Here is a 455,599-nt window from a genome sequence, read left to right on the forward strand (position 1 = left end):
AGCTCGTCGCCCTCGCGGACGGTGGCGTGCAGCAGCGCGGAGACCTCGCCGCCGGCCACCCGCTTGACCGTGAGGCGCCGCAGGCCGCCCTCCTCGTCCGACACGCTGTACTGGCGGAGCTGGTGCACGCCGTCGGGCATGCGGACGCGGACGCTGACGTACTGGCCGGGCAGCGCGGGCGGGACGGGCTCGCCGCCGAGCGGGCGCAGCAGCAGCAGCGACACGGTGTCCGCGGTCTCCTCGCGGCGCTCGGCCACCTGCCAGGTGCGCCAGGTCCGGCCCTGACCGGCGCCCGCGGCGGCGTACAGCGGGGCCTCGATCGCGATGAGCGCGCCGGCCATCAGCCAGTAGACCTCGTCCCAGGCGGCGGCCACCTCGGGGGTGACGGCGTCGCCGAGCACCTCGGCGATCGCGCCGAACAGGTACTTGTGGACGACGACGTACTGGTCCTCGGTGACGCCGACGGCGGCGTGCTTGTGCGCGATGCGCGACAGCAGCGCGACGGGACGCTCGTCCGGGCGCTCCAGGAGCAGGGTCGCGAAGGCGGCGATGGAGCCGGCCAGGGCGCGCCGCTGCTCGCCGTTCCGCTGATTGCCGCGGTTGAACAGGCCGTCGAGCAGCTCGGGGCGGTCGGCGAACATCGCGTCGTAGAACCGCGCGGTGATGGTGTCGAGCTGGGCCCGCCGCAGCGCGCCGCGTAGCCGGCAGGCGGCCCGCAGCGGGCAGGGCACGGCGTCCTCGCAGCCCGCCACGTCCGCCGTGCCCTCCAGCTCGCGGACGATGCTCCCGACGCTCGCGCCGCGCCCGCGCGCCGAGAGCTGCGTCCCGCCGCCCCGCCCCCGCCGCGCCTCCACCAGCCCCAGCTCGCTGAGCCTGGCCACGGCCTTGGCCGCGTGCGTGTACGGGACGGCGAGCGCGTCGGCCACCGCCCGCGTGGTCAGCAGCTCGTCGCCGCCCGCCACGGCCAGCCGCATGACTCCACGGTATGCCGCCCGCCCGCCTCCCCACGCCCGCCCGGCGCCGCCCCAGGGCGCCGGTCGGACGGGGCCGGTCAGAGAGGGCCGGTCACCGGTCAGACGTGGCCGAGCACGGCCATGGCGGGCAGGGCGCGGTCGGCGTAGTCGAACAACGCCTGGTTCTCCCAGGCGTTGCCGGAGGACGGGTCGGCCGGGTCCCAGCCGTTGCCCTTGACCCCGGTCCAGGTGGCCTCCCAGGTGAACAGGCCGAGGCCGAGCCCGCCCGGCACCTGGCGGACGACGCTCGCCACCTTCGCCAGCATCGCGGCCTGGCCCTGCGGGGTGGCCGGGTAGCCGGCGTACGGCTCGGGCGAGGTGATCAGGTTCTCCCAGCCGTCGTCGTCGGCGGTGGTGAAGGGGTAGGCGGTCTCGGCCACGACGATCGGCTTGCCGTAGCGGGCGGCGACGTCGTTGAGGTTGGCCTGGAAGGACTCCAGCGAGCCGTGCCAGTACGGGTAGTACGACACGCCGATGACGTCATGGCGGATGCCGTTCGCGGCGGCGTTGTCGAACCACCACCGGTACAGGCCGTTGTCGCCGCCGTTGGCCAGGTGCAGCACGACCCTGGTCGCGGAGGAGACCTCCTTGACCGCGTCGTAGCCGGAGTTGAGCAGCGCGGCGGTGTTCGCCCAGTTCGCGTTGGAGCCGTCCGGCCACAGCAGGCCGCCGTTGATCTCGTTGCCGACCTGCACCAGGTCGGCCGTGGTGCCCTGGCGGCGCAGCGCATCGAGCACGTCGTAGGTGTGGTCGTGGACGGCCCGGCGGAGCTGGTCGAAGCTCAGCGCCTCCCAGGCGGCCGGCTTGTACTGCTTGCCGGGGTCGGCCCAGGTGTCGGAGTAGTGGAAGTCGACCAGCAGCTTCAGCCCGTACGCCTTGGCGCGCCTGGCGACGGCGAGCACCTGGGTCTTGGTGTTGTAGCCGTCGGCCGGGTTCACCCAGACCTTCAGCCGGATGTGGGTCAGCCCGGCCTGGGCGAGGATGCGCAGGGGGTCGCCGCGGCGGCCGAGCGCGTCGCGGTAGACGCCGCCCAGGGCCTCGGACTTGGCGAGGCTGGAGACGTCGGCGCCGCGGATCGGCAGCCGCGCCTGGGCCTGCGCGGGGGCGGCGGCCAGGGCGGCGGCGAGTAACAGCAGGGACAGGGTGGCCAGGAGGCGTCTCATGCGGGTTCTCCTAGGGTTGGGGGGTTTCCTCGACGACTGTGACGGCGCCGGCCGCGACGGTGACCCGGCCCTCGCAGCGCGCGCCGTCGAGGACGCTGACGCCGCGCACCCCTTCGACCGTCACCGGCTGGTCGCCGTGGTTGATGAGGAACAGGTGGCGGCCCCGGCGGATCAGTTCGAGGGTGTCGGGCAGGCCCCGGGGACGGGTGACGCCGGCGTGGTCGAGCACCTGCGCGAGCAGCCCCCGCAGCCCGGCACCGCTCCCAGGGACGGGCATGGTGGCGGGGGCGGGGGCGTCGGCAGGGGCGGGGGCGTCGGTCGGGGCGGGGGCGTCGGCAGGGGCGTCGGTCGGGGCGGTGGCGAGGTACCAGGCGGTGCCCGCGCCGAGGTCGTGGCGGGTGAAGGCGGGGTGACCGGCGTCCGGGCCCGTGGCGAAGGCCCGCACCGTCACCGCGCCCGCCGGCCGCACCCGCTCCGACCACACCCGCGCCGGCAGCAGAGCGCCCGGAGAGACGGCACCCGCCGCCGAGCCCGCAGCGCCGCCCGACGGCGCCGAGGGGCCGCCCGACAGGGCCGAGGGGCCGCCCGACAGGGCCGAAGGGCCGCCCGACAGGGCCGAAGGGTCGGCCGGTGCGGGCGTGGTGTCGTCTGTCGGGGGCGTGGTGACCGGGGCGGTCAGGTGGACCAGTTCGCCGGCGCGCAGCGGGTGGAACTCCTCGATCGACAGGCCGAGCAGCTCGCGCAGCGCGCCCGGGTGGGCGCCGGGGTGGATGGTGTCGTGCTCGTCCACGATGCCGGAGAAGTACGACACGAGCAGGTGCCCGCCGGCTTCGACGTAGCGGTGCAGGTTCTTGGCGCCGGCTTCGGTGAGCAGGTACGAGGACGGCGCCACCACCACCCGATATCCCGAAATATCGGCGGAAGGGTGGACGAAGTCGACGGTGACGTGCTCCCGCCACAACGCCTCGTAGAAGGCGTCCATCCGCTCGCGGAAGGCCAGGTCCACCGACGGCCGCCAGTCCAGCTCCAGCGCCCAGTACGACTCCCAGTCCCAGACCAGCGCCACCTCGGCCCGCACCCGGCTGCCCCGCACCCCGGCCAGCCGCCGCAGGTCGGCCCCCAGCCGCACCACCTCGCGCCACTGCGCGGAGCCGGTCCCGGCGTGCGGCACCAGCCCGGAGTGGAACTTCTCGGCCCCGAACCGGGAGGCCCGCCACTGGAAGAACAGCACGCTGTCGGAGCCGCGCGCCACGTGGGCGAGGCTGTTGCGGCGCATCTCGCCGGGACGTTTGGCGAGGTTGCGCGGCTGCCAGTTGACCGCGCCCGCCGAGTGCTCCATGAGCATCCAGGGCGCGCCCCCGGCGACGGAGCGCGCGAGGTCGGCGGACATGGCGAGGTCGATGTGGTTGTCGGGCTGCTCGGCGCGCAGGTAGTGGTCGTTGGCGACGACGTCCAGCTCGCGGGCCCACCGCCACAGGTCGGTGGACTTGCAGTTGACGGTGCCGGCGAAGTTGGTGGTGACGGGCAGGTGCGGGGTGAGCTCGCGCAGGATGTCGCGCTGGAGCGCGTAGTGCTCGCGGTGCTGGCCGTCACTGAAGCGGGCGTAGTCGAGGCGCTGGGCGGGGTTGACGACGGTGTGGTTGAAGCGGGGGGCGTCGATCTGGTCCCAGGCGGTGTAGGTCTGGCCCCAGAAGGTGGCGCCCCAGGCGTCGTTGAGCGCGGACAGGTCGCGGTAGGTGGCGCGGAGCCAGGCCCGCCAGGCGGTGACGCTGTGCTCGCAGTAGCACTCGCCGAGCGGCGCGCCGTACTCGTTGTGCACGTGCCACATGACCACGGCGGGGTGGTCGCGGTAGTGCGCGCCGAGCGCGCGCACCACCCGCGCGGTCGCCTCGCGGAAGGCGGGCGCGCTGGAGCAGGCGCTCTGCCGCCCGCCGAACCCGATGCGCACGCCCTCCCTGGTCACCGGCAGCACGTCGGGGTGCGCGGCGACGAACCAGGCGGGCGGCGCGGCCGTGGGCGTGGCCAGGTCGACCGAGATCCCGCCGGCGTGCAGCCGGTCGAGGATCTCATCCAGCCAGCCGAACGTGTAGCGCCCCTCCTCCGGCTCCATCAGCGCCCACGAGAACATCCCGAGGCTGACCAGGTTGACCCCGGCCTCGCGCATGAGGGCCACGTCCTCGTCGAGGACCTCGCGCGGCCACTGCTCCGGGTTGTAGTCCCCGCCGAAGGCGAGGCCGGCCGGACGCTCCGGATACATCCATCCCCCTTGGAAAGCTTCTGTGAACGTGCACAGTAATCCCATTCCGGCCGCCAAGGGAACAGCCCCCGTCGATCAGCGGATTAACGAGAACGTAACGCCTCTTGACGGACATTTCTGCGCTGTTCCACTCTGTGCACGTTCACAGAACCTTACGGAGGTACGCATGCGCGCCCACCGCCTTGGAGCAGCACTGGCCGTCGCACTCACGGCCGCCCTCGCCGCCTGCGGGTCCGGCGAGCCCGCCCCCCGGAGCACCGAGGCGGCGCAGAGCCCGGCCTCCGCCGCCGCCCAGGGACCGGTCAAGCTCACGTACTGGACCTGGGCCCCCAACATGGACAAGATCGTCGCGGTCTGGAACCAGGCGCACCCCGACATCCAGGTCACCGTCAGCAAGCAGGCGGGCGGCGACGACGCGGCGGCCAAGTACCTCACCGCCGCCAAGGCCGGCAACCCGCCCGACCTGGTGCAGGCCGAGTACCAGCACCTTCCGTCGTTCATCGCCGCCGACGCCGTCGCCGACCTCAAGGCGGAGACCGCCGCGATCCAGGGCGAGTTCTCCGAGGGCCTGTGGCGGCTGGTCACGCTCGGCACCGAGGGCGTCTACGGCGTCCCGCAGGACAGCGGCCCCATGATGCTCTTCTACCGCAAGGACCTGTTCGACAAGTACGGCATCGAGGTGCCGAAGACCTGGCAGGAGTACGCCGACGCGGCCCGCGCGGTGCGCAGGAAGGACCCCGGCGTCCACCTCGGCACGTTCTCCAGCAAGGACCCGGGAGCGTTCACAGGGCTCGCCCAGCAGGCCGGCGCCCAGTGGTGGTCGATCAGCGGCGAGTCCTGGAAGGTGAACATCGCCGACGAGGCCACCAGGAAGGTCGCCGACTACTGGGGCGGCCTGGTGAAGGAGGGCGCGATCGACGACATGCCGTACTTCACCCCTGAGTGGAACAAGGCGCTCAACGACGGCAAGCTGCTCACCTGGCCGTCGGCGGTGTGGGCGCCGGGCGTGCTGTCGACCAACGCCCCCAAGGCCAAGGGCAAGTGGGCCGCCGCCCCGCTCCCCCAGTGGAACGCCGGCGAGAGCTTCAGCGGCTTCTGGGGCGGCTCGTCCACCGCCGTGTCGGCCAAGACGCCCAGCAAGGCGGCCGCGGCCCGGTTCGCCACCTGGCTCAACACCGACCCGGCCGCGCTGGAGCTGCTGGTCAAGGAGGCCGCGATCTACCCGGCGGCCACCAAGGCGCAGTCGGCGCTCGGCGAGGCCCCCGAGTACTTCGCCGACCAGCCCGACTTCTGGCAGCAGGCCGCCGCCGTCTCGGCCGGGGCGCGCGGCTTCACCTTCGGCCCGAACGTCGGCGTCACCTACAACGCCTTCAAGGACGCCTTCGACAAGGCCGTGCAGAACAAGTCGTCCTTCTCCGCCGCCGTGCAGGCCATGCAGGACGCCACGGTCGCCGACATGCGCAAGTCCGGCTTCCAGATCGCGCAATGAGCCACTCCAGAAGGAACGCCTGGCCGTACCTCTTCCTGACCCCGGCGATGGTGCTGTTCACGCTGTTCCTCGCCGTGCCCATCGGCTACACGGTGTACCTGGCCATGCGCAGGACCCGGGTGTCGGGGCTCGGGCTCGGGAAGGGGGCGCGGCGGGAGGTGTTCGTCGGTCTCGACAACTTCGCCGCCGCGCTCGGCGACGCCGAGCTGTGGCACGGCTGGCTGCGGGTGCTGGGGTACGGCGCGCTGGTGCTGACCGTCATGCTGGGCCTGGCGCTGCTGTTCGCGCTGCTGCTGGACTCCGCGCGGGTGCGGCTGGCCCGCTTCTCCCGCATCGCGATCTTCCTGCCGTACGCCGTGCCCGGGGTGGCCGCCACCCTGCTGTGGGGCTTCCTGTACCTGCCCTCGCTCAGCCCGCTCCGCGACGTGCTCGACGTGGACCTGCTCGGCGCGTCCACCGTCACCTACTCCATGGCGAACGTGGCGGTGTGGGGCGGCACCGGCTTCAACATGCTCGCCCTCTACACCACGCTCCGCGCCATCCCCCGCGACCTGTACGAGGCCGCGCGGCTGGACGGCGCCTCCGAGCTGCAGATCGCGCTCCGCGTCAAGATCCCGATCCTGACCCCGGCGATCATCCTCACCACCGTGTTCTCGATCATCGCGACCATCCAGGTGTTCACCGAGCCCACCACGCTGCGCCCGCTCACCAACACCATCAGCTCCACCTGGAGCCCGCTCATGAAGGTCTACCGCGACGCGTTCGTCACCGGCGACCTTTACTCGGCCGCCGCCACCTCGATCGTCATCGCGGCGATCTCGCTCGTCCTGTCGCTCGGGTTCCTGCGCGTCGTCCGCGACCGCGCCTTCGAGGAGGGCTGATGGCCGGGCTCACCACCGCGCCCGCAGCGGCGCGCCGGCGCCGCGGCGGGCGCCGGGCGAGGGGCGCGGCCGGCCACCGGCCGTGGGGCGTCGCGCCGACCGCGCTGCTGCTGCTCGGGGCCGTCTACTGCCTGTTCCCGGTGTGCTGGGTGCTGCTCGCGGCCACCAAGTCGCCGAGCGAGCTGTTCAGCACGCCGACGCTGTCGTTCGGGACCGGCTTCCTGAGCAACGTCGAGCAGCTCTTCGCCTACCGGGACGGCGTGTTCTGGCTGTGGGCGGGCAACACGCTGCTGTACGCGGGCGGGGGCGCGCTGCTGTCCACGGCGGTGTCGGCGGTCTCCGGCTACGCGCTGGCCAAGTACCGCTTCCCCGGCAGGGACGCCATCTTCACCGTGCTCATCGGCGGCATCCTGGTGCCCGCCGTGGTGCTGGCGATCCCGCAGTACCTGCTGTTCAGCAAGTTCGGGCTGGCCGACACCTACTGGGCGGTGCTGCTGCCGCAGATCCTGCATCCGTACAGCATCTACCTGGCCCGCGTCTACGCCGCCGCGGCCGTCCCCGACTCGCTGCTGGAGGCGGCCAGGATCGACGGCGCGGGCGAGGGGCGGCTGATGGCGCGGGTGGCGCTGCCGCTCATGACGCCCGGCATGGTGACGATCTTCCTGTTCCAGTTCGTGGCGATCTGGAACAACTTCCTGCTGCCGTTCATCATGCTCGGCGACGACGGCAAGTTCCCGCTCACGGTCGGCCTCTACACGCTGCTCGCGGCCGGGGCCAACCAGCCGGCGCTCTACAACCTCATCCTGACGGGGGCGTTCCTGTCGATCGTCCCCTTGATCGCGCTGTTCCTCACGATGCAGCGATACTGGAGGACCGACCTGTCCTCCGGAGCCGTGAAATGAAACGCCCTACGATCCACGATGTGGCCGCGGCCGCGGGCGTGTCCCGCGGCACGGTCTCCCGCCTGCTCAACGGGGACAAGTACGTCAGCCCCGCCGCGCGGGTGGCGATCGAGCGGGCCATCTCCGAGACGGGCTACGTCGTCAACCGCGCCGCGCGCAGCCTGGTCACCCAGCGCACCGGGTCGGTGGTGATGGTGCTGTCGGAGCCGCACGAGAAGCTGTTCGAGGACCCCAACTACAGCACGATGATCCGGGTCGCGATCAGGGCGCTCGCCGAGCGGGACATGTCGCTGGTGATGATGCTGGCCGGCGACGAGGGCGACCGCGAGCGGGTGGCCCGCTACGTGCGCGGCGGCCACGCCGACGGGGTGCTGCTGGTCTCCACGCACGCCGGCGACCCCCTGGTCGAGATGCTCGGCCGGGGCGGGCCGCCCGCGGTGTCGTGCGGCGCGGTGATCGGGCACGAGAGCGTCATCCCGTACGCCGCCGCCGACGAGCGGCTGGGCGCCCGGCAGATGACCGAGTACTTCGTGCGCCAGGGCCGCCGCCGCATCGCGATGATCACCGGTCCGATGGACACGCCGGGCGGCATCCAGCGTCTGGAGGGCTTCGCCGAGGTGCTGGGCCGCAAGGCCACCCAGCGGCTCATCGCGCACGGCGACTGGACGCAGGCCAGCGGCGAGCGCGCGATGGGCGAGCTGCTGGAGCGTTCCCCCGACATCGACGCCGTGTTCGTGGCCTCCGACCTGATGGCCGCCGGGGCCCTCGCGGCGCTGCGCGCGGCCGGCCGGCGGGTGCCGGACGACGTGGCGGTGGGCGGGTTCGACGACTCGGCGGTGGCGGTCTCCACGCATCCGCCGCTCACCACGATCCGGCAGCCGCTAGCCGAGATGGCGCAGGAGACGATGCGGCTGCTGTTCGCGTTGCTGGACGGCGCGGAGCCGGTCGGCCCGGTGGTGCTGCCGACCGAGCTGGTGGTACGGGAGTCCGCCTGATCGGGGCAAATGCCGGAAACAGGAGAACTCCTCAGGTCCGGCGTCGTACGATCATGCGCAACGCCCGCACGGGCCTGGCAGCAAGAGGGAGCCGACGGTGGCCGACAGCGAGCAGGAGCGCGCGCCGCGCGGGATCGACACGTCGAGGCCCAGCGTCTCGCGGGTCTACGACTTCATCCTCGGCGGCAAGGACAACTACGCCTCCGACCGGGAGGCGGCGCGGCGGGCGATGGAGGTCGCGCCGGACGCGCCCCAGGCGGCCCGCGCCAACCGCGAGTTCCTCGGCCGGGTGGTGCGCTTCCTGGCGGGCGAGGCCGGCATCCGGCAGTTCCTCGACCTCGGCTCCGGCCTGCCGACGCAGGGCAACGTGCACGAGATCGCCCAGTCCGTCGCGCCCGGCGCGCACGTCGTCTACGTCGACCACGACCCGATCGTGCTGGTGCACGGGCGGGCGCTGCTGGCCGTGGACGACACCACCACCGTGGTCGAGGCCGACGTCCTCGACCCGCAGGGCATCCTGCACAACCCCGAGGTGCGGCGGCTCATCGACTTCGACCGGCCGGTGGCGCTGCTGATGTTCGGCATCCTGCACCACCTGTCCGACGAGCAGGACCCGCGCGGCATCACCCGGCGGCTCATGGACCGGCTGGCCCCCGGCAGCTACCTCGCCGTCTCCCACTTCCACAACCCCGGGCCCGAGCTGCCCGAGGTGTCGCGGCAGGCGTACGCGGCGGAGAAGGTGTTCAACGAGACGATGGGCACCGGGCGGTGGCGCACCCGGGAGGAGATCCTGGCCTACTTCGACGGGCTGGAGATGCTGGAGCCTGGCCTGGTGCCGCTGCCGGAGTGGCGGCCGGACGACAGCGACCAGGCCACGCCGGGCATCACGTACCACACCTTCGTCGGGGCGGTGGCGCGCAAGCCCGAGTGAGCCCCGAGTGAGCCCGGCCCGCAGCACGCCTCACAGCGCGCCGGCGTACACCCAGCGGCCGTCCACCCGGACGAAACGGCTGTGCTCCTCCATCTCGCCCGGCCGCCCGCGCTCCAGGTAGTGGGCGCGGAAGCGGACCGTGCCCTCGGTGTGCACGACGCTGCCGCCGCTGGTCTCCAGGACCTCCAGCCTGGTCCAGCGCACCCGCCGGTCGAGGTCGAGCCGGGCCGGGCGGGCGCCGGGGTGCCAGGTGCGCAGCAGGTACGCCGTGTCGCCCACGCCGAACGCGCTGAAACGCGAGCGCATGAGCTGCTCGGCGGTGGCGGCCGCCGCCTCGCCGCGGTGCAGCCGGCCGCAGCAGTCGTCGTAGGCGGCGGGCAGGCCGCAGGGGCACGGTCGAGCGGGCATGCGCCCTATTGTGCACCGAGCCGGCGGGCCAGGCCGCTCAGGGTGACGCCGAGCGGGGCGTCCACCAGGAGCCGCGCGTGGGCGTCGCCGCCGGTGGGGCCCTGGTTGACGATCGCGACGGGCACGCCGAGCGCGGCGGCCCGCCGCACGAAGCGCAGCCCGGACGGGATGGCCAGCGAGGAGCCGAGCACGAGCAGCGCCCGCGCCCGCTCGACGACGGCGAAGCACTGCTCGACGCGCGGGCGGGGCACGTTCTCGCCGAAGAACACCACGTCCGGCTTGAGCAGGCCGCCGCAGGCCGCGCAGTCGACCACGCGGAACCCGGCGACCTGGGCGTCGCTGAGCACGGCGTCGCCGTCGGGGTTGACGACGTCGCTGGTGGCGGCCCAGCCGGGGTTGGCCGCGCGCAGGCGGCGGTCGAGCTCGGCGCGCGGGCTGCGCTCGCGGCAGCTCAGGCAGACGACCCGGTCGAGGCCGCCGTGCAGCTCGATGACCTCGCGGGCGCCGGCCGCCTGGTGCAGGCCGTCGACGTTCTGGGTGACGATGCCGGTGACCAGGCCGTGCCGTTGCAGCGCGGCGACGGCGAGGTGGCCGGTGTTGGGGCGGGCCAGGCCGATCTGCCGCCAGCCGACGTGGCTGCGCGCCCAGTAGCGCTGCCGGGCCTCGGCGCTGCCCAGGAACCGCTGGTAGGTCATCGGCTCGGCGCGCCGGGAGCGGCCGGTGGGGCCTCGGTAGTCGGGGATGCCCGACTCGGTGGACAGGCCGGCCCCGCTCAGCACCGCCACGCCGCCCCCGGCGACCAGCTCGTTCAGGCTGCTGAGGGACGCCTCCGTGGTGCCTTGTGTCACGTCTTCCATGGTGCCCGACGCGCCTGGGTGCCCTGTCCACCGGCTACCGCAGAACTCCGGCCGCCGCCAGCTCGGCCGTGAGGCGGCGGCGGGCGGGCTCGGCCAGGCCGTCGAGGGCGTGCGGGTCGGCGGCCAGGCGGCTGACCGGGACGACCAGGAGGTGGTGCAGCCGGATCGAGCGGCCCGAGCGCAGGTTGACGGCGAACGTCCCCGGCCCCCGCCCGTCGGGGCCGGCCCCGGCGACGACCTCCGTGCAGGGGTCCCACGCCGCGCCCGGCGGCCCCGGGACGGCCGGCCCGGCGACGGTGCAGGCCGCCAGGCGGCCGGGCGGCAGGCCGGGCAGGCGCTCCTGCCAGCGCCGGACGAGGATCGCGACCTGCTGCGGCGGGATCGTGCCCGGCGCCTCGAACTCCGCCCACCGGGCCAGGTCGTGCCCGGGCGCGGGCGGCAGCCGGACGAGGGCGCCCGCCGTCCAGGGCGTCCGCACGCCCAGCCGGTAGGCCCGCACCCCGCCGAGCCGCACCCCGGCGGCCCCCTCCGCCAGCAGCTCCGCCGACTCCCCCGCGGCCTCGGCGGTGACGCCGGGCGCGCCGACCGCCAGCTCGGCGGTGACCGGCACGCCCGGCGGCAGCGCGGCCGGCAGCCGGCGCAGGTCGACGGTGGCGCCGGTCAGGCCGGTGGCCGCGCCCAGGAAGTCGGCCCGGGTGACCATCACGGTCAGGCCCCGGCAGCGGGCCAGCGCCTCCGGCGGGAGGGCCGCGGCGCGGGCGGCGTCCAGCCGGCCCGCCCACGCCGCCCCGTCGCCCGGCAGCGGCCGGTCGTCGTCGATCCAGCGCACCGGCTCGACGCCCCCGCGTCCCGAGCCGGCCGCCGGACCGTCCTCGCCGGTCCCTCCGGGTCTTCGCCGCGCCGGGCCCGGCGAGCCGCCGTACCAGCGCGGCCTGATCACCCGTTCGGGCGACCAGCTTCCCCACCGCACTGCCGACAGCTCGGGGACCCGGCGCAGCGCGCCGCGGTGCTCGGCCACATACCGGCCGCACAACGTGACCCTCTCCCCCAGCGCCGCGACCAGCGCGAACGCCGCGGGGAGCTGGTCGGCGCAGTCCACCGCCACGTGCGCGCGCCGCCCGGCCACCACCCGCCGGGCCAGCTCGATCTCGGGTGCGAACAGCTCGCACCGCAGGGCGGCGCCGAGCACGTCGCGGCTGCTCTCCTGGCTGCCCTCGGTGAGCTCCAGCCCGTCCACGGCGAGCCGGACGGCGGGGTCGGCGGCGAGCCCGAGCGCGGTGCCGACGGCCCGCAGGCAGGCGTCGTCGTACGCCCGCCGCTCCAGGATCGCGGCCGCGGCCCGGCCGAACAGCGCGGTCAGCGGCCCCCCGGCGTGCCGGTCGGCGGCGGCCCGCAGCCGGGCGGGGTCGGCGAGCCGCCTGACCAGGTGCTCGCCGAGGTCGAGCAGCGCCATGCCGGCGGGCGGCACGACCTCGGTGGTGAGGTCGGCGAGCGGGGGGACGACGAGGACGTCCATCAACCGCGTTCCTCCGTCCAGGGGTAGGGGCACGGGCCGGTGTCGGGCCGCCCGGCGGGCCGCAGGTAGACGCAGCGGAGCTGGGCGGCGAAGCGGAGGCCGCCCTCGCGCAGCCAGCAGTCGCCGGGGCCGGGCAGCGTCTCGGTGAGCGTGAGCCCGTCGGCGGCGGCCGACAGCGCGGCCAGCTCGCTGACGAGGGCGGGGGCGCGGGTGTCGACGTAGAGCGAGCGCCGCTCACCGGCCCCGGCCGCCGGGGCGGCGGCCGCGAAGAAGGTGCGGGGCAGGCCGTGCGCCTCGCGCAGCCGGGCCATGGCCAGCAGCAGGTCGCGGTCGCCGCCGGCGTGCCGCAACGCCTCGGACGCGCCTCTGGCCAGCCGCCAGCGCCGCCGCGCGAGGACGACGTTGCCCCAGGTGAGCCGGGGCAGGTGGGGCAGGTCGGGCAGCGCGGGCGGGCGGATCCTGGGCAGCGCGAGCGCGGTGTGCAGGGCGCTGCCGAGCTCGCCGTTGTGCAGCAGCAGCGGCTCCCCGCTCTCCTTGGCGCGCAGCACGGCGCGGCGGCCGTCGCTGTGCACGTAGAGGTCGCCGAGGCCGAGCCGGTGCCGCCGGGGGTCGGCGGCCGCGCCGCCGTGCTCCAGGACGGGGCCGGGCAGTTCCAGCGCGGGCAGGCCGTCGGCGCGCGCGAGACGACGTTGAGCACGGTGCGGCCGTCGAGCACGCGGGCGACGGCGGCGTCCCGCTCGGCGACGAGCGCGGCGCCGTCGCGGCCGGGCGGCGGCCCCATGCGGCGAGGCGGGGCGTGTCGTGCAGGGCGGTGAGGACCAGCGGCGTGCGGCCCCTCGTACGCCTCCAGCGACGGCGCGGCGACCATGACGTCGGCCGCGCAGAGCACCGGGCAGGGCGGGCGGGACGGGCTCGCCGAACACGCCGGCCAGGTCGAGGACGTCGGCGCCGGGCGGCGCGGCGCGGACCAGCTCGGCGATGCGGTCGCCGGGCCGCACCTCCAGGTCGCCGGCCGCGCGCAGCGCCTCGGCCAGCTCGAAGCAGCCGGCGCCGAGCCGCGCGGCGAGCAGCCGGTTGGTGCGCACCGGGTCAGCTCGGCCTCCTCGGCGAGCGGGGCGAGCGCGGCGGGCACGCGTTCGCGCAGGCGGCGGCGAGGGCCGCCGGGGTGTAGGTGCGCAGGGTGCCGGCCGCGGCCTCGCGCACGATGACCCGCGCGCCGCTCCGCTCGTCGCGCCCGGCGCGCTGGGCGCCGCCGGTCAGCGCCTCGATGCGGCTCTGCACGGCCAGCTTCACCTCGGGGGAGGCGGCGGGGTAGCGCTCCAGCAGCGCGGCGATCTCGCGGACGCGCCGCCCGGCGGGCAGGTCGGTGCCGGTCGTGGCGCGGGCGCCGGCGAGCGCGCGCCGCCGCTGGGCGGGCACGCCCCTGGCGGGCACCAGGCCCCGGTCGGGGACGGCGGGCTCGTCGTCGCCGGGCAGCCGCTCGCCGAGCCAGGCGACCGGGTCGGCGACGGTGGCGGGCGGCCACAGGTCGTGGGTGAGCAGTCCGCGGCGCACCGCGACGGCGAGGGCGGCCGAGGCCCGCTCCAGACTGATGCCGCAGTCGGCGGCGATCTCGGCGACGGTGCGGCGGCCGTCGCAGCGGGCGGCGAAGGCGGCGCCGTCGGCCGGGGGCGCGGTGCCGGCGCGTCTGCGGGGCACGAGCCCGGCGACCAGCGCGAGGTCGGCGAGGACGCGCTGGTGCAGCGCCTCGCCGACGCGGGCGGCCGGGTAGGCGACGCGGCGGGTCAGCTCGCGGTGCCCGGCCCAGGTGTAGCCGCTGGCGAGGGCGGGCTCGACGCGGCCGGCGCCCTCGGGGGCGTGGAAGCCGGTGGGGGCGGCGCGGGTGGCCAGCCACTGCACGTGGGGGGCGAGCCGGGCCGGGTCGGCGGGGCCGCGGCGCAGGTCGCGGTAGGCGGCGGGGGCGGAGCAGACGAGGGCTTCGAGGAAGCGCTCGTCGGTGGCGAGGCCGGTGGCGGCGGCCCGGGCGAGGGCGGCGTCGGCGGCGACCTCCTCGGCGAGCGCGAGCCTGGCCTCCTCCAGCAGGCCGGTGACGTGGTTCCAGTCGGCCAGCCAGTCCTCGGGGCCGGGGGTGCCGGGCGGCAGGGGACGCAGGCGGCGCAGCCGGCCGCGCAGCCCACGCGGCAGCCTGAGGGTGCCCGCCCGGGCGGCGTGCGGTCCGGCCGGGCGGGCTTCGCGGCGCGCCGGCGCGGCGGCGAGCAGGCCGAGGGCCCGGCTCTCCAGCAGCGCGACGGCCGCCGCGGTCTCGGCGGCCCTGGGGTAGGCCAGGGATTGGACGAGCTCCCAGGGGAACCCGGCGCTCCGGACGACCACGGCCGGCACCAGGGTCCACTCGCGGTCTTGCAACGTGCCGGGCTCGCCCATGTACACGTTCCCCTTTCTCGTGACGACCAAAATTCGGAATGCGGGTAACACAGATATTTACAAGATCGTTTACTTCTGTCAATGCGTTCCCCGATGAGAAATAGTCACACTCAGCTATCCCAAGCGCCGGAAATATCCCCACCAAAAACGGCAAATCCCTCGATGCGAGTCACGGCCGTTTACTTTCTGTAGTCGCGGGCATATCATGGCTGCACAGCCCGGCCGCGGCGGCGGCATTTCCCGCCTGATTAATGGCGGCCATTTCGCCCCGGCGGGCTTTCCGACCGCGGCCTCCGCGTTGTTTTCCGCACCCGCCCGGCGGGGCACGATCACCCGGACGGCGGAACGACGGCACGGAATGAGGGACGGCCGTGGCGAATGGCATGGAACGGCGGCGCGTGGGCCCCCGCCTGCCCGCGCCGGTGTTCTTCGTGGCGCTCCTCGGCGTCACCGCGGCGCTCATCGCGCTCGACGCCTACACCGGCACGGCGGTGCGCCTGCTCCCGCTGCTGATCTTCCTGCCGTCGATCGTGTCGGGCCTCGGCACCGTTCGGCAGACCGCGTTCGCCTCGGTGTGGGTGGTGCTGGTGATCGTCGGCACCCTGGCCTACCTGCACGCCGAACCCGACGACAACCTGCTGCTCGCCGCGTTCGCGGCGTTGTTCGGCGTGGTGGCGGTGCTCGGCTGCCGCTACCGGGTGCGCCGCGAGGAGGAGGTGCACCGGCTGCGCTCGGCCGCGGCGGCGCTGCAGCGGCAGATCGTCCGCCCGCTGCCGCTGCGCACCGGCGACGTCGTCGTGGACGGCCTCTACCAGCCGGTGGAGGAGGACGCGATGGTGGGCGGCGACATGTACGAGGTGGCCGCCTCCCCCTACGGCACCCGCCTGCTCATCGCCGACGTCCAGGGCAAGGGCCTGCCCGCCATCGGCACCGCCCTGGCCGCGCTCGGGGCCTTCAGGGAGGCCGCCTACCGCGAGGCCACCCTGCTCGGGGTGGTGGAGGCGATGGAGTCGGCGGTGGCCCGCCACAACATGGGCGCCGGCCGGAGCGGCGAGCCCGAGCGCCTGGTGACGGCCCTGGTGCTGGACATCGGCCGCGGCCCGGTGGTGGAGGCGGTCAACTGCGGGCACATCGCCCCGTACGTCGTCCACAACGGGCGCGCCTACCAGGCCTCGCTCGGCGAGCCCTCCGTGCCGCTCGGCCTGGACGGGCTGGCCCCGGGGCCGCCCCGGGCCACCTGGTTCGCCTTCCCCACGGGGGCGACGATGCTGCTGTGCACCGACGGCGTCACCGAGGCCCGCGACCGCGACGGCGCGTTCTACCCCCTGCTGTCGCGCCTGCGCGCCTGGGCCCGCCGCCCGCCCGCGCGGCTGGCCGAGAGCGTGGGCGCGGACGTGCGCCGCTTCACCGGCGCCCCGCCGCGCGACGACATCGCGATCCTGACGGTGAGCAGGACCCGCCAGATCTCATGAACCACTTCCCGGATTCGCGCGTATCTCCACACATCGGACACGTGTTCCATGGAGGTGTCGTGGAGCTCAGCCTTCTGCGTACACAGGCGCACAGCCCGTCGTACTTCACCCTGCTGCGTGGCTCGTCCGGAGAGCGCGCACCGGTGGATTTCTGCATACCGTGCAACCCGTACTTCCCGACGCCCGAGATCTTCGAGCACCTCGGGAGGAATCTGGAGACGATACTGAAGTTCTACCCGAGCGACGCCGGCACGATCACCGCCGAGCTGTGCTCCACGCTCGGCCTGCACCCCCAGACGGTCGCCATGGGCAACGGCTCCACCGAGCTGATCACCTGGATCGACCACCTGCTGGTGCGCGAGAGCCTGGCGGTGCCCATCCCGACCTTCGGCCGGTGGACCGACCAGCCGCTGGAGACCGGCAAACGGGTCGACATGTACCCGCTGCTGGAGAGCCGCAACTTCGCCCTCGACGTCAACGACTTCGTCTCCTTCGTCCGCGCCCGGGGCTCGCGGGTGGCGGTCATCTGCAACCCCAACAACCCCGACGGCGGCTACCTGCCCAAGCACGAGGTCGTGCGGCTCATGGACGAGCTGATCGACCTCGACCTCGTCGTCATCGACGAGTCGTTCGGCGAGTTCGTGGACGCCGAGCCGTACCTGGGCGTGGCGGCCGAGGCCGCGGTCCGGCCGAACGTGATCGTGCTGCGCAGCCTGGGCAAGAACTTCGGCCTGCACGGCATCCGCTTCGGCTATCTGGTGGCCAACCCGGCCCTGGCCGGGCGGGTGCGCGCCGCGCTGCCCAAGTGGAACCTCAACTCCTTCGCCGAGGTCATGGTGTTCCTCATGAAGCAGTTCGGCGCCGAGTACCAGGAGAGCCTGCGGCGGTTGTCCAACGACAGGCGAGCGATGTTCCAGCAGCTCAGCACCATGCCGGGGCTCTCGGTGTTCGCCTCGCAGGGCAACTTCCTGCTGGTCAAGCTGCCGCCGGGGCACGACGGGGTGCCGCTGCGCGACCACCTGCTGACCGAGCACGGCGTGTACGTCCGCGAGTGCGGCAACAAGCTCGGCACCACCAGCCAGTTCCTGCGCCTGGTGGTGCGCCCGCAGGAGGACGTGCGGCGGCTGCTCATCGGCATGACCCAGTTCCTGTACTCGGGCAGCCTGCACGAGATCCCGGTGATCGGCCTGCACCACCGCCACGCCAACCCGCTGCCGGCGTGACGGGCGCGCTCAGCGCAGGCCGCACATCTCCTCCATGCCCTCCTTGGTCACGCACGGCTTGAAGCCCGCCGCCGTCAGCCGCACCTGGGCCAGCGGATGCGCCCGGGCGAACGCCAGGAACCCCGCCGCCGCGGACCCGGCGCGGGGGCGTTCGCGCGCGTAGACGTACTCGACCGTCCAGAACGGGTAGCCGGACTCGACGGCGGTGGAGGCGTCGAACGCGGTGCCGTCCAGGGTCAGGGCGGTGACCGTGCCGGCGCGGCGGGCCTCGGTGAGCGAGGGCGCGTCGGCGTAGCCGAGTGCGCCGGGGATCGTGCTGATCAGGCGCACGACCTCGGCGTTGCCGTCGCGCTCGCAGCGGATGACGGGGGCGGCCGCGTTGCGGTCCTTGGTCAGGCAGTCGTCGGAGGACAGCACGTTCTCGCCGGTGCCCAGCACCTCGTCCTCGTAGAGCTGGCGGGTGCCGGAGTCGTGGTCGCGGCCGATGATGCGGATGGGCAGGCTGGTCCCGGCGCCGAGCTGCTTCCAGTCGGTGTAGGCGCCGCTGTTGATCTTGCGCAGGTCGGCGAGGGTGATCGTGGTCAGGCCCACCCCGGCGTTGACGGCGACGTGGTAGGGCACGATGGCCAGCTTCTCGGCGTGCAGCCGGTCGTGGTGGCGGCTGCGGCCGTCGGACAGGGCGAGGACGTCGCCGCCCGGCGCGCCCTCCACCAGCCGGCGCACGCCCTCGATCGAGCCGCTCGCCTCGGTGCTGACCCGGGTGTCGCCTCCGCACGCCCTGGCGTACTCCTCGGCCACCGCCCTGATCGCCGGCATGACCACCGTGGAGCCGACCACGCGCAGCTCGCCCGGCGCGCAGGCGATGGTCGCGTCCACCGGCCCGGACAGGCGGCTGAGCACGAGCACGCCGCTCAGCAGGACGACCAGGACGGCGCTGACCCGGGGCAGCGTGACCAGGCGGCGCTCGCGCTCGTCGCGGACGATGCCGGCGTCCTTGAGCTTGCCGCCCTGCTCGACCTCCTTGGTCAGCTCCCCGTCCCCCTGGCCCGGCTCGCGCAGGACGACGACCAGCTTGGCCTTCTCGCCGCGCCTGAGCCGCAGCCCGTCCAGGCGCACGCCGTGCCACTCGGGCTCCGGCGGCTCCTCCTGCCCCTGCCCCTGCCCCTGCGCCTGCCCGAGCAGGCGGGCCATCCGGTCGGAGAAGCGCCGCCTGACCGTCGTCAGGTCCTCCCTGGCGGGCTTGTCCTCGTCGCGGACGTCGCGGAAGAAGCGCAGGCTCCTGCGCAGCCGCTGCCGCAGCTCGGGGGTGCTGGCGTCGGAGACGCGGGCGTTCCAGACCAGCCGGCCGCCGAAGGTGAACGACAGCGGCCGGTCGAAGTCGTCGGGGCCGATGTCGTAGCTGCCGCTGTTGCGGACCCGGATGACCACGATGCTCATCCGGTCGAGCGTCCTGGCGAGGGCGCGGAGCTGCGGCGGCCCGGACTCGTTGGGGTCGGGGCCGCCGTCCAGCTCGCCGCTCAGCCCGATCTTGGAGTTGTACAGGACGCGGAAGCCGATCCGCTTGCGGCGGACCAGCAGCCGGTCCACGTACGGCGCCACCAGCAGGAGCACGATCCCGAACAGGACCGGCCCGACCCCGCCGAGGAACTCCACCAGCCGCCCCAGCGCCTCCAGCACGGCCACCTCGCCCCCTCAACCCCCTTTGACGCTTCAATTCTCACTTTTTCGTGATCAGGAGGGCCGGCGGCACCGAGGGTTCACGCACTGTTCCAGGACGCGAAACGTACGAAGTACGGTAGTCTGTCCCGGCTAACTCCTTACGCCATAAATAAACGCCTCGACGACAAGGGGTCCCGTGGTTCCCACGCACCGCCACGACCACACCGCCGCCGACAGCCACGACCTCATCCAGGTCCGCGGCGCCCGCGAGAACAACCTCAAGGACGTCTCCCTCGACCTCCCCAAGCGCCGCCTCACCGTCTTCACCGGGGTGTCCGGCTCCGGCAAGTCCTCGCTCGTCTTCGACACCGTCGCCGCCGAGTCGCGCCGGCTCATCGACGAGACCTACAGCGCGTTCGTGCAGGGCTTCATGCCGAGCCTGGCCCGCCCGGACGTGGACGCCCTGCACAACCTCAGCGCCGCGATCATCGTCGACCAGGAGCGCATGGGCGCCAACGCCCGCTCCACCGTCGGCACCGCCACCGACGCGCACACCATGCTGCGCATCGTCTTCAGCCGCGTCGGCGTCCCCCGCCTCGGCTCCGCCTCCGCCTTCAGCTTCAACCTGCCCGAGGGCATGTGCCCGGCCTGCGAAGGGCTCGGCAAGGCGTCGGAGATCGACGTGGACGCGCTGGTCGACCGGGAGCTGTCGCTGAACGAGGGGGCCGTCAAGGTCCCCGGCCACGCCGTGGGCAGCTGGCTCTGGCAGGTCCTGGCCGCCTCCGGCCTGTACGACCCCGCCGTCAAGCTGAAGGACTTCACCCCGCGGCAGTGGGAGGACCTGCTCCACAAACCCGCCACCAAGATCAAGTACGGCTCGAACACCTTCACCTACGAAGGGCTCGCCGTCCGGGTGCGCCGGTCGTACCTGGGCAAGGACCTCGACTCGCTGCAGCCGGCGGCGCGGGCCTTCGCCGACCGGGCGCTCAGGCTGACCGTCTGCCCCGACTGCGGCGGCTCCCGGCTCAACGAGAGCGCCCGCTCGGTGCGCGTCGGCGGGCGCACCATCGCCGAGTGCTCGGCCATGCAGATCGACGACCTGGCGGAGTTCGTCCGCGGCCTCCGCGACGAGGCCGTCGGGCCGGTGCTGGACGGCCTGCTCGCCACGCTGGACTCGCTGGTCGGCATCGGCCTCGGCTACCTCAGCCTGGACCGCGAGTCGGGCACGCTGTCCGGCGGCGAGGCGCAGCGCGTCAAGATGGTGCGCCACCTCAACTCCAGCCTCACCGACGTCACCTACGTCTTCGACGAGCCCACCGCCGGCCTGCACCCCCACGACATCCAGCGCATGAACGACCTGCTGCTGCGGCTGCGCGACAAGGGCAACACGGTGCTGGTCGTCGAGCACAAGCCGGAGACCATCGCCATCGCCGACCACGTGGTGGACCTCGGGCCCGGCGCGGGCGCGGCCGGCGGGCAGGTCTGCTACGCGGGCGACCTCGACGGGCTGCGCGCCTCCGGCACGCTGACCGGCCGCTACCTCGGCCACCGCGCCCGGCTGCGCGAGCAGGTCCGCGAGCCGGCCGGCCGGCTGCGCGTCGAGCACGCCACGCTGCACAACCTCAAGGACGTCTCCGTGGACGTGCCGCTCGGCGTGCTGACCGTGGTCACCGGCGTCGCCGGGTCCGGCAAGAGCTCGCTCGTCCACGGCTACGTCGCCGGCCGCGAGGGCGTGGTGGTGGCCGACCAGTCGCCGATCCGCGGCTCGCGCCGCAGCAACCCGGCCACCTACACCGGCCTGCTCGACCCGGTCCGGGCCGCCTTCGCCAAGGCCAACGGCGTCAAGCCCGGCCTGTTCAGCGCCAACTCCGAGGGCGCCTGCCCCGCCTGCAAGGGCATCGGCCTCATCTACACCGACCTGCAGATGATGGCCGAGGTGGCCTCGGTGTGCGAGAAGTGCGAGGGCCGGCGGTTCACGCCGGAGGTGCTGACGTACACGCTGCGCGGCAAGAACATCAGCGAGGTGCTGGCCATGTCGGTGACCGAGGCCGCCGCCTTCTTCACCACCGGCCAGGCCAGGGGCATCCTGGAGCGGATGTCCGCCGTGGGCCTCGGCTACCTGGGGCTGGGGCAGCCGCTGACCACGCTGTCGGGCGGCGAGCGGCAGCGGCTGAAGCTCGCCATCCACATGGCGCGGGGCGGGACGACGTACGTGCTGGACGAGCCCACCACCGGCCTGCACCTGGCCGACGTGGACCAGCTCCTGGGCCTGCTCGACCGGCTGGTGGACGACGGCAACACGGTGATCGTCATCGAGCACCACCAGGCGGTGATGGCGCACGCCGACTGGATCATCGACCTCGGCCCCGGCGCGGGCCACGACGGCGGCCGGGTGGTCTTCACCGGCACCCCCGCCGAGCTGGTCGCGACCGGCGGCACGCTGACGGCCGCGCACCTGCGGGACTACGTCACGGGCTGAGCCTCAGACCGCCAGGCGGGCCAGCACCTGGGCGAACTCCGGCGGCGGGGCCACCACCAGGCGCGTCTGGCCGTCCCTGGCCACGATGTCGGCCCTGATCAGGGTCAGCCGCCCGCCGTGCCACCAGTACACCTGGGGGCTCAGCCCGCCGGTGCGGGCGGCGTGCAACCGCAGCCGCTCGATGGCCCGCACCACGCCGATGCCGTCCACGGGGTGCAGCAGCAGCGTGTACGGGTCCGGCAGCGCCACCAGCACCCCGTCGGGCGGCACCGGCAGGTAGTCGGCCAGCCAGCGCAGGTGCGCGGCGGCCGACGGCGCCGTCCCGGTGAGGCGGGTCACCGGGGTGCCCGCCAGCTCGATCTGCTCCACCTGCAGCCGCTCCTCGCGGCGCACGTTCTCCACGGCCAGGTCCAGCGCCCGGGCCGTGGGGACGGGCCAGCAGCCGGCCTCCTCGGGGCGCACCGGCCGGCCCGCGGCGGTCAGCAGCTCCACCAGGTCGGCGTTGAGGTGGCGGCCCACGACGCGGGTCAGGTCGGCGATCTCGTCCACCGCCTCCACGCGGGTGCGGAGCAGCGGCCCGGCCTGCTCCAGGTCGCTGACGTCCAGCTCGCCCGCGGTGGCGACGGCGTGCGCCAGGTGCTCGCTGACCAGCACCGGCCAGTCCTCCCTGGCCCGGCGCCCGGCCTCGCGGCGCAGCCCGGTGAGCCGGACCGTCAGCGTCGTCTCCCCCCGCAGCGTGACCGAGCCGCCGTCGCGGGCGAAGGCGCAGGTGAAGCCGCGGGACTCGGCCACGAGCGCGAGCAGCGAGTCGAGGTCCTCCTCGGCGGCGGACCTGCGGGCGGGCTCCCGCTCGCGCCTGAAGAAGCTCACGCGCCGTGTCCCTTTCTGCCGTATTCGTCCCTCCTAGGGTGCCTGCTCCCCATCGCGGATCGGACCAGTCAGCGAGCACGATTCGGTATCGATAACCCCAAGTCTGCCCAGCCAGAGGCTCATTTGCGGGGAGCCGTGACCGGCCGCGACGCCGCCCAGCACGGGCACCCCGAGCGGCGCCAGCCGGTCCCGCAGCACCGGGTACGGGTCGCCGCAGCCGACCCACGAGCCGAGCACGATCCCCCGCACCCCGTCGAAGGCCCCCGCCTGGAGCAACTGGGTGAGCATCCGGTCGATCCGGTACGGCTCCTCCCCCACGTCCTCCAGGAACGCGATCCGCCCGGCGAAGGACGGCTGCCACCGCGTCCCGCACAGGGCGGCCAGCAGCGACAGGTTGCCCCCGGACAGCTCGCCCGCGGCCCGCCCGGGCACGAGCGCCAGCTCGCCCGGCACGCTCGCCTGCGTGCCCGACAGGGCCGTCTGGAGGCTGTCCCAGGTGCGCGGCTCGGGGCCGTCCTCGCCCGCCAGCAGGTCGCAGGCCGGCATCGGGCCGTGCAGGGTCGGCACGCCCAGCTCGATCGCGAACGCGGTGTGCAGCGCCGTGATGTCGCTCGACCCGAGCAGGACCTTGGGGCCGGCCGCCCGCAGCGCGTCCCAGTCGAGCAGGCCGAGCAGCCGCCCGGCGCCGTAGCCGCCGCGGCAGCAGAACACCGCCGAGACCGCCGGGTCGCACCAGGCGGACTGCAGGTCGGCGGCGCGGGCGGCGTCCTCGCCTGCGAGGTAGTCGAGCTCCTGGCGGTCGAGCACGTGCGCGCCGACCACCACCTTCAGCCCGAGCCCTTCGAGGCGCTGGACGCCCCGCTTCAGCAGGGCCGCGGCGGGCGGTCCCGAGGGCGCGACGATGGCGACGGTGTCACCCGGCCGCAGGTCAGCTGGCTGCATCGATCAACTCCTGGACGAGGGCCGGCAGCGCCCGGCCGATCGGCTCCCGGATCACCCGGTCGGCGAAGGGATCATAGGGGGTCGGCTCGGCGTTGACGACGACCAGGCGGGCCCCGGCGTCGAGCGCCTCCCCGCACAGCCCGGCCGCCGGGTGCACGGTCAGCGACGTGCCGACCGCCACGAACAGCCCGCAGGAGCGGGCGGCGGCGCGGGCCGCCGCCAGCACCTCCGGCCTGAGCGACTGGTCGAAGGAGATCGTGTTGGCCTTCTGCAGGCCGCCGCAGCGCGGGCACGGCGGGTCGTCCTCGCCCGCGGCCACCCGCTTCAGCACCTCCTCCATCGGCGTGACGAGCCCGCACGACAGGCACTCGGCGCGGCGCTCCAGGCCGCGTGGCCGAGCCTGGCGCGCCAGGTGCGCCGCCTGACCTCGGGGTCGGCGAGGTAGCGGTCGATCGTGGCGTCGGCCTCGGCCTGCGGGTTCTTCGTCCAGACGCCCCGCGGCCCGCGGAAGTCGGGGATGCCGGAGTCGGTCGAGATGCCCGCCCCGGTCAGGACCGACACCGGCATTGGCTCGTTCACCTGGCAAACGGTGTCACACTTGGGTGGCGTATGCGACTTCCGCCCCACATCCTCGTGGTCAACGGCATCAAGGTCCGCCGCCCGGTGTTCCTGCTGGGCGCCCCGCACTCCGGCGCGGACCTCCTGGCCCGCGCGCTCAAACGCTCCCCGGGCTTCCACGTCACGATCGGCCGGGCCGGCGTGGCGCACGTGGTGTACGCCTTCGCCCGCCGGCCGTCCATCGCCGGCACCTCGGGCGCGGTGCGGGTGCTGCGCGACGCACTCGCCGAGTCCTGGCAGGTGCTGCCCGGCTCGTGCGGGCAGTGCCCGGCGCCGTGCCGGGAGGCGGGCGGCGTCACCGGCGCCGGCCCGTGCGTGGCCACCGGCGAGATCGTGCGCTTCGGCGACGGCAGCCCCGACCTCATCTACAGCGCGCCGGTGCTGCTGCGGGCCTTCCCCGACGCCCGGTTCGTGCAGCTCGTCCGCGACGGCAGGGACGTGGCCGCCGCCATGCTCGCCGACCCGGCCTGCCTGGCCTGGTTCCGGCCGGCGATGCTGAGCGGCCGGACCGAGTTCCCCAACGCCTTCCTCGGCGTCAACAAGGACGAGCACCTCGACCGCTGGAAGGGCATGCCGGCGGCGGGCAAGTGCGCGCTGCGCTGGCGCAGCGCGGTGCGGCTGAGCGCCGAGCTGCGCCGCGCGCTGCCCGCCGGCCAGCTCCTGACCCTGCGTTACGAGGAGTTGGTGGGCCGGCCCGCGCAGGCGGCGGCCGCGCTCGCCGAGTACCTGGAGACCCGGGTGTCGAAGGTCGCGCTCTACGGCAGGGACGCCGAGGTCGGCGCCTGGCGCTCCCGGCTGCGCCCGGCGGACCGGCAGCTGGTGGAGAAGGTGGCGCGTGAGGAGCTCACGCGGCTGGGCTACCTGACGAGCTGAACTGGGTGCGGTAGAGCTCGGCGTACAGGCCGCCGCGGGCCAGCAGCTCCTCGTGCCCGCCGCGCTCGGCCACCCGGCCCTCGTGCACGACGAGGATCTCGTCGGCCTCCCTGATCGTCGAGAGCCGGTGCGCGATCACCAGCGAGGTACGGCCCTCCAGCGCGGTCTTCAGCGCCACCTGCACGGCCGCCTCGGACTCGGAGTCGAGGTGCGCGGTCGCCTCGTCCAGCACCACCACGCGGGGGGCCTTGAGCAGCAGCCGGGCCAGCGCGAGGCGCTGCTTCTCGCCGCCCGACAGCCGGTAGCCGCGATCGCCCACCACGGTCTCCAGCCGGTCCGGCAGGGACTCGACGAGGTCGCCGATCTGCGCGGCCCGCAGCGCCGCCCAGATCTCCTCCTCCGTGGCCTCCGGGCGGGCGTAGCGGAGGTTGGCGCCGATCGTGTCGTGGTAGAGGTGGGCGTCCTGCATGACCACGCCCACGGTGTCGCGCAGCGAGGCGAGCGTGGCCTCGCGCACGTCGAGCCCGTTGATCCGGACGGCGCCCTCGTTGACGTCGTACAGGCGCGAGACCAGCGAGGTGATCGTGGTCTTGCCCGCGCCCGAGTGGCCGACCAGCGCGATGAGCTGCCCGGGACGGGCGGTGAACGACACGCCCTTCAGCACGGGCTGCGACGGGCCGGTGTCCTGGCGGGCCACGGACTCCAGGCTGGCGAGGGAGACCTCCTCGGCCGCCGGGTAGCGGAAGTGCACGTCGTCGAACTCGATCGTCACCGGGCCCTCGGGGACGGGGCGGGCGTCCGGCCGCTCGGCGACCATCGGCCTGAGGTCGAGGATCTCGAAGACGCGGTCGAAGCTGACCAGCGCCGTCATCACGTCGACGTGCACGTTGGACAGCGAGGTGAGCGGGCCGTAGAGGCGCATCAGCAGCGCGGCCAGCGCCACCAGCGTGCCCAGCTCGAAGAAGCCGTCGACCGCGAGCACGCCGCCGATGCCGTAGACCAGGGCCGTGGCGAGCGCCGCGACCAGGCCGAGGGCGACGCGGAAGACGGTGCCGTACATGCCGACCCGGACGCCGACGTCGCGCACCCGGGCGGCCCGGCCGCCGAACACCGCGGCGTCGTCCTCCGGACGGCCGTACAGCTTGGCGACCATGGCGCCGGCGACGTTGAAGCGCTCGGTGGTGACCGAGCTCATCTCGGCGTCGAGCTGCATCTGCTCGCGGGTCAGGGCGGACATGCGGCGGCCGACGTACTTGGCGGGCACCACGAAGATCGGCAGCAGCACCAGCGCGACCAGCGTCACCTGCCACGACAGCGCCAGCATGGCGCCCATCACCAGGACCAGGCTGACCACGTTCGACACGACCGACGACAGGGTGCTGGTGAGCGCGCGCTGCGCGCCGATCACGTCGGTGTTGAGCCTGCTGACCAGGGCGCCGGTCTGGGCGCGCATGAAGAACGCGACCGGCATGCGCTGCACGTGGTCGAACACCTCGGTGCGCAGGTCGTAGATCAGGCCCTCGCCGATGCGCGCGGAGTACCAGCGCTGCACCAGCGTCAGCCCGGCGTCCACCAGGGCCAGCGCGCCGATCGCGACGGCCAGCCAGACGACGACGCCGGCCCGCCTGGGCAGGATGCCGTCGTCGATGATCGCCTTCATCAGCAGCGGGTTGGCGATCACGATCACCGCGCCCGCCACCACGAGCAGCAGGAACGCGGCGATCTGCGCGGTGTACGGGCGCGCGTAGCCGGCGATGCGCCGCACCGTGCCCGGCCGCAGCCGCTGCCTGGTCACCGACTCGTCGCGGCGCAGCGACATCATCACGTGGGGGCCGAAGCCCCCTCCCATCATCGCCATCCGGGGTCCCTTCTCGTCCCCCGGACACAGCGCCGGGTGCGGCGGGCCGATTCCCGGCTCAGCTCAGCGCGAAATACCGCGGCGGCCGGCTCGGCCCGCGGGTTCGGTCAGCCGCCGAACAGGGCCTTGATGCGGGCGGCCTGCTCCAGCCCTTCGGCCACCCCCTGCTCCTCCAGGGTGCGCCCCCGCGCGCCCTGCAGGAGCCGTTTGGTCGCGACGGCCGCGTCCCGGTTGGTGGACAGCAGCTGCGCCGCCTTGTCGCGGACCGCCCGGTCGAGGTCGTCGCGGGCGACCACCTGCTCCGCGAGGCCGATGCGCATGGCCTCCTCGGCGTGCACGGTCCTGGCGGTCAGGCAGATGTCGATCGCCTTGGCCAGGCCCACCAGCTCGACCAGGGGTTTGGTTCCCGTGAGATCCGGCACCAGCCCGAGGGCCGGCTCCTTCATGCAGAATTTGACGTCGTCGGCCACGATCCGCAGGTCGCAGGCCAGCGCGAGCTGGAATCCCGCGCCGATCGCGTGTCCCTGCACCGCGGCGATGGAGACGATCTCCGGCCGGCGCAGCCACAGGAACCCCGCCTGGGCCTTTCTGATGCTGTGCTCGAAGTCCGCGTCCCCGCCTCTGGCCGCCGAGCTGAACGAGCCCTGTCCGGGCACCCCTTCCGGGGTGAACATCCGCAGGTCGATGCCTGCCGAGAAGGACGGTCCCTCACCTTTCACGACGACGACGCGCACCTGCTCGGGCAGGCTCTCGCCGATGCCGGCCAGCGCCGTCCAGGTCGCGAACGTCTGTGCGTTGCGCTTGTCCGGCCGGTCCAGCGTGATCGTCGCTATCTCACCGTCCACCTCGAAGCGGATTCCGATCTCCGCCAGCCGTTCGGCCGAGATGTCCTCCGCGTTCCCCCCGCGCTGCCGCGCCTGCGCTTCCGTCATCGCCCGCTCCCGGTCTCCGAAGTGCTGTCCGTCGCGCCCGAGCCTACAGAATATGGTTCTGGCTCGGGCGCGACGGCTGGCTGACTAGGGACGGGCGGCTGCGGTCGCACGTTCCGAGGCGGCCGTCAGCGCTTGGACTTGCCTCGGGTCGCCCCGCCGCGCCCGCGCAGAGTCACGCCGGACTCGCTCAGGATGCGGTGGATGAACCCGTAGGACCGACCGGTCGAAGCGGCGAGAGCGCGAATGCTCTCGCCCGCGGCGTAGCGCTTCTTGAGATCGCCGGCCAGTTTCTCCCGGTCGGCCCCGGTGACCCGGGTGCCCTTCTTCAGTGTCTCGGCCACGAGTACCTCCTGTAGTGCCGGACTTCCGCAGCGTTACTCCGCCATGATCAGTCATTTCAGCGGGATCGGCTACCTACTCCACGGGAAAAGATCCGTACCCACTCAAATTAAGATCAGGCAAGTGCCACAAGATCGGAAAATTCGTCGCTCCACGCGTCTTCAGTTCCGTCCGGTAGCAAGATCACCCTATCCGGTGACAGGGCGTCAACGGCACCCTCGTCATGGGTCACCAGGACGATTGCTCCTGAATACGACCTCAGAGCATTGAGCACCTGCTCGCGGGAGACGGGATCGAGGTTGTTCGTGGGCTCGTCGAGCAGCAGGACGTTGGCACTGGAGAGCACCAGCATGGCCAGGGCGAGCCGGGTCTTCTCGCCGCCGGACAGCACGCCGGCGGGCTTGTCGACGTCGTCGCCGGTGAACAGGAACGAGCCGAGCACCTTGCGCAGCTCGGTGTCGGTGAACTCGCCCCCGGCCGAGCGCATGTTCTCCAGCAGCGTGCGGCCGGCGTCGAGGGTCTCGTGCTCCTGGGCGTAGTAGCCGATCTTCAGGCCGTGGCCGGGCCGCAGCTCGCCGGTGTCGGGCGTCTCCAGGCCGCCGAGCAGGCGCAGCAGCGTGGTCTTGCCCGCGCCGTTGAGGCCGAGGATGACGACCCGGTGACCTCGGTCGATGGCCACGTCGACGTCGGTGAAGACCTCCAGCGAGCCGTACGACTTGGACAGGCCCTGGGCCGTCAGCGGGGTGCGCCCGCACGGCTGCGGGTCGGGGAAGCGCAGCCGCGCCACCTTGTCGGAGACGCGCTCCTCCTCGGTGGAGGCGAGCAGGCGGTGCGCGCGGCGCATCATGTCCTGGGCGGCCTTGGCCTTGGTGGCCTTGGCGCGCATCTTGTCGGCCTGCGCCAGCAGCGCGCCCGCCTGCTTCTCGGCGTTGGCGCGCTCGCGCTTCCTGCGCTTCTCGTCGGTCTCGCGCTGGGCGAGGTACGCCTTCCAGCCGACGTTGTAGTGATCGATCACCGAGCGGTTGGCGTCCAGGTGCAGGACCTTGTTGACCGTGGCTTCAAGAAGGCCGACGTCGTGACTGATGATCACCAAGCCACCTTGATGGCTGCGCAAAAAATCACGAAGCCAGCCGATTGAGTCAGCATCTAGATGGTTTGTCGGCTCGTCGAGAAGGAGAGTTTCCGCTCCGCTGAAAAGAATTCGGGCCAATTCCACGCGCCTGCGCTGACCGCCGGAAAGCGTTTGCAGCGGTTGTGTCAGCACCCGGTCGGGCAGCCCGAGACTGGAGGCGATCGAGGCGGCCTCCGACTCGGCGGCGTAACCGCCGAGCACGTGCATCTGGTCCTCCAGGCGGCCGTAGCGGCGCACGGCCCGCTCGCGGGTGCGCTCGTCGGCGGAGGACATGCCGAGCTCGGCCTCGCGCAGCTCGCGCAGCACCTCGTCGAGGCCCCGGGCGGACAGGATGCGGTCGCGGGCCAGCACCTGCAGGTCGCCGGTGCGCGGGTCCTGGGGCAGGTAGCCGATCGAGCCGCTGGTCGTGACGGTGCCCGCGGCAGGCAGCGCCTCGCCCGCGAGCACCTTGGTCAGCGTGGTCTTGCCGGCGCCGTTGCGGCCGACGAGCCCGATCTTGTCACCCGGGTTGACCCGGAAGGAGGCGTTCTCGATGAGCAGGCGCGCGCCGGCGCGCAGCTCGATATCATTGGCGATGATCATGGTGGCGGAAACACTCCCGAGGTAGGAAACAAGGGTTTTGGGCGTGCTACGCCTGATCAATCGGGAGTAGGCATACGATCAGTGTAGAGCGCCGTCCGGGAGCCCCACCTCTGCTTAACGCGCCGTCCCCGCCTCCTCTTCCTTCAGGTGCCCGCCGATCAGGGCGAGGTTGTGGATGGCCGCCAGCCCGTACTGCGCGGCGCCGTTGGTGCTGACGAACGGGGCCTCCAGCACCGGCATGAGCACCCCGGGGCCGTCCACGGCGGTCAGCTCCCACTTCTCCTGCCGCTGCAGCGGGTTGCTGTTGAGCTGGTCGCCCTCGTCGCGGGCGAACTTGCGCCACGCCCACGCGGCGAGGTCGGCGTCGCCGGTGCGGGCCGCCGCGTACGCCGTCAGCCGGCTGTGCGCCTGGATCAGCGAGATGCCGCCGAGGCGCTGCCCGGTCTCCGCCTCCTGCTGCTCCGGCGGGGCCAGGTAGAGGCGGCAGTACTCCAGCCAGGCCGCCTCGAAGCCGGGCACGTCCACCAGGTCGATCAGCTCGGCGCAGATCTCCGGCAGGCCGAACAGCGACGACAGGTGGGAGATCGCGATCTTGTCGGCCGAGGTGTCGAAGCGGCCGGTGGCGAGGTCCATGCGGGCCTCGCCGGTCAGGAAGCGGCGCGGCAGCGCGGCGATGTCGGCCATCGTGCCGAGCAGCCGGTCCCTGGCCCGCTCGTCGCCGTGCCGCTCCCAGCGGGTCAGCCAGGCGGCGGCCAGCGCGCCCCAGTCGGTGCCGAGCCCGACCGACAGCGCCGACGGGTCCGGCGTGTAGACGTCCTCGCGGACCTTGCGCTGCGGGTCGACGACCGTGAACGTCTCCTCCGGCGCGCTCAGCTCGTCCATCAGGTCGCCGGCGCGCTCGTCGGCCGTCAGGTAGTGGAAGAAGCGGCGGTAGGCGGCGTTGGAGATGCGCACCTGCTTGCAGCTGCAGCCCCAGTGCTGGACGTTGTGCCGGCTGCCGAGGCCCTTCCAGCGGCCCAGGTGGTAGACGTCCACCTCGCCGGTGTGGCGGGTCATGGCCTCGGCGAAGCGGAAGACGTCGGCGCGGCCGGTGCGCAGGTACTGCAGCCACAGCCACAGGTCGGGCGACAGCTCGGAGTTGTCCCAGGCGTAGCCGCCCACGTCGTAGCGCCAGGTGTGGCGGTCGGGGTCGTAGGTGTGCATGACGTCGCCGTAGTCCCAGAACCCGTACCAGCGGCGCTGCTCGCGCTCGCGGACGTACAGGTCGAACAGGAAGTCCAGGCGGTCCTCGATCGCGGCGCGGGCGGGCGTGGAGCGGTCGGGTAGGTCCCAGACGCCGAACACGCCGGCCTCGCGCAGCCGCCCGGGCGCCGCGGTCAGCAGGGCGGGCTCGTTCATGGCGGCGGCGAAGCCGGCCAGCTCGGCGGCCGAGGGGGTGGCGTCGAGGGCGCGCAGGCGCAGCTCGTGGGTGCGCGCGATGCCGCGCGGGTCGCCGAAGCCGGGCTCGTAGTCCTCGTAGGTGATCTCCAGCCCGTCGAGCTGCTCGGCGTAGGTGTCCTGGCCCATGCCGTCGTGGTAGAAGCGCAGGTCCATGGCGGGCGCGGACGGCGACCACAGCCAGACGGTCACGGTGGCGAGGTCGGTGGCCGCGTTCCTGACGTCGAGGCGGGTGGGGTGCAGCCGCCAGAAGTCGCGCAGCCCGAAGCCGAGCCCGCCGCTCACGCCGCCGAGGTAGCCGTAGCCGGCCGAGCGGGTGCCGGACGGGACCGTCACCCAGGCGTGGCCCTCGCCGGTGCGCTTGCGCAGGGTGAAGCCGTCAGCGGAGGACTGGTCGAGGGTGTGGTCGTTCCAGGCGGGGATCAGGTGCAGGCGGCTCGCGACCTCGGGGGCGAGCTCGCCGCACGGCAGGCCGGCCACCTGGTTGCGGCGGGCCCGCTCGCCGGGGTCGAGGCGCAGCCCGGTCAGGCCGCGCACGGCCTCGGTGAGGAAGCCGTCGGGCCCGGCCAGCCGCACGTGGCGGTCGTGCGGCTCGTCGCGCATGACGACGTCGGCGCGCAGGCCGAGCCCGGCCAGGAAGTCCCGCTCGGCGTCGCCGTCCCAGACGAAGGTGTGCAGGACGCGGACGTCCTCGGCGCCGGCGTGGAAGTACAGGCGGACGCTGAACGGCAGCCAGGAGCCGTGCCGGCCCTCCAGCCGGATCACCGCGCGCACCGGGCCGGCCTGCTCGACCGTCACCCGCTCGACCAGGCCGGTGGCCTGCTCGCGGGGCGGCGCGGCGCCCTCGTCGGGGGTGGGGCCGTCCTGGCGGAGGCTGACCAGGCGGACGTCCCTGGCGATCTCCCGGCCGCCGCGCGCGACGGAGCGGGCCAGGGTGGGGCCGGTCTCCTCGATCGTCCAGGTGACGACACCGGTCGAGACCGTCAGCGTGCCGCCGTCGCGGGTGACGGTGACGGGCGTGTCCGGGGCGGCGGGCTCGCGGCCGGGCTCCAGCCGGTACGCGTCCGCGGCCGGCCCGGCCCCGGCGGCGTGCGCGGACCACTTGACCGAGCCGTCAGGCCAGGTGGCGGTCGCCCAGCTCTGCACGGGCACCGCGCGGCCGGCGTCGTCGCTCAGCGCGAACGGCGTCCCCGGCGCGACCGCTCCTCGCGGCCACGGGACTCCCCAGGTCACTCCCTGCTCGCCCGGTCGGTCCAGCCAGCGGAGCACGGTCATGCGATCTCCTTCAGTCGCGCGGCGACGATGGCGGCCACCTCGTCGGCGCCGCGAAAGCAGAAGTGGGTGTCGTCGGCCACGCCGCCGGGATGGAGCGGGTGGGCGCCGGGCGGGAAGTGCGTGAACAGCGCCTTCGACCCCTCGGGGCCGAGGCGCTCGTACAGGGCGGTGGTGGCGGCGGTCAGGTCGACGAGCGGCACGTCCTCGGCGGCGGCCAGGTCGCGGACCAGGCCGGGGTAGCGGCCGTGCGTGGGCACCAGCCGGCCGCCCGCCCAGCGGCGGCGCTGCACGGGCGTGCACAGCACCGGCCGCGCCCCGGCGGCGCGCGCCTCCCCCAAGAAGGCGCGCAGGTTCTCCTGGTACGGCAGCTCCGGCTCCTTCTGGTCGTTGTGCCCGAACTGCAGGACGACCAGGTCGCCGGGGACGGCCTCGCGCAGCAGCGCCGCCCACAGGCCCTCGGCCCGGTGGCTGGCCGTGGTGGCGCCGCCCTTGGCGAAGTTGCGCACCGGGCCGCCGGCGTACGCCCCGAGCTGCGCCCCCCAGCCGGACATCGGCGCCTCCGAGGCCGGGCAGGAGGCCACCGTCGAGTCCCCCGCCAGCAGGACGGTCCGGGTCACTCCTTGACGCCCCCGATCAGCACGCCCTTGGCGAAGTGCTTCTGCAGGAACGGGTAGAAGAACAGGATCGGCAGCGTGGCGATCACGATGATCGCGAACTTGACGCCCTGCTCCGGCGGCACCCAGGTGCGGTCCATCTGCGACAGCGCGGCCGCGGGGTCGGTGGCGATGAGCTGGCGGACGAGGATCTGCAACGTCCACTTGTCCGGGTCGGAGATGTAGAGCAGCGGCGACATGTAGTCGTTCCAGATCGCGACCGCGTAGAACAGCGAGAACGTGGCGATGATCGGCTTCGACAGCGGCAGGACGATCTTGAGGAAGACGCCCATCTCGTTGCAGCCGTCGATGCGCGCGGCCTCCTCCAGCGCCTGCGGCAACTCCTGGAAGAAGCTCTTGACGATGATCAGGTAGAACGGGTTGATCGCCAGCGGCAGGATCAGCGCCCAGTAGCTGTCGAGCAGCCCGAGGTCGCGCACCACCAGGTAGGTGGGGATCATGCCGCCGGAGAAGACCATCGTGAAGATGACCAGGTTCAGCACCAGGGTCCGGCCCGGCAGGTACCGCTTGGCCAGCGGGTAGGCCATGGTGAAGGTCAGCATGACCTGCACCACCATGCCGACCGCCGTCACGACGACGGTCGTCAGCAGGGACCGGATGAAGGTGGGGGTGGCGAAGATGTACTCGTACGCCTCGGTGACGACCTTCTCCGGCCACAGGAAGAACGGCCTGGCGGCGATCTCGGGCTCGCTGGCGAGCGACGCGGCCAGCACGTAGATCAGCGGCAGCACCGTGATCAGCGCCAGGCCGACGAGCGCGACGACGTTGAGGACGTCGAAGACGCGGCTGCCGGCGGAGCCGTGGTGCTCGACCGCGAGCTTCTTGGGCTTGGTCTCAGTCATAGTGGTCATGCCGGGGCCCCTCAGAACAGTCCCCGCTGGCCCATGCGCTTGGCCAGCCAGTTGGAGCCGAAGATCAGGATGACGCCGGCCACGCCCTTGAACAGGCCGACGGCGGTGGAGTAGCTGAAGTTCCCGTTCTGGACGCCGGCGTAGTAGACGTAGGTGTCGAACACCTCGGCGACCTCGCGGTTCAGCGAGGTGGTCATCAGCCAGATCTGCTCGAAGCCGGAGTCCAGCAGGTTCCCCGAGGCGAGGATGGCCATGACGACGACCGTCGGCCGGATCGCGGGCAGCGTGACGTGCCAGAGCTGCCGGAAGCGGCCGGCGCCGTCCATGCGGGCGGCCTCGTACAGGTTGGGGTCCACGCCGGCCAGCGCGGCCAGGTAGATGATGGTGCCCCAGCCGGTCATCTTCCACAGCTGCTGCATGATGACGATCTCGCGGAACCACTGCTCCTGCGCCATGTAGTCGATCTTGGTGGTGTCGCCCAGGAGGTCGCGCATCCAGCCGGCGATGACGCCGAAGTCGGCCGCGAACAGCACGTACGTCAGCGCCGCGACGATGGTCCACGACAGGAAGTGCGGGATGTAGATGAGCGACTGGATCGAGCGCTTGAGGATGTTGACCCGCAGCTCGTTCAGCATCAGCGCGACGATGACCGGCGCGGTGAAGACGAACAGGATGTGCAGCGCCGCCAGGATCAGCGTGTTGGCCAGCAGCCGGGCGAAGTCGGGCCCGGAGAAGAGCTGCTCGAAGTGCTTGAGGCCGACCCACGGGCTGCCCGAGTAGCCGAGGAAGGGCAGGTAGTCCTGGAACGCGATCGTCACGCCGTACATCGGCAGGTACTTGAAGATCGCGAAGTAGGCGACGCCCGGGACGAGCATCAGGTAGAGCCAGCGGTAACGCAGCACCGCCATGCCGAGCGGGACCTTGTCGGCCCGCTTCGGCCTCGTCGACTTGCGCGCCGCCGTCGGAGGCGTCGCCAGGTCGGTGGCCACAGCGGCCTCCTTTCGGATGCGAGGGGCCCGGACGGCGCCGGGCCCCTCGCACGGGGGGTCGTCCTACTTGGGGAGCTTGGCGAGCAGGTCGTTGACCTCGGTGATGATCTGGGTGCCGCCGCCGTCGTGCCACTTCTGGATCTCGGCCTTCAGGCCGGCCTCGTCGATCGCGCCCGAGAGGAACTTGACCCGCGCGTCACCGATGATCTTGTCGATCTGCGGGCCCTTCTCGACCTGCGTGGGGGCCACGACGGGCAGCGCGACGTTGTGCACCGCCGTCTTGAGGTCCTCCTCCACCAGCTTCTTCTGCTTGTCGATGATGTCCCGGTAGGGCTGGAACGGCGGGATGCGCTGGTAGGCGATGCCGCCGATGTCCATCGTGCCCTTGGTGCTGAGCTGGGTGAACGCGTCGTCCACGTTGTCCTGGACGGTCCGCACGGCCGGGTCGTCCACGTTGATCAGCGTGGCGGTGTCGCCGTTGTCGACCTTGAAGTTGCGGCCCTCGATGCCGTTCTGCAGCAGGACCTGGCCCTCCTTGGTCGCCAGCTTGTCCAGCGTCTTCAGGACGTTGTCCAGCTCGGCCTCGGTGCGCACGCTCTGCTTGGAGATCGCCAGCGAGTCGGCGTAGCCGGTGAAGGGGTAGGAGAACTTCTTGCCGTCGGAGCGCGCCAGGTTCCCGACCATGGTGACCTTGTCGCCGTAGTCCTTGTCGCCGTTCTCCCTGAACAGGTCGAGGACCTGGCGGGAGCGGATGTTGACGTCGATGATCATGCCGCCGCGGCCGTGGAAGAACGGCTCGTTCCACTTGGCGGTGTCGAGCGTGGCGAAGTCGGGGTTGATCAGGCCCTCGTCGACCATCTTCTTGAGGAACTTGTTGGCCTCGATGAACTCCGGCGTGTCGAACCCGGGCACGACCTTGCCGTCACGCTCGCCCCAGCCGTTGGGGGCGCCGAACCAGGTCTCGACCACGTCGTACGGGCTGGCGCTCGCGTAGGAGCTGGACGGCCACTTCGGGATGATGAGGCCGTAGGTGTCCTTCTTGCCGTTGCCGTCCGGGTCCTTCTCGGTGAAGGCCTTGGCCACCTCGTAGAACTCGTCGACGGTCGTCGGCTCCTTGAGCCCGACCTTCTCCAGCCAGTCCTTGCGGATGATGATCGCCGAGCGCAGCAGGGGGCGCATCCGGTAGAGGCCGTAGGTCTTGCCGTTGACGGAGGCGTTGAGCGCCGTCTGCGCGTCCGTCGGCTTGAGGTTCGGGTACTTGTCCAGCTTGTCGGTCAGGTCCCAGAACGCCCCGGCCTGCGCGGCCTTCACGAACGCCGGCATCTTCGGGTCGACGACCACGACCTGCGGGATGCTGTCCGAGGCCAGCGTGACGTTCATCTTCTCGGTGTACTCGGCGTTCGGGACCCAGGTGACCTTGATCTTCTTGCCGAGGAACTTCTCGATCGCCTGCTGGAGCTCGCCGGTCGGCTCGGGCGCCGTGCCGAACAGCTTCGCCATGAAGGTGATCGTGTTCGGGTCGGACTGGGCCGCTTCGCCGCCACCGGAGCAGGCCGAGGCGGTGAGAGCAGCCGTCAGCGTTAACACCCCGGCGAGGAGCCGGCGGCGGCGGGATGCGCTCATGAGTTCCCTTTCGAAAGCAGGCGCGCCTCGTTCTCCTGGAAGAAGCGCTGGCAGAGCCACGTGTTGAGATGGATCCACGCGCCGAAGCTGATCAGCGGCGCCAGGACGGGCGCCACGGAGGTCGCGTAGGCGATGGCCGCGAGCGCTAGCAGCAGGATCACGGACGACGCCGGACGCAGCAGCGCAAGCTGCGCCGCCTTGGGCCAGTAGGCCCGCAGCGGCAGGTCGTAGTGCGCGTAGAGCGGCCCTACGTGAGCCCCCACGCCCGCCAGCAGGATCAGGGCCACGAGGCTCGCGATCCGCGGCGCTCCCATGTCCGGCCCCAGGGCGGAGAAGTAGAGGTAGTCGCCGACCAGCACGACGGCGGCCAGCGCCGCCGGCAGGACCAGCAACGAGGCCCGGACGAACTCCCGTCGGTAGACGGCCCAGAATTCGGTCCAGACCTGAAACGTTTCATTACGGGCATGCCTTCGCGCCAGGGTGTAGGCGGCGACGGTGGCCGGCCCGAGCCCGAGGATCACGCCTCCTGCGAGGGTGAAGACGAGCCAGACCAGATTCAGGCGAGCCGCCCAGATGACCTCTGAGCAGGCAGCTTGAATTCTGAGGGACATGGCGGGGTGGTTCATCCGGCACCACCTTTCGTGGCATGTGCACGGATACGGGGGTGGGTTGTTGCACCGCGGTTCCTGCCCCGTTACGGAGGAGTGAACGGCGGTTGGTGCGAAATTAGTGTTGAATCGACTCAAAGTCAATGACGAGAAACCCGCAGATTTCCGTACTCGCCGATGAGCGGCGCCATCTGACGGAAGCCGATCTTGCCTCCTGCCAGGGCCGGACCCCCGATCGAGCCGTCGTCCCGCCAGCGGAACGAGACCAAATCGTTGATTGCGAAGGTGACCTCGCCGTCCCTGACGTCGAGGCGGAGCGCGTACGGGCCGCGGGCGTCCAGCACGCCCGGCAGCGGGTCCGGGCCCTGGGCGACCAGGTGGAAGCCGTGGCTCTTGCGCAGGTTGCAGGTGTGGAGGGCGCGCTCCTGCTCCCACCGGCGGCGGAAGTAGGAGACGTGGTAGGCGTCGAGGTCGCCGTGGTGGTACTGGTCGTAAGGGCCGGTGCGGGGGGCCAGGGCGGGGTCGAACAGGTCCTCGCCGCGGCGGCCGCGGGCGTGGAAGAACAGGATGGCCAGGCCCGGCTCGCGCAACGGCCAGAAGTCCCACTCGATCCGGACGCCGGCGGGGAACTCCTCGGGGCACCACAGCACCACGTTGGCCGCCTGGCCGTCGGCGGGCGGGCGGCGGCTCTCCAGGCGCAGCCTGCCCTGCGGGAAGGACGTCACGCCGTCGCCCTCCATGCGGAAACCGGTCAGGTCGGCGGGGGTGGAGAGGGGGTTGCGGTAGATCTCGGTCGCCATGAGGCCGTCCTCCGGGGGTTGACGAGGGCATGGTGGCGGGCGGCCGCGCACGAGCACCCGGCCGGCGGCTCGGCGACGCTCGCGGGCCGGCGGACAGCGCGCCCAGGCCCGGCAGGCGAGGCTTGGCCGACGGGAGGCGAGGCCGGGGCGCGGGAGGGGGCGGGTCAGCGGGGGGCGGGTCAGCGCGGGGCGGGTCAGCGCGGGGCGGGTCAGCGGGAGGGGGCGGGTCAGCGGGTGCGGTCGAGGGAGCTGGATTCGCGGATCACCAGGTCGGGCTGGAAGATGACCTGCCGGTGCCGGTGCTGCTCGGGCTCGGCGACCTCCTCCAGCAGCAGGTCGATGGCGGTCCGGCCGAGCAGTTCGCGCGGCTGCCGCACCGACGACAGCGGCACCGCGGCCGCCGCCGCGAAGTCGATGTCGTCGTAGCCGATGATGGCCAGGTCCTCGGGCACGCGCAGCCCGTGCGCGGCCATCGCCTGTAAGAAGCCCAGCGCCATCATGTCGTTGGCGCAGAACGCCGCCGTGGGCCGTTCGCCGGGCGGCAGCGCCGCGATCCGTTCGCCGATGGCCCGCCCCCCTGCGACGGTGAGCGCGGGCGCGGCGCAGGTGACCAGCTCGACGGCCCCGCCGGTGGCGGCGACGGCCGCCGCGAGGCCCGCGTGCCGGTCGGCGACCTGTTTGACGGCGGGCGGCCCGCCGGCGAACAGCACGCGCCGGTGCCCGCGTTCGACGAGGTGGGCCCCGGCGAGCTGGCCGCCGAGCCGGTCGTCGACCGCCACCGAGCACTGCAGGCCGGTGGCCGGGCTGTCGACCAGCACCACCGGCGTGCCGCGCGCGACCAGCTCCTCCAGCCAGGGGGTCTCCATCTCGACCGGGGTGATCAGTATGCCCATGACGCGCTGCTGTTCGAGCTGGTCGAGGTGGCGGCGCTCGCGGCCGGGGTCGCCGGCGCTGTTGCACAGCACCACCATCGTGTCGTGCTCCTCGGCGACCGACTCGGCGCCCTGGGCCACGTCCACGAAGAAGGGGTTGGCCACGTCGAGCACGACGAGCCCGACCGTCCTGCTGCGGCCCACCCGCAGGTGGCGGGCCACCTCGTTGCGGACGAACCCGAGTTTCTTGATCGCTTCGAAGACGCGTTCGCGGGTGGCCGGCGACACGATCTCCGGGCGGTTGAGCACGTTGCTCACGGTGCCCACGGAGACGCGCGCCAGCTGCGCGACCTCCTTGATGTTCCTGGTCGCCATCGATCCTCACGAGGCCGTGCTGCTGCAGGTGCATGGTTGGCTGCTTCCACGTGGTCCGCGTACAGGGCCCCACGGTGAACTCGGCTCATCATAGCGGGCAGCAAGATTTTTTTGAATCGTCTCAAAACCTCAAAACGGTCACAAGGGCATCGTTGCCCCGGTGGCTTTCATGCCGTCGAGCATGAGGCGCAGGTAGCGGCGCGGGTCGGCGGCGACCGGCGCGGGCAGCCGGTCGGGGTGGCAGGTGAAGACGTTCAGCAGGTGGACGAGGTCGGCGACGCCGACGTCCGGCCGCATCGCGCCCTCCTTCTGGGCCCGGCCGACGAGCGCGCCGAGGCGCTCGGCCCAGGCGGCCCGCGCGCCGGCGAACCCGGGCCGCTCCGTGTACGCCTCCTCGGGCAGCTCGGCCAGCGCGCTCGCCAGCGTGGCGCGCCCCGGCTCGGCGGCCCAGGCGACGAAGGCGGCGATCGTGTCCCAGGCCGTGGCCGTCTCGCCCGCGATCCGGTCGAGGGCGGCCGTCATCGCGTGGACGTAGTGGTCGCCGACGGCGGCGAGGAGGGCGTGCCGGTCGGGGAAGCGGCGGTAGAGGGTGCCGACGCCCACCCCGGCGCGCCGGGCGATCGCCTCCATGGGCGCGCCGGGGCCGCGCTCGGCCATGACCTCGGCCGCCGCCTCGACGATCCTGGCGAGGTTCCGCCTCGCGTCCGCGCGCACCGGCGCTCCCTCCTTGACGACTCAAGTGGACGATCGGATTCCGCTTAGTGTAGCGTGCGCAAGCGGAATCCGATCGTCCACTTAGGAGGCAGGCAGATGATCGTGGTCACCGGAGCCACCGGCTCCATCGGGCGGGCGCTGGTGGCGGGGCTGCGCGGACACGACGTGCTGGCCGTCGTCCGGCGGCCCGCCCCGGACCTCGGGTGCGCGTACGAGCCGGGCGATCTGGAGCGGCCGGAGAGCGTCGGGCGGCTGCTGTCGCGCGGCGACCGGCTGTTCCTCAACAGCTCGCTGTGGCCCGGCTTCGCCGCCGCGCACCGGGCCGTCATCGACCTCGCGGCGCGGGCGGGCGTCGCCCAGGTGGTGACCGTGTCGGTGCGCGGCGCCCGCCCCGGGGCGCTGCTCGGCGGCGGGATGCACGGCGAGGTGGACGCCCACCTGCGCGCGTCGGGGGTGCCGTACGCCGTGCTGCAGCCGACCGGGTTCATGCAGAACCTGCCGGGCGAGGTGAGGGACGGGGTCATGCACGGCTCGTACGGCCCCGGCGCGGTCAACTACATCGACGCCAGGGACGTCGCCGCCGTGGCCGCCGCCCTGCTGACCCGTCCGGCGGGGCCGGGCGCGGACCACGTGCTGACCGGCCCCGAGTCGCTGTCGCACGCGCGGATCGCCGAGCGCGTCACCGCCGTCACCGGTTGCCCCGTCCGCTACGTGGACCTGCCGGTGGCGCGGATGGCGGCCCACCTGGAGCGGCAGGGCCTGCCGGCGCCGGCCGCGGCGGACCTGGCCGCGCTGATCGCCGAGACGGGCGACGGCCGCTGGGCGACGCGCACGCCGGCCGTCGAGCAGATCACCGGACGGCCGCCGCGCACCCTGGACGCCTTCCTCGCCGAGCACCGGGCCGCCTTCACCGGGTGACGGGCTCCGGCGGGTCGATCACGCGGACCCGTACCGCACGGAAGGTCGCCGGGGTGTCGCGGAGCACGGCCAGCCTCGGGTCGGGCACGACGAGGAACGGCTCCGCCTCCAGCGCCAGCAGCGGCGCGAGCCGCCGGTCCCCGCGCAGCGCGTCCACCGCCCGCCGGTCGCCGCCGAGCACGACGGCCGCCAGCTCGGCCAGGTGCGGTGACAGCACCCGCACGGCCGTTTCCACGGCGTCGTCGTACGCCTGGGCCGCCTGGTTGCGCCGCCGCCGCGCGAAGCGCTGCTGCGACCAGCCGCCCGCCGCCGTGCGCCCCTGCACCAGCCGCGAGCCGACCTTCGAGGCCACCAGCGCCTCGCCGTGGAAGACGCCCGCCGCGTACCCGCCGAGCCGGACCAGGAACACCCCGACCCGCCGCTCGGCCCTGGCGTGCGCGACGAGCCGGCTGACGTACGGCGGCCCGCCCGCCATGGGCGGGAACGGCGCGTGCAGCTCGGCCAGCGCGCCGTCCCTGGCCCGCAGCCGCACGACCCGCTCGTCGCCGTCCGCCTCGAAGGGCCCGTGCCGCCCGGCGAACCCGTCGATCCACGGGTGCACGCGCTCCGGCGGCACCACCACCCACCGGCCACCGCCCTTGGCCGGACGCCCGCTCATGCGAGGAAGGCTAGCCGACCCCGCGCGCCCGCCGCCCCACACGGGACATGACCGCAGGTCAGCGGGGCGGTCCGGGCCAGGGACGCGCCGCTCCGACCGGGCGGGCAACTGCAAGGGAAATGTCGGTTAAATCTGTTTCGTGGGCCTTATGTGGCCGCCGAGCCGCGCCGGATCCTGGGTACGTGCCGACCTCCCTGCTCACCAGCCCCTTGGTGGACCTCGACACCGGGGCGGTCATCGCGCACCCCGCGGCCGTGGACCCGGCGGGCGGGCTCCGGGCGAGCCCGCTGCCGATGATGCTGGAGCTGCCCGTCCACGTGCTGCTGGCCGGGGCGGGCGCGCTCGCGCCGCTGCACGAGGCGCTGCGCAGGGCGGGCCGGCACCCGCGCGAGGCGATCCTGCTGATCACCGGGACGTGCCAGGAGCAGGACCGGCCGCTGCTGCGGGTGGGGCTCGGCGGCCTGCGCACCATCGGCTACCTGCTCGGCTTCGCCGGCGTGGGCTCCGAGGGGGCCTCGCTGGAGCTGGTCGCCGAGGCCGCGCCGTACCTGCTGGCGCTGGACCCCGAGCTGGTGGCGCGCATCCCGGCCGACCACCGGGCGATCGCCGTCGCCCGGTCGGTGGTGACGCTGGCGCGCGGCGTCGGCGCGCACGTGATGGCGCCGGGCGTGGAGCGCGAGAGCCAGGCGGCGGTGGTCCGCGGCCTCGGCGTACGCCTCGCGCACGGCCCCCTGCTCGCCCCCGGCCCCGACGGCAGGGTGCGGGTGCCGCTCCCCGTCGCCGACCTCGCCCCGGAGACCGCGATGCTCGGCCCCCGCGTGCAGGAGCTGCTGATCCCCGCCGTGACGCTGCCCGCCGAGGCCAAGGCGGAGGAGGCGGTGCGCGCGTTCGGCTCGGAGCCCACCGTCACCAGCGTGATCCTGGTGGACGAGTACCAGCGTCCCAAGGGCAGCCTGGACCGCAGCCGCTTCCTGCTGTCGTTCGCCGCCCGCTTCGGCCACGCCCTGCACGGCCAGAAGCCCGCCCAGCGCCTGGCCGACCCGCCGCGCACGGTCCCCCGCACCACGCCGGCGGTCGCCGCCATGCACGCGGCGGGCCGCGACGCCGGCCGCGTCTACGACGACCTGGTGGTCACCGACGAGATGAACCGCTGCCTCGGCATCGTCCGCGTCTCGGACCTCATCAGGGAGGTCACCGCGGCCACCCGCCGGTAGCCGGCCGCTCCTACAGCCAGCCCTGGGTGCGGGCGCGCTGCACGGCCTCGATGCGGTTGCGGGCGTGGGTCTTCTGGATGGCCGAGGACAGGTAGTTGCGCACGGTGCCCTCCGACAGGTGCAGCCGGGCCGCGATGTCGCCGATGGTCGAGCCGTCGGCCGCCGCGGCCAGCACGTCGCGCTCGCGCGCCGACAGCGGGTTCGGCCCGGCGCTCAGCGCCGCCGCGGCCAGGGCGGGGTCGATCACCCGCTCCCCCGCGTGCACCCGGCGGATCGCCGCCGCCAGCTCCCTGGCCGGGCTGTCCTTGACGAGGAAGGCCACCGCCCCCGCCTCCATGGCCGTGCGCAGGTAGCCGGGACGCCCGAACGTGGTCAGGATCATCACCCGGCAGCCCGGCACCTCCCGGGTGATCGCCGCCGAGGCGGCCAGGCCGTCGGTGCCGGGCATCTCGATGTCGAGCAGCGCGATGTCCGGCCGGGTGCGGGCGGCGACCTCGACGGCCTGCGCGCCGTCCGCGGCCTCGCCCACCACCTCGATGTCAGGCTCCAGCCCCAGCAGGGACGCCAGCGCGCCGCGGACCATGCCCTGGTCCTCGGCGAGGACGACGCGGATCACGCGGGCACCTCCACGCGCAGCCGGAACCCGCGCCGGCCGGGCCCGGCGGCCATCTCGCCGCCCGCGCCCGCGACTCGCTCGCGGAGCCCCGACAGCCCGCTGCCCGTCCGGAACGGCCGCCCGTCCTGCCCGTCCTGCCCGCGGTGCCCGCCCTGCCCGTCGTCCATGATCTCCAGGATGGCCCGTCCGTCCTCGTACGTCACCTTGATCTCGCACCGGACCGCCCGCGCGTGCCGCACGACGTTCGTGGTGCCCTCGCGCACCGCCCAGGCCAGCAGGTCGTCGGCCGGCTCCGGCAGGGGTGTGCCCGACACCTGCACCCGCGCCCGCACCCCGGCCGCGGCCAGCACCGCTCTGGCCCCGTCCAGCTCCTCGACCAGGCCGCGCCGCCGGTAGCCGGTGACGGCCTCGCGCACCTCCGACAGGGCCTGCCTGGCCACGCTCTCGATGTCCCTGACCTCGCGCTGCACCTCGGGCGAGCCCTCCGCGAGCCGCCCGGCCAGCTCGCTCTTCAGCGCGATCAGCGACAGGCTGTGGCCGAGCAGGTCGTGCAGGTCGCGGGCGATGCGCAGGCGTTCCTCGGCGGCCGCCAGCCGGGCCACCTCGTCCTGCGCCCGGTGCAGCTTCACCGTGAGCACCCGGGTGTTGCGGACGCTGATGAACAGGATGCCGAGCGTCACCACCTGCAGCCCGAGGACGATGATGGAGTCGGCGCTGCTGTGGTTGAGCAGGCCGCCGCCGACGACCACGACCAGGTTCGCGAACATGGCCAGCAGCGCCATCGCGGGCGGCAGCGCGAAGCCGTACAGCACGACGGTGTAGACCGGCAGGCTCAGCCAGGAGCCGCCGAAGGCCAGCGCGCCGGCGACCCCGAGCGCGGTGGTGCCGGCGAGCAGCGGGTACGTCCACGGCGAGCGCCGCAGGAAGCTCTTGGCGCTGGCCACGGTGGCGAGGTACAGCCCGATGAACGCCGCCAGCAGCGCGGCCGCCCACACCGCCCGGGCGCCGGTGATCGCGCCGGTCACGATCTCGGCGACGGGGAAGACCAGGTAGACCAGCCCCACGGAGATGCCGAGCAGCCGCCGCCAGAGCGAGGGCTGCTCGTTCTCCCCGCCGAAGCTGATCCGTTCGGCGAAGTTCATGCCCGCACGGTAGCCCGCCGGTAGAGGTAGGCGGCGGCGAGGCCGAGCACCGCTCCCCATCCGGCGACGACCAGCACGTCGGCGAGTCCGAGCCCGTGCCCGCCGGCGACGCTCCAGCCGAGCGCCGCGTAGTGGTAGGACGGGGTGATGTCCGCGATGGTCTTCATGGTGCTGCCGAAGATCTCCGGCGGGAACCACAGGCCGCCCGCGATGGCGAGGGCGAACATGCACAACATGGCGGCCGGCTGGGCGGCGTCGGCCGACAGCGTCGAGCCGATGGCCAGGCCGAGCGCGATGAACGGGATCGTGCCGAGCCACATGGCCAGCAGCAGCCCCGCCCAGCGCGCGGGCGGCATCGACACGCCCTGCTGCACGATCGCGACGACGCTGACCAGCAGCAGCGACGGCAGCACCAGCAGCAGCGCGGTGCACAGCTTGGTCGCGACGATCGCCCAGCCGGGCAGCGGGGTGATCTGGAGCTGGCGCAGCCAGCCCGACTGGCGCTCGGTGGCCCACGGCACGGCCGAGCTCATCATGGACGAGGCCAGCGCCCCGTAGGCGGCCATCGACACCATGAGGATCAGCGCGTACGGGACGCCCTGGTCGTCGGTCTGCTTGCCGTAGATGTTGGCGTTGATCAGGTAGAGCACGACCGGGAAGATCACCACGAAGATGAGGTAGCGCCGGTTGCGCAGCATGCGCAGCGCCTCGGTCTTGGCGTAGAAGAGCATCAGGACTCCCTGGTGAGGGCGAGGAAGGCGGCTTCGAGGTCGGCGCCGGAGAGCTGGACGTGCCGCACGTCGAGCGTGGTGCCGCGGTAGAGCCCGGACAGGGTGGCGTCGGGGTCGGCGGTGTGCAGCGTGACGACGCCGTCGACGACCTCGACGGCGGTGACGCCGGGCAGCCGGTCGAGCCCGGCGGCGGGCTGCTCGCCGAGGGTGAAGCGGACGGTCTGGCCGCCCACGCCGGCCTTGATCTCGGCGGCCGTGCCGTCGGCGGCCAGCTGCCCGCGGGCGATGACGAGCACCCGGTCGGCGTGCGCGTCGGCCTCCTCCAGGTAGTGGGTGGCGAACAGCACGGTCCGCCCGCCGGCGGCGTAGTCGTGCATGCCGGCCCAGAAGCGCAGCCGGGACTCCACGTCCATGGCCGCGGTCGGCTCGTCGAGCAGCAGGATCCTGGGCGCCCCGGCGATGGCCAGGGCGAAGCGCACGCGCTGGGTCTGGCCGCCGGACAGCTTGTTGGCCCGCCGCCCGGCCAGGTCGCCGAGGTCGGCCAGGCGCAGGATGTCGTCCAGGGGCAGCGGCCGCGGGTAGAGGCGGCGGACCAGGTCCACCAGCTCCTTGACGGTGAGCTCGGGGATGAGCTCGCCGCTCTGCAGCATGCCGCCCATCTCGCCGTCGCGGACCGCGGCGCCGGGGTCGCGGCCGTGCACGAGGACCTGGCCGGAGCTCGGGCGCAGCAGGCCGAGCAGCAGGTTGATCGAGGTGGACTTGCCGGCCCCGTTGGGGCCGAGCAGCGCCACCGTCGAGCCGGGCTCGATGGCGAGGGAGAGATCGGCGACGGCGAGCACGTCCCCGTAGTGCTTGCTGACGTGATCGAACGTGATGGCGTCCATGAGAGGAACGCTAGAAGCACGGCCGAAGCCCGGTCAGTGCGATCCTTCCGGGTTCGGCCGTGACATTTGTCAGACGGGCCGGGCGCTCAGAGGCGGCAGGCGTAGATGTCGGTGACCAGGATGGCGCGGGCGCCGATGTCCCAGAGCTGGTCCATCACCTGCTGGTGGCCCTTGCGGCGGACCATCGCGCGCACCGCCACCCAGCCCTCGCGGTGCAGCGGCGAGACCGTGGGGCCCTCCATGCCGGGCGTGAGCGCGATGGCCTCCTCGATGCGCTCGGCACGGATGTCGTAGTCCATCATCACGAAGTCGCGGGCGTGCACGACGCCCTGGAAGCGGCGCACGAGCTGGCCCTCGCCGGCCGTCTCCGGCGCGCCCTGCCGCTTGATCAGCACGGCCTCGGAGCGCATGATCGGGTCGCCGAAGACCTCCAGGCCGACGTTGCGCAGCGTGGTGCCGGTCTCCACGACGTCGGCGACGGCGTCGGCCACGCCGAGCCGGATCGCGGTCTCGACCGCGCCGTCCAGCTTGATCACGCGGGCGTCGACGCCCTGGTCGGACAGGTACTTCTCCAGCAGGCCCGGGTAGGAGGTGGCGATGCGCCGGCCGTCGAGGTCCTTGACGGAGGTCATCGCGCCGGCGGTGGCGGCCAGCCGGAAGGTGGAGCCGCCGAAGCCGAGCGGCATGATCTCCTCGACCGGCGCGCCGGAGTCGACGAGCATGTCGCGGCCGGTGATGCCGGCGTCGAGGGTGCCCTCGCCGACGTAGACGGCGATGTCGCGGGGGCGCAGGAAGAACAGCTCGCAGCCGTTGTCCTCGTCGACCACGACCAGCTCCTTGCTGTCGCGGCGGGGCCGGTAGCCGGCCTCCTTGAGGATGGCCTGGGCGGCCTCGCTGAGCGCGCCCTTGTTGGGTACTGCCAGACGCAGCATGTCAGGTCCTCGTTCGGTGTCTCGTGGGTTCTCCAGGTCGGGGTGCGAGGGCGGGCGCGGGCGCGCCCTAGAGATGCTTGTAGACCTGGTCGAGCCCGATGCCCTTGGCGATCATGAGCACCTGCACGTGGTAGAGGAGCTGCGAGATCTCCTCGGCGGCCCTGTCGTCTGACTCGTGCTCGGCCGCCATCCAGCTCTCGGCGGCCTCCTCGACGACCTTCTTGCCGATGGCATGGACGCCGGCGTCGAGCGCGGCCACGGTGCCCGAGCCCGCGGGCCGGGTGCGGGCCTTCTCGGACAGCTCGGCGAACAGCTCTTCGAAGGTCTTCATGGTCTCTCTCGTCGGTAGGCTGACGTGCTTGACAAGCCTAGTCTGCGGGAGAGGGTGGCGCCGCCCCGCGTCCGCCACGCGAGACACCCGCTCGTGAATCACCCGAACGCCTTCCGCACCCGGGCGATCCGCTCCATGGCGTGCGCCGACTCGCCGCCCTCGTGCCCGTTGTACGGGTACACCCTGATGTCCTTCTCCCCCGCGTAGTGGTTGTAGGCGGCGAACACCGTGGACGGCGGGGTGATGCCGTCCTGGAGCGCGACCGAGAACAGCGCGGGCGTGGCGGCGCGGGCGGCGAAGTTGACCCCGTCGAAGTAGGCGAGGGTGGCGAAGACGTCCTCCACCCGTTCGCGGAAGGCCCGGCAGTAGGCGGCGAGCTCGGCGTACGGGTGCTCGCCGGTGATCTCCGTGGCGTGCCTGACGTGGCACAGGAACGGCACGTCGACCAGCGCGCAGGCGAGGTCGGCGGCGAGCGCCGAGACGGCCAGCGCGATGGCGCCGCCCTGGCTGGCGCCGCCCACCGCGACCGGCCCGACGGCGGGTGCGCCCGCGCGGCCTCGACCGCGCGCACGGCGTCGGTGTAGAGCCGCCGGTAGTAGTAGGCGCCGGGGTCGTGCACGCCGCTGGTCATGACGCCCGGCGTCTGCGGCCCGGTGCCGGGGAACGGGTCGGGCGTGTCGCCGCGCCGCCAGCCGCCGGCGCCCTGGCCGCGGCTGTCCATGGCGAGCACCGCGTAGCCGACGCTCGGCCACAGCAGCCAGTCGATGGGCAGCCCGCGCCCGCCGCCGTAGCCCTGGTACTCCACCACGCACGGCACGGGCCCCGCGGTGTGGCGGGGCAGGAGCAGCCAGCCCTTGATCGGATGGCCGCCGAAGCCGGCGAAGGTGACGTCGTACACGTCGGCGACGGTCAGCTCCGAGCCCACGGGCGTGAACACGGGGGCCAGGTCGTGCTCGCGGGCCTCGGCCAGCGTGCGCTCCCAGAAGGCGTCGAAGTCGGCCGGCTCGGCGCGGGCGGGCAGGTACTCGCGGAGCTGCGCGAGAGGCATGTCGACGAACATCGGGGCTCCTGGGGGGACGTCGGGCGGGTGCCTCTCACCGTACGCCCGCCGGCAGGTCCGACGACTGCGCCCGCGAACCCCGGGAGCCCGGAGGACTGTACACGGACCCGTCTCCGGTTTATGAACCGGAAAAGCATTGTGCCCGGAACCGGCCGGTCATTGTCAATGTCGCTGATACGGTTCAGCGGATTATCGCGCGCGGCTGGGCGCGGAGGGGAGCAGGCGTGAAGAGGCCGACGATCGCCGACATCGCACGGCGAGCCGGCGTGTCGAAGGGGGCCGTGTCGTACGCGCTGAACGGCCGCCCCGGCGTGTCCGCCGAGACCAGGGCCCGCATCAGGGCCATCGCGCAGGAGGTCGGCTGGCGGCCCAACCTGGCCGCGCGCTCGCTGAGCGGCGCCCGCGCCGGCGCGATCGGGCTCGTGCTGTGCCGGCCGGCGCGCATCCTCGGCGTGGAGCCGTTCTTCATGGAGCTGATCAGCGGCGTCGAGGACGAGCTGGCGGCCGGCTCCTCCGCGCTGATGCTGCAGGTGGTGCCCGACCACCGGGCCGAGATCGCGGTCTACCGGCGCTGGTGGGGCGAGGGCCGGGTGGACGGCGCGATCCTGGTGGACCTGCGCGCCGCCGACCCCCGGGTGCCGGAGGTGGAGCGGCTGGGCCTGCCCGCCGTGGTGGCCGGGCACCCGTCGGGCGCGGGCTCGCTGCCCGCCGTCTGGTCCGACGAGGCCGTGGTGCTGCGGGAGGTGGTGGGTTACCTGGCGGCGCTCGGCCACCGGCGGGTGGCCAGGGTGGCGGGGCTGCCCGAGCTGCTGCACACCAGGATCAGGGACGAGGCGTTCGCGCGGAGCTGCGCGGCGGCGGGCCTGGAGTGGCACGCGGCCGAGCACACCGACTACACCGGCGAGGAGGGCGCACGGGCGACGAGGCTGCTGCTCAGCGCGCGGCCGCGGCCCACGGCGATCGTCTACGACAACGACATCATGGCCGTCGCGGGCCTGTCGGTCGCCCGCGAGATGGGCCTGGACGTGCCCGCCGGGCTGTCCGTCGTGGCCTGGGACGACTCCCCGCTCTCCCAGGTGGTCCGGCCGCCGCTGACCGCCGTGACCCGCGACGTCGCGGCCTACGGCGCGCACGCCGCCCGCGTCCTGCTGCGGCTGGTGGCCGGAGAGGAGCCGGACGGCGCCGAGGACCCGCCCGCGCGGCTGCTGCCGAGGGGGAGCACCGCTCCGTTTTCATCGTGACGGAAATTCCCGGAGCACGCCGAAACCGGAGGTCAGCGCGGACGCGGGCGACCGAGAACGCGCTCTCCCGAGAAATTGCCCATTGTGGCTTACCCGTTTAAGTGATGCAATCCGCTCCGCATCGACCATTGGGCGCCGGTCATGGGACCCGCAGGCACATCCGCACGTCCGCCGGCGCAAGTCCGGCGCCCATCCGACGGAGAGATCGGATGGCCCCCATGCGACGAACCCCGGCAGCCTGCTGCACCATCCTCGTGGCGGCGCTGAGCGCCGCCTGCGCCACCAGCGGGCAGAAGCAGACCCAGCAGGCCGACCAGAACGCCCCCATGACCCTGTCCTTCTGGTCCACCGGCGGCGACGACGAGACGGCCACCTTCCAGAAGGCCGCCGACCTGTACCACCAGAAGCACCCCAACGTGACGGTCAAGGTGCAGACCCTGTCGTGGGACGACGCCTACGCCAAGCTCCTGGCCGCGGCCACCAGCCGCACCGGCCCCGACATCCTGTCCGGCGGCATGACCTGGACCATCCAGTTCGGCGCCCGCGGCGCGATGGTGGACCTGCGCGAGCACGGCATCGACGCGCTCAAGGGGCAGGCCCAGCCCGCCCAGTGGGAGTCGGCGGTCTCCCCCGACGGCTCGGTGTACGGGGTGCCGCTCGACATGTCCACCATGACCCTCTACTACCGCACCGACCTGCTGAAGGAGGCCGGGCTCGACGGCCCGCCCACCACGTGGCAGGAGCTGGTCGACGACATCGGCAAGCTCAAGGCGGCCGGGGTGAAGAAGCCCTACAGCCAGGACTGGGGCAACCTCGACTGGATCGGCTACTTCAACTACCTCTACCAGGCCGGCGGCGCGTTCTACACCCCCGACTGCAAGCCGTCGCTGAACACCCCGCAGGCCGAGCGGGCGCTGACGTACTGGGTGGACCTCTACCGCAAGCACGGCGCGCCCACCGCCACCGTCGAGGGCTCCGACGCGCTCGACACCGGCACCGCGATGGTGGTGGCCGGCAACTGGATCGCCAAGGGCATCGACGCCAACAAGCCGAAGCTGAAGGGCAAGTGGGCGATGGCGGCGCTGCCCGCCGGGCCGGCCGGGCCGACCACGTTCATCGGCGGCCGGGCGATCGGCGTGACCTCCTACAGCAAGTACGCCCGGACCGGCGCGGACTTCGTCAGGTTCATGTACAGCGACGAGGCCATCGCCGCCGTCGCCGACGAGGCCAGGAAGCGCAACATCTCCTACATCCCGCCGCGCCCGGACAAGATCGTGGGCGGCTCGACGTTCACGCCGGAGCAGGCGCAGGTGTTCGCGCAGGCGATCAGCACCGGCAAGGCCGCCCCGGGCTGCCCCGGCTGGGACGAGAGCGCCTCCGACGTCGCCAAGCAGCTCCAGTCGGCCATCCTCGGCAAGTCGGACGTCAGGACCGCGCTCACGGAGGCGGCCAAGGTCATGCAGCGCAACGCCGGATAGGAGCTCCACCATGGCGGGTCCCCTCCCCCTCGGCAGCCGGCTGCGCCGTTACGGCACCTCGTACGCGATGCTGCTGCCCTTCCTCGCGCTGTTCGCGGCGTTCCTGCTGTGGCCGCTGGCCAACTCCCTCTACCTGAGCTTCACCCGCTTCGACGGGGTCAACCCGGCCGTCTTCACCGGCCTGGAGAACTTCGCCGAGCTCGCGGGCGACGCCCGCTTCCGGCACGCGCTCGGCAACACCGCCCTGTACGTGGTCGCGTCCGTCGTGCTGAGCACGCTGCTGTCGCTGGGGCTGGCGCTGGCCTTCAACAGCGCGAGCTGGCCGCACCGGATCATGCGCACGCTGTTCTTCCTGCCCTCGGTCACCTCCTCCATCGCGCTCATGCTCATGTGGAAGTGGGTGCTGTTCCCGAGCGAGGTGGGCCTGGCCAACACGGTGGTGCACTGGCTCGGCGGGGCCGGCGTGCCGTGGCTGGCCACGCCGGGGCTGACCGTCCCGATCCTGGTGCTGATGTCGGTGTGGGGCGGCATGGGGTACGGCATGGTGCTGTACGTCGCCGGGCTCGGCTCGATCCCCGAGGAGTACTACGAGGCGGCCAGGATCGACGGCGCCTCGACCTGGCAGCAGTTCCGCCACATCACCCTGCCGCTGCTGCGGCCGGTCACCACCTACGTGGTGGTGACCGGGCTGATCGGGGCGTTCCAGGTGTTCGAGGCGGTCTACATCGTCTTCCGCGGCACCAACAACATCGGCGGCGTCCTCGACTCGGCGCTGATGATCGTGCCCTACCTCTACGACCAAGGGTTCACCCACTTCAAGCTGGGCTACGCCTCGGCCATCGCGTGGGTGCTGTTCCTGATCATCTTCGTGCTGAGCCTCGTCAACCTGCGCGTCGGGCGCGCGATGAAGGAGCTGTGATGGCCGTCGCCCCGATGGACACGGCCGCCGCCCCGGCGCGGCGGGCCCGGCACGAGCAGCCCCCGGCGGGCGGCGGGCGGGCGCGGGTCAACCGGCACCTGCTGCGGCTGCCGTTCTACCTGCTGTCGCTCACCATGGTGGTGCCGTTCTACTGGCTGGTCATCACGGTGCTGAAGCCGCCGGCGGAGCTGTCCAGGATCCCGCCGTCGTTCGTGCCGCGGTCGCCGTCGTACGTGAACTTCTACGACCCCGGCTGGTCGGCGCGGCAGGTCAACCCCGGGCACCTGGCGGGCGTCCTCCAGCGTTTCCAGGTGGACTTCGGGTTCTGGCGGTTCCTGTTCAACAGCGTCGTCATCACCACGTCGATCACCGTCGGGTCGCTGCTGATCTGCTCGCTGGCGGCGTACGTGATCACCAAGCACCAGATCAAGGGGCGGCGGGTCATCTTCCTGATGGTCATCGCGTCGATGATGGTGCCCTGGCAGACGACGCTGATCCCGAACTACGTCATCATGCGCAACCTGGGCTGGCTGGACACCTACACCGCCTACATCGTGCCGGCCCTGGCCAAGGCGTTCGTGCTGTTCTTCCTCGTGCAGTTCCTGCAGTCGGTGCCGGACGAGCTGATCCAGGCGGCCCGGGTGGACGGCGCCGGGGAGTGGCGCATCTGGTGGAAGATCGTGCTGCCGCTGCTGCGGCCGGCGCTGGCGGCGATGTCGATCTTCATCGTGCTGGCGGAGTGGAACAACTTCCTGTGGCCGCTGGTCATCGTGCAGAGCGACGAGATGGCGAACCTGCCGGTGGCGCTGGCCCGGCTCAACTCCTACTTCGGGGCGCCGGACCAGCAGGGGGCGATCATGGCGGGCGGGCTGATCGCGTCCGTCCCGACGATCGTGTTCTTCCTGGTGTTCCAGAAGTACTTCACGCGGGGGATCGCGCTCAGCGGCCTCAAGGGGTGAGGCGCCCGCGCCCGGCATGCGACCGCCCGCCGCCCCCTGAGCGGGGACGGCGGGCGGTCGGCGCCGAAGGTCCTGAGCCCGGGCGGGCTACAGGTCAGCGGGTGTGGCGGCGGTCGGACGAGAACGGGCGCGGGCGCTTGCCGCGGTCGTCGGAGCCACGCCAGTCGCCCCGCGAGCCACGGTCCTGCCCGCCCCGGCCGCCGCGGTCGTCGCCGCGGTAGCCGCCACGGTCGGCCGAGTAGCCACGGTCACCCGAGAAACCACGGTCACCCGAGAAACCACGGTCACCCGAGTAGCCGCGGTCACCGGAGAAACCGCGGTCGCCCGAGGGGGCGCGGTCGCCGGAGAAGCCACGGTCGCCCGAGGGAGCGCGGTTGCCGGAGAAGCCGCGGTCGTCGCGGTAGCCGCGCTCGCCACGGTAGCCGCCGCGCCGGTCGTCGCCGCCGTTGACGGGGCGCTCGCCGGAGAAGCCACGGTCACCCGAGAAGCCACGGTCGCCGGAGAAACCACGGTCGGTCGAGTAGCCACGGTCACCCGAGAAGCCACGCTCGCCCGAAGGGCCGCGGTCGCCCTGGTAGCCGCGCCTCGGCCGGTAGCCGCGGTCGCGGTCGCCGCCGACGGTGCGCGGCTCGTCGGCGTGCCGGCGCGGACGCCGGTCCTCGCCGCCGCCCGAGAACGGGCGCTCGCCGCCGCCGGAGAACGGGCGCTCGCCGTCCTCGTGGCGGCGCGGGCGGCGCTCGCCGTCGAAGTCGCGGCGCGGCCGGCGGCCCCGCCGCTCGGAGCCGCCGTGGCCGCCGCCCTCACGCCGCGGGCGCAGGGGCTTGCGGACGTCCGGCTCCCACACGGGGATGGACTCGCCGCTCGGGATGCGGGCGCCGGTCACCTCGGCGACCCGCGGGTGGCCCGGGGTGGCCTTGAGGCGGAACGGGTGGATGCCCGCCCGGCGGGTCAGCGCGTCGGTGGAGCGCCGCTCGCTGGGCAGCACCAGCGTGACGACGGTGCCCTTCTCGCCGGCCCGCGCGGTGCGCCCGCCGCGGTGCAGGTAGCTCTTGTGGTCCTGGGGCGGGTCCACGTGCAGCACCAGCGAGATGTTGTCCACGTGGATGCCGCGCGCCGCGACGTCGGTGCAGACCAGCACGTTGATGGAGCCCTCGCGGAACTCCGCCAGGATGCGGGTGCGCTGGTTCTGGCGCTTGCCGCCGTGCAGGCCGCCAGCCTTGACGCCGACGCGGGCCAGCTGCTTGCACAGCCGGTCGACGCCGTGCTGGGTGCGCACGAAGATGATCGTGCGGCCCTCGCGGTTGGCGATCTCGGCGATCACGTCGAACTTGTCGTCGCGGGTCACCTGCATCACGTGGTGCTCCATGGTGTCGACCGGCGAGGTCGCCGGCGCCACGGAGTGCGTGATGGGGTTCTTCAGGAAGCGCTGCACCAGCTTGTCGACGTCGCCGTCGAGCGTGGCCGAGAACAGCAGCCGCTGGCCGTCGGCCGGGGTCTGCGCGAGCAGGTCGGTGACGACGGGGAAGAAGCCGAGGTCGCACATGTGGTCGGCCTCGTCCAGGACGCTGACCTCGACGTCGGCGAGCGAGCACTCGCCCTGCCTGATGAGGTCGCCGAGCCGCCCGGGGGTGGCGATGACGAGGTCGACGCCGCGCCGCAGCGCCTCGATCTGCTTGCCCATGGACATGCCGCCGACGACGACCTTCATGCGCAGCCCGAGGCCGCGGCCGAGAGGTTCGAGGGCGTCGTGGACCTGGAGCGCGAGCTCGCGGGTCGGCACGAGGATCATGGCGCGGGGCCGCCCGGGGGCGGGCCGCACGCCGGCGATGCGGGCCATGGTGGGCAGGCCGAAGGCCAGGGTCTTGCCGGAGCCGGTCTGGCCGCGGCCGAGCACGTCGTTGCCGGCGAGCACGTCGGGGATCGTCGCGCTCTGGATGGGGAAGGGGCTGTCGAAGCCCAGCCTGGCCAGCCCGGCGACGAGCGGCTTGGGCAGGCCCAGCAGCTCGAACTCGGACGGGCCCTGCTCGGCGGTGGCGCCGGAGGGCGCGGTGACGCCCTCGTCGTCGAGCGCGGGCAGGACAGCGTCAAGCATGGTCACGAAAGTCGTGCCTTTCCGTCGAAGTGGCACGTCACTTCTGCGAAAGGACGAGCCAAGATGTACGGCACTCGCCGTACAGATCAGAAAAAGGGGGGATGCACCGGGCGCACCGGCCGCAGGCGGTGCTCGAACGCGCGATGAGGCGTCAGGTACATCTGTTGCCAACGCCGGGATGTTATCGGAAAATTCCCGGCCGGGTTCGGACCTTCCGAAAACCCTTATGACACGCTGAAACGGCTGACGTCGGACGCCAGCCGCGACAGCGTAAGAGGTCAGACGTTGAAGCCTAGCATACGGAGCTGCTCACGCCCCTCGTCGGTGATCTTGTCCGGCCCCCATGGCGGCAGCCAGACCCAGTTGATCTTCACGTCGGACACCATGCCGTCGAGCGCCGAGTGGGCCTGGTCCTCGATGACGTCGGTCAGCGGGCAGGCCGCGCTGGTCAGCGTCATGTCGATGGTGGCCACGGGCTTGCCGTCGCCGGCCGGGTCGAGGTTGAGCCCGTAGACCAGGCCGAGGTCGACGACGTTGATGCCGAGCTCGGGGTCGACGACGTCCTTCAGCGCCTCCATGACCTCCTCGACGTTGACGTCACCGTCGAAGTCGGTCGTCGGCGTCTCTGTGGGCTTGCTCACTGCGCTGCACTCCTCACCACTGCGTCCTTGTAGGCCATCCAGGACAGCAACGCGCACTTGACGCGCGCCGGGAACTTGGCCACGCCCGCGAACGCCACCGCGTCGCCGAGCACCTCCTCGTCGGCCGCCACCTGTCCCCTGCCCTGCATGAGGCGGGTGAACTCGTCGACGACCGACAGCGACTCCTCGACCGACGAGCCGGTGGCCAGCTCGTGCAGCACCGAGGCGGCCGCCTGGCTGATCGAGCAGCCCTGACCGTCGTAGGAGACGTCCAGGACCTGGTCGCCGTCGACCTTGACCCGGAGCGTGATCTCGTCGCCGCACGTCGGGTTCACGTGGTGGACCTCGGCGTCGTACGGCTCGCGCAGCCCGCGTCCCTGCGGGTGCTTGTAGTGCTCCAGGATCAGCTCCTGGTACATCGACTCGCCGATCATGGCTATGCGAACACCTTCTGAACGTGATGGAGGCCGCGCACCAGGGCGTCGATCTCGCCCGTGGTGTTGTACAGGTAGAACGACGCCCGCGTGGTCGCGGGTATTCCGAAGCGCAGGTGCAGCGGGCGGGCGCAGTGGTGCCCGACGCGCACCGCGACGCCGAACTGGTCGTCGAGGATCTGCCCGACGTCGTGCGGGTGGATGCCCTCCAGCGCGAACGACACCGTGCCGCCCCGCGCCTCCAGCGTCTCCGGGCCGATGACCCGCAGGCCGGGCACGTCGCGCAGCGCCTCCAGCGCGTAGCCGGTCAGCTCGCGCTCGTGCGCCTCGATCGCGTCCAGGCCGATGCCGGTGAGGTAGTCGGCGGCCGCGCCGAGGCCGATGGCCTCCACGATCGGCGGCGTGCCGGCCTCGAACTTGTGCGGGGCCGGCGCGTAGGTCGAGTGGTCCATCCAGACCGCCTCGATCATCTCGCCGCCGCCGAGGAACGGCGGCATGGCGTCGAGCAGCTCGGCCCGCCCCCACAGCACGCCGATGCCGGACGGGCCGACCATCTTGTGGCCGGTGAAGGCCACGAAGTCGGCGCCGAGCGCGGCGACGTCCACCGGGTGGTGCGGCACGGACTGCGAGGCGTCGAGCATGATGAGCGCCCCGGCCTCGTGGGCCCGCCGGGCCAGCTCGGCGACCGGGTTGACGGTGCCGAGCACGTTGGACTGGTGGGCCACCGAGACGATCTTCGTCCGCTCGGTGATGACGCCGTCGGCCAGGTCGAGCCGGCCCTCGTCGGTGACGCCGAACCACTTCAGCGTGGCGCCGGTGCGCTGCGCGAGCAGCTGCCACGGCACGATGTTGGAGTGGTGCTCCATCTCGGAGATGACGATCTCGTCACCAGGGCCGAGGGTGAAGCGCGGGTCGGTGTTGGCGGGGTTGCCGAAGGAGTAGGCGACCAGGTTGAGCGCTTCGGAGGCGTTCTTGGTGAAGACCACCTCGTCGCGCGACGGCGCGCCGACGAACGCCGCGATCTTGTCGCGGGCGCCCTCGTACGCCTCCGTGGACTCCGCCCCGAGCACGTGCATGGCCCGGCCCACGTTGCTGTAGTGCAGGGCCAGGTGCTCGCGCATCGTCTCGATGACCTGGTTGGGCTTCTGCGAGGAGTTGCCCGAGTCGAGGTAGACGAGCGGTCGCCCGTCGGGCAGCTCGCGGGAGAAGACCGGGAAGTCCTTCCTGATCCGCTCCACGTCCAAGCTGGTGGAAGTCATGCAGATGCCTTCGTGTACTGCTCGTAGCCCTCGGCCTCGAGCTTGTCGGCCAGCTCCGGCCCGCCCTCCTCGACGATGCGCCCGCCCGCGAAGACGTGCACGAAGTCGGGCTTCACGTACCGCAGGATGCGGGTGTAGTGCGTGATGAGCAGGACGCCGGTGTCGCCGGCGGCGCGGAAGCGGTTGATGCCCTCCGACACCACGCGCAGCGCGTCCACGTCGAGGCCGGAGTCGGTCTCGTCGAGGACCGCGAACTTCGGCTTGAGCAGCTCCATCTGGAGGATCTCGTGGCGCTTCTTCTCGCCGCCGGAGAAGCCCTCGTTGAGGTTGCGCTGCGCGAAGGCCGGGTCGATGGACAGCGCGTCCATGCCGCCCTTGAGGTCCTTGGCGAACTCGCGCAGCTTGGGCGCCTCGCCGCGGACGGCGGTGACGGCCGAGCGCAGGAAGTTCGACACCGAGACGCCGGGCACCTCGACCGGGTACTGCATGGCGAGGAACAGGCCGGCGCGGGCCCGCTCGTCGACCGACAGCTCCAGCAGGTCGACGCCGTCGAGCAGGACCTGCCCGCCGGTGACGGTGTACTTGGGGTGACCGGCGATCGCGTAGGCGAGGGTGGACTTGCCCGAGCCGTTGGGGCCCATGATGGCGTGGGTCTGCCCCGCGCCGACGGTCAGGTTGACGCCGCGCAGGATTTCCTTGTCCTCGACGGCGACGTGCAGGTCGCGGATCTCAAGGGTGGACATGATCGCTTATGACTCCTTCGAGAGCGAGACGAGGACGTCATCGCCGTCGATCTTGACTGTGTAGACGTTCACGGGCTTGGTGGCGGGCGGGCCGGTCGGCTTGCCGGTGCGCACGTCGAAGCACGAGCCGTGCAGCCAGCACTCCAGCGTGCCGTCGTAGACCTCGCCCTCGCTGAGCTTGACCTCGGCGTGCGAGCAGACGTCGTGCAGCGCGAAGACGTCGCCGCCCTTGCGCACCAGCGCGACGGGGGTCTCCCCCACCTCGACGCCGAGGACGCCGCCGTCGGGGATGTCGGCGAGCGCGCAGACCTTCTCGAACGCGCTCACCGGGCGAGCTCCGCCTCCACGGCGCTCATGACGCGCTCGCGGATCTCCTCGATCTGGATCTTCTCGATGAGCTGGCCGAGGAAACCCCGCACGACCAGGCGGCGCGCCTCGTCGTAGGGGATGCCGCGGGCCTGGAGGTAGAAGATGTGCTCGTCGTCGAGGCGGCCGGAGGCGGAGGCGTGCCCCGCGCCGGCGACCTCGCCGGTGAGGATCTCCAGGTTGGGCACCGAGTCGGCGCGGGCGCCGTCGGTGAGGATGAGGTTGCGGTTGAGCTCGTAGGTGTCGGTGCCCTCGGCCTCGACCCTGATGATGACGTCGCCGATCCAGACGGCGTGCGCCTGCTCGCCCTGGAGCGCGCCGCGGTAGTCGACGTTGCTCTTGCAGTTGGGCTGCGAGTGGTCGACCAGCAGGCGGTGCTCCAGGTGCTGACCGGCGTCGACGAAGTAGACGCCCGACAGGTCGGCGTCGCCGCCCGGCGCGGTGTAGGCCACGCTGGGCGACAGGCGCACCAGGTCGCCGCCGAGCGTCACGACGAAGCCGCGGAAGGTCGCGTCCTTGGCGAGCTGGGCGTGGTGGTGGGAGACGTGCACGGCGTCGTCGTCCCAGTCCTGGAGGCTGACGACCTTGAGGTTGGCGCCCTCGCCGACGATGAACTCGATGTTGTCGGCGTAGACGGCGCTGCCCTTGTGGTCGAGCACGAGCACGGCCTCGGCCAGCGGCTCCACCTTGACCACGAGGTGGCCGTAGGCGGCGCCGTCGCCCTCGCCGGTGAGGGTGAGGACGGTCGGCTTGCTGGCGACGGCCTCGCGCGGCACCGTGACGACGGTGGCCTTCTCGAAGCTGTTCCACGCCTGGGCGCTGACCCGGTCGGTGGGCGTGAACGCCTTGCCGACGCGGGCGTCGTCGCGGCCGACCGTCTCGACGGTGACCTCGGGAGCGGCGTCGACGTCGAGACGGACGTGACCGGCCGCCTCGGCCTTGCCGTTGTGCAGGCCCTTCAGCCGCGACAGCGGCGTGAAGCGCCACGCCTCCTCGCGGCCGGTCGGGACCTCGAAGTCGCCCAGGTCGTAGGACGCCTTCTCGTGCAGGGTCGACAGGGGCTTCTCGTTCAGGCCCATCAGCCGACGGCTCCTTCCATCTGCAGCTCGATCAGCCGGTTGAGCTCGAGCGCGTACTCCATGGGCAGCTCACGGGCGATCGGCTCGACGAAGCCGCGCACGATCATCGCCATCGCCTCGTCCTCGTCGAGCCCGCGGCTCATGAGGTAGAAGAGCTGGTCCTCGCTGACCTTGGAGACCGTGGCCTCGTGACCCATCGAGACGTCGTCCTCGCGGACGTCGACGTAGGGGTAGGTGTCGGAGCGGCTGATCTGGTCGACCAGCAGCGCGTCGCACTTGACGGTGCTGGCGCTGCCGTGGGCGCCCTCCTCGATCTGCACGAGACCGCGGTAGGAGGTGCGGCCGCCGCCGCGCGCCACCGACTTGGAGATGACGCTGGAGCTGGTGTTGGGCGCCAGGTGCACCATCTTGGAGCCGGCGTCCTGGTGCTGGCCCTCGCCGGCGAAGGCGACGCTCAGCGTCTCGCCCTTGGCGTGCTCGCCCATGAGGTAGACGGCCGGGTACTTCATCGTGACCTTGGAGCCGATGTTGCCGTCGATCCACTCCATGGTGGCGCCCTCGTAGGCGACGGCGCGCTTGGTGACCAGGTTGTAGACGTTGTTCGACCAGTTCTGGATGGTCGTGTAACGGCAGCGGGCGTTCTTCTTCACGATGATCTCGACGACCGCGCTGTGCAGCGAGTCGCTGGAGTAGATCGGCGCGGTGCAGCCCTCGACGTAGTGGACGTAGCTGTTCTCGTCGACGATGATCAGGGTGCGCTCGAACTGGCCCATGTTCTCGGTGTTGATCCGGAAGTAGGCCTGCAGCGGGATCTCGACCTCGACGTTCGGCGGCACGTAGATGAACGAGCCGCCCGACCACACGGCGGTGTTGAGCGCGGCGAACTTGTTGTCGCCGACCGGGATCACCGAGCCGAAGTACTCCTTGAAGAGCTCCTCGTGCTCCTTCAGGCCCGTGTCGGTGTCGACGAAGATGACGCCCTTCTCCTCGAGGTCCTCGCGGATCTTGTGGTAGACGACCTCGGACTCGTACTGGGCGGCGACGCCGGCGATGAGGCGCTGCTTCTCCGCCTCGGGGATGCCGAGCTTGTCGTAGGTGTTCTTGATGTCGGCGGGCAGCTCGTCCCAGGAGGCGGCCTGCTTCTCCGTCGAGCGCACGAAGTACTTGATGTTGTCGAAGTCGATGCCGGTGAGGTCGGAGCCCCAGGTCGGCAGCGGCTTCTTGTCGAACAGGCGGAGGCCCTTCAGGCGAAGGTCGAGCATCCACTCCGGCTCGTTCTTGAGCGCGGAGATGTTGCGGACGACCTCCTCGGACAGGCCACGCTTGGCCGCCGCGCCCGCGGCATCCGGGTCGGCCCAGCCGAACTTGTAATTCCCGAGGCCTTCCAGCTCCGGGCGGTCGGTGACAGTCACCTTCCGGTCTCCTTGCTCTTGTCTCTATGTGCGGAATCAGCCAGCGACTGTGGGCTCACGTGCGTCGTGCAGACCCCGTCGCCGTGGGCGATCGTGGCCAGCCGCTGCACCGGCGTGCCGAGGAGCTGGGCGAACGCCTCCGTCTCGGCCTCGCAGAGCTGCGGGAACTCGGCGGCCGCGTGGGCCACCGGGCAGTGGTGCTGGCAGAGCTGGTCGCCGCCGGACTTGGCCTTGCTGGCCGAGGCGGCGTACCCCTCAGCCGACAGCGCCTGCGCCAGCACCTGGACCCGCTGGTCGGCCGGCACCGCGCGCATGACCGGCTCCAGCCGCTTGACCAGGCCGGAGACCTGCGAGCGGGCGAAGTCGGCCACCGCGTCCTCGCCGATGCGCTCGGCCAGGTAGCGCAGGGCGCTGCCGGCGAGGTCGTCATAGGCGTGCTCGAAGGCGCTGCGCCCCGCGTCGGTGATGGCGAACAGCTTGGCCGGGCGCCCGCGCCCGCGCTGCCCGCGCGGGCGCACCGTGCGGGGCTCGATCATCCCGTCGGCCAGCAGGGCGTCGAGGTGACGCCGGACGGCGGCGGGCGTGAGCCCGAGCCGCTCGCCCAGGGCGGCGGCCGCGACGGGACCATGCTCCAGGATCAGCCGGGCGACGCGGGCACGCGTGCCGCGCTCGCTACCGGGCTCGATCGTCGTGGGCATGTTTTTCACAACATCAGTGTGCCGTAAATCCTTCCCGGCCGACAAACGGATCGGAGCAGCTCGGCAATGTAATTTGTCACGCAGGGTAGCCTTACCTAACCCTGCTTCTCCCCGGAACGGCTTCTCCCCAGGACGCCGAACGCCAGGGCCGCGCAGACGAGCAGCCCGAGCATGACGGCGGCCATCGGCACGGCGGTGCCCGACCCGGCCAGGCCGACCAGCGGCGCCGACAGCGCGCCGAGCGCGAACTGCAGCACGCCCATCAGCGCCGAGGCGCTGCCGGCCACCTGCGCGGGCTGGGAGCCGAGCGCCAGCGCGCCGGTGCCGGGCAGCGTCAGGCCCTGGCCGAGCATGATGACGAACAACCCCGCCACGATCCCCCACAGGCCGAGCCCGGCGAGCGCGGCGGTCATCAGCAGGACCGCGCCCAGCAGGCCGGTGGCCAGGCCCGCCACCACCAGCGCGACCGGCGGCACCCGGCCCGACAGCCGGCCGCCGAGCTGGGCCATGCCGGTCAGGGCGAGGGCGTTGAGCCCGAAGATGAGGGAGTACTGCTGCGGGGTGGCGCCGTAGACCTCCTGCAGCACGAACGGCGAGCCGGAGATGTAGCCGAACATGGCGGCGAAGGCCAGGCCGCCGGTGAGCGCGAAGCCCATGAACGAGCGGTCGCGCAGCAGCTGCCAGAAGGTGCGCGCGGTGTGGCGCAGGCCGCCGCTCTCGCGGGCCGCGGCCGGCAGCGTCTCGCGCACCCCGGCCAGCACGGCCGCCAGCAGCACGACGCCGGCCAGGCTGAGCGCCACGAACACGCCCCGCCAGGAGGTGAACGCCAGCAGCTGCGCGCCCGCGATCGGGGCGAGGATCGGCGCCAGGCCGCTGACCAGCATGAGCGTGGCGAAGATGCGGGCGATGGCGGCGCCGTCGTACAGGTCGCGCACGACCGCGCGGACGATGACCAGGGCCGCGCCGCCCAGCATGCCCTGGAGCAGCCGGAAGGCGATGAGCATGGGCACCGACGGGGCGAACGCGCACAGCAGCGAGGCGAGCATGAAGCCGGCCACGCCGACGACGAGCGGCACCCGCCGCCCGCGCACGTCGCTGACCGGCCCCGCGATGACCTGCCCGACCGACACGCCGATGAGGCAGGCGGTGAGCGTGAGCTGGACCTGGGCGGGCGCGCTCAGCATCTCGGAGCTGATGGCCGGCAGCGCGGGCAGGTACATGTCGATGGACAGGGGGCCGATGGCCGACAGCGCCCCGAGGATCACCAGGAGGAGCGCCCTGCGGCTCTTCCTCCCGGGCAGGACGACGGTGGGCGTGGCTTCGGCCACGGACATGCGTGAACCCCTCTCCTCGCAAGACCTGACGGCCCCCGAGGGCCGAGGTAGGGAAACCGCTGTCCGGTCCTCCTAATTCCCAGTTATCAGATATTTCCGGAACTTTCCATGAGGTGTCCGGCCTCCGGACTCCCCTCCACGGCCGGACCGCACCCCGCAGTCCCTAGACTCGTCGTCATGGAATCCCCAGCCGTCGAGATCATCGACCTGGTCAAACGTTACGGCGGCACCACCGCGCTCGACGGGCTCGCGCTGCGCGCCGAGCGCGGCGCGGTCACCGCCGTCCTCGGCCCCAACGGCGCCGGCAAGACGTCCACGGTCGAGATCTGCGAGGGGTTCCGCACCGCCGACGCGGGCACGGTCCGGGTGCTGGGGCAGCCGCCCGAGCGGCCCGACCTGCGGGCCAGGGTCGGGGTGATGCTGCAGGCCGGCGGGGTGCCGCCGGCGATGCGCTGCGGCGAGTGGCTGCGCCTGGTCGCCCGGTTCCACGCCCGCCCGCTGGACCCCGGGGCGCTGCTGGCGCGGCTGGGGCTGGCCGCGCACGCCCGCACCCCCTACCGGCGCATGTCGGGCGGGCAGCAGCAGCGGCTGTCGCTGGCCGCCGCCGTCATCGGGCGGCCGGAGCTGGTCTTCCTCGACGAGCCGACCGCCGGGCTCGACCCGCAGGCCCGCCACGCCTGCTGGGAGCTGGTGGGCGAGCTGCGCGCGGCCGGGGTGTCGGTGGTGCTCACCACCCACCACATGGACGAGGCCGAGCGGCTGGCCGACCAGGTGGTCATCATCGACCGGGGCCGGGTGGTGGCCGAGGGCACGCCCGCCGAGCTGACCGGGGCCGAGCGGCAGCTCAGGTTCCGGGCGCGGCCGGGGCTGACGCTGGAGGAGCTGCTCAACGCGCTCCCGGCGGGCAGCGCGGCCAAGGAGTCGCCGGCCGGCCACTACATCATCGAGGGCCAGGTCGGGCCCGAGCTGCTGGCCACGGTGACCGCGTGGTGCGCCGCCGAGGGCGTCACGGCCGACGACCTGCGCATCGAGCGGCGCACCCTCGAGGACGTCTTCCTGGAGCTGACCGGCAGGGAGCTGCGATGAGCGCGTACGAGCGGGCCGCGGGCGGGGCGCCCGCGCTCGACCTGTCCCCCGCGCCGGGGGCGGCGCCCTTCCCGCGCATGGTGCTGGCGCAGGCCGGCGCGGAGCTGCGGGCCACCCTGCGCAACGGCGAGCAGCTGCTGCTGACGCTGGTGATCCCGGTGCTGCTGCTGGTGGGCTTCTCGCTGGCGCCGATCGTCGACATGGGCGGCGGGCGGCGGGTCGACTTCCTCGTGCCGGGCGTGCTGGCGCTCGCGGTGATGTCCACGGCCTTCACCGGGCAGGCCATCGCGACCGGCTTCGAGCGCCGCTACGGCGTGCTGAAGCGGCTCGGCGCGACGCCGCTGTCGCGGAGCGGGCTCATGCTGGCCAAGACCGCCGCGGTGGTGGCGGTGGAGGGCATCCAGGCCGTGGTGATCGTGTGCGTGGGGCTGGCGCTGGGGTGGCGGCCGCACGGCTCGTTCCTGGGCGCGGCGCTGCTGATCGTGGCGGGCACGGCGGCCTTCAGCGGGCTCGGCCTGCTCATGGCCGGCACGCTGCGGGCCGAGGCCACGCTGGCCGCGGCCAACCTCGTCTACCTGGTGCTGCTCGGGGCGGGCGGGGTGGTCTTCCCGCTGTCGAAGTTCCCCGACGGGGTGCGGCGGGTGCTGGAGGTGCTGCCGATCTCGGCGCTGACGGGCGGGCTGCGCGCGGTGCTCGGTCAGGGGGCGGCGCTGCCGCTGGCCCCGCTGGGCGTGCTGGCGGCCTGGGCGGTGCTGTCGCTGACGCTCGTGTCGCGCACGTTCCGCTGGGAGTGAGCCCCGTCCAGGGTGGGTGCGGCGGGCTCAGGTTCGGGCGGGTCCCTCAGGCGGCGGGCGCGGTGTAGCGGCGGCGGGTGAGGGCGGCGACGGCGGTCAGCGGCACCGCCGCGGCGGCGGCCAGCCCGAACAGCAGCGGGTAGCGGCCGTCCTCGGCCAGCGGCCCGGCGCCCCACGAGGAGACGGCGCTGCCGACGAACAGCGCCGCGGCGAAGAACGCGACCGTGGTGCCCCTGGCCTCCGGCACCACGGAGGTCGCCCAGGTCTGCAGCGAGGAGTGCAGGAACGACCAGCCGCCGCCGAGCAGCAGCGCCGTGACCGCCACGGTGGCCAGGCTGACGTGCACGGCGGCCAGCGCGAAGCCGGCCGCGAGCTGCGCCCCGCCCACCGTCATCAGCAGCGGCGCGGGCCAGCGGGCCGACAGGCGCTTGACCAGCTTGGCCTGCGCCCACAGCCCGAGCCCGTAGGCGGTGATGCCGAGCCCGGCGACGGCGGCGGCGACGCCGGAGTGCTCCAGGGCGGGCGCCAGGAACGGCAGCGCGCCCAGCATGATCGCGCCCTCGGTGAAGGCCAGCGCGAAGACCAGCAGCGCCCACCGCTGCCCCAGCACCAGACCGAGGAAGCGCGCCGGGCTCGCGGGCGCGCCGGCGCCCGGCAGGTCGCGGGCCGGCTCGGGCAGCGAGCGCAGGGCCAGCGCGCACACCAGGCCGCAGGCGGCGGGCACGGTGAACGCCACCCGCCAGCTCACCAGCCCGGCGAGCGCGCCGCCGAGCGCGGTGGCGAGCGCCGTGCCGAGCGCCGCCGCGCCCATGAGGTCGGTCAGCGCGCGCTGGCGGAGCGCGGGCCGTACGGTGTCGCCCACGTACGTCAGCCCCGTCGGGATGACCGCGCCGAAGCAGGCCCCGGTCACCACCCGGGCCGCGACGAGCGCCCAGAGCGCCGGCATGAGGGCCGAGACCAGGCCGGCGAGCGCCGCGCCGAGCAGCGCGCCGCGCATCACCCGCACCCGCCCGTACCGGTCGGACAGCAGCCCCCACAGCGGCTGGGTGAGGCCGTAGGCGAGGTAGTAGCCGCTGGCCGCGGCGACCGAGGCCGACAGCGGCACGCCGAGGTCGGCGGCGATCACGACGAGCATCGGGCTGACGGCGAAGCGGTCGAAGCTGCTGACGAACGAGGCCGCGGACACCCCCAGCGGAGGGCGGGCGAGGCCGGTGGCGAGGGCGGGGGCGTCCATGAGGCACCACTCTAAATGCGGAAATGTCGCCTACCGCGAGTAGGCTCTACCGGTCACCGTCATTCGTCCTACGTCTGCTTCGAGGAGCACCGTGACCGCCTTCGCCCTGGACGACCCGCTGGAGCGCGGCCCCGGCCTGCCCCGGCCGGGCAACGTGCTGCGCACGGCGGCCGGCTCGGTCCCGCCGTCCTCGCTGGTGCTGCTCGGCATCTTCTCGGTGCAGTTCGGCGCGGCGTTCGCCAAGGAGCTGTTCACGGCGCTGCCGCCGAGCGCGGTGGTGTTCCTGCGGATCGCGGCCGGGGCGCTCATCATGGGCGCGGTCGCCCGGCCCAGGCTGCGCGGGCTGGGGCGGCGCGACTGGGCGGTCGGCCTCGGGTTCGGCCTGACGCTGGCGCTGATGAACCTGTCGTTCTACGAGGCGCTGTCGCGGCTGCCGATGGGCATCGCGGTGGCGATCGAGTTCCTGGGGCCGCTGGGGGTGGCCGTGGCGGCCTCGCGGCGGCGGATCGACCTGCTGTGGGTGGGCCTGGCGGGCGCCGGCGTGGCGCTGCTCGCGCCGTGGGGCGAGTCGGCCTCGGTGAGCTGGCTCGGCATCGGCTTCGCGATGGTGGCGGGCGCGTGCTGGGCGGGCTACATCCTGCTGTCGGCGGCGGCCGGGCGGCGGTTCCCGGGCACGAGCGGGCTGGCGTTCGCGATGATCGTCTCGGCCGTGGCGGTCGCCCCGGTCGGGGTCACGACCGGCGGGGCCGGGCTGCTGGAGCCGCATCTGCTGCTCATCGGGCTGGGCGTGGGCCTGCTGTCGTCGGTGATCCCGTACTCGCTGGAACTGCAGGCGCTGCGGCGGATGCCGCCGCACACGTTCGGCATCCTCATGAGCCTGGAGCCCGCCGTGGCGGCGCTCGCCGGGGTGCTGCTGCTGGGCGAGATCCTGCACGTGCAGCAGTGGGCCGCGATCGTCTGCGTGGTGGCCGCCAGCCTGGGCTCGACCAGGCGCGGGAAGCGGGAGTGAGGGGGTCCGCCGCGCGCCCCGGGACGGGAACTCGCGGGCGCGCGGCGGAGGGCTCGGCTCTGGTGGGCGGGATGTGCCGAGCCCGGGGAAGGCCAGCGGAGTGCGGGGTTCCGCGTGACCGGGTCTGTCGGGTGCCGCCCTGCTCGCCGCGACGCGCGTGGAGGCGCTGTGCGGAGGGCGCGGCCGGTCGGGCCGCCGGGGCGGTGTGGCGGGCGGCCCTGCGGCGTGTCGCCCGGCCTGCCCGCAATGAGGTTACCTCCATCGGGGAGTGCTCGATCCCCGATTGCCGGAAGTCGCGGCTCAGGGGCTCGCGGGCGCGGCCCAGATGCCGCGGACGTGGCCGATGTGCTCGTCCATGAGCCTGGCGACGGCGTCGGAGTCGCCGCTCTTCAGCGCCTCCAGCAGGGCCAGGTGCTCGCGGGCGGAGTCGCCGAGCGCGTCGTGCCGGGACAGCTGCGACAGGCCGTAGAGCCGGGCCCGGTTGCGCAGGTCGCGCACCACGGACACCAGGTGGGCGTTGCCGGACAGGGCCAGCAGCGCGACGTGGAAGCGCAGGTCGGCGTCGACGTAGGCGAGCAGGTCGCCGGCCTCGCCGGCGGCGACGATCTCCTCGGCGACAGGACGCAGCCGGTCGAACTCCCCGGCCCGCGCGGGATCGGCCAGCCGGGCCACGGTGGGCACCTCGATGAGCCGGCGCAGCTCGGTCAGCTCGTCGAGGTCGCGGTCGGACAGCTCGGTCACCCGGAAGCCCTTGTTGCGCACCGCCTCGACCAGGCCCTCCTTGGCGAGGTCGAGCATGGCCTCGCGGACGGGAGTGGCCGAGACGCCGAACTGGGCGGCCAGCACCGGGGCGGAGTAGACCACGCCGGGCCGCATCTCGCCGGCGATCAGCGCGGCGCGCAGCGCCTGGGCGACCTGCTCGCGCAGGCTCTGGCGCTCGCCCACCGCCGGCAGGTCGAGCCGGTCCTCGGCGGCCATCCGCGCTCCTTCCCCGTGCTGCCCGCCTCGTCTGGTCGGACTCTGGTCGGGCTAGGTCCTGTCGTGCTGCCACGCCTCGTACGCGGCCGCGGCCACCACGAGATCCTCCCAGGCCATGCCGGTGCTCTTGAACACGCGCGGCCCCGGGCCCGGCGGCACCTCGCCCGCGATCAGCTCGGCGAGGTTGCCCGCGAGATGACCAGAGGTGATCGTACCGTGGCGGATCGGGATGATGACGTCGCCGGCCTCCTGGAGCGCCGCCGAGCGGGCCTCGACGACCACGGTGGCGCGGGCGACGAGGTCGTCGTCGAGCTCGCGCGCGCCGGGCTCGTGGGAGCCGACGGCGACGACGGTGACGCCGTCGCGGGCGAGCCTGCCGGGGAACAGCGGCCGCCTGGCGGTGGTGCAGCAGGCGATCAGGGCGGCCCCGGCGACGGCGGCGGCCACGGCGTCGCCGTCGCTCTCCTGGGTGAGGGCGGTGGCGGGCAGGCCGGCGGCGCGGCAGCGGGCGGCCAGGGCCTCCGCGCGGCCGGGGTCGCGACCGGCGACGGTGACCTCGGTGACCGGCCGGACCCCGCGCAGGGCGAGGACGTGCCCCCAGGCCTGCGGGCCGCTGCCGAAGACGACGAGCCGGCCGCCCTCCGGCCCGGCCAGGTGGCGGACGGCCAGCGCCGAGACGGCGGGGGTGCGCAGCGAGGTGAGCGCGATCCCGTCGAGCGCGGCCAGCGGGGCCAGGGTGGCGCCGTCCAGCAGCAGGTACGTGCCCTGGATGCGAGGCAGCCCCCGCTCCGGGTTGCCGGGCGCGACGGTGACGGCCTTGACGCCGGCGTAGCGGGCGGTGGCGGCGGGCATGAGCAGGAGCTGCCCGGCCGGCACGTCGACGACCGGCCGCTGCGGGGTGGCCTCGGGGTCGAGCCCGGCGCGCAGCGCCTCCTCCAGGACCCGCACGGCGCGTCCCATCGGCACCAGCCGCTCGACGGTCGCGGCGTCGAGGTAGGGCAGCCCGCTCATCGCAGCACGAACCCCGTCCCGATCGGGTCCTCGGGGTCGAGCTCGAAGACGTGCCGCCCGGTCCGGTACGCCATCCCCTCGATCTCGGGCACCACGCCCGCCGCGGTGACCTTCGCCACGCGGGCGGCGAAGGAGCTGCCGACGACGCTCTCGTGCACCAGCGGGCGGCGCAGCCCGGCGTCGTGCAGCAGCGCCAGCCGGGCGGCGGTGCCGGAGCCGCAGGGCGAGCGGTCCACCTCGCCGTCGGCGAAGACGGTGACGTTGCGCTGGCGGGCGGCGCCGGCCGCGTCCGGCAGCTCGTCGTGGAAGATCACGCCGTAGACGCCGGACAGCCGGTCGTCGGTGGGGTGCCGGGTGGCCGGGTGGCCCGCCAGGTCCGCCTTGACGCGCCGGGCGCGGGCGATGAGCGCGTCCAGGTGGCGGGGCTCCGCCGACAGGCCCACGGCCGCGGCCGGGAGCGAGGCGTAGATCGCGCCGCCGTAGGCGAGGTCCACCAGGACGCCGCCCGCGGGCACGTCCCTGGCCAGCACGTACGACGGCACGCTGACGAAGGTGACGCCGCGCACCCGCCCGCCGGCCGTGCGCACCCGGGCGGTGACCCGACCGGACGGCACGTCCACCACCACGTCGGTGACGCCGTCCGGCGGGGCCGCCACCAGGCCCTCGTGCACCGCGTACGCGCCGAGCGCGATCGTGCCGTGCCCGCACGCGGTGGAGAAGCCGTCCTTGTGCCAGAACAGCGCCCCGAGGTGCGCGCCGGGGTCGTCGGGCGGGACCAGGAAGCAGCCGTACATGTCGGCGTGGCCGCGCGGCTCGTGGCACAGCAGCCGGCGCAGGTCGTCGGCCCGTTCCATGGCGGTGATCCGGCGGGCGGCGACGTCCGCGCCGGGCAGGTCGGGGGCGCCGCCGGTGACGATGCGGAACGGCTCGCCGCCGGTGTGGTAGTCGACGGTCGTGATCCCGGTGGTGGTCACAGCTCGAAGCCCTCGGGGAAGGGGTCGCGCGGGTCCAGGAAGTACTGGGCGGTGCCGGTGATCCAGGCCCGGCCGGTGATCGACGGCAGGACGGCGGGGGCGCCGCCCACGGTGGTCTCCTCCAGCAGCCGGCCGACGAACCGGGTGCCGATGAACGACTCGTTGACGAAGTCCCGCTCCAGCGGCAGCTCGCCGCGGGCGTGGAGCTGGGCCATGCGGGCGCTGGTGCCGGTGCCGCACGGGGAGCGGTCGAACCAGCCGGGGTGGATGGCCATGGCGTGCCGGGAGTGGCGGGCGTCGGAGCCGGGGGCGGCGAAGTAGACGTGGTGGCAGCCCTGGATGCGCTCGTCCTCGCGGTGCACGGGGCGGTCGGCGGCGTTGATGGCCTCCATGGTGGCGAGGCCGGCGGCGAGGATCTCGTTCTTGGCCTTGCGGTCGAAGGGCAGGCCGTAGGCGTCGAGGTCGACGATGGCGTAGAAGTTGCCGCCGTAGGCGAGGTCGTAGGCGATCTCGCCGTAGCCGGGCACGGTGACGGCGGCGCCGAGGCGGTCGCAGTAGGAGGGGACGTTGCGCAGGGTCACGGCGGTGGCCGTGCCGTCCTCGACGGCGACGTCCACCTCGACCAGCCCGGCGGGGACCTCCAGGCGGACGGTGGTGACGGGCTCGGTGACCTCGACCATGCCGGTCTCGACGAGCACGGTGGCGACGCCGATGGTGCCGTGGCCGCACATCGGCAGCAGCCCGGACACCTCGATGAACAGCACGCCGTAGTCGGCGTCGGGCCGGGTGGGCGGCTGAAGGATCGCGCCGCTCATCGCGGAGTGGCCGCGGGGCTCGTTCATGAGCAGCTTGCGGACGTGGTCGAGGTGGTCGCGGAAGTGCACGCGCCGCTCGGCCATGGTGGCGCCGGGGACGACGCCGACGCCGCCGGTGATGACGCGGGTGGGCATGCCCTCCGTGTGCGAGTCGACGGCGTGGAAGACGCGCTTCGTCCTCATTTGAGCCCTTCCGCGAGTGCCTTCTCGGTGGCGGCCCGGACGGCGGCGGCCTGCTCGGCGGTGAGCGGCAGCCTGGGGTGGCGGCAGGGGCCGCCGTACCGGCCGGCCAGGTCCATGGACAGCTTGATGGCCTGCACGAACTCCGTCCTGGAGTCCCAGCGCAGGAGCGGGTGCATCGTACGGTACAGGGGCAGCGCGGCGGCCAGGTCGCCGGCGACCGCCGCCCGGTAGAGCGCGACGCTGGAGGCGGGCAGCGCGTTGGGGTAGCCGGCCACCCAGCCCACCGCGCCGGCCACGGCCAGCTCCAGCAGCACGTCGTCGGAGCCGACCAGCAGGTCCAGCCCGGGGGCCAGCTCGGCCAGCTCGTACGCCCGCCGCACGTCCCCGCTGAACTCCTTGACCGCCACGATCAGGCCCTCCTCGTGCAGCCGGGCCAGCAGCGCGGGGGTGAGGTCGACCTTGGTGTCGTAGGGGTTGTTGTAGGCCACGACCGGCAGCCCGGCCGCGGCCACCTCGCGGTAGTGGTCCAGCACGGCGCGCTCGTCGGCGCGGTAGGCGTTCGGGGGCAGCAGGAGCACCGAGCCGCAGCCCGCCTCGCGCGCCTGCTCGGCCCAGCGGCGGGACTCGGCGGCCCCGTACGCGCCGGCGCCGGCCATCACGCGCTCGCCGCCGACCGCCGCGACGGCGGTCTCGATCACCTTCGCGCGCTCGCCGGGGGTGAGCGTCTGGTACTCCCCGAGCGAGCCGTTGGCGACCACGCCGTCGCAGCCGTTGTCCACCAGCCAGCGGCAGTGGGCGGCGTAGCCGTCGTGGTCGACGGCATGGCCGCCGGGCCCGTCGCCCGGGCGCAGGGGCAGCGCGGTGGCGACCATGACGCCGTGCCAGGGCTTGCGTTCCATCAGGGGCTCCTCCAGATCGATGCGCTCGCGAGTAATATGTCACATACCGTGGGGGTTGAGAAGCCCCGTTGCCGGTGGCGGGACCGGCGGGTGCGGCCCGTACCATCGATGACGTGAATCCATCCACTGACCGTCGTCCCGGCCCCGTCGCCCGCGGCCTGCTCTCCTTCTGGGCGCCGAGCACGCGCTCGATGCGGGGCTGGGCACTCGCCTCGGTGGTGGCCAACGCGGGCATCACGGTGACCGGCGCGGGCGTGCGCGTGACGGCCTCGGGGCTCGGCTGCCCCACCTGGCCGAAGTGCACCCCCGACAGCTTCGTACCGGTCGCGCACCCCGAGGTGTCGATGCTCAACATGCTGGTCGAGTTCGGCAACCGGCTGCTGACGTTCCTGGTGCTGGCGGTCGGCGCGGCCTGCGTGATCGCGGTCTGGCGGATGGCGCCGCGCCGCCCGGCGCTGGTGCGGCTGGCCCTGCTGCAGCCGGTCGGCGTGCTGGCCCAGGCGCTGTGGGGCGGGCTCGTGGTGCGCAGCGCGCTCAACCCGTTCACGGTCGGCACGCACTACCTGCTGTCCACCGGCCTCATCGCCGCCTGCTGGCTGCTCTACGCCCGCGCGGGCGAGGGCGACGGGCCGGCCAGGCCCGCGGTGCACCGCGACGTGCGCAGGCTCGGGCACGTCCTGCTGGCCGCGGTGTTCGCGCTGCTGGTGGTCGGGGTCGTGGTGAGCGGCACCGGCCCGCACTCCGGCGACGAGATCGCCTCGCGCTTCGACCTCGACATCGAGGCCGTGGCCCGGCTGCACGCCGACGTGGCCTACGTCGTGGTGGGGCTGACGTTCGCGCTGCTGTTCGCGCTGCGCGTGTCCGGCGCGGCCCGGCCGGCCCGGCGGGCGGCGCTCGGGCTGTTCGCGGTGGAGCTGGCGCAGGGCGTGCTCGGCTACACCCAGTACTTCCTGGCCGTGCCGGCCGCGCTGGTGATGCTGCACGTGCTCGGCTCGACGCTGGTCTGGATCGCCGCGCTGCGGGTGGTCACCTCGCTGCGGGTACGCGACCCGCTGCCTGCCGCGCCCGCCCCCTCCCCCGCGGAAGCACCCGCCGCTGTGTGACCTTTGTGCCAGGGTGTGGGGTGAGATGTCCGCCACTCCCCCGGCTGGGAAGAGGTGCGATTTGCGGGGAAAAGTGCGCCTTTCGCGGAAGACGCAGCGGCGCGCGTACCAGGGGCTGGTGCTGGCGAGCGTGCTCGCGCTCGCGCCGATGACGTGGGCCTGGCTGAGCAGCGACGGCCACCGCGCGACGGCCGAGGGCGCGGGCTGGACCGCCCGGGTGCCCCCCGCGCAGGCGGCGCTCGTGCTCGGCGCGGGCCTGTACGCCGGCCGCCCCTCCCCCATGCTGGCCCGCCGCCTCGACATCGCCGCCGAGCTCTACCACGCCGGCAAGGTTCGGGCGCTGCTGCTGTCGGGCGACAACAGCCGCAAGGAGTACGACGAGCCGTCCGCGATGCGCGACTACCTGCGCGCGAAGGGCGTGCCGGACGCGGTGATGGTGCTGGACTACGCCGGGTTCGACACCTGGGACTCGTGCGTGCGGGCGCGCGGGGTCTTCGGGGCGCGCAGCGTCACCGTCGTCACGCAGGAGTTCCACGTGCCGCGCGCGGTGGCGCTGTGCCGCACGGCCGGGCTGGAGACGTTCGGGGCGGGCGACGACTCGGTGCGGCGCTGGGCCGGCACCACCTACGTCTACGCCGCCCGCGAGCTGTTCGCCACCGCCAAGGCGTTCGCCGACGCCAAGCTACTCGACTCCGACCCGGTCTTCCCCGGCCCCCGCGAGACCTCGCTCACCCGGGCGCTCGCGCACGACGGCTGACCGGCCCGGCGCCCCGCGCGGACCGGCCGGGCGGCCCGGTCGGCCGGAGCGGGTCGGGCGGACCGGGTCGGGCGGACCGGGTCGGGCGGAGCGGGTCGGGCGGAGCGGCCGGTCAGCCGGGGGCGCCGGGCGCGTAGCCGGGCGGCGGGGTGCCCTCGGCGACCGAGCGGGCGTGCGCCGCCGGCACCGGGAACTGCCCGCGCGCGGTGCTCATGCACTCCAGCAGGGCCCGCTGCTCCTCGTGGAAGGTCTGCTCGTCGACCATGTGGCGGGCCGCCCGCTCGTGCAGCAGCCCCAGCTCGGTGGCGGCGAGCTGGTAGTCGGCCATGGCGCGCAGGCCGCGCTTGCCGCCGTACGCCTTGGCCCACTGCCGGGCCTGCCGGCGGCGGGAGAAGGCCGACAGCATGTAGATGTCGGCCTCGTTGACGAGCTTGGTCGGCTCGTACGCCGGCAGGTAGCGCTGGATGAGCGCGACGATGCGCCGCCGGTCGCGGAACACCACGCCGATGAGCACGATCAGCACCACCAGCAGCGTGAGATAGGCCACGACGAGCCCGGGGAAGCCGCCGTAGGAGGCCAGGCCGTTCCACAGGCCGTGCAGCGTCATCGCGCCCGCCCAGCCGGCCAGGATGAGGAACACCCGCTCCGAGCCGCGCTGCGCCGCGTAGGCGACCGCGATGCCGATCATCGAGCTGAACAGCGGGTGCGCCAGCGGCGACAGGATGCCGCGCAGCACCACGGTGACCGCCAGGCCCTTGACGCCGGAGGTGGACAGGGCCGCCAGGTAGTAGCTGACGTTCTCGCTCATGGCGAAGCCGAGGCCGACCATGCTGGCGTAGATGACGCCGTCGGTCGGCCCGTCGAGCTCGGCCCGGCGGAAGCGGAGCAGGCCCAGCAGCACCAGGCCCTTCATCGTCTCCTCGACGACGGGCGCGCCGAAGGTGGCCGCGACGTTGCGCGCGCTGTCCTGCGACAGCTTCACCGTGTCCATGAAGTAGTGCAGGTTGAGCGAGTTGATGACGCCGGCGACCAGCACGGCGATGCCCGCGCCCCAGGCGAAGGCGAAGACGAGGTTGCTGCGCGGCTCGGGCTCCATGCGGTCGAGCGCGAGCACGGCGGCCAGCAGCAGCGGCACCGGCGCCAGGGCGAGGGTGAGCGCGATGAAGAACTGCACCGGCTCGCCGTTGAAGACGTCGAAGGAGAACGAGATCAGCGCGCAGATGCCGGTGACGACCAGCCCGATGATCAACGTGGTGGACGGGCGGTCCTTCAACACCCAGCGTGGATCACGGCTCGCCATAGGGTGACTTTAACGGATCAGGGCCACGGGTTCCGTGCCGGTGGGCACTGCCGGATGACCACGCCGGACAGCCACTCCTCACCGTACGGACACGCGGGGCCCGCGCCCCGGGCCCGGCGGTCAGCTCAGCAGGGGGTCGATGGCGACGGCGAGGAACAGCAGCGCCAGGTAGGCGTTGGACCAGTGGAAGAAGCGCATGGGCCGCAGGTCGACGCCCGTCTTGCCGGCGTTGAGCCGGGCCAGCAGGCGGTGCACCTCCCACAGGCACATCACGCCGAGCGCGGCGGCCACGACGGGGTAGAACAGCGTGGTGCCCGCCACCGGCCACAGCGCGAGCGAGCACAGCACGGTGGCCCACGTGTACGCGATCGACTCCAGCACGACCCGCCGCTCGGTGGCCACCACGGGCAGCATCGGCACCTTGGCCGCCGCGTAGTCCTCCTTGTAACGCATGGCGAGGGTCCAGGTGTGCGGCGGCGTCCAGAAGAACACCACGCCGAACAGCACCAGGGGCGCCCAGTCGAGCCGGTCGGTGATGCCGGCCCAGCCGATCATCACCGGCATGCAGCCGGCGATGCCGCCCCACACGATGTTCTGGGCGGTGCGCCGCTTGAGGATCATCGAGTAGACCAGGACGTAGAACAGGATCGCGCCGAGCGAGAGCAGCGCCGCCAGCCCGTTGGTGGTGACCCACAGGCCAACGGTGGACAAAATTCCGAGCACGATCCCGAAAATCAGCGCGCCGCGCGGCGAGACCTGGTGCCGGGCCAGCGGCCGGCGCCGGGTGCGGCGCATCTTCTGGTCGATGTCGCGGTCGACGTAGCAGTTGAGCGCGTTGGCGCTGCCCGCCGACAGGGTGCCGAACACCATGACCGCGACGGACGTCCACAGGGGCGGCAGGCCGCCGGCCGCGAGGAACATCACCGGCAGCGTGGTGATCAGCAGCAGCTCGATGATCCGCGGTTTGGTGAGCGCGATGTAGGCCTTGACGATCATGCCGATCGAGCGCGGCGCCTCCACCTGCGGAGATCGGGCCGTCGCCTGCCTGTTGGTCAGCACCGTCAAGGCGCTTCCAGCCTGTGCGGGGTCAACGCGTAACCTCTGATTAGAGCGGATCCATGGTGGGCGCCGGTGACGCCCCTGCGAACAAACAAACTGTAGTCGCAGGGACGGCCGGTCCGGCCAATGGGGGGCTTGCGCCGTACATGGACACGCACACGTGGAATGGAATTGATCGCCAGCTCCACTCGGTTAGGGTCCCTGTGGGCGGGATAGCCAACCGGCACAACCGATGACATCTAGAATCCGGAGATCGAGCACTTGAGCACCGAACTCGTGCCAGCCCTTGAATGGACCGACCTGGACAAGCAGGCGGTCGACGTCGTTCGAGCCCTGGCGATGGACGCAGTGGAGAAGGCGGGCTCGGGTCACCCCGGCACCGCCATGAGCCTGGCCCCCGCCGCATACCTGCTGTTCCAGCGTGTGATGCGTCACGACCCGACGGATCCCAACTGGCTCGGGCGCGACCGGTTCGTGCTGTCGTGCGGCCACAGCAGCCTGACGCTCTACATCCAGCTCTACCTTTCCGGCTACGGCCTGACGCTGGACGACCTGAAGCGGCTGCGCCAGTGGGACAGCCTCACGCCCGGCCACCCCGAGCACGGGCACACCGCGGGCGTCGAGACCACCACGGGCCCGCTGGGCCAGGGCCTCGGCAACGCGGTCGGCATGGCGATGGCCGCCCGCCGCGAGCGCGGCCTGTTCGACCCCGACGCCGACCAGGGCGCCTCGCCGTTCGACCACCACATCTGGTGCCTGGTCAGCGACGGCGACATCGAGGAGGGCATCAGCCACGAGGCCAGCGCCATCGCCGGCCACCAGAAGCTGGGCAACCTCATCGTGGTGTGGGACGACAACAACATCTCGATCGAGGACGACACGCTCATCGCCAAGTCCGAGGACGTGGTGGCGCGCTACGCGGCCTACGGCTGGCACACCGAGAGCGTCGACTGGACCTCGGGCGACGACTACCACGAGGACGTGCAGGCCCTCTACGACGCGCTGGAGGCGGCCAAGGCCGAGACCGGCCGCCCGTCGTTCATCCGGCTGCGCACCATCATCGGCTGGCCCGCGCCCAACAAGCGCAACACCGGCAAGATCCACGGCTCGGCGCTCGGCGCGGCCGAGGTGGCCGCCACCAAGGAAGTGCTGGGCATGGACCCGGCCAAGAGCTTCGACGTGCCGGACGCGGTGCTCGCGCACGTGCGCGAGGTGGCCCAGCGCGGCCACGCCGCGCGCGCCGAGTGGGACAAGGCCTACGCCGAATGGCGCCTGGCCAACGAGGAGCGCGCCGCCGAGCTCGACCGCATCTCGCACCGCGAGCTGCCGGCCGGCTGGACGGAGGCGCTGCCGTCGTTCGAGGTGGGCGCCTCGGTGGCCACCCGCAAGGCGTCCGGCGAGGTGCTGAACGCGCTGGCGCCGGTGCTGCCCGAGCTGTGGGGCGGCTCGGCCGACCTCGCCGAGTCGAACAACACCACGATGAAGGGCGAGCCGTCCTTCATCCCCGAGGAGTACCAGACCAAGGAGTTCCCGGGTAACCGCTACGGCCGCACGCTGCACTTCGGCATCCGCGAGCACGCGATGGGCGCGATCCTGAACGGCATCGCGCTGCACGGCGGCACCCGCCCGTACGGCGGCACGTTCCTGGTCTTCTCCGACTACATGCGCCCGTCGGTGCGCCTGGCCGCGCTGATGAAGCTGCCGGTCACCTACGTGTGGACGCACGACTCCATCGGCCTCGGCGAGGACGGCCCGACCCACCAGCCGATCGAGCACCTGTGGGCGCTGCGCGCGATCCCCGGCCTCGACGTGGTGCGCCCGGCCGACGCCAACGAGACGGCCTACGCGTGGCGGGCCGTGCTGGAGCACAAGGACCGCCCCGCCGCGCTGGCCCTGACCCGGCAGAACCTGCCGGTCTACGAGGGCACCAGCGCCGACGGCGTGGCCCGCGGCGGCTACGTGCTGCGCGAGGCCTCCGACGGCCAGCCCCGGGTGATCCTCATCGCCACCGGCAGCGAGGTCGAGCTGGCCGTGCAGGGCCGCGACCTGCTGGAGTCACAGGGCATTCCCACGCGAGTGGTGTCCATGCCGTGTGTCGAGTGGTTCAACGGGCAGGATTCGGCGTACAGGCAGACCGTCCTGCCGCCGGCCATCAAGGCTCGGGTCGCCGTCGAGGCCGGCATCGCCCTCGGCTGGCACGAGTACGTCGGCGAGAGCGGCGAGGTGGTCAGCCTCGAGCACTTCGGCGCGTCCGCCCCGTACAGGACGCTGTACGAGCAGTTCGGGCTGACTCCGGAGCGCGTGGCGGCGGCGGCCAAGGCGAGCCTGGCCAAGCTGGGTCAGGACAAGGGCGAGACGACGGGAAACTGAGAAAACAAGATGAGCGAGATCCTCAACAAGCTGTCCGGCCAGGGCGTGGCCATCTGGCTCGACGACATCAGCCGCGAGCGCCTGCGCACCGGCAACCTGGAGCAGCTGATCCGTGAGAAGAACGTCGTCGGGGTGACCTCCAACCCGACGATCTTCGCCAGCGCGCTCAGCAAGGGCGACGCCTACGACGTGCAGCTGCACGACCTGGCCGTGCGCGGCGTCACCGTCGAGGAGGCGGTGCGCGCGATCACGACCTACGACATCCGCTGGGCCGCCGACGTGCTGCGCCCGGTCTTCGACGCCACCGGCGGCGTCGACGGCCGCGTGTCGCTGGAGGTCGACCCGCGCCTGGCGCACGAGAGCGACAAGACCGTGGCCGAGGCCCGCGCCCTGTGGTGGATGGTCGACCGGCCCAACCTCATGATCAAGATCCCGGCGACCGTGGAGGGCCTGCCGGCGATCACGCAGGCGATCTCCGAGGGCATCAGCGTCAACGTCACGCTGATCTTCTCGCTGGAGCGCTACCGCGCGGTCATGGACGCCTGGCTGGCGGGCCTGGAGGCCGCGCAGGCCAAGGGCCTCGACCTGGCCTCCATCGAGTCGGTGGCCTCGTTCTTCGTCAGCCGGGTCGACACCGAGATCGACAAGCGCCTCGACCAGCTCGGCAAGCCGGAGCTGAAGGGCAAGGCGGGCATCGCCAACGCGCGCCTGGCCTACGCGGCGTACGAGGAGGTCATGAACTCCGAGCGCTGGCAGCGGCTGCGCTCGGCGGGGGCCCGGCCGCAGCGCCCGCTGTGGGCCTCGACGGGCGTGAAGAACCCCGAGTACTCCGACACGATGTACGTCGACCAGCTCGTCGCGCCCGGCACCGTCAACACGATGCCGGAGAAGACGCTCGACGCCACCGCCGACCACGCCGACGTCTCCGGCGACACCGTCCGCCCGTTCTACGAGCAGGCCTGGAACACCATGGCCGCGCTCAAGGACGCCGGCGTCGACTACGACGACGTCGTGCGGCTGCTGGAGGAGGAGGGCGTGCAGAAGTTCGAGGCGTCCTGGAACGAGCTGCTGGAGAGCGTCACCAAGAACCTGGTTCCGTGATGGAGGTGCACTACCGCGAGGAGGGGGTGGCCGCGGCCGCCTCCTCCGTCGCGGGGCGCCTCGTCGCCGACGGCGTGCCGGCCCGGCTCGCCGCCGGCGACCCCACGCTGTGGGACGAGGACGCCGAGGGGGACGCCGATCCGGACACTGATCCGGACACTGATCCGGACACTGAGCCGGCCCCCGGGTCCAGCATGGGGGGCGGGCAGCCCTTTCGCGTCCCCCGCGAGCTGATCGGCGAGCTCGACCGGGTCGCGACGCCGCTGCGCGCCGCGCTCCCCGCGCTCCCCGCGGACGGCGGGGACGGCGGGGACGGCGGGGACGGCGCTCCCGGCCCCGGGCCGAACGTGGTGCTGATCGCGGCCGGCGGGCCCGCGCTGGCCGCCGAGGCGATCTGCGACACCGCCGACGTGCCGCTCACCGTCCTCGACACCGGCGACCCCGCCCAGGTCCGCCGGGCGCTGGCCGACCGGCCGGAGGCCACGCTGGTGGTGGCCGCGGCCGGCACCGCGGAGGCCGACGCGTGCCTGCGCGTCTACGAGGAGCTGTTCGAGCGGGCGGGTCTCGCGCCCGCCGGGCGGATCGCGGTGGTGGCCGCGCCGGGCACGCCGCTGGAGCGGCACGCCCGCGAGCGCGGCTACCCCGTCCTGCCCGCCGGGACGGGCGCGCTGTCGGCCGGGCCGCTGGCGACGGGGCGCCGTCCACGGCGCGCTGTCGGCGGGGGCGCTGTCGGCGGCGGCGCTGCTGCCCGCCGCGCTGGCCGGCGCGGACGTGTCCCGGCTCCTGGACGACGCCGCCAAGGTGCTGCCCCTGCTGTCGCGCGACGACGGCAACCCGGGCCTCGCCCTCGGGGCGGCGCTCGGCGGCGCGGCGCTGGCCGGGCGCGACAAACTGCTGCTGGAGGACCGCCTCTCGCCCATCGCGGGGCTGCCCGACTGGATCGAGGCGCTGGTCGCCGCGTCCACCGGCAAGCAGGGCCGGGGCATCCTGCCGGTCGTCGGCGCCGACCCCCAGGGCGCCGCGGACGAGCTGGTCGTCGGCATCGACTCCGACGACGGCGACGTGCGCGTGGACGGCCGCCTCGGCGCGCAGTTCATGATCTGGGAGTACGCCGCCGCCGTGGCCGCGCTGCTGCTGGGCGTCGACCCCGACGACCGGCCCGACGCGGCCGAGCCGGAGCGCGCCACCGCCGCCCTGCTGGCCCTGCCCGACCTGCCCGCCGGCGCGCCCACGCTGGTCGACGGCCCGGTCGAGGTGTACGGCGCGGCCGGGGCCAAGGACCTTCCCGGTGTGTTCACCGAGCTGCTGCGCGCCGTCCCCGCCGACGGCTACCTCGCGGTGACCGCCTATCTCGACCGGCTGGCGGCCTTCGACGCGCCGGTCCCCGAGGGGGCCGACTTCGAGCAGATGACCGACGCGTGGATGATGGCCGACCCGGCCACGCTGCGGGCGCTGCTGGCGCTGCGCACGGACCGGCCGGTGACGTTCGGGTGGGGGCCGCGGTTCCGGCACGCCACCGGGCAGTATCACCAGGGCGGGCCGCAGAACGGGGTGTTCCTGCAGATCACCGGGGCGGTGGCGGAGGACGTGGCGGTCCCCGGCCGGCCGTACACGCTGGGCCGGCTCCAGCTCGCCCAGGCCCTCGGCGACCTGGAGGCGCTAGAGGCGCGCGGGCGGCCCGCCGTACGCCTGCATTTGACCGACCGCGCGGCGGGAGTCGCGCACCTGCTCGCAGCCGCACAGGAGGTTTGAGATGACAGACCCGGCAGCACCCATGGAGGAGGCCGTCACCGTGGCGGCCGCCGTCGCGGGTACCGCCACCACGCTCGAGGTGGCCGCCGCGAACCCGTTGCGCGACCCCAGCGACAAGCGGCTGCCGCGGGTGGCGGGGCCGTGCGTGATGGTGTTGTTCGGCGTGACCGGTGACCTGGCCAAGCGCAAGCTGCTGCCGGCGATCTACGACCTGGGCAACCGGGGGCTGCTGCCGCCCGGCTTCTCGCTGGTCGGCTTCGCCCGGCGCGATTGGAAGGACCAGGACTTCGCCCAGCTGACGCACGACGCCGTCAAGGCGCACGCCCGGACGCCGTTCCGGGAGGAGGTCTGGAAGCAGCTCCTCGAGGGCATCCACTTCGTCCCGGGCGAGTTCTCCGACGACGGCGCCTTCGACGCCCTCGCCATGGCCCTGAACGAGATCGACCAGACCCGCGGCACCGGCGGGAACTACGCGTTCTACCTGTCGGTGCCGCCGAAGTTCTTCCCCGTGGTGGTCGAGCAGCTCAAGCGGACCGGCCTCGCCGAGGCGCCCGACGGCTCGTGGCGGCGCGTGGTGATCGAGAAGCCGTTCGGGCACGACCTGCAGTCGGCGCACGAGCTGAACGAGATCACCACCTCCGCCTTCCCGGAGAGCTCGATCTTCCGGATCGACCACTACCTCGGCAAGGAGACCGTCCAGAACATCATGGCGCTGAGGTTCGCCAACAACCTCTACGAGCCGATCTGGAACCGCAGCTACGTCGACCACGTGCAGATCACGATGGCCGAGGACATCGGCATCGGCGGCCGGGCCGGCTACTACGACGGCATCGGCGCGGCCCGCGACGTGATCCAGAACCACCTGCTGCAGCTCCTCGCGCTGGTGGCGATGGAGGACCCGACGTCGTTCGACGCCTCCGCGCTGCGCCGCGAGAAGGAGAAGGTGCTGCGGGCGGTGCGGCTGCCGGCCGACCTGAAGGCGAACACGGCGCGCGGCCAGTACTCCGCCGGCTGGCAGGGCGGCGAGAAGGTCGTCGGCTACCTCCAGGAGGAGGGCATCTCGAGCGACTCCAAGACCGAGACCTACGCCGCCGTCAAGCTGGAGATCGCCAACCGGCGCTGGGCCGGGGTGCCGTTCTACCTGCGCACCGGCAAGCGGCTGGGGCGGCGGGTGACCGAGGTCGCGGTGGTGTTCCAGCGGGCGCCGCACCTGCCGTTCAGCAAGACCGACACCGAGATCCTGGGCCAGAACGCGCTGGTCGTGCGGGTCCAGCCGGACGAGGGCATCACGGTGCGCTTCGGCTCCAAGGTGCCGGGCACCGCCATGGAGGTGCGCGACGTGTCCATGGACTTCGCCTACGGCGAGTCGTTCCTGGAGTCGTCGCCGGAGGCGTACGAGCGGCTGCTGCTCGACGTCATGATCGGCGATCCGCCGCTGTTCCCGCACCAGCGGGAGGTGGAGCTGTCGTGGACGATCCTCGACCCGATCGAGGAGTTCTGGGCCACGCAGGGGCAGCCCGAGCCCTACGAGTCGGGTTCCTGGGGGCCGCCGTCGGCCGACGCGATGATGGCCCGCGACGGCCGCGTGTGGAGGAGGCTCTAGATGACCACGTTCATGCTGTCGGACACGACGGCGGGCAAGATCTCGGCGCAGTTCACGCACCTGCGCCACCAGATGGGCGCGCCCGCCATCGGCATGGTGCTGACGCTCGTGGTGGTCTGCGAGGAGCGCCACCAGTACGACGCGCTGCGCGCCGCGACCGAGGCGGCCCGCGAGCACCCCTCGCGCATCATCGTGCTGATCACCCGCGAGCCTGAGGAGGCCATCCGGCTGGACGCCGAGCTGCGCATCGGCGAGAACACCCCGGGCGAGGTCGTGGTGCTGCGCCTGTACGGCGAGCTGACCCAGCACGCCGACTCGGTGGTCAGCCCGCTGCTGCTGCCCGACACGCCGGTGGTGGCGTGGTGGCCGGGCGCGGCGCCGGAAGTGCCGTCCAAGGACCCGATCGGCGCGCTGGCGCAGCGCCGCATCACCGACGCCAAGGGCTTCGACGACGGCGGCATCCAGTCGCTGGTCACCCGGGCCAAGGGGTACGCCCGCGGCGACACCGACCTGTCGTGGGCGCGGCTGACGCCGTGGCGGAGCCTGCTGGCGGCCGCGTTCGACCAGCCGGTGGGCCGGGTGCGCAAGGGCGTCGTGGAGGCCGCGCCCGGGCACCCGAGCGCGCCGCTGCTGGCCGCGTGGCTGTCGGAGCGGCTGGGCGCGACGATCAAGGTGGCCGACTCCAGCGGGCCCGGCCTGACCGCGGTGCGGCTGCAGACCGGCGACGGCGAGCTGGCCGTGGTGCGCACCGACGCGCGCCTGGCTACGCTGTCCCGTCCCGGCCAGCCCGACCGCAACGTGGCCCTGGCCCGGCGCACCACCTCCGAGCTGATGGCGGAGGAGCTGCGCAGGCTGGACAGCGACGAGATCTACGAGGCCGCGGTGAAGCGGTTCGCCCGGACGTACAAGGGATGACGCGAGAGACCGTGACTGCGAAACTGACGTCCGTGAGCGCTCCCGGCATCATCGTCCACCGCAATGCCGACGTCCTGGCCAAGGCCGTCGCCGCGCGGATCATCACCCGCCTGGTCGACGCCCAGTCCGCCAAGGGCTCGGCGTCGCTGGTGCTGACCGGCGGCACGGTCGGCATCGCCACGCTGGCCGCCATCGCCGCCACCCCCGCCCGCGACGCCGTCGACTGGCGGCGGCTGGACGTGTGGTGGGGCGACGAGCGTTTCCTGCCCGGGGGCGACAAGGAGCGCAACGAGACCGGCGCCCGCGAGGCGCTGCTCGACCACGTGGACGTCGACCCCGAGCGGGTGCACGTGATGCGCGGCCCCGACTCGGGCCTGACGGCGGAGGAGTCGGCCGAGTCCTACGCCGCCGAGCTGCGCGCCGCGGCCCGGCCGGAGGACCACGGGCCGGTGCCCGGGTTCGACGTGCTGCTGCTCGGCATGGGGCCCGACTCCCACGTGGCCTCGCTGTTCCCCGGCATGCCCGCCCTGTACGACACGCGGCCCGTCGTGGCCGTGCACGGCTCCCCCAAGCCGCCGCCCACCCGCATCTCCCTCACGCTGCCGGCCATCCAGGCGGCGCGCGAGGTGTGGGTGGTGGCGGCCGGCGAGGAGAAGGCCGGCGCGGTGCGGCTGGCCCTGTCGGAGTCCGGTCCCGTGCAGGTGCCGGCGGCCGGGGCGCGGGGGCGGCTGCGGACGTTGTTCCTGCTCGACCGGGCGGCGGCCGGGAAGATCCCGCCGGAGCTGGGGCGGCTCGCCTCGCCCTGACGCGTCCTTCCGGCGGGCGGCGCTCCTTCGCGGGGGTGCCGCCCGCCGTCGTTCTCAGAGCAGGGCGTCGATCTCGGCCAGCAGCTCCGCCTTGCGGGCCGCCGGCAGGTACGACGCCCGCACCCCGTTCGCGGCCAGCCCCGCCAGCTCGTTCCGGCCGAGGCCGAAGACGCCGGCGGCGACCCGGTACTCCTCGGCCAGGGTGGTGGCGAACATCGGCGGGTCGTCGCTGTTCAGCGTCACGTACAGGCCCTCCTCCAGCAGCCGGGGCAGCGGGTGGTCCTCGATGCGGGCGATCTGGCCGGTGCGGAGGTTGGAGGTGGGGCAGACGTCCAGCGGGAGCCGGGTGTCGCGGAGGTGGGCGACCAGGCGCGGGTCGGCGAGGCAGTTGATGCCATGGCCGATGCGCTCGGCGCCGTAGCCCTCGATGACCTCCCAGATCGTCTCGGGCCCGCTCATCTCGCCGCCGTGCGGGACGCTGTGCAGCCCGGCGGCGCGGGCGGCGGTGAACGCGGCGCGGAAGGCGTCGCGGTACTTGACGCGTTCCTGCTCGATCCCGCCGATGCCGAAACCTACCAGCGCGGCGGGAGGTTCCTGGAGGGCGTGGTCGAGGGTGATCTTGGCGGCCTCCTCGCCGTACTCGCCGGGGATGTCGAAGATGTAGGCGATCTCCACGCCGTGCTCGGCGGCCGAGCGGCGGGCGGCGACGTCGAGGGCCTCGGTCACCTCGCGCATCGGCATGCCGACGATGTGGTGGGCGTACGGCGTGACCTGCAGCTCCACGTACCTGGCACCCTGGGGGGCGAGGTCGCGGGCCAGGCCGAGGACGAGCGTGGCGACGTCCTCCGGCTCGCGCACCAGGCGGTTGACGGCGGAGTAGACGCGGGCGAAGTGCGGGAAGTCGCGGAAGGTGTAGAAGCGGCGCAGCTCCTCCTCCGTGCGCGGGACCTCCGTGGCGTCCGGGTGGCGGCGGGCCAGCTCCAGGACGGTGGGCACGGAGGCGGAGCCGACCAGGTGCACGTGCAGCTCGACCTTGGGGAGGGCGGCGATGAAGGCGTCGAGGGCCGGGTCGTCGGGGGTGGTGGTCATGGCGACGACCCTAGGAGCGGCGGTCCGGGTCCCGGTAGGGTTTCCGCGTCAATCTGACGGAAGAATGTCAGCTTCGTCCGCTACGCTGGAGACGTGGTGGACGCCGAAGCCTACGACCGCGGGTTCGCCCGGCTGAGCCGCTGCACCGTCGCCGCCCTGCTGGCCAGGGTCCCGCGCGGCGCGGGGCGGCTGCTCGACGTAGGCTGCGGCAGCGGGGTGGTCACCGGGGCGGCGCTCGCCCTCGGGGCCGAGGTGACGGCCGTGGACGCCGACCCGGCCATGGCCGCGCTGACCGCGCGGCGCTTCCCCGGCGCCCTGGTGCTGGAGGCGGCGCTGCCGGACCTGCCGTTCGAGGACGCGGCGTTCGACGCCGTCGCGGGCAACTTCGTCATCAACCACGTGCCCGACACCGGCGCCGCGCTGCGGGAGCTGCGGCGCGTGCTGCGGCCCGGCGGCGTCCTCGCGCTGAGCTGGTGGAAGGCCGACGAGATGACCGCCACCGGCGTCCTCCTCGACGCCATGGAGGCGGCCGGGCTGACCGGCCTCGCCCCGCCGCGGCCCTTCGCCGCCGACGCCGCGCCGGAACGGTTCGCCGGGCTGCTGGCGGCGGCCGGGTTCGCGGGCGCGGAGGTGGAGGACGTGCGCTGGCGGCACCGGGTGGACCCGGGCGCCTGGTGGACGGACGTGGTGGGGGCGGGCGGGCCCCGGTTCGGGGTGATCGGGCGGCAGCCGGCGGCGGTCGCGGCGCGGGTCAGGGCCTGCTACGAGCGGCTGGCGGCGCCGTACGCGCGCGACGGCTTCCCCGTCTGCGCCCACCTCGCTCACGCCACCCGCCCCTGACGCCCGTCTACAGGCGGTCCAGGCGCTGGCGGGCGTGTCGCTCCTCCCGCCTGGCGACCTCCAGCCGGTGCCCGCTGTCGGCCAGCTTCCCGCGCGCCTTGGCGAGCTTGCGCTCCAGCCGCTCCACCTTGGCCGCGCGCTCGTCGTGGTCGCGCTGGGCGGCCTCCAGCGCCTCCCGCCACTCCCGGTGCGCCGCCTCCGCCTCGGCCCGCTCCCTGGCCTTCCTGGCCTCGGCCTCCTCGCGGGCGCGGCGGGCGGCGGCCTCGTCCTCCGGGGCGGGCTTCTTCCCCGGCGCCCCGCCGGTCCGGCCGCGCGGCGCCGGGGCGGGCGCGAAGCCGCTGTAGGCGAGGGGCTTGGCCAGCCGCCCGAGGCGCACCTGCGCGGCGGCGCCGGCGTCCACGACGGCGGCGTCCAGGGTCTGGTCCACCTCGGCGGCCGCGGCGGCCGACAGCTCGCCGTCCTGCCTGATGAGCCGGCCGAGCCGGCCGGTGACCTCGCCCCGGCGGCGGGTCAGCTCGGCCAGGGCGGCGGCGTCCTGCTCCTGCCAGGCGGCGCGCAGCCGCTCCCCCACCTCCAGGAGGCCGGCCACCTCGTCCGGGTGCTCGCGGGCGGCCCGGTTGACCGCCCAGGCCGACACGGTGGGCTTGCGCAGCCCGGCTATCTCGCGCGCGAGCCGCGCGTCGCCGGCGGCCTTGGCGGCGCGGGCCTCGGCCGCGCGCGCGGCCGTGAACTCCGGCGGCGGGAGCGCGTAGAGGCGGTCGGCCACCTCGTCAAGATCCACACAGGACAAATACCCCACATGGCCGGTTTTCTAGCGCATAGTGGAGGCAGCCCCACCAGATGGGAGGCCCCCCGGTGTTCGAACGCTTCACCGACCGAGCGCGCAGGGTCGTCGTCCTCGCCCAGGAGGAGGCGCGGATGATGAACCACGGCTACATCGGCACGGAGCACATATTGCTCGGCCTCATCGCGGAGGGCGAGGGCCTGGCCGCCCTGGTCCTGGACGGCTGCGGCGTCGAGCTGGACCACGTGCGCGCCTTCGTCGAGCGCGAGACGGGGCACGACGGCAAGCCGCCGAGCGGGCACATCCCGTTCACGCCGCGCGCGAAGAAGGTGCTGGAGCTGTCGCTGCGCGAGGCGCTGCAGCTCCGCCACAACTACATCGGCACCGAGCACATCCTGCTCGGGCTGATCAGGGAGGGCGAGGGGCTGGCCGCCCAGGCGCTCGTGGACGCCGGCGCGGACCTGCCGGATGTGCGCCAGCGGCTGCTCGAACGCGTCGGCCGGGGCTCCAGGGAGCGTCCGCCCGAGATGTTGTTCGCCGGGACCTCCGGCATCACCGAACGGCTCGCCCAGATCCAGGAGAGCCTGGAGCGCATCGAACGCCACCTGGGCATCCGGCCGCCCGTCACGCCCGGGAACGACACGGGCCCCGCCGAGGCGGCCGGCGAGAGCCGCGAGGAGGGCGAGGGCGAGAAGGGCGTCGGCTGACCCGCCACGCCCTTCGCACCGCCCGCCGGGCCACCGGACCGCCGCCCGCCGGACCGCCGCCCGCCGGACCGCCGCCCGCCGGACCGCCGCCCGTCAGACCGCCGCCAGGGCGCCCACCGGCAGCCGGGACTCCACCACGCCCGGGTCCTCGGTGTAGCCGAGCGTCGCGCCCAGCGAGACCAGCAGCCTGCGCATCCGCACGTTGTCCGACAACATGGTCGCCCGCACCTCGGCGTACCCGAGGTCGCGCGCGGCCCGCACCAGCATCTTCGCCATGGCCGTGCCCAGACCGCGCCCCTGCCAGCGGTCCTCGACGAGGAAGGCCATCTCGGCGATGCCCGGGTCGGGGGTGAACATGAGGTTCGCCATCCCCACGACCTGCCCGTCGTGCCCGGCGACCAGGGAGTATCCCCTGCTCCGGTCGCACAGCCGGTCGAACATGCGGGCCGGGAGCGCCGGCATCGAGGTGAAGTAGCGGAACCTGCGCGACTCCGGCGAGCACCGGTCGTGCAGGTCGCGGACGGCCTCGCGGTAGATCGAGGTGAGCGGGCGGACGGTCACCTCGGCGCCGTCGGCCAGCTTGAGCCCGCGCTCGGCGCTCGCCTGGTCCTCCGCGGGCTGGGCGAGCCGGGCGAAGGCGGCGGCCCTGGCCGCCTCGGTCAGCGTGAACGGCAGCTCGGCGCGGCGCAGCCGGACCGCGCGCTTGGCGGCGACGGGCACCACGAGCTGGGTCGGGTCGGGAAGATCACTCACCGCTTCACCATAGATCCACCGGGCGTCGTCGGCGCGCAGCAGCTCGGCCAGCAGCTCCGGCAGCCGCCACGGCATCGTGCGCAGCCGGGAGGCCAGCAGGAGCGCGCGGGTGGGCTCGTCGGTCAGCTCGTGGGCGGTGGCGGGCACCACCTGGACCCGGCGGCCGCCGGCCGCCTCCAGGGCCTCGCGCACGGTCTCGGGGTGGGCGGGGATGTCGGCGACGAACTCGTCAACGGTGCCGTCGGTGTCGGACTGGACGCTGAGGCCCAGGATGTTGCCGCCCCTGTCGGCCAGGGCCGAGGCGAGGGAGGCCAGCCGCCCGGGCCGCTCGTCCACTGTGGTGCGGATGCGCAAGAATCCCATGCGTCCAGCATGCCGGGGAGCTGTTACACGGCCGCTAACGTCGTGTTTCATCGCGAATGAACCCATATATCCGGATACGTGCCGCCGCCCCGCGAGCCCGCCGCCCGCCCGGCACGACTCGTTGAGGATCGATCACGAATTTCGTTGCGAGATGCGGCGCAGTGTCCGGATATAGCAGGATACGGGGGCATGAGCGTGCGTGTTCCCTTGTCGTCCGAGTACGTGAACGGCGACGTGTCCTTCTGGTACCGGTCCCTGGGCATCCCCGCCCCGGGCCCCCGGCTCGACGGCGACCTGGAGGCCGACGTCGCGATCGTCGGCGCCGGCTACACGGGCCTGTGGACCGCGTACTACCTCAAGCGCGCCCGCCCGTCCCTCCGCGTCGTCCTGCTGGAGCAGGAGTTCGCCGGCTTCGGCGCCTCCGGCCGCAACGGCGGCTGGCTCACCGGCGACCTGGCCGGCTCGCACGAGCGCTACGGCGAGGGCGCCCGCCGCCTGCAGCGCGAGATGTACGACTCGATCGACGAGGTCATCGCCGTCTGCGACAAGGAGGGCATCGACTGCGACCTGGTCAAGGGCGGCGTGCTGAACGTGGCCCGCACCCCCGCCCAGGCCGCCCGCCTGCGCGAGTCGGTCGAGGCCGCCCGCCCCTGGGGCATCGGCGAGGACGACCTGCGCCTGGTTGACCCCGGCGACCACCTCAAGGTCGCCGGCGCGCTCGCGGGCACCTGGAGCCCGCACTGCGCCCGCATCCAGCCCGCCAAGCTGGCGCAGGGCCTGGCCAGGGTCGTCCGGGAGCTCGGCGTGCCGATCTACGAGCGCACGCCGGTCACGGAGATCGTCCCGCACCGCGCCGTCACCCCGTACGGCACCGTGACCGCCGGCCACGTCATCCGCGCCACCGAGGGCTTCACCGCCCGCCTGCGCGGCCTGCGCCGCCAGTGGCTGCCGATGAACAGCTCCATGATCGTCACCGAGCCGCTGCCGCGGTCGTTCTGGGACGAGGTCGGCTGGAGCGGCGCCGAGCTGCTCGGCGACCTGGCCCACTACTACATGTACGCCCAGCGCACCGCCGACGACCGGATCGCCTTCGGCGGCCGGGGCCGCCCCTACCTGTACGGCTCCCGCATCGACGCCCGCGGCCGCACCCACGAGTGGACGGTCGAGGCGCTGTGGGGCCTGCTGACCGAGTTCTTCCCCGCCGCCCGTTCCTCGGCGGTCGCGCACGCCTGGTCGGGCGTGCTCGGCGTGCCGCGCGACTGGTGCTCGACCGTGCACGTGGACCCGGCGACGGGCCTCGGCTGGGCGGGCGGCTACACCGGCCACGGCGTCACCACCACCAACCTGGCCGGCCGCACGCTGCGCGACCTGATCCTCGGCGAGGAGACGGACCTGACGTCCCTGCCGTGGGTGGGCCGCGAGGTGCGCCCGTGGGAGCCGGAGCCGCTGCGCTGGATCGGCGTGCACGCGATGTACCGCCTCTACCGGGTGGCCGACCACCGCGAGCGCACGATGCCGCGCACCTCGGTCCTGGCCCGCTTCGCCGACCTCATCACCGGGCACTGACCCACCGCGCCCTCACCGCGCCCCCACCACCGTTCCTCCCACCGACAAGGAGAACCGATGACCATCCTCTTCCGCGGCGGCCGCGTCTTCACCCCGGACGGCGTACGGGAGGCGGCCGTGCTGGTGAGCGACGGCGTGATCGCCGCCGTGGGCCCGGAGGGGGAGCTGGCCCGGCGGGCGCCGTCGCACGAGACGGTCGACCTGGACGGCGGCCTGCTGACGCCGGGCTTCACCGACGCCCACATCCACCCCGTCCAGGCGGGCCTGGAGCGCGCCAAGTGCGACCTGTCGGAGGTCTTCGGCCTGGACGCCTACCTCGCCGCGATCGACGCCTACGCCGCGCGCAACCCGGGCAGGGAGTGGATCGACGGCGGCGGCTGGGACATGTCCGCCTTCCCCGGCGGCCTGCCTCACCGCGCGCAGCTCGACCACCTCGACCGCCCGGTCTACCTGATCCAGCGCGACCACCACGCCGCCTGGGTCAACTCCCGCGCCCTGGAGCGCGCCGGCATCACCCGCGACACCCCCGACCCGGCCGACGGCCGCATCGAGCGCGACCCCGACGGCGGCCCGTCCGGCGTCCTGCACGAGGGCGCGATGGACCTCGTCGGCCTGCTCACCCCCCGCCCCACGGCCGAGGACCTGGACGCGGCGCTGCAGGACGCGCAGCGGCACCTGTTCTCGCTGGGCATCACAGGCTGGCAGGACGCCATCGTGGGCTCGTACGCGGGCTCGGACGACCAACTGCCCACCTACCTGTCCGCGGCCCGCCAGGGGCGTCTCAGGGCCCGCGTGACGGGCGCCCTGTGGTGGGACAGGACGCGCGGCGCGGAGCAGATCGAGGAGCTGGTGGCGCGGCGGGCCCTGGCGGAGGGCCTGGACCGGTTCCGGGCCGGCTCCGTCAAGATCATGCAGGACGGCATCACGGAGAACTTCACCGCCGCCACGCTGGAGCCGTACTGCCTGTGCGGCGGCACCGGCCTGTCGTACGTGGACCCCGTCAAGCTCAGGGAGTACGTCGCCGAGCTCGACCGCCACGGCTTCCAGGTGCACTTCCACGCCATCGGCGAGCGCGCCGTCCGCGAGGCCCTGGACAGCTTCGAGGGCACGGACCCGGCCAACCGGCACCACATCGCGCACCTGCAGATCATCGAGCCGTCCGACGTGCCGCGCTTCGCCGCGCTCGGCGTCACGGCCAACCTGCAGCCGCTGTGGGCCACCCACCACGCCCAGATGGACGAGCTGACGCTGCCGTACCTGGGCGAGCCGCGCTCGTCGTGGCAGTACCCCTTCAGGGACCTGCTGGAGCACGGCACCCGCCTCTGCGCGGGCAGCGACTGGCCGGTCTCCAACGCCGACCCGGTGCAGGGCATGCACGTGGCGGTCAACCGGACCGAGCCGGGCGGCTCGGTCCACGCGGGCTACCCGACCGCGCAGACGCCGTTCCTGCCGGGGCAGCGCATCGACCTGGCGACCGCGATGGCCGCGTACACCTCGGGCTCGGCCTGGATCAACCGCTCACCCGCGGGCGTCATCGAGCCGGGCCGCCCGGCCGACCTGGTGGTGCTGGACCGCGACCCGTTCGCGCTGCCGCCGGAGGAGATCTGGACGGCGCGCGCGCGGATGACGTTCGTGGACGGCGAGCCGGTCCACCAGTAGGGCCCGGCAGGGCCCCGGGACACGCGGAAGCCCCCGCCGCTGCCGGCGGGGGCTCGTCGTGCGCGCCGGGACGCCTACCAGGGCGACTTGTTGGCGCGCAGGCGCTCCAGCGCCTCCTCCAGGATCGCCTTGCCGTCCTTGTCGCTCCTGCGCTCCTTCACGTACGCGAGGTGCGTCTTGTACGGCTCGTTCCGCGGCGGGGCAGGGGGGTTCGACTCGTCCTGTCCGGCAGGGAGGCCGCAACGAGGACAGTCCCACAGCTCGGGGACCGCCGCGTCGCTGGCGAAACTGGGGCGCGTCTCGTGCATGTTGGCGCACCAGAACGAGACCCGCACTCTCGGAGCCGCCTCGCCACGCTCGGCCTCCCCCATAGGGCCGGCGCCGACTCGGCTGCCACGGATCGCGTTGCCACTACCCACGGATGAACTCCTCGCTCGATCGCCCCGCGCGCGAACACGGGGGGAGAATCACTGTCACGCGTTACTTGTTGCTCAGGGCCGCATGAGCAGGCCGAGAGCGATGATGCAGACGAACCAGATGGTGCCCGTGATGACGGTCAGCCGGTCGAGGTTGCGCTCCACCACCGAGGAACCACCGAAGTTCGACGAGAAGCCGCCGCCGAACATGTCAGACAGGCCACCACCCTTGCCCTTGTGAAGCAGGACGAGCAGGATCATGAGAAGGCTCGCCAGGATGAGGGCGATGGAGATTCCGATTTCCACGGTATGCCTGTTCCTTCAATGCTCTGTGACGCGTGACGATTCAAACTTGCCTTTCGAGGGTACGACCTGCTGTCAAGTCGCATCTCCCGAACGGCTCAGTTAGCCAGGCAATTCGGAGAATCGGCAGATCTTGGCGAACTCCCCGGCGTCGATGCTGGCACCGCCCACGAGCGCGCCATCGACATCCGGTTGTGCCATGATCCCGGCGATATTGCCTGACTTGACCGAGCCACCGTAAAGGATACGGACCGCCGAGGCCACTTCGGCGTCGTAGAGCTCAGCGAGTCTGATTCGCAACGCTCCGCAGACCTCCTGGGCGTCCTCGGGGGTGGCCACCTCGCCGGTGCCGATCGCCCACACCGGCTCGTAGGCCACCACTATCGATTTTGCCTGCTCGGCCGAGATCTTGCGCAGCGCGCCGTCGAGTTGGCCGAGACTGTGCGCGATGTGGCCGCCCTCTTGGCGCACCGCCAGGCCCTCGCCCACGCACAGGATCGGCGTGAGCGAGTGCCGGTAGGCGGCCTGCACCTTGGCGTTGACGACGTCGTCGTCCTCGCCGTGGTACTGGCGCCGCTCGGAGTGGCCGATGACCACGTACGTGCAGCTCAGCTTGGCGAGCATCGGGCCGGAGATCTCACCGGTGTAGGCGCCGCCGTCGTGCGGCGAGACGTCCTGGGCCCCGTAGACGATCCTGAGCTTGTCGCCGTCGACCAGGGTCTGGACGCTGCGCAGGTCGGTGAACGGCGGCAGGACGGCGACCTCGACCTTGTCGAAGTCCTTGTCGTTGAGGGCGAAGGCCAGCTTCTGGACGAGCGCGATGGCCTCAAGGTGGTTGAGGTTCATCTTCCAGTTGCCGGCGATGAGGGGCTTGCGCTGCTGCGACACCTACTCCTCCAGTGCGGCGAGTCCGGGCAGGGTCTTGCCCTCAAGATATTCGAGGCTGGCCCCGCCGCCGGTGGAGATGTGCGAGAAACCGTCCTCGGGCAGGCCCAGCTTGCGCACCGCGGCCGCGGAGTCGCCGCCGCCCACCACGGTGAAGGCCCCGGAGGAGATCAGCGCCTCCGCGACGGCCTTGGTGCCGCCGGAGAACGCGTCGAACTCGAACACGCCCATCGGGCCGTTCCAGAAGACGGTCTTGGCGTCGGCCAGCTTGGCGGCGAACAGCTCGCGGGTCTTCGGCCCGATGTCGAGCCCCTCCCGGTCGGCCGGGATCGCGGTGGCCTCGACGGCCTCGTGCGCGGCGTCGGGGGCGTACTCGGTGGCGGCCAGCACGTCGACCGGCAGGACGAGCTCCACGCCGCGCTCGGCGGCCTCGGACAGGAAGCCGCGCACCTGGTCGAGCTGGTCCTCCTGGAGCAGCGACCGGCCCACCTCGTGGCCCTGGGCCTTGAGGAAGGTGTAGGCCATGCCGCCGCCGATCAGCAGCCGGTCGACCTTGGTCAGCAGGTTGGCGATGACGCCGAGCTTGTCGCTGACCTTCGCGCCGCCCAGCACCACCACGTACGGGCGCTCGGGCTGCTCGGTCAGCTTCTTCAGCACCTCGACCTCGGCCACGATCAGCCCGCCCGCCGCGTGCGGCAGGATCCTGGGCACGTCGTAGACGCTGGCGTGCTTGCGGTGCACCGCGCCGAAGCCGTCGCCCACGTACAGCTCGGCGAGGCCGGCCAGCTTCTCGGCGAACGCGCCGCGCGCGGCGTCGTCCTTGGAGTCCTCGCCCGGCTCGAAGCGCAGGTTCTCCAGCAGCGCCACCTGGCCGTCCTGGAGCGCCTCCACGGTGGCGCGGGCGCTGTCGCCGACCACGTCGGCGGCGAAGGCGACGTCCTGGCCCAGCAGCTCGCCCAGGCGGACGGCCACCGGCCGCAGCGAGTACTTCGGGTTGACCTGGCCCTTCGGCCTGCCCAGGTGGGCGCAGACGACGACCTTCGCGCCCCGGCCGGTCAGCGCCTTGATCGTCGGCACCGACGCGCGGATGCGGCCGTCGTCGGTGATCGTCTCCCCGTCGAGGGGGACGTTGAGGTCGGCGCGCACCAGCACACGCCGCCCCTTCACGTCGAGATCGTCGAGCGTGCGCATGCTCATGCTCCTGTTCCAGCGGGGCGCGCGTGGCGCGCGCCCCGGCACGTGTGTCATGGCCTCAGCCCATGAGGCGGCCCCGGCCGCTGCCGGCCGGCGCCCTTCCCCGTAGCTTCCATTGGACGCCGCCGGCCCGGAAAAGGGCGGTGCCGCCGCGCGGGGACGTCGCCCCCGGGATCGTCAGAGGCCGCGGCCCACCAGCTCGATGAGGTCGGCGAGGCGGTTGGAGTAGCCCCACTCGTTGTCGTACCAGCCGACGACCTTGACCTGGTTGCCGATCACCTTGGTGAGGCCGGCGTCGAAGATGCAGGAGGCCGGGTCGGTGACGATGTCGGAGGAGACGATCTGGTCCTCGGTGTAGCTGAGGATGCCCTTCAGCGGGCCCTCGGCGGCGGCCTTGACGGCGGCGTTGACCTCGTCGACCGTGACGTCGCGGCTGACGTCGACGGTGAGGTCGGTGGCCGAGCCGGTGGGGATCGGCACGCGCATCGCGAAGCCGTCGAGCTTGCCCTTCAGCTCCGGCAGGACCAGGCCGATGGCCTTGGCGGCGCCGGTGGAGGTGGGCACCACGTTGAGGGCGGCGGCGCGGGCGCGGCGCAGGTCCTTGTGCGGGCCGTCCTGCAGGTTCTGGTCCTGCGTGTAGGCGTGGATCGTGGTCATCAGGCCCTTCTCGATGGTGAAGGAGTCGTGGATGACCTTGGCCATGGGCGCGAGGCAGTTGGTGGTGCAGGAGGCGTTGGAGATGATCGTGTGCTGAGCCGGGTCGTAGGAGGAGTCGTTCACGCCCATGACGATCGTGACGTCCTCGTTCTTCGCCGGAGCGGAGATGATGACCTTCTTCGCGCCGTTCTCGGCGTGCACCTTGGCCTTGGCGGCGTCGGTGAACAGGCCGGTGGACTCGACGACGACGTCGACGCCGAGGTCGCCCCAGGGCAGCTTGGCCGGGTCGCGCTCCTCGAAGACCTTGATCGCCTTGCCGTCGACCGTGATCTCGTCGCTGGTGGCCTTCACCTCGTAGGGCAGGCGGCCCAGGATGCTGTCGTACTTCAGAAGGTGGGCGAGCGTCGCGTTGTCGGTCAGGTCGTTGACCGCGACGATCTCGATGTCCTTGCCGCTGGCGGCGACAGCGCGCCAGAAGTTGCGGCCGATGCGGCCGAAGCCGTTGACGCCTACGCGGATGCTCACGCGATCTCCTCGAACAGATGGCGGGCTGAAACCTCAACCACGAACCTTATCGGACCCAAATTGGTTTAGACCACTGCGGCCCCCGCCCTGCGCACGCGGGTGCTACACGCACGTTTTGCGACGGTCGAGTAAAGTGCCCGACTCATCGGAGTAAATTCGTGCATTCTCTGGGGGCTGAGATGTCACATAACCGGTCGGGTCTGCTCGCGGGGCTGCTCATGGGCCTGGTGGCGGCGCTCGTCGGGGCGGCCGCGCTGGGGGCGGCCGTGCTGTTCCAGACCCGCCTGCCGGCGGCCGTCACGACGTTCGGCAACGGGCACCCGGTGTCGCTCGTCACGTCGCTGATCGTCGCGCTGCTGGTCGCGCTGGCGATCGGCGCGGCACGCCCGCGCACCTTCGTGCTCGTCCCCGTGGCCGGCCTGTACGCGGGGGCCGCGATGGCAGCGGGGCAGGTCCTCGGCTCCTCCGTCATGATCGGCGCCGCCCTGCGCACGCCGCCCGCCGAACGCCACCCGGCCGACGTCTCCGACATCACCTGGGACAACTTCACCGCCGGCCTCCCCTACGCGCCGAACCTCTACCGCGACCCGATCGCCGAGACCTGGGCCGCCTGGCTCTACCTCGCCGTGGCGGCGCTGGCCGCCCTCCTGCTGGTCACCCTGCGCGTGCTCCGCGCCCGGCGCGCCCACCGCCGTCTGACGGCGGCCGCGGCCGAGCAGGCGGACCCGTCGTCCGAGCCGGGGTACCGCGCCCCCTTCGAGCCCGCCCAGCCTCCGTCCCAGCAGCCCACGGCCGACCTGTTCACCCCCCGCAAACCGTCCCGCGACTGACCCTCCCCGACGCACCCCACCCGCAGCCCGCCACCGCTCTCGCGCGGACCCCTACACCGGCGCGCCCGCGCACCGCTCAGCACACCTCACCGCAGCACAGCGGCCACAGCACACCCCGGGCCACCGTGCTACCGCCTGCTGTTCGCGATCACCACCACCGCCACCGTCGCGCCACCCCACGACGCTCACCGCTCTCCCCCGCGCCGACCACAGCCACAGCGTTCCCCGCACGCCCCGCACGGCCCTACGCCCTGGCCGCCACACCCTCCCAGCACCGGCCGCACGCCCTCCGGAGCCACCGGCCGCACCTGCCACGACGCCGCCCTCGCCCGCGCCCTCGCCCGCGCCCGCGCCCTCGCCCGCGCCCTCGCCCGCGCCTGCGCCCTCGCCCGCGCCTGCGCCCTCGCCCGTGCCCTCGCCCTCGCTACCGTCCCGCTCGCCGAGCACGCACCCACCACCACGAACGACCGGAGAGCAACGATCCGCGCACCCCACCCCACACGCGGAAACGCCACCTCTCCACCCCGGGCGCGAACGCGACGAGCATCACCCGCACCCGCCCGCACCCACGTGCGGACGAACCCGCTCAGGGAGCGAGCATGTCCACTGTCAAATTGGCCTCAGTGTTAGGAATGCCCAGATCAGACGCCCGCTTGTCCGCCATGGCCAGCAACCGCCGGATCCGCCCCGCAATGGCGTCCTTGGTCAGCGGCGGGTCAGCGATCTGCCCCAGTTCCTCCAGAGACGCCTGCTTGTGCTCCACCCGCAGCCGCCCCGCCACCACGAGATGCTCGGGCGCCTCGTCCCCGAGGATCTCCAGCGCCCGCTGCACCCGCGCCCCCGCCGCGACCGCGGCCCGGGCCGAGCGCCGCAGGTTGGCGTCGTCGAAGTTGGCCAGCCGGTTGGCGGTGGCCCGCACCTCGCGGCGCATCCTCCGCTCCTCCCAGGCGAGCACGCTGTCGTGCGCCCCCAGCCGGGTCAGCAGCGCGCTGATCGCGTCGCCGTCGCGGACGACCACCCGGTCCACGCCGCGCACCTCGCGCGCCTTGGCGTGGATCTTCAGCCGCCGCGCCGAGCCCACCAGCGCCAGCGCCGCCTCCGGCCCCGGGCAGGTCACCTCCAGCGACATCGACCGTCCCGGCTCGGTGAGCGAGCCGTGTGCCAGGAACGCCCCCCGCCAGGCCGCCTCCGCGTCGCACGCCGCCCCGGCCACCACCTGCCGCGGCAGCCCGCGCACCGGGCGGCCGTGGTTGTCGATGAGGCCCGTCTGGCGGGCGAGCGCCTCGCCGTCGCGGTAGACGCGCACCACGTAGCGGGAGCCCTTGCGCAGGCCGGCGGGGGCGAGCACGAGCACCTCCGCCTTGTGGCCGAACACCTCACCGATGTCCTTGATCAGGCGCCGTGCGGTGGCGTTGGTGTCGAGCTCCGCCTCGATCACGATCCGCCCGCCCACCAGATGCAGGCCGCTGGCGAACCGCAGCAGCGTGGAAACCTCGGCCTTGCGGCAGCACGGCTTCAGCACCGGCAGGCGGCTCAGTTCGTCTTTCACCACACCTGTCATCGCCATAAGCGTTCGTCCTCTCCCCCATTCAGACCGGCTCACGCCAGTCTCTCGCACCTTCGCGCCACGCCGACCAGGATCAACGCTTCTGGAGGAAAATCTCGTCCAGGACGGAGGCAAGACGTCGTGGGTCGTGCCTGGGCGAGCCGTCGCGGGCGGCCACGTCCGCCATGACCAGTCGCGCGCCGAGGGCGGCCGCGGCCTTCTCCAGGGCGTCGGGGTCGTCCACCACGCCGGTGTCGGCGAGGACGACGTCGATCGACAGGTCGGGCGCGTGCTGCCGGAGCACCTCCAGGTGTTGCTGGGGGGAGAAGTCGTCGGTCTCGCCGACCTGCGGCGCCAGGTTGAGCGTGACGAGGCGCCTGGCCCGCGTCGTGTGCAGGGCCCTGGCCAGCTCGGGCACCTTGAGGTGCGGCAGCACGCTGGTGAACCACGACCCGGGCCCGAACACCACCCAGTCGGCCTCCAGCACCGCCGTCACGGCCTCGGGCCGCGCGGGCGGGTCCTCGGGCACCAGGGAGATCGCCTGGACGCGGCCCGGCGTCAGGGCGCACGCCACCTGCCCGCGTACGGTCGAGGTGACGCCGTCGAGCTCCACCTCGGCCACGATGTCCAGCGGCACGGACGCCATCGGCAGGACGCGCCCGTGCGCGCCCAGCAGCCGCCCGACCCAGTCGAGCCCGGCCACCGGATCGCCCAGCAGCTCCCACAACGCCACGATCAGCAGGTTGCCGACGGCGTGCCCGTGCAGCTCGCCCTCGCTGCGGAAGCGGTGCTGCACCACCTCGCTCCAGGTGCTGCCCCACTCGTCGTCGCCGCACAGCGCGGCGAGCGCCATGCGCAGGTCACCGGGCGGGAGCACGCCCAGCTCACGACGCAACCGCCCGCTGGACCCGCCGTCGTCGGCGACGGTCACCACCGCGGTCAGCCCGTCGGTGACCATCCGTAAGGCCGACAGGGACGCGAACAGCCCATGCCCGCCACCGAGCGCCACCACGCGCGGCCCACTCCCGCGAACCGCACCTGCCTCCGCCTCGGCATCCACGCCCGCATCCACGCCCGCATCCACGCCCGCATCCGCGCTCGCATCCACGTCCGCACCGACGCCCATGCCTGCGGCCGAACCCACACCCAGACCGACACCCGCACCCGGACCGGCACCCGGACCGGCACCCGGACCGGCGCCGGCACCCGGACCCGCACCCGGACCGGGGCCCGCACCCGCACCCGCACCCGCACCCAGGCTCGTACGCGGGCGGCCGCCGGTCACCCTCTCATCCGCGGACGCGTCAACCGCCCGCTCACCGACCTCGTGATGGCTCAGAAGAGATGCCGCATCCGCCGGGACAAGCGGTGTCGTAGCCGCGAAGCCGTCGTCATCGGTCACTCCCGCCCCACATCCCGGTGGCTCACCTGGACCTCCATCCCGCGGTCGCGCAGGCGGGCGGCGACCTGCTCGGCCATGGCCACGCTGCGGTGCTTGCCGCCCGTGCAGCCCACCGCGAGCGTCGCGTAGCTCTTGCCCTCGCGCGCGTATCCGGCCGCGACCACCTGGAGCACCTCCTCGTACGCGTCGAGGAACTCCTTGGCGCCCGGCTGTCCCAGCACGTACTCGCTGACGGGGGCGTCGAGCCCGTTCATCGGCCGCAGCTCGGGCACCCAGTGCGGGTTCGGCAGGAAGCGGCAGTCGACGACGAGGTCGGCGTCGACCGGCAGCCCGTACTTGAAGCCGAAGGACACCACGTTGAGCCGCAGCCCCGGCCGGTCCTCCCCGCCGAAGTAGGCGACGATCTTGTTGCGCAGGTCGTGGACGTTGTGCGAGGAGGTGTCGATCACCAGGTCGGCGTTGGCCCGCACCTCGCGCAGGATGCCGCGTTCGCGGGTGATGCCGTCGACCAGCCGCCCCTCGCCCTGCAACGGGTGGGGACGCCGGACGTTCTCGAACCGGCGCACCAGCTCCTCGTCGCTGGCCTCCAGGAACACCACGCGCACCCGGACGCCGCGGCCCTCGAGCTCTTCGATGGCGGCGTTGAGGTCGGTGGTGAAGGCCAGGCTGCGCACGTCGACCACGGCGGCGACCTTGTCAGCGGCGAGCTTGACCTTGCCGGCCTCCTCCGCCATCGCGAACAGCAGCCCAGGCGGCAGGTTGTCGATGACGAACCAGCCCAGATCCTCCAGGGCCTTCGCCGCGGTGCTGCGGCCGGCCCCGGACATGCCGGTCACGATGACGAACGCCGGCTCGTTGGGGGTGGCGGCGGGCTCGGCGCTCATCTGCTCGTCCCGCCCGTCAGCCCGCTCACCGGCACTGCCCTCACGGCTGTCCATGTCAACGCCCTTCCCGGCCGGCGGCGCCCGCCGGCCCAGCGATCCGGGCGCTCCCCGCACAGCGGCCGTCCGGCACGCCCGGCCCGGTCATCGCAGCACGCCATCCACCATAGCGGACCATGACGAATGCGGAGCGCGACGCGACCCCGGCACGCCCACCGGCCCGCCGCCACGCCTTCACCGAACCTCCGCCCCCTCCGACAAGGCACCCCTCGGCACCGCCTCCCCGGACACGGCCTCCCCCGGCACCACACCTCCGGCCGCGCTTGCGGACGCGGTTTCCTCCTGCACGACGCTTTCAGACGACCCGCCCTCAGACGACCCGCCCTCAGACGACCCGCCCTCAGACACGACGCCCTCAGACGAGACGCCCTCAGACACGACGCCCTCAGACGAGACGCCCTCAGACACGACGCCCTCAGACGAGAAGCTCTCAGACACGACGCCCTCAGACGGGACGCCGCCTGCCGCCATCGCCCTCTGCGGCGACGCGCCCGCCAGAGTCGCCACGATGACCTCCGCGATGGCCGGCCCGATGCCGGGCACCTCGCAGATCTCCGCCGCGCTCGCCTCCCGCAGCTTCTTCACCGACCCGAAGTGCTTGAGCAGCGCCTGCCGCCGCGCCGGCCCGAGCCCGGGGACGCCGTCGAGCGCGCTCTCCTTCACCGTCCGCGACCGCTTGGAGCGGTGGTAGGTGATGGCGAACCGGTGGGCCTCGTCACGCACCCGCTGCAGCAGGTAGAGCCCTTCGCTCGACCGCGGCATGATCACCGGCTGGTCGTCGCCCGGCAGCCACACCTCCTCCAGCCGCTTGGCCAGCCCGCACACCGCCACGTCGTCGATGCCGAGCTCGTCGAGCGCCCGCTGGGCGGCGGCCGCCTGGGGGCCGGCGCCGTCGACGACGACCAGGTTGGGCGGGTAGGCGAACTTGCGCGGCCGGCCCGTCTCGGGGTCGATGGGGCCGTGCGCGCCCTCCTCCTCCGGCCCGAGGCCCTGCTCGCCGCCGAGCTCCCGCTCGGCGGCCTCCTGCTCGTCGGGCACCAGCTCGCCGGTGTCGGAGCGTTCCTGGAGGTAGCGGCGGAAGCGGCGCAGGATCACCTCGTGGATCGAGGCGACGTCGCCCTCCTTGGTCCTGACGGCGAAGCGCCGGTATTCGCTCTTGCGCGCCAGCCCGTCCTCGAAGACGACCATGGACGCCACGACGTTCTCGCCCTGCAGGTGGGAGACGTCGTAGCACTCGATGCGCAGCGGCGCCTGGTCGAGGTCGAGGGCGTCGGCGATCTCCTGGAGCGCCTTGCTGCGGGTGGTGAGGTCGCTGGCGCGCCGGATCTTGTGCTGGGCCAGCGACTCCTTGGCGTTGCGCTCGACGGTCTCCATGAGCGTGCGCTTGTCGCCGCGCTGCGGCACGCGCACCTCGACCCGGGCCCGGCGCTGCTCGCTCAGCAGCTCGGCGACCGCGTCGTGGTCGGGCGGCAGGGCGGGGACGAGCACCTCGCGCGGCATGGAGTCGGGGCTCGCCTCGGCGTACATCTGGAGCAGGAACTGCTCCACGAGCTCGCCCGGCGAGGTCTCCTCGACCTTGTCGACGACCCAGCCGCGCTGGCCGCGGATGCGCCCGCCGCGCACGTAGAAGACCATGACGGCGGCTTCGAGCGGGTCCTCGGCCAGGGCGATGACGTCGGCGTCGGTGCCCTCGCCGAGCACGACCGCCTGCTTCTCCAGCGCGCGTTGCAGCGCCTGGATGTCGTCCCTGAGCCGGGCGGCGCGCTCGTACTCCTGCTCGGCGGCGGCGTCGCGCATCTCCTTCTCCAGCCGCTTGATGAAACGGCTGGTGTTGCCGGCCATGAAGTCGCAGAAGTCCTCGGCGAGCGCGCGGTGCTCGTCGGGGGTGACCCGGCCGACGCACGGCGCCGAGCACTTGTCGATGTAGCCGAGCAGGCAGGGGCGGCCGATCTGCCCGGCCCGCTTGAACACACCCGCGCTGCACGTGCGTACGGGGAAGACCCGCAGCAGCAGGTCGACGGTCTCCCGGATGGCCCAGGCGTGCGAGTAGGGGCCGAAGTAGCGGGTGCCCTTGCGCTTGGCGCCGCGCATGACCTGCACCCGCGGGAAGTCCTCGCCCATGGTCACGGCGAGGTAGGGGTAGGACTTGTCGTCGCGGTACTTGACGTTGAAGCGCGGGTCGAACTCCTTGATCCAGGAGTATTCGAGCTGCAGCGCCTCGACCTCGGTGCCGACGACCGTCCAGTCGACGCCGGCGGCGGTGGTCAGCATCGACTGCGTGCGCGGGTGCAGCGCGGAGAAGTCGGCGAAGTACGAGTTGAGCCGCTGGCGCAGGCTCTTGGCCTTGCCGACGTAGATGACCCGGCCGTGCGCGTCCCTGAACCGGTAGACCCCCGGGGACTCGGGGATCGAACCCGGCTTCGGCCGGAAACTCAGAGGACTGCCCGCAGATCTAGCCACGCCTGCAGCCTAATGGCCCGCACCGACAGATCCGGCCGGACGCGGACCGCCCGCGCAGCCCGCGCACGCGAGCCCCGCACAGCCCGTGCACGGCTCCGCACAGCGGGCAGACGCGGACTCCGCACAGCGGGCAGACGCGGGCCCGGCACAGCGGGCGGACGCGCGGACGCGGGCCCGCCCGCGCGCCTGGCGGACCCGCGTCCGCCGCCGGGTGCACCCGGCGGCCGGCATGAGCTGATCTAGGCCAGCGTGATCTGGTCGCCGTCGACCTTGATCGCCTGCTCCGGCAGCGGCTTCTCGGCGGGCCCGCCCGCGACCGCTCCGTCCGTGATGTTGAACTTGCTGTTGTGGCACGGACAGACGATGGCGCCGCCGTCGACGCTGCCGACCAGGCACCCCTTGTGCGTGCAGACCGCGCTGAACGCCTTGAACTGCCCCTCGGTGGGCTGCACGACCACGATCTTCTGATCCTTGAAGACCGTGCCGCCTCCCACCGGGATGTCGGCCGTCTTGGCCAGGGCGCCGCCGGCCTGCGGCGCGCTGGACTCACCGGCGCTGGACTGAGGTGCCGCCGATCCGGTGGCATCGCCGCCGGTCGCCGTGTCGGTGCCGCCGCCACAGGCCGCGAGGGCCAGTGTGAGGCCACCTGCGCCGACGCCCGCTATCACTGCCCGTCGGCTACGAAGGTCATCTCCCATGCGGATCACCCAACCGCAGGCAGGTGAGAAATTCATGAGACGCGCATGAGAGACGGCCCAGGCGCCGTCAGGCGAGGCGGATCTTGCCGCCGTCCACCGTGATCTTCTTCTCCTTGAGCGGCTCGGACGCGGGCCCGTTGGCCACCGAGCCGTCCTCGATGCTGAACTTGCTGCCGTGGCACGGGCAGTTGATCGTCTTGTTCTGAACGGTGGCGACCGTGCAGCCCGCATGGGTGCAGACCGCCGTGAACGCCTTGAAGTCGCCCTCCGTCGGCTGCGTGACCACGATCTTCTGCGCCTCGAACACCTTGCCGCCGCCCACCTCGATGTCGGAGGTGTCGGCCAGGGCCTTGCCCTTGGCGGCGGACTTCTTCTTGGGCGCCGCGGACGACGCCTCGTCGGCCGGCTCGTCGGCGGGCGCCGCGCTCGCGTCGGTCGTCGGCGTGCCATAGCTCGCGCACGCCGTCAGGAACGCCGCGAGCCCGGCGCCTCCGGCGCCCAGCATCACATTCCGGCGCGTCGTATCCGTCATGGTGCGTCCTCCCAGTTTGGTTCTACTTCAGGTACGGCCAGCGCCCTCGCGCCGGTTCATCGTGCCTGGCCCCAATCCGGGTGACCACGTAGAAATACCTGCTCAGGCGACCACGATGCCGTCGCCGACGACCTTCACCTCGATGGCGGTCAGCGGCGCGGTGGCGGGCCCCTTGGTGGCCGCGCCGCTCTCGGCGGCGAACTCGCTGCCGTGGCAGGCGCACCTGATGACGTTGTCCTTGGGAGTGCCGACGGTGCAGCCCTTGTGCGTGCAGGCCGCGCTGAACGCCTTGAAGACGCCCTGCGACGGCTGCGTCACCACGACCTTGAGGTCGCTGATGAGCTTGCCGCCGCCCACCGGCACGTCGGCCGTCTTGGCGATGACCTGCCCCTTGAGGCTGGGCTTGGCCTGCGCGCCGCCCGAGCCGCAGCCCGCGAGCGCCACGCCGCACACGGCGACCCCGGCCACCCCCAGCGCCTCCCGCCGCCCAAGCCCCGCCCCATGCCCCGGGCCGTGCCCCGGACTGTGCCCCGGACTGTGCCCCGGCCCGCGCCCTGCCCCGTTCCCGTCCCGGGGAAGCACCCCGTCGCCAGGCATGGCTACGCCCCGCTCCGTACCTGTCATGATCGCCTCGACCCTTCGCGTCGCCGCTGACCCCCTGCAGGTCAGGCCGTTACCCGTGCCATAACCGTAGCGCCGCACCCCGTCGGTCCCGCGTCCGGGTCGATCCCCGGACGCGGGCTCCGCTCGCCGGACGCCCGGCCGGCACGGGCTGCTCAGACGGACAGGATCTTGCGGAGGAACCGCCCCGTGTGGCTCTCCTCGACCAGCGCGACCTCCTCCGGCGTGCCGGCGGCGACGAGCGTGCCGCCGCGCGAGCCGCCCTCGGGCCCCATGTCGATGATCCAGTCGGCCGTCTTGATGACGTCGAGGTTGTGCTCGATGACGATGACGGTGTTGCCGCCGTCGACCAGCCGGCCGAGCACCCCGAGCAGCCTGCGGATGTCCTCGAAGTGCAGGCCGGTGGTGGGCTCGTCGAGGACGTAGATGGTCCGGCCGGTCTGCCGCCGCTGCAGCTCGGAGGCGAGCTTGACGCGCTGCGCCTCGCCGCCGGACAGCGTGGTGGCCGGCTGGCCGAGCCGGACGTAGCCGAGCCCCACGTCGTTGAGCGTCTGCAGGTGGCGGCGGATCGCGGGGATGGCGTCGAAGAAGCCCAGCGCCTCCTCGATCGGCATGTCCAGGACCTCGGCGATCGTCTTGCCCTTGTAGTGGACCTCCAGCGTCTCCCGGTTGTAGCGGGCGCCGTGGCAGACCTCGCAGGGGACGTAGACGTCGGGCAGGAAGTTCATCTCGATCTTGATGGTGCCGTCGCCCGCGCACGCCTCGCAGCGCCCGCCCTTGACGTTGAAGCTGAAGCGCCCCGGCTGGTAGCCGCGCACCTTCGCCTCGGTCGTGGCCGCGAACAGCTTGCGGACATGGTCGAAGACGCCGGTGTAGGTGGCCGGGTTGGAGCGCGGGGTGCGCCCGATCGGCGACTGGTCGACGTGGACGACCTTGTCCACGAGGTCCATGCCGTTGATGCGGGAGTGCCGGCCCGGCACCGTGCGCGCCCCGTTGAGCTCCTTGGCCAGCGCGTTGTAGAGGATGTCGTTGACCAGCGTCGACTTGCCCGACCCCGACACGCCGGTGACGGCGGTGAACACGCCGAGCGGGAAGTCGATGTCGACGCCCTTCAGGTTGTGCTCGCGCGCGCCCTTGACGGTGATCTGCCGCTTCTTGTCGCGCTTGCGCCGCCCGGCGGGCACGGTGATGCTGCGCCGGCCCGACAGGTACTGGCCGGTCAGCGACTCCTCGCTGGTCAGCAGGTCCTGGACGGTGCCGGACACGACCACCTGGCCGCCGTGCTCGCCCGCGCCGGGCCCGATGTCGACCACCCAGTCGGCGGCGGCGATGGTGTCCTCGTCGTGCTCGACGACGATGAGCGTGTTGCCCATGTCGCGCAGCCTGACGAGGGTGTCGAGCAGGCGCAGGTTGTCGCGCTGGTGCAGGCCGATGGACGGCTCGTCCAGCACGTACAGGACGCCGACCAGGCCGGAGCCGATCTGCGTGGCCAGCCGGATGCGCTGCGCCTCGCCGCCCGCGAGGGTGGCGGCCGCGCGGTCCATGGTGAGGTAGTCGAGGCCGACGTCGAGCAGGAACCCCAGCCGGGCGTTGATCTCCTTGACCACCCGCTCGGCGATGTGCATGTCGCGGTCGGACAGCTTGAGCTCGCCCAGGAACTGCGCGCACTCGCCGATCGACATGGCGGCGACGTCGGCGATGGACCGGTCGGCCACCGTCACGGCCAGGGTGACCGGCTTGAGCCGGGCGCCCTTGCAGGCCGGGCACGGGATCTCCCGCATGTAGCCCTCGAAGCGCTCGCGGCTGGAGTCGCTCTCCGCCTCGGCATGCCGCTTCTGCACCCAGGTGATGACGCCGGTGTAGTCGGTGTAGTAGGCGCGCTGGCGGCCGTAGCGGTTGCTGTAGCGGACGTGGACCTGCTGGTCGTAGCCGTACAGCAGCGCCTTCTGCGCCTTCTTCGGCAGCTTCTCCCACGGGGTGTCGAGGTTGAAGCCCATGGTGGCGCCCAGCGCCTCGATCATGCGCAGGAAGTATTCGCTGGTGTGGCCGCCGGACCACGGGTGCAGGGCGCCGTCGCGCAGCGTGCGCTCGGGGTCGGGCACCACCAGGTCGGGGTCGACCTCCATCTTGGTGCCGAGGCCGGTGCACTCGGGGCAGGCGCCGAACGGGGAGTTGAAGGAGAACGAGCGCGGCTCCAGCTCCTCGAACGACAGGTCGTCGTAGGGGCAGTAGAGGTGCTCGGAGTAGAACCGCTCGCGGCCCGGGTCGCCTTCGGGCAGGTCGACGAAGTCGAGCGTGATCGTGCCGCCGGACAGCTGCAGCGCGGTCTCGACCGAGTCGTTGAGCCGGCGGCGGGCGGACTCCTTGACCGACAGGCGGTCGACGATGACCTCGATGTCGTGCTTCTCGTACTTCTTCAGCGTCGGCGGCTCCTCCAGCCGCACGACCGTGCCGTCGACCCTGGCCCGGGCGAAGCCCTTGGTCTGCAGCTCGCGGAACAGCTCGGCGTACTCGCCCTTGCGCCCGCGCACGACCGGCGCGAGCACCTGGAAGCGGGTGCCCTCGTCGAGGTCCATCACGCGGTCGACGATCTGCTGCGGCGTCTGGCGGGCGATCGGCCGGCGGCACACGGGGCAGTGCGGCTTGCCGATGCGCGCCCACAGCAGCCGCAGGTAGTCGTAGACCTCGGTGATGGTGCCGACGGTGGAGCGGGGGTTCTTGCTGGTGGACTTCTGGTCGATCGACACCGCGGGCGACAGGCCCTCGATGAAGTCGACGTCGGGCTTGTCCATCTGGCCGAGGAACTGGCGGGCGTACGCCGACAGCGACTCGACGTAACGCCGCTGGCCCTCAGCGAAGATCGTGTCGAAGGCCAGGCTCGACTTGCCCGAGCCGGAGAGGCCGGTGAAGACGATCAGCGAGTCTCGCGGCAGATCGAGCGAGACGTCCTTGAGGTTGTGTTCTCGTGCACCACGCACGATCAGGCGGTCGGCCACGGCGATCCCGGTACTCGAAAGGCGGATAGGTCCACGGGGGATGGTAGACGGGGGCTCCGACAATTTCGGCGGCCCGCTGCGCGGCCCCCGAAAATCCGTCCCTCACAGGTTACGGCCATCCAGCGGGTCGACAGGCGGCCTTCTGCGGTCAACGCCTTGACCTGCGCTTTTATGCCCCGCATCTCCCTAAAAACCCTAGATGATGAAATATCAAGACATGACCGTCCTCCCCGCGCTGCGGGCCGAGCTGGCCTCGGCCACCGGCCGGCTGCTGGCCACGGCCGCCGCGCTCTCCGACGCCGACGTGACCGCCCCTTCCCTGCTGCCCGGCTGGACCAGGGGCCACGTGCTGGCCCACCTCGCCCAGAACGCCGACTCCTACGTCAACCTCCTGACCTGGGCGGCCACCGGTGTCCGCACCCCGCAGTACCCCTCCGCGCAGGCCAGGGAGGAGGCGGTCGAGGCCGCCGCGTCCCTGCCCGCCGCCCGCCTGCTGGCCGAGCTGGAGGAGGGCGCCGAACGCTTCGCGGCCGCCGTCCGCGGCATGCCGGACGCGGCGTGGCAGGCCCAGGTCGAGGGCATGCGCCCGCCGCCGCACCCGGCCTGGTACGTCCTGGTGCGCCGGCTGCGCGAGGTCGGCGTCCACCATGTGGACCTCGACGCCGGGTACGGCCCCGCCGACTGGCCGGAGGAGTTCGTGCGCCGCGAGCTGCACGACTGCCTGCGCTGCTGGCCGCGCGAGCGCAGCGCGATCGGCGAGCTGCACCTGCGGCGGCGCTCGCGCGGCCGGGAGATGCTGGAGATCCGGCCCGGCCTGGGGCAGGGCCCCGCCGTGGAGGGCACGCCGGCCGACATGCTGGCCTGGCTGACCGGGAGATCGAGGGGCGAGGGGGTTAGTCTGGTGCCCGTGGGGCAGCCGTTCATGCCAGGCCCCGCGGGGGTGGGCCTTCCCGCGCCGCCGCCGTGGCTGACGATGCCGGCCCCCGCTGATCTGCCCGCGACGCCCCCGAAGGACTATCCATGACCTACACAGGTGACGTCCAGGTCGGCGGTCCCGCCGACGTGCGCGAGCTGCCCGCGCTCACCATCTGCAAGCTCGCCGTCGGCCCGTACGACAACAACGCCTACCTGCTGCGTTGCACGGCGACCGGCGACGGCCTGCTCATCGACGCCGCCGCCGAGCCCGACCGGCTGCTCGCCCTCATCTCCGACCAGCCGGTCGGCGCGATCGTCACGACCCACCAGCACGGCGACCACTGGCAGGCGCTGGAACAGGTGGCCAAGGTCACCGGCGCCCAGGTGATCGCCCACCCGCTCGACGCCCCCGCCCTGCCGCTGCCCGCCGACCGCACGGTCGAGCACGGCGACACGATCCCGCTGGGCGACTGCTCGCTGGAGGTCATCCACCTGCGCGGCCACACGCCCGGCTCCATCGCCCTGCTGTACGACGGCGGCGAGGCCGGCCCGCACCTGTTCACCGGCGACTCGCTGTTCCCCGGAGGCGTCGGCAACACGTGGCAGGACGCCGAGCGCTTCGAGCAGCTCTACGACGACGTGGTCACGCGCGTCTTCGACCGCCTGCCCGACGAGACCTGGGTCTACCCGGGCCACGGCAAGGACACCACGCTCGGCGCCGAGCGGCCGTCGCTGCCGGAGTGGAAGGCCAGGGGCTGGTAGGAGCCCTGGGGGGCACGGCCGGCAGGCGCCACGGCGCCGGGTGCCGCGGGCGTGATCGTCGCGGCGCTCAGCCGGTGCAGGGTCAGCCGCCGTGCCCCTGGAGGGCCGCCCGCCGAAGTGCGGCGGGTGGCGGCCACGGCGGCGCGTACGGACCAGGACCGATGGGTCACGAACGCCGAGCCGCGACCGCCCGCTCTAACGACACCGCTCTAACGACACCGCTCTAACGACGCCGCTCTAACGACACCGCTCTAACGACACCGCGTCCGCCGTCAGCGCGCCCCCGAAGGCAGCCAGGAATCCGAAAGAGCGTCATCGGCCCGAAAGGACATGCATGATGCGGTCGGCGGCGAGGCCCGGGTCGTCCGTGACGCCCACCAGCTCGCCCCACGACCACCGGTAGAACCAGCCCTCCGACAGCGGCACGCAGTCCACCGTCTCCGCCAGCATGGCGGTGTCGGGGTCGCAGATCCGCAGCGCGGGCGGGTACGGCCGGAGCGTCGCCGTCAGCCCGCGCTGCTCCAGCTCCGTGGCCAGCTTGCCGAGATAGTACGTGCGCGTGTGCTCGCGCGGCGTAGCCGACATGGCTCCATCAAAGCCGAAGTATGCCGAAAAATCCCGCTCAGTAGTGGATTCGCTTGGCTTCGCGCCGCTGCTCCCGCTTGTAGAACATCACCCGCAGCGGGATCGCCGCCACGAGCGCGATCTGCATGGTCGCACCGATCTTGATCGGCAAGTCGCCGCCCTCGGGCCAGGCCACCCAGAAGGTGAGGAAGGCCACGTTGACCATGATCCAGCCGAGGACGACCGCGGCCAGCTGCCCCTTCGGCTTCGGGTACTCGATGCGGCTGACCATGAGCCAGGCCACGCCGAGGATGCCGGCCAGCGTCCAGATGCTCGGCTGGAACAGCAGCACGATCGAGATCACCGTCATCGCGCCCATCGGGATGGGCAGGCCCATGAAGTCGCCGCTCTTGGTCTTGACGCAGGCGAACCTGGCCAGCCGCACCACGCCCGCGACCAGCACGGACGCCGCCGCCACGAGCACCGCCGTGAACGGCACCTGCGCGGTGAACCCGCCCCAGATCACCACCATGAACGCGGGCGCGAACCCGAAGCTGATGACGTCGGCGAGGTTGTCGAGCTCGGCGCCCATGGCCGAGGCGCGGAAGCGCCGCGCCACGAGGCCGTCGAACAGGTCGCACGTGGCGCCGATGAGCAGCAGCACGATCGCGGTGGCGAAGTAGCTCGGATCGGGCGTGAACCGCCCGCCCGCGACCTGGAGCTGCTGGATGGCGGAGTACGCGAGCACGCACACCGCGAGGAAGCCGCAGACCGCGTTGCCGAGGGAGAGCGAGTCGGCCGCGGACAGGCGGAAGGCCTTGCCGACCGGGCCGCGCGGCTCTTCCTCGTCCGCCTGCCAGCTGCCGGCGTCAGCCGCGGTCAATTCTGGTCACCCCCGCAACCGTCTTCTCGCCCACGGACACCGCGGGCGAGATCCCTTCGGGAAGGTAGATGTCGACGCGGGAGCCGAACCGGATGAGCCCGATCCGCTCGCCCTGGGCGACCTTGGCGCCCGCGCTCAGGTACGGCACGATCCTGCGCGCGACCGCGCCCGCGATCTGCACCATCTCGATGTCGCCCAGCGTGGTCTCGAAATGCCACACCACGCGCTCGTTCTGGTCGCTGTCCTTGTTGAACGCCGGCAGGAACCCACCTGCCACATGCTGCACGGAGGCGACATTTCCCGCAAGGGGTGCCCGATTGACGTGCACGTTCAGCGGGCTCATGAAGATGGCGACCCGGGTGCGGCCGTCGGGCCACGGGTCGATGCTCTGCACCACGCCGTCGGCCGGCGACAGGACGCGGCCCTCGCCCGGCGTGCGGTCGGGGTCGCGGAAGAACCAGAGCATGCCCCCGGTGAGCGCGCTCAGCGGCACCGCCGCAAGCGCCCATCGCCGGTCCTTGCGCGTCAGCAGCGCGGTGGCGGCCGCCGTGGCCGCCGTCGGGAGAAGCCACGGGGAGACCCCGCGTGCGAGCCGGATGCGGCTCGGCTTAGCAGAATCGTCTGACACGTACAACCTTTGGTGGTGACTGGACTGGGCGCTTTGCCGTGATGTTACAGAACTCGCAACTATGACACGGCGCAACTACACAAAGCAAAGCGCCTCGAAGCCCTTTTCGCTAGACCTGCTCAGGATGCGGTTCCTCGCCCTTGCGCGCGTCGATGCGGGCTTTGATCAGGCTGGCCACGGTGACAATGACCATGGTCGCGCCGATGACCGTGAGCGAGACCCAGATGGGAATTTCGGGCGCCCAGGAGACATGGCTGGCGTGCAACGCCTCCATTACCAGCTTAACCCCGATGAACCCGAGAATGAACGCCAAACCGTAGCTGATGTAGACCAGCCGCTGCAGCAGACCACCCAGCAGGAAGTACAGCTGACGCAGCCCCATCAGGGCGAACGCGTTGGCCGTGAAGACGATGAAGGGGTCCTTGGTGAGCCCGAAGATCGCGGGAATCGAGTCCAGCGCGAAGAGCAGATCGGTGGTGCCGATGGCGACCATCACGATGAGCATCGGGGTGACCATGCGCCGCCCGTCGATCTTCACGGTGACCTTCGACCCGGCGTACCCCTCGGTGGTCGGGAAGGCCTTGCGCACCCAGCGCAGCAGGATGTTCTCGTTGAACTCCTCCTCCTCGCCCTTGAGGTGCTGGCGGACGATGTTGACCGCCGTGTAGACCAGGAAGGCGCCGAAGACGTAGAACAGCCAGCTGAACCGCTCCAGCGCCGCGGCGCCGAGCGCGATGAAGATGCCCCGCATGACCAGCGCGAGCAGGATGCCGACGAGCAGCACCTTGTGCTGGTACGCCCGCGGCACCGCGAACCTGCTCATGATGATGAAGAAGACGAACAGGTTGTCGACGCTCAGACTGTATTCGGTGATGTAGCCGGCGAAGAACTCCCCGGCCTTGTCAGGGCCGAACGTGCTCCACAACAACACGCCGAACGCGATGGCCAGGATGACGTAGAACGTCACCCAGTACCCGGCCTGCCGCATGGAGAACTCGCGCGCCTCCCCGCGGTCCACGATCCACAAATCGATGGCGAGCACCAGGAGAAGCCCGCCGATCACGGCGATCCAGGCCCATACGGGTACCATCACGTCTCTTAACCCTCCGGCATGCAGGACTCAGTGCCGGAGGTCTCTCCCGCCCGCCGAAACCGCGGACCGGCAGCCCCGGGGGCCCCATGGAGCGGGGCTGCACCGTGATGACGAGGCTGTCGCGAAGGGATACTCCCCTCCCTAACCCAGGCAGTATATGAGAACGCCTTAACCCCACCTAATCATCCCGTGGATCTTGACGCTCCGTACACGCCCAGGACGCTCTCCACGGCATCGTCGCCGCCGGGCATCTCCCGTCCTCGCCGCACGGCCGCCGCCGCCAGCCTTTCCGCGGTCCCGGGCTCCTCCAGCAACGTCCGCACCGCCTCGCGCAGCGCGTGAACGTCCCCGTAGGGGGCGAGAATCCCGGCATCTCCCACAATCTCTGGGATTCCCCCTACAGCGGTGGCAATCACCGGTTTTCCGGCCATGAGTGCCTCCCTGATGCTGAGCGGCTGGCCTTCCCAGCGGGCCGCGGTCACCACGGCGGTCGCCGCGCCGAGCAGATCGGGCACGTCATCGCGGTTGCCGAGCAGCTTCACCGGCAACCCCTCGGCGGCGATCCGCCGTTCCAGCTCTCCCCGCAACGGCCCTTCCCCCGCGATCACGAACAATGGCCACCCCCGCCCACTCCCCCTCTCCATTCCCCGGCCTCCCACGCCCCCGCCCCGCACTGCCTCAGCCCGCACCGCCCCAGCCCCAGAATCCGCCGCCTCAGAACCCACCGCCCCACCAGCCGCCGCAGAACCCGCCCCCTGAGGACCCTCCGCCTCAGAACCCACCGTCCCAGGATCCGCTGCGCCGGCCCTCACCGCCCCCGACTGCGCGGCCCCAGCCCCTGTCCCCCCGGCGTTCTCCTCAGGCCGCAACCCCGCAGACCGCAACTCTTCCGGCCCCGACGCAGCCTCAGACCCCACGGCCTCGCGTTCCGCCCTCCCCAGCCCCGTTCCCTGGAGCCCCGCCATCCCCGATCCCGCCACCGCGGGCCCAGCGTCCTCACGCTCCAGGCTCCCGTGCTGCCTGGGTGCGGCCTCGCCCTCTTCCCGGGTCCCGTTCCAGGGTCCGGCGGCGACGTCGAGCAGGGTCTCCAGTCCCTTCTGCTGGGCCAGCCGGGCGATCGTCAGCAGGATCGGCCGCTCCCCCGCCCCCAGCTCGTCCGCCACCTCCTGCGGCGTCCGTCCGGCGGGACGCAACGGCGGCGCGGGCACCACGGCGGCCCGTACGTCCCGCGCGCCCAGCCGTGTCATGCGCTCGCCCAGGTCGGGCGAGACCACCAGCACCCGATCGGCCCGCCGTGCCACGATCCGCTCCAGCACCCCGTACACGAACCCGACGAACCCGCCCGCGGTCAGCGCGTTGTGCAGCGTCACGACCAGCGTCCGGCGACGCCGCCGCCACGCCCCGAGCGCCCCGAGCGCCGCCAGCGCCCCGGCCCGCAGCCCGTGGGCGTGCACGACGTCGGCGTTCCGCGTGACCCGGCGGATCGCCAGGACCGCGCGCAGGTCGTTCGCGGGGTGGGGCCGGTCGGACACGGACACCTCGGCGAAACGCGCCCCCACCGCCCCGAACGCGAACTGCTCCTCGACGCTGCGCGGCCCGGCCACCAGCACCCGGTGCCCTCGCCGCGTCAGCCCCTCGGCCAGCATCCGCACATGCCGCCCCGTACCGCCGGACGTGGTGCCCAGCACGAACGCCACCCGCACGCCCCCACCTCTCCCAGCCTGATTCCGTCATGGACCTGCACTGGCACCTCCTGGGCACCGAGCCACCGGCTCACCTTCACCGCCGTAGCATTCCCGTCACCGCCCGCGCGTCCGCCCGATCCACCGCGGCCACGACCACGCCCCCCACCACCAGCGCCACCACGGCGGCGACCACCACGGCGAGCACCGCGGCCCACACGTTCGCCCACAGCCCCTGCGCCCCGAGCCACCCCGCCACGGCGCCCCCGGCGAGACACCCCAGCACCCCGCCCCCGGCCGCCGCGCCCAGGGCCCGTCCGAGGCCCGCCGCCGCCCCACGGCCCCGGGCCCGCACCACGGCGGCCAGCAGCAGCGCCCCGCCCGCGGTCATGCCGGCGCTCATCCCCAGCGCCATCCCGCCGATCTTCCAGCCTTGCGGGAACGTCACCGCGAAGACGACCTGGGCGACCATCGTCACGACCCACCCGGCCACGGTGCCGGAGGCCGCCTCCCGGCCGCGCCCGGCCGCGTACAGGACCCGGCTGAGGTGGGCGATGAGCCCGTAGCCCACGAGCCCCGGCGCGAACAGCGCGACCGCCCGCGCCAGCTCCACCGCGGGCACGTCGCTCTTCGTCCCGAGGAACACCACGGCCCCCGGGCCGGAGGCCGCCGCCAGCACCCCGGCGGCCAGCCCTGACACCAGCACCACCGCCCGCGTGGTGCGGGCCGCCAGCCCCGCGAACGCCTCCGGCTCGCCGGCCTGCGCCGACAGCCGCGGGAAGGCGCTGGTGGCGATGGGCACGGCCAGCACCGCGTACGGCACCAGGTAGATCGCCCACGCGTAGTTGTAGACCGCGATGGCCCCGGTGCCGACCGCGTTGTTGGCCAGCACCAGCACCACGATCATGGCCGCCTGCTGCGCCAGCAGCCCCGCGACGCCCGCCAGCGCGAGCCGCCGCACCTGCCCCGCCACCCCGTCGGGGAAGCGCAGCGCGGGCCGCCACCGCAGCCCCAGCCGCGCCACCGGCCCGAGCACCGTGAGCACCAGCGACAACACGCCGAGGCTGGTGCCCACGGACAGCGCCAGCTCGGCCGGCCCCAGCTCGGCGGCGGGGTCGCTGTCGCCGCCGCTCAGCGGCACGAACAGCAGGTAAGCCACGATGACCACGATGCTGGACACCAGCGGCGCGACCGCCGGGCCCGCGAAGCGGTGATGCGCCTGCAGCACCCCGTAGAGCACGACGGCGACGCCGTACAGCGGGATCTGCGGCGCGAACACGACGAGCATGCGCGTCGCGACGGCCGTGACCGCCCCGACGTCGGGGCAGCCGTCGAGCGCGGGCCCGAAGAACAGCCCGATGACCGGCCCGGCGAGCAGGGCGGTGAGCACCGCCAGCGGCACCAGGACCACCACGACCCAGGTCAGCAGCGCCGACCCGATCCGCCCGGCCCGCTCGCGCTCGCCCTCGTCGCCGCCGGCGGGCCCGGCGAGCACCGGCACGACCATGCCGGCCAGCGCCCCGCCGACGACCACCTCGAAGACGATGTTGGGGATCTGGTTGGCCGTCATGTACGCCGACGCCAGGCAGTTGGTGCCGACCGTCTGCGCGAAGGCGTACTGCTTGGCGAAGCCCGCCACGCGCGCGAGCACGGTGATGGCCCCGATGAGCACCGCCCCACCGGCCACCCCTCGCGCCGTCACGGCTCGCATCCGGCCTCCCCGGTCCCCGCGCGGGCCATCCGCGCGGACATCATCCTGGCAGGCCGCACCGACAATCGCGCGCCGGGGTCAGGCGGCCTCGACGGGCCGGCGGCCGAGCATGTCGATGCGGTTGAGCACCGGGTTGCCCGCGATGACCTTGGTGAAGCTGATCTTCTCGGAGGCGGCGGTGAGCGCCGCGACGGTGCCGAGCAGGACGTACCGGCCGGGCCTGCCGAGGCGGGTGACCGCGGCCAGGCCGAGCAGCGCGCCGAGGGCGTTGGCGCCGGCGTCGCCCAGCATGGCGCGCTCGCCGAGGTCGTCGGGCAGCAGCGCGGCGGCGGCACCGAGCGGCACGGCGGCCAGCGCCGCGGCGGCGGGCGAGCCGCGCAGGAGCGAGGCGGCCAGCAGCGGCCCGCCGGCCAGCAGGCCGACCTTGATGGCCCGGCCGGGACGCAGGTCGAAGAGGTTGGCGAGGTTCGCGGAGCCGGCGATGGCCGCGCCGTTGACCAGGGTGTCGAGCGGCCCGGCGCCGCCGGCGAGCGCCGCGGCGGCGACCCCGGTGGCGCCGATGCCGAGGATCTTCACCGCGCCGCTGGTGACCTCGCCGCGGGCCAGCGCCGTCAGGTGGCCCTTGAAGCCCTTGGAGGACGTCGTGCCGTACAGGTCGTCGTAGGCGCCGAGCGCGCCGCTGCCGGCGCCCGCGACGAGTGCGGCCAGGCGCAGCCGGCCGGGCAGCCCGGGCGTGAGCGCCGCCGCCGCGCCGGCCCCCGCCACGAACGCGGGGCCCTCCAGGAGGGTGAGCGGTTCGCCGCGGTGGTTCTTGCGCGTCCAGCGGCCGGTCAGGTCGTCGGGACGGCGGTTGCGGGTGAACGCGGCGTAGGCGGCGCGGGCGGCGACGGCGCCGATGGCGGCGCCGGCGAAGGCGGAGAGCAGTCCTCGGGCCATGTCAGCTCCCTGACTGGGCGGATGGGGTCGGGGTCGGTGTGGTCGACGCGGGCAGGGCGGTGGAGGCGCCCTTGCCGATGCCGTACTGACCGGCGCGGCCGGCCAGCTGCTCCCGCAGAGAGTAGACGATCACGACGCGTCCCACCGGCATATCGGCGGTATCCACGGTGGACACGCGCTTGGCGACCTCGCTGTCGTCGCGCACCGCGGCGATCGCGTCGCCGGGCAGCGCGGTGTTCGCGGCGGCCCCGGCGACGACCGTGCCCTTGCTGGCCGCGTCGAACCCGTCGGCGACCGCGACCAGCGCCGACGTCAGGGTCTCCGCGGTCTCCCCCTCGAACGGCTTCTCCGGCGCGATCATGACGGCGAGCGTGGCCGGTCCGTCCTTCTTGTCCTCGACGGTGAGCAGCCCGCCGGTCTCGAACGATTCGAGCACGGTGGCGTTGGCGGTGGCCGTGGCGGCGGCGGTGCTGGGCGGCCCGGCCTGGGCGGGGTCGTTGGTGACCAGGGCGCTGGCGAGCAGCGTGGTGGCCCGGTCGTAGCTGGTGGAGGTGGCCGGGAAGACCATGTTGGCCGGTTTGAGCTGGTTGACCAGCCCGTCGAGGACGCCCTTGCCCGCGGGGTCGAGGAACTTCTCGGTCAGCGTGAGCCGGCCGGCGATGTCGGCGCCGGACTGCTCGATCACCTGCTGGGCCGCCTCGCGCATGCTGGTGCTGGAGCCGGGCGCCTCGATGAGCAGCACGCGCTGCCCGGTCAGCTCGCCGGCCACCATCTGCGGGGTGCGGGCGGCGATGAAGGCGTCGTTGCCGGCCTCGCGGCCGCGCAGGGCGTCGAGGTCGGCGCGCAGGCCGTTGTTGGCGCTGGTCAGCTCGTCGCTGGTGCGCTTGGCCAGGTCGAGCGCGGGGTCCTGGAGCAGCGTGGTGCCGAGGACGATGCCCACCGCCAGCGCCAGGAAGATCGCGACGATGGAGACGAGGTGATAGCGGAAATCGATCACGAGAAGAGTCCGACCAGCCAGAAGATGAATGCGTTCCAGACGTCTTGCAGGCCGTTCAGCCAGGTCTTGCCGAGCGGCGAGAAGGCCAGCGCGACCCCCATGGTGATCAGCGCGGTGAGCACGAGGAGCAGGAGCTGCGGGGTGGAGATGCGGCTGCGGTAGAGCCTGCTGACGCCCTTGGCGTCGATGAGCTTGCTGCCGATGATGAGCCGGGTGAGGAAGGTGCTGGCCATGCCGGAGCGCCCCTTGTCGAGGAACTCCTCCAGGGTGCCGTGGGTGCCCACGGCGACGATCAGCTCGGCGCCCTTGTCGTCGGCCAGGAGCATCGCGATGTCCTCGCTGGTGCCGGTGGCGGGGAAGATCACCGCTTCGCGGCCGAGCTGGTGGACGCGCTCCAGGCCGGGCGCCCGGCCGTCGCGGTAGGCGTGCACGACGAGCTCGGCGCCGCAGGTCAGCGCCTTGGTGGAGACCGAGTCGAAGTCGCCCACGATCACGTCGGGCAGGTAGCCGGCCTCCAGCAGCGCGTCGGCGCCGCCGTCGACGCCGACCAGGATGGGCCGGTATTCGCGGATGTAGGGCCGGAGGGTGGCGATGTCCTCTTTGTAGTGGTATCCGCGCACGACGATGAGGGCGTGCCGGCCCTCCATGTTCGTCCGGATCTCGGGCACGCCGACGCCGTCGATGAGGAGCTTGCCCTCACCCCGGACGTACTCCATGGTGTTGACCGCGAACGCCTCGATCTGCACGGCCAGCCCGGCGCGCGCCTCGGCCATGGCGGCCTCGACCGCCTCCAGGGTCTGCGCCTCGCCCTTGCCGACGACGTCCTCGTCGAGGTAGACGACGCCGTCGCAGAGCCGGACGACGTCGCCGTCCTTGACGCGTTCGAACAGCTCCGGATTGGCGTTGTCGACGAACGGCACGCCGGCTTCGAGCAGGATCTGCGGCCCCAGGTTGGGGTAGCGGCCGCTGATGCCGGCCGCGACGTTGACCACGGCCGCGGCACCGCATGCGACGAGCGCCTCCGCGCTCACCCGGTCCACGTCGACATGGTCGATGATCGCTATTTCTCCGGGCCCGAGGCGCTTGGTGAGCCTCTTGGTGCGCCGGTCGATCCTCGCCACTGCCGTGATGCCGGGAAGGTCACCGACCTTCCTGCCGCGGAGGCCCGGCAACTTGCTCCCCGGAACCTTCATCAAGACCATCCTGCCAGAGCGAAACAGCGCAGAGGCCACGCATTACGCGGCGTGTCCGCTATGTCACCCGGAATCACCTGTCGGCGGCCGCGAGCCCCAGCAGCTCCTCGGCGTGCGCCCGGCCGAGCTCGGAGTCCTCCAGACCGGCGAGCATGCGCGACAGCTCGCGCACCCGGCCTTCGTGGTCGAGGGTGGTGACGCCGCTGCGCACCACGCTGCCGTCGCTCGCCTTCTCGACCACCAGATGCTGGTCGGCGAAGGCCGCGACCTGCGGCAGGTGTGTGACGACAATCACCTGGGCGGTGCGTGCCAGCCGGGCCAGCCGGCGCCCGATCTCGACCGCCGCCTTGCCGCCGACGCCGGCGTCCACCTCGTCGAAGACGAACGTCGGCACCGGGTCGGCGCCCGCGAAGACCACCTCGATGGCGAGCATGACGCGGCTCAGCTCGCCGCCGGAGGCGCCCTTGGTGAGCGGCAGCGGCGGCGCGGCCGGGTGCGCGGCCATGCGCAGCTCGACCTCGTCCACGCCCTCGGGGCCGAACTCGGCGCTCTGCGTGAGCTGCACCACGACCCGGGCGTGCGGCATGGCGAGCGCGGTCAGCTCCTCGGTGACGGCCGCGCCGAACCGCTCGGCGGCGGCCTCACGCACCCGGGTGAGCTCGGCGGCGAGGTCGGTCAGCTTGGCGGTCAGCTCGTCGTGCTCGCGGGTCAGCTCGTCGATGCGCTCGTCGTCGCCCTCCAGCTCGGCCAGGCGGGCGGCGGCGCGCTGCGCCCAGGCCAGGACGCCCGCGCTGTCGGCGCTCTGCTCGCCGTACTTCCGAATGACCCCCGAAAGCACCGAGCGGCGCTCCTGCACGACCGCGAGCCGGCTCGGGTCGGCCTCGATCGACTCGGCGTAGGAGGCGAGGTCGGTGGCCACGTCGGAGATCAGGTAGCCGGCCTCGGCCAGCCGGTCGGCGACGCCGGCGAGCTGGGCGTCGAAGTCGCGGACCGCCTCGACGGCCGCGCGGGCCTCGCCGAGCAGGGAGATCACGTCGTGGGGGCTGCCCGCGGCCTCCATGGGGTCGCCGAGCAGCGCGGTGTGGGCGGTGGTGGCGGCGCTGCGCAGGGCGTCGGCGTGCGAGAGCCGCTCCTCCTCCTCGCGCAGCTCGGCGTCCTCGCCGGGCTTGGGGTCGACCTTCTCGACCTCTTCCAGGCCGAAGCGCAGCATGTCGGCCTCCTGGGCCCGCTCGCGGGCCCTGGTGGTCAGCTCCTCCAGCAGCGCGCCGACCTGCTTGTGCCGTTTGTACGCCTGCGTGTACGCCCGCAGCGGCTTGACCAGCTCCTCACCGGCGTAGCGGTCGAGCGCGGCGCGCTGCCTGGCGGGCTGGAGCAGCCGCTGCTGGTCCATCTGCCCGTGCACGGCCACCAGGTCGTCGGCCAGGTAGGTCAGGGTGCCGACGGGCACCGTGCGCCCGCCCAGCCAGGCCCTGGAGCGGCCCTCGGCCGAGACCGTGCGCGAGATGATGAGCTCGCCGTCCTCGACGTCGCCGCCGATGTCCTCCACCTGCTGGGCCACGCGCCCGCCCGCCTCGATGACGAGCGTGCCCTCCACGCTCGCCCGGTCGGCCCCCGGCCGGATCCGCGAGGGGTCGGCCCGGCCGCCGAACAGCAGCCCGAGCCCGGTCACGACCATCGTCTTGCCCGCGCCCGTCTCGCCGGTCACCACGTTGAAGCCCGGGCTGAGCTCTAGGACGGCCTCGTCGATGACGCCGAGCCCCTGGATGCGGACCTCCTCGACCCTTGGTCGCACTGCCCACTCCCGTCACTGCTGTGCCTGCCGATCACACGGCCCGTTCCCCGAACACGTGTGCCCACGCGATCCTACGCGGTCCTGGTTCCATTCACTCAGGGTCGCACCCTTCCGCGCCAGCCCTGGACGGGAAGCTCGAACTTGGCGACCAACCTGTCGGTGAACGGCGCGCCGGTCTCCTCGACGCCGTGCAGCCGCGCAAGCCGGACGGGCTCGGTGCCCCTGCGCACCTCCACCCGCGTGCCGGACGGCAGCTCGAAGCGGCGCCGCCCGTCGCACCACAGCACCCCGCCGGGAGCCTCCGGCAGGATCTCCACGGCCAGCGTGGAGCGCGGCGAGACCACCAGCGGCCTGGCGAACAGGGCGTGCGCGCTGATGGGCACCATGAGCAGCGCCTCGACCTCGGGCCACACGACCGGCCCGCCCGCGGAGAAAGCATAGGCGGTCGAGCCGGTCGGCGTGGCGCAGATCACGCCGTCGCAGCCCCACCGCGACAGCGGCCGGCCGTCGATCTCGGCGACGACCTCCAGCATGCGCTCCTGCTTCTCGACGGTGGCCTCGTTGAGCGCCCACGTGTCGGCCAGGACCTTGCCGTTCTGCCTGGCGAGAACATCGATGGTCATCCGCTCCTCGACGTCGTAACGCCCGGCCACGACGCTGTCGACGGCCGCGGCCAGGTCGTCCACCTCGGCCTCGGCCAGGAACCCGACATGCCCGAGGTTGACCCCCAGCAGCGGCGTGCCGGCCGGCCGGGCCAGCTCGGCGGCGCGCAGCAGCGACCCGTCGCCGCCGAGCACCATCATGACCTCGGCGTCCTTGGCGGCGCCCGGGTCGTCGCCGGGCACGGCCTCGACGCCGGCGCAGCCGATCTCGGCGCACTCCGACTCCAGCACGCGTACGCCGATGCCCGCGTCCACCAGGCGGTTGATGACCAGGCGGGCGCTCTCGACGGCGGCGTAGCGCCCGGTGTGTACGGCGACCAGCACGGTCCGGTTCATTGCGGCCCTTCTGCGACGGCGCGCTCGATCTCGGCTCCGAGGTCGGCGACCGGCGGCTCGCCCTCCCCCTTGCCCAGCCAGAGCAGGTACTCCACGTTGCCCGACGGGCCGGGCAGCGGGCTCGCGGTCACGCCGCGCACGCTCAGCCCCAGCTCCCGGGCCTTGGCGGCGGCGTCGCGCACGGACTGCGCCCGCAGCCCTGGATCGCGCACCACGCCGCCCGCCCCCACGAGGTCCTTGCCGACCTCGAACTGCGGTTTGACCAGCATCACGAAGTCGGCCCGCGGCGCGGCGACGGCGGCCAGCGCGGGCAGCACCAGCCGCAGCGAGATGAACGACAGGTCGCCCACGACCAGTGTGGGCGCCTCCCCCACCTGCTCGGGGGTCAGGTCGCGGACATTGACCCGCTCCATCACCGTCACCCGCTCGTCGGTGCGCAGCGACCAGGCGAGCTGGCCGTAACCGACGTCGACGGCCAGCACGTGCGCCGCGCCGCGGCGCAGCAGCACGTCGGTGAAGCCGCCCGTGGAGGCGCCCGCGTCGAGGCACCTCCGCCCTTCGACCTTCAGGGCCGGGAACGCCTCCAGCGCGCCGAGCAGCTTGTGCGCTCCGCGCGAAACGTAGTCGGGGCCGTCGGGGGAGGTGGCGACGACGATGGCGGAGGCGGTGTCGACCTGGGTGGCGGGCTTGCGGGCGGTCTGGCCGCCGACGGTGACCCGGCCGGCGTCGATGAGCTGGGCGGCCTGCTCGCGCGACCTCGCCAGGCCGCGGCGCACCAGCTCGCTGTCGAGACGGATCCGCCGGCTCACCGGTCTCCCCGCGCCACCGGCCCCTGCCCCTGATCCTGTCCCGGCCCCTGCCCCGGCCTCGCCTCACGGACGGCGTGCATCGCGCGCGCCACCTCGTGCAGGCCCTGAGCCCCACCCTGCTGAACACCTCGCTGGACGCCCTGCTGGACGCCCTGCTGGACGCCCTGCTGGACGCCCTGCGCCGGCTCGTCCACGGCGCCCAGGGCGGCCTCCAGCGCCGAGAACGCCTCTTCGAAGACCTGCGGGTGCGCTCCCACGGGCAGCTCGCCCAGCCGGCCCAGGCCGGCCACGATGGCGTCGACCCGGCCGTCGCCGGTCTCCTGCGGCAGCTCGCTCATGACTCGACCGTAACGCCTCCCGGGAGCGCCCGGGACCTTGGCAGGCGTGTCACACGTTGAAGGTCGTACGGGGGTGCTACTCATGTGGAACGCTACGGTCCGCGTAGGGCCGCCTGAAAGGGAAAGGATGCTCACCATGGCAAGCGTCGAGGAGTGCCGGACGGCACTGGCCAAGCTCGTCGCCCAGTTCGACGAGATCGACGAGCAGGACCGGGCCAAGCACGTGGTCGAACGCACGGTCAGCTGCCGGGTCTCCGACCTCGACGTGACCTTCTACGGACGGCTGCACCACGGGGGGCTCGATCCGTTCACCGAGGAGCCGCCGGCGGACGGCAAGGCCGCAGACGTCAAGCTCACCATCGTGAGCGACGACCTCGTGGCGCTGGTGGACGGGGAACTGGACCTGGCGCGGGCGCTGCTGGGGGGCCGGGTGAAGATCGACGCCAGCTTCGGCGACCTGCTCCGGCTGCGCCGCCTGATCTGACCTCCGACCGGCCCACGCACGGGAGAGACCGAGCCGCTACCCCAGGCGGCTCCCCACCCCGCCATCGATCACCACGCCCGAGAACGGCCCCAACACCCACAAACCCAACCACTGAGACCGCCCGCCCGCTCCCCAACCCCCTATCACCCTCACGTTCAGGCCACGAACCTGCTCGACACCAAGCCCTGCGCAGACGTCGGCCACCACAAGCCGACAGCACCGACCGCCCAAGCACCCCACCAGCCGCGCGCCGAACCTCACAAGACGAACCAGCTAGTCGGCTATGCGCTCCAGGACCGGTTTGACCGCATCCTCCTCGATCCGCCCATCCCCAGCCGCCGCCCACGCCGCATCACACGCCGCCCGCAGCCCGTCGATCCTGCTCCCCTCCCCCTCCAGGTGCAGCACCCCATCACGCCATCGCGCCCGCCACCCACCGCAGGCACCGTCCCGAACTTCGGGATAGTCCGCATGCAACGCCGCCAGGTCCTCGGCCACGAACGTCGGCCGATGCCGCGGCTCCGCCGTCAGCACGTCGGCCGCCGTCGCCACCCCGGTCAGCACCAGCAGGGACTCCACCCCGGCGTTGGACGCCCCCTCGATGTCGGTGTCCAGCCGATCCCCCACCACGAGCGGCCGCCGCGCCCCGGTACGGATCATCGACTCCCGGTGCAACGGCGGATCCGGCTTGCCCGCGTACACCGGCTCCACCCCGGTCGCCGCCGTGATCACCCGCACCATCGCCCCGTTCCCGGGCAGTTCGCCGCGCCCGGTGGGCATGGTGCTGTCCCCGTTTGAGGCCACGAACCAGGCCCCCTGCCGCACCGCCAGCACCCCCTCGGACAGCAGCCCGTACGACAGCCCGGGCGCGATCCCCTGCACCACCGCGACCGGCGCCTCGAAGGCCGTCGAGACCGGCCGCAGGCCCCGATCCCGGAGCGCCATCCGCAGCCCCGACCCGCCCACCACGAGCACGGGGGACCCCGGCGCCACCCGCTCCGCGATCAACCGAGCCGCCGCCTGGGCGGACGTGACGACGTCCTCAGCCGTGGCCGGAGCGCCGAGCTCCCGCAGGTGCGCGGCGATGGCCGCCGGCGTCCGTGAGGCGTTGTTGGTGACGTACGCCAGCCGCACCCCCCGCCTCCGCGCCTCCTCCAGCGCGGCCGGCGCTCCCGGGACCGCCTGACGGCCCAGGTAGACCACGCCATCCAGGTCGAGCAGCAGGGTGTCGTACCCGTCGATCAGCACAGCCAGCGCCTCTTCCCGTTCGATTTCACGCCGCGTGCGACTCTAGCGCCGCCCCCAAGTCCGTCCACGAGCGAGCGGACGCGTGCACACCCATCCACCCGACGCCCGCCCAAATCCTCAAATCCACCCGAAGGAACCCAGGGCCTGCCCGGCACCATCACTTGAACCCGACCCCAACGCCACCGGAACTCACAACGCCCTGTAGCTCCAAGGCCGTATTCCCGAGGCCCCTGTACCCCCGAGGCCCCCTGTACTCCCGGCCCGTACTCCCGAGACCCTGTGACCCGGCCCCAACACGCCCCCGCCACCCCGCCTCACTTCAGCAAAGCGACCGCAAGCACCCAAACCCACTACATCTCCCGGCGCGCCCGCAACGTCGCCCGCACACTCTTCAACGCCGACACATAGTGACGCTCGTCCGGCCGCATGGCGACCGCGATGGCGAGCGGTTCCTGCGCCCCTTCGATGTCACCCGTACGCCACAACGCCAGTCCCAGCCCGAAATACGCGTAGTCCTCAGCGGGATTGGCCTCGACGATCTGCCGGAAACTGGCCGCCGCCTCCGCGTACTGCCGCGAGTTGAACTGTGCCCGAGCCAGCGCCTCCCGGATGCTGCGCGAATCCGGCTCGAACTCGGCGGCGCGCTCCAGCAGCGCCGCCGCGGCCGCCGGGCTGCCGTCTTTCAGCAGCTTGACCCCACGCTGGTACCAATCGTAAACACTGCCCCGGGGAGCCCCCGAGGTCTCATCATGAGCGTTTCCTTCTCCGACCATCGGTGAGACTCCCTTCATCGCTGGACGACGAACCCCACCTGCCCCGCTGTGCGAAGGGCACGGCTGCGAACCGAGGGGCGATTTCCGGAAGGCGTAACCGTCTATGGGAGCATGCCCGGTATGGGGACTCCTGAACTGCCAGTACCCGATGGTCTGGTGCTACGGCCCTTCCGAGGCGTACGTTTCGCCGTCGAAGATCCCGCCAAGGTGACCTCCCCGCCCTACGACCTGATCTCCGACACGGACGTCGACGCCCTCCTCCGACTCCACCCGAACAACGTCGTCCGCCTGATCCTTCCCCGCGCCCCTCACCCCGATTCCCCCCATTCCGGCCCGCCCCCCGCAATCTCCACCCCGCCCCCCGCAACCTCCACCCCGCCCCCCGTAACCTCCGGCCCGTCCGCCGAGACCTCCAGTCCGTCCGCCGAGACCTCCCGCCTGTCCGTCGGCACCCATCGCCCATCTGCCGCAGCCTCCCGTCCGCCTGCCGAGACCTCATCGGAAACCCGCTACGCCGACGCCAGAGACACCCTGCGCGCGTGGCTGGAATCAGGCGTCCTGGTGCCGGACGAGCTCCCAGCCCTGTACGTGTACGAGCAGCGCGGCCCGCACACCTTGCAGCGCGGCCTGATCGGCGACGTCGCCCTGGCGGACCCGGGCCAGCACATCATCCTGCCGCACGAGGACGTCATGCCCGGCCCCATCGCCGACCGTCTGGCCCTCATGAGCACCACCCAGGCCAACCTGGAACCGATCTTCCTCCTCTACGACGGCGCCGGCGGCATCACGACCCGCCTGGTGGACGAGGTCGCCACCCACCGCCGCCCGCTGGTGTCGGCCCACACCGAGGACGGCCTCACCCACCGTCTCTGGGCGATCACCGACGACGCCGAGATCGCCGCCATCAACGCCGACCTCCACCACCGCCAGGCCCTCATCGCCGACGGCCACCACCGCTACGCCACCTACCGCGTCCTCCAACGCCAAGAACGTCTCACCAACCCCTCCCCCAACCCTCGCGCACCCCTCACGGTCTCCCCACCACCGCCCCCAGCGCCAACACGGCCGTCACCGGCAGCGCGGCTGTCGCCGCCGGCACAGGCGTCCAAGCCCATACCACGTCTCGAACCAGCACAAATGCCGGGGCCCGCAGAGACGCGGGAACCAGCACAAACGCCCGAGCCAGCAGAGACGCCCGCGCCCGCACCTCAACCCGCACCAGCACAAACGCCCGAGCTCACACAGCACCCCGAGCCAACACAGGCGTCCGAGCCCACACAGCAGCCCGCACCAGCACAGACGCCCGAGCCCACACAGCACCCCGAGCCAGCACAGGCGTCCAACCTCTCGAAAAAGGGCGGATCAGTACAGACGTCGAGCCCTTCCGAGTGGCCGCAGACGGCACAGCAGGCCGGGTCTGCGGAAGCGTCCGAGGCGCCGGCACCTCACGCCGACCGCCCTCGGCACACCGCTCTGGTGGCACCCTGGGACTTCGGCCTGGCACTGCTGGTGGACTCCGCTGCGTATCCGCCGGATCTCAAGGCGATCCACCGCGTCATCCCGGATCTTCCCCTTACGGAGGCGGCGGCCCAGGCTCGGCAGTACTGGCAGGTCCAGGACTTCGGCAGCCTCGCGGAGGGCTTGGCCGCGTTCGAGAACACCCCGGACCCGGCCTTCCTCCTCGCCGATGAGACGAGCGCCTACCTGCTCACCGATCCAGACCCCGTGCAGCTGGCCCGCGCCATGCCCGCGGATCATTCCGACCGATGGAACTCTCTCAACACCTCCATCCTCAGCGAGTTCATCCTGCCCAAGGTGTGGGGCATGCGCGACGACGAGCAAGCTGTGCGGATCGTGCATCACGATGTACAGGCCGCCGTCGAACTCGCCACCGCCACCGGCGGCACCGCCGTGATCCTGAAGCCGCTGGCGACCGAGGACGTCCTGGCCGTCGCCGCGGGAGGCGAACGTGTGCCCCGCAAATCCACCTCCTTCGGCCCCAAACCCCGAACCGGCCTGGTCCTTCGTACCTTCGCCATCAACTGACCCAGAGGCTCCCCCGGCGAGGAGGGGGCCCGCCGTCCGGTGAGGCGCCGTCCGGTGAGGCGCCGTCCGGTGAGGCGCCGTCCGGTGAGGCGCCGTCCGGTGAGGCGCCGTCCGGTGAGCCGGCGTCCGGTGAGCCGGCGTCCGCGGCTTCCGCCGCCTCGGGGAACGCCGGTTCCCCGAGGCGCGGCGGGGTCATCAGCTTGCCTTGGCCAGTTGCAGCATGCGTCTCGGCACCAGGGGTGTGACCGTTGCCGCCGTCTCCGCGGCGGCGGCACCGTCCTCAGCCGGGGGATCACCTCTCACCACGGTCACGTCGACCGGTTTCGCGCCGGTCACCTCGACCTCGTACTTCCAGATCTTGCCGCCCGGCGGGCCGAAGACGCGGCAGCGGAATGAGCCCGTCACCTCCAGGTAGTCGCGTGGCTTGAGGCTGCGGATCACGTCCGCCGTCTCGGGGCTGAAGGTGACGCAGGGGATGCTGTCTGTCGTGGTCACGCCACGCCGCTGCCGCCGGCGACGCCGGACGATGATGCGCCACTTCGTGACGATGTCGCCGCTCGGCAGGGTCTGGTCTTCAGGCGCAGCCGAGAGCCGCCCCACCAGCAAGACCTCGTTCCGGTCCATTCCTCGTCCTCCTGTCGGTGCTCTGCCGGAGATCACTCTCTACGATGAGGAGGAGCCCGGACCGGCCGAGCGCCGTTCTGGGGATGACGGATGGACGCGCGGGAGTGCCTGTGGACAACATCACCGCTCTAGGCGGCGACGTCTATGAGATCGACACCAAGATGGCCGGGTATTCGGGCATCACCGCCGGGTACCTGATTCTCGGCGACCGGCCGTGCCTGGTGGAGACCGGCACCTCGACCTCCGCCCCGGTGGTGCGTGACGCGCTCGCGTCCCTCGGCGTCGGGCCGGAGGACCTGGCCACCGTCGTGGTGACCCACATCCACCTCGACCACGCCGGCGGAGTGGGAGACATCGCGAGGTTCTTCCCGTCCGCGCAGATCGTGGTGCACGAGAAGGGGGCACGGCATCTGGCCGATCCGTCCCGGCTCATGGCCAGCGCCCGGATGGTGTGGGGCGACCGGCTCGACACCCTGTTCGGCGAATTGTCCCCCACCGAGGCCGACCGCATCGTCGCCCTGGGCGACACGGGCGCTATCGACCTGGGCAACGGCCGTACACTGAGCAGCCACTACTCCCCCGGCCACGCTAAGCACCACGTGGGGCTCGTCGACTCCGGCACCGGCGACCTGTACGTCGGTGACGCCGCGGGCGTCTACCTGCCGCAGACCGGCGACCTCCGTCCGGCCACGCCTCCGCCGGACTTCGACCTGCAGACCGCCCTCGACTCGATCGCCCTGTTCAAGGCCCTCGGTCCGCAACGGCTGCTGTTCAGCCACTACGGCCCGGTCGGGGCGGTTCAGGACACTCTCGACCGCTCCGCCGAGGAGCTCCGCGTGTGGGTCGACCTGACGCGGCAGGCCCATTCCGAGGGCATGGATCTGGATCACGCGGTCGCCATGGTCAGGGATCGCACGAAGGAGCGCTACACCGCGCTCAAGGCCGATGATGCAACGGCGGAGCAGTTCGAGCTGTTGAGCGGGGCTCCGTCGAATGTGGCGGGCATCCTGCACTGGCTCGACCGCGTCTCCCCGTAGGTCTGTCGGCGGGAAATGCGCACTCCGCCGTACCGCTATCAACAACGCGGTACGGCGGAGCACAAGAACGGCCAGCTCAGCCTTCAGGCGGAGGGCCTGTCAGTCATCCGCCTTCGGCCGCTTCTGGGCGGGCTCGTCGTCCCCGTCCAGGACGTCCCCGAAGTTGGGCTCGATGAAGGCAGGAGTGATCCCCGGAGGCTCCGTCGGCGCGGCACCAGCACCAGCACTGCTGTTGGCAGAGGTGTCCGGCTTCGCGTCGGGAGCAGCCTCATCGGCACCCGGGTCGTTCAGGACGTCCGCTGCGTGCGCCGCCTCCGGCTCGTCCAGAACGTCCGCCGCGGTCACCGTCTCCGGCTCGTCCGTGGCGTCGGGCTCCTCCGCCTGCTCCGGCTCGTCCGGCGAACCGGCGTCCGCCGAGTCCTCGTCCTCCTGCGCGACCTCGGCGACGTCCTCGTCGGGCTCGTCGGGCTCGTCCCCGAGGAGATCGCCCGCCTCGGCGAGAGCGGCGTCGTCGTCCGGCTCATCGTCGGCCACGACCGCCGTCTCCACGCTCTCCGCCGTCACACCGGCGTCGTCGAAGTCGTCCTCGTAGTCGGCGTCCTCCTCGACGTCCTCGATGACGGCCCCGGTCAGCTCGGCGTAGCGCTCGGCCGCGTCCGTCTCGCCGTCCTCGTCGAACGCCATGGCCCGCGCGAACCACTCGGTCGCCGCCTCCGTCTGCCCGGCGTCGGCCAGAGCGTCGGCGTACGCGAACGACAGCCGCGCCGACCACGGCTTCGGCTGCGGGTCACGCAGCTCGGGAAGGCGCTGCAGAGTGATCACGGCGGCGTCGTGCTGGCCCAGGTCGCGGCGGGCGCCGGACTCGACGATGGTCAGCTCGATGCGCCCGGCGCGGTCGAGACGCTCCGCTTCGGGCGAACGCACCAGGTCGATGGCCCGCTCGGGACGTCCGAGCCCGCGCTCGCAGTCTGCCATGACCGGCAGGTACGCCTCGGACCCCGTCAGCCGGCGCGCCGCACGCAGATCGCTGAGCGCCTCGGAGAAGTGCCCCGCGCGGTACGCGACGATGCCGGCCGCCTCCCGCACCACGCCGATCCGGGCCGCGAACCGCCGCGCCACCTTCGTGTGCTCGTGCGCCCGCTCGGGCTCGTCGTCCCCCAGCGCCCGCTCGGCCGCGACCAGGTGCCGGCCGACCAGGTCGGCGAGGTCGTTGGGCAGGGAACGCAGCTCTTCGAGGACTTCCTTGTCCAGCTCGTCGGCGAGGATGTCCGGTGCGATCTCGGGCAGCTGCTCGCGCTGCGCGGATTCGGCCTCGCGGTCGGGCCTGCCGTACCTGGCCCGGGTGCCCGCGCCGCCCCGCTCATCACGGCCGCCGCGGTCGTCACGCGAGAACGGCCGAGGCCCCTGGCCGCCTTCACGGCGCGGACCACGGTCGTCGCGGAAACCGCCCTCACGCCGCGGCCCGTAACCCGACGAGCCTTCACGACGCGGACCCCGGTCGTCCCGGAACCCGCCGCCCTCACGGCGGGGCCCACGGTCGTCGCGGAACCCGCCGCCCTCACGACGCGGACCGCGATCCTCACGGAAACCGCCGCCCTCACGACGCGGGCCACGGTCGTCACGGAAACCGCCGCCCTCGCGACGAGGACCGCGGTCGCCGAAACCGCCCTCGCGGCGGAAGCCCCGCTCCTCCTGGGGACCGCCCTCGCGCCGGGGCCCGTAGTCACGGCGCGGACCGCGCTCGTCGCGGTAGCCGCCGCCTTCGCGGCGCGGGCCTCGGTCGTCGCGGTCGCGGAACGGCCGCCGCTCGTCGCCTTCACGGCGGGGCCCACGGTCTTCGCGGAACCCGCCGCCCTCACGGCGCGGACCCCGGTCGTCGCGGAACCCGCCGCCCTCGCGACGCGGACCCCGGTCATCACGGAAACCGCCACCCTCACGACGCGGACCACGATCGCCGAAACCGCCCTCACGCCGCGGCGCGTAACCCGAGGAGCCTTCACGGCGCGGACCCCGATCGTCACGGAATCCGCCGCCCTCACGACGCGGGCCACGGTCGCCGTAGCCGCCTTCGCGCCGGTCACCGTAGCCGCCGCGACCTGCGCCGCCCTCGCCGTAACCGCTTTCGCGGCGCGGGCCACGGTCGTCGCGGTCGCGGAACGGCCGCCGTTCGTCGCCTTCACGGCGGGGCCCACGGTCGTCACGGAACCCGCCACCCTCACGGCGCGGGCCACGGTCATCACGGAAACCCCCGCCCTCGCGCCGGGGCCCCCGGTCGCCGAAGCCGCCTTCGCGCCGGGAGCCGTAACCCGAGCCCTCACGGCGCGGGCCTCGATCGTCACGGTCCCGGTACGAGCGCCGCTCCTGGCCGCCGTCGCGACGCCAGCTCTGGTCGTCGCGGTCCCGGTACGTCGGCCGCTCGTCGCCTTCACGGCGCGGCCCGCGATCGGTGCCCTCACGATCCTCACGACGCGGCCCGCGATCGTCGCGGAACCCGCCGCCCTCGCGGCCTTCAGGACGCGGCCCGCGATTGTCCCGGAAGCCGCCGCCCTCGCGGCGCGGCCCACGGTCCCCGTAGCCGCCTTCGCGCCGGGAGCCGTAACCTGGCCCCTCACGGCGCGGGCCGCGCTCCTCGCGGTAGCCCTCGTCCCTGCGCGGCGCGCGGTCGTCGCGGCTGTAGGGGCGTCCCCGGTCGTCGGAACGGAACGGACGGTCGCCGCCGGAGTCTCGTCCGCGGGAGCCGTACCCGCCGCTTCTGCCACCTTCGCCGGGGCGTCTGTCCTCGAAGTCACCGCGCCCGCGCTGTCCGCCGTCCGATCCGTTATCTCTGTTCACTTCTGGTCCATTTCGTTGGGCTCACCCAGCGGACTCACAACAACGGTCCGCCGTGGCTGGTCGCCGCCCGCCCTCGGGCCTTACGCGACGAAGGCCACCCGTGGAGGTGGCCCGGTACCTCCAGCCTAGCAAGGCCGGGTACGTCCACGAGCCCGCCTCAAGTGCCTTAATGGCCGGCCGTTGACGCGTGCTCCACGGGATTCCGCGGCAGCTCACTGCGTTTCCGCGGAATCACCGAGGCCGGGCGCCGCATTGTTTCCCGAGGGTGGCGGAGGCCATGGCCTGGAACTGGGCATGGCGGAACGCCTCGAAGTCGTTTCCTTCATCGGTGACGGCATCGGTGACGGCTTCGGCGTCTCCGCCGGAGCCCGGGCTCGCCGGCATGAGTTGCTGGACACGTCAGGCAAGTGGGACGGTTGCGCACCTGGCCACAGCTGCGACGGGCTGCGCGACTTCGACGCGTGGCCCTGCATGACTGCAGCGCCGCGTAAACGCAGAAAGGCCCCGACGCTAGGCGTCGGGGCCTTTCCATAAAGATTGTCCGGCGGTGACCTACTCTCCCACACCCTCCCGAGTGCAGTACCATCGGCGCAGAGAAGCTTAACTTCCGGGTTCGGAATGTAACCGGGTGTTTCCTTCCCGCCATAACCGCCGTAACCCTGAGAAACAACCAAACACACACAGGCGTGTTTGCTGTCTCAGAATTGCGTAGTGGACGCGAGCAAGATGCTTTGTGGTCAAGTCCTCGGCCTATTAGTACCGGTCAGCTCCACACGTTACCGCGCTTCCACCTCCGGCCTATCAACCCGATCGTCTATCGGGAGCCTTACCCCCTCACGGGGTGGGAGACCTCATCTCAAGGCGAGCTTCCCGCTTAGATGCTTTCAGCGGTTATCCCTTCCGAACGTAGCCAACCAGCCGTGCACCTGGCGGTACAACTGGCACACCAGAGGTTCGTCCGTCCCGGTCCTCTCGTACTAGGGACAGCCCCTTTCAAGTCTCCTGCGCGCGCAGCGGATAGGGACCGAACTGTCTCGCGACGTTCTAAACCCAGCTCGCGTACCGCTTTAATGGGCGAACAGCCCAACCCTTGGGACCTACTCCAGCCCCAGGATGCGACGAGCCGACATCGAGGTGCCAAACCATCCCGTCGATATGGACTCTTGGGGAAGATCAGCCTGTTATCCCCGGGGTACCTTTTAGCCGTTGAGCGACACCGCTTCCACACGCCGATGCCGGATCACTAGTCCCAGCTTTCGCTCCTGCTCGACCCGTCAGTCTCACAGTCAAGCTCCCTTGTGCACTTACACTCAACACCTGATTGCCAACCAGGCTGAGGGAACCTTTGGGCGCCTCCGTTACCCTTTAGGAGGCAACCGCCCCAGTTAAACTACCCACCAGACACTGTCCCCGATCCGGATCACGGACCAGAGTTAGACGTTCAAAACGACCAGAGTGGTATTTCACCAATGACTCCACCCGAACTAGCGTCCGAGCTTCCCAGTCTCCCACCTATCCTACACAAGACGCTCCAAACGCCAATGTCAAGCTGTAGTGAAGGTCCCGGGGTCTTTCCGTCCTGCTGCGCGAAACGAGCATCTTTACTCGTAGTGCAATTTCGCCGGGTCTGCGGTTGAGACAGCGGGGAAGTCGTTACGCCATTCGTGCAGGTCGGAACTTACCCGACAAGGAATTTCGCTACCTTAGGATGGTTATAGTTACCACCGCCGTTTACCGGCGCTTAAGTTCTCACCTTCGCCCCACAAGTGGAGCTAAGCGGTCCCCTTAACGTTCCGGCACCGGGCAGGCGTCAGTCCGTATACATCGTCTTACGACTTCGCACGGACCTGTGTTTTTAGTAAACAGTCGCTTCCCCCTGGCCACTGCGACCCCCACCAGCTCCGAGTGCAAAACTCATCACCAGCAGAGGTCCCCCTTCTCCCGAAGTTACGGGGGCAATTTGCCGAGTTCCTTAACCACAGTTCACCCGATCGCCTTAGTATTCTCTACCTGACCACCTGAGTCGGTTTAGGGTACGGGCCGCCACAACACTCACTAGAGGCTTTTCTCGGCAGCATAGGATCATCCACTTCACCACAATCGGCTCGGCATCACATCTCAGGATACATACGAGGCGGATTTGCCTACCTCGCTCCCTACATGCTTACCCCAGGACAACCATCGCCTGGGCTGGACTACCTTCCTGCGTCACCCCATCGCTTACCTACTACCCGATCGGATCGAGCGTTCACCCTGACGGTCATCCCGAAGGACAACCCGGCTTAAGGACTCTTAGCATCACGAGGTTCGATATGGGCGCATTGAAGCGGGTACGGGAATATCAACCCGTTGTCCATCGACTACGCCTGTCGGCCTCGCCTTAGGTCCCGACTTACCCTGGGCGGATTAGCCTGCCCCAGGAACCCTTGGTCATCCGGCGCGAGGGTTTCTCACCCTCGATTCGCTACTCATGCCTGCATTCTCACTCGCACGGCCTCCACGACTAGATCACTCTGCCGCTTCACCGGCCGCACGACGCTCCCCTACCCACCAACAACAAGACGCTGTCAGTGCCACGACTTCGGCGGTGTGCTTGAGCCCCGCTACATTGTCGGCGCAGAATCACTTGACCAGTGAGCTATTACGCACTCTTTCAAGGGTGGCTGCTTCTAAGCCAACCTCCTGGTTGTCTCTGCGACTCCACATCCTTTCCCACTTAGCACACGCTTAGGGGCCTTAGTCGGTGATCTGGGCTGTTTCCCTCTCGACTACGAACCTTATCGCCCGCAGTCTCACTGCCACGCTCTCACTTACCGGCATTCGGAGTTTGGCTGACGTCAGTAACCTTGTCGGGCCCATCGGCCATCCAGTGCTCTACCTCCGGCAAGAAACACGCGACGCTGCACCTAAATGCATTTCGGGGAGAACCAGCTATCACGGAGTTTGATTGGCCTTTCACCCCTACACACAGGTCATCCCCCAGGTTTTCAACCCTGGTGGGTTCGGTCCTCCACCCAGTCTTACCTGAGCTTCAACCTGCCCATGCGTAGATCACCCCGCTTCGGGTCTACAGCATGCGACTCAAACGCCCTCTTCAGACTCGCTTTCGCTACGGCTCCCCCACACGGGTTAACCTCGCCACACACCATAACTCGCAGGCTCATTCTTCAAAAGGCACGCAGTCACATCACACACCAGCAAAGCCGGTGTAAGCTCCTACGGCTTGTAGGCACACGGTTTCAGGTACTATTTCACGACCCCTCACCGGGGCACTTTTCACCTTTCCCTCACGGTACTCGTGCACTATCGGTCATCAGGGAGTATTTAGGCTTACCAGGTGGTCCTGGCAGATTCACACAGGATTCCTCGAGCCCCGTGCTACTTGGGATCCCCTCCAGCAGTCGACAAGGTTTCGCCTACCCGGCTCTCACGGTCTACGGCGCCCCTTCCCAGAGGCTTCGACTACCCCACCGATTTATCACTGCCCGAGACGGCGGCAGCCATCCCAAGAGGGTCCCACGACCCCGGACATGCAACGCCTGCCGGCTATCACACACGCCCGGTTTAGCCTCATCCGCTTTCGCTCACCACTACTCACGGAATCACTGTTGTTTTCTCTTCCTACGGGTACTGAGATGTTTCACTTCCCCGCGTTACCACCAACCGCCCTATACATTCAGGCGGAGGCAACACCACATGACTGGTGCTAGGTTTCCCCATTCGGACATCCCCGGATCAACGTCTGGTTGGCGACTCCCCGAGGCTTAACGCAGCCTCCCACGTCCTTCATCGGCTCCTGATGCCAAGGCATCCACCGTGTGCCCTAAAAAACTTGGCCACAAAGATGCTCGCGTCCACTATGCAAATCTCAAACAACAAACAGCAACCACCTCCGAGCCGGGGACTCCCCGACTCTTCAGTGGCCCTGTGCACCGAAGAACACGACCAGCTCGCGCTGCCCGTTCCTTCAGGACCCAACAGTGTGTCCAGCCCGGCCACGCCCTCGCGTGCTGTGGTTCCCACTCCCCTCGCGGGGCGGTACTGACAGACCGACGACGCGGCCTGGCTGAGTAGCCAGTGCTCCACTAGTGAGCTGTCACCCCACCACACGTCCGGTGGTGATGGGTGAGAGTGCTCCTTAGAAAGGAGGTGATCCAGCCGCACCTTCCGGTACGGCTACCTTGTTACGACTTCGTCCCAATCGCCAGCCCCACCTTCGACCGCTCCCCCCCTTACGGGTTGGGCCACGGGCTTCGGGTGTTGCCGACTTTCGTGACGTGACGGGCGGTGTGTACAAGGCCCGGGAACGTATTCACCGCAGCGTTGCTGATCTGCGATTACTAGCGACTCCGACTTCATGGGGTCGAGTTGCAGACCCCAATCCGAACTGAGACCGGCTTTTAGGGATTCGCTCCACCTCACGGTATCGCAACCCTCTGTACCGGCCATTGTAGCATGTTTGCAGCCCAAGACATAAGGGGCATGATGACTTGACGTCATCCCCACCTTCCTCCGAGTTGACCCCGGCAGTCCCCCATGAGTCCCCACCACCGCGAACGGCGTGCTGGCAACATGGAGCAAGGGTTGCGCTCGTTGCGGGACTTAACCCAACATCTCACGACACGAGCTGACGACAGCCATGCACCACCTGTCACCCAGCCCAAAAGGGAAACCCCATCTCTGAGGCGGTCCGGGTGATGTCAAACCTTGGTAAGGTTCTTCGCGTTGCGTCGAATTAAGCAACATGCTCCGCCGCTTGTGCGGGCCCCCGTCAATTCCTTTGAGTTTTAGCCTTGCGGCCGTACTCCCCAGGCGGGGCGCTTAATGCGTTAGCTCCGGCACGGAACCCGTGGAAGGGTCCCACACCTAGCGCCCAACGTTTACAGCGTGGACTACCAGGGTATCTAATCCTGTTCGCTCCCCACGCTTTCGCTCCTCAGCGTCAGGTAAGGCCCAGCAAGCCGCCTTCGCCACCGGTGTTCCTCCTGATATCTGCGCATTTCACCGCTACACCAGGAATTCCACTTGCCCCTACCTACCTCTAGCCGGCCCGTATCCACCGCAGACCCGCAGTTAAGCTGCGGGCTTTCACGGCAGACGCGACCAGCCGCCTACGAGCTCTTTACGCCCAATAATTCCGGACAACGCTTGCGCCCTACGTATTACCGCGGCTGCTGGCACGTAGTTAGCCGGCGCTTCTTCTGCAGGTACACGTCAACTTCGTCCCTGCTGAAAGAGGTTTACAACCCGAAGGCCGTCATCCCCCACGCGGCGTCGCTGCGTCAGGCTTCCGCCCATTGCGCAATATTCCCCACTGCTGCCTCCCGTAGGAGTCTGGGCCGTGTCTCAGTCCCAGTGTGGCCGGTCGCCCTCTCAGGCCGGCTACCCGTCGTCGCCTTGGTAGGCCACTACCCCACCAACAAGCTGATAGGCCGCGAGCCCATCCCCGACCGAAAAACTTTCCACCACCATCCGATGCCGGAGGCGGTCGTATCCGGTATTAGACCCAGTTTCCCGGGCTTATCCCAGAGTCAGGGGCAGGTTGCTCACGTGTTACTCACCCGTTCGCCGCTCGAGTACCCCGAAGGGCCTTTCCGCTCGACTTGCATGTGTTAAGCACGCCGCCAGCGTTCGTCCTGAGCCAGGATCAAACTCTCCAAACAATGACTGTTCGGACAGTACTGTCCAAGCAAGAATCCGTCATGAATGACGGGGTGATACATGTGTGATGCACATGCACTGGCTTTTAACACACTGTTGAGTTCTCAAGAAACGGACGCATTCATCGTCAGCCAGACCCTGAGGCCTTGCGTCGGAGGCGCAATCTCGTCTCCGCAATCTTAGCAGTCGGGCCGATTCTGTGTCAAATCCGGAGACTTGACCACGACCTGCCTGAGCTGGCTAGGATTACGCACCCCGTTTCCGGGGCAACCCTCACAACTTACCGTGGCATCCGGGGCTTGTCGAATCAACCGATTTTCCGGCTGCTTCGGCGCGCCCTGGAGAGCCTCGGACGAGGAGCATGCCGAAGCAGCTCTGCCGAGTGGCTCGTTGTTCTCGAGGGGCTTGCCCGGGGCCCGTCCGCCAGAGCGGCGTCCGGCTCACTCCCGGGGCGAGGTGAAACATTAGGTCGCGATCGGCGACACGTCAAATCGGCAGGACCCGGCGGCTCTCACAGGTCCGTCGCCGCGCGGGCGATGGCCTGCTCGCAGCGGGTCAGGAGCTCGCGCAGCGTCGTCCGTTCCTCCTGGGTGAACTCGGCGGCGAGGGCGCGCTCGATCAGCACGGCCCGCGCGTCCGCCGCCACCAGGGCGTCGCGGCCGGCGTCCGTGAGGTGCGTCTCCAGGACGTTGCGGTGCCAGGGATGGGGGGAACGGTCGATGAGACCGCGCTCCTCCAGGTTCTTCAGCACCACGGTCATCGCCTGCGGGGTCACCAGGCAGGCGCGGGCCAGCGCAGCGCCGGAGATGCCCGGGTTGTCGGCGAGGGCGAACAGCGCGGCGTACTGCGGGACGGTCAGGCCGGCGGGTCGTACGGCGAGCTGCTTGGCGGTGATCAGGGACTGCTCGGCGCGCTTGATGTCCATGCCGAGCCGGTCCTCCGGCGGGAGGGTGCCGCCGGTCCGCCTGTCCTCGCGTGTCGCCATGCAGCGATCGTACAAGCTCGTGTCATTGCTCTAGGCTTGATTGTCATCAAAGGTTTGATACTGTGCCGTCGCCGACCGGGCGTGCGAGGAAGGAAGGAACAAGAAAATGAGCGAAGAGAGCAGGGCAGTGATTCCGGCGAGCCACCTCGATCTGCTGGAGCGGCCGTTGTTCGCGCACCTGGCGACCATCGGCGGCGACGGCGTGCCCAACGTGAACCCCGTGTGGACGGTGTGGGACGGGGAGTTCCTGCGGTTCACCACCACCACGGACCGGCGCAAGCACCGCAATGTCGTGGAGAATCCGCGGGTCGCGGTCTCGATCAACGATCCGGAGCGGCCGTATCGGTACCTGGAGATCCGGGGTGTGGTCGAGCGGGTCGAGCCGGATCCGGCGGGGGACTTCTTCGACGTGCTGGCGAGGCGGTACGGCCTGGAGTACGAGCCGCCGGTCGGTGACGCCGAGCGGCGGGTGGTCATCGTCGTCAGGCCGACACGGACGACAAGCCAGTGAGGGCGGACGCGTGACGGTGACGCGCGGTGCGCGCACGTGAGCGGGCGATCGGGGACGCCTATCGCTCCGCGACCGTCCTGGACGCGGAAGGCGGCGTCAGGCCGCGGGGGGCAGCACCGTGCGGAGGCGGGGGAGGGTGGTGAAGAGTTCGGCGGTCATGCCGGCCTCGCGCGCTCCCGCCACGTTCGCCTCGTTGTCGTCGATGAACAGCACCTCCGCCGGCGTCACGCCCAGCCGCTCCGCGCAGATCTCGTACGCCCGCCGCTCCGGCTTCGCCACCCCGATGCGGCACGAGTACGTCCGCGCCGCGAAGCGGCCGAGCCAGTCCGCGTGCCGCGACTCCCAGTACGGCACCAGCTCCTCGATGATGTTCGACAGCAGGCCCAGCCGGTGGCCCCGGTCGGCGAGCTCGTGCACCAGCGCGACCATGTCGTCGTCCACCCGGCACCAGCTGTCCAGGTCGGCCGCGATCAGGGCGGGCACGTCGGCGAAGCGGACGCCGAGCCGCCGCGCCACCTCCGCCCAGTACGCGGCGCCGTCCTGGCCGGCGTCGTAGGCGGGGCGGCAGGCCCAGTACGCCTCCCACAGCCGCTCCCCCGGCACCCCGGCCAGCTCGACGAGGCGCGCGCGGTCCTCCGGGCTCTGGGTGCGGGCGATGACGCCGTACAGGTCGAAAACGATCACGTTCGCCATGCTTCCGACCTTATGCCGCGTATCCTGCCCCGGTGACCACTGCCGCCACCCTCACCCCTCCGGCCCGTCCCGCCATCCGCCCGGGGGCGTGGAGTCCCTGGTGGATGGCGCTGCTCGGCGCCGCCGCGGCGTTCTCCGGCACGGGCTCGGCGACCCTCAACGGCGACGAGCTCGCGACGCTGAGCGCGGCCCGGCGTTCGCTGGCGGGGATGTGGGAGCTGGCGCTCGGCATCGACGGTCATTTCCTGCCCTACTACCTGTTCATGCACTTCTGGATCATGGCGGGCGAGTCGGAGCTGTGGTTGCGGCTGCCGTCGGCGCTGGCGATCGGCGCGGCGGCGTGGTTCCTCGCCGACCTGGGCCGCCGGCTGCACTCGGTCAGGGCGGGGGTGTTCGGGGCGGCGGTCTTCGCGATCCTGCCGTCGGTGTCGTACTTCGGGGCGTTCGCCAGGTCGTACGCGTTCGCGGCGGCCGCCGTGGTGTTGTCGTTCTGGGCGCTGCACCGGGCGCTGGAGCGGCCCGCGGCGGCCGGGCGGTGGGTGCTGTACGGGGTCGCGGTCGCGCTGGTGTGCTGCACGCACCTGTTCGCGGTGCTGGTGCTGCCGGCGCACCTGGCCCTGGCCCGGCGCGGCGTCGTGCTGCGGATGCTGGGCGCGCTCGCGGCGGGCGGCGTGCCGGCGGTGGTGCTCGGGGTGATCGGGTTCGGCGAACGGCACGCGATCAGCTGGATCCCGCAGCGCGGCCCCGAGGTGTGGCTGCGGTTCCCGAAGATGGCGGCGGGCACCGAGGTGTTCGGGGCGGTGCTGTTCGCGCTGGCCGTGGCGGGGGCCGTCCTGCTGTGGGCGCGGCGGCGGGAGACGGCGTGGGCCCTGGCGCTGGCGGGGTGGCTGGTGCTGCCGCCGCTGCTCCTGCTCGCGGTGTCGCACCTGGTCACGCCGGCGTACGTGGACCGGTACCTGTTCGTGACCGCGCCGGCGCTGGCGCTGCTTGCCGGGCTGGCGGTGGCGGCGCTCCCCCGGTTCCCGGTCGCGGCGGGGGTGGCCGTCGTGCTGCTCGGGTGCGCGCTGTCCGGGCCCGACCACGTGGACGTGCGGGAGGAGAACGGGCGGTTCGAGAACATCCCGTGGGCGCTGCGGGTGATCAGGGCCGAGCCGGACGACGCGATCGTCTACGGGCAGAGCCAGCTCCGCACCGGCTTCGACTACTACGCCGACGCGCTGATGCCGGTGGACGTGCTGCGCTCCGGCGACGAGCCCTCGCCGGACGGGTTCGGCTACCCCGAGCGGGACGACGTGGCCGCGGCGATCGAGGGGCGCGAGCGGGTGTGGGTGGTCTGGCGCGGGAGCAAGCAGGCGGGGCTGGAGGGGGACGCGGTGCCGCGGGTGGCGGAGGTGGCGCGGGCGGGGTTCGAGCCGGCGCTGGTCAAGCACTCGGCCGACCTGCCGGGGCTGACGGTGGCGCTGTTCGAGCGCCGGTGAGGCCGGTGGCGCTGTTCGAGCGCCGGTGAGGCCCGCGGCGCCGGAGCGAACCCCATGGTCCGTTGAGAGCGCTGGGTGAACACGCGGCGGGCCGCTCCCCTCGGGGGGAACGGCCCGCCACTGCGCCGGGTCAGCCGACCACGACGCCGCCGATCGACTTCTTGCCGCGCCGCAGCACCAGGAACCGGCCCTGGAGCAGGTCCTCGGCGGACGGCACGTACGCCTCGTCCGTGATCTTGACGTTGTTGAGGTACGCCCCGCCCTCCTTGACCGCCCGCCGGGCCGCCGACTTGGACTCGACCAGGCCGCTGTCGGCCAGCAGGTCCACGAAGCTCGCCCCGAGCGCGCCGACCTGCGCCTTCGGCACCTCGGCGAGCGCGCCCTCCAGCGTGGACGCCGACAGCTCCGTCAGCGAGCCCTGCCCGAACAGCGCCTTGGAGGCGGCCAGCACGGCGGCCAGCTCGTCCTCGCCGTGGACCAGCCTGGTGAGGTCCTCGGCGAGCGCGCGCTGCGCCTCCCGCGCGAACGGGCGGTCGGCGACGGCCTTCTCCAGCTCCTCGATCTCCTCCCGGGTGCGGAAGGTGAACACCTTGAGGAAGCGCACCACGTCGCGGTCGTCGGCGTTGAGCCAGTACTGGTAGAACGCGTACGGCGAGGTGAGCGCCGGGTCGAGCCACACGGCCCCGCCCGCCGTCTTGCCGAACTTGGTGCCGTCGGCCTTGGTGATCAGCTTGCCGGTGAGCGCGTGCACGTGGGCGCCCTCGACCCGCCGGATCAGGTCGACGCCCGCGGTGATGTTGCCCCACTGGTCGCTGCCGCCGATCTGCAGCGCGCAGCCGTGCCGGCGGTGCAGCTCCAGGTAGTCGTTGGCCTGCAGGATCTGGTAGCTGAACTCGGTGTAGCTGAGCCCTTCGCCGGCCAGCCGGGCCGAGACGGACTCGCGGGCCAGCATGCGGTTGACCGGGAAGTGCTTGCCGACGTCGCGCAGGAAGTCGATGGCCGTCATCTCGGCGGTCCAGTCGAGGTTGCTGACCAGCGTGGCGGCGGTGGGCCCCGGCTCGAACGACAGGAACTTCTCCACCTGCACCCGGATGCGCTGCACCCACTCGGCCACCACCTCGGCGGTGTTGAGCACCCGCTCGGTGCTGCGGCCGCTCGGGTCGCCGATCAGGCCGGTGGCGCCGCCGACCAGGCCGATCGGCTTGTGCCCCGCGCGCTGGAAGCGGGTGAGGATGAGCAGCGTGGCGAGGTTGCCGACGTGCAGGGAGGGGGCGGTCGGGTCGAAGCCGGCATAGACGGTGATCGGACCCTTCGACAGCGCCTCGCGCAGGGCGTCGATGTCGGTGGTCTGCGCGAGGACGTCGCGCCATTCGAGTTCGTCGAGAATGTCGGTCACTGTGCCGGCTTTCCACGTAGTCAGACAATGGGATGAGTACAGCGTGCCCGATCGCCCGGGTGGCCCGCCACTTGGATACGCTCTGTGCCCATGTGGAAGGTCCGTCGCGAGCTGGCCGTTTTCAAGATCTTAGGGGCTGCGGCGTGCGCGGGTCTCGCGGTCTACTGGTGGCTCTCGGGCGATGTCCGCGGCGTGATCCTGGCCGTGCCCGCGGCGGTGCTGGTCGGCGGCATGGGGCTGCGGGACGTGCTGGTGCCGGTGCGGCTGGCGGCCGACGAGCGCGGCATCACGGTGGTGCACGGGTTCGCGGGGCACCGGCACGTGCCCTGGGAGGACATCAGGGACGTCAAGGTGGACGTGCGGCGGCGGTGGGGGCTGCGCAGCGAGATGCTGGAGATCGACACCGGCGACAACCTCCACCTCTTCAGCCCTCACGAGCTCGGGGCCTCCCCCACGGAGGTGGCGGCGGAGTTGCGGCGGCGCGGCACGTGAGCCCGGTACGGCGACACGGTCGGGTCGCCGTCGATCCAGAACCGCCACGGCACGTCCTTGGCGGTGGAGATGCCGGTGCGCGGCCCGGACCGGACGAGCGCGGGGGCAGGCGGCGTGCCTTCGAGCACGGCGGCCGAGGCGTGGGGCCGCCCGGCGGGCGATCCCTCCAGGACGGCGTCGAGGCCGTTGTGCTCGCGGGCCAGGCCGAGCGCCACCGCGAGCCGCGCCGGGCCGCGGGCGAGGTCGCGGTCGGGCACGGGACGGGCGGCGGAGCGGGCGCCGGAGCGGCGGGCCCGCGCCACCTCGACGCCCTCCACCACCTCGCCGGCCCGCAGCAGCACGGCCGAGCCCGAGCCCTCGGGCAGGCAGACGAGGTTGGCGCAGAAGTGCATGCCGTAGGTGAAGTACACGTACAGGTGGCCCGGCGGGCCGAACATGACCGCGTTGCGCGGCGTCCTGCCGCGGTAGGTGTGGGCGGCCGGGTCCTCGCCGGGGCCGCCGTACGCCTCGACCTCGGTCAGGCGCACGGCGACGGGGCCGTGCACGAGGACGCGCCCGAGCAGGTCGGGCGCCACCTCGTGCGAGGGCCGGTCGAAGAAGGCCCGCGGCAGCGGCGTAGAACTCAGCGGCACGTCAGCTCTGCGCCGCCCACGCCGCCTGCGCGTCGACCGCCTCGCGCAGCGCGACGAGCTGGTCGCGCACCCGGTCGGGGGCGGTGCCGCCGTGCGCCTTGCGGGCGGCGAGCGCGCCGGGCACGTTGAGCACGTCGCGCACGTCGGGGGTCAGGTGGGCGGAGACCTTGAGCAGCTCGTCGTCGGTGAGCTCGCCGAGGTCCTTGTCGTTGACCTGGCACCACACCACGAGGTGGCCGACGGCCTCGTGCGCCTCGCGGAACGGCACGCCGCGCCGCACCAGCAGCTCGGCGAGGTCGGTGGCGAGGGCGAAGCCGTCGGGGGCGGAGGACTCCATCCGGGCGGTGTTGACCCGCATGGTGGCGACCAGCCCGGCCATGGCGGGCAGGACCAGCAGCAGGGTGTCGACGGTGTCGAACACCGGCTCCTTGTCCTCCTGCAGGTCGCGGTTGTAGGTGAGCGGCAGGCCCTTGAGCGTGGTCAGCAGCGACATGAGGTTGCCGATGAGCCGGCCGGACTTGCCGCGGGCCAGCTCGGCCACGTCGGGGTTCTTCTTCTGCGGCATGATCGAGGAGCCGGTGGAGTAGGCGTCGTCCATCTCGATCCAGCGGAACTCCTGCGAGGCCCACAGGACGATCTCCTCGCCCAGCCGCGACAGGTGCACGCCGATCATGGCCGCGTCGAACAGGAACTCGGCGGCGAAGTCGCGGTCGGCGACGGCGTCCATCGAGTTGGGGGCGGCGGCGGCGAAGCCCAGCTCCTCGGCCACGGCCTGCGGGTCGAGCGGCAGCGACGAGCCGGCCAGCGCGCCCGCGCCGAGCGGGGAGATCGCGGCGCGTTTGTCCCAGTCGGTGAGGCGCTCGACGTCGCGGGCGAAGGCGTGCACGTGCGCGAGGAGCTGGTGGCCGAACGACACCGGCTGCGCGTGCTGCAGGTGGGTCATGCCGGGCGCGGCGGTCTCGGCGTGCTGCTCGGCCTGGGCCATGAGCGCCGTCTCCAGCTCGACCACCCGGGAGACGACCATGCGGACGTGGTCGCGGAGGTAGAGGCGCAGGTCGGTGGCGATCTGGTCGTTGCGCGAGCGGCCGGCGCGGAGCTTGCCGCCGAGCGAGCCGAGGCGTTCGAGCAGGCCGCGCTCCAGCGCGGTGTGCACGTCCTCGTCGGCCACGGTCGGCCGGAACTCGCCCGCCTTGCAGGCGCGGTCCAGGTCGTCGAGCGCGCCGATCATGCGCTCGAGCTCCTCGGCGCTCAGCAGCCCCGCCCTGTGCAGCACCCGCGCGTGCGCCCTGGACGCCGCCAGGTCGTACGGCACGAGCCGCCAGTCGAAGTGCACGCTCACCGACAGCCGGGCCAGCGCGTCGGACGGGCCGCTCTCGAAACGCCCGCCCCACAGCCGCATCGGCTTGCCTTCACTCACCGTCATCTCCTTCGTGTCCCCCGCGACCCTAGTGGAAGCCGGGCCCAGCGCAAGTCGGGCCCGGCGCGAGTCGGCCTCGCGGGTGTGTCTCAGCTGCGCCGGTCGGCGACTTTCAGCAGCGCCTCGGCGACGGCCTGGCCGCCCTGCGGGTCGCGGGTGATGACGAGGATCGTGTCGTCGCCCGCGACGGTGCCGAGGATCGACTCCCAGTCGGCGTGGTCGATGGCCGAGGACATGAACTGCGCCGCGCCGGGCGGGGTCTTCACGACGACCAGGTTGGCCGAGGCCTCGGCGCTGACCAGCAGCTCCTCCGCCACGCGCTGGAGGCGGGCGGAGGGCGACTCGCCGGCGCCGACCCGGGCGACCGGGATGCGGGCGCCGCCCTCGCCGGGCAGCGCGTACACCAGGGAGCCGTCCTCGGCGCGGAGCTTGAGCGCGCCGAGCTCGTCCAGGTCGCGCGAGAGCGTGGCCTGGGTGACCTCGACGCCGCTGTCGGCGAGCAGCTTGGCGAGCTCGGGCTGGGAGCGCACGGCCTGCCGCCGCAGCAGGTCGGTGATCTTCGCCTGCCGGGCCGCCTTGGTCATCGGGATGGTCATGGCCGGGTCGCCAGCCAGTGCAGGAGCGCCTTCTGGGCGTGCAGGCGGTTCTCGGCCTGGTCCCACACGACGCTGCGCGGGCCTTCGAGGACGTCCTCGGTGATCTCGTAGCCGCGGTAGGCGGGCAGGCAGTGCAGCACGATCGCCTCTGGCGCCGCGTGCTCCAGCAGCTCGGCGTTCACCTGGTACGGCATGAGCGCCGCCACCCGCTCCTCCTTGCCGCTCTGCCCCATCGACACCCACGTGTCGGTGGCGACCACGTGGGCGCCCTGGACGGCGGCGGCCGGGTCGGACAGGGCGGTCACCGAGCCGCCGGTGCGGGCGGCGATCGCGGCGGCCCGGTCGAGCACGACCGCGTCGGGCTGGTAGCCGGCCGGGGCGGCGACGCGCACGTGCAGGCCGGCGGTGGCGCCGCCGAGCAGGTAGGAGTGGGCCATGTTGTTGGCGCCGTCGCCGACGTAGGCGAGCGTGAGCCCGGCGGTGCGGCCCAGGTGCTCGCGGACGGTCTGCAGGTCGGCGAGGATCTGGCAGGGGTGGTACTGGTCCGTGAGGGCGTTGACGACCGGGACGCGGGAGTGCGCGGCCATCTCCTCGATGAGCTCCTGCCCGCCGGTGCGCCAGACGATGGCGGCGACCTGCCGGTCGAGGACGCGGGCGAGGTCCTTGGCGGGCTCGCCGCGGCCCATGAGGGCGGCCACGTTGTCGACGACGAGCGGCAGGCCGCCCAGCTCGCCGATGCCGGTGTGGAAGGAGACGCGGGTGCGGGCCGAGGGCTTGTCGAACAGCACCGCGACGGTCTGCGGGCCGGCGAAGGGCCGGTAGCCGAAGCGGTCCTTCTTCATCGCCTCGGCCAGGTCCAGGACCTCCGCCTGCTCGGCGGGCGTGAGGTCGTCGTCCGAGAGAAAGTGCCGCGTCACTTGCCCGCCTCTTCCAGGATCCCGGGGAACGCCGTCACGAAGGCGTCCACCTCTTCTGCCGTCACCACCAGCGGGGGCGCGATGCGCACCGCGTCCGGCTGCAGGGCGTTGACCAGGAACCCGGCCTCCGCCGCGGCCTGCTGCACCTGCGCCGAGCGGGGCTCGCGCAGCACCGTGGCCAGCCACAGGCCGCGGCCGCGCACGCCCTTCAGCAGCGGGTGCGCCACCGCCTCCAGGCCGCCGCGCAGCCGCTCGGCGACCTTCCGGACGTGGCCGAGGTCGACGTTGTCGAGCACCGCGAGCGCGGCGGCGCAGGAGACCGGGTTGCCGCCGAAGGTCGAGCCGTGGTCGCCCTTGCCGAAGAGCCTGCCCACGTCGCCGAATCCCACGCACGCGCCGATGGGCAGGCCGCCGCCGAGGCCCTTGGCCAGGGTGAGGATGTCGGGGGTGACGCCGTCGGCCTGGTGCGCGAACCAGTGGCCGGAGCGGCCGATGGCGGACTGGATCTCGTCGGCGACCAGCAGCGCGCCGGTGGAGTCGCAGATCTCGCGGGCGGCCTCGAAGTAGCCGTCGGGCGGCGGCACGACGCCGGCCTCGCCCTGGGTGGGCTCCAGGAAGACCGCGATGCAGTCGCCGGTGACGGCCTCCTTCAGCGCGTCGGCGTCGCCGTAGGGGACGAAGCGCACGTCCACCGGGAACGGTCCGAACGGGTCGCGGATGGACGGCTTGCCGGTCAGCGACAGGGCGCCGATGGTGCGGCCGTGGAAGCCGTTCTCGGCGGCGACGAAGTAGCTGCGGCCCTCGCGGCGGCCGTACTTGAGCGCCAGCTTGTAGGCGGCCTCGTTGGCCTCGGTGCCGGAGTTGGCGAAGAAGACCCGGGCCGGGGCGTCGAGCAGCGAGCGCAGCTTCTCGGCGAGCAGCACCTCGGGCTCGTGCAGGAACAGGTTGCTGGTGTGCGCGATGGTCGCGACCTGGCGGGAGACGGCCTCGACCAGGGCCGGGTGGGCGTGGCCGAGCGAGCTGGTGGCGATGCCGGCGATGAAGTCGAGGTACTCCTTGCCGTCCACGTCCCAGACGCGGCTGCCCTCGCCGCGGGCCAGGGCGACCGGGGGGACGCCGTAGTTGGGCATGAAGGCGTTCTCGAACCTCGTGAACAGGCTCATCAGGGCATCACCATCGTTCCGATTCCTTCATTGGTGAAGATCTCCAGCAGCAGGGCGTGGGGCATGCGGCCGTCGAGCACGTGGGCCTGCGGCACGCCGCCCTGCACGGCCGTCAGGCACGCCTCCATCTTCGGGACCATGCCGCTGGCCAGGGTGGGCATGAGGGTCTCCAGCTCGTCGGCGGTGAGCTGGTCGATGACGTCGGTGTCGTCGGGCCAGTTGGCGTACAGGCCCTCGACGTCGGTGAGGACGATGAGCTTCTGCGCCTGCAGGGCCACGGCCAGCGCCGCGGCGGCGGTGTCGGCGTTGACGTTGTAGATCTCGCCGTCGTCGCCGCGGGCGACGCTGGAGATCACGGGGATGCGGCCGTCCCCGATGAGGGCGCGCACGGCGCCGGGGTCGACCTTGATGATCTCGCCGACCTGGCCGATGTCCACGGGCTCGCCGTCCACGACGGCGTGCTTGCGCACGGCGGTGAACAGGTGGGCGTCCTCGCCCGACATGCCGACCGCGAACGGGCCGTGCCGGTTGACCAGCCCGACGATGTCGCGGTTGACCTGGCCGACCAGGACCATCCTGACCACCTGCATGGCCTCGGGCGTGGTGACGCGGAGGCCGGCGGTGAAGGTGGACTCGATGCCGAGCCGGTCGAGCGCGCTGCTGATCTGGGGGCCGCCGCCGTGCACGACGACCGGGCGCAGGCCGGCGTGCTGGAGGAAGACGACGTCCTCGGCGAAGCCGGCCTTCAGCCCCTCGTCGGTCATGGCGTTGCCGCCGTACTTGACGACGACGGTGGCGCCGTGGAAGCGGGTGAGCCAGGGCAGCGCCTCGATGAGGGTCTCCGCCTTGGTCTGGGCCGCGCTGCGTCTCATGAGCTGTACGCCGAGTTCTCGTGGACGTAGTCCGCGGTCAGGTCGGTGGTGTGGACGGTCGCGGTGTGCGGGCCGGCCGACAGGTCGACGGTGATCGTGACGTCCCTGGGGCGCATGTCCACCTTGCCGCGGTCGTCGCCGACCGCGCCGCCGCGGCAGATCCAGATGCCGTTGATGGCGACGTTGAGCCGGTCGGGCTCGAAGACGGCGTCGGTGGTGCCGACGGCGGCGAGGACGCGGCCCCAGTTGGGGTCCTCGCCGTGCACGGCGCACTTGAGCAGGTTGGAACGGGCGACCGCGCGGCCGACGGTGACGGCGTCGGCCTCGGAGGCGGCGCCGACGACCTCGATGGCGATGGCCTTGGTGGCGCCCTCGGCGTCCACGAGGAGCTGGCGGGCCAGGTCGGCGCAGACCTCCTGGACCTTCTGCTCGAACTCGGCGAGGTCCGGCCGGACGCCGGAGGCGCCGCTGGCCAGCAGCAGCACGGTGTCGTTGGTGGACATGCAGCCGTCGGTGTCGAGCCGGTCGAAGGTGCGCGAGGTGGCCTTGCGCAGCGCGGCGTCCAGCTCCTCGCTGGTCAGCTCGGCGTCGGTGGTGATCACGCAGAGCATGGTGGCGAGGGCGGGGGCGAGCATGCCGGCGCCCTTGGCCATGCCGCCGACCATGTAGCCGGAGGCCCGCTTGAAGGAGATCTTGCTGACGGTGTCGGTGGTGCGGATGGCGTCGGCGGCGGCCAGGCCGCCGTCGCGGGAGAGCTGGCCCGCGGCGGTCTCGACGCCGGACAGCAGCTCGTCCATGGGCAGCCGCTCGCCGATGAGGCCGGTGGAGCAGACCGCGACCTCGCCGGCCGAGTCCGCCAGGACCTCGGCGACCTTCTCCGCGGTGGCGTGGGTGTCCTGGAAGCCCTCGGGGCCGGTGCAGGCGTTGGCGCCGCCGGAGTTGAGCACCACCGCTCGCAGCCGGCCGCCCGCGAGGACCTGCTGCGACCACAGCACGGGCGCGGCCTTCACGCGGTTGGCGGTGAAGACGCCCGCGGCGGCGCGGCTGGGCCCGTCGTTGACGACGAGGGCCAGGTCGCGGGCGCCGCCGGGCTTGATCCCGGCGGCGACTCCCGCGGCTCTGAAACCGAGTGGAGCGGTAACACTCACGGTGCGACTCCTGTCAGGGGGAGGCCGAGCTCTTCCGGCAGGCCGAGGGCGAGGTTGACGCTCTGGATCGCGCCCCCGGCGGTGCCCTTGGTGAGGTTGTCGATGGCGATGACGGCGACGACGCGGCCGGCGCGCTCGTCGAGCGTCACCTGCAGGGCGGCGGTGTTGGCGCCGTAGGTCATGGCGGTGGCCGGCCAGGTGCCGTCGGGCAGCAGCCGGACGAAGGGCTCGTCCTTCAGCGCCACCTCGTACGCCGTGCGCAGCGCCTCCTTGGTGAGGCCGGGCGCGGCGGGCGCGGTGCAGGTGGCGAGGATGCCGCGGCTCATCGGGGCCAGCGTGGGGGTGAAGGAGACGCGCACCGGCGTGCCGGCGACGGCCGTCAGGCCCTGCTCCATCTCGGGGGTGTGGCGGTGGACGCCGCCGACGCCGTACGCGCTGACCGAGCCCATGACCTCGCTGCCCAGCAGGCTGGGCTTGAGCGACTTGCCCGCGCCGCTGGCGCCGCTGGCGGCGACCACGACGACGTCGGGCCCGGCCAGGCCGGCGGCGAAGGCGGGGAAGAGGGCGAGCAGCACGGAGGTCGGGTAGCAGCCGGGCACCGCGATGCGCCGGGCGCCGCGCAGCGCCGCGCGCTGCCCGGGCAGCTCGGGCAGGCCGTAGGGCCAGGTGCCGGCGTGCTCGCCGCCGTAGAACTCCCGCCAGGCGGCGGGGTCGGCGAGGCGGTGGTCGGCGCCGCAGTCGACGACGACGGTCTCGTCGCCGAGCTGCGCGGCGACGGCGGCCGAGTGGCCGTGGGGCAGGGCGAGGAAGACGACGTCGTGGCCGGCCAGCGCGGCGGCGGTGGTGTCCTCGATGACCCGGTCGGCGAGCTGCGGCAGGTGGGGCTGGTGGGCGCCGAGCCGGCTGCCGGCGCTGGAGGCGGCGGTGAGCGCGCCGATCTCGAACTCGGGATGCCCGAGCAGGAGGCGCAGCAGCTCCCCGCCCGCGTAGCCGCTGGCTCCCGCTATCGCCGCTCTCATCGGCCGCCCTCCTGCATATTCATGCACCACAGCTCATGACCTTGCTGGTGAGAATGATGCACGGCGAAGAAGCAGTTCGCAAGCCGCCTTTCCCAGCCGGTTGCAGGTGAACACCAAGTCGGAGCCGGAATGATGAGCCTATGAGCGATTTCTTGTCCGATGTGCAGTTCGTCACACCGGGGCGGGGGCGGGACCCCGGGCGGTGGGGCCGGGCCGTGCTCGTGCTGCTCTGGCTGGTCGTGTGCCTGATGCCGATGTGGTTCGCGATCGGGGACCTGGAGCTCGCGACCGGCCGCACGGGCACCCCGGGGACGCTGCGGGTGATCTCGTGCGAGGACCTGGGCGAGGGCCGCTACGACTGCAAGGGCGAGTTCGCGCCGGACTCGGGCGGACCGCCGGTGCCGGTGGACGCCTCGCCGGACTCCTCGGCGGGCGACGTCGTGCGGGCGCAGCTCACGCCGGGCGGCGACCGGGCGGCGCCGGCGGGGACGAAGGGGGTGCTGGCGGCGCTGGCGCTGCCGGCGGTCGGCTTCGGCGGGCTGGGGTTCCTGCCGTACGTGCTCATGTACTGGGCCGGGGCGCGCCGGGGGCGGCGGGCCGCCGTGATCGGCGGGTGGCTGGTCACGGCGGCCGGGACGGCGGGGATGCTGGCCGGGCTGGTCGCGGCCTACGCCTGAGAGCCGCCTCGCGCCGGCTCAGGTGCGCTGCCAGGGGCCGGTGATGGCGAGGACGTGGCCGGGCGAGTAGATGTTGGCGAACAGGATGGAGCCGTCGCCGCTGAAGGTGGGGCCGGCCAGCTCGCTCTCGTTGGCCTCGTTGCGGCCCAGCAGGTACGGCGTGCCGTCCCGGGTGACCCCCACCAGGTGGTTGTAGCCCTCGCCGTCCTCGGCCAGGATCACCCCGCCGTGCGGCGACAGCGCGATGTTGTCGGGGCCGCCGTAGCCGCTCATCGGGTCGGGGTTGACGCCGAAGATGGTTTTGAGCGTGACGGTGCGGGCGCGCGGGTCGTAGAACCACACCTGGCCGTCGTGCTCGCGGGCGCTGCCGTCGGCGGCGCGGGCGAAGCTGGAGACCAGGTACGCGCCGCCCTCGCCCCAGTAGGCGCCCTCCAGCTTGTGCGCGTGGGTGACCTGCCCGGCGGCGAACTGGCGGCGGATGGAGACGGAGCGGGCGTCGCGGTCGGGCACGTCCACCCAGCGCACCTGGTACGCGGTGCCCGGCAGGGTGGCCTCGGACAGGTCGTCGACGTGCCGGCGGCCGTCGTAGCAGCTCATGGCCTGCAGCCGGCCGGCGGTGTCGCCCCCGGAGGACAGGGCGAGCGCGCGTAAGGCGCCCTTGCCGCCGCGGAAGCCCTGGGGCGGCAGCCAGCGGTAGTACAGGCCGTTGGGGCCCTCGGCGTCCTCGGTGAGGTAGACGGCGTAGGTGAGCGGGTCCACCGCGACGGCCTCGTGCGCGTAGCGGCCGAGGAACTTCAGCGGCACCGGGTCCAGGTTGGCCTCGCGGTCGAAGGCGTGCACCTCGAAGACGTAGCCGTGGTCCTTCTGCAGCGGGCCCTGCGCCAGGTACTCGGCCTCCTCGCAGCTCAGCCAGGAGTTCCAGGGGGTGCGGCCGCCCGCGCAGTTGTTGAGCGTGCCGGCCAGGCTGACGTACTCGCACAGGCGGTCGCCGGCGGCGGTCAGCTCGATGGTGGTGGTGCCGCCGCGCGCGCCCGGGTCGTAGGTGAGGCCGGGCAGCGTGGGGACGGCGTACGGCTCGTCGAAGACGATCTCGTGGTTGCACACCAGCGAGCCGCCCCCGTTGCGGCCGGCGAACCAGGCCATGCCGTCCGGGTCGCTGGGGGTGGGCTGCCCGCTGTCCAGCAGCGTGACGCCCGCCTCGGCGACCACCTTGTACGAGAACCCGGCGGGCAGGCTGAACAGCCCGGCCGGGTCGGGCACCAGCGGGCCGTACCCGGCGAGGGTGCGGGTGGCGGCGCGGGCGGCCCCGGTCTCGGCGATGGACTCGACGCTGCCCGCGAGAGCGATCCCCAGGCCCCCTGCGGCGCTGCGGCGGAGGAAAGAACGACGGGACACCGGTGTTGACATGGGAGATCGCCTCCAGTTGCGAGAGGTGGTGCCAGTCGGCGGGTCGGCGCCCGCCGGGTTCGCTCCATGTCTCGCACACGAACACCGGGTGAATCCAGAATGAACGGGAAATGACGCCATCTTCTGGGGTCCCGGGTAGGGGTCCCCTACCGGCCGGCGGCAGGGGACCCTCAGGGGTTCAGCGCAGGAAGGCCGCGGCCACCCCCGCGTCGACCGGCACGTGCAGGCCCGTGGTGTGGCCGAGGTCGCCCGCCGTCAGCACGAGGACGGCGGCGGCCACGTGCTCGGGCAGCACCTCGCGCTTGAGCAGGGTGCGCTGGGCGTAGAACTCGCCGAGCTTCTCCTCCTCCACGCCGTACACCTTGGCCCGGTTGGCGCCCCAGCCGGAGGCGAAGATGCCGGAGCCGCGGACCACGCCGTCGGGGTTGACGCCGTTGACCCGGATGCCGTGCGCGCCCAGCTCGGCCGCGAGCAGGCGCACCTGGTGGGCCTGGTCGGCCTTGGCGGCGCCGTAGGCGACGTTGTTCGGGCCGGCGAAGACGGCGTTCTTGGAGGAGATGTAGACGATGTCGCCGCCGATCCCCTGCTCGATCATGACCTTGGCGGTCTCCCTGGAGACCAGGAACGAGCCGCGCGCCATGACGTCGTGCTGCAGGTCCCAGTCGGCGAGGGTGGTCTCCAGCAGCGAGCGCGACAGCGACAGGCCGGCGTTGTTGACCACCAGGTCGACGCCGCCGAAGGCGAGCACGGCGGCCCGCACGGCGGCGGCCACCTGCTCCTCGGAGGTGACGTCCACGCCGACGGCCACCGCGACGTCGGAGACGCGGTAGGCGTTCGCGCCGATCTCGGCGGCCACCTTCTCGGCCGCGCCGAGGTCGCGGTCGGCGACGACGACGCAGGCGCCCTCGGCGGCCAGCCGCCGGGCGGTGGCCGCGCCGATGCCCGAGCCGCCGCCGGTGACCAGCGCCACCCGCGTCGCGAGGGGCTTCGGCCTGGGCATGCGGCGGAGCTTGGCCTCCTCCAGCTCCCAGTACTCGATGCGGAACTTCTCCGACTCGGGGATGGGGGCGTAGGAGGAGACGGACTCGGCGCCGCGCATCACGTTGATGGCGTTGACGTAGAACTCGCCGGCCACCCGGGCGGTCTGCTTGTCCTTGCCGAAGGAGAACATGCCGACGCCCGGCACCAGCACGATCGCCGGGTCCGCGCCGCGCATGGGCGGCGAGTCGGGGGCGGCGTGCCGCTCGTAGTAGGCGGTGTAGTCGGCGCGGTAGGCGGCGTGCAGCTCGCGCAGCCGCTCGGCCGCCCGCTCCAGGGGCGCGTCCGGCGGCAGGTCGAGCACCAGCGGCGCGACCTTGGTGCGCAGGAAGTGGTCAGGGCAGGAGGTGCCGAGCGCGGCCAGGCGCGGGTGCTCGGCGCGGGAGACGAAGTCCAGCACCTCGGGGGTGTCGGTGTAGTGGCCGACCACCCGCACGTCGGTCGCGGCCAGGCCGCGGATCAGCGGGAACAGCGCGGCGGCGCGGGCGTGCCGCTCCCGCTCGGGCAGCGTGTCGTACACGACGGGCCCGAACGGGTCGGGGCGGCCGTGCTCGGCCAGGTACGCCTCCGCGGTGCGGATGATCTCCAGGGACCGGCTCTCGCACTCCTCGGAGGTCTCCCCCCACGCGGTGATGCCGTGGCCGCCCAGGACGCACCCGATGGCCTGCGGGTTGGCCGCCCTGATCGCGGCGATGTCCAGGCCGAGCTGGAAGCCGGGCCGCCGCCAGGGCACCCACACCACCCGGTCGCCGAAGACGCGCCGGGTCAGCTCCTCGCCGTCGGCGGCGGTGGCCAGGGCGATGCCCGCGTCCGGGTGCAGGTGGTCGACGTGGCCGGCCTCGACCAGGCCGTGCATGGCGGTGTCGATGGACGGCGCGGCGCCGCCCTTGCCGTGCAGGCAGTAGTCGAACGCGGCGACCATCTCGTCCTCGCGCTCGACGCCCGGGTAGACACCCTTGAGCGCGCGCAGCCGGTCCAGGCGCAGCACCGCGAGACCGGACTCCTTGAGCGTGCCGAGATCGCCGCCGGAGCCCTTGACCCACAGCAGCTCGACGTCCTCGCCGGTGACCGGGTCGGGCGCGCTGCCCTTGGCGGAGGTGTTGCCGCCCGCGAAGTTGGTGTTGCGCGGGTCGGCGCCGAGCCGGTGCGAGCGTTCCAGCAGTTCGTTGACGATGTCCATCGTGTTCAGGCCCCCCAGCCGGCCTGCTCGCCGCCGACGCGCTCGGCGGCGATCTTCTCGAAGTATCCGGACGTGGCGTAGGCGGCCATCGGGTCGGGCGCGAGGCCCATCTCCGCGCGCAGCTCGGCGAGCAGCGGCCGCACGTCGGTGTTGTAGGCGTCCATGAGGACGGCGTTGGCGCCGAGCACGTCGCCCGCGGCCTGCGCGGCGCTCAGCGCGGCGCGGTCCACGAGCAGGGCCTTGGCGGTGGCCTCCTGAACGTTCATGACCGAGCGGATCTGGCCCGGGATCTTGGGCTCGATGTTGTGGCACTGGTCGAGCATGAACGCGACCTCGTCGGTCAGGCCGCCGCCCCCGATGACCTCGTACATGATGCGGAAGAGCTGGAACGGGTCGGCGGCGCCGACCATGAGGTCGTCGTCGGCGTAGAAGCGGGAGTTGAAGTCGAACCCGCCGAGCTTGCCCTCGCGCAGCAGGAAGGCGACGATGAACTCGATGTTGGTGCCCGGCGCGTGGTGCCCGGTGTCCACCACGACCTGCGCCTTCGGGCCGAGCTTGACGCAGTGCGCGTAGGCGGTGCCCCAGTCGGGCACGTCGGTGGCGTAGAAGGCGGGCTCGAACAGCTTGTACTCCAGCAGGAAGCGCTGGCCCTCGCCGAGGCGGGCGTAGACCTCGGCCAGCGACTCGGCCAGGCGGTCCTGGCGGGCGCGGAGGTCGTCCTGGCCGGGGTAGTTGATGCCGTCGGAGAACCACAGCTTGAGCGTGTCGCTGCCGGTGGCGTCCATGATGTCGACGCACTCGAGCAGGTGGTCGGTGGCCTTGCGGCGCACCCGGGGGTCCGGGTTGGTGACGCTGCCGAGCTTGTAGTCGTCGTCCTGGAAGACGTTGGAGTTGATGGCGCCGATGGCGACGCCCAGCTCGCGGGCGTGGCGCGCCAGGTCGGCGTAGTCGTCGACCTTGTCCCACGGGATGTGCAGGGCGACCGTCGGGGCGATGCCGGTGTAGGCGTGCACCTGCGCGGCGTCGGCCAGCTTCTCGTACGGATCGCGCGGCACGCCCTGCTGGGCGAAGACCTTGAAGCGCGTGCCGCTGTTGCCGTACGCCCAGGACGGCGTCTCGATGCGCTGCGCGCGCAGCGCGGCCTTGATGTCAGTCATAGCTCCCCGATCAATCCAGGTGGAACACTTCGGTCAGCGGCGTCATGCCCTCGTCGGGACGGCCGTCGAGGTCCTCGAAGAACGGCGCCATCTCGGCCTGCCAGCGGGCGTTGACGTCGGTCCCGGCCATCGCCTTCCTGGCCGCCTCGAAGTCGTCGGTCTCCAGGTAGCCGACGAGCAGGCCGTCGTCGCGCAGGAAGAGCGAGTAGTTGTGCCAGCCGGTGCGTGACAGCGCCTCTCGCATCTCCGGCCAGACGTCCCGGTGGCGTTCGCGGTACTCCGCCAGCCGGTCAGGCCGGACTTTCAGCAGGAAGCAGACCCGTTGCACTGGCACCCCCTTCAAAACGTTTTAATCCTTCGTGCAGGAAACTATGATTCCTGGTGCTCGCTGTCAATGCGATCCCCGCCCCCGATCCGGCCCGGTGATCGCCCGGCGGCGGTGAACCGTTTTAATCCTCGCGCAGGATGAGCACGTCGCCCGCCGCCACCGTCGCCCGGACGCCGCCCGCCGTGGTGACGACCGCGTCCGCGCCGGTGTGGTTGACGGCGAACAGGAACGAGCGGCCGCCCGGGTGCGCCCGGCGGACCACCTCCACCCCGGGCGGGGCCTCGGCGGCCGGGCGCACGCCGGCCTCGGCGCAGACCGCCGCGAGGACGCGGGCCAGGCCGGCGTCGTCGAGGCGGGTGGTCAGGTAGTGGGCCGCGCCCGCGCCGTGCTCGTTGCGGGTCCAGGCGGGCCCGCCCGTCGCGTACGCGTCCAGCACCTCGGCCCCGGCGGCGTGCGCCAGTTCGCTCCACACGGTGCCGCGCCCGCCCGACTCCAGCGCGATCGGCCGCTCCAGCGGGAAGAACTCCTCCACCCGCACGCCCAGCAGGTCGCGCCAGGCGCCGGGGTAGCCGCCGAGGCGGACCCGGTCGTGCTCGTCCACGATCCCGCTGTACGGCCCCACCAGCGTCACCCCGCCCCGGCGGGTGAACTCCGCCAGCCCGGCCGCCCCCGCATCGCTCACCAGGTACACCATGGGGACCAGCACCAGCCGGTAGCCGCTCAGGTCGCCCTCCGGGTGGGCCAGGTCGCAGGTGACGCCGGCCCGCCACAGGGCGGCGTGCCAGCGCTTGGCCTCCTCGACCGGGTCCAGCTCGGCGCTCGGCTGGGCGGGGTGGTCCTGCGCCCAGACGCTGGCGTGGTCGAGCAGGATCGCGACGTCGGCGCGCACCCGGCTGCCGGCCACCTCGCCGAGCCCGGCCAGCTCCGCGCCGAGGGCCGTGACCTCGCGGAAGATCTTGGTGTCCGGGCCGGCGTGCGGCAGCATCGCCGAGTGCCACTTCTCCGCGCCGGCCCGGGACTGGCGCCACTGGAAGAACATGATGCCGTCCGCGCCCCTCGCCAGGTGCTGCAGGGAGTTGCGGCGCAGCTCGCCGGGCGCCTTGGCGAGGTTGCGCGGCTGCCAGTTGACGGCGCTGGTGGAGTGCTCCATCAGCAGCCAGGGCCGGCCGCCGTTCAGCGAGCGGGCGTAGTCGGCGGCGAAGGCCAGGTCGATGTGCGGCTCCTGGCGGGCGCCGACGAGGTAGTGGTCGGTGGAGACCACGTCCAGCTCGGCGGCGAAGGCCCAGCAGTCCATGTCCCAGTGGGCGCCGGCCATGAGGTTGGTGGTGACGGGCACGCCGGGGGCGACGGACCTGAGCAGGTCGCGCTCGGCGGTGTAGAGCTCGACCAGGGCGTCGGAGCTGAAGCGGCGGAAGTCGAGCTGCTGGCCCGGGTTGGTGAAGCTGGGGGTGGCCCGGGGCGGCAGGATCTCCTCCCAGTCGCCGTACCGCTGGGACCAGAAGGCGGTGCCCCAGGCGTCGTTCAGCTCGTCGAGCGAGCCGTGACGGAGGCGCAGCCAGGCGCGGAAGGCCGCCGCCGAGGCGTCGCACCAGCAGCGGGCGTTGTGGCAGCCGTACTCGTTGTGCACGTGCCACAGGGCGAGCGCCGGGTGCTCGGCGTAGCGGGTGGCGACCCGCTCGGCGATGCGCAGCGCGCGGTCGCGGTAGATCGGGGAGCTGGGGCAGAACGCCTGCCTGCTGCCGTGGTGCAGGCGGCGGCCGTCGGCGTCCACGGGCAGCGCCTCGGGGTAGGCGGCGGCGAACCACGGGGGCGGCGAGGCGGTGGGGGTGGCCAGGTTGGCGCGGATGCCGGCGGCGGCCAGCAGGTCGAGCGCGCGGTCGAGCCAGCCGAACTCGTAGACCCCCTCGGCGGGCTCCAGCGCGGACCAGGAGAAGATCCCGACGCTGACCCGGTTGACGCCGGCCTCGCGCATGAGCGCGACGTCCTGCCGCCACGTCTCCTCGGGCCACTGCTCGGGGTTCCAGTCGCCGCCGTAGGCGATGACATCCGGCATGTGCCTGCCTTTCCTTCCGTCCTTGGTCTCGGGGGATTAAAACGTTCCTGGACGGCATGGCACAAGACTCCGAGCCGCCCGTGAACGCATCACCGCAGGCCGAAGCGCGGGAAAAGGGATCAAGCCAGTGACCTGTCACGGAGCCGGGCGGGCCTGGAACGGCCGCCGCGAGCAATAACGATTCAATGCCCGGCGGGCCCGGCCGGCGAGTAGAACGTTTTACCTCCGACGTCGGAAGATCAGGCCCGGAGCTGGCCGGAGGCGGGGCGCTGACTGGCGTCCCCTGCGTTAGTACGTTTTAATTGGGCTCCATGGCCATGGTCAGCATCAAGGACGTCGCCGCGCACGCCGGCGTCTCCCCCGGCACGGTCTCCAACGTACTGAACCGCCCCGGCAAAGTCGCCCCCGCCACCCGGGAGCGCGTCGAGGCGGCCATCAGCGAGCTGGGGTTCGTCCGGCACGGCTCGGCCTCGACCCTGCGCGCCGGCCACAGCAGGACGATCGGGCTCAGCGTGATCGACATCGGCAACCCGTTCTTCACCGAGGTCGCCGCCGGCGTCGAGGACGTCGCCAGCGAGCTGGGCTACGCCGTGATCCTCGGCAACTCGGCGGGCTCGCCCGACAAGGAGGACCGCAACCTGCGGGTGCTCTCCGAGCACCGGGTGCGCGGCGTGCTCATCACCCCCTCCGGCGAGGACCCGGCCCGGCTGGACCGGCTGCGCGAGCACGGCATCAGCGTGGTGCTCGTCGACCATCCCGCGCACCGGCCCGACCAGTGCGCGGTGGCCGTGGACGACGTGGCGGGCGGCCGGGCCGCCGTGGCGCACCTGCTGGCCGGGGGCGCGCGCGAGATCGCCTGCATCACCGGCCCGCTGACCATCCGCCAGTGCGTGGAGCGCCGCGAGGGCGCCAAGGAGGCGCTGCGCGGCGCCGGGCTCGACCCGGCCGGGCTGCGCGTGGTGGAGGCGGTCACGATGACCGCCCGCGCGGGCGAGAAGGCCGCCGCCGAGCTGCTGGCCGGGCCGCTGCCCGAGGCCGTCTTCTGCGCCAACGACCTGCTCGCGCTCGGCGTGCTGCGGGCGCTGCTGCGGGCCGGCGTGCGGGTGCCCGAGGACGTCGCGCTGATCGGCTACGACGACATCGACTTCGCCGCCGCCTCGACGGTGTCGCTGAGCTCGATGCGGCAGCCGACGTACCAGCTCGGGCGCATCGCCACCGAGCTGCTCCTGGACGAGTGCGACAACCCCGACACGCACGCCCATCAGCACATCATGTTCCAGCCGGAGCTGGTCGCGAGGGAGTCGACGCAATGACCCGCCGTTTCGCCGCCGTGGACCTCGGGGCCTCCAGCGGCCGGGTGATGCTGGCCGACCTGTCGGACGGCATCACGCTGACCGAGGCCCGCCGCTTCCCCAACGGCCCGGTCCGGGTGGCCGGCCGCCTGCACTGGGACATCCTCGGCCTGTACCGGGAGATCCTGGCCGGACTGCGCGAGGCCGGGCCGGTCGCCTCCGTCGGCGTCGACTCCTGGGCGGTCGACTACGGGCTGCTCGACGAGCGCGGCACGCTGCTCGGCAACCCCGTGCACTACCGCGACGAGCGCACGGCGGGCGTGGCCGAGCGGGTGGCCGCGCGGCTCGGCGCGGAGACCCTGTACGAGACCAACGGCCTGCAGGTGCTGCCGTTCAACACCGTCTACCAGCTCCTCGCCGACCGGCTCGACGGCGCGGCCACCATGCTGCTCATCCCCGACCTGCTCGGCTACTGGCTGACCGGCGAGATCGGCGCGGAGGTCACCAACGCCTCCACCACGGGCCTGCTCGACGTGCGCACCAGGACGTGGGCGGCGCCGCTGATCGAGCGGCTGGGCCTGCCCGCGCGGCTGTTCCCGCCGCTGCGGCAGCCGGGCGAGGCGATCGGCGCGCTGCGCCCCGACGTGGCGGCCGAGCTCGGCTGGTCGGCCCCGGTGCGGGCGGTGGGCTCGCACGACACGGCCTCGGCCGTGGCCGCCGTGCCCGCGAGCGGCCCCGCCTTCGCCTACGTCTCGTGCGGCACCTGGTCGCTCGCCGGGGTGGAGCTGCCGGAGCCGGTGCTGACGCCCGAGAGCCGGGCCGCGAACTTCACCAACGAGGCCGGCGTCGACGGCACCGTCCGCTACCTGCGCAACGTCATGGGCCTGTGGCTGCTGCAGGAGTGCCTGCGCGGCTGGCCCGGCGCCGACCTCGGCGACCTGCTGAAGGCCGCGGCCGGCGAGCGGCCGTTCGCCGCCGTGGTCAACCCGGACGAGCCGGTGTTCCTGCCGCCGGGCGACATGCCGGCCAGGATCGCCGCCGAGTGCCGCCGCACCGGCCAGGCCCCGCCGGAGGGCGAGGCCGGCTACGTGCGGTGCGTGCTGGAGAGCCTGGCGCTCGGCCACCGGCGGGCGGTGCGGCAGGCGATGGAGCTGTCGGGGCACGAGGTCGAGGTCGTCCACCTGGTGGGCGGCGGCTCGCGCAACGAGCTGCTGTGCCAGTGGACCGCCGACGCCTGCGGGCTGCCGGTGGTGGCCGGCCCGGCGGAGGCCACCACGTTCGGCAACGTGCTGGTGCAGGCGCGCGCGGCCGGGCTGGTGTCCGGGCCGGCCGAGATGCGGGCGCTGGTGGCCGCGGCCGAGCCGCTGCGCCGCTACGAGCCCGCGGGCGACCCCCGCGCCTGGGACGAGGCCGCCGCCCGGGTGTTCTGACCTGGTTTCCGGCTCAGGAGGCCCGGGCAGGAGTCGAGGGCGGAGCCATCGGGGGCTCCGGCGAGCGGAGCGTGATCGGGCATGAGCAAGAAGGTCGTCGAGTACCTGCCGTTCCTCGGCATCGTGCTGGCCGTGTGCACGGCGTCGTGGCTGGCGGGGCGCACCCTTCAGCCGCCGGTCAAGGTCCGGCGCTAGGAGCCGAGGCCGTACGATCAAGCAATGACCGAAAAGACCGAAACGACGCCCGCCTGGCTGTCACCGGAAGAGCTGGAGTCGGTACGCGGCCGGATGCCGATCCTCTACGTCGACGCCGTCCCGGTGCGGGTGAACGAGAGCGGCGTGGTCACCCACGTCGGCCTGCTGCTGCGCATCGCGTCGGACGGGACGGTCAGCAGGGCGCTCGTCTCGGGGCGGGTGCTGCACCACGAGCGGGTGCGCGACGCGCTGCTGCGCCACCTGGAGAAGGACCTCGGGCCGGTGGCGCTGCCGCAGATCCCGGTCTCGCCGCAGCCGTTCACCGTGGCCGAGTACTTCCCGACGCCGGGGGTCACGCCCTACCACGACCCTCGGCAGCACGCCGTGTCGCTGGCCTACATCGTGCCGGTCGCGGGCGACTGCCGGCCCCGTCAGGACGCCCTCGACCTGGTGTGGTTCACGCCCGAGGAGGCGGCCTCGGCGGCGGTGCAGCAGGAGATGACCGGCGGCCAGGGAGTGCTGCTCAAGCAGGCCCTCGCGCACGTCGGCCGGCTCGGCTGAGGGGCGTCGCGGCCGGGCGGTGCCGGGCGCCGGCTCACGGGCGGGCGGCGCCCTCGCGCACCCAGCGGTAGAGCGGGTCGCCGGGGCAGGAGGTCTCGTAGCCGTCGCGGTGGCCCTTGACCTCGTCGCCGGCGTCGCCGTGCTCGCGGAGGTATTCGATGGCGTCGACCAGCGCGTTGAGCAGGTCGTCGTTGGGCTCGGTGAAGCCGGAGTCGCCGAGCAGCGCGAGCACCGCGTAGTGCTCGGAGTTGAGGCCGGCGCCGTTGGCGGCGGGCAGGTGGTGCGGCCCCCGGCCGACGAACAGGTGGCGGTGGGGGCAGCACACCATGTTGTAGCCGATGTCGATGTAGCGCTCGCCCCGCCCGCCCGCCATGTGCATGCGCTGGATGTCGCGTACGAGGTCGAGGCAGCGGTCGTGGTTCCCCGGCTCGGGCAGGTCGGCGGGCACCTTGCCGCCCGTGTAGTGGATCTTCACGCCTCTGGTGGAGGACAGGCGGGTGTAGGCCGCGGTGGGCTTCTTCGCGTGCCACTCCCCCCGGGTGATGAGCTCCATGGGTTCCCTCCTGGTCTGCTGTCGTCAACCCGTACAGTGTCAACTTTCCGTAGTTGACCTGTCACAACCTGTCACTATGGTGACGTACAGCTAACGCGGCGGGTCAACGGGCGGCCAGGGCGCTCCTGCCGTGCGCGCGGCGGAAGAGCTGCGTGCGGCCGAGCGCCCGGAACGCGGCGCGGGCCACCAGGCGCTCGCGGCCGGCGGCGGGCAGCGGGAAGCCGACCGAGATCGCCATGCCCGGCTCGACCCGGCGCACCTTGCTCGCGCGGGCCTGACGGGCGCCGTCCAGGCCCAGCACGACGTCGTCCCAGGGCACGGCCGAGCCGTTCTCCAGGGTCACCACGACCTCGTCGCCGGCGACCTCGCTGCGCAGCCCGTACGGCAGGCGCGGGTCGGGCCCGATGGCGGAGTCGAGCGTGGCCATCAGCTCCTCGGCCAGCTCGGGCCGCTCGGCGGCCAGGTCGTGCGCCTCGCCGCGGTCGGTGGACAGGTCGTACAGCTCGACCCGCCCCTCGGGCCCGGCGCCGGAGATGTGCGGCTCGAAGCGCACGGCCTTCCACCGGCCGCGGCGGATGGCCTGGGCCTTGCGCGGCCGGTTCCAGATCAGGAACTCGTGCCTGGGCGCGCCCGCGCCGCTGAGCAGGCCGCGGTAGGAGACGCCGTCGAGGTTGGCGGGGACCGGCACCCCGGCCAGGTCGGCCAGCGTGGGCAGCAGGTCCCAGCCGGCCACGGGCCGGCGCACCACGCGCGGGCGCAGCCGCGGCGACCAGGCGATCAGCGGGACGCGGATGCCGCCCTCGTACACGTCGCGCTTGTCGGCCCGCCAGGGGCCGTTGGAGTCGAACAGCCAGGGCGTCACGCCCTTCTCCCGGTGGGGGCCGTTGTCGCTGGTGAACAGCACCAGCGTGTGCTCGGCCTGCCCCGTCTCGCGCAGCGTGCGCAGCAGCGTGGCGACGTCGGCGTCGAGGCGGGAGACCTGGGCCGCGTGCCGCCGGTTGGCCCTGGTCCAGGGCTCGCGCTCGTAGACGCCGGCGGTGCCGGGCACCTCGCTCGGCGAGTGCGGCAGGTTCGTCGGGTAGTACAGCAGGTACGGCCGGTCGCGGTCGCGCTGCTCCCTGATGAAGGCGACGGCCCGCTCGCGGAACAGGTCGGGCGCGTACTGCCGGCCGTCGAGCCGCACCTTCTCGCCGTTGTGCCACAGGTACTTCGGGAAGTACTGGTGGGCGTGCCGGTGGCCGATGTAGCCGAAGAACTCCTCGAAGCCGCGCTCGTTCGGGTGCGAGGGCTGCCCGGCCTGCTCGGGGCCGAAGCCCCACTTGCCGAAGCAGGCGGTGCGGTAGCCCGAGAGCTGCAGCAGCTCGCCGAAGGTGAGGTCGGCGGCGGTGAGCGCGTGCTGGGGGCCGCCCTCGGGGTTCTCGCGGACGGTGCCGTGCCCGGCGTGCAGCCCGGTGAGCATCGCGCAGCGGGCGGGGGCGCACAGCGGCGCCCCCGAGTACGCGTCGGTGAACCGCACGCCCTCGGCCGCCATCCGGTCCAGGTTCGGCGTCCTGATCAGGCGCTGGCCGTAGCTGCCGAGCTCGCCCCACCCCAGGTCGTCGGCGAGGATGACGACGATGTTGGGACGGAACGGCAGGCCGGTGCCGGCCTCGGCGGGCGAGGACAGCGCGGCGGGCGCGGCGAGGCCGGTGAAGGTTCCGGCGAGGGTTCCGGCGAGGAGAGCACGGCGGGAGGGCCCGTTGATCACGAACGGCAACATATCGGAGCCCGAGGCCTATGGAGGGCAAACAGGGGGCGAACTTCGTCACAGACTCGCAACCGTCACCGTGCGGCGAGCCGTCACCTCAGCGCAGGTAATCCCACTTCCGGCAGATGTCGTGCAGCTCCGGCGGCACCTCGCCGGGCGTGGGCAGCGGGCGCCCGGCGACGACGGTCCCGGAGCGGATCTTGTCGCGCCAGTCGCCGATGCCCTTGACGAAGCCGCCGTGGTCCTTGCCGCCGTAGTGGAGCATGCCCGGCTCCCACTCGACGCCCAGGTGCCGGCACAGCCTGCGCAGCTCGGCCTCGGGGTCGGCGACCAGCGACTCGTAGCGCACGGTCAGCCCCTCCAGGTGGGTGCGCGCCTCCTCCAGGTACGTCATGTAGCTGAGCGTGCGCGGCACCGCCTCGCTCATCGGCCGCTTGACCGGGTCCGCCTCGTGCCAGGACTGCACGATCGACATCGGGTGGCGCAGCAGGAAGACGAAGCGGGCGTCCGGCCAGCAGGCGGCCAGCCGCCTCCAGACGAACACGTTGCTCGGCGTCTTCTCCACCAGCACCGGCTTGCCGCTGCGGGCCAGCTCGCGGTGCAGCACCCGGTCCCAGACGAGGTGCTCCAGGTCGCTGTGGGTGTGGCCGAGCAGCTCCATGGCCTGGCGGACCGGGTCGGTGCCGAGGCCGACCGTGATGCGCCGGAAGTGCGTCTCGATCGGCGAGTGCACCTGGGAGTGGCTGTTCAGCATCACGCGCAGCAGCGTCGAGCCCGAGCGCACGGACGACAGCAGGAAGACGGGCTCGCGCAGCAGCCGGTCGTGCGCCGGGTCCACCGGAGGCCGTACCGCGTCGCCGGGCAGGCGTTGCAGCTCCAGCGGCACCTTCGGCGGTGGCGGCGGCTTCGGCGGCTCCTTCCGCAGCCGTCGGGTCAGGGTGTATCCGGTCAGGCCCTCTAGCGTCGCGTTGGCCCGGTACTTCCAGCTCATGGGCTCACAAGGTAGAGACGGCCCGTGAACCCCAGGTGAATCCGGCCTGTGAACCTGGCGCCGGATCAGCCCCTTTTGACCACCCGGGCGTGCACCACCGCGTACGTGTCGCGCAGCGCCTGCATCGACTCGTCGTAGCTGGCCTGGGCGACGCCGGTGAACAGGCAGTCGACCACCATGAGCTGGGCGATGCGGCTGCCGAGCGCGCCGGAGCGGAACTTGGTCTCCCTGGCGGCCGTGGTGAGCGTCACGTCGGCGGCCCGGGCCAGCGGGGAGTCCAGGAAGTTCGTGATCGCGACGGTGGCGGCGCCCGACTTGCGGGCGATGGCCAGGAACTCGACGGTGTCGACGGTGGAGCCGCTGTGCGAGACCGCCACGGCGGCGCAGGTGCCGTCCAGGGTGGCCGCCGAGGTCCACGCCGAGTGGGCGTCGTGCCAGTTGATCGCGGTGCGGCCGATGCGGACGAGCTTCTGCTGCAGGTCGAGGCCGACCAGCGCGCTGGCGCCGACGCCGAAGGTGTCGATGCGGCGCGCGGCCCCGAGCAGCGCGACGGCGCGGGCCAGGGCGTCCATGTCGAGGGAGCGGGCGGTGTCGGCGATGGACAGCGTCTCGTTCATGGCGACCTTGGAGACGATGCCGGCCAGGCTGTCGTGCCGGTCGATGTCGCCGGCCGCCTCGGGCATGCCGGAGGTGGCCAGCTCCTCCCTGGCGTGGGCCCGGGTCAGGTCGATGGTGAAGTCCTTGTAGTGGGCGTAGCCCATGCGCCGGTAGAAGCGCACGACCGAGGTGGTGGAGGTGGCGCAGCGGGCGGCCAGGTCGGCGATGGACAGGTTGGCCGCGCCGGCGGGGTCGGCGGCGAACGCCTCGGCGATGCGCCGCTCGGACGGCCGCAGCGCGGGCATGGCCGCGCGGATGCGGATCAGCAGGGTCCCGGCGTCCTCGGCCATCGTCAACCATCCCCGGTCAGGAAAAGAAAATACCCTGGTGGTAGGGTCTGCGTAATTTTATGACCTGATTTTACGATCACTGCCCTGAGGAGGCCACATGCCCCGTGGCACGCTCTCCGCGGCCGCCCTCGCCGCGACGCTGTCCCTAGCCCTCACCAGCTGCTCGTCCTCCTCCGGGCCCGCCCCCAGCGCCGGCGCGACCGGCGCGGGCGGCGGCAAGGGGCTGGTGGTCGGCGTCACCTCCGACCCCGACACCCTCTTCCCCTGGAAGGCCACCCAGTTCCAGGCCGTCAACGTGCTGCAGAACCTGTACGGCACGCTCACCGAGTTCGACAAGGACCTCAACGTCGTGCCCGGGCTCGCCGAGTCGTGGCGGGCCTCCGACGACGGCAGGACGCTGACGCTGAAGCTGCGCCAGGGCGTCATGTTCGCCGACGGCAGCGCGTTCGACTCCAAGGACGTGAAGTCCTCCCTCGACAAGATCATGGACGAGGCCACCGCCGCCGTGGCGCGGACCTCGCTGGCGTCGGTGAAGTCGGTCGAGGCCCCCGACGCGGGGACGGTGGTGCTGAAGCTGTCCGGCCCCGACGCCGCGCTGCCCGCCAACCTGGCCACGGTCAACATGGCGATGCTCTCCTCCGACGACACCGAGGAGAAGCTGAACGGCACCCCCAACGGCACCGGCCCGTTCACGCTGGGCAAGCGGGTGCCGAGCCAGTCCCTCACCCTGACCAGGAACGACAAGTACTGGGGCGCGGAGAAGCCGAAGGCGCCGACGGTCGAGTTCCGGGTGATCCCCGACGAGTCGTCCATCGTCTCGGCCATGCAGTCGGGCAACGTGCAGCTCGCGGTCTTCAACGACCCGCTGGTGGCGCAGACCGCGGCGGGCGGCGGCACGATCACCGTCGCCAAGACGCCGCAGCTCAACTACCACGTGCTCCAGCTCAACGCGCGCCGCGGCGAGCTGAAGGACGTCAACGTGCGGCTGGCGATGCAGTGCGCCATCGACCGCAAGCAGGTGCTCGACACCGCCGCGCTCGGCGAGGGCGAGGTGACCGGTCCGATCACCGCGCCCGCCTTCAAGTCGGACCCGGGCAAGCGCCCCTGCCCGGCCCGCGACCTGGCCAAGGCCGCCGAGTACCTGGGCAAGGCGGGCAAGGCCGGCGGGGTGACGGTCAAGGCCATCGTCTCGCAGGGCGAGTACGCCACCTCCGTCAACGAGGCCCAGAACCTCAAGGCCCAGCTCGCCGAGGCCAAGATCAACCTGGAGCTGGAGGTGCTGGAGTCCGGCGCGTTCGTGGACCGCTGGGTGGCGGCCGACTTCGACGCGGCGGTCGCGCTCAACGGCGGCCGTCCCGACCCCGACGGCTCCTACGGCCGCTACTTCACCAGCGACGGCAACCTCAACAAGGTCGCCGGCTACAGCTCCCCCACGCTGGACAAGCTGTTCGCCGAGGGCAAGGCCACCACCGACCAGGCCGCCCGCAAGGCGATCTACGACCAGGTGGCCGCCGAGCTGGAGAACAACGCGGCCTGGATCTGGCTGTTCGCCGGCTACACCTACACCGCGACGACGGCGGGCGTGCAGGGCTTCACGCCGATGGCCAACGGCTCGCTGCAGTCGCTGCGCGCCACGTCCGTCTCCTGACATGCGCGCCCTCCTGCGGAACCGGCTCGCCCGGCGGGCGGCGGGCACCGCCGGCACCCTGTTCGGGGTGGCGGTGTTCGTGTTCGTCATGCTCCGGGCGATCCCCGGCAACCAGATCACCGCGGGCCTCGGCACCGAGGCCGCCGCGCTGACCCCCGCCCAGCAGGCGGCGCTGGAGCGCTACTACGGGCTGGACCGGCCGCTGGTCGCGCAGTTCTTCGCCTGGCTCGGCAACATGTTCACCGGCAACTTCGGCTACTCGGCCCGCAACCAGCAGAGCGTGCTGGACCTGACGCTGCGCTCGCTGCCGGTGACGGCCGAGCTGGCGGTGTTGTCGATCGTACTGGCGCTGGCGATCGGGGTGCCGCTCGGCATGCTGGCCGCCTCCCGGGCGAACTCCGCGCGTGACGCGCTCGGGCAGGCGGTGAGCCTGGCGGGGTTGTCGATCCCGGCGTTCCTGCTGGCCACCACGCTGCTGTCGGTCTTCGCCGCGTCGTTCGGGTTCAACCCCAACGGTCAGGGCTTCGCCACCCTGGCCGAGGACCCGCTGCTCAACCTCCGGCAGATGCTCCTGCCCGCGCTCGTGCTCGGCTTCGGCATCGCCGCGCCGATCCTGCGCACCACCCGGGCGGCGGTGCTGGAGGTGCGCTCCGAGGACTTCGTGCGCACCGCGCGCGCCAAGGGCGTGCCGGAGCGGCGGCTGCAGGTGCGGCACGTGCTCGGCAACGCGCTCGTGCCCATCGTCACCATGACCGGCCTGCAGTTCGGCTACCTGCTGGGCGGCGCGGTCGTGGTCGAGCAGATCTTCTCGGTGCCCGGGATCGGGCGGCAGGTGCTGCTCGGCATCCAGCAGAAGGAGTACGCGGTGGTGCAGAGCACCGTGCTGGTGATCGCGCTGGCGTTCGTGCTGGTCAACCTGCTGACCGACGTGCTCTACCGGGTGATCGACCCGCGGGTGAGGGCGTCGTGAGCGCGCTCCGCAGGAGCCCCGTCCTGGTGGCGGGCGCGGCGGTGCTCGTGCTGCTGGCCGTGGTGGCGGCGCTGTCGTGGCTCGGGCTGCTGCCCTACGACCCGATCGCGCAGCGCCCGCCGGAGCGCTTCCTCGCGCCGTCGGGGACGCACCTGTTCGGCACCGACCAGTTCGGCCGGGACGTGTTCTCCCGGGTGGCGGCCGGGGTGGGCAACTCGGCGCTGATCGCGGTCGTCGCGGTGGCGTTCGCCACCGTGGCCGGCACGCTCGGCGGCCTGGTGGCCGGCTTCTACCGGGGCGTGGCCGACGGCGCGATCGGCGGGGTGACGAACGTGCTGTTCGCCTTCCCGCCGCTGCTGCTGGCGCTGTCGCTGGCGTCGGTGCTGGAGCGCACCTGGTTCACCGTGGCCGTCGCCATCGCCATCGTGTACGTGCCGATCTTCATCCGCGTCACCCGCGGCCCCGTGCTGTCGCTGCGCGAGATCGAGTACGTGAAGGCGGCCGTGGCGACCGGCCAGAGCCGGGGCCAGATCATGTTCCGGCACGTGCTGCCCAACATCACCTCCATCGTCGTCATCCAGGTCGCGCTCTCGCTGTCCTGGGCGGTGCTGACCGAGGCGTCGCTGAGCTTCCTGGGGCTCGGCACCCCGCCGCCCGCGCCGTCGCTCGGCTCGATGATCTTCGAGGCGCGCAGCCTGGTGTTCGTGGCCCCCTGGACGCTGATCGCGCCGGGCGCGGTCGTCGTGCTGCTGGTGGTGGGGCTGAACCTGCTCGGCGACGGCCTGCGCGACACTCTCGACCCGCGGAACCGAGGCAAGCGGTGAATCTCTCACAACTGACGACAGAAGCGGCCGACCCTCGCTTCTCCGGCATCGACACGATGAGCGTGGCGGAGCTGGCGGCCACCATGAACGCGGCCGACGCCGACGTGCCCGCCGCCGTGGCGCGGGCGCTGCCGCAGATCACCGCCGCCATCGAGGCGGCGGCCGAGCGCATGCAGCGCGGCGGGCGGCTGGTGTACGTGGGGGCGGGCACGCCGGGACGGCTCGGCGTGCTGGACGCCTCGGAGTGCCCGCCGACGTTCGGCACGCCGCCCGAGCAGGTGTTCGCGATCATCGCGGGCGGCGCGCGGGCGATCGTCTCGCCCTGCGAGGGCGCCGAGGACGACGAGCGGGCCGGGGCCGCCGCCGTGGACGCGGCCGGGATCGGCCCCCTGGACACCGTCGTCGGGATCGCCTCCAGCGGGCGGACGCCGTACGTGGTGGCGGCGGTGCGGCGGGCGGCCGAGCGCGGCGCGCTGACCGTGGGCCTGGCCTGCAACGCCGGCACGCCGCTCGGCGAGACGGCCGAGCACGCGATCGAGGTGCTGGTCGGGCCCGAGGTGATCAGCGGCTCGACCCGGCTGAAGGCGGGCACGGCGCAGAAGCTCGTGCTCAACATGTTCTCGACCATCGTCATGGTCCGGCTCGGCAAGACGTACGGGAACCTGATGGTGGACGTGAAGGCCAGCAACGGCAAGCTGCGCGACCGGGCGGTGCGCATCGTGCGGACGATCACCGGGGCCGGCCGCGCCGAGGCGCTGTCGGTGCTGCGGCAGAACGGGTTCAACGTCAAGCAGGCGGTGGTCGCCTCGCGCTTCGACCTGACGCCCCAGGAGGCCGCGGCGCGGCTGGCGGGGGCCGGCGGGCGGCTGCGGGCGGCTCTGGGGGAGCGGGCATGAGGGTTCTCGGGATGATCTCCGGCACGTCCCACGACGGCATCGACGTCGCCGTCGTGGACTTCACGCGGGAGGGCGACGCGCTGCGCGGCCGGGTGGGGCACACGGCGAGCACGCCGTACCCGGCGGAGCTGCGGGCCAGGCTGCTCGCGGCGCTGCCGCCCGCGCCGGCGACGCTGGCCGAGGTGTGCGTGCTGGACACGCTCATCGGGCAGAGCTTCGCCGAGGCCGCGGCGGCGGCGATCGCGGCCGGCGGGCCGGTCGACCTGATCGTCTCGCACGGGCAGACCGTCTTCCACTGGGTGGAGGGCGCGCACGCGCGCGGCACGCTGCAGATCGGGCAGCCCGCGTGGATCGCCGAGCGGACCGGCGTGCCGGTGCTGTCGGACGTGCGCATCCGCGACATCACCGCGGGCGGCCACGGCGCGCCGCTCGTGTCGGTGCTGGACGGGCTGCTGCTGGGCGGCCTGGCGGGCGGCGCCGCCGCGCTCAACCTGGGCGGCATCGCCAACATGACCGTGCTGCGCGAGGGCCGGCTGCTCGCCCACGACATCGGCCCGGCCAACGCGCTCATCGACGCCGTGGTGACCGCCCGCGGGCTCGACCCGCGCGGCTACGACGCCGGCGGCGCGATCGCCGCCTCGGGGACGGTGCACCCCGGGCTGCTGGCGGCGCTGCTGGAGGAGCCCTACTACCGGCTGCCCGCGCCGAAGAGCACCGGCAAGGAGCTGTTCAACCTGGCGTACGTGACGGCCGCCCTGGCCGCGACCGGCCTGACCGGCCTGCCGGACGCCGACCTGGTGGCCACGCTCACCGAGCTGACCGTGCGGACCGTCGCCGCCGACGTGCGCGCGGCCGGGGTGGGCGCGCTGGTCGTCTCGGGCGGCGGCTGCCGCAACCCGGTCGTCATGGACGGCCTGCGGGCGGCGCTGCCCGGCGTGCGGGTGTCCCCCTCCGACGACTTCGGCGCTCCCGCCGACGACAAGGAGGCGATCGCGTTCGCGCTGATCGGCTGGCTGACCGCGCACGGACTGCCCGGCACCGTGCCCGGCGGGACGGGGGCCGCCGCGCCCCGCGTCCTCGGCACGCTGACGCCCGGCGCGGGCCCGCTGGTGCTGCCCGCCCCGGCCGCCGCGCCGCCCCGCTCCCTGGTGCTGACCCGATGAGCGGCGACCCGGCAGCCGCGGAGGCGCCGCCGGAGCCGCCGCCCGGCCTGGTCCTGGCGGCCCGTACGCCCTGGTTCGACCTCGACTCCTGCGACGGCCACCGCACCGTGGTGGTCCAGCAGGACGGGAGCCTGGCGGGCGACGCGCCCATGACGCCCGGCACCTTCCACGACCTGGCCTCGGTGACGAAGGCCGTGGCGACCACGACGGCGCTCATCCGGCTGGTGTCGGAGCGGCTGGTGGAGCTGGACGCGCCGCTGAGCGCGTACCTGCCGCACTCGTACGAGGCGATCACCGTGCGGGACCTGCTGCTGCACCGGGGCGGCCTGTGGGAGTGGTGGCCGCTCTACATCCAGGCCGACCTGCCGCCGCCGCGCTACCGTCCCGGCCGCGCCCGGCACTACTCCGACCTCGGCTTCGTCCTGCTCGGCCGGATCGTCTCGGCGGTCACCGGCCTGCGGCTGGACCGGGCCGTGGCCGAGCTGGTGACCCGGCCGCTCGGCCTGACCAGCACCACCTACGCCCGCCCCATGGGCACCGAGGTCGCCATGAGCGCCCTGGACGACCGGGTCGAGATGACCATGCTCGACACCGGCCGCCCGTACCCGGTGCCCTACCGCAGCGGCGACTTCGCCGGCTGGCGGCGCGGGCCGGTGCTCGGCGAGGTCGCCGACGGCAACGCCTTCCACGCCCTCGGCGGCGTCTCCGGGCACGCGGGGCTCTTCTCGACCGTGCCCGACCTGCTGAAGTACTGCCTGGCGATGTCCCGGTACGAGGAGCACGACCGGCTGTGGCGGCCGGCGACGGCCCGCGAGTTCTTCGCCCCCGGCCCCGACCCGGAGCAGGCGCTCGGGTTCCGCCGCTACGCGCTGGACCTGGCGGGCGAGACGGTGACCGTGCTCGGCCATCCGGGCTACGTCGGCTGCGCGATCGGCTTCGTCCCCGGCCGCGACGTGGCCCTGGTCGTGGCGAGCAACCGGCTGCTCGTCGCGGGCCGGCCGACGCCGGCCGACGACCTCTGGCACGGCCTGCTGCAGGCCGTCACGCGACAAGCGAGGAACGCATGACCCCGCTCCTGGAGATCCGCGACCTGTCGGTCGCCTTCCGCACCCGCAGGCAGGACGTCACCGCCGTGCGGAACGTCTCGATGCGGATCCTGCCCGGCCAGACCGTCGCGGTCGTCGGCGAGTCGGGCTCGGGCAAGACCACCACCGCGGCCGCCGTCAACCGGCTGCTGCCCGACAACGCCCGCATCACCTCGGGCGAGATCCTGTTCGAGGGCCGCGACCTGGTGCGGGCGAGCCGCAGGGAGCTGACGGCGATCCGCGGCGCGGGCATCGGCCTGGTCCCCCAGGACCCGATGTCGAACCTGAACCCGCTGCTGAAGGTCGGCGACCAGATCGCCGAGGCCCTGGAGGTGCACGGCGTGGCCACCGGGAGAGCCGCCCGGGCGCGGGTGCTGGAGCTGCTGGACCTGGTCGGCATCCCCGACCCGGAGCGGCGGACCGGGCAGTACCCGCACGAGTTCTCCGGCGGCATGCGGCAGCGCGCGCTCATCGCCATGGGGCTGGCCTGCCGGCCCCGGCTGCTCATCGCCGACGAGCCCACCTCGGCGCTGGACGTGACCGTGCAGCGGCGCATCCTCGACCAGCTCGCCGCGCTCACGGCGGAGATGGGCACGGCGGTGTTCCTCATCACGCACGACCTGGCGCTCGCCGCCGAGCGGGCGGACGTGGTGGCCGTCATGTACCAGGGGGAGATCGTCGAGACCGGGCCGGCGGCGGAGATCCTGGCCGCGCCCGGCCACGACTACACCAGGCGGCTGCTGGGCGCGGTGCCGAGCCTGTCGTCGGTGCGGGTGACCGAGCTGCCCGGCCCGCCGCCCGCCGACCTGCTGGTGGTGGAGGGGCTGCGCAAGGTGTTCCCGCTGCGCGGCACCGGCGAGGAGCTGACCGCGGTGGACGAGGTGTCCTTCCGCGTCCCGCGCGGGCGTACGGTGGCGATCGTGGGCGAGTCGGGCTCCGGCAAGTCCACCACCGCGAACCTGGTGCTCGGGCTGGAGCCGCCGACGGCCGGCAGCATCCGCTTCGACGGCACCGAGCTGGCCGGGCTGGGGCGGCGCGAGCTGTTCGCCTTCCGCCGGCGCGTGCAGCCGGTCTTCCAGAACCCGTACGCCTCGCTCGACCCGCGCTACACCGTCGAGAAGTCGATCACCGAGCCGCTGCGGGTGCACGGCGTCGGCAGCGCGGCCGAGCGCCGCAGGGCCGCCGCCGGGCTGCTGGAGCAGGTGTCGCTGCCGGCGTCGCTGGGCGAGCGGCTGCCGCACGAGCTGTCCGGCGGCCAGCGGCAGCGGGTGGCGATCGCCCGCGCCCTCGCCCTGTCGCCGGAGCTGGTGGTGCTGGACGAGGCGGTCTCGGCGCTGGACGTGCTCGTGCAGGCGCAGATCCTGGAGCTGCTCGGCGAGCTGCAGCGCGAGCTGGGGCTCAGCTACCTGTTCATCAGCCACGACCTGGCCGTGGTGCGGATGATCTCGCACGAGGTGCACGTGATGCGGCGCGGCCGGATCGTGGAGAGCGGCACGACCGGCGAGATCTTCGACCGCCCGGCCGACGGCTACACCCGCGAGCTCCTGGCCGCCATCCCCGGCGGGACCGCTCCCCCGGCCTGACGCCCTGGCCGGCGGCTTCCGGTAGGGCTGGCCCTACCCCCGATCGGGCCGTACGCGGGATCGAGCCGGCCGGGCCGCCGCCCGTAGCGTGAGCGTCATGACGACCCTCCGGCACCGCGTCGCCGCGGACACCCGCTACACCCTGCTCGGCCTGCCCACGGCCACGATCCACTTCACCGTCGCCGTCGCCGGGCTGTCGGCCGGGCTCGGCTCGGCCGTCGCCCTCGTCGGCCTGCCGATCCTGGCCGGGGCCGCCCTCGCGGCCAGGAGCCTCGCCGACGCCGAGCGGGCCGCGCTGCCCGGCGTGCTCGGCCACCCGGTCGGCCGCCCCCGCTACGCGCCGCCCCCGCCGGGCGCGGGACCAGTGCGCCGGCTGCTCAACCCGCTCGCGAGCGGGCAGGCGTGGCTGGACCTGCTGCACGGCATCGTCGCCTTCCCGTTCGCGCTGGCCTCGTTCGTGCTGGCCGCCGTCTGGTGGGCGGGCGCCGTCGCCGGTCTGGCCTTCCCGCTGTACGGCTGGGTCGTCGCCCGCATCCCGGGCGTCGAGCCGCCGCTGGCCGACTGGCTCGGCGTGCCGTCCTGGCTGGCCACGAGCGACCTGTTCTTCGTGCTCGTCAACACCGGGGTGGGCGTGCTGTTCGCGCTCACGCTGCCGGTCGTGCTGCGGACGGCCGCCCTGCTCAGGGCCGGGGTCTCCCAGGCGCTGCTGACCCGCGCACCCGAGCCGGAGCCCGCCGCCTTCCCGCACGGGAGGACGCTCTCCGCGGCGACGCGATAGCCTTCCCTATCCGATCTTTCGGGTCTCACGGTCCCGCCGCGGGACGGAAGGATGAAGATGCCGCAGAAAGGACTCTCGCTCCCCGAGTTCACCGCCCTGCTGGTGCTGGCCGTCGAGGCCCGCGAGGTCTCCAACGCCGAGCTGCGGGAGCGGCACCGGCTCAGCATCGACGGCGCCAGGCGGCGCAGGCTCAACGAGCTGAAGCTGGTCGACAGCCGCCGGGAGGGGCGCGGGTACCTGCACCTGCTCACCGACTCCGGCTGGGCCCGGCTGCAGGCGGACCTGCGGGCGGGCGAGCTGCCGCCGCAGCACGGCTCCAGCGGCGCGATCGCGCGGGCCCTGCTCGGCTGGCTGCCGCGCTACCTGGCGCGGACGGACCAGCGGCTCGCCGACGTCTTCCAGCCCGACGACCTGCCCGGCGACCTGCCCGGCGACCTGCCCGGCGACGGGGAGCCCGGGGAGCCAGGGGAGCCGCTGGAGGACCGCATCCGGCGGGCCTACGCCGCACTGGCCGGGCCGGGCGCAGGGTGGGTGAGCCTGACCCGGCTGCGGCCGCTGCTCGGCGCCGCGCCCCGGGCCGAGGTGGACGCGGCGCTCGCCCGGATGGAACGCCTGCCCGGCGTCGACCTCGTCCCCGAGTCCAACCAGAAGACCCTCACCGCCGCCGACCGCGAGGCGGCCGTCGTCGTCGGCAACCAGGCCAAGCACCTGCTCTGGATCGGCGCCGCATGACCGCCGTCCTCGGGGTGGACGCCCTCGCGGCGCTGCGCATCAACTACACCGAGAGCGCCGACGACGTCTGGCGCCCCTCCGCCTTCCACGTCGAGGGCCTGCACCCCGACCCGGCCCGCGCCCTGCTCGCCGCGCTGGCCGAGACCGCCGCCACGCCGGACGCCAGCCCGATCGGCGTCGTACTGCAGGGCCAGCGCGGCACCGGCAAGACCCACCTGCTGGGCTGGCTGCGCGAGCAGACGCGGCGCGCGGGCGGCTGCTTCGTGCTGGTCGGCCTGCTGAGCGCCAGGGACTTCTGGGAGAGCGTGGTCGTCTCCCTCCTCGACAGCCTGGCCCGCGAGGACGAGGACGGCCTCAGCCAGCGCACGGTGTTCCTGTCCCGCCTGGCCGCCTCGGCCGGGCTGTCGCGCATGGCGCGGCGGGCCGTCTGCGGCAAGCGGCCGGTCACCCGCGAGGAGCTGGACGCCTTCATCGCCGCCCTGCGCCGCCTCGACCGGCACGTCGGCGGCCAGGCCCAGGACACCGCGCGGGCGCTGGTGCTGCTGGCCGCCGAGGACCAGGCGCTGCAGGACCTCGGCGAGGCGTTCCTGTCGTCCGCGCCGGAGGAGGAGCCGGGCGAGCGCGCCCGCTGGGGCATCCGCCAGGTCCACCGCACCCCGCAGGAGATCGTCAGGGACGTCTCGCGGCTGCTCGCCCTCACCGGCCCCACGGTCGTCGCGATCGACCAGATCGACCCGCTCGTCGCCCAGTCCTCGACGGCCACCGCCCACGACCCGGTCCGCTCGCTGCGGGAACGGCTCACCGTCGAGCGCGTCGCGGGCGGCCTCATGGACCTGCGCGAGGTCGCCAGGCGCACGCTGACCGTCGTCTCGTGCCTGCCGGCCACCTGGTCGCTGGTGGAGAACGTGGCGGTGGACACCGTCCAGGACCGCTTCAGGCGGCCGGTGCGGCTGATGACGATGACCGAGCCGGAGACCGCCCGGCGGCTGGTGGCCCGGCGATTCGAGGTCCTGTACGAGGCGGCCGGCATCAAGCCGCCGCACCCGACGTGGCCGGTGCTGCCGGCGGCGTTCGAGCAGGCTCCCGGGTTCACGCCCCGGCAGTTGCTCGTCGAGATCGACCGGCACGTGCAGGGCTGCCTGCGCGACGGCGTGGTCAGGGAGCTGGAGCGCTTCCTCGACGAGCCGGCCGCGCCGCCGCCCCCGCCCGCCGGGGCCGCCGGGCTGGACGCCCTCGACGCCCGCTACGCGCGGCTGCGCGAGGCCGCCGCGGTGCCGGAGCCGGACGCCTTCACCGAGGACGCCGTCATGCCGGGGCTGCTCGCGGCCGGGCTGTCGGCGTGGGTGCGCGAGCAGGGGGCGGCCGGGGCGGCGTTCGGGGTGGACCCGCCGCCGAGCGCCAAGCCGCCGCTGCACGCCCGGCTGCGCCGCACCCTGGACGAGGGCAGGGAGGACGAGATCCACTGGGCCTTCCGCGCGGTCACCGCCGAGCACGGCAACGCGGCGCTGAACCGGGTGCGCAAGGCGTGCGTGGCGGCGGGGCTGGACGCGGAGGTGCCGAAGCGGCGGCTGTTCCTGCTGCGCAACCGGCCGTGGTCCAAGGGGGCGGCGACACAGGAGGCGGTCGCGGCGTTCGAGCGGGCCGGGGGGCGGACGCTGGCGTACGGAGAGCGGGACCTCAAGGTGCTGGCGGCGCTCAAGGCGCTGCTGGCGGAGGAACCGCCGGGGCTCGCGGCCTGGCTGGCGGCCCGGCGGCCGACGTCCGAGGTGACGTTCCTGACCGAAGCCCTCACCGACGCCTCCCCGACCCCCCGCCCCGGTCCCCTCCCCGAGCCCCACCCCGCAGCCCGACCCGAGCCCCACCCCGCTTCTCTCCCCGAGGCCCCGGCCGAGGCACGGCCCGAAGCGCGGCCCGAGCCCCAGATCGAGGCGCAGCCCCCGGCTCGCCCCGGGGCGTCGGCCGGGGCGCGGCCCGAGCCCCGGCTCCAAGCCCAGGACGGGCCCAAGCCCGCAGCCCGGCCTGCGGCTCATCCCGAGGCGCGGCCGGAAGCGCGGCCCGAGGGCCAGGCCGGGGCGTGGATGGAGGGGACTCACGGAGTGGCGCCCAGGCCCAGGCCGGTAGGCGAGCCGGTGGGCAGCCCCGTAGATGGACCGGTGGGCGGGCCAGCGGGCGGCCCCGTAAGCGGGCCCGCAGGCGGGCCGGTGGATGGGCCCGTAGGCGAGCCCGCGGGTGGGCTCCTAGGCGGGCTGGCGAGTGGGCCCTTAGGTGGGCCGGTGGGGCCGTTGCCGACGCGGAGGCCGTCCGGGGCGCCGTCGGCGATCGCGCGGGCCGCGGCGGGACGTCCCCTGCGGCCCGCAGCGCCGACCGGAGCGCCGACCGCAGCGCCGGCCGCAACGTCGGCCGGGGGCGACGGGCCGGGGCCGCGGGTGCCGCTCGGAAGGCGCGCCGCCGACGGCCTGCCGCTGGGCGTGGACCTGGCCGCCCTGCGCAAGCACGTGACGATCTTCGCCGGTTCCGGCTCGGGCAAGACGGTGCTGATCCGCCGCCTGGTCGAGGAGTGCGCGCTGCTCGGCGTCCCCGCCATCGTGCTCGACGCGAACAACGACCTGGCCCGGCTGGGCGAGCCCTGGCCCGAGCCGCCGCCAGGCTGGCACGACGGCGACGCCGGCAAGGCGGCCGGCTACCTGTCGGGCACGGACGTGGTGGTCTGGACCCCGGGCCGCACCGGCGGCCGTCCGCTGAGCTTCCAGCCGCTGCCCGACCTGACCGCGCTGGCCGGCGACCCTGACGAGTTCGCCGCGGCGGTGGAGGCGGCGGCCGAGTTCCTGGTGCCGCGGCTCCGGCTGGCGGCCGGCACGGCCAAGGCGCAGCTCGGCCAGGCCGTCCTGCGCAGGGCGCTGGCCCATCACGGCCGGCGCGGCGCGACGAGCCTGAGGAGCCTGGCCGCGCTGCTGTCCGACCTGCCCGAGGGGGTGAGCGAGCTGGCCGACGCCCGCCGCATCGCCGCCGGTCTCGCCCAGACGCTGACCGCCGCCATGGACAACGACCCGCTGTTCGGCGGGGTGGGCGAGCCGGTGGACCCCGGCCTGCTGATCACCCCGCCCGAGGGCCGCCGGGCCCGCGTGTCGGTGATCAGCCTGGCCGGGCTGCCCGGGCTGGAGCAGCGGCAGAGCTTCGTGAGCCAGTTGCAGCGGGAGCTGTTCGTCTGGTTCAAGCGGCATCCGGTGCGGGACCGGCCGCTGGGGGCGCTGCTGGTAATGGACGAGGCGCAGACGTACGCGCCGGCCGTGGGCACGTCCGTCTCCACCCGCAGCACGCTGCTGCTGGCCTCGCAGGCCCGCAAGTACGGCCTCGGCCTGGTCTTCGCCACCCAGTCGCCCAAGGGCGTGCACAACCACATCCCGGGCAACTCGGCCACGCAGCTCTTCGGCCTGCTGAACGCCCCGATCCAGATCGCCGCCGCCCGGGACCTGGCGCGGGCCAAGGGCGGCGACGTGCCCGACGTGTCGCGGCTGCGCGCGGGCGAGTTCTACCTGGCGGCCGAGGGCGCGGCGATGACCAGGCTGCGCGCGCCGATGTGCCTGTCGTGGCATCCGCCCGCCCCGCTGACGACGGAGGAGGTCGTCGAGCGGAGCAGGCGGCAGCGCCCGGGGGCGGGCGGCTGAGCCGGGGCGTCAGCGCAGGGCGTAGGCGCGGATCACCTCCTGGCTGAGCGTGTCGCCGGCGGCGTCGGCGGCCTTGAGCCGCAGCGAGACGAAGCCGCCGGTGGCCCGGGCGAGCGTGGTCGCGTAGCCGCCCTCGCCGGTGCCGCGCAGCCGGGTGGCGTGCCAGGTGGCGCCGTCGTCGTACGACACCTCCAGCGTCACGTCGCGGACCGGGCTCGCCGCCGCGCCCTCCTGGTGGGCCACCGCCAGCCGCAGGGTGCGCGAGGCGGCCTGGTTGCGCAGGTCCACGGGGGCGTCGAAGCGAGCCGTGAGCAGCGGCAGCACCTCGGTGCCCGCCGCGTGCCCGGAGGCGAAGGTCCACACGGCGCGGGTCCTGGTGGACAGCTTCGCCCACTCGGCCTCGTTCACCACGTCGTACTCGATCCGGTAGCGGGACCGCGCGGCGGGCACCGTGCCGGCCCCGGCGGGCAGGTAGTTCGTCCGCCACAGCAGCTCGTCGTCGCGGTAGAGCCGGAAGTCGGTCCTGAGCCCGCGCTCGAAGTCGCTGGTGTAGGCCTCGCCGAAGTTGCCGCCGCCGTCCACGAAGCCCTGCATGGACACGCGCAGCAGGTCGCCCTCGCGGCGGACCGGGTCGCCCGGGTTGACGCCCGGCAGCAGCGGCTGCTTGAACATGGTGCGCCCGGCGCGCTCCCCCGCCTCGTACGCGCGGAACTCCGGCGCGGACATCGACAGGCGCGGCGTGTCGGGGTGCGGCCACATGGTGTTGTACGGGCGTTCCGGGCTGATCGCCGAGGTGCTCCAGCGCACGCCGGGGTCGGGGGTGACGTAGTCGGCGCGGGTGCGCGGCACCTTGGCCAGGGGCAGGTTCGTGGAGATCGACATGCTGTCCCACGGCTCGAAGGGGAAGCGGGCCTCGTCGACGGTGACGTCGCCGGCGAGCTGGCTGTGGTAGGCGGTGTCGATCCTGGCCAGCGAGCGGGCGCGGACGGTGTAGCGGAGCCGGTCCGGCACCCGGCCCTGCTCGCGCAGGTACAGGTCGTAGCCGTACGGGCTGGCGGGCACGCCCTTGGCCAGCACCGGCACGGGCAGCAGGCGCAGCCGCGCGGTCAGCGCCAGCCCGTCCTCGTGGCTGAGCCGCACGGTCGGGACGGCCAGCCTGACCCCGCTGCCGCCGGTGGAGACGTCCGTGCCGGGCCGGTCGGCGTAGACGGCGACCATCGCGGCCCCGGCCGCCGCGGCGGCGTTGGCCTGCGTGGCGACCGGCACTCCCGGGGTGCGGCGGACGACGGCCAGCCTGCCGCGCAGGTCGCGGCGCGCCAGCTCCTGCGGGGTGCCGCGGCCGGCGTCCACGGCCAGGAGCAGGCGGGTGCCGTCGAGGCGCGGGTACTCGGCGTCGAGGTCGCTGAACTGGACCGGGTCGACGTACTCGGGGGTCAGGGGCAGCCCCGGCGCGGTGAACGCGATCTCCGGGGCCTTCAGCCGCCACCGGGTGGCCACGACGAACGTGCCCTTGGTGACCTTGCGGGTGGGCTGCACGAACAGCCGCTCCTCGATCTGCGAGCCGGGCGTGATGGTGGTGCCGCCGCGCAGCGCCGTGCCGCGCTCGCCGGCGCGGTACCACATGAGGGCGGCGGCGGCCCCGGTGTTGCGCTTGGTCTCGTGGTCGGGGGTCTCGACCTGCACCTCGACGGCCTTGCGGGCGTCCAGCACGAGCTCGGTGTCCTTGGTGATCGTCAGCTCCGGGTCGCCGAGCAGGCTCTCGTTGAGCGGTGTGCCGCTCGCGGTGCTGTCCTGGTCGGCGGGCATGGTGAAGACGTGGCCGAGCACCGCGTAGGTGCCGGGCCGCACCAGCAGGCAGGTGCCGGCGCCGTACTTCTGGTCGCTGCACGGCTGGGCCGGGTCGCCCGGCAGCAGGCGGCCGGCCAGGGTGCCCTCGTCCAGGTTCAGGACGGTGAAGCCGCCGCGGGCGGGCCGGCCGTCCCTGGCGACGCCGCGCACCCGCAGCTCGACCCGCGGCTCCTCGACGGTGGCGCTGAGCAGGGTGCGCACGGGCGGGCCGGCGCCCGGGACGGAGGCGGTCAGCTCCCGGCGCAGCGCGCCCGGCTCGGCGGCCTCGATCGTGACCGTGGCCCGCGCCGTCCCGGCGGCGGGGACGGTGAGGGTGGCGGGCTCGACGCGGAAGCCGTCCCCGGCGCTCAGGGTCAGCTCCGCCGGGGCCTGCCCGAGGTTGCGGTACGTCACGGTGCGGCTCTCGCGCCCGCCCGGCTTGATCCGGCCGAACGCCGCCGTACCGGACGCGGCTACGACGGTCTGCCGGAGCGCGGCGGCCACGTCGATCCGGCCCGCGCCCTGGGTGTCGGCGGGGACGCCGCCGCCTGGCACGGCCGAGGCCATGAGCAGCGACTTCAGCTCGGCGGCGGTGAGCCCGGGGCGGGCCTGGCGCAGCAGCGCCGCCGCGCCCGCCACGTGCGGGGCAGCCATGGAGGTGCCGGACATCGTGATCTCGCCGCCGCCCGTCCTGGCGGCGGTGATGTCCACGCCGGGGGCGGTGACGTCGGGCTTGACGGCGTCGTCGGGACCGGCCGGGCCGCGGCTGGAGAAGCCGGCCGGCCGGTCCTCGCCGTCCACCGCGCCGACGGTCAGCGCCTCGGGAGCGTCGCCGGGGCCGCCCACGCATCGGTCGCAGCCGTCGTTGCCGGCCGCGACGACGAACAGCGTGCCGTGGGCGGCGCTCAGCCGGGAGACCGCGTCGGTGAGCGGGCCGCCGGGCTCGGGCGAGCCGAGGCTGAGGTTGACGATGTCGGCGTGCTGCTCGACGGCCGCCCACTCCATGCCGTCGATGATCCACGACGACAGGCCGTAGCCGTCGGCGTCCAGGACGCGGCCGTCGAGCAGCTTCGCGCCGGGGGCGACGCCCTTGGCGCCGGCCACCGTGCTGGCGACGTGGGTGCCGTGGCCGTGCGGGTCGCCCGCCGCGTCCGTGCCGGTGAGGTCGCGGCGGGCGGCGACGCGGCCGGCCAGGTCGGGGTGCGTGGCGTCCACGCCGGTGTCGAGGACGGCGACGGTCGTGCCGGCGCCGTCGAACCCGGCCGCCCACGCCGCCGGCGCGCCGATCCGCGGCACGCTGTGCGCGAGGCCGGGGCGGACCTTGCGGTCGAGCCAGATCTTGGTGACACCGGACAGCGGCCCCGCCGCGAGCGTGCCCGGCGGGGCCGGCCGGGTCAGCTCGGCGCCGAACCGGGGCGCGTCGGCGGCGGCCAGCGTGACGCCGGCGCCGCCGATGCTCTCCAGCGTGCGCACCTGCCTGACGGCGGGGAGCGCGGCCTTCGGGGCGTTCGCGGCGTAGGTGAGGATGAGCGGGAGGTCGGCGCCGTACCCCTCCCCGGCCAGGGCCGTCACGTTGAACAGGGCGCCGTCGAGCCGGGCGGGCACCAGGTCGGCGACGTCGTCGGGGATGACGCTCACCTCGCCGTCCGCCTCCAGCACCTGGAACGCCGGCACCGAGCCGTCGGCGCGCGGCGCGGGCGTGACGGTCACGGCGCTGTGCCCACCGTCCACGGCCCGCACGCGCACCCGGTCACCGGTGATGAGCGTGATCTCCTGGCCCGCCGCGGCGCCCTTGAACGCCACGGGCACCTCCGCCGTGGCCCGCGCGGCCTGCGCCGGCTGCGCTGACTGCGCTGACTGCACCGGCTGCGCCGCCTCGGCGCGCGCGGTGGGCGCCGCGAGCAGCGCGGCGGTGAGGGCCAGGGTCCCGGCCGTCACCGTCCCCCGCCGCCGACGGCCCGCCCGCCCCAACCTGCCCGGCATGGACGACCTCCCCGAGTATCGGTAAGCACGAATACCGAATTCCTAGCCACCCCTATCTGCGGCTGTCCATGAGCTGCACCTGGCCAGATCACGACTTGTCGTGAACTCGCCATCGCCGCCGGGCCTTGGCCGCCGTCCCCGCGCGGTCTACACTCGCCGCGACGCCCGGGAAGGAGACCATGGACACCGGCACGCTCCCCGTCCCCGGCGCGGAGCTCTACTACGAGGTCCGCGGCACGGGCCCGGTCCTGCTGACGATCCTCGGCGGCGGCACGGACGCGGCGATGGCGGGGCCGCTCGCGGCCGCGCTGGCCGCCCGCTACACGGTCGTCACCTACGACCGGCGCGGCTTCACCCGCAGCCCGCTCACCGGCCCGCCGGCCGCGCAGCGCCTCGCCGACCACGCCGACGACGCGCTGCGCCTGATCGACGCGTGCGATTTGGGGCCGGCGAACGTGTTCGCCACCCACTCGGGCGCCCTCATCGGCCTCGACCTGCTGGCCCGCCACCCCGGCCGGGTGCGGCGGCTGGTCGCGCACGAGCCGCCCGCGTTCGAGCTGCTGCCGGACGCGGCGAGGTGGCGGCGGCTGGCCGAGGAGGCGGCCGAGCGCTGCCGGCGCGAGGGCGTCGCCGCGGCCGCGCGGGTGCTCGGCGAGCAGACCGGCGTGAGCCCGCCGCCCGAGCCCGACCCAGGTCTGCCGGAGTGGGTGCGCGCCATGCTGACCAGGATGGCGGTCAACATGGAGACGAGCCTGCTGTACGAGCAGGTCCCGTTCGTCCGGCACGTCCCCGACCTGGCCGCGCTGCGGGCGGCCCCGCCGGTGCTCGCCTGCGGCGCGGACACCAGCGGGCTCATGCGCGCGTGCACGCTCGCCCTCGCGGGCCTGCTGGACGTGCCGGTCGTGGAGCTGCCCGGCGACCACGCCGGCTACCTCCGCGACCCGGCCGGGTTCGGCGCGGCGCTGCGCGGCCTGCTGGAGGCTTAACGAAAGTAGTTGAAAGGCATACGGTTGAGCCATGGCTGAGAACCCGGAACAGGTGCACTGGCGCGGCGTGCACCACCTCGCCCTGGTGACCGCGGACATGGACGCCACCGTGCGCTTCTGGCACGGCGTGCTCGGCGCCCGCCTGGTCACGACGCTGGCCGTCCCCGCGTTCAGGCACTACTTCTTCGAGGTCGCGCCGGGCAACACGGTCGCCTTCTTCGAGTACGCGGGCCAGCCGCTCGACAGCTTCGCCAAGCCGGCCGGCGTCCCGTACGCGCGGGCCGCCCAGTTCGACCACCTGTCGCTGCACCTGCCGGACGAGGACGCGCTGCACCGCCTGCGCGACCGGCTGAAGGCGCACGGCTGCGAGGTCACCGACGTCATCGACCACGGCTTCCTGCGCTCGGTCTACTTCAGCGACCCCAACGGCATCGCGCTGGAGGCGTCCTGGTGGACGGTCGACCCGACCGGCCGCCCGGTCGACTACTCCGACGAGCGGCTGTTCGCCGACCCCGACCCGGTGCCGGCCGTGCGCGAGCTGCGCGAGGAGGGCCGGCTGCGCCGCACGGTCGCCACCCGCCTGGTCGACGGCGTCATCGAGGACCTGGCCCGCGAGGGCATCACGCTGGAGCGGTGAACGGCGCCGGACAGCCGGGGACACCCCTGGAGCGCTGTGTCCAGGGGTGTCCGGTGCGGGCGATCAGGCGCAGGTGTAGCCGGACGGCGTCTGGGTGTTGCCGCTCGGGCGGGCCACCTGGAAGCCGAACGACGTGCTGGCGTTCGGGGCGAGGTTGCCGTTGTAGTTGGCGTTCTTGGCGGTGACGGTCTGGCCGCTCACGGTCACGGCGGCGTTCCACGAGCCGACCAGGGTGTGCCCGGAGGGCAGGGTGAAGGTGACCGTCCAGCCGGTGATGGCGGAGGTGCCGGTGTTGGTGACGGTGACGGGCTGGACGACGTAGCCGCCGCCCCACTGGGTCTGGATGGTGCCCGTGGCGGTGCAGCCGCCGCCCCCGCCCGGCCCCGACTCGGTGGTGAACGTGGCGAGCGCCGAGTTGGCCGACAGGTTCCCGGCCCCGTCGCGGGCGCGCACGTACACCTGGTACTGGGTGCTGGGGCTCAGGCCGGTCAGCGTGATCGAGGCGCTGGTGCTCTGGCCGAGCAGCGTGTCGGTGGCGCCCTGCTCACGGTAGACGTTGTAGCCGGCCATGCCGCTGCCGCCGGTGTCGGTGGAGGCGGTCCAGCTCAGCGCCGCGGAGTTGGAGGTGACGGTGCCGACCGTGGGCGTGCCGGGCGTGCTGGGCGCGGTGGTGTCGGGGTTGCTGCCGCCCGCGAGCGCGTCGTGCACGGCGGTGTAGGACGGCTTCTGCTGGTAGTTCTCGTCGTAGATGAGCGCGGCGCCCTGGCCGGAGAAGGTGTCCGGCACCCAGGAGTACTTGTCGGTGAAGCCCCAGATGGTGACGCCGGCGCAGGCGGTCACCGCCAGGCAGGCGTTGACGACGTTGCGGTAGTAGGTGGCCTGGGTGGTGTCCTTGCTGGAGTCGCGCGGCATCTGCATGCGCACGTCCAGCTCGGTCACCCGGACGGTGACGCCGAGCGCGGCGAAGCGCTCCATGTTCTGCTGCATGTCGCTCGGGAAGCCGTACTGGATGGCGAGGTGGCTCTGGAAGCCCACGCAGTCCACCGGCACGCCCTGCTGGCGCAGCGACGAGACCAGGTTGTACATCGCGGTGCTCTTGGCGTTGATGCCCTCGACGTTGTAGTCGTTGATGCACAGCTTGGCGTCGGGGTCGGCGGCGCGGGCGGCGCGGAAGGCGTCGGCGACGAAGCTCTGGCCGAGCGTGTTGTACCAGAACGAGGTGCGCCAGCCGCCGTTGTCGTCGAAGATCTCGTTGACCACGTCCCAGGAGGTCACGGTGGCGTTGCTGGCGTAGTGGCCGACGACCTGGGCGATGTGGTTCTGCATCGCCTGGCGCATGGCGCTGGCGCCGAGGCCCTGCACCCAGCCGGGCGTCTGCTGGTGCCAGACCAGGGTGTGGCCGTGGACCTGCTGGTTGTTCTGCGTGGCGAAGTTCACGATCTGGTCGGCGCCGGAGAAGTTGAACTGGCCCTGGCTGGGCTCGGTGGAGTCCCACTTCATCGCGTTCTCGGCGGTGACCTGGCTGAACTCGGTGCCCGCGATGGTGCGGTAGGAGGCCTCGTTGGCCAGCTGGCTGGTGGCGAGCGCCGTACCGATGAACTTGCCCTTGGCCGCGGCGTGCGTGCGCAGCGGCGCGCTGGCGTCGGCCGACGTGGTGGGCAGGAGGAAGGCTGCGACGATCCCCAGCAGGGTGAGGAGTCTGACGAGCGCGGACGAAAGCACGGACATCTACCTCCGAGGGCAGGCACTCGATCCGAAAGTTTCGATCCCTCTTGGATCGCATCGCAGACGGTATTGACATGCCAGAGGAGGGTCAATGCCAGGGCTCACCGGCGGCCAAAGCAGCAGCTAGGGCAGCGAAAGTATCGGCGTAGCCATGAAAGTTTCATGAGCCGTGTAACTCTAGCGCAACGTACTGACCGGTCGGTACTGTGATTTATCCAGAATAATCGTCCAGATGCGGGGAGCGTTCTGCACATGTCCCTTACGCACGCCCAGGCTCAGGCCCAGCTCACCGGCCCCGGCCAGCTCTTCGAGATGGAGGAGATAGGCGACACCGGGGTACGCACGTGGAAGCACGCACCCGCCAGTTACCGCGCGCTGCTGGAGATGAGCCGGTTCCACGGCGAGAAGCTCTTCCTGGTCTACGAGGACGAGCACATCACCTACGAGGACCACTTCCGCCGTGCCGCGACGCTGGCCAACCGCCTCGTGGACGACTACGGCGTGCGCAAGGGCGACCGCGTGGCCGTGGCCATGCGCAACTACCCCGAATGGGTGATCGCGTTCTCCGCCGCGCTGGCCGCCGGGGCCGTCGCCGTGCCGCTGAACGCCTGGTGGACGGAGGCCGAGCTGGCCTACGGCGTGAGCGACTCCGGCGCGAAGGTGCTCATCGCCGACGCCGAGCGGGCCGAGCGGCTGGCCGCCACCGGCGTGCCGATGATCGTCGTCAGGGGCGCGGCCACCGGCGGAGCGCGGACGTTCGCCGAGGTCCTGGGCGAGATCACGGCCGACGTGACGCTGCCCGAGGTGGAGCTGTCGCCCGACGACCCGGCGACGATCTTCTACACCTCCGGCACCACCGGCAACCCCAAGGGCGCGCTCGGCAGCCACCGCAACATCGGCCAGGCCCCCATGACGGTCGCGTACGGCATGATGCGCGCCGCCACCATGGCCGGCAAGGACCCCGGCGCGGCGGCCGGCGCCCGCCGCGTCACGCTGCTGACCGTGCCGCTGTTCCACGTCACCGGCTGCTTCTCGGCCATGACCGCGACGATGTTCAGCGGCGGCGGCCTGGTGCTCATGTACAAGTGGGACCCCGAGCAGGCGCTGCGCCTCATCGAGCGGGAGCGGGTCACCGGCATGATCGGCGTGCCGACCAACGCCTGGCAGCTCATGTCGCACCCCGACTTCGGCAAGTACGACCTGTCCTCGCTGGTCACCCTCGGCTACGGCGGCGCGCCCGCCCCGCCCAAGCTGCTGGAGCGCATCACCGAGAGCCTGCCCGACCGCGCCCCCTCCAACGGCTACGGCATGACCGAGACCAGCGCCCTGGCCATCGGCAACGGCGGCGCCGACTACCGGGCCAAGCCGGACAGCATCGGCCTGCCCGTCCCCGTCGTGGACGTGCGCGTCGTGGACCCCATGGGCGCCGAGCTCGCCCCCGGCGAGGTCGGCGAGCTGTGCCTGCGCGGCCCCAACGTCATCCTCGGCTACTGGAACAAGCCCGAGGCCACGGCCGAGACCTTCGTGAACGGCTGGGTGCACACCGGCGACCTGGCCAGGATCGACGAGGACGGCTTCGTCTACATCGTGGACCGCGCCAAGGACATGGTCATCCGCGGCGGCGAGAACGTGTACTGCGCCGAGGTGGAGGCGGCCCTGTTCGAGCACCCGGCGGTGGACGACGCCGCGGTGATCGGCGTGCCGCACGACGAGCTGGGCGAGGAGGTCGGCGCCGTCGTCCGGCTCAAGCCGGGCGCGACGGCCACCAAGGCCGGGCTGCAGGAGTTCCTGGCCGGGCGGCTGGCCAAGTTCAAGATCCCGGTGCACGTCTGGTTCCGTGCGGGCGAGCTGCCCCGCAACCCCGGCGGCAAGATCCTCAAGACCCGCCTCCGCCGCGAGGTCCTGGGCACCGCCGAGTCCTGACCGCTGCCTCCCGAACGGCCGCGTCCCTCCCCGGACGCGGCCGTTCGCCGTTCCCCGAGAATGAATTGCGCCGGTGTCCTCCCAGGTCACCCCGCCTGTCCGCACCTTCGCTTACCTGACGCGTAATCGCGGCCCCTACCCCGTGGCTGACATCGTTCGAGGTGTCGCAAGGCAGAACACCCAAGGAGGGCCCGATATGACCGCCGTCACCGTCACCGCCGACAAAGCCAGGTTCCTGCGGCTCGCGCTGACCGCCGACTCCGTCGTCACCGGCGGCAACGGCCTGCTCTACCTCGTCCTCGCCGGCCCCGCCGGCGACCTGCTCGGCGCGGAGGCGGGCCTGCTGCGCGGGATCGGCGCGTTCCTCCTCGGCTACGGCGTGGCCGTCGGCCTGCTGGCCGCCCGCCGCGACCCCGGGACGCCCGGCCCCAGGATCGTGATCGCCATGAACATCGCCTGGACGCTCGGCAGCGTCGCCGCCGTGGTGACCGGCGCCCTGGGCCTCACCACCGTGGGCGCGATCTGGGCGATCGCCCAGGCCCTGGCCGTGGCCGCCTTCGCCGAGCTGCAGATCATGGGCCTGCGCAAGGCCCGCGCCAACTGACCCGTCCGCTTTCTTCCGAAGGAGAGATTGTCATGACCGGCACCCTGGTCGAGCGCTACGTCGCCGCCTGGAACGAGACCGACGCCGACGCCCGCGCCAAGGCCGTGGCCGAGCTGTGGACCGAGGACGCCACCTACACCGACCCGCTGGCCGACGTCGCCGGGCACGCCGGCATCGCCGCGGTGATCGAGGGCGCGCAGGGCATGTTCCCCGGCCTGGTGTTCACCCCGGGCGAGGTGTACGACGCCCACCACCACCTGGCCCGCTTCACCTGGCACCTCGGGCCGGCGGGCGGCGAGCCGGTCGCGGTCGGCTTCGACGTGGTGGAGCTGGCCGAGGACGGCCGCATCCGCAGGGTGCTGGGCTTCCTCGACAAGGTCCCGGCCGCCTGAAGGGCCTGCCCGCGCCGCGAGGGCCCCGGGGACACGCCGACCCCGGGGCCCTCGCGGCTTGGCGTGCGAAAACGGTTTGCGACGGCCCGAGTGCGCCCCGCACAATGTGAGTTCGTGCCCGACCTTGCTAAACGCCTTTTTCGTCACGTTCGCATCGATATGAGCCCGTTGCGCGATTCGCGCGACTACCGGCTGATGTTCGCCTCCGGGGTCATCACGATGTTCGGCACCTTCATCTCCACGGTGGCGGTGCCGTACCAGATGAAGCAGCTCACCGGCTCCTACGCGGCGGTCGGCCTGGTCAGCCTCGCGGAGTTCGTGCCGATGGTGGTGTGCGGCCTGTGGGGCGGCGCCCTCGCCGACGCCGTCGACCGCCGCAAGATCATCGTGTTCGGCGAGCTGGGCCTGCTGGTCACCTCGCTGCTCCTCATGCTCAACGCCCTGCTGCCGAACCCCCAGATCTGGGTGCTCTACGTGGTGGGCGCGCTGTCCACCGGCATCGCCTCCCTCCAGCGGCCCAGCATGGAGGCGGTCTTCCAGCAGATCGTCAAGCACGAGCAGCAGGGGGCGGCGGCCGTGCTGTCCAGCCTGCGCTGGAACTTCGGCGCCATCGTCGCCCCGGCGCTCGGCGGCCTGCTGGTGACCTCGGCCGGGCCCGCGGCGGCGTACGGGGTGGACGCGCTGACGTTCGTGGCCTCGCTGGCGCTGCTGTGGCGGATCAGGTCGCTGCCGCCCGGCGACGACGCCGCGCCCGCCTCGCTGCGTTCGCTGGTCGAGGGCGTGCGGTACGCGACCGGCCGGCGCGACCTCATGGGGACGTACCTGGTGGACATCGCGGCCATGGTGTTCGCCATGGCGACGGCGCTGTTCCCGTTCCTGGCCGAGGAGCTGGACGCGCCGCAGGCGCTCGGGCTGCTGTACTCGGCGGGCGCGGTCGGCGCGCTGGCCGCCTCGCTCACGGGGGCGTGGGCCGCCCGCGTGCACCGCCACGGCCTCGGCGTGATCATCGCGGCGGCGTCGTGGGGCGCGGCCATGGCCCTCGCCGCGCTCGCCCCGGACCTCTGGCTCGTCGTCCTGTGCATCGCGCTGGCCGGCGCGGCCGACATGATCAGCGGCATCTTCCGCTCGACCATGTGGAACCAGACGATCCCGCGCGAGCTGCGCGGGCGGCTGGCCGGCATCGAGCTGCTGTCCTACGCCAGCGGCCCGATGCTGGGCAACACGCGCGCCGGCCTCATGGGCGACCTGGGCGGCGCCCGCTTCTCGCTGGGCTCCGGCGGCGTGCTCTGCGTGGGCGCCGTCATGGCCCTGGCCGCCGCGCTGCCGCAGTTGCGCCGCTACGACGCCCGCACCGACGAGCACGCCCTCGCCGAGCGCGACCGCCGCGAGGCCGCCGCCGAAGCGACCAGCTGACCCCCACGAGACGGCCCGCACACCACACCGGCCGCCCGCCCGCTGCGCCGGGGTCAGCCCGTCTCGCGCCACCCGTCGTACCGCTCGGCCAGCTCGTCCACCTTGCCGAGCGCCGCCTGGTCGAGCCCCTCGACGACGACCAGCCACTGGGCGTCCTCGGCGTCGTCCTCCCCGGCCAGCGTCTCGCGCACCACCCGCGGCACCCCGAGCCCGGGGAACCACTCCCCCAGCGTCCCGGCCACCTCCTCGGCGTCCTCCCGCGCCCCGAACACCAGCAGCTGCGTCATGGCGTCCATTCTCGCAGCCCGGCAGCGTATATGGCCTTTCACGCAGCGTGAGGAGATTACATTGGTAGCGTTGCGCCCATGACTGCCGAAGCGGTGACCGTGGGGATGACGTCTCCCTCACTGCCCGAGTGGATCTTCCCGCCCGCCCGGGGCTACCTCGCCGAAGACCTCGATCACCTTCCGGATCTGCCTGCGCACACAGAGTTGATCGATGGAAGCTTGGTCTTCGTGGACCCCCAGCGGCACTTCCATCACTGCGTCGTCCACCGGCTGCACATCGAGCTCGAAGAGTTCCTGCCGCCAGGTCACGAGGTGATCCAGGAGATGAGCGTCAAGCTGGCTCCGCGGCAACGCCCCGAGCCTGATCTCTTCGTCGTGGGGCCCGGGGCCCAGATCGACGGCGAGGTCACCTGCTTCGAGGCCGGTGACGTCGTGCTCGTCGCCGAGGTGGTCTCGCCCGATTCCGAGGTCCGCGACCGCGTCCGCAAGCCGGTGCTCTACGCCGAGGCGGGCATCCCGCACTTCTGGCTGATCGAAGAGGTCAACGGCAAGCCCGTCGTCTTCGCCTACGAACTGGAGCCGGTGAAGAAGTCCTACGTGATCACCGGCGCGCATCACGACCGGTTGAAGGTGTCCGTCCCCTTCGACGTCGACATCGATCTCACCACGCTCTACCGCAGCCGCACACGCTGAAGGGGGGCCGGCACACCCGGCCCCCCTTCAGCGCAGGTCAGGAGCTGCGGAGCTGGGCGCCGACCCGGTCGGCGGCCAGGGCGACCGCCGCGTCGCGGGCCGCCGTCGTCTCCTCCGCCGTCAGCGTGCGGTCCGGCGCGCGGAAGCGCATCGTGTAGGCGAGCGACTTGTTCCCCTCGCCCACCTGCTCCCCGGCGTACACGTCGAACAGCCGGATCGACTCCAGCAGCTCGCCCGCCCCGTCGCGCAGCGCCGCCTCGACGTCGGCGACCGGCGTGAAGTCGGGCACGATCAGCGCCACGTCCTGCGTCGCCACCGGATACGCCGACACCGCCGGCGCCTGCACCGGCCCCGGCATGGCCTGCTCCAGGCGGGTCAGCTCCAGCTCCATGGCCGCCGTGCGCGGCGGCAGCCCGTACGCCTCGACGACCCGCGGGTGCAGCTCACCGGCGTGCCCCACCAGCGTGTCGCCCACGTACAGGGCGGCGCACCGGCCGGGATGCCACGGCTCGTGCTGGTCGGCGCTGATGGACAGCTCCACCCGGGCCTCGGCCGCCACGAGGCGCGCGGCCTGCACGGCGTCGGCCCAGGACGCCTCGCGGCCCTTGCCCCACCAGCCGGAGCGCTCGAACTCGCCGGCCAGCACCACGGCGACCCGCACCGGCTGGTCGGGCAGCGCCGCCTCGATCGAGGCCAGCTCCTCCGCGCTCGGCCGCCGCTCGACGCCGAGCACCGGCGCGGCCTCGGGCGCGCCCGGCCGCGGCCGGTAGACCGGGCCGGTCTCGAACAGCGCCACGTCGGCGAAGCCGCGCCCGGCGTTGCGCACCAGGGTCTTCAGCAGCCCCGGCAGCAGCGTGGTGCGCATCAGCGGCTCGTCCTCCGACAGCGGGTTGGCCAGCCGCATGGCGACGCGCCGGGCGTCCTCCTGCGGCAGCAGCAGCCGGTCGAAGTCGTCGGGGCTGACGAACGGGTAGCTCAGCACCTCGACGTAGCCGCCCTCGGCGAGCGCCCGGCCGGCCCGCCGGCGCAGCCGCTGCCCCTCGGTGAGCCCGGCCCCGGCGGGGGCGCTCGGCAGCACCGACGGCAGGTTCTCGTACCCCTCCAGCCGGATGACCTCTTCGGCGAGGTCGTTGGGGTCGGTGAGGTCGGGACGCCAGGACGGCGGCGTGACGGTGATCATGTCGTCGCCGGTGACGGCCAGCCGGGCGGCCAGCGCGCCGCCGGTCACCACGCCGGTCGGGTCGACGCCGCCCTCGCGCACCGCGGGGTCGTCGCCGTCGGTGACGACGCAGCCGACCTGCTCCAGCCGGGCGACCACGGTCTCCTTGGCGTACGCGACGCCGGCGACCCGCCCCGGGTAGCCGGCCGGGATCGCGATGCGCGCCGGCGACACCTGTGCCTCGGCGTGCGTGACCCCGGGCCGGATCTCGGCCCCGCCCAGCTCGGCCAGCAGGCGCACGGCCTTCCAGGACGCGACGAGCGGCAGCTCGCGGTCGACGCCGCGCTCGAACCGCTTGGACGCCTCCGACACCAGGCCGTGCCGCCGCGACTCGCGGGAGATGCCGGTGGCGGAGAAGTGCGCGGCCTCGATGACGATGTCGGTGGAGGAGCCGGAGATCTCGGTCTCCAGCCCGCCCATGGTGCCCGCCATCGAGATCGGGCCGGACTCGTCGGTGATGAGGATGTCGTCGGGGTCGAGCTCGCGCACCACGTGGTCGAGCGTCTCCAGCCGCTCGCCCGGCCGCGCCCGGCGCACGACGATCTCGCCCCGCAGCTTGTCGCGGTCGAAGGCGTGCAGCGGCTGCCCGAGCTCCAGCATCAGGTAGTTGGTGACGTCGACGGCCAGCGACACCGGGCGCATGCCGGCCCGCGACAGGCGGGTGCGCATCCACAGCGGGCTCGGCGCGCCGGGGTCGAAGCCGGTGACCTCGCGCAGCACGAACCGGTCGCAGGCGCTCTCGTCGGCGATCGAGGCCGGCCAGGCCGGCCCGGTCTCGGCGGGCAGCTCGACGTCGGCGGGGTCGCGGAAGGCCACCCCGAACGCGGTGGCCGCCTCACGCGCCACGCCGCGGATCGACAGCGCGTAGCCGATGTCGGGGGTGATCTCCAGCTCGATCACGTCGTCGCGCAGGCCGAGCAGTTCGACCACGTCCGCGCCGACCGGGGTGTCGGCGGGCAGCACCATGATGCCGCCGTGGTCGTCGCTCAGCCCGAGCTCGCGCTCGGAGCAGATCATGCCCTCGGACATCCGCCCGTACGTCTTGCGCGCCCCGACCTCGAACCCGCCGGGCAGCACGCCGCCGGGCAGGACGACCGGCACGCGGTCGCCCGCGGCGAAGTTCGTGGCGCCGCAGACGATCATCCGCGGCTCGGCCTCGCCGGTCTCGACCTTGCAGTGCCTGATCGGCTTCTTGAAGCCGGTGAGCTCCTCGATCTCCAGCACCTGGCCGACCACGACGTTCTTGACGTCGTGGCCGTGCGAGGTGATGGCCTCCAGCTTGAGCCCGGCGGCGGTGAGCTTGTCGGCCACCTCGTGGGCGGTGACCGCCGGGAGATCGACATGCTCCCGCAGCCAGGAGAGCGGGACCTTCATCAGATCTCCATTCCGAACGGGAGCGTGAAGCGCACGTCTCCTTCGACCATGTCACGCATGTCCTCGGCGTTGTGCCGGAACATGAGGGTCCGCTCGATGCCCATGCCGAAGGCGAACCCGGAGTAGCGCGAGGGGTCGACGCCGCAGGCGATGAGCACCCGCGGGTTGACCATGCCGCAGCCGCCCCACTCGATCCAGCCCTCGGACTTGCAGGTGCGGCAGGGCGGGTTGCCGGGGATCGCCGAGGCGCCGCGGCAGACGAAGCACTTGAGGTCCATCTCGGCGGACGGCTCGGTGAACGGGAAGTAGTTCGGCCGGAACCGGGTGGTGATGCCCTTGCCGAACATGACCTCGGCGAACCGGTCGAGCGTGCCCTTGAGGTGGGCCATCGTCAGGCCCTCGTCGACGGCCAGGCCCTCGGTCTGGTGGAAGACCGGGGTGTGGGTGGCGTCGAGCTCGTCGGTGCGGAACGTCTTGCCCGGCGAGATCACGTACACCGGCAGCTCGCGCTGGAGCAGCGCGCGGACCTGCACCGGCGAGGTCTGGGTGCGCAGCACCATGCCGGAGTCGGTGGAGCCGACGAAGAAGGTGTCGTGGTCGGAGCGGGCCGGGTGGTCCTTGGCGATGTTGAGCGCGTCGAAGTTGAACCACTCGCCTTCGAGCTCGGGCCCCTCCGCCACCTCGTAGCCCATGGCGACGAACGCGTCGGCGATGCGCTCCTGCAGCGTGGTGAGCGGGTGGCGGGCGCCGCGCGGCCGGCGGTCCCACGGCAGCGTGACGTCGACGGTCTCCTCGACGAGGACCCGCGCGTCGCGCTCGGCCTCCAGCTCGGCCTGGCGCGCGGCCAGCGCCTCGTTGATCGTCCTGCGCGCGCCGCCGACGCGCTTGCCCGCCTCGGCGCGGGCGGCCGGCGGCAGCGCGCCGATCTCGCGGTTGGCCAGGGCGATGGGCGAACGGTCGCCCGCGTGCGCCAGCCTGGCCTGCTTGAGTGCGTCGAGGCTGTCGGCCGCCTTGATGGCCGCGATGGCGTCGGCCTCCATGCGCGACACCTCGTCGGCATGCAGCGGTGTCACCTCGACGGGGTCGTAGTCAGACAAGAGTGAGCTCCGTATCCAGGGCTTGAGCGGAAAGAAGTCTAGTGGGCTCCGCCCACCGGCCCCGAATCCTCCGCCGGGCCCGTCGGACAGAGCTGTCAGACAGAGGCGGCGAAGTCGGGCGTGCCGGTGGGCACGGTAAATCGGAACTCCGCCCCGCCCTCGGGCGCCCGCTGCACGACGATCGTGCCGCCGTGCGCCTCGACCAGGCCCTTCACGATGAACAGGCCGAGCCCGGTGCCGCCGCGGCGACGGCTGTTGCCGCCCCGCCAGAACTGCCGGAAGACGCGCGGGGCCAGCTCGGGCTCGATGCCCTCGCCCTCATCGCGGACCGACACGGCGACTCCCCATCCGACGGACTCGATCTCCATGGTGACAGTGCCGCGCCCGTGGCGCAGCGCGTTTTCTACCAGGTTACTCAGAATCTGGTCGATTTTGTCCTGGTCGAGCCACATCTCCGGCAGGTCGTCGTGGACGAGCAGCCGGAAGCGGTCCTCGGGCTCGCCGGCCGCGACGCGGCCGTCGATGATGCGGCGGGCGCGGGCGGGCAGGTCGACGACTTGGCGGCGCACCTCCAGCCGGCCGGACTCGATGCGGGAGACGTCGAGCAGCTCGGTGATGAGCCGGGTGACGCGGTCGGCGTCGTTGTTGACGGTCTCCAGCATCACGCGCTTCTGCTCGTCGGTGAAGCGGCTCCACTTGGCCAGCAGCGTGGCGGTGAAGCCCTTGACGCTGGTGAGCGGCGAGCGCAGCTCGTGGGCGACGGTCGAGACGAGGTCGGCGCGGCTGCGTTCGAGCCGGGCGCGGGCGCCGCCGTCGCGCAGGGTGATCGCGACCCGCTCGACCTCGCCGCCGCGCTCGGGCTCGCGGACGAGCCGGGCGGCGACGTACAGCTCCTGCCCGCCGGGCAGGTGCAGCGGCCGCTCGGGCACCCGGACCCGGGTGGGCAGGCCGCCCTCGGGGTCGAGCGCCTTCCACCAGTCGCGGCCGTCGTGGTCGCGGAAGGGGAAGACGTCGCTCATGTGCCGGCCGACCGCGCGCTCCATGCGGACGCCGGTGAGGCGGGCGGCGGCGCGGTTGACGGCCTGCACGCAGCCATATCGGTCGGTCACGATGAGGCCGTCGGGGAGGTCGTCGATGGCGATCGTGCACGCGGCGGCCACCACCTGCCCGTCGGTCTCTGCGCCGTGCACGACCTCGCCTCCTCCGCCTACAACGCCGACAATAGCGGGTTTCCGGCCGCCTAGGGCACTCGCTGAGCCCTGGCCGAGGAGTAAAGGCATACCGCCGCCGCGGTGGCCAGGTTGAGGCTTTCAGCCTGTCCGTAGATGGGCACTCTGACCACATCATCCGCTTCGGCGAGTATCTCCTCCGGCAACCCCCAGGCCTCGTTGCCGAAGATCCACGCGGTGGGTCCCGACAGGTCGACGTCGTCGAGCGTGTGCTTGCCCGCGCCGTCGGCCGCGAGCACGCGCAAGCCTCGCTCCTTGAGTTGACGCACGGAGGGGCCGGCGGGTGCACCGACGACGACGGGCAGATGAAAAAGGCTTCCCGCGCTGGCCCGCACGCACTTGCCGTTGTACGGGTCCACGGAGGCGTCGGTCAGCACCACGGCGTCGGCCCCGGCGGCGTCGGCCGCCCGCATCACGGTGCCGGCGTTGCCCGGGTCGCGGACGTGGGCGAGCACCGCGACCAGCTTCGGCTCGGCCGGCAACGCCCGCTCCAGCGGCACGTGCACCAGCCGGCAGACCGCGACCAGGCCCTGCGGGGTGACGGTCTGCGTCAGCTCGGCCATGACCTCGCCGCTGGCCCGGTGCACCGGCACGTCCTGGGCCGCGGCCTCGGCGACCAGCTCGGGGTGGCGCAGCTCGGCCTCGGCCGTGGTGAACAGCTCCAGGGTGACCTCCGGCAGCCGCAGCGCCTCACGGACCGCCTGCGGGCCCTCGGCCAGGAACCTGCGGTCCTGCTCGCGGAAGGCGCGCTTGGTGAGCCGCCTCGCGGCCTTCACCCGCGGCGACCTCACGTTGGTCAGCTCGGACCCGGCCATGCGTTCCCCCTGGATCGTTCGGGTACGACAAAGGGCCCACCGTGCACGGTGGGCCCCCACGAAAGAGCTCGGCGCGTCAGCTCGCGGCCGGCGCGTTCACGTTCGCCGGCAGCGCCTTCTTGGCGGCCTCGACGAGCGTGGCGAAGGTCTGGCCGTCGTTCACCGCGAGATCGGCGAGGATCTTGCGGTCGACCTCGATGCCGGCCAGGCGCAGACCCTGGATCAGGCGGTTGTAGGTCATGCCGTTCTGCCGGGCCGCCGCGTTGATCCGCTGGATCCACAGGCGGCGGAAGGCGCCCTTGCGGTCCTTGCGGTCACGGTAGGCGTAGGTCATCGAGTGGAGCATCTGCTCCTTGGCCTTGCGGTACAGCCGCGACCGCTGGCCACGGTAGCCGCTGGCCCTTTCGAGGACGACCCTGCGCTTCTTCTTGGCGTTGAGCGCCCGCTTCACGCGTGCCATGTCTAATCTCCCCGGGGAATCGCGCTACTTAGCGAGCAGCTTCTTGATCTTCTTGGTGTCGGCGTCGGAAACAACGACCTCGTTCTTGAGACGGCGCGTCAGCGTGGACGACTTCCACTCGTTGTAGTGCGCGCGGCTGGCACGGCGACGCTTGATCTTGCCGGTGCCGGTGAGCCGGAACCGCTTCTTCGCACCGCTGTGCGTCTTCATCTTCGGCATGTCGCCGTCTCTCCTCGTTTCGGTCGTGCCGGTGGCCGGGCCGGTGGTCGGCCGACCCGGTCGCGGCGTCTTTCGTCTGCCGGTGGCTGGCTCGGGGTGCTCTGTAAGGCTAACCCCAACCGGAGGTCAGGCTTCCTGTGGGGAAGTCTCCTCGTCGCCGCCACGCTGGGCCTTGGCTGCGGCCTTCTCGGCCTTGGCCTCAGCCTTCTTCTTGTGCGGACCGATCACCATGATCATGTTACGGCCGTCCTGCTTGGCGTGGGACTCCACGAAGCCGAGCTCCTGGACGTCGTCCGCGAGCCGCTGCAGCAGCCGGAAGCCGAGCTCCGGGCGGGACTGCTCGCGTCCACGGAACATGATCGTGACTTTGACCTTGTCCCCCGCCTTGAGGAACCGCACCACGTGACCCTTCTTGGTCTCGTAGTCGTGCGGGTCGATCTTCGGCCGGAGCTTGATCTCCTTGATGATCGTGTGCGCCTGATTCTTGCGCGCCTCGCGCGCCTTCATTGCGGACTCGTACTTGAACTTGCCGTAGTCCATGAGCTTGCACACGGGCGGTCGAGCCGTGGCCGCGACCTCGACCAGGTCGAGGTCGGCCTCCTGGGCGAGCTTCAGGGCATCGTGAATGGAGACGATGCCGACCTGCTCGCCGTTCGGGCCCACGAGGCGAACCTCGGGAACTCGGATACGCTCGTTGATGCGGGGCTCAGTGCTGATGGGGCCTCCTAGGTTTGCGATCCCTACGTGCTCGTCGTGCCGAAAGCTCCACGCGTTACCCCTAACGCGAAAAGCCCCGCACGTCGCGCATGCGGGGCCACTGAGCTCTTCGGCTTTCGTGGCCTTGAGCTCCCCGGAGTAGTCCGGCGTGATCCTGGACCCGGCCGCCTTCCGGCGACCCGGGTGGGAGGGAGACCTCCGCTTGCGCGTCCAGCAAAACATGCCGGACCGATCAGAGAGCTACATTACCACAACCGTCCGGCTGGCTCGAATCTTCCCGCCGGGCAAGGATTCTTGGCAAGAAGCCGGCGTCGGCCTTGCGTCGCCGGCGTCAGGCCAGGGCCGCCGCCCGCCGGCGGATCTCGGCCTCGCCGGCGGCGCGCATCGCCTCCACGGGCACGCCGGTGCGCCCGGTCATCAGCTCCACCTGGCGCACCGCCTGGTGCAGCAGCATCGCGAAGCCACCGACGACCGTGCCGCCGGCCGCCGCGACGGCCGCGGCCGCCCTGGTCGGCCAGGGCGAGTAGACCACGTCGAACAGCGCGGGCACGCCCGCCAGCCGGTCGGCGAGGACGTCGGCCGCCCCGCCCGGCAGCGTGGAGACCACCAGGTCGACCCTGATGGAGGCGTCGAGCTTGTCGAACGTCTCGACGGCCAGCGCCACGCCCAGCCGCTCGGCCACCTCGACGGTGCCGCCCGCCCGGGCCGGGTCGCGTACCAGGAGGGTGGCCGCGTGCAGGCCGAGGTTGCGCAGCGCCGCCAGCGCGGAGGCGGCCGTCGCGCCGCCGCCCAGCACGGTGGCCGAGCGCGGGGCGGGCACGCCGGCCTCGGCCAGCGCCCGCTCGATGCCGTGGACGTCGGTGTTGTCGCCGTGCCGGCCGCCGTCGCGGAACACCACCGTGTTCGCGCCGCCCACCTCGACGGCCACCCCGGAGACGGTGTCGAGCAGGGGGAGCACGGCCCGCTTGAGCGGCATCGTCAGCGACAGCCCGGCCCAGACGCCGCCCGTTCCCGGCTCGTCGGCGGGGGCCCGCGTGACGGGGCCCTGCCGGGCCGGGGTCAGCTCGCGCAGCAGCGCCGGCAGGCGCGCCTCGTCGCACTCGAACGCCTCGTAGCTCCACCCGGCCAGCCCCATCGCGCGGTAGGCGGCCCGGTGCAGGTACGGCGAGAGCGAGTGGGCGATCGGCGACCCCAGGACGGCGGCTCGCATCCGCGCTCCTTCCCCTCACGAACACGACGACCTTATCGCGGGCCCGCCGGCCTCCCGTACGACGCCGCCCACCCGCGCGCCGTCGGCGCGGGTGGGCGGTCATCACACGTAAGGGACAGCGCACGAAAGGGATAGGCCGGGCCGGGGTCAGCCGCCGCAGCCGCCGTTCCTGGCGCACTCGGCGAGCAACGCCTGCCGCTCGGCCTCGGTGGTGGCGAACTTGGTGACCTTGCTCTTCGGGTCGGTGGCCACGAAGTACAGCCACGAGCCCTTCGCCGGGTTGAGCGCGGCCTCGATGGCGTGGTCGCCGGGGTTGGAGATCGGCCCCGGGGGCAGCCCCGCGAACTTGTACGTGTTGTACGGCGACTTGGTCTCCAGCTCGGCGTGCGTCGCGTAGGTGCGGTACTTGCCGAGCGCGTACATCACCGTGCTGTCCATCGACAGGTTCATCGGCGGGTTGTGCTCCAGCCGGTTGTAGATCACGCGGGCGATCTTCGGCATGTCCTCGGCGCGGCCGGCCTCGGCCTGGATGATGCTGGCGATGACCACGATCTCCTGCGGCTTGTGCCCGAGCGCCTTGGCGCCGCCCTCCAGGTCGACCCGGTCGGCGGTCTCGTTGAAGCGGTCGACCATGGCCGCCAGCATCTGCTCGGGCGTGGTCTTCGGCTGGAAGTCGTAGGTGGCGGGGAAGACGTACCCCTCCAGCTTGCCCTTGGCGTACGCCGGCAGGTCGAGGTCGCCGGTCTGCTTGGCCGCGGTCTGGAACTCCTTGGCCGGTTTGCCGGTCTGCTCGGCGAGCCGGGCGAGGGTGTCGCTGAGCCGCAGCCCCTCGGGGAGCGTCACCCTGGCGAGCAGCTTGTTCGTGGGCGTGAGCGCGTCGACGGCGGCCGCGGCCGACATCTGCTTGCGCATCTTGTACGAGCCCGGCTGCAGCGAGCCGCTCTTGTTGGCGTTGCCGATGGCGTTGGTGAACGCCCTGGCGCTCTTGACGACGCCTTGCCGTTCCAGCTCCTCGGCCACCTCGGAGGCGCTCTGGCCCTCCTGGATCTCGATGACCACCTCTCCGGTGCCCTGACCGGTGTAGTCGTCGGGCACGAGAGCGTCATTGAGCCACATGTAGCCGAAGTAGCCGCCGCCGCCGATGATGCCGGCCAGCACGACGAAGGCGAGCAGCGGCGCGATGAAGCCGCCCCGGTTGCGACGGCGGCGGCGCCTGCGGCCGCCGCGCCCGCCGCGGGCGCGGCGACGGGACTGACCTTCGTCGTCCTCGGCGCCGAGCAGCGTGTTCAGATCGAGATCGCTCATAGGTTCGCAGGCCAATCTCCCGGTACGGCCGGTCGGGCGTCAAGCTGTTGTGCCCAACCGGCAGGCGTAGCCGAGCGGAACTGGGGGATCCGCAGGACATGTTCCCACGACCAGCGGAGATCACACTGGGTAGCCATGCTAAGGGACGGAAAGAGGACGCCTGCCCCGTTGGGGGGCTTCTGTGCGGGAACGGAGGGGGTCCCGTCGAACATCAGCTCGTCCCGAGGTTCTTGTTCAACTCTTCCCGGTATCTCACGAACTCGCTCTCTTTGTTGGTGAATTTGGTGATTCTATGCGCCGGATCCGTCGTCACAAACCAGTGCCAATCGCCCTTGGCCGGGTTGAGAGCCGCCACCAGCGCCTTCTCTCCGGGATTGGAGATGGGGGCGGGCGGCAGTCCCTTGCGGCGATAGGTGTTGTACGGAGAGTCGACCTTGGTGTCGTTCTCGGTCACCTTCAACGTCCGGCGGTTCTGCGCATACAGGACGGTGCTGTCGAGCTCCAGCGAGGTGCCCCGCTGGAGCCGGTTGTAGATGACTCTGGCGATCTTGGGGTAGTCCGCATAGGTGCCGCCCTCGGCCTCGATCACGCTGGCCACCGTGACGGCCTCCAGCGGCGTCAGGTGCACCTTGGCGGCCTGCTCGGCCAGGCTGAGCTTGGACGCCTCGGCGCCGAAGCGCTCCACCATGGCGGCCAGCACGTCCACGGCGGTGTCGGACGGCTCGATCTCGTACGTGGCCGGGAACAGGAAACCCTCCAGGCCCGGCGCGTACGAGGGCAGGCCGACCAGCGCCTTGTCCACCGACTGCAGCTCCTTCAGCGGCAGTCCGGACAGCTTGGCCACGCGCGCCAGCACCTCGGACGTGCGCATGCCCTCCGGCACCGTCACCCGCTTGACCAGCCGGGAGGCGGGGTCGAGCAGCAGGTCCAGCGCGGCGGCCGCGGCCATGCCCTTGCGCAGCCGGTAGTTCCCGGGACGCAGCCGCTCGGCGACCGCCCGGTCCTGGGCCTCGCGCACGAACGACTGGGCGCTCGCCACCACCCCGGCCTCGGCCAGCGCCGACCCGATGGCCTGCGCGCTGGAGCCCGGCGCGATCCGCACCGTCACCGCGCCCTCGCCCTTGCCGTCGAAGTCGGCGGGGCTGAGGTACGGCCGCAGCACGACGATCGCGCCGACGCCGGCCGCGACCAGCACGGCCGCCAATCCCCCGGCCACCAGCCCGACCTTCCGCACCGCCCGCCGCCGCTCCCCCGCCCCACCCGGCGAAGCTCCACCGGCGCCGGCCCCCGGCCCCCCACCGGACGCCGGACCACCGCCGTCCTCGCTGCTCACCGGCTCACCCCCGGGCGTACCGGACACCGACCCGCTTTCGGCCCCGCCGTCCGCCGCCACGCCCCATCGCGTACCGGACACCGACCCGCTTCCGGCCCCGCCGTCCGCCGCCACGCCCCATCGTGTACCGGACACCGACCCGCTTCCGGGCCCGCCGTCCGCCGCCACGCCTCTTCGCGCGTCGCGCCCCGAACCGCCGTCGGCCCCACCGCCGCCCGCACCCACGCCCTGCCCGCCTGAAACCGGCCCGACGCCCTGCCCGTCCGGGCCCGGACCGCCGTCGGACCCGCTGCCCGCCGCTCCGTCGCCCTGCCCGCCTGAAACCGGACCGACGCCCTGCCCGTCGGACACCGAGTCGCCGTGGGGTCCGCTGGCTGCCGCGCCGTCGCTCTGCCCGCCTGAAACCGGACGGACGCCCTGCCCGTCCGACACCGAGTCGCCGTGGGGTCCGCTGGCCGCCGCTCCGTCGCTCTGCCCGTCGAAGGTCGCTCCGCCCTGTCCGTCGAGGACCGCTTCGTCGCCCTGCCCGCCGGAGGCCGGGGTGCCGCCGCCGTCGGGCTCGCCGACCACGGGGCCCTCGTCATGGGCTCCATGCGACGCGGCCCCGTCCCGGCCGGCTCGCTCGGAGCCGCCGTCCTGGCTGCGGGCCGCCGCCGGCTGCCCGCCCTGGTGCTGGAGGTCACGGCCGTCGGAGGCGTGGCCGCCCGGTCCGCGCACCCGGTCAGAGGCGCGGCCAGGCAGGGCCGACGCCTCCCGAGTCGAAGCGTGCCCCGCCGACCCGGCGTCGGCCGCAGCCCTCCCGGGCGCACCGCGCCCAGCCGCGCCAGGCGAAGCCCCGCCCCGTGCCGCTCCCGCGGCCGGCTCCGGCGGAACCACCCCGGCTGCTGACGACGAAGCCGACCCGGCCGCCCCAGGCGAAGCCGTCGCGGCCGGCTCGTCCGGGCCGGTGCCGCCGGTGAGCTCGTCGTCGGACGGCTGGAACGGGATCAGGTCCCCGGCCTCGTCGTCGGACGGCTGGAACGGGATCAGGTCTCCGGCCTCGTCGCCCCCGTCGCCTCCGGGCAGGCCGTTCGGCGTCTCGTTCACGGCGCCACCACCCCGGCGCCGGCCGTGTGCCCCCGCCCCGTGAGCCGCCGGCTCATTGGGCAGGTCCGTCGGCCGCCTGAGGCGGTTCGACGGGCCTGCCTGGTGGTCTGTCGGTGGCGCGTTCGGAGTCGAGCGCGTCCTGCAGCAGCACGACGGCCGCCGCCTGGTCGACGACGCCCCGCTGCTTCTTGGCCTTGACGCCGCTGGCCCGCAGCCCGTGCTGGGCGGCGACGGTGGTCAGGCGCTCGTCGAACAGCCGCACCGGGGTCGGGGCGAGCCGGGCGGCGAGCCGCGCCGCGTAGGCGCGCGCCAGCTCGGCCGCCTGCCCCTCGCGCCCGGACAGCGACCGGGGCAGGCCGACCACGACCTCGATGGCCTCGTGCTCGGCGACGATCTCGGCGATGCGGTCGAGGTCGCCCTTGCCCCGCCGGACGGTCTCGACCGGCGTGGCCAGCATCCCCGCGGGGTCGCTGCGGGCCACGCCGACGCGTACGGAGCCGACGTCCACGCCGATCCGCGAACCGAACCTCATGTCAGCCGAGCTGCCCTGCGATGGCCTGGTCGACCAGGCGCAACGCCTCGCCGATCGCCTCCGGCCGCGTGCCACCGCCCTGCGCGACATCGTCCTTGCCGCCACCGCCACCCCCAAGCGCCTTGGCGGCGACGCCGACCAGTTGCCCGGCCTTGAGCCCCCGCTCGCGCCCCGCCTCGTTGACCGCGGCAACCACCACCGGCCGGTCGGAGGGGACACCGGCGATCACGACGACCGCCGGCCTGTCGGACGGGAACCTGCCACGCACATCAAGCGCGAGCTTACGCAGATCATCGGCGCCGGTGCCATCAGGCGCGCGGTGTGTCACGACGGAGACGCCCTGCTGGTCGCGCGCCTGCGCCACCAGCTCGCCGGCCACCGCCAGGACCTGCGCCGAGCGCAGCTTCTCCAGCTCCTTCTCGGCGGTGCGCAGCCGGGTCACGATGCCCTCGATGCGCTCGGGCAGCTCCTCGCGGCGCGCCTTGAGCTGCTCGCTGAGCTGGGCGACCAGCACGCTCTCGCGCGCCAGGAAGCGGAAGGCGTCGATGCCGACCAGCGCCTCCACGCGGCGCACGCCCGCGCCGACCGACTGCTCGCCGAGCACCTTGACCAGGCCGAGCTGGCCGGAGCTGTGCACGTGGGTGCCGCCGCAGAGCTCGCGCGAGTATTCGCCGATCTCGACCACGCGGACCTCGTCGCCGTACTTCTCGCCGAACATCGCGAGGGCGCCCATCGCGCGCGCCTCCGCCTGCGTGGTGTAGAAGGCGTTGACCTTGAGGTCGTTGATGAGCACCGCGTTGACCTCGTCCTCGACGTCGCGCAGCACGCTGGGCGGCACCGCGCCCGCCGCGGTGAAGTCGAAGCGGAAGCGGCCGGGCGAGTTCTCCGAGCCGGCCTGCGCCGCCGTCTCGCCGAGCGCGTTCTTGAAGCCGCGGTGGACGAGGTGGGTGGCGCTGTGGCTGCGCGAGATCGCGCGGCGGCGCTCGATGTCGATCTCCGCCTGGGCCTCGTCGCCGACCCGCAGCTCGCCGCTGCGGACCTTGCCGCGGTGCACGATGAGCCCGGCGAGCGGCTGCTGCACGTCGGTGATCTCCACCTCCGCGCCGCCGGTGCGGATGACGCCCTGGTCGGCGAGCTGGCCGCCGCCCTCGGCGTAGAACGGGGTGCGCGCGAGCACGACCTCGACCGTGCTGCCCGCGCCCGCCGCCGGGACGGACGCGCCGTCGACCAGGATGCCGACGACGCTGGTGTCGGCCTCGGTCTGGTCGTAGCCGAGGAACTCGACCTTGCCCGCCGCCTCCAGCACCTGACCGAACACCGAGATGTCGGCGTTGCCGGTCTTCTTCGCCGCGGCGTCGGCCTTGGCCCGCTGCCGCTGCTCTTTCATGAGCCGGCGGAAGCCCTCCTCGTCGACCTTGAGCCCCTGCTCGGAGGCCATCTCCAGGGTGAGGTCGATCGGGAAGCCGTAGGTGTCGTGAAGCTGGAACGCCTGGTCGCCGGAGATGGTGGTGCCGGACTTGCGCTTGGTCTCCTCGACCGCGACGTCGAAGATCGCGGTGCCGGTGCGCAGCGTGCCGAGGAAGCTCGCCTCCTCCGCGTCGATGACCGCGTGGATCTGCGGCGCGTCGACCCGCAGCTCGGGGTACTGCTCGCCCATGACGTTGATCGCGACGTCGGTGAGCTCGTGCATGTAGCGCTCGTCGCCGGAGCCGAGCAGGCGCAGGTTGCGCACGGAGCGGCGCAGGATGCGGCGCAGGACGTAGCCGCGGCCCTCGTTGCCGGGCAGCACGCCGTCGGCCACCAGCATGGTGCCGGTGCGCACGTGGTCGGCGACGACCCGCAGGCTGACGTCGGAGCGGTGGTCGCGCCCGTAGCGGGTCTTGGTGAGCTCGGCCGCCTTGTCGAGGATCTTGTACGTGGTGTCGATCTCGTAGATGTTGTCGACGCCCTGCAGGATCGCCGCCATGCGCTCCAGGCCCATGCCGGTGTCGATGTTCTTGGCGGGCAGCTCGCCCGCGACGTCGAAGTCGACCTTCGAGCGGACCGCGCTGAGCTGGTACTGCATGAAGACGAGGTTCCAGACCTCGAGGTAGCGGTCCTCGTCGGCGACGGGGCCGCCCTCCTTGCCGTACTCGGGGCCGCGGTCGTAGTAGATCTCCGAGCAGGGGCCGCCGGGGCCGGGCACGCCCATGTGCCAGTAGTTGTCCTCCAGGCCGCGGCGCTGGATGCGGCTCTCCGGCAGGCCGACCTTGTTGCGCCAGACCTCGTACGCCTCGTCGTCCTCGAGGTAGACCGTCGCCCACAGCTTGTCCTCGGGGAAGCCGAAGCCGCCGTCGGACTCCGAGCGCGTCAGCAGCTCCCACGCGAACGGGATCACCTCGGACTTGAAGTAGTCGCCGAAGGAGAAGTTGCCGAGCATCTGGAAGAACGTCGCGTGCCTGGTGGTCTTGCCGACCTCGTCGATGTCGGGGGTGCGCACGCACTTCTGCGCGGTGGCCAGCCGGGACGCCGGAGGCTTACGCTGCCCCAGGAAGTACGGCTTGAACGGCACCATACCGGCAGGAACCAGGAGAAGCGTGGGGTCCTCAGCGATCAGGCTGGCCGAGGGCACTACCTTGTGCCCACGCTCCTCGAAGAAGCGCAGGAAGCGGCGGGCGATCTCTGCCGACTCCATGGTGGCCATCCTTTGCGTTAGTCAGTCGTTTCGTGTCGGGACGAATCAGCGGGTGGTGTCTTCAGCCTGGTCGAGCCCGAAGCGCGCCCGCAACTCGGTTTCGCGCGCCGCGGCCTCGCCGAGCGCGTCCGAGGTAAAGTCTCTCACCCGCTGGAGCATGCCCGCCGCGCCGGCGGCGGTGCGGCGGGCGACGTGGTCGGGGTGCAGCGCCTGGAGCCGGCGCATCACCCAGAAGGCGAGGAACGCGCCGAGCGACAGGTAGAACAGCCGGCGGATCACTTGACGACCCCTCTCGGCCGCCCGCGCCTGCGCCGCACCGCCCCGGAGGCGGGGCGGCGGGCCTCGATCGCGCGGCGCACGCCGAAGCTCAGCGACGACACCTTGATCAGCGGGCCGGTGAGCATCGTGTCGGTGACCGCGCTGAGCCGCGCCGCGTGCCCGCTGACCTGCTTGACGTCCTTGGCGATGGCCTCGACGGCCATGAGCTGCCGGTTGGTCTCGTTGACGGTGACGCTGACGTCGTCGAGCAGCGGCGTCAGGCGGTTGTTCAGGTCGGCGACCGCCTTGGTGGTCTCCTTGAGCAGCCGGGCGAGCTTGACGAGCACCATGGCCAGAACGCAGACCAGGACAATCCAGCCCGTGGCAGCGATCAGCCCGGCGACCTCTCCAGCGGTTAGCATCCGCTCATCTCCCTTTTGCGCTGGGCCGGAACGGCAAGACCCTATCGCGTCCCGCCGACAAGGTTGGTGAGGTGAGCGCGGCCGGTGTCAGGAGCCGCCTCAGGAGCCGCCGCGCAGGAAATCGCGGATCTTGGCCCAGCGCTCCGCGATCGGGCCCTCGGCGCCGTGCCTGGTCGGCTCGTAGTAGCGGCGCTCGCGCACCTGCTCGGGCGCGTAGTCCTGGCGGACCAGCCCGTGCTCGAAGTCGTGCGGGTACTTGTAGCCGTCGCCGTGGCCGAGCTTGGCCGCCCCGGCGTAGTGGGCGTCGCGCAGGTGGCCGGGCACCTGGCCGATGAGCCCCTTGCGGACGTCGCCGACCGCCGCGCCGATGGCCTTGACGACCGCGTTGGACTTGGGCGCCAGCGCGCAGTGGATGACGGCGTGGGCGAGGTTGATCTGGCCCTCGGGCAGGCCGATGAGCTGCACGGCCTGGGCGGCGGCGACGGCGGTCTGCAGGCAGGTGGGGTCGGCCAGGCCGACGTCCTCGCTGGCGAAGATGACGATGCGGCGGGCGATGAAGCGCGGGTCCTCCCCCGCCTCGATCATCCGGGCGAGGTAGTGGAGCGCGGCGTCGGCGTCGGAGCCGCGCATCGACTTGATGAACGCGCTGATCACGTCGTAGTGCTGGTCGCCCTGCCGGTCGTAGCGCACGGCGGCCTTGTCGACGGCCTTCTCCACGACCTCCACGGTGATGTCCTCGGCCAGCAGCGCGGCCGCCTCCAGGTACGTCAGCGACCGGCGCGCGTCGCCGCCCGCGAGGCGGACCAGGTGCTCCAGCGCCTCGGGGGCGAGCCGGTGCCGCCCGCCGAGCCCGCGCGGGTCGGCCACCGCCCGCTCCAGCACGGCGCGGACGTCGTCGTCGGACAGGGACTCCAGGGTGAGCAGCAGCGAGCGCGACAGCAGCGGGGAGATGACGGAGAAGAACGGGTTCTCGGTGGTGGCGCCGATGAAGGTGACCCAGCGGTTCTCCACGGCGGGCAGCAGGGCGTCCTGCTGGGCCTTGTTGAAGCGGTGCACCTCGTCGACGAACAGCACGGTCTGGCGGCCGGTCATGCCCAGCTCGCGGCGGGCGTTGTCGATGGCCGCGCGCACGTCCTTGACCCCGGCGGAGACGGCGGAGATCTCGACGAAGCGGCGCTTGGTGACGTTGGAGACGACGTAGGCGAGCGTGGTCTTGCCGGTGCCGGGCGGCCCCCACAGGAACAGCGACATGGGGGCCTCGCTCTCGACCAGGCGGCGCAGCGGGGTGCCGGAGCCGAGCAGGTGGCGCTGGCCGATCACCTCGTCGAGGGTGCGCGGGCGCATGCGCACCGCGAGGGGCTGCGGGGTGGCGTCCTCGGCGGCCGAGTCGAACAGGCTATCCACAACGCGAGATTACATGCCCCATACGGCCCTCGCGCCCGAGTCGCCGGCCAGGAAGCAGAAGACGCCGGCCACGGCCGCCAGCACGAGCGTCAGCCCGGCCAGGGTGAGGGAGACGGGCCGGCCGAAGCGGTCGCGGCCGACGGAGTCGCGGGCCGGGCGGGTGGCGTACACGAGCAGAAGCGTGGCGGCGCCCAGGCCGAGCGCCGACAGCAGGAGCGGGTCCGCGTAGCTCTCGTGGGCGGAGATGCGCTCGCCGAGCTGCCCGCCGGCGGTGGCGAAGCGGGCCTCCTTGAGGCGCTCGCCGCTCTCCTTGGCCGCGAGCACGGCGCCGGGCGAGGCCAGCGCCAGCAGCACCGCGGCCCACCCCGTGTACGCCCGCCAGCGCGGCACCAGCGCGTACGCCGCCGAGACCGCGGCGAGCAGCGGCGTCAGCACGACCGCGAAGTGGATGACGAGCGCGTGGGCCGGCAGGCCCAGGATCTGGTCGAACATGGCGGCTCCTTAGTGCTCATTTCAACTACGCCCGGGAGCACGATAAGGTTCACGACCTCATACGTCGCACCTCACGGCTTTCGCCACTTACGTCCGGCACATACCGAGGGCCGGTAGCATGCGCGGAGTTGTTTGGTCATGTGTCGGCAAAGATGAAGGAGACGAGCGGTGAGCGGCGAAGACCGCAAGAGCGACCTCGCGCGGGAGCACAAGGAGCGGCAGGAGAAGCGCGCGGCCTCCGACCAGTCCTCCAAGGCGAAGCGGAACACCTTCATCGGCGCGGGCGTGGCTGTGGTCGTGGTGGCCGGCGGCATCTTCGCCGCGACCACCCTGGGCGGGAACGACGGCTCGGACGCGGCCGCGGCGCAGAGCACGCCGTCGTCCTCGCCGTCGGCGTCGGCGTCGGCCTCGGTGCCGATCGCGCCCTCGGCCACGGCCAAGGCGGGGCCGGTGTCGTGCACGTACAAGCGTGACGACTCGGTGCCGAACAAGTTCGTGGGGCTGCCGGGCAAGAAGCCCAACACGAAGCTGAAGAAGATGACGATCAACTTCAACCGCGGCAAGGTCGTCGTCGACCTGATGACCGACGCGGCTCCGTGCACGGTCAACGCGCTCAGCTTCCTCAACAAGAAGCACTTCTACGACAACATGAAGTGCCACCGCCTGGTCACCCCCGACGTGGCCGGCGTGCACCTGCTGCAGTGCGGCGACCCGCAGGCCAAGGCCGACGGCAAGAACCCGACCGACGGCCAGGGCACGGCGGGCTTCGTCTACGGCGACGAGAACACCGAGATCCCGCCGGTCAAGGGCGTGGTGTTCATGTCCCAGCCGGGCGACTCCATGGGGCAGAACAACAGCCAGTTCGTCTTCTCCCTGTCGGACGAGAACGCGCAGATCGGCGCCGGCTTCTCCACCGTGGGCGTGGTCAGCGAGGGCCTGGACATGCTGATCGGCCTGGCCAAGAGCGGTCAGGACCTCATCGTCAACGAGGCCGACATCACCGGCGACGGCGGCACCACCGCCCCCAAGAACCCGGTGATCATCAAGAGCATCACGTTCTCCTGACGCGGGAGGAACGGCGGAAGCCGGCAGGGCGGGCGCCCTGCCGGCTTCTCACGTCCGGGGCGGATCAGTCCTTGCGCGGCGGGGCGTCGACGCCCGCCTCCTTGCGCTGGTCGGCGGTGATGGGGGTGGGCGCGCCGGTCAGCGGGTCGAAGCCGGAGGCCGTCTTCGGGAAGGCGATGACGTCGCGGATGGAGTCGCCGCCCGACAGCAGCATGCAGATGCGGTCCCAGCCGTAGGCGATGCCGCCGTGCGGCGGCGGGCCGTACTTGAACGCCTCCAGCAGGAAGCCGAACTTGCTCTCGGCCTCCTCCTTGGAGATGCCGAGCACGTCGAAGACGCGCTGCTGCATCTCGGCCCGGTGGATACGGATCGAGCCGCCGCCGATCTCCATGCCGTTGCAGACCATGTCGTAGGCGTAGGCCAGCGCCTCGCCCGGGTGGTCCTGGAAGTTGTCGGCCCACTCCGGCTTGGGGCCGGTGAACGGGTGGTGCACGGCCGTCCAGCCGCCCTCGCCGCCGGATTCGTCGGACACGGGCTCGAACATGGGGGCGTCGACCACCCACAGGAACGACCACTGCGACTCGTCGATGAGGCCGCAGCGGCGGCCGATCTCCAGCCGGGCCGCGCCGAGCAGGTCGCGCGAGGCGTTCCTGGCGCCGGCCGCGAAGAAGATCGCGTCACCGGGGGCGGCGCCGACCTCGGCGGCCAGGCCGGACAGCTCCTGCTCCGACAGGTTCTTGGCGACCGGGCCGCCGAGCGTGCCGTCCTCCTGCACCAGCACGTAGGCCAGGCCCTTGGCGCCGCGCGAGCGGGCCCACTCCTGCCAGCCGTCGAGCTCCTTGCGGGTCTGCGAGGCGCCGCCCGGCATGACGACCGCGCCGACGTAGTCGGCCTGGAAGACGCGGAAGGAGGTGGCCGAGAAGTAGCCGGTCATCTCCACCAGCTCCTGGCCGAAGCGCAGGTCCGGCTTGTCGGAGCCGTAGCGGGCCATGGCCTCGGCGTACGTCATGCGCGGCAGCGGCGTGGGCAGCTCGTAGCCGGCGATCTCCCGCCACAGCCGGCCGATCAGCGTCTCGCCGACCGCGATGACGTCCTCCTGGTCGACGAAGGACATCTCGACGTCGATCTGGGTGAACTCCGGCTGCCGGTCGGCCCGCAGGTCCTCGTCGCGGTAGCACTTGGCGAGCTGGTAGTAGCGCTCGAGCCCGGCCACCTGGAGGAGCTGCTTGAACAGCTGCGGCGACTGCGGCAGGGCGTACCAGTTGCCGGGCTGCAGGCGCACCGGCACCAGGAAGTCGCGGGCGCCCTCGGGCGTGGAGCGGGTCAGCGTGGGCGTCTCGACGTAGACGAAGCCGAGCTCGCTCATGACCTCGTTGGCGAGGTAGGTGGCCTTGGAGCGCACCCGCATGGCGTTGGCCACCCGCTCGCGGCGGATGTCGAGGTAGCGGTACTTCAGCCGCGCCTCCTCCGACACCCCCACGTTGCCCTCGATCGGGAACGGCAGCGGCGCCGACTCGCTCAGCACCTCGACGGCGTCGGCGACGACCTCGATCCTCCCGGTGGGCAGCTCGGGGTTCTCGTTGCCCTCCGGGCGCAGGCGCACCTCGCCGACGACCTTCACGCAGTACTCGGCGCGCAGGTCGTGGGCGTGGTCCTCCTCGCGGAAGACCACCTGCGCCGAGCCGGAGGCGTCACGCAGGTCGATGAAGACCACGCCGCCATGGTCGCGGCGGCGGGCCACCCAGCCCGCGAGCGTCACCTTCTGCCCGGCGTGCTCCTCGCGGAGCGACCCGGCCGTATGCGTGCGGATCACTGCAACTTCCCCTTCAAGACGTCCACGACCTGGGCCAGCGGCACCTCGGTCTGGTCTGCTGTGGTCAGGTCCTTCACCTGCACGGCCCGGGCCGCGAGGTCGCGCTCGCCCAGGATCAGCGCGAAGCGGGCGCCGGAACGGCCGGCCCCCTTCATCGCGCCCTTGAGCCCCTTGCCGCCGAAGGCCATGTCGGCGGCGACGCCCGCCGCGCGCAGCTCGCTCACGAGAGCGAACATGGCGCGCGCCGCTTCGTCGCCCAGCGCCACACCGTACACCTCGCAGCGGGCGGGGGTGGCGAGCTCGATGCCCTCGCGCTCCAGGGCGATGACGGTGCGGTCGAGGCCGAGGCCGAAGCCGATGCCGGGCAGCGGCGGGCCGCCGATGGCCTCCGACAGGCCGTCGTAGCGGCCGCCGCCGCCGATGCCGGACTGGGCGCCGAGCAGCGGGTGGTCGAACTCGAACGTGGTGCGCGTGTAGTAGTCGAGGCCGCGCACCAGCCGCGGGGAGTCCTCCCACGGGATGCCGAGGTCGGCCAGGAGCTGCTTGACCCGGTCGTGGTAGGACTTGCACTCGGCGCACAGGTGGTCGCCGATCAGCGGCGCGCCCTCGAGCTGCCGCACCACCTCGGGCCGCTTGTCGTCGAGCACCCGCAGCGGGTTGATCTCGATGCGGGCTCGGGTGGCCTCGTCGAGGTCGAGCGCGCGCAGGAACTCCTGCAGCCGGGCGCGGTAGAGCGGGCGGCACTCGCGGCAGCCGAGCGAGTTGAGCAGCAGGCGCACGCGGGTGAGGCCGAGCGCGGAGTACCACTGCCAGGCCAGCGCGATGGTCTCGGCGTCGACGGCGGGGTCCTCGCTGCCGATCGCCTCCAGGTCGAGCTGGTAGAACTGGCGGTAGCGGCCCTCCTGCGGTGCCTCGGCGCGGAAGACCGGCCCGTCGGTCCACACCTTCACCGGGAGCTGGCCGCGGTGCAGGCCGTACTCCAGGACCGCGCGCAGCACGCCGGCGGTGAACTCCGGGCGCAGCGTCAGCGAACGGCCGCCGCGGTCGGTGAAGGTGTACATCTCCTTGCTGACGACGTCGGTGGACTCGCCGACGCCGCGGGCGAACAACTGGGTGTCCTCGAAGACCGCGGTCTCCAGGTAGGAGTAGCCCGCGCGCCTGGCCGTCTCCGCGAACGCGGCGCGGATCGCGTAGAAGACGGACGCCTGCGGCGGGACGTACTCCTTGACGCCCTTCGGTGCTTGGAAGCTCATTAGATCCCTCGTGTGGGACCGGCGTGCGGCGCTGCTTCCTTCAGGTACGGGTTGGTCACGCGCTCGCGGCCGATCGTGGTCTGTGGTCCGTGGCCCGGCAACACGACCGTATCGTCAGGCAGCGGCAGGCACTTGGTAGCCAGACTGCGCAGGAGGGTCGGGTAGTCGCCGCCGGGGAGGTCGCTGCGGCCGATGGAGCCGGCGAACAGCAGGTCGCCGGAGAACATGACCTGCTCGCCGGGCAGCCGGAAGCTCACCGACCCCCTGGTATGGCCGGGCGTGTGGTCCACGACGAGCTCCAGGCCGGCCAGCTCCAGCAGGGCGCCGTCGGTCAGCTCGCGCACGTCGCCGGGCTCGGTGAGGGTGATGCCGCCGAACAGCGAGGCGCTGTCGGCGGACCAGCCGGCGGCCGGGTCGCTCAGCAGGTGGCGGTCCTCGGGGTGGATCCAGGCGGGCACGTCGCGCGCGCCGCAGACCGGGGCGACGGACCAGACGTGGTCGAGGTGGCCGTGGGTGAGCACGACGGCGACCGGCTTGAGCCGGTGCTCGCGCAGCAGGTCGTCGACGCCCTGGACGGCTTCCTGGCCCGGGTCGACGATCACGCACTCCTCGCCGGCCGCGGGCGCGACGACGTAACAATTGGTCTGGAAGGCCCCTGCGGGGAAGCCGGCGATGAGCATCTGCCTCAGGTGATCTCGTCGAAAAGCCAATGGGAATGTAACCGAAGGGTACCGGTGCGGGTCGCCGGGCTGCGAATCATTACCCGTTGGCCGATACGATTCGCCCACCTTGGTTGATTGACTATGGGAGGCAAAGCGGTGGCCACGGGGAAGGACCGGCAGAAGCAGCTGGCACGCGAGCACTACGAGCGGCAGATGCAGCGCCGCATCGAACGCGAGCAGAAGGCCAAGCGCACGGCGATCATCGGCTCCACCGTGGGCGTGGTGATCGTGGTCGGCGGAATCGTGGCCGCGGTCGCGCTCCTCGGCGGCGAGGACACGGGCACGGAGGCCGCGGCCTCGCCGACGGCCTCGGCCGCCGAGACGGCCTCGGCCTCGGCCAGCACGGGGCCGAAGCCGTACAACGCGGCGACGGGCACCTGCGACTACGTCAAGGACGCCAGCGGCGGCCAGGTCAAGGACGTCGGCATGCCGCCGGCGAAGGTGAAGACCACGCCCGCCAAGAAGACGATGACGATGAAGACCAACCTGGGCGACATCGTGGTCGAGCTCGACAACGCCAAGGCTCCCTGCACCACCAACTCCCTGGAGTTCCTGGCGAAGAAGAAGTACTACGACGGCAGCAAGTGCCACCGCCTGGGCAGCGCCAAGTTCCCGATGCTGCAGTGCGGCGACCCGACGGCCAAGGCCGACGGCAAGAGCCAGGACGGCTCGGGCGGCCCCGGCTACGTGATGGCCGAGGAGAACCTCCAGGGCGCCAAGTACACCCGCGGCGTCATGGCGATGGCCAAGACCTCCGCGCCGGGCAGCACCGGGAGCCAGTTCTTCCTGGTGTACGGCGACATCGGGCTCACCCCGGACTACACGCCGGTGGGTACGATCACGAAGGGGCTCGACATCCTGGACAAGGTGAACAAAGCAGGCGTCATCGCCGACATGGGCGACGGGACGGGCGCTCCCAAGGAAACCGTGGAAATCAAAGACGTGACAATCGCCGGCAAGAGCTGACGTAATACAAACTAGGGACGAAGTAGTCCCGAAGGGTCTGATGGAGAGTGCGGGAGGACACGGTGAGCACCGACCCGTGGGGCCGGGTAGACGACGACGGCACCGTCTACGTGCGTACGGCTGAGGGAGAACGGGCCGTCGGCTCCTGGCAGGCCGGTGAACCCGAAGAGGCACTGGCCTACTTCCATCGCAAGTACGACGAGCTGGCGGGCCAGGTTCAGCTGCTCGAGCAGCGGGTGCGGGGCACCGACCTGGCTCCGGCGCAGGCCGAGGCCAGCATCGTCAAGCTGCGCGAGGCCGTCGCCGACGCCCACGCCATCGGCGACCTCCAGGCGCTGACCGCGCGCCTGGACGGCCTGACCGAGCTGGTGGCCCAGCGCCGCGAGGAGGTCAAGGCGGCCCGCGAGCAGGCGCGCGCCGAGGCCAGGGCGGTCAAGGAGCGCATCGTCGCCGAGGCCGAGCGCATCGCGGAGGAGACCACCCACTGGAAGTCCGGCGGCGAGCGGCTGCGCCAGCTCGTCGAGGAGTGGAAGGCCGCCGACCGCATCGACCGGGTCACCGAGGCCGCCCTGTGGAAGCGGCTCTCGGCCGCCCGCACCGCCTTCGCCAAGCGGCGCAAGCAGTACTTCGCCGGGCTGGACGAGCAGCGCGAGGGCATCCGCGCGGCCAAGGAGCGCATCGTCGCCGAGGCCGAGGCGCTGGCCGACTCCACCGACTGGGGGCCGACCGCCGCCGTCTACCGCGAGCTGATGCAGCAGTGGAAGAGCGCCGGCCGGGCCTCGCGCGAGGCCGAGGACGAGCTGTGGGGCCGCTTCAAGGCCGCCCAGGACCAGTTCTTCCAGGCCCGCTCGGCCGTCTTCGCCGAGCGCGACGCCTCGCTGGCCGCCAACGCGCAGGTCAAGGAGGAGCTGCTGGCCGAGGCCGAGAAGATCCTGCCGGTCACCGACGCGCGTACGGCGCGCGGCGCCCTGCGGCACCTCCTGGAGCGGTGGGAGGCCGCCGGACCGGTGCCGCGCGAGCAGCGCGACCGCCTGGAGGGCGGGCTGCGCCGGGTGGACGAGGCCGTGCGCAAGGCCGAGGAAGCCGAGTGGAAGCGCTCCAACCCCGAGGCCAGGGCGCGCGCCCAGAGCACCGTCGACCAGCTCCGCACCTCCATCGACCAGCTGGAGAAGCGGCTGTCCAAGGCGCAGGCGGCCGGCCGCGCCAAGGACGTCAAGGAGGCCGAGGAGGCCCTGATCGCCCGCCGTTCCTGGCTGGAGGAGGCCGAGCGCACGCTCGCCGAGTTCAGCTAGGCGGCCGTTCCGGCACCTCGCATCCCGCTCCGGCACTCTGCATTCCGCCCGATCACGGGGAATCGGGCGGCACGCGGCGGGGTGCGCGATCTAGGCTGGCCGCATGGATCCGGTCAGCGTCGCACGCGCGCTCGTCGAGGAGATGTTCCCGGGGGCCCTGTACGCCTACGTCGGCGGCAGCGCGCTCACCGAGCGCCGCACCAGCACCTCCGACCTCGACGTCGTCGTGGTGCTCGACGGCCTGCCGCGACCCTACCGCGAGTCGCTGCGGTGGCGGGGCTGGCCGGTGGAGCTGTTCGTGCACAGCGAGACGAGCCTGCGCGCCTACCTGGAACACGACTTCGACCGGCGGCAGCCGAGCCTGGCCCGCATGTGCGCCGAGGGCGCGGTGCTGGCCGACCGCACCGGCGGCCGGGCCAGCGACCTGCAGGCGGCGCTGGGCGAGCGGCTGGCGGCCGGGCCGGGCGGGCTGAGCGACGGCGAGACCGAGCGGGCCCGCTACGGGCTGTCCGACCTGCTGGACGACCTGGCCGGCGCGGGCGACCCCGGCGAGCGGGCGTTCATCTCCTGGCAGGTGGTGCAGGACACCGCGCGGCTGGCGCTGGGCTTCGGGCGGCGCTGGCAGGGCAGCGGCAAGTGGCTGCTGCGCGAGCTGCGCGCGCACGATCCCGACCTGGCCGAGCGGCTGCTGGCCGCCCGCGACGACCCCGCCGCCCTGACCGGCGTCGCCACGGACGTCCTGGAGCGGGCGGGAGGACGCCTGTGGGAGGGCTACCGGGTCGAGGGCGACCCCTTCCACCGGCCGCTGCGCCACGTGCCCGCAGGGGCGCTCTCGGGCGACACGGCGCAGAGCGGCGGCATGCGCAGGCTGGCGGCGATCAGCGGCGCGAGCGCCGGCTCCGAGCGGCTGTGGATGGGCCAGACGCACGTGGCCCCGGCCACCCGCTCCGCCGACCACCACCACGGGGCCTCCGAGACCGCGATCTACGTGGTCAGCGGCACGCCGTCGTTCGTCTTCCTGCGCGACGGCGCGGAGGTGCGCCTGTCCGCCTCGCCCGGCGACTACGTCTTCGTGCCGCCGTACGTGCCGCACCGCGAGGAGAACCCCGACCCCGAGCGGGAGGCCGTGGTCGTCATCGCGCGCAGCACGCAGGAGGCCGTCGTGGTCAACCTGCCCGACCTGCGGCCCCGCTAGGGGCCCCGCGGAGGCGGCTCAGCCGCCGGCGCCGCTCACCCGGTAGACGTCGAAGACGCCCTGGATGCTGCGCACCGCCTTGAGCACGTGCCCCAGGTGCTTGGGGTCGCCCATCTCGAAGGTGAACTTGCTGATCGCCACCCGGTCGCGCGAGGTCGTGACCGAGGCGCTGAGGATGTTGACGTGCTGGTCGGACAGCGTGCGCGTGACGTCGGACAGCAGCCGCGGCCGGTCCAGCGCCTCGACCTGGATGGCCACCAGGAACACGCTGTCGTCGCCCGGCGACCAGCTCACGTCGACCAGCCGGTCGGGCTGCGACTTGAGCTGCTGGACGTTGGTGCAGTCGGAGCGGTGCACGGACACGCCGTGGCCGCGGGTGACGAAGCCGACGATGTCGTCGCCCGGCACCGGCGTGCAGCACTTCGACAGGCGCACCCACACGTCGGCGTCGCCCGCCACGACCACGCCGGCGCCGCCCCCGCCCCGGGGACGGCCGCGCAGCCGGGTGGGCAGCGAGGTCTCGGCGATGTCCTCCTCGGCGCTGTCGACGCCGCCGATCGAGGCCACCAGCTTCTGCACCACGGCCTGGGCCGCGATGTGGCCCTCGCCGACGGCGGCGTACAGGGCCGAGACGTCGGGGTAGCGCAGGTCGCGGGCCAGCGCCAGCAGCGCCTCGCCGGACATCAGCCGCTGCAGCGGCAGGCCCTGCTTGCGCATGGCCCGGCCGATGGCCTCCTTGCCCGCCTCGATCGCGGTCTCGCGGCGCTCCTTGGAGAACCACTGCCGGATCTTGTTGCGGGCCCGGCCCGACTTGACGAACTTCAGCCAGTCGCGCGACGGGCCCGCGTCGGGCGACTTGGAGGTGAAGATCTCGACGGTGTCGCCGTTGCCGAGCCGCGACTCCAGCGGCACCAGCCGCCCGTTGACCCGCGCCCCGATGCAGCGGTGGCCCACCTCGGTGTGCACCGCGTAGGCGAAGTCGACCGGCGTGGCGCCCTCGGGCAGGGCGATGACCTGGCCCTTCGGGGTGAAGACGTACACCTCGGAGACCGACAGGTCGAAGCGCAGCGACTCCAGGAACTCGCCGGGGTCGGAGGTCTCCTTCTGCCAGTCGAGAAGCTGGCGCAGCCAGGCCATGTCGCTGCCCGGCTTGACCTTGCCGCTCGGGCCGGGCGCGCCGACCTCCTCCTTGTACTTCCAGTGCGCGGCCACGCCGTACTCGGCCCTGTGGTGCATCGCGTGGGTGCGGATCTGCAGCTCCACCGGCTTGCCCTCGGGACCGATCACCGTGGTGTGCAGCGACTGGTACATGTTGAACTTGGGCATCGCGATGTAGTCCTTGAACCGCCCCGGCACCGGGTTCCACCGGGCGTGGATGGTGCCGAGCGCCGCGTAGCAGTCGCGGACGCTGTCGACGAGGACGCGGATGCCGACCAGGTCGTAGATGTCGTCGAAGGCGACGTCCCTGGCGATCATCTTCTGGTAGACCGAGTAGTAGTGCTTCGGCCGGCCCTTGACCACCGCGCGGATCTTCGCCTCGCGCAGGTCGCCGGAGACCTTCTCGATGACCTCCTGCAGGAACAGGTCGCGGCGCGGCGCCCGCTCCGACACCATGCGCGCGATCTCGTCGTAGCGCTTGGGGTAGAGCATGGCGAAGGCGAGGTCCTCGAGCTCCCACTTGATGGTGTTCATGCCCAGGCGGTGGGCCAGCGGGGCGAAGATCTCCAGGGTCTCGCGGGACTTCTGGTGGCGCTTGTGCTCGGGCAGGTAGCGCATGGTGCGCATGTTGTGGAGCCGGTCGGCCAGCTTGATGATGAGCACGCGGATGTCGCGCGACATCGCCACGACCATCTTGCGGACGGTCTCGGCCTGCGCGGCGTCGCCGAACTTCACCTTGTCGAGCTTGGTCACGCCGTCGACCAGCGAGCCGATGGTGTCGCCGAAGTCGGCGCGCAGCTCGTCGAGGCTGTAGGCGGTGTCCTCGACCGTGTCGTGCAGCAGCGCGGCGCACAGGGTCTCGTCGTCGGTGCCGAGCTCGGCCAGGATCGTCGCCACGGCCAGCGGGTGCGTGATGTACGGGTCGCCGGACTTCCGCTTCTGGTCGCGGTGATGGTAGGCGGCCACGTCGTAGGCACGCTCGATCACGCGCAGGTCGGCCTTGGGGTGGGTGGCGCGGACCGTGCGGAACAGCGGCTCCAGCACCGGGTTCATCGCCCCACCCCCAAAGCGCCGGCGGCGCGACGAGGGGGCGCCGGACGGCTCGGCATTGCCGGAGTCGGTTACGTCGGGCACGACCACATCACGGGGCACTCAGACTCCTCCCGCAATGGCTCCTCACGCAATTGGCTCCTCACGTTCGGGTCCAGATTCCCCAGTGTATCCAGGCTGTGAACCCGAGCCGTCGGCGGCCGGGCTCAGACGATCACCAGGGAGTGAACTTGTACTCCGTTCAAACGCTCGCGGCCCTTGAGAAATGCCAGCTCCATCAGGACCGCGATGCCGACCACCGTCCCGCCGGCGCGTCCCACCAGCTCGACCGCCGCCTGGGCGGTGCCGCCGGTGGCCAGCACGTCGTCGACGATGAGGACCCGGTCGCCCGGGTCGAAGGCGTCGCTGTGCACCTCGATGGTGGCCGAGCCGTACTCCAGATCGTAGGACTCCGCCAGCGTGGCGGCGGGCAGTTTCCCCTTCTTGCGCACGGGGACGAAGCCTGCGGCGGCCCGGTAGGCGACCGGCGCGGCCAGGATGAAGCCGCGCGCCTCGATGCCGACGATCTTGTCCACCTCGTGCAGGCCGGCCAACTCGTCCACCACGGCGGCCATCGTCACCGGGTCGGCCAGCAGCGGCGTGATGTCCTTGAACAGGACGCCCGGCTTGGGGTAGTCGGGGACGTCCCTGATCCGGTCCAGGATCATCGTGCTCAGCTCGGTCATGACGGTTCCCTCGCCTCTCTGCCGCAGGCCGTGTGCCGGGCACCATGATGGTGCATCCCGGCCCCTCCCCCGACCACCCGGCCGCCCCCGGCGGCGCTCTGCCGCACCCGCGCGGGCCGCCCAGTCCCGCGCTGACGCCCTCCCGGACGCCCCTGGACGTCCCGGCCGGGTGCGGACGTCACCGGACGTCCTGAGCGTCCCCAGGGACGACAAGGCGGCGCCCCCGCTCCGGAGCGGAGCGGGGGCGCCTGGGCGAACCGGGGCGGGCGGTCAGCCCTTGGCTACCGCGGCGCTTTTGGAGCCGCCCTTCGCCCCCTTGCCCGTGCCCTTCGTCGAGGCGAGGCGCTTGGCGATGGCCTGGTACTTCGGCTCGCGCTCCTTCAGCGTGACCAGCAGCGGCGTGGCCACGCAGATCGACGAGTACGTACCGACGATCATGCCCACGAACAGGGCCAGCGACAGGTCCTTCAGCGTGCCCGCGCCGAGCAGCGTGGTGCCGATGAACAGGATCGCCGCCACCGGCAGGATCGCGACCAGCGAGGTGTTCAGCGACCGGATCAGCGTGTGGTTGAGCGCGTTGTTGGCCGCCATCGAGTACGTCATCTTCGACGTGTGCCCCAGCTTGGCCGTGACCTCCTTGATCATGTCGAACACCACGACCGCGTCGTAGAGCGAGTAACCGAGGATGGTCAGGAAGCCCAGCAGCGTCGCCGGCGTCACCTCGAAGCCCGACCAGGCGTAGATGCCCGCCGTGATGATCAGGTCGTGGAAGAGCGCGACGATCGCGGCCAGCGCCATCTTCGGCTCGAACGCCATCGACAGGTACAGGATGATCGCCAGCATGAACACGCCGAGGCCGATCCAGGCCTTCTGCGAGACCTCGCCGCCCCAGGTCGCGCCGATGGCCTGCACGCTGACCTCGCCGGCCGGGGTGTTGAAGTCCTTGGCGATGTCGGACTGCACCTGGGCCCGGAAGTCCTCCTGCAGGCTCTCGGTGGTCACCCGCCAGCCGTTGCCGGCCGACTGGACGATCACCTGGTGCACGCCGTCCTCGCGGATGGCGTCGCGGACCTGCTCGACCGTGACGTTCTGGCTGGTCTTGAACGAGAACACCGTGCCGCCGCGGAACTCGACGCCCAGGTTGAGCCCGTTGACCAGCAGGCCGACGATCGAGACGAGCAGCAGCACGCCGGACAGGCTGTACCACAGCCTCCACTTGCCGACGAAGTCGACGTCGATCTCGCCCCGGTAGAGGCGACGCGCGAGTCCCATGTCAGGCCTCCTGCGGGGTCGTCGGGCGGGCGGCGGTGCCGTGCTCGCTCATGCGCTCGGCGTCGAGCCCGGACAGCGGGTGGCCCTTGGCGAAGAACTTCAGCCTCGCCAGCAGGGCGATGAACGGCTTGGTGAACAGGAACACCACCACGATGTCGATCAGCGTGGTCAGGCCCATCGCGAAGGCGAAGCCGGCCACACCGCCCACCGCCAGGAAGTACAGCACGATCGCGGCGATGAACATGACGGCGTCGGCGATGAGGATCGTGCGCCGGGCGCGGACCCAGGCCACCTCGACGGCCGCCCGCAGCGTGCGGTGCCCCTCCTTCATCTCGTCGCGTATGCGTTCGAAGTAGACGATGAAGGAGTCGGCGGTGATGCCGATCGAGACCACCAGGCCGATGATGTGCGGCAGCGACAGCCGGAAGCCGGCGTTGTGGCCGAGCACGACCACCGCCGTGTAGGTGAGGATCGAGGCCACCACCAGGCTCAGCACCGCGACGATGCCGAGGCCGCGGTAGTAGAGCAGGCAGTAGAGGACCACGAGCCCGAGGCCGATCACGCCGGCGATGAGGCCGCCCTGGAGCTGGTCCTGGCCGAGCGTCGAGGACACGGAGTCGATCGAGCTGCGGTTGAACTTCAGCGGCAGCGCGCCGTACTTGAGCTGGTCGGCCAGGGTGGTGGCGCTGGCCTGGTCGAAGCCGCCGGTGATCTCGGCCCGGCCGCCGGGGATCGGGCTGATGATGTTGGGGGCGGTGATGACCACGCCGTCGAGGACGACCGCGACCTTGTTGCGCGGCTCCTGCGAGCTGTACGCCTTCTGGGTGAGGTCGGCCCAGGCGCCCGCGCCCTTGCTCTTGAAGTCGAGCTGCACGACCCACTCGGTGGTGCCCTGGCGGACGCCGGCGCTGGCGGTGTCGATGTCGGTGCCGACGACCTTGGCGACGTCGAGGACGTACTTGTAGCTGCCGTCGGTCTCGCAGCCGGCGTACTGCTTGTTGGGGTCGTCCTGGACGCCCTGGCCGCGGTTGGCCGGGTCGGCGCAGTTGAGCTTGTTGAACTGGGCCAGGACCGCCGGGTCGATGCCCTGCGTGTTGATCTGGGGGGCGTTCGGGTCCTGGGCGGGCGGCGTGCTGGCCTGCGCCGACGGCGACGCGCTCGGCGTGGCCTTGGCGTTCTGGCCCTTCTTGTCGTTCTTCTGGCCCTGGGCGCTCTGCGTCGCCGAAGGGGCGGCGGACGCGGAGGCGGCCGGCGTCGGCGCGGTCAGCGCCGACGACAGGGCCTTGCCGGTGGGCGAGGCGCTGGGCGCGCCCGCCGACTGGGACGGCTTGGCCGACTGCTGCGGCGAGCCGGAGGCCGTGGTGGAAGGCGCGGCCGACGCCGAGGCCGACGGCGCGGCGGACTGGGAGGCGCCCGGCGAGGGCGCGTTGGTCGCCAGGTCCTGCGGCACCTGCGTGGCCTCCATCGCGAGCACCTGACGGAAGCGCAGCTCCGCGGTGGTGGCGACCAGCTTGATGGCCTCGCTCTGCCCGACGCCCGGAATGGAGATGATGATGTTGTCGCCGGACTTGGCGACCTCCGCGTCGGAGATGCCGGTCCCGTTGACCCGCTCGCGGATGATGTTGACCGCTCGGTCAAGGATCTCTTCCGGTGGACTCGCGTTGTTCAGAGTCACGGGAGACAGAGTCACCGTCGTGCCGCCGGCGAGGTCGAGCCCCAGCTTCGGCGTGAACGCCTTCTGCAGGAGCATCGTCGCGCCCATGGCGAGGATGAACGCCAGCAGCACCAGGAGCGTTCGCCCCGGTCGGCTGTGGCGGCTGGTCGGTCGGGCCACTGGTCGTCAGTTCTTTCGGATAGAGGTTTGTCGCAGAAGCTTAGTCAAGCCGCTTGGTGCTGGAGTCCTGCTCGCCGTTGCGGTCGGCGGCGACCTCGGACTCGTTCTTCTCCTCGACGGCCTCGTCCTCGACCACCGGCTCGTCGGCCGGCGCGTCGCCCGGCGTGACGACCCGGCCGATCGCAGCCTTGACCCAGCGGGTCTCGATGCCCGGGGCGACCTCGAGGATCACATCCTCATTGTCCACCGCAACCACGGTGCCGAACAGCCCGGTCGTCGTCATGACGCGGGTGCCGGGCGTGAGGCTGTTCTGCATCTGGGCCGCCTCTTGCTGACGCTTGCGCTGGGGGCGGATCAGCAGGAAGTAGAACACCACCACCAGCAGGATCAGCGGCAGAATGCTTGTGAGTTGGTCCATCAGAGGCGACCTTCCATCGTCGTACAAGGAGTTGACACCGGCCTCACGCCGGAAATTCCGTGCGTCACGTCGGGCCGCGCCGCTCAGCCCGTCAGCCTACACAGCCAGCCAAGCCACGGAGTGTAGGCGCTTGTTGCGAAACGCGGCAACGAGGCAGCGTTTCGGCGCGCGGGGAAGTTCCCGATTCGAGATGGTTGCAACCGATCTGTGATCAGTGCGCATCGACGGCTCCGAACGCGTCGGGCGGCGGCGTCATGCCCAGGTGGAGCCAGGCGGCGGCGGTCGCGACCCGGCCGCGCGGGGTCCTGGCCAGCAGTCCTTGCCGGACGAGGAACGGCTCGGCCACCACCTCGACCGTCTCCGGCTCCTCCCCCACGGCGACGGCCAGCGTGGACAGGCCGACCGGGCCGCCGCCGAACTTCTTCAGCAGCACGCCGAGCACCGCCCGGTCGAGCCGGTCGAGCCCTTCGGCGTCGACCTCGTACAGGTTGAGCGCGGCGGCGGCGACGTCGCGGTCGATGACCCCGTCGGCGCGGACGTCGGCGAAGTCGCGCACCCGCCGCAGCAGCCGGTTGGCGATGCGGGGCGTGCCGCGCGAGCGGCGGGCGATCTCGTGCGCGCCGTCGGCGGGCAGGTCGAGGCCGAGCAGCCGGGCCGAGCGGTAGAGGACCTGCTCCAGCTCGGCGGGCTCGTAGAAGTCCATGTGGGCGGTGAAGCCGAACCGGTCGCGCAGCGGCGCGGGCAGCAGCCCGGCCCTGGTGGTGGCGCCGACCAGCGTGAACGGGGCGATGTCCAGCGGGATGGCGGTGGCGCCCGGGCCCTTGCCGACGACGATGTCGACCCGGAAGTCCTCCATCGCGAGGTAGAGCATCTCCTCGGCGGGCCTGGCCATGCGGTGGATCTCATCGATGAACAGCACCTCGCCCTCGGCCAGCGTGGACAGAATCGCGGCGAGGTCGCCGGCCCGCTCCAGGGCGGGGCCCGAGGTGATGCGGAGCGGCGCGTTCAGCTCGGCCGCTATGATCATGGCGAGGGTCGTCTTGCCCAGGCCCGGGGAGCCGCTCATCAGCACGTGGTCCGGCGGGCGCCGGCGGCGCAGCGCGCTCTCCAGCACCAGGGAGAGCTGCTCGCGGACGCGGCCCTGGCCGATGAACTCGGCGAGCCGCTTGGGGCGCAGGGCCGCCTCGATCTGCAGCTCGTCGCCGGTCGCGGCGGGCGACACCAGCTCCCGATCAATCCCCACACCGACCACGCCCTCTCCTCGACACCACTACCACCACACCACTCACCGACTCACCGATCCACCGGCTCACCCGCCGACGCACCGGCCCCGCCGACTCAGCGGCGCGCCGGACGCATCGGCGCGCCCGATCGACTCGCCCGACCCACCGGCCCGCCCGACCCACCGGCCCGCCCGACCCACCGGCCCATCGGCTCACCGGCCCCGCCGACCCACCAGCTCGCCCGACCCACCGGCCCGACTTCCTCCTCGAAGGATCGCCTTCTTGAGGGAGCCTCGCTCGCGACGAGACGTGCGTTCTTGGAGGCCACCGTCGTGAGAAGCCCTGCGGGGCGGCTTCGGCCGTGGGGGGGTGCGACGTGTGCGGTGCGGCGGGCTGCGGCGTCGCGGCGGCGTCGCGGTGGCTTCCCCGCGACGGTGGCCTCTCCGCGACGAGCACCGGCTCTCCGGGCAGAGGGCTGGACGGGAGCGGCGTCCGGCCCAGAGGCGCGGTCAGGGGGCGGCGGGCGGGGGTCATCGGGTGCTCAGGGAGCGGAGTGCGGCCTTGAGGAGGGCGGCGACCTGGGGCTGGCGGCCGGCGGTGAGGTCGGCGTCGGCGATGGGCTCTACGGCGGCGATCGCCTCGTCGGCGTCCTTGCCGGAGTAGCCGAGCCCCACCAGGCCCGAGTGGACCTGCTCGCGCCACACCGCCGTCCGCCGCTCGCCGTTGAGCGCGGCGTTGACCGTCTCCTCGGGCGTGCCGAGCCGGTCCTTCAGCTCCAGCACGATGCGCTGGGCGCCCTTCTGGCCGATGCCGGGCACCTGGGTGAGCGCCTTGAGGTCGGCGCTTGCGACGGCGACGCGCAGCGCGTTGGGCGAGTGGACGGCGAGCATGGCGAGGGCCAGCTTGGGGCCGACGCCGCTGGCCGTCTGGAGCAGTTCGAACACGGCGCGCTCGTCGTCGGTGGCGAAGCCGTAGAGGGTGAGCGACTCCTCGCGCACCACGAGCGACGTGGCGAGCCGGGTCTCCTCGCCGACGCGCAGCAGGGCGAGGGTGGCCGGCGCGCAGTGCGTCAGCACGCCGATGCCGCCGACCTCGATGACGGCCGCGTCGGGCGCGATCGCGGTCACTTTTCCTGCCACCGACGCGATCACGGCCGGCCCTCCCCTGTCGCTGAAACGTTCATCGTCGTGCTCACCGTCTGGCGTTCTTGGGGGCGGCGCGGGCGAGGGCGGCGGCCAGGCGGCTCTGCGCGCCGCCGCGCCAGACGTGGCAGATGGCCAGCGCCAGCGCGTCGGCGGCGTCGGCCGGCTTGGGCATCTCGGCCAGCCGCAGCAGCCGGGTGACCATGGCCCCGATCTGCTTCTTGTCGGCGGTGCCGCTGCCGGTGATGGCGGCCTTGACCTCGGAGGGCGTGTGCAGCGCGACGGGCAGCCCGCGCCGGGCGGCGCACAGCACGGCGATGCCGGCGGCCTGGGCGGTGCCCATGACGGTGCGGACGTTGTGCTGGGCGAAGACCCGCTCGACCGCGACCGCGTCGGGACGCACGTCGTCGAGCCACTGCTCGATGCCGGCCTCGATGCCGACGAGCCGCGCGCCGAGCTCCTGGTCGGAGCCGGTGCGGACGACGCCCACCGCGATCAGGCCCAGCGGCGCGCCCGGCCGCCCCTCGACCGCGCCCAGCCCGCACCTGGTCAGCCCAGGATCGACGCCCAACACCCGCATCCGATCGCCCTCCCCGCACGGCCGAACATCTGTTCGGCACGAGACTTTACCGCGCCCGCGAGGGCCGCGCACCGTGCGACGCACGGCCTGTCGCGGGCCGCGCACCGCCGGCACGCGCGAGGCGGAGCGCACGGTGCCGGCCTGTCAGAAGTAGTCGAGCGTGTACGCCTTGGCGGCGAAGGCGGCGTCCAGGGCCTCGTCGTGCCGGTCGTCGCCGGTCATGAGCCCCGCCAGGCGCAGCGTGCCCGTGGGGACGCCGCAGTAGAGGGCGGACAGGCCGTTCGCCGAGAGCACGGCGGCGGGGGCTCCAGCGGTGACCGGCGTGGCCGTGCCCGACCCGTCCGCGATCTCCAGCCGCCAGGTGCCGCCGCCGCGCACCGGGTCCTCGACGGTGACGACGGCGTCGCAGGCGACGGCGGCCGGGTAGCCCCGGCGCTCGACGGCGGCGGCCACGTCCAGCACCCTGAACATCCACCGCTGGTCCTCGACGTGGTCCTGCGAGCGCTCGGGCAGCAGCCACAGGACGGGGTCGTCGGGCGCGAGGGGGGCGACGACGTTCTTGGCGACGGAGGAGGAGGTGCCCACCATCGACCACAGCGCCCTGGCCGTCTCGGCGGACCCGGCGACGAGGTTGACGACGCGGATGTTCTCGCCGTTCCAGCGGTAGACGACGTAGCCGTCGTCGGCCAGGTAGCGGAAGTCGTTGTCGTCGGCGAGCCACAGCCGCCAGGTGCGCTCGTCGTAGGTGATGGGGCCGCTGGCCCGGAGGCCGGCGTACACCCGGTGCAGGACGGCGATCAGCTCGGCGGCGTCGTCGGGCCCCATCCTGCGCAGCTTGACCTGGCCGGCCGGGCGCAGCCCGCGCAGCGCCTCGGCGGGCAGCGTCACCTTGCGCTGCCCGCCGCCGTGCTCGTAGCCGAGCGAGCGGTAGATGGGCGTGGTCGCCGGGAACAGCACGGACACCGCCTCGCCGAGCGCCACGCCCCGGTCGAGGACGGCCCGCATGAGGCGGGTGCCGACGCCCCGGCCGCGGTCCTCGGGGCTGACGGTGACGCCCGCGACGCCCGCCATCGGCTGCGGCCGGCCGTGCCACCACTGCGTGAACGGGCGCAGCCGGGCCGCCCCGGCCAGCCTGGAGCCGTCGAAGACGCCCAGGTAGCGTCCCTCCTCCAGCACGGGGGTGACGGCGTGCCGCCAGGCGCCGGCCTCGGCGGCGGAGATCGGGCCGAACGCGCGCCTGCGGAGGTCGAGGGCGGCGTCGAGGTCGTCAGGGGTCAGATCGCGAATTTCCACAGCCGTCCAACCTACGCAGCGGTGACCCGGGGACGCGAGCCGTTTGCCGCCCCGGCGGGCGTGCCCTTGGTCGCGATCGCGAGGCGGTCGAGGTAGAGGAGCTGGGCGGCCACGGCGGCGGCCAGCGCGAGGACGACGACGGCGAGCGGCGTGGTCAGCCCGACGTCGGGGAGCGCCGCGGCGAACCCGCCGAGCTGCGCCGCCTGCGCGGCCGTGGCGGTGAACAGGCCGGGCTCCTGGACGACCAGGAGCGGCCAGAGCAGGTCCTGGGCGTTCACCAGGGTGACGGCCCCGGCCAGGATGCCCGCCATGGGGAGCGACGGGAGGACGACGCCGCCGAAGAAGTCGCGGCCGCCGTCGCGCTCGGCCAGGCCCTTGCAGAGGAGGGTCAGCACGAACAGGGCGGGGACGCTCACCAGCAGCGGCGGCACCAGCGCGAGGAAGGTGTCGATCAGGCCGAGGTTGCGCAGGGTCTGCCAGTTCGCGACGCCGAGCGTGCCGGTGCCGACGAACAGCCAGGGCGCGAAGATCAGCAGCAGCCACTCGCTGCGGCGGCCGAGCGGGCGCAGGCCGCCGATGCCGAGCGCGGCGAGGTACGCCACGCCGACGGAGACGAGCGCTCCGGCGGTGGCGGGCACCCAGGTGTTGATCTGGACGCGGAGGCCGTCCTGGACGGCCTGGGCGGCCGTCCCGGGGGCGCCGGCCAGCACGCCGGAGATCCACGGCCAGGCCAGCAGCACGCCGACGGCGGCGAAGAGCACGAGGGCGACGGCTGCGACGGCGACCGCGGCGGCCCCAGGCCGCCGCCCCGGGACCGTTCCCGGAGCGGCCTCACCGGCGGGAGCGGGCCCGGCAGCGGCGGGGGCGGCAGCGGCGGGGGCGGGGGCGGGGGCGGGGGCGGGGCGGGTCAGGGTGATGCGGAGGCGGGCGGCGACGGCGACGACCGTGGCGGCGATCCCGAGGACGCCCAGCAGCGCCCCGATGACGGTCGCCACGGACGCCCCCGGCCCGAACCTGGCGAGCCGGAAGGCGTTGTCGTACTCCAGGAAGGCCAGGGTGGCGGTGGAGTACCTGGGCCCGCCCTGGGTGAGCACCGTCCCGATGGCGAAGGTCTGCAGCCCGGCGGCGAGCGTGGCGAGCGCGACGAGCACGCCGACGACGAGCATGGCGGTGGTGGGCGCGCCGCCGCGCAGGGCGGGCAGGTAGGCGGTGACGGCCACGGCGCACACCACGCCGAAGGTGGCCGCGGCGACGATCAGCCGTACCGCGCCGGGCGCGGTGGCGGGGTCGGCGAGGTCCGCGGGGGACAGGCCGAGCGGCCCGGAGGAGGTGGCCCCGGAGGAGGCGGCGCCGGCGCGCAGCGCGCGCACCCAGCCGGCGGCCACGCCGACCGGCGAGAACGTGACGATCGCCAGGGCCAGCACCACGCGTCCGGCCCGGCGCGGCCAGGCGCCGCCGCGGTCGAGCGCCAGCGCCAGCAGCGGCGCCACCACCACCGACACCAGCAGCGGCAGCCCGACCAGCGACGCCGTGAACCCCAGCACCTGCCAGAACCGGCTGCCGCCCAGCAGGTCGGCGTAGTTCTCCGTGCCCGCGAACACGTGCGCGGTGATGGCGCCGCCGCTCTGGAAGCTGAGCCAGATCGTCTGGGCCGTCGGGAGCACGAGGGTGATCAGGGTGCCGAGGAGGGCGGGCAGGGCGAGGAGCCAGCCGATGGAGCGGTAGGAGGCCTGTGGTGGGTTGGGGGAAGTCACGTCGCCCGACCCTACTTCGCGCCCGCCCGCCGGTGCGGGAAAAGGGCGAAGGCCCGGCGTGTCGCCGGGCCTTCACGCCGGCCGGGCGGCTGCCTGGCCCCGGCCGCGTCACTCGGCGCCGAGGCGCTCCAGCACGGCGTCGCTGACGTCGAAGTTGGCGTAGACGTTCTGCACGTCGTCGCTGTCCTCCAGCGCCTCGATGAGGCGGAACACCTTCTTGGCGCCCTCCTCGTCGAGGGGCACGCTCATGGTCGGCAGGAAGCTCGACTCGGCCGAGTCGTAGTCGATGCCCGCCTCCTGCAGCGCCTTGCGGACCGGCACCAGGTCGCCGGCCTCGGAGACGACCTCGAAGGAGTCGCCCATGTCGTTGACCTCTTCGGCGCCCGCCTCCAGGACGGCCATGAGGACGGTGTCCTCGTCCAGCCCGCCCTGCTTGGGGACGATGACGACGCCCTTGCGGTTGAACATGTACGACACGGACCCGGGATCGGCCAGGGAGCCGCCGTTGCGGGTCAGGGCGACGCGCACCTCGGAGGCCGCGCGGTTGCGGTTGTCGGTGAGGCACTCGATGAGCACCGCGACGCCGCCGGGGGCGTAGCCCTCGTACATGATGGTCTGCCAGTCGGCCCCGCCGGCCTCCAGCCCGCCGCCGCGCTTGCGGGCCCGCTCGATGTTGTCGTTGGGCACCGAGTTCTTCTTGGCCTTGAAGATGGCGTCGAAGAGGGTGGGGTTGGCGTCCGGGTCAGGGCCACCGGTGCGGGCCGCCACTTCGATGTTCTTGATGAGCTTGGCGAACAGCTTGCCCCGCTTGGCGTCGAGCGCGGCCTTCTTGTGCTTCGTCGTCGCCCATTTGGAGTGGCCGGACATTACTTAGAGCTCCCTAACCATGTCTACGAAGTAACGGTGCACGCGCGTGTCCCCGGTGAGTTCGGGGTGGAACGAGGTCGCGAGCAACGGACCTTGACGGACCGCGACGATCCTATCCCCAGGCTCGCACATCGCCAGCACCTCGACGTCGCGGCCGACGGATTCGACCCACGGCGCGCGGATGAAGACAGCGTGCACGCGCTCGCCCGCGAAGTCCAGGTCCGCCTCGAAGGAGTCGACCTGGCGGCCGAAGGCGTTGCGCCGGACCACCATGTCGATGCCGCCGACGGTCTGCTGCCCGGCGATGCCGTCCTCGATGCGGTCGGCCAGCATGATCATGCCGGCGCAGGAGCCGTAGGCGGGCATGCCTTCCTTGATCCGCAGGCGCAGCGGTTCGAGCAGGTCGAAGGTGTCGGCGAGCTTCCACATGGTCGTGGACTCGCCGCCGGGGACGACGAGGGCGTCGACCGCGTCCAGCTCGGCGGGCCTGCGCACGGCGAGGGGCGAGGCGCCTGCCTCCTGAAGCATGCGCAGATGCTCGCGCACGTCTCCCTGGAGGGCGAGTACACCGATGGTGGGCACGGTCGATCCTTCCGTCCGGGTGCGGGTCCAGATATTCAACACCACGGGGGCCCGGCGTCTTCCGCCGCGGTCAGCCCGCGGTGACCGCGGGGGCGTCGTGCAGGGTGTGATCGGCGTCCACGCGGGACAGGGCGCGCAGGTGGTGGCGGCGGGCGTACAGGACGCCCATGCCGAGGAAACAGCAGACCGCGCCGAGCACGTACGGCACCGCGACGCCGATCTCCTCGCCCAGCTTGGTGGCGACGAACGGGGCCAGCGCGCCGCCCATCCAGCGCACGAAGTTGTAGCCCGCGGAGGCGACGGGCCGCGGCGCGTCGGAGACCTCCATGGCGGCCTCGGTGAAGACGGTGTTGTTGAGCCCGATCGGCAGGCCGGACAGCACGGTGCACACGACGATCCCGGCGTGCGCGCCGGTGCCGCCGAAGACGGCGATGCCGACCTGGAGGACGGCGAGCGCGCTCAGCGACAGGTGCAGCACGCCGACCGAGCCGATGCGGCGCTGCAGCGGCGGCGCGCCGAGGACGGAGGCGAGGGCGACGCAGACGCCCCAGCCGAAGAAGACGGCGCCGATCCCGTACGGCGACATGCCGAGGATGAACGGGGTGAAGGCGAGGACGGTGAAGAAGGCGAAGTTGTAGAACAGCGCGGTGAACGCGGTGGTGGACAGGCCGCCGTGGCCGAGTGCCCTGATGGGGGCGCTGAGCCGGGTCTTGACGGCCGGCTTGGGGGTGGCCTTGAGCAGCGTCACGATGAGGACGAGGCCGGCGGCCATGAGGGTGGCGGTGCCGAAGAACGGGGCCCGCCAGTTCCAGTCGCCGAGCAGCGCGCCGACGAGGGGCCCGGCGGAGATGCCGAGGCCGAGCGCGGCCTCGTACAGGATGATGGCCGCCTCCGCGCCGCCGCTGGCGGCGCCGACGATGACGGCGAGCGCGGTGGCCACGAACAGGGCGTTGCCGAGGCCCCAGCCGGCCCGGAAGCCGACCAGCTCGGCGACGCTGGTGGAGGTGCCGGCCAGCGCGGCGAACACGATCACCAGCGCCAGGCCGGCGAGCAGCGTCCGCTTGCCGCCGATGCGGCTGGAGACCCAGCCGGTGATGAGCATGGCCACGGCGGTCACCAGGAAGTAGCTGGTGAACAGCAGGGACACCTGGCTGGGGGTGGCGTGCAGGCCCTGCGCGATGCTGGGCAGGATGGGGTCGACGAGGCCGATGCCCATGAAGGCCACGACCGCGGCGAACGCGGTGGCCCACACCGACATCGGCTGGCGCAGGATGCCGCCGCGGGTCTGCGTGCCGGTCTGCATGTTGCTCCTTCTTGCTCAATTACCTTGCTTCATCGCGGCTGGCTGCGGCCGAGCTTGGCGAGGACGGGCAGCGCCGCCGCGAGCGTGGCCCGTTCCTCCTCGGTGAGCGCGGCCAGCTCCTCGGTGAGGTGGGCGATCCGCGCCACGCGGACGGCGCGCAGCCGCTCGCGGCCCTCGCCGGTGAGCTCGACCGTGCGCACGCGGGCGTCGGCGGGGTCGGCGCCGCGGGCGACCAGGCCGGCGTCCTCCAGCCGGTTGATCTGGACGGTCATGGTGGGCAGTTGCACGGCGTGCTCCTCGGCCAGCTCGGTCATGCGGCGCGGGCCGGGTTCGAGCGAGCCGAGCACGCCGTACTGCTGGCTGGTGAGCGGCTGGCCCGCGACCGTGCGCCGCAGGAGGAGGACCAGGTGGCGCAGCACGGTGGAGACCTGTTCTGCCAGGCCGGCGGGATCGTCCCTCATACTTAGCCGAACTAACTTAGCCTGGCTAATATTCCGGCCGCGAAAAGGCCCGGCGCCCCCTCCTGCGGGGGACGCCGGGCCAGAGGGGTCACGGGCGCTCGGTCTCCATCCGGACCGTGTCCTCCACGGTCATCTGGCGCTGGGCGCGCAGCGCCGGGTCGAGCGGGCGCAAGTACGTCTGCTGCACGCCGGGCACCCGGTCCTCGATCACGAACGAGGCGCGGGTGTAGACCTCGGAGCCGGGCACGGTGACCCGCGGCACGACCTTGAAGTCCGCCGTCAGCCGCTCGCGCTCGATCGTCGTGAGCACGTAGCCGCGCTGGTTGTTGTAGAACTTCAGGTGCGGGTTGATCGCCAGGTACGGGTGCGTCGCCGGGTCGGAGTCGGCGCCGTCGCCGGTCGTGGAGATCGAGGTGGCCACCAGCTCCGAGCCCACCGACGGCCCGGTCGGGTCGTCGTAGTCGAGCTTGAGGTCGCTGGCCCAGTGGGCGTGCACGTCGCCGGTGAGCACGACGGCGTTGCGCACCTTCGCGTCCACCCAGCCCTGGGTGATGCGCTGCCGGGAGGCCACGTAGCCGTCCCAGGCGTCCATACTGGTGACCTTGGCCGGGCCGGCGTTGTTGTCACGCTGGGCGAAGAACACCTGCTGGCCCAGGATGTCCCACTGGGCGCGCGAGTGGTGGAAGCCGTCCAGGAGCCACGCCTCCTGCTCGGCCCCCGTGATCGAGCGGGCCGGGTCCACGGCGGCCGGGCAGTCCTTGTAGCCGTCGCCGCAGCCCTGGTCGTCGCGGTACTGGCGGGTGTCGAGCATGTGGAAGGTGGCCAGCCGGCCCCAGCGGATGCGCCGGTAGAGCTGCATGTCGATGCCGCGCGGGATCGAGGTGCGGCGCAGCGGCATGTTCTCGTAGTACGCGCGGAAGGCGGCCTCGCGGCGGGCCAGGAAGTTCGGCTGCGGGACCTCGGGCTTCTCCGGCACCTCGTCGGCCCAGTTGTTGTCGAGCTCGTGGTCGTCCCACACGACCAGCCAGGGCGCGGCGGCGTGGGCGGCCTGGAGGTCGGGGTCGGCCTTGTACTGGGCGTGGCGCTGGCGGTAGTTCGCCAGGGTCTCGGTCTCGGGGCCCTCGTGGTCGCGGACGTTGCCGCCGGGGATCGTGTAGGTGTCCTTGGTGTACTCGTACTGGTAGTCGCCGAGGTGCAGGATCAGGTCCGGGTGCTCCTCGGCCAGGCGCCGGTAGGAGGTGAAGTAGCCGTGCTCGTACTGGGCGCAGGAGACGAACGCCATCGCCAGGGCGCCGCCGTAGGACAGCGGGTGCGGGGCGGTGCGGGTGCGGCCGACCGGCGACAGGTACGGGCCGACGCGGAAGCGGTACCAGTACTCGCGGTCGGCGGGCAGCCGGTCCACCTCGACGTGCACGCTGTGGCCCCACTCGGGCGCGGCCGTCGCGACGCCGGAGCGCACCACGCGGCGCAGCCGCTCGTCGGCGTAGACCTGCCACTGCACGACGAAGGGCCGCTGCGGCATGCCGCCGAGGCCGTCCTCGGCCAGCGGCTGCTGGGCGAGGCGGGTCCACAGCACGAAGCCCTCGTGGTCGGGGTCGCCGGAGGCCACGCCGAGCGTGAACGGGTCGGCGCGCAGCCCGCGCGAGGCCAGCGCCTGCGCGGTCTCGGCGCTGGGCTGCACGGTGGGCTCGTCGGCGTGGGCCGCGGTGGCGGGGAGGGCCGCGGCGGCGCCTGCCGCTAAACCGGTGACGAAGAAGTGCCGGCGGTTGAGCTGGGACATGTGGCGCTCCTGGGACGATCAAGGATGCGGGGACGCCCGTAGCCTGACTCAGGATCATGACTCCGCGGTGAACACCACACAACACGAAAAAGGCGACATCCTTCGCGGATGCCGCCTTGATCGGAAATTTCCGTCAGCGCCGCCGGGCCCGCTCCTCCGGATCGTAATCCGCGAGCAGCACCGTGACCTGCGGCGACGCGCCGGGAAGCGTTACCAGCCGCGCTCCGCCAGCCGGTGCGGCTGCGGGATCTCATCGACGTTGATGCCGACCATGGCCTCGCCGAGGCCGCGCGAGACCTTGGCGATGACGTCGGGGTCGTCGTGGAACGTGGTGGCCTTGACGATGGCCGCCGCGCGCTTGGCCGGGTCGCCCGACTTGAAGATGCCCGAGCCCACGAACACGCCCTCGGCGCCGAGCTGCATCATCATCGCGGCGTCGGCCGGGGTGGCGATGCCGCCCGCGGTGAACAGCACGACCGGCAGCTTGCCGTTGCGCGCGACCTCGGCGACCAGCTCGTACGGCGCCTGCAGCTCCTTCGCGGCGACGTACAGCTCGTCCTCGGGCAGCGAGGAGAGCCGCTTGAGCTCGGCGCGGATGGTGCGCATGTGGGTGACGGCGTTGGAGACGTCGCCGGTGCCCGCCTCGCCCTTGGAGCGGATCATGGCCGCGCCCTCGGTGATGCGGCGCAGGGCCTCGCCGAGGTTGGTGGCCCCGCACACGAACGGCACGGTGAACTGCCACTTGTCGATGTGGTTGGCGTAGTCGGCCGGGGTGAGCACCTCGGACTCGTCGACGTAGTCGACGCCGAGCGACTGCAGCACCCGGGCCTCCATGAAATGCCCGATGCGGGCCTTGGCCATCACGGGGATCGACACGGCGTTGATGATGCCGTCGATCATGTCAGGGTCGCTCATCCGGGACACGCCGCCCTGGGCGCGGATGTCGGCCGGCACGCGCTCAAGGGCCATGACGGCGACCGCGCCGGCGTCCTCAGCGATCTTGGCCTGCTCGGGCGTGACGACATCCATGATGACGCCGCCCTTGAGCATCTCGGCCATGCCGCGCTTGACACGGGCGGTTCCGGTGACGGGGGTGCTTTCTGGCGTGCTGCTGGACACGGTCATCCTCACGGGCTCTCACGGCGGATCGGTACATTGTCAAGCCCATCGTAGGTCCTGGAGGACCCCTCCCCCGACATGCCAAGATGTCAGGATCAGCCGCGCATCTTGTACAACAAGGCGCCTATGGGATGACGGGCTTGCGGCTGGCGAGCGCCACCCAGACCTGCCCGGGCGCGAAGTTCATCGGCTCGCCGCTCTCCGTGGTGAACGTCGTGCCGGACTCCTCCGATTCCCGCTCCCAGCGTGCTTTGTAAGCTTTACCGTCGCGCAGCACGATCGCCGAGCCCTTGCCGGTGGTGTGCACGAGCGGCGTGTAGCTCTGGTTCTTGTCGTGGAACTCCGAGCGCTCGGTCTTGGTGTACTGCACGACGATCGTGGGCGCGCCGAGCTGCCCGCCCTCGGCGGCCATGTCCTTCTTTCCGTCCTGCCAGATCATCCACAGCTTGCGCTGCTCGTTCCAGGCGAAGGTGAAGCGGGCGGCGGGCCAGCGCACGGTGTAGGACTTCTTGTCGACCCCGCCCTCGGCCGGGGCCTCGCCGAAGGTGAAGCCGATGTCCTTGGCCTTGCTCGCCTTGGGGGCCGCCGCCAGCAGCCGCTTGGTGGTGGCGAACAGGTTGTAGGGGGCGAAGCGGCCGGGCTGGCGGAAGAACGCGCCAGGGTTGCGGGTGTCGCCGACGTCGAACAGCGACGCCTTGGCGACGTAGGGCAGCATCTTGGTCTGCACGCCCGAGTACGCGAAGGCGGGCTTGCCGAACATCGGCGTGAGGTGCAGGTCGGAGATGCGGGCGCTGCGCACCGGGCCGACCTTGGCCGGGAGCTTGGAGGAGAAGATCGCCATGAGCCGGGTCAGCCCGGCCTCGACCTGCTCGACGTAGACGATGTCGGCGCTCTTGAGCCCGAGCTGCGGCTTGCCGGCCGCGGTGTTCTCGATCTTGACCGCGAGCACCGGCTTGAGCGTGTCGTACGGCTTGCCGGTGAAGGGGTGCGCGGGCGCCGCCTCCTCGGGCTGCTCGCTGGGCGCGGCGGTGGCGGCCTGCGGGGCCTTGCCTGGCGCCTGCTCGTCGCCGCCGGAGCAGGCCGCCAGAGGCAGCAGCACGGCCGCTCCGGCCAGCGAGACCGAGATCATCCGGGGTAGCCGCACGTTGAACACTCCTCGCTCCATGCCTGGAAAAACGGCATGAGCTTACTGCTTCCCCCCAAATCAGGTCATTCAGTTGCCATGGTCGCGGGCGGATTGTCATCAATCTCGAAGAATTGCGGGAACTCGGTGTGGCCCGCCAGCCGCAGCACCCGGGCCAGCCAGCGGCGCTGCGCGGCCCGCGTGACGGCCACCGCGTTGTTGTAGAAGCGGCGGGCGTAGACCACCTTGGCCACCGCCGCGTCCAGCTCCTCCAGCAGGTCGGCGCCGCCGGGCGACTCGGCCAGCTTCTCCCTGAAGCGGTCCTGGTCCACGGCCGCGCGCAGGGCCCGCGACAGGTCGCTCTCGGCGTGCTCGCGCTCCTCGGGGCCGGCGATCCTGGCCTCGTGCGCCGCCGCGGCCAGCACCAGCGACGTGGCCGGGTCGAGCAGGCGCGAGCCGGCCAGCTCGAGCACCACCGCGCGGCGGCGGGTCAGCGCCGCGTCCATCGACTCGCGGGCCAGCTCCAGGCGGATGTGCAGGCGGTCGAGGCGGCCCGCGCGCCAGGAGACGTACACGGCGAGGAGCACCGCGACGAGGCCGGCGACCAGCACGACCATGGTGGAGGTCACAGGTCCTCCTCCACGCGCCCCGCGCCGGCCGCGGTGACGGTCTCGTAGACGCGCACGACGTCGCGCGCCACCGTGGACCAGTCGTACTTCCTGACCGCCACCAGCGCCTCCTCGGCCAGCTTGGCCCGGCGCTCGGGCGCGTCGAGCAGCGCGGCCGCCTCCCTGGCCAGCGAGGCCGCGTCGCCGTTGGCGAACAGCGCGCCCGCCTGGCCCTCGCCGAGCACCTTGCGGAAGGCCGGGATGTCGCTGGCCAGCACGGTCGCGCCGGAGGCCATGGCCTCGGCCAGCACGATGCCGAAGCTCTCGCCGCGGGTGTTGGGCGCGCAGAAGACGTCCACCGAGTGGTAGGCGCGGATCTTGTCGGCCTCGCTCACCATGCCGAGCACCGTCACCCGGTCGTGGAAGCGGCCGGGCACGCGCTCGTAGACGTCCTTCTCGTCGCCGGGCCCGGCGATCAGCAGCCGCACCTCGGGGCGCTCGGCGGCCAGCGCCGCGAACGCCTCCAGCAGGATCGGCAGCCCCTTGCGCTCCTCGTCCATGCGGCCGAGGAAGCCGATGGTGCGGCCGTCGGGGCCCCAGCCGTCCAGCGGCTCGGCCTGCGCGTAGCGGGCGACGGTCACGCCGTTGGGGATGAGCACGGCGTCGCCGCCGAACTGCTCGACCAGGCTCTTCCTGGCCGCGTCGGAGACCGCGATGCGGCCGCTCAGCTTCTCCAGGGCGCTGCGCAGCAGCGGCTCGGCCACCGCGATCGCCCGCGAGCGGGTGAAGGAGGCGTGGAAGGTCGCCACGATCGGCCCCCTCGCCGCCCAGCAGGCCAGCACGCCGAGGCTCGGGATCAGCGGCTCGTGGATGTGCAGCACCTCGAACCCGCCGGTGCGCACCCACCGCCGCACCCGCGCCGCCGACAGGAAGCCGAACGACATCCGCGCCACCGACCCGTTGTACGGCACCGGCACCGCCCGGCCCGCCCCCGTCACGTACGCGGGCAGCTCGTCGTCGTCGGCCGCCGGGGCGATCACGGACACCTCGTGCCCCTGCGCCATCAGCGCCTGCGCCAGGTCGTCGATGTGCTGCTTGACGCCGCCCGGCATGTCCCAGGAGTAGGGGCAGACGATGCCGACCCTCATCGGGCGGCCCCCGGCGGCAGGTCGTCCAGCCAGAGCCGCTGCAGCATGTGCCAGTCCTCCGGATGCTCGGCGATGCCCTTCTCGAACACCTCGGCCAGCCCCTGGGCCAGCGCGGCCACCTTCTCCTGGCGGGTGCCCTCGGCCGGCACCGGCAGCTCCTCGTGGATGTGGATGCCCCAGTCGTCGCCCACGAAGTAGACGGTGGCGGGCAGCAGCGCCGCGCCGGTCTGCACGGCCAGCAGCGGCGGCCCGGCAGGCATCTTGGTGGCCGCGCCGAAGAAGCGCACCTCCACGCCCGTGTTGGTGAGGTCGCGCTCGGCGGGCAGGCACACCACGCCGCCCTTGCGCACCCGCTGGGCGAGGGCGGCGAAGGTGTGGCCGTCGCCGCCGGTCAGCGGCAGCACCTCCATGCCGAGGCTCTCGCGGAAGGCGGTGTAGCGGCGGAACAACGACTCGGGCCTGAGCCGTTCGGCCACCGTCGTGAACGGGTGGCCGGCCTGCACCAGCCAGGCCCCGGCCTCGTCCCAGTTGCCCATGTGCGGCAGCGCCAGCACCACGCCCCGGCCGGCCGCCACCGTGTCGTGCACGTGCTCGGCCCCGATGACGTGGGTGCGGCGCAGGATCTCGGCCCCGCTCATGCTCGGCAGCCGGAAGACCTCGTGGAAGTAGCGGAAGTACGAGCGCATGCCCGCCCTGGCCAGCTCGCGCAGCTCACGGCCGCCCGGCTCCAGGCCGGTGACCCTGGCCAGGTTGGACTCCAGCCGCAGCACCGACTTGCCGCGCCGGGCCCACACCCGGTCGGCCAGCAGCCGGAAGACCGCCGCCGTGGGGCGCTCGGGCAGCAGCGGCACGAGCTTCCAGCCGGCCGCGAAGCCCGCGGCCACCACGCGGTCGCCGAACGACGTCTTCCCGCTCATCTCTCCCTCGCCTGCTCGTACACGTGCCACACCCGCTGGCCCACGGTGATCACGCTGGCCGCGGCCAGCAGCCACATCCCCGCCGCCAGCACGTACGGCACGCCGAGCCCCGAGAAGAAGGTCGCGACCAGCGCCACGACCAGCCGCTCCGGCCGCTCGGCCAGCCCGACGTCGGCCGTGAGCCCGAGCCCCTCGGCCCTGGCCTTGGCGTAGGAGACCAGGGCGCCCGCGACCAGGCACGCCAGCGTGACCGACGCCATCAGGGTGTCGCCTCTGAGGACGAAATACAAGATCAGGCCGGCGAAGATGGCGGCGTCGGCGACCCGGTCGAGCGTGGAGTCGAGGAACGCGCCCCAGGTGCTGCCCCCCTTGCCGCCGAGCCGGGCCACCACGCCGTCGAGCAGGTCGAACAGCACGAAGACGGTGATCACGAGGGCGCCCCAGGTGAGCAGGCCCAGGGGGAAGAAGGTCAGGGCGGCCACGACGGTGCCGAGGGTGCCGATCGCCGTGACGGCGTCCGGGCCGATCCCGCGGCTCACGAGGGCCCTGCCCAGCGGGGTGAGTATCCGGGTCATGGCCGGGCGCAGGAGTTTGAGCATCGCCGTCCGATCGTAGGCCATCGGGAGGCGAGGCGGTTTCTTTGCCCCGCCCCCCTTGTGATATCCGCCACACGGGTATTTGGTGAACACACCGCGTCCATGCGGTTTCCAGCACGTTCCGCGGGGCGCGGCGCCGGGACGGACATCGACGTGCGGGAGGCTGATGTGGCGGAGAAGAACTCGGGCAACGCCGTGGGAGCCGCGGGCAGGGCACCCGCGGCCGACCGGGCGGATGCGATACGCAACGTCGTGCTGGTCGGCCACTCGGGAGCGGGCAAGACGACCCTCGTCGAGCAGCTGCTGGCCGCCACGGGCACCATCCAGCGCCCGGGGCGGGTGGAGGACGGCACCACGGTCAGCGACTTCGACGAGGTCGAGGTCAGGCAGCAGCGGTCGGTCAACCTGTCCGTCGCGCCGGTGACGCACAACGGCATCAAGATCAACCTCATCGACACCCCCGGCTACGCCGACTTCGTGGGCGACCTGCGGGCCGGGCTGCGCGCGGCCGACGCCGCGCTGTTCGTCGTGTCGGCCTCCGACGGCATCGACGGGCTCACCCAGATGCTCTGGGAGGAGTGCGCCCAGGTCGGCATGCCCCGCGCGGTCGTCATCACCAAGATCGACCACCAGCGCGCGAACGTCGAGGAGGTGCTCGCCACCTGCCAGGAGATCTTCGGCGACGGCGTCGCGCCGCTCTACCTGCCGGTGATCACCAACGGGCACGTCAACGGGCTGATCGGGCTGCTGACGCAGAAGTTCTACAACTACGCCACGGGCGAGCGCACCGAGAAGGAGCCCGGCGCCGACTACTCGGCGCAGATCGAGGAGCACCGCGGCGGCCTGATCGAGGGCATCATCCAGGAGAGCGAGGACGAGTCGCTCATGGAGCGCTACCTCGAGGGTGAGCCGATCGACGTCAAGGTCCTCATCGAGGACCTGGAGAAGGCCGTGGCGCGGGGCAGCTTCTACCCGGTGCTGTGCAGCGGCGCGGGCGTCGGCACGCAGGAGGTGCTGGAGGTCATCACGCAGGGCTTCCCCTCGCCGCTCGAACACCCCATGCCGGAGATCACCGACGTGTCCGGCAAGCCGGTGGGCGGCGTCGCCTGCGACCCCGACGGCCCCCTCGTGGCCGAGGTCGTCAAGACCACCAGCGACCCGTACGTGGGCCGCATCAGCCTGGTCCGCGTCTTCTCCGGCACGCTGCGCCCCGACATGACCGTGCACGTCTCCGGGCACGGCCTGGCCGAGCGCGGGCACGAGGACCACGACGTGGACGAGCGCGTCGGCGCGCTGTCGTGCCCGCTCGGCAAGCACCAGCGCCCGATCCCCAAGGGCGTGGCGGGCGACATCGTGGCCGTGGCCAAGCTGTCGCGGGCCGAGACCGGCGACACGCTCTCCGACGTGGAGCGCCCGCTGCTGATGACCGCCTGGACGATGCCCGACCCGCTGCTGCCGGTGGCGATCAGGCCCAAGTCCAAGGCCGACGAGGACAAGCTGTCGCAGGCCCTGTCGCGGCTGGTCGCCGAGGACCCGACGCTGCGGCTGGAGAACAACGCCGAGACCAAGCAGCTCGTGCTGTGGTGCATGGGCGAGGCCCACACCGACGTGCTGCTCGACCGGCTGTCCAAGCGCTACGGCGTCGAGGTCGAGCGGATCGAGCTGCGGGTGCCGCTGCGCGAGACGTTCGGCGGCCGGTGCCAGGCGATGGGCCGCAACGTCAAGCAGACCGGCGGCCACGGCCAGTACGCGATCTGCCACATCGAGGTCGAGCCGCTGCCCTCCGGCGGCGGGTTCGAGTTCGTCGACAAGATCGTGGGCGGCGTGGTGCCGCGGCAGTTCATCCCGTCGGTGGAGAAGGGCGTGCGGGCCCAGATGGAGCGCGGCGTCGTCGCCGGCTACCCGATGGTGGACGTGCGCGTCACGCTGTACGACGGCAAGGCCCACTCGGTCGACTCCTCCGACATGGCCTTCCAGATCGCCGGCCAGCTCGCGCTGAAGGAGGCGGCGGCGAAGGTGCCGACGCTGCTGCTGGAGCCGGTGGACGAGCTGTCGGTGCTGGTGGCCGACGACTACGTGGGCTCGGTGATGTCCGACCTGTCGTCGCGGCGCGGGCGGGTACTCGGCACGGAGCCCGTCGGCACCGGGCGCACGCTGGTGCGGGCCGAGGTGCCCGAGCTGGAGATCACCCGGTACGCCATCGACCTGCGCTCGATGTCTCACGGGACGGGCACGTTCACGCGCTCGTTCCTGCGCTACGAGCCACTGCCGCCGAACCTGGCGAGCAAGGTGGCGGCCACGGACTGAGCGTGCACCGAGCTGGGGAGCCGGGAGGGCAAATCGGGTCCCTCCCGGCCCAGACCTAGCGAACTATCACAAAGGCATCACAGTTTCATTTCTTTTCTTTTGGACCGATCACCGGCTCTGAGCTGCCACACTGGGTGGCACTATGCGAACTGGACGCCCGCTCCTGGCCGCCGCCGCTCTCGCCGTCGCCACCACCACGGCCGCCTACCTGTTCGGCCCCGGAGCCGGAGAGAGCCCCGCCGCGAGCAAGAAGAAGACGACCACCGCCGAGAGCACCACCGAGAGCACCACCGCCGCCGAGGGCGCCGCCGACAGCGCCGCCGCGGCCGCCTGCAAGCCCGACGCCCGCTACCCCAAGCGCCAGCTGCGCGGCGTCTGGATCGCGACCACGACCAACCTCGACTGGCCCGCCAAGCCGGGGCTGTCGCAGGCGCAGCAGCAGGCCCAGTACGTCAAGATCCTCGACGCCGCCGTCAAGCGCCGCCTCAACGCGGTCTTCGTGCAGGTCAGGCCCGCCTCCGACGCCATCTACAAGTCGTCGCTGGAGCCGTGGTCGAAGTTCCTGACCGGCACCGCGGGCAAGGACCCCGGCTGGGACCCGCTCCCGTTCCTCATCGGCGAGGCCCACAAGCGCGGCCTGGAGTTCCACGCCTGGTTCAACCCGTACCGCGCCGCCTACGAGTCAGACGTCTCGCAGCTCCCCGCCGGCCACCCGGCCAGGCAGCACCCCGGCTGGGTCGTCAAGTACGGCGGCCGCCTCTACTACAACCCGGGCCTGCCGCAGGTGCGCGAGCACGTGGTCAAGGTCGTCGACGACGTCGTCAGCCGCTACGACGTCGACGGCGTGCACTTCGACGACTACTTCTACCCGTACCCGGGCGAGGGCGGGCAGTTCAACGACAAGGCCGCCTTCGCCAAGTACGGCAAGGGCCAGAGCCTGGCCGAATGGCGGCGGGGCAACGTCAACAAGCTGGTCGCCGAGGTCGACAAGTCCGTCCACGCCCGCAAGAGCTACGTGAAGTTCGGCATCAGCCCGTTCGGGATCTGGCGCAACAAGGCCCAGGACCCTGCTGGGTCCGACACCTCCGGCATGTCCGCCTACGACTCGATCTACGCCGACGCCCGCGCCTGGATCAAGGCCGGCACGGTCGACTACATCATGCCGCAGCTCTACTGGCCGCGCGGCTTCGCCGCGGCCGACTACCGCGAGCTGATGCCCTGGTGGGCCGGCGCCGTCAAGGGCACCGGCGTGCACCTGTACATCGGCCAGGCCCTCTACCGGGTCGGCGCCGACCAGTCCTGGTCCAAGGCGGGCGAGCTGGCCGGGCACCTGTCGCTCAACCGCAAGTACCCCGAGGTCAAGGGCGACGTCTACTTCAGCGCCAAGAACCTCCTGGCCAACCCGCTGGGCGCGATGGACCGCGTGGTCAAGGAGTTCTACAGCCGCCCGGCGCTGCTGCCGCTGATGAAGGACCGCGGCGGGCAGGCCCCGGCCAAGCCGGCCGGCGTGCGGGCGAACGGCCGCACGCTGTCGTGGACGGCCGCGCAGGGGGCCCGCGCGTACGCGGTCTACCAGGTGCCGCAGTCCGGCGACGACTGCCACGCCACCGACGCGCGCAGCCTGGTCGCCGTCGTCACCAGCCCGTCGTACCAGGCCAAGGCCGCCGGGACGTACCTGGTCACCTCGCTCGACCGGCTCACCCACGAGAGCAAGCCGGCACGCGTCAAGGTGAGCTGACCCGGACGGCCGGCCCCGGCGTCAGCCTCCGGCGTCGCGGGCCGTGTCGCGGGCCGTGTCGCGGGCCGTGTCGCGGGCGGCCCAGGCGCGGGCCAGGCCCGCGACCGCCTGGTCGAGGAGGGCGGGCGGCAGGGCGAAGCTGAGGCGCAGCCGGTCGCGGTGGCGGCCGTCCGGCGAGAACAACGAGCCGGGCGCCACCGCCACCCCTTCCTGCCTGACCACCGTCGCGAACCGGTCGGTGTCGGTGCCCGGCAGCCGCGCCCACACCGACAGGCCGCCCGCCGGGCGCTCCCACGACCAGTCGGGCAGCCTCGCGGACAGCGCGGCGGCGAAGTGGTCGCGGCGGCGGGCCAGCTCGGCGAGCCACGGGCCGGGCGGGTTGTGCTCCAGCAGGCCGGCCGCCAGCCGCTGGGCCACGGCGCTGGTCGCGAGGTCGGCGTCGAGCTTGGCGTCCACCAGCCGGGCCAGCAGCGGCTCGGGCGCGGCCAGCCAGCCCACCCGCAGCCCGCCCCACAGCACCTTCGACAACGAGCCGACCGTCACGGTCCCGTACGGGTGCAGCGGCGCGAGCGGCCCGGGCGGCGGCGCGCCGTCGTGCACGAGGGCCGCCAGCGTGCGGTCCTCGACGAGCGGCACGTCCGCGGCGGCGGCCAGCTCGGCGACGTGCCGCAGCACGGGCACCGCGCCCGTCGGGTTCTCGACCGGGACCACGTAGACCGCGGCCGGGCGGTGCCGGGCGAGCGCGTCCTCGACGGCGGCGGGCGAGGTCAGGTCGAGCGGCACCGCGACCGCGCCCGCGCGCCGGAGCACGCTCAGCGCGCCGCCGTAGGTCGGGTCGCCCACCAGCACCCGGTCGCCGGGACGCAGCAGCACCCGTACGGCCAGGTCGATGCCCTGCTGCGCGCCGGAGGTGACGAGCACCTCTCCCCCGCCCTCCGGCCCGGCCACGGCCGCGCCGGCGCGCAGCAGCGCCCGCAGCCGGGGGTCGCCCATGGCGTCGTAGCCGTGGCCGCTCGGCGCGCGCAGCAGCGCGGCCGGCTCGATCGGGGGCACGGTCAGGTGGGAGGGGTCGGGCACGACGGAGGTGGACAGGTCGGCCACCACCGCGCCGCCCTGCAGCAGGCCGCCGAACGAGGGCGTGCCCAGCACGTACGTGCCGCTGCCGTGCCGCCGCTCGCACATGCCCTCCTCGCACAGGACGTTGAACGCGGCCGCCACCGTGCCGCGGCTGAGGCCGACGGCCTGGGCCAGGTCGCGTTCCGAGGGCAGGCGGGCGCCGGGGGCCAGAGCCCCGGTCTGGGCCAGGTCGGCCAGCGCGCCGGCGAGCCTGCGGCTGGGGGTGCCCCGGTGCAGGCGCAGGCGGTCCCGGACGAGCGTGACGAGGTTTTCATCCCTTCCCATGCCACTATTATCCCGTTATTGTGCCAATTATCTTGCAATTGGCACAGAAGGCCGTCTTGATAGCGGCCATCGGGGAGAGGGTGGCGCAGTGCGCGAATCCGCGTACATCTGGATGGACGGGAAGCTGGTCCCCTGGGGTGAGGCGCGCGTGCACGTCCTGACGCACGCCCTGCACTACGGCACCGCCGTCCTCGAAGGCACCCGGGTGTTCGACACGCCCGGCGGGCCCGCGGTGTTCCGGCTGGAGGAGCACCTGCGGCGGCTGGCGCGCAGCGCCCGGATGGTGGGGCTCCCGCTGCCGTACACGCCGGAGGAGCTGCGCGCGGCCACCCTCGCGACGGTGGCCGCCAACGGGCACGCCTCCTGCTACGTCCGGCACCTGGCACACCGCGGCTACGGCGAGATGGGCATCGCGGCGCGCCGCTGCCCGACCGTCGTGTCGATCGCGAGCTGGGAGTGGCCGCCGCTGCTCGGCACCTCCGGGGTGCGGCTCATGGTCAGCTCCTGGCAGCGCAACGACCACCGGGTCGTCCCGGCCGCGGCCAAGGCCACCGGCCCCTACCTGAACTCCGTGATGGCCAAGGACGAGGCCGTGGACGCCGGCTACGACGAGGCCGTGCTGCTCAACGCCGCCGGGTACGTCAGCGAGTGCACCGGCGCGAACCTCTTCGTCGTGCGCGACGGGCGGCTGCTCACCCCGCCGCCGAGCGCCGGGGCGCTGGAGGGCATCACCCAGGACACCCTCGAACGGCTGGCCGCCGACCTCGGCGTGCCGTCGGCCCGGCAGGACCTGCTGCGGACGGACCTGTACGCCGCCGACGAGATCTTCCTGTGCGGGACCGGGGCAGGCGTCGCCCACGTCAGCGCGGTGGACGGGCGCGAGCTGGGCGGGCCGGGACCGGTCACGGCCAAGCTGGCCGACGCCTACGAGGCCGCCACGCACGGCCGCGACGACCGCTACCGCCACTGGCTCACCCCGGTCCCCGCCGCCGACCCCGCCACCGACCCCGCTACCGGCCCCGCTACCGGCCCCGCCACCGACGCCGCCGCCACTGCTGCCGCTGCTTCGTGAAGCTGGATCCTCCGTACGCGTAACCGGCCTGTGGCGGGTCCGGGGCATGAGAGGGTAGTCGCGTCCGGCGGCGCGGGCCGCGCCGCCGACACGACGCCCATCGAGTCCCTGGAGGTCCCTGAGGTGAGGCGCGCGCTGATCGTGCTGGCCGTGCTGCTCGGCCAGCAACTGGCCGGCCAAGGGCTGCTCACCGCGACGGCACCCCCCGCCGCCGCCGACACCCCCGCGACCACCCGGACCACCGCCGCCCCGGTCGCCGCGTACGCCGAGACGGCCGCCACCACTCAGGGCGCCGGGTCCGCTCAGGCCGCCGCCTCCGGCCGCCAGACCGCCGTGCCCGCCCAGGCCACAGCCTCCTCCGGGACAGCCTCCTCCGGGACAGCGTCCTCCGGGACGGCCTCCTCCGGGGTGGTGGCGGGCCGGGCGTTCTCGTGGGCGGCCGCCGCCACGCGGGTCGCGCTCATCGGCGTCCCCGCCCTGCACTGGAACGACCTGACCCAGGCCGACACCCCCAACCTGTGGGCGCTGGCCGGGGCGAGCGCCATCGGCTCCCTCTCGGTCCGCACCGTCGGCAACGTCACCTGCCCCTACGACGGCTGGCTCACGGTCTCGGCCGGCACCCGCTCGGCCGTCGGCTACGGCTGCGGCGCGCCCCCGGCCCCGGAGCAGCGCGGCGAGGGCGCGGTCATCCCCGACTACCGCTACCTCATCGACGTGGCCGGCCAGCGCGAGGCCGGCAACCTGGGCGAGGCGCTGAAGGCCGCCGGCCAGTGCTCGATCGCGATCGGCCCCGGCGCCGCGCTCGCGCTGGCCGACCGCCAGGGCCAGGTGCCGCGCTACCACGCCTCCGCCGACCGGCTCGGCGCCGCCGACCTGGAGCGGTGCCGGATGATCGCCATGGACGTGGACGACCTCGTCCGCCCCTACCTCAGAGGCGACCGGCTGCCGAAGACGCCCGAGCAGCTTCCCGCCGCCGCGCGCCGCGCCGCGCTGAGACTGGCCGACGCCAAGGCGGGCGCGCTGCTGTCGATCCTGCCGGCGGGCACGACTGTGCTGCTGGCCGGGCTGTCCGACCACGGCTCGGTGCCGCACCTGCGGGTGGCCGCGCTGCGCGAGCCCGGCGCGGAGGGCCGCACGCTGGGCGCCGCCTCCACCCGCCGCGCAGACATCTCGATCCTGCCCGACCTCACCGCCACCGTGCTGACCCAGCTCGGCGTGCCCGTCCCGGCCACGGTGGTGGGCGTGCCGATGACGGTCGGCGAGCGCGGCGCGACGTTCGAGCGGATGGCCCGCGCCGACGAGACCGCGCAGACCATGCGCTCGGCCAAGGGCCAGTACTTCACCGGGCTCGCGGTCCTGCAGGTGTTGTTCTACGTGCTGGCGTTCCTGCTGCTGCGCCGCCGCAAGGGCCTGCCGTGGGTGCGGGTCGCGGCGGTGGCCCTCGCCGCGCTGCCGGTCACCTCGTTCCTGGTCAACCTGCTGCCGTGGGCCACGCACGCGCAGCTCTTCGGCGGCATGCTGGCCTGGTGGGCGGTGATCGTCGCGCTGGCGCTGGCCGGGCCGTGGCGGCGCCGGCCGCTCGGCCCGCTGGCGGTGGTCGCCGGCGTCACCGCGCTCACGCTGGCCGGTGACCTGCTGACCGGCACCACGCTCCAGCTCAACAGCTTCATGGGCTACAGCGCCGAGCAGGGCGCCCGCTACTTCGGGCTGGGCAACATCCCGTTCGCGCTGTTCGCCACGGGCACGCTGCTCACCACGACGGCGATCGCGCACCGCTGGCCGGGCCGCGCCGGGCTGGCCGCGATCGTCGTGCTCGGGGCCGGGGCCATGGTGCTCGGCGGCTCGGGGCTGGGCAGCGACTTCGGCGGCGTGATCGCGTTCGTGCCGGGCATCGCGGTGACCGCGCTCGTGTTGTCGGGCAAGCGGGTGTCGCTGGTGAAGCTGGCGCTGTTCTGCGTGGCCGGCGGCGTGATCGTGATGACGTTCGCCTGGCTCAATTACCTCAAGCCGCCGAGCGAGCAGACGCACCTCGGGCGGTTCGTGGGGCAGGTGCTGACCGGCGAGGCGTTCGACGTCATCTGGCGCAAGCTCCAGGCCATGCTGGGCACGCTGCTGAGCCCAAACCTCATGCCGATCGTGATCGTGGCGGTGGCCTTCCTCGTGTACGCGATCCTGCGTCCCGAGCAGGCGTCGGCCGGGGTGGTGCCGGCGGCCTTCGAGCACTCCCCCGCGCTGCGGGCGGGGCTGATCGGCACGATGGTCGCCGGCGTGGTCGGGATGCTCGTCAACGACTCGGGCGCGGCGGTGTTGTCGATGGCGCTGGCGCTGGCCGTGCCGCTGCTGCTGGCCACCGGCATCGGCGTGCTGGTGGGGCGGGAGGAGTCAGTGCCAGGCGTCGGCGAGGAGCTGGCGCGTGTCGCGAAGTAGCTGAGGCAGCACCTTCGTCTGGGCGACGACCGGCATGAAGTTGGTGTCGCCGCCCCACCGCGGCACGACGTGCTGGTGGAGGTGGGCGGCGATGCCGGCGCCGGCGACGTGGCCGAGGTTCATGCCGACGTTGAAGCCCTGCGCCCCGCTGGCCTTGCGCAGCGCGCGCAGCGCCTTCTGGGTGAACTCGCCCAGCTCGACCATCTCCTCCGGGCGCAGCTCGTCGTAGTCGGAGATGTGCCGGTAGGGGACGACCATCAGGTGGCCGGAGTTGTAGGGGTAGAGGTTGAGCACGGCGTACACGCTCTCGCCGCGGGCCACGACCAGGCCGTCCTCGTCGCTCATCCTGGGGATGGCGTCGAACGGGCACCCGTCGTCGGGGCCGGTGCCCGTCGGCTTGTTCTCGCCCTTGATGTAGGCCATGCGATGCGGGGTCCAGAGACGTTCGAAGTTGTCCGGGGCCCCGGCTCCTGCCTGATCGTGCATAACTAGCAGCATAGGACCACAGCCGGGCGTCCGCCGGTTCCGGGCGCGGCCGGGACCCGGCCGGGCACCCCGGGCGAGAGCGGCCGCGACGCTGCCTCTACGCTGCGACGGGAGCCTCAGCGGAGGGGAGGCCCGGGAAGCCATGGCCTTGCGGTTCGAGCACCGCGACACCGATATCCGCGCGGGCGTCGTCGATCTCGTGTGGCGCACCCGCAGCGACGCGGCGGACACGATGACGTCGGCGGCGCGCACCTGCCCGCACCTGATCCTCTCGCGGACGCGGGGACGCCTGCTCGCCGGCCTGCGCGGCCCGGAGACGAGGGCGAGCGCCGCGCCGGTCCCGCCGGACACCGAGTTCCTCGGGGTCCGGCTCGCGTTCGGGACGGTTCTCCGGCCGTTTCCCGCGGCTGCGGTCGTCGACGGGTACGTGCCGTTCCCGGTGACGGACGCGGGCAGGATCGTCCTCGGCGGCCAGGACTGGGAGGCGCCGACGTACGACAACGTCGAGCACTTCGTCCGGCGGCTGCTGGACGCGGGGCTGCTGGTGCGGTCACGCCTCGGGGACGAGGAGCAGGACGTGGAGCTGTGCGGGGAGCAGGACGGGGAGCAGGACGGGGAGCACGGGCCCGGGCCCGCCGCGAACGGGCCGGCCGGCCCCACCTTGCGGACCCTGCAGCGGCGCTACCGCGCGATCACCGGGCTGTCGCGGACCGCCGTGACGCAGATCGACCGCGCGAACGCCGCCGCCACGATGCTGCGCGACGGCCGTGACTGGCGCACGGCCGTCGAGACGCTCGGGTACTACGACCAGGCCCACCTCGCGCACGCGCTACGCCGTTACGTCAGGCGCACGGCGCGCGAGCTGCAGGCGGGCGGCCCGGCCGCGATGTCGTTCCTGTACAAGACCCGCCCCGGGCCCGGCAGCTAGCGTCCACCTGTCGGCCGGTCACGGCCGGCCGTCCGCGACCCGGCTCCCTGGAGGGGAACAGTGCTGCTCAGCGTCAACATCTTCGTCAGTCTCGACGGCGTCATGCAGGGGCCAGGAGCCCCCGGCGAGGACCGCTCGGGCGGTTTCGACCGCGGCGGGTGGCTCGTCCCGCACGTCTCGGCGCACGTGACCGAGGTCGTCGAGGGCTGGTTCCGCGAGGCCGGCGCCTTCCTGTTCGGCCGCACGAGCTTCGGCCTGCTCGGCGGGCACTGGTCGCAGGTCACCGACCCGGACGACCTGATCGCGTCCAGGCTCAACACGTTGCCGAAGTACGTCGCCAGTTCGACGCTGACCGACGAGGAGGCCGGCTGGAGCCCGGCGACGGTGCTGCGCGGCGACCTGGTCGGCGAGATCCGCCGGCTCAAGGAGCTCCCCGGCAAGGAGCTCCAGGTCCACGGGAGCTGGCGGCTCACGCAGACGCTGCACCGGGCAGGGCTGGTGGACGTCTACCGGCTGCTGCAGTACCCGGTCGTCGTCGGGGCGGGCAAGCGGCTGTTCGCGGACGGGGCGACGCCCGCGACGTTCGCGGCCGTGGCGGAGGAGTCGCGGGTCCTGCCTGGCGGCGTGGTCTCGCTGACGCTGAGGCCGGCGGGTCTCGGCGCGCTTCCCGCGGGCGCGTACACGGTGGACGAGGGGCGCTCGGCGACGGTTTTGAGCTGACCCGGTTCGCGGCGATTCGCACGGGTGTTCGCCGTAGAGTGAGGATCATGAAGACTGAGCTGGAGCCCGTGCCCGAGGACTGGCAGCGCGCCCTGGCCATCGTGGCCCACCCCGACGACCTGGAGTACGGCTGCGCCGCCGCCGTCGCCGTCTGGACCGACGCCGGGCGCGAGGTCACGTACGTGATGGTCAGCAGCGGCGAGGCGGGCATCGACACGCTGGCGCCCGCCGAGTGCGGCCCGGTGCGCGAGCGCGAGGAGCGGGCCAGCGCCGCCGTGGTCGGGGTGCGGCAGGTGGAGTTCCTCGGCCATCCGGACGGGGTCATCGAGTACGGCACCGCCCTGCGCCGCGACCTCGCCGCCGTGATCCGCCGGCACCGCCCCGAGCTGGTGATCACGCTGAACGCCGACGACACGTGGGGCGGCACGTACTGGAACACCCCGGACCACCGGGCGGTGGGCCGGGCCGTGCTGGACGCCGCCGCGGACGCCGGCAACCGGTGGATCTTCCCGGACGCGGGAGCGGGCGCGAAGGCGGACGAGGGGGCTGCGGCTGGGGCCGAGCCGTGGAACGGAGTCCGGTGGGTCGCGGTGGCGGGCAGCGACGCGCCGACGCACGCCGTGGACGTCACGGACGGCCTGGAGCGGGGCGTGCGCTCACTCATGGAGCACCGCGCGTACCTGGAGGCCCTGACGGACGAGGACCCGGAGACGTACGCCCGCACGCTCATCGAGGGCTTCGCGCGCGAGGCGGGCGAGCGGTTCGGCGGCCGGCCCGCCGTGACCTTTCGCCTATTCTCCCGTTAGGTCACCGAAACCCGAAAAGTCCGCGAGCAGCCGGGGGATCTTGCTAGGTTTCGTGCCCTGCGGTCGAACGTCTCCCGCAGGCATCGCCGGCCGGGCGCGCCCTGTTCCGCGCCCGGCCCGTCCCCTCATGAAAGGTCTTCCCTCATGCCCAAGTCGTGGCTCGTGGCCGTCCTGCTCTGCTTCTTCCTCGGTGCGCTCGGCGTGCACCGCTTCTACGTCGGCAAGATCGGGACGGGCATCCTGCAGCTCGTCACCCTCGGCGGCCTGGGGGTCTGGGTGCTGATCGACTTCATCATGATCCTCGTCGGGAAGTTCACCGACAAGCAGGGCCAGCCGCTCGCCAAGTAAGGCGGCAGGACGCGGCGGACACGCACGAAGGGCGGGGCGGCAACGGCCGCCCCGCCCTTCGTCCGTCGGCGGGCGTCACACCTGGACGCGGCGCTCCACGCTGTTGACGATCTCGGCGATGGCCTGCTCCACCGGCACGCCGTTGTTCTGCTCGCCGCTGCGGTAGCGGAAGGACACCGCGCCGGCCGCGATGTCCTCGTCGCCGGCCAGCAGCATGAAGGGCACCTTGGCCTTCTGCGCGTTGCGGATCTTCTTCTGCATGCGGTCGTCGGCGGTGTCGACCTCGACCCTGATGCCGTGCTCGCGCAGCTTCTTCGCGACGTCCTGCAGGTAGGGGACGTGCGCCTCGGCGATCGGGATGCCCACCACCTGCACCGGCGCGAGCCAGGGCGGGAAGGCGCCCGCGTAGTGCTCGGTGAGCACGCCGAGGAAGCGCTCGACGGAGCCGAACAGCGCCCGGTGGATCATGACCGGGGTCTGCCGGGAGCCGTCGGCCGCCTGGTACTCCAGGCCGAAGCGCTTGGGCTGGTTGAGGTCGAGCTGGATGGTGGACAGCTGCCAGGTGCGGCCGATGGCGTCCTTGGCCTGGACGGAGATCTTCGGGCCGTAGAAGGCCGCGCCGCCCGGGTCGTCCTTCAGCGTGAGCCCCGACTCGGTGGCGACCTGGCGCAGCGCCTCGGTGGCCTCCTCCCATTCGGCCGGGTCGCCGATGAACTTCTCGGAGTCGTCGCGGGTGGACAGCTCCAGGTAGAAGTCGTTGAGGCCGAAGTCGCGCAGCACGCTCAGCACGAACCGCAGCAGCGACTTGATCTCGTCGGCCATCTGCTCGCGGGTGGTGTAGATGTGCGCGTCGTCCTGCGTCATGCCGCGCACCCGGGTCAGGCCGTGCACGACGCCGGACTTCTCGTAGCGGTAGACCGAGCCGAACTCGCACAGCCGCAGCGGCAGCTCGCGGTAGGAACGCCCGCGCGCCCGGAAGATGAGGTTGTGCATCGGGCAGTTCATCGGCTTGACGCGATAGTCGACGCCCTCCAGCTCGAAGGCCGGGAACATGTCCTCGGCGTACCACGGCAGGTGGCCGGAGGTCTCGAACAGCGACGACTTGGTGATGTGCGGCGTGTTGACGAACTCGTAGCCCGCCTCGGCCTGCCGCCGGCGCATGTAGTCTTCCATCTCCTTGCGGATGATGCCGCCCTTGGGGTGGAAGATCGGCAGGCCGCTGCCCAGCTCGGGCGGGAAGCTGAACAGGTCGAGCTCGGCGCCCAGCTTGCGGTGGTCGCGCTTCTCGGCCTCCTCCAGCAGCTTGAGGTATTCGTCCTGCTTGTCGCGAGACTCCCAGGCGGTGCCGTAGATGCGCTGGAGCTGCGGGTTCTTCTCGCTGCCGCGCCAGTACGCGCCGCCGGAGCGCATGAGCTTGAAGGCCGGGATGGACCGGGTGGAGGGCACGTGCGGGCCCCGGCACAGGTCCTTCCAGCGCAGCTCGCCGCTCTTGGCGTCGAGGTTGTCGTAGATGGTGAGCTGGCCCGCGCCGACCTCGACCGACTCCTCGTCGGCGGCGCCGCCCTTGAGGCCGATCAGCTCCAGCTTGTACGGCTCGCCGGCCAGCTCGGCGCGCGCCTCGTCGTCGCCGACGGGACGCCGCGAGAAGAGCTGCCCCTCCTTGACGATCTCGCGCATGCGCTTCTCGATGCGCTTGAGGTCGTCGGGGTTGAACGCCTGGGCGACGTCGAAGTCGTAGTAGAACCCGTTCTCGACGGGCGGGCCGATGCCCAGCTTGGCCTCGGGGAACAGCTCCTGGACCGCCTGCGCCATGACGTGCGCGGTGGAGTGGCGGACGATCGCCCTGCCCTCGTCGCTGGAGATCTCGATCGGCTCGACCACGTCGCCGTCGGCCAGCTCGCAGGCGAGGTCGCGGGCCTCGCCGTTGACCTTGGCCGCGATGACCGTGCGGCCGTCGGCGTCGAGCGCCGCGCCGGCCGTCGTGCCGGCCGCCACCACACGCTCGGCTCCGGCGAGGGTGATGTGTAGCTCGGCTGACACGGTGACTCCTAGGGGTCGCGCGCCCGGCGCCCGGCACCGGGGCTGCTTCGGTGACGAACACCGATGCTATCGCGGGTGAAACCCCAGCTTTGTCAGGTCCTTGCGGGTGCCGTGGAAGACGTTGCGGTCGATGGGGCTCTGCGCGTACTGGTGAATGGTCCACTCGCTCCAGGGCCGGGGCACGATGGGGCGGCCGCGCGGCGACTCGGGGCTGGCGATCCACAGCGGGTGTTCGCCGAGGCCGGCGCAGTGCCCGCCGTGCGCGAAGGAGTGGAAGGTGTAGATGAAGGGACGCACGCCGGTGTGCCGCTGGACGTGGTGGCACCAGCGGCGCGCGTACCTGGCGACCTGCTCGGGGCGCAGCCCGTCGCCGGTCTCCAGGTCGAGCGCGATCAGGTCGCCACGGCGCAGGCCGCCGGCCGACCTGATCGTGGCGAGAAAGTGCCTGGCCTGCTCGACGGGGTCGCCCTTGGGGCGGGCGAAGTGGTACGCGCCGCACACGAGCCAGCTCTCGCGCATGCCGTTCCAGTTGCGCGCGAACCACTTGTCCGTCCAGTCGCCGCCTTCGGTCGCCTTGGCGAAGGCGAAGGCCACTCCGGCGCCGGCCTGCCCGGACCAGTCGACCGAACCCTGCCAGTTGGACACGTCAATGCCTTGCAGCACGCCCTTCACCTTGCCGGAGTTTATGGGGAACTCTCCCGTCTCAGCCCTTCGCCGCGCCGATCAGCAGGCTCCGGGTGCGCTCCCGCTCGGCGAACACCGAGCCCACGAAATCGGTGACCCCGGCCCGTTCCAGCTCTTCGAGCCGGGCGAGCACGGTCTTCTCGTCGCCCACGACGGCCACGTTGCCGGGGGTCGCCGCGCCTTCCCTGTCGAGCATGGCACGGTAGGAGGGAAGCTGCCCGTAGACCTGGAAGATCTCGTCGGCGCGGGCGACGGCGCCCTCGGGGTCGTCGGTGACGCAGACCGGCAGCGCGCACACGATGCGCGGCGCGGGACGTCCGGCCTCGGCGGCGGCGGCCGTGATGGCCGGCGCGACGTGCTCGGCGACGGTCCGCGGGCCGGTCATCCAGAGCACGGTGCCGTCGGCGACGGTGCCGGCCAGCTTGAGCATGCGCGGGCCGAGCGCGGCCACCAGCACGGGGAAGCCGGCGCCGGGCGTGCTCAGCTTGAGGTCGGCCTTGATCGTCTCGCCCTGGTACCGGACGTGCTCGCCGCGGCTCGCCGGGATGAGCACGTCCAGGTACTCCTTCATGTGCCGGCCGGGCCGCTCGAAGCTGTAGCCGTACATGTTCTCGATGACGATCTGGTGCGACAGGCCGATGCCGAGCGCGAGGCGGCCGCCGAGCGCGGCGTTGGCCGTCATGGCCTGCTGGGCGAGCACGGCGGGGTGGCGGGGGTAGGTCGGCACGACGGCGGTGCCGAGTTCGATGGGCGGGGCCTGGACGCCGGCGGCGACGAGGGCGGTGATCGCGTCCAGGCCGAAGATGTTGGACAGCCAGGCCGAGGTGAAGCCGTCGGCCGCGGCCTGGGCGATCTGGTCGCGGAGGCCGCCGATGGGGTCGGAGCCCTTGGGCTCGTTGAGGAAATATCCGTAGCGCATCGAAACAGAACTCCATTCTGGTGGGCTGAGGCGAATGTACTTCCCTCAGCCCGGCGCGGTCACCCGCCTCGCCGGTCGCCGTTTGTAAAGTGGCCTACATGAGCCACGAACGCGCCGGACAGCCCGCCCAGCCCGCCGATCTGGTCGACGTCCCGAGGCTGGTGACGTCCTACTACGCCCTGCGCCCCGACCCCGCCGAGGTGGGGCAGCGGGTCGCGTTCGGCACCTCCGGGCACCGCGGGTCGTCGCTGCGGACCGCCTTCAACGAGGGGCACATCCTGGCCACCAGCCAGGCCATCTGCGAGTACCGGCGCGAGCAGGGCACGGACGGGCCGCTGTTCCTCGGCATCGACACGCACGCGCTGTCGGAGCCGGCGCGGGTGTCGGCGCTGGAGGTGTTCGCGGCCAACGACGTCGACGTGCTCATCGACACGCGCGACGGCTACACGCCGACGCCGGCCGTCTCGCACGCCGTGCTGCGCCACAACCGGGGGCGCACGACGGGGCTCGCCGACGGCGTCGTGGTCACGCCGTCGCACAACCCGCCGTCCGACGGCGGCTTCAAGTACAACCCGCCGGACGGCGGCCCGGCCGGCACCGACGCCACCAGGTGGATCCAGGACCGCGCCAACGAGCTGCTGGCCGCCGGGCTCGACGGGGTCCGGCGGGTGCCGTACGCGCGGGCCCTCGGACAGGCCGGGCGTTACGACTTTCTCGGCACGTACGTGGACGACCTGCCCTCGGTGGTCGACCTCGACGCGATCCGGGCGGCCGGGGTGCGCATCGGGGCCGACCCGCTCGGCGGGGCGAGCGTGGCGTACTGGGGGGAGATCGCCGAGCGGCACCGGCTCGACCTGACCGTGGTCAACCCGCTGGTCGACCCGACCTGGCGGTTCATGACGCTCGACTGGGACGGCAAGATCCGCATGGACTGCTCGTCGCCGTACGCGATGGCCTCGCTCATCGCCAACCGCGACCGGTACGACCTCGCCACCGGCAACGACGCCGACGCCGACCGGCACGGCATCGTCACCCCGGACGGCGGCCTGATGAACCCCAACCACTACCTCGCCGTCGCCATCTCCTACCTGTACGCCCACCGCGACGGCTGGCCGGCCGCGGCCGGGGTCGGCAAGACCATGGTCAGCAGCGGCATCATCGACCGGGTGGCCGGGTCGCTGGGCCGCGAGCTGTACGAGGTGCCGGTGGGCTTCAAGTGGTTCGTGCCGGGGCTGCTGGACGGCTCGCTCGGGTTCGGCGGCGAGGAGAGCGCGGGGGCGTCGTTCCTGCGCCGCGACGGCTCGGTGTGGTCCACCGACAAGGACGGCATCATCCTGGCGCTGCTGGCCTCGGAGATCCTGGCGGTCACCGGCAAGTCGCCGAGCGGGCACTACAAGGACCTGGTGGGGCGGTTCGGCGAGCCGGCGTACGCGCGGGTCGACGCGCCGGCCACGCGCGAGGAGAAGGCGGTGCTCGGCAGGCTGTCGGCCGCGCAGGTGACGGCGTCGTCGCTGGCCGGGGAGAAGATCACGGCGGTGCAGACGGCGGCGCCGGGCAACGGGGCGGCGCTCGGCGGGGTGAAGGTGTCCACCGAGCACGCCTGGTTCGCCGCCCGGCCGTCCGGCACCGAGGACGTGTACAAGATCTACGCCGAGTCCTTCCGCGGCCCCGACCACCTGGCCCAGGTGCAGGAGGAGGCCCGCTCGCTGGTGTCGGCGGCGCTCGCCGGCTGACCCGGCGGGAGGCGGGTCAGCGGAGCTCGCGGGCGGCCGGGGTGGGCATGCCGGTGCGGCCGAGGTCGGCGTGGCGGGCGGCGGCGGCGCCGTCGCGGTAGCCGGTGCCGCTGGTGCGGGGCACGCTCATCCTGATGCGCGGGTAGTGCGCGGCCACGGCGCGCTCGACCTCGGCGCGCCGGTCGGCCAGGACGAGCGCCGTGCCCGGCTCGGCGGCCGCCGTGTCGGCCTCGGCCCGCGACTCGGCCGCGCTCAGCAGCCGGTACACCTCGTCGGTGAAGCCGAGCAGCCAGGACCGCCGGTAGGCGCGCGGGGAGGCGCTCCCGCCGGGCGGCCGGACGCGGGCCAGCCCCGAGGCCATCTGCAGCAGCAGGGACGTGGCCAGCAGGTCGGCGCGCTCCAGGTCGGCGGCGAAGCCGAAGATGTGCACGCGCTGCCCGCCGTCGCCGCGCCCGATGAGCAGGGGCCGGCAGCGCACGGCCTGGGCGACCAGGCTGACCAGGCGGGCCTTCTCCCTGGCCCAGGGGTCGGGCAGGGTGACGACGCGGTCGCCGGGGGCCTGCCGGGCGCCGGCGGGCGGCAGCGCGTCGATGCCGTGCTTGGCCATGAGGGCCGAGGCCGCCGTCATGAACGTGGCCCGCTCGTGCTCGTTGTCGGTGCGCTCGGCCTTGGCCAGGAGTTTCCTGACGCGCTCGAGCGTGCGCTGGTCGCGCAAGGTCTGCCCCCCGGGTGCCGCCGCTAGTGCTTGGCGAGCACCCGCCCGTCGGCCCCGAGGGCGGGGAAGGCGCCCGTGTCCACGATGCCGTGCTGCTGGTACAGCGCCTCGATGAGGGCGTGTGCCTGCGGCTCCAGCTTCCACAGGGCACGATACTCGCGCGCGGTGGCCAGCGAGATGCCGATCTCCTGGGCGATGTCCACGGTGCGCGGCACGATGCCCTTGGCGATCTGCCGGTCCCAGTAGACGCGGGCGGCCCGCATCAGCGCGGCCCGCTCGGCGGTGGAGACCACCTGCGGGGTGGTGTCGAGCACCTCGACGTCCTCGTCCTCGTCGTCGACGAGCTCGGCGAGGGCGGGCGGCAGCGCCGGGCGGGCGGGCACGGGGTGCTGCTCGGCGTCGTGCTCCCAGGGCACGCGGGGGTCGGCGTCGATGAGGGCGGTGGTGTTGTACAGCGCGGCGATCTGGGCCAGCAGCGCCTCCTGGCGGGCCGGGTCGACGGCCAGGCCGGTGTGCTCGACGGCCTGGTCCATGGCCTTGTCGAGCTTGGCCAGCGCGGCGCGCAGCTTGCGCTCGGGGGCGCCGGCCTCGCGCAGCGCCTTGGCCTTCTTGGCGGCCAGCGCGACGCGGGTGAGCCTGCGGTGCGCGTCCACCTCGCTGGCAGTGCGGTCGCTGACCTCGGCCAGGCCGAGCCGGACGAGCAGCCGCTCGGGGGTGAGCCGCCAGTTGATGCGGCCGGTGCCGCGGATGCGGTGGCGTTCGATGGCCATGCCGCGCTCCCACAGCCAGGCGGCCACGAGCGGCGCGGCGAGCCGGAAGACGGCCTCGGGCAGGCTGCGCGCGTCCATGGACGACAGGACGGCGGTCAGGCAGGTCAGCGCCCACACGGCGATGCCGTCGATGCCGGCGGAGTAGTTCTCGCGCATGTTGCGGCGGGCGCGTACGGCCGAGGTGATGATGGCGACCTCGATGAACGCGAACAGCAGTAACCGCAGCGGCCCGTCCAGCCCGAGCACGTCACCGGAGAAGCGCCACATCCCCTGCGCCGACACGCCGGTGGCGATGGACGCGGCCACGACGGTCAGGACGTCCTCGACGGGACGCGGGGCGACGTACTTGGCGAACAGCCAGGAGAAGGCTTTCCAGGCGATTCGCAGCAGCAGGAACGCGAGCGCCAGCCCGACGAGGCTGAGCAGGGCGATGACCGCGGTGGCGACCGGCTTCTCGTTGACGAAGGCGGCGATTTCCTCGAATGTCGGCATCAGTCACTATCCGTGATGGCGTTAACTCCGGCTCTATGCGACGAGATCATCGCAGAATGTCGCCAATCTGTACGCCAAACGCCGTCTGCTGCCCCAGTTTGCCCCGCTTTACCACGGTCAACAGGCGCCCCCTGGCCTGCCCTGGAAGTGACACCCCCGATGCGCTCCTGTCCCCTGGGCCGCGGCCGGACGCACAATGAGGGCGTGACCAAGCGATCGCGCAAGCGCCGCGTCCTGACCGGCGGAGCCCTGGGCCGGCGGCTCGGGTTCGGGCCCGGGGAGCCCCACGGGCCGGACGGCGGCGACCTCCCGCCCGACGACCGGCCGGGCGGCGACGGCGGGGTGCGCGAGCCGCGCCGCCCCAAGCCCGCGCCGCCGTCGCTGGCGGCCGAGGCGCCGCTGCCCGAGCCGGGCCTGGTCGCCCGCGACCGGACCCTGCCGCCGCCCGCCGAGGTGACCGGCGCGGTCGCCTCCAGGTGACCGCCGCGCCGGGGCCTTCGCACGGTGCGCCACGGCCTTTGCACGGTGTGCCACGGCCTTCGCACGGTGTGCCACGGCCTTCGCACGGTGCGCCGGACGCGCCTGGAGCCGGCCGTTCCAGGCTCATTGCGTTCAGGTGAACGGGACGTCCGGGGACGCACCGGTCTTCGGGTTGAGAGGTAAATTCGTCCTTTCGGAGGGGTCCGGCGGCCCTTCCGGGTGGGACCATCTATCGAGGGATTTATCCCTGGATAGTGCGCTGTATCCCAGCAGGACGGACATCGATGTCAGAAAACCAGTTCCCGCTCGTCCAGTTCATGCGTGACGGCTTCGACCCCGTGGGCGAGCTCGCGCGCATCCGGGCCGAGCATCCGGTCTTCCCGATGGAGATCCCGGGTGACCAGACCGTGTACCTCGTCACCCGCTGGGAGGACGTCCGCGCGGTCCTCGGCGACCACGAACGCTTCAGCAACGACTTCGCCGGCGTCATCGGCCTCGGCTCCAACCAGGAGGACCCGGGCGGCCTGGGCTTCCGCGACCCGCCCGAGCACACCCGGCTGCGCAAGTTCCTCACCCCCGAGTTCACCATGCGGCGGCTGCGCCGGATGGAGCCACGCATCGAGGCCATGGTCGAGGAGGCGCTCGACCGGATCGAGGCCAAGGGCGCCGAGAGCATGCCGGTGGACCTGTTCGAGGAGTTCGCGCTGCCCATCCCGTCGCTGGTGGTGTGCGAGCTGCTCGGCGTCCCGTACGACGAGCGGGCCGGCTTCGTGAAAATCAGCAAGGACCGCTTCGACTTCACCGCCGGGCCCGAGGCGTCGCTGCAGGCGATCAACGACGCGATGACGTACCTGACCGAGCTGGTGGCCAGGGAGCGGCGCGACCCGGGCGACGGCCTGCTGGGCCAGCTCCTGCGCGAGCACGGCGACGAGCTGGACGACCGCACGCTCGCCAGCATGGCCGACGGCCTGCTGACCGGCGGCCACGACACCAGCACCAGCATGCTCGCGCTCGGCACGCTGTGGCTGCTGCGCAACCCGGAGCAGGCGGCCAAGGTGCGCGAGGTCGACGGCTACGTCAACGACGTCGTCGAGGAGCTGCTGCGGTACATGAGCGTGGTGCAGGTGGCCTTTCCGCGCTTCGCCCGCGACGACCTGGAGCTGCACGGCGTACCGGTCAAGAAGGGCCAGATGGTGCTGTGCTCGCTGGCCGGCGCCAACCGCGACCCCCGGGCCCTCGGCGAGGACGTCGACGAGATCCGGCCCGGCCGCGAGGGCTCCCACCTGGCCTTCGGGCACGGCATCCACCGCTGCGTCGGCGCGCCGCTCGCCCAGATGGAGATGCGCATCGCCTTCCCCGCCCTGCTGCGCCGCTTCCCGACGCTGCGGGTCGCGGGCGAGGTGCCCTTCCGCGAGCTCGCTATTGTCTACGGCGTCAAAGAGCTACCCGTCGCCTGGTAGACGGGCTACGTTCGCAGTGTGAGCGAGCCTGTTGACGAGCCCGTCATCGACCTGACGCGGATCGGCGCCGTCGTCCTCGGCACCGACGGGGCGGTCACCGACACCGCCCGGGGGCACGCGGCCGCCTGGAAACACGTCCTCGACGCCTTCCTGCGCGGCCGCTCGGCGCCGTTCGACATCCGCGAGGACTACCTGCGCCACGTGGACGGGCGGCCGCGGCTCGACGGCATCCGCACCTTCCTCGCCGCGCGCGGCCTGACGCTGCCCGAGGGCACGCCGGACGACGAGCCGGGCGCGCCCACCGTGCACGGGCTCGGGCTGGCCAAGGACCGCACGTTCCTGGCGCAGGTGGACGAGTACGGCGTGGCGGCGTTCCCGTCCACCGTCGTGCTGCTGCACGAGCTGCGGCGGCGCGGCGCGCGGACGGCGGCGGTCTCGGCCAGCCGGCACGGGCGCAAGCTGGTGCACGCGGCGGGGGTGTCGCACCTGTTCGACGTGATCGTCGACGGCGCGGACGCCGCCGAGCTGGGCCTGCCGGGGCAGCCCGACCCCGGCCAGCTCCTGGAGGCGGCGCGCCGCCTGGAGCTGCCGCCCGCCCGGGTCGCCGTCGTGGACGCGGCGCTGCCCGGCGTGGAGGCGGCGGGCAAAGGGGCGTTCGGGCTGGTCATCGGGGTCGTGCGGGAGAGCGGCCGGGCCGGGGAGCTGCGCGCCCACGGGGCCGCGATCGTGGTGGCGGACCTCGCCGACGTCGAGGTGCGCGGCCGCGTCCTACCCTGGACGTCGTGACCGTTCTCATCGATCCCCCGAACTGGCCGGGGCCGCGCGGGCTCCTGTGGTCGCACCTGGTCAGCGACCACTCGCTCGCCGAGCTGCACGACTTCGCGGCGCTGCTGGGCATGCCGCCGAGGGCCTTCGACCGGGACCACTACGACGTTCCCGAGACGGTGCACGCGCGCGCGGTGTCGCTGGGGGCGGAGGCGGTCAGCTCGCGGGAGCTGCTGCGGCGGCTGGTCGCGGCGGGGCTGCGGCGGCGCAAACGGCACGCGCCGCGGTCACCCCGGTGAGGTGAGGGCCGCCAGCTCGGCGGCCAGGTTCGCGCGGGCCCGCTCCTCCCACAGGGCGCGGGCGCGGGCGGTGCGGTAGAGGGCCGGGGCGGCGAGCAGGCGGCGCAGGACGCCGGCGCGGCCCTTCCTGAACAGCTCGTCGGGGACGTGCGCGTACTCGCGGCGGATCGCGGCCGCGTACGCGGCGTAGGAGCCGCGGCCCCCTCCGGCGGGGCGGCCCAGGACGGCCAGGTCGGCGTCGCACAGGACGGCCCCGTCGGCGTCGCCGGGGCGACGCTCTCGTGGGCGGCGGTCAGGCGGACCAGCCGCGCGGCCTCGGCGACGAGGGCGGCCGGCACGCCGCAGGCCGGGAGCCGGGACTGCGCGAGCTGGGCGCTGCGCTCCTCGTCCCAGCCGGGGCGGCCGTCGTAGACGGCGTCGTGGAACCAGGCGGCCAGGCGCACCGCGTCGGGGCCGGCGGCGGCTGTCGGGGCGGCCGGGGCGGGGGCGAGGTCGTCCAGGGCGGCCAGGACGGCGGCCAGGTGGGCGCGGTCGTGGTAGTGGCGGTGCGGCTCCGACCAGCGGGCGATCAGCTCGGCGCCGGTCGCCAGGGCGGCGGGCGAGGTGCCGGCCAGGCGAGCCCAGGCGGTCGCCAGGCGTTCGGGGGCGTCGTCGTCGCTGCGGTCGTCGATCACGCTCCCACCGTAGACGGCTGAGGTCCCTCGGAAACAAGGGAGAACGGGCCGCCGATCACGCACCCACCGTAGACAGCTGAGGTCCCTCGGAGACAAGGGAGAACGGGCCGTCGATCACGCTCCCACCGATCCCTCGGAGACAAGGGGGAACGGGTCGTCGATCACGCTCCCACCGATCCCTCCGGAGAGAAGGGGGAGCGCCCGCGGCACCCGCCGGGACGCGGCAGGCGGGCGGGGCTCCGGAAAAGGGGCGGGGCGGGGTTGGCGGGGGTTTGGTAGCGTCGGGGGATCGACGGGAGCGCGGAGGAGCGGCGGCGCCTGCCCCGGTGGCGGGAGCTGCGTGAGGTGCTGCCCCCGCGCCCGCGCCTGTCCCGCGCCGGCCGGGTGGCGGCCGCGGCGGACGTCGGCGATCTGCGCAGGCTGGCCCGCGGGCGGGCGCCGCGCATGGTGTTCGACTACGTGGACGGCGCGGCCGAGGGCGAGCGGTCGATGGCGCGGGCGGCGGAGGCGTTCCGGCGGGTGGAGTTCCGGCCGCGGGTGCTGCGTGACGTGGCCGAGGCCCCGACGGCGGTGGAGATCCTGGGCCGGCGCATCTCGATGCCGGTCGTGCTGGGCCCGACCGGGTTCACCAGGATGATGCACCGGGCGGGCGAGCGGGCCGTGGCGCGTGCGGCGGAGCGGGCGGGCGTCCCGTACACGCTGTCCACGATGGGCACCACCCCGGCCCCCGCCGTGACGGCGGCGGCGCCCGGCGGGTGGAACTGGTTCCAGCTGTACGTGGTGCGCGACCGCGCCCGCAGCCTGGACATGCTCGCCCTGGCCCGCGAGGCGGGCATGGACGTGCTGGTCGTCACCGTGGACGTCCCGGTCGCCGGGGCGCGGCTGCGCGACGTCCGGCACGGGCTGACGGTCCCGCCGTCCCTGCGCTGGCGCAGCGCGCTGCAGGCGCTCGGGCGTCCGGCGTGGTGGTTCGACTTCCTGACGAGCGAGCCGCTGCGCTTCGCGACGGTGGACGGCGCGCCGGGCGACCTGGCGGGCATCACGAACCTGATGTTCGACCCGTCCGTGACGATGCGGGACCTGGAGTGGATCCGGTCGGCGTGGCAGGGCCCGCTGCTGGTCAAGGGCGTGCAGCGGGTGGACGACGCGAAGGACCTGGCGGCCGTCGGCGTGGACGGCCTGGTGGTGTCGAACCACGGCGGCCGGCAGCTCGACCGCTCCCCCACCCCGCTGGAGCTGCTGCCCGAGGTGGTGGACGCGGTCGGCGACCGCACGGAGGTGTTCTTGGACGGCGGCGTGCGCAGCGGCGCGGACGTGGCGGCGGCGGTGGCCCTGGGCGCGCGGGCGTGCTTCGTCGGCCGGGCCTACCTGTACGGGCTGATGGCGGGCGGCGAGGGGGGTGTCACGCGGGTGCTGGAGCTGCTGCGCGCCGAGCTGGTGCGCACCCTGCAGCTGCTGGGCGCGGGCGGCGTCGGGAACCTGGACCGCGACCTGGTGCGCCTCCGCCCGGCCGGCGGGTGAGGCGCACCGGGCCGGACGCGGTCACGGGTAGCTGACGACCTTGACCGGGACCGTGGCGGTGCCCTGCGCGGGGCCGCCGGTCGCGTTGATGACGTGCGCGATCGTGCCGTTGCCGCCGAGGGAGACGGTCAGCAGGTCGTGGAAGCGCACCCCTGACCGGACCGGCGCCTCGAAGCCGCGCTCGGCGACGATCGACGGGTCGACGTTGAAGTAGCAGTACGCCCCGAGCCCCCACGCCTCGTGCGCGGTGACCCCGTCGCCCACCTTGTACGCCGCGTACCCCCGCGTGGACCCGTTCATCCAGGCCGCCTGGCTGGGCGGGTCGTACGGCATCTCGTTCTGGAAGAAGATCGTCCGGCCGCGCTGCCCGTTCCACACCACCTGGTACTTCTGGTAGTGCTCGACGAACAGCCCGTACGCGGTGACGTCGTCGCCGTTGACGATCAGGCCGGTGTCGGCGGTGTTGACGGTCCAGCCGATGCCGGTGCCGTGGTCGCCGCGCCAGGCCCAGATGTGGTCGATGATCGTGTGGTCGCTGTTGACGACCAGGCTGGTGGTGGCCTTGCCGGCGTGCGCGCCGCCGACGCGGAAGAAGACGTCCTGGACGCTGATGGGGTCGGCGGCGTGCCCGGCGGCGGCGCCGGACGGCCCGATCTCCAGCAGCACCGGCGAGTTGACGCTCCCGGCGTCGAACAGCAGCCCGGCCACCCGCACGCCGTCCACGTCGGCGACCCGCATGGGCACGACGCCGTTGTCGGGGATGATCGTGGCGTAGCCGAGGCCGAGCACGACGGTGCCGGCCCGGTTGACGTTGATCGGCTGGCCGACGTGGTAGACGCCGGGCGTGAACAGCAGGTTCAGGCCGGCGGCGAGGGCGGCGTTGATGGTGGCGGCGGTGTCGGCGGGCCTGGCCACGTAGAAGCGGCTGAGCGGGATGGTGGCGCCGGTGCCGGGCCAGCTCACGCCGCGGGTGTTCTGCCGCAGCGCGGGGACGAACACCTGGTACGCGCCGGCCGCGTCCACGTACAGGAACGGCTTCTCCCTGGTGACGGGGCTGGTGTCGAGCGTCGTGTACGGCGGCTCGGGGAACGACTGGGCGGGCGCCCCGGCGACGCCGGAGAAGACCATGTTCCAGACGCCGTTAAGCCAGCCGCCGAGCTGGCTGTCGCGGGTGAACCACTGCTGCTGCGAGTACGGCTGCACGGTCCCGTCGACGCGGCTGTCGGCGATGTAGCCGCCGCTGGCCCAGCCGTACCCGGTGGGCGCGAGGTTGAGGTTGCCGCGCACGTGGACGCGGCGGAACGGCGCGGCCTGCGAGACCGCCCACTGGTTGGTGCCGCCGGACGGCGTGATGGACAGGTTCTCGGCCGAGCGCCAGAAGTTCTGGGTGGCGTTGCCGCCGAACCAGCCGGCGTCCACCCGGACGGAGCCGTTGACGGTGACGTCGTCGGGGTTGCGGCCGAGGCCGGCGATCGAGGTGTAGAAGCCGATGTCGGCGTTGACGTTGTAGCTGCCGGGCTTGAACAGCAGGGCGTGCCGTTGCGGGCCGAACTGGTTGGACTCCTGCTGGGCGAAGATCGAGTCGAGCGTGGACTGGATGCTCGCCTGGGACATCGAGGGGTCGAAGACGTGCACGTTGGGGCCGAGGTCGCCGCCGCCCGGGGGCGCGGACGTGGTGCCGTAGACCTGGAACTCCCACAGCGAGTAGCCGTAGCCGGTGGCGCGGGCGGTGCCGTACACGCGGACGTAGCGGCCGGTGCCGGAGACGGCGAGGCTCTGGGTGCCGCCGGTGCCCGAGGTGGTGGAGTAGACGTCGGTCCAGGTGGCGGCGTCGGCGGAGACCTGGACGCGGAAGGCGGTGGCGTAGGCGGTCTCCCAGCGCAGCACGACGCCGGTGATCGACGCGGTGGCGCCGAGGTCCACCTGGAGCCACTGCGGGTCGCTGAACGCGCTGGACCAGCGGGTGCCGGTGTCGCCGTCCACGGCGGCGGAGGCGGGCGTGCCGCCGTTCTCCGTGGAGGAGGCGGTCGCGGGCCTGCCCTGGGACAGGAGGGGGTCGGCGGCCCGCGCGGGGCCGGCCACGAGGCAGGGGGCGATCAGGGCCGCCAGCACGGCCAGGATGAGTCGTCGGCGAGGGGGCACGGCTGCTCCTCACGGGAAGGGGGGCGAAGAGAGCGCTCTCGCCCGCCGAGCGTGCCCGCGCGGCCGACTTCTGTCAAGCCTTGATTTAACTTCTACGCAATAGCGGGAGCGCTCAGCGCGGCCTCCCGGAAGAACGGCTCCAGCACCAGCGTGGCCGCCCCCAGCGCCACCGCGTCCGGCCCGAGCCGCCCGAGCACGACCGTCTCCGGCTGGAACGGCTGGAGCTGCGTGTTGGCCGCCGTGGCCGCCCTGATCTCCGCCAGCAGCCGCCCGCCCAGCATGAGCCCGGCCCAGCCGCCGATGACGATGCGCTCGGGGTTGAACAGGTGGACCAGGCTCGACAGCCCCGCGCCGAGCAGCTCGACGCTCTCGCCGATCACCGGCGAGCCCTCGTCCAGCAGCCGGGCGAGGGCGCTCTCCTCGTCGGCCGAGTCGGCGACGACCCCGGCCCGGTCGAGGATCGCCTCGGCCCCCAGGTACGCCTCCAGGCAGCCGCGCGCCCCGCACCGGCAGGCCCGCCCGCCCGCGACGATCTTCAGGTGGCCGACCTCCCCCGCGGCCTTGCCCGCGCCCCGGTAGATCGCGCCGTCGGTGACCACGGTGCCGCCGACCCCCGACCCCATGAGGACGATGATCGCGTCGCGGGTGCCCTTGCCCGAGCCGAACCACAGCTCGGCCTGGCCCATGGTCTTGGCGCCGTTGTCCACGTACAGCGGCGGCATCGGGCGGGACAGCGCGGTGCCCGCCCGCAGCAGCGCGCCGAGCGGCACCTCGCGCCAGCCGAACGTCTTGGCCCGCACCACCCCGCCGGGGCCGGGCTCGACGATGCCGGGCACGCCGACGCCCACGCCGAGCACCCGCTCGGGAGGCACCTCGCCCTCGGCGATGACGGCGTCCACGCCCGCCAGGATGTGCCGGGCGACCAGCTCGGGGTCGTGCTTGGCCGAGCGTACGGCGTAGTGCGCCCGCGCCCGCTCGCGCATCTCCAGGTCGAACAGCTCGACCTTGACCTGGGTCTCCCCCACGTCCACGCCGACCGCGTAGCCGTAGTCGGGGTTGACCTTGAGCAGCACGCGGGGCCGGCCGCCGTCGGAGTCGACCTGGCCGGCCTCGGCGATCACGTTGCCGGCCAGCAGGTCGGCGGTCATCGTGCTGACGGTGGCCGGGCTGAGGCCGGTGGCGGCGGACAGCTCGTTGCGGCTGGCGGGGCCGCCGAAGTAGAGCGCGCGCAGGAGCATCGCCCGGTTGCCTCTGCGCAGGTCGCGCACCGTCCTGCGGCCTGACGTGCCCATCGACGTCCCCCGTCCTCTCCCGATCGCTCGGCCATGTTAGTTCAAGCTTCAAAGGGGTTGCTGCCCGGGCGGTGTTACCGACTCGTTTCCGGGCGGCCCCTGACTTTCTTCGGAGCTTAGATTATGGTCTGGCCATCCCCCCACTGAGGAGTTGCGCAATGAGCCGAGGACTTCTGACCGGTGCCCTGGCGGTCGTGCTGATGGCCGGGACGGGCGCCTGCGGAGGCGGCGGAGCGGGGTCGGGCGGCGGCAAGGAGCTGACGTTCTGGATGTACCAGGACCGCACCCCGCAGGCGGGCCAGGTCATCGAGAAGGTCCGCAAGGACTTCGAGCAGGCCAACCCCGGCGTCACCGTCAAACTCGTCAAGATCCCCAAGGACGACTACAACACCAAGCTGGGCAGCGCCGTGGCCAGCAAGAGCGCCCCCGACGCGGGCATCCTGGACCAGCCGCTGGTCTCCAAGTACGCCCTCGACGGCACGATCAAGGAGGTGCCCGCCGGCCTGATCGACGAGGCCGACTACTACAAGGGCGCCCTCGACACCAACCGCGCGAACGGCAAGCTCTACGGCCTGCCGCAGGACCAGACCACGGTCGCGCTGTTCTACAACAAGAAGCTAGTGCCCACCCCGCCCAAGACCTGGGACGAGCTGAAGGCCGCCGCCGAGCGGGTGCACGCCGCCGACGCGAACGTGGCCGGCATGAACGTCCCCAAGGGCGACGGCTACGGCGCCTGGATGTTCCCCGGCGTCGTGCACGGCGCGGGCGGCCAGATGGTGGACGACGCCGCCAAGAAGGTGCTGTTCGACCAGCCCCCGGCCGTGGAGGCGCTGCAGCTCTGGGTGGACCTGCTCAAGTCCTCGCCCCGCAAGATCACCGACTCGGACAAGCCGTTCGAGAACGGCCTGGCCGCGATGACGATCTCCGGCCCGTGGGACGTGCCCACCATCCACGAGCAGTTCCCCGACCTCGACTTCGGCGTGGCGCCGCTGCCGTACAAGAGCGAGCCGGCCGGCAACATCGGCGGCGAGGACTCCGTCGTCTTCTCCACCAGCAAGAACCCCGACCTGGCGTGGAAGTGGCTCGCCTTCCTGGCGAACGCCACGAACAACGGCGCGATCGCCGACGCCTTCGGCGGCTTCCCCGTGCACCTCAAGGCGCAGGTCGTCGCGGGCGGCCCGGAGCAGGCGGCGTTCCTCGAACAGCTCAAGGTCGCCCACGCCCGCCCGGCCGTGCCGCAGTGGATCCAGGTCAACGACGAGATCATCGCCCCGGCCATCGAGTCGGCGCTGACCGGCAAGGCCACCGCCCAGCAGGCGCTGACCGACGCGGCGGCCAAGACCCGCACGCTGCTCGGCTGGAACGGCTGACGTGGCCGCTCCCGCCCTGTCGCAGCGAGCGGAGGTGGCGGCGGGATCCGGGAGGCGGGCCCGCCGCCGCCCGCCCCGCCGCCGCGACCACCTGGTCGGCTGGCTCCTGGTGACGCCGGCCCTGGTCTACTTCCTGGTCTTCCTGCTCTACCCGGCGCTGTCGGCGCTCTACTACAGCTTCACCGACTGGAACCTGCGCAGCGACGCCGGCTGGGTCGGCCTGGCCAACTACGCCGACCTGCTCTTCGACGACGTCAAGTACCCGCACTTCTGGCGCTCGGTGCAGGTCACGCTGCAGTACACGCTGCTGGCCGTGCCCATGACGCTGGTGACGGCGCTGGTGCAGGCGCTGCTGCTGAACGCGATCCGGCGCGGCGCGAACCTGTTCCGGCTGCTGCTGTTCCTGCCTGTGGTCACCGCCGAGGCGGCCGTCGGCGCGATCTGGCGCTGGCTGTACGACCCGCAGTACGGCCTGATCAACTCGGTGCTCGGCCTGGTCGGCATCCCGGGGCAGAACTGGCTCAACACCCCCGAGCTGGTCATCCCGGCGCTGGCGTTCATCGCGGCCTGGCAGTGCGGCATCTCCATGATCATCTACCTGGCGGGGCTCAAGGGCATCCCGGGCACGATCCAGGAGGCGGCGATCATCGACGGGGCCGGGCCGTGGCAGCGGTTCTGGCGGGTCACCTTCCCCATGCTCCGGCCGACCACGTTCTACCTGCTGGTCACCGGGGTGATCGCGGCGCTGCAGGTGTTCGGGCTGGTGTACGTGATCTTCTCGGGGAACGGGCGCAGCGTCACCGGCGGGCCCGAGCAGTCGGGGCTGACGTACGTGCTGCACCTGTACCTGTTCGCCTTCCGCTACGACGCGATGGGCGCGGCGTGCGCCATGTCGTTCATCCTGCTCGTCTTCATCGTGATCGTGACGGCGCTGCAGTTCCGCTTCGTCAAGCAGGAGGCGTCGTGAGAAGGGCCGCCAAGGCGTCGATCTACGTGGCGCTGGTGCTGCTGGCGGCCGTGTCGGTGGTGCCGTTCCTGTGGATGCTGGCCACCTCGGTCAAGCACGGCCAGGACATCTACACCAAGGTGCCGAACCTGCTGCCGGTGGACAAGAAGACCGGCGAGTGGGCGGCCACGCTCGGCAACTACGACTACGTGCTCGGCGTCGGCGGGCTCGGCCGCGCCTTCGTCAACAGCGTGTGGGTGTGCGCGATCCTGGTGCCGGCCAAGCTGCTGGTGGACGCGCTGGCGGCGTACGCGTTCGCGCGGATCCCGTTCCCCGGCCGCGACAAGCTGTTCGTCATCATGCTGGGCGGGATGATGGTGCCGGCCATCACGCTGCTGGTGCCGCGCATCCACGTCACGCAAGCGCTCGGCATGTTCGACTCCGGGTGGGGCCTGATCGTGCCGAACGTCGCCTCGGTGCTGGACATCTTCCTGCTGCGGCAGTTCTTCCTGTCCCTCCCCGGCGAGCTGGAGGAGGCCGCGCTCATCGACGGCGCGGGCCGCATGCAGATCTTCTGGCGGATCGTGCTGCCGCTGTCGAAGCCGGTGCTGGCCGTGGTGACGATCACCAGCTTCCTGTTCCACTGGAACGACCTGGTGTGGCCGCTGGTGGTCACCAACGACCCCGAGCTGTACACGCTGCCGCTGGCGCTGCAGCAGCTCGTGGCCAGCCCGGACGGCGGGCGCGCGTACTACATCATGGCGGGCGCCACGCTCGCCGTGCTGCCGGTGATCGGGGTGCTGCTGGTCTTCCAGCGCCGCATCCTCCAGGGCATCGCCTTCACCGGCCTCAAAGGCTGACCGGAAAGGATGTGGACGTGGTCATCGAGGTCCGCGACGGGGTCGCCGTCGTCGACGGCGTGCCGCGGGTGCTCGTCACCGCCGACTACCCCTACTACCGCGACGATCCGGAGGTGTGGGCGGACCGGCTGCGGGCCGTGCGGGACGAGCTGGGCATCGAGGTGGTCACCTGCTACCTGCCCTGGCGGCACCACCAGCCCGATCCCGGCGCGGCGCCCGACTTCACCGGCGCCACCCACCCCTCCAGGGACGTGCTCGGCTTCCTCGCGCTCTGCCGCGAGCTGGGCCTCGGCGTGGTCGCCAAGCCGGGTCCGTTCATCCACGCCGAGGTCAACTACGGCGGCCTGCCCGACTGGGTGTGCCCGGAGCACGACCCGTCGTTCGAGCCGCTGCTGGACGCCCGCGGCGAGCCCGCCCGCTGGGCCGACGGCTCGGGCGGCCCCGCCAAGGTGCTGCCGTCGCCGCTCGGGCCGGCGTTCCTGGACCGGGCCGGCCAGTGGCTGTCGGCCGTGGGCAAGGAGGTGCTGACCGGCGAGCATCCGGTGCTCGCGCTGCAGATCGCCAACGAGGGCGTCTACACCAGCGGCGCGCTGCCGCTGACCGCCTACGACTACAGCCCGTCCGGCCTGGCCTTCTTCCGCGACCGGCTGCGCGCCTGGTACGGCGACCTGGACGCGTGCAACCGCGCCCACGGCGCCGCCTGGCGCGACTGGTCGCAGGTCGAGCCGCCCAGGGGCGGCCCCGGCGCGCCGCGCGCCCTGGCCGACTGGGGGCGCTGCCACGCCGAGTACCTGGCCGAGGTCTACCGCGTCTGGACGCAGGCCGTCGGCTCGGCCCTGCCGGTGCTGGTCAACCTCAACCCGCCGACCGTCGCCGAGCTGGACGACTGGCTGGCCCGCGTCCGGCCCGAGCTGTGGGGCGAGATCTCCTACGGCTTCACCAACTGGATGGGCGTGGTCTCGGCCGACCCGCACGCGCACGCCCGCTACGTGATCGCGGCCAAGCGGGCCCCCGGCCCGAACCTGGAGGAGAACTGGGGCTTCTCCCGCCTGTACGACCCGGCCTACGCCGACGCCGCGACCAGCTTCCACCAGTCGCTGCTGGCCCTCGCGGCGGGCGCGACCGGCGTCAACGTCTACACCGGCGTCGCCACCTCCGGCTGGTCGCCCGACCTCGACGCGGCGCACGCGGGCCCCTATCCGGACTGCCCGCCCATCGGCCCTGACGGGACGCCGACCGGCAAGGCGCCGGTGGTGCGGGCGCTGGCCGGCTTCTTCGCCCGGCACGGCGCCGAGTTCCTGGAGTGCGCGCCCGCGACGGAGCACGCCTTCGGGCTGTACCTGCCGTACGCGGGGATCGGCGCGCTGGCCGGGCCGGACGGGCCGGGCTGCGGAAGGCCGCTGCTGGCCTTCCACGAGCGGATGCGCGCGGCCGGCCACGACTACGCCCTGCTCGACCTGGAGCGGGCGAGCGCCGCGGACCTCGCCGCCTTCGCGTCGGTGACCGTGCCGGGCGGGCCGTTCATGCACGCCCGCGTGCAGCGGCTGCTGGCCGCCTACGCGGCCGCGGGCGGCCGGGTCGTGCTCGACGGGCTCGCCCCTCAGGCCGACGAGCACGGCGAGCCGTGCGCGCTGCTCGCCCCCGCCCCTCCCCCGGACCTCGGGCCCGGACCGGTCCTGTACGGCGACGCCGACGCCTACCTGCGCAGCCACCCCGAGCGGGACGTGCACTACCTGACCGTGCTGGTCCGCACCGGCAACCGGGGCCCGGTCGGGGTGCGGACGCCGTACGGGGAGGCCGAGCTGATCGCCGCCGACGGCGGCGCGGCGGTGCTCCGGCTGACCGGCGGCGCGCTCGGCGACCTGGTGGTCAAGGGCGTCAACGGCTACCTCGGCTCGGCGGTGGCCGCCCGGGTCACGCTGAACGGCGAGTCGGTCGTCACGGCCGGTCCCGGCGACCTCGTCATGATCGGCGGCGTCTGACAACCGCGGCATAGCCGTCAGAAAGGATGCGTATCTGGACGCCGGTGTCGTCCCTCTGCTCCTCCGACGGGGGACCTGGTCCTCGCCCCGGAAGGAGAGCAGATGGCAACCGGAGAGTTCCAAGTGATGAAAGTACCGGCCGAGCAGCTGGCCGGCACCCTTCACGGCCAGGTTGTCGATCCGGGCGCGCAGCCCACCAACGTCGTCAAACGCGGCGAGGGCTGGACAGTGGACGTGAGCTGGGAGGTCACCGGCGAGCTCATCGACTGGTTGCAGGGCCGGTGGCAGCTGGAGATCATCGCTGACTTATTGGGCGGCGGTGAGACCCGGCATCCCTCGCCCCCTGTGGTGCTGACGTTCACGCCGGGGTCGGGGCGATATACCGCCTCGATCCCGATGCGCGGCCAGCTCGCCCCCGGCACCTATGACCTCGTGGTCAACCTCACCACCACGACCGCCGCCGGCACCGCGGGGGCGCTCGGCGGCTTCGTGGTGCTCAGCAAGATCCTGGTGAAGGAGTGACCCGGAGGTCAGCCCAGAGGTCAGCGCAGGCGGCGGTCGAGCAGCAGCGCGCCCCGGCCGGCCAGCAGGGAGGAGCACCACCCGCGCAGGTCGGCCGGTTTGGGGCCGCTCACCTCGCCGCCGTCCAGCAGGTCGGCCCAGTCGAGCAGCGACTCGGCGAGCATGAGCGGCACCTCGCGCCGCTCGTGCACCTCGGCGGCGGCCTCGAAGTGCTCGGCCGCGCGCCGCGGGTCGCCCATGGTCACGGACAGGTGGGCGAGGTAGTGGTGGCCGCAGTGGTGGGCAACGGTGGCGTGCCCGAACGTCTCGCCCTCGCCGGACAGCGCGTCGTAGAGCTGCCCGGCCAGGTCGGGGCGGTCGAGGCGGCAGGCGGCCACGGCCAGGTTGTCGAGGGCGGTGCGGTGGGCCATGTTGCGCGGCGGGGTCGCCCCGCGGTCGGCCAGGATGCGCTCCAGCAGCGGGCCGGCCTCCTCGTCGGCCAGCTCGCACAGGTAGCGCAGCACCGCGTGCACGGGGTCCGCGCGGGGCGCCTGCCCGGCGCGGCGCAACCGGTCGCGCAGCTCCCACAGCCGGCCCTGGAGCCGCCGGATCTCGGCGATCTGCTCGGCGTAGATGGCGACGGCCTCCAGGCGGCGGCCGATCTGGGTGCCGAGCCGCAGCGCCGCCTCGGCCTCGGCCTCGGCCTGGGCCAGGTCGCCCTGCATGAGGGTGAGCCCGGCGCGGGAGTAGCCGACCAGCCAGTGCAGGTGGGGCTGCGCCAGCCGGTGGGCCAGCTCGTCGGCCTGGTCGAGCAGGGTGGCGGCGCGGGCGGCGTCGCCGCTGTCGAGCACCGGCGGGGTGCGCTGCACGTAGGCGTGGAACAGCGCGAGGTCGTCGCCGGTGCGGCGGGCCGCCTCCAGCATCTCGTCGCCGTCGCGGTGGCGCTGGTGCAGCGGGTCGGCCGGGATGATGGTGAGGCTGCGCAGGCACAGCACGAGCGCGAGCGTGCGCGGGTCGCCCGACTTGCGGGCCAGCGCCACCGCCTCGTCGCTGAGCGCGAAACGCCGCTCGCCGTCGGGGGCCCAGATCAGCTCGGCGGCCAGGTTGGCGGCCAGCAGCGCGCGGGTGCTGACGTCGGTGGAGTCGACCTGCCGGCGGGCCTCCTCCAGCAGCGCGATGCGCTGCGGGTCGAGGGCGGCGTTGATGCCGGAGAAGGCGACGCCGCCGAGCGCCGCGGTGACGACGAGGTCGCCGCGCCCGCACTCCAGCGCCAGGTCGGCGGCCTGGCCGAGGGTGGCCCTGGCCTCCGGGTGGCCGGCCACCCACATGGCCCGGCCGCACTCGACGAGCAGCTCGGCGCGCCGCTCGGGGGCCGTGCCGGGCGTGCCGTCGAGCAGGTCGAGCACCCGCTGGTACCAGGTGACGGCCTCCTGGTGGGCCAGGCCGGCCAGGGCGTGCCGGGCGGCCAGGACCGCCGCCTCGGCCGCCGCGCCCACCCGGGCCGGGTCGCGGCCGTGCTCGGCGGCGGCCACCAGGTGCCTGGCCACCACGTACGGCCGCGACTCCATGGCCGCCGGGTCGGCCCGGCACAGCGCGTCGGCGACCCGGCCGTGCAGCAGCCCGGCGCGCAGCGGCGACAGCGTGGCGTACAGGGCGTTCCTGGTCAGCTCGTGGGAGAAGCTGCACGTGCCGCGGGCCGACATCGCGACCAGGCCGGCGCCCAGCGCCTCCTCCACGGCGGCGACGAAGGCGGCCTCGTCCAGGCCGAGGGCGGCGCGCAGCTCGGCCGACTCCATGCGCTCGCCGACGGCCAGCATGCTGACCAGGTCGCGGGCGTCGGCGTGGAGCTGCGCCAGGCGGGCCAGCACCATGCGGGTGACGGAGTCGGGGACGCCCAGCTCGTCGAGGTCCTTGCCGGCGGTCAGCTCTCTGGCCATCTCGCTGATGAGGAAGGCGTTGCCGCCGGTGACGCGGTGGAGCTGCTCGGCGTCGGCGCCGGGGCGCACCTCGGCCAGCACGTGGGAGACCTCCTCCAGGCCGAACGGGGCGACCTGCACCACGCGGCCGTCGGCGGTCAGCTTGTGCAGCTCGGGCATGGCGCCCTCGACCGGGGCCGGCCGGGCCGTGGCCAGGATGAGCAGCGGCATCGCGTCGGCGTCGTACATGAGGGCGTTGAGCATCTGCAGCGACTCCAGCGTCGCCCACTGCAGGTCGTCGACGACCAGCAGCACCGGCCGCACGGTGGCCAGCCGCTCGACGAGCGTGCGCGCGGCGGCCATGAGGTGGTAGCGCTCGGAGACCGGCTCGGTGGCGGGCGGCACCTCCAGCGACAGCGGCGGCGCGGCCAGCGACGGCGCCAGCCGTACGAGCTGCCCGCACTGCTGGTCGACGCCGGCCCGCAGCAGCAGCGCGGGCGAGGTGCGGGCCAGCCGCTCGACCGCGCCGGCGATCGGCTCGTACGCCTGCCGCGCCGGGTCGGTGCACCGCCCCGCCAGCACGGTGAACTGCCGTTTGAGCGCCTGCCTGGCCACCATGGACGCCAGCCGGGTCTTGCCCACCCCCGGCTCGCCCTGCAGGATCACCAGGCCGCTGCCGAACTCGGCGGCGTCGAGGTCGGCGTCGAGGGCCCGCAGCTCCTCGCCGCGGCCCACGAACGACAGCTCGTGCCCGCCGCCCAGCCAGGTCGGCAGCGCGCCGCTCTGGTGGTGGTCGGCGTTCTGCCAGTGCAGCTCGTAGGTGTGCATCGGCTCGCGCAGGCCCTTGCCGGGCAGCCGGCCGAGGTCCTTGAACTCGTGCCGGCTGCGGCCCTGGGCCAGGCGGCGCACCAGGTCGGTGCAGAGCACCTGGCCGCCCTCGGCGATGGCGACCAGCCGGGCCGCCTCCACCGTGGGCAGCCCGGAGACGTCGTCGCGGCCCCAGCACACGTCGCCGGCGGCCAGCGCGGCCTTGATGGAGATCTTCTCCATCGCGCGCTCGTTCTCGTCGGCCACCGCCTGCTCGACCGCGATGATCGCGTCGAGCCCGGCGGTGGCCGACTCGAAGACCGCCATGAGGCCGTCGCCGAGGCTCTTGGTGAAGGTGGAGCCGCTGGCCTGCACCACCGAGCGGAGGAGCTGGTAGAGGCGGCGGAAGACCTCGTTGGCGCGCTCCTCGCCCAGCCTGATGCGCAGCGCGGTGGAGCTCACCACGTCGGTGAACAGGATCGTCGCCGTGGTGAGGGTGCCCGGCTCGTGCGGAACGCTCACGCGCGAAGCCCCTTTCGCCCCTTGGCGGGCGCTCGTACCGTCCTGCGCACATTCTTGCGGACGCCGCGCCGGATCTCACGCGATTTCACCGCGGCCTTCGACTGCTTGATGCGCCAGGCGCCGGCCAGCTCCGGCGGGATGCGGAAGGGGGCCTGGGCGTCGGAGTAGCGGTCGACCAGGGCGACCACCAGGTGGCGGCCCACCCGGCGCACCAGCCAGCGCACCGCGCCGTCGACCGGCCGGCCCAGCCACGGCCGCTGGTTGGCGGCCCTGGCCAGCGCGAACAGGGCGCTGAACCACCACGCGGGCGGCGGCACCTCCAGCAGCTCGGGCACCCGGTCGGCGCCATAGCGGGCGTCGCGGAAGACCCAGTGCACCAGGCTGCGCGGCAGCTTGCGCCAGCCGAGGTGCATGAACTCCTCCATCTCGGTCAGCAGCATGCGCATGAGCAGGCGGCCCTCGGGGCTGGACTCGTACAGGCGGCCCATGCGCTCGCTGACCGGGACGACGTCGTCGAGGGTGAGCGGCCGGTCGCGGCACGCCTCCACCCCCATGAGGTGGCCGAACACGCTCCAGGTGTAGAGGTGGGCGGCGCGCTGCTCGTCGGTGAGCGTCACGCCCATGGTCTCCAGCGCCTCCCACGTGACCACCGTGAAGTCGAACAGGGTGGCCAGCAGGAGCTCCTGGTTGACGGGCGGCCCGAACCGCTCGACGTCCCAGTGGTCGCCGTAGCGCTCCTCGACCAGCGCGCGCACGAACGAGTGCAGGATGCGCAGCCCGAGGGCGGTGGTGTTGCCGGGCCCGCCGGGCAGCAGGCTGTCGGCGGCCTTCAGCCCCATGACGTCCACCAGCATCTGGCCGGTCTCGGCGACGCGGCGGGTGAGGCTGTGCGTGGCGAGCTGCGAGACCCCGGCCAGCACCCGGGCGCTGGAGACCTCGACGTAGGCCATGGGCAGGCACTTGCAGAACAGCGCGGCGGCCTGGTAGAGCCCGTAGTCGGCGAAGACCGCCTGGCCCTTGGCCAGCAGCCGGGCGTCGCACCCCCATTCGGGCAGGTTGGCGGCGAAGTCGAGCGCGGCGAAGATCTCGGAGGCGGGCGGCTGCCCCGAGGGCTGCCTGGCCTCCTTCTTCGCCTCCCCCAGCTCCTTCACCACGGCCTTGACCAGCTCCAGCGGGCCGAGGCCGTCGTCGCGCTCCTTCAGGTAGCGGGCGACCACCTCGTCCACCTCGGGATCGGCCGACTGCCTCAGGTGCCGGAACCTGCTGTCCGGCCAGCGGTCGTGAGCATCCTCACGTCGGTTGTTCATCCCCGTGCTCCCCGTGTTGCGAATCGGATCAGAGGCCGCCCCGCTTGCGCAGCGCGGCGACGTCCAGCAGCGTGATCGTGCGGCCCTCGATGGCGATGAGCCCCCGTGACACGAGCGACTGGAGGGCCCGGTTGACGGCCGGCCGGGTCGCGCCGATCAGCGCGGCGAGGTCCGACTGCGTCAGGCCGGGCAGGTCCACCACGGCGTCGGCCGTGCCGTGCTTGCCGGCCAGCTCCAGCAGGAGCTTGGCCAGGCGCCCGCCGAGGTCGAGGAAGGCCAGGTCGGCCGCCTGCCCGGTGAGCCTGCGCACCATGTGGCCGAGCATGCGCAGGAACTCGTCGGCCAGCGCCGGATGCTCGCGCATCAGCTCCAGCAGCCGGGCCCGCGGCAGCCCGAACACCCACGACGGGCGCACCGTGACGATCGACGCCGACCGCGGCGAGCCGTCCAGCAGCGCCATCTCGCCGAAGGTGTCGCCCCTGCTCAGCATGTTGAGCACGATCTCGTCGCCGTGCTCGGTGGTGAAGACGACCTTGACCAGGCCGTCCAGCACCGCGTAGAGGGACTCTCCCGGGTCCCCCTGGTGGAAGATGATCTGCCCGGACCGGTAGCGGCGGGCCAGGCCCGCCCGCGCCGCGCTCTGGATGCCGTTCTCCCCGAGCACGCGGAACAACGGGATCTCCGCCAGCACGCCGGCGATCTGCTGACCGTCCTGCGGGAGCCCGCTGAACCCGTTCATGAAAGAACTCTAGGCCGCAAACGGCGGCCCGGCAGTAACCGGTAAGCGATCTCTTGCACATTCCGAATGTGACGCAGAACACACTCAGCCTGTCACGCTCGCCACAGCCTCCGCGGATCTTCCGGCGGACCGTTGGAGGGCCGGCCGGAAGTGGCCCCCCAAGTAGCCGGACCGGCAGGGAGAGAGACATGCAGGTGGAGACGATCGACCGCCCCGACACGGGCGCTCTCGTGGCGGCCGCCCAGGAGGGCGACGCCGGTGCGTGGGAGCGGCTGGTCGAGGAGTTCACCCCGATGCTGAAGGCGCGCATCCGCCGCTTCCGGCTCGGCCACGAGGACGCCCAGGACGTGCTGCAGACCACCTGGCTGCTGGCCTGGCAGAATCTCAAGAGCGTCGCCGACGGCCAGCGCATGGCCGGCTGGCTGGCGACCATCGCCTTCCGCGAGTGCCTCAAGCTGACCAAGAGGACGCGGGAGATCTGCACCCCCGACCTCGACACGCTGGGCAGCACCGACGACGTCGACAGGGAGCTGGCCAGGATCTGGCTCGCCGGCACCCTCGACGAGCTGGTCGAGGGGCTGCCGGACGCGCAGAAGGTGCTGTTTCGGGCGCTCACGGAAACCTCCGAGCCGCACTACGTGGACGTTGCGCGCAGGCTGGGCAGACCGGTCGGGAGCATCGGGCCCACCCGGGCCCGCTGTTTCGCGAAGCTGCGCGGCCTGCTGCAGGCCCGCGAGATCACCAGGGACTTCCTCGACTGACGCATGACGGCCTCACCTGGAGGTGCGGTCGAGGGGGACCGCCTCCAGGAACGGCTCGAAGTCGAAGTGCGTCATCTCGTAGACGTCCGGGTCGGTCTCGGCGGGGTAGCGGTAGAGCTTGCGCCGGATCGCCGGCAGGCCCGGGTCGCGGTCGAACAGCTCGCCGACCGCCTCGGGCACCAGGCCGCGCGCCATCTCCCCGGCCAGGCCCTCGGCGACCTTCTCGGCGAACGGCACCCGGTACAGGGCGCCGACCGTCTGGTAGACGCGGAAGTAGCTGACGATGAAGCGCATGCGGTCGGGGTAGGACACCCAGTCGCGCACCCCGGCCGTGGACGCCTCGTGGTCGTCGGTGATGAACTCCTCGGCCAGCTTGCGCACCCGCTCGTCGCGGATCGGCGCCCACGACGTGCCGAGGTCGACGCCGTCGGGCGTGGCCAGCGGGCGGCCCACCTTGATGTCGCTGAGCGGCGTGCGGACGTAGAACAGGTGGCGGGTGTAGAGCGCCGCCCACAGCGCCTCCAGCCTGCGGGTCAGCCAGGGCTGGTCCTCGTGGCGGGCGGCGTACAGGCGGAAGCGGGGGAACGGGCGGCGGGTCGCCAGCGAGCGCAGCGAGCGCCACGACACCCGGGTCAGCCACCGCACCGGCCGGTAGAGCACCAGCTCCAGCGCCTTCTGCGCGCGTTTCTGCTCGTAGGCCGACAGCGCGATGTTGGCGCCCAGCATCAGCTCGGCCCGCACCTCCGGGTCCGTCGCCTCCCTCGCCTCCATGAGGAGCTGGGCGGCGTCGCGCAGGTAGCGCGGGTCGGCCTGCTCCAGCAGGTTCGTCAGGAACTCCGGCGGCGTCGGCGTCAGGTCGGACTCGGGGCTGACCTTGAGGAAGCGGTCGGGGGTGTCGTTCCAGAGGTTGACGGCGAGGCTGGCGGTCTCCAGGAAGATCGCCCGGTTGGCCAGCGCCAGGCCGAGCTGGTAGCTGGGGCCGAGCAGGGTGAGCAGCGCGGCGCGGAAGACCCGGCGCAGCCGGCGCGGCACCCGGAAGCGGCGCTCGAAGTCCTCGATGAACGGCGAGTCGGGCGTGAGGTCCAGGCTCTCGCCCACCGCTTTGGAGGTCCAGGTGGCGTAGCAGTACCAGTTGTTGCACTCCTGGCCGAGATGCCCGGCCAGGTCGCCCGCCACCCGGTGGTAGGCGTAGGAGATCACCATCGCCTCCAGTGCCGGGGTCCGGTCCTTGTAAGCGGCGATGCGGAGCACGTCGTCCGCGGTCATCCGGGTGTCGGACATGGAGGTGTCTCCCGTTCGCTGGTCCCTCGCCTCACGGAGTCCAGAGCGTCCCCGAGGGCGTCAGATACGCCCCGGCGGCCAGCTTTGCCTCCCCGTGGCCGCCGGGATGCCGAGCGTAGGCAGGGGCGCTTGCGAAGGGCTTGCAGGACGATCAGCGGAGCCGGGCAGGGCGGCTCAGACGGCCAGGGTCTGGCCTGCCTCGATGGCCTCGCGGACGCTGCGGGCCAGGGTCTCCTCCAGCGCGTCGCCGTGCGCGGCGAGCGCCGCCATGCCCTCGGTGTCGTCGGTCTGGGCCAGCAGGGCGCGGTACTTGTGGTTGTTGTCCAGCGCCTCGCGGGCGCGCAGCGCGGCGTCGGCCTCCTGGACGCGGCGGGCGTAGCGCTCCAGGCCCTCGACGCGGGCCGTGACGGCGGCGAAGGAGCGGTCGAGCGCCTCCTGCTGCGGGTCGAGCACGGCCCGCAGCTCCTCGGTGACCAGGCCGCTGCGCGCGCGGTCCTGCTCGCGCTGCAGGTCGAGCTGGGCGCGCAGGAGGCGGGCGATCTCCCAGATCTGGGCGGGCAGCAGCACCTCGTTGGCCACGACGTCCAGCAGGCGGCGGCGCAGCGCCTCCGAGCGCGAGACGACCGCGACGGCGCGGCGGGCGCGCTCCAGCAGGGCGCGGCCCTCGGGCGACAGCTCGGAGACGGCCACGAACCGCTCGCGCAGCGGCGAGGTGCGGGGGTCGCGGCCGAGCCGGGGGATGTGGCAGTCGAGCACGGCCGCGCGCTGCTCGCCGGTCAGCTCGGGGTCCATGACGAGGTCGATGGTGCGGCGCACGTGGTCGCGCTCCCGGTCCAGGCGGACCGCCTCCTCCTCGCCGACGGCGCGGCGCCGGCGGGACACGTCGTGCGCGACGACGAAGCCGCACAGGACGATCGGCGCCAGCAGCACCGCGACGACCGCGGCCGCCGGGCCGATCCAGACGTAGAGCGTGATGCCGGTCAGCAGGACCCCGACGGACGCGACGAGCGACGCCAGCGCCCAACCCCATCCTCTGGCCACGCCGTTCCCCTCCGGAGCGAGTTCCCGCAGTGTCCCGAGTGCCCACAATAACCGCCACTCACGACAAAACGCGGCACAACCGCGACCCCGCCCGGCATCAGCGCAAGTAGGAGGCCCCGTTCAGGTCGAGCACCGCGCCGCTGGCCCACTCCGCCGCGGGCGAGGCGAGGTAGACGACCGCGGCCGCGACCTCCTCGGCCCGCGCCACCCGCCCGAACGGGCTCTGCGCCCGGATGGCGTCGCCCCTGGGCGCCTTCAGGTGCTCGTTGGTCATGTCGGTCTCCACGAACCCCGGCGCGACGGAGGCCACCGCGATGCCGTGCGGCGCCAGCGCGACGGCCAGCGACTGCCCGAGCGCGTTGAGCCCCGCCTTGCTGGCCCCGTACGCCGGCGCGTCGGGCTCGCCGCGGTAGGCCCCGCGCGAGGTGACGTTGACGACGCGGCCGCCCGCCGGCATGTGCCGGACCGCGCACCAGGTGACGTTGGCCGCACCGAGCAGGTTGACGCCGAGGGTCCGCCGCCAGGCGTCCTGCCACTCCTCGTAGGTCGTGCCGGTCACCGGGTGGTGCAGGAACACCCCGGCGTTGTTGACGAGCACGTCGATGCGGCCGAGCGCCGCGGCCGCCTCGTCCACCATGCGCCGCACCTCGCCGGGGTCGGCCAGGTCGGCGCGGACCACGGCGTGCCCCTCCCCCGGCAGCCCGCCCAGCAGCTCGCGGGCCTCCCGCTCGGACGCGCGGTGGTGGACGGCGACCCGGTCGCCCTGCCCGGCGAAGGCCGCCGCGACGGCCCGGCCGATCCCGCGCGAGGCGCCGGTGACGAGTACTCCGCGTCCGCTGCTCACCCGCCGCACCCTAGCAGGGGGTCAGAACCGGCCCGTGCGCCGGAGGGCGGGCGGCCGCCCGTCGGGATCGACCGCGAAGCGGTAGAGGGGCATGGCCATCACCTTCTGCAGCCGCGACAGGGTGGGCGCCGGGTGCGGGCGCAGCCGCCCGGCCGGCCTGGGCCCCGCGCGGCCGCCCCGGTGCCACTCCTCCAGCCGGGACGCCGACCGCTCGAACGCCTCGAACGCGGCCGCCGGGTCGCACAGCTCGTCCCGCTCGCCGTCGGGCAGGTCCAGGTGCTCGGCCATGAGGGTCAGCCGCAGGTCGCGGGCGAAGCGCAGCGCGCCGTGCGGCGGGCGCGGGTCCTCCTGCTCGTCCAGCACCGCGCAGCTCAGCTCGGAGTCGTACGTCCAGGAGCGCAGGTTGACGTTGTCGGAGCCGATCGAGGCCCACACGTCGTCCACCACGCACACCTTGGCGTGCACGTAGACCGGGGTGCCCTGGTGGTTCTCCAGGTCGTAGATGCCGACCCGGTCGCCGCCCGCGGCGCGCAGCCGGGTGAGCGCGTCGGCGCGGCCGATGAGGCTCGCCGGGCCGGCCAGCCAGCCGTCCTGGTCGGGGTGGCGCGGCACGACGACGATCATGCGCAGGCCCGGCTCGCGCTCCAGCGCCTCGGCGAACGGCTCGATGACCTCGGTGGACCACAGGTACTGGTCCTCCAGGTAGACGATCGAGCGGGCGCGGGCCAGCACCTTGCGGTAGGCGCGGGCGATGCTGCGCTCGCCGTGCGGCGCGAACGGGTAGCCGCCGCGCCTGGCCGGGTACGTCCGCAGCAGCTGCACGGTGTGCCGGCCGGCGACCGGCGGGGGCGGCCCCGGCTTGGGCAGCGGCGGGGCGTCGTCCAGCTTGGTGAAGTGGTCGCGCAGCCGGCGCAGCGGGTCGCGGGTCTCGGGGGCGGGGTCCTCCCAGCGCTCGCAGAAGACCGCCTCGACCTCGGCGACGGCCGGGCCGTGGATGGCGACCTGCACGTCGTGCCAGGGCGGGCGGGGGCCGTACACGTCGGGCATGGGACAGCTCTGCGGGTCGCCCAGGTGCTCGGCGTCGTCGCGGCGGCTGTGGCACAGGTCGATGCCGCCGACGAAGGCGACGTCGCGGGAGGCGTCCCGGTCGTGCCGCAGGATGACGAACTTCTGGTGGTGGGCGCCGCCGGGCTTGGTCCGCGTGTCCAGCAGCGCCTGGCCGCCCGATCCCTCGATCTCCTCGCCGAGGTGCCGGTTCTCGGCCGCGCTGAACCGCAGCAGGTCCAGGTGGGAGCGCCAGATGAGGCCGCGGACGATCGCGCCGCGCCGGGCGGCGGCCGCGACGGCCTCGCCCACGGTGGGCCCGTCGGGGGTCAGGCGTTCGTCGGGGTCGCCGCGCCAGTCGGCGAACAGCAGCAGGTCGTCCTCGCCGAGCTGCTCCAGGCAGGAGCGCAGCTCGGCGAAGTAGCTCGCGCCGTGGATGAGCGGACGCACGTCGTTGCCGGTCGACCAGGGATGCAGCTTGGTCGAGCGGTTGTTTCGTTCCTCCTCGGTGAGGAACCAGTCCTCGATCCGCATTCGGTTGCGGGTACCCCGTGCGGGCACGATGATGCGCGGCTCAGGCGGGTTCCTTCTCCGGACGGGCCGGCCCGGGGGCGTCAGCGGAGGCAGACGCGGTGGCAGACGCGGTGGCAGACGCGGTGGCAGACGCGGTGGCGGGGGCGGTGGTCGCGGGGGCGGCCGGGAGGCGGACGGTGAAGGCCGCGCCGCGGCCGGGGCGGCCGTCGGCGGTCACCGTGCCGCCGTGGCCGTCCACGACCTCGCGGACGAGCGCCAGCCCGAGCCCGGACCCGCTCCCCACGAACGGGGCGAACAGCCGCTCCGCGCCGGCCGGGTCCAGGCCCGCGCCGTCGTCGCGCACGGTCAGCTCGACCACGTCGCCGCGGGCGGCCAGCGTCACCCGGACGTGCCCGCCGGGCGCGGTGTGGTTGAGCGCGTTGTCCAGCAGCGCGGCGATCACCCGACGCAGCGCCGAGGGCACGCCGGTGACGACGTGCCGCTCGCCGCCCGTCCCGTCGCAGCGCAGCTCGACGGCGACGCCGGCGGCCTGGGCGCGGGCGCCCTCGGCGACGACCTGCTCGGCGGCCAGCGCGGCCAGGTCGACCGGGGCGAAGGGCCGGTGCAGCCACTGGAAGCGGGCCGAGCGCAGCAGGTCCTCGACGACCTCGCCGAGCTGCCCGCTGCCGGTGACGAGCTGGTCCACCTCGTCCAGCAGCAGGATGGGGTCGGTGCCGCCGCGGATCCTGCGGGCCAGGAGCTGGGCGCGGGTGCTGAGGCGGGTCAGCGGGGCGCGCAGCTCGTGGCTGACGTCGGCGGCGAAGCGCCGCTGCCGGGCCAGCGCCTCGCCGAGCGGGGCGATCGCGCGCCGGGAGACGACCTGCCCCACGAGCAGGGCGGCCGCCAGGCCGGCGACCTCGGCGAACCCGAGCGTGCGCAGCAGCCGGGCCCGCTCGTCGCGCTGGTAGCGCAGGTCCATGACGGCCTGGACGACGCCGCCCGCGCGCCGCTCCGTGCGCAGCAGGTAGTCGCGGCCGGCCACCGTGGCGCGGGTGACGCGCGGCCCGCCGCCGCCGGACACCCGGTCCAGCTCGGCCCGCACCGGCAGGGCCGGGGGCGCGCCGGGCGAGGCCCGCTCCGTCCCGCCGCTGCGCTCGAACAGCCACACGCAGGGCGGCGGGTACGCGACGGGCGCCCGCCAGGTCGCGACGGCCAGCTCGCGGCGGGCGGACTCGTCCTGGCCGTGCGTCATGAAGCAGAGGACGAGCGCGCCGACCAGCGCCACCACGGCCGAGACGGCCGCCGCGACCTGCACCGTCAGCCGCCGCCTGGCGCGGATCAGCAGCCGCCGCTCCGGCGCGGTCCCGCCGGCAGCGGCCTGGCCGCGCGGGAAGACGCGAGGGCGGGGGAAGGCCCGGGGGCGCGGGAAGGCGCGAAGGCGCGGGAAGGCCCGGCGGCGCAGGAAGGCCCGGCGGGTCACAGCTCGCCCAGGCGGTAGCCCACGCCGCGCACCGTCCGCACGACCCCCGTCCCCAGCTTGTTGCGCAGGTAGTACACGTAGGTGTCCACGATCGAGTCCGTCCGCGCGCCGTCGAAGACCCGCTGCCGCAGCGACGCGCGGGTGTGCACCTGGCTCGGCCGTGCGGCCAGGGCGCCGAGCAGCCGGCACTCCTGCGCCGACAGCGCGACCTGCCCGCCGCCGGGCAGCCGGACCAGGCGGGCCTCGGCGTCCAGCCAGCCCGCGCCGAGCGGCAGCAGCGCCGCCTGGTCGAGGTTCCTGCGGTGCAGCGCCCGCACCCGGGCCAGCAGCTCCTCGACGTCGAACGGCTTGACCAGGTAGTCCTCGGCGCCCGCGTCGAGCCCGGCGACCCGGTCGGCGACCGCGCCGAAGGCGGTCAGCACCAGCACGGGCGTGGTGACCGCCCGCCGGCGCAGCCGCCGCAGCAGGTCGATGCCGTCCAGCGCGGGCAGGCCGCGGTCCACGATGAGCACGTCGTACGAGCGGCTCAGCCCGAGGTGCAGCCCCCGCTGCCCCTCCGGGGCGAGGTCGACCGCGTATCCCTCCTCGCTGAACAGCCCGACCAGCATGTGCGCGAGCTCGCGGTCGTCCTCGACCAGCAGCAGCCGACGGGTGGGCGGGTCGGCCGTGCCCGGTGTGCCAGCCATCAGACCACGTTGACATCCTTGTCAGGGAATTACCAGATCCACTGGCGCACCCGCCCGCGGCCGCCGCCGTGACCTGCGCGATCATCCAGAATTGGTCCTGACGAAGGCGCTTTCCTCCGCCGGTGGCACGGCCGGTTCGAGGCGGCCGGGCAGCGCCAGCTTGTACAGCGGCAGCGCGCCCGCGGTGGTGAGCACGGCCACCAGCACGAGCATGGCGAACAGCTCCCGGGTGATCATGCCCTGGGCCAGCCCGATGTTGATGAAGATCAGGATCATCAGGCCGCGGGCGTTCATCAGCCCGCCCACCGCGTACGACTCCCGCCAGCCGAACCCGATCCCCCGCATCGCGAGCGCGCACCCGAAGTACTTGCCGCAGAACCCGGCGGCCAGGATCAGCAGGAAAGCCCCCACCATGGCGCCGCCCGCCAGCCCGCCGAGCTGCGTGTTCAGCCCGGAGAAGGTGAAGAAGACCGGCAGCAGCAGGGTCGAGACGACCTCCATCATGCGGCCGTGCAGCGCCTGGCGGAAGGCGGCGTCGCGCGGCATGGCGAGGCCCGCGAAGAAGCCGCCGAAGACCGAGTAGACGCCGATCCAGTCGGTGATCCAGCCGGCGGCGAGCGGGATCAGCACGACCGCGTACATGACGCCGGGGCCGAAGCGCCCGGTGCGGGCCACGGCCCGGCCCATGGGCCGCAGCAGCGGCGCGACGACCTTGAGCATGACGACGGCGAACACCGCGGTCAGCGCGATCGTGGGCAGCGCCCCCGCCGGCCCGGAGCCGAGGTGCATGGCGGACAGCACGGCGAGCAGGCACCAGGCGAGGGCGTCGTCGATGGAGGCGGCCAGCAGGGTCAGCCTGCCGAGCGGGGAGTTCTCCAGGCCGCGCTCGTACAGGATCCTGGCCAGCATCGGGAAGGCGGTCAGCGACAGCGCGCCGCCGACGAACAGGGCGAACTGCAGCGGGCTGACGTCGGGCCTGGACAGCAGGCCGTGCAGGAGCAGCCCGGCGCCGGCGCCGAGCAGCAGGGACGGCAGCACGCCCGAGGCGGCCAGCACGCCCGCCCTGCGGACCTCGCCCGGGGTGCGGGCGCTGTGATCGAGACCGGCGCCGACCAGGAACATGTAGAGGGTCAGGCCGATCGTGCTGAGCACGTACAGGACGGGCCGGACCGCCTGCGGGAACAGCGCGGCCTGGGCCTCGGGGAAGAGCCGGCCGAGCAGGGTGGGGCCGAGCAGCACGCCGGCGACCATCTCGCCGAGGACGCGCGGCTGCATGACGAGCTGCGCCAGCCGGCCACAGACGGCGGCGGTGATCAGGATGGCGACGAGGGCGGGCAGGACCTGGAGCGCGAGCGCCAGGTTCGGGTCGGGGGCGTTGGCGGTGGTGGCGGTGGCGGTGGCGAGCAGGGGCATGCCGGTTCTCCGTACGACGGTCGGGGACGGCGGTCGGGGGTCACGGGCGGGCGGCGCGGGCGAAGTGGCGTTCGCACAGGCGCAGGCGGCGGGCGTCCCACACCATGTACGTGCCGAGCACGAGCTGGACGAGGCTGCGCCAGACGTCCTCCCAGCGGTCGCGCAGCCGCATGCGGGCCAGCGCCGCGCGGGCGGGCGGGGGCGCGCCGAGCGGGAGCAGCAGGCAGGGCCCCCGGTTGGGCAGCGACCGGGTGTGCCCGGCGGAGGTGGCGAGGGCGTAGCGGCCGAGCACCTCCCTGGTCACGGCCCGCATCACGACGGGGGCGAGCCCCCGGGCGGGGCAGGGACGGTTGGCGGGCACGCCGAACGGCAGGTGGTTGAGGTCCTTGGCGGCGGGCCCGGCGAACCGGGAGGGGTCGAACCGGCCGGGGTCGGCGTGCCCGGCGCGGTGGAAGGCGGGGTAGTCGAAGCAGAGCACCGACCCCGCCGGGAGCACCCGCCCGCCGCCGAGGTCGACGGGCGCGGTGGTGACCCGGTGGGCGATGCCGAAGAGGGGGTGGAGCCGCAGGCTCTCGGCGATCACCCGGTCGAGGTGGCGGTCGTCGCCGCGGCGGGCCTCCTCCTGCGCGGCCGGGTGCTGGGCGAGGGTCATGAGCAGGTGCGCCATGGCCTCCGAGAGCTGGACGACGGCGGTGTTGAAGAACGCGCCCTGCAGGTAGTGGGCCTGCTGCAACGGCGTCAGCCCGGGCGGCAGCGGCACCCGGACCCGGTCCAGGCGGCCGAGCAGGTGCCGGGTGAGCCGGTCGCGGCGGTCCATGTGGCGCAGGCCGCAGCACTTGAGCGCGGTGACGACGTCGTCGGCGTTGGCCGCCACCAGGTCGCGGGACTCCGGCGGGCAGGGCTCGGCGAAGACCAGCTCCCAGGCGAACCCGGCCCACAGCGGCATCATGAGGTCGCGCAGCCGCACCCGGCCGGCGACCCCGCCGAGGGCGCGGGCGGCGTGCCGGCGGGCCAGCGCCTCGGCCTCGGCGCGGGGCACGGCGAGCAGGGCGCGGGTGGTGCGGGCGACGGCGTCGTAGCGCTCCCCCGCCTCCAGGTGCTCCTGGTGCATCTCGGGGCCGGGCGCGAGCCAGTACCAGAACAGGTCCGACAGCGCCGCTCCCCGGCTGCGGCCGGTCGCGGCCGGGTGGGCGTACAGCTCCTTGAACCGCTCGACGCCCACCAGATCGCCGGGCACGGGGATGCCCTCGTCGCCGTTGATCCGGTTGAAGACCAGGACCCGCAGCGCGACGACCCGGCCGGGCAGCCACCACGGCAGGCTCGCCAGGACGGCGGCGGCCAGCGTGAGCAGGGCGGCGGTCAGCATGTCCGCCGCACCAGGTCCGGGGTGAGGCCGGCGGGCGAGGCGCAGCCGCACAGCGTGAGCGCCTGCTCGACCTCGGCGCGCAGCAGGGCCAGGACGCGGGCCACGCCCGCTTCGCCGCCGGCGGCGAGGCCCCAGAGCACCGGGCGGCCGACCGCGACCGCCGTGGCGCCGAGCGCCAGGGCCTTCAGCACGTCGGTGCCGCGCCGCACGCCGCCGTCCAGCAGCACCGGGACGGCGCCGCCGGTCGCGGCGGCGACGTCCGGCAGCAGGTCGATCGCGGCGGGGACGGTGTCGAGCTGCCGGCCGCCGTGGTTGGACACCATGATCGCGGCGACGCCGTGCTCCAGGGCGAGGCGGGCGTCGGCGGGGTGGGTGACGCCCTTGAGCACGATGGGCAGGCCGGTGGCGGCGCGGAGCCGGTCGAGGTCGGCCCACGACAGGCGGGGATCCATGACGATCGGCCGCACCGGGCCGCCGCGGTCGTCGTCCCGCTCGCCGCCTGTGCCCTCGCCCGGGCCCTCGCCCGGGTCGTCGCGGAGGTTCTCGCAGCGCAGGTGACCGGGCAGGTCGTGGAAGCCGTTGCGCAGGTCGCGCTCGCGCCGCCCGAACACCGGCGAGTCGGCGGTGACGACCAGCGCCTCGCAGCCGGCCCGCGCCGCCCGGCGGGCCAGCCGCACGGTGAAGTCGGCGTCCGGCTGCAGGTAGAGCTGGAACCACAGGCGGGCCCCCGGCGCGGCGGCGGCCACGTCCTCGACGGCGACGGTCGAGGCCATGCTGACGATCATGACGGTGCCGGCGGCGGCCGCCGCGCGCGCGGTGGCGCGCTCCCCCTCGGGGTCGGCGAGCCGGTGGAAGGCGGTCGGCGCGATCACCACCGGCAGGGCGGCGGGCCGGCCGAGCAGGGTGATCGCGGGGTCGGCCGGGCCGGCGCCGCGCAGCACCCGGGGCAGCAGGCCGAGCCGGGCGAAGGCGGCCTCGTTGGCGCGGACGGTGACCTCGTCGCCCGCGCCGCCCGCGAAGTAGTCGTAGTGGACGGGGTCCAGCCGGGCGCGGGCGGCCGCCTCGACCTCGCGCAACGTCCACGGCTCGGCGGCGACCCCGCCCATGGTCCCGTTCATGACGCCGGGGAGGCCGCGGCGCCGCAGCGGGCGAAGAAGGCCCGCAGCGGCTCGGCGTGGACCTCCTCGGAGTTCCACTCGTTCTCCAGGTTCTCGGTGATGTGGTGGACGGCGGGCGGCCGGCCCGGCAGCAGGTGACGGACCACGGGGTGCAGGTAGTGGCCCTCGTGGGCGCGGGCGGAGTCGCCCTGGCCGATCCGGGCCACCTGCACGTCGAACGGGTCGTGCTTGTCGTGGTCGGGGCCGTACTCCAGGGTGATCGCGACGTGGCCGCCGTCGCCGACCGGCGGGCCCTGCAGGTCGTACGGCACCTCCTCCAGGTAGCGGGCGGTGCCGTCGCCGCCGGGCACGATGACGTCGGCCAGCAGCCCGAACTGCTGCCACAGCCCCGAGGTGCGGTTGACCCGGTCGAGGACGGCCGCGGCCAGGGCGCCCGGCTCGTCCGGCAGGACGCGGGCGGGCCAGGGGACGCCGTGGTGGCGCAGTTCGAGCAGCCGGTGCAGGGCGCGCGTGCCGTACCGGAAGCCGTGGATGAAGCCGCTGGTGCCGCGCTTCCAGTCGCGCGACTGGGTGATGGTGCCGGCGAAGTACAGCCCGGGGACGTCCACCGACTCGTAGGCGGGGGTGAGCGCCGGGAAGCGGCCGTCCACGGCGAGCGCGGGCCGGCAGCCGGGGGCGAAGACGGAGGCGTCGAAGCGGAAGCCGGTGCACAGGATGACCCGGTCGTACGGGATGTCCTTGGTGACCTCGTCCACGCGGGTGAAGGCGACGGTCACCAGATAGGTGCCGTCGGGGCGGCGGGCGATGCGGCGGACGTGGCCGTCGAGCAGCGCGTTCTGGGACTTGAGCTGGTAGGTGTCGAGCAGGCCGTTGTTGACCGCGCGCAGGTGGCCGACGTAGTGGGTGCGCCATGCCAGGCGGACGGAGTTCGGCCCGGCGACGTGGATGACGGCGGCGGTCTCGATGAGGTTGTCGGCGGTCTCGAAGGCCGAGTTGCCCTTGCCGATGATCAGCACCCGCTGCCCGAGGTAGCCGGCGGGGTCGGTGGGGGCCTCGCCGTACAGCTCGGCCGTCTCGACGCCGGGGATGGGCGGGACGTTGGGCAGGCTGACGCCGGTCGCGACGATGACCCGTTCCGCCCGGTACGTCCGCCCGTGCTGGTCGGTGACCTCGAACGGCCCCGGCCGGGCGACCCGGACCACCCGCGTGTCGCAGGTGACGCGCAGGCCGGCGTGCGCGGCGTAGTCGCCGAGGTAGCGGACCATGTCGTCGGCGTGCGGGAAGTAGCGGTCGCTGTAGCGGGTGAACAGCGGGGCCGGGTCGCCGTCGTCGGCGAGCAGCGAGTTCCAGTCCATGCGGAGGTTGAGCTCGGGGTCGTCCCAGCCGGTGTGCTTCTTGTTGATCGAGATCAGCGTGCGGTGGCGCGGGAAGGCGCGGAAGAACGTGCCGGGCGCGGGGCCGGCCTCCAGGATGCGGTAGTCCCGCCCCGCACGGTGCAGGTGGTAGCCGAGCTGCAGGCCCGCCGGGCCCGCGCCGATCACCAGGTACTCCAGGACGTGGTCAGGCACTGACGCCTCCTCCACCGGGTGGTTGCCAGGACGACGCCAGTGTGGCCGGGTGATTCTCAGAGCTTGCTCAGAGAACGCCTCCCGGAGGCCCGGCTGCCGTCAGCCCCCGCACTCCGTCAGCAGCGAGTCGATCCTGGCCCTGGTGAGCGGCCGCCGCAGCATCGCCCGCAACCGCGCCGCCGCCCTGACCCGGTTCTCCTCCGGCTCCTCCCCCTCCTCCGCCAGGGCCCGCCGGGCGTAGAACTCCAGCAGGTGGCCCTGCTCGGCGACGGCCATGGAGAAGTCGGCCGGACCGGACAGCCGCGCGGGCCCGCCCGCGTCCCGGTAGGCCCGGTACGCGGCTCCCGCCTGCCCGTCGGGGAGGTCGGCGAGCACCCTGGCCAGCTCCCACGCCGGGCGGGCCGGGCCGCAGTTCTCCCAGTCCAGCACCACGATCCCGCCGTCGGCGGCGCGGCGGACGTTGTCCGGCCCGAGGTCGCGGTGGCAGGTGACGAGCCCGTCCGGCGGGGGCGCCTCGACCACCTCCTCGGCCGCGACCAGCAGGGGCACCGCCGCCGTCAACGCCGCCCGCCAGCCGCCACCCCCACCGTCACCCCCGCCGTCACCCCCACCGTCACCCCCACCGTCACCCCCGCCGTCACCCCCGCCGGCCTCTCTGACGCGCCGTGTGAGCGCCTCCCACCGGTCACGCCCGACCGGCTCGGCGAACCACGCCGCCACCGGCCCCGCAGCCGGATGCCCCACCCGGTGCACCCCGGCCGCCGCCGCCCCCAGCTCCTCCGCCCCCGCACGCCCGCCTTCGTCCTCCGGCACCAGATCCACCCACGCGTACACCCGCCACCGGCCCTCGAACACCACGTCCCCGCCGTCCTCGGTGCGCACGGGCCGCGGCAGCCGCACCCCGGCCTCGGCGGCGGCGAGCTGGAACGCCACGTCCGCCCGCGCGTCCTCCTCCCGCACCGGCACCAGCGACTCCTTGACCGCCCACGACCCGCGCCGGGTGTCCAGCCGCCAGATGCGTCCCAGCTCACCGCGCGCCGCGTACCTGGCCGCCCCGGCCGGCTCCCCCAGCCCGTACGCCGCCGCCACCGCCCCCTCCGGCACCCCGCTCACGCCCCACACCCCTTGTCCCGGGAACCCTGCATCATGATCCGGATCCTCGGCCCGTACGCCCGGCCCCCGCAACCCGGACCCCGCCCGCTGCCCTCACAACGACCGATGAGTTCCGCCCCGCCTTGCCGTCTCCACGGGGAGAACCGTTCTTCGCATGGAGAGGACAAGGAGCGTGCACCCCATGGAGCACGAGAACATGAGCGCCGCCCTGACCGTCGGCGTGCCCGCCGCGACGGTGTTCGCGGTGCTGGCCGACCCGACGAGCCACGCCGCGATCGACGGCACCGGCTGGGTGCGGAACGCCGCCGACCAGGCGCCCCTGGCCGAGGTCGGGCAGATCTTCCGGATGGACATGTACCACGTCAACCACCCGGACGGCGACTACCGGACGGCCAACAAGGTCATCGTCCTCGACCCGCCGCACGCCATCGCCTGGCTGACGGGCGTGGAGAAGGACGACGGCCGCCTGGAGTTCGGCGGCTGGTTCTGGCGGTACGACCTCAGGCCGCTCGGCCCGTCCGGGACGGAGGTGACGCTCACCTACGACTGGTCGGCGGTGCCGCCGGCCGTCCGGGAGCGCATCCAGTTCCCGCCGTTCGGCCCCGACCACCTGGTCAACAGCCTGCGCCACCTCGCCGACCTGGTCTTCGCCAAGTCCTCGGCGTGAGCCGGAAGGCAGCACGGGTGTCCTGCTGACAACGCCGCGTGACACCCGTACCGTCGGAGCGTGAGCAACGACAGCGACGACGACCCGCCTCCCGTCTGCGGCACCTGCCTGGGCGCGGGCGGCGAGTGGATGAACCGGAACGGCAAGGCCGGGGGCCAGTCCACGTGGGTGACGTGCGGCTCCTGTTCGGGGACGGGCCGGCAGTGACGGACCCGATCACCTGCCCGGAGTGCCAGGGCCGCCGGGGGCGGCGGTTCGGCCCGCTGTTCCTGGCCTGCCCGTTCTGCGGCGGCACCGGCCGGGTGGGCGGGGCCGACGAACCCGCCGAACGCGGCTGCGAGCCCCCGCCGGAGGGCCCGCCGCCCGCCTGGCAGCACAAGGTGTGGCAGGACCCGTGGACCGCCGCCGCGCTCGGCTGCCGGCTGTGCCTCGGCTCGCGGCGGCTCTCCCACGTCGACCGGGAGGCCGGGCGGCTGGTGACGATGCCGTGCCCCTGCGCGACCGGCGACGAGCCGGACCTCCCGTGGCCGGCCTGACGGGCCCGGTCCCGGAAAGGCGAAGACGGGCCGTCTCATTACCGCCGCTTGCCGATCACGTCACTACGGTGACAGCCATGCCTGACACACCTCGACGCCCCCGCATCCAATGGCAGGACGACTCCGAGCACCTCAAGAACCGGCCCTCCGCGCACCGGATCGTCAGCGAGTCACCGCGCCCGTCCGAGCCCGACACGCCGTCGCGGCCCCGCGGCCGGGACGCGGAGGAGACCGGCCCGGTCACGGCCCGGACCTGCTGAGCTGCCACCGCGCGAATGAGCTGACCTCCTCGTCCCGCGCCCGCGCGGCGTGCCGCAGCAGCGCCGGGTCGTCCTCGGCCAGGCGGGTCGCGATCGCCGCGGCGAACAGCCGGGCCGTCGGGTCGTCGCCGTCCAGCGCCGCGACGATCTCCCCGGGGTCGGGGTCCTCGGCGTCGGCGGCGACCAGCGCGGCCGTGAGCCGCCCGAGCTCGGGGTCGGTCAGGCGCGGCAGGCCGGCCATGAGCTGCTCGGTCGAGGCCATCGCCAGGAAGTGCAGGACCTTCCACCGGATGGACGGGTCGGGGTCCCGGCTCAGCGCGACGACCTGGGCGATGACGTCGGCGTGCTGCTCGTCGCCGGCGAGCAGCACGAACTCGACGGCGAAGAAGCGCACCTGCCGCCGGGGATGGGCGAGCAGCGCGGGCACCTCTCCCATCAGCGGGGCGGCCCGCTCGCCCAGCTCCGACAGCAGCCAGGCCCCGGTCTGCAGGGCCCTGTCGTCGCCGCTGCGCAGCAGCCTGCGGAGCTGTTCGACGGGGTAGCCGCCGAACAGCTCGTTCAGCAGGTCGTTGGCCGCCTCGCCGAGCGTCTCGTCGTCGGCCGGGTGCGAGAGGATGAGCTCCATCAGGTCGTCGCCTGTGCGCGTCTGCATCTCGCGTCAGTTCTCCTTGGCCTTGTCCTCGAGCTTCCGCAGAAGCTCCTGCTCCTGGCGCAGCCGTGCCTGGTGCCCCGGATCGCTGCCGAGCCGGGCCTCGTTCATCTTGCGGGTGAGGATACTGTCCTTGAGCTCCTTGGCGGCCTTCTCGGCCTCTGCCGCCGACATGTTCTGCACGTCGTTGTTGCTGGGCAGGCGTCCGTGCATCCGCTGCGCGCCGGCATCGTAGCTCGCTGAGGAGTTCGGGTCGTAGCCGCCGCCCTTGCCCTTGCCCCGGCCGCCTCTTCCGCCGCCGCCCCCTCCTCTTCTGCGGCCGATCTGGAGCATGCCGTCCCGGGCGTGCGGGCGCTTCTCCATCTCCTTCATGATGCGCCGCATGGTCTCGGTGACGCGGCTGCCGAGGGCGGGGGCCAGCCCCCTGGCGGTGCCCTCCGCGCCTTCGAGCGCCACCTTGCCGACGGCGTGCCGGGTCATGTACATGCGCGCGAGCGCGGCCATCCCGCCCGCCGCGCCCCCGAACAGCAGTGCCTGGGTGGTGGTGGCCAGCCCGTACGCGGCCTGCGTGCCCACGGCGACCTTGACCGCGCTGACCACGTTCGCGGTGCCGTCGAGCACGACCGGCGCGGACCTGGAGGCGGCGGTGGCCTGCGTGATGTGGCCGCCGCCGTCGCCGACCTTGTTCCACCGGGTGGTCAGGGCCGTGGCCGACTCGCCCTGGTAGTTCTGCTGCGTGCGGCGGACCGTCGCGTCGGCCTGCGCGCCCTGGGCCGACGATCCGGCGAGCACGGTACGCCAGGCGTGCGCGTCCTTGCGGATCTCGTCCTCGTTGATCTTCGGCCAGGGGAAGCCGATCAGGTTGAGGAAGCCCGACAGCCGCGGGTCGAGCATCACAGCCATGCCGGGTCCGTGAGGTTCTCGATGTTGGCGTCCTCCGTCGCGCGGGTGTTCGCGGTCACCAGTCGCAGGCCCTCGCCGGTGTCGGTGATCTCCCCGCCGATCCCCGCCAGCGCTTCGAGCGAGACCTGCAGGCATTCCGTGTACGTCCCGACGATGACGCCGAACAGGCCGTCGTCCTCCCAGTTGTGGCCGCCGTTGCTCCGTTCCCTGAGCCGGGCGAGGGCGGCGTCGTAGTCCGCTCCCTGGCCGCTGACGTACGCGCCGCCTCGTCCCACCGTTCCCAAGGCGATCTCAAATCCCGTCATGCTCATGAAGCATAACTAGACGCATCACGACATAGACGGCGCTTCCGTCTACACTGATCCGCTCACCCACCTTGACTGCCGGAGGTCGACATGCGATCACCCGCACCGGAGGACGACGCCGAATACCTGCACCAGTACGTCGCCCAGAGCCGCCGCGCCGTCCGCGCGCTGCACGAGGCGCGGGCGTCGATCGGCCGCGTGGAGGGCCGGGCGAGGAGCCAGGACGGGCTCGTCGAGGCGGCCGCCGGCGGCCACGGCCTCCCCACCCGCCTGCGCATCGACCCCCGGGCGCTGCGGCTCGGCGAGGCGGCGCTCGGCAGGCAGGTCGCCGAGGTGCTGCGGTCCGCGCAGGACGACGCCGGGCGGCAGGCGCGGCAGATCGCCGAAGGGGTGCGCGACCTCACCGCGGCCCTGCCGGAGCCGCTGGACGAGACGTTCGTGCGCGGCCGGGTCGACCAGGCGCTGTCCCGCCTGGCCTGGGAGGGATAACGTGCTCTGGCCGCCCATCGACCCCGCGAACATCAGTGAGAGAGAGCTCGACGAGGCCGCCCGCCGCGGTGAGCGGATGCTGGCCTGGCTGGAGTCGGCACAGGAGGAGCTGCGGGCCGTCACCGGCACCGGCTCGGGGCCGTCGGGGCACGTGCGGGTGAGCGTGGACGCGGACGGCCGCGTCCTCGACGTCCGCTACGACGGGCGCGCCCTGCGGCTGGGCAGCCAGGACCTGGCCGAGGAGACGCTGGCGGCGGTACGGGCGGCGTGCGCCGACGCCGAGCGGCGCACCCACGACCTCATGCGCGAGGCGTTCCCCGGCTACGACCCGGCCGCGACGCAGGCCGAACTGGAACGGCTCCTCGGCGAAGGCTGAGAAGACCGCCGGGCGCCCTGGATCGCGGCGCCCGACCGCGAAAAAGGCCCAACCCCACGGGCGTGGGATTGGGCCTTCTCCGTACTGGTGGGCGATGCTGGGATCGCACCAGTGAGTGTTTTCCATCCTGAAGCCGCAGGTCGCGGGCATGCTGCGCGAGTGGGTCTGATCGACAAGTAGAAGAGCCCCTGGTAGAAGGGTTGTCGACCAAGATCAACCGTTAGGCCAGAGGCTCCGAGTTGCTGTTCTACCGCGCCGCGCTGCCGTTGTCACCTCAGACCCTGTCCTATCTGTCCGGCATCCTGCGCCGGCACCGCAACACGATCAACTCGCCCTGGCGTCGCCGCAACCCCGGCCAACAAGCCCTGCTCGTCCTCGTCCACCTGAGAAAAGGCGAGACCCTGACAGAGGTCGCCGCAGGCTTCGGCGTCGGCATCGCGACCGCCTGGCGCTACATCCGCGAGGCCATCGTCCTGCTCGCCCACCGCTCACCCCGCCTGGAGCAGGCGTTACGCGCCGCCAAGCGGGCCGGCTACCCCTACCTGGTCCTGGACGGCACCCTCATCCCCATCGACCGCGTGGCCGCCGACCGGCCCTACTACTCCGGCAAGCACCGCAGACACGGCATGAACATCCAGATCCTGGCCACCCCCGACGGCACACCCCTGTGGACCTCCGGCTCCCTGCCCGGCTCCGTGCACGACCTCAAAGCCGCCCGGATCTGGGGCATCCCGCGCCGCCTCAAGGCCGCCAGCCTGCTCGTCCTCGCCGACAAGGGCTACGTCGGTGCCGGCGAGCACGTACGCGTGCCCTACAAGGGCCGCAACAAGCCCGCCTCCCAGAAGGCCGCCAACGCCGCCCACGCCAAGCTCCGCGGACCGGGCGAACGGGCCAATGCCCAGCTGACGACCTGGCGTATTCTGCGCAAACTACGATGCTGCCCACTTCTCGCAGGCCAGCTCGTCAAAGCGATCCTCGTCCTACAGCTCCGCGAGGCGGGATGAAAAGCACTCAATGAGGTGGCCCGGTTGAAAGTATGTAAACTAGCCACACCTTGCAGCGGCCTAGGAATACCATCATGCGACGAGTATCCCTTCGCCTCTTCGGTGAGATGTGTGGTAGATAGTTGAAGCATCGTCGTCCGCCGCTAGCCTCATTATCCTAGCGGCGGACGGCACGCCAATCTGTCGATCATAAACATGGCCGGTAGCATGGCACGCCACCCAGGGAGACCCATGATTGATGAGAGCTATTCTCGTTGGTTCCGTCGATACACCACTAACGTCCTCGCACTTACATGGTGCTCCGCCACCACGGCCGATGATGTCCTGGCAGCCTACGGCATCTCGCCTAAGCTCACGGAGCCGATGCACTTCCTAGGTGGCGATATCGATATGCTCATTGGGCGTCTCGGTAACGGCACCGTCATCATGGATTATTGCGTCGATTACCCCACACTCGGGGCTCTTCCCGCCCTGGCGCAGCACGGACCTTGCCTGAGTGCTGCTTGGTGTGGCGACGTTCCCGCGATTGTATCCTATTACACTCAAGGTGGCCGTGTAGTCGAGTTCGACGCAAGGTCGCGGGACTGGTATTCGGATCCCGATCTCGCCAGCGTCGAACAATGGATTGCCACTACGCCTGCCGGGAAGGAAATATGGGACGATCGCTGGATTCGAGCCGTTCTTGTCACCGCCGAAGGGATGCTTCAAGCTGCTATTGACGAAGAATGGATGCGGTCCACACACGTCGGCGTTACATTTCCCGAATAACCACCTACCTCCGACCGGGGCCGTGAGCGTGGTGACTCCTTACGCAGCGCTGTACGTAAGGGGATCTTGGATCTTGACCGGGAGGTCGTCGGCAGCCCTCGCCGTGATGGTCACCGTGCGTGACGGCGATGGGCGGTGACCGGCCCCCGAGATGCGAAACCCGTGGCCTTGTGGATCATGACTGTTCTCTACGCAGCCAACCCTCAAGGAACCACGGGCGTGTACAACCCTACCGAGACCCCCACCGACGCGACACTGCTGCTGGACCTGGAAGGCCTGCACGTGGTCAAGGTGGAACGCGGCGAGGACGGCCACCGACTCGTCCACCTCGTCACCGCCGATGAGACAGCCCGTGCCTGCCCCACCTGCGGCGTCTTCTCCGTCACCGCCAAGGAGCGGGTGACCACCCGGCCGCGGGACTCGTGCGCGGGCGGCACGCCCTGCACCCTGCTGTGGCACAAACTCCGCTGGAGCTGCCGCGAACCGCTGTGCTCACGAGGGTCGTTCACTGAGCAGATTCCGCAGGTGGCGGCCGGGATGCGGACGACCGCCCGGCTGCGCCATGCGTGCGGGCGCGCGATCATCGACGGCGGACGCGCCGTCGCCCAGGCCGCCCGGGACCACCGGGTGTCGTGGCCGGTCGCGATGCGCGCACTGCGCGCCTACGCCGCCAAAGTCCTGCCCGCCGAGCCCGATCCACCCCGGTGGCCGGGATCGACGAGATCCGGCGTGGTGCTCCCTGCTGGGAGCAAGATCCCACCATCGGGAAATATCGGCTGGTCGCGGACCGATGGCACGTCGGGTTCACCGACGTCAGCGGCGGCCAGGGGCTGCTCGGCCAAGTCGAGGGCCGCGTCTCGGCCACGGTCGCGGCCTGGCTTTCCGCCCGCCCCGAGGCTTGGCGTCAGGCGATCACCCACGTGGCGATCGACATGTGCCAGACCTTCCGCTGCGCGGTCCGCGCCGCGCTGCCGCACGCGGTCATCGTGGTCGACCACGTCCACGTGGTCCAACTCGCCAACACCAAGCTCGCTGAGCTGCGCCGCCGCCTGACCTGGAAGATGCGCGACCGACGCGGCCGGACCGGCGACCCCGAATACGACCACCGGCGGCTGTTGCGGGCCAACCGTGAGGACCTCACGGCCGACCAGGTCGCCGTCCTGGAACGTGACCTGACCCGGATCGGCACCCACGGCCGGCACCTCCTGGCGGGCTGGCACGCCAAGGAGAAGCTGCGACACCTGCTCGCCCTGGCCCGCACGAACCCGTCCCGCTCACAGATCGCCCATCGCTTGCACGCCTTCTGCGCCTGGTGCGTCGACCACCCCTACCTGCCCGAACTCATCACGCTCGCCGAGACCGTGGCCGCCTGGTGGGAAGAGATCGAGGCGTTCCTCCATACCGGGATCACCAACGCCAAGAGCGAGGGCACCAACCGGGTCATCAAGCTCGAAGCCCGCTGCGCCTACGGCTTCCGCAACCCGGTCAACCAGCGCCTACGTCATGCTGCGCTACCACCCGAGGGAGCTGAAACCGCGCCGTTCCCGCCTAATACTCCAGCCGCACTTAGGGATCGATGAGTCTGCGCTGGCGTTGATAGTGGCAGCGGCGGGCGCGGGCTTGATGACAGCGTCGCCAGTGTGACCAGCGCAGATAATGCTCGGCCGAGTGGTGGCGTCGATGGAGACGAGTGTGGAGACTACGGATCTCGTTGACGGTGAGCGGGATCAGGTGCTGGGACTCGTCCGGGCCGGTGGGGTTTGCGGGCTCCGGCGGTGATTGTCCGCCCGTGGGCCCCCTGTGTGGTGGGCGGAGCGGTCATCGAGCCGGACAGGAACGCCAGGTGAGCGTGGGCGACCATGACCAAGGTGACGTACCGGTACCAGGCGATGTGCTTGCGGACCTGGTAGCGGTCGAGGCCGGCCTCGTTCTTGGTGGCCTGGAAGCACTCCTCGATGCTCCATCGGGCTCCTGTCACGCGGACCAGGGCGGTCAGGGCGACTGATCCGCTGGACCAGCACCGGTAGTAGGCCACCTCGCAGGGGTCGCTGATCGAGCGGCGGGCCAGCAGCCAGTCATGGGAGCCGTGCTCGCCGAGCGTGATCCAGGCCCAGTCGTAGAAGCGGTGCCCCTTGGCGCCCTGACCGCAGGAGTAGCGCTGCCAAGCTGAGACGGGCAGGGCGGCGACAGCCCGGCCGGCGCGGGTCTTGGCGCCGGCCACAGTGATCGGATGGTCGCAGGAGACCGCAAAGACCTGGTTCAGGCCACGGCCGGGGCACCGCTCACGCAGGACCGGATTGTCGCCGTATGCCTCATGGCCGGTGACCCAGCCGAAGCTGAGCAGCACATCGCCGGCGGCCCGCTCGATCATCTTCCAGGCCAGCTCGGGCTTGGTCGCAAAGACCGCCCCCGGCGGCACCCCGGCCTCGGCCAGGCGGTGCGGCGCAGCGAACCAGGCGCTGGCAGGTACAACTCCCGGTCGATCAGAACCCGCCGCCCGCTGGATGCACTGTAGGACGCGAACACGCCGATCTGGCAATTGGTGATCTTCCCGGCGGTGCCGGTGTACTGCCGCTGCACTCCTGCCGAGCCAGTGCCCTTCTTCTCGAACCCGGTGTCGTCCATCACCAGCACCCCCGCCAGGTCACCGAATCGCTCGCCGACCTGCGCCCGCAGTGCATCGCGGACCTGGTCGGCGTCCCATCGGGCGTGGTTGAACAGTCGCTGAAGCCCATCGGGACAGGCGTCCCCGGCGTACTCGGCCAGCGACCAGCCGTTCTTCCGTTCCAGATCGCTCAGCAGCCCGTCCAGGCAGGCCCGTGCCCGTGACCGCGGCTCGCGCCGTCCGAAGGACGGTGCCAGCACCTGGGAGAACAACTCATCCAGTGCATCGTCCCAACACGCTGGGCCGGCCTGAGCTACCGCGAACGACACGGCCATCGTCCGATCACCTTGGAGCTTCACAACCCCAGGTCTCGGCGATGGCCGTGTCACGTTCGGGGCTTCGACCAGCCAGAATGTCGAAGTGCGGCTGGAGTACTAGACCCTCACGATGCCCTGAATGGTTCGGCGTCTCCCCATTCCCAGAAAGCTTCTCCTCGTTCGACATAGCCGCTTACAAGGCCAATCAGGTCATCGACATTTATATCTGCGGGAACATCTATGGCTACATGTCGATCTCCGCTCCACTCAAACAGAAGGTCAGCCTCACCGATCTTCATATTAATTGAATTTATAACGGTAGAGAGGCGCTCAGCTCCAAGCGATGGGATGAGTAGAACGCGAAGGACTTTTCGCCCCGATGGGCGCACTAGTGAACTAATCAACGACCCGTCGGAAGATATATCAACTATGTCCCCCAGGGCAAGTCCGTAAACTCGAAAGGGAATGCATCGGACTTCATACATTCCACCACCCAGATCGCCTAGCCATATTTGCTCAAACAGGCCAGGAAACCCGAATGGTGCGAGATCAACGCGCGCAATATAATTCTGCTTGGCCACCTTCACTGGGGCATCATGCACGAGAAACTTAGGTTCAGTAGCACCCACAGTGCGCTCCTCGCAGCTAATCGACTATGGCCAGTTGCCCGTTGAGCCAACGGGCAACTGGCCACTCTACCTTAGACTATTCATTCATTTCCTGTCACCACCATGGCGACAGGAAGGGGCCCACGTAATACGGGGGAGGATTCACAGGTTGCGGCCGAGAACCTTTGGAGCTATTGCAGAACGTGCAAGCGGGTGCCGTGTTTGCATCCGTCAAGTCGCCTCCGCGAACTCTCGGATGAACATGATCGATGCTTGTTGCCGGGCTCGTTCGACACCAAGAACATAGCGGTCCCACACTTCCGGGACGGGCATTTACGCCGACATCATAATCGCGCAATATGTCCGCAGGAATACTCTTTCCTGCACCTGGCCCTCCGCTGGATCCGTACAGCAGCTTCAGGCGAGGGTGCTCGGCCAGGTAGGCGCTGACGGCCTTGGCGTGGTGGATGCTGTCGTTGTCACAGATCACCACGACCGCCGGAGCGGCCGGGAACGCGGCGAGCACCTGATCGAGCAGGAGCAGGAAGTCGGCCGCGCGCCGGCGACCCAGCCGATACACCCACCGACCGGTGGTCAACTCCAGCGCGCCGAGCACGGTGACCTGCCGGTTCTTGCCCGGCGTGAGAACCTCCGGGCGATGCGTGCGCAACGTCCAGCTGGCCCGCACATGCGACAGCCAGTGCACGTGGGTCTCATCGGCGGCCCACACCATCGCGCCGCGCGGCAGCGCACGCAGCCGGGCGGTGAGGTCGAGCAGGACCCGCCAGCGGTCCGGGTCGCCCTTGGCGATCAGCCTCGGGCGCCGCCAGATGGCCACCAGCCGCACCCGCCGATACAGCGTGCGGTGGCTCAGGGCGGGCCGGTTCAGGTACCGCCACAACCGGGGGATCGTCCATGGTCCCGGCCGAGCCAGCAGCGCGGCGATACGCTGCGCCTGCCATCGCGCCGGGGACGTCCGGGACGGGGACGGTCGGCCAGGCCCGCCACGCCCAGCCGGTTGAATCGCCCGATCCAGCGGCGCACCGTGCCCGGATCGTAACCGAGCAGGTCAGCGATCTGTGCCGCCGGCAGCCCGTGCAGCGACAACAGCACCATCACCGCCCGCGTCGCCTGCCACCAGCGGGCGCGTAAGGCCGCCTGTAGCTGCTCGATCGACGCGTCCGGAGCATTGGCGAACACGACAGGAGGGCGCATACTGACCACGACCTCGCCGGGGCGGGAAAGACGGTCTGAGCAACCTTGATCCAACCCCCGGCGAGGACCCTGTTAACGCCTGTCCGCCTTGACGATCTCACGTCCCGTTACGCGCAGAACTTCTGGATACGCGCTTAGCGGAAGCTGTCCGGAAACACGAGTACCTCAGCCACAAGGCGGAGGGGCCGGGTTCACTCCGATGCCGAGTCAGTCTTCGGCCCGTTTCACGGCTGGCGGGGATTCTAGGCTCATGGGCCACCCATGTCCCGCTGGAGGCGTTCATGTCCATGCCCCATCAACTGATCGCCAGGTGGGGAACCGGGCTGGCGCGGGCCCGCTGGGTGCAGTTCCTGCTGCTGCGCCCTGAACATCCCGGTCGCGGAAGCGGAGCGGGCACAACGCCTGAAGCGGAGGGACAGCCGGCGGGGCGGATGCTCGGCCCGGAGAATGATCGACACGCGAATGCTTGGAAAGACGTTCGGCGGCTCGGCGTGGTCTGGCTGGCGTACGCGTTCACGGCGCGGAACCTGGTCAGGCTGTCGGTGCCGGCCTTGCTGGTGTTCCTTCCCCTCGGCATGGTCGCCGCATCCGCGCTGGTCGCGATCCTGGACGGGTCGGTAGCGCTGGTCAACGGCGGATTCGACCTCATCGGCTCACCTGGCGTGCCGGTACTGAGGTGGTCGGCGGCGGTGCTGGCCGCCACGGTGGCCGGGCAGATGGTGGTGCTGCCTGCGACGACCATGATCGCCGCTGGGCGGCTGGTCGGCAGGAACGTCCCCGCCTTGGCCGCGGTGCGGGCCGCGGCCCGGCGCTGGCCCGCGATGCTGGCCTTGGTCCTGGTCGGCGTGGTCGTGATCGTGGCGGATCTGTCAGCCGGTTTCGGCATTCTCATGTGGAACGGGGCGCAGGTCCCGGCCTATGCCGCCACGGTTCTGCTGCTCCTGTTCTCGCTGCCGTGCCTGCTGGCCGTGCCGGGCGTCGTGCTGGGCCGGCGGTCCGCGAGAAGCGCGCTCGCGCTCGCCTACCGGCTGACGTTCAACGCCCCCTGGGCGACCGCCCTCACGCTGGCCTTCGGCGTGGTGCTCTTTCCTGCGCTGATCCAGCAGGTCCTGCAGTGGGCCACGTCCACGGCGCCCGTCCTGCAGGTCGGTACAGCCTTCGTTCTCGGCCTGCTCGCTGTGCCGTTCCAGGCAAGCGTGATCGCTCGCCTCTTCCTGCACCGCCTGGCGCTCGCGGGAATGATCGCCGAGCTCAGGGAGATCGCCGATGAGCTGCCGCCGAGCGCGCCACGTCGGGTCCGTCCCGTTCTGGTGCTTGCGGCGTTCCTCGCGCCGAGCCTGCTATACGGGGGCGCGGCGCTGGTCAACCCGCTCGGCTGGCTGGAGGTCTCCGAGACCACCGTCACGGCGAACCTGCCCCACGGTTCAGGGGACGAGGTGCCCGAGGTGGACGGCCGATCGCCGCGACCGAGCTTGGGTTCATCGGACCTGCGCGCCCTGTACGCGGGGCCGGGCGGACATCTTGTCATGCTCCTGGACGACTCCAGGGAGGCGAAGCTGCTGACCTGCGCGGACATCGTTTGTGCCCGCCCCCGGCTCTTCTGGGCCGAGCCGCCCGCAGTGGACGGCGAGGGGCCGGCGGTCAGCGCCCAGCTCGCGGACGGGCGCGTCGCCGTGACGACGTGGGCGGTCGACGAGCAGTACCGATACGTCTACGACGAGAACTGGCGCGCCCGGCTCGGGCTGCAGATCTGCGATGCGACGGCGTGTGCGCCGGCTCCGGGCGGCAAGCCTTTGGCGGAGGTGGGGTGGGGCGGCCGCAACAAGGTGCTCGCGTTGGCGGCACGGCCGGCCGGCGGCTTGGTGGTCGCCCAGCTCAACGGGCTCCCGGCGGGGAGTGACGCCGATGAGGAGGAGCTCTCGCTCACCACCTGCGACGATCCGGCGTGTACCCGTCCACGCATGAGGAAGGTCGCCAAGGTCCCCGTGAACACGCGTACGGGTGGCGGACGCGACATCATCGCCGCCGTCGCCCATGACGACCGCCCTGTCGTGCTCCGCCTGGATCAGGACAACGGTGCCATCCACCTGGTTTCCTGCGGTGACCCCGCCTGCACCAGGGCGAGCGTCGAGCAGCCCGTCGGGGAGAGCCAGTCCGGTTACCCGTTCGACCGTGGCGACCGGCCCCACGCCGAAATGGCCATCCGGGCGGACGGCCGTCCGCTGATCGCCTACGACGACGGGGCCGAGGACGGGATCAAGCTGCTCGACTGCCGTACCCGTACCTGCTCACAGGCGGACACTGCCACGCTGACCTCACCTGACGAGCGTCCCGCGGGGCTGGCCATGGTGGTGGATCGGGCGGGACGCGCGTCGGTGGCGTTCCAGGAGCTAGGGCGCAAACAGATCATCCTCGCCACGTGTACAGGAACACGCTGCACACGTACCCCGGTGACGACGATCCGGGGCGGTGGCGACCATGGCCTGACCGTCACGCTGGACGACCGCGACCGGCCGGTGCTCGCCTGGATGGACAGGCATGGGGACGATCAGGACCTTCTCGTGACCGTGCCGCTCACCCTGTAACGCCCCGAACTGTGAGCTTTTCATTCTGAGTAGCAACCTTCTTGGACGAGCTGCAGGACGCGGATGGTCTGCACGATCGCGGTGGCGCGGTGCGGGCACCGAGCAGCGCGGGTGAGGCCGGTATCAACCGGCCTGCTGGATCGGCCAGGATCTACCGGTCTGGCAGCCGGACGAGGGATACGAACTCTACGTCGCCCTGATACCCGCCGCCCTGGAGATCCTCCGCGACGAGCAGATGACCCGCATCGCGGCGGGCTCCTACTGGCCCTGGAGCCACCTGGGTGACGACGGCGCCCTGCCTCTGGACGCTGATATCGATGAATGGTGCCGCCAGTGGGGTCTGCAGCCGCCCCAGCGGCGACACGGTGGAGACGGCCGCGGTCCGGCCAGAACGCGTCTACCCCACCAAGCACCCGTCCGGTCCGAACTCGACCGACCAAGCGTCCACACGCCAGGAGATGCCTGAGCGCCGCAAGAGCACCAGCAGCGGGTCGCAGGCCGACAGCGGAAGGCCTGTGGCCAAGAGCGAGAGGAGACCCGGCCGTGAGCCACGGACAGCACCTCCGCGCGATCCCCGACCACGCCTACAGCGGATTGAGCTCGCACCAACGCACCCCGCCGCCCATCACCAAGGCGCCCGATCCGCAACCGGAACTCGAGCCGGCCCCCGCTCCGGCGCGGGACTGCGGCGGCCTGGTCGACCTCGACGTCAACGTCGGCGGGCTGGTCGGGGTCGAGGTGTGCCTCCTGCGCCGCTAAGGAGCCTCCTCATGTCCCACCCTCGACAGATCCACGCCAGTCGCCCGACCACAGGCGGAGGCGCGTGATGGCCTACTACCGGCGCCTGCCCTCGGGATCCTGGCAGGCCACCGTCTACGAACCCGACGGCCGGCGAGTCGCCGAAACCAACCGGCTCAAGTCGGTCGTCGAGGCGTGGGCCAAGAACCTGGAGGACAGGTACGCGCGCGGCGAAGTCCACGACCCGCGCGCCGGCGAGATCCCGATTCGCGACTGGTACGTACGCCAAGTGCCTGGAGTTGGGCGGCGGCGAGCTGTCCACCCTGGACAAGCAGGCGTCGCTGTGGGCGACCCACGGCGAGCCCGCCTGGGGCGACTGGCCGGTGAACGCGGTCAAGCGGGAGGACGCGGTCAAGCGGGAGGACGCGGTCGCCTGGGCGAAAGCGCTGCGATCGACGCGGCGCCGCAACGCCGGCAAGGCCAGCGACGCGCCGGCCCCGCTGCTGGCGCCGCGGACCATCCACGACATCGCGTTCGTCATGACCGCCCTGTACAAGATGGCCATGCAGGCACGGCCGCCGCTCGTCGACCACAACCCGTTCGAGCGGCTGCCGCTGCCGAAGGCCGAGCCGGGCGAGGTCGAGTTCTACGAGCACCGGCAGGCCGAAGCCCTGTATCGGGCGGTGAAGGCGCGATCCGGGGCTCGGTCGCGGCTGCTGGTCGAGCTCGGCATGGACGTGGGCTTGCGGCAGGGCGAGATCTTCGGGTTGCACGTCGACCAGGTGGACGTCATCCGACAGCAGATCGCGGTCGTGCACGTGATGACCCGGCACGGACTACGGCCCTACCCCAAGAGCAAGATGAGCCATCTGATCGTGCCGGTGCCGCCGGCGGTGATGGAGCATTGGGCGCCGCTGGTGTCGGAGACGGCGTGGGCCGTCGGCTGCACGTGTCCGACGATCCTGCAGGACGGCACCGTGCGGCCGGGCCGCGGCCCGTGCCCGGGACTGGTGTTCCCGGCGCCGGAGGGCGGGCCGATCGACGACGGTAACTGGCGGGACAGGGTGTGGTATCCGGCGGTGGGGCGGGCGCGGGTGTGCGGGCATCGGCCGTCGCAGGATTCGCCGTGGGCGGACGAGCCGCCGGGTAGCCGCCCGGACTTCTGTGATGTGTAGGCTGACATGGTCCCGAGGTGGCCGCCGCATGTGATGCGGCACACAGCGGCGTCGTAGTTGGTGCGAGCGGGTGCGAGCCTTCACGAAGTACAAATGCTGCTGGGGCACGAAGATCCTCGCACTACGCAGCGTTACGCTCACTTGACCCCGGGGGCGCACGACGTGGTGCGGCGTGCGCGGTCCGCTCAAAATGATCACGCACGTGCAACGCACGATGTCCGGTAGAAGCGGAAAACTCCCAGGAGAAGACCTCTCCTGGGAGCGTTCTGCCTGGTGGGCGATACTGGGATCGAACCAGTGACCTCTTCGGTGTGAACGAAGCGCTCTCCCGCTGAGCTAATCGCCCTCCTGCCGGCCCCTCGCGGCGCCGACGGGAAAACCATACCGCACTCTGGCACCTGCTGGCGAAGCGAAGCGATCGGGTGGGGGCGCCGGGGGGAGGCTGGGGGAGGGATTCAGGGTGAAAGGCGGCGGTTGCCCACCGGCGACGGGGGTCGGTGACATACCATCGTCGTGTCCCGGAAGGCGGCGGTCGCGATCTTTCCTGAGAAACGTTCATGGCCGGCCGTTCCGGGGCAGGCTCGACAGCACGCAAAACCCTTGCAAATGCGACCCGGTAGATGCCGTTTAGCCAGGTAGATGCCTAAATGTCCAGCTGTGATGTGCGTTACAGAAGGCCCCTGAGGCGGAATCTTTCCTACAGGTTTCTTCGTTCCGCGTCATAGCTCAGGACGAAGTCCGTCAGAGCAGTGAAAGCCCCGAAGAGGGGACCTACGACGAAAAGGTTTGGCTGACGATGAACAGCACCACCGTCTCCGCCGAGCTTGGCCTTCGGCTTGTGGTCCCCGACCGTACTACCGTCCCCCTGCTCGCCGGACTGAGCTACACAGCCGACGACCCTTACGCCATCCGCATGGCCTTCCACGTAGGGAATGACGAGCCGGTCGAGTGGATCTTCGCCCGCGAGTTGCTGACCGTGGGCATCGTGAGGCGTGTCGGCGACGGCGACGTGCAGGTCTGGCCGGCACGCGCCGATGGGGAGCGCACGCTCCACATCAGCCTCACGTCCCCGTTCGGCCAGGCCCTGTTCGAGGTGCCGCTGGCACCGCTCACCGAGTTCCTGCACCGCACGTACGAGAAGGTGCCGGCGGGGCGCGAGACCGACTTCATGGATCTGGACGCGGAGCTGACCAACATGCTCTGGCCGTCCTGACCCCGGGCAGCGACTCCAGGGCCGTGCGCATGCGGGCGATCTCGATGCTCTGCCCTGAGTACACGTCGCGGGCCAGCAGCCGCATGCGGTGGTCGCGGCCCCCGGCCAGCTCCTCCCCCGCCATCTTCACCGCGCCCTCGTGGTGGCGCGTCATGAGCCGCAGGAACAGCCGGTCGAAGGCGGGCCCGCGGGCGGCGCGCAACGCGGTCAGCTCCTCCTCGCTCGCCATCCCGTAGCCGGTGGCCGCCGCGCCGTGCTCGTGCGCGGCGGGCGCCGGGCGGCCCAGCTCGGCGAGCCAGCTCGTCATGGCCCTGATCTCGGGGGTCTGGGCGGCGGTGATCGCGCGGGCCACGTTGCGCACGACGGTCGTCGTGGTGCGCGCCTCGACCAGGGACGTCATCTCCAGCGCCTGGCGGTGGTGCGGGATCATCGCCTCCGCGAAGCGCACGTCGGCGGCCACGGTCGGGCGCGGCGTCCGGCCCACCCGCTCCCCCGGCGTCGCCGTGCGCGCGGGCGCGCCGGGGCTGCCGGGCACGAGGACGGGCGCCCCGGTGCCGATCGGGGACGCCTGCCGCCCGGGCTCCGCGGCGCACGCGGCCAGGCCGGCGAGGCCCAGGGCCGTCACGATGACGAGCACCAATCTCGCCATAACTGTGATAAACGCCGTACGCGGCTGCGAACCTGCTGACATAGCTTCCATAGTGAGCTACGAGACAAAGGGGAATGCGCGTTGATCTCTGCCACGTTGCGCGGAGCGGTGTCGGCCGCGGCGGTTGTGCTGCTGGCCACCGCGTGCGCGGGCGGCCCGCCGGCCTCAGGGGAGCCGGCCACCTCACAGCAGGAGACCAGCGCTCCGAACAGCACGTCCGCGCCCTCGACGGCCGCGGACGGCGTCACCACCAGCGACAACGTCAAGCAGGTCGCGCACCTGCCGCGGACGGCCCCGTTCGACGGGCGTGACGACATCAACACCGACCTGGCCTTCCAGGGCGACTACCTGTTCCAGGGCAACTTCGGCGGCTTCTCGATCTACGACATCAGCGAGCCCGCCAAGCCGGCGCGGGTCGCCCAGGTGGCCTGCCCTGGCCAGCAGAACGACGTCTCGGTGTACGAGAACCTGCTGATCCTGTCCATCGACGAGCCGGTGTCCGGGCCGGGCTGCGACGCCGACGACGACGAGCGGGCCTGGGAGGGGCTGCGCATCTTCGACGTCAGCGACAAGAAGAGCCCGCGTTACGTCGGCGCCGTCGCGACCGACTGCGGCTCGCACACCCACACCATGGTCCCCGCCGGGGACACGCTGTACGTCTACGTCTCCTCCCCCGGCCCCGAGCCGGACTCGCGGACCTGCCCGCCGCCCCACGAGCTGATCCAGATCGTGGAGATCCCGATGAGCGCGCCCCAGTCGGCGCGGGTGGTGGCCAAGCCCGACATCTTCCCGGAGCGGCAGCACTCCGACCTGGCCTCGGGCTGCCACGACATCACCGCCTACCCGGAGAAGAAGCTGGCCGCGGCCGCCTGCTTCGGCGACGGCGTGCTGCTCGACATCGCCGACCCCGTCCGGCCGAAGGTGCTGCAGCAGCTCACCGACACCCAGAACTTCTCGATCTGGCACTCGGCGACGTTCAACAACGACGCCACCAAGGTCGTCTTCAGCGACGAGCTGGGCGGCGGCGGCCAGGCCACCTGCGACCGCAACACGCCGCGCACGAAGGGCGCGAACGCCGTCTACGACCTGGTCAACGGCAAGCTGGAGCTGCGCGGCTACTTCAAGATCCCGCGCGAGCAGCAGCGGGACGAGAACTGCGTGGCCCACAACGGCTCGCTGATCCCGGTGCCGGGCAAGGACATCATGGTGCAGTCGTGGTACCAGGGCGGCGTGTCCGTGTGGGACTTCACCGACTCGGCCGCCCCGAAGGAGATCGGCTTCTTCGAGCGCGGCCCGCACCAGCCGCCCACCGTCGCGGGCTCCTGGTCGGCCTACTACTACAACGGCTACATCTACTCCAGCGACATCACGGAGGGCCTGGACGTCCTGGAGATCGACGACCCGCTCACCGACCCGGCGAAGAAGGTCGAGATGGCCGACTTCAACGTCCAGACCCAGAAGAGCTACTAGGGCGGCAGCACGGGCCCCGACCGCGCCGCCGCCCCGGCGATGGCGGCGCCGTCGAGCGGCACGGCCTCGGGCGGGATGCCCGCCCACGGCCATTCCACGGTCAGCACGCACGCCTCGGGCGGCGGCAGCGGGAACAGCCACAGCGGCATGTGATAAAGCGTGAACGACGCGTCGCCCCGCACCCCTCCGGGGAACCAGGAAAGGTGCGGCGGCGCGCAATTGTGGTCCATTCCGGAAGCCACCTCGGAGCCGTCCGGATAGCGCAGGACGACGTGCAGCGACGTGCTCTCCTCGCCGGAGAACGCCGAGTCGAGCTGCAGCGCCAGGCCGCGCGGAGCGGCGGCGTTGCGGGCCACGACGTCCATGTTCAGCAGGCATCCGGTGGCGTACACCTGGATCATCGGCAGCAGGACGGCCAGGGCGGGCGTGCGCGCGAGCACGCGCTCCACCGTGACGACCGCCCCCATTTCAGAAATCGGCGGCAGCGGTGCGCCGCCATCCCCACTCATCTGAAACTCACCAATATTCGATGGGCGTTGTCGCGGGGATCGTAACTCCGTTTTTTGATTCTCCGCCCCGGATATGCGGAAATGTAGAAAGAATCCAGAGCCCCGCCCGCGCGGGCGGGGCCGGCCGGTCACGGGTCGAGGTCGGCGGCGGAGCGCTCGGCGAAGACCCGCATGGCCTTGGTGGTGATCGGGCCGGGCGCGACCGGCAGCTCGGTGTCGTCGACGAGCCTGATCGGCTGCACGTCGCGGGTGGTGGAGGTGAGGAACGCCTCCTCGGCCTCGTACAGGGCCGACAGCGGCACGTCGGCCTCCTCGCCGCCGAACCACTCCAGCACCAGCGCCCGGGTGACGCCCGCCAGGCAGCCGGCCTCCAGGGTGGGGGTGAGCAGCCGCCCGCCGAGGACGACGAAGACGTTGGAGCCGGTGCCCTCGCACAGGTTGCCGGCGAGGTTGCCGAAGACGGCCTCGCCGCCGCCGCGCTTCTTGGCGTGCAGCAGGGCCTTGGCGTTGTCGCCGTAGGAGGTGCTCTTGACGCCGGACAGCGCGCCGCGCTCGTTGCGCGGCCAGGGGACGACGGCGACGTTCGCGGTGGCGGGGAACGGCTTCTGCTCGTCCACGATGACGACCGTGGTGGTGCCCTCGGTGCCGCGGTCGGAGCCGAGCGGGCCGGGGCCGCTGGTGTAGGTGACCCTGATGCGGCCGAGCGGCCAGGCGGGGGCGGCCTCCAGCAGCCGGGCGATGCCGCCGGCGATGGCCGCGTTGTCGGGCTCGGGCAGGTCCATGCGCTGGGCCGAGAGCGTGAGCCGGTCGAGGTGCCGGGTGAGCGCGAACGCCTTGCCGTTCACGATCTTGATGGTCTCGAACACGCCGTCGCCGACCATGAGCCCGTGGTCGAAGACCGAGACGGTGGCCTGCGCGGGGTCGATCAGCTCCCCGTTGACCCAGACAGGGATGTTCATGCAGATTCCTCCTGTGATGCCAGGGCGATGAGCCTGGCTGCCTTGAGCTCGGTCTCGGACCACTCGCGCGCGGGGTCGCTGCCCCACGTGATGCCCGCTCCCGTGCCGAACCGGATCTCGCCTGCCGAGATCTGGAAAGTCCTGATGCCCACGGCCAGCGCCGCCGTGCCCCGGTCGGCGTCGACCCAGCCCACCGTGCCACAGTACGGGCCGCGCGGGGCCGCTTCGAGCTCATTGATGATGCGCAGCGCGGACGATTTGGGGGCGCCCGTGACGGAACCGGGCGGGAACGTCGCCGCGAACAGCTCCGGCCAGCCCGCCCCGGGCGCGAGCCGGGCGCGCACCGTCGAGACGAGGTGGACCAGGCCCGGGTGCTCCTCGACCGCGCACAGCTCCGGCACCTCGACCGAGCCGACGTCCGCGACCTGGCCGAGGTCGTTGCGGACCAGATCGACGATCATGACGTTCTCGGCGTAGTCCTTGTCCAGCAGGTCGGCGGCGGTCGCGCCGGTGCCCTTGATCGGGCGGGACTCGACGACGTCGCCGTCGCGCGAGAGGTACAGCTCGGGCGAGGCGGTGACCACGCTGAGGCCGGGGACGCGGACGACGCCGCCGTACGGCGCGGGGTTGCCGGCGGCGAGCCGGGCGGCCAGCGCGAGCGGGTCGGCGCCGGGCGGCAGGGGCGCGGTGAGGATGCGGCACAGGTTGGCCTGGTAGACCTCGCCCCGCTCGATGTGGCGGCGGATGGCGCGCACGCCGCGCTCGTAGGCGTCGCGGTCGAGCGAGCTGCGCCACTCCTCCGGGCGCGGGCCGTGCCAGGGCGCGGCCGGGCGGGGCAGCGGCGCGCGGCGCACCCGGTCGAAGCGGGCGCAGGTCACCTTGCCCTCGTAGTCGACGACGACGGCCCACCAGCCCGCGCCGTCGAGGGCGGCGAGGTCGGAGGTCACGTCCCGCAGACCGGTGGCGAGCGTGTGACCTAAGTGGGCGAAACCGTCGTACACGTCTCCCATTCTCCCAGCATCCGGACGAACTCCAGCGCGGCGGGCAGCGGATCCTCCGGCAGGGCCGCGTACACCCGCCGGGCCGGGGCCACGCCGCGCAGCGGCCGCAGCACCAGCCCGGCCGGGACGGCGGGGGCGGCCAGCTCCGGCACGAGCGTCACGCCGAGCCCGGCGGCGACGAAGCCGAACTTGCCCGTCCACTCGGCCACCCGCAGCCCGCTGCGCGGCGTGAACCCGGCGGCGGCGCACGCGGTGAGCAGCAGCGTCGGCTGGCCGCGCGGGGCGGCCTCGATCCAGCTCTCCCCGGCGAGGTCGCGCAGGTCCAGCTCGCTCTCGCCGGCCAGCCGGTGGCCGGCGGGCAGCGCGACCAGCAGCCGGTCCTCGCGCAACGCCACCAGCCGGCCCGGCTCGCCCGCGGGCAGCCCGGCAGGGTAGTCGCTGACGACGGCGGCGTCCAGCGCCCCGGCGCGCAGGCGTTCCAGCAGCCGGGAGGTCAGGCCCTCGATCAGGCGCAGCTCGACGCCGGGGCGGCGGGCGGCGAAGCGTCTGAGCGTGGCGGGCACGAGGTCCACGTTGGCGGTGGCGAACGCGCCGAGGCGCAGCGTGCCGCCCATGCCCGCGTGCAGGGCGGCCAGCTCCTCCCCGGCCCGCTCCAGCCGGTCGAGCACGGCGACGGCGTGCCGGTGCAGCGCGGCCCCGGCGGGCGTCAGCCGCACGCCGCGGGCCAGCCGTTCGAACAGCGGCCCGCCGGCGGCCCGCTCCAGGGCGGCGACGCGCCGCGAGACGGCGGACTGGGTGTAGCCGAGCAGCTCGGCGGCGGCGGTGAAGGATCCGCTGCTCGCGACCTCGTCGAAGAGGCGGAGCGCGGCGGTGTCGAAGGCATTCACGTCAAGCATGGCTGCCATGCAATCTAGTCGGTGGTGGAATACCGCGCGTCCGGCTTCACTGGCTGACGTGATTGCTTTCCTCGGACAGGGGCGCATGGGCGCCCCCATGGCCCGGCGCCTGACGGACGCCGGGCACAAGGTGACGACGTGGCGGCGCGGGACCGGCATCTCCCCCGCGGCGGCGGTGGACGGCGCCGACCTGGTCATCACGATGCTGAGCGACCCGGCGGCCGTGCGCGAGGTGCTGACGGCGGCGCTGCCGGGGCTGCGGCCGGGCGCGACCGTGGTGGAGATGTCCACGATCGGCCCGGAGGCGGTGCGCGAGCTGCGGGCGCTGCTGCCGGCCTCGGTCGCTTTGGTGGACGCGCCGGTGCTGGGCAGCGTGGGCCCGGCGGCCGACGGCACGCTGACCGTGCTGGCCGGCGGCGACGTGAGCGGGTGCCGCGAGGTGCTGTCGGTGTTCGGGACGGTGCGCGCGCTCGGGCCGCTCGGCGCGGGCGCGGCGATGAAGCTCGCCGTCATGAACGCGATCGTGCCCGCCCAGGTGCTGCTGGCCGAGACGCTGGCGTACGGGGAGGCGCACGGCGTGGACCGCGACGTGCTGCTCGGCGTCCTCGCGGGCACCCCGCTGGGCGCGCTGGCCGCCCGGCTGGCCGTGCCCGCCGCCGAGACCCGCTACTCCCTCACGCACGCCGCCAAGGACCTGGAGCTCGGAGCGTGGGAGGGCGCGACCGTGGCGGGGGCCGCCCGCGCCCGGCTGCAGGAGGCGCGGGCGGCCGGCCTCGGCGAGCGCGACCTGACCGCGATCGCGGAGCACGCGCGCGGCGGGCGGGCCTCCTCGCGGGCGGTGCCGCTCAACCTGGCGACGGTCCCGCCGACGAACGGCATGTACTCGCACGCGGTGCGGGCCGGGGACACGCTCTACGTCTCCGGGGTGGCCGCCTTCGACCGGGACGGGAAGATCGTCGGCGAGGGCTCCATGGCGGCCCAGTCCGAGCACGTCTTCCAGGTCATCGGGCGCATCCTGGCCGACCAGGGGGCCGGGTTCGGCGACATCGCGTTCATGCGGACGTACCTGACGGACATGGACGCCCGCGCCGAGTACGGCGCGGTGCGCCGCAGGTACATCACCGGCACGCCCCCGGCCAGCACGACGGTCGAGGTGTCGCGGCTGTTCATGCCGGGGCTGCTGCTGGAGGTGGACCTGGTCGTGGCCCTGCCCGCCCCGCGGCCGGTCACTCCAGGGGGCCGGTGACCTGCTCCACGGCGGCGAGCACGCCGCCCTCGGCCACCAGGCGCACGGCGGCCTCGATCTCCGGCGCCAGGAACCGGTCGGGCCCGGGAGCGGGGACGGTCTCGCGCAGCGCCCGCACCACGGCGGCCGTGGCGGGCGCGGGCTCCAGGGGGGCGCGCAGGTCGAGCGCGCGGGCGGCGGTCAGCACCTCGATCGCCAGCACGCGGGTGAGCCCGTCGATCGACCTGCGCAGCTTGCGCGCGGCCGACCAGCCCATGGACACGTGGTCCTCCTGCATGGCCGAGCTGGGGATGGAGTCGACGCTGGCGGGCACGGCCAGGCGCTTCAGCTCCGAGACGATCGCGGCCTGGGTGTACTGAGCGATCATGTGGCCGGAGTCGACGCCGGGGTCGTCGGCGAGGAAGGCGGGCAGGCCGTGGTTGCGGGCCACGTCGAGGAAGCGGTCGGTGCGGCGCTCGGACATCGAGGCCAGGTCGGCGGCGACCACGGCGAGGAAGTCCAGCACGTACGCGAGGGGCGCGCCGTGGAAGTTGCCGTTGGACTCCACCCGGCCGTCGGCCAGCACGGCCGGGTTGTCCACGGCGCCGGCCAGCTCGCGCCCGGCGACGGCGGCGGCGTGCGCGACCGTGTCGCGGGCGGCCCCGGCGACCTGCGGCGCGCAGCGCAGCGAGTAGGCGTCCTGGACGCGGGTGCAGGCGGCGGGGTCGCGGTGGCTGGCCATGATGCCCGACCCGCGCAGGACCCGCACCATGTTGGCGGCCGAGTCGGCCTGGCCGGGGTGCGGGCGCAGGGCCTGCAGCTCGGGGGCGAAGACGCGGTCGGTGCCGAGCAGCGCCTCGACGCTCATCGCGGCGCTGACGTCGGCGGTGCGGATCAGCCGGGTGAGGTCGTGGATCGCGAGGACGAGCATGCCCAGCATGCCGTCGGTGCCGTTGATGAGGGCCAGGCCCTCCTTGGCGGCCAGCTCGACGGGGTCGATCCTGGCCTGCTTCAGCGCCTCGGCGGCGGGCTGGAGCGCGCCGTCGCGGTCGCGGACCGCGCCCTCGCCCATGAGGGTGAGCGCGACGTGCGCGAGCGGGGCGAGGTCGCCGGAGCAGCCGAGGCTGCCGTACTCGTGGACGACCGGGGTGAGGCCGGCGCTGAGCAGCGCGGCCAGGGTCTTGGCGGTGACCGGGCGGATGCCGGTGTGGCCGGTGGCGAGGGTGTGCAGGCGCAGCAGCATGAGCGCGCGCACCACCTCGGTCTCGACCTCGGGACCGCTGCCGGCGGCGTGCGATCGGACCAGGGAGCGCTGGAGCTGGGCGCGCAGCGCGGGGTCGATGTGCCGGGTGGCGAGCGCGCCGAACCCGGTCGAGACGCCGTACGCGGGGACGGGGCTCTCGGCCAGCTCGTCCACCCGCTGGCGGGCGGCGGACATGGCGGCCACGGCGTCGTCGGTGAGCCGGACGGCGGCCCCGTGGCGGGCCACGTCGATCACGTCCTGGAAGCTGAGCGGCTCGGGGCCGACGGTCACGACTCCGTTGTCGCGCATGGTGGGCACTCCCTGATCAGGTAACTGGTGTATGCGATGTTAGCTCCTTACTTGGGAACAGCGCGGACAGCCCCTCCCTGCCCTCGTCGGTGAGGATCACCGCACGTGGGACGGTTCCTCGCCGGTACCAGCCGCGTTCGAACAGGGCGTGCGTGACGGCCGCGCCGAGCGCGCCGCCGAGGTGGGCGCGGCGCTCGGTCCAGTCCAGGCACTCGGGGGCGAACCTGCGCCGCGAGCCGCGCGCGCCCGCCACGTCCACGCCGAGGCCGGACAGCAGCCGCTCGCCCGCTCCGGTCAGGTCGTGGCCGTCGTAGTAGCCGCCGTCGCGCAGGCCGTCGAGCAGCCCGACCCCGGCGCGCCCGGCCAGGTGGTCGTAGCAGGTGCGGGCCTCCTCCAGCAGGCGGGCCTGGCGCGACTGGCGCAGGGAGCGCACCGGCGGGCGGGCGCTGATCCTGGCCAGGACCTCCAGGACCTCGGCCACCTCGTGCCCGGACAGGCGGTAGTAGCGGTGGCGGCCCTGGCGGACGACGTCCACGAGCCGGCCGTCCAGCAGCCGGGCCAGGTGGGCGCTCGCGGTGGCCGCGCTCACGCCGGCGACCCGGGCCAGCTCCCCGGCGGCGAGCGCGCGGCCGTCGAGGAGGGCCGTGAGGATGGCCGCCCGCGTCGGGTCCGCGATGAGCGCGGCGACGGGGGCGATGTCGGCGTCCCTGGCGATGTGTTCCATGCTCACGACGGTAGTGCGCGCACAGTTCGGCCGCGAACGAAAGGTCGGTGTCGCGTCCGGGGGGACGGAAGGCGGGCCTCAGTGCTTCCCGAGGGCCTTGCGGATCAGCTCGCGGGCCCGCTCCATGAACGCCAGCGGCGTGCCGACCAGCAGGTTCGCGGTGGCGGACTCGGTGCCGGGATGCGGGCGGAGCGGCGCCAGGCTCTCGGCGGCGCGGACCGCGGCCGCCATCGCGCGGCGCTCGACGACGCTGGTGGCGGCGCGCAGCCGGGCGAACTCGTAGCGCTCCTCGCCGCGCGCGTGCGCGGTGACGGCGGCCCGCAGCTCGGCCAGGCGGTCCCAGAAGCGGGGGTCGTCCACGCCGTCGCGGTGCAGGTCGAGCAGGAGGCGCTTGGCCAGGTTCTCCTCCCGCAGCCGGTCGGTGACGACGCCGGGGCCGCCGTCGATCCTGCGGCGCGCGTACGGGTGGACGATCTCCTCCTCGGCGGTCTCGTGCACCGACAGCAGGCGCGTCAGCCGGCCGAAGGCCGCCTCCACCTTCTCCGGCGGCGCCTGCTCGACCTCGTCGAACAGGTCCCTGATCTGCCCGTGCTGGGCGACCAGCAGGTCGATCACATCGTGTTCAGCCACGCCTCGCGGCCTACCCCCGCCGCTCGCCGGGCACGCCCCGCCTTACCGAACGCGGGCCGTCCGGGGACCCAACGCGGAGGCTGCCGGCCGGCGGGCGGCGCGTTCGTCACGGGGCAGCGCGTGACGGTCAACCGCGGGCACAGCTGACCTGCGCGGGCGTAATCCAGTTTGGGTCCTCGGCCGAGATTCGCTACAGTTCTCTCGTCGCCCGGCGCGAGCGGGGCGAAGGCGGAAGTGGCTCAGTGGTAGAGCATCACCTTGCCAAGGTGAGGGTCACGGGTTCGAATCCCGTCTTCCGCTCGGAGCTTCCGGCTCGGTGGCGTGGCCGAGAGGCGAGGCAGCGGCCTGCAAAGCCGTCCACACGGGTTCAAATCCCGTCGCCACCTCACAAGGACGATTAGCTCAGCGGGAGAGCGCTTCCCTGACACGGAAGAGGTCACTGGTTCAATCCCAGTATCGTCCACCAGCGCGAAGAGCCCCGGCCCTGCACAGGCTGGGGCTCTTCGCTTTCCGGAGTCTCTTCGCTCTTCCGGAGCTTTCGGGCCGCCCGGGGTGGGTAGCGGCGGTCGCATGAGACTCGGGAACTGGGACGTGCGGCCGCTGGGCGGCGGGGCGGGCTGCCTGATGATGATCGTCGCGTCGATCCTGCTGTCGGTGCTGCTGACCGTGGTGGTCAATTGGCTGCTTTGAGCATGAGGTGAGAGGGATGTCCTCTTTACGGCGGAGCGAGAGCTTCCGCCAGGGGGCACGTATGGAGGCGTGGGAAAGTCGACGCGCGCCTTTCTGCTGACGGCGGCGGGGACGGCGTTCGCCGTCTCCGCCCTGTGTGCTCTGCCGCCGATCGGGCGGCTGCTGAGCGGGGCGCCCCTGGTGGGGGCGCTGGTGTTCCCGGGGGCCGGGCGGGGGCCGGGGGTGGCCGCGGGGGTCGCGGTGGCCGGGCTCGCCGTGCTCGTCACGGCGGCGGGAGCCCTGGCGCTGCGGTGGGCCGGGCTCGGGGACCTGCGGAGCGGGGTGGGGTCGCGGGCCTTGGCGGTCGTCTGCTGGGCGCTCGCCGGCGGGGCCGGCGGGGTCGTGGCGGTGTGGGGGTGGGCCCGGATCGCGGGGGCCGGGTTCTGGGCGTACGCGCCGCGGGCCGGGTGGTGGGGGACGGCGGTGGCGGTGGTGGCCGCCGTGACGGCGTTGTGCGTGGTCCGGCAGGCGCCGGGCTCCTCCGCGCGGCCGTCCGGGGCCGGCCCTTCGGGAGCGGCGGCCCGGGCGGCGGCGTTCCGCGGCCGGGGGTGGGTGGTGCCGGTGGTCGCGGCCGGGTGGGCACTGGTGTGGGGCGCTTTCGTGCGGGAGCGGGAGCCGCTGACGGCCTGGCTGCCGATGTCGCTCGACTACTTCGAGCAGGCCGGCGTGGTGCTGGCGGCGGTCGTGGCGGCGCGCCTGGAAGGGGCGTTGCGGCGGCGGCTGCCCGTGGCGGGACGGCCCGGGCGGGCGTTCGTGCTGGCGTGGATCGCGCTGGCCGGGGCGCCGTTCGCGCACGCGGCCGTCGTCGCCGTCGATCGGGGCATGCGCGAGCTGCTGCTCGCCGACCCGTTCGGCACGGCCTGGCTCGTGGAGTACGCGAGGGACGCCGCGGCGGTGCTGGCCGCCGCGCCCGCGCAGGTGGCGGTGCCGCCGCTGCTGCTGGCCGCGGCCGCCACCGGGCTGCAGCTCGTCCTGCCCGCGCGGCGGCGGGCGGAGGCCGGGACGGACCCGGTGCGGCCGGACCGGCGGTGGAGCCTCACGGTGGCGGGGGCGGCGCTCGCGCTGACGTACTTCTGCCTGGCCGTCACCTCGCGGCACCCGGAGCTGACGCGGCGGACGTACGGCGAGAACGCGCCCCCGGTCGTGCGCGGGCTCGCCTTCCTCGCGCCGCCCGGCCCCGCGCTCGACCGCGCCGAGGTGGTCTGGTCATGGGCGGTGGTGGCGGTGTTCGGGGCCGCGGCGGCGCTGCTGGTGCACGTGGCGGTCCGGGGGCGGCTGGTGCGGCTGTTCCCGGCGTCCGACCTGCTGGTGCTGGCCGGGGCGCTCGCGCTGGCGGCGGCGATCGGGTGGAACGGCGGGAGCGTGATCGGCTGGGCGGTGACGGGTGAGCGCCCGCTCGGGATCTCGGCGGCGCGGGAGGCGGCGGTGTTCACCGGGGTGGTCGTGCCGGCGTTCGCGGTGGTGGTGTTCATCGTGCACACGCAGGTGGGGTTGTCCAGGTTCGTACGGATCGTGCGGCTGGCGGGCGAGGAGAGCTGGGGGACGCTCGTCGTCCGGCACCGGGCCTGGCGGGAGGAGGTGCACGAGCACGTGCCGGGGCGGCGGGAGCGGGCCGTGCTCGCCGCGTGGGCGGCCGGGGCGGCGCTGGCGGTGGTCGTGGTGGCGGGGGCGGCGCGCGGGTACGGCGTCGAGCCGCCCGCGCCGGAGGATCCGGGCAGCGGGGTGTTCCCGGCGCTGCCCGCCGTGTCGGTCGCGCTGCCCGCGGCGGCGAACGCGGCCGGGGCGGCGTGGGTCGTGCTGCTGGGCGGGCTGGTCTTCCTCGGGCTCGGGCAGGCCAACCTGCGGGAGCGGCGGGCGGCGGCGGTGGTCGCGGTGTGGGGGCTGTCGGTGGTGGCGGGCGGGGTGGCGTACCTGGCGGTGGACCCGGTGACGGGGCTGCAGGCGGGCTTCGTCGCCGGGCCGCTCGCGGCGGCGGCGACGGCCGCCGGCCTGTACCGGCGGCGGACGGCACGGGCGGCACGGACGGCGGGAGCGGCACGGACGGCGGGAGCGGCACGGACGGCGGGAGCGGCGCAGGCGGCGGGAGCGGCGGCGAAGCGGGCCGCCTCGACGGCGGCGGGAGGCAGGGGGCGCGCGACGGCGGCGGGCAGCGGGCGCGCGGCGGCCACGGCACGCGGGGCGGAATTGGCCAGGAAGGGAGCGGCCCGCCCCGGCCGGGCGGAGGCCCGGCGAGGGCCGGTGGGTGGAAGCCGGTCGGTCACCGCGTACGGGGCCGCGGGCGGAAGTCAGGTGCTCCCGGGGCGGAGGGCCGCGGGTGGGAGCCAGGCGGGCGGCGGGCGGAAGGGCCTCGACGGGCGCGACAGGGCCGAAGGACTTCAGGTGGGAGCGGGCGGGGGGAAGGTGCGGAGGGTGATGGTGGCCGGGGTCGGGGTGGTGGCGCTGGTCGTCGTGGCGGTGCCCGTCGTGCGCGGCGCCCCCGCGCCCCGGACGGTGCAGATCAGGAGCGGCTTGTGGCGGGAGCAGCGGGGACGCCTCACGGTCGAGGTGACCTACCCGCGCACCGGCGGCTCGGCCCGGGTGGACGCGGCGCTGCTCGCCCCCGTGCGGGAGCGGGTGGAGGAGGCGGCCCGCGAGGTGCGCGCCAACCCGGTCGCCGTGGCGGTCGTCACCGGCACGTACGCGGTCGTGCGCGACGACGCCCGCCTGCTCTCGGTCCGGTACGCGTTCGGCGGCGACGGCGCCGGCGCGCGGGCCGTGAACTACGACCTGGCCGCCGGCCGCGCCCTGAGCGTGACCGAGATCTTCGCGCCGGCGGCGTTCACCCCGGCGGGCCGGCGGCGGCTGGCGGAGACGCTGCGCCCGCTCGTCCCCGCCGGGCAGCGGCCGGTGACCGTGAGCGTGGACGACCCGCGCCTGGCGGTCAACGCCGGCACCGGCGCGGTGGAGTTCTCGTTCGGCCCCGGCTACTTCTGCCGTGGTTGCGCCCCCTTCACGGTACGGGTGCCGGACGGCCGCCTGACCGGCCTGCTGCCCCTGCGGGTCTAGCGGGAACGCCGTCCCGGCGCGACGATCGCGGCATGGACGCTCAGGAGATCGCCGACCGCCTGGAGATCGCGGACCTGCTGGCCCGCTACACGCACGCCATCGACTCCGGCCGCTGGGAGCTGCTGGACGAGGTGTTCGCCGAGGACGCCGTCATCGACTACAGCTCGTCCGGCGGCGTGAAGGGCACGAGGGAGGAGGTCAAGGCGTGGCTGGCCGAGGTGCTCGCGCACTGGCCGGGCCGGCTGCACCTGATCGGCGCGCCGGTGATCGGCTTCGCGGACGGCGAGGCGCGGGTGAGCGCGCCGTTCACCGACACGCTCGCCCCGACCCGGGCGATGGTCGCGGCCGCGACGGAGGGCTTCCTGCACGGCGGCGGCTGGTACCACCACCGGCTGCGCCGCACCCCGTCCGGCTGGCGGAGCGTGGAGCTGGTGGAGGAGCAGAGCTGGCGCACCGCCCACTGAGCCGCCGCTCAGCCGCGTCGCGCTGACCTGCGACAACTACCACGGGTACGGACTTATCGCGTTTGTGAAGAAACGCGGCCGGGCAGCGCGAGGGCGAGGGCGGCTGTCCCCAGCCCTCACCGCTGGAAAGGCTGTGCGGCACATGGCATTCGCTTCAGGTCTTCTCGGTCACGACATAGCGGTCGATCTCGGAACAGCCAACACGCTCGTCTACGTACGCAGGAAGGGCATCGTCCTCAACGAGCCCTCGGTCATCGCGATCAACCTCCACAAGAACACGGTCGTGGCCGTCGGCAGGGCGGCCAAGCGCATGATGGGCCGCACTCCCCCGCACATCGCCACGATCCGCCCGCTCAAGGACGGCGTGATCGCGGACCTGGACGCGGCCGAGCGCATGCTGCGGATGTTCATCCAGAAGGCGCATCCCAGCAGGTTCCTGGCCAAGCCCCGGATCGTGGTCGCGGTGCCGAGCGGCACGACCTCGATCGAGCAGCGGGCGGTCAAGGAGGCCGCGTACGAGGCGGGCGCGCGGCGGGTGCACATCATCGAGGAGCCCATGGCCGCGGCGATCGGCGCCGGGCTGAAGGTCGGCGAGGCCACCGGCAACATGGTCGTCGACATCGGCGGCGGCACCACCGAGGTCGCCATCGTGTCGCTGAGCGGCGTGGTCGTCGCGCGGTCGCTGCGGGTCGGCGGCGACGAGCTGGACGAGGCGATCATCACGTACGCGAAGAAGGAGCACGCGCTGCTGCTCGGCGACCGCACGGCGGAGCGGCTGAAGATCGACCTCGGCATGGTGCGGCCCGTCCCGGCCGGGGACGGCGACCTCGCCCCGCGCGGCCGGCACCGGGTGGGCGCCGCCGCCGGGCCGGCCGGGCTGCCGCCGGTCGTGGTGGCCGGCGAGGAGCCCGCGCCCGCGCCGGCCCCGCACCGCTGGAACCCGTTCCGCTCGCGCGCCCGCCGGGACGTCCCGCCGCCGCAGCACGACGCGCCGCCGCCGGTCGCCCCGGACACCGGCGCGCCGGTGCGCGGGCGCGACCTGGTCAGCGGCCTGCCGAAGACGGCGACGCTCACCGCCGCGGAGCTCGCCGAGGCCATCGAGGACCAGGTGCAGACCATCATCGACGCCGTGCAGGCGACGCTCGACCAGTGCCCGGCCGAACTGGCCGGTGACCTGCTGGACAACGGCATCGTCCTGACCGGCGGCGGGGCGCTGCTGCGCGGCCTGGCCGAACGCCTCGGGCAGGCGACCGGCATGCCGATCCGGGTGGTGGACAAGCCGCTGTACTCGGTGGCGCTGGGCGCGGGGCGCTGCGTGGAGCGGTTCCAGGCCATGCGGGACGTGCTGCTGCCCGATTGGTCCCGGCGGTGAGGCGGGCGGCCGTGCTGGCCGTGCTCGCCGCCGGTGCGCTGCTCGTCGTGACCGATCGCGTGCTCGTCCCGCTCACGCCGCTGCGCGCGGCCGGGGCGGCGGTGTACGGGGCCGCCGAGAGCGCGGCCGGCGCGGTCACCCGGGCGGCCGGGGGCGCGGGGCGGGCGCGGGCGCTGGAGGAGGAGAACGCCCGGCTGCGCGCCCGGCTCGCGGACGCGGGCACGACGGCGGACGGCGATTCGGGGGACGCCGGCTCGCCGGCCGAGGCGGCGGAGGCGGGGGGTCGTGGCGCGCGGGGCGTCCCGGTGCCGGTGCCCGTGCGGCACCGGGGCGTGGCCGCGCATGTCGTGGGGTTCGGCGCGGGGCAGGCGGTCGCGATCGACGCGGGGGCGGCGGCCGGGGTGGAGCGGGACGTGCCGGTGGTCGACGCCGCCGGGCTGGTGGGGAAGGTCTCCTGGGTGGGGGCGGGGACGGCGTCCGTGTCGCTGGTCACCGACCCGGGCGCGGCGGTGGGGGCGCGGATGGCGGAATCGGGCGAGCTGGGCGTGGTGACCGGGGTGCCGGGCTCGCGGCTGCTGCGGCTGAGCCTGTTCGACCCGGGCGCGGCGGTGCGGGCCGGGGAGCGGGTGGTGACGCTGGGGTCGGCTGGGGGGCGTCCGTACCTGGCGGGGCTGACGATCGGGACGGTGGCGCAGGTCGCGGACGCGCCGGGGGCGGCCACGCGGACGGTGCTGGTGCGGCCCGCGGCGCGGCTGTCGGCGCTCGACCTGGTCGCGGTGATCGTGCCCGCACCCGCGCCCGCGCCCGCACCCGCACCCGCACGCGGCTCCGGCTCCGGCTCCGGCTCCGGCTCCGGTGGGTGAGCCTGCGGCGGGGGCGAGGGCGCGTCCGGGAGGGAGGGGCGCGGTGGGGGTGGTGCTGTTCCTGGTCGTGGCACCGCTGGTGCAGGTGCTGGCGGTCAACCGGTCGCCGTGGGGCGGGCCCGATCTGGTGGTGCTGGCCGTGGTGTGGCCGGCGCTGGCCGGGGGGCCGGGGTGGGGGTGTGCGGCGGGGTTCGCGGCCGGGCTGGCCGCCGACGTGACGCCGCCCGCCGGAGGGACCGTGGGCGCGTCGGCGGTGGCGCTCGCGGTGACGGGCCTGCTGACCGGCCTGTCGTCCCCCACTGGCACCCGATGGGCACGCGCCCGGATGGGACGGGCGGTCGCGCTCGGCACGGCCGGGGCCGTCCCGGGGATGGGACGGGCGGTCGCGCTCGGGGCGGGCGGGGCGGTGCTCGGGGTGGGGTCGCGGGCCGGGATGGCGGTGGCGCTGGGGGACATGGGATGGCGGGAGGCGTGGGCGGGGCTGCCCGCGACGCTCGCCTGGACGGCCGCGCTCGGCGCCCCGCTCGCCGCCGCGCTGCTGAGGCGACGCCGGCCCCGGACCGGGCGCGGCTCCCTGCCCGGGGCGGACCCGTGGCACAAGCGCCAGCCCCGGCGCGGGCGCGACCCCCGGGTCGGGCGCGGGTTCCCGGGGGGTCGGCGGAGTGGCGGGGGCGGGGTGTGGGGTGTCTAGGGGGCGGGTGGCGGTGCTGCGGCTGCTCGTCCTCGCGATGCTGGCCACGCTCCTGGCCCGCCTGTGGTTCCTGCAGGTGATGGACGGCGACCGGTACGCCCGCGCCGCCGCCGGCGTCCGGATCAGGACGGTGCCGGTGCCGCCGCTGCGGGGCCGGATCGTGGACGTGTCCGGCCGCCCGCTGGCCGCGAACCGCACTCGCCCGGTCGTCACCGTGGACGCCGCGGCGCTGGCGCACCAGCCCGACGGCGGCCGGGCGGTGCTGGAGCGCCTGGCCGGGGTGCTGGGGCAGCCGTACCGGCAGCTCGCGAGCAAGGTGCGCCCGTGCGGGCCCGGCGTCGGGCAGCCGTGCTGGCCGGGCTCCCCGTACGAGCCGGTCCCGGTCGCGGACGGCGTCGCCGTGCCCGTGGCGCTGCAGGTGGGCGAGCGGCAGCGGGACTTCCCCGGCGTCCGCGCCGAGCTGCGCCCCGTCCGCGTCCACCCGCGGGGCGCGGCGGCGGCGCACACGCTGGGCTACGTGCAGGGCGGCGCGGGCCGCGCCGGGCTGGAGGCGGCCTACGACCGCGACCTCGCGGGCCGTCCCGGGCTGCGCACGGTGGCGGTGGACAACACCGGCGCCGTCACCGGGACGCCGCGCGAGGTGCCGCCCGTCCCCGGCGACACCCTGGTGACCAGCTTGGACGTGCGGGTCCAGGCGGTCGCCGAGCAGGCGCTGGCCCGGGCCCTGGCGAGCGGCGGCGGCACGTCGGGGGCGGTCGTGGTGCTGGAGTCGGGCACCGGCCGGCTGGTGGCGCTGGCCGGGCTGCCCGCGTACGACCCGGGCGTGTGGACCGACGGCGTGACCGCCCGCGAGTACGCCCGGCTGCCGCTGCTGTCGCCGCCCGTGCAGGGCCAGTGGGCGCCCGGCTCGACGTGGAAGGTGACGTCCGTGGCCGCCGCCGCCCGCGCCGGCTACGACCTCGGCGCCTCCTACGCCTGCCCCGGCGCATACCGGGTCGGCGACCGGCTGTTCCGCAACTTCGGCGGCGCCGATCTGGGCCGGATGACGATGCGCGGCGCCCTGGCCGTGTCCTGCGACACGATCTTCTACCGGCTGGCGGACGAGCTGTGGCGGCGCGGCGACCAGGCGCTGGAGGAGACGGCCCGCGGGTTCGGCTTCGGCCGGCCGACCGGGGTGGACCTGCCGGGCGAGGCGGCGGGCGCGGTGCCGGACGCCGCGGCGAAACGGGCACGCTGGCGGGCCACGCGGGCGGAGAGCTGCCGCCGCGCCGCGACGGGCTACCCGGAGCAGGCCGACCGGGCGCGGGCCGCGTACCTGACGGCGATCGCCAGGGAGAGCTGCCGGGACGGCGGCGCGTGGCGGGGCGGCGACGCGGCGAACCTGGCGATCGGGCAGGGCGGCGTGCTGGTGACGCCGCTGCAGCTCGCCCGCGCGTACGCGGCGATCGCCAACGGCGGGACGCTGTTCGCGCCGCGGGCGGGGAAGGCTGTGGTGCGGCCGGACGGGACGACGGTCAGGACGATCACGCCGCCGGTGACCGGGCGGCTGCCCGCCTCGGCCGCGACGCTGGCCTTCATCAGGGACGCGCTGGCCCAGGTGCCGAGGACCGGGACCGCGGCGGGCGCGTTCAGGGGGTTCCCGTTCGGCCGGATCGCGGTGGCGGGGAAGACGGGGACGGCGGAGGCGTTCGGGCGGCGGGACACCTCGTGGTTCGCCTCGTTCGCGCCGGACCCGGCGTACACGGTGGTGGTCGTGCTGTCGGAGGGCGGCCTCGGCGCGGAGGGCGCGGCCCCGGCGGCCCGCGCCGTCTGGGAGGGCGTGCTCGCGCTGAGAGGGGCCCGATGAGCGGGCCTGGGATGGGCGGGACAGGGGTGAGCGGGCCTGGGATGAGCGGGGCGGGCCCGCGGCGGCGACTGGCCTGGACGCCGGTGCTGGGCGGGTCCGACCGGGTGCTGACGGCGGCGGCGCTGGCCCTGTCCGGGACGGGGCTGCTGCTGGTGTGGTCGGCCACCCGGGCGTCCGGCGCGCCCGGCGGGCTCAGTGGGTACGGCGGGCCCGGCGGGTACGGCTCGCCGGCCAGGCAGACGGGCGCGGTCGCGGCCGGGCTGGTGCTGATGTGGCTGGTGTCCCGGTGCGACCTGCGGGTGCTGCGGGCGTACGTGCCGCCGGCGTACGCGCTCGCGCTGCTGGCCCTGGCCGCGGTGCTGAGCCCGCTCGGGACGCGGGTGAACGGGGCGCACTCGTGGCTCGTGCTCGCGCCGGGCGTGACCCTCCAGCCGTCGGAGTTCGCGAAGGTGGCGCTGGCCCTGGCGCTCGCGGTGCCGCTGGGCGAGCTGCGCGAGGGGCGGCGGCGGCCGGGCCCCGGCGCGGTCGCGCTGGCTCTGGTGCTGGCCGCCGGGCCGGCCGGGCTGATCGCGTCGCAGCCGGACGTGGGGACGATGCTGGTGTTCGCGGCGATGACGGGCGGCGCGCTGCTGGCGTCGGGGGCGCCGAAGAGGTGGCTCGCGGCGCTGGCGCTCGGGGCGGCCGGGACGGCGGTGGCGGCCTGGCGGCTCGGCCTGGTGCGGCCGTACCAGCTCAGGCGGCTGCTCGTGCTGGCCGACCCGGCGGCCGACCCGGGCGGCGCGGGCTACAACGCGGCCCAGGCGCGCATCGCGATCGGCTCCGGCGGCCTGCTCGGCAAGGGCCTGTTCCACGGCGGGCAGACGGCGGGGCACTTCGTGCCCGAGCAGCACACCGACTTCATCTTCACGGTGGCCGGGGAGGAGCTGGGCTTCGCCGGGGCGGCGGCGATCCTGCTGGTGGTCGGGGTGCTGCTGTGGCGCGGGCTGTCGATCGCCCGGCGCAGCGCCTCCCCGTACGGGGCGGTGCTGGCCGGGGGCGTCGTGTCGTGGCTGGCGTTCCAGACGTTCCTGAACGTGGGCATGACGGTGGGGCTCGCGCCGGTCGTGGGCGTGCCGCTGCCGTTCGTCTCCTACGGCGGCTCGGCCACCGTGGCGGGGCTGCTGGCGGCCGGGCTGTTACAGGCCGCGCACCGGACGGGCAAGGCCGTGCAGCCGTAGCAGGTTCTCGCCGAGGATCTTGCGTTTGGCCTGGTCGGTGAGCTGCGGGTAGCCGTACCCGTCGCACAGGTCCTGCGGGATGCGGAAGTCGCGGAAGGCGCGCAGCGCCCACTGCGGGTGGAAGATCGGCGCCTCCGAGCCGTAGATGATCTTGTCCTCGCCGCACCAGAAGAGCAGCTTGCCGATGATCTCGGCGAACATCCGGGGCGCGCGGACCACGAAGTTCACCGTGGCGGCCAGGCACGCGTACAGGTTGGGGTAGCGCACGAGCTGCCAGCAGGTCTCGTCCAGGAACGGCAGGCCGACGTGGAAGATGACGAAGTTGAGATCGGGGAAGTTCGCGGCGGCGCCGTCCATGTCCCACGTCTGGGTGTGCTCGATCGGCTGCGGGCCGAGCGGCACGCCCTTGTGCACGCCGATGAGGTTGATCCCGAGGTCGCGGGCCTTTTCGAAGATCGGGTACGCCACCCGCGGGTCGTCCATCCGCCACGGGTACGGCGAGCCGTAGTCGTAGCGGACGTTGTACAGCTTGAACGCCCGCGCGTTGAACTCCCCCACCTGGCGCTCCATGAGGTCGAGCGCCCTGCGCCCCTCGAGCGGGTTGACCGAGCCCCAGAAGACGGTCCTGTCGGGGTCGCGGGCGGCCAGCTCGGCGCACTCCTGCCACGGTGACAGGCCGTCGTGGTAGAGGTCGGTGAGCGGGAGCGGCATGGCGACGAGCATGTCGGTGTCCGACTCCTCGAACACCATGCGCCGGATGTCGTCCACCGTCCACTGGCGCAGGAACTCCTCCGGCGCGAGCCGGGTCTCGCCCTCCGGGGTGAGCGTGGTGTGGAAGGCGTACAGGTGGTCGGAGAACATCTGGCCGGGCCGGCCGTAGGCGTTCTTGGGCTCGAAGTTGAGGACGTGGGCGACGCTGTCGAACACGAAGAAGTCGTCGATCATCGCAGTTCCTCCCTGATGAAGGCCTCCTTGTCGGGCACCTGCGCGGGGGCGGGCAGGAAGCGCAGCAGGCGGGCCGCGCGGGGCGAGAGCCGCTCCACCGTCCACGGCTCGTCCCAGACGACCTCCACCTCGGCCCGCTCCACGCCGGGCTGCTCCTCGATGCGCTCGCGGACCTCGGTGAGCACGCGGGCGGCGAACGGGCACCAGCCCGTCGTCAGCAGCAGCTCGACCCTGGCCCGGCCGCCGCCGTCCAGCTCGACCGAGCGGATCAGGCCCATCTCGACGACCGAGATGCCCTTCTCCCGGCAGCACGGGTCGTACACCCCGGACAGCGCCTGACTGGCCCACTGCGGTATATCCGGCATGTCCTCATCGTCGGACGGGTGTGTCGCCTGGGGTAGGCGTCCCGATTTCAGATGGCGCAGATGCTGGGACGGTGACCGGTGACCCAGAGCCCAGCGACCTGATCCGCAGCGTCTCCCGCGCGCTCCGCGTCCTGGAGGAGGTGGCGCGGGCCGACCGGCCCCTGCCGGTCAAGGTGATCGCCCGCCGGTGCGGGCTCAACCTGTCCACCTCCTACCACCTGGTCCGCACCCTGTGCTACGAGGGCTACCTGCACCGGCGGCCGGAGGGCGACTACCTGCTCGGGTCGAAGGTGGCCGAGCGCTTCCACGACATGCTGGACGCCTTCGAACGGCCGCCGCACGCCGGGGCCGTGCTGCGCCACCTGGCCGCCGTGACCGGGCACACCGCCTACCTGGCGCAGCTCGCCGACGGGCGGCTGCTGGTGGTGGACGTGGCCGAGGGGCCGCGCTCGCCGTGGCTGGAGGACCTGCAGGCGGGGCTGGAGACCGCGCCGCACGCGACCGCGCTGGGCAAGGCGCTGCTGCTCGCGCTGCCGCCGCGCGACCGGCGGGCGGTGCTGATGACGTACGGGCGGCTGCCCCGCTTCACCGCCGCGACCCCGGCCACCATGGAGGACGTGGAGGAGGAGCTGGCCCGGCTGCGGCCGGGGCAGGTGGTGGAGGAGCACGGGCAGTTCCGGGAGCAGGTGGCGTGCGCGGGGGCGGTGGTGCCGGGGACGGCCTGGGCGATCGGCCTGTCCACGCGCGGCCTGGAGGTCCCGGCCCCGGCCGCCGCCCTGCTGGCCGAGGCGGCGCGGGACCTATCCTCTTCCTGACGACAGTCATCGACGACACCGCTGCGACGATCGGAGCCGGCCGGGCATGAAAGTGATCATCTTCGGGGCGACCGGCATGATCGGGCGGGCCGCGCTGCGGGAGTGCCTGCTGGACGAGCGGGTCACGGACGTGCTCACGGTGGGCCGGGCGGCCACCGGCGTCACCCATCCCAAGCTGCGCGAGGTCGTCCACGCCGACCTGTTCGACCTGTCGCCGATCGAGGACCGGCTGGCCGGCCACGACGCGTGCTTCTTCTGCCTCGGCGTCTCCTCGGCCGGGATGAGCGAGCGCGACTACCGGCGCCTCACCTACGACCTCACGGTCGCCGCGGGCCGCACGCTGGCCCGGCTCAACCCCGGCTCCGCCTTCGTGTACGTCTCCGGCGCCGGCACCGACGCCCAGGGCCGGGCCATGTGGGCCCGGGTCAAGGGCGAGACCGAGAACGCGCTGCTGGGGATGGACCTGCGGGCGTACATGTTCCGGCCCGGCTACATCCAGCCGATGCACGGCGTCACCTCCCGCACCCGGCTCTACCGGCTCGGCTACGTGGTGACCAGGCCGCTCTACCCGGTGCTGCGGCGGATGTTCCCGGCCTCGGTGCTGACCAGCGAGCAGCTGGCCAAGGCCATGATCACCGCCGCCGCGGACGGCGCCCCGGAACGCGTCCTCGGCCCGGCGGGCATCAACGCCCTCTGAGCCGGGCGGGCGCGAGCGGCACCGCCAGGAACGCGGCCGCGGCGGCGAACGCCCACACCGCCTCCCACGACCAGGCGGCGAGCACGAGCGGGATCAGCAGCGGGGTGAGGAAAGCCGCCCCGAACACCGTCGTCCCCTCCAGGCCCAGCGCCGTCCCGGCCCGGGCCGGGCCCGCCATGGCGGCGATCTCCGTGTAGGCGACGCCGTGCCAGGAGTTGGCCAGCAGGCCGCCGAGGGCGAGCGCCGCGACGGCCAGCGGGGTGGGCGCCCCGGCCAGCGCGGCGACGGCCGCCATGGCGACGCCGGTCAGCACGCCGATCCCGCGCAGGACGGTCCGGCGGTCGCCGCGCCGGTCGGTGTGGCGGCCCGCCCAGATGCGGGCCGCGCCGCCGCCGAGCTGGGCGATCACGACCGTGACGCTGGCCAGGGTGGCGCCCGCGCCCTTGGTGTCGTGCAGGAAGATGGCGGTGAAGGCGAGGACGGCGAACTGCGGGACGGTCAGGAGTGCGCTGGCCAGGGCCACCCGCCACACGTCCCACCGCGCCAGCGGCGACCGTCCCCCCGCCGCTCCCTCCCCTCGCCCGGCCGGCTCCCCCTTCTCAAGGAGCAGAGCGGGCGCGGGCATGGCCGCGGGGGCCGCAGCGAGCGCGGAGACCGGGGTGGGGACGGGGGTGGGGGTGGGGGCGGGCTCGTGGAGCCAGCGGTGGGTGGCGGCGGCGGCCAGGAGGCAGAGGAGGGCCGGGGCCGCGTAGACGGCGCGGAAGCCGTAGGCGTGAGCCAGCCACGGCAGCAGCGCCACCCCCACCGCCCCGCCCGCCGGCACGGCCGTCTGCCGGATGCTCATGGCGAGCCCCCGCTCCCCCTCGGCGAACCAGGTCATGACGGCCCGCCCCGACGCGCCGTTGACGCTGCCGCCGAGCGCCCCGGCGGCGAACATGCAGGCGGCCAGCGCCACCGTCCCCACCCCGCCGCCCGGGGCGGCGGCGAGCGCCATCCCCGCCAGCAGCAGCCCGGTCGAGGTCAGCCCGACGAGCAGGATGCGCCGGTCGCCGTACCGGTCGGTCAGCAGGCCCCACACCAGGTCGGACACCGCCACGCCCAGCCCGAGGCAGGCCAGCACCGCGCCGAGCGCGCCGAGGCTGAGCCCGTAGCCGGCGCGCATCGCGACGCCGGTGACCGGCAGCCCGGAGAACATCGCAGAGAAGGCGCCCTGCGCGCCCACGCCCACGGCCAGCACCACCCATCGGTGCCGGGGTCCGCCCACGATCGCCATGACACTCCTCAAGGAAGTAACCCGATTAAACGGTTACTCACCTTGGCAGCGCCCGAAGTAACTTGTCAATCCGGTTACCATGGCGTCGTGGACTTCATCTTCGTCAGCGGCGACCTGAGCCTCGACCTGGCCTGCACGGTCGGCCACCGGCGCAGCGCCCGCATCGACCTGCTGCCGTCCCCCGCCGACCTGGCCCGCTGGACGGTCGCGGCCGGCCTCCTCGACGCTCCCCCGCCCGCGACGGCCGCCGACCTGCGCCTGGCCGTCGAACTGCGCGAGGCCGTCTACCGGCTGGCCGACGCGGCCCGCACGGGCGCGACGCCCGACCCGGCCGACCGCGACGCGCTCAACCGGGCGGCCGCGCACCCGCCGGTCACCGTGACGCTCGGCGAGCACGGCGTGGCGCACGGCGGGGACGTCCGGGCGGCGCTGTCCAGCGTCGCCCGCGCCGCCGCCGAGCTGCTGGGCGGCCCGCGAGCCGCGTTCATCAGGGAGTGCGAGGCGGCGCCGTGCACCCGGCTCTACCTCGACACCTCCCATCGCCGCGCCCGCCGCTGGTGCGACATGCGGACGTGCGGCAACCGGGCCAAGGCCGCCGCCTTCCGCGCCCGGCACCAGACCTGAGGGCGAGGCGGGCGAGGAGGCACGGGATGATGGAATAACCGGGAGGGCGCGAGCGCTACCGTAGCCGTTAAAGATTCAACAGTCATGGATGGTGACTAAAGTGCAGTTCGGAATCTTCACCGTGGGCGACGTGACCATGGACCCCACGACGGGCAGGACGCCGACCGAGCACGAGCGGATCAAGGCTATGGTGACGATCGCGCTCAAGGCCGAGGAGGTCGGCCTGGACGTGTTCGCGACCGGCGAGCACCACAACCCGCCGTTCGTGCCGTCCTCCCCCACGACCATGCTCGGCTACATCGCGGCCCGCACCGAGCGGCTGATCCTGTCCACCGCCACGACGCTCATCACCACCAACGACCCGGTGAAGATCGCCGAGGACTTCGCCATGCTCCAGCACCTGGCGGGCGGCCGGGTGGACGTGATGATGGGCCGGGGCAACACCGGCCCGGTCTACCCGTGGTTCGGCCAGGACATCCGCCAGGGCATCCCGCTGGCCGTCGAGAACTACGCGCTGCTGCACCGGCTGTGGCGCGAGGACGTGGTGGACTGGGAGGGCCGCTTCCGCACGCCGTTGCAGGGCTTCACCTCGACGCCGCGCCCCCTGGACGGGGTGCCGCCGTTCGTGTGGCACGGCTCGATCCGCAGCCCCGAGATCGCCGAGCAGGCCGCCTACTACGGCGACGGCTTCTTCGCCAACAACATCTTCTGGCCGAAGGACCACTTCCAGCGGCTCATCGCCCTCTACCGCCGGCGCTACGCCCACTACGGCCACGGCACGGCGGAGCAGGCGATCGTCGGGCTCGGCGGGCAGGTGTTCATGCGCAAGAACTCCCAGGACGCGATCAGGGAGTTCCGCCCGTACTTCGACGTCGCCCCGGTGTACGGCCACGGCCCCTCGCTGGAGGAGTTCATGGCCGAGACGCCGCTGACCGTCGGCAGCCCGCAGCAGGTCATCGAGCGGACGCTGCAGTTCCGGGACTACTTCGGCGACTACCAGCGCCAGCTCTTCCTCATGGACCACGCGGGCCTGCCGCTGAAGACCGTGCTGGAGCAGCTCGACCTGCTGGGCGAGGAGGTCGTGCCGGTGCTGCGCAAGGAGTTCGCCAAGGGCCGGCCGGCCGAGGTGCCCGACGCGCCGACGCACGCCTCCCTGCTGGCCGCCAAGCAGGCGGCCACCCCCGCGGAAGTCTGACCCCGATCCAGGCAAGGAGAGATTCATGAAGCTCGTCGTCGTCACGGCGGGGCTCACCCAGCCCTCCTCGACCCGGCTGCTGGCCGACCGCCTCGCCGAGGCGGCGGCCCGGCGCCTGGCCGGGCACGAGCCGGACGTGCGCGTGATCGAGCTGCGCGAGCTGGCCGGGGACGTGGCCAACGCCTTCGTCACCGGCTTCCCCGGCGCCCGGCTGCGCGAGGCGCTGGAGGCCGTCACGGCGGCCGACGGGCTCATCGCGGTCACGCCCATCTTCAGCGGCTCCTACAGCGGCCTGTTCAAGTCGTTCTTCGACGTGCTGGACAACACGGCGCTGACCGGCAAGCCGGTGCTGATCGCGGCGACCGGCGGCACCGCCCGGCACTCGCTGGCGCTGGAGCACGCGCTGCGGCCGTTGTTCGCCTACCTGCGGGCCGTCGTCGTCCCGACCGCCGTCTACGCGGCGGCCGAGGACTGGGGCGGCGCGCAGGACGCCTTCACCGACGGGCTCGGCGAGCGGGTCGAGCGGGCGGCGGAGGAACTGGCCGGCCTGCTGCTGCACCGTGTGCCGGCGGCCGGGCAGGAGCCGGAGGAGGTCGTGCCGTTCGAGGAGCAGCTCGCGGCACTTCGCCCGAAGCGGTAGTTTCCCACCAGTCACGCGAGTATGGTTCGTTAGGAATCTTTCCTAACGAACCAGGAGCTTCTGTGCTGACAGCCACCCTCCTGACCCTCTCCCTCGCCCTCGGCGGCGCCCCCGCGAGCACGGCCTCCGCCGACCTCACCGACCCGCACAAGAAGGACATCGCGATGCAGCTGGTGTCCAGCGCGGAGAACTCCTCCCTCGACTGGAAGGCCCAGTACGGCTACATCGAGGACATCGAGGACGAGCGCGGCTACACGGCGGGGATCATCGGCTTCTGCTCCGGCACCGGCGACATGCTGGAGCTGGTCGAGCTCTACGCGCAGCGCAAGCCGGGCAACGTGCTGGCCAAGTACCTGCCCGCGCTGCGCAAGGTCAACGGCACCGACTCGCACGCCGGCCTCGACCCGACCTTCACCAAGGACTGGCGGACCGCCGCCAAGGACCCCGTCTTCCAGCAGGCCCAGAACGACGAGCGCGACCGCGTCTACTTCGACCCGGCGGTCGGCCAGGCCAAGAAGGACGGCCTGCGCGCGCTCGGCCAGTTCGTCTACTACGACGCCATGGTCATGCACGGCCCCGGCAGCGACAAGCTCAGCTTCGGCGGCATCAGGAAGGCCGCCCTGGCCAAGGCCAAGCCCCCGGCGCAGGGCGGCAGCGAGGTGACCTACCTCAACGCCTTCCTCGACGCGCGCAAGGCCGCGATGAAGGCCGAGGAGGCGCACGAGGACACCACCCGGGTGGACACCATGCAGCGGGTGTTCCTGAAGAACGGCAACCTCGACCTGAACCCGCCGCTGACCTGGAAGGTGTACGGCGACAGCTACACGATCAAGAGCTAGCCCCGTTTTCCGCACGTGCGTGATCTTCAGCGGAGGTCTCGTGGATCGATGTCGAGGAGGTCCAGGAGATGGAGTTGGAGGTCGGTGGGTTGCGGGATGGTCGGGGGTGACTGGCCGGTGCCCGGGATCAGCCGGATACCGGCCAGCGCGTCGAGGATGAGCCTGCCGGTGGGGATCGCGGGCCGTCCGGCGTACAGGCCGTTGACCTTGGTCTGGCCGCGGGCGGTGAGGGCCTGGCGGGCCTGGCGTTCGATCAGGCAGAAGATGAGCAGGGCCAGGCAGATGACGGTGATCAGTGCGTGGATGCGGCGGTTGTTCTTCAGATACAGCTGGGTGACGGCCAGCGGGCCTTTGAAGGCCTGGTAGCGGCGTTCGACGGCTTCTTGGCCTTTGTAGTGGCGCAGCACCTGTTCGGCGTCGGCGGCCTCGGGGGGCAGGTTGGTGAGCAGGGCGTACCAGCCGTCGGTAGCGGCGTCGGCGTCGATCGCGCTCTGGTCGAAGTGCCAGACCAGGGTGGGTTTGCCGGTGGCAGGGTCGGTGCCGGCCTGGGCGGTCAGGTAGGTGCCGACCCGGCGGTCGCGGCCGATCGCGGCGAGGCGGTCGGCGACGGCCTGCTCGGTGGGGTAGTGGCGGCTGCCCAGGCCGCGTTCCAGCCGGGCCAGGTCGTCGCGGGCGCGATCGAGTTTCTTGGCCCGGGCGGTGGCGGCGGCCTGGGCGCGGGCGGAGGAGTGCACGAAGATGCGCCGCAGCGTCAGGATCGGGTCCTTCTTGCGCGGCCCGGCCAGCGTCATGGCGTCGTCCTCGTGCACGTGCCAGAGGCCGCGCCGGTCAGCGCTCTTGCGCTCGTCCCGGGCGGCGACGTAATCCACCCGGGTCGCGTCGGCGAGCTTCTGACCGGCCAGGGCCGCGGCGCCGACGTACTGCTTGGAGGCCGGCGCGATGAAGGACACCCCCGCCCTGTCCATGGCGGCCAGGTTGGCATACGAGATCAGCTTGGAATCGCCGATCATGAGCATGCGGTGCGGGCCGGCCAGCTTCTGCAGGCCCTGCATGGCGCCGATGACCTGCCCGACCTCACCGGCCGCGCCGTCGTAGGCGCGGTGGAAGACCGGGATCGCGCCATCAGCGGCCACCGCGATCCCGGCCTGGACCTGCTTCAGGTCCGGCCGCCGGTCCTTGGGGTGACCAAAACGCGGCGTCGCGTATCCGGGCTCGGGCTGGGGGTAGTCGCCGTGCAGCGAGATCGAGGTCATGTCCCAGTGCAGGCGGGTCACCTCGATGCCGAACGCCTCGATCGCGGCCAGCCCGACCGACCCGGCCAGCTGGTCCAGATGCGGGGCGATGGCATCCAGCGCGCGGCCGATCCGGTCATCGTTGAGCAGTTCGGCATCGGTCCCGAACGCCTCACCCACCGCCCAGGCGCGCGCCCAGTCCTGCACGTGCACCAGCGGCGCGGGCGAGGTCAGCCGGTTGGCCACCAGCACCTCGATCACCTGACCATGAGTCAGCTGCGCGACATCACGCACCGGGCAGGCCGCATCCACCAGCTCCCGAATCCGCAGCCGCGAGCAGAACCCCGCGATCACCGGTAATGCTCCGAGCATCTTCTCGACACTGGCCTGGCCCCACTGCGCATGCTGTCTCACCCGCCACGTCCTACCGTGATGACGATCACCACAGCAACCCCGCGATCTTCAAACACCCGCACGTGCGGAAAACGGGGCTAGCGCCGGACGGCGGCCGCACCGGCGCGTGGGCCGCCAAGCGGCGTCCAAGCCGCGTCCAAGTGCCTCTCCAGAGCGGGTTTCTAGGGTGTCCCGTGATCGCCGAAGACAGGAGAGACATGCGCATCACCGGACTCACCAAGATCATTGCGGCGGCCGCGCTGGCCACGGCCGCGGGCACGGCCGCCGCCGCCCCGGCCTGGGCCGTCGAGCCCCGGACCGAGGAGTTCCAGAACTCCACCGGCATCGGCGCGGGCACCAGCGGGTACGCGATGCAGAAGTGCCCGTCCACCCTTCCGTACCTCGTCGGCTACGGCGCCAGCACGAAGATCGACTCCGACGCGGACGAGCTGCACACCCACATCGTCAAATTCTCCGTCAACGAGGCCAACCGGACCGCGACCGTCTTCTTCACCAACTCGCAGCCGAAGACCGAGCAGCATCCGGTCGACGTCTCGGTCACCATCCACATCACCTGCTCGAACGTCAAACCGGCGCAGCCGCCGTCGCCCTACGTCGCCAAGGACGTGACGGTGCCGATCCTGGGCGCCTTCGAGACGTTCGTCCTGTGCCCGGGGGACCACCCCAGGCTGGTCGAGACCCAGGAGGGCCACGACCCCGCGCTGACCCGGACGAAGCTGCGCTCCTTCCCCGGGGACGTCGGCGGCGGCGCCACCTGGGAGAACAACGACGCCTTCGCCCCGCACCCCGCCTGGGTCCGGGTGTACTGCACGGCGTAGGGAGCACGTTCCCCGCGAGCACGCCACGGGGGCGTGGCTCGCGGGGTAGGTTGGCACCAAAGCCAACAAACGGGGTTGGATCATGTCAAATGGTGCCCGTCATGCTCTCGGAGTGGTCGCGGGACTGCTCCTTCCTCCTCTGACGCTCGCCGGCCTCTGGTACGGCGTCGGCGAGTTCGCCCGGCAGACCCGCACGTTCCAGGTGCCCTGGACCGCCGCCGCCGTGCTCGCGGCCACCGCGATCGTGCTGGCGCTCCTGGCCGGCTCGCGGATCTCGCCCGTCGCCTCGCTCATCGGCGGGCTCGTCATCACCGCGCTCGGCGTGCTGCCCCTGGTGGAGATCATGGGCGGCCCGCAGCTCGTCCCGCAGAGCCTGCTGCCGGCCCAGCTGCGCGACGGCTACCTGACCCTCGGCTACTCCGGGCTGACGTTGTTCCTCGGGGCGGCGCTGCTGGTCGTCTCGCTGTTCCCGTCGCGGTGGCGTGCCGCCGCCGAGCCGCCCGCCGTATCCGCCGCCTACGGGCAGGGCACCTCGCCCTACCTGCCCGAGGACGCCACCAGGCCGATGTACCGCGATTGAGCCGCGGGCGGCCTGGCAGAATGCGGGCCATGCGCGACTCCACGATCAACGACTTCCTGGCCGAGCTGGCCGGCCGGGTGCCCGCGCCCGGCGGCGGCGCGACGGCGGCCCTGCACGCGGCCCAGGCGGCCGCGCTGCTCGGCATGGTGGCCCGCTACACCACCGGCGAGCGGTACGCCGGCCACGCCGTGACCGTGGAGGCCGTGATCGCCGAGACCGACGAGCTGCGGGCCAGGGGGCTGAAGCTCGCCGAGGAGGACGCCGCCGCGTTCACCGCGGTCACCGACGCCTACCGGCTGCCCAAGGGCGAGGAGCGCAGCGCCACCATCGCGCGGGCGCTGGCCGGCGCGGCCGAGCCGCCCGCCCGGGTGGCCGAGGCCGCCACGCGCGCGGTCGAGCTGTGCGAGCTGCTGCTGCCCATCGCCAACCGCAACGTCGTCAGCGACGTGGCCGCCGCCGCCGAGGCCGCCCGCGCCGCGCTCACCACCGCCCGGGTCAACGTGGAGGTCAACCTGCCCGGCATCGAGGACGAGCGGCTGCGCGCAAAGCTCCGCTCCCGCGTCGCGGGCGTGGACGCCGCCGTGGCCAGGGCGGACCGGGTGACGGCCGAGGTGCGCGAGGAGATCGCCCGATGAGGACGCTGTCCGGCAAGGAGCTGGCGGCCGCCGTTCGCGAGCGGGTGCGGGCCGAGGCGGCGGCCCGGCAGCCGCGCCTCGCCGTGGTGGTGGCCACCGCCGACGAGGCGAGCCTGTGGTACGTCCGCTCGATCGCCAAGGCGGCGGCCGGCGTGGGCATCGCCTGCGACGTCGTCGAGCTGGGCCCGCACGCGGCTCCTGAGACGATCGCCGCGACCCTGGCCGGGCTCAGCGCCGACCCGGGGGTGCACGGCGTGATGCTCCAGACGCCGCTGCCGCCCGGCGCGTCGGCGCAGGAGCTGGCCGCGGCCATCGACCCGGCCAAGGACGTGGACGGGGCCGCCCCGCTCTCGCTCGGCCGCCTGGCGGCGGGCCTGCCCGCGTTCGCGCCCGCGACGGCGGCGGCCGTGCTGGCGCTGCTCGACCACCACGGAGTGGAGCTGGCGGGGCGGCGGGCGGTGGTGGTGGGCCGGTCCACCGTCGTCGGCAAGCCGCTCGCGCACCTGCTGCTGGACCGGCACGCCACGGTCACCGTCTGCCACTCCCGCACCCGCGACCTGGCCGCGGTCACCTCGCAGGCCGAGGTGCTGGTCGTGGCGGCCGGGCGGGCCGGGCTGATCGGGGCCGGGCACGTGGCGCCGGGGGCCGTGGTGATCGACGTCGGCACCAACCCGACGGCCGGCGGCGGCCTGACCGGCGACGTCGACCTCGCCGCGGTGGCCCCGGTGGCGGGGGCGCTGACCCCGGTCCCGGGCGGCGTCGGGCCGGTGACCACCGCGCTCCTGCTTGAGCACACCGTCCGCGCCGCCGGCGCGTGAGCGATCCATCGAGACACGGGGGTTCCAGTTGGGTGACGTGCTGATCGTGCAGAACAGCGGGAGCGGCGGTCCCGGCCGGGTCGGCGGCTGGCTCGCCGACGCCGGCCACGAGCTGGACGTCGTGCCCGCCCACGAGGGCGCGCCGCTGCCCGACCGGCTGGAGCACGACGCGATGATCATGCTCGGGGGCGGCTACCTGCCCGGCGACGACCACCGCGCCCCGTGGCTGGCCGGCGCCCGGCGGCTGGTCGGGCAGGCGCTGGACGAGGGCGTCCCGCTGCTCGGCATCTGCCTGGGCGGCCAGATGCTCGCCGAGGTGGCGGGCGGCGAGGTCACCGGCGACGCGGGCGCGCCCGAGAACGGCAGCCTGCCCGTCACCATCAGGCCGGAGGCCGCGGCCGACCCGCTCTTCCACGGCCTGCCGCCGGTCGTGCCCGCCGTCGAGCACCACAAGGACGCGGTGACCGCGCTGCCGGACGGGGCCGTCTGGCTGGCGGAGACCGCGGCCTGCCCGTACCAGGCGTTCCGGGTGGGCGAGCGGGCGTGGGGGGTGCAGTTCCATCCCGAGGTGCTGCCGGCGCGGATCCGCGAGTGGCGGGCCGACGGCTTCGACCCGGACGAGGTGTACGCGCGGGCGCTCGCCGACGAGCCGCTCTCCACGCCGGTCTGGCGGGAGGTGACGTCGCGCTTCGCGGCGGTGGTGGCCGGGCACGCGGCAGCACGGCTCACCCCGCGTACGAGTCCCATCCGAGCTTGACCGCCACCGCGAGACCGCAGGCGGCGGCCAGGTAGCGCAGGCTGTGGCCCGGCATGCGGCGGGCGATCTTGGGGCCGATCCAGCCGCCGAGCAGGAAGCCGGCCGCGAGCGGGACGGCCGCTCCCCAGTCCACCGGGCCGAAGAACGCGAAGCCGAGGGCGGCCACGGCGTTCGCCAGCCCGGACAGGACGTTCTTCATCGCGTTCAGCTTGGCCGGCGGGTGAGCGAACATGGCCGACAGGACCGCGAACAGCAGGATGCCGCCGGCGGCGCCGAAGTAGCCGACGTAGATCGTGACGACGAACAGCGCGACCCGGCCCACCACCCCGTGCTCGCCGTGGGCCCGTCCCGAGGGCGGCCGGGCCAGCAGCAGCGAGGCCATGGCGATCAGCCAGGGCGCGATCAGCTCGAACGTCCTGGCCGGGGTCACCAGCAGCAGGAGCGCGCCGGTCGCGCCGCCAAGCGCGGCGATCGGGCCGAGCCGGAGCATCGGCCCGCTCTCCCCGGCCAGCTCGGGGCGGGAGCCGGCGGCGGCGCCGACGCCGGTGAAGACGAGGGCGACGGTGTTGGTGACGTTCGCGGTCAGCGGCGGGAGGCCGAAGGCGAGCAGGGCGGGGTAGGAGACGATCGAGGCGAGGCTCACGACCGTGCTCACCACGCCGGCGGCGAGGCCGACGCCGAGCAGGCCGAGCACGTTTCCGACGATCACCCGGTCATGTTATGGCTTGCCCGTTTTGTACCTTCGGTCCGGCCCCCGGCGGGCTCAGGCGTTGCGGACCTCCGCCGCCGCCCGGAGGCCGAGCAGGTCCACCGAGCGCTCCCGCATCTCCACCTTGCGGATCTTCCCGGTGACCGTCAGCGGGAAGGCGTCCACGACGTGCACGTACCGGGGGATCTTGTAGTGCGCCAGCCGTCCCGCGCAGTGCTCCCTGACCTGCTCCGCCGTCAGCGGCTCGGCGCCGGGGCGCATGACCACCCAGGCCATGACCTCCTCGCCGTACTTCTCGTCGGGCACGCCGATGACCTGGACGTCGGCGATGTCGGGGTGGGCGTACAGGAACTCCTCGATCTCGCGCGGGTAGATGTTCTCGCCGCCCCGGATGATCATGTCCTTGATGCGGCCGACCACGTTGACGTAGCCGTCCTCGTCCATGGTGGCCAGGTCGCCGGTGCGCATCCAGCGGGCCTCGTCGATCGCCTCGGCGGTCCTGTCGGGCTCGTCCCAGTAGCCGAGCATCACCGAGTAGCCGCGCGTGCACAGCTCGCCCGGCTCGCCGCGCCGGACCGGCAGCCGGGTGTCCGGGTGCACGATCTTGATCTCGACGTGCGGCATCGCCCGGCCGACGGTCTCGGTGCGGCGCGCCAGGTCGTCGTCGGCCCTGGTCATGGTGGAGACGGGCGAGGTCTCGGTCATGCCGTAGCAGATGGCGACCTCGCGCATGTTCATCTCGCCGACCACCCGCTTCATCACCTCGACCGGGCACGGCGAGCCGGCCATGATGCCGGTGCGGAGCGACGACAGGTCGTACGCGGCGGCCACGGCCAGCTCGGCGATGAACATCGTCGGCACGCCGTACAGGGAGGTGCACCGCTCCTGCTGCACGGCGCGGAGCGTGGCCTCGGCGTCGAAGCCGGGCGACGGGATGACCACGCACGAGCCGTGCGAGGCCGCGCCGAGGTTGCCCATCACCATGCCGAAGCAGTGGTAGAACGGCACCGGCAGGCACACCCGGTCGGCCTCGGTGTAGTGCAGCAGCTCGCCGGTGAAGTAGCCGTTGTTGAGGATGTTGTGGTGCGACAGGGTCGCGCCCTTCGGGAAGCCGGTGGTGCCCGAGGTGTACTGGATGTTGATCGGGTCGTCGAAGCTCAGCTCGGCCTTCCTGGCCTCCAGGTCGGCGGCCGGGGCGCGCTCGGCGAGCAGGGCGTCCCAGCTCGGGTCGTCGAAGAAGACCGCGCCGGCGAAGCCGATCTCCGTGACCATGGCCCGGTAGTCGCTGCTCTTGTGCGTCAGGGCGCTGATCAGCAGCGTCATCCCCGACTGCTCGACGACGTAGCGCAGTTCGTGGGTGCGGTAGGCGGGATTGACGTTGACCAGGATCGCGCCGATCTTGGCGGTGGCGTACTGGACGAGCACCCACTCGGCGCGGTTGGGCGCCCAGATGCCGACCCGGTCGCCCTTGCGCACCCCGCGCGCCAGCAGCGAGCGGGCCAGGTCGTCGACGTCGGCGTTCAGCCGCGCGTAGGTCCACCTGCGGCCGGCGGGCACGTCCACGAGGGCTTCCCGGTCGCCGAACCGGGCCGCCGCGCGTTCGAGGTTGTCGCCGATCGTCTCGCCCAGGAGGGGCTTGTCGGCGGTCGAGCTGGAGTACGACAACATGTGCCCAGTGTTCATGCGCTCACCCGGCGCGCGCCAGGGCCACTGGACCCTGGTTCGCGGACCTACAGGGTTCGCGGACCTACAGCGCGGCGGTGACGGCCTCGGCGGCGGCGCGCCAGATCGGGGTGCGCGGGGTGATCACGTCGAAGTGGTCGCCCGGCATCTCCAGGTACGTCACCTCGTCGCCGGCGCGCAGGGCGGCGCGCGCGTAGCGGCGGCCGACGTCGAGCAGGTCCAGGTCGTCGGCGGTGCCCTGGACGACGAGCTGCGGCACGCCGAGCGGGAGCCGCAGCAGCGGCGAGGCGGCCGCGTACCGCTCGGGCCGGGGCGCGCGCACGCCGCCGAGCGCGGCGGCGTGCGCGGCGGCGGACCGGCCGGGCCTGGCTTCGTGCGGGCCGCCGAGCGCGGCGGCGACCGCTCCCGCGCTGACCCACCGCTCGGTCGCCTCGACCAGGTCGAGCACGCCCGCCAGGGAGACCGCCAGCGCCATCGGCGCCCCGTCGGCGGCGGCCCGCAGGGCGAGCTGGGCGCCCGCCGAGTGGCCGGCGACGGCCAGCCGGCCGAGGTCGACAGGTTCGCCGCAGCCGGCCAGGGCGGCGAGCCCGGCGGCGACGTCCTCGCATGTCGCCGGCCAGCCGTGCAGGTCGGGGCGGCGGTACTCGAGGTTCCATACGGCGAGGCCGCGCGCGGTCAGGTCGGCGCAGAGCGCCTCCATGAGGTCGGCGGCCCAGATCGAACGCCAGTAACCGCCGTGGACCAGCGCCACGACCGGCGGCGGCGCGGCGGCGGGCGCCGCGGGGAGGTACAGCTCGCCCCACTGGTCCCGGTGCGGCCCGTACGGGACCCGCCGGCGGCCCGGGTGCCGCAGCCGGTGGGCGGCGTGCCGGATCCCCCACGCGAGCCCGGCCACCCCGCGCCCGTGCAGGTGGGTGGCCTCCTCCCCCGCCTCGACGCCGTCGGCCCGCTCGACGTCCACCCAGACCAGCGGCCCGAGCGGCCGGCCGATGAGCTCGCGCACCGCGGGCTCCGGGCCGGGCAGCACCACCGCGCACGGGCGCAGCAGGGCCGCGACCCGGGCGGCGTCCCGCGCGTGCACGACCGAGCCCGCCACGCCCAGCGCCGCGAACTCCCGCTCGGCCACCTCGCCGATCAGCGCGGCGTCGGCGACCACCCCGGGCCCGACCACGACCAGCACCTCGTCCATGGATGCCGAGCGTACAGAAAACGCTTTGGCCGAGCCTTTGTCCGTTCTCTCACCACGCGGGGGATCGCGCACGCCGCGATCAGGAGAGGAACGCGGAAGCGTCCACATGGAAGGAACCGGAGCGATGACGACCGGCGACGACCGTCCCGTGCTGACCACCAGGCAGGGGCACCCCGTCTACGACAACCAGAACCAGCGGACCGTGGGCCCGCGCGGCCCCGCGACCCTGGAGAACTACCACTTCCTGGAGAAGATCAGCCACTTCGACCGGGAACGCATCCCGGAACGGGTCGTGCACGCGCGCGGGGTGACCGCCTTCGGCTACTTCGAGGCGTACGGCACCTACGGCGGCGAGCCGATCGCCCGCTACACCCGGGCCAAGCTGTTCCAGGAGGCCGGCAAGCGCACCGACGTGGCGCTGCGCTTCTCCACGGTGATCGGCGGGCGCGACTCGGCGGAGACGGCGCGCGACCCGCGCGGCTTCGCCATCAAGTTCTACACCGAGGACGGCAACTGGGACCTGGTCGGCAACAACCTGGCGGTCTTCTTCATCAGGGACGCGATCAAGTTCCCCGACGTCATCCACGCGCTCAAGCCGGACCCGGTCACCTTCCGCCAGGAGCCGGCGCGCATCTTCGACTTCATGTCGCAGACGCCCGAGTCGATGCACATGCTGGTCAACCTGTTCAGCCCGCGCGGCATCCCGGCGACCTACCGCCACATGCAGGGGTTCGGCGTCAACACCTACCGGTGGGTGACCGCCGACGGCGAGTCGCGCCTGGTCAAGTACCACTGGATGCCCAAGGCGGGAGTGCGCGGCCTCACCGAGGAGGACGCCGCCGCGATCCAGGCGCACGACCTCGGCCACGCCACCAAGGACCTGCACGAGGCGATCGAGCGCGGCGAGTACCCCGAGTGGGAGCTGCTCGTGCAGATGATGAGCGACGACGAGCACCCCGAGCTGGACTTCGACCCGCTGGACGACACCAAGGTCTGGCCGGAGAACGACTTCCCCGCGCTGCCCGTGGGCCGGCTCGTCCTCGACCGCAACGTCAGCAACAACTTCGCCGACAACGAGCAGATCTCGTTCGGCACCGGCGTGCTGGTGGACGGCCTGGACTTCTCCGAGGACAAGATGCTCATCGGCCGGACGTTCTCCTACAGCGACACCCAGCGGTACCGGGTCGGCCCCAACTACCTGCAGCTCCCGGTCAACCAGGCCAGGAACGCCGACGTGCGCACCAACCAGAGCGACGGCCTGATGATGTACGCCGTGGACGGCCGGGGCGAGAACCCGCACGTCAACTACGAGCCGTCGATCAGCGGCGGCCTGCGCGAGGCGGACCTGGACGGCAGCCCGGAGGTGGGGCCCGTCATCAACGCGCGAATCACCCGGCAGCGCATCCCCCGCACCAACGACTACGTCCAGGCCGGCCAGCGCTACTGCCTGATGCACCAGTGGGAGAAGGACGACCTGGTCAAGAACTTCACCGCCAACCTCGGCCAGTGCCCGCGCCCGATCCAGGAGCGCATGGTGTGGCACCTGCTGCTGGTGGAGGACGACCTGGGGCTGCGCGTCGGGCAGGGGCTCGGCATCTCGGCGGCCGACGTGTCCCACCTGGAGCCGCTGCCCGGGCAGCAGCTCACCGAGGAGGACCAGCGGCGGCTGGCCGGCCTGGGCAAGAACGGGCCGCGCGACGTCGCGGACCTGAAGATGACCCACTGCGTGCCGGACGAGCGCGGCCTGCCGTAGGCCCCCTCCCGCGACGCGGGGCCGTAGCGTGGGCGGGTGCAGATACCGCAGCTTGAGCCCTGGCCGGACACGGCCGAGGAGGCGGAGGCCGTCCAGGACCGGCTCCGCCCGCGCGTCGAACTGTCCGGGCCCACCTCCTTCGCCCTGGTGGCGGGCCTGGACGTGCACTACCACGGCACCGGCTCCGGCGGCGAGGAGCTGACGGCCGCCGTGGTCGTCCTGGACGCGGCCACCCTCGACGTGGTCGAGCAGGTGGCGGTGCGCGGGAAGGCGGCCTTCCCGTACGTGCCCGGCCTGTTCGCCTTCCGCGAGCTGCCCGCGCTGGCCGAGGCCCTGGGGCGGCTCACCGTCACGCCCGATCTGCTGGTGTGCGACGGGTACGGCCTGGCCCACCCGCGCGGGTTCGGGCTGGCCTGCCACGTCGGCGTGCTGACCGGGCTGCCCGCGCTCGGGGTGGGCAAGACGCCGTTCGTCGGAGCGCACGAGCCGCCGGCGCCGGAGCGGGGGGCGTGGACGCCGATCGTGCACGACGGCGCCGTGGTCGGCCGCGCCCTGCGCACGCAGCGCGGCGTCAAGCCGGTGTACGTCTCGCAGGGCCACCGCGTCTCGCTGGACACCGTCACCGAGCAGGTGCTCCGCCTGTCGCCCCGCTACCGGCTGCCCGAGCCGGTGCGCCGCGCCGACCACCTGGCCCGCCACCCCGTCCCCTGACGGACGCCTCCTCCCGGCGGCGGCTCAGCGCCGCCAGGATTGGACGAGCAGCCACACGCTCAGCCCGAACAGCGTCATCCCGAGCGGCACGTGCCCGGCCACCGCCCCCGACCCGCCGAGCATCGACTGCGCGAACCCGAGCAGCAGCACCGCCAGCGCCACCAGGGCGGGCCAGCCCGCGCGCCGCCCCGGCCGCCACAGCAGCACGGCGGCGACGAGCTGCGCCAGCCCGAGCACGTGCACGACGAGCGCGCCCGTCCCGTGCAGGCCCGCTCCCGCCCCGCTCATGAGCTGGCCGGCCGTCACCCCTTGGGTCAGCACGGCCAGCGTGTTCAGCACGGTCACGGCCCGGAACGCGGTCACGTACCCGCTTCCCCGGGCCACCTGCGTGGTCACCACGGCACTCTCCTTCGGCCTCACCTGGACGTCCCCCGTGAACGGGGAGCACCAGGATCGTGCCGGGGAGCGCCGCCGGGCATCCGCCGCCCGTCGTGGTCGCCGCTACACCTCTGGGCGTACGCGGGGGCCGGGTCAGGCGCCGGGGCGCGTACCCGGGTGGACGCCGGAGTGTGTGCCGGAGTGGACGCCGGGGTCGGCGCCGGGGTGGGCGCCGGAGTGTGTGCCGGGGTGGGCGCCGGAGTGGGCGAGGGGCGGCAGCACGGCCTGGGCGTCCGCGCCGCCGAACCACAGCCCGATCATGAACGCGGCCGTCGCCTCCAGCTGCGTCACCCGGGCCAGCCCGCCGCCGTCCAGCGGCGTGCAGCCGAGGTCCGCCGTCAGCGTGCGCGCCGCCGCGAGCGCCGCCGGATCGTCCCCGCACAGCGGCACGGCCAGGGGCCGGCCGCCGAACACCGGCGGCGTCATCCGCCACACGTCCACGTGGCACAGGTTGAACGCCTTCACCACGTGGCCGCCGCTGAGCCGCCCGATGAGCGCGGCCGGCGAGCGGGCCGGGTCGTAGCGGGCCGGGTCGGCGGCGTTGGTCACGTCCACGAGCGGCTTGCCGCGCAGCGCGCCGCCGCACGCCGCCAGCACGTCCGCCAGGCCCGCCTCCCGCACCGCCACCACCACGACCTCGCCGAACCGGGCCGCCTCCGCCCAGCTCCCGGCCGCGACCTCGGTGGCGACCCCGGTGGCGACCCCGGTGGCGGCCCCGGCGGCGGCCCCGGTCGCGGCCCCGGTGGCGCCGGCCGCCTGGGTCATGGCCCGGGCGCGGGCGGCGCTCGCGGCCGCGTCCCTGCCGCTGATCATGATCTCGTGTCCCGCCCTGGCCCACTGCGTGCCCAGCGCGTCCGCCATCCCGCCGGCGCCCAGAATCCCGATGCGCACGTACGTCCTCCTCGCTCGTATGAGAGATTCGACAGCACTGTAGGAAGCCCGACACGCACCATTCGGTGCCCGACGGAAGGCCCCCGGTTGTTCCTCGCCGACTGCCAGGCCAGACTGGCGTTCGACCTGCTCGCCAACACCTGGAACGCCGTCGTGCTGTGGGCGCTGCGGCACGGCCCGCGCCGCCACGGCCGGCTGCGCGAGGAGATCGGCGGCATCAGCCCGAAGGTCCTCACCGAGACGCTGCGCCGGCTGGAGTTCAACGGCCTCGTGACGCGGCACGCCTACGCCGAGGCCCCGCCGCGCGTCGAGTACGAGCTGACCGGCCTCGGACGCTCCCTGCTCGGCCCGGTCGGCGCGGTCGGCGAGTGGGCCTTCGCGCACGCCGACGAGGTGATGGCGGCCCAGGACCGCTGGGAGGAACCGGCCTCCTGAGAACCTTTACATGAACTGACTGTTACGGATCAACTACTCTGGGTAGCTAGACGGCGATCGTTCGTTACCGTTCCGCACCCAGGAGGTTCCATGTCCGCCAGCCCCCGCCGAGCCGTCGCGGCCGCGATCATCGCCGGTGGCCTCGCGCTGCTCACCGCGCCCGCCGCCCAGGCGGTGGTCGATCCCTTCACCGTGGGCTCCTGCCTCACGGCCGCCGCGACCGACATCACCACCGTGGTCGACCCGTCCGCGCCCGGCGTCCCCGCCGAGGTCCCGGCCGTCTCCTGCCTCCACCCCTGACCGGCCCTCCCCTCCCCGCGAACACCCCCCACCCCAGCTCACACCCCCTCTCCCGCGACAGCCACCACCCCTCCTCCCAGGAGAACCCGCACCCCTCCTCCTCGCAACACCCGCACCCCTCCTCCCGCGCAACACCCGCACCCCTCCTCCCGCGCAACACCCGCACCCCTCCTCCCGCGCAACGCCCACACCCCTCCTCCTCGCAACACCCGCACCCCTCCTCCCCCGCAACACCAGAGCAAGGAGTTCTTTTGAAGGCCCGATCCCTGACCGTCATCGCCGCCTTCGCGCTGGCCGCCGCCGCCATCGCACCTCCCTCCCTTCTCGACCACCTGGACTCCAACTCCCCTCCCTTGGTCCAGGTCGAGACCTGGGTCCAGCACGTCAACGTCCTGACGTCGTAGTGGGGATGGCTCAGCTCTCCGTGGCCCCCTCACCGGCCCCGCCACGGTCGGCGCTCACCCGCGTCGGATACGTGATGTTCCTCAGCCGCTGGATCCAGGTGCCGCTCTACCTCGGCCTGATCGTCGCGCAGATCGTGTACGTGTGGCGCTTCATGGTGGAGCTCGCCCACCTGGTGCACCTGGGCTTCGGCGGCTCGCCCCCGGAGACGGCGATCATGCTCATCGTCCTCGGCCTCGTGGACGTGGTGATGATCTCCAACCTGCTGATCATGGTCATCGTGGGCGGCTACGAGACGTTCGTCTCCCGGCTGCGCATCGAGGGCCACCCCGACCAGCCCCAATGGCTCTCGCACGTCAACGCCAACGTGCTCAAGGTGAAGCTGGCGATGGCGATCATCGGCATCTCCGGCATCCACCTCCTGCAGATCTTCATCAACGCCGGCAAGCCGGCCATCACCGACAGGGAGTTGTTGTGGAAGACGCTGATGCACCTGACCTTCGTGGTCTCCGCCGTGGCTCTCGCCCTGATCGACCGGATCATGACGTCCGGTCAGGTCCGGACCGAGAGCAACGACCAGGGCGGACGGCCGGCGGAGCGGCCGCAGGAGCGGATGGCCGCCTGAGCCTGACGGCGGCGGGAGCGGCCGGCCGCGTGACGGCGGCGGTCGTGGCCGGCGCCGGAGCGCTGCTGATGCTCTCGGGGGTCCCGGCGCACGCCGGGACGGGCCGCTCCGGGCCGCCGCCGCTGATCGGCGACGTGACGGTGTTCAACGACGAGATCGTGGAGCCGGTGTCGGCGCCGGTCAGCACGTGCGGCGGAGTGTCGCTGCTCGCGCAGGCGCCCGCCGTCTGCAAGGACACCTCGCGGGTCTCCGACGACGACTCCTGACCCCTCGTCCGTTCCCTTCCCCATGATCCCGGCCGGGCCCGCCCGCCCACACCCCAAGAGCGGGCCCGGCCTTCCCTCCCCCTCAGCCGTACAGCCGCTCCAGCACCGCCGCCACGCCGTCCTCGTCGTTCGACAGGGTGCGGCCCGGCACCGCTCGCAACACCTCCGGGTGCGCGTTGGCCATCGCGTAGGCCAGGCCCGCGTACGTCAGCACTGCCAGGTCGTTCGGCATGTCGCCGAAGGCCACCACCTCGCCCGCGCCGACGCCCCGCGCCCCGCAGAGCCGGTCCAGGGCGGCGGCCTTGTTGACGCCCGGCGCGCTGATCTCCACCAGCCCGCCGTCGCCCGACTGAGTGATCTCGGCCAGGCCGGTCAGCGTGGCCAGCAGGGCGGCGATCATCTCGTCGGCGGTGTGCGCGGCCGAGTGCGCGAGCAGCTTGACGATCGGCTCGTCCCCGTCGAGGACCGACGCCACGTCCCGGTAGAACCCCACGTCCTCCGGCAGGCGCCGGGTGTAGGCGGCCTCGGCCAGCACGCCCCGCCCCGTCTCGACCGCCAGCCCGGCGGCGGGCAGGGCCTCGGCCAGGGCGAGCACGGCGTGCCGGACGGCGGCCCGGTCGAGCGGCCGGCTCTCGGTGATCTCGTCGGTGGCCAGGTCGTAGACGATGGCGCCGTTGCTGCAGATCGCGGTGCCCGTCACGCCCGCCTGCTCGGCGATGGGGCGCACGCCCCGCGGCGCCCGCGCGGTGACGAAGACGATCTCGGCTCCCGCCTCGCGGGCCAGGCGGAGCGCGTCCCTGGTGCGGGGCGAGACGGTGCGGTCGGACGTCAGCAGGGTGCCGTCCAGGTCGGTGGCGACGATACGGGGAGAGGTCACGGGTGTAAGGTACGCGAGTGCCCCAGGACCTGCCCAAGGACGACCGTCTGCCGTCCGTCTTCCGCTTCGCGACCGAGCTGGTCGCGTGGGTGGCGACGCCGTGGGCGCTGGCTCCGCACTCGGTCGTGCTGGCCGTGCTGTCGGTGGTGCTGCTGATCGGGCTGCCGACGGTGTTCGCCACGCCCGGCGACAAGCGGCAGGTGATCGTCGCCGTGCCCGGGGCCGTCACGGTCGCGCTGGTGGCGCTGCAGCTCGTGGCCGCCGTCGCGGCGGCGTGGGCGGCCTGGCACGCGGTGGCCGCCGCCGCGGTGACCGTGCTGGCCGTGGTCACCGTGGTGCTGGAGCTGCCGCGCTGGCGCCGCCTCACGACCGGCCGGCAGCGGCCGCCCGCGATGTCGGCCGAGTGACGGCTACATGCGCAGCTCCGACGGCATCCGCACGGAGGCGTTCATGAGCTCCACGCCGAGCAGCCGCCCCTTCTCGCCGTAGTCGAGCACGGCGTCCTCCGCCACCACCTGGCGCACCGCCTCGCCGGGGACGATCTCGTGCTTCATCGCGATGTAGGCGACGTCGTGCTCCTGGTCCCAGGTGACGTAGACCGTCTGCGCCCGCGGCCCCGACGGCGCGTCCTCCCAGCTCAGCAGCCCCTCCCGGGCCTCGTGCGAGCCGGTCACCGCGGCCCGCACCATCGCCGTCGCCAGCTCGACCGCGCCCAGCGAGTCGGGCCCCGTCACCTTCCTGTCGTGCTCCCACCCGTCGAGCCCGTCGATCCGGTAGGGGCACGACCACTCCCCCGTCGGCTCCTCGTACGGCATGCCGATCGTGACGACCACGTCACGGGGCGGTTCGCTGCGCAGCGCCAGCACCCGATGGGCGATCTCGTACATGTCTGCTGCCTTACCCCTGCCGCCGCCGGCGGAAGACTCGCCAACGGGAACGGTCGGTCTCCTGTTCACCCGGGCGACCGGTCCCGTAGGGTCACCGCATACCGTACGAAGGGGTTCTGTAATGAACGAGTCGTTCGGAGCGCGGCTGCGGGCCAGGCTTGACGTGTGCGGACCGCTGTGCGTGGGCATCGATCCGGCCCCGGCGCTGCTCGACGCCTGGGGGCTGGACGACTCCCCGTCCGGTCTCGAGCGTTTCGCCCGGACCGTCGTCGAGACGGTGGCGGAGCTGGCCGCGGTGGTCAAGCCGCAGTCGGCGTTCTTCGAGCGGTGGGGCAGCCGCGGCGTCGCCGTGCTGGAACGCGCCATCGCCGACCTGCGCGAGGCGGGCACGCTGGTGCTGCTGGACGTCAAGCGGGGCGACATCGGCAGCACGATGGCCGCCTACGCCGAGGCGTACCTGGACCGGGGCAGCCCGCTGGCCGCCGACGCCGTGACGCTGAGCCCGTACCTGGGGTTCGGGTCGCTGGAGGGCGCGATCGCCTCGGCGGTCGCCAACGACGCGGGCGTGTTCGTGCTGGCCCGCACGTCCAACCCGGAGGCGGCCGAGCTGCAGCGGCTCGTGGCCGGGCAGGTGCTCGCGGGCGCGGCGGCGGTGAACGCGGGGCACACCCCGTTCGGGCCGGTCGGGGTGGTCATGGGCGCCACGCTGCCCGAGGTGGAGCACCCGCTGACCGGGCTCAACGGGCCGATCCTGGCGCCGGGGCTGGGCGCGCAGGGCGCCACGCCCGCCGATGTGGCGCGGCTGTTCGCGCCGGTGCGGCACGCCGTGCTGCCGTCGGTGTCGCGGGCCGTGCTGGCCGACCCGAAGCGGCTGCGCAGCCGCGTCCTGCACTACCGCGACGAGTGCGTGGCCCACCTGACGCCCGAGGCGGCGGGCCGCAGGTGAGCTTCAGCACGCGGGTCGCCGTCGGCGCGCCCGCCGAGCTGGTGTGGCGGACGCTGACGGACGTGACGCGCTGGCCCGAGTTCACCCCGACGGTGACGAGCGTGCGGCTGCTCGACGACGAGCCGTTCGGGGTCGGCGCGCGGGCGCGCGTCGAGCAGCCGGGGATGCCGCCGCTCGACTGGCTGGTGACGGCCCTCACGCCGGGCCGGTCGTTCGTCTGGGAGACGGTGGCGGCGGGCGTGACGATCACCGGCGGGCACGTCGTGGAGACGGGCGCCGGGGGCGGGACCGAGGTGGTGCTGTCGATCACCCGCAGCGGGCTGCTGGCGCCGGTCCTCGCGCTGCTGACCGGCGCCCGCACCCGCCGCTACGTGCGCACCGAGGCGGTCTCCCTCAAACGCCGCTGTGAGGAGCAGCACCGGGGACGACCGGAGTGAGCCCCGCCGCCGCCGGACCGGAGCCCCCGGCCGTGGCCGGGCCGTCCGCCGTTGCCGGGCCGTCCGCCGTTGCCGGGCCGTCCGCCGTGGCCGGGCCGTCCGCCGTGGCCGGGCCGTTCATCGGCCGGGCCCGCTGGGCGTCAGGGCGGCGTTGACCGCGGACAGGACCGCGTGCACCGACGCCGTCAGGACCGAGGTGTCCCGCCCGACGCCCCACCGCCTGGCGCCGCCCACCCGCGCCTCGACGTAGGCGACCGCCTCGCTGCCCGCCGCCGCTTCGAGGGCGTGCTCGGCGTAGCCGAGGATCTCCACGTCGACGCCGTCGGCGGCGAGGGCGTCCGTCAGCGCCGCCAGCGGGCCGTTGCCGGTGCCGCGCAGGCGGCGGCCGGACCGCAGCGTGCCGGTGAAGGTGTGGCGGCCCGGCCCGCTCTGCGCGGTCGTCCACTCGCTGAGCGGCGCGGCCTCGCCCGGGGCGACGTAGGCGGCGTGGAACAGCTCCCACAGCTCCTCGGCGGTGATCTCCTCGCCGCTGCCGTCCGTGGCCCGCTGCACGACCGCGGCGAAGTCGATCTGCAGGCGGCGCGGCAGCTCCAGCCCGTAGCGACTGCGCAGCAGGTAGGCGATGCCGCCCTTGCCCGACTGGCTGTTGACCCGGATCACCGCCTGGTAGCCGCGGCCCACGTCGGCGGGGTCGATCGGCAGGTACGGCACCTCCCACGGCGCCTGCTCCGGCGGCACGCCCAGCTCGGCGGCCCGCTTGGCGTGGTGGGCCAGGCCCTTGCCGATGGCGTCCTGGTGGGTGCCGGAGAAGGCGGTGTGGACGAGGTCGCCCGCGTACGGGTGCCGGTCGTGGACCGGCAGCCGGTTGCAGTGCTCGGCCACCCGCCTGACCTCGTCGATGTCGGAGAAGTCGATCATCGGGTCGACGCCCTGGGTGTGCAGGTTGAGCGCGAGCGTCACCAGGTCGACGTTGCCGGTGCGCTCGCCGTTGCCGAACAGGCAGCCCTCCACCCGCTGCGCGCCCGCCAGCACGGCCAGCTCCGCGCAGGCCACGCCGGTGCCGCGGTCGTTGTGCGGGTGCACGGACAGGATCACCGCGTCCCTGCGGTCCAGGTGGCGGTGCATGTACTCGATCTGGTCGGCGTACACGTTGGGGGTGGAGACCTCGACCGTGGCCGGCAGGTTGTGGATCACCGGGCGGTCCGGCGAGGCGTCCCACAGGGCGGTCAGCTCGTTGCAGACCTCCAGCACGTAGTCCGGCTCGGTGAGGTTGAAGACCTCGGGCGAGAACTCGAACCGCACGTCCGGCAGGCCCTCGGCGAGCCGGGCGACCTGGCCGGCGGCCGTCGTGATGAGGGCGCGCAGCTCGTCGCGGCCGTGCCCCAGCACCACCTCGCGCCAGGTGGGCGCGGTGGCGGTGTAGAGGTGCACGACCGCGCGCGGCAGGCCCGCGATCGAGGCGAACGTGCGCTCGATCAGGTCGGCGCGGGCCGCCGTGAACACCACGGGCGTCACGTCCTCGGGCAGCGCGCCCGGCACGGCCAGCTCGCGGACGAAGTCGAAGTCCAGCGCGCTGGAGGACGGGTAGCCGACCTCGATCTCCTTGAACCCCATGCGCACCAGCAGGTCGAACATCGTGCGCTTGCGGGCCGGGTCCATCGGCTCGGCCAGGGCCTGGTTGCCGTCGCGCAGGTCCACCGGCACCCACAGCGGGGCGGCGGTGATCCGGCGGGCCGGCCAGGAGCGGTCGCCGGCGAGGGGCACCTCGACCCGCTCGTGGGCCGGGCGGTAGCGGTGGTAGGGCATCGTGCTGGGACGTTGCCGGTTCCATACGTACATGTCGCGTCGTGTTCCTTGTCGTCCGTCTCCGGTGGGGAGGACCGGCAAAGCTCACGGCCACCGCGACGGGGTGCCGGTCCGGTCAGGCCCCGCCGCGGCGGCCGAGGAGGAGACCGTACGACGTCATGGGCGCTACACTAACCACATCACAGGTCCTCAGACAACCTGAGAGGTTAAGGATGCCCCTAGGCGCCCTCCGCCCCAGCCCGCTCGTCGAACAGGCCACCGAGCACCTGCGGGAGCAGATCGTGCGGGGCGAGTGGCCGGTCGGCACCCGCCTGCCCGGCGAGAACGCCCTCGCCAAAGCCCTCGGCGTGGGCCGCTCGACGGTCCGCGAGGCGCTGCGGGCGCTCGCCGGCGCGGGCCTGGTACAGGCCCGGCAGGGGTCGGGCGTCTACGTGATCGCCACCGAGCCCGCCGCCGACTGGCCCGCCCGGCTGCGCCGCGCCGCCATCACCGACGTGTACGAGGTCCGCGTGATGGTCGAGACCCGCGCGGCCCGGCTCGCGGCCGAACGCCACACCGAGGAGGACGTCGCGGCGCTGGCGGCCGCGCTGGCCGCCCGGCACGCGGCCGCCACCGGCGACGACGCGGCGTTCGTGGACGCCGACATCGCCCTGCACGCGGCCGTCGTCGCGGCGGCCGGCAACCCGGTGCTGACGGACCTGTTCGCCGAGTTCGCGCCGCTGCTGCGGGAACGGCTGGTCGACCTGGTGGAGCTGCTGGGCCTGCGCGCCCACGACCCCGAGCCGGGGCACGCCTCCCACGCGGCCCTGGTGGACGCCGTCCTGCGCGGCGACGGCGACGCCGCCGAGGCCGTGCTGCAGGCCGAGCTGGAGCAGACCCTCGCCCACCTGCGCGCCCACTCCCGGCCCTGAAACGGCGGGCGGGCGTCAACCGGGCGGGCGTCAGCCGGGCGGGCGTCAGCCGGTGGGGCCGATGTCGGGGCGGGTCACGTCCTCGTCCTCTTCCGGCTCGTCCCGGGCCGGGTCCGGCGTCTCCTGCTCCTCGGGCGGGCCGGCGGGGACCGGGCGGCGGTTGCGCGGCGTGCCGGCGCCGGAGCGCTCGGCCACCACGTCGCTCTCCCCCATCACCCCGCCTGCGGACTCCGGCAGCTCATCGGGCTTCTCGCTCATGCCCGTCCCCTGCCCGGCACGGCTTCCCACTACCGCGACCTTCCGCCCGGCCGGCTGCCGGCCCGCGCGAAGTGGGGTGGACGGGGTCAGAGCAGGGAGGCGTCGATCTCGGGGCGGGTGGGCATCGAGGTGCTGGCGCCCTCGCGTTGCACCGACAGCGCCGCCGCCGCCGAGGCGAAGCGCAGGGCCGCCGCGACCGGCTGCCCTTCCGCGCGGGCCGCCGCCAGCGCCCCCACGAACGTGTCGCCGGCCGCCGTCGTGTCCACCGCCTTGACCTCGGCCGCGGGCACCCGCAGCCGCTCCCCCGTGCGCGCCCCGTAGAGCGCGCCCGCCGCGCCGAGCGTGATGACGGCCTCCTCGACCAGGTCGAGCAGCGCGTCCAGGGCGGCCTCGGGGCCGGTGACGCCGGTGATGGCGGCGGCCTCGTGCTCGTTGGGGACGATCATGGTGACCGCCTCCAGCAGCTCGTCCGGCAGCGGCTGGGCGGGGGCGGGGGTGAGGATGACCGGCACGCCCGCGACCTGCCCGGCCTGGGCGGCGGCCGTGACGGCGGGCAGCGGCAGCTCGAGCTGGAGCAGCAGGGCCTGCGAGCCGGCGATGGCGGCCAGGTCGGCGCCGGACGGCCCGGTGACGGCGCCGTTCGCGCCCGGCACGACGATGATCGAGTTGCCGCCGTCGTCGTCCACGACGATGTGCGCGATGCCGCTCGGCCCCGGCACCTCGCGCAGCCCGCGCACGTCCACCCCGGCGGCGGCCAGCGTGGCGCGGAGCTCCGCGCCGAACCCGTCGTCGCCGACCGCCCCCAGGAAGGCCACCTCGGCGCCGGCGCGGGCGGCGGCGATCGCCTGGTTGGCGCCCTTGCCGCCGGGCACGGTGCGGAAGCGGTGGCCGGTGACCGTCTCGCCGCGCCCGGGGGCCTTGGCGACGTAGGCGACGAGGTCCATGTTGGCGCTGCCGAAGACCGAGATCATGCCTGCATCATCTCCTGCGTACGCGCCGCCAGCTCGACGGGGCTCACCCCGTCGAACCCGGTCAGGCTGCTGGCCAGGCTGTCGCGGAGGCGCCAGCGCTCCGGCACGTCCCCGGCGAGCGCGCCGGCGATCGACCCGGCCGTGGCGCCCGCTGAGTCGGTGTCCCAGCCACCCGCGACGGCTCCGGCGATCGTGGCGGTGAAGTCGCCCCGCCCGTGCACGAGGGTGGCGGCGACCAGGGCCGCGTTGTGGATCGTGTGCACCCAGTGGAGGCCGCCGTGCCGCTCGTGCAGCAGGTCCACGACGCGCTCGAAGTCGGGCTCGCGGGCGGCGTCGGCGACGGCCAGGCGCACCGCCCGGTGCAGCCGCGAGCCGGGCGGCACCACCGACAGCCCGGCCTCGACGACCTCCTCGGGCGTGGCGGCGGTCAGCGACACCGCGCACATGGCGGCGGCGAACATGGCCCCGTAGACGCCGTTCGCGGTGTGGGTGAGGCGGGCGTCGCGCCAGGCGTGCTCGGCGGCCGTGGCCGGGTCGCCCGGGTTGACCCAGCCGTACACGTCGGCCCGGATGAACGCGCCGATCCACTCCCGGAACGGGTTGCGGAAGCGGGCCGTCATGGGCGGCTCGACGCCGTCCAGCAGGTTGCGGTAGGCGACCCGCTCGGCGGTGAACGTGCGCCCGGCGGGCAGCTCGTCCAGCCACAGCCGGGCCACGTCCTCGGTGGTGAAGCCGCGGCCGTGGCGCTCCAGCACGGACAGGGCCAGCAGCGGGTAGTTGAGGTCGTCGTCCTCGGGGATGCCGTCGATGTTCTCGGCGAGGGAGTTGACGGCGCTGCGGCGGTTCCAGGGCCAGCGGCGCGCGACGTCGTCCGGCAGGCCCTTCGCGGTGAACCAGCCGCGGATCGGCCAGTTGCCGGTGGCCTCGGCGATCTCCCTGACGCCCGCGCGTGGGATCTTCTCCACGGGTTTGCCGAGCACGCAGCCGGCCGCCCGGCCGCGCCAGGCGGCCAGCACCCGCGCCGGGTCGGCCGTGCCGCCGGGGCGGGCGGCGGGCCAGCCGGGGCAGGCCGCGACGATCGCGGGCAGGTCCGACGGCTCCGGCAGCGGGGACGGTTCGCCGCCCAGCTCGTCGAGCAGGTCGAGGGCGAGGCCGCGCAGCCGGGCGGTCTCCGGCCCGGACGCGCCGGCCCGCGGCGGGGCGTCGTGCCCGCCGGCCGCGTGCCAGCGCGCCGTGACGTCCTGGACGACGGCGGGGTCGCGGCCGTCCTCGGCGGCCTGGCGCAGCTCGTGCCCGAGCAGGTCCTCGGGCTGCACCCAGGTGAGGCGGATCACGGGCGGTCCAGCTCGGCGAAGGCGGCCTCGGCGGCGCGCCGCCGCTCGGCGTCGGCGGCGCGGATCCGGCGCGCGACCGCCGCGATCGCCCGGCCGGGGGCCACCAGATCGGTACGGCTGGCCGCCGCCACCGCCTCCACCCACTCGGCCGGCACGGCCTGGAGCCCGCCGAGCGCGCCCGCGACGGCGCCGCCCATGGAGGCGATGGAGTCGGCGTCGCGCCCGTAGTTGACGCCGCCCAGCACGGTGTCGCGGTAGTCGCCCTTGGCGATCACCAGGAAGCCGAGCGCCAGCGGCAGCTCCTCGATGCTGTGCACGCGGCTCGGCCGCCGCGCGCCGAGCCCCTGGTCGCGGTAGGTGTCGGCGACCGTGTCGAACGGGCGCACGGCGGCCCGCAGCGTCTCGAACGAGCCCTCCCAGTGGCCGAGCCCGGCGGCGGCCTCGCACACCGCCTCGATGGCGGCCCTGGTGCCGTCCTTGGCCAGGCGCAGGCAGGCGCCGACCACGGAGTCGGCGCTCGCGCCCGGCCGCATGGCCTCGGCGACGGCGGCGGCCATGACGCCGGCCGCCTCCCGGCCGTAGCTGGACTGGTGGGCGCCGGCCAGGTCGATCGCCTCGGCGTAGGCGGCGTCGGGGTCGCCGGCGTTGACGACGCCGACGGGGGCGACGTACATGGCGGCGCCGCAGTTGACGATGTTGCCGACGCCGGCCTCGCGCGGGTCGGCGTGGCCGTAGTGCAGGCGGGCCACGATCCACTTCTCGGCCAGGAAGATCCGCTGCAGCGGCAGCGCCTCGGCCTCCAGCTCGGGGATCCAGCGCCGCTCGCCCATCAGCTCGGGCACCAGGTGCTCGGCCATGGCGTAGGCGTCGAGGTGGCGGCCGGCCTTCTCGTAGACGCGGATCAGCGCGTGCGTCATGAGGGTGTCGTCGGTGATGTGGCCGTCGCCCTTGTGGTACGGCGCGATCGGCCGGGCGTTGCGCCAGTCCTCGTTGTACGGCGGCACGATCCCCTCGACCCGCCCGCCGTACCGCTCGGTGATCTGTTCCGGCGTCCAGCCCTCGGTGGCGCCGCCCAGCGCGTCGCCGACCGCCGCCCCCGCCACGCAGCCGGTCGCCCTGTCCTCAAGCGGCGTCATGCCAGTCCTTTCGTCAGTTCCATCAGATCCTGGCCCGCCAGGTCCGGCAGGCAACAACCGGCCAGCGTGCGGGCCGAGGCGGTCCACCCCTCCGGGATCGCCTCGAAGCCGCCGCAGGCCCCGGCGAGCGCGCCGGTCAGCGCGGGGGCCGAGTCGGCCAGCGCGCCAGGCAGGCCGCGGCCGGCACGGCCCTGGCGCCGCCCGCGGCGGCGGCCAGCGCGAGCGCCGCGGGCACCGTCTGGGCGGCGCCCACGCCGTAGCTGTAGACGTGGTCGAGCAGCGCCGCGTCCAGGGCGGGCACGGCGGCGAACGCCTCGCCGGCCCGCCGGGCCGCGGCCAGCGCGCGGCGGGCGTTGTGCCCGATCGCGGTGTCCTCGGGCAGCCGCTCCAGCGCGGCCGACACCGCCGCCTCGACGTCGCCGGTGGCCACGGCGGCGGCGACGGCGGCGGCCATCGCCCGCGCGCCGAGCACGCCGTCGCCGGCGTTGGTCACCTGGGCGTCCTCGTCCGGGTCCCTCCCCAGGACCCCGAACGCGACGGCCCGGACGGCGGCGGCGTCGTCGAAGTGGTGCGGGTTGTCGTGCCCGGACGCGGGCGGTTCGACGCCCTTGTCCAGGTTGTCCAGCGCGGTGCGGACCGAGATGCGGGCCCGCAGGTCCCGGCCGATCAGCTCGCGGAAGGCGGCGGCGCGCGGCCGGTCCGCGGTCAGCAGCGTCCAGGCGAGCCATTCGGCGTCGTCGGACGGGCCCACGGCCAGCGGCGCGACCGGCTGGTTGAGCGCGAACGGCACCGGCAGCGTCGTGACCCGGTGCTCCTCGGCGAAGGCGTCCAGCTCGCGGTGCAGCCGCCTGCTCCAGGGCGCGTGCAGGGCGGCGCGGTGGCGGCTCGCGGGCCAGCCCGCGGCGTCGCCGACGGCGAGCCCGGCGACGGCTCCTCTGATCCTGTCCCCCGACATGGTGGTCAACGTCCTTCCGCGAGCTCGTCGGCCACGTCGAGCACGTGCCTGCCGGCCACGACGGGCAGGCACTTCCCGGTGACCGGCCCGATCCTGGCGGCCCAGCGCGCCGGCACTCCGCCCTCGCCCTGCCGGGCGCCGCTGACGGCCCCGGCGATGGCGCCGATGGTGTCGGCGTCCCGCCCGAGGCTGACCCCGAACGTCACGGCCGCCTCCACCTCGCCGCCGCCGGCCAGGTCGGCCGCCAGCGCGAGCGCGACGGCCTCGGGCGCTACGTCGGTCCACGGGTAGTGCCGGACGACGACGGCCTCGTGCAGCGCCTCCTCCAGCTCCTCCGGCGGCGTGCGGCCGAGCACGTCGCGGACCCTGCGCAGGTTGCGCGCGGTCCACGAGTCGTCCGGGATCACCGACAGCGCGGCGTCCAGCGCGTCCTGCGGGCCGGCGCCGGTCATGGCGGCGGCCACGGCCCCCGCGACCGCGCGCCCGCCGAGTATGCCCTCGCCCGACCCGCTGACCAGGCCGTCCTGCTCGATCAGCCGGGCGGCCTCGGCCGGGTCGCCGGGACAGAAGATCCCGTACGGCGCCGCGCGCATGGCCAGCCCGTCGGACCAGCCGTGGGAGTGCACCAGCCCGGTCAGCGGGGGCTCCAGCCCGCGTCGAAGCGCTTCGACGGTGCCCAGCTCCGAGAAGCCGGCTCCCCGCATCGGCCCGGCCACGCGCGGGATGATCTCGCTCCGGTACGCCTCGGCCACCAGCGCGGCGGTCAGCCCGTGGCCGTGCCGCCGCAGGAGCGAGGCGGCGAAGATCGCGTACTCGGTGTCGTCCGTGCCCCCGCCCTCGATCTCGGTGAGCCGGCCCCAGCGCCGCCGGATCTCGGCGGGCGTGAGGTTCTCGGCGGGGGCCCCGAGGGCGTCGCCGGCCGCCAGGCCGAGCAGGCACCCCCGGGCCCGATCCCGGTAGGAGGTCACCGCTGGTACCGCTCCAACACCTTGTTGCCCTCGTCCACGAGGCGCTTGGCGGCCTCGTCGATGGTGATCTTATTGGCGAAGTACTCCTGGAGCACCGGCGTGGCGACCTTGGTCTTCCACTCGTCGAAGCCGTTCACCTTGAGGAAGGGCGCGACCACGAGGTTCTTGGCGGAGGCGGTGGCCACGTCCCAGCCGTTCTCCTGGGTGGTCATCGCCGGGTCGGCGGCGGCCTGCTGGGAGGTCGGCAGGAGCCAGTCGCCCTTGGCGAGCTTGGCCTGGTTCGCGCCGTTGAGGAAGTACGCGATGAACTTCATGGCCTCGTCCGGGTGCTTGCTGTCCTGGGCGATGGACAACGTCTGCGAGACCGCGCCCTGCTGCGCGCTGGTGCCCTTCGGGCCGGGCAGCGTGACCCACTCGAAGCCGTCGGGCGCCTGCTCGGCGACCTGCTGACGGAGGAACACGCCGGCCGGCAGCATCGCGAACTTGCCCTTGTAGAACGCCGGCAGCGGGTCCGCGGTGCCCTGGCCGAGCGCGGCCGGGTCGGCGGACTTGTCGGTGTAGAGCTGGTCGTGGATGCGCTGGAGCACCTCGCGCTCCTCCGGGCCGACCTTGACCGTGGTCTTGCCGTCGGCGGTCTGGAAGAACGTCCCGCCGAAGTTGAGCGCCAGGTTGAGGGTCTTGTTGACCGGCGACTTCATGGCCCAGGCGACGCCGAACGTGCCGTCCTTGGTCATCTTCTTGGCGGCGGCGGAGAACTCGTCCCACGTCCACGGGTTGTCCGGGGTGGGGATGCGCACCTTGGCCGCGTCGAGCAGCTTCTTGTTGGCGATGATGACCTGCGACTCCTGGAGGAACGGCACGCCGTAGACGCCCTGGCCGCCCTTGCCGTCGCCGAAGGTGACGGTGTCCCAGGCCGACTGCGGGATGTCGCTCTTCAGCTCGGCGGGCAGCTTGTCCTTCAGGTCGAGCAGGTAGCCGTCGGTGGCGAAGCCGGACAGCGCGGGCGAGTCGTTGTGGATGACGTCGGGCGCCGTGCCGCCGGCGAACTGGGTGACGAGCTGGTCGTTGACGTTGTCCCAGCTCCCCTGGACGTAGGTGACCTGGATGTTCGGGTTGGCCTTGTTCCACTCGTCCACGATCTGCTTGTTCGCGGCGACGGATTCCTTCTGCCAGGCCAGGCTGAGGAAATTGATCTTGACCGGCTCGCCGGAGGAGGACGACGACGAGGAGCCGCCGTCACCGCCTCCGCTGCCGCACGCGCCGGCGAGCGCCACGATGGCGGCCGCCGCCAGAGCGGACTTGATACGCATGTGAGCCTCCTAGCCCTTGACGGCGCCGGCCATCAGGCCGGACTTCAGTCGCCGCTGGATGATTGCGAAGAAGATCAGGCTCGGGATCGTCGCCATGAGCGACGCCGCGGCCAGCGGGCCGAGCCTCGCCACCCCCTCGGGGCCGGTGAAGCGCACCAGCGTGAGGGGGAGCGTCATGACATCGGGGTTCTGCAGGATGACGAGGGCGAACATGAACTCGTTCCAGGACGAGATGAACGCGAACAGCAGCGTGGCCACCACGCCCGGCGCGAGCAGCGGCGCGACCACCGAGGCGATCGAGCGCAGCCGGGTCGCGCCGTCCACGGCCGCGGCCTCCTCCAGCTCCGGCGGCACCGCCCGCACGTACCCCTGGAGCATCCACAGGGCGAACGGCAGCGTGAACGTCACGTGCACCACCACCAGGCCGGGCAGCGTGTTCACCAGGTCCAGGTCCCGCAGGATCATGAAGAGCGGGATGATGATCAGGATGAACGGGAACACCTGGCTGACCAGCACCCAGCCGATCGCGATCTTGTTGACCAGGCCGCGGTAGCGGGCCATCGCGTAGGCGGCGGGCAGCGAGATCACCACGGTGATCAGGCTGGCGGCCAGCGCCACGCCGAGGCTGCGCACGGCCGCGCCCACCAGGTCCTGCTCGCCGAAGGCGTCGGCGAAGTTGGCCAGCGTCGGCTCGCGCGGGATCCACGTCGGGTCGGCCAGGGCCATCTCCTGCGGCGTCTTCAGCGCCGTGGACAGCAGCCACAGCAGCGGGAAGGCCAGGAAGACGACGTAGGCGGCGAGCGCGACGTACTGCGGGAAGCGTCTCATCGGGTCTCCCTCAGCTGCCGCCACAGGTACAGCCCGAGCACCGCGAGCACGACGATCGCCATGGCGAGGCCGAGCATCGAGGCGTAGCCGGCGAACCGGTAGCGGAAGGCCTCCTCGTAGGCGAACAACATCGGCAGCCGCGTCTGGCCGCCGGGCCCGCCCTGGGTGAGCACGTAGACCAGGCCGAACTGGTTGATGTTCCACACGAAGTCGAGCGAGGTGATCGCCACGATCACCGGGCGGAGCTGCGGCAGCGTGATGTTCCAGAAGCGCCGCCAGCGGCTCGCGCCGTCCACCTCGCCGGCCTCGTACAACTCGCGCGGGATGCCCTGCAGACCGGCCAGCAGCACGACCGTGGTCTGCGGCATGCCGGTCCAGACGCCGACCACGATGATCGCGGGCAGCGCGAGCGAGAAGTCGGCCAGCCAGTTGACGTGCGTGCCGAGCAGGCCGTTCAGGATGCCGGCGTCCGGGTGGTAGACGAGCTTCCACATCAGGCCGATGACGACCGGGGGCATCGCCCACGGCACCACGGCCAGCACCCGGGCCACGCCCCGGAAGCGCAGGTTCTCGTTGAGCAGCAGCGCCAGGCCGAGCGCGGCCAGGAACTGCAGCACGGTCACCGAGACCGCCCAGATCATGCCGATGCGGAAGGAGGACCAGAAGTCCTCGGCGCTCAGCAGGTCGAACAGGTTCTCCAGGCCGGTGAAGCTGGTCTCGTGGTTGCGGGTGTTGCGGGCGTCGGTGAAGGCCAGCCCGATGCCGTACAGCAGCGGGCCGACGCTGAACAGCAGCACCGGCACCAGCGCGGGCAGCATCAGCAGCCACATCTCGCGGGTCTGGCGCGAGATCCGCCGGGGGCGGGCGTGCGGGCGCCGGGGCGGCGCGGGCCTGGTCGCGGTCGCGGTCACTCGCCACTCCCCTCACTGCGGCATCCCTCGCCGGCGGTCGAGGCGCGCACCACGAGCCGCGGCGGCACCGTCACCAGCCGGGGCTCGCGGTCGCCGCCCTGCAACCGGTCCAGCAGCAGCTCGGCGGCGGCCCGGCCGCGTTCGGCGGAGCCGAGCGAGACGCTGGTGAGCGACGGCCAGGAGGCGGCGGCGAGGTCGGTGTCGTCCATGCCCACCACGGCGACGTCCTCCGGCACCCGGCGGCCCGCGCCGCGCAGCACGTCCAGCGCGCCGAGCGCGATCAGGTCGTTGGCGCACATGAGGGCGTCCACGTCGGGGCGGCGGTCCAGCAGCTCGGCGACCGCGCGCCGGCCCTCGGGGCGGTAGAAGTCGCCGATCTGCGTCAGGTCCTCGTCGTAGGGCAGGCCGAGCGCCTGCAGCGCCTCCCGGTACGCGGCGCCGCGGGCGGCTCCCGGCACGGTGTCGAGCGGGCCGTTGATCATGGCGATGCGGCGGCGGCCGAGCGCGTGCAGGTGGTCGATCGCGAGCCGGACGCCGGTGCGGGAGTCGGCGCGGACGTTGTCCACGCGGGTGCCCTCGGGCACCTGACCGATGATCACGACCGGGGCGCGGGCGGCGGCCAGCATCTGCAGGTGGGCGTCGGTGACCCGCAGCGGGCTCATGATGAGGCCGTCCACGTACCGCTCACCGAGGCTGTGCAGCACGTCGACCTCGTCGGCCACGACGGCGTCGGTGGAGTGCAGCACGAGCCGGTAGCCGGCCGCCTTGAGCACCGGCTGGATCTCGCGCAGCATCGCCAGGTAGGCGGGGTTGCCGACGTCGGCCATGGCGAAGGCGACCTGGTGGGTGCGGCGGGACTTGAGCGACCTGGCGACGGCGTTGCGCACGTAGCCGAGCTCGTCGGCGGCCGCCATCACCTTGCGCACGGTCTCCTGCCTGGTCGGCAGGCCGTTCAGCACCCGCGAGACGGAGGCGATCGAGACACCGGCGCGCGCGGCGATCGTGTTGATCGTGGGTCCGTCGGCCAAGGGAGTCCTTCCATCGGTGTAAACGTTTACGCGCGGCTGGCTGTAAACGTTTACGGTGTGGGGGACATGAAACCTGGGTGTAACTTGCAGGTCAAGTCACGATCGCATAACACCAGGTCAGACCCCCAAAAGGCAAATAAGCCCCCAGACCGGCCGCCCACGCCCGGCGGCGGCGTCCCGGAGCGGGACCCCGCCGCGCGGGCGGTCAGTCGCGGGCGGGTTCCGGGACGGGGGCCGGGGCGGGGGCGGACAGGCGGAGGAGGGAGCGGATGGCGGGGGCGCCGGCGAGCGTGACGACGGCGGCCAGCGCCGCCGGGATGACGAGCGCCACCGGCAGCGAGGCCGCGTCCGCCACGTACCCGAGCACGGCCGGCCCGAGCAGCAGCCCGCTGTAGCCGAAGGCGGTGACCATGGCCAGCGCCCGCCCCACCCGGCCCCCGGCCGCCCCGACCGCGCTGAACAGCACCGGCACCACGGTGGCCAGCCCGACCCCGGCGAGCGCCCACCCGGTCCACGCGCACGCCACCCGCAGCGCTTCCGGGGCCGTCGGCGAGGCCAGGACGAGCGCGTACCCGCAGGTGGCGAGGATCCCGGCGAGCCGGATGGTGCGCACGGAGCCGAGCCGGGCCCGGATCGGGTCGCCAAGCAGCCGCACGGTGGTCATGGCGACGGAGAAGATCGTGTAGGCCAGCGGGGCGGCGGCCGGGTCGGTCCGCAGGATCCAGCGGGCGTGCAGCGCCGCCCAGTCGATGGCCGCGCCCTCGCTCAGGTGCCCGGCGAAGGCGGCGAGGCCGAGCAGCGCGATGAGCCCCCACTTGAGCGAGCCGCCCCCGTTGCCGCCCGCCTCGCCGGACGTCCCGTCGCCGCTCCCGGGCCCGGCGGGCGCGGACGGCAGCAGCAGCCGCGCCGCCGGCAGGTACAGCAGCGCCACGGCCACGGCCGCGACGACCAGGACGAGCTGCCCGTCCACGCCGATCCGCAGGAACAGCGAGGTCAGCGCGCCCCCGGCGGCCCCGCCGAGGCTCCACGTGCCGTGGAAGGCCGAGATGATCGGCCGGCCGTAGGCGCGTTCCACCTCGACGGAGTGGGCGTTCATGGCGACCTCGCAGGCGCCGAGCCCGATCCCGAACAACACCGCGAACGCCGCCAGCGTCCAGTACGAGGGCGCGAGCGCGGGCCCGAGCAGCACCAGGGCGGAGAACGGCCCGGCGAGCCAGCAGACGCGGCGGCTGCCGTACCGGTCCACGAGCGGCCCGGCGGCCAGCATCGACACCAGCGCTCCGCCGGAGATCAGCAGCAGGACGGTGCCGAGCAGGCGCGGGCCGAGGTCGAGCCGGTCGTTGAGCGACGGCAGCCCCGCCGCCCACAGGCCCATGACGAATCCAGCGAAGAAGAAGAAGGCGAAAACTCCGGCACGGGCGCGTCTGGCGGTATCGCGGTTTATGTTCACGGCTAGAGCATAAACTGTGTTCCGTGAACGGAGCCACGACGAGCGGCGAACTGCGCGCCCACAACCGGGCCCGCCTGCTGCGCGCGGTGCACGACTGCGGGGCCGCCCGCACCCGGTCCCAGCTCACGCGTGACCTGGGCCTGGCCCGGGGCACCGCGTCGGTGCTGGTCGCGGGCCTGGCGGCGGACGAGCTGCTGCACGAGGAGCCGGCCAGGGAGCACGGCAGGGGCCGGCCGACCCAGGTGCCGGGGCCGCATCCGCGCGGCCCCCTGGCCCTGGCGGTGGACGTGCGCGAGGACGCCTGGGAGCTGGCGGCGTGCGAGCTGGGCGGACGGGCGACGACCCTCGCCGTGCGCCCGCACGACGGCACGCCCCAGGACGCGCTCGGCACGCTGGCCGAGGCCCTCGCCGCCGAGCGGGACCGGCTCGGCCACCGCGTGGTCGGGGCCGGGGTGGCGCTGGCCGGCCCGGTCCGGCACGGCGGCCTGGTGGACATCGCCCACCTGGGGTGGCGCTCGATCGACGTCCCCCGCCTGCTCGGGCTGCCCCCGGCGGTGCCACTGTCCGTCGGGAACGACACCGCGTTCGCGGCCCTGGCCGAGGTCAGGCGGGGCCGGCTGCGCGGCGTGCGGGTCGGCCTGCACCTGCACGTCGACTTCGACCCGGGCGGCGTGCTCGTCGTGGACGGCCGCCCGCTCGGCGGCGCGGCCGGCTCCGGCGCGGAGTTCGGGCACATGCCGCTCACCGGCGGCGACCGGCCCTGCCCGTGCGGCGCGCGCGGCTGCTGGGCCATGGAGGTCGGCGCGAACGCCCTGCTGCGCCACGTCGGCCTCGCCTACGGCGGCGGGCGGGGCCGCGAGCAGGCCGCGCGCGTGCTGGCCACGAGCGGCGAGGCGGTGGCCGCGAACGCCCGCGCCCTGGGCCGCGGCATCGCCGCCCTGGTGAACGCGCACGACCCGGAGGCGGTGACGCTGTCCGGCCTCGGCGCGGAGCTGCGCGAGCGGGCGGGCGAGGAGCTGTGGGCGGCCTGCGAGCCGTACCTGATGGCGATCCGCCGCGAGGCCCCGCCCCGCGTCGAGGGCTCGGCGCTGGGCTGGCGCGGCGCGCTGCTGGGCGCGATGGAGTCGGTCTTCGACGCGTTCCTGACCCCGCACGGGCTGGCCGGCTGGCGCCAGAACCAGCCTGACCAGGGCCGCGACACGCCCGATCAGCAAAATGTGATGTATTCCACGTCGAAAGCGGAAAACGCGCCGTAGGCCGCCCCTCCCGGCCCCCACCAGGCGATCTTGACGGGCCCTGGGGAGGTCCGGCGCGCGTGGAGGCGGGCGATGCGCGAAACAATCATGGTCCGCGCGGCAGGGCGGGGCGCCCCGCCCGTGCGGCGGGCCGTCCCTTGGCACGCCGCCCCCGCATCCGCCCGCGTTCCGCAAGATCGGGCGTTCACGCAGCTCAGAGCAGGTGGAACGGGCTCCGGGCAAGGCCCGGCCGGCCCGTCGCGGCACCGCGGCAGGACCGGGCGGCCGCCTGCCCCGCGGGGATCCGGCGGACGCGGCGAGCCGCCCGCACCGGCTCCGCCCGCCCCGCGCCACCCCGCCGCGAGGCCGGCGCGCGCCGGGCGAGGCGAGCCCGCCCGGCCGGGGGCCCGGAGCGGCGCGCGCGGCTTCGTGACGGCGTTGAGCGGGGCTTTCCGCAAACAAGAGCCCCCGGCATCCGCCATGATTAGCCACTGCACCACGGGTAACAAAGACCCGAACCAAAACTCCCCGAGGAGAGAACAGAGATGGCACTTCCCACTCTCACCCCCGAGCAGCGTCAGGCGGCTCTGGCGAAGGCCGCCGAGGCCCGTGCCGCCCGCACGGCCCTGCTGGCCAAGGTCAAGGCCGGCGAGCTGACCTTCTCCCAGCTGCTGGAGCGTGACGACGACATCGCCAAGAAGATCAAGGTGTCGCAGGCCCTGCGCGCGGTCAAGGGCGTCGGCCCGGCCAAGGCCACCGCGCTCATGGAGGAGGCGGGCGTCGACGAGAAGCGCCGCCTCGGCGGCCTGGGCGCCCAGCAGCGGAAGAAGCTGGTCGAGGCGCTCGGCTGAGTGAGGGCGGCCAGGTCCGCGCGCGGCGTCGCGCGGACCGGCCACAGACCCCTCGATCAGGCCACGGAGGGGCCGGAGGAGCGGCGTTCCGCCCCGCTCCGTCCCGGCGGGCCGGCCGGGGGGTCGAGTCAGCGAGCGCGGCGCGGGGCCGGGAAGCGGTCAGGAAGCGCGGGCCTCAGGAGCGCAGGTACGCCAGGACGGCGAGCACCCGGCGATGCTGGTCGGCGTCCTCCGCGTAGAGGCCGAGCTTGTTGAAGATGCTCCTGATGTGCTTCTCCACCGCCCCGTCGCTGATGACGAGCTGCCGTCCGATGGCCGGATTCGACTTCCCCTCGGCCATCAGCCCCAGCACCTCGCGCTCGCGGGGCGTGAGCTGCGCGAGCGGGTCGTCCTTGCGCCTGCGCACCATCAACTGCGACACCACCTGCGGGTCGAACACGGTACCGCCCGCGGCCACCCGCCGCAGGCCCTCCAGGAACTCCTCCACGTCGACGACCCGGTCCTTCAGCAGGTAGCCGACCGCGCCCCGGGCGTCGGCCAGCAGGTCGTCGGCGTAGGAGACCTCGACGTACTGCGACAGGATGAGCACGGGCGCCCCCGGCACCCGCCGCCGCGCCTCGACCGCGGCCTTCAGCCCCTCGTCCGTGAACGACGGCGGCATCCGCACGTCGACCACCGACACGTCCGGCTTGTGCTCGGCGATCGCCTCGACCAGCGCCTCGCCGTCGCCGACCGTCGCCACCACCTCGAAGCCGAACTCCTCAAGCAGCCTGACCAGGCCCTCCCTGATCAGGACCGCGTCATCGGCCACCACTACCCGCACGGCACCTCCGCCACGATCAACGTCGGCCCGCCGTCCGGCGACTGCACCATCAGCTCCCCGTCGACTGCGCGGAGCCGGTCGGCCAGCCCGGCGAGCCCGTGTCCCTTGGCGACGTGCGCGCCGCCGACCCCATCATCCCCGATCGTGAGCATGAGGGAGTCGCCGATGCGCTGGAGCTGGATCGTGCAGATGGTGGCGCGGCTGTGCTTGGCCACGTTGGTGAGGGTCTCGGCGCAGACGAAGTAGAGGGCGTTCTCGACGGCCGCCTGGAAGCGGCCGACGGTCTGCACGTCGAGGTCCACGGGGACGGTCGAGCGGCCGGCCAGGGCGGCCAGCGCGGGCGCGAGCCCCCGGTCGGACAGGATGGGCGGGGCGATGCCGCGCGAGAGCGCGCGCAGCTCGTCCAGCGTCTCGCGGGTGGCCGCGATGGCGGAGGTGATCGTCGCCGAGGCGGCCTCGGGGTCCTTGGCGAGCTGGCGCTGCGCCCTGGACAGCTCCATGGCGAGCGAGACCAGGCGCTGCTGCGGCCCGTCGTGGATGTCGCGCTCCAGCTTGCGCAGGGCGTTGGCCTCGGCGGAGACGGCGGCGGCGCGGCCCTCGGTCAGGTCGCTGATGCGCTCCTGCAGCTCGGCGACGCCGGTCAGCAGCGCCCGGCCGAGCGAGGCGCGCAGCAGCGCCGCGCCGCGCGTCATGAACGGCAGCAGCAGCGTGAAGACCAGGCCGAGCATCACGTAGAAGGCGGAGTTGACGAAGTAGCCGTCGCCGAGGCCGAGCAGCTCGGGCAGCTCCGTGTTGCCGGGGATGCGCGAGGTGACCAGCCCGTACAGGGGGTAGGCCAGCCCGGCCAGCGGCACCGCCCAGAACACCACGGTCAGCACGAACGACACGATCGCGATGGGGAAGTTCAGGATGCCGTGCAGCAGGTCGAGCCAGGACTGGCCGATGGTGAGCGGGTTGACCAGGCGGCGGAAGCGGCCCGCGCCGGGCGGGGCCTCCTTGTAGCGGGGCCGCACGGGCGGGCGGGCGAGCACGTCGGACAGCCAGCCGCGCTCGGCGTCGGCGAAGCCGCGCGCCACCATGAGCGTGCCGGCCAGCAGCGGCACGCCGATCCACACCACGGCCGTGCCGAGGCCGGCCGAGAAGCCGGCGACCATGAGCACGAAGCCGATGACGGCCGTGGGGAAGCCGACCAGCGTGTAGCGGGTGTCGAGGAGGACCCGCCTCATCAGGGAGCGCATGGCCTTCACGCTAGGGCCTGGGCGTGGACGTGACGAGCAGGCGGCCAGGTGTGCGGCGGTAGGGCTGTCCCCACCCCCGGCGGTGGTGCGATCTTGACCTGGGAACGGCGGCTCGCGGCAATGTGCCGGGCGGCTCGCGGCGGGAGCCTTGAGGATGTCGGCTCCCCCTGAATCGAGGCTCGTCATGACCGTCCTGCTGGAGCGCCCGGCCGCCCCCGCGGCGCCGCCGTCCCCGCCGTCGTCGCCGCCCGCGCGCCGCGCGGGCCGGGACCCGTTCGTGGACCTGCTGCGGGTCGCGGGGATGGCGCTCATCGTGTTCCAGCACTGGACGATCCCCGTGCTGGCCTACGACGGGGCGCGGCTGACGGCGGGCAACGCCCTGGCCACGCCCGGCGTGTGGGTGGTGACCTGGCTCAGCCAGGTGATGCCGCTGGTGTTCTTCGCGGGCGGCGTGGCGAACGCGATCAGCTTCGCCCGCGCCGGCGACGGGGCGCCGCGCTGGCTGGCGGTGCGGCTGCGGCGGCTGGCCTGGCCGCTGCTGCCGCTGGCGGCGGTGTGGATCCCGCTCCCCCAGGTGCTGCTGACGCTGGGCGTGCCCGAGCAGCCGCTGCGGATGGGGGCGCAGCTCACCGGGCAGCTCCTGTGGTTCCTGGCGGTCTACGTCGTGGCGGTGGCGGCGACGCCGCTCGCGCTGCGGCTGCACGAGCGGCACGGCGCGGCGGTGCCGGCGGCGCTGGCGGCCGGGGCGGTGCTGACGGACGTGGCCCGCTTCGCGACCGGCGTGGACGCCGCCGGGTACCTGAACGTGGTGTTCGTCTGGCTGGCGGTGCACCAGCTCGGCTTCTTCTACGCCGAGGGGCGGCTGCGCCGGCCGTGGGCGCTCGCGGCGGGCGGGTTCGGGGCGGCGGCGCTGCTGGTGGCCTTCGGGCCGTACCCGGGCAGCATGATCGGGCTGCCGGGGGCGGCGGTGTCGAACATGGCCCCGCCCACCCTGGCCATGCTGGCCGTGGGGCTCGGGCAGATCGGGCTGGCGGTGCTGCTGCGGCCGTGGCTGGTGCGGCTGCCGGCCGGGCGGCTGCTGGCGTGGGCCGGGCCGCGGATCATGACGGCGTACCTGTGGCACATGCCGGCCCTGTTCGCGGTCACCGGCGTGGTCGTGGTGGTGCTGCGCGTCGACACCCCGGCGCCGGGCAGCGCGTTCTGGCTGGCGGGCTGGCCGCTCTGGTTCGGGCTGCTGTGCCTGGTGATGTGGCCGCTGATGCGGATGTTCGCGCGGTTCGAGACGCCGCCCGCGCTGCCGTACGGCACGGCCGGGCAGGGCGCGATGCTGGGCGCGGCGGCGCTGGTCGGCGCGGGGGTGCTGACGCTGACGGTCGGCGGTTTCGCGCCCGGCGCGTGGCCGTTCCTCGCGGTGCTGGCCATCCTCGGCGGGCTGCTGATGACCGTGCCGCGGGCGGCTTCCTGACCCGGAGGGCGCGCTGCGGTTCGACCACGCGGCAAACTTCGGCAGGATAGGAGGGTGAGCCTTCTCGTTGACCGCCTGCCCGAAGAGATCGACGCCGAGCCGGACGCCATCTTCGACGCGTTCGCCGCGTGGAACGCCGAGCGCGGGCTCACCCTGTATCCCGCGCAGGAGGAGGCGCTCATCGAGGTCGTCTCGGGGAGCAACCTCATCCTGGCCACGCCCACCGGCTCCGGCAAGTCGCTGGTGGCCGCAGGGGCCCACTTCACCGCGCTGACCCGCGACCAGCGCACGTTCTACACCGCGCCGATCAAGGCGCTGGTGTCGGAGAAGTTCTTCGACCTGTGCGCGATCTTCGGCACCGAGAACGTCGGCATGATGACCGGCGACGCCAGCGTCAACCCGGGCGCCCCGATCATCTGCTGCACCGCCGAGATCCTGGCCAACGTGGCGCTGCGCGACGGCGCGCAGGCCGACATCGGCCAGGTCGTCATGGACGAGTTCCACTTCTACGCCGAGCCCGACCGCGGCTGGGCCTGGCAGGTGCCGCTGCTGGAGCTGCCGCACGTGCAGTTCGTGCTGATGTCGGCGACGCTCGGCGACGTCTCGATGTTCGAGCGCGACCTCACCCGGCGCACCGGCCGGCCGACGGCCGTGGTCAAGCACGCCGAGCGGCCGGTCCCGCTGATCTACTCCTACCGGATGACGCCGCTGCACGAGTCGCTGGAGGAGATGCTCTCCACCGGGCAGGCGCCGGTCTACGTCGTGCACTTCACGCAGGCCGCGGCCATGGAGCGGGCCCAGGCGCTGATGTCGATCAACATGGCGACCAAGGCCGAGAAGGACGCCATCGCCGCGATGATCGGCGGCTTCCGCTTCACCACCCGCTTCGGCCGGGCGCTGTCGCGGCTGGTGCGCCACGGCATCGGCGTGCACCACGCGGGCATGCTGCCGAAGTACCGCCGGCTGGTCGAGCGGCTGGCCCAGGCGGGCCTGCTCAAGGTCATCTGCGGCACCGACACGCTCGGCGTCGGCGTCAACGTGCCGATCCGCACGGTGCTGTTCACCGCTCTGTCGAAGTACGACGGCAACAAGGTGCGCCGGCTGCGCGCCCGCGAGTTCCACCAGATCGCCGGCCGCGCCGGGCGGGCCGGCTTCGACACCATCGGCTACGTCGCCTGCCAGGCCCCCGAGCACGAGATCGAGAACGCCCGCGCCCTCGCCAAGATCGGCGACGACCCGAAGCGGCGGCGCGGCTACGCCCGCAAGAAGCCGCCGGAGGGCTTCGTCGGCTGGAGCGAGGAGACCTTCCAGAAGCTGCAGGAGGCCGAGCCCGAGCCGCTGCAGTCGCGTTTCAAGGTCACCAACGCGATGCTGCTGGCCGTCATCAACCGGCCCGGCGACTGCTTCCAGGCGATGAAGCACCTGCTGACCGACAACCACGAGGACCGCAAGTGGCAGCGCCGGCACATCAGCCAGGCCATCGCCATCTACCGGTCGCTGCTCGCGGGCGGCATCGTCGAGCAGTTCAGGGAGCCCGACGAGCAGGGCCGCCGGGCCCGGCTGACCATCGAGCTGCAGGAGGACTTCGCGCTCAACCAGGCGCTGTCCACCTTCGCCCTCGCGGCCTTCGACCTGCTCGACCGCGAGTCGCCGTCGTACGCGCTCGACCTGGTCTCCATCGTCGAGTCGATCCTCGACGACCCCCGCCAGATCCTGTCGGCGCAGCTGAAGAAGGCGCGGGGCGAGGCCGTCGCGCAGATGAAGGCCGACGGCATCGAGTACGAGGAGCGCATGGAGCAGCTGGCCGAGGTCATGTACCCGATGCCGCTGGAAGACCTGCTGCTCGGCGCGTACGAGACCTACCGGCGCGGCCACCCGTGGGTCGCCGACTACACCGTCAGCCCGAAGTCGGTGGTGCGCGACCTGTTCGAGCGGGCCATGACGTTCAGCGACTACATCCAGTTCTACGAGCTGGCCCGCTCCGAGGGCACGGTGCTGCGCTACCTGGCCGACGCCTACCGCACGCTGTCGCGCACGGTGCCCGAGCACCTCAAGACCGACGACCTGGTCGACCTCATCGAGTGGCTGGGCGAGCTGGTGCGCCAGGTCGACTCCTCGCTGATCGACGAGTGGGAGAAGCTGGCCAACCCGGCCGAGGCGCTGGAGCAGCAGCAGGAGCTGGAGGCCAGGGTGCGGCCGGTCACCGGCAACCCGCGGGCCTTCCGGGTGCTGGTGCGCAACGCGATGTTCCGGCTGGTCGAGCTGTGCGCGCTGGAGAAGGAGGCGGAGCTGGCGGAGCTGGCTCCCGACGTCGACTGGAGCGCGGCGCTCGACGCGTACTACGCCGACCACGAGGAGATCGGCACCGACGCCGACGCGCGCGGGCCGGCGCTGCTGCGCATCGAGGAGGAGCAGGGCTTCTGGAAGGTGCGCCAGACGATCAAGGACCCGGCGGGCGACGGCGACTGGGGCATCGACGCCCAGGTCGACCTCGCCGCCTCCGACGAGGAGGGCCGGGCCGTGCTGCACGTGCAGGGGCTCAACCGGCTGTAGCGGGAGGACAAGCCGTGTGCCGGAACGGACTGGCAAGGGCGTCCCGGCACACGCCTGTCTGATTCAGTGTGGTCCGCGCCACGTCGGGGTCGTGTCATGGCCGTGTCTCAAGATCGTGACATTTCGCACCCTCGGCGGGCCGCCACAATGGGTGGGGTGAGCGACGAAGAGATCAGGCGCGTCCTCGGGCTGCTCTGCCAGGACGACACGCTGCGCGCCTTCGCCCGGCTGGTGCTCGGCGAGCACGACGGGCTCTCCCCGAAGGCGCTGGCCCGGCTGGAGGCGGGCGGCCTGGCCGTCCGCGACGAGGGCGGCGCGTGGCGGGCCGCGCCCGAGCGGTTCAGGGCGCTGCTGCGGGCGCGCGCCGAGCCCGCCGAGGAGCTGAGCGACGAGGAACGGGTGCTGCGCACGTTCCTGGTGGACGGGCGGCTGACGACGCTGGCGATGCGCCGCGACAAGCGGCTGGTGGTGCTGCGGCACATCGCCCTGGTCTTCGAGCCCGGGGTGCGCTACCCGGAGAAGGACGTCAACGTGGCGCTGCGGGCCTTCCACGACGACTACGCGGCCCTGCGGCGCTACCTGGTGGACGAGGAGCTGCTGTCACGGGAGGGCAACACCTACTGGCGCAGCGGCGGTCACGTGGAGATCTGACGCAGGTTGGCGGTCCAGGCGTCGAGCTTGGCCCGCCACGACTCGGGGTCCTCGGGGCGGCCGGGCACGCCGGGCCGGGTCTGCCAGGGCAGCGGGCCGCCCTCGCGCCGGTACTCCACGCCGAGCGCGTCCAGCCGGGGCAGGTGGGCGGCGAGGCGTTCGCGGAAGTCGGCCAGGTCGCGGGCGGCGGGGCTCCACACGGTCTCGGCGAAGGCGGCCAGGCGGGGGAAGGCCATGTAGTCGACGCGGCGGCCGGAGTCGATCAGCTCGGTCCAGACGCCGGCCTGCGCGCCGAGCACGCGGGCCGCGGCCGGGTCGCCGCGCAGCTCCTCGGGCACCGGCTCGAAGGCGTAGACGTCCTCCAGCGTCAGCACGGTGCCGAACGGGACCGGCTCGTCCTCTCCCGGCCCCTGCCGGTAGTCGAGGTAGAGGCTGGTGTTGGAGCAGTTGATGACGTCGTGGCCGCGGCGGGCGGCGGCCACCGCGCCGAGCTCGCCGCGCCAGGAGGCGACCACCGCGCCGGGGGCGAGGCCGCCCTCCAGGATCTCGTCCCAGCCGACCAGCCGCCGGCCGCGGGCGCTCAGCCACTCGTCGAACTGGTGGATGAACCAGCTCTGGAGCTGCTCCTCGTCGCGCAGCCCCAGCTCGCGCATGCGGCGGCGGGCCGAGGGGCTGGCGCGCCACTGGTCCTTGCGGCACTCGTCGCCGCCGACGCACACGTACGGGCTGGGGAACAGCTCCAGCACCTCCTCCAGCACCTCCTGGAAGAAGGCGATGGTGGCGTCCTCGACGTTGAGCACGTTCTCGCCGATGCCCCAGGTGGTGCGGACCTCCAGCGGCGTGCCGAGGTTGCCGAGCTCCGGGTAGGCGGCGATGGCGGCCTGGGTGTGGCCCGGCAGGTCGATCTCGGGGACGACCATGACGTGCCGGGCGGCGGCGTAGGCGACGATCTCCCTGATGTCGTCCTGGGTGTAGTAGCCGCCGTGCGGGCGGCCGTCGAGGGCGCCGTTCCAGCCGGTCTGGCTCTCCCGCCGCCACGAGCCGACCTCGGTCAGGCGGGGGTGGCGCCGGATCTCGACCCGCCAGCCCTGGTCGTCGGTGAGGTGCAGGTGCAGCACGTTCAGCTTGTGCAGGGCCAGCAGGTCGACGAAGCGCAGCACCTCGTGCTTGGTCAGGAAGTGGCGGGCCACGTCCAGCAGGCAGCCGCGCCAGGTGAAGCGGGGGGCGTCGGCGACGTACGCGCCGGGCGCCTGGCAGGGCGCGGCGGCGGCCTTCCGGTAGGCGGCGGGGGGCAGGAGCTGGCGCAGGCTCTGCGCCCCGTAGAAGGCACCGGCGGGGCCGCCGGCCTCGACGGCGGCCCGCCCGGGGCCGACGGTCAGCCGGTAGCCCTCGGGCGGGAGGTCGCCGGCGAGCCTGAGGTCGATCGTTCCCGAGCCCGGCCCCGGCAGCAGCTCGCCGCCCGCGACGGGGGCCAGTTCGCCGCGCAGCCAGGCGGCCGTCGCGCCGAGCGCCGGGTCGGCGGTGAGGGAGGTCCGGCTGTCGAGGGTGAACGCGCCCGGTCTGGGCTCGTACGTGACGGGCTTGGGGACGATCATGAACAGGTGACTCCCTTACTTGCAGGTGATGGCGGCGTCGGCGAAGTCGGCGTGGTCGCTGGTGGCGTTGTCGCCGCCGTTGGTCGCGACCAGCCGCACGTAGCGGGCGCCGGTGACGTCGGCGGTGACCTTGCGGGCCGGCATGGCGCCGGTGAGCAGGCCGGAGTAGGCGACCCGGCCGCCGTCGGCCCACACCTCGAACCCGGCGGAGCCGGCCGCGCCGACCTCGTCGTCGATGCCGGCCTGGAACTCCACGGACGTGCACCGCCCGGCGGTGTAGAACTCGAGGTCGGCGGGCGCGTGCGTGCCGAGGCCCTTGGCGTACCGCACGCCCTCGACGGTGAGCGGGCGGCCGTCGCCGGCGGCCCGGTCGCCGTTGCTGGTGTCCCTCTCGACCGGCCCGAAGTAGTTGCTCGCCTTCGTCCAGGCCAGGTCGCTGAGGTAGCTGCGGCCGGGCCCGGGAGCGGTGGCGACGGCCACGACGGCGGTGGCGCGCTGCCCGGCCGCCTCGAAGGCCACCTCGTACGTGCCCGGCGCCGTCCCGGCGGGCGGGGTGAGCGCCCACGTGACGGCGAAGGTGTCGCCGCCGTCGAGCCGGGCGGTCCCGGCTGGGGTGCGGGCGGTGAGCTGCCAGCCCTGCGGCGCGGTGCCGGTCACGGTGACGTCGCGCAGGCGGGCGGTGGCCCCGGTGTTGGTGACGCGGGTGACGATCTCGCCCGCCCGGCCCGGCTCCAGCGTGGTGGGCCGGTCGTCGCCGAGCGTCTTCGGCGGGTCCGCCTCGAACGTCACCAGCGGCGGCGCGGCGTCGTGCCGCGCGGAGACCCGGTAGAGCAGCGCGGCGTGCGCGGGCACCTGGGCCGCGAGCGCGCCGGTCGTGGTGGCCACGGCGCCGGTCCACAGCTCCTCGACGCGGTGCCGGCCGGAGCCGAGCGACCAGGAGATCGTGGCGGCCCGGTCGCTCTCGTTGAACAGCGCGACCGCCCGGTCACCGCCGGCGAGCGGCTTGACCAGCACGTGGTACCAGCCGTCGCTCCTGGCCAGGCGGCCGTGCGCGCCCAGCTCGTCCTGGTCGACGGCGATCACCTCGGGGTCGGCGACGATCGCGGGCGGCGCGGCGGCCGGGTCGGCCTGCAGGACGAGCGGGGCCGCGCCCATGGCCCACAACGTGACCTGGGTGCGGTACTCGGTGGCGGTCATGCCGCCCCGGCCGGCCTGCAGCAGGTCGGGGTCGGCGTAGCTGCCGCCGCCCGCGTACTCGGCCCTGAGCTGGTTGGTCTCCCAGACGTCGGTCATGCTCGGGTAGGAGTCCGGGATGGGGCGGTTGTAGACGTTGGTGCGCCAGGTGGTGGCCTTGGCGTCCTTGCCCCACAACCACGGGACGGTGCTGCCGTCCTCGTTGTTCATGGCGAACACCACGCCGTCGCCGAGGGCCTCGCGCATGCGCGGGTAGAGGGTCTGGGCGATCTGCTGGACGTTCTGGCCGGGGAAGTCGGCGGCGGGGATGTTGCACCAGTCGTACTTGACGTAGTCCACCCCCCACTCCTTGACGCGGGCGGCGTCGGCGGCCTCGTTGCGGTAGGAGCCGGGGCCGCCGCCGCTGCACGCCTTGGTGCCCGCGGACAGGGCGAGGCCCAGCTTGAGCCCCTTGCCGTGCAGCTCGGCGGCGAGCGCGGCGATGCCGCCGGGGAAGCGGGCCGGGTCGGGGACGAGCGCGCCGTCCGCGCGCTGGGGGGCCAGCCAGCAGTCGTCGAGGATGACGTACCGGTAGCCGAGCGGGGCGAGGGCGGCGAGGCCGGCGGCGGCCTGCCGGACCGACGCCTCGGAGACCGAGCAGCCGAGCGAGCGGCTGCTCCACCCCATCGGGGGGCGGGCGGTCTCGGCGGCGGCGCTGCCGGATAACGGGACGAAGGGCAGGGCGAGGAGGGCCGCCGCGGCGGCGGCCGTGAGGGTGCGCATCGGGAAGTCCTGTCAGGCGGGGTTGAGCTGGGGACGGCCGGGCTCGATGACGAAGGAGCCGGAGGTGTAGGCGGGGGCGTACGGCTCGGTCACCCGGGACAGGGAGCGGAAGTCGACCTTCATCTCCTGCTGGGTGAGCCGGGCGCGGACGTAGCCGCGGCGGCCGTTGAAGAACTTGACGTGCGGGTTCTCGTTGAGCAGGACCTGCGTGTTCGGGTACTCGTCGAGCCCGTTGCCCGCGCTGGTGACCGAGGTGGTGACCAGCTCGACGGCGACGGACCTCGACTCGGGGTCGGCGTAGTCGCGCTTGACCTCGCCCGCCCAGTGCGAGTGCACGTCGCCGGTGAGGACGACGGCGTTGCGCCGGTAGGCGTCGATGGCGGCGGTCAGCCGGTTGCGGGAGGCGACGTAGCCGTCCCAGCCCTCGTTCGAGTACCCCTTGCCCTCGCCGTTGGTCCAGTCCATCTCCATGAGGAAGACCTGCTGGCCGAGCAGGTCCCAGGTGGCGCGGGAGTCCTTGAGCCGGGCGTCCAGCCACGTCTCCTGCTCCTGGCCGAGGATGGTCCTGTTGGGGGCGAACCGGTCGAGGCAGTCGGGGCCGACGGTGCCGCTCCTGCCGGTGCAGGCGTACAGGTCGCGGTACTGCCGGGTGTCGAGCAGGTGCAGGTTGGCCACCTCGCCCCAGCGGATGCTGCGGTGCAGCCGCAGCGCGGCGCCGTCGGGCTTCTGGGCGCGGCGCAGCGGCATGTTCTCGTAGTACGCCTGGAACGCGGCGGCGCGGCGCTGCAGGAACGGCGGGTCGGGCTGCTCGGGCACGTCGCCGGCCCAGGCGTTCTCGATGTCGTGGTCGTCCCACACCACGACCCAGGGCGCGATGGCGTGGGCGAGCTGCGAGTCGGGGTCGGCCTTGTGCTGGGCGTGCCGCAGCCGGTAGCCGGCCAGGTCGAGGCATTCGCCGCCGGCCTGGTCGCGGACGGGGTACTTGTAGTCGCCGTACTCGTAGATGTAGTCGCCGAGGAAGGCGACGAGGTCGGGCTGGTCCTCGGCCATCCGCCGGTACGGGGTGAACCAGCCGGCCTGGTAGTCGGCGCACGAGGTGAACGACAGGTTCAGCGCCCGGGAGCGGGTGCCGGGGGCGGGGGCGGTCAGCGTGCGGCCGGCCGGGCTGATCTTGCCCTCGGCGCGGAAGCGGTAGAAGTACTCCGCGCCGGGGTCGAGGCCCTCCAGCTCGACGTGCACGCTGTGCGCGGCCTCGGGCCGGGCGATTTCGGTGCCGCGGCGCACGACGTGGCGGAAGCCGTCGTCCCTGGCCAGCTCCCACTGCACGGGCACGGCCCGGGCCGGCATGCCGCCGAGCCCGTCGAGCGCGACGGGGTCCATGGCGAGGCGGGTCCACAGGACCACGCCGTCGGGGCTGGGCTCGCCGGAGGCGACGCCGAGCTGGAAGGGGTCGGACAGAGGGGCGCGGCGGGCCGCCGCGCGCACGGGGGCGGCCCCCAGTGCGGCGGTCAGGCCCAGGCTCGCGCCCCCGGCGAACAGAGAACGCCGGGTGATCATCGGGGGGTCCTTACTTGACGGTGGCGTTGCCTTCGGCGACGGCCTGGTCGGCGGCCTGCCGCGGAGAGAGTTTCCCGAGGTACATCTCGTTGAAGAGCTGGTTGAGCTTGGTCTCGAAGCCCGTGAAGCCGGTGGTGATCGGCAGCGGGAAGGTGGTGCCCTCGGCCTCCTTCGCGAACGGGGTCACGTCCACGTTCTTGGCCTTCCAGTAGTCCACGTAGCCCTGTTCGAGGCCGTTGAGCGCGGGGAAGACGTAGCCGCCGTCGGCCATGATCTTCTGCGCCTCGGCGGTGCCGAGGAACTGGGCGAGCTTCATGGCCTCCTGCGGGTGGTCGCTCTTGGCGTAGACGGCCTCGGCCAGGCCGTTGAGGTTGACGGCGCGGCCGGCCGGGCCCTCCGGCATGAGCGCGACGCCCACCTGGAACGTGGCCTCGGGCGCGACGAACGGCAGCAGCGCGTTGTTGGCGGGGAACATCGCGACCTGGCCCGCCTTGAACATGTCGGTGACCTTGCCGGTCGGCGGGTTGGTCCGGGTCGCGGGCGGCGAGACGTGGTGCTTGTTGACCAGGTCCACGCCGAACTGCAGGGCCTGGACGGCGGCCGGGTCGTTGAAGGCGTACTTGCCGAAGGGCTTGTCGACGAGCTTGCCGCCGTTGGAGACCACCCAGTTCATCCACTGCGTCTGGTAGTGGTTCCAGGAGGCGAAGCCGTAGGTCCTGACCTTGTCCGGGTCGAAGCCGGGCTCGTCCGGGTGCTTGCCGGCCTCGTCCACGGTGAGCCTGCGGGCCGTGTCGAGCAGGGTGCCGCTGCCGTCGGCGGCCCAGGTGAGCTTGTCGGGCATCTCGACGCCGGCCTTGGCGAACAGGTCCTTGTTGTAGAGCAGGCCGACGATGCCCCAGTCCTTCGGGACGCCGTACAGCTTGCCCTCGTAGGTGAAGGAGCCGACCACGGTCTGGTGGTACTTGGCGGTGTCCACCTGCACGGGGGCGAGGACGCCCTTGGTGACGAACTCGGGGAACTGGGTGGGCGTCATCCAGAACACGTCCGGGGCGCTGCCGCCGACCACGTCCGCGGTGAGCTTGGTCCAGTACTGGTCGTAGGGCAGCAGCTCGACGGTGACGTCGATGCCCGGGTTGGCCTTCTCGAAGGCCGCCATGACCTGGTCGTAGCCGGCCTTCTGCTGCTCGTCCCAGAGCCGGTAGGTCAGGGTGACCTTGCCGGGGTCTCCTCCGGTGGACGAGCAGCCGGGCAGGACGAGCATGGCGGCGCCGAGCAGCGCTCCGGCCCAGCGAATCCGGGGGGTTTGCATCATTCGCTGACCTCTTCTTACTTGAGGCCGGTGAGGACCACCGACCTGACGATGTGCTTCTGGAAGAAGATGAAGACGGCCACCATCGGCACCAGCGCGATCAGGCTGCCGGCCATCATGAGGTGGTAGTCCACGCCGATCCCCGACTTCAGGGTGGCGATCGCGACGGTGATGACGCGGGTGTCGTCGCCGCTGGTGATGATCAGCGGCCACAGGAAGCTGTTCCAGGAGGAGATGACGGTGATGATGGCGAGCGTGCCGAGCGCGGGCCGGCACAGCGGCAGCATCACGCGCAGCAGGATCGTCATCGGCCCGGCCCCGTCGATGCGGGCGGCCTCCTCCAGCCCGGCGGGCAGGGTCTTGAAGAACTGCCGCATCAGGAAGATCCCGTACGGGCTGCCGAGCAGGTACGGCACGAGCAGGCCGTACCAGGTGTTGACCAGGTCCAGCTCGCGCATGATGAGGAACAGCGGGATCATCGTGACGGCGCTCGGCACCATCATCGTGGCGACGTACAGCCAGAACAGCACGTCCCTGCCGCGGAAGCGCAGCCGGGCGAAGGCGTAGGCGGCGAAGGTGGTGAACAGCAGCTGCCCGGCCGTGAGCAGCGCCGTCATCACGACGGTGTTGAGCACGTAGCGGGGGAAGTCGCCGGCCAGCATCTCGGCCAGGTTCGCCGTGGTGGGCGGCAGGCCGGGCAGCCACGGCGCGGTCGTGCTGAGCTGCGCCTGCGTCTTGAACGCGGTCAGCACCACCAGCAGGTACGGGAACAGCGACACGAAGGCGCCGAGCGTGAGCACGGCGTACAGCAGGAAACGCTTGGCCATGGCTCCTCAGCTCAGGTCGTAGGTGGTGCGCTTGCCGAAGAAGCGGACCTGCGCCAGCGTCACGGCGAAGATGACCGCGAACAGCAGCGTCGACAGCGTGGCCGCGTAGCCGAAGTCGAACTCCTTGAACGCGGTCTGGAAGATGCGGAAGTTCAGCACCTCGGTGCTGTGGCTCGGGCCGCCGTCGGTCATCGCGTAGACCGTGTCGAACACCTGGAAGGCGCCGATCAGGTTGGTCACCGTGACGAAGAACATCGTGGGGTTCAGCAGCGGCAGCGTCACCCGCCAGAAGCGCTGGGCGGGAGTCGCGCCGTCCACGGCGGCGGCGTCGTGCAGCTCGCGCGGGATGCCCTGCAGCCCGGCCAGGAAGAACAACATGTTGTAGCCGGTGTGCTGCCAGACGCTGACCAGCGCGACGGCGGGCAGCGCCCAGGACGGGTCGGACAGCCAGTCGGGGCCGGTGACGCCGACCAGGGCGAGCGCGCTGTTGAGCGCGCCCTCGCGCGGATCGAAGATCCAGTCCCAGATGAGGCCGAGCACGATCGGCGTCGCCATCCACGGCACCACGAACAGCGACCGGTAGAGCCGCAGCCCCTTCACCCGCCGGTCGAGCAGCACCGCCAGGGCGAGGGCCAGCACGGTCTGCAAGGGGATGGACAGCAGCACGTAGCCGGCGGTGACGGCGAGCGAGTGCCAGGTCGCGCCGTCGCCGGCCAGCCGGCGGTAGTTGTCCAGCCCGGCGAACTCGGGGGCCGACAGCAGCTCCCAGTCGAACAGGCTCAGCACCAGGACGATGACCATCGGCAGCAGCAGGAACGCCACCACGCCGAAGAGGCTGGGGGCGATGAACAGGTAGGCGTGCCGGTCGCCGCCGCGCCGCGCGCGCCGGGTGGCCGGCCGCTCGCCCGCCACCAGCGCGCCGGGGGCCGTGCTGCTGGTCACGACGGCTCCGTGGCGGTGGGCACCAGCAGGCGCCGGGTGGTCTCCAGGCCCCAGGCGTCGAGAGCGGCGATCGGGTCGCTGGAGCCGCGCAGGCCGCCGCCGGCCTCGATGTGGGCCGCCCACTCCGCGCGGGCCTCCACCTCGGGCCGGACGATGAGGCAGTCCGGGTCGTTGACCCACCAGCGGGCGTGCAGGAACTCCCGCGCCGCGCCCGTCAGGCGGGCGCCGAGCTGCGACGGCTGGCTGATGTCGCCGGACCTGGGGTGCAGGGTGGGGGCGATGTCGGGGCTGACCCGCATGATGTCGACCAGGCCGATGCTGGGCAGCATCGGGGCGCCGCAGCCGTGCAGCGTGGCCCCCTCCCCCGCGCCCCGGCGGACCAGCTCCAGGCCGCGCCGGTAGGCGGCGATCGGGTCGAGGTCGTCGTGGCGGCGGCCGGGGAGGGCGCCCGCGTACAGGTAGTCGAGCTTGAAGTGGGTGATGCCCAGGGCGGCGAACGCGCGGAAGACGCCGGTCAGGTGCTCGGCCGCGCCGGGGTGGGTGACGTCGAGGACGGCGAGGTCCTGGTTCCACATGCGGCCGGCGTACGCGCCGCCGACCAGCCACTCGGGGTGCTCGTGGTACAGGCGGCTGTCGTGGCCGACCAGGAAGGGGGCGGTCCAGACGCCGGCCCGGCGGCCGGTGGCGAGGATCGCGTCCACGGCGCGCGGGAGGGAGCCGAAGCCGGGGCGCGGGTCGAGCCAGTCGCCGATGCCGGCCTCGTAGCCGTCGTCGACGAGGAACATGTCGGCGGGCAGGGCGTGGCGGGTGGCCAGCTCCAGGTTCTCCACGACGTCGGCCTCGGTGACCTTGTCCCAGTAGCCGTACCAGGTGCACCACATGGGCGGGACCGCGGGGAACGTGCGCCGCTCCGCGAGGCCGTCGGCCCAGGAGCGCAGGGCGGCGCCGAGGCCGCCCTCGGCGCGGTGGTGGCGGACCGGGCCGTCGGCCGAGATCACCAGCCGGCCGCCCTCCTCGCGGGCCCGGATCGAGGGCACCTCGTGCGGGCCGGGCGCGGACCACAGCTCCACCGAGCCGTCGCCCGGCTCGACGGCGAGCAGGCCCTCGCCCTGGAACACGCCGTCGGGGACGGGCGTGCCCGGGCGGTAGCAGAGGATCTGGATCGTCTCGTCGGCGGGCCGGGGCGGGGTCTCGTCCAGGCGGTAGGCGCCCGTGGGGCTCCACGACTGCCAGCCGTGCTCGAAGACGCGCGCGCGGCCCGGCACGTACGCGGTCTCGCCGATGTCAGCGAACGACATCAGTCCTCTTTCCTGTCAACTTACGAAGGAGCGCTTCATTAGTAGCACGGGCGCGGGCGGCACGTACAGCCCGTTGATCCCTGTCATACTGGAGAGATAAAGAGGAGACCTACCTAAGGATGGCGATGGCGGACGTACGCGGCGGCGACCTGTCCCGGCTGCGCCAGCTCAACTCGCTGACCGCCATCCGCGCGCTGCGCCGGGCGGGGCCGCTCACCCTGTCGGCACTGGCCGAGCGGACGGGCCTGTCGCGGCCGTCGATGAAGGAGGTCGCCGACGAGCTGATGGGCCTCGGCTGGGTGGAGGAGGTGCCGCCGAGCCCCGGCACCATGGGCCGGCCCGCCCGCCGCTACCGCTTCCGCGCCGACAGCGGCTACCTGGTGGGCGTCGACATAGGAGGTCACAACATCCGGGCCGCCCTGTCCGACCTGGACGGCGAGATCCTGGCCGAGACCCGGCAGCCGGTGCTGCCGGACGCGCCGCTGGAGGAGCGCCTGGCCGCCATCGAGCGGGCCGTGTCCGGCTGCCTGGCGCTGAGCCGCATCACCGTCGCCGACCTGTGGACGATCGCCGTCGGCACGATCGGCGTGATCGACGTCGAGGGCCGGGTCATCTACTCGGCCGCGGTGCCCGCCTGGCGCGACCTCGACCTCGCCGGGCGGCTGCGCGAGATGTTCCCCTGCCAGGTGCTCATCGAGAACGACAGCCGCCTGGCCACCATGGCCGAGACCCGGCGCGGCGTCGCCCGGGGCGCGGACGACGTGGTGTTCCTGCACGTCGGGCGGCGAATGGGCGCGGGCCTGGTGATCGGCGGGAAGGTGCACCGCGGGTTCGGGGCAGCGGCCGGGGAGATCTCGATGCTGCCCGAGGCGCGCTGGTTCGACGCGCCCGAGCACCTCAACACGTGCGCGTGCGTGCCGGAGGGCGTGCCGCCCGAGGACGCGGCCGGCCACACCCTGGCCGCCGCCCGCGACGGCGACCCGGCCGCCCTGGAGTGCGTCGAACGGTACGTGGACGACCTGGCCGTGGGCACCGCCGCCATGGTGCTCATCCTCGACCCGCAGATGGTGGTGCTGGGCGGCGGCTTCTCCCGCTCGGCCGACGTGCTCCTGGAGCCGCTGCGGGCGCGGCTGGAGGCGCGGTGCATGCGGATGCCGGAGGTGCGGGCGTCCACACTGGGCGACGAGTGCGTGGTCGTGGGTGCCATCGAGTACGCCGTGGACCACCTCGACGGCCAGCTCTTCCCCCTGGACCGCGGCCCCCTCCCCATCACCCGCTGACCGCCCCCGCCCCCGCCCCGGCCGGGGGCGGCGGGTCAGGGGCGGCGGAGGCGGGCGCGGTACTCGCGGGGCGGGAGGCCGTACTCGCGGCGGAAGGCCCGGCTGAAGTGGAACGGGCTGGCGAAGCCCGACGCGGCCGCCACCTGCCCGACGTCCAGGTCCGTCACCTCCAGCAGCCCGGCCGCGTGACGCAGCCGGGCCTGGCGGACCGCCCCCATCGGGGTGCCGCCGGTGCGCTCCGCGAACAGGTGGGCCAGGCGGGAGGGCGACAGGGCGACCGCGCGGGCCAGCGAGGCGACCGAGTGCGGCGCGGCGGGCCGGGCCGCGATGATCGCCAGCACCCGCCGCACCCGCTCGTCCCCCTCCTCCCCCGCCCCCTCTGGCCGGGCCGACAGCCGAGCGGACGCGGCCGCCACCACCAGCACCTCCTCCACGGCTCCCAGCACCAGCTCCCGCGCCGGCCCCGCCCACACCATCGCCGGAGCCGCCGGCGCCCCGCCCTCCGCGTCGCCCGCTGCCGCACCCCTGTCAGGCGGTCCGGCGGGCGGCATCCAGTGGGCGTCGCGGAGGGCGCGGGCGAAGGCCGCGTCGAGGCGTCCGTGCAGCTCCTCCGGCACCCCGCCCACCACGTGCAGCCCCTCACCCCGCCGGTACGGCGCCAGCCACGCCCCCCAGGTCGCCCGCGGCTGGAAGTGCACCCACCAGAACCGCCACCGCCCGGCCCCCGGCGCGACCCGGTAGTGGTGCGGCACCCCGGGCCCCAGCACCGCCAGGTCGCCGGCCCGCACGGTGACCGCGCCGCCGCCCTGCTCCACGAGCCCGGCGCCCGCCTGCGTCCACATCAGCAGCCAGCTCAGCGACCCGCCGGGCCGCCGCGTGCCGTAGCCGGGGGCCTTGTCGTAGTGGCCCACGATCATCAGCTCGGCAGCAGGAAAAGACAAGTCCGCAGCATCCACAGGCATACCGTTACCGCAGTCCGCTCCTTAGCGTGGAACGCATGAGGCTGAACGACTTCCACGAACAGGGCTACGTGCTGGTGCCCGGTCTCCTCGCCCCGGAGGAGGTGGCCGGGCTGCGCGACGCCTTCATGGCCCTCCACGCCGCGGGCCCGATCCCCGGCCACTTCACGCCCGCCCCGCAGGAGCCCGGCGCCCCGTACGACATCCTGCGCGACTACCCGCGCATCATGCACCCCCACCAGGTCAGCGACCTCGCCCTGCGCTACCTGCTGGACGCGCGCGTCGCCGCGATCCTGCGCGAGCTGCTGCAGGAGGAGCCGATAGCAGCCCAGAGCATGTTCTACTTCAAGCCGCCGGGCGCCAGGGGCCAGGCGTTGCACCAGGACAACTTCTACCTTCAGGTGGAGCCGGGCACGTGCGTCGCCGCGTGGGTGGCGCTCGACCGCGTGGACCGCGCGAACGGCGGCCTGGAGGTGGTGCCCGGCACCCACCTCATGGACCTGTTCTGCCCGGAGGACGCCGACCCCGAGGTGTCCTTCACCCGCGAGTACGTCCCGCCGCCGCCCGGCCTGGAGAAGGTCCCGGTCGACATGGAGCCCGGCGACGTGCTGTTCTTCAACGGCAGCCTGGTGCACGGCTCGGAGCCGAACACCACGGCCGACCGCTTCCGCCGCAGCTTCATCTGCCACTACGCCGGCCGCTCCGCCGAGCGCATCGCGGAGTACTACCCGACCCTCACCATGGACGGCGAGCCGGTGCGGCTGCTCCCGGCGGCCGGCGGCGGCCCCTGCGGCACGGAGATCTCCGGCCCGCACTGAGCCGGAGCCCTGGTCACGGCCCGGTCGGCTCTCCTGGTCACGAGCTGGTCAGCTCTCCTGGTCGCGGCCCGGTCAGCCGCCCGACACCTCGGACTCGGCCTCCTGCGGCACCGCGCAGTCCCACGGGTCGTCCAGCCAGCCGTCCGGCAGCAGCACCTTGGACCGCTCGCCCGACTTGCCGCGCGGCGTGTCGGTGTTGGGCGGCCACGGCTGGTCGTGCTCCAGCCTGGCCAGCCCGGCCCGCAGCCCGTCGAGCGACTCGGCCGTGGCCAGCTCGCGGCGCAGCTCGGCGCCGACGGTGAAGCCCTTGAGGTACCAGCCGACGTGCTTGCGGAAGTCGGCCACCGCGTACCGCTCGAGGTCGAAGCAGCGGGCCAGCCCCTCGGCGTGCCTGAGCATCACCGCGGCCACCTCGCCGAGCGTGGGGCGGGCCCGCTCGGGGCTGCCGTTGAAGGCGTTCTCCAGGTCCTTGAACAGCCACGGCCGCCCCAGGCAGCCGCGCCCGACCACGACGCCGTCGCAGCCGGTCTCCGCCATCATGCGCACGGCGTCGTCGGCGGACCAGATGTCGCCGTTGCCCAGCACGGGGATCTCCGGCACGGCCTCCTTCAGCCGGGCGATCGCCGCCCGGTCGGCGACCCCGCCGTAGTGCTGACGGGCGGTGCGGGCGTGCAGCGCGACGGCGGCGACGCCCTCCTCGGCGGCGATGCGGCCGGCGTCGAGGTAGGTCAGGTGGTCCTCGTCGATGCCCTTGCGCATCTTCATCGTCACGGGCAGCGCGCCGGCGTTGGCGACCGCGGCCTTGAGGATGCGGCGCAGCAGGTTGCGCTTGTACGGCAGCGCCGACCCGCCCCCGCGCCTGGTCACCTTGGGCACCGGGCAGCCGAAGTTGAGGTCGATGTGGTCGGCCAGGCCCTCCTCGGCGATCATGCGGACCGCCCGGCCCACGACGCCGGGGTCGACCCCGTAGAGCTGGATGCTCCTCGGCCGCTCGGAGTCGTCGAAGCCGATCATCCGCATCGTCTTGGGGTTGCGCTCCACCAGCCCGCGCGTGGTGATCATCTCGCACACGAACAGCCCGGCGCCCTGCTCCCTGCACAACACCCGGAACGGCGCGTTCGTGATGCCCGCCATCGGCGCCAGCACCACCGGCGGCCACACCGCGAGAGGACCAATCTTCACCCCGACAGTTGTAGCGCAGGTCAGGCCGTGACCGGTATTCGGCCGATAGGCTGGTGCCCGGCATCTTCGGCGGAGGGGGATGGATGCTTCTTCGTGTGCGCGTGACGCTGCCCGACCGGCCGGGCTCCCTGGCGCAGGTCACCAAGGTCCTGGGGGCGGCGGGGGCCGACATCACCCAGGTGACCGTCCTCGACCGCGGCGCGGGCACCGCCCTCGACGACCTCACGATCTTCTGCCCGGAGACCACCTCCCGCCAGCACCTGGTCAAGAGCCTGGAGAGCGTCGAGGACGTCGCCGTCGAAGGCGTCTGGCCGACCCGCGAGGCGCCCGGCACCTATCCTGAGCTGGAGATACTCAAGTACATCACCACGGCGGGCGACCGCGCGCTGACCACGCTCGTCGACTCGCTGCCGGTGTTGTTCAGCGCCGACTGGGCGGCCACGCTCGGCGGCGACCGCGTGCTGTACGCGAGCTGGCGCGCCCCGCAGGAGCTGGACCTCCCCGGCGAGATGCCCGCCCGCCCCACCGCCCTGACCCTCGGCGAGGGGCTGCACGTCATCCACGCCCCGCTGCCGCCGCTGGCGCTGGCCCTCGTCCTGGCCCGCTCGGAGGGCCCCGCCTTCCACCGCATCGAGGTCCACCGGCTCACGCGCATCCTGGAGATCTTCCTGAGCCTGCCCGCCACCGAGCGGAGCGTGGCCCGCCAGCTCCGCAAGTAAGCATCGGCTCCGAAAACCCGCTAGAGTTGTGAAAGCAGCAACGCGGAAGTGGCTCAGTGGTAGAGCATCACCTTGCCAAGGTGAGGGTCGCGGGTTCGAATCCCGTCTTCCGCTCGGAGCGGGTTCGAAGACTCGGTGGCGTGGCCGAGAGGCGAGGCAGCGGCCTGCAAAGCCGTCCACACGGGTTCAAATCCCGTCGCCACCTCACAAGGACGATTAGCTCAGCGGGAGAGCGCTTCCCTGACACGGAAGAGGTCACTGGTTCAATCCCAGTATCGTCCACCAGCCTTCTCCTGGCCGCGACGCACCTCGACGCGCGCGAGCTGAAAGTTTCAGCGGTGGTTGACACCGCGGGCGCGGTCGCCCAACAATCACGGGGCTTTCCTCGGCCCGCTGATGTTAGCGCTACCAGAGGAGCCCCACGATGATCCGCAGAATCCTGGCGGTCCCCGCGCCGTCGCTGAAACGGCTCGCCGGCGTGCTCTGCCTCGTGGCCTGCACGGCCATGGCGGCCGCCTACCCGGACCCGCTGCCGGTCACCGGAGCGGTGTTCGTGCACGACCCGAGCGTGGTCAGGCGGCCCGCCGGCGACTACCTGCTCGCCCACACCGGCGACAACATCGTGCTCAAGACCTCGGCCGACCGCACCGCGTGGCGCGAGGCGGGCCCGGCGTTCCCGTCGGGAGCCCCGTGGACGCGGGCGTACACGGGCGGCTCGGCCAGCCTGTGGGCGCCGGACCTCTCCTACCGCAACGGCCGCTACTACCTGTACTACTCGGCCTCCACGTTCGGCTCGAACAACTCGGCGATCTTCCTGGCCACGAGCACCACGGGCGCGTCCGGGTCGTGGACGAACCAGGGCCTGGTGATCAGCACGAGCACGTCCAGCACGTACAACGCGATCGACCCCAACCTGGTCGTGGACGACCAGGGCCGGTGGTGGCTGAGCTTCGGCTCGTTCTGGACGGGCATCAAGATGATCCCGCTGAACGCGAGCACCGGCCTGCGCTCCGGCACCGCCGTGTACGACCTGGCCCGCCGCAGCGGCGGCACCACCGCGATCGAGGCCCCGTTCATCGTCAAGCGCGGCGCCTCCTACTACCTGTACGTCTCCTGGGACGCCTGCTGCCAGGGCGCGGCCAGCACGTACCGGGTCATGGTGGGCCGCTCCACCAGCGTCACCGGCCCGTACACCGACCGCTCGGGCCGGGCGATGACCGCGGGCGGCGGCACCGAGCTGCTGGCCGGCCACGGCTCGATCCACGGCCCCGGCCACGAGGCGGTGCTGGCCGACGGCGGCGATCTGCTCTTCTACCACTGGTACGGCGACGACGGCCGGGCCCGGCTCGGCGTCAACCGGCTGGCCTACGACGCGGCGGGCTGGCCCTACGTGTCCTGACCGGACCCGGACATCCTTGCGCTGGAGATCGCGCGCTCACCCCTGTGGCCTGTTAGCGTTACCGGCAAGGGGGTGAGCCGCGGTGCGATCCAAGACCGGCAGGCCGGCGGTGCTCATGGACGTCGCCGTTCTCGCGGGGGTCTCCACGATGACCGTCTCGCGGGTGCTCAACGCGCCCGAACGGGTGCGCGCCGAGACCAGGGCGCGGGTGCTGGCCGCCGTCAAGGAGCTCGACTACCGGCCCAACCACGCCGCCCGCCAGCTCGTGACCGGCCGTTCCGGCGTGCTCGGCGTGGTCAGCATCGACACCACGCTCTACGGCCCGGCCTCCACCCTCTACAGCGTCGAGCAGGCCGCCCGGCACGCCGGCTACAACGTCAGCATCGCGAGCCTCAGCTCGCTCAACCGCACCTCCATCCGCGAGGGCGTGGAGCGCCTGCGCGCCCAGGCGGTCGACGGCGTGATCATCGTGGCGCCGCACGAGTCGGCCGCCGACGGGCTGCGCCACCTGCCGCCCGAGATGCCGGTGGTGGCGGTCGACGCCGGCGACGACATCCCCGTGCCGGTGGCCAAGGTCGACCAGCGCACCGGCGCGATCCGCGCCACCCGCCACCTGCTCAGCCTCGGTCACCACAGCGTCTGGCACGTGGCCGGGCCGGCCGACTGGCTCGACGCCAACGGCCGCATCGAGGGCTGGCGCGGCGTGCTGGAGGCCGCCGGGCGGCCGGTGCCCGAGGTGCTGCGCGGCGACTGGAGCTCGCGCTCGGGCTACCGGCTCGGCCGCCGCCTGGCCGCCGAGCCCGAGGTGACGGCGGTGTTCGTGGCCAACGACCAGATGGCGCTCGGGGTGTTGCGGGCGCTGCGCGAGGCGGGGCGGCGGGTGCCCGAGGACGTCAGCGTGGCCGGGTTCGACGACATCCCGGAGGCCGCGTACTTCTGGCCGCCGCTGACCACCGTGCGGCAGGACTTCGGCGAGGTCGGCAGGCACGCCTTCCACATGTTGCTGGAGCGGATGGCGGGCGAGGAGCCCGAGGCCCGCCGGCTCGTGGAGCCGGAGCTGGTGGTGCGCGAGAGCACCGGCCCCGCACCCAGCCATCCCTGAGCCGCCTGAGCCGCCCCTGAGCCGCCCCTGAGCCGGGCCGGACGTCCGCTCCGCGCCTGATCGCGCGCTCAGGCGCGGGCCGCGCCGGCGGCGTCACCAGGCGTGGAAACCGTTTGCCCGAGGACCCTTGACACGTTTGGTGTTACCGCTAACACTCGGGTAACCCCGCCGAAACAGCGGGCCGCGCCGCCGTCACACCCCCGGGACGGCCGTCCACCTCGCCGTGCCGCGGCACGCCCCTACTCCGCCATGACCGCCTCGATCATCCCCTTGTCAACGAGAACCTGGTCACGTTGCAGCTCGGTGAAGGAAGAGGCCACCGTGCAAGAAGGTCCCCCTCACGTCTCCCGCCGGACTCTCCTCGGCGGCAGCCTGGCGCTCGCCGGAGCGGCCGCCACGGGCTGCGCCATCCCGATGGGGCTCGGCTCGTCCCAGACCCGCGTGCGGTACTGGCACTTCCTCGGCGCCAGCGACGGCATCATCATGAACCGGATGGTCAAGGCGTTCGGCCAGGCCGAGCCGGGCGTCAGCGTCGAGGAGAACGTGCTCGCCTGGGGCGAGCCGTACTACACCAAGATCGCGATGGCCGGCTCCGGCGGGCGCTCCCCCGACCTGGCCACCTTCCACCTGGCCCGGCTGGCCGGCATCGGCGCCGGCCGGATCCTCGACCCGATCGACGTGCGGCTGCTGGAAGAGGCCGGCCTGCGCGGCTCCGACTTCTCCCCGCCGATCTGGGAGCGCGCCCACCTCGACGGCGTGCTGTACGCGATCCCGTTCGACGCCCACCCGATGGTGCAGTACTACAACACCGACATCTGCCGCAAGGCCGGCCTGCTCGGCCCGGACGGCAAGCTGCGCCCCACCAAGGGCGAGGACGAGCTGATCGCCATGCTGCGCCAGGCCAAGGACGCGATGGGCGGCAAGCCGCCGCTCGCCTTCGACGCCCTCGGCCTCGGCACGGTCGGCCCCTGGCGGGTGTGGTGGTCGCTCTACCCGCAGAGCGGCGGCGCGCTGCTGACGCCGGACGGCCGCCACATCGCGATCGACGACGGCAAGGCCCTGGCCGCGCTGCGCCTGATGGCCCGGCTCGGCACCGAAGGGCTGTGCGACTGGCGCACCGACTACGGCGCGTCGGTCGCCGCCTTCACCAACGGCCAGGCCGCGTTCCTGTGGAACGGCGACTGGGAGGTCACCGGGCTCAAGGAACGCGGCACGCCGTTCAGCATGACCCGCTTCCCCAGCGTCTTCGGCGGCGCCTCGGCGCAGGCCGACTGCCACTCGTTCGTGCTGCCGCACCAGCGCAGCCGCGACCCCGAGGTGGAGCGGGCCACGTACCGCTTCATCGCCTACCTGGTCAAGCACAGCGCCGACTGGGCGGTGGCCGGGCACGTGCCGGCGTACCTGCCGACGTTGCAGCAGCCCGCCTACCTCGCGCTGAACCCGCAGTCGGAGTACCGATCGGTCATCACCGAGGTCGCGCTCGACCCGCAGGTGTGGTTCACCGGCTCGGCGTCGCGGATGTGGCTCGAGTTCGGGGAGGCGTTCTCGCCGGTGATCAGCGGGCAGCGCTCGCCGGAGGACGGCCTGGCCGCGGCCAAGGCGTCGCTGTCCCGGCTGCTCGCCGCCCCGAACCCCTTCCCGAGGCAGGAGCGCTGATGGCCACCACCGTCGCGGCCCCCGCGGCCGCCCCGCCCGCCGCCGGGACCAAGGTCAGGCACGCCTGGACGCAGCACGGGCTGCTGTTCGTGGTGCCCTTCCTGGCCGTCTACGTGGCGTTCCTGGTCTGGCCGGTGATCCTCGGCGTGCGGATGAGCCTGTCCAGCGTCAACATCGCCGGCACCAACGACGGCTTCGTCGGCTTCGCCAACTACGCCGAGGCGTTCCGCGCGCCGCTCATGTGGCGCTCGCTCTGGAACACCCTGGTCTTCACCGCGCTCAGCACGGTGCCGCTGGTGCTGCTCGGGCTCGGGTTCGCGCTGCTGGTGCACCACCTGCGGTTCGTGCAGTGGTTGTGGCGGCTGTCGTTCTTCGGGCCGTTCCTGCTGCCGTCGGCCGTGGTGTCGCTGCTGTGGCTGCAAATGATCTACCCGCCGGGCTACGGCCTCATCAACGGCACGCTCGGCATCGACGTGTTGTGGCTGGGCGACCCGTCGGTGGCGATGTGGGCGATGGTGCTGACCACGGTCTGGTGGACGGTCGGCTTCAACTTCCTGCTCTACCTGGCCGCGCTGCAGTCGATCCCGCAGCACCTGTACGAGGCCGCCGCCATCGACGGCGCGAACGCCTGGAACCGGCTGCGCTCGATCACGCTGCCGATGCTCGGCCGCACCACCGCGCTCATCGTGGTGCTGCAGCTGCTGGCCTCGCTGAAGGTCTTCGACCAGATCTACCTGATGACCGGCGGCGGCCCGCAGGACAGCACCAGGTCCATCATCGAGTACGCCTACGACACCGGCTTCACCGGCTACCGCATCGGCTACGCCTCGGCGGTCTCCTACATCCTGTTCGCCATCATCGTCGTCGTGTCCCTGGCACAGCTCCGGCTGTTCCGCAAGCGCGCGGAGGGCTCCTCATGACCAAGCGGTTCCGTCCCGGCCAGCTCGTGCTGCTGGTGGTGGCGCTGGTGCTGGCGGCCGTCTGGCTCGCGCCGCTCGCCTGGGCCGTGGCCACCTCGCTCAAGCCCGAGACCGAGACCACGAAGCTGCCGCTGCGGTGGTTCGGCAGCGAGCTGACGCTGGACGCCTACCGGCTGGTGCTCGGCACCGGCGGCATCGTCAAGTGGGCGATCAACTCGACGGTCACGGCGGTGCTGGTGACGCTGCTGACCGTGCTGCTGTCGGCGATGGCCGCCTACGGCTTCGCCCGCACGCACTTCCGCGGCCGGCGCACGCTGCTGGCGGTGATCCTGGCCGGGATCATGGTGCCGCCGCAGGTGCTCATGGCGCCGCTGTTCGCCGAGATGGTGGCGCTCGGCCTGGTGGACACCTGGTGGTCGATCATCCTGCCGCAGGTGGCCGCGCCGCTCATCGTGTACGTGCTGTTCAAGTTCTTCCAAGACGTGCCGCCCGAGCTGGAGCAGGCGGCGTTCGTGGACGGGGCGGGCCGCTGGCGGGTGTTCTTCACCATCGTGCTGCCGCTGTCGCGGCCGGTGCTCGCCGCCGTGTCGATCTTCACCTTCATCACGACGTGGAACAACTTCCTGTGGCCGTTCCTGGTCTCCACCGACCCGAACACCATGACGCTGCCCGTGGGCCTGGCCAACGTCGTGCAGGGCACCTTCGGCCTCCGCTACGCGCAGATCATGGCGTCGGTGGTGCTGGCCGGGCTGCCGCTGCTGGTGGTGTTCGTGCTGTTCCAGCGGCAGATCGTGCGCGGGGTGGCGCACACCGGCCTGGCCGGGCAGTGACGGCCCGGCCGGGCCCCGCCTAGAACGTGATGACCTTGGTGAACTCGCAGCCGGCGAAGGTGTCGGCCGCCACCCCGCCGAGGCGGATGTCGGAGACGCAGTGGTCGCTGTCGGCGCCGCCGTCGATGGCGCCGTTGCCGTGCGCGGTGAGCTGGTCGTCGCCGCCCAGGCCCTGGACGCGGTCGGCGCCGCCGTCGCCGTCGATGACGTTCGGGCCCGCGTTGCCGATGAGCACGTCGTCGTGGTTGGTGCCCTCCAGGTTCTCCACGTCGGCGGCGATGGTGTCGCGGGCGCCCGCCGGCCCGTCGTCGGCGCTGCCGTCGTCGCCGGTCGCGCCGTCCAGGTCGGCCCGGACGCCGGTGCTGGTCGGCGGGCCCGAGTAGCCGGCCGTGTCGGAGCCCGCGCCGCCCTGCAGGACGTCGGCGCCGGCCCCGCCGATCAGCACGTCCGGGCCGGAGCCGCCGATCAGCCGGTCGTTGCCCGGGTCGCCGTTCAGCTCGGCGGGGAACGACGTGGCGTTGGTGACCACGTCGTCGCCGTCCAGCGCGCGGACGCGGATCGACGGGGAGGGCCCGATCGGGCAGCGCGCCTCGTGCGGGGTCACCAGCGTGCAGCCGGTGCCCGCGATGATCGCGGCGGCGGGGTCGGTGAGCACGTAGAAGCCGTTGGCGGCGGTGACGGTGATCTGGTCGGTCACGCCCACCGGGGCGTCGTAGCGGAGGTCTCCGAAGCCGCGGACCACGCCGGGCTGGCAGTCGCCGTAGCAGGGCTTGGCCGCGGCGGGCTGCGCCATCAGCCCGGCCGACAGCCCGGCCGACAGCAGGGCCAGCGCCGCCGCACCGCCAAGGACCCGATACTTCCCGAGAGATCTGGACATGCCGGACTCCTCTTCCTCGTGGACGGGTGCTCCTCCGGCACCCGTACACGGGGGAGGCGTTCCAGGAGGTTCCACGCCGGTCCACGTACTGGCCGGCGGGCCGGCTAACGGGGCTCGATCCGGAAGACGGGGTAGCGGGCGGCGACGCGTTCGAACGCGGCGAGCGGGGCGTCCTGCTCGACCGGGATGTGGGTGCGGCCGCCCGGGGAGCAGGCGAGGTAGCGGCGCAGGATCGGGGCGCGTTCCGGCTCGGGGACCTCGGCCAGGCGCACCGGCTCGCGGCGGCCGTGCCGCAGCGTCGCCTCGCCGCCCGCGGCGCGGACGTTGCGCGCCCACTGCGTGCCGGCGCCGAGCATCGCCACCAGGTAGCGCCCGCCCTCGTGGTCGGCGACGACGACCGGGAAGGAGATGAGGCGGCCGGTGCGCCGGCCGCGCACCTCCAGGGTGGCCAGCCGCTCCCGCTGGAGCAGGCCGGCGGCGAAGACCGCGGCCCAGAGCCGGTTGAGCGCGCGGGCCAGGCGGTTGGGGCGCCCGCCGCGGTACATCCAGCGGTCGAGCCGGTGCAGGCCGCCGCCTCCGGGGCCGGGGGTGTCGGGTGTCGTCATGCCCCCATCACCTCTCCGCGGCGCGGGCCAGGACACCGCCGAAGGTCCTCGGGTCGGGTGACGTTGGGCTCCGGCGCGCCGCCGCCTGCCGAAACGTTGCCAGGCAATTGCCAGGAACGGGCGGTAGCCTGCCGTGGCATGAACCGGCAGGCCGAGGGTCCCGCGACGTGAAGATCCGCTATCTCATGCTGCACGCGTACGGCATGGGCGGGACCATCCGCACGGTCGTCAACCAGGCCAACGCGATGGCCGCGGCCGGGCACCAGGTCGAGCTGGTCAGCGTGGTGCGGCGGCGCGAGGACCCGCAGTTCAGGCTGGACCCCCGGATCACGCTGAGCGCCCTGGTGGACCAGCGCGGCGGCCGCCGGCCCGACTCGGTGCCGCGCAGGGCGTGGCGGCGGCTGCGCGGCAAGATGGTGCCGCGCGGGGAGTTCGCCGCGGACTACTTCACCGAGGCGGTGGAGCGGGCGGTCATGGACTACTGCGCCGGGCTGCGCGACGGCGTGCTGGTCACCACGCGGCCCGCGCTGAACCTGATCTCGGCCCGCCGCACGCCGCGGAGCGTCGTGCGGGTCGCGCAGGAGCACATGAACCTGTCCGCCTACCCCGAACCGATCCTGCGGGAGATCGCCCGGCACTACGGCCGGCTCGACGCGGTCACCGTGCTGACCCGCACGAACCGGCTGGAGTACCAGCGGCTGCTGCCGCGCACCCCGATCGTGCAGATCCCGAACGCCGTGCACAAGGTGGACCAGGAGCCGTCGCAGCAGGTGAACCCGGTCGTGGTCGCGGCCGGGCGGCTGGTGCCGCAGAAGGGGTTCGACCTGCTGATCGAGGCGTTCGCGCAGGTCGTGCCCGAGCACCCGGAGTGGCGGCTGCGGATCTTCGGCGACGGGCCGCGCCGGGGCGAGCTCACGGGGCTCGTCGAGCAGCACGGGCTGGGCGGGCACGTGTCGCTGCCGGGGCGTACCGACCGGCTGGAGCGGGAGCTGAGCGACGCCTCCGTGTACGCGCTGAGCTCGCGTTTCGAGGGCCTGCCCATGGTGATGATCGAGGCCATGACGCACGCCCTGCCGGTGGTGGCCTTCGACTGCCCGACCGGCCCCGGGGACGTGCTGCGCGACGGCGTGGACGGCGTGCTCGTCCCGCCGCGCGACGTGGACGCGCTGGCCGCCGCGCTCGACCGGGTGATCGGCGACCGGCGGCTGCGGGTGCGGATGGGCCGCGAGGCGGCGAAAACCGCGCGGGCCTACGCGCCGGAGCTCGTCATGCCGCTGTGGGAGGACCTGTTCGCGCAGCTCCTGCACGGCGAACGGGTGCAGGACGACTTCTGGGGCGGCCGCTGAGAGGCGGACACCGCAAAGATCTACCCGGGCGGAACCGCCGACGCCGCCGGGCTTTCCGGACGCCTTGTCAGAATCGTTGTCAAACTCACCCCAAAACCGGCGGCAACCTGGGGTAATGCGTAACAGGAAAGCCCGCCTGGCCGCCGTGGCCGGCGCCCTGGCCCTGGCCGCGGGGCTCGTGGCGCCCGCGTACGCGGACGCGCCGGCCCCGATCACCGCTCCTCCCGCCGCCGCGCTCGACGCCCCCGTGGTGCACGGGCGGGCGGCGTACCTGCTGGACGCCTCCACCGGCAAGGTGCTGCTCGACGACGACGGCGCGGAGCGCATGCCCATCGCCAGCCTCACCAAGACGATGACCGCGTACGTGGTGCTGCGGAGCGCCCGGCCGACGGACGTCGTGAAGATCTCCGCCGCCGACGAGGAGTACGCCGAGGACGGCGGCGGCACCACCGCCGACCTGCGTCCCGGCGACCGGCTCACCGTGGGCGAGCTGCTCTACGCCCTCATGCTGCCCTCGGGGGCGGACGCCGCGCACGCCCTGGCCCGCACGTACGGGCCCGGCGTGGACGGCTTCGTCGCCAGGATGAACGCGACCGCCCGCGAGCTGGGCATGACCGACACCAGGTACGTCAACGCCGACGGCCTGCCCACCCCCGGCGGCGACGGCTGGTCCACCGCCCGCGACCAGGCCCGCCTGGCCGCCGAGGCGTTGCGGAACCCGCTGATCAGGCAGGCCGCCGGCACCCGCTACCACACGCTCGACGCCGGCCCCGGGCACGGCTCCTACGTCTGGCGCAACACCAACCGGCTGCTCGGCACGCCGGGCGCGATCGGGCTGAAGACCGGCTTCACCCGCGCGGCCGGGTACTGCCTGGCCTTCGCCGGGCAGGAGGACGGGCGCACGCTGGTGGGCGTGATCCTCGGCGAGTCCGTCTCCAGCAGGCGGTTCTCGACGGCGGAGGACCTGCTGGAGTGGGGCGCGGCCCGCGGCGCCGCCTGAGCCGCGTGCCCATGGCGCATGCTGGGGGCGTGACCGGATTCGACAGCACGTTCCTGCGGTGCCCGGAGGGCAGGCTGCGCGTGTTCACCGCCGGCGCGCGCGGCCCGGCCGTGCTGCTGCTCAGCGGCGCGGGCCTGGACAACGCGCTGCTGAGCTGGCGGCACCTCATCCCGGTGCTGGCGGCCGGGCATCGCGTGTACGCGCTCGACTGGCCGAAGCAGGGCGGCAGCGTGCCGTGGCGCGGGCGGGCGACGCACGAGCGCCTGCTGCGCTGCGTCACCGAGGTCCTCGACCACTTCGGCCTGCCCTCGGCGAGCCTGGTGGGGCTGTCGCAGGGCGGCGCGGTCGCGCTGGCGTACGCGATCGAGCATCCCGCCCGCGTGGAGCGGCTGGTCGCGCTCGCCCCGGCGGGGATCAGCGCGTTCCCGCCCGTGGTGCACCAGGCGCTCTGGCTGGTGGCCCGGCTGCCGCTGCTCAACAGGACGCTGCCGCGGCTGGTCTTCAGGAGCCGGGCGATGATCGCCCGGTTCGTGGCGCGGGAGCTGTTCGCCGGGCCCGTCGCCGACCTCGACGACGTCGTGGACGAGATCGTCGAGGAGTCCCGGCACGCCCGCGGCGGCTCCTCCGACTGGCAGAACGCCTCCATCGGCTTCCTGCGCATGCGCGTCGACCTGCGCCCGCGCCTGCCGGAGATCACCTGCCCCACCCTGCTCATCCAGGGCGACCGGGACCGGGCGGTGCGGCCCGCGCGGACCAGGGCCGCGGCGAAGCTCATCCCCGGCGCCCGGCTGGAGATCCTGCCGGGTCACGGCCACTGGGCGAACCGGCAGTCGCCCGGACGGGTCGGCGCGCTCATCGCCGGGTTCCTGAAGCCATAGACGGAATGATCTATCTGGTCTAGTTTGCCCGACATGAGGCTTCGCATCGTGTTGGGCGTGTTGTCAGCGGCCACCGTGCTCACGGCGGGCAGCCCCTCCCCCGCGCAGGCGGCCGGCGGCCCGCCGCGGCTCGGCTGGGAGCTCAAGGAGACCGGGGTGGGCGCCCGCCTGCGCGGCCTGTCCCCCGTCAGCCGGGACGTCGCGTGGGTCTCCGGCTCCGAGGGCACCGTGCTGCGCACCACCGACGGCGGCCGGCGCTGGGAGAACGTCTCCCCGTCCGGCGCGGAAGGGCTGCAGTTCCGCGACATCGAGGCGTTCGACGCGCGCCGGGCCGTCGCGCTGTCCATCGGCGAGGGCGAAGACTCGCGCGTCTACCGCACCGAGGACGGCGGGCGCACCTGGGCCGAGACGTTCCGCAACGACGAGCCGCGGGCCTTCTACGACTGCCTGGCCTTCTTCGACGCCCGGCACGGCCTGGCCGTGAGCGACCCGGTGGACGGCAGGTTCCGCGTCCTCGCCACGGACGACGGCGGGCGGAGCTGGCGGGTGCTGCCCCCGGACGGGATGCCGGAGGCGCTGCCGGGCGAGGCCGGGTTCGCCGCGAGCGGGCAGTGCCTGGTGACGGCGGGCGGCCGGAACGCGTGGCTGGCCACCGGCGGGGCCGCGCGGGCGCGCGTCTTCCACTCCGCCGACCGGGGCCGGACCTGGACCGTCGCCGACACGCCCGTCCCGGCCGGGGACCCGGCGCGCGGCGTCTTCGGGCTCGCCTTCCGCGACCGGCACCACGGCCTCGCCGTCGGCGGCGACTACCAGGCGGGCCGGCCGTCGCCCGACGCGGCGGCGCTCACCGGGGACGGCGGGGCCACCTGGCGGCCGGCCGGCGCACCGCCGCCCGCCTACCGGTCGGGGGTGGCGTGGCTGCCGTACCCGCCGTTCGCGGCGGTGGCGGTCGGGCCGTCGGGGAGCGACGTGACGTGGACGGGCGGCCGGACGTGGGAGACGTTCGACGGCGGCTCGTTCGACACGGTGGCGTGCGCGCGCGACGGCGCCTGCTGGGCCGCCGGCGAGCAGGGCCGCGTCGCCCGCCTCCGCCTCACCTGACCCGCTCCCTGGGGTCGGCCGCCCCCCTCCGCCCCGCCCCACGCACCGCTCCAGCGCGACCGACGCAGGTCCGCGCTCCCCTCGGGGGGCCGGCGGACGCCGCTCGGGCGGAAGCGGGCGCTGATCCGGGCGCCCGCGGGGCCGGCGAACGCCACTGGGGCGGGACCGGACGCCGATGCGGGCGCCCCCGGGGTCAGCGGACGCCGCTCGGGCGGAACTGGATGCTGATCCGCGGCCCCGCCGGCCGCGTCGTCTTGGGGATGGCGTGCTCCCACGTGCGCTGGCAGCTCCCGCCCATCACGATGAGATCGCCGTGCCCGAGGTCGCGCCGGATGGACGGACCGCCGCCGCGCGGCCGGAGCAGGAGCGGGCGCGGGTCGCCGACGGAGAGGATGGCGACCATCGTGTCCTCGCTGCTCCCCCGGCCGGTCGTGTCGCCGTGCCAGGCCACGCTGTCGCGCCCGTCGCGGTAGAAGCACAGGCCGGCCGTGCGGAACGGCTCGCCCAGCTCCTCGCCGTAGTGGGCGTCGAGCGCCCGCCGGGCGTCGTCGAGGATCGGGTCGGGCAGCGGCTCGTCCTCGCCGTAGAAGCACAGCAGCCGGGGGACGTCGACGAACCGGTCGTACATGCGCCGCCGCTCGGCCCGCCACGGCACCTCGGCGGCCAGGCGCTCGAACAGCGTGTCGGCGCCGGACAGCCAGCCCGGCCGCAGGTCGATCCAGGCGCCGTGGCCGAGCCGGGTGCGGCGCACCGACGCGCCGAGCGGCCCGAGCCCCAGCTCCTCGCCGAGACCCAGCAAAGATGCTTGGAACGCCACTGTCATGCCCCGAGTGTACGCCATGCTTCAAACACGTTTTCGACTTCCGGCCTGGCCGCTTCCGCCGGCGGCCGGCCCGTGCCAGGCTGGCGGTCGCCGGACCGGGTGGCGTCGCCCTCCGACCGCGCCGTGAGGTGAGGAGGCCACCCGCCGCTTCGTCACGCGAAGGAGCACCGCATGCTCACTCTCCCCCACCTCCCCGGCGCGCCCTGCTGGCTCGACGTCTCCAGCCCCGACGTCGACGCCTCCGACGCCTTCTACGGCGGCCTGTTCGGCTGGCGTTCGGTCAGCCTCGGCCCCGGGCACCGCGACTACCGGCTGTGCCGGATCGGCGGCAGGACGGCCGCGGGCATCAGCCACGCCACCCCGGACGGCCCGGCCGCGTCCTGGCTGACCTACTTCCTGGTCGCCGACGCCGAGGCCGCCGCCAAGACGGTCGAGCAGGCGGGCGGCGCGGTCGCCGTCCCGCCGCGCGACATCGAGGGCCAGGGCCGCATGGCGGTGTGCGCCGACCCGGCCGGGGCGCGCTTCGCGGTGTGGCAGCCGGGCCGCAACGAGGGCGTGGGGCTGGTCGCCGAGCCGGGCTCGCTGAGCCGGGTCGAGCTGCGCACCTCTGACCCCGGCGGCGCCCGCTCCTTCTACCGGGCGGTCTTCGGCTGGTCGGTCCGGGACGAGCCGGTGGGCGGCACGTCCCGTCCGGTCCTCTTCCCCGCCGGGGGCGGCGCCGCGTCGGCCATGGGCGGCATCGCCGCGCTCGACGGCGACGACGCCGGCGGCGGTAGCGACAACGGCGACGGTGGCGAGCCGTACTGGCTGCCGTACTTCGAGGTGCGCGCCTGCGACGCGAGCGCCGCGCTCGCGCAGCAGCTCGGCGGGACGCTGCGGGCGGCCGCCGGGCAGGGGGCGGGGCGGACGGCGTTCCTCGCCGACCCGTTCGGCGCGCGCTTCGCGATCACCACCGGCTCCGGCTGACGCCTCCCCCCAGACGCAGCGGGACGGGGCCCGGCCTGTGCGGTACGCAGTCCGTACAGGCCGGGCCCCGCCCGTCCTCGCACCCTGGGCCTTCCCGCTCCGCCGCCGCCCCTAACGCACGCCGGACGCGGCGCGGGAGCGGTGGGCCGCCACCCGCTCCCGGGTGGCGCAGCGGGCGCTGCAGTAGCGGCGCGGGCTGCCCCCGCCGAGGTCCAGGTACGGACGCCCGCAGCTCGGCGAGGCGCACAACCCGCCCGGCACCCGCTGGTAGTCGGCCAGCAGCACGGCCAGCGCCATGGCCGACGACGCGAGGAACCACTCGGCGCACGGCGCCCGTCGCCGCCGTCCACGTGCAGGTGCCAGTGCGCGGCGCCGCCGTGGTCGGTCAGCCGGGGCGGGCGCGCGGCGTCGGCGAGCAGCCGGTTGAGCAGGGCGGCCGCCCGGCCCGGGTCGGGGGCGGCCAGCACCTCGCGCAGCCGGGCCGCGGCGGCGCGCAGGGCGGCGACGTCCGCCTCGCCGAGGTCGAGGGCTCCGCTCTCGCCGTGCGCGTTCAGGACGCGCGTCACCGTCTCGATCGACGGCTGCTCGTGCAGCAGCGCCACGCAGAGGTCGACGGCCCGCGCGGCCGTCGCCTTGGTCGAGTGAGCCTCCACGCAAGCAGCGTAAGCCCGGCCCGGCCGCCGGTCAGCCGCCGCAGGCGGCGAAGACGAAGGAGTCCTTCAGCACCGTGTAGCGGTCCCTGACCCGGACCGCGCCCGTCGCCGTGTCGATCTGGACGATGGTCATCCTGGTGCCCTTCGAGGTGGCGCGGGACATGTGCGCCGTCACCTGGGCGTCGCCCGTCCAGTCGACCATCTCGACCGAGCCCTCCGGCAGCGTGATCTTCCTGCGCCCGGTGACCTGGTCGGACTGCACGTCGTACGTCACCAGCTCCGGCTTGCGGCCCTGCACCACGACGGCCACGCTGCGCCCGTCGGCGGCCAGCGCCTGCGGGGCGTTCTGGACGACGACCTGCGGCGGGGTGACCCGGGCGAGCTGGTCGCCGCTCTCGTCGTGGACGACCAGGTCGGTGACGGTGTCGTCGCCCTCGGCGCTGGTCAGCACCTCGTCGCCGTCGCCGCTGAAACCCAGCAGGGTCTGCCCGGCCGGGACCGCGCCGAGGCGGCGGCCGGTGGCGGTGTCGAAGACGAGGGTGGGGTGCGGTTCGTCGCCCTGGTAGGCGGCGGCCAGGCGGGAGCCGTCGTCGGAGAGCTGGAGCGTGACCGCGTCCTGGCCGGTGCGGGGCAGCGCGCCGGCGGGCAGCAGCCGGACGCCGCCGCCGAGCGTCCTGACGGCGAGCCGGCCCGCCTTGGTGAAGTACGCGATCCGCTGCCCGTCGCCGCTCACCGCGATCGGGGCCGGCAGGTAGGTGAGCTTCCTGCGTCTGGCGTCGAGCGCGACGCCCTGGGCGTCCGGCAGGGTGGTGGTCCTGCCGCTGTGCAGGACGAGCCGCCAGCCGCCGCACGGCCGGTTGCCGCCGTCGCGGCTCTGGCAGCCCTTGATGGAGGCGTACCTGACGCTGTCGCCGCCGTGGTGGGGCCCGGCGTGGGGGGCTGCGTGGGCGGCTGCGTGGGCCGGCGGCGTGACCGTCGCGGCCAGGACCGCCGCCGTGAGGGCCGCGAGGACTGTCGTTCTTCTCATGCCGGTCACTCCCCCGCCGCGTAGTAGGCGTACGCGCGCTCGCTGATGCTGTAGCGGTCGCTCTGCCGGACGTCGCCGGAGAGCGGGTCGGCGGTGAGCACCCGTATCACCGCCGGTTCGCCCTCGTCGCCGCGCTGCGTCAGCACGTGGAGAGTGCCGTCGGCGGCGTACCAGAGGGCGTAGGGCGTCTCGCCGCGGGTCAGCGGCAGGTCCACGGCGGCCGAGAGGTCGCCGCTGTCGAGGTCGTACAGCCGGACGCGGGACGGCCGCTTCGCGGCGGCGTCGCCCGTCGTGACCGAGGCGACGGTCCTGCCGTCCGGGGCCAGGGCGTGGGCGGGGGCGTTGGCCACGACCTGCGGCGGCGTGCCGCTGGTCGGGGCGCCGCCGAGCGGCCGGGCGTACAGGGCGGTGGTGTGGTCGGAGCGGTAGCGGGCGGTCAGCACCTCGTCGCCGTCGCCGCTGAAGCCGAGCGCGTCGTCGCCGGCGGGCAGCTCGACGACCTTGCCGGTGGCGACGGTGACGACCTTGGTGGGCAGGCGGGCGGGCTCGTCGGTGTAGTCGATGAGCAGCTTGTCGCCGGTGGGCGACAGCTCGATCTTCAGGTCGTCGGTGCCGACGCCCTTGGGACGCAGGCCGGCGGGCAGCGCCTTCGCCGGGCCGCCGACGCGGCGGACCATCAGGCGGTGGTCGCGGGCGCGCTCGTAGGCGACCACGCGCCCGTCGGCGCTGACCGTGAACGTGGTCAGGTCGCGGATCTCGCCGCCCGAGCCGTCGATCTGGCCGATCGCGGCGTCGCGGACGGTCGTCTGCCTGCCGTCGCGCAGCAGCAGCCGCCAGTGGCCGCACGGGACGACGGTGTCGTGCTTCTTGTCGGGACAGGACGCGAGCCAGGCGGCGCGGACCGGCGCTTGACCGGTGCGGGCCGCCGCGGCGGGAGCGGTCGCGAGACCCGCTCCGCCGATGACCGCCGCGGCCAGGAGGGCGGCGGCCGCCGAAGGGTGCCTCATGGGGGTGATCCTTTCGCTCACCTGCTTAGACACCCGGGCGGGCCGGTGAGTTGGGTCACGACTCGGCCACGGTCCGGCGGGCTCTTGACCGGGGCTGTCATCCATGTCTAGATCGAGGTTGTTGATCTCTGCGAGGGCGGAGGGCACGGCATGGCAGCTGCCGCCGGAACGGTCGGGCTGACAGGCGGAGCCGCAGGTCGCGAGGCCGGCGGGCGGAGCGGTTGGCGGCGGGACCGGGCGCGGGCCGCGCGGGTCTCGACCGTGGTGGCGGGCGCTCTGCAGATCGTCACGGCCCTCGTGCTGGCGGCGCTGCCCGGCAGCTCGCCGGGCCTGGACGCGGTGGCACCGCCGGCGGGCGACCCGGGCGGGACGCCGCCTGCCGCGCTCCACCACCGTCCCGCCGCCTCGCCGGTCGAGGCCGTGCCGCCGGCGCCGCCCGCGCTGCCCGCGCTGCCCGCGGCCGTGACGCCGGTCGCGCCCCGGGCCTGCGCCCACGCCACACCTGCCGCGCGCCCGACCTCCACGCGCCCGACCTCCACGCGCCCGAGCGCCGCGCGCGCGACCCCGGGCCCGCGCCGCCCGGGCCACGGCCTCCGTCCCGTCAGGCCGTTCCGGCGGCCGCCCGCACGTCGCGGGCGGCGGCTCCCGTCAGGAGCGCGAGGCCGCACGCCGCCCGCACGACGCCGGCCGGGCGGCCCGGCGGGAACCCGCACGGCACGCCTCCCGGCCAGACGCGCCGGCCGCCGGAGCAGGCCGCGAGCGGGAGCGACCACCCGGGGAACGACGCCGGCCCTGCCGCGAACAACGGCAACGGGAACGGCAACGGAAACGGCAACGGGAACGGCGGCGACGACGGGAACGGCGGCAACAGCGGGAACGACGGCGTCGGCGGCACGGGCGGGAACGGCGGGAACGGCGGCGGGCCGGATCAGCGTCCGGCGGCCCCGCCCGGGCGTTCCGGCCGTTAGGCGGCTCAGAGCGGCCGGCGGCCGGCGAAGCCCAGGTCGGTGCGGTGGTACCAACCCAGCTCGGGCTCCCCCTCGATCCAGCACAGCCGCACCGAGACCCCGTCCAGCATCGCCGGGAAGTCCACCAGCACCGGCGCGATGCCCTTCACCTCGATGCCGCGCTCGGTCCAGCCGCTCAGGATCTCCTCGATGCGGGCCTCCAGCGCCTTGATCTCGGGGATGCCCCCGAGCTCGGAGGAGCCGCGGGCCTGCCGGTCGTGGGCGATCTCGGCGAGGTCGGCGCGGGCGGCGATCACCGTGCCGGCGTCGTCGATGATCTCCGGCAGCAGGGCGCGGGCCTCGTCGAGGGTGAAGATCCGGTCCATGGGCCCACGTTAGCGGTTCGGCTCGTAGGCGTGGACGAGCAGTTTCTCGGCGTGGTCGAGGTAGTCGTCGAGGTAGGCGGCGGCCTCGTCCGGCCGGCCGGTCTCGATGAGCGCGAGCAGCGCCCGGTTGCGCTCGACGAACGGCTCGTGGAAGGCCCGCGGGTTGTCCATGACGTGGAAGACCAGCCGCAGCTCGGCGAGGAGCTGGCGCATGACCTCGTCGAGGCGGGGGCTGTCGTTGAGCGAGACGAGGGCCTGGTGGAAGCGGATGTTGGCGGTGCCGACCCGCTGCCAGTCGTCCTCGGCGGCGGCCTGCTCGGCGTCGCGCATGGCCTCCTTGATCACGGCGAGGGCGGCCGGCGACGGCGGGCGGCGCACGGCCGCGCCCTCCAGGACGCGCCGCACGCGGTAGAGGTCGAGGACGTCCTCGGCGGACGGCAGGCGGACGAAGACGCCGCGGTTGAGCTGGTGGTCCAGCAGCCGTTCGTGCCCGAGCAGCCGGAACGCCTCGCGCAGCGTGTTGCGCGAGACCCGCAGCGCCTCGGAGATCGCCTCCTCCGACAGCCGCTGCCCCGGGCTGAAGAAGCCCTGGCTGATGCGCTCGCGCAGGATGTCGGCCACGCGCTCGGCCGTGCTGCTGCGCCCCAGGCGCGGCCGGTCCTGGGAGAGATCGGCGACGACGTCATCCACATTTGACAGCGAATCATGGGGCAAAACTCTTGTCGAATTGTTCAACGATCCTTACGTTGAAATCATCCCCAGAACCTGACCGAGGAGCGATCGGATGGCAGGCCCCACGCGACAGACCCGGCGGGTGATCCTCGCCGGCCTGATCGGCACCTCACTCGAGTGGTACGACTTCTTCCTCTACACCACCGCCGCGACCCTGGTGTTCCCGAAGCTGTTCTTCCCGTCCCTCGACCCGTTCACCGCCACGCTGGCCTCGCTGACCACCAACGCGGTGGCGTTCGTCGCCCGGCCGCTCGGCGGGATCGTGTTCGGCCACTTCGGCGACCGGGTGGGCCGCAAGAGCGTGCTCGTGGTGACGTTGCTGGTGATGGGCGTCTCGACGTTCCTCATCGGCGTGCTGCCCGGGTACGCGAGCGTCGGCGTGGCCGCGCCGGTCCTGCTGGCCCTGCTGCGGTTCGTGCAGGGGCTCGGGCTGGGCGGCGAGTGGGGCGGCGCGGTCATCATGTCGCTGGAGCACGGCGACGGCCGGCGGCGCGGCTTCAACGCGAGCTGGCCGCAGGTCGGCGTCCCCGCCGGGTACGTGCTGGCCACCGGCCTGCTGACGATCCTGTCCTTCGCCCAGTCCGACGCCGCGTTCCTGGCGTGGGGGTGGCGGGTGCCGTTCCTGCTGTCGGGCGCGCTGGTGTTCGTAGGCCTGTGGGTGCGGCTGCGGATCGCGGAGTCGCCGCTGTTCGCCGAGGTCGAGCAGCACGGGGCCAAGGCGCGCATGCCGCTGCTGGAGGTGCTGCGCACGCACCCGCGAGCCCTGCTGTCGGCCTTCACCGCCCGCATCGGCGTGGACGTGGCCTTCTACACCTTCACCGCCTACATCATCGTCTACCTCACCCAGCAGCTCGGCCTGCCGCGCTCGTACGCGCTGAACGCCGTGCTCATCGGCTCGGCGCTGCAGCTCGGGCTGATCCCGCTGTTCGGCGCGCTGTCGGACCGGGTGGGGCGGCGGCCGGTGTACCTCGCGGGCGTGGTCGCGGCGGCGCTGTGGGTGTTCGCGTTCTTCCCGCTGCTGGACACCAGGTCGTTCCCGCTGATCGCGCTGGCGGCCGTGGTGGCGCTGGTGACGCACGCCGCCATGTACGGGCCGCAGGCGGCCTTCATCGCCGAGCTGTTCAGCACCCGGCTGCGCTACAGCGGGGCGTCCATGGGCTACCAGGTGGCCGGCGTCGTCGGCGGGGCGCTCGCGCCGATCATCGCGTTGCAGCTGTTCGAGACGTACCGGAGCACGGTCGCGGTGTCGGTGTACGTGGTGGCCGCGCTGGCGGTCACCGCGGTGGGCCTGGCCATCGCGCCCGAGACCCGCGGCCTCGACCTCGCCGCCGGGCCCGGGGCGTCCGCCGCTCGCCCCAGGAACGGCGTCCCGGGGCAGGTCGGGCCGTTCGCGTAGGCCCTCCCCCCGTCAAGGCTCGTTGCCGCGAGAGCCGCGGGCGGCGGCTGCCACCGCCGCCCGCGCGCCGTGCTCGTCCCCTCACGCCGACGCGCGGACGGGGGCCTCCACGGGACGCGGGGCCCGCCAGCGTCCCTTGAACGCGGCCATCGACGCCAGGAACACCACCTGCCCGGCGAGCGCCACCGCGAGCCAGGTCCGCCAGCCGGCCGACTCGACCACGACCGGCGACACCACCAGCAGCACCACGATCATGACGCGGACCACCATGCCCCAGATGCCGAGGGCGGAGCCCTGCAGCCGGGACTCGACGTCCTCGGCGTTCTCGGAGAAGTTCGCCATCCACGGCACGTACGCGATGCCCATGAACAGGTAGAGCAGCGCGTAGACGGCCGTGACGTGGCCGGCGGCGACGCCGGGCCCGACGAGCGCGATGAAGTACGCGAGCGCCGCCACGGTCAGCAAGGTCCCGACGGCGGTGAACGGCTTGCGGAGCTGCAGCCGGTCGGACAGCCGGCCGACGACGACCACGGCGACGGCGTTGAGCACGATGCCGAGCGCGACGACGCGGTTGGCGGCGGCCGGGTCCATGCCGAACCCGCCGGTCAGGATGGTCTGGCCGAAGATCGCGAAGGTCCAGTAGAGGATCTGCCAGCCGGTGTTGCCGAGGACGTGCGCCCACAGGTGCGGGTGGCGGAACAACTCCGACAGCCGGGCGCGGTGGGCGTGCCGGTCGTCCCGGTCGCGCTGCTCGGCCGCCTCGGCCTCGGCGTGCAGCACCGCCGCGCGCAGCTCCGCCGACGGCTCGGCGATCTTCCAGACGATGACCGCGCACATGGTGAGCGAGACGACGCCCATGATGATCGCCTGCGACTGCCAGGCGTTGCCGAACAGCGGCAGCGTGAAGCCCGCGATGGCCGAGGCCAGGAAGGACGCCCCGACCGGCCCCCACGTCCAGAACGCGAACGCCTGGGCCCGGCCCATCCGGGGCGAGAAGTCCCGCACCAGGGAGGCGGTGATCGTGATGCCCGCGCCCTCGATGAACAGCATGAGGCAGCGCACCCAGAACAGCCCGGCGACGCTGTCCACGGTGGCGAGCAGGAAGTTGCAGCCGGCCGTGACGGTCAGGGTGGGCACCAGGATGGTGACCCGTCCCCAGCGGTCGGACAGGATGCCGCCGAACCCGGCCGAGAGCCCGCCCACCAGCACCGACAGCGCCGCGAGCTGGCCGTAGACGGTGAGCGACATGTCGAGGTCCCGCATGAGCAGCGGCAGGATGGTGGCGATCGTGGTCTCGAAGTTGGCCACCAGGCTCGCCAGGACGGCGACCGCGAGCAGCAGGATCCGGCGGCGCCCCACCGGGTAGACGCTCAGTTCGCGCACGTAGAAGGGCTTAGAACGGGCTTGCACCGGCTTCATCTGCCAGCCTCCGGGGGAGAACCGTCTTGGTACGTCGCTCTAGAACCGGCTTCTAGTGGTCCCCAGCCTCCCGTTTTGTACGGATAAGTCAACGTTTCGCAGGATTACGATGTGATCTCGATCACTGCCCCGACGTTGTGACGGAAATGCCATCGATTCAGCGGCCAACGCTCATGGAATGGGCATAAACTGCGCGCCTGTGAGCCTGCCTGTACGCGAACGTTCCCCTCGCCCGGGCGGCGGTCGCCACCGCCGTCCCGTGCCCACGTCCCTGCCGCCGGACGCACCCATTCTCGTGCTCGCCACGCCCGGCGAGACCAGCGGCGTCGCGGAGGAGATCGCCGCCGTGGTGCGCGTCGACAACCCGCAGATCGAGGTACGGCTGACGAGCGTCACCGGCTTGGCCGACTCCCTGCCCAGCGGCCGCGAGGCCGTCGTGGTGCCCCTGCTCACCTGGGAAGACCCCGTCGTCATGGCCGAGATCGGCAAGGCCGTCGCGGCCACCGGCGCCGGCGTCGTGGTGACCGAGGCGCTCGGCCCGCACCCGCTGCTGGCCGAGGCCCTGCACATCCGGCTGGCCGAGCGCGGCCTGGCCCGCGCCGACCGGGTGCGCCTGCTCAACGTCTCCAGCCCCGTGGACGCCGTCATCCTCGGCACGGTCGGCGGCGAGCGCGCCGTCCGGGCGATGCAGGCCACGGCCGTGCTGCTCGCCTCCCGGCTCACCCTCCCGGTCGTGGCCGCCTCGCTCGACACCGAGCCCGGCGTGAGCGTGGCCGCCCAGCGCCTGCGCGCGGCCGGCGCCCAGCGGCTGGCGATCGCCCCCTGCGTCATCGGCCACGAGGCCCCCGCCGGCACCGTCGAGCGGGCCGCCGCCCAGATCGACGCCGGCCACGCCGCCCCGCTCGGCGCCCACGGCGCCGTCGCCGAACTTGTCGCGCGAGCTTACGGTAGTCAACTCGCCACTTGACAAGGGCTTGTAAAGATCACGGGACTCGCGTTACCGTCTGCGCATGCGTCACGTGGTGCGCAATGGCGACCGGCTCGGCCTCCGTGACGTCACGGAGGCCGACGTGCGTGCCCTGCACGCTGTCTACGGCGACCCCGCCGCCACCCAGTACATGCCCTTCGCGCCGCGCTCGCTGCGGGAGGTCGCCGACCTCGTCGCGCAGGCCGTCGAGGCCGCCCGCGCGGAGCCGCGCCTGCTGTACGTGCTCGCCGTGGTGGACGCCGAGCACCGCGACGTGATCGGCGTCGCCCGGCTGCGCATCGAGCCCGAGCATCCCCACAGCGCCGAGATCGGCTTCGGGCTCCACCCCCACCAGTGGGGACGCGGCATCGGCACCGACCTGGTGCGGCTGCTGCTCGCGTTCGGGTTCAAGGAGCTGGGGCTGCACCGCATCTGGGGCGCCCGCTCCCCCGCCAACCTGCCCGCCCAGCTCGCCATGCTCACCGCCGGCATGGTGGAGGAAGGCGTCATCCGGCACCACGTGCACACGCCCGACGGATGGCGGGACTCCGTCGTGCACTCGGTCCTGGAGGACGAATGGATCGACCGCTGAACTGATCGTCCACCGGCGCCCGCGTTGTCAAGCCGCCCTCGTCGATTCCCTGGCCCTTTCCCCCCGCCCGTCAAGCCCTCCGGCGCCGTCGCCGTGTGGCGGGGCGGGATTGTCGGTGCCGCGTCCTACGATGAGCCTCCTCACGGAGGGATGGTCCCATGCTCGACTCGCTGATCGTGCCGTTGTTCGTCACGACGGACCTGCCGCCCGGCGCCGACCTGGCCGGGTTCGGCGACGTGCTCGCCGGGGCCGTGCGCGAGCTGGGCCCGCGCGACGGCGGCTACGAGGGGTTCCTGTCCGGGCGGGTGTTCTGGCTCGACCGGCCCGTGCTGCCGGGGCAGCGGCCGGTCGCCGAGGGCGAGCTGCGCTTCGCGGGCATGCTGGGCCACCTCACCGCCACCGGGCCCGGCCACACGGTGCGGGAGGTGGTGGGCGACGTCCGGCGGGCGGTCGGCGCGGCCGTGACCGAGCGCTACGGCGACGTGGGGGTGACCCCGGCCGTGTTCGCCATCCGCGACCAGGACGTCCGCGAGCGCACCCCCGGCACCGCCGTGCCCCTCCGCACGCCCGGCCCAGCGGCCGAGCCGGCGGCCGCCGGCCGATCGCTCCTGTAGCCACGGCCGGCCTGGCTCCGGGGGGCGGAGGATCGCTGGTCATCCTCGGCGGCTAGAACGATCGCGCGGCGCGCAGCTCCCGTACCAGGTGGTCGCGCACGCGGGCCACGGCCGGCCGGGTGCGCGCGCCGGAGCGGACCGCGAGGTAGCCGGTGTTGATCGGCGGTTCCTCCGGCTCGGCAAGCGTCACGAGCGTGCCCGCCTCCAGGTCCCGCCGGCACAGGTACGCGGGCAGCACCGACACGCCCATCCCCGCCCGTACCGCGCTCAGCACCCCCCGCAGGTCGGGCATGACGACCTGGGCCGCCATCGACGGGCGGCGGCCGAAGACGCCGCGCCAGTAGCGGCGCACGATGGGCAGGTCCTCGGCGTAGGCGACCAGCGGCTCCGCCGGCCCGGCGCCGGGCGCGGCGACCAGCACGAACTCCTCGTCGTACACCGGGTCGGCCTGCACGCCGCGCAGCCTAGGCCTGATCGTGGACAGCACGAGGTCCAGCCGCCCGGCCGCCAACCCGGCCAGCAGGTCGTCCGACAGGCCCAGGGTGACGCGCAGCCGCAGCCCGTCCCGGACGAGCGGGGCCAGCATCGGCATGACCACCTCGCTCAGGAACTCGGCGGGCCCGCCCAGGTGCACGGCCTCGTCCGAGGGCAGCTCCGCGGCCACCACCTCCTCCAGCGCGTCGAGGCCGGGCGCGACCCGGCGGGCCAGCTCGTCGGCGGCGGGCGTGGGCGCGACCCCGCGCGCCAGCCGATCGAACAGCGGCCGGTCCAGTGTCGCCTCCAGCGTCTTGACCTGCGCGGTCACCGCCGGCTGCGACAGGCCGAGCGTCTGGGCGGCGGCGGTGATGGAGCCGGTCCTGTGGACGGCGAGGAAGGTGCGCAGCAGGTCGAGCGAGAGCGGCGGCATATCACTATTCTGATGGCTCGGGGCGGCGTTCGTTATTTGTCGCTGATGGCTCGGCGGCGGCATCCTGAACGCATGACGAAGCGGGTACTCATCGCATTGACCAGCCACGACGACCTCGGCGGCGTGGAGAGGACCGGATACTACGTGCCCGAGGCCGCCCACCCGTGGGAGATCTTCCGCAAGGCCGGCTTCGACGTGGACGTGGCCAGCGTCAAGGGCGGCGAGCCGCCCCAGGACGGCTACGACCCCGGCGACCCCGCCCAGGCCGCGTTCGTCGCCTCGCCCGAGCAGCGCGACACCGCCCGCCTGGCCGACGTGGACGCCTCCCGCTACGACGCCGTCCTGTACGCCGGCGGCCACGGCACCATGTGGGACTTCCCCGACGACCCCGACGTGCGGCGGATCGGGCGCGAGGTGTACGAGCGGGGCGGCGTCGTGGCGGCCGTCTGCCACGGCCCCTCGGCGCTGGTGAACCTGACGCTGTCCGACGGGTCGTACCTGGTGGCGGGCAAGCGGGTGGCGGCCTTCACCAACGCCGAGGAGGAGCTGCGCGGCGTGGCGGGCGTCGTGCCGTTCCTGCTGGCCGACGCGCTGACGGCGCGCGGCGCGCGGCACGAGCCCGGCGGCGACTGGCAGGCGCAGGTCGTGGTGGACGGCCGCCTGGCCACCGGCCAGAACCCGGCCAGCGCCGCCCCCCTGGCCGAGCGGGTGGTCGAGCTGCTCGCCGGTACCGTCGGGGAATGAGCGACCAGCCTGAGCCGCCCGCCCGCCGGGCCGGCATGAGCGCCGAGCGGGAGGTCGTGGCGGCGGCGCGGGAGCGCGCCGCCGCCCTGGCGGCGGGCGATCCCGACCGGCTGCGGCGCTCCCTGCACCCGGGCTTCCACTGGACGTCGCACGTGGGGGAACGGTTCGACCGGGACGCCTACGTGGCCTCCAACACCGCCGGAGCCCTGACGTGGGAGCGGCAGTCGCTGAGCGAGGTCGAGGTGGTGGTGGCCGGTCAGGCGGCGGTGCTGCGGTGCGTGGTGGCCGACGAGGTCGTCACCGGTGACGGCGAGCGCGTGACGTTCCGGATGCCGGTGACGCAGACCTGGGTCAGGCAGGACGGCCGCTGGACGTGCCTGGCCGGGCACGCGGGCCCGCGACTGCCGGAATGACGCTCAGGGCCCGTCCGAGATGACGGTGCCGGGGACCTCGGCGTCCGGCCCGGCCGAGCCCCCGTACATGGCGATCTTGTATTCGACCGCCGCGAGGGACAGGGTCAGCTCACGGATCCGGCGGCGGATGGTGTCGCGGTGCTCGACCAGCACGTCGAGCCGCTCCGGCACCGTGTCCCCTCCGGCGTCGACGAGCGAGACGTAGTGCTGCAGGTCACGCATCGGCATGCCGGACAGCCGCATCCGGGTGAGGAACACCAGGCGCCGCACCGCCGCGGCGTCGTAGACGCGATGACCGTTGGCGTCGCGGGGCACCTCGACCAGCCCGGCCCGCTCGTAGTAGCGCAGCGTGTGGGGCGAGATGTCGAGGAGGGCGGCAACCTCGGCGATCGTCATCGCCTCGGGCAGCTCGGCGACGTCGGTGAGGCGATGGATCGCCTCGACCGACAGCGGACCGTCGTCCCCGAGCGCTTCGAGCGCCCTGCTCATCAGAGTGTCGGTGCCCATGACCACGAGCCTAGACCGGCCGCGCCGATGCGGGGACATCCTCGAAGTCGGCGCTGCGGGCGGTCTCGGCCCACCGCTCGACCTCCTCCAGGCCGCGCCGGTGGACACGCGAGATGCGCTCGACCGCCTCGCGCCCGAGCGGCAGCCGCAGCGGCACCTCGTCGCCGTGCGCGAGGGACACGATGATCCCGGCCGCCCGCGCCGGGTCGCCCTCCTGGCGGCCGTCGGCCCCGGCCATGTCCGCGCGGACGCCGGCGAGCAGGTCGCGGTAGGTGGCGGACGGCTCGGCGAACTCGATCACGTCGCCCCCGTTGAAGCCGGTCCTGAACCGGCTGGGCTCGACGAGCATCACCCGGATCCCGAACGGCGCGACCTCCCCGGCCAGGGCCTCGGACCAGCCTTCGAGGGCGAACTTCGACGCCGAGTACGCCGACACGCCGGGGAACGACATCCGCCCGCCCTGGCTGCTCATCTGCACGATCGTCCCGGTGCCCCGCTCCCGCATCGCGGGCAGCGCCGCCCGGACGAGCGCGGCGGGGCCGAACAGGTGCAGCTCCATCAGCTCCCGCAACTGCGCGTCGCCGACCTCCTCGGCCGCGCCGACCACCGCCCGGCCCGCGTTGTTGACCAGCACGTCGAGCTGGCCGAAGCGGTCGAGGGTGTCACGGACGAGGCCCGCGGCCGCGGCGAGGTCCCGGACGTCGAACGTCGCGACCAGGCAGCTGTCCGGGTGCTTCGCCTCCAGATCGGCCACGCTCCCGGGCCGGCGCACCGCCGCCACCACGTTGTCGCCCGCCGCGAGCGCCGACTCCGCCAGGGCGCGGCCGAACCCGCGGGACGCGCCGGTGATGATCCAGGTCTGTGTCGTCATGGCAGGGACGCTATGCCTTCGAGCGCGCTCCAACGCAAACCGGCGTGACCACCACGACCAGGACCGCGCCCGCCTAACGCGCCAGGCCGACCAGCACGTACGGCGCCCACAGCTCGGGTTCGGCGGGCCCGTACAGGTCGCGGAGCGCCAGGACGGCCGCGCGCAGCGCCTCGGCCGGGTCGGCGCCGGCGCGCGACCTGGTGTGGAAGTCGCGCATGAGCGCCCGGGTGATCTCCGGGGCGGGCGGCCAGAGGGTGAGGAGGGCCGCCCTGACACCCGCGTGGAGGAACGCGTGCCCGAGAGCGGCGATCCCGTCACCGGCCGGGGCCGGGGCGTGACCGGTGAGGACGACCAGGCGGGCCCGCAGGTGCACGCTCATGAGCCGGCTGCCCGTCAGCACTCCGTCGGCCAGGCGCACACCTCCCGCGAACGGATCGCGGGCCCCCGTGACCGCGTCGGCCGACAGGTGGACGACGTCCCAGCTCCCGGCGAGGCGGGCGGAGGTCGCGGCCCGGCCGGTGCGGGGGTCGGCGCCCAGCAGGGCCGCCGTCTCGGCGGCGACGGCGGCGTCCGCCTCGGTGCCGAAGCCCATCACGAGGGACGCGCCCCCGGCCCGCACCGGCGTGCCACGCGCCACGCGGGCCAGGACCGCGGCGGACGGGGCGTAGGTCACGGCACACCGTTCGAGCAGGGGCGGGCCGCCGCCCGGAGCGAGGGCGTGGAGCGGGACGCGGTGCAGCTCCCGGTCCGGGAACAGGTGCAGCATCGTCAGGTCGTCGCCGAGTTCCTGGAGCGCGTCGGCCAGCAGCAGGTCGGCCAGGCGGCGCCACAGGTCGAGGCGGCGCCGGCGGGCCGTGAGGTCGAACAGGCCGGGGCGTTCGCCGTCGACGGTCGCCGCGAACGCCGCCAGCAGGGCGGGGTCGGCGGCCGACGGGAACGCCCGGGGTTCGGGCCAGCCGGTGCGGTGCGCCAGCACGGTGATGCCGTCCGCGCCCAGGTGGAAGCCCAGCAGGCCGGTCGGCTCGCCGCGTGTGACCAGGGCGTCCAGCTCGGTGCGGGCCGGCGGCGCCGCTCGCCGCGCGGCCACGTGGCCGGGCGCCAGGGGCTCCAGGTGCTGCCACAGGGTCTCCAGCTCCTCCCGTACGCCGCGGGCGCGGTGCACGAGGGCGGCGGCTTGCCCGGGGTCCCGGGTCCGGCCGGCGGCCGCCATGAGGAGGCGGGCCTGGCCGAGCTCGCGTTCCTCGCGCTCCAGCAGCTCCATGGGGACGCCCGGGGGCGCGGGCCAGCGCCCGTCGCCCAGCCGGGCGGCCAGCGCGTGGGCCTTGGCCTGCTCGGCCCGCGTCCAGGCGGTCAGGCCGCGCTGCAGGCGGACGGCGAGCGAGACCGCGTCGTCGAGGACGGCTCGCCGGCCCCCACCTGAAGCGGGCGGGGCGGACAAGGCGGACGGGACGGACAAGGCGGGCGGGACGGACAAGGCGGGCGGGACGGACAAGGCGGGCGGGACGGACAAGGCGGGCGGGGTGGACAAGGCGGGCAGGGCGCAGGCGCGTTCGGTGTCGGCGAGGGCGGCGGCGAGGTCGCCGAGCCGGGCGGAGGCGGCGGCGCGGTGTTCCAGGGCGACGCCCAGCGCCGGTTCGTGCCCCAGCTCCTCCAGCAGCTCGACGGCCCTGGACAGGCGGTCGCGGGCCCGCGCGGGGTCGGCGGCGGCGAGGTCCAGGGCGCCGAGGGCGGTCAGCGCGAGTGCTTCGCCGCCCTCGAACCCGATCCGCCGGGCCAGGCCGAGCGCCTCGTCCAGGCAGGCACGAGGCGAGAAGGCCGCGACGGGGGGCGGGACCGGGGTCGCGGACGAGGGCGGGAGGGCGGCGAGGGAGAGGAGGGTCAGGACCGTGGCGCGGTCGTCGCCGGTCTCGCGGTGAGCGGTCAGGGCGCGTTCGAGGAGGGGGACGGCCTCGGCGCTCTCGCCGCGCAGGACGTGCACGAGGGCGAGGTCGGCGTAGTCGTCGCCCAGCCCGGCCGGCTCGGCGCGCTCCTCGCGCAACGCGACGGCGTCCCGGTAGAGGGAGGCGGCGGCGTCCAGCTCGCCCAGCTTGAGATGCAGGGCGGCGCGGGCGGACAGGAGCGGGGCGCGCAGGGCACGCCAGACCGGCGCCGTGGTGAGCGCCAGGCCCTCGTCGCAGACGCGGGCGGCGTCCGTCCAGCGGGCCTGGTCGGTGAGGGCCAGGGTCAGCGCGGTCAGGGCGTGGACCAGGGGTGCGGGCAGGGCCGGGCCCGGGTCGTCGCGGGCCAGCTGCACGGCGCGGGTGAGGTGGCCGATCGCCTCGTCGGGACGGCCCAGCGCGCGGGCCGCGGCGCCCAGGTTGCGCAGGTGCTCGACCAGGCGGGCGTCACGCAGCTCGCAGCCTTCGGCCGCGTGGCTGTAGGCGGCGGTGAGGTCGCCCAGGGACAGGCAGTAGGAGGACAGCTTGGCCAGGAGATGGGAACGGTCCTGCGGGAGCAGGGCGTTCCTGTCCGGCGAGGGAACGGGTCCCTTCCCGGGTGGAGGGTGTCCTGCCTGCGGTGGTGCCGGCTGCGGGGCTTCCGCGGGGGGTGCGGTGTCGCCGGGGAGGGGAGGGCGGGACTGGGCGAGGGTCTGCTCGGCGATGGCGCGGGCCAGGGGGAGGTCGCCGGCGGACTCGGCCTCCTCCAGGCGGAGCCACGTCTCCAGGCGTTCCGTGGCCGGCGGGACGGGGGTCAGGGGGGCCGCCCGGAGCGCGGCCACGGCTTCGGCCAGGGTGGCCCGGCCCCTGGTGAGGTCGCCGAGGGCGAGCTGGAGGGCGGCCACCCGGGCCAGGACGTCGGCGTCGAGCCCGCCCGAGGACGCCATCGCCGCGACGATCTCGAACGGCGCCGCGGCGCCCGCCACCCGTGACCCCGCCGCCTCGCCGGGCTCGGCCGCCCCTGCCGGCGCGGAGGCGGGCGTCATGCCCGGGGCGGCTGTCGTACCAGGGGCAGGGGGCGCACTGGAGGCGGGGGTCGCACTGGAGGCGAGGGTCCTGGTGGAGGCGGGGATCCTGGCGGAAATGGGGGCGGGGGGATTCGGCGGGGTCGGGTGGGGTGGGGCGGTGAGGCCGGATTCCAGGGCGGCGCGGGCGCGGCGGTAGTCGCCGCGTTCCTCCAGGGCGAAGCCGAGCTTGAGCGCGGTGAGGGCGGCCAGCCGGGGCTGGGCGGCGGCCTGGAAGGCGGTCACCGCGCGTTCGAGGGCGTCGATCCGGGCGGGCAGGTCTCCGAGGCGGGCGGCGAGTGAGGCCAGGCGGTCGTGGGCGACGGCCTGCTTCAGCGGGTCGGCGGCGGCCAGGCCGAGGGCGGCGTGCAGGCGTTCCCCGGCGTCGTGCAGCTCGCCGACGCGCTCGTCCAGGACGGCGCGGTGCAGGGTGGCGAGGAAGAGGGCGTCCAGGTCGCCCTCGGCGGCGGCCAGCTCCATGGCGCGGTCCAGGTCCGTGCCCGCCTCCTCCGTGCCCGCCTCTTCCGTGCCCGCCTCTTCCGTGCCCGCCTCTTCCGTGCCCGCCTCTTCTGTGCCCGCCCCCTTCGTGCCCGCCTCGTCCGGACGGCCGAGCGCGGACAGGGCGGCCGCGCGCATGGTGAGCGCCGTGGCCTCCTTGGCGGCGGCACGCAACCGGGCGAATATCCCGGCCGCCGCCCCGAACTCCTCCAGCGCCCGCCCCGCCTCCCCCTGCGCGTAGGCCAGGGCGCCCAGGTTGTAGCGGACGGAGGCGCAGCCGTCCAGGTGGCCGATGGCCCGGTACTCGTGGTCGGCCAGCTCGAACGCGGCCCGCGCGCCCGCCGGGTCGCCGGTGGCGCGGCGGCGCTGCGCGATGCGGTACCACTCGTCGGCGGGCTCGCGCCGGCCGCCCCGGCGTCGGACGACCTCGACCAGGCGGGCCTCGCAGGCGGCGGCCTGCGCGCGGTGCCCGCGCCCGGACAGCAGCACGGCGTGGGCGTCCAGCGCGGCAGGCGTCCTCCCAGGCGCCCGCGGCCTCCAACTCGATCGCGCAGGCGGCCAGGCGTTCCAGGGACGCGGCGAGGTCGCCCTGGTCGACGGCGGCGCGGGCGGCCGGGACCAGCACCAGGGCCGCTTCCCGCGGCTCCCCCAGCGTCGCGTACAGCTCGCGGGCCCGGGCCGCGCAGGACAGCGCGGCCGCGGGGTCGTGGGCGGCGAGGTAGGCGTCGGCGGCGCGTACCTGGTGGGCGGCCTCGGCGGCGGCCAGACCGGCGCCCGCGCACAGGGCGGCGGCCCGCAGGTGCTGCTCGACGGCGGCGGCCGGGTCGCCCGCGCGCAGGAGCACATCGCCGAGGTGGCCGAGCTGCTCCGCCTCGGCGCCGGGGTCGCCGAGCGTGCGGTGGACGGCCGCGGCGCGGTCGAACGCCTCGGCGGCGCGGGTGAGGTCGTTCAGGTGGTCGTGGTTGAAGCCCTGGGTGGCCAGGGCGTGGGCGGTGCGGGCGCGGTCGCCCTCCTCGTCGAACGCGGCCGCGGCGCGGGTCAGGACCAGGTCGGCGGTGTGGCGGCGGCCCAGGCCGGTGAGCTGGAGCGCGGTGTCGAGCAGGAACGCCCCCCGGCCGCCGGCCGGCTCCCGCCCGGTGGCGGGCCGGGCGGCGTGGTGGCGTTCGGCGTAGCGGAGGAGTCTCAGGGTCAAGGGCTCGTCGGACGTATGCAGGGCCAGGTCGGTGGCGGCCCGGGCCAGGTGCTCGTCGACGGGCAGGGCGGCCGGGTCGGTGAGGAGGGCGTCGAGCTGGGCCAGCAGGTCGGGGTCGCCGTCCCGCGCCAGCGCCAGGGACTCGCCGAGGTCGCGCGGGTCGCCGAGCAGGGAGAAGCGGGCGAGCAGCGCGCGGGCCAGCAGCCGCTGCGCGGAGGCCGGGTCGCGGGAGCCCTTGACGGCCAGCTCGGTGGCCTGGCGGGCGGCCAGGACGGCGCCGTCGAGGTCTTCCGCGCGGCGCCCGGCGGTGGGCCCGGCGGTGGGCCCGGCGGTGGGCCCGGCGGTGGGCCCGGCGGTGGGCCCGGCGGTGGGCCCGGCGGTGGGCCCGGCGGTGGGCGCGGCGTAGTCCTGGGAGGCGGCGTCGTCCTGGAGGTGGGTGGCGCGCTCGCGGAGCAGCTCGGACAGCAGCGTGTACGCCTCCAGGCGGGAGGTCAGGCGGTCGCCGGTGTCCAGGGCCTCGCGCAGGGCGGTGATCGCCTCGGCGGCGGCGGGCGGGGTGAGGCGGAGGCGGAGCGCCCGGGCGAGGAGGAGCAGGACGTCGGGACGGGCCGGGTCGTCCGCTGGGTGGGCGGCGAGGGCGGTGCGGGCGGCCGTCACGGGGGCGGACGGGTCGCCGCCGGTCGTCAGGGTGTGTTCGAGGAGGGCGGTGGCGAGGTCGGACAGGAGGCGCGGGCGGTCGGGGTGGCCGGAGGGGATCGTGCGGGCGGCCTCGCGGAGGGTTTCCAGGGCGACGTCCAGGTCGGGCTGGTCGCCGGTCGTCTCGTAGCGGTGCCAGCGGCGTTCGCCGAGCAGGGCCAGGCGGGCGTGCGGGTCGGCGGCGAGCCGGCGGGCCAGGTCGTAGGTGACGCGGCTGCCGCCCCACCCGGCGGCGAGACCGCCGAAGGCGGCCCGGGGGGCTGGAGGCGAGGGGTCGTGAAAGGGGCGGGGGTGGGTGGCGGCGGGCGGCGGGATAGCTCCGGGGCCGGAGGTGGTGGGCGGCGGCGGGGTCGTGCCGGGGCCGGAGGTGGTGGCCCCAAGATCGAAGGCGGTCCCGGGATCGGAGGCGGTCCCAGGATCAGGGGTGGTCCCGTGATCGGAGGTGGTTCCGGGATCGGAGGCGGTTCCGGGATCGGAGGTGGGCGGGGTGCTGGGGTCGTCGGGGAGGGCGGCGGCCGGGACGACGGCCGCGGGGTCGTCGCCCGCGGCGAGGTCAGCGGCGAGGAAACCGGCGGGTTCGGACGCGCGGGCGGGGGCGGCGGCCGTGGCCGAGGTGGCGGCCGTGGCCGGGGTGGCGGCCGTGGCCGGAGTGGCGGCCGTGGCCGGAGTGGCAGCGGTCGCCGGGGTGGCAGGGGTCCCGGGGGTCGCGGGGGTGGTGGGGGTGGCGGGGGTGGTGGGGAGGCCGAGGGCTTGGAGCATTTCGTGGCCGGCCTCCAGCGACCGCTCGTCCCCCGTGACCACGTACCATTCGACCAGCCCCGCCGCGTACGGCCCCAGCACCCCGGGATGCGCCCACTCCTCGTGCCAGAAGTCCAGCGCGCACTGCCCCACCCGGATGAAGGCGAGCAGGTCGTCGTCCAGGCTGGAGCGGGCGGCCCGGGCCTGGGCCAGCTCGACGAGCGTGAGCAGCGCCCGCGAGCGGTCGCGCGAGCCCGGCTCGGACTCGGCGGCCGTCAGGTACGCCCGCACCAGCTCCTCCTCGTCGGGCACGGCCAGGGCGAGGGCCGCGGCCAGCTCCGCCAGGTGGGCGGGCTCCCCCGGCGCCCCCAGCGCGGCCCGGAACAGCACGTGCACGGCGTCGTCGATGAGCTCCCGCTCGCCCGTCTGCCCGAACAGCCGCACCAGCCCGTCGCCGAGCAGCGCCAGCGCGCCCGGCGCCCAGGACGGGTCGGCGGAGCGGGCGGCCTGCTGCAGCAGCAGCTCGCCGAGCCGTTCGGCGGCCTCGGCGGCGGGCCGGGCCACGGCGCGCCCGACGAGGGCGTGGATCAGGAGCCCCACATGCCGGTACGCTCCCGGGTCGACGTGCCGGAACACCTCCTCGACCAGCCCCGCCCAGGTGGCGGCCGTGTCGCCGGGCGGGACGCGCGCCCCGCGCAGCTTCTCCGGCAGCCGTCCCGGGTCGAGCACGGCCACGGCGGCGAAGAACGCGCCGGCGACGGCCGCGTCCTGGTTGGTGCGCGGGTCGAGCCGGTAGCGGGCCAGGTGGAGCAGGCCGATCAGCCGCCAGGTGGCCGCGTCGGTGCGGTCGCCGGCGCAGGCCCGCATCGCCCGTTCGGCCTCGGCCAGCGCCTCGGGATCCCAGATCAGCTCGGGGTCCGCGGCCTGCTCGAAGCGCTCGATGCGGGCGGCCAGCGCCCCGGCCGGATCGGTCATGGGCACAGGCTCTCACCGGCGCGCGCCCGCGTACAGCCGAGCGGCCGGGCCAGTCGATCATGACGGCGGCCGTGACGTGGGTCATGGCGGCGGCGGTGACGGCTGTCACGAAGGCGGCCAACTCTTCGTACAGACCGGCGGGGCGACGGTGCAGGTGCGCCGCTGGTGGGTAGGTCGCGGGCATGCTCTATGGCAAGGAACACGTCAAGCGTTATCAGGAGACCGGCGGGGCGGAGGGCCACGACTGGAACAACACCACCGTCCTCCTGCTGACCACGAAGGGCCGCAGCTCGGGGCAGCCCTACACCACGCCGCTGATCTACCAGCGGTACGGCGACGACTACGTGATCGTCGCCTCCTACGGCGGCGCGCCCGACGACCCCCAGTGGTACAAGAACCTCATGGCCGAGCCTGAGGTCGAGGTGCAGGTCAAGGACGACAAGTTCAAGGCCAGGGCGCGCACGGCCCGGCCGGAGGAGAAGCCCGACATGTGGCGGGTCATGGCGGCGACCTGGCCCCAGTACGACGAGTACCAGCAGAAGACGGACCGGGAGATCCCCGTCGTGGTGCTCGAACGGACGCAGTGATCCGCCGCCCCGGCGGGGTCCGCCCCGCCGGGCGCGGTTCACAGCTTGGCGTACAGGTCCGCGGTGCGGTGGGCGATGCGCTCCCAGGAGAAGTGCTCGACCGCCCGCGCCCGTCCGGCAAGCCCCATGGCCCTGGCCCGGCCGGGGTCGCCGAGCAGCGCGTTGACCCGCTCGGCGAGGTCGGCGGCGAAGCGCTCGGGGTCGTGCGGGGTGCCGTCGCGGTCCTGTTCGACGGGCACGAGCAGGCCGGTCTCGCCGTCGGCGACGACCTCGGGGATGCCGCCGGTGGCGGTCGCGACCACGGCCGTCTCGCAGGCCATCGCCTCCAGGTTGACGATGCCCATGGGCTCGTACACCGACGGGCACACGAACACGGTGGCGTGCGTCAGGAGCTGGATGACCTCGGGCTTGGGCAGCATCTCCTGGATCCAGAGCACGCCGTCGCGGTCGAGGTCGCGCACCAGCCCGCTCACCTCGGCGGCGATCTCGGGGGTGTCGGGCGCGCCCGCGCAGAGCACGAGCTGGGCGGCGGGGTCGAACGAGCGGGCCGCGTGCAGCAGGTGCACCAGGCCCTTCTGGCGGGTGATGCGGCCCACGAAGATCACGTACGGGCGGCCGGGGTCGACGCCGTGCTTGTCGAGGACGGCGGTGCCGGGGTCGGGGGCGTACTCGGCGGTGTCGATGCCGTTGTGGATGACGGTGACCTTCTCCGGCGCGATCTCCGGGTAGGCGGCCAGCACGTCGCGGCGCATGCCCGCCGACACGGCGATGACGGCGTCGGCGGCGGCCAGGGCGGTGCGCTCGGCCCAGGAGGAGATCGTGTAGCCGCCGCCGAGCTGCTCGGCCTTCCACGGCCGCAGCGGCTCCAGGCTGTGCGTGGTGATCACGTGCGGGACGCCGTGCAGCATCTTCGCGACATGCCCGGCGAAGTTGGCGTACCAGGTATGGGAGTGCACGACGTCGGCGCCCTCGCAGGCGGCGGCCATCTCCAGGTCCACGCCGAGCACCTGGAGTGCGGCGTTGGCCCGCTCCAGCCCGCCCGGCACCCGGTAGGCGGACACGCCCGGCTCGTCGCGGTCGGCGCCGAAGCAGCGCACCCGGACGTCGGCCAGCCGGCGCAGCTCTCTGGCGAGGTATTCCATGTGCACCCCGGCGCCGCCGTACACCTCGGGCGGGTACTCCCGGCTGAGCAGATCAACACGCATAGGGACGACCTTACGATCAACGCGAGCATAGGGAACACAATCGACATGCCCAGGGTTCGTAACCCCGGCCAGGCCATCAGGCGGCAAATCCGGACACAAAGGAAGTTCACCGTGCCGGGATTCGTCGATAGATCGGCCATTTGAGGGTAGCGTCTCGGGCATGAGGTCCCGGAGGGTGCTTGCGGTTGTGCTGGCAGGTGGAGAGGGCAAGAGGCTCATGCCGCTCACGGCGGATCGGGCGAAACCGGCGGTGCCGTTCGGGGGGATATATCGGCTCATAGATTTCGTGCTGTCCAACCTGGCGAACGGCGGCTTCCTGAAGATCGTCGTGCTGACCCAGTACAAGAACCACAGCCTCGACCGGCACGTCTCGCGTACCTGGCGGCTGTCGGCGATGCTCGGCAACTACGTGACGCCCGTGCCCGCGCAGCAGCGGCTCGGGCCGCGGTGGTTCTCCGGCTCGGCCGACGCGCTGTTCCAGAACCTGAACCTGATCTACGACGAGATGCCCGACCACGTCATCGTGTTCGGCGCGGACCACATCTACCGGATGGATCCGCGGCAGATGGTCGAGCAGCACGAGGACTCCGGCGCGGACGTGACCGTGGCCGCCATCCGGCAGCCGCTGTCGCTGGCCGACCAGTTCGGCGTCATCGAGACCGACCCCGAGGGGCGCAGGATCGTCGCGTTCAGGGAGAAGCCGAAGGACGCGGTGGGGCTCGCGGACTCGCCCGACGAGGTGTACGCCTCGATGGGCAACTACGTGTTCAAGACCCAGTCGATGATCGACGCGCTGCGCGAGGACGCGCTCGACCCGACCAGCAAGCACGACCTGGGCGGGAACATCATCCCGATGCTGGTCAAGTCGGGCGGCGCCGACGTCTACGACTTCAAGAACAACATCGTGCCCGGGTCGAGCGAGCGCGACCGCGGCTACTGGCGCGACGTCGGGACGCTGGACGCCTACTACGAGGCCCACATGGACCTCATCTCGGCGCACCCGGTGTTCAATCTCTACAACGACAAGTGGCCGATCTTCACCGGGCACGACCCGCTGCCGCCGGCCAAGTTCGTTCACAACGACGGCGACCGGGTGGGCCGGGCCATCGACTCGCTCGTCTCGCCCGGCGTGATCGTCTCGGGCGGCACGGCCGTGCGCTCGATCCTGTCGCCGAAGGTGGTGCTCCACTCGCACTCGCTGGTCGAGGACTCCGTGCTGATGGAGAACGTGAAGGTCGGGCGGGGCGCGATCGTCCGCAAGGCGATCATCGACAAGAACGTGGTGATCCCGGACGGCGCGCGCATCGGGTTCGACCTGGAGTACGACCGCACGCGTTTCGCGCTGACGCGCGGCGGGGTCGTGGTCATCGGCAAGAACGAGATCGTCGACCGGTAGCGGCCCGGCAGCGGGTTCGCGTCACGCCCGGTCGCCGCCGAGGCGGGCGGCCGGGCGTCCCTCCGGCCTGCCCGGGGCGCCGCGCGCGGGCATGCGGAAAGGGCCCGCGCGGCCGCGGGCCCAGGAGGAGGTGGAGGAGGGGGCGTGACTGTCAGGGAGCGGAGGGGGTCCCGGGGCACTCGCGTGTCCCCGGGACCTCGCCGATCCTAGAAACGGCTAGGAACGGCCGAGCCAGGGACCGGGGTAGCGCTGGCCGCCCCCGCCCCAGTTGTGCCAGCCGTTGCCCGACTCGCCCCAGCCGTTGCCGGAGTCGCCCCAGCCGTGGCCGTGACCCTGGTGGTCACGGCCCCAGCCGATCTCCTTGTACCAGTCCTCGTCGTCCTTGCCCCAGTCGCCGTGGTCGTGCCAGTCGTCGCTGTCCTTGCAGGCGCGGGCCTCGCGACGGCCGGCGTAGACGCCGTTCGTGTCGATGCCGAGTGCGCCGGTGTTGTCGTTGACGCTGAGGTCGCAGACGGTGTGGGCGTTCGCCGGGCCCGCCAGCCCGACAATCGCGACAGCGGCGGCGAGAACCCCGCCGGCGGCTATGAGGTTACCTTTCACAATCTCTCCCTGTAGTCACGGAGTGACAACCATCACTCACTGTACGTAGTCGATCCTGGAACGCGGCGTAACGCCACGCGCGAACCGCCCGTCGCTTTGCCGCCGAAACCCACCGGTTGGGTCTTGCTGCCGCCCTCGTACGGGATCACCCTGAACGGCAGGAGGCAGTGAGATGACGCACCCGCTCGGAGTCAGCCGCCCGGATCTCGAGGTCACCGACTTGCCCACGCCCGAGGAGGTCTTCAAGGTCTCCAGGATCGGGTTCAAGGAGATCGTGAAGTACGCGATCGGGCCCAGCCTGATCGCGCTCGGCATCTCGATCGGCAGCGGCGAGTGGCTGCTCGGCCCGCTGAACGTGGGCCAGTACGGCTTCGTCGGCGTCGGCTGGGTGATCGTGGTGTCGGCGCTGCTGCAGACTTTCTACAACGTCGAGTGCTCGCGTTACGTCGTCGCGACCGGCGAGACGCCGGTGGTCGGCTGGGGCCGGGTGCCGCCGGGCTGGCCGCTCTGGGTGCCGCTGTCCGTGCTCATCGTGATCTTCGCGTTCATCGCGGGCGGCTGGGCCGCCTCGGCGGGGCAGGGCGTGTACGCGCTGATCCACGGCGTGCCCCCGGCCGCGGCCGCCACCGAGCCGCGCTGGTGGGCGGTCGCCCTGCTGGTGCTGGTCTTCCTCATCACGGCCGGCGCCCGCCGCATCAGCCGGGCGCTGGAGCTGGCCAACTGGGTGATGGTCAGCGCGATCCTGCTCGCGCTGATCGCGGTGGACCTGCTCGTGGTGCCGTTCAGCCTGTGGTGGGAGGGCGTCCGCGGCTTCCTCACCCCGGCCGCGCCGCCCGCCGGCATCACGGCCACGCAGCTCGGCGCGCTGGCCGGGTTCACCGCCCTCGCCTCCGGCCTCAACTGGTACGTCATGGGCCACTACCGCGACAAGGGCTACGGCATGGGCCACCGCGTCGGCTACCTCGCGGGGCTGCGCGGCGGCCGGACCAACGTCCTGGCCAGCGGCGTCACCTTCCCCGACGACGAACGCAACCGGGGGCTGTGGCGGCGCTGGTACCGGCTGCTGATGATCGACATGTGGGGCGTGTTCTTCGTCGGCGCGATCCTCGGCATGCTGCTGCCGACGATCCTCATGGCGCAGGCGGTCGCGCTGTCGGGCGAGAAGCCGACGCGCGCGAACGTGCCGACGTTCGTCGCGGCCGCGCTCGGCGGCGAGTACGGGCGGGTGGTGTTCTACGTCGCGCTGGTGGTGGGGGTGCTGATCCTGTTCTCCACGCAGCTCGGCATCTTCGAGGCGATGGTGCGGGTGACGACGGACGCCGCCAACGCCTCCAGCCCGCGGCTGCGCGCGCTCATCGAGGGCGACCCGCGGCGCTTCTACTACCCGTTCATGATCCTGCTGCTGGTGGTCATCTCGGTCATCATCTTCCAGTCGCTGCCGGTGGGGCTGGTGGAGTGGTCGGCGAACATGTCGAACCTGGGCGCGCTGATCTACCCGTTCCTGCTCATGTACCTCAACAGCCGGCTGCCCCGGCCGGCCCGGCCGCGGCCGTGGCACTACGTCATCCTGGTGCTGAACTTCCTGTTCTTCGGCTTCTTCTTCGTCAACTTCATCGCCGACTTCGTGGGCGACCCGCTGGTGACGTTCTAGGACGCGGTGACGGCGACCCGCAGCCGGCCGCCGGACGGGACGCCGAACACGGTCGTGACCGGGCCGGCCGCGCGGGTCCGCAGGCACAGCGGCCGGCCCGGCGTGACCGGCGCGGCGGCCGGCCGCTCCCGGCCGGGGCAGCCGCCGGTCCGGGCGCGGGCGGAATCCACGCGGACGCTGGAACCGGAGACGGCGAAGTCCGCGGTGGCGGGGACGGCCGGGCGGACGCCGGAGCGGGTGATCCGCCACAGGCTCCGGCCGCGTGCCGGGAGGTCCAGCACGAGGTCCAGCACGAGGGCCGGGCGGGTCGCCGTGCGGGCGCTCTGCGTGGCCTCGCTCCGGCCGGCCTCCGACGCCGCCCTGGACGCGGTGGGGACGGCGGCCTGGCCGCCGGTGTCCTGGCGGCCGGGCGGGAGGAGCACCGTGACGCCGAGGGCGAGCGCGAGCCCGGTGACCGCCACCGGCAGCAGCCCGGCCCGGAGGAACAGCGCCGGCCACCGCCGGTCCCCGCGACGCCGCTCCTCGGCGGCGGGCGGGGACGGGGGGAGGCCGAGCAGGGACGCCCAGTAGCGCCGCCACAGCCCGGCGCGCCGGTCCAGCGGCGGCGCCGGCTCGACCGGGCGGGTGTCGATGAGGGCGTGCCAGTACCGCTCCCCCAGGCTTCTCACCGCGCCGCCTCCCGCGGCTCGGCCACCGCGGACGCCTCCTCGGCGACGGGGCGCAACGTCCGCAGGGTGCCGACCTGGCGGAGCAGCGCCGGCGCGGAGGCGCCGACGGCGATCGCCGCCATCGTCCCGGTGATCTGGTCGCGGAACAGCAGCGCGGCAGCGGCCCCCAGCGCCAGCCGGGTGGCGGCCACCAGGGTGTCCGCGGCCGGGTCCAGGTACTCCTCCAGCCGGGGCAGCCGGGCGCGCCGGCGCGCCCGCGCCTTCCTGCGCGCCTGCTGCCAGGCCGTCAGCGAGCTCCACACGTACAGGATCTCGACGATCGTCCCGCCCACGGCCCCCAGGCCCGCGGCCGCCATCCAGTCCACGACTCCGCCCCCCGGCTCCTGCTGTCCGCCAAGCATGCGCGGACCGTCGAGGGGCGAGCGAGGACTCCGGCGGCCAGGGGACGCTTACCCGCAGGAGGGACGAATGTGGCTGATCAGGATGGCAGGCCGGTCTCCGGGGCGACGGCGGCGAGGAAGACGTCCCCGTTTCCCGGCGCGGCGCCGCCCTGCGGGGCGCCGTAGGTGAGGCCGGTGACCAGGACCTGGCCGGACGGGGTGGCGGCGGCGAACAGGTTCGGCTCGGCGAAGGGGTCGACGGCGTCGTCCCTGGCGGTGCCGAACTGGGCGGCGGCGCGCTGCCTGCCCCTGGCGTCGAGGCGGAGGGTGAGCACGTCCGCGCCGCCCGCCTGCACGCCCACCCGGCCCCGCGTGTGGCCGGCGACCTCGACCTCGCCGCCGGGCAGCGGGACCACCGCCGCGCCCTCGTCGGCGGCCGGGGTGGCGAGGGTGTGGGTCCAGCGCTGCTTGCCGCGGGCGGTGTAGGCGGCGGTGTAGGCGTCCCCGGCGACCGCGCCGGTGGCGACCGCGAGGCCGCCGGTGCTGACGGTGACCGCGTTCAGCCGGTCGTCGCCCGCGCCGCCGGCGGTCGTGGCCCACGCCCGTCCGCCGTCGCCCGCGGCGAACGCGGCGAGCCAGCCGTCGAGGCCGCCGAGCGCGGACGCGCCCGGGAGGGCGGCGGTGGCGCTGCCGGCGACGTAGACGTTCGCGGCGTCGGCGGCCACGCCGTACGCCTTGTCCTCGCCGGGGCCGCCGTACTGGCGGAGCCAGGCCAGCTCGCCGGCCGGGGTGAGGCGGGCGACCAGGGCGTCCTTGTCGCCGGCGTTGCGGCCGTCGAGCGAGCCCTTGGTGTAGCCGGCGACGTACGCGCCGCCGTCGGGCGCGGCGGCCAGGCCGTAGAGGCGGTCGGCGGCGTCCGGCGCGCCGAACTGGGTGATCCAGCGCACCGCGCCGTCCGGGCCGAGTCTGGCCACGAACGCGTCGTCGGCCGCGTTGCCCGGGTGCCTGCCGTCGAGGTCGCCCTTGGTGTGGCCGGCGGCCAGCACGCCGCCGTCGGGCAGCGCCGCGACGCCGTAAAGGCGCTCGTCGGCGGCGGTGCCGAGCTGCCGGGTCCAGCCGCCCGCGCCGGTGCGGGTGAGGACGGCGTCCAGCCGGCCGGCGTGCTGCTGGCCCCCGACCGGGCCGCCGGCGGCGTAGCCGAGCGTGCGGGAGCCGTCGGCGTGGGCGGCGACGCCGCCGGCCCAGTCGCCGGCCGCCGTGCCGTGCAGCGGGGCGGGCAGGCCGGCCGGCGGGGTGACGCTGAGGCCGGGGCCCAGCTCGGCCATGGCCTGCTCGAAGGCGGGCGTCCAGACCGTCCAGTCGTGGCCGCCGTCCAGGACGCGGAGCTGGGCGGAGACGGCGGGCGAGCGGCGGGCGGCGTTGTAGAGGGCGGCGGACTCGAAGTCGAGGTCGTGGCGGGCGTCGGCGGGGTCGGGGTTGGCGTACTCGTCGTCGCCGACGGCCACGAACAGCCGCACCGGCAGGTCGGGGTCCAGCTCCGGCAGCAGGGCCGGGTAGTTCAGCTCGCGGTAGACGTCGTCGGAGAACTTCTCCGCGCCCTGGCCGAAGGCGCCGTAGTCGCGGGCGGAGGAGTCGCCGGGCGGCAGCGGGGTGTAGACGGCGGGGCTGAGCACGGCGGCGGCGCTGAAGACGTCCTGGTGGGCGAGGGCGAGGCGGAGCGCGCCCGCGCCGCCCATCGAGTAGCCGCCGACCAGCCGGGCCTCGCGGATCGGGGCGGTGCGGTAGGTGGCGTCGACGTGGCCGACCAGGTCGTGCGCGAGCGCGGTCTCGACCTTGCGGCCGGGCAGGTCGGAGCCGGTGTAGCGGGAGTCGGTGTACCAGCTTCCGCGGTCGCTCCACGGGGCGTCCGGCATGATCGCGATGACCGGCGGGATGCGCCTGCTGCCGATCAGGTCGTCGAGGACGGTCTTGACGCGGGTCCACGCCTGCATGGTGTCGCCGCGGCCGTGCAGCAGGTAGAGGACGGGGTGGCGGTCCTTGCCCCGGTCGTAGCCGGCGGGGAGGTAGGCGGTGTAGGCGACGGCCTCGCCGCCGAGGGCCGGCGAGGGCGCCGAGCCGGTGGTGAGCGTGCCGCCCGCGCGCGTGTCCGTCTCGCCGGGCGGGGCGAGGAGGGTGAACGCGGCGAGGGCGGTCAGCGCGGCGGCGCCGATCCAGCGAGGCAGGGGCATCGACCACTCCGAGGGGAGCCGTAAACGTTTACAGTACGCACCTTGCGGTGTTTCGGGAGAGTTTCGTGGGGTGGGGGGTGCCGTGTCAACAGGCCCGGCTCCGCGACGGGGGCCCCGGCGCGAAGGTCTTCCGCCTGCCGGACGACGGGAGATGTCAGTCGCCGCCGACGAGGTCCCCTTCCACGGCGAGCTCCCGGCCCAGGCCGAGCACCTCGAAGTGGTGCTCGCCGAGCAGCCGCACCACCGCCCGCGCCATCTGCCCCGGCGTGTACCGCAGCGGGCTGTCCAGCCACCAGGCGGCGGTGCCCACGATGAGGTTCGCGGCCAGCACGAACACCAGGTCCTCGGGGACGCCGGGCTCCCCCGCCCCCTCCGGGCCGCTCATGACCCGCATCCGCCGCCGCGCCACCTGCGCGCACCGCTCGCGCAGCCGGGCGGCGAAGACGGGGCTGCCGCCGGGCCCGAGCAGCGCCCGGTACAGCTCGGCGTGCCGGCCGAAGTGCTCGAACATCTCGGTCCACCAGCCGATGCGGTCGGGCGTGCCGCCGCCGGGCGCCTCGCCGCCCGCGCCGGGCTCGCCGGCGATCTCGTTGAAGATCTGCTCGACCAGGTCGTCCTTGTCGCGGTAGTGGCGGTAGAACGTGCTCCTGTCGATCATCGCCCGGTGCGCGATGTCGGCCACGCTCACGTCCGCGAAGCCCTTCTCCTCCACCAGCTCGATCAGCGTCCGGCGGATCAGCCTGCGCGTGTGCGCGGCCTGACGGCCCTGCGACATGTGCCCTCCCGCGGCGGGTGACGTTGGCATTCTTCCCCCTGCGGGCCCCGCCGTACCTAGGCCCCCGTGGCCGTCAGGCCGGCGGCGGCGGGCGCGGGCTCGAACGGCTCGAACGCCTCCGTCCTGGTGGCCCGGAGCACCGCCGTGACCGCGTCGCCGTCCACCGTCTCCTGCTCGATCAGCAGCCCCGTCAGCCGGTCGAGGGCGGCCCGGTGGGCGCGCAGCAGCCCGGCCGCGCGCTGCTCGGCGGTGCGCAGCAGCAGTGCCACCTCCTGGTCGATGAGGCGCTGGGTGTGCTCGGAGTACCCCCTGCGGAGCGGCGAGTCGTCGCCGCCGTCCAGGACGAGGCTGTCGGAGCCGTAGCCGACGGGGCCGAGCCGGCCGGACAGGCCGAAGTCGCGCACCATGCGGGTGGCGATCTGGGTGGCGCCGGCCAGGTCGTTGGCCGCGCCGGTGGAGCCCTCGCCGAGCACGACCAGCTCGGCGGCCCGCCCGCCGAGCCGCACGGCCAGCAGGTCGCGCAGGTAGCTCTCGCTGTACAGGTGCCGCTCGGCCTCGGGAAGCTGCTCGGTGACGCCGAGGGTGAGCCCGGCGGGCAGGATGGTGACCTTGGCGACCGGGTCGGCGTGCTCGCACAGCGCCGCGATGAGCGCGTGCCCCGACTCGTGCACGGCCACCGCGCGCCGCTCCTGCGGCAGCAGCGCGTTCGAGGTCTCCCTGCGGCCGAGCAGGACGCGGTCGCGGGCGGCGTCGAAGTCGGCCACGGTGATCGTGGTGCGCCCGTCGCGGACGGCGTTGATGGCGGCCTCGTTGACCAGGTTCGCCAGGTCGGCGCCGGAGAAGCCGGGCGTGGCGCGGGCCAGCACGCCGAGGTCCACCTCGGGCGCGAGGTGCTTGCCGCCCGCGTGCACGGCGAGGATGGCGGCGCGCTCGCCCTGCGTGGGCAGCGGCACGGTGACCTGCCGGTCGAAGCGGCCGGGCCGCAGCAGCGCGGCGTCCAGGGTCTGCGGGCGGTTGGTGGCGGCCAGCACGACGATGCCGCTGGACTGGTCGAAGCCGTCCATCTCGGCGAGGAGCTGGTTGAGGGTCTGCTCGCGCTCGTCGTTGCCGCCGCCGGTGACGATCGAGCCGCGGCGCCCGCCGATGGCGTCGATCTCGTCGATGAAGACGATCGAGGGAGCGCGGCGGCGGGCCTCGTCGAACAGGTCGCGGACGCGGGAGGCGCCCACCCCGACGAACATCTCCACGAACCCCGACCCGGTCACCGACAGGAACGGCACCTCGGCCTCCCCGGCGACGGCGCGGGCCAGCAGCGTCTTGCCGGTGCCGGGCGGGCCCACCATGATCACGCCGCGCGGCGGCTTGGCGCCGGCCGCCGCGTAGCGTTCGGGGGCGCGCAGGAAGTCCACGACCTCGCCGATCTCCTGCTTGACGCCCTCGTACCCGGCGACGTCGGCGAAGCGCGTGGCGGGCCGCTCCGCTTCGATGATCTTGGCGCGGGACCGGCCGAAGCCGCCCATCCCGCCGGCGAACGCGTTCTGCCCCCGCCGCATCAGCCACCAGAACACGCCCACCATGAGGATCAGCGGCAGGAACGACATCAGCAGCGTCCCGAACGTGCCGCTGGACGAGGTCGCCGTGACCGTCACGCGGTGGGCGGCCAGGCGGCTCTCCAGCCCGGCGACGCCGAGGGCGGTGGGGATCTGGGTGTCGACGGTGTCGCCGCCGCGCAGCGTCACGGTGGCCGCGCCGGCGTCGTCCACCGTCACGGCCTGCACCTGGCCGGCGTCCACCCGGGCGATGAAGTCGCTGTACGGGACGCGGGCGCCGCCGCCGCCCTGCGCGGCCAGCAGCATCGGCCCGGCCAGCCAGGCGACCAGGACCAGCAGCCCGGCGATCCACAACCAGCGGCCGCCCTTGGGCGCGGGCTCCTCGGGCGGCGGCGCGGGCGCCTTCTTCTCCGGGCCGGGCTTGGCCGTGCCTGTCGGGTGGCTGTGCGTCCCCATGGCCGCCTCCTCCGTCCAGTGGTGCGAAAGCTCACCACCAGGACATCAGCGGGCGGCGGGCGGGCACGGAGGCGAAAGCCACGCAGAGGCGGGACCTTCGTCCCGACTCGTCCCTACTCGGCCCGGCTCCGGCACCTGGAGGCCGGCTCGTTCGTTGCCGGGATGACGGTTCATCGTCTCTTAGTCGGGAGTCGTACCGTGGAAATCACCGGCATCATCTCGGCCCTCGTCATCGGCGTCGTGATCGGCGCTCTCGGACGGCTCGTCGTGCCCGGCCGCCAGCGCATCCCGATCTGGCTCACCATCGTCATCGGCGTGGTCGCGGCGCTCATCGGCACCGCGCTCGCGGCGATGCTCGGCGTGGCCGACACCAGGGGCATCGACTGGATCGAGCTGGCCATCCAGGTCGCGCTGGCGGCGCTCGGCGTGTCGCTGACCGCCGGCATGTACGTCCGGCGCCGCGAGTGACGGGACGGGCGGTCACGGGCCTCGCTCCGTGACCCCCGCCGGCGGGTCAGCGCCCGGGCCGGCGGCCCGGCGTCACCACTCGTCGCCGCCGCCGTCGTCGCCCTCGAAGATCTCCTCGACGACCTCGCCCGCCACCAGGCCGCCCGCGACGCCGAGGGCGCCCGCGGCGGCCACCGCGCCGAGGCCCATGCCGCCCCCGCGATGGTGGTCGTCGTCGCAGTGGCCGTGATGTCCGGGGTGGCCGTGATGTCCGGGGTGGCCGTAGTGCCCGTGCGGGTCGCCGTGGTGGCCGCCGTACTGGGTCAGGCGCTGGAGCCAGCGCTCGACCTCGCCCCGCCAGTCGGTGCGGAGGGCGTCGGCGTGGCTGACGGTGAAGTGGTCGATGGCGTCGCCGGAGGAGTGGCGGCCGGTGCGCTTGTCGGCCTCCAGGACGGTGGTCAGCCCGTCGGGGGTGGCGACGAAGGTGACCTCGACCTCGTTGACCTGGCCGCGGTACTGCGGCGGCGGGTAGAACTCGATCTCCTGGTAGAACGGCAGCCGCTGGTCCACGCCGACGAGCCGGCCGGCCTCCAGGTCGGCGGACCTGAACTGGAAGCCGAGGTCGAGGAACGCCTCCAGGATGCGGAGCTGCGACGGCAGCGGCTCGACCGCGAACGGGTCGAGGTCGCCCTTGTCCACGGCCTTGGCGATGGCCAGCTCGGTGCGGACGCCGAGCACCATGCCGCGCAGCGGCTGCCCGCCGATCTCGCTGATCGGCGCCTCCCACGCCACGGGCATCGTGAAGGGCAGCACGCGGTCCTCGCCCTTGCGCAGCGTGAACGGGCCGGAGACCTGGAGCCGGGCGAACTCCTCCACCCGCGCGCCCTCCGAGTCGCCGTACTCGATCTCCACGCGGGCCACCAGGCCGAGCGTGACGTGCTCGATCTCGGCGTCGAAGTCGCCGCCCTCGAGCCGGACCTCGCCCTGCAGCGTCCCGCCCGGCCGGGTGCGCGGCGTGGACAGGACGGTGTCCACCGAGGGCGCCCCGACGCCGAGTGCGCCCAGCATCCGTTTGAAGACCACGGCTCTGCTCTCCCTGTTGACGATCGTTGCTCATGATCACTGCTTGCCGCCCGGAGAACGAGCGGTGTCCCCGCGGAGTTCCGGCGAAGGGCGAAGGTCCCGCGCGGGTGAGGCTTATGGCACTGCTCATCAGGGCAGTTGGGGGGCACCTTGGTGTTCTCAAGGAGGTGCGCGATGAGGACGGCTCTCGATTCCCTGATGATGCTCGTGCGCAGATACCGGCTGGACGGCAATCCCCTGCGCCGCCGTTCCGACCGCCAGGAGTCCGCCCTGGTGGCGGGGGCGGTCCTGCTGGTGCTGCTGAGCGTGTGGCCGGCGGTGCTCGCGGGGCTGGCCACGTACGAGGCGGGGATGGCCGAGACGCGGGTGGGGCCGGGCGGCCGGCAGCAGGTGACGGCGGTGCTGCTGGAGGACGCGCCGGCGGCCAGGGCGTCGTTCAGCGAGGCGGCCGCGCAGCCGCCGCAGGCCAGGGCCCGGTGGACGACCCCCGAGGGCGTGGCGCGCACCGGCGACGTGGTGGCCCCGGGGCTGGCCGCGAGCGGCACGCAGGTGCGGATCTGGATCGACGGGCAGGGACGGCCGGCCACCCCGCCGAAGAAGCCCTTGGAGATCCGTTTCCGCGGCGCGGGCATGACGGTCTTCGTGCTGCTGACGGCGGCCATGCTGGCCGCCATGGGCCTGATGACCGGGCAGTGGCTGCTGGACCGCCGCCGCTACCGCCACTGGGACACCGCCTGGGCCGTCGCCGACAAGCGGTGGCACGGCCGCCAGCGCGGCTGAGCGGGCCGGCGAGGCCCGCGCTCAGCGGCCCAGCCTGACCACCTCGGGCAGCGCCCCGTTCCAGGCGGGGCCGTGCACGAACGCGAGGTCGGCCTCCATCCGGGCGGCCGCCTCCCGCAGCTCGGGCAGGACGTCGCGCACCAGGGCGGCGGCGGTGGCGCGGCTGGCGTGCGTGGCGACGTTGACGGCGGCCACGACCCGCCCCGAGCCGTCGCGGATCGGGACCGCCAGCGACCGCACCCCCTCCTCCAGCTCCTGGTCCACCAGGGCGTACCCGTCGGCGGCGGCCCGGCGCACGGCGGCCTTCAGCTCGGCGGTGCCCGTGACCGTGTGGCGCGACAGCGGCTTGACCGCGATGCCGTCCAGCCGCTCCTCGGGCAGGGCGGCGAGCAGGACCCGGCCCATGGACGTGGCGTAGGCGGGGAAGCGGGTGCCGACCGTGATGTCCACGCTCATGATCCGGCGGGTCGGGACGCGGGCCAGGTAGACGATGTCCTCGCCGGACAGCACGGCGACCGAGGCGGACTCGTGCACCCGGGCCACCAGGTCGGCCAGGTGCGGCTGCACGACGGCGCGGAAGGGCAGCCCGGACAGGTGGGCGTAGCCCAGCTCCAGGACCTTCGGCAGCAGCACGAAGCGGGAGCCGCGGGCGGCGGCGTAGCCGAGCCGTTCCAGGGTCTGGACCGCGCGGCGGACGGTGGCGCGGGGCTGGCCGGTCGCGCGGGAGGCGTCGGCGAGGGTCGCGCCGCCGGGGCGGCCGAGCGCCACCAGGACGGCGAGGCCGCGGGCCAGCGACTGGAGGTAGCCGGCGCCCAGCTCCTGCTTGGCGGCCCGCGAACGGTCCTCTTCCGCGCCGGCCGGCGGCCCGGCGGCGGCGGTCGCGGGGGCGGTCGCGGGGGCGGTCGCGGGGGCGGTCGCGGGCGGGGCGGAGAGGGCGGCCTCCATGCGGGTGACGGTCTCGCGCAGGCGCGGCAGCGCGTGCTCGCGCAGCCCGGCCGCGGTGTGCCGGCTGGTGTGGCTGACCACGCTGACCGCGCAGACCGCCGTCCCGGACGGGTCACGCACGGGCACCGCGACGGCCACCAGCCCCGGCTCCACGAGCTGGTCGTCCACCGCCCACGGCGCGGCCGGGTCCAGCAGCGCGAGCCCGGCCGCGCACCGGGCGGCGGGCAGCAGGTCGCCCACCCGGAAGGCCACCGCCATGGTGCGCCGCCGGGTGAACTGCGCGACGAAGCGCACCCCTTCCCCGTCCGGCACGGCCAGCGACACCGACTCGTCCAGCTCCTCGGCCAGCCGCTCGGCCTCCGGGGACAGCGCGTCGCGCAGGCCGCCGCCCGCCAGGTACGCCTCCCCCAGCTCCATCAGCCGGGGCGTGAGCCGTACCTGCCGCCCGTCGAAGCGCAGGTAGCCGAGGTGGGCGAAGGTGGCGAGCACCCGGTCCACCGCGGAGCGGGCCAGCCCGGTCGCGCGCACCAGGTCGGTCGCCGCCATGGGCCGGCCCGGCTCGCCGGCCAGCACGCGCAGCACGGTCAGGCCGCGTTCGAGGGTCCCGGCCGCGTCCAAGCGTCCCTCCTCGATCAGCGGAGATCCTTTGACAGGAGCGCCGTCCATTACAGATACTCGACAGCACAATAGTGGACAAAAGTTCACTATGCGAACACTCCCGGTGAATTGGAGCGTCGTGCGGAGAGACAAGGTGGTCGGCTCGGCCGAGGAGGCGCTGGCCGGCGTGCGGGACGGCGCGTCGTTCGCGGTCGGCGGCTTCGGCCTGAGCGGCATCCCGAACGTGCTGATCCAGGCCCTCTACGACACCGGCGTGACCGGCATCTCCGTGGTGTCGAACAACTGCGGCGTGGACGGCGGCGGCCTCGGCGTGCTGCTGGCCGCCGGGCGCATCGCGCGCGTGACGGCCTCCTACATCGGCGACAACAAGGAGTTCGCCCGCCAGTACCTGGGCGGCGAGCTGGAGGTCGAGCTGACCCCGCAGGGCAGCCTGGCCGAGCGGCTGCGCGCCGGCGGGGCCGGCATCCCGGCCTTCTACACCCCGGCCGGGGTGGGCACGCCGGTGGCCGAGGGCGGGCTGCCGCTGCGGCACAACCCGGACGGCTCGGTCGCCGCGGCCTCGCCGGCCAAGGAGGTGCGCGAGTTCGACGGGCGGCCGTACGTGCTGGAGCGCAGCATCACCACGGACTTCGCGCTGGTCCGCGCGGCCAAGGGCGACCGGCACGGCAACCTCGTCTTCAACAAGTCGGCGCGCAACTTCAACCCGCTGGCCGCGATGGCCGGGCGCGTCACGGTCGCCGAGGTCGAGGAGCTGACCGAGCTGGACCCGGACGAGGTGCACCTGCCCGGCGTCTTCGTCCAGCGGGTGCTCGTGCTGACCCCCGAGCAGGCCGCCGCCAAGGGCATCGAGCGGCGTACGACGTCCGCGCCTCCGGCGCGGGGAGGGACCACCCGATCATGAGCTGGACGCGGGACGAGATGGTGGCGCGCGCGGCGGCCGAGCTGCGCGACGGCGACTACGTCAACCTGGGCATCGGCCTGCCGACCCGCATCCCGTCGTTCCTGCCGGACGACGTGGACGTGATCCTGCACTCCGAGAACGGCGTGCTCGGCGTCGGCCCCTACCCCCGGGAGCACGAGGTCGACCCCGACCTGATCAACGCCGGCAAGGAGACGGTCACCGTGCGGGAGGGGGCGTCGTTCTTCGACTCCTCGCTGTCGTTCGGGATGATCCGCGGCGGCCACATCGACGTGGCGGTGCTGGGCGCGATGCAGGTGTCGGCCGGGGGCGACCTCGCCAACTGGATGGTGCCCGGCAAGCTGGTCAAGGGCATGGGCGGGGCCATGGACCTGGTCCACGGCGCGCGCAGGGTCATCGTGATCATGGATCACACGGCCAAGGACGGCTCGCCGAAGATCGTCAAGGAGTGCTCGCTGCCGCTCACCGGGCAGGCGTGCGTCCACCGGATCATCACCGACCTCGGCGTCCTCGACGTCACCGGGGACGGGCTGCGCCTGGTGGAGACCGCGCCCGGGGTCAGCGTCGAGGAGCTGCGCGAGCGCACGGAAGCGGAGGTCCTGGCATGAAGACCGTCTACGTGGTGGACGCCGTCCGCACCCCGTTCGGCCGGCACAACGGCGCGCTGGCCGGGGTCCGCCCCGACGACCTGGCCGCGCACGTGGTCAGGGCGGTCGCCGAGCGCAACGGCGTCGAGGCCCCCGACGAGGTGATCCTCGGCAACGCCAACGGCGCCGGCGAGGAGAACCGCAACGTCGCCAGGATGGCCGCGCTGCTGGCCGGGCTGCCCGTGACGACGCCGGGCGCGACCGTGAACCGGCTGTGCGGGTCCGGCATGGAGGCCGTCATCCAGGCGTACCGGATGATCGCGCTCGGCGACGCCTCCACCGTGATCGCCGGCGGCGTCGAGTCGATGACCCGCGCCCCGTGGGTGCTGCCCAAGCCCGACCGGGCCTTCCCCGCGGGCGGCGCCGAGCTGGTCTCCACGACGCTCGGCTGGCGGCTGGTCAACCCCCGGATGCCCGCCGAGCACACGGTGCCGCTCGGCGAGGGCGCCGAGCTGATCGCCGACAAGCACGGCATCACCCGCGCGGAGCAGGACGCCTACGCGCTGGCCAGCCACCAGAAGGCGGCCAAGGCCGCGTTCGGGCGGCAGATCGTTCCCGTCGGGGACGTGACGCGGGACGAGGGCATCCGCGAGGACACCTCGCTGGACAAGCTCGCCCGGCTCAAGCCGGTCTTCCGCAAGGAGGGCACGGTCACCGCGGGGAACTCCTCCCCGCTCAACGACGGCGCGGCGGCGCTGCTGCTCACCGACGAGGACGGGCTGGGCGGCCGCGAACCCCTGGCGCGGATCACCGCCGGCGCCGCCAGCGCTCTCGAACCCCGCTACTTCGGCCTCGGCCCCGTCGAGGCCGCGAACCGGGCCCTCGCCAAGGCCGGCCGGACCTTCGCCGACCTCGCCACCGTCGAGCTGAACGAGGCGTTCGCCGCGCAGACGCTCGGCTGCCTGGCTGAGCTGCCGGACCTCGACCCGGCCCTGGTCAACCCGGACGGCGGCGCGATCGCGCTCGGCCACCCGCTCGGCGCGTCCGGCGCCCGCATCACCGGCGCCGTGGCGCACCGCCTGGCGGCGGCCGGGTCCGGCGTCGGCCTGGCCTGTCTCTGCATCGGCGTCGGCCAGGGCCTGGCCGTCGTACTGGAAAGGTAGCCCCCGATGAGCACACCCCTCACCCAAGCCGACATCGACGGCGAGATCGCCGAGCTGCACCGGGCCCACGAGGGCGAGGAGGCGAACCAGCCGCTGCGCGACTTCGCCCCCTACCGCAGCAGCCTGCTCCGCCACCCCAAGCTGCCGCTGCTTGCCGTCAAGGACCCGGAGGCGGCCGAGCTGGCCGGGCCGGTGTTCGGCGTCACCGACGTGACCGCGCTCGACTCCGACCTCACCAGGCAGCACCTGGCCGAGCCGCTCGGCGAGCGCATCACCGTGCGCGGCCGGGTGCTCGACCGCGACGGGCGGCCGGTGCGCGGCCAGCTCGTCGAGGTGTGGCAGGCCAACGCCGCCGGCCGCTACCGGCACCAGCGCGACGACCACCCCGCCCCGCTCGACCCGAACTTCTCCGGCGTGGGGCGCTGCCTGACCGACGACGAGGGCCGCTACTGCTTCACCACGATCAAGCCGGGGCCGTACCCGTGGCGCAACCACGTCAACGCCTGGCGGCCGGCGCACATCCACTTCTCGGTGTTCGGCACGGCGTTCACGCAGCGGCTGGTCACCCAGATGTACTTCCCCGGCGACCCGCTGTTCCCCTACGACCCGGTGCTGCAGTCGGTGACCGACGAGCGGGCCAGGCAGCGGCTGGTGTCCGCCTACGACCACGACCTGTCCGTGCCCGAGATCTCGCTGGGCTACCGCTGGGACATCGTCCTCGACGGCCCGGCCGCGACCTGGATGGAGGAAGGCCGATGAAGCCGACGCCCTCGCAGACGATCGGCCCGTTCTACGGCTTCGCGCTGCCGTTCCCCGGCGGCGGCGACCTCGCCGACGGCGGGATCACCGTACAGGGGTACGTCCACGACGGCGCGGGCGCGCCGGTGCCGGACGCGCTGCTGGAGTTCTGGCAGGCCGACCCGTCCGGCGACCTGCGCGGCAGGCCGGGCTCGCTGCGGCGCGACCCGGTGAACGGGGCCGTCCTCGGCCGGCACGGCCTCGACTTCACCGGCTTCGGCCGGGTGCCGACCGACGCCGACGGCCGTTACGGGTTGCGCACGCTCATGCCGGGGAACGGCTACATCAGCGTGTGCGTGTTCGCCCGCGGCCTGCTCCACCACCTGTTCACCCGCGTCTACTTCGACGGCGAGGCGGCCTTCCTGGACACGCTGCCGCCCGGGCGGCGCGAGACGCTGCTGGCCCGGCAGGAGCGCGAGGGCGTCTACCGCTTCGACATCCACCTGCAGGGCGAGAAGGAGACGGTCTTCCTTGACTTCGGGTGACCCGGAGGCCGACCTCGGGCTGCTGTCCCCCATGCGGGGCGCGGCCGCCGAGACCGGCGACGTCGCCGTGCTGCGGGCCCTGCTGGACGCCGAGGTCGCGCTGACCCGCGCCCAGGCGGCGCTCGGGGCCGCGCCCGCGGAGGCGGCCGGGGCGGTGGCGGAGGCGGCCCGGGTGGCGGCCTTCGACCTGCCGGGGCTCGCCGCGCGGGCGCGCTCCGGCGGCAACCCGGTGATCCCGCTGGTGGCGGACCTGCGCGCGGCGGCCGGGCCGCACGGCGCGTACGTGCACCGGGGCGCGACCAGCCAGGACATCATGGACACGGCGCTCATGCTGGTGGCGCACCGGACGCTCGGCCCGGTTCTGGCGGACCTCGACCGGGTCGCCCGCGCTCTGGCCGGGCTGGCGGCCGCGCACCGCGACACCGTGATGGCCGCGCGGACGCTCACCCAGCAGGCGGTGCCGACCACGTTCGGGCTGAAGGCAGCGGGCTGGCGCAGGCTCGTCCTCGACGCCCGCGACCGGCTGCGCGCCGCGAGGGACGCGCTCCCGGTGCAGCTCGGCGGCGCCGCCGGCACCCTGGCCGCCTTCCAGGACGACCTGCCGGGCCCGGGCGGCAACGGGGGCGGGGGCGGCGCGCTGCGGCTCGTGGCGCGGTTCGCGGCCGAGCTGGGGCTGGCCGAACCGGCGCTGCCCTGGCACGTGCTGCGCACCCCCGTCGCCGACCTGGCCGGGGCGCTCGCCTTCGCGTCGGGGGCGCTCGGCAAGCCGGCCGCCGACGTGCTGGTGTTGTCGCGGACCGAGGTGGGCGAGCTGTCCGAGGGCGTCGGCGGCGGCTCGTCGTCCATGCCGCACAAGCGCAACCCCGTCCGCGCCACCATGATCGCCGCGGCGGCCCGGCAGGTCCCGCCGCTGGCCGCCGTCCTGTACGCCTCCCTCGCCGCCGAGGACGAGCGTCCCCCCGGGGCCTGGCACGCCGAGTGGCAGCCCCTGCGCGAGTGCCTGCGCGTGGTCGCCGGGGCCGCCCGCGACGCCGCCGAGCTGGTCGAGGGCCTGCGGGTGCACCCGGAGCGCATGCGCGCGAACCTGACCCTGTCCGGCTCCACGGGCGCCGCCCGCGCCCTGGTGGAGCGGGCGATCGAGGAGGACTGACGATGCTGCAGCACGTGCTGGACGGGCCGGAGACCGGCGAGCCGCTGATCCTCGGGCCGTCGCTCGGCACGTCCCTGCGCCTGTGGGAGCCGCAGCTCGCCGCGCTGGCGCGCACGTTCCGGGTGCTGCGCTTCGACCTGCCCGGCCACGGCGGCTCCCCGCCCGCGCCCGTCGCCTCCGTCGGCGACCTGGCCGGGCTGGTGCTGGCGGCGGCCGACGCGGCGGGCTTCGCGAGCTTCCACTACGCGGGCGTCTCGATCGGCGGCGCGATCGGCGCGAGCCTCGCGCTGCGCCACCCCGGGCGGGTGCGGTCACTGGCGATGGTCTGCTCCTCGGCCCGCTTCGGCGAGCCCGAGGCGTGGCGCGAGCGGGCCCGGCTGGTGCGCGCCGAGGGCACCGGCCCGCTGCTGGAGGCGACGGCGGGGCGCTGGTTCGCCGGCCCGCCCGACCGGGCGCTGCTGGACGACCTGGCGGCGGCCGACCCCGAGGGGTACGCGGCCTGCTGCGACGCCCTGGCCGGTTACGACGTGCGCGGCGAGCTGGCCGCGATCAAGGCCCCCACCCTGGTCGTGGCGGGCCGCGACGACCCGGCGACGCCGCCCGCGCACGCCAGGGAGCTGGCCGACGGCATTCCCGGCGCGACGCTGGTCGAGCTGGCCGGCGCCGCCCACCTCGCCCCCGCCGACCAGCCGGAGCGGGTGACGGCGGCGCTGCTCGCCCACCTGCCGTCCGTGCCGGGCACGCGGGTGCGGCGCGAGGTGCTGGGCGACGCCCACGTGGACCGGGCCGCCGCCCGCACCACCCCGTTCACCAGGGACTTCCAGGACTTCATCACCCGCTACGCGTGGGGCGAGATCTGGACCAGGCCCGGCCTGGACCGGCGCACCCGGAGCTGCGTCACGCTGACCGCGCTGGTCGCCCGCGGCCACCTGGAGGAGCTGGCCATGCACGTGCGCGCCGCCCTCCGCAACGGCCTGACGCCGGACGAGATCGGCGAGGTGCTGCTGCAGAGCGCCGTCTACTGCGGCGTGCCCGCCGCCAACGCCGCCTTCGCCGTCGCCCAGCGGGTGCTGGCCGAGGAGGAGTGAGCCTGCTCACACTCCGGGCGTGAACGTCACATCCCGGACGCCGGGCCGCCTCTCAGAGGTGTACCCGGCACAGTGAGGAGCCCCGATGCCCGGCACCGACCCGACGGAGGTGTTCGCCGCCCACCGCGAGCTGCTGTTCTCCATGGTGTACAACATGCTCGGCAGCGTGTCCGACACCGAGGACGTGCTCCAGGAGACGTGGCTGGCCTGGGCGGCCCGCTCCGGCGACGGCGACCTGGCCGCCGTCGAGCACCCGCGCGCCTACCTGGTGCGGGTCGCCGTCAACCAGGCCCTCGCCCAGCAGTCGGCGCTGCGCCGCCGCCGCGAGTCCTACGTCGGGTCGTGGCTGCCCGAGCCGCTGCTCACCGGGCCGGCCGCCGACAAGCCGGCCGCCGACGGGCCGTCCGCCGACGGGCAGACTGCCGAGTCGGTGTCGCTGGCGATGCTGGAGACGCTGAGCCCGCTGGAACGCGCGGTGTTCATCCTGCACGAGGTGTTCGCCTACCGGCACACCGAGATCGCCGCCCTGCTCGGGCGCAACCCGGCCGCGGTGCGGCAGCTCGCGCACCGGGCGCGCGAGCACGTGCGGGCCCGCCGCCCCCGCCGCCGGGTGGACGCCAGGACGCAGCGCGAGGTGACCGAGCGGTTCCTGGCGGCGGCGTTCGGCGGCGACCTGGAGGCGCTGCTGAAGCTGCTCGCGCCCGAGGTGACGCTCTGGTACGACGGCGGCGCCGACCGCCCGGCGCGCCCCGTCCACGGCGCGGACAAGGTGGCCCGGGTGCTCACGGGCACCGCGGCCCGGCTGGCCGGCGCGGCGGAGGTCCGCTACCGGGAGGTCAACGGCGACCCGTCGGCGGTGGTGTTCGTCGCGGACGCCCCGTACGCCGTGATGGTCGTGGACCTGACCCCGGACGGCACCCAGGTCAGCGGCGTCTACACGGTCGGCGACCCCGGCAAGCTCGGCCACGTGCGCGAGGACGGCTGACCGCCACGAACCATGCTGGACGCCAGCTTTACCGGGCGAATGCGGACGAGCCGGTGACGGAGGGGCGCCGCGGCGACCATACTGCTACCGGTAATCCAGCGTGGCCCGCACCCCACCCTGACTGATTCGCCGCGCCCGCGCGCGGTCGTACGCAGAAGGGGTCGTCACATGACAGAGAACACGTTGGCCGGCGAGACGTGGCTGCGGGGCGCCACCGGCGAGTGGCCGGAGCTGAGGGACAAGGTCACCTATCCCTCCCGCGCCCAGGTCCTTGAGCTGGCCGTGCAGCTCTCGCGGGCGGTGCCCGGCCACATCGTGGAGTTCGGCGTCTGGAAGGGCCACTCCACCCGGGTCATCAGGGACGAGCTGTGGCGGGCCCGGCTGTGGGACCGCCGGCAGCGCCGCAAGCGCATCTACGCCTGCGACTCCTTCCAGGGGCTGCCGGAGGGCTACGAGAACCTGCCGGCCGGCACCTTCGCCACGCCCGTGCCGCGGCTGAGCGGGGTGCGCGTGGTCGAGGGCTTCTTCGCCGACTCGCTGACCGCCGGGCTGGCCGCCGAGGTGGGCCGGGTCAGCCTGGCGCACCTGGACGCCGACCTGGAGTCGGCCACGGCGTGCGCGCTGGACTGGGTGACGCCGCTGCTCTCCGACGGCGCGCTGCTGCTGTTCGACGAGTTCTGCGGGGAGGACCCGGCCGAGTGCCGGGCCTTCGAGGAGTGGAGCGCGCGCACCGGCGTGCGGACGACGCTGGTGGCGTTGTTCGGCAGGGAGCCGAGCGGCAAGGGCGGCATGACCGACCGGCGGGCGCTGTTCCAGGTGATCGGCGCCCGCCGGGTCAGGAAGGCTCCGCCGCTGCTCCCGGTCCGGCTGCGGCGGCGGCTGGCGGCTCGCTGGTGAGCCAGCCGGCGTACCGGGAGGCGAGCAGGCCGGGCAGGCCGCCGGTGTGCACGAACACGATCCGGGTGCCCTTCGGGGCCTCGCGCGCGGCGGCGAACAGGCCGGCCATCGCCTTGGCGGTGTAGACCGGGTCGAGCAGCAGGGCGTCCGTCCGCGCCGCGGCGCGCAGCGCGGCGAGGGCGGCGTCGGTCGGCGCGCCGTACCCGTCGCCGGCCTGCCCGGTGTCCAGCCGGCACCGGCCGCGCGGGCGGGCAGCCCGGCGACGGCGGCGGCCTCTGCGGCCAGCTCCTGGACGGCGTCCGCCAGGCCGGGACGGGCGCCGACGTCCACGCCGAGCACCTTGCCGTGGTCGCCGAGCCCGGCGGCCAGCCCCGCCTGCGTGCCGCCGGAGCCGGCGGCGACCACCACCAGGCCGGGGTCCAGCCGGCCGGCCAGCTCGCGGCCCACGTCCACGTAGGCGGAGGCGCCGAGCGGCGAGGAGCCGCCGATCGGGATCGCGCAGGGCCGCCGGCCCCGCGCGGCCAGCTCGCGGGCGCGCTCCTCGATGGCGGCCTCCATCGCGGCGTACGGCAGCGGGCCGCCGTCCAGCCAGCGGATGGCGGCGCCGAGCACGCGGTCGAGCAGCAGGTTGCCGCTGTCGTCGCCGGGGGTGAGCAGCAGGTCGCAGCCCAGCCCGGCGATGTTGGCGGCGGCGGCCGCCATCCTGGCGTGGTTGCTCTGCGCTCCCCCGCCGGTCACCAGGTGGTCGCAGCCCCGGGCGAGGGCGTCGGCGACGATCACGGCGAGCTTGCGGGCCTTGTTGCCGCCGCCCGCGAGGCCGGTCAGGTCGTCGCGCTTGACCCACAGGTCGCCGGGCCCGAGCCCGAGACGCCGGGCCAGGCCGGGCAGCGGATGCAGCGGGGTGGCGGGCACCGGGAGGATCATCCGCCCATCGTGTCCGGGGCGCGGCGCACGGGCAAGCACCGCCGGCGGACGGCCGCGCCGTAGGGTTCAGGCATGACGAGCACGGAGCGGCACGACGCCGAGGTCCGGGAGGCTGTGGTCCGGGAGGCTGTGGTCCGGGAGAAGGTGGCCTGGGTCCTCGTCCGCGACCACCAGGTGCTGATGACCCGCTGCCACGGCCGGGAGGTGTTCTACTTCCCCGGCGGGATGCGCGAGCCCGGCGAGTCGGACGCCCAGACCCTGGTCAGGGAGATCGACGAGGAGCTGCGGACGGCGATCGACCCGGCGACCATGGTGTTGTTCGGCACCTTCGAGGTCCCGCCCGACCGGCCGGGGCGGTCGGCCTTCCGGATGATCTGCTACACCGCCGGCCACCAGGGCCCGCTGACGCCGGCCAGGGAGATCGCCGAGAAGGCCTGGCTCGGGTACGCCGACCGGCACCGGGTGTCCCCCGTGGACTCCCTCGTCTTCCAGTCCCTGTACGACGGCGGCCTGCTGCGGTGACGGGCGCCTGCCTGTCCTGAACGCAAAGTGACTGACTCGTTACGTGTCTGCGTGTATCCTGCCCGTATGGGGGGTTTGATACTGCTTTCGTGCTCACCGAGCGTGAGTACGGGAACGGGCTGAGGCGTTGCGGGAGGACACCGCACCGCCGCCGGGGCCACAACGCCTGGACAATCTGCTGGTCCAGGCGATCACCCGCACGGGCGCCCACATCGGCGCCGTGTACCTCCTGGCCGACGACGGCCGGATGTTGCTGATGGACGTCCAGCTCGGCATGCCCGCCCCGGTCGCCATGGCCTGGGCCCGGCTGCGGCTCAACGACCCCGTCCCGATCGCGGCGGCCGTCCGCGACGACTGCCTGGTCTGGATCTCCGGACGCGAGGACCTGGCGCGGCAGTTCCCGGCGTCCGCGCTGTCGCTGCCCTACCACTTCGCGGCGGCCGTCTGCCCGATCCGGGGCGGCGGCCGCACGTGGGGCGCGCTGCTGCTGCTCTGGCCCGCCGGCCGCGCCCGCACGCTGTCGCGGGCCCAGCTCGACGCCGTGGAGGCGAGCTCGTCCGCCCTCGGCGACGTGCTGCGCGAGGGGGACGCGCGGGGCACGCCGATCACGCCCGGCCCCCGGCCCCGCATCCTCAACCCGCGCCCGGCCCGCTCCACCGACCCCGACGCCCACCTCGTGGCGCTCGGCTGCCTCAACCGGCTGCCCGAGGGCTACTGCGCGCTCGACGTCGAGGGCCGTGTCGTGCTCGTCACCGAGCCCGCCGCCCACCTGCTGTCCGTGCACGCCGCCGACCTGCGCGGCAGACGCCTGGACGAGGCGCTGCCCTGGCTCGACGACCCCGTCTACGAGGACCGCTACCGGGCCGCCGTGGTCAGCAGGAGAGCCACCACCTTCACCGGCCGCAGCCCGGCGGGACGGCTGCTGACCTTCCGGCTCTTCCCCGGCCTGACCGGGATCACCGTGCGCGTCACGGACACCGGGACGGGCGGCGACCCGGCCGGCGGCGGCACCGGCGACCGGGTGCCGCAGACCCCCGGCGACCGGCCCGGCCGGGTCATCGCGCTGCACGAGATGTTGCACCTGGCCACCACCCTCGCCCGGGCCGTCACCGCGCAGGAGGTCATCGACCTGGTCGCCGACCACGTGATGCCGGTCTACGACGTGCAGGCGCTGGCCATCCTCACCACCAAGGGCGGGCGGATGCGGGTCGCGGCCTCGCGCGGGTACAGCCGGCAGGCCGTGGACGACTTCGACGGGCGGCCGGTCATCCCGCCGCTGCCGGAGCGGCAGGCCCACGACGCGGCGAAGCCGGCCTTCTTCGCCACGCCCGAGGAGCTGCGCGAGACCTACCCGGACGCCATCACCTCCGACGACATGAAGGCGTGGGCGTTCCTGCCGCTGATCACCTCCGGGCGGCCGTTCGCCACCTGCATCCTGGCCTACGACCGCCCGCACCGCTTCAGCGTGGACGAGCGGGCCACGCTCACCGCGCTCGCCGGGCTGATCGCGCAGGCGTTCGAGCGGGCCCGGCTCTACGACGTCAAGCACCAGCTCGCGCAGTGCCTCCAGTCGAGCCTGCTGCCGCGCACGCTGCCCGAGATCCCCGGCCTGGACCTGGCCGCCCGCTACGTCCCCGCCACACCGGGCATGGACATCGGCGGCGACTTCTTCGACCTCATCCGGCTCAGCGACACGCAGGCGGCGGCGGTGATCGGCGACGTGCAGGGCCACGACGTGACCGCCGCCGCGCTCATGGGCCAGGTGCGCACCGCCATCCACGCCCACGCCACCGCCGGGGCCTCCCCCGGCGAGGTGCTGGCGCACACCAACCGGCTGCTCGTCGAGCTGGCGCCCGACCGCTTCACGAGCTGCCTGTACGCCAGCCTCGACCTGGAACGGCACACCGCCTGCCTGGCCAGCGCCGGCCACCTGCCGCCGCTGCTCGGCCGGCCGGGCGAGCCGACCCGGGTCGTCGAGACCACCGCCGGTCTGCTGCTGGGCATCGACCCGGAGGCCGAGTACGCCACGCTCGACCTCGACCTGCCGGCCGGCGCCGTCCTCACCCTCTACACCGACGGCCTCATCGAGCAGCCGGGCCTGGACCTCGGCGACGCCATCGCGGACCTGGCCGAGCGCTTCAACCCGACGCGGGGCGGGGCGCTGCGGGACCTCGCGGAGTCGCTGATCGAGCCGGCGGCGCTGGAGCAGCGCACGGACGACATCGCCGTCCTGCTCCTGCGCTGCTCCGGCCGCTGACCCGCCACAGGGTTCCCCGGCGGGTCAGGGGCGGGGGCGGTGGCGGCCGGGGAGCAGGGCGGCGGGGGCGAGGGCCAGCAGGGCGGCGAGCGCCGCGAACCCGGCCGCCGGCCCCGCGGCGGTGGCGACCGCCGCCACGAGGAGTGGCCCGCCCGCGTCGCCCGCCTCTCGGCCCAGCTCGGCGGCCCCCATGGTCTGCCCGATCCGCTCCGGCGGGGTGGAGGCGGCGAGC

408 protein-coding genes, 7 tRNA genes, 3 rRNA genes and 9 pseudogenes (2 of these 427 only partly in view) are annotated in these 455,599 nt (G+C 73.2%); 178 read left to right on the forward strand and 249 right to left on the reverse strand.

Going from position 1 to position 455,599, the window contains the following annotated elements; genetic code table 11:
* The 4 genes and pseudogenes from MF672_RS22335 to MF672_RS51460 all read right to left on the reverse strand — a co-directional run.
* Positions 1 to 689: pseudogene (locus MF672_RS22335) on the reverse strand (globin domain-containing protein); it reaches 353 nt to the left of the window's first position.
* Positions 675 to 974: pseudogene (locus MF672_RS22340) on the reverse strand (RrF2 family transcriptional regulator); the annotation flags it as partial. The pseudogenes MF672_RS22340 and MF672_RS22335, both read right to left, overlap by 15 nt.
* Before the next feature lie 98 nt (positions 975 to 1,072).
* Positions 1,073 to 2,176, reverse strand: coding sequence for a glycoside hydrolase family 53 protein (locus MF672_RS22345; RefSeq protein ID WP_242381417.1), 1,104 nt, complete (start codon positions 2,174 to 2,176; stop codon positions 1,073 to 1,075).
* Positions 2,177 to 2,186: 10 nt separating this feature from the next.
* Positions 2,187 to 4,433, reverse strand: a complete 2,247-nt coding sequence (locus MF672_RS51460; RefSeq protein WP_302893248.1) for a beta-galactosidase — start codon at positions 4,431 to 4,433, stop codon at positions 2,187 to 2,189.
* A gap of 166 nt (positions 4,434 to 4,599) precedes the next feature.
* Between MF672_RS51460 and MF672_RS22360 the strand changes: the two genes are divergently transcribed.
* From MF672_RS22360 to MF672_RS22380, 5 genes are all read left to right on the forward strand, one after another.
* A complete protein-coding gene (locus MF672_RS22360; protein ID WP_242381418.1) occupies positions 4,600 to 5,922 on the forward strand; it encodes an ABC transporter substrate-binding protein in 1,323 nt (440 codons plus the stop codon).
* Entirely contained in the window at positions 5,919 to 6,803 is an 885-nt protein-coding gene (locus MF672_RS22365) for a carbohydrate ABC transporter permease (protein ID WP_242381419.1), read from the forward strand. Before MF672_RS22360 ends, MF672_RS22365 begins: the two co-directional genes overlap by 4 nt.
* Positions 6,803 to 7,705, forward strand: coding sequence for a carbohydrate ABC transporter permease (locus tag MF672_RS22370; protein ID WP_242381420.1), 903 nt, complete (start codon positions 6,803 to 6,805; stop codon positions 7,703 to 7,705). Before MF672_RS22365 ends, MF672_RS22370 begins: the two co-directional genes overlap by 1 nt.
* Before the next feature lie 20 nt (positions 7,706 to 7,725).
* The gene (locus MF672_RS22375) at positions 7,726 to 8,700 is read left to right on the forward strand and encodes a LacI family DNA-binding transcriptional regulator (RefSeq protein ID WP_242381421.1); all 975 of its coding nucleotides are present in this window, start codon (positions 7,726 to 7,728) and stop codon (positions 8,698 to 8,700) included.
* Between the two features lie 97 nt (positions 8,701 to 8,797).
* Entirely contained in the window at positions 8,798 to 9,631 is an 834-nt protein-coding gene (locus tag MF672_RS22380) for an SAM-dependent methyltransferase (RefSeq protein WP_247815387.1), read from the forward strand.
* A gap of 30 nt (positions 9,632 to 9,661) precedes the next feature.
* Here the strand turns inward: MF672_RS22380 and MF672_RS22385 are convergent, their stop codons facing one another.
* From MF672_RS22385 to MF672_RS22405, 5 genes are read right to left on the reverse strand one after another with little or no spacing between them, the layout of a single operon-like run.
* Positions 9,662 to 10,039 (reverse strand): YchJ family protein, encoded by a 378-nt coding sequence (locus MF672_RS22385; protein WP_242381423.1) that lies wholly within the window; start codon positions 10,037 to 10,039, stop codon positions 9,662 to 9,664.
* 5 nt (positions 10,040 to 10,044) lie between these two features.
* Positions 10,045 to 10,896 carry an NAD-dependent protein deacetylase gene (locus tag MF672_RS22390; protein ID WP_407654736.1) on the reverse strand — a complete coding sequence of 284 codons (852 nt, stop codon included), beginning with the start codon at positions 10,894 to 10,896 and terminating at the stop codon, positions 10,045 to 10,047.
* A gap of 34 nt (positions 10,897 to 10,930) precedes the next feature.
* Entirely contained in the window at positions 10,931 to 12,412 is a 1,482-nt protein-coding gene (locus MF672_RS22395) for a hypothetical protein (RefSeq protein ID WP_247815388.1), read from the reverse strand.
* Positions 12,412 to 13,497: a lantibiotic dehydratase gene (locus tag MF672_RS22400; RefSeq protein WP_247815389.1), complete on the reverse strand. Its 1,086-nt coding sequence runs from the start codon at positions 13,495 to 13,497 to the stop codon at positions 12,412 to 12,414. The genes MF672_RS22395 and MF672_RS22400 overlap by 1 nt, the downstream gene beginning before the upstream one ends.
* A 4-nt stretch (positions 13,498 to 13,501) precedes the next feature.
* Positions 13,502 to 14,833 carry a hypothetical protein gene (locus tag MF672_RS22405; protein WP_247815390.1) on the reverse strand — a complete coding sequence of 444 codons (1,332 nt, stop codon included), beginning with the start codon at positions 14,831 to 14,833 and terminating at the stop codon, positions 13,502 to 13,504.
* Positions 14,834 to 15,204: 371 nt separating this feature from the next.
* On the opposite strand from MF672_RS22405, the gene MF672_RS22410 reads away from it, so the two are divergent.
* Positions 15,205 to 16,305: a PP2C family protein-serine/threonine phosphatase gene (locus MF672_RS22410; RefSeq protein ID WP_242373632.1), complete on the forward strand. Its 1,101-nt coding sequence runs from the start codon at positions 15,205 to 15,207 to the stop codon at positions 16,303 to 16,305.
* Between the two features lie 59 nt (positions 16,306 to 16,364).
* On the forward strand, positions 16,365 to 17,528 hold the full coding sequence (locus tag MF672_RS22415) for a pyridoxal phosphate-dependent aminotransferase (RefSeq protein WP_242373633.1): 1,164 nt from the start codon (positions 16,365 to 16,367) through the stop codon (positions 17,526 to 17,528).
* Positions 17,529 to 17,537: 9 nt separating this feature from the next.
* On the opposite strand, the gene MF672_RS22420 is transcribed toward MF672_RS22415, so the two are convergent.
* The gene (locus MF672_RS22420; protein WP_242373634.1) at positions 17,538 to 19,211 is read right to left on the reverse strand and encodes a PstS family phosphate ABC transporter substrate-binding protein; all 1,674 of its coding nucleotides are present in this window, start codon (positions 19,209 to 19,211) and stop codon (positions 17,538 to 17,540) included.
* Positions 19,212 to 19,383: 172 nt separating this feature from the next.
* On the opposite strand from MF672_RS22420, the gene MF672_RS22425 reads away from it, so the two are divergent.
* Entirely contained in the window at positions 19,384 to 21,666 is a 2,283-nt protein-coding gene (locus MF672_RS22425) for an ATP-binding cassette domain-containing protein (RefSeq protein ID WP_242373635.1), read from the forward strand.
* A gap of 3 nt (positions 21,667 to 21,669) precedes the next feature.
* Here the strand turns inward: MF672_RS22425 and MF672_RS22430 are convergent, their stop codons facing one another.
* From MF672_RS22430 to MF672_RS22440, 3 genes and pseudogenes are all read right to left on the reverse strand, one after another.
* Positions 21,670 to 22,536: a hypothetical protein gene (locus tag MF672_RS22430; protein ID WP_242373636.1), complete on the reverse strand. Its 867-nt coding sequence runs from the start codon at positions 22,534 to 22,536 to the stop codon at positions 21,670 to 21,672.
* 33 nt (positions 22,537 to 22,569) lie between these two features.
* Positions 22,570 to 23,478, reverse strand: coding sequence for a S66 peptidase family protein (locus MF672_RS22435; protein WP_242373637.1), 909 nt, complete (start codon positions 23,476 to 23,478; stop codon positions 22,570 to 22,572).
* A pseudogene (locus MF672_RS22440) lies at positions 23,465 to 24,045 on the reverse strand (SIR2 family NAD-dependent protein deacylase). The gene MF672_RS22435 and the pseudogene MF672_RS22440 overlap by 14 nt, the downstream one beginning before the upstream one ends.
* Positions 24,046 to 24,087: 42 nt before the next feature.
* Here MF672_RS22440 and MF672_RS22445 point away from each other — a divergent pair.
* Entirely contained in the window at positions 24,088 to 24,969 is an 882-nt protein-coding gene (locus MF672_RS22445; protein ID WP_242373638.1) for a sulfotransferase family protein, read from the forward strand.
* On the opposite strand, the gene MF672_RS22450 is transcribed toward MF672_RS22445, so the two are convergent.
* The 13 genes from MF672_RS22450 to MF672_RS22510 all read right to left on the reverse strand — a co-directional run bounded on the left by MF672_RS22450 (position 24,941) and on the right by MF672_RS22510 (position 40,030).
* Positions 24,941 to 26,827, reverse strand: coding sequence for an ABC transporter ATP-binding protein (locus MF672_RS22450; RefSeq protein WP_242373639.1), 1,887 nt, complete (start codon positions 26,825 to 26,827; stop codon positions 24,941 to 24,943). The genes MF672_RS22445 and MF672_RS22450 overlap by 29 nt on opposite strands.
* A 107-nt stretch (positions 26,828 to 26,934) precedes the next feature.
* Entirely contained in the window at positions 26,935 to 27,759 is an 825-nt protein-coding gene (locus tag MF672_RS22455; RefSeq protein WP_242373640.1) for an enoyl-CoA hydratase/isomerase family protein, read from the reverse strand.
* A 125-nt stretch (positions 27,760 to 27,884) separates the two neighbouring features.
* Positions 27,885 to 28,100 carry a helix-turn-helix domain-containing protein gene (locus MF672_RS22460; protein WP_020547488.1) on the reverse strand — a complete coding sequence of 72 codons (216 nt, stop codon included), beginning with the start codon at positions 28,098 to 28,100 and terminating at the stop codon, positions 27,885 to 27,887.
* A 113-nt stretch (positions 28,101 to 28,213) separates the two neighbouring features.
* Positions 28,214 to 29,812, reverse strand: coding sequence for a ribosomal protection-like ABC-F family protein (gene abc-f, locus MF672_RS22465; protein WP_242373641.1), 1,599 nt, complete (start codon positions 29,810 to 29,812; stop codon positions 28,214 to 28,216).
* A gap of 114 nt (positions 29,813 to 29,926) precedes the next feature.
* Positions 29,927 to 32,524 (reverse strand): exo-rhamnogalacturonan lyase family protein, encoded by a 2,598-nt coding sequence (locus tag MF672_RS22470; RefSeq protein WP_242373642.1) that lies wholly within the window; start codon positions 32,522 to 32,524, stop codon positions 29,927 to 29,929.
* On the reverse strand, positions 32,521 to 33,141 hold the full coding sequence (locus MF672_RS22475; RefSeq protein ID WP_242373643.1) for a rhamnogalacturonan acetylesterase: 621 nt from the start codon (positions 33,139 to 33,141) through the stop codon (positions 32,521 to 32,523). Before MF672_RS22475 ends, MF672_RS22470 begins: the two co-directional genes overlap by 4 nt.
* Complete coding sequence (locus MF672_RS22480) at positions 33,138 to 34,049, reverse strand: carbohydrate ABC transporter permease (RefSeq protein WP_242373644.1); 912 nt, start codon at positions 34,047 to 34,049, stop codon at positions 33,138 to 33,140. Before MF672_RS22480 ends, MF672_RS22475 begins: the two co-directional genes overlap by 4 nt.
* 11 nt (positions 34,050 to 34,060) lie before the next feature.
* The gene (locus tag MF672_RS22485; RefSeq protein ID WP_242373645.1) at positions 34,061 to 35,038 is read right to left on the reverse strand and encodes an ABC transporter permease; all 978 of its coding nucleotides are present in this window, start codon (positions 35,036 to 35,038) and stop codon (positions 34,061 to 34,063) included.
* Positions 35,039 to 35,101: 63 nt separating this feature from the next.
* Entirely contained in the window at positions 35,102 to 36,661 is a 1,560-nt protein-coding gene (locus tag MF672_RS22490; protein ID WP_242373646.1) for an extracellular solute-binding protein, read from the reverse strand.
* Positions 36,658 to 37,287 (reverse strand): YesL family protein, encoded by a 630-nt coding sequence (locus MF672_RS22495; protein ID WP_242373647.1) that lies wholly within the window; start codon positions 37,285 to 37,287, stop codon positions 36,658 to 36,660. The genes MF672_RS22490 and MF672_RS22495 overlap by 4 nt, the downstream gene beginning before the upstream one ends.
* Before the next feature lie 122 nt (positions 37,288 to 37,409).
* A complete protein-coding gene (locus tag MF672_RS22500) occupies positions 37,410 to 38,069 on the reverse strand; it encodes a DUF1961 family protein (protein WP_242373648.1) in 660 nt (219 codons plus the stop codon).
* Positions 38,070 to 38,296: 227 nt separating this feature from the next.
* On the reverse strand, positions 38,297 to 39,316 hold the full coding sequence (locus MF672_RS22505) for a LacI family DNA-binding transcriptional regulator (RefSeq protein WP_242373649.1): 1,020 nt from the start codon (positions 39,314 to 39,316) through the stop codon (positions 38,297 to 38,299).
* 138 nt (positions 39,317 to 39,454) lie between these two features.
* Positions 39,455 to 40,030, reverse strand: coding sequence for a TetR family transcriptional regulator (locus MF672_RS22510; protein ID WP_242373650.1), 576 nt, complete (start codon positions 40,028 to 40,030; stop codon positions 39,455 to 39,457).
* Positions 40,031 to 40,126: 96 nt separating this feature from the next.
* On the opposite strand from MF672_RS22510, the gene MF672_RS22515 reads away from it, so the two are divergent.
* Positions 40,127 to 40,948 carry an NAD(P)H-binding protein gene (locus MF672_RS22515; protein WP_242373651.1) on the forward strand — a complete coding sequence of 274 codons (822 nt, stop codon included), beginning with the start codon at positions 40,127 to 40,129 and terminating at the stop codon, positions 40,946 to 40,948.
* On the opposite strand, the gene MF672_RS22520 is transcribed toward MF672_RS22515, so the two are convergent.
* Positions 40,938 to 41,606 (reverse strand): acVLRF1 family peptidyl-tRNA hydrolase, encoded by a 669-nt coding sequence (locus MF672_RS22520; RefSeq protein ID WP_242373652.1) that lies wholly within the window; start codon positions 41,604 to 41,606, stop codon positions 40,938 to 40,940. The two genes, MF672_RS22515 and MF672_RS22520, sit on opposite strands and share 11 nt — an antisense overlap.
* 182 nt (positions 41,607 to 41,788) lie before the next feature.
* Between MF672_RS22520 and MF672_RS22525 the strand changes: the two genes are divergently transcribed.
* Positions 41,789 to 42,820: an EAL domain-containing protein gene (locus MF672_RS22525; protein WP_242373653.1), complete on the forward strand. Its 1,032-nt coding sequence runs from the start codon at positions 41,789 to 41,791 to the stop codon at positions 42,818 to 42,820.
* A 10-nt stretch (positions 42,821 to 42,830) separates the two neighbouring features.
* Here MF672_RS22525 and MF672_RS22530 read toward each other — a convergent pair whose 3' ends face one another.
* The 7 genes and pseudogenes from MF672_RS22530 to MF672_RS22560 form a co-directional block, all read right to left on the reverse strand.
* Complete coding sequence (locus tag MF672_RS22530) at positions 42,831 to 43,436, reverse strand: response regulator transcription factor (RefSeq protein WP_242373654.1); 606 nt, start codon at positions 43,434 to 43,436, stop codon at positions 42,831 to 42,833.
* Positions 43,433 to 44,578, reverse strand: a complete 1,146-nt coding sequence (locus MF672_RS22535) for a sensor histidine kinase (protein WP_242373655.1) — start codon at positions 44,576 to 44,578, stop codon at positions 43,433 to 43,435. Before MF672_RS22535 ends, MF672_RS22530 begins: the two co-directional genes overlap by 4 nt.
* Positions 44,575 to 45,309: an ABC transporter permease gene (locus MF672_RS22540; protein WP_242373656.1), complete on the reverse strand. Its 735-nt coding sequence runs from the start codon at positions 45,307 to 45,309 to the stop codon at positions 44,575 to 44,577. The genes MF672_RS22535 and MF672_RS22540 overlap by 4 nt, the downstream gene beginning before the upstream one ends.
* On the reverse strand, positions 45,309 to 46,193 hold the full coding sequence (locus MF672_RS22545; protein ID WP_242373657.1) for an ABC transporter ATP-binding protein: 885 nt from the start codon (positions 46,191 to 46,193) through the stop codon (positions 45,309 to 45,311). The genes MF672_RS22540 and MF672_RS22545 overlap by 1 nt, the downstream gene beginning before the upstream one ends.
* A gap of 86 nt (positions 46,194 to 46,279) precedes the next feature.
* Entirely contained in the window at positions 46,280 to 47,125 is an 846-nt protein-coding gene (gene hisG / locus MF672_RS22550; RefSeq protein ID WP_242373658.1) for an ATP phosphoribosyltransferase, read from the reverse strand.
* 67 nt (positions 47,126 to 47,192) lie between these two features.
* Positions 47,193 to 47,456, reverse strand: coding sequence for a phosphoribosyl-ATP diphosphatase (locus tag MF672_RS22555; RefSeq protein WP_020547470.1), 264 nt, complete (start codon positions 47,454 to 47,456; stop codon positions 47,193 to 47,195).
* Positions 47,457 to 47,554: 98 nt separating this feature from the next.
* Positions 47,555 to 48,516 (reverse strand): annotated as a pseudogene (locus tag MF672_RS22560) (acetylxylan esterase).
* Positions 48,517 to 48,740: 224 nt separating this feature from the next.
* Between MF672_RS22560 and MF672_RS22565 the strand changes: the two are divergent.
* From MF672_RS22565 to MF672_RS22580, 4 genes are all read left to right on the forward strand, one after another.
* Positions 48,741 to 49,757 (forward strand): LacI family DNA-binding transcriptional regulator, encoded by a 1,017-nt coding sequence (locus tag MF672_RS22565; protein WP_242373660.1) that lies wholly within the window; start codon positions 48,741 to 48,743, stop codon positions 49,755 to 49,757.
* Positions 49,758 to 49,975: 218 nt separating this feature from the next.
* Positions 49,976 to 51,235, forward strand: coding sequence for an extracellular solute-binding protein (locus tag MF672_RS22570; protein ID WP_242373661.1), 1,260 nt, complete (start codon positions 49,976 to 49,978; stop codon positions 51,233 to 51,235).
* Positions 51,236 to 51,245: 10 nt separating this feature from the next.
* Complete coding sequence (locus tag MF672_RS22575) at positions 51,246 to 52,154, forward strand: carbohydrate ABC transporter permease (protein WP_242373662.1); 909 nt, start codon at positions 51,246 to 51,248, stop codon at positions 52,152 to 52,154.
* Positions 52,154 to 53,113, forward strand: coding sequence for a carbohydrate ABC transporter permease (locus MF672_RS22580; protein ID WP_242373663.1), 960 nt, complete (start codon positions 52,154 to 52,156; stop codon positions 53,111 to 53,113). Before MF672_RS22575 ends, MF672_RS22580 begins: the two co-directional genes overlap by 1 nt.
* Before the next feature lie 94 nt (positions 53,114 to 53,207).
* Here the strand turns inward: MF672_RS22580 and MF672_RS22585 are convergent, their stop codons facing one another.
* From MF672_RS22585 to MF672_RS22630, 10 genes are all read right to left on the reverse strand, one after another.
* Entirely contained in the window at positions 53,208 to 55,205 is a 1,998-nt protein-coding gene (locus tag MF672_RS22585; RefSeq protein ID WP_242373664.1) for a DEAD/DEAH box helicase, read from the reverse strand.
* Between the two features lie 278 nt (positions 55,206 to 55,483).
* Positions 55,484 to 55,783 carry a metal-sulfur cluster assembly factor gene (locus tag MF672_RS22590; RefSeq protein WP_407654777.1) on the reverse strand — a complete coding sequence of 100 codons (300 nt, stop codon included), beginning with the start codon at positions 55,781 to 55,783 and terminating at the stop codon, positions 55,484 to 55,486.
* 59 nt (positions 55,784 to 55,842) lie between these two features.
* Positions 55,843 to 56,280, reverse strand: a complete 438-nt coding sequence (gene sufU, locus MF672_RS22595) for a Fe-S cluster assembly sulfur transfer protein SufU (protein WP_242373666.1) — start codon at positions 56,278 to 56,280, stop codon at positions 55,843 to 55,845.
* Between the two features lie 2 nt (positions 56,281 to 56,282).
* Positions 56,283 to 57,539, reverse strand: coding sequence for a cysteine desulfurase (locus tag MF672_RS22600; protein ID WP_302893249.1), 1,257 nt, complete (start codon positions 57,537 to 57,539; stop codon positions 56,283 to 56,285).
* Positions 57,536 to 58,282 (reverse strand): Fe-S cluster assembly ATPase SufC, encoded by a 747-nt coding sequence (gene sufC / locus MF672_RS22605; protein WP_242373667.1) that lies wholly within the window; start codon positions 58,280 to 58,282, stop codon positions 57,536 to 57,538. The genes MF672_RS22600 and sufC overlap by 4 nt, the downstream gene beginning before the upstream one ends.
* A gap of 6 nt (positions 58,283 to 58,288) precedes the next feature.
* The gene (locus tag MF672_RS22610; RefSeq protein ID WP_242373668.1) at positions 58,289 to 58,609 is read right to left on the reverse strand and encodes a non-heme iron oxygenase ferredoxin subunit; all 321 of its coding nucleotides are present in this window, start codon (positions 58,607 to 58,609) and stop codon (positions 58,289 to 58,291) included.
* On the reverse strand, positions 58,606 to 59,727 hold the full coding sequence (gene sufD, locus MF672_RS22615) for a Fe-S cluster assembly protein SufD (protein WP_242373669.1): 1,122 nt from the start codon (positions 59,725 to 59,727) through the stop codon (positions 58,606 to 58,608). Before sufD ends, MF672_RS22610 begins: the two co-directional genes overlap by 4 nt.
* Positions 59,727 to 61,139, reverse strand: coding sequence for a Fe-S cluster assembly protein SufB (sufB, locus tag MF672_RS22620; protein ID WP_080037103.1), 1,413 nt, complete (start codon positions 61,137 to 61,139; stop codon positions 59,727 to 59,729). Before sufB ends, sufD begins: the two co-directional genes overlap by 1 nt.
* A complete protein-coding gene (locus tag MF672_RS22625) occupies positions 61,136 to 61,837 on the reverse strand; it encodes a helix-turn-helix transcriptional regulator (protein WP_242373670.1) in 702 nt (233 codons plus the stop codon). The genes sufB and MF672_RS22625 overlap by 4 nt, the downstream gene beginning before the upstream one ends.
* Before the next feature lie 95 nt (positions 61,838 to 61,932).
* On the reverse strand, positions 61,933 to 63,171 hold the full coding sequence (locus tag MF672_RS22630) for a multidrug effflux MFS transporter (protein ID WP_242373671.1): 1,239 nt from the start codon (positions 63,169 to 63,171) through the stop codon (positions 61,933 to 61,935).
* 177 nt (positions 63,172 to 63,348) lie between these two features.
* Here MF672_RS22630 and MF672_RS22635 point away from each other — a divergent pair, with 177 nt between their 5' ends.
* Both MF672_RS22635 and MF672_RS22640 read left to right on the forward strand, forming a co-directional pair.
* Entirely contained in the window at positions 63,349 to 64,257 is a 909-nt protein-coding gene (locus MF672_RS22635; RefSeq protein ID WP_242373672.1) for an ABC transporter ATP-binding protein, read from the forward strand.
* Positions 64,254 to 65,051, forward strand: a complete 798-nt coding sequence (locus MF672_RS22640; protein ID WP_242373673.1) for an ABC transporter permease — start codon at positions 64,254 to 64,256, stop codon at positions 65,049 to 65,051. Before MF672_RS22635 ends, MF672_RS22640 begins: the two co-directional genes overlap by 4 nt.
* Before the next feature lie 46 nt (positions 65,052 to 65,097).
* Here MF672_RS22640 and MF672_RS22645 read toward each other — a convergent pair whose 3' ends face one another.
* On the reverse strand, positions 65,098 to 66,285 hold the full coding sequence (locus MF672_RS22645; RefSeq protein WP_242373674.1) for an MFS transporter: 1,188 nt from the start codon (positions 66,283 to 66,285) through the stop codon (positions 65,098 to 65,100).
* Positions 66,286 to 66,376: 91 nt separating this feature from the next.
* Here MF672_RS22645 and MF672_RS22650 point away from each other — a divergent pair, with 91 nt between their 5' ends.
* The gene (locus tag MF672_RS22650) at positions 66,377 to 67,294 is read left to right on the forward strand and encodes an EamA family transporter (RefSeq protein WP_242373675.1); all 918 of its coding nucleotides are present in this window, start codon (positions 66,377 to 66,379) and stop codon (positions 67,292 to 67,294) included.
* Positions 67,295 to 67,594: 300 nt separating this feature from the next.
* Here MF672_RS22650 and MF672_RS22655 read toward each other — a convergent pair whose 3' ends face one another.
* The 5 genes from MF672_RS22655 to MF672_RS22675 are packed head-to-tail and all read right to left on the reverse strand — an operon-like array spanning position 67,595 to position 72,154.
* The gene (locus MF672_RS22655; protein ID WP_242373676.1) at positions 67,595 to 68,272 is read right to left on the reverse strand and encodes a GntR family transcriptional regulator; all 678 of its coding nucleotides are present in this window, start codon (positions 68,270 to 68,272) and stop codon (positions 67,595 to 67,597) included.
* Positions 68,273 to 68,323: 51 nt separating this feature from the next.
* Positions 68,324 to 69,283 (reverse strand): ornithine cyclodeaminase family protein, encoded by a 960-nt coding sequence (locus MF672_RS22660; protein ID WP_242373677.1) that lies wholly within the window; start codon positions 69,281 to 69,283, stop codon positions 68,324 to 68,326.
* On the reverse strand, positions 69,280 to 70,257 hold the full coding sequence (locus MF672_RS22665) for a proline racemase family protein (RefSeq protein ID WP_242373678.1): 978 nt from the start codon (positions 70,255 to 70,257) through the stop codon (positions 69,280 to 69,282). The genes MF672_RS22660 and MF672_RS22665 overlap by 4 nt, the downstream gene beginning before the upstream one ends.
* Positions 70,254 to 71,255 carry a proline racemase family protein gene (locus tag MF672_RS22670; RefSeq protein WP_242373679.1) on the reverse strand — a complete coding sequence of 334 codons (1,002 nt, stop codon included), beginning with the start codon at positions 71,253 to 71,255 and terminating at the stop codon, positions 70,254 to 70,256. The genes MF672_RS22665 and MF672_RS22670 overlap by 4 nt, the downstream gene beginning before the upstream one ends.
* Entirely contained in the window at positions 71,252 to 72,154 is a 903-nt protein-coding gene (locus MF672_RS22675) for a dihydrodipicolinate synthase family protein (protein WP_242373680.1), read from the reverse strand. The genes MF672_RS22670 and MF672_RS22675 overlap by 4 nt, the downstream gene beginning before the upstream one ends.
* 113 nt (positions 72,155 to 72,267) lie before the next feature.
* Here MF672_RS22675 and MF672_RS22680 point away from each other — a divergent pair, with 113 nt between their 5' ends.
* Together MF672_RS22680 and MF672_RS22685 are read left to right on the forward strand one after the other, a co-directional pair.
* Entirely contained in the window at positions 72,268 to 73,257 is a 990-nt protein-coding gene (locus MF672_RS22680) for a COX15/CtaA family protein (protein WP_242373681.1), read from the forward strand.
* A gap of 73 nt (positions 73,258 to 73,330) precedes the next feature.
* Positions 73,331 to 74,014, forward strand: coding sequence for a SanA/YdcF family protein (locus MF672_RS22685; protein ID WP_242373682.1), 684 nt, complete (start codon positions 73,331 to 73,333; stop codon positions 74,012 to 74,014).
* A gap of 112 nt (positions 74,015 to 74,126) precedes the next feature.
* Here MF672_RS22685 and MF672_RS22690 read toward each other — a convergent pair whose 3' ends face one another.
* Together MF672_RS22690 and MF672_RS22695 are read right to left on the reverse strand one after the other, a co-directional pair.
* Positions 74,127 to 75,314, reverse strand: coding sequence for a PrsW family intramembrane metalloprotease (locus MF672_RS22690; RefSeq protein ID WP_242373683.1), 1,188 nt, complete (start codon positions 75,312 to 75,314; stop codon positions 74,127 to 74,129).
* 120 nt (positions 75,315 to 75,434) lie between these two features.
* Positions 75,435 to 76,379 carry a heme o synthase gene (locus MF672_RS22695; protein ID WP_242373684.1) on the reverse strand — a complete coding sequence of 315 codons (945 nt, stop codon included), beginning with the start codon at positions 76,377 to 76,379 and terminating at the stop codon, positions 75,435 to 75,437.
* A 333-nt stretch (positions 76,380 to 76,712) separates the two neighbouring features.
* On the opposite strand from MF672_RS22695, the gene tkt reads away from it, so the two are divergent.
* The 6 genes from tkt (at position 76,713) to pgl (ending at position 84,920) form a co-directional block, all read left to right on the forward strand.
* On the forward strand, positions 76,713 to 78,743 hold the full coding sequence (gene tkt / locus MF672_RS22700; protein ID WP_242373724.1) for a transketolase: 2,031 nt from the start codon (positions 76,713 to 76,715) through the stop codon (positions 78,741 to 78,743).
* Positions 78,744 to 78,752: 9 nt separating this feature from the next.
* Positions 78,753 to 79,844, forward strand: a complete 1,092-nt coding sequence (gene tal, locus MF672_RS22705) for a transaldolase (protein WP_242373685.1) — start codon at positions 78,753 to 78,755, stop codon at positions 79,842 to 79,844.
* A gap of 771 nt (positions 79,845 to 80,615) precedes the next feature.
* A complete protein-coding gene (locus tag MF672_RS22710; protein WP_247815391.1) occupies positions 80,616 to 81,596 on the forward strand; it encodes a hypothetical protein in 981 nt (326 codons plus the stop codon).
* Between the two features lie 22 nt (positions 81,597 to 81,618).
* Complete coding sequence (gene zwf, locus MF672_RS22715; RefSeq protein ID WP_242373726.1) at positions 81,619 to 83,199, forward strand: glucose-6-phosphate dehydrogenase; 1,581 nt, start codon at positions 81,619 to 81,621, stop codon at positions 83,197 to 83,199.
* Positions 83,200 to 84,114 (forward strand): glucose-6-phosphate dehydrogenase assembly protein OpcA, encoded by a 915-nt coding sequence (locus MF672_RS22720; protein ID WP_242373686.1) that lies wholly within the window; start codon positions 83,200 to 83,202, stop codon positions 84,112 to 84,114.
* 32 nt (positions 84,115 to 84,146) lie between these two features.
* The gene (pgl, locus tag MF672_RS22725; RefSeq protein WP_242373687.1) at positions 84,147 to 84,920 is read left to right on the forward strand and encodes a 6-phosphogluconolactonase; all 774 of its coding nucleotides are present in this window, start codon (positions 84,147 to 84,149) and stop codon (positions 84,918 to 84,920) included.
* A gap of 54 nt (positions 84,921 to 84,974) precedes the next feature.
* Here pgl and add read toward each other — a convergent pair whose 3' ends face one another.
* Entirely contained in the window at positions 84,975 to 86,009 is a 1,035-nt protein-coding gene (gene add, locus MF672_RS22730; protein WP_242373688.1) for an adenosine deaminase, read from the reverse strand.
* A gap of 93 nt (positions 86,010 to 86,102) precedes the next feature.
* On the opposite strand from add, the gene MF672_RS22735 reads away from it, so the two are divergent.
* Complete coding sequence (locus MF672_RS22735; RefSeq protein ID WP_302893251.1) at positions 86,103 to 86,849, forward strand: class I SAM-dependent methyltransferase; 747 nt, start codon at positions 86,103 to 86,105, stop codon at positions 86,847 to 86,849.
* A gap of 7 nt (positions 86,850 to 86,856) precedes the next feature.
* On the opposite strand, the gene MF672_RS22740 is transcribed toward MF672_RS22735, so the two are convergent.
* Complete coding sequence (locus MF672_RS22740; RefSeq protein ID WP_242373689.1) at positions 86,857 to 87,630, reverse strand: hypothetical protein; 774 nt, start codon at positions 87,628 to 87,630, stop codon at positions 86,857 to 86,859.
* A 74-nt stretch (positions 87,631 to 87,704) separates the two neighbouring features.
* Between MF672_RS22740 and MF672_RS22745 the strand changes: the two genes are divergently transcribed.
* Positions 87,705 to 88,340, forward strand: coding sequence for a Clp protease N-terminal domain-containing protein (locus MF672_RS22745; protein ID WP_507161373.1), 636 nt, complete (start codon positions 87,705 to 87,707; stop codon positions 88,338 to 88,340).
* 93 nt (positions 88,341 to 88,433) lie between these two features.
* Here MF672_RS22745 and MF672_RS22750 read toward each other — a convergent pair whose 3' ends face one another.
* Positions 88,434 to 89,456 carry a GNAT family N-acetyltransferase gene (locus MF672_RS22750; RefSeq protein ID WP_242373690.1) on the reverse strand — a complete coding sequence of 341 codons (1,023 nt, stop codon included), beginning with the start codon at positions 89,454 to 89,456 and terminating at the stop codon, positions 88,434 to 88,436.
* A gap of 189 nt (positions 89,457 to 89,645) precedes the next feature.
* On the opposite strand from MF672_RS22750, the gene MF672_RS22755 reads away from it, so the two are divergent.
* Together MF672_RS22755 and MF672_RS22760 are read left to right on the forward strand one after the other, a co-directional pair.
* Positions 89,646 to 91,022 carry an NAD(P)/FAD-dependent oxidoreductase gene (locus tag MF672_RS22755; RefSeq protein ID WP_242373691.1) on the forward strand — a complete coding sequence of 459 codons (1,377 nt, stop codon included), beginning with the start codon at positions 89,646 to 89,648 and terminating at the stop codon, positions 91,020 to 91,022.
* A 57-nt stretch (positions 91,023 to 91,079) separates the two neighbouring features.
* On the forward strand, positions 91,080 to 92,681 hold the full coding sequence (locus MF672_RS22760; protein WP_242373692.1) for an amidohydrolase: 1,602 nt from the start codon (positions 91,080 to 91,082) through the stop codon (positions 92,679 to 92,681).
* Between the two features lie 74 nt (positions 92,682 to 92,755).
* Here MF672_RS22760 and MF672_RS22765 read toward each other — a convergent pair whose 3' ends face one another.
* The 5 genes from MF672_RS22765 to gap form a co-directional block, all read right to left on the reverse strand.
* A complete protein-coding gene (locus MF672_RS22765) occupies positions 92,756 to 93,100 on the reverse strand; it encodes an RNA polymerase-binding protein RbpA (protein ID WP_084685755.1) in 345 nt (114 codons plus the stop codon).
* A 72-nt stretch (positions 93,101 to 93,172) separates the two neighbouring features.
* Entirely contained in the window at positions 93,173 to 93,403 is a 231-nt protein-coding gene (secG, locus tag MF672_RS22770) for a preprotein translocase subunit SecG (protein WP_080037067.1), read from the reverse strand.
* Between the two features lie 99 nt (positions 93,404 to 93,502).
* On the reverse strand, positions 93,503 to 94,288 hold the full coding sequence (gene tpiA, locus MF672_RS22775) for a triose-phosphate isomerase (RefSeq protein ID WP_302893252.1): 786 nt from the start codon (positions 94,286 to 94,288) through the stop codon (positions 93,503 to 93,505).
* Positions 94,289 to 95,476, reverse strand: coding sequence for a phosphoglycerate kinase (locus MF672_RS22780; protein ID WP_302893253.1), 1,188 nt, complete (start codon positions 95,474 to 95,476; stop codon positions 94,289 to 94,291).
* 180 nt (positions 95,477 to 95,656) lie between these two features.
* Complete coding sequence (gene gap, locus MF672_RS22785) at positions 95,657 to 96,661, reverse strand: type I glyceraldehyde-3-phosphate dehydrogenase (protein WP_242373694.1); 1,005 nt, start codon at positions 96,659 to 96,661, stop codon at positions 95,657 to 95,659.
* 179 nt (positions 96,662 to 96,840) lie between these two features.
* Here gap and MF672_RS22790 point away from each other — a divergent pair, with 179 nt between their 5' ends.
* Positions 96,841 to 97,491, forward strand: coding sequence for a hypothetical protein (locus MF672_RS22790; protein ID WP_242373695.1), 651 nt, complete (start codon positions 96,841 to 96,843; stop codon positions 97,489 to 97,491).
* Positions 97,492 to 98,077: 586 nt separating this feature from the next.
* Here MF672_RS22790 and whiA read toward each other — a convergent pair.
* The 8 genes and pseudogenes from whiA to uvrA form a co-directional block, all read right to left on the reverse strand.
* The gene (gene whiA, locus MF672_RS22795) at positions 98,078 to 99,058 is read right to left on the reverse strand and encodes a DNA-binding protein WhiA (protein WP_026214667.1); all 981 of its coding nucleotides are present in this window, start codon (positions 99,056 to 99,058) and stop codon (positions 98,078 to 98,080) included.
* Positions 99,059 to 99,131: 73 nt separating this feature from the next.
* Positions 99,132 to 100,049, reverse strand: coding sequence for a gluconeogenesis factor YvcK family protein (locus MF672_RS22800; RefSeq protein WP_242373696.1), 918 nt, complete (start codon positions 100,047 to 100,049; stop codon positions 99,132 to 99,134).
* 386 nt (positions 100,050 to 100,435) lie between these two features.
* A complete protein-coding gene (rapZ, locus tag MF672_RS22805) occupies positions 100,436 to 101,323 on the reverse strand; it encodes an RNase adapter RapZ (protein WP_242373729.1) in 888 nt (295 codons plus the stop codon).
* Positions 101,324 to 101,875: 552 nt separating this feature from the next.
* Positions 101,876 to 103,816: pseudogene (gene uvrC, locus MF672_RS22810) on the reverse strand (excinuclease ABC subunit UvrC); the annotation flags it as partial.
* Positions 103,817 to 104,079: 263 nt separating this feature from the next.
* The gene (locus MF672_RS22815) at positions 104,080 to 104,538 is read right to left on the reverse strand and encodes a Rieske (2Fe-2S) protein (protein WP_242373697.1); all 459 of its coding nucleotides are present in this window, start codon (positions 104,536 to 104,538) and stop codon (positions 104,080 to 104,082) included.
* 67 nt (positions 104,539 to 104,605) lie between these two features.
* Entirely contained in the window at positions 104,606 to 105,070 is a 465-nt protein-coding gene (locus MF672_RS22820; protein ID WP_242373698.1) for a Rieske (2Fe-2S) protein, read from the reverse strand.
* A 102-nt stretch (positions 105,071 to 105,172) separates the two neighbouring features.
* Positions 105,173 to 105,538: a Rieske (2Fe-2S) protein gene (locus MF672_RS22825; protein ID WP_242373699.1), complete on the reverse strand. Its 366-nt coding sequence runs from the start codon at positions 105,536 to 105,538 to the stop codon at positions 105,173 to 105,175.
* A 308-nt stretch (positions 105,539 to 105,846) separates the two neighbouring features.
* Positions 105,847 to 108,687: an excinuclease ABC subunit UvrA gene (gene uvrA, locus MF672_RS22830; protein ID WP_242373700.1), complete on the reverse strand. Its 2,841-nt coding sequence runs from the start codon at positions 108,685 to 108,687 to the stop codon at positions 105,847 to 105,849.
* A gap of 217 nt (positions 108,688 to 108,904) precedes the next feature.
* Between uvrA and MF672_RS22835 the strand changes: the two genes are divergently transcribed.
* Both MF672_RS22835 and MF672_RS22840 read left to right on the forward strand, forming a co-directional pair.
* Positions 108,905 to 109,711: a maleylpyruvate isomerase family mycothiol-dependent enzyme gene (locus MF672_RS22835; protein WP_242373701.1), complete on the forward strand. Its 807-nt coding sequence runs from the start codon at positions 108,905 to 108,907 to the stop codon at positions 109,709 to 109,711.
* A complete protein-coding gene (locus MF672_RS22840; protein WP_242373702.1) occupies positions 109,708 to 110,364 on the forward strand; it encodes an MBL fold metallo-hydrolase in 657 nt (218 codons plus the stop codon). The genes MF672_RS22835 and MF672_RS22840 overlap by 4 nt, the downstream gene beginning before the upstream one ends.
* A gap of 312 nt (positions 110,365 to 110,676) precedes the next feature.
* Here MF672_RS22840 and MF672_RS22845 read toward each other — a convergent pair whose 3' ends face one another.
* From MF672_RS22845 to MF672_RS22905, 13 genes are all read right to left on the reverse strand, one after another.
* Positions 110,677 to 110,949, reverse strand: a complete 273-nt coding sequence (locus MF672_RS22845) for a hypothetical protein (RefSeq protein WP_242373703.1) — start codon at positions 110,947 to 110,949, stop codon at positions 110,677 to 110,679.
* Between the two features lie 37 nt (positions 110,950 to 110,986).
* Positions 110,987 to 111,811 (reverse strand): CDP-diacylglycerol--serine O-phosphatidyltransferase, encoded by an 825-nt coding sequence (pssA, locus tag MF672_RS22850; protein WP_242373704.1) that lies wholly within the window; start codon positions 111,809 to 111,811, stop codon positions 110,987 to 110,989.
* Complete coding sequence (locus MF672_RS22855; protein WP_242373705.1) at positions 111,798 to 112,439, reverse strand: phosphatidylserine decarboxylase; 642 nt, start codon at positions 112,437 to 112,439, stop codon at positions 111,798 to 111,800. Before MF672_RS22855 ends, pssA begins: the two co-directional genes overlap by 14 nt.
* A gap of 109 nt (positions 112,440 to 112,548) precedes the next feature.
* A complete protein-coding gene (locus MF672_RS22860; protein WP_242373730.1) occupies positions 112,549 to 113,529 on the reverse strand; it encodes a TerC family protein in 981 nt (326 codons plus the stop codon).
* Between the two features lie 185 nt (positions 113,530 to 113,714).
* Positions 113,715 to 115,235, reverse strand: coding sequence for a glycosyltransferase family 4 protein (locus MF672_RS22865; RefSeq protein ID WP_242373706.1), 1,521 nt, complete (start codon positions 115,233 to 115,235; stop codon positions 113,715 to 113,717).
* 76 nt (positions 115,236 to 115,311) lie between these two features.
* Entirely contained in the window at positions 115,312 to 116,925 is a 1,614-nt protein-coding gene (gene murJ / locus MF672_RS22870) for a murein biosynthesis integral membrane protein MurJ (protein WP_242373707.1), read from the reverse strand.
* 78 nt (positions 116,926 to 117,003) lie between these two features.
* Entirely contained in the window at positions 117,004 to 117,861 is an 858-nt protein-coding gene (locus tag MF672_RS22875; RefSeq protein ID WP_242373708.1) for a hypothetical protein, read from the reverse strand.
* Position 117,862: 1 nt separating this feature from the next.
* Positions 117,863 to 118,858: a copper transporter gene (locus MF672_RS22880; RefSeq protein ID WP_242373709.1), complete on the reverse strand. Its 996-nt coding sequence runs from the start codon at positions 118,856 to 118,858 to the stop codon at positions 117,863 to 117,865.
* Positions 118,855 to 120,051 carry a putative cytokinetic ring protein SteA gene (gene steA, locus MF672_RS22885; RefSeq protein ID WP_242373710.1) on the reverse strand — a complete coding sequence of 399 codons (1,197 nt, stop codon included), beginning with the start codon at positions 120,049 to 120,051 and terminating at the stop codon, positions 118,855 to 118,857. Before steA ends, MF672_RS22880 begins: the two co-directional genes overlap by 4 nt.
* 73 nt (positions 120,052 to 120,124) lie before the next feature.
* Positions 120,125 to 121,843, reverse strand: a complete 1,719-nt coding sequence (recN, locus tag MF672_RS22890; RefSeq protein WP_242373711.1) for a DNA repair protein RecN — start codon at positions 121,841 to 121,843, stop codon at positions 120,125 to 120,127.
* Positions 121,844 to 121,938: 95 nt separating this feature from the next.
* Positions 121,939 to 122,841, reverse strand: coding sequence for an NAD kinase (locus tag MF672_RS22895; RefSeq protein ID WP_242373712.1), 903 nt, complete (start codon positions 122,839 to 122,841; stop codon positions 121,939 to 121,941).
* Complete coding sequence (locus MF672_RS22900; protein WP_242373713.1) at positions 122,838 to 123,650, reverse strand: TlyA family RNA methyltransferase; 813 nt, start codon at positions 123,648 to 123,650, stop codon at positions 122,838 to 122,840. The genes MF672_RS22895 and MF672_RS22900 overlap by 4 nt, the downstream gene beginning before the upstream one ends.
* Positions 123,647 to 123,988, reverse strand: a complete 342-nt coding sequence (locus MF672_RS22905; RefSeq protein WP_242373714.1) for a hypothetical protein — start codon at positions 123,986 to 123,988, stop codon at positions 123,647 to 123,649. The genes MF672_RS22900 and MF672_RS22905 overlap by 4 nt, the downstream gene beginning before the upstream one ends.
* A 136-nt stretch (positions 123,989 to 124,124) precedes the next feature.
* Here MF672_RS22905 and MF672_RS22910 point away from each other — a divergent pair, with 136 nt between their 5' ends.
* A complete protein-coding gene (locus MF672_RS22910) occupies positions 124,125 to 124,472 on the forward strand; it encodes an SCP2 sterol-binding domain-containing protein (protein ID WP_242373715.1) in 348 nt (115 codons plus the stop codon).
* Between the two features lie 273 nt (positions 124,473 to 124,745).
* Here MF672_RS22910 and MF672_RS22915 read toward each other — a convergent pair whose 3' ends face one another.
* Together MF672_RS22915 and MF672_RS22920 are read right to left on the reverse strand one after the other, a co-directional pair.
* Positions 124,746 to 125,720, reverse strand: a complete 975-nt coding sequence (locus MF672_RS22915; RefSeq protein ID WP_242373716.1) for an HAD-IIA family hydrolase — start codon at positions 125,718 to 125,720, stop codon at positions 124,746 to 124,748.
* A gap of 350 nt (positions 125,721 to 126,070) precedes the next feature.
* The gene (locus MF672_RS22920; protein WP_242373717.1) at positions 126,071 to 126,493 is read right to left on the reverse strand and encodes a tetratricopeptide repeat protein; all 423 of its coding nucleotides are present in this window, start codon (positions 126,491 to 126,493) and stop codon (positions 126,071 to 126,073) included.
* A gap of 120 nt (positions 126,494 to 126,613) precedes the next feature.
* Here MF672_RS22920 and MF672_RS51810 point away from each other — a divergent pair, with 120 nt between their 5' ends.
* Positions 126,614 to 128,539 carry a DUF1015 family protein gene (locus tag MF672_RS51810; RefSeq protein WP_308210511.1) on the forward strand — a complete coding sequence of 642 codons (1,926 nt, stop codon included), beginning with the start codon at positions 126,614 to 126,616 and terminating at the stop codon, positions 128,537 to 128,539.
* A 195-nt stretch (positions 128,540 to 128,734) separates the two neighbouring features.
* On the opposite strand, the gene MF672_RS22935 is transcribed toward MF672_RS51810, so the two are convergent.
* Entirely contained in the window at positions 128,735 to 129,163 is a 429-nt protein-coding gene (locus tag MF672_RS22935) for a single-stranded DNA-binding protein (protein ID WP_242373718.1), read from the reverse strand.
* An 83-nt stretch (positions 129,164 to 129,246) separates the two neighbouring features.
* On the opposite strand from MF672_RS22935, the gene MF672_RS22940 reads away from it, so the two are divergent.
* On the forward strand, positions 129,247 to 130,200 hold the full coding sequence (locus MF672_RS22940) for an MBL fold metallo-hydrolase (RefSeq protein ID WP_407654737.1): 954 nt from the start codon (positions 129,247 to 129,249) through the stop codon (positions 130,198 to 130,200).
* A gap of 99 nt (positions 130,201 to 130,299) precedes the next feature.
* Here MF672_RS22940 and MF672_RS22945 read toward each other — a convergent pair whose 3' ends face one another.
* On the reverse strand, positions 130,300 to 131,319 hold the full coding sequence (locus MF672_RS22945) for a prolipoprotein diacylglyceryl transferase (RefSeq protein ID WP_242373720.1): 1,020 nt from the start codon (positions 131,317 to 131,319) through the stop codon (positions 130,300 to 130,302).
* A gap of 12 nt (positions 131,320 to 131,331) precedes the next feature.
* Here MF672_RS22945 and MF672_RS22950 point away from each other — a divergent pair, with 12 nt between their 5' ends.
* Entirely contained in the window at positions 131,332 to 133,161 is a 1,830-nt protein-coding gene (locus MF672_RS22950) for a hypothetical protein (protein WP_242373721.1), read from the forward strand.
* A 410-nt stretch (positions 133,162 to 133,571) separates the two neighbouring features.
* On the opposite strand, the gene rrf is transcribed toward MF672_RS22950, so the two are convergent.
* The 4 genes from rrf to MF672_RS22970 form a co-directional block, all read right to left on the reverse strand.
* Positions 133,572 to 133,688: ribosomal RNA gene (gene rrf / locus MF672_RS22955) — 5S ribosomal RNA — on the reverse strand.
* A 77-nt stretch (positions 133,689 to 133,765) separates the two neighbouring features.
* Positions 133,766 to 136,870 (reverse strand): 23S ribosomal RNA (locus MF672_RS22960).
* 304 nt (positions 136,871 to 137,174) lie between these two features.
* Positions 137,175 to 138,695 (reverse strand): 16S ribosomal RNA (locus MF672_RS22965).
* Together the 16S, 23S and 5S rRNA genes form the textbook arrangement of a ribosomal RNA operon.
* Before the next feature lie 509 nt (positions 138,696 to 139,204).
* Positions 139,205 to 139,678 carry a MarR family winged helix-turn-helix transcriptional regulator gene (locus MF672_RS22970; RefSeq protein ID WP_242371504.1) on the reverse strand — a complete coding sequence of 158 codons (474 nt, stop codon included), beginning with the start codon at positions 139,676 to 139,678 and terminating at the stop codon, positions 139,205 to 139,207.
* 106 nt (positions 139,679 to 139,784) lie between these two features.
* Between MF672_RS22970 and MF672_RS22975 the strand changes: the two genes are divergently transcribed.
* Entirely contained in the window at positions 139,785 to 140,189 is a 405-nt protein-coding gene (locus tag MF672_RS22975; protein WP_242371502.1) for a PPOX class F420-dependent oxidoreductase, read from the forward strand.
* A 96-nt stretch (positions 140,190 to 140,285) separates the two neighbouring features.
* Here the strand turns inward: MF672_RS22975 and MF672_RS22980 are convergent, their stop codons facing one another.
* The gene (locus MF672_RS22980) at positions 140,286 to 140,882 is read right to left on the reverse strand and encodes an HAD family hydrolase (protein ID WP_242371501.1); all 597 of its coding nucleotides are present in this window, start codon (positions 140,880 to 140,882) and stop codon (positions 140,286 to 140,288) included.
* Positions 140,883 to 140,914: 32 nt separating this feature from the next.
* On the opposite strand from MF672_RS22980, the gene MF672_RS22985 reads away from it, so the two are divergent.
* Positions 140,915 to 142,360: a glycosyltransferase family 39 protein gene (locus tag MF672_RS22985; protein WP_247815392.1), complete on the forward strand. Its 1,446-nt coding sequence runs from the start codon at positions 140,915 to 140,917 to the stop codon at positions 142,358 to 142,360.
* 130 nt (positions 142,361 to 142,490) lie between these two features.
* On the opposite strand, the gene tyrS is transcribed toward MF672_RS22985, so the two are convergent.
* Positions 142,491 to 143,756, reverse strand: coding sequence for a tyrosine--tRNA ligase (tyrS, locus tag MF672_RS22990; RefSeq protein WP_242371496.1), 1,266 nt, complete (start codon positions 143,754 to 143,756; stop codon positions 142,491 to 142,493).
* Positions 143,757 to 143,846: 90 nt separating this feature from the next.
* Between tyrS and MF672_RS22995 the strand changes: the two genes are divergently transcribed.
* On the forward strand, positions 143,847 to 144,248 hold the full coding sequence (locus tag MF672_RS22995; protein WP_242371494.1) for a PH domain-containing protein: 402 nt from the start codon (positions 143,847 to 143,849) through the stop codon (positions 144,246 to 144,248).
* On the opposite strand, the gene MF672_RS23000 is transcribed toward MF672_RS22995, so the two are convergent.
* From MF672_RS23000 to argC, 8 genes are all read right to left on the reverse strand, one after another.
* Positions 144,188 to 144,880, reverse strand: coding sequence for a DNA-3-methyladenine glycosylase (locus MF672_RS23000; RefSeq protein ID WP_407654738.1), 693 nt, complete (start codon positions 144,878 to 144,880; stop codon positions 144,188 to 144,190). The two genes, MF672_RS22995 and MF672_RS23000, sit on opposite strands and share 61 nt — an antisense overlap.
* 1 nt (position 144,881) lies before the next feature.
* The gene (argH, locus tag MF672_RS23005; RefSeq protein ID WP_242371492.1) at positions 144,882 to 146,303 is read right to left on the reverse strand and encodes an argininosuccinate lyase; all 1,422 of its coding nucleotides are present in this window, start codon (positions 146,301 to 146,303) and stop codon (positions 144,882 to 144,884) included.
* An 83-nt stretch (positions 146,304 to 146,386) separates the two neighbouring features.
* Positions 146,387 to 146,893, reverse strand: a complete 507-nt coding sequence (locus MF672_RS23010; RefSeq protein WP_242371490.1) for an arginine repressor — start codon at positions 146,891 to 146,893, stop codon at positions 146,387 to 146,389.
* Positions 146,890 to 147,810: an ornithine carbamoyltransferase gene (gene argF, locus MF672_RS23015; RefSeq protein WP_242371488.1), complete on the reverse strand. Its 921-nt coding sequence runs from the start codon at positions 147,808 to 147,810 to the stop codon at positions 146,890 to 146,892. The genes MF672_RS23010 and argF overlap by 4 nt, the downstream gene beginning before the upstream one ends.
* Complete coding sequence (locus MF672_RS23020) at positions 147,807 to 148,973, reverse strand: acetylornithine transaminase (protein WP_242371485.1); 1,167 nt, start codon at positions 148,971 to 148,973, stop codon at positions 147,807 to 147,809. The genes argF and MF672_RS23020 overlap by 4 nt, the downstream gene beginning before the upstream one ends.
* Positions 148,973 to 149,845, reverse strand: coding sequence for an acetylglutamate kinase (argB, locus tag MF672_RS23025; protein WP_242371483.1), 873 nt, complete (start codon positions 149,843 to 149,845; stop codon positions 148,973 to 148,975). The genes MF672_RS23020 and argB overlap by 1 nt, the downstream gene beginning before the upstream one ends.
* Positions 149,842 to 150,993 carry a bifunctional glutamate N-acetyltransferase/amino-acid acetyltransferase ArgJ gene (gene argJ, locus MF672_RS23030; RefSeq protein WP_242371482.1) on the reverse strand — a complete coding sequence of 384 codons (1,152 nt, stop codon included), beginning with the start codon at positions 150,991 to 150,993 and terminating at the stop codon, positions 149,842 to 149,844. The genes argB and argJ overlap by 4 nt, the downstream gene beginning before the upstream one ends.
* Positions 150,990 to 152,012, reverse strand: a complete 1,023-nt coding sequence (gene argC, locus MF672_RS23035; RefSeq protein WP_242371479.1) for an N-acetyl-gamma-glutamyl-phosphate reductase — start codon at positions 152,010 to 152,012, stop codon at positions 150,990 to 150,992. Before argC ends, argJ begins: the two co-directional genes overlap by 4 nt.
* Before the next feature lie 140 nt (positions 152,013 to 152,152).
* Between argC and MF672_RS23040 the strand changes: the two genes are divergently transcribed.
* Positions 152,153 to 152,689 carry a hypothetical protein gene (locus tag MF672_RS23040; protein ID WP_242371478.1) on the forward strand — a complete coding sequence of 179 codons (537 nt, stop codon included), beginning with the start codon at positions 152,153 to 152,155 and terminating at the stop codon, positions 152,687 to 152,689.
* 18 nt (positions 152,690 to 152,707) lie between these two features.
* On the opposite strand, the gene MF672_RS23045 is transcribed toward MF672_RS23040, so the two are convergent.
* The 5 genes from MF672_RS23045 to MF672_RS23065 all read right to left on the reverse strand — a co-directional run bounded on the left by MF672_RS23045 (position 152,708) and on the right by MF672_RS23065 (position 159,852).
* Positions 152,708 to 154,084 (reverse strand): alkaline phosphatase PhoX, encoded by a 1,377-nt coding sequence (locus tag MF672_RS23045; RefSeq protein WP_242371476.1) that lies wholly within the window; start codon positions 154,082 to 154,084, stop codon positions 152,708 to 152,710.
* Between the two features lie 190 nt (positions 154,085 to 154,274).
* Positions 154,275 to 156,314, reverse strand: coding sequence for a bifunctional aldolase/short-chain dehydrogenase (locus MF672_RS23050; protein WP_242371474.1), 2,040 nt, complete (start codon positions 156,312 to 156,314; stop codon positions 154,275 to 154,277).
* A gap of 5 nt (positions 156,315 to 156,319) precedes the next feature.
* Complete coding sequence (gene rhaI, locus MF672_RS23055) at positions 156,320 to 157,471, reverse strand: L-rhamnose isomerase (RefSeq protein ID WP_242371472.1); 1,152 nt, start codon at positions 157,469 to 157,471, stop codon at positions 156,320 to 156,322.
* 10 nt (positions 157,472 to 157,481) lie between these two features.
* Positions 157,482 to 157,799 (reverse strand): L-rhamnose mutarotase, encoded by a 318-nt coding sequence (locus MF672_RS23060; RefSeq protein ID WP_242371510.1) that lies wholly within the window; start codon positions 157,797 to 157,799, stop codon positions 157,482 to 157,484.
* A 121-nt stretch (positions 157,800 to 157,920) separates the two neighbouring features.
* Entirely contained in the window at positions 157,921 to 159,852 is a 1,932-nt protein-coding gene (locus MF672_RS23065; protein ID WP_242371471.1) for a beta-galactosidase, read from the reverse strand.
* A 311-nt stretch (positions 159,853 to 160,163) separates the two neighbouring features.
* Here MF672_RS23065 and MF672_RS23070 point away from each other — a divergent pair, with 311 nt between their 5' ends.
* The 3 genes from MF672_RS23070 to MF672_RS23080 all read left to right on the forward strand — a co-directional run bounded on the left by MF672_RS23070 (position 160,164) and on the right by MF672_RS23080 (position 163,330).
* Positions 160,164 to 161,165, forward strand: coding sequence for a LacI family DNA-binding transcriptional regulator (locus MF672_RS23070; RefSeq protein WP_242371469.1), 1,002 nt, complete (start codon positions 160,164 to 160,166; stop codon positions 161,163 to 161,165).
* A complete protein-coding gene (locus tag MF672_RS23075) occupies positions 161,162 to 162,574 on the forward strand; it encodes a rhamnulokinase (RefSeq protein WP_242371467.1) in 1,413 nt (470 codons plus the stop codon). The genes MF672_RS23070 and MF672_RS23075 overlap by 4 nt, the downstream gene beginning before the upstream one ends.
* Before the next feature lie 219 nt (positions 162,575 to 162,793).
* The gene (locus tag MF672_RS23080; protein ID WP_242371466.1) at positions 162,794 to 163,330 is read left to right on the forward strand and encodes an NUDIX hydrolase family protein; all 537 of its coding nucleotides are present in this window, start codon (positions 162,794 to 162,796) and stop codon (positions 163,328 to 163,330) included.
* A 34-nt stretch (positions 163,331 to 163,364) separates the two neighbouring features.
* Here the strand turns inward: MF672_RS23080 and MF672_RS23085 are convergent, their stop codons facing one another.
* From MF672_RS23085 to MF672_RS23100, 4 genes are all read right to left on the reverse strand, one after another.
* Positions 163,365 to 163,883, reverse strand: coding sequence for a peptidoglycan recognition protein family protein (locus tag MF672_RS23085; RefSeq protein ID WP_242371464.1), 519 nt, complete (start codon positions 163,881 to 163,883; stop codon positions 163,365 to 163,367).
* A 103-nt stretch (positions 163,884 to 163,986) separates the two neighbouring features.
* Complete coding sequence (locus MF672_RS23090) at positions 163,987 to 165,630, reverse strand: arylsulfatase (RefSeq protein WP_242371463.1); 1,644 nt, start codon at positions 165,628 to 165,630, stop codon at positions 163,987 to 163,989.
* Between the two features lie 97 nt (positions 165,631 to 165,727).
* Positions 165,728 to 166,621, reverse strand: a complete 894-nt coding sequence (locus MF672_RS23095) for a sulfotransferase family protein (protein ID WP_242371461.1) — start codon at positions 166,619 to 166,621, stop codon at positions 165,728 to 165,730.
* A gap of 65 nt (positions 166,622 to 166,686) precedes the next feature.
* Positions 166,687 to 167,568: a MurR/RpiR family transcriptional regulator gene (locus MF672_RS23100; RefSeq protein WP_242371459.1), complete on the reverse strand. Its 882-nt coding sequence runs from the start codon at positions 167,566 to 167,568 to the stop codon at positions 166,687 to 166,689.
* A gap of 97 nt (positions 167,569 to 167,665) precedes the next feature.
* On the opposite strand from MF672_RS23100, the gene MF672_RS23105 reads away from it, so the two are divergent.
* The 10 genes from MF672_RS23105 (at position 167,666) to MF672_RS23150 (ending at position 180,912) form a co-directional block, all read left to right on the forward strand.
* Positions 167,666 to 169,216 (forward strand): ABC transporter substrate-binding protein, encoded by a 1,551-nt coding sequence (locus tag MF672_RS23105; protein WP_242371458.1) that lies wholly within the window; start codon positions 167,666 to 167,668, stop codon positions 169,214 to 169,216.
* Between the two features lies 1 nt (position 169,217).
* Positions 169,218 to 170,186 carry an ABC transporter permease gene (locus tag MF672_RS23110; protein ID WP_242371456.1) on the forward strand — a complete coding sequence of 323 codons (969 nt, stop codon included), beginning with the start codon at positions 169,218 to 169,220 and terminating at the stop codon, positions 170,184 to 170,186.
* Complete coding sequence (locus MF672_RS23115; RefSeq protein ID WP_242371454.1) at positions 170,183 to 171,010, forward strand: ABC transporter permease; 828 nt, start codon at positions 170,183 to 170,185, stop codon at positions 171,008 to 171,010. The genes MF672_RS23110 and MF672_RS23115 overlap by 4 nt, the downstream gene beginning before the upstream one ends.
* Entirely contained in the window at positions 171,007 to 171,906 is a 900-nt protein-coding gene (gene murQ, locus MF672_RS23120) for an N-acetylmuramic acid 6-phosphate etherase (protein WP_242371452.1), read from the forward strand. Before MF672_RS23115 ends, murQ begins: the two co-directional genes overlap by 4 nt.
* Positions 171,903 to 173,069, forward strand: a complete 1,167-nt coding sequence (locus tag MF672_RS23125) for an anhydro-N-acetylmuramic acid kinase (RefSeq protein ID WP_242371449.1) — start codon at positions 171,903 to 171,905, stop codon at positions 173,067 to 173,069. Before murQ ends, MF672_RS23125 begins: the two co-directional genes overlap by 4 nt.
* Positions 173,066 to 174,136 (forward strand): serine hydrolase domain-containing protein, encoded by a 1,071-nt coding sequence (locus MF672_RS23130; protein WP_242371447.1) that lies wholly within the window; start codon positions 173,066 to 173,068, stop codon positions 174,134 to 174,136. The genes MF672_RS23125 and MF672_RS23130 overlap by 4 nt, the downstream gene beginning before the upstream one ends.
* Entirely contained in the window at positions 174,133 to 175,737 is a 1,605-nt protein-coding gene (locus tag MF672_RS23135) for an ABC transporter ATP-binding protein (RefSeq protein WP_242371445.1), read from the forward strand. The genes MF672_RS23130 and MF672_RS23135 overlap by 4 nt, the downstream gene beginning before the upstream one ends.
* A 97-nt stretch (positions 175,738 to 175,834) precedes the next feature.
* Complete coding sequence (locus MF672_RS23140; RefSeq protein WP_242371443.1) at positions 175,835 to 176,515, forward strand: sensor domain-containing protein; 681 nt, start codon at positions 175,835 to 175,837, stop codon at positions 176,513 to 176,515.
* 57 nt (positions 176,516 to 176,572) lie between these two features.
* Entirely contained in the window at positions 176,573 to 177,247 is a 675-nt protein-coding gene (locus MF672_RS23145) for a hypothetical protein (RefSeq protein ID WP_242371441.1), read from the forward strand.
* Complete coding sequence (locus MF672_RS23150) at positions 177,244 to 180,912, forward strand: helicase HerA domain-containing protein (RefSeq protein ID WP_242371439.1); 3,669 nt, start codon at positions 177,244 to 177,246, stop codon at positions 180,910 to 180,912. Before MF672_RS23145 ends, MF672_RS23150 begins: the two co-directional genes overlap by 4 nt.
* A gap of 9 nt (positions 180,913 to 180,921) precedes the next feature.
* On the opposite strand, the gene MF672_RS23155 is transcribed toward MF672_RS23150, so the two are convergent.
* Positions 180,922 to 184,722, reverse strand: a complete 3,801-nt coding sequence (locus MF672_RS23155; protein WP_242371437.1) for a S8 family peptidase — start codon at positions 184,720 to 184,722, stop codon at positions 180,922 to 180,924.
* A gap of 179 nt (positions 184,723 to 184,901) precedes the next feature.
* Between MF672_RS23155 and MF672_RS23160 the strand changes: the two genes are divergently transcribed.
* Together MF672_RS23160 and MF672_RS23165 are read left to right on the forward strand one after the other, a co-directional pair.
* A complete protein-coding gene (locus MF672_RS23160; RefSeq protein ID WP_242371436.1) occupies positions 184,902 to 185,708 on the forward strand; it encodes an alpha/beta fold hydrolase in 807 nt (268 codons plus the stop codon).
* A 31-nt stretch (positions 185,709 to 185,739) separates the two neighbouring features.
* Positions 185,740 to 186,345, forward strand: coding sequence for a VOC family protein (locus tag MF672_RS23165; RefSeq protein WP_242371434.1), 606 nt, complete (start codon positions 185,740 to 185,742; stop codon positions 186,343 to 186,345).
* A 63-nt stretch (positions 186,346 to 186,408) separates the two neighbouring features.
* Here the strand turns inward: MF672_RS23165 and MF672_RS23170 are convergent, their stop codons facing one another.
* On the reverse strand, positions 186,409 to 188,073 hold the full coding sequence (locus tag MF672_RS23170) for an endo-1,4-beta-xylanase (protein ID WP_242371432.1): 1,665 nt from the start codon (positions 188,071 to 188,073) through the stop codon (positions 186,409 to 186,411).
* Positions 188,074 to 188,322: 249 nt separating this feature from the next.
* Here MF672_RS23170 and MF672_RS23175 point away from each other — a divergent pair, with 249 nt between their 5' ends.
* The 4 genes from MF672_RS23175 (at position 188,323) to MF672_RS23190 (ending at position 192,402) form a co-directional block, all read left to right on the forward strand.
* The gene (locus MF672_RS23175) at positions 188,323 to 189,993 is read left to right on the forward strand and encodes a class I adenylate-forming enzyme family protein (RefSeq protein WP_242371430.1); all 1,671 of its coding nucleotides are present in this window, start codon (positions 188,323 to 188,325) and stop codon (positions 189,991 to 189,993) included.
* Positions 189,994 to 190,189: 196 nt separating this feature from the next.
* Positions 190,190 to 190,597 (forward strand): hypothetical protein, encoded by a 408-nt coding sequence (locus MF672_RS23180; protein WP_242371428.1) that lies wholly within the window; start codon positions 190,190 to 190,192, stop codon positions 190,595 to 190,597.
* A 32-nt stretch (positions 190,598 to 190,629) separates the two neighbouring features.
* A complete protein-coding gene (locus MF672_RS23185) occupies positions 190,630 to 190,989 on the forward strand; it encodes a nuclear transport factor 2 family protein (protein ID WP_242371426.1) in 360 nt (119 codons plus the stop codon).
* 159 nt (positions 190,990 to 191,148) lie between these two features.
* The gene (locus tag MF672_RS23190; protein ID WP_242371424.1) at positions 191,149 to 192,402 is read left to right on the forward strand and encodes an MFS transporter; all 1,254 of its coding nucleotides are present in this window, start codon (positions 191,149 to 191,151) and stop codon (positions 192,400 to 192,402) included.
* A 53-nt stretch (positions 192,403 to 192,455) separates the two neighbouring features.
* Here MF672_RS23190 and MF672_RS23195 read toward each other — a convergent pair whose 3' ends face one another.
* On the reverse strand, positions 192,456 to 192,689 hold the full coding sequence (locus tag MF672_RS23195) for a hypothetical protein (protein WP_242371421.1): 234 nt from the start codon (positions 192,687 to 192,689) through the stop codon (positions 192,456 to 192,458).
* Positions 192,690 to 192,767: 78 nt separating this feature from the next.
* Here MF672_RS23195 and MF672_RS23200 point away from each other — a divergent pair, with 78 nt between their 5' ends.
* A complete protein-coding gene (locus MF672_RS23200; protein WP_242371420.1) occupies positions 192,768 to 193,382 on the forward strand; it encodes a Uma2 family endonuclease in 615 nt (204 codons plus the stop codon).
* Positions 193,383 to 193,419: 37 nt separating this feature from the next.
* Here the strand turns inward: MF672_RS23200 and MF672_RS23205 are convergent, their stop codons facing one another.
* The 16 genes from MF672_RS23205 to MF672_RS23280 all read right to left on the reverse strand — a co-directional run bounded on the left by MF672_RS23205 (position 193,420) and on the right by MF672_RS23280 (position 211,228).
* Entirely contained in the window at positions 193,420 to 195,975 is a 2,556-nt protein-coding gene (locus MF672_RS23205; protein WP_242371418.1) for a phenylalanine--tRNA ligase subunit beta, read from the reverse strand.
* A complete protein-coding gene (gene pheS / locus MF672_RS23210) occupies positions 195,975 to 197,015 on the reverse strand; it encodes a phenylalanine--tRNA ligase subunit alpha (RefSeq protein WP_242371509.1) in 1,041 nt (346 codons plus the stop codon). Before pheS ends, MF672_RS23205 begins: the two co-directional genes overlap by 1 nt.
* 152 nt (positions 197,016 to 197,167) lie before the next feature.
* Positions 197,168 to 198,262: a sensor histidine kinase gene (locus MF672_RS23215; protein WP_242371416.1), complete on the reverse strand. Its 1,095-nt coding sequence runs from the start codon at positions 198,260 to 198,262 to the stop codon at positions 197,168 to 197,170.
* 50 nt (positions 198,263 to 198,312) lie between these two features.
* Entirely contained in the window at positions 198,313 to 199,116 is an 804-nt protein-coding gene (locus tag MF672_RS23220; protein ID WP_242371414.1) for a TrmH family RNA methyltransferase, read from the reverse strand.
* 76 nt (positions 199,117 to 199,192) lie between these two features.
* Entirely contained in the window at positions 199,193 to 199,576 is a 384-nt protein-coding gene (gene rplT / locus MF672_RS23225) for a 50S ribosomal protein L20 (protein WP_020547116.1), read from the reverse strand.
* A gap of 24 nt (positions 199,577 to 199,600) precedes the next feature.
* Positions 199,601 to 199,795: a 50S ribosomal protein L35 gene (gene rpmI / locus MF672_RS23230; protein ID WP_242371412.1), complete on the reverse strand. Its 195-nt coding sequence runs from the start codon at positions 199,793 to 199,795 to the stop codon at positions 199,601 to 199,603.
* Between the two features lie 126 nt (positions 199,796 to 199,921).
* On the reverse strand, positions 199,922 to 200,533 hold the full coding sequence (infC, locus tag MF672_RS23235) for a translation initiation factor IF-3 (RefSeq protein ID WP_328517127.1): 612 nt from the start codon (positions 200,531 to 200,533) through the stop codon (positions 199,922 to 199,924).
* Positions 200,534 to 200,843: 310 nt separating this feature from the next.
* Entirely contained in the window at positions 200,844 to 201,722 is an 879-nt protein-coding gene (locus tag MF672_RS23240) for a shikimate dehydrogenase (RefSeq protein ID WP_242371408.1), read from the reverse strand.
* Positions 201,723 to 201,869: 147 nt separating this feature from the next.
* Entirely contained in the window at positions 201,870 to 203,027 is a 1,158-nt protein-coding gene (gene mltG / locus MF672_RS23245; RefSeq protein WP_242371406.1) for an endolytic transglycosylase MltG, read from the reverse strand.
* Positions 203,028 to 203,238: 211 nt separating this feature from the next.
* Entirely contained in the window at positions 203,239 to 204,261 is a 1,023-nt protein-coding gene (gene mltG, locus MF672_RS23250) for an endolytic transglycosylase MltG (protein WP_242371404.1), read from the reverse strand.
* 1,237 nt (positions 204,262 to 205,498) lie between these two features.
* Entirely contained in the window at positions 205,499 to 205,978 is a 480-nt protein-coding gene (ruvX, locus tag MF672_RS23255) for a Holliday junction resolvase RuvX (RefSeq protein WP_242371402.1), read from the reverse strand.
* Between the two features lies 1 nt (position 205,979).
* Entirely contained in the window at positions 205,980 to 208,652 is a 2,673-nt protein-coding gene (gene alaS, locus MF672_RS23260) for an alanine--tRNA ligase (RefSeq protein ID WP_242371400.1), read from the reverse strand.
* Between the two features lie 45 nt (positions 208,653 to 208,697).
* Complete coding sequence (locus MF672_RS23265) at positions 208,698 to 208,931, reverse strand: hypothetical protein (protein ID WP_242371398.1); 234 nt, start codon at positions 208,929 to 208,931, stop codon at positions 208,698 to 208,700.
* On the reverse strand, positions 208,928 to 209,332 hold the full coding sequence (locus MF672_RS23270) for a DUF948 domain-containing protein (RefSeq protein WP_242371397.1): 405 nt from the start codon (positions 209,330 to 209,332) through the stop codon (positions 208,928 to 208,930). Before MF672_RS23270 ends, MF672_RS23265 begins: the two co-directional genes overlap by 4 nt.
* 99 nt (positions 209,333 to 209,431) lie before the next feature.
* The gene (locus MF672_RS23275) at positions 209,432 to 210,736 is read right to left on the reverse strand and encodes a replication-associated recombination protein A (RefSeq protein ID WP_242371395.1); all 1,305 of its coding nucleotides are present in this window, start codon (positions 210,734 to 210,736) and stop codon (positions 209,432 to 209,434) included.
* A 9-nt stretch (positions 210,737 to 210,745) separates the two neighbouring features.
* Entirely contained in the window at positions 210,746 to 211,228 is a 483-nt protein-coding gene (locus tag MF672_RS23280; RefSeq protein WP_242371393.1) for a DUF2231 domain-containing protein, read from the reverse strand.
* A gap of 168 nt (positions 211,229 to 211,396) precedes the next feature.
* Between MF672_RS23280 and MF672_RS23285 the strand changes: the two genes are divergently transcribed.
* Entirely contained in the window at positions 211,397 to 212,293 is an 897-nt protein-coding gene (locus MF672_RS23285; RefSeq protein WP_242371392.1) for a peptidylprolyl isomerase, read from the forward strand.
* A 64-nt stretch (positions 212,294 to 212,357) separates the two neighbouring features.
* On the opposite strand, the gene aspS is transcribed toward MF672_RS23285, so the two are convergent.
* Genes aspS through MF672_RS23300 form a run of 3 tightly spaced genes read right to left on the reverse strand, consistent with a single transcriptional unit; the run spans position 212,358 to position 216,039 of the window.
* Entirely contained in the window at positions 212,358 to 214,106 is a 1,749-nt protein-coding gene (aspS, locus tag MF672_RS23290) for an aspartate--tRNA ligase (protein ID WP_242371390.1), read from the reverse strand.
* A complete protein-coding gene (hisS, locus tag MF672_RS23295) occupies positions 214,103 to 215,359 on the reverse strand; it encodes a histidine--tRNA ligase (protein WP_242371387.1) in 1,257 nt (418 codons plus the stop codon). Before hisS ends, aspS begins: the two co-directional genes overlap by 4 nt.
* The gene (locus MF672_RS23300) at positions 215,359 to 216,039 is read right to left on the reverse strand and encodes an MBL fold metallo-hydrolase (RefSeq protein ID WP_242371385.1); all 681 of its coding nucleotides are present in this window, start codon (positions 216,037 to 216,039) and stop codon (positions 215,359 to 215,361) included. Before MF672_RS23300 ends, hisS begins: the two co-directional genes overlap by 1 nt.
* A 138-nt stretch (positions 216,040 to 216,177) precedes the next feature.
* On the opposite strand from MF672_RS23300, the gene MF672_RS23305 reads away from it, so the two are divergent.
* From MF672_RS23305 to MF672_RS23315, 3 genes are all read left to right on the forward strand, one after another.
* Complete coding sequence (locus MF672_RS23305; RefSeq protein ID WP_308210512.1) at positions 216,178 to 217,047, forward strand: peptidylprolyl isomerase; 870 nt, start codon at positions 216,178 to 216,180, stop codon at positions 217,045 to 217,047.
* 62 nt (positions 217,048 to 217,109) lie between these two features.
* On the forward strand, positions 217,110 to 218,339 hold the full coding sequence (locus MF672_RS23310; protein WP_242371381.1) for a DUF349 domain-containing protein: 1,230 nt from the start codon (positions 217,110 to 217,112) through the stop codon (positions 218,337 to 218,339).
* A gap of 103 nt (positions 218,340 to 218,442) precedes the next feature.
* On the forward strand, positions 218,443 to 219,534 hold the full coding sequence (locus MF672_RS23315) for a cupin domain-containing protein (protein WP_242371379.1): 1,092 nt from the start codon (positions 218,443 to 218,445) through the stop codon (positions 219,532 to 219,534).
* Positions 219,535 to 219,552: 18 nt separating this feature from the next.
* Here MF672_RS23315 and MF672_RS23320 read toward each other — a convergent pair whose 3' ends face one another.
* The 21 genes from MF672_RS23320 to pgsA all read right to left on the reverse strand — a co-directional run bounded on the left by MF672_RS23320 (position 219,553) and on the right by pgsA (position 242,490).
* Positions 219,553 to 221,745: a RelA/SpoT family protein gene (locus MF672_RS23320; protein ID WP_242371377.1), complete on the reverse strand. Its 2,193-nt coding sequence runs from the start codon at positions 221,743 to 221,745 to the stop codon at positions 219,553 to 219,555.
* A 203-nt stretch (positions 221,746 to 221,948) separates the two neighbouring features.
* Positions 221,949 to 222,467, reverse strand: coding sequence for an adenine phosphoribosyltransferase (locus MF672_RS23325; RefSeq protein ID WP_242371376.1), 519 nt, complete (start codon positions 222,465 to 222,467; stop codon positions 221,949 to 221,951).
* A 270-nt stretch (positions 222,468 to 222,737) separates the two neighbouring features.
* A complete protein-coding gene (secF, locus tag MF672_RS23330) occupies positions 222,738 to 223,739 on the reverse strand; it encodes a protein translocase subunit SecF (protein ID WP_242371375.1) in 1,002 nt (333 codons plus the stop codon).
* A 1-nt stretch (position 223,740) separates the two neighbouring features.
* Positions 223,741 to 225,525: a protein translocase subunit SecD gene (gene secD, locus MF672_RS23335; protein WP_242371374.1), complete on the reverse strand. Its 1,785-nt coding sequence runs from the start codon at positions 225,523 to 225,525 to the stop codon at positions 223,741 to 223,743.
* Between the two features lie 88 nt (positions 225,526 to 225,613).
* Positions 225,614 to 225,991: a preprotein translocase subunit YajC gene (gene yajC / locus MF672_RS23340; RefSeq protein WP_242371373.1), complete on the reverse strand. Its 378-nt coding sequence runs from the start codon at positions 225,989 to 225,991 to the stop codon at positions 225,614 to 225,616.
* A gap of 211 nt (positions 225,992 to 226,202) precedes the next feature.
* Positions 226,203 to 227,234, reverse strand: coding sequence for a Holliday junction branch migration DNA helicase RuvB (ruvB, locus tag MF672_RS23345; protein ID WP_242371372.1), 1,032 nt, complete (start codon positions 227,232 to 227,234; stop codon positions 226,203 to 226,205).
* Positions 227,235 to 227,744: 510 nt separating this feature from the next.
* Positions 227,745 to 228,365, reverse strand: a complete 621-nt coding sequence (gene ruvA, locus MF672_RS23350; RefSeq protein WP_242371371.1) for a Holliday junction branch migration protein RuvA — start codon at positions 228,363 to 228,365, stop codon at positions 227,745 to 227,747.
* A 40-nt stretch (positions 228,366 to 228,405) separates the two neighbouring features.
* Positions 228,406 to 228,936 (reverse strand): crossover junction endodeoxyribonuclease RuvC, encoded by a 531-nt coding sequence (gene ruvC, locus MF672_RS23355; RefSeq protein ID WP_242371370.1) that lies wholly within the window; start codon positions 228,934 to 228,936, stop codon positions 228,406 to 228,408.
* Positions 228,937 to 229,080: 144 nt separating this feature from the next.
* On the reverse strand, positions 229,081 to 230,229 hold the full coding sequence (locus tag MF672_RS23360; RefSeq protein ID WP_242371369.1) for a GNAT family N-acetyltransferase: 1,149 nt from the start codon (positions 230,227 to 230,229) through the stop codon (positions 229,081 to 229,083).
* 11 nt (positions 230,230 to 230,240) lie between these two features.
* Positions 230,241 to 231,983, reverse strand: a complete 1,743-nt coding sequence (locus MF672_RS23365; protein WP_242371512.1) for a carbohydrate ABC transporter permease — start codon at positions 231,981 to 231,983, stop codon at positions 230,241 to 230,243.
* Between the two features lie 108 nt (positions 231,984 to 232,091).
* Positions 232,092 to 232,850, reverse strand: a complete 759-nt coding sequence (locus tag MF672_RS23370) for a YebC/PmpR family DNA-binding transcriptional regulator (protein WP_242371366.1) — start codon at positions 232,848 to 232,850, stop codon at positions 232,092 to 232,094.
* A gap of 3 nt (positions 232,851 to 232,853) precedes the next feature.
* Positions 232,854 to 233,432: a pyridoxal 5'-phosphate synthase glutaminase subunit PdxT gene (pdxT, locus tag MF672_RS23375; protein WP_242371364.1), complete on the reverse strand. Its 579-nt coding sequence runs from the start codon at positions 233,430 to 233,432 to the stop codon at positions 232,854 to 232,856.
* Between the two features lie 70 nt (positions 233,433 to 233,502).
* Complete coding sequence (locus tag MF672_RS23380; protein ID WP_242371362.1) at positions 233,503 to 234,735, reverse strand: MFS transporter; 1,233 nt, start codon at positions 234,733 to 234,735, stop codon at positions 233,503 to 233,505.
* Between the two features lie 29 nt (positions 234,736 to 234,764).
* The gene (locus MF672_RS23385; protein WP_242371360.1) at positions 234,765 to 235,196 is read right to left on the reverse strand and encodes a MarR family winged helix-turn-helix transcriptional regulator; all 432 of its coding nucleotides are present in this window, start codon (positions 235,194 to 235,196) and stop codon (positions 234,765 to 234,767) included.
* 88 nt (positions 235,197 to 235,284) lie between these two features.
* Positions 235,285 to 236,976, reverse strand: a complete 1,692-nt coding sequence (locus tag MF672_RS23390; RefSeq protein ID WP_242371358.1) for an alkaline phosphatase D family protein — start codon at positions 236,974 to 236,976, stop codon at positions 235,285 to 235,287.
* 210 nt (positions 236,977 to 237,186) lie between these two features.
* Positions 237,187 to 238,101, reverse strand: coding sequence for a pyridoxal 5'-phosphate synthase lyase subunit PdxS (gene pdxS / locus MF672_RS23395; protein ID WP_242371508.1), 915 nt, complete (start codon positions 238,099 to 238,101; stop codon positions 237,187 to 237,189).
* A gap of 118 nt (positions 238,102 to 238,219) precedes the next feature.
* Complete coding sequence (locus MF672_RS23400; protein ID WP_242371356.1) at positions 238,220 to 239,239, reverse strand: DUF3048 domain-containing protein; 1,020 nt, start codon at positions 239,237 to 239,239, stop codon at positions 238,220 to 238,222.
* Positions 239,240 to 239,304: 65 nt separating this feature from the next.
* On the reverse strand, positions 239,305 to 239,835 hold the full coding sequence (locus tag MF672_RS23405) for a hypothetical protein (RefSeq protein WP_407654778.1): 531 nt from the start codon (positions 239,833 to 239,835) through the stop codon (positions 239,305 to 239,307).
* A gap of 8 nt (positions 239,836 to 239,843) precedes the next feature.
* Positions 239,844 to 240,974, reverse strand: a complete 1,131-nt coding sequence (locus tag MF672_RS23410; RefSeq protein ID WP_242371352.1) for a glycosyltransferase family 4 protein — start codon at positions 240,972 to 240,974, stop codon at positions 239,844 to 239,846.
* Positions 240,971 to 241,891 carry a phosphatidylinositol mannoside acyltransferase gene (locus MF672_RS23415; RefSeq protein ID WP_242371351.1) on the reverse strand — a complete coding sequence of 307 codons (921 nt, stop codon included), beginning with the start codon at positions 241,889 to 241,891 and terminating at the stop codon, positions 240,971 to 240,973. The genes MF672_RS23410 and MF672_RS23415 overlap by 4 nt, the downstream gene beginning before the upstream one ends.
* Positions 241,888 to 242,490 carry a phosphatidylinositol phosphate synthase gene (gene pgsA, locus MF672_RS23420; RefSeq protein WP_242371350.1) on the reverse strand — a complete coding sequence of 201 codons (603 nt, stop codon included), beginning with the start codon at positions 242,488 to 242,490 and terminating at the stop codon, positions 241,888 to 241,890. The genes MF672_RS23415 and pgsA overlap by 4 nt, the downstream gene beginning before the upstream one ends.
* A gap of 165 nt (positions 242,491 to 242,655) precedes the next feature.
* Here pgsA and MF672_RS23425 point away from each other — a divergent pair, with 165 nt between their 5' ends.
* Both MF672_RS23425 and MF672_RS23430 read left to right on the forward strand, forming a co-directional pair.
* The gene (locus MF672_RS23425) at positions 242,656 to 244,794 is read left to right on the forward strand and encodes an elongation factor G-like protein EF-G2 (protein ID WP_242371506.1); all 2,139 of its coding nucleotides are present in this window, start codon (positions 242,656 to 242,658) and stop codon (positions 244,792 to 244,794) included.
* A 142-nt stretch (positions 244,795 to 244,936) separates the two neighbouring features.
* Positions 244,937 to 246,532 carry a glycoside hydrolase family 10-like protein gene (locus MF672_RS23430; RefSeq protein ID WP_242371349.1) on the forward strand — a complete coding sequence of 532 codons (1,596 nt, stop codon included), beginning with the start codon at positions 244,937 to 244,939 and terminating at the stop codon, positions 246,530 to 246,532.
* Between the two features lie 21 nt (positions 246,533 to 246,553).
* Here MF672_RS23430 and MF672_RS23435 read toward each other — a convergent pair whose 3' ends face one another.
* The gene (locus MF672_RS23435) at positions 246,554 to 247,933 is read right to left on the reverse strand and encodes an aminotransferase-like domain-containing protein (RefSeq protein WP_242371348.1); all 1,380 of its coding nucleotides are present in this window, start codon (positions 247,931 to 247,933) and stop codon (positions 246,554 to 246,556) included.
* An 88-nt stretch (positions 247,934 to 248,021) separates the two neighbouring features.
* Here MF672_RS23435 and MF672_RS23440 point away from each other — a divergent pair, with 88 nt between their 5' ends.
* A complete protein-coding gene (locus tag MF672_RS23440; RefSeq protein ID WP_242371347.1) occupies positions 248,022 to 249,005 on the forward strand; it encodes a branched-chain amino acid transaminase in 984 nt (327 codons plus the stop codon).
* 123 nt (positions 249,006 to 249,128) lie between these two features.
* Positions 249,129 to 251,432 (forward strand): hypothetical protein, encoded by a 2,304-nt coding sequence (locus MF672_RS23445; RefSeq protein ID WP_242371346.1) that lies wholly within the window; start codon positions 249,129 to 249,131, stop codon positions 251,430 to 251,432.
* On the opposite strand, the gene MF672_RS23450 is transcribed toward MF672_RS23445, so the two are convergent.
* Positions 251,388 to 251,918 carry an HIT family protein gene (locus MF672_RS23450; RefSeq protein WP_242371345.1) on the reverse strand — a complete coding sequence of 177 codons (531 nt, stop codon included), beginning with the start codon at positions 251,916 to 251,918 and terminating at the stop codon, positions 251,388 to 251,390. The two genes, MF672_RS23445 and MF672_RS23450, sit on opposite strands and share 45 nt — an antisense overlap.
* 142 nt (positions 251,919 to 252,060) lie before the next feature.
* Between MF672_RS23450 and MF672_RS23455 the strand changes: the two genes are divergently transcribed.
* The 4 genes from MF672_RS23455 to MF672_RS23470 all read left to right on the forward strand — a co-directional run bounded on the left by MF672_RS23455 (position 252,061) and on the right by MF672_RS23470 (position 254,720).
* Complete coding sequence (locus tag MF672_RS23455; protein ID WP_242371344.1) at positions 252,061 to 252,846, forward strand: hypothetical protein; 786 nt, start codon at positions 252,061 to 252,063, stop codon at positions 252,844 to 252,846.
* Between the two features lie 60 nt (positions 252,847 to 252,906).
* Positions 252,907 to 253,566, forward strand: a complete 660-nt coding sequence (locus MF672_RS23460; protein ID WP_242371343.1) for a dihydrofolate reductase family protein — start codon at positions 252,907 to 252,909, stop codon at positions 253,564 to 253,566.
* A gap of 47 nt (positions 253,567 to 253,613) precedes the next feature.
* The gene (locus MF672_RS23465; protein ID WP_242371342.1) at positions 253,614 to 254,372 is read left to right on the forward strand and encodes a PIG-L deacetylase family protein; all 759 of its coding nucleotides are present in this window, start codon (positions 253,614 to 253,616) and stop codon (positions 254,370 to 254,372) included.
* 144 nt (positions 254,373 to 254,516) lie between these two features.
* A complete protein-coding gene (locus MF672_RS23470) occupies positions 254,517 to 254,720 on the forward strand; it encodes a TM2 domain-containing protein (RefSeq protein WP_242371341.1) in 204 nt (67 codons plus the stop codon).
* Positions 254,721 to 254,795: 75 nt separating this feature from the next.
* Here MF672_RS23470 and thrS read toward each other — a convergent pair whose 3' ends face one another.
* From thrS to MF672_RS23485, 3 genes are all read right to left on the reverse strand, one after another.
* Entirely contained in the window at positions 254,796 to 256,760 is a 1,965-nt protein-coding gene (gene thrS / locus MF672_RS23475) for a threonine--tRNA ligase (protein ID WP_242371340.1), read from the reverse strand.
* A 66-nt stretch (positions 256,761 to 256,826) separates the two neighbouring features.
* Positions 256,827 to 257,423: a glycoside hydrolase family 25 protein gene (locus MF672_RS23480; protein WP_242371339.1), complete on the reverse strand. Its 597-nt coding sequence runs from the start codon at positions 257,421 to 257,423 to the stop codon at positions 256,827 to 256,829.
* Positions 257,424 to 257,463: 40 nt separating this feature from the next.
* Positions 257,464 to 258,363: a TIGR03564 family F420-dependent LLM class oxidoreductase gene (locus MF672_RS23485; protein ID WP_242371338.1), complete on the reverse strand. Its 900-nt coding sequence runs from the start codon at positions 258,361 to 258,363 to the stop codon at positions 257,464 to 257,466.
* Positions 258,364 to 258,461: 98 nt separating this feature from the next.
* Here MF672_RS23485 and pgm point away from each other — a divergent pair, with 98 nt between their 5' ends.
* On the forward strand, positions 258,462 to 260,096 hold the full coding sequence (gene pgm, locus MF672_RS23490) for a phosphoglucomutase (alpha-D-glucose-1,6-bisphosphate-dependent) (RefSeq protein ID WP_242371337.1): 1,635 nt from the start codon (positions 258,462 to 258,464) through the stop codon (positions 260,094 to 260,096).
* 16 nt (positions 260,097 to 260,112) lie between these two features.
* On the opposite strand, the gene MF672_RS23495 is transcribed toward pgm, so the two are convergent.
* A complete protein-coding gene (locus tag MF672_RS23495) occupies positions 260,113 to 260,811 on the reverse strand; it encodes a DUF2786 domain-containing protein (protein WP_242371335.1) in 699 nt (232 codons plus the stop codon).
* Between the two features lie 23 nt (positions 260,812 to 260,834).
* Positions 260,835 to 262,073, reverse strand: a complete 1,239-nt coding sequence (locus MF672_RS23500; protein ID WP_242371333.1) for a hypothetical protein — start codon at positions 262,071 to 262,073, stop codon at positions 260,835 to 260,837.
* Between the two features lie 204 nt (positions 262,074 to 262,277).
* Here MF672_RS23500 and MF672_RS23505 point away from each other — a divergent pair, with 204 nt between their 5' ends.
* The 5 genes from MF672_RS23505 to MF672_RS23525 all read left to right on the forward strand — a co-directional run bounded on the left by MF672_RS23505 (position 262,278) and on the right by MF672_RS23525 (position 267,272).
* On the forward strand, positions 262,278 to 262,553 hold the full coding sequence (locus MF672_RS23505) for a hypothetical protein (protein ID WP_242371331.1): 276 nt from the start codon (positions 262,278 to 262,280) through the stop codon (positions 262,551 to 262,553).
* A gap of 284 nt (positions 262,554 to 262,837) precedes the next feature.
* Positions 262,838 to 264,013, forward strand: a complete 1,176-nt coding sequence (locus MF672_RS23510; protein WP_242371329.1) for a cytochrome P450 — start codon at positions 262,838 to 262,840, stop codon at positions 264,011 to 264,013.
* Positions 264,014 to 264,031: 18 nt separating this feature from the next.
* Entirely contained in the window at positions 264,032 to 264,799 is a 768-nt protein-coding gene (locus tag MF672_RS23515) for an HAD family hydrolase (RefSeq protein WP_242371327.1), read from the forward strand.
* Positions 264,796 to 265,077, forward strand: coding sequence for a DUF4031 domain-containing protein (locus tag MF672_RS23520; protein WP_242371325.1), 282 nt, complete (start codon positions 264,796 to 264,798; stop codon positions 265,075 to 265,077). Before MF672_RS23515 ends, MF672_RS23520 begins: the two co-directional genes overlap by 4 nt.
* A gap of 1,019 nt (positions 265,078 to 266,096) precedes the next feature.
* Positions 266,097 to 267,272 (forward strand): alpha-hydroxy acid oxidase, encoded by a 1,176-nt coding sequence (locus MF672_RS23525; RefSeq protein WP_242371320.1) that lies wholly within the window; start codon positions 266,097 to 266,099, stop codon positions 267,270 to 267,272.
* A 21-nt stretch (positions 267,273 to 267,293) separates the two neighbouring features.
* On the opposite strand, the gene MF672_RS23530 is transcribed toward MF672_RS23525, so the two are convergent.
* Together MF672_RS23530 and MF672_RS23535 are read right to left on the reverse strand one after the other, a co-directional pair.
* On the reverse strand, positions 267,294 to 269,414 hold the full coding sequence (locus MF672_RS23530; protein WP_242371318.1) for a discoidin domain-containing protein: 2,121 nt from the start codon (positions 269,412 to 269,414) through the stop codon (positions 267,294 to 267,296).
* Between the two features lie 92 nt (positions 269,415 to 269,506).
* Positions 269,507 to 270,706 (reverse strand): ROK family protein, encoded by a 1,200-nt coding sequence (locus MF672_RS23535; RefSeq protein ID WP_242371317.1) that lies wholly within the window; start codon positions 270,704 to 270,706, stop codon positions 269,507 to 269,509.
* Positions 270,707 to 270,864: 158 nt separating this feature from the next.
* On the opposite strand from MF672_RS23535, the gene MF672_RS23540 reads away from it, so the two are divergent.
* From MF672_RS23540 to MF672_RS23560, 5 genes are all read left to right on the forward strand, one after another.
* Positions 270,865 to 272,076, forward strand: coding sequence for an ABC transporter substrate-binding protein (locus MF672_RS23540; RefSeq protein WP_242371315.1), 1,212 nt, complete (start codon positions 270,865 to 270,867; stop codon positions 272,074 to 272,076).
* A gap of 1 nt (position 272,077) precedes the next feature.
* A complete protein-coding gene (locus MF672_RS23545) occupies positions 272,078 to 273,043 on the forward strand; it encodes a carbohydrate ABC transporter permease (RefSeq protein ID WP_242371313.1) in 966 nt (321 codons plus the stop codon).
* Positions 273,040 to 273,882 (forward strand): carbohydrate ABC transporter permease, encoded by an 843-nt coding sequence (locus MF672_RS23550; RefSeq protein ID WP_242371311.1) that lies wholly within the window; start codon positions 273,040 to 273,042, stop codon positions 273,880 to 273,882. The genes MF672_RS23545 and MF672_RS23550 overlap by 4 nt, the downstream gene beginning before the upstream one ends.
* 17 nt (positions 273,883 to 273,899) lie before the next feature.
* Entirely contained in the window at positions 273,900 to 275,864 is a 1,965-nt protein-coding gene (locus MF672_RS23555; protein WP_242371309.1) for a beta-galactosidase, read from the forward strand.
* Positions 275,865 to 275,966: 102 nt separating this feature from the next.
* On the forward strand, positions 275,967 to 276,386 hold the full coding sequence (locus MF672_RS23560) for a hypothetical protein (RefSeq protein WP_242371307.1): 420 nt from the start codon (positions 275,967 to 275,969) through the stop codon (positions 276,384 to 276,386).
* Positions 276,387 to 276,406: 20 nt separating this feature from the next.
* Here MF672_RS23560 and MF672_RS23565 read toward each other — a convergent pair whose 3' ends face one another.
* Genes MF672_RS23565 through MF672_RS23575 form a run of 3 tightly spaced genes read right to left on the reverse strand, consistent with a single transcriptional unit; the run spans position 276,407 to position 281,656 of the window.
* Positions 276,407 to 279,610 (reverse strand): ATP-binding protein, encoded by a 3,204-nt coding sequence (locus MF672_RS23565; protein ID WP_242371305.1) that lies wholly within the window; start codon positions 279,608 to 279,610, stop codon positions 276,407 to 276,409.
* Positions 279,607 to 280,917, reverse strand: a complete 1,311-nt coding sequence (locus tag MF672_RS23570; RefSeq protein ID WP_242371303.1) for an oxygenase MpaB family protein — start codon at positions 280,915 to 280,917, stop codon at positions 279,607 to 279,609. The genes MF672_RS23565 and MF672_RS23570 overlap by 4 nt, the downstream gene beginning before the upstream one ends.
* A 28-nt stretch (positions 280,918 to 280,945) precedes the next feature.
* Positions 280,946 to 281,656: a Crp/Fnr family transcriptional regulator gene (locus tag MF672_RS23575; RefSeq protein ID WP_242371301.1), complete on the reverse strand. Its 711-nt coding sequence runs from the start codon at positions 281,654 to 281,656 to the stop codon at positions 280,946 to 280,948.
* A 188-nt stretch (positions 281,657 to 281,844) separates the two neighbouring features.
* Between MF672_RS23575 and MF672_RS23580 the strand changes: the two genes are divergently transcribed.
* Positions 281,845 to 282,417, forward strand: coding sequence for an RNA polymerase sigma factor (locus MF672_RS23580; RefSeq protein ID WP_242371300.1), 573 nt, complete (start codon positions 281,845 to 281,847; stop codon positions 282,415 to 282,417).
* 12 nt (positions 282,418 to 282,429) lie between these two features.
* Here the strand turns inward: MF672_RS23580 and MF672_RS23585 are convergent, their stop codons facing one another.
* The 11 genes from MF672_RS23585 to MF672_RS23635 form a co-directional block, all read right to left on the reverse strand.
* Positions 282,430 to 283,698 (reverse strand): hypothetical protein, encoded by a 1,269-nt coding sequence (locus MF672_RS23585; RefSeq protein WP_242371298.1) that lies wholly within the window; start codon positions 283,696 to 283,698, stop codon positions 282,430 to 282,432.
* A gap of 174 nt (positions 283,699 to 283,872) precedes the next feature.
* Positions 283,873 to 284,739 (reverse strand): hypothetical protein, encoded by an 867-nt coding sequence (locus MF672_RS23590; RefSeq protein WP_242371296.1) that lies wholly within the window; start codon positions 284,737 to 284,739, stop codon positions 283,873 to 283,875.
* Positions 284,740 to 284,836: 97 nt separating this feature from the next.
* Positions 284,837 to 285,583 (reverse strand): SDR family NAD(P)-dependent oxidoreductase, encoded by a 747-nt coding sequence (locus tag MF672_RS23595; protein ID WP_242371295.1) that lies wholly within the window; start codon positions 285,581 to 285,583, stop codon positions 284,837 to 284,839.
* A gap of 21 nt (positions 285,584 to 285,604) precedes the next feature.
* Positions 285,605 to 287,161: a phospholipase D family protein gene (locus tag MF672_RS23600; protein ID WP_242371293.1), complete on the reverse strand. Its 1,557-nt coding sequence runs from the start codon at positions 287,159 to 287,161 to the stop codon at positions 285,605 to 285,607.
* A 40-nt stretch (positions 287,162 to 287,201) separates the two neighbouring features.
* A complete protein-coding gene (locus MF672_RS23605) occupies positions 287,202 to 288,620 on the reverse strand; it encodes a sensor histidine kinase (RefSeq protein WP_242371292.1) in 1,419 nt (472 codons plus the stop codon).
* Positions 288,617 to 289,306, reverse strand: coding sequence for a response regulator transcription factor (locus MF672_RS23610; RefSeq protein WP_242371290.1), 690 nt, complete (start codon positions 289,304 to 289,306; stop codon positions 288,617 to 288,619). Before MF672_RS23610 ends, MF672_RS23605 begins: the two co-directional genes overlap by 4 nt.
* An 81-nt stretch (positions 289,307 to 289,387) precedes the next feature.
* The gene (locus MF672_RS23615; protein WP_242371288.1) at positions 289,388 to 290,719 is read right to left on the reverse strand and encodes a cation:proton antiporter; all 1,332 of its coding nucleotides are present in this window, start codon (positions 290,717 to 290,719) and stop codon (positions 289,388 to 289,390) included.
* A gap of 40 nt (positions 290,720 to 290,759) precedes the next feature.
* Positions 290,760 to 292,085, reverse strand: a complete 1,326-nt coding sequence (locus tag MF672_RS23620) for a cytochrome P450 (RefSeq protein WP_242371287.1) — start codon at positions 292,083 to 292,085, stop codon at positions 290,760 to 290,762.
* Positions 292,079 to 293,203, reverse strand: a complete 1,125-nt coding sequence (locus MF672_RS23625) for an alpha-hydroxy acid oxidase (RefSeq protein WP_242371286.1) — start codon at positions 293,201 to 293,203, stop codon at positions 292,079 to 292,081. Before MF672_RS23625 ends, MF672_RS23620 begins: the two co-directional genes overlap by 7 nt.
* A complete protein-coding gene (locus MF672_RS23630; RefSeq protein ID WP_242371285.1) occupies positions 293,200 to 294,771 on the reverse strand; it encodes an NAD(P)-binding domain-containing protein in 1,572 nt (523 codons plus the stop codon). The genes MF672_RS23625 and MF672_RS23630 overlap by 4 nt, the downstream gene beginning before the upstream one ends.
* 99 nt (positions 294,772 to 294,870) lie before the next feature.
* Positions 294,871 to 295,884, reverse strand: a complete 1,014-nt coding sequence (locus MF672_RS23635) for a phosphotransferase (protein WP_242371284.1) — start codon at positions 295,882 to 295,884, stop codon at positions 294,871 to 294,873.
* A 181-nt stretch (positions 295,885 to 296,065) separates the two neighbouring features.
* Between MF672_RS23635 and MF672_RS23640 the strand changes: the two genes are divergently transcribed.
* The 4 genes from MF672_RS23640 to MF672_RS23655 all read left to right on the forward strand — a co-directional run bounded on the left by MF672_RS23640 (position 296,066) and on the right by MF672_RS23655 (position 297,347).
* Positions 296,066 to 296,551: an SRPBCC family protein gene (locus MF672_RS23640; RefSeq protein WP_242371283.1), complete on the forward strand. Its 486-nt coding sequence runs from the start codon at positions 296,066 to 296,068 to the stop codon at positions 296,549 to 296,551.
* Positions 296,552 to 296,611: 60 nt separating this feature from the next.
* Complete coding sequence (locus tag MF672_RS23645; protein ID WP_242371282.1) at positions 296,612 to 296,758, forward strand: hypothetical protein; 147 nt, start codon at positions 296,612 to 296,614, stop codon at positions 296,756 to 296,758.
* Entirely contained in the window at positions 296,755 to 297,087 is a 333-nt protein-coding gene (locus MF672_RS23650; protein WP_242371281.1) for a hypothetical protein, read from the forward strand. Before MF672_RS23645 ends, MF672_RS23650 begins: the two co-directional genes overlap by 4 nt.
* Before the next feature lie 77 nt (positions 297,088 to 297,164).
* Positions 297,165 to 297,347: a hypothetical protein gene (locus MF672_RS23655; protein ID WP_242371279.1), complete on the forward strand. Its 183-nt coding sequence runs from the start codon at positions 297,165 to 297,167 to the stop codon at positions 297,345 to 297,347.
* Here MF672_RS23655 and MF672_RS23660 read toward each other — a convergent pair.
* Genes MF672_RS23660 through MF672_RS23670 form a run of 3 tightly spaced genes read right to left on the reverse strand, consistent with a single transcriptional unit; the run spans position 297,328 to position 299,204 of the window.
* Positions 297,328 to 297,999: a hypothetical protein gene (locus MF672_RS23660; RefSeq protein ID WP_242371277.1), complete on the reverse strand. Its 672-nt coding sequence runs from the start codon at positions 297,997 to 297,999 to the stop codon at positions 297,328 to 297,330. The two genes, MF672_RS23655 and MF672_RS23660, sit on opposite strands and share 20 nt — an antisense overlap.
* A 6-nt stretch (positions 298,000 to 298,005) precedes the next feature.
* On the reverse strand, positions 298,006 to 298,899 hold the full coding sequence (locus MF672_RS23665) for a WXG100-like domain-containing protein (protein WP_242371275.1): 894 nt from the start codon (positions 298,897 to 298,899) through the stop codon (positions 298,006 to 298,008).
* Positions 298,890 to 299,204, reverse strand: a complete 315-nt coding sequence (locus MF672_RS23670) for a hypothetical protein (RefSeq protein ID WP_242371273.1) — start codon at positions 299,202 to 299,204, stop codon at positions 298,890 to 298,892. The genes MF672_RS23665 and MF672_RS23670 overlap by 10 nt, the downstream gene beginning before the upstream one ends.
* A gap of 90 nt (positions 299,205 to 299,294) precedes the next feature.
* Between MF672_RS23670 and MF672_RS23675 the strand changes: the two genes are divergently transcribed.
* The 6 genes and pseudogenes from MF672_RS23675 to MF672_RS23695 all read left to right on the forward strand — a co-directional run bounded on the left by MF672_RS23675 (position 299,295) and on the right by MF672_RS23695 (position 303,421).
* Positions 299,295 to 299,693: a YbaB/EbfC family nucleoid-associated protein gene (locus MF672_RS23675; RefSeq protein ID WP_242371272.1), complete on the forward strand. Its 399-nt coding sequence runs from the start codon at positions 299,295 to 299,297 to the stop codon at positions 299,691 to 299,693.
* Between the two features lies 1 nt (position 299,694).
* Positions 299,695 to 300,069 (forward strand): YbaB/EbfC family nucleoid-associated protein, encoded by a 375-nt coding sequence (locus MF672_RS23680; RefSeq protein WP_242371270.1) that lies wholly within the window; start codon positions 299,695 to 299,697, stop codon positions 300,067 to 300,069.
* A gap of 239 nt (positions 300,070 to 300,308) precedes the next feature.
* Entirely contained in the window at positions 300,309 to 301,073 is a 765-nt protein-coding gene (locus MF672_RS23685) for a transposase family protein (RefSeq protein ID WP_242371268.1), read from the forward strand.
* Between the two features lie 231 nt (positions 301,074 to 301,304).
* Positions 301,305 to 301,841: a hypothetical protein gene (locus tag MF672_RS23690; protein ID WP_242371266.1), complete on the forward strand. Its 537-nt coding sequence runs from the start codon at positions 301,305 to 301,307 to the stop codon at positions 301,839 to 301,841.
* A gap of 177 nt (positions 301,842 to 302,018) precedes the next feature.
* Positions 302,019 to 302,273: pseudogene (locus MF672_RS52205) on the forward strand (hypothetical protein); the annotation flags it as partial.
* Positions 302,274 to 302,545: 272 nt separating this feature from the next.
* Positions 302,546 to 303,421: a transposase gene (locus MF672_RS23695; protein ID WP_242371264.1), complete on the forward strand. Its 876-nt coding sequence runs from the start codon at positions 302,546 to 302,548 to the stop codon at positions 303,419 to 303,421.
* A 119-nt stretch (positions 303,422 to 303,540) separates the two neighbouring features.
* Here the strand turns inward: MF672_RS23695 and MF672_RS23700 are convergent.
* The 4 genes and pseudogenes from MF672_RS23700 to MF672_RS51820 form a co-directional block, all read right to left on the reverse strand.
* Positions 303,541 to 304,781 (reverse strand): annotated as a pseudogene (locus tag MF672_RS23700) (IS701 family transposase).
* A 107-nt stretch (positions 304,782 to 304,888) separates the two neighbouring features.
* Entirely contained in the window at positions 304,889 to 305,350 is a 462-nt protein-coding gene (locus MF672_RS23705; RefSeq protein ID WP_242371261.1) for a DUF4265 domain-containing protein, read from the reverse strand.
* A 136-nt stretch (positions 305,351 to 305,486) separates the two neighbouring features.
* Positions 305,487 to 305,687: an HNH endonuclease gene (locus tag MF672_RS51815; protein WP_308210535.1), complete on the reverse strand. Its 201-nt coding sequence runs from the start codon at positions 305,685 to 305,687 to the stop codon at positions 305,487 to 305,489.
* Positions 305,688 to 305,759: 72 nt separating this feature from the next.
* Positions 305,760 to 306,586: pseudogene (locus MF672_RS51820) on the reverse strand (IS630 family transposase); the annotation flags it as partial.
* Between the two features lie 281 nt (positions 306,587 to 306,867).
* Between MF672_RS51820 and MF672_RS23720 the strand changes: the two are divergent.
* The 4 genes from MF672_RS23720 to MF672_RS52210 all read left to right on the forward strand — a co-directional run bounded on the left by MF672_RS23720 (position 306,868) and on the right by MF672_RS52210 (position 311,309).
* Positions 306,868 to 309,171 carry a hypothetical protein gene (locus tag MF672_RS23720; protein WP_242371254.1) on the forward strand — a complete coding sequence of 768 codons (2,304 nt, stop codon included), beginning with the start codon at positions 306,868 to 306,870 and terminating at the stop codon, positions 309,169 to 309,171.
* A 543-nt stretch (positions 309,172 to 309,714) separates the two neighbouring features.
* Complete coding sequence (locus tag MF672_RS23730; RefSeq protein ID WP_242371252.1) at positions 309,715 to 309,930, forward strand: hypothetical protein; 216 nt, start codon at positions 309,715 to 309,717, stop codon at positions 309,928 to 309,930.
* Between the two features lie 278 nt (positions 309,931 to 310,208).
* Positions 310,209 to 311,084 carry a site-specific integrase gene (locus tag MF672_RS23735; protein WP_242371250.1) on the forward strand — a complete coding sequence of 292 codons (876 nt, stop codon included), beginning with the start codon at positions 310,209 to 310,211 and terminating at the stop codon, positions 311,082 to 311,084.
* A 60-nt stretch (positions 311,085 to 311,144) separates the two neighbouring features.
* Entirely contained in the window at positions 311,145 to 311,309 is a 165-nt protein-coding gene (locus tag MF672_RS52210) for a tyrosine-type recombinase/integrase (protein WP_407654779.1), read from the forward strand.
* Positions 311,310 to 311,355: 46 nt separating this feature from the next.
* Here the strand turns inward: MF672_RS52210 and MF672_RS23740 are convergent.
* Positions 311,356 to 311,430 (reverse strand) — tRNA-Val (locus MF672_RS23740).
* 450 nt (positions 311,431 to 311,880) lie between these two features.
* Between MF672_RS23740 and MF672_RS23745 the strand changes: the two genes are divergently transcribed.
* Positions 311,881 to 312,297, forward strand: coding sequence for an SsgA family sporulation/cell division regulator (locus MF672_RS23745; protein WP_020547189.1), 417 nt, complete (start codon positions 311,881 to 311,883; stop codon positions 312,295 to 312,297).
* Here MF672_RS23745 and MF672_RS23750 read toward each other — a convergent pair.
* On the reverse strand, positions 312,251 to 312,946 hold the full coding sequence (locus MF672_RS23750) for a DUF305 domain-containing protein (RefSeq protein WP_242371248.1): 696 nt from the start codon (positions 312,944 to 312,946) through the stop codon (positions 312,251 to 312,253). The two genes, MF672_RS23745 and MF672_RS23750, sit on opposite strands and share 47 nt — an antisense overlap.
* Before the next feature lie 81 nt (positions 312,947 to 313,027).
* On the opposite strand from MF672_RS23750, the gene MF672_RS23755 reads away from it, so the two are divergent.
* Complete coding sequence (locus MF672_RS23755; protein ID WP_242371246.1) at positions 313,028 to 314,416, forward strand: LVIVD repeat-containing protein; 1,389 nt, start codon at positions 313,028 to 313,030, stop codon at positions 314,414 to 314,416.
* Here the strand turns inward: MF672_RS23755 and MF672_RS23760 are convergent.
* The 4 genes from MF672_RS23760 to MF672_RS23775 form a co-directional block, all read right to left on the reverse strand.
* Positions 314,413 to 314,883 carry a hypothetical protein gene (locus tag MF672_RS23760; RefSeq protein ID WP_242371244.1) on the reverse strand — a complete coding sequence of 157 codons (471 nt, stop codon included), beginning with the start codon at positions 314,881 to 314,883 and terminating at the stop codon, positions 314,413 to 314,415. The genes MF672_RS23755 and MF672_RS23760 overlap by 4 nt on opposite strands.
* A gap of 170 nt (positions 314,884 to 315,053) precedes the next feature.
* On the reverse strand, positions 315,054 to 315,884 hold the full coding sequence (locus MF672_RS23765; RefSeq protein ID WP_242371242.1) for an aminotransferase class IV: 831 nt from the start codon (positions 315,882 to 315,884) through the stop codon (positions 315,054 to 315,056).
* Entirely contained in the window at positions 315,881 to 316,894 is a 1,014-nt protein-coding gene (locus MF672_RS23770) for a chorismate-binding protein (protein WP_242371240.1), read from the reverse strand. Before MF672_RS23770 ends, MF672_RS23765 begins: the two co-directional genes overlap by 4 nt.
* Entirely contained in the window at positions 316,861 to 317,781 is a 921-nt protein-coding gene (locus MF672_RS23775) for a LysR family transcriptional regulator (protein WP_242371239.1), read from the reverse strand. The genes MF672_RS23770 and MF672_RS23775 overlap by 34 nt, the downstream gene beginning before the upstream one ends.
* 58 nt (positions 317,782 to 317,839) lie before the next feature.
* On the opposite strand from MF672_RS23775, the gene MF672_RS23780 reads away from it, so the two are divergent.
* A complete protein-coding gene (locus MF672_RS23780) occupies positions 317,840 to 319,027 on the forward strand; it encodes an NAD(P)-binding domain-containing protein (RefSeq protein WP_242371237.1) in 1,188 nt (395 codons plus the stop codon).
* Here MF672_RS23780 and hutH read toward each other — a convergent pair.
* The 3 genes from hutH to MF672_RS23795 all read right to left on the reverse strand — a co-directional run bounded on the left by hutH (position 319,008) and on the right by MF672_RS23795 (position 321,912).
* A complete protein-coding gene (gene hutH, locus MF672_RS23785) occupies positions 319,008 to 320,558 on the reverse strand; it encodes a histidine ammonia-lyase (RefSeq protein WP_242371235.1) in 1,551 nt (516 codons plus the stop codon). The genes MF672_RS23780 and hutH overlap by 20 nt on opposite strands.
* Positions 320,559 to 320,574: 16 nt before the next feature.
* On the reverse strand, positions 320,575 to 321,282 hold the full coding sequence (locus MF672_RS23790) for an ArsR/SmtB family transcription factor (RefSeq protein WP_242371234.1): 708 nt from the start codon (positions 321,280 to 321,282) through the stop codon (positions 320,575 to 320,577).
* 78 nt (positions 321,283 to 321,360) lie between these two features.
* Entirely contained in the window at positions 321,361 to 321,912 is a 552-nt protein-coding gene (locus MF672_RS23795; RefSeq protein WP_242371232.1) for a hemerythrin domain-containing protein, read from the reverse strand.
* Between the two features lie 228 nt (positions 321,913 to 322,140).
* Here MF672_RS23795 and MF672_RS23800 point away from each other — a divergent pair.
* The 10 genes from MF672_RS23800 to MF672_RS23850 all read left to right on the forward strand — a co-directional run bounded on the left by MF672_RS23800 (position 322,141) and on the right by MF672_RS23850 (position 332,139).
* Positions 322,141 to 322,212 (forward strand) — tRNA-Gly (locus MF672_RS23800).
* A 15-nt stretch (positions 322,213 to 322,227) separates the two neighbouring features.
* Positions 322,228 to 322,298, forward strand: a tRNA-Cys gene (locus tag MF672_RS23805).
* A gap of 5 nt (positions 322,299 to 322,303) precedes the next feature.
* A tRNA-Val gene (locus tag MF672_RS23810) sits at positions 322,304 to 322,378 on the forward strand.
* Positions 322,379 to 322,671: 293 nt separating this feature from the next.
* On the forward strand, positions 322,672 to 325,686 hold the full coding sequence (locus MF672_RS23815) for a hypothetical protein (RefSeq protein ID WP_247815504.1): 3,015 nt from the start codon (positions 322,672 to 322,674) through the stop codon (positions 325,684 to 325,686).
* Positions 325,687 to 325,718: 32 nt separating this feature from the next.
* Positions 325,719 to 326,150, forward strand: coding sequence for a nuclear transport factor 2 family protein (locus tag MF672_RS23820; RefSeq protein WP_242384120.1), 432 nt, complete (start codon positions 325,719 to 325,721; stop codon positions 326,148 to 326,150).
* Positions 326,151 to 326,292: 142 nt separating this feature from the next.
* Positions 326,293 to 327,522, forward strand: a complete 1,230-nt coding sequence (locus MF672_RS23825; protein WP_247815393.1) for a rod shape-determining protein — start codon at positions 326,293 to 326,295, stop codon at positions 327,520 to 327,522.
* Positions 327,519 to 328,385, forward strand: a complete 867-nt coding sequence (locus MF672_RS51470) for a rod shape-determining protein MreC (RefSeq protein WP_302893254.1) — start codon at positions 327,519 to 327,521, stop codon at positions 328,383 to 328,385. The genes MF672_RS23825 and MF672_RS51470 overlap by 4 nt, the downstream gene beginning before the upstream one ends.
* 43 nt (positions 328,386 to 328,428) lie before the next feature.
* Positions 328,429 to 329,076 carry a hypothetical protein gene (locus MF672_RS23840; RefSeq protein WP_242382891.1) on the forward strand — a complete coding sequence of 216 codons (648 nt, stop codon included), beginning with the start codon at positions 328,429 to 328,431 and terminating at the stop codon, positions 329,074 to 329,076.
* A complete protein-coding gene (locus tag MF672_RS23845) occupies positions 329,069 to 330,922 on the forward strand; it encodes a peptidoglycan D,D-transpeptidase FtsI family protein (RefSeq protein WP_242382889.1) in 1,854 nt (617 codons plus the stop codon). The genes MF672_RS23840 and MF672_RS23845 overlap by 8 nt, the downstream gene beginning before the upstream one ends.
* Positions 330,923 to 330,963: 41 nt before the next feature.
* Positions 330,964 to 332,139 (forward strand): FtsW/RodA/SpoVE family cell cycle protein, encoded by a 1,176-nt coding sequence (locus MF672_RS23850; RefSeq protein WP_242382888.1) that lies wholly within the window; start codon positions 330,964 to 330,966, stop codon positions 332,137 to 332,139.
* Here MF672_RS23850 and MF672_RS23855 read toward each other — a convergent pair.
* On the reverse strand, positions 332,098 to 333,084 hold the full coding sequence (locus tag MF672_RS23855; RefSeq protein WP_242382886.1) for an amidohydrolase family protein: 987 nt from the start codon (positions 333,082 to 333,084) through the stop codon (positions 332,098 to 332,100). The two genes, MF672_RS23850 and MF672_RS23855, sit on opposite strands and share 42 nt — an antisense overlap.
* A complete protein-coding gene (locus MF672_RS23860) occupies positions 333,081 to 333,449 on the reverse strand; it encodes a metal-sulfur cluster assembly factor (protein WP_242382884.1) in 369 nt (122 codons plus the stop codon). Before MF672_RS23860 ends, MF672_RS23855 begins: the two co-directional genes overlap by 4 nt.
* Before the next feature lie 71 nt (positions 333,450 to 333,520).
* On the opposite strand from MF672_RS23860, the gene MF672_RS23865 reads away from it, so the two are divergent.
* Positions 333,521 to 334,264: an IclR family transcriptional regulator gene (locus tag MF672_RS23865; RefSeq protein ID WP_242382882.1), complete on the forward strand. Its 744-nt coding sequence runs from the start codon at positions 333,521 to 333,523 to the stop codon at positions 334,262 to 334,264.
* A gap of 46 nt (positions 334,265 to 334,310) precedes the next feature.
* On the forward strand, positions 334,311 to 334,961 hold the full coding sequence (locus tag MF672_RS23870) for an NAD(P)H-binding protein (RefSeq protein ID WP_242382880.1): 651 nt from the start codon (positions 334,311 to 334,313) through the stop codon (positions 334,959 to 334,961).
* On the opposite strand, the gene MF672_RS23875 is transcribed toward MF672_RS23870, so the two are convergent.
* On the reverse strand, positions 334,948 to 336,234 hold the full coding sequence (locus MF672_RS23875) for an MFS transporter (RefSeq protein ID WP_242382878.1): 1,287 nt from the start codon (positions 336,232 to 336,234) through the stop codon (positions 334,948 to 334,950). The two genes, MF672_RS23870 and MF672_RS23875, sit on opposite strands and share 14 nt — an antisense overlap.
* Before the next feature lie 87 nt (positions 336,235 to 336,321).
* On the opposite strand from MF672_RS23875, the gene MF672_RS23880 reads away from it, so the two are divergent.
* The 4 genes from MF672_RS23880 (at position 336,322) to MF672_RS23895 (ending at position 339,532) form a co-directional block, all read left to right on the forward strand.
* Positions 336,322 to 336,858, forward strand: a complete 537-nt coding sequence (locus MF672_RS23880) for a CGNR zinc finger domain-containing protein (protein WP_242382877.1) — start codon at positions 336,322 to 336,324, stop codon at positions 336,856 to 336,858.
* A gap of 100 nt (positions 336,859 to 336,958) precedes the next feature.
* Positions 336,959 to 338,053: an LLM class flavin-dependent oxidoreductase gene (locus tag MF672_RS23885; protein WP_247815394.1), complete on the forward strand. Its 1,095-nt coding sequence runs from the start codon at positions 336,959 to 336,961 to the stop codon at positions 338,051 to 338,053.
* 25 nt (positions 338,054 to 338,078) lie between these two features.
* Positions 338,079 to 338,693, forward strand: a complete 615-nt coding sequence (locus tag MF672_RS23890; protein ID WP_242382874.1) for a CE1759 family FMN reductase — start codon at positions 338,079 to 338,081, stop codon at positions 338,691 to 338,693.
* Positions 338,694 to 338,755: 62 nt separating this feature from the next.
* Positions 338,756 to 339,532: a chitosanase gene (locus MF672_RS23895; protein ID WP_302893255.1), complete on the forward strand. Its 777-nt coding sequence runs from the start codon at positions 338,756 to 338,758 to the stop codon at positions 339,530 to 339,532.
* 26 nt (positions 339,533 to 339,558) lie between these two features.
* On the opposite strand, the gene MF672_RS23900 is transcribed toward MF672_RS23895, so the two are convergent.
* Positions 339,559 to 341,178: an IS1634 family transposase gene (locus MF672_RS23900; RefSeq protein WP_444861110.1), complete on the reverse strand. Its 1,620-nt coding sequence runs from the start codon at positions 341,176 to 341,178 to the stop codon at positions 339,559 to 339,561.
* A gap of 197 nt (positions 341,179 to 341,375) precedes the next feature.
* Here MF672_RS23900 and MF672_RS23905 point away from each other — a divergent pair, with 197 nt between their 5' ends.
* The 5 genes from MF672_RS23905 to MF672_RS23925 all read left to right on the forward strand — a co-directional run bounded on the left by MF672_RS23905 (position 341,376) and on the right by MF672_RS23925 (position 344,786).
* Positions 341,376 to 341,996, forward strand: a complete 621-nt coding sequence (locus MF672_RS23905; protein WP_242383805.1) for a hypothetical protein — start codon at positions 341,376 to 341,378, stop codon at positions 341,994 to 341,996.
* Between the two features lie 112 nt (positions 341,997 to 342,108).
* The gene (locus tag MF672_RS23910) at positions 342,109 to 342,576 is read left to right on the forward strand and encodes a hypothetical protein (protein ID WP_242383804.1); all 468 of its coding nucleotides are present in this window, start codon (positions 342,109 to 342,111) and stop codon (positions 342,574 to 342,576) included.
* A 29-nt stretch (positions 342,577 to 342,605) separates the two neighbouring features.
* Positions 342,606 to 343,211: a cyclodeaminase/cyclohydrolase family protein gene (locus MF672_RS23915; RefSeq protein ID WP_242383803.1), complete on the forward strand. Its 606-nt coding sequence runs from the start codon at positions 342,606 to 342,608 to the stop codon at positions 343,209 to 343,211.
* Complete coding sequence (locus MF672_RS23920; RefSeq protein WP_242383802.1) at positions 343,208 to 344,029, forward strand: bifunctional 5,10-methylenetetrahydrofolate dehydrogenase/5,10-methenyltetrahydrofolate cyclohydrolase; 822 nt, start codon at positions 343,208 to 343,210, stop codon at positions 344,027 to 344,029. Before MF672_RS23915 ends, MF672_RS23920 begins: the two co-directional genes overlap by 4 nt.
* 37 nt (positions 344,030 to 344,066) lie before the next feature.
* On the forward strand, positions 344,067 to 344,786 hold the full coding sequence (locus MF672_RS23925; protein ID WP_242383806.1) for a type 1 glutamine amidotransferase: 720 nt from the start codon (positions 344,067 to 344,069) through the stop codon (positions 344,784 to 344,786).
* Here MF672_RS23925 and MF672_RS23930 read toward each other — a convergent pair.
* From MF672_RS23930 to MF672_RS23940, 3 genes are all read right to left on the reverse strand, one after another.
* Positions 344,755 to 345,495, reverse strand: coding sequence for a sulfite exporter TauE/SafE family protein (locus MF672_RS23930; protein WP_242383801.1), 741 nt, complete (start codon positions 345,493 to 345,495; stop codon positions 344,755 to 344,757). The two genes, MF672_RS23925 and MF672_RS23930, sit on opposite strands and share 32 nt — an antisense overlap.
* A gap of 54 nt (positions 345,496 to 345,549) precedes the next feature.
* Positions 345,550 to 347,178, reverse strand: a complete 1,629-nt coding sequence (locus MF672_RS23935; RefSeq protein ID WP_242383800.1) for an AMP-binding protein — start codon at positions 347,176 to 347,178, stop codon at positions 345,550 to 345,552.
* Positions 347,179 to 347,242: 64 nt separating this feature from the next.
* Positions 347,243 to 348,367, reverse strand: coding sequence for an alpha/beta hydrolase (locus MF672_RS23940; RefSeq protein WP_247815396.1), 1,125 nt, complete (start codon positions 348,365 to 348,367; stop codon positions 347,243 to 347,245).
* 124 nt (positions 348,368 to 348,491) lie between these two features.
* Between MF672_RS23940 and MF672_RS23945 the strand changes: the two genes are divergently transcribed.
* Positions 348,492 to 350,120: a catalase gene (locus MF672_RS23945; RefSeq protein ID WP_302893256.1), complete on the forward strand. Its 1,629-nt coding sequence runs from the start codon at positions 348,492 to 348,494 to the stop codon at positions 350,118 to 350,120.
* A 36-nt stretch (positions 350,121 to 350,156) separates the two neighbouring features.
* Entirely contained in the window at positions 350,157 to 350,831 is a 675-nt protein-coding gene (locus MF672_RS23950; RefSeq protein ID WP_242382528.1) for an endonuclease V, read from the forward strand.
* A gap of 24 nt (positions 350,832 to 350,855) precedes the next feature.
* Here MF672_RS23950 and MF672_RS23955 read toward each other — a convergent pair whose 3' ends face one another.
* The gene (locus MF672_RS23955) at positions 350,856 to 351,230 is read right to left on the reverse strand and encodes a hypothetical protein (protein WP_242382527.1); all 375 of its coding nucleotides are present in this window, start codon (positions 351,228 to 351,230) and stop codon (positions 350,856 to 350,858) included.
* Between the two features lie 132 nt (positions 351,231 to 351,362).
* Positions 351,363 to 352,160, reverse strand: a complete 798-nt coding sequence (locus tag MF672_RS23960; RefSeq protein WP_242382526.1) for an NADPH-dependent F420 reductase — start codon at positions 352,158 to 352,160, stop codon at positions 351,363 to 351,365.
* Positions 352,161 to 352,247: 87 nt separating this feature from the next.
* On the opposite strand from MF672_RS23960, the gene MF672_RS23965 reads away from it, so the two are divergent.
* The 5 genes from MF672_RS23965 (at position 352,248) to MF672_RS23985 (ending at position 354,188) form a co-directional block, all read left to right on the forward strand.
* Positions 352,248 to 352,595, forward strand: coding sequence for a winged helix-turn-helix transcriptional regulator (locus MF672_RS23965; protein ID WP_242382525.1), 348 nt, complete (start codon positions 352,248 to 352,250; stop codon positions 352,593 to 352,595).
* 90 nt (positions 352,596 to 352,685) lie between these two features.
* Complete coding sequence (locus MF672_RS23970) at positions 352,686 to 352,895, forward strand: hypothetical protein (RefSeq protein ID WP_242382524.1); 210 nt, start codon at positions 352,686 to 352,688, stop codon at positions 352,893 to 352,895.
* Positions 352,896 to 353,146: 251 nt separating this feature from the next.
* A complete protein-coding gene (locus MF672_RS23975) occupies positions 353,147 to 353,299 on the forward strand; it encodes a hypothetical protein (protein WP_242382523.1) in 153 nt (50 codons plus the stop codon).
* A 5-nt stretch (positions 353,300 to 353,304) separates the two neighbouring features.
* The gene (locus MF672_RS23980; RefSeq protein ID WP_242382522.1) at positions 353,305 to 353,922 is read left to right on the forward strand and encodes a TIGR00645 family protein; all 618 of its coding nucleotides are present in this window, start codon (positions 353,305 to 353,307) and stop codon (positions 353,920 to 353,922) included.
* 29 nt (positions 353,923 to 353,951) lie between these two features.
* On the forward strand, positions 353,952 to 354,188 hold the full coding sequence (locus tag MF672_RS23985; protein WP_242382521.1) for a hypothetical protein: 237 nt from the start codon (positions 353,952 to 353,954) through the stop codon (positions 354,186 to 354,188).
* Positions 354,189 to 354,270: 82 nt separating this feature from the next.
* Here the strand turns inward: MF672_RS23985 and MF672_RS23990 are convergent, their stop codons facing one another.
* The gene (locus tag MF672_RS23990) at positions 354,271 to 355,065 is read right to left on the reverse strand and encodes a Cof-type HAD-IIB family hydrolase (protein ID WP_242382520.1); all 795 of its coding nucleotides are present in this window, start codon (positions 355,063 to 355,065) and stop codon (positions 354,271 to 354,273) included.
* A 17-nt stretch (positions 355,066 to 355,082) separates the two neighbouring features.
* Between MF672_RS23990 and MF672_RS23995 the strand changes: the two genes are divergently transcribed.
* Entirely contained in the window at positions 355,083 to 355,472 is a 390-nt protein-coding gene (locus MF672_RS23995; protein ID WP_242382519.1) for a hypothetical protein, read from the forward strand.
* Positions 355,473 to 355,475: 3 nt separating this feature from the next.
* Here the strand turns inward: MF672_RS23995 and MF672_RS24000 are convergent, their stop codons facing one another.
* Complete coding sequence (locus tag MF672_RS24000) at positions 355,476 to 355,952, reverse strand: DUF2283 domain-containing protein (RefSeq protein ID WP_242382518.1); 477 nt, start codon at positions 355,950 to 355,952, stop codon at positions 355,476 to 355,478.
* Between the two features lie 121 nt (positions 355,953 to 356,073).
* Between MF672_RS24000 and pyrF the strand changes: the two genes are divergently transcribed.
* Positions 356,074 to 356,898: an orotidine-5'-phosphate decarboxylase gene (gene pyrF, locus MF672_RS24005; RefSeq protein ID WP_242382517.1), complete on the forward strand. Its 825-nt coding sequence runs from the start codon at positions 356,074 to 356,076 to the stop codon at positions 356,896 to 356,898.
* On the forward strand, positions 356,895 to 357,335 hold the full coding sequence (locus tag MF672_RS24010; protein WP_242382516.1) for an SRPBCC family protein: 441 nt from the start codon (positions 356,895 to 356,897) through the stop codon (positions 357,333 to 357,335). Before pyrF ends, MF672_RS24010 begins: the two co-directional genes overlap by 4 nt.
* A 117-nt stretch (positions 357,336 to 357,452) precedes the next feature.
* Here the strand turns inward: MF672_RS24010 and leuA are convergent, their stop codons facing one another.
* Positions 357,453 to 359,174, reverse strand: a complete 1,722-nt coding sequence (leuA, locus tag MF672_RS24015; protein ID WP_242382515.1) for a 2-isopropylmalate synthase — start codon at positions 359,172 to 359,174, stop codon at positions 357,453 to 357,455.
* A gap of 179 nt (positions 359,175 to 359,353) precedes the next feature.
* Between leuA and MF672_RS24020 the strand changes: the two genes are divergently transcribed.
* Complete coding sequence (locus MF672_RS24020) at positions 359,354 to 360,052, forward strand: FadR/GntR family transcriptional regulator (RefSeq protein ID WP_242382514.1); 699 nt, start codon at positions 359,354 to 359,356, stop codon at positions 360,050 to 360,052.
* 45 nt (positions 360,053 to 360,097) lie between these two features.
* Here MF672_RS24020 and MF672_RS24025 read toward each other — a convergent pair whose 3' ends face one another.
* The 11 genes from MF672_RS24025 to MF672_RS24075 all read right to left on the reverse strand — a co-directional run bounded on the left by MF672_RS24025 (position 360,098) and on the right by MF672_RS24075 (position 371,201).
* Complete coding sequence (locus tag MF672_RS24025; RefSeq protein WP_242382513.1) at positions 360,098 to 360,310, reverse strand: hypothetical protein; 213 nt, start codon at positions 360,308 to 360,310, stop codon at positions 360,098 to 360,100.
* A gap of 86 nt (positions 360,311 to 360,396) precedes the next feature.
* Entirely contained in the window at positions 360,397 to 361,281 is an 885-nt protein-coding gene (gene rbsK / locus MF672_RS24030) for a ribokinase (protein WP_242382512.1), read from the reverse strand.
* Entirely contained in the window at positions 361,278 to 362,615 is a 1,338-nt protein-coding gene (locus MF672_RS24035; RefSeq protein ID WP_247815398.1) for an ADP-ribosylglycohydrolase family protein, read from the reverse strand. The genes rbsK and MF672_RS24035 overlap by 4 nt, the downstream gene beginning before the upstream one ends.
* Positions 362,612 to 363,751: an ADP-ribosylglycohydrolase family protein gene (locus MF672_RS24040; RefSeq protein ID WP_247815399.1), complete on the reverse strand. Its 1,140-nt coding sequence runs from the start codon at positions 363,749 to 363,751 to the stop codon at positions 362,612 to 362,614. The genes MF672_RS24035 and MF672_RS24040 overlap by 4 nt, the downstream gene beginning before the upstream one ends.
* Before the next feature lie 136 nt (positions 363,752 to 363,887).
* On the reverse strand, positions 363,888 to 364,706 hold the full coding sequence (locus tag MF672_RS24045; RefSeq protein ID WP_247815400.1) for an ADP-ribosylglycohydrolase family protein: 819 nt from the start codon (positions 364,704 to 364,706) through the stop codon (positions 363,888 to 363,890).
* 5 nt (positions 364,707 to 364,711) lie between these two features.
* The gene (locus MF672_RS24050) at positions 364,712 to 365,674 is read right to left on the reverse strand and encodes an ADP-ribosylglycohydrolase family protein (protein WP_242378014.1); all 963 of its coding nucleotides are present in this window, start codon (positions 365,672 to 365,674) and stop codon (positions 364,712 to 364,714) included.
* The gene (locus tag MF672_RS24055; RefSeq protein WP_242378015.1) at positions 365,671 to 366,984 is read right to left on the reverse strand and encodes an ABC transporter substrate-binding protein; all 1,314 of its coding nucleotides are present in this window, start codon (positions 366,982 to 366,984) and stop codon (positions 365,671 to 365,673) included. Before MF672_RS24055 ends, MF672_RS24050 begins: the two co-directional genes overlap by 4 nt.
* A 9-nt stretch (positions 366,985 to 366,993) precedes the next feature.
* On the reverse strand, positions 366,994 to 367,812 hold the full coding sequence (locus MF672_RS24060) for a carbohydrate ABC transporter permease (protein ID WP_242378019.1): 819 nt from the start codon (positions 367,810 to 367,812) through the stop codon (positions 366,994 to 366,996).
* The gene (locus tag MF672_RS24065) at positions 367,809 to 368,723 is read right to left on the reverse strand and encodes a carbohydrate ABC transporter permease (RefSeq protein ID WP_242378020.1); all 915 of its coding nucleotides are present in this window, start codon (positions 368,721 to 368,723) and stop codon (positions 367,809 to 367,811) included. Before MF672_RS24065 ends, MF672_RS24060 begins: the two co-directional genes overlap by 4 nt.
* Positions 368,720 to 369,751 carry a LacI family DNA-binding transcriptional regulator gene (locus MF672_RS24070; protein ID WP_242378021.1) on the reverse strand — a complete coding sequence of 344 codons (1,032 nt, stop codon included), beginning with the start codon at positions 369,749 to 369,751 and terminating at the stop codon, positions 368,720 to 368,722. The genes MF672_RS24065 and MF672_RS24070 overlap by 4 nt, the downstream gene beginning before the upstream one ends.
* A gap of 205 nt (positions 369,752 to 369,956) precedes the next feature.
* The gene (locus MF672_RS24075; RefSeq protein ID WP_302893257.1) at positions 369,957 to 371,201 is read right to left on the reverse strand and encodes an MFS transporter; all 1,245 of its coding nucleotides are present in this window, start codon (positions 371,199 to 371,201) and stop codon (positions 369,957 to 369,959) included.
* Between the two features lie 23 nt (positions 371,202 to 371,224).
* On the opposite strand from MF672_RS24075, the gene MF672_RS24080 reads away from it, so the two are divergent.
* Both MF672_RS24080 and mihF read left to right on the forward strand, forming a co-directional pair.
* Entirely contained in the window at positions 371,225 to 372,457 is a 1,233-nt protein-coding gene (locus MF672_RS24080) for an ROK family transcriptional regulator (protein ID WP_242378025.1), read from the forward strand.
* A 524-nt stretch (positions 372,458 to 372,981) separates the two neighbouring features.
* Positions 372,982 to 373,287 carry an integration host factor, actinobacterial type gene (gene mihF / locus MF672_RS24085; protein WP_020547234.1) on the forward strand — a complete coding sequence of 102 codons (306 nt, stop codon included), beginning with the start codon at positions 372,982 to 372,984 and terminating at the stop codon, positions 373,285 to 373,287.
* A gap of 175 nt (positions 373,288 to 373,462) precedes the next feature.
* Here the strand turns inward: mihF and MF672_RS24090 are convergent, their stop codons facing one another.
* Together MF672_RS24090 and MF672_RS24095 are read right to left on the reverse strand one after the other, a co-directional pair.
* The gene (locus MF672_RS24090; RefSeq protein ID WP_242378026.1) at positions 373,463 to 374,110 is read right to left on the reverse strand and encodes a response regulator; all 648 of its coding nucleotides are present in this window, start codon (positions 374,108 to 374,110) and stop codon (positions 373,463 to 373,465) included.
* Positions 374,101 to 375,348 (reverse strand): sensor histidine kinase, encoded by a 1,248-nt coding sequence (locus MF672_RS24095; RefSeq protein WP_242378027.1) that lies wholly within the window; start codon positions 375,346 to 375,348, stop codon positions 374,101 to 374,103. The genes MF672_RS24090 and MF672_RS24095 overlap by 10 nt, the downstream gene beginning before the upstream one ends.
* Positions 375,349 to 375,532: 184 nt before the next feature.
* Here MF672_RS24095 and MF672_RS24100 point away from each other — a divergent pair, with 184 nt between their 5' ends.
* From MF672_RS24100 to MF672_RS24110, 3 genes are all read left to right on the forward strand, one after another.
* The gene (locus MF672_RS24100) at positions 375,533 to 376,813 is read left to right on the forward strand and encodes an acyltransferase family protein (protein ID WP_242378028.1); all 1,281 of its coding nucleotides are present in this window, start codon (positions 375,533 to 375,535) and stop codon (positions 376,811 to 376,813) included.
* 54 nt (positions 376,814 to 376,867) lie between these two features.
* Positions 376,868 to 379,366 (forward strand): DEAD/DEAH box helicase, encoded by a 2,499-nt coding sequence (locus tag MF672_RS24105; RefSeq protein ID WP_242378029.1) that lies wholly within the window; start codon positions 376,868 to 376,870, stop codon positions 379,364 to 379,366.
* A gap of 147 nt (positions 379,367 to 379,513) precedes the next feature.
* A complete protein-coding gene (locus tag MF672_RS24110) occupies positions 379,514 to 380,017 on the forward strand; it encodes a DUF2087 domain-containing protein (protein ID WP_242378030.1) in 504 nt (167 codons plus the stop codon).
* Here the strand turns inward: MF672_RS24110 and MF672_RS24115 are convergent.
* The 7 genes from MF672_RS24115 to MF672_RS24145 are packed head-to-tail and all read right to left on the reverse strand — an operon-like array spanning position 380,002 to position 389,501.
* On the reverse strand, positions 380,002 to 381,612 hold the full coding sequence (locus MF672_RS24115; protein WP_242378031.1) for a beta-N-acetylhexosaminidase: 1,611 nt from the start codon (positions 381,610 to 381,612) through the stop codon (positions 380,002 to 380,004). The genes MF672_RS24110 and MF672_RS24115 overlap by 16 nt on opposite strands.
* A gap of 15 nt (positions 381,613 to 381,627) precedes the next feature.
* Complete coding sequence (locus MF672_RS24120; RefSeq protein WP_242378033.1) at positions 381,628 to 383,568, reverse strand: NPCBM/NEW2 domain-containing protein; 1,941 nt, start codon at positions 383,566 to 383,568, stop codon at positions 381,628 to 381,630.
* A 12-nt stretch (positions 383,569 to 383,580) separates the two neighbouring features.
* The gene (locus tag MF672_RS24125; RefSeq protein ID WP_242378035.1) at positions 383,581 to 385,125 is read right to left on the reverse strand and encodes an alkaline phosphatase D family protein; all 1,545 of its coding nucleotides are present in this window, start codon (positions 385,123 to 385,125) and stop codon (positions 383,581 to 383,583) included.
* Between the two features lie 10 nt (positions 385,126 to 385,135).
* A complete protein-coding gene (locus MF672_RS24130) occupies positions 385,136 to 386,437 on the reverse strand; it encodes an ABC transporter substrate-binding protein (RefSeq protein WP_242378037.1) in 1,302 nt (433 codons plus the stop codon).
* Positions 386,438 to 386,451: 14 nt separating this feature from the next.
* Positions 386,452 to 387,261, reverse strand: coding sequence for a carbohydrate ABC transporter permease (locus tag MF672_RS24135; RefSeq protein WP_242378038.1), 810 nt, complete (start codon positions 387,259 to 387,261; stop codon positions 386,452 to 386,454).
* A 6-nt stretch (positions 387,262 to 387,267) separates the two neighbouring features.
* Positions 387,268 to 388,203: a carbohydrate ABC transporter permease gene (locus MF672_RS24140; RefSeq protein WP_242378039.1), complete on the reverse strand. Its 936-nt coding sequence runs from the start codon at positions 388,201 to 388,203 to the stop codon at positions 387,268 to 387,270.
* Positions 388,200 to 389,501, reverse strand: a complete 1,302-nt coding sequence (locus MF672_RS24145) for a glycoside hydrolase family 36 protein (RefSeq protein WP_242378040.1) — start codon at positions 389,499 to 389,501, stop codon at positions 388,200 to 388,202. The genes MF672_RS24140 and MF672_RS24145 overlap by 4 nt, the downstream gene beginning before the upstream one ends.
* 125 nt (positions 389,502 to 389,626) lie before the next feature.
* Between MF672_RS24145 and MF672_RS24150 the strand changes: the two genes are divergently transcribed.
* Positions 389,627 to 390,781 (forward strand): ROK family transcriptional regulator, encoded by a 1,155-nt coding sequence (locus MF672_RS24150; protein WP_242378041.1) that lies wholly within the window; start codon positions 389,627 to 389,629, stop codon positions 390,779 to 390,781.
* A 35-nt stretch (positions 390,782 to 390,816) separates the two neighbouring features.
* Here the strand turns inward: MF672_RS24150 and MF672_RS24155 are convergent, their stop codons facing one another.
* The gene (locus MF672_RS24155; protein WP_242378042.1) at positions 390,817 to 391,722 is read right to left on the reverse strand and encodes a helix-turn-helix domain-containing protein; all 906 of its coding nucleotides are present in this window, start codon (positions 391,720 to 391,722) and stop codon (positions 390,817 to 390,819) included.
* Between the two features lie 56 nt (positions 391,723 to 391,778).
* Between MF672_RS24155 and MF672_RS24160 the strand changes: the two genes are divergently transcribed.
* On the forward strand, positions 391,779 to 392,558 hold the full coding sequence (locus MF672_RS24160) for a phytanoyl-CoA dioxygenase family protein (protein ID WP_242378043.1): 780 nt from the start codon (positions 391,779 to 391,781) through the stop codon (positions 392,556 to 392,558).
* A gap of 72 nt (positions 392,559 to 392,630) precedes the next feature.
* Here the strand turns inward: MF672_RS24160 and dusB are convergent, their stop codons facing one another.
* Positions 392,631 to 393,740, reverse strand: coding sequence for a tRNA dihydrouridine synthase DusB (dusB, locus tag MF672_RS24165; protein WP_242378044.1), 1,110 nt, complete (start codon positions 393,738 to 393,740; stop codon positions 392,631 to 392,633).
* Positions 393,741 to 393,823: 83 nt separating this feature from the next.
* Here dusB and MF672_RS24170 point away from each other — a divergent pair, with 83 nt between their 5' ends.
* From MF672_RS24170 to MF672_RS24210, 9 genes are all read left to right on the forward strand, one after another.
* Positions 393,824 to 394,459: an ACT domain-containing protein gene (locus MF672_RS24170; protein WP_242378046.1), complete on the forward strand. Its 636-nt coding sequence runs from the start codon at positions 393,824 to 393,826 to the stop codon at positions 394,457 to 394,459.
* 42 nt (positions 394,460 to 394,501) lie between these two features.
* A tRNA-Gly gene (locus MF672_RS24175) sits at positions 394,502 to 394,573 on the forward strand.
* 20 nt (positions 394,574 to 394,593) lie between these two features.
* Positions 394,594 to 394,664: transfer RNA gene (locus MF672_RS24180), tRNA-Cys, on the forward strand.
* A gap of 5 nt (positions 394,665 to 394,669) precedes the next feature.
* A tRNA-Val gene (locus tag MF672_RS24185) sits at positions 394,670 to 394,744 on the forward strand.
* Positions 394,745 to 394,883: 139 nt separating this feature from the next.
* On the forward strand, positions 394,884 to 395,858 hold the full coding sequence (locus MF672_RS24190) for an arabinan endo-1,5-alpha-L-arabinosidase (RefSeq protein WP_242378048.1): 975 nt from the start codon (positions 394,884 to 394,886) through the stop codon (positions 395,856 to 395,858).
* 115 nt (positions 395,859 to 395,973) lie between these two features.
* The gene (locus MF672_RS24195) at positions 395,974 to 396,960 is read left to right on the forward strand and encodes a LacI family DNA-binding transcriptional regulator (protein WP_242378075.1); all 987 of its coding nucleotides are present in this window, start codon (positions 395,974 to 395,976) and stop codon (positions 396,958 to 396,960) included.
* Positions 396,961 to 397,281: 321 nt separating this feature from the next.
* Entirely contained in the window at positions 397,282 to 398,616 is a 1,335-nt protein-coding gene (locus tag MF672_RS24200; RefSeq protein WP_242378051.1) for an extracellular solute-binding protein, read from the forward strand.
* Positions 398,616 to 399,536, forward strand: a complete 921-nt coding sequence (locus MF672_RS24205; protein WP_242378053.1) for a carbohydrate ABC transporter permease — start codon at positions 398,616 to 398,618, stop codon at positions 399,534 to 399,536. Before MF672_RS24200 ends, MF672_RS24205 begins: the two co-directional genes overlap by 1 nt.
* Positions 399,533 to 400,366, forward strand: a complete 834-nt coding sequence (locus tag MF672_RS24210; RefSeq protein WP_242378055.1) for a carbohydrate ABC transporter permease — start codon at positions 399,533 to 399,535, stop codon at positions 400,364 to 400,366. The genes MF672_RS24205 and MF672_RS24210 overlap by 4 nt, the downstream gene beginning before the upstream one ends.
* Positions 400,367 to 400,385: 19 nt before the next feature.
* Here MF672_RS24210 and MF672_RS24215 read toward each other — a convergent pair whose 3' ends face one another.
* Entirely contained in the window at positions 400,386 to 401,243 is an 858-nt protein-coding gene (locus MF672_RS24215) for a calcium-binding protein (protein ID WP_242378057.1), read from the reverse strand.
* A 104-nt stretch (positions 401,244 to 401,347) separates the two neighbouring features.
* Entirely contained in the window at positions 401,348 to 401,848 is a 501-nt protein-coding gene (locus tag MF672_RS24220) for a nitroreductase/quinone reductase family protein (protein WP_242378059.1), read from the reverse strand.
* A gap of 167 nt (positions 401,849 to 402,015) precedes the next feature.
* Here MF672_RS24220 and MF672_RS24225 point away from each other — a divergent pair, with 167 nt between their 5' ends.
* The 4 genes from MF672_RS24225 (at position 402,016) to MF672_RS24240 (ending at position 406,173) form a co-directional block, all read left to right on the forward strand.
* Positions 402,016 to 403,194 (forward strand): glycosyltransferase family 4 protein, encoded by a 1,179-nt coding sequence (locus MF672_RS24225; RefSeq protein WP_242378062.1) that lies wholly within the window; start codon positions 402,016 to 402,018, stop codon positions 403,192 to 403,194.
* Positions 403,195 to 403,309: 115 nt separating this feature from the next.
* A complete protein-coding gene (locus tag MF672_RS24230) occupies positions 403,310 to 404,194 on the forward strand; it encodes a D-alanyl-D-alanine carboxypeptidase family protein (RefSeq protein WP_242378064.1) in 885 nt (294 codons plus the stop codon).
* Between the two features lie 29 nt (positions 404,195 to 404,223).
* Positions 404,224 to 405,072, forward strand: coding sequence for an alpha/beta fold hydrolase (locus tag MF672_RS24235; protein WP_242378066.1), 849 nt, complete (start codon positions 404,224 to 404,226; stop codon positions 405,070 to 405,072).
* Positions 405,073 to 405,105: 33 nt separating this feature from the next.
* Entirely contained in the window at positions 405,106 to 406,173 is a 1,068-nt protein-coding gene (locus tag MF672_RS24240) for a beta propeller repeat protein (protein ID WP_242378068.1), read from the forward strand.
* A gap of 193 nt (positions 406,174 to 406,366) precedes the next feature.
* Here the strand turns inward: MF672_RS24240 and MF672_RS24245 are convergent, their stop codons facing one another.
* On the reverse strand, positions 406,367 to 406,996 hold the full coding sequence (locus MF672_RS24245) for an alpha-ketoglutarate-dependent dioxygenase AlkB (RefSeq protein WP_242378069.1): 630 nt from the start codon (positions 406,994 to 406,996) through the stop codon (positions 406,367 to 406,369).
* Positions 406,997 to 407,167: 171 nt separating this feature from the next.
* Here MF672_RS24245 and MF672_RS24250 point away from each other — a divergent pair, with 171 nt between their 5' ends.
* The gene (locus tag MF672_RS24250; protein ID WP_242378070.1) at positions 407,168 to 407,962 is read left to right on the forward strand and encodes a VOC family protein; all 795 of its coding nucleotides are present in this window, start codon (positions 407,168 to 407,170) and stop codon (positions 407,960 to 407,962) included.
* 111 nt (positions 407,963 to 408,073) lie between these two features.
* Here the strand turns inward: MF672_RS24250 and MF672_RS24255 are convergent, their stop codons facing one another.
* The 6 genes from MF672_RS24255 to MF672_RS24280 all read right to left on the reverse strand — a co-directional run bounded on the left by MF672_RS24255 (position 408,074) and on the right by MF672_RS24280 (position 412,681).
* Positions 408,074 to 408,259 carry a CGNR zinc finger domain-containing protein gene (locus tag MF672_RS24255; protein WP_247815401.1) on the reverse strand — a complete coding sequence of 62 codons (186 nt, stop codon included), beginning with the start codon at positions 408,257 to 408,259 and terminating at the stop codon, positions 408,074 to 408,076.
* Positions 408,260 to 408,646: 387 nt separating this feature from the next.
* Positions 408,647 to 409,642, reverse strand: coding sequence for a YncE family protein (locus MF672_RS24260; protein WP_242378072.1), 996 nt, complete (start codon positions 409,640 to 409,642; stop codon positions 408,647 to 408,649).
* Positions 409,643 to 409,647: 5 nt separating this feature from the next.
* Positions 409,648 to 410,649, reverse strand: coding sequence for a TolB-like translocation protein (locus tag MF672_RS24265; RefSeq protein WP_242378073.1), 1,002 nt, complete (start codon positions 410,647 to 410,649; stop codon positions 409,648 to 409,650).
* A 601-nt stretch (positions 410,650 to 411,250) separates the two neighbouring features.
* Complete coding sequence (locus MF672_RS24270) at positions 411,251 to 411,472, reverse strand: hypothetical protein (RefSeq protein WP_247815402.1); 222 nt, start codon at positions 411,470 to 411,472, stop codon at positions 411,251 to 411,253.
* A 150-nt stretch (positions 411,473 to 411,622) separates the two neighbouring features.
* Entirely contained in the window at positions 411,623 to 411,982 is a 360-nt protein-coding gene (locus MF672_RS24275; protein ID WP_242382498.1) for a DUF2203 domain-containing protein, read from the reverse strand.
* Positions 411,983 to 411,991: 9 nt separating this feature from the next.
* Positions 411,992 to 412,681, reverse strand: a complete 690-nt coding sequence (locus MF672_RS24280; protein WP_407654780.1) for a GntR family transcriptional regulator — start codon at positions 412,679 to 412,681, stop codon at positions 411,992 to 411,994.
* Positions 412,682 to 412,766: 85 nt separating this feature from the next.
* Between MF672_RS24280 and MF672_RS24285 the strand changes: the two genes are divergently transcribed.
* On the forward strand, positions 412,767 to 414,110 hold the full coding sequence (locus MF672_RS24285; protein WP_242382500.1) for an MFS transporter: 1,344 nt from the start codon (positions 412,767 to 412,769) through the stop codon (positions 414,108 to 414,110).
* An 81-nt stretch (positions 414,111 to 414,191) separates the two neighbouring features.
* Here MF672_RS24285 and MF672_RS24290 read toward each other — a convergent pair whose 3' ends face one another.
* Complete coding sequence (locus tag MF672_RS24290; RefSeq protein ID WP_242382501.1) at positions 414,192 to 415,493, reverse strand: MFS transporter; 1,302 nt, start codon at positions 415,491 to 415,493, stop codon at positions 414,192 to 414,194.
* Positions 415,494 to 415,788: 295 nt separating this feature from the next.
* On the opposite strand from MF672_RS24290, the gene MF672_RS24295 reads away from it, so the two are divergent.
* From MF672_RS24295 to MF672_RS24305, 3 genes are all read left to right on the forward strand, one after another.
* A complete protein-coding gene (locus MF672_RS24295; protein ID WP_242382502.1) occupies positions 415,789 to 416,496 on the forward strand; it encodes a sirohydrochlorin chelatase in 708 nt (235 codons plus the stop codon).
* Positions 416,497 to 416,539: 43 nt separating this feature from the next.
* Positions 416,540 to 417,088, forward strand: a complete 549-nt coding sequence (locus MF672_RS24300) for a GNAT family N-acetyltransferase (protein ID WP_242382503.1) — start codon at positions 416,540 to 416,542, stop codon at positions 417,086 to 417,088.
* 158 nt (positions 417,089 to 417,246) lie between these two features.
* Positions 417,247 to 417,702, forward strand: coding sequence for a hypothetical protein (locus MF672_RS24305; protein WP_242382504.1), 456 nt, complete (start codon positions 417,247 to 417,249; stop codon positions 417,700 to 417,702).
* A 52-nt stretch (positions 417,703 to 417,754) separates the two neighbouring features.
* Here the strand turns inward: MF672_RS24305 and MF672_RS24310 are convergent, their stop codons facing one another.
* Positions 417,755 to 418,609, reverse strand: a complete 855-nt coding sequence (locus tag MF672_RS24310; RefSeq protein WP_242382505.1) for a LysR family transcriptional regulator — start codon at positions 418,607 to 418,609, stop codon at positions 417,755 to 417,757.
* Between the two features lie 72 nt (positions 418,610 to 418,681).
* On the opposite strand from MF672_RS24310, the gene MF672_RS24315 reads away from it, so the two are divergent.
* Positions 418,682 to 419,353, forward strand: a complete 672-nt coding sequence (locus tag MF672_RS24315) for a type 1 glutamine amidotransferase domain-containing protein (RefSeq protein ID WP_242382506.1) — start codon at positions 418,682 to 418,684, stop codon at positions 419,351 to 419,353.
* Positions 419,350 to 419,766, forward strand: coding sequence for a nuclear transport factor 2 family protein (locus MF672_RS24320; protein ID WP_242382507.1), 417 nt, complete (start codon positions 419,350 to 419,352; stop codon positions 419,764 to 419,766). The genes MF672_RS24315 and MF672_RS24320 overlap by 4 nt, the downstream gene beginning before the upstream one ends.
* 3 nt (positions 419,767 to 419,769) lie before the next feature.
* On the opposite strand, the gene MF672_RS24325 is transcribed toward MF672_RS24320, so the two are convergent.
* From MF672_RS24325 to MF672_RS24335, 3 genes are all read right to left on the reverse strand, one after another.
* Entirely contained in the window at positions 419,770 to 420,273 is a 504-nt protein-coding gene (locus MF672_RS24325) for a MerR family transcriptional regulator (protein ID WP_242382508.1), read from the reverse strand.
* Positions 420,274 to 420,283: 10 nt separating this feature from the next.
* Positions 420,284 to 421,144 carry an SDR family NAD(P)-dependent oxidoreductase gene (locus tag MF672_RS24330; RefSeq protein WP_242382509.1) on the reverse strand — a complete coding sequence of 287 codons (861 nt, stop codon included), beginning with the start codon at positions 421,142 to 421,144 and terminating at the stop codon, positions 420,284 to 420,286.
* Between the two features lie 73 nt (positions 421,145 to 421,217).
* Entirely contained in the window at positions 421,218 to 425,111 is a 3,894-nt protein-coding gene (locus MF672_RS24335; RefSeq protein WP_247815403.1) for a CHAT domain-containing tetratricopeptide repeat protein, read from the reverse strand.
* A gap of 217 nt (positions 425,112 to 425,328) precedes the next feature.
* On the opposite strand from MF672_RS24335, the gene MF672_RS51475 reads away from it, so the two are divergent.
* Both MF672_RS51475 and MF672_RS24345 read left to right on the forward strand, forming a co-directional pair.
* Positions 425,329 to 428,286, forward strand: coding sequence for a hypothetical protein (locus MF672_RS51475; protein WP_302893258.1), 2,958 nt, complete (start codon positions 425,329 to 425,331; stop codon positions 428,284 to 428,286).
* Positions 428,287 to 428,405: 119 nt separating this feature from the next.
* Positions 428,406 to 428,810, forward strand: coding sequence for a nitroreductase family deazaflavin-dependent oxidoreductase (locus tag MF672_RS24345; RefSeq protein WP_242383450.1), 405 nt, complete (start codon positions 428,406 to 428,408; stop codon positions 428,808 to 428,810).
* Between the two features lie 38 nt (positions 428,811 to 428,848).
* Here the strand turns inward: MF672_RS24345 and glgA are convergent, their stop codons facing one another.
* Entirely contained in the window at positions 428,849 to 430,015 is a 1,167-nt protein-coding gene (glgA, locus tag MF672_RS24350; RefSeq protein ID WP_247815404.1) for a glycogen synthase, read from the reverse strand.
* Between the two features lie 160 nt (positions 430,016 to 430,175).
* Between glgA and glgC the strand changes: the two genes are divergently transcribed.
* On the forward strand, positions 430,176 to 431,411 hold the full coding sequence (gene glgC, locus MF672_RS24355; protein WP_302893259.1) for a glucose-1-phosphate adenylyltransferase: 1,236 nt from the start codon (positions 430,176 to 430,178) through the stop codon (positions 431,409 to 431,411).
* A gap of 216 nt (positions 431,412 to 431,627) precedes the next feature.
* Here glgC and MF672_RS24360 read toward each other — a convergent pair whose 3' ends face one another.
* A complete protein-coding gene (locus tag MF672_RS24360; RefSeq protein WP_242383453.1) occupies positions 431,628 to 432,011 on the reverse strand; it encodes a hypothetical protein in 384 nt (127 codons plus the stop codon).
* A gap of 172 nt (positions 432,012 to 432,183) precedes the next feature.
* Here MF672_RS24360 and MF672_RS24365 point away from each other — a divergent pair, with 172 nt between their 5' ends.
* Positions 432,184 to 433,662 carry an Nramp family divalent metal transporter gene (locus MF672_RS24365; RefSeq protein ID WP_242383454.1) on the forward strand — a complete coding sequence of 493 codons (1,479 nt, stop codon included), beginning with the start codon at positions 432,184 to 432,186 and terminating at the stop codon, positions 433,660 to 433,662.
* Here MF672_RS24365 and MF672_RS24370 read toward each other — a convergent pair.
* The 5 genes from MF672_RS24370 to ftsH all read right to left on the reverse strand — a co-directional run bounded on the left by MF672_RS24370 (position 433,659) and on the right by ftsH (position 439,719).
* On the reverse strand, positions 433,659 to 434,330 hold the full coding sequence (locus MF672_RS24370; RefSeq protein WP_242383455.1) for a hypothetical protein: 672 nt from the start codon (positions 434,328 to 434,330) through the stop codon (positions 433,659 to 433,661). The two genes, MF672_RS24365 and MF672_RS24370, sit on opposite strands and share 4 nt — an antisense overlap.
* On the reverse strand, positions 434,327 to 434,731 hold the full coding sequence (locus tag MF672_RS24375; RefSeq protein WP_242383456.1) for a hypothetical protein: 405 nt from the start codon (positions 434,729 to 434,731) through the stop codon (positions 434,327 to 434,329). Before MF672_RS24375 ends, MF672_RS24370 begins: the two co-directional genes overlap by 4 nt.
* A gap of 77 nt (positions 434,732 to 434,808) precedes the next feature.
* Complete coding sequence (locus MF672_RS24380) at positions 434,809 to 436,938, reverse strand: alpha/beta hydrolase-fold protein (RefSeq protein WP_247815405.1); 2,130 nt, start codon at positions 436,936 to 436,938, stop codon at positions 434,809 to 434,811.
* Between the two features lie 154 nt (positions 436,939 to 437,092).
* A complete protein-coding gene (locus tag MF672_RS24385; RefSeq protein ID WP_242383687.1) occupies positions 437,093 to 437,713 on the reverse strand; it encodes a TetR/AcrR family transcriptional regulator in 621 nt (206 codons plus the stop codon).
* A gap of 56 nt (positions 437,714 to 437,769) precedes the next feature.
* A complete protein-coding gene (ftsH, locus tag MF672_RS24390) occupies positions 437,770 to 439,719 on the reverse strand; it encodes an ATP-dependent zinc metalloprotease FtsH (protein ID WP_242383686.1) in 1,950 nt (649 codons plus the stop codon).
* 198 nt (positions 439,720 to 439,917) lie between these two features.
* Here ftsH and MF672_RS24395 point away from each other — a divergent pair, with 198 nt between their 5' ends.
* Positions 439,918 to 440,187 (forward strand): GlsB/YeaQ/YmgE family stress response membrane protein, encoded by a 270-nt coding sequence (locus MF672_RS24395; RefSeq protein ID WP_242383685.1) that lies wholly within the window; start codon positions 439,918 to 439,920, stop codon positions 440,185 to 440,187.
* A gap of 72 nt (positions 440,188 to 440,259) precedes the next feature.
* Here the strand turns inward: MF672_RS24395 and MF672_RS24400 are convergent, their stop codons facing one another.
* Positions 440,260 to 441,249 carry a sporulation protein gene (locus tag MF672_RS24400; RefSeq protein ID WP_242383684.1) on the reverse strand — a complete coding sequence of 330 codons (990 nt, stop codon included), beginning with the start codon at positions 441,247 to 441,249 and terminating at the stop codon, positions 440,260 to 440,262.
* Positions 441,250 to 441,423: 174 nt separating this feature from the next.
* Between MF672_RS24400 and MF672_RS24405 the strand changes: the two genes are divergently transcribed.
* Positions 441,424 to 442,029 carry an Rv1733c family protein gene (locus MF672_RS24405; protein WP_242383683.1) on the forward strand — a complete coding sequence of 202 codons (606 nt, stop codon included), beginning with the start codon at positions 441,424 to 441,426 and terminating at the stop codon, positions 442,027 to 442,029.
* 21 nt (positions 442,030 to 442,050) lie between these two features.
* Here the strand turns inward: MF672_RS24405 and MF672_RS51825 are convergent, their stop codons facing one another.
* Complete coding sequence (locus tag MF672_RS51825) at positions 442,051 to 443,592, reverse strand: IclR family transcriptional regulator domain-containing protein (protein ID WP_308210513.1); 1,542 nt, start codon at positions 443,590 to 443,592, stop codon at positions 442,051 to 442,053.
* A gap of 118 nt (positions 443,593 to 443,710) precedes the next feature.
* Here MF672_RS51825 and MF672_RS24420 point away from each other — a divergent pair, with 118 nt between their 5' ends.
* From MF672_RS24420 to MF672_RS24460, 9 genes are all read left to right on the forward strand, one after another.
* Positions 443,711 to 444,493, forward strand: a complete 783-nt coding sequence (locus MF672_RS24420; protein ID WP_242383458.1) for a CoA transferase subunit A — start codon at positions 443,711 to 443,713, stop codon at positions 444,491 to 444,493.
* Complete coding sequence (locus MF672_RS24425; protein ID WP_242383459.1) at positions 444,490 to 445,119, forward strand: CoA transferase subunit B; 630 nt, start codon at positions 444,490 to 444,492, stop codon at positions 445,117 to 445,119. The genes MF672_RS24420 and MF672_RS24425 overlap by 4 nt, the downstream gene beginning before the upstream one ends.
* A complete protein-coding gene (locus tag MF672_RS24430; RefSeq protein WP_242383460.1) occupies positions 445,116 to 446,261 on the forward strand; it encodes a thiolase family protein in 1,146 nt (381 codons plus the stop codon). Before MF672_RS24425 ends, MF672_RS24430 begins: the two co-directional genes overlap by 4 nt.
* Before the next feature lie 6 nt (positions 446,262 to 446,267).
* Positions 446,268 to 447,020 (forward strand): protocatechuate 3,4-dioxygenase subunit beta, encoded by a 753-nt coding sequence (gene pcaH, locus MF672_RS24435; protein WP_242383461.1) that lies wholly within the window; start codon positions 446,268 to 446,270, stop codon positions 447,018 to 447,020.
* The gene (gene pcaG, locus MF672_RS24440; RefSeq protein WP_247815406.1) at positions 447,017 to 447,544 is read left to right on the forward strand and encodes a protocatechuate 3,4-dioxygenase subunit alpha; all 528 of its coding nucleotides are present in this window, start codon (positions 447,017 to 447,019) and stop codon (positions 447,542 to 447,544) included. Before pcaH ends, pcaG begins: the two co-directional genes overlap by 4 nt.
* Complete coding sequence (gene pcaB, locus MF672_RS24445) at positions 447,531 to 448,694, forward strand: 3-carboxy-cis,cis-muconate cycloisomerase (RefSeq protein WP_242383463.1); 1,164 nt, start codon at positions 447,531 to 447,533, stop codon at positions 448,692 to 448,694. Before pcaG ends, pcaB begins: the two co-directional genes overlap by 14 nt.
* Before the next feature lie 2 nt (positions 448,695 to 448,696).
* Positions 448,697 to 449,782: a bifunctional 3-oxoadipate enol-lactonase/4-carboxymuconolactone decarboxylase PcaDC gene (gene pcaDC / locus MF672_RS24450; protein WP_242383464.1), complete on the forward strand. Its 1,086-nt coding sequence runs from the start codon at positions 448,697 to 448,699 to the stop codon at positions 449,780 to 449,782.
* A gap of 85 nt (positions 449,783 to 449,867) precedes the next feature.
* Positions 449,868 to 450,767 (forward strand): sigma-70 family RNA polymerase sigma factor, encoded by a 900-nt coding sequence (locus MF672_RS24455; RefSeq protein WP_242383465.1) that lies wholly within the window; start codon positions 449,868 to 449,870, stop codon positions 450,765 to 450,767.
* Positions 450,768 to 450,935: 168 nt separating this feature from the next.
* Complete coding sequence (locus tag MF672_RS24460) at positions 450,936 to 451,664, forward strand: TylF/MycF/NovP-related O-methyltransferase (protein WP_242383466.1); 729 nt, start codon at positions 450,936 to 450,938, stop codon at positions 451,662 to 451,664.
* Positions 451,665 to 451,961: 297 nt separating this feature from the next.
* On the opposite strand, the pseudogene MF672_RS52215 reads toward MF672_RS24460, so the two are convergent.
* Positions 451,962 to 452,588: pseudogene (locus MF672_RS52215) on the reverse strand (pyridoxal-phosphate dependent enzyme); the annotation flags it as partial.
* A gap of 72 nt (positions 452,589 to 452,660) precedes the next feature.
* Between MF672_RS52215 and MF672_RS24470 the strand changes: the two are divergent.
* Entirely contained in the window at positions 452,661 to 453,110 is a 450-nt protein-coding gene (locus tag MF672_RS24470) for an NUDIX hydrolase (protein WP_242383947.1), read from the forward strand.
* Between the two features lie 127 nt (positions 453,111 to 453,237).
* A complete protein-coding gene (locus MF672_RS24475) occupies positions 453,238 to 455,367 on the forward strand; it encodes a SpoIIE family protein phosphatase (RefSeq protein ID WP_247815408.1) in 2,130 nt (709 codons plus the stop codon).
* Between the two features lie 24 nt (positions 455,368 to 455,391).
* Here the strand turns inward: MF672_RS24475 and MF672_RS24480 are convergent, their stop codons facing one another.
* Positions 455,392 to 455,599: the final stretch of an MFS transporter gene (locus tag MF672_RS24480; protein ID WP_247815409.1), read on the reverse strand. The gene runs 1,124 nt beyond the window's last position; only the last 208 of its 1,332 coding nucleotides appear in the window; the start codon falls outside the window, past its right edge — the gene reads right to left on this strand; it ends in the stop codon at positions 455,392 to 455,394.

It is taken from the genome of Actinomadura luzonensis (genome assembly GCF_022664455.2).
GTDB lineage: Bacteria > Actinomycetota > Actinomycetes > Streptosporangiales > Streptosporangiaceae > Nonomuraea > Nonomuraea luzonensis.

Coding starts and splice junctions, on each gene's coding strand:
- MF672_RS22345 (WP_242381417.1), bottom strand. CDS start 2,176: ATGAGACGCCTCCTGGCCACCCTGTCCCTGCTGTTACTCGCCGCCGCC.
- MF672_RS51460 (WP_302893248.1), bottom strand. CDS start 4,433: ATGTATCCGGAGCGTCCGGCCGGCCTCGCCTTCGGCGGGGACTACAAC.
- MF672_RS22360 (WP_242381418.1), top strand. CDS start 4,600: ATGCGCGCCCACCGCCTTGGAGCAGCACTGGCCGTCGCACTCACGGCC.
- MF672_RS22365 (WP_242381419.1), top strand. CDS start 5,919: ATGAGCCACTCCAGAAGGAACGCCTGGCCGTACCTCTTCCTGACCCCG.
- MF672_RS22370 (WP_242381420.1), top strand. CDS start 6,803: ATGGCCGGGCTCACCACCGCGCCCGCAGCGGCGCGCCGGCGCCGCGGC.
- MF672_RS22385 (WP_242381423.1), bottom strand. CDS start 10,039: ATGCCCGCTCGACCGTGCCCCTGCGGCCTGCCCGCCGCCTACGACGAC.
- MF672_RS22390 (WP_407654736.1), bottom strand. CDS start 10,896: ATGGAAGACGTGACACAAGGCACCACGGAGGCGTCCCTCAGCAGCCTG.
- MF672_RS22395 (WP_247815388.1), bottom strand. CDS start 12,412: ATGGACGTCCTCGTCGTCCCCCCGCTCGCCGACCTCACCACCGAGGTC.
- MF672_RS22405 (WP_247815390.1), bottom strand. CDS start 14,833: ATGGGCGAGCCCGGCACGTTGCAAGACCGCGAGTGGACCCTGGTGCCG.
- MF672_RS22435 (WP_242373637.1), bottom strand. CDS start 23,478: ATGCAGCCAGCTGACCTGCGGCCGGGTGACACCGTCGCCATCGTCGCG.
- MF672_RS22445 (WP_242373638.1), top strand. CDS start 24,088: ATGCGACTTCCGCCCCACATCCTCGTGGTCAACGGCATCAAGGTCCGC.
- MF672_RS22450 (WP_242373639.1), bottom strand. CDS start 26,827: ATGGCGATGATGGGAGGGGGCTTCGGCCCCCACGTGATGATGTCGCTG.
- MF672_RS22455 (WP_242373640.1), bottom strand. CDS start 27,759: ATGACGGAAGCGCAGGCGCGGCAGCGCGGGGGGAACGCGGAGGACATC.
- abc-f (WP_242373641.1), bottom strand. CDS start 29,812: ATGATCATCGCCAATGATATCGAGCTGCGCGCCGGCGCGCGCCTGCTC.
- MF672_RS22470 (WP_242373642.1), bottom strand. CDS start 32,524: ATGACCGTGCTCCGCTGGCTGGACCGACCGGGCGAGCAGGGAGTGACC.
- MF672_RS22480 (WP_242373644.1), bottom strand. CDS start 34,049: ATGACCACTATGACTGAGACCAAGCCCAAGAAGCTCGCGGTCGAGCAC.
- MF672_RS22490 (WP_242373646.1), bottom strand. CDS start 36,661: ATGAGCGCATCCCGCCGCCGCCGGCTCCTCGCCGGGGTGTTAACGCTG.
- MF672_RS22495 (WP_242373647.1), bottom strand. CDS start 37,287: ATGAACCACCCCGCCATGTCCCTCAGAATTCAAGCTGCCTGCTCAGAG.
- MF672_RS22500 (WP_242373648.1), bottom strand. CDS start 38,069: ATGGCGACCGAGATCTACCGCAACCCCCTCTCCACCCCCGCCGACCTG.
- MF672_RS22505 (WP_242373649.1), bottom strand. CDS start 39,316: ATGGCGACCAGGAACATCAAGGAGGTCGCGCAGCTGGCGCGCGTCTCC.
- MF672_RS22515 (WP_242373651.1), top strand. CDS start 40,127: ATGATCGTGGTCACCGGAGCCACCGGCTCCATCGGGCGGGCGCTGGTG.
- MF672_RS22520 (WP_242373652.1), bottom strand. CDS start 41,606: ATGAGCGGGCGTCCGGCCAAGGGCGGTGGCCGGTGGGTGGTGGTGCCG.
- MF672_RS22535 (WP_242373655.1), bottom strand. CDS start 44,578: ATGAACTTCGCCGAACGGATCAGCTTCGGCGGGGAGAACGAGCAGCCC.
- MF672_RS22540 (WP_242373656.1), bottom strand. CDS start 45,309: ATGCTCTTCTACGCCAAGACCGAGGCGCTGCGCATGCTGCGCAACCGG.
- MF672_RS22545 (WP_242373657.1), bottom strand. CDS start 46,193: ATGGACGCCATCACGTTCGATCACGTCAGCAAGCACTACGGGGACGTG.
- hisG (WP_242373658.1), bottom strand. CDS start 47,125: ATGCTGCGTCTGGCAGTACCCAACAAGGGCGCGCTCAGCGAGGCCGCC.
- MF672_RS22555 (WP_020547470.1), bottom strand. CDS start 47,456: ATGAAGACCTTCGAAGAGCTGTTCGCCGAGCTGTCCGAGAAGGCCCGC.
- MF672_RS22570 (WP_242373661.1), top strand. CDS start 49,976: ATGCGACGAACCCCGGCAGCCTGCTGCACCATCCTCGTGGCGGCGCTG.
- MF672_RS22575 (WP_242373662.1), top strand. CDS start 51,246: ATGGCGGGTCCCCTCCCCCTCGGCAGCCGGCTGCGCCGTTACGGCACC.
- MF672_RS22580 (WP_242373663.1), top strand. CDS start 52,154: ATGGCCGTCGCCCCGATGGACACGGCCGCCGCCCCGGCGCGGCGGGCC.
- MF672_RS22585 (WP_242373664.1), bottom strand. CDS start 55,205: ATGCTTGACGCTGTCCTGCCCGCGCTCGACGACGAGGGCGTCACCGCG.
- MF672_RS22590 (WP_407654777.1), bottom strand. CDS start 55,783: ATGGAGGCGCTGAAGGACGTCGTCGACCCCGAGCTCGGCATCAACGTC.
- sufU (WP_242373666.1), bottom strand. CDS start 56,280: ATGATCGGCGAGTCGATGTACCAGGAGCTGATCCTGGAGCACTACAAG.
- MF672_RS22600 (WP_302893249.1), bottom strand. CDS start 57,539: ATGACTTCCACCAGCTTGGACGTGGAGCGGATCAGGAAGGACTTCCCG.
- sufC (WP_242373667.1), bottom strand. CDS start 58,282: ATGTCCACCCTTGAGATCCGCGACCTGCACGTCGCCGTCGAGGACAAG.
- sufD (WP_242373669.1), bottom strand. CDS start 59,727: ATGGGCCTGAACGAGAAGCCCCTGTCGACCCTGCACGAGAAGGCGTCC.
- MF672_RS22625 (WP_242373670.1), bottom strand. CDS start 61,837: ATGCCCACGACGATCGAGCCCGGTAGCGAGCGCGGCACGCGTGCCCGC.
- MF672_RS22630 (WP_242373671.1), bottom strand. CDS start 63,171: ATGTCCGTGGCCGAAGCCACGCCCACCGTCGTCCTGCCCGGGAGGAAG.
- MF672_RS22635 (WP_242373672.1), top strand. CDS start 63,349: ATGGAATCCCCAGCCGTCGAGATCATCGACCTGGTCAAACGTTACGGC.
- MF672_RS22640 (WP_242373673.1), top strand. CDS start 64,254: ATGAGCGCGTACGAGCGGGCCGCGGGCGGGGCGCCCGCGCTCGACCTG.
- MF672_RS22645 (WP_242373674.1), bottom strand. CDS start 66,285: ATGGACGCCCCCGCCCTCGCCACCGGCCTCGCCCGCCCTCCGCTGGGG.
- MF672_RS22655 (WP_242373676.1), bottom strand. CDS start 68,272: ATGGCCGCCGAGGACCGGCTCGACCTGCCGGCGGTGGGCGAGCGCCAG.
- MF672_RS22660 (WP_242373677.1), bottom strand. CDS start 69,283: ATGAGCGGGCTGCCCTACCTCGACGCCGCGACCGTCGAGCGGCTGGTG.
- MF672_RS22670 (WP_242373679.1), bottom strand. CDS start 71,255: ATGAGGACGAAGCGCGTCTTCCACGCCGTCGACTCGCACACGGAGGGC.
- MF672_RS22675 (WP_242373680.1), bottom strand. CDS start 72,154: ATGGAACGCAAGCCCTGGCACGGCGTCATGGTCGCCACCGCGCTGCCC.
- MF672_RS22690 (WP_242373683.1), bottom strand. CDS start 75,314: ATGGCGAGCCGTGATCCACGCTGGGTGTTGAAGGACCGCCCGTCCACC.
- tkt (WP_242373724.1), top strand. CDS start 76,713: ATGGACGCAGTGGAGAAGGCGGGCTCGGGTCACCCCGGCACCGCCATG.
- tal (WP_242373685.1), top strand. CDS start 78,753: ATGAGCGAGATCCTCAACAAGCTGTCCGGCCAGGGCGTGGCCATCTGG.
- zwf (WP_242373726.1), top strand. CDS start 81,619: ATGGAGGAGGCCGTCACCGTGGCGGCCGCCGTCGCGGGTACCGCCACC.
- MF672_RS22720 (WP_242373686.1), top strand. CDS start 83,200: ATGACCACGTTCATGCTGTCGGACACGACGGCGGGCAAGATCTCGGCG.
- add (WP_242373688.1), bottom strand. CDS start 86,009: ATGACCACCACCCCCGACGACCCGGCCCTCGACGCCTTCATCGCCGCC.
- MF672_RS22750 (WP_242373690.1), bottom strand. CDS start 89,456: ATGGGATTCTTGCGCATCCGCACCACAGTGGACGAGCGGCCCGGGCGG.
- MF672_RS22755 (WP_242373691.1), top strand. CDS start 89,646: ATGAGCGTGCGTGTTCCCTTGTCGTCCGAGTACGTGAACGGCGACGTG.
- MF672_RS22760 (WP_242373692.1), top strand. CDS start 91,080: ATGACCATCCTCTTCCGCGGCGGCCGCGTCTTCACCCCGGACGGCGTA.
- MF672_RS22780 (WP_302893253.1), bottom strand. CDS start 95,476: ATGCGCACGCTCGACGATCTCGACGTGAAGGGGCGGCGTGTGCTGGTG.
- MF672_RS22790 (WP_242373695.1), top strand. CDS start 96,841: ATGTCACATAACCGGTCGGGTCTGCTCGCGGGGCTGCTCATGGGCCTG.
- whiA (WP_026214667.1), bottom strand. CDS start 99,058: ATGGCGATGACAGGTGTGGTGAAAGACGAACTGAGCCGCCTGCCGGTG.
- rapZ (WP_242373729.1), bottom strand. CDS start 101,323: ATGAGCGCCGAGCCCGCCGCCACCCCCAACGAGCCGGCGTTCGTCATC.
- MF672_RS22815 (WP_242373697.1), bottom strand. CDS start 104,538: ATGGGAGATGACCTTCGTAGCCGACGGGCAGTGATAGCGGGCGTCGGC.
- MF672_RS22820 (WP_242373698.1), bottom strand. CDS start 105,070: ATGACGGATACGACGCGCCGGAATGTGATGCTGGGCGCCGGAGGCGCC.
- MF672_RS22835 (WP_242373701.1), top strand. CDS start 108,905: ATGACCGTCCTCCCCGCGCTGCGGGCCGAGCTGGCCTCGGCCACCGGC.
- MF672_RS22840 (WP_242373702.1), top strand. CDS start 109,708: ATGACCTACACAGGTGACGTCCAGGTCGGCGGTCCCGCCGACGTGCGC.
- MF672_RS22845 (WP_242373703.1), bottom strand. CDS start 110,949: ATGTCGGCTACGCCGCGCGAGCACACGCGCACGTACTATCTCGGCAAG.
- MF672_RS22860 (WP_242373730.1), bottom strand. CDS start 113,529: ATGGTACCCGTATGGGCCTGGATCGCCGTGATCGGCGGGCTTCTCCTG.
- murJ (WP_242373707.1), bottom strand. CDS start 116,925: ATGCGAGCCGTGACGGCGCGAGGGGTGGCCGGTGGGGCGGTGCTCATC.
- MF672_RS22875 (WP_242373708.1), bottom strand. CDS start 117,861: ATGGCCCGAGGACTGCTCTCCGCCTTCGCCGGCGCCGCCATCGGCGCC.
- steA (WP_242373710.1), bottom strand. CDS start 120,051: ATGAAGGTTCCGGGGAGCAAGTTGCCGGGCCTCCGCGGCAGGAAGGTC.
- MF672_RS22895 (WP_242373712.1), bottom strand. CDS start 122,841: ATGAACCGGACCGTGCTGGTCGCCGTACACACCGGGCGCTACGCCGCC.
- MF672_RS22905 (WP_242373714.1), bottom strand. CDS start 123,988: ATGAGCGAGCTGCCGCAGGAGACCGGCGACGGCCGGGTCGACGCCATC.
- MF672_RS22910 (WP_242373715.1), top strand. CDS start 124,125: ATGGCAAGCGTCGAGGAGTGCCGGACGGCACTGGCCAAGCTCGTCGCC.
- MF672_RS22920 (WP_242373717.1), bottom strand. CDS start 126,493: ATGGTCGGAGAAGGAAACGCTCATGATGAGACCTCGGGGGCTCCCCGG.
- MF672_RS51810 (WP_308210511.1), top strand. CDS start 126,614: ATGGGGACTCCTGAACTGCCAGTACCCGATGGTCTGGTGCTACGGCCC.
- MF672_RS22935 (WP_242373718.1), bottom strand. CDS start 129,163: ATGGACCGGAACGAGGTCTTGCTGGTGGGGCGGCTCTCGGCTGCGCCT.
- MF672_RS22940 (WP_407654737.1), top strand. CDS start 129,247: ATGACGGATGGACGCGCGGGAGTGCCTGTGGACAACATCACCGCTCTA.
- MF672_RS22970 (WP_242371504.1), bottom strand. CDS start 139,678: ATGGCGACACGCGAGGACAGGCGGACCGGCGGCACCCTCCCGCCGGAG.
- MF672_RS22975 (WP_242371502.1), top strand. CDS start 139,785: ATGAGCGAAGAGAGCAGGGCAGTGATTCCGGCGAGCCACCTCGATCTG.
- MF672_RS22980 (WP_242371501.1), bottom strand. CDS start 140,882: ATGGCGAACGTGATCGTTTTCGACCTGTACGGCGTCATCGCCCGCACC.
- MF672_RS22995 (WP_242371494.1), top strand. CDS start 143,847: ATGTGGAAGGTCCGTCGCGAGCTGGCCGTTTTCAAGATCTTAGGGGCT.
- argH (WP_242371492.1), bottom strand. CDS start 146,303: ATGACGGTGAGTGAAGGCAAGCCGATGCGGCTGTGGGGCGGGCGTTTC.
- MF672_RS23010 (WP_242371490.1), bottom strand. CDS start 146,893: ATGACCATCCCGATGACCAAGGCGGCCCGGCAGGCGAAGATCACCGAC.
- MF672_RS23020 (WP_242371485.1), bottom strand. CDS start 148,973: ATGAGCCTGTTCACGAGGTTCGAGAACGCCTTCATGCCCAACTACGGC.
- argB (WP_242371483.1), bottom strand. CDS start 149,845: ATGAGACGCAGCGCGGCCCAGACCAAGGCGGAGACCCTCATCGAGGCG.
- argC (WP_242371479.1), bottom strand. CDS start 152,012: ATGAGAGCGGCGATAGCGGGAGCCAGCGGCTACGCGGGCGGGGAGCTG.
- MF672_RS23040 (WP_242371478.1), top strand. CDS start 152,153: ATGAGCGATTTCTTGTCCGATGTGCAGTTCGTCACACCGGGGCGGGGG.
- MF672_RS23050 (WP_242371474.1), bottom strand. CDS start 156,314: ATGGACATCGTCAACGAACTGCTGGAACGCTCGCACCGGCTCGGCGCC.
- rhaI (WP_242371472.1), bottom strand. CDS start 157,471: ATGACTGACATCAAGGCCGCGCTGCGCGCGCAGCGCATCGAGACGCCG.
- MF672_RS23065 (WP_242371471.1), bottom strand. CDS start 159,852: ATGCCGGATGTCATCGCCTACGGCGGCGACTGGAACCCCGAGCAGTGG.
- MF672_RS23070 (WP_242371469.1), top strand. CDS start 160,164: ATGGCCATGGTCAGCATCAAGGACGTCGCCGCGCACGCCGGCGTCTCC.
- MF672_RS23075 (WP_242371467.1), top strand. CDS start 161,162: ATGACCCGCCGTTTCGCCGCCGTGGACCTCGGGGCCTCCAGCGGCCGG.
- MF672_RS23080 (WP_242371466.1), top strand. CDS start 162,794: ATGACCGAAAAGACCGAAACGACGCCCGCCTGGCTGTCACCGGAAGAG.
- MF672_RS23085 (WP_242371464.1), bottom strand. CDS start 163,883: ATGGAGCTCATCACCCGGGGGGAGTGGCACGCGAAGAAGCCCACCGCG.
- MF672_RS23095 (WP_242371461.1), bottom strand. CDS start 166,621: ATGAGCTGGAAGTACCGGGCCAACGCGACGCTAGAGGGCCTGACCGGA.
- MF672_RS23100 (WP_242371459.1), bottom strand. CDS start 167,568: ATGGCCGAGGACGCCGGGACCCTGCTGATCCGCATCCGCGCGGCCATG.
- MF672_RS23105 (WP_242371458.1), top strand. CDS start 167,666: ATGCCCCGTGGCACGCTCTCCGCGGCCGCCCTCGCCGCGACGCTGTCC.
- MF672_RS23110 (WP_242371456.1), top strand. CDS start 169,218: ATGCGCGCCCTCCTGCGGAACCGGCTCGCCCGGCGGGCGGCGGGCACC.
- MF672_RS23125 (WP_242371449.1), top strand. CDS start 171,903: ATGAGGGTTCTCGGGATGATCTCCGGCACGTCCCACGACGGCATCGAC.
- MF672_RS23130 (WP_242371447.1), top strand. CDS start 173,066: ATGAGCGGCGACCCGGCAGCCGCGGAGGCGCCGCCGGAGCCGCCGCCC.
- MF672_RS23135 (WP_242371445.1), top strand. CDS start 174,133: ATGACCCCGCTCCTGGAGATCCGCGACCTGTCGGTCGCCTTCCGCACC.
- MF672_RS23140 (WP_242371443.1), top strand. CDS start 175,835: ATGACGACCCTCCGGCACCGCGTCGCCGCGGACACCCGCTACACCCTG.
- MF672_RS23145 (WP_242371441.1), top strand. CDS start 176,573: ATGCCGCAGAAAGGACTCTCGCTCCCCGAGTTCACCGCCCTGCTGGTG.
- MF672_RS23150 (WP_242371439.1), top strand. CDS start 177,244: ATGACCGCCGTCCTCGGGGTGGACGCCCTCGCGGCGCTGCGCATCAAC.
- MF672_RS23155 (WP_242371437.1), bottom strand. CDS start 184,722: ATGCCGGGCAGGTTGGGGCGGGCGGGCCGTCGGCGGCGGGGGACGGTG.
- MF672_RS23160 (WP_242371436.1), top strand. CDS start 184,902: ATGGACACCGGCACGCTCCCCGTCCCCGGCGCGGAGCTCTACTACGAG.
- MF672_RS23165 (WP_242371434.1), top strand. CDS start 185,740: ATGGCTGAGAACCCGGAACAGGTGCACTGGCGCGGCGTGCACCACCTC.
- MF672_RS23170 (WP_242371432.1), bottom strand. CDS start 188,073: ATGTCCGTGCTTTCGTCCGCGCTCGTCAGACTCCTCACCCTGCTGGGG.
- MF672_RS23175 (WP_242371430.1), top strand. CDS start 188,323: ATGTCCCTTACGCACGCCCAGGCTCAGGCCCAGCTCACCGGCCCCGGC.
- MF672_RS23180 (WP_242371428.1), top strand. CDS start 190,190: ATGACCGCCGTCACCGTCACCGCCGACAAAGCCAGGTTCCTGCGGCTC.
- MF672_RS23185 (WP_242371426.1), top strand. CDS start 190,630: ATGACCGGCACCCTGGTCGAGCGCTACGTCGCCGCCTGGAACGAGACC.
- MF672_RS23190 (WP_242371424.1), top strand. CDS start 191,149: ATGAGCCCGTTGCGCGATTCGCGCGACTACCGGCTGATGTTCGCCTCC.
- MF672_RS23195 (WP_242371421.1), bottom strand. CDS start 192,689: ATGACGCAGCTGCTGGTGTTCGGGGCGCGGGAGGACGCCGAGGAGGTG.
- MF672_RS23200 (WP_242371420.1), top strand. CDS start 192,768: ATGACTGCCGAAGCGGTGACCGTGGGGATGACGTCTCCCTCACTGCCC.
- MF672_RS23205 (WP_242371418.1), bottom strand. CDS start 195,975: ATGAAGGTCCCGCTCTCCTGGCTGCGGGAGCATGTCGATCTCCCGGCG.
- pheS (WP_242371509.1), bottom strand. CDS start 197,015: ATGGAGGCCGACGCCATCGCGGCCATCAAGGCGGCCGACAGCCTCGAC.
- MF672_RS23220 (WP_242371414.1), bottom strand. CDS start 199,116: ATGGCCGGGTCCGAGCTGACCAACGTGAGGTCGCCGCGGGTGAAGGCC.
- rplT (WP_020547116.1), bottom strand. CDS start 199,576: ATGGCACGCGTGAAGCGGGCGCTCAACGCCAAGAAGAAGCGCAGGGTC.
- rpmI (WP_242371412.1), bottom strand. CDS start 199,795: ATGCCGAAGATGAAGACGCACAGCGGTGCGAAGAAGCGGTTCCGGCTC.
- MF672_RS23240 (WP_242371408.1), bottom strand. CDS start 201,722: ATGCGAGCCGCCGTCCTGGGGTCGCCGATCGCCCACTCGCTCTCGCCG.
- mltG (WP_242371406.1), bottom strand. CDS start 203,027: ATGAGCGATCTCGATCTGAACACGCTGCTCGGCGCCGAGGACGACGAA.
- ruvX (WP_242371402.1), bottom strand. CDS start 205,978: ATGAGGTTCGGTTCGCGGATCGGCGTGGACGTCGGCTCCGTACGCGTC.
- alaS (WP_242371400.1), bottom strand. CDS start 208,652: ATGGAGTCGGCAGAGATCGCCCGCCGCTTCCTGCGCTTCTTCGAGGAG.
- MF672_RS23270 (WP_242371397.1), bottom strand. CDS start 209,332: ATGCTAACCGCTGGAGAGGTCGCCGGGCTGATCGCTGCCACGGGCTGG.
- MF672_RS23280 (WP_242371393.1), bottom strand. CDS start 211,228: ATGTTCGACCAGATCCTGGGCCTGCCGGCCCACGCGCTCGTCATCCAC.
- hisS (WP_242371387.1), bottom strand. CDS start 215,359: ATGAGCTTCCAAGCACCGAAGGGCGTCAAGGAGTACGTCCCGCCGCAG.
- MF672_RS23300 (WP_242371385.1), bottom strand. CDS start 216,039: ATGCTCATCGCCGGCTTCCCCGCAGGGGCCTTCCAGACCAATTGTTAC.
- MF672_RS23315 (WP_242371379.1), top strand. CDS start 218,443: ATGGATCCGGTCAGCGTCGCACGCGCGCTCGTCGAGGAGATGTTCCCG.
- MF672_RS23320 (WP_242371377.1), bottom strand. CDS start 221,745: ATGAACCCGGTGCTGGAGCCGCTGTTCCGCACGGTCCGCGCCACCCAC.
- MF672_RS23325 (WP_242371376.1), bottom strand. CDS start 222,467: ATGACCGAGCTGAGCACGATGATCCTGGACCGGATCAGGGACGTCCCC.
- secF (WP_242371375.1), bottom strand. CDS start 223,739: ATGGGACTCGCGCGTCGCCTCTACCGGGGCGAGATCGACGTCGACTTC.
- yajC (WP_242371373.1), bottom strand. CDS start 225,991: ATGGACCAACTCACAAGCATTCTGCCGCTGATCCTGCTGGTGGTGGTG.
- ruvC (WP_242371370.1), bottom strand. CDS start 228,936: ATGCGGGTGTTGGGCGTCGATCCTGGGCTGACCAGGTGCGGGCTGGGC.
- MF672_RS23370 (WP_242371366.1), bottom strand. CDS start 232,850: ATGTCCGGCCACTCCAAATGGGCGACGACGAAGCACAAGAAGGCCGCG.
- MF672_RS23380 (WP_242371362.1), bottom strand. CDS start 234,735: ATGCAGACCGGCACGCAGACCCGCGGCGGCATCCTGCGCCAGCCGATG.
- MF672_RS23385 (WP_242371360.1), bottom strand. CDS start 235,196: ATGAGGGACGATCCCGCCGGCCTGGCAGAACAGGTCTCCACCGTGCTG.
- MF672_RS23390 (WP_242371358.1), bottom strand. CDS start 236,976: ATGTCCCAGCTCAACCGCCGGCACTTCTTCGTCACCGGTTTAGCGGCA.
- pdxS (WP_242371508.1), bottom strand. CDS start 238,101: ATGACCGTGTCCAGCAGCACGCCAGAAAGCACCCCCGTCACCGGAACC.
- MF672_RS23405 (WP_407654778.1), bottom strand. CDS start 239,835: ATGGTCGTGCTGGTCGCCGGCCTCGTCGCGGTGCTCCTCGCCGTGTAC.
- MF672_RS23410 (WP_242371352.1), bottom strand. CDS start 240,974: ATGAGGGTCGGCATCGTCTGCCCCTACTCCTGGGACATGCCGGGCGGC.
- MF672_RS23415 (WP_242371351.1), bottom strand. CDS start 241,891: ATGAGCGGGAAGACGTCGTTCGGCGACCGCGTGGTGGCCGCGGGCTTC.
- pgsA (WP_242371350.1), bottom strand. CDS start 242,490: ATGCTCAAACTCCTGCGCCCGGCCATGACCCGGATACTCACCCCGCTG.
- MF672_RS23430 (WP_242371349.1), top strand. CDS start 244,937: ATGCGAACTGGACGCCCGCTCCTGGCCGCCGCCGCTCTCGCCGTCGCC.
- MF672_RS23435 (WP_242371348.1), bottom strand. CDS start 247,933: ATGGGAAGGGATGAAAACCTCGTCACGCTCGTCCGGGACCGCCTGCGC.
- MF672_RS23450 (WP_242371345.1), bottom strand. CDS start 251,918: ATGCACGATCAGGCAGGAGCCGGGGCCCCGGACAACTTCGAACGTCTC.
- MF672_RS23455 (WP_242371344.1), top strand. CDS start 252,061: ATGGCCTTGCGGTTCGAGCACCGCGACACCGATATCCGCGCGGGCGTC.
- MF672_RS23465 (WP_242371342.1), top strand. CDS start 253,614: ATGAAGACTGAGCTGGAGCCCGTGCCCGAGGACTGGCAGCGCGCCCTG.
- MF672_RS23470 (WP_242371341.1), top strand. CDS start 254,517: ATGCCCAAGTCGTGGCTCGTGGCCGTCCTGCTCTGCTTCTTCCTCGGT.
- MF672_RS23485 (WP_242371338.1), bottom strand. CDS start 258,363: ATGCGCTACGGATATTTCCTCAACGAGCCCAAGGGCTCCGACCCCATC.
- pgm (WP_242371337.1), top strand. CDS start 258,462: ATGAGCCACGAACGCGCCGGACAGCCCGCCCAGCCCGCCGATCTGGTC.
- MF672_RS23500 (WP_242371333.1), bottom strand. CDS start 262,073: ATGCCGACATTCGAGGAAATCGCCGCCTTCGTCAACGAGAAGCCGGTC.
- MF672_RS23510 (WP_242371329.1), top strand. CDS start 262,838: ATGTCAGAAAACCAGTTCCCGCTCGTCCAGTTCATGCGTGACGGCTTC.
- MF672_RS23535 (WP_242371317.1), bottom strand. CDS start 270,706: ATGGGCACGTCAGGCCGCAGGACGGTGCGCGACCTGCGCAGAGGCAAC.
- MF672_RS23540 (WP_242371315.1), top strand. CDS start 270,865: ATGAGCCGAGGACTTCTGACCGGTGCCCTGGCGGTCGTGCTGATGGCC.
- MF672_RS23560 (WP_242371307.1), top strand. CDS start 275,967: ATGGCAACCGGAGAGTTCCAAGTGATGAAAGTACCGGCCGAGCAGCTG.
- MF672_RS23570 (WP_242371303.1), bottom strand. CDS start 280,917: ATGAACAACCGACGTGAGGATGCTCACGACCGCTGGCCGGACAGCAGG.
- MF672_RS23575 (WP_242371301.1), bottom strand. CDS start 281,656: ATGAACGGGTTCAGCGGGCTCCCGCAGGACGGTCAGCAGATCGCCGGC.
- MF672_RS23580 (WP_242371300.1), top strand. CDS start 281,845: ATGCAGGTGGAGACGATCGACCGCCCCGACACGGGCGCTCTCGTGGCG.
- MF672_RS23585 (WP_242371298.1), bottom strand. CDS start 283,698: ATGTCCGACACCCGGATGACCGCGGACGACGTGCTCCGCATCGCCGCT.
- MF672_RS23600 (WP_242371293.1), bottom strand. CDS start 287,161: ATGCGGATCGAGGACTGGTTCCTCACCGAGGAGGAACGAAACAACCGC.
- MF672_RS23610 (WP_242371290.1), bottom strand. CDS start 289,306: ATGGCTGGCACACCGGGCACGGCCGACCCGCCCACCCGTCGGCTGCTG.
- MF672_RS23615 (WP_242371288.1), bottom strand. CDS start 290,719: ATGCCCCTGCTCGCCACCGCCACCGCCACCACCGCCAACGCCCCCGAC.
- MF672_RS23620 (WP_242371287.1), bottom strand. CDS start 292,085: ATGCTGACCGCCGCCCTGCTCACGCTGGCCGCCGCCGTCCTGGCGAGC.
- MF672_RS23625 (WP_242371286.1), bottom strand. CDS start 293,203: ATGAACGGGACCATGGGCGGGGTCGCCGCCGAGCCGTGGACGTTGCGC.
- MF672_RS23640 (WP_242371283.1), top strand. CDS start 296,066: ATGGAGCACGAGAACATGAGCGCCGCCCTGACCGTCGGCGTGCCCGCC.
- MF672_RS23655 (WP_242371279.1), top strand. CDS start 297,165: ATGCCTGACACACCTCGACGCCCCCGCATCCAATGGCAGGACGACTCC.
- MF672_RS23660 (WP_242371277.1), bottom strand. CDS start 297,999: ATGCAGACGCGCACAGGCGACGACCTGATGGAGCTCATCCTCTCGCAC.
- MF672_RS23665 (WP_242371275.1), bottom strand. CDS start 298,899: ATGGCTGTGATGCTCGACCCGCGGCTGTCGGGCTTCCTCAACCTGATC.
- MF672_RS23670 (WP_242371273.1), bottom strand. CDS start 299,204: ATGACGGGATTTGAGATCGCCTTGGGAACGGTGGGACGAGGCGGCGCG.
- MF672_RS23675 (WP_242371272.1), top strand. CDS start 299,295: ATGCGATCACCCGCACCGGAGGACGACGCCGAATACCTGCACCAGTAC.
- MF672_RS23690 (WP_242371266.1), top strand. CDS start 301,305: ATGATTGATGAGAGCTATTCTCGTTGGTTCCGTCGATACACCACTAAC.
- MF672_RS23720 (WP_242371254.1), top strand. CDS start 306,868: ATGTCCATGCCCCATCAACTGATCGCCAGGTGGGGAACCGGGCTGGCG.
- MF672_RS23745 (WP_020547189.1), top strand. CDS start 311,881: ATGAACAGCACCACCGTCTCCGCCGAGCTTGGCCTTCGGCTTGTGGTC.
- MF672_RS23750 (WP_242371248.1), bottom strand. CDS start 312,946: ATGGCGAGATTGGTGCTCGTCATCGTGACGGCCCTGGGCCTCGCCGGC.
- MF672_RS23760 (WP_242371244.1), bottom strand. CDS start 314,883: ATGGGGGCGGTCGTCACGGTGGAGCGCGTGCTCGCGCGCACGCCCGCC.
- MF672_RS23765 (WP_242371242.1), bottom strand. CDS start 315,884: ATGAACATCCCTGTCTGGGTCAACGGGGAGCTGATCGACCCCGCGCAG.
- MF672_RS23770 (WP_242371240.1), bottom strand. CDS start 316,894: ATGGGAGACGTGTACGACGGTTTCGCCCACTTAGGTCACACGCTCGCC.
- MF672_RS23775 (WP_242371239.1), bottom strand. CDS start 317,781: ATGCTTGACGTGAATGCCTTCGACACCGCCGCGCTCCGCCTCTTCGAC.
- hutH (WP_242371235.1), bottom strand. CDS start 320,558: ATGCGCGACAACGGAGTCGTGACCGTCGGCCCCGAGCCGCTCAGCTTC.
- MF672_RS23790 (WP_242371234.1), bottom strand. CDS start 321,282: ATGGAACACATCGCCAGGGACGCCGACATCGCCCCCGTCGCCGCGCTC.
- MF672_RS23820 (WP_242384120.1), top strand. CDS start 325,719: ATGGACGCTCAGGAGATCGCCGACCGCCTGGAGATCGCGGACCTGCTG.
- MF672_RS23825 (WP_247815393.1), top strand. CDS start 326,293: ATGGCATTCGCTTCAGGTCTTCTCGGTCACGACATAGCGGTCGATCTC.
- MF672_RS23850 (WP_242382888.1), top strand. CDS start 330,964: ATGAGCGGGGCGGGCCCGCGGCGGCGACTGGCCTGGACGCCGGTGCTG.
- MF672_RS23855 (WP_242382886.1), bottom strand. CDS start 333,084: ATGATCGACGACTTCTTCGTGTTCGACAGCGTCGCCCACGTCCTCAAC.
- MF672_RS23860 (WP_242382884.1), bottom strand. CDS start 333,449: ATGCCGGATATACCGCAGTGGGCCAGTCAGGCGCTGTCCGGGGTGTAC.
- MF672_RS23870 (WP_242382880.1), top strand. CDS start 334,311: ATGAAAGTGATCATCTTCGGGGCGACCGGCATGATCGGGCGGGCCGCG.
- MF672_RS23875 (WP_242382878.1), bottom strand. CDS start 336,234: ATGGCGATCGTGGGCGGACCCCGGCACCGATGGGTGGTGCTGGCCGTG.
- MF672_RS23890 (WP_242382874.1), top strand. CDS start 338,079: ATGAAGCTCGTCGTCGTCACGGCGGGGCTCACCCAGCCCTCCTCGACC.
- MF672_RS23905 (WP_242383805.1), top strand. CDS start 341,376: ATGCGCATCACCGGACTCACCAAGATCATTGCGGCGGCCGCGCTGGCC.
- MF672_RS23915 (WP_242383803.1), top strand. CDS start 342,606: ATGCGCGACTCCACGATCAACGACTTCCTGGCCGAGCTGGCCGGCCGG.
- MF672_RS23920 (WP_242383802.1), top strand. CDS start 343,208: ATGAGGACGCTGTCCGGCAAGGAGCTGGCGGCCGCCGTTCGCGAGCGG.
- MF672_RS23935 (WP_242383800.1), bottom strand. CDS start 347,178: ATGAACACTGGGCACATGTTGTCGTACTCCAGCTCGACCGCCGACAAG.
- MF672_RS23940 (WP_247815396.1), bottom strand. CDS start 348,367: ATGGACGAGGTGCTGGTCGTGGTCGGGCCCGGGGTGGTCGCCGACGCC.
- MF672_RS23945 (WP_302893256.1), top strand. CDS start 348,492: ATGACGACCGGCGACGACCGTCCCGTGCTGACCACCAGGCAGGGGCAC.
- MF672_RS23970 (WP_242382524.1), top strand. CDS start 352,686: ATGTCCGCCAGCCCCCGCCGAGCCGTCGCGGCCGCGATCATCGCCGGT.
- MF672_RS23980 (WP_242382522.1), top strand. CDS start 353,305: ATGGCTCAGCTCTCCGTGGCCCCCTCACCGGCCCCGCCACGGTCGGCG.
- MF672_RS24000 (WP_242382518.1), bottom strand. CDS start 355,952: ATGTACGAGATCGCCCATCGGGTGCTGGCGCTGCGCAGCGAACCGCCC.
- pyrF (WP_242382517.1), top strand. CDS start 356,074: ATGAACGAGTCGTTCGGAGCGCGGCTGCGGGCCAGGCTTGACGTGTGC.
- leuA (WP_242382515.1), bottom strand. CDS start 359,174: ATGTACGTATGGAACCGGCAACGTCCCAGCACGATGCCCTACCACCGC.
- MF672_RS24020 (WP_242382514.1), top strand. CDS start 359,354: ATGCCCCTAGGCGCCCTCCGCCCCAGCCCGCTCGTCGAACAGGCCACC.
- MF672_RS24025 (WP_242382513.1), bottom strand. CDS start 360,310: ATGAGCGAGAAGCCCGATGAGCTGCCGGAGTCCGCAGGCGGGGTGATG.
- rbsK (WP_242382512.1), bottom strand. CDS start 361,281: ATGATCTCGGTCTTCGGCAGCGCCAACATGGACCTCGTCGCCTACGTC.
- MF672_RS24040 (WP_247815399.1), bottom strand. CDS start 363,751: ATGACGCCGCTTGAGGACAGGGCGACCGGCTGCGTGGCGGGGGCGGCG.
- MF672_RS24045 (WP_247815400.1), bottom strand. CDS start 364,706: ATGTCGGGGGACAGGATCAGAGGAGCCGTCGCCGGGCTCGCCGTCGGC.
- MF672_RS24055 (WP_242378015.1), bottom strand. CDS start 366,984: ATGCGTATCAAGTCCGCTCTGGCGGCGGCCGCCATCGTGGCGCTCGCC.
- MF672_RS24060 (WP_242378019.1), bottom strand. CDS start 367,812: ATGAGACGCTTCCCGCAGTACGTCGCGCTCGCCGCCTACGTCGTCTTC.
- mihF (WP_020547234.1), top strand. CDS start 372,982: ATGGCACTTCCCACTCTCACCCCCGAGCAGCGTCAGGCGGCTCTGGCG.
- MF672_RS24095 (WP_242378027.1), bottom strand. CDS start 375,348: ATGCGCTCCCTGATGAGGCGGGTCCTCCTCGACACCCGCTACACGCTG.
- MF672_RS24100 (WP_242378028.1), top strand. CDS start 375,533: ATGACCGTCCTGCTGGAGCGCCCGGCCGCCCCCGCGGCGCCGCCGTCC.
- MF672_RS24110 (WP_242378030.1), top strand. CDS start 379,514: ATGGGTGGGGTGAGCGACGAAGAGATCAGGCGCGTCCTCGGGCTGCTC.
- MF672_RS24115 (WP_242378031.1), bottom strand. CDS start 381,612: ATGATCGTCCCCAAGCCCGTCACGTACGAGCCCAGACCGGGCGCGTTC.
- MF672_RS24120 (WP_242378033.1), bottom strand. CDS start 383,568: ATGCGCACCCTCACGGCCGCCGCCGCGGCGGCCCTCCTCGCCCTGCCC.
- MF672_RS24125 (WP_242378035.1), bottom strand. CDS start 385,125: ATGATCACCCGGCGTTCTCTGTTCGCCGGGGGCGCGAGCCTGGGCCTG.
- MF672_RS24130 (WP_242378037.1), bottom strand. CDS start 386,437: ATGATGCAAACCCCCCGGATTCGCTGGGCCGGAGCGCTGCTCGGCGCC.
- MF672_RS24135 (WP_242378038.1), bottom strand. CDS start 387,261: ATGGCCAAGCGTTTCCTGCTGTACGCCGTGCTCACGCTCGGCGCCTTC.
- MF672_RS24145 (WP_242378040.1), bottom strand. CDS start 389,501: ATGTCGTTCGCTGACATCGGCGAGACCGCGTACGTGCCGGGCCGCGCG.
- MF672_RS24150 (WP_242378041.1), top strand. CDS start 389,627: ATGGCGGACGTACGCGGCGGCGACCTGTCCCGGCTGCGCCAGCTCAAC.
- MF672_RS24160 (WP_242378043.1), top strand. CDS start 391,779: ATGAGGCTGAACGACTTCCACGAACAGGGCTACGTGCTGGTGCCCGGT.
- MF672_RS24170 (WP_242378046.1), top strand. CDS start 393,824: ATGCTTCTTCGTGTGCGCGTGACGCTGCCCGACCGGCCGGGCTCCCTG.
- MF672_RS24190 (WP_242378048.1), top strand. CDS start 394,884: ATGATCCGCAGAATCCTGGCGGTCCCCGCGCCGTCGCTGAAACGGCTC.
- MF672_RS24195 (WP_242378075.1), top strand. CDS start 395,974: ATGGACGTCGCCGTTCTCGCGGGGGTCTCCACGATGACCGTCTCGCGG.
- MF672_RS24205 (WP_242378053.1), top strand. CDS start 398,616: ATGGCCACCACCGTCGCGGCCCCCGCGGCCGCCCCGCCCGCCGCCGGG.
- MF672_RS24210 (WP_242378055.1), top strand. CDS start 399,533: ATGACCAAGCGGTTCCGTCCCGGCCAGCTCGTGCTGCTGGTGGTGGCG.
- MF672_RS24215 (WP_242378057.1), bottom strand. CDS start 401,243: ATGTCCAGATCTCTCGGGAAGTATCGGGTCCTTGGCGGTGCGGCGGCG.
- MF672_RS24220 (WP_242378059.1), bottom strand. CDS start 401,848: ATGACGACACCCGACACCCCCGGCCCCGGAGGCGGCGGCCTGCACCGG.
- MF672_RS24230 (WP_242378064.1), top strand. CDS start 403,310: ATGCGTAACAGGAAAGCCCGCCTGGCCGCCGTGGCCGGCGCCCTGGCC.
- MF672_RS24240 (WP_242378068.1), top strand. CDS start 405,106: ATGAGGCTTCGCATCGTGTTGGGCGTGTTGTCAGCGGCCACCGTGCTC.
- MF672_RS24245 (WP_242378069.1), bottom strand. CDS start 406,996: ATGACAGTGGCGTTCCAAGCATCTTTGCTGGGTCTCGGCGAGGAGCTG.
- MF672_RS24250 (WP_242378070.1), top strand. CDS start 407,168: ATGCTCACTCTCCCCCACCTCCCCGGCGCGCCCTGCTGGCTCGACGTC.
- MF672_RS24255 (WP_247815401.1), bottom strand. CDS start 408,259: ATGGCGCTGGCCGTGCTGCTGGCCGACTACCAGCGGGTGCCGGGCGGG.
- MF672_RS24260 (WP_242378072.1), bottom strand. CDS start 409,642: ATGAGAAGAACGACAGTCCTCGCGGCCCTCACGGCGGCGGTCCTGGCC.
- MF672_RS24265 (WP_242378073.1), bottom strand. CDS start 410,649: ATGAGGCACCCTTCGGCGGCCGCCGCCCTCCTGGCCGCGGCGGTCATC.
- MF672_RS24275 (WP_242382498.1), bottom strand. CDS start 411,982: ATGGACCGGATCTTCACCCTCGACGAGGCCCGCGCCCTGCTGCCGGAG.
- MF672_RS24285 (WP_242382500.1), top strand. CDS start 412,767: ATGGCAGGCCCCACGCGACAGACCCGGCGGGTGATCCTCGCCGGCCTG.
- MF672_RS24300 (WP_242382503.1), top strand. CDS start 416,540: ATGCGTCACGTGGTGCGCAATGGCGACCGGCTCGGCCTCCGTGACGTC.
- MF672_RS24305 (WP_242382504.1), top strand. CDS start 417,247: ATGCTCGACTCGCTGATCGTGCCGTTGTTCGTCACGACGGACCTGCCG.
- MF672_RS24310 (WP_242382505.1), bottom strand. CDS start 418,609: ATGCCGCCGCTCTCGCTCGACCTGCTGCGCACCTTCCTCGCCGTCCAC.
- MF672_RS24315 (WP_242382506.1), top strand. CDS start 418,682: ATGACGAAGCGGGTACTCATCGCATTGACCAGCCACGACGACCTCGGC.
- MF672_RS24320 (WP_242382507.1), top strand. CDS start 419,350: ATGAGCGACCAGCCTGAGCCGCCCGCCCGCCGGGCCGGCATGAGCGCC.
- MF672_RS24325 (WP_242382508.1), bottom strand. CDS start 420,273: ATGGGCACCGACACTCTGATGAGCAGGGCGCTCGAAGCGCTCGGGGAC.
- MF672_RS24330 (WP_242382509.1), bottom strand. CDS start 421,144: ATGACGACACAGACCTGGATCATCACCGGCGCGTCCCGCGGGTTCGGC.
- MF672_RS24345 (WP_242383450.1), top strand. CDS start 428,406: ATGCTCTATGGCAAGGAACACGTCAAGCGTTATCAGGAGACCGGCGGG.
- glgA (WP_247815404.1), bottom strand. CDS start 430,015: ATGCGTGTTGATCTGCTCAGCCGGGAGTACCCGCCCGAGGTGTACGGC.
- glgC (WP_302893259.1), top strand. CDS start 430,176: ATGAGGTCCCGGAGGGTGCTTGCGGTTGTGCTGGCAGGTGGAGAGGGC.
- MF672_RS24365 (WP_242383454.1), top strand. CDS start 432,184: ATGACGCACCCGCTCGGAGTCAGCCGCCCGGATCTCGAGGTCACCGAC.
- MF672_RS24375 (WP_242383456.1), bottom strand. CDS start 434,731: ATGCTTGGCGGACAGCAGGAGCCGGGGGGCGGAGTCGTGGACTGGATG.
- MF672_RS24380 (WP_247815405.1), bottom strand. CDS start 436,938: ATGCCCCTGCCTCGCTGGATCGGCGCCGCCGCGCTGACCGCCCTCGCC.
- MF672_RS24385 (WP_242383687.1), bottom strand. CDS start 437,713: ATGTCGCAGGGCCGTCAGGCCGCGCACACGCGCAGGCTGATCCGCCGG.
- ftsH (WP_242383686.1), bottom strand. CDS start 439,719: ATGGGGACGCACAGCCACCCGACAGGCACGGCCAAGCCCGGCCCGGAG.
- MF672_RS24405 (WP_242383683.1), top strand. CDS start 441,424: ATGAGGACGGCTCTCGATTCCCTGATGATGCTCGTGCGCAGATACCGG.
- MF672_RS24425 (WP_242383459.1), top strand. CDS start 444,490: ATGAGCTGGACGCGGGACGAGATGGTGGCGCGCGCGGCGGCCGAGCTG.
- MF672_RS24430 (WP_242383460.1), top strand. CDS start 445,116: ATGAAGACCGTCTACGTGGTGGACGCCGTCCGCACCCCGTTCGGCCGG.
- pcaH (WP_242383461.1), top strand. CDS start 446,268: ATGAGCACACCCCTCACCCAAGCCGACATCGACGGCGAGATCGCCGAG.
- pcaG (WP_247815406.1), top strand. CDS start 447,017: ATGAAGCCGACGCCCTCGCAGACGATCGGCCCGTTCTACGGCTTCGCG.
- pcaDC (WP_242383464.1), top strand. CDS start 448,697: ATGCTGCAGCACGTGCTGGACGGGCCGGAGACCGGCGAGCCGCTGATC.
- MF672_RS24455 (WP_242383465.1), top strand. CDS start 449,868: ATGCCCGGCACCGACCCGACGGAGGTGTTCGCCGCCCACCGCGAGCTG.
- MF672_RS24460 (WP_242383466.1), top strand. CDS start 450,936: ATGACAGAGAACACGTTGGCCGGCGAGACGTGGCTGCGGGGCGCCACC.
- MF672_RS24470 (WP_242383947.1), top strand. CDS start 452,661: ATGACGAGCACGGAGCGGCACGACGCCGAGGTCCGGGAGGCTGTGGTC.